We start from the raw sequence: 326,235 nt of genomic DNA, 5'->3' as shown, positions 1-326,235 counted from the left end.
AGTGTACGTACACCCAGCATCGGAGATGGTAGCACGTCGCCGCGCCCGGTGCAAGATGTGCCAACCGGTCACGACTCGGGTGTAAGACGAGGGGCTACTCTCCCTGCAACAGCACGCCCGTCGCACCGGCCCCGCTCAACGTCCCGCCAGGACGCCCTCGTCGAACTGAGCGGATCTCCGCTCGGAACCTGGGACTACGTCATCCTGAGCGGAGCCGGGGCGGCGAGAGCCGCCTCCGGCGAAGTCGAAGGATCTTTCCGCTGCGAGGCAGCTCCGACGCGAGATCCTTCGCTGCGCTCAGGATGACAGCAATCGAGGTCCGCGCGATCACGCCCGACTCGCCAGCTCCCCTATGGACCGCGTCGATACTCAGGCGAAGCGCTCCAGGGCGAAGGGGGAAAGGTCGATATCGACCGCCTCCCCGCGAGCCAGGTCAGCCACGACGGTCCCGGAGTATGCCCCGAGCTGCAGGCCGGACGGCCCGTGCCCGGTCGCAAGGTAGACGTTGGCGAGCCCCGGAGCCGCGCCGAGGATCGGCAGGTGATCGGGGCTGGCCGGACGAAGGCCGATCCGGACCTCGCGCAGCGTGGCCGGGGCCAGCCCCGGTGCGAGGCGCAGCGCCTCGCTGAGCGCCTCGTGGACGCCGCCAGCGGTCATGCGATAGTCGTAGCCCGAACCGTCCTCCCGGGTCGCGCCGGCCACGACGCGGCTGGTCGGGAACGTGAGCATGTAGTGCGAGTGGAAGCCGGTAATGATCGGCCAGCGGCTCGTGTCGGTCTCCGGCAGGTCGAGGTGCAGGATCTGTCCCCGCTGGGGCGCGACCGGGATCCGCAGGCCGATCGCCTCCCCGAGGGTGTTGGACCAGGCCCCACCGGCGATGATCACGGCATCGGCCGCGATCCGCCGGCCGTCGACCTCGACGCCGGTGACCCGCTCGCCGTCCCGCACCGGCCGGGCATCGCCTCGCAGCACCGTCGCGCCACGCTTCTCGGCAGCGCGCAGCAGCGCGTCTCGCATGAGCCGGCCGTCCAGCCTCGCCGACCCCGGCACGTGGAGCGCGCCCGGTAGGTCCGCCAACGCCGGGAAGAGTTCGCGGGCCTCACGCCCGTCGAGGCGCCGCACCTCGCCGATTCCCGGCATCCCCTGGTCTCGCCGCTCCTCCATCAGGCGCTGCACCTCATCGAGCCGCGCCGCTTCCTGCTCATCGCTGGCGACGAAGAGAGAGCCGACCACCTCGTAGCCGGTCTCCGTCTCGCCGTCCTCTGCAAGTTGGGCGAGCAGCTCCGGATAGAAGGCCATCGCGCGAGCAGCGATTGGGTAGAAGGCCGGAAGCGGCCGCAGGCTCGTCCCCGGCGCGATGATCCCCGCCCCGGCCGCCGTCGCCTGCCCCGGATCATTCCGGTCCACCAGCGTCACCTGCACCCCGCTGCGCGCCAGCCGGTACGCAGCGGCCGCGCCCACGATCCCGCCGCCGATTACCACGATGTCGGGCACTGCCTCACCCTCTCGTCGCTAAGTATCCCAGGCACACGTGCGGGCCGGGATGGGGATACACCGATCGCTCGTCACCGGCAGCCGCCACGGTGTCCGCGGACTGGCTGAATACCCAACCCGACTAGCGCGAGCCATTCCCGGCTTGAGGTCCACACCCCGCCGTCCGTCTCCCAGCCCGCACCTCGTTCGCGACTACCCGTCGTCGCGAGGCATTCTACCCCGCCCCAGGGCGTGTGGAGACACGGCCTCCCATGCAACAGCACCACGGGCCAGTGATCCCCCGGGTCAAGGCAAACGGCAGGGCCCTCGTGCCCATCCGTGCCCGATTGACGCCCATGTGTCGACTTCCTACACTGTCAATGGAACCCAATTCAGCACGATCTCGTCCGTACGGGGCCGCGGGATCGCCGCGGGGACCGCATCCCCGGGGTTCATCCCGACAAACTCCGCGATCGGATCCGGTAGTGGCGCAGGACTCCAGCGTCGTAGTTGGTACTCGTGGTGGGTGGTGGAAGGATTCCGCATCGTGGCACGTGCCCGTGCCTAAAGCCGCCGGGCACCAACCGGACGGTGAACACCGCATCACCTGGGAGTGCACTCTGCTGCCCTAGCCCGCTTCGAGGGGCCGCGGACACATCGCGGGGCGCTCCCGAAACGTTCATTGGAGGGCAGTCAGGGCCATGGGCTTCCGCTTTCGCAAGAGCTTCAAGGTCGCGCCCGGCATCCGGGTCAATGTGAGCAAGAGCGGCGTCAGTACCAGCATCGGACCGCGGGGCGCCAAGATCAACCTCAGCAACCGGGGCGTCCGGGCCACGACCAGCATCCCGGGTACTGGAATCTCCTACAGTAAGAACATCAGCTCGGGCGGCCGCACACGGCGGACCCGGCGCACTCAGAAGCCGTCATCCAAGACGTCAGGCGGTGGCGGGCAGCGCCCGACCGGCTGTGCGCCGGGGGCCGGTCGTGGGTGTCTGACCATCCTGGTGGGGCTGCTGGTGTTCGGCGCGGTGATCACCATCGTCGGCTATCTCTTCCCGCTGGTCATCGCCGGAGCCGTGGCCCTGCTGGGGCTGGCGTGGAAGCGACCGGAGACGGTTGACCGTCTCATGCGGCACCGCTGGGTTGCGCGCACGCCGCAGTGGGTGCGTAAGACGCCGCTGCGCTTCGCTATCGTGGCTGCGTTGGTGCTCATCCCACTGTCCGGCGTGGCAGGTGCAGCCGTCTATAGCGACAACGAAACACCGGCCATTACTCCCACGCCGGGCGTCAGCTCCGATGCCCCACCGACGGCGTCGGCTGCCCCCACGGCAACTGCGACACTCGCCCCGACACCAACACCGGAGCCGCCCACACCAACCCCGGTGCCGCCGACGCCTACTCCAGAGCAACCTACTCCTACGCCGGAACCACCGACACCAACTCCGGTGCCGCCGACTCCCACGCCGATCCCCGCCGCTGCACCGGCCGCACCGTCAGGGGAAGTCCAACAAGGCGTCAGACCCGGCGCGTTCTGCTCACCGGAGGGCGCCCGCGGCGTGACCAGCAAGGGGACACCGATGGTGTGCTCGAAAAAGCCGGGCGACATCCGCGCCCGCTGGCGCAGTCCGTAGGGGACGAATCCGATGCGGCCGCGGGGTAGAGCTTGCCCCGGCGACCGCGCCGGTACGGAATTGAGCTGGCGCGCCGCCGGGGCGGGGGTCAGGTCCTGAGTTACTGCCGAACGGCGTCGACGACCGCCTGGATAGTGGCCTCGGGAGTCGCGACGGGGATGACACAGCCGGGAGCGACCATGACGTGCCGACCCGTCAGCGCGGCGATGGCGTCCCGCGCCTGGGCGGCGGCCGCGTCGGGGGTCGTGTCGACGATGCCCTTCTCGTCGATCCCGCCGACGACGCAGTGGCCGCTGGCGCGCTCACCTTCGGCCAGGGAAGGCGAGGTGCGGCGGTCGTGCCAGTTCAGCGCATGCACCGGGTAGGTCTTCAGCTCGTCGAACATGATGTTGGTGCCGTGCAGGTGGAGCAGGGTAAAGCGTGAGCCGGCCGCCGCCTCCAGCACCGGCAGGTCGTAGCGCACGCCGAACTCGCGGTACTCCTCGACCGTCATCAGATCGGTCGTCGCGCACTGGGTCGCGAAGAAGATGCCGCCCGCGCCGCGCTCCAGGGAGGCGGTGAGCACGCCGCGCGTGACCTCGGTGATGACCGCCAGAGCCGCGTGGACCACGTCGGGGCGCTCGCGCAGGTGGGCCAGAACCTTGCCGTCCGAGAGCTTCATGGCGACGGTGAGCGGGCTGAAGATCGTCTGCAGCACCGGCACCTCGCCGCCCAGCCGCTCGTTGACCAGGCGGGCCGCTTCGACCACCTCGCGGTTCATGCCCTGGTCGGGCGCGACCGGTGTGATGCGCCGCCAGTCGTCGAGCTCCACCACCGGGAAGCGGGTCGTCTGCCGGGTGCCACCCGGCGCGCCCTGGTACTCGCTCTCCGCACCCCAATCGATGGTGGCATAGTCGCCCGGCGGCATGAGCTTGATGAAGTCGAAGTCGAAGCGGTTCTGCCAGGCCAGCGTGACATCGGCGAGCGCCTCGGCCGACTGGTCCTGGTTGGGGAAGTGGCGCCAGAGGCTGACCGGCACCCGGTCCACCTCGCGGCCCGCCAGCGCGGCCTCTACTCGCTCCCAGCGCGTCATCGCGGTCACGGTTGGTCCTCCCTCCATACCACGATCCCTCGGCGGCACGCCAGTCAGGGCAAGCACCGCCGCAAGGAGTGGGTTGCTATGCTTGGCGCAGCGATTGCCCGCTGCCGGCTCGGCGCGGTGCGACTGTACCATAGCCGCGCCGAGCTGGCGCTCCGGCGCGGAGAGAGGGACACGGGATGATTCGGGCAATCCTCTTCGACATGGATGGGGTCCTGGTCGATAGCGAGCCGGTCCACGAAGCCGCGGTCGCCGATGCCCTCGCAGCGGTGGGTCTACCGCCCCTGGCCCCCGGGGACTACGAGCGGGCCTTCCTCGGCCGCACCGATTGGCTGGGCTTCCGCGACTACCTGCAAGAGACCGGGCGAGAGGACATCGACCTGGACGAGGTGCTGGAGATCAAGGCAGCGGCCTTCGCCCGGCGATTCCCGCACGAAGTCCGGCCGCTGGCGGATGGCCAGGCGACGCTCCGCGCCATGGCCGAGGCAGGGTACCGGATCGCGATCGTCTCCGGAGCGCTGGCGTCCGAGATCGCGATGGTGGCGGAGCGCTTCGCACTCGGCCACTGGGTCGAGGCCACGGTCAGCGGCGACGAGGTGCCGGAAGGGAAGCCGAACCCGGCGCCCTACCTGCTGGGCGCCAAGCGGCTCAGAGTCGCGCCGGAGGCGTGTCTGGTGATCGAGGACGCGCCGGCCGGAGTCCGTGCGGCCAAGCGCGCCGGGATGCGCTGCCTGGCCGTCGATCGCACCGGGGATCCCGAGGCCCTGCGCTCGGCCGGGGCCGATCAGGTCGTTACGGAGCTCACCCCAGCCGCGGTGACTGCGCTGGCCGAGCACCGCACCTGAAGCGCACCGACATCGGGTACCGGGACGGAGGCGTCGGACCTACGGTGGTGGTTCGGGGGCCACGTGCTGTGGATGCCGGATCGAGTCAGCCCAGGTATGGACCGTGGGAGCCCCTTTAGTGGGCTTACCCCTAGTCAGCCCGGCGGTTTACCCCGGGCACGCGCCGACCGCGTCCCCAACGTCGATCGCTAGTGCCCACACCAGAACGGACTCGCGAACCTGGGTCTGCCGTCAACCCAAGAACTCCCTACCGGGCCGGAACGACGCGCTGGCCCTGGTCCGTGTGGTAGGTCATGGCTCGCCCGTCGACACGGAGGTGGACGCGGTAGCCAGGAGTGAGGACCTGCGCGTAGAGCCGGCCGGGCTCGGGCGCACCGAGCGCGGCGTCCGGCCAGGTGACAGCTTCGTAGCCGAGCAGCGTCACCTGCTCCGGGTCGACCCCGGCCGCACGCGCGGCGACGGCGAGAGCGTGGCGCACCGGCGCGGGCGGCAGCTCGATGGGCTCCTTCCGGTCACCCACCAGATTCCCCCTCTCCCACCTCCTCGATGCGGCGCGCCAGCGCGATGTCCTTCTCAGTCAGGCCCCCTTCGTCGTGGGTGGTCAGCGTCAGCGTTACCCGGTTGTAGCTGATATGGATGTCCGGGTGGTGACGCGCCTCGGTGGCCAGCTCGGCGACCCGATTGACGAAGGCCATCGCCTGGCGGAAGGTGCGGAACTGAAAGACTTTTTCCAGCGCGGCGCCATCGGCCGCCAGCGTCCACCCTGGGAGGTCTCCCAGGGCTCCGCGGGACTCCTCGGCTGACAATCGTGCCATGGTTGCTCCTCTCACTTGCCGCTCCCTGGTCACCATTGGGCTGCTCCACAAGTGGGTGCATACACAGCGGCACAATGGTTGCAGAGACGTCCCCTATGTGCGGGCTGCAGAGCGTCTAGGCAGCTACACCAGCCGAAAGCAGCACGAGGGGGAGATACTCACAATGACTGAACACGTCGGCGACAGGGCGTGCGATCCGCTCGCGGCGGACGCGGCGGACGTGAGCGACCTCGCAGAGGGCGTACCGTCGCTGATCGTTGCGATTACCCGGAGCAGCAGCGAGATCGCCGGTCGGGGGGACGAGGCGATCCCTTTGCTCGTGCGCTACCTGGGGCAGGTGCCGGACGTCTGGGGTGCCGGGTTGTGGCTCGTCGCGCCAGACGGCGCGACCCTGCGGCGCCGTGCGTTCCGCGGGCAGCACGACCTTCCCATCCCGCGCGGCGGAACGCTCGACGTGCAGCACTCGGTCCTCGGCCGGATCATGCGCGGAGGGCGACCGGCGCAGATCCCGGCTCGAGAAGTGGTCGCTGAGATCCTGACCCCGGACGCTGCGCCCCACGCACTCCGCTGGGTTGTCGGCGTGCCCGTAACCCACGTGGAGGAACCGCTCGGCATCCTCGGGCTGCTAACCACCCGCCAGCTCACGAGCGAGGAGATCGCGCTCCTGACCGTCCTCGGGCGGCAGGTCGCATCCGAGATCACGATGGGGCAGATGGAGTCAGGCAGGCCACCCAGCACGACCATGACCACACTCGTCGCGCAGCTCGCCCACGAACTGCGCACGCCGTTGACCGGCCTGCGTGGCAACGTCCAACTGGCGGCGATCGCCGCCCGCAAGGGCGACTACACCAGGGTCCCCGCCCGGTTGGAGGCCGCGATGCGGCTGGTGGACACGATGACCGGGGTCATCCAGAATCTGCAGGACCTCAGCCGGCTGGAGCGGGGCCGACTCGTCCCGCGACTTGTGCTGGCCGACCTCTCCGGCACGGTGCAGGGCGCGATCCGGCGCGTCGAACGCACCGGCCTCTCCGACCGGCACGAGATCTCCCTCGACGTGCCGGAGCCGATCGAAACCAGCCATGACCCGCAGCAGATGGAGCAGGTCATCTACAACGTGCTCATCAATGCCGCGACGTACTCGCCAAGTGGCGGACCGATCACCGTGCGACTCTTCCGCCGCTCGGATACGGCATGCATCTCGATCGCGGACCGCGGGATCGGCATCCCGGTCGAGGAGCTTGGCCGCGTCTTCGAGCCATCCTTCCGCGGCACACTTGGCCGTCAAGTGCAGGCCAGCGGGCTCGGGCTTGGCCTGACCATCAGCCGCGCCATCGTTGAGCGCCACGGCGGCACCATCGACATCGAGAGCCGGAACGGCGGGGGGACGACCGTGACCCTGCGGCTCCCCATCCGCCACAGCGTCGCCCCCGATAGCTAGGCACTCCCCACCGGATTCGCGTGTTGCGCGTGCCCCTCGAACGTGACGATCACGCCGTGGATTGCCCGTCTACAAGCCTTCGCCCGGCCCAAACCGCAGGCAAGCCAACCGTTCGGGCCGTTTCTCCCTGTCAACATGTACTGCGTCTGACGAAAGTCTGTCGCAGGCGTGATGATTGAGTCACAATTAGTTCATTCTCCTTGCATTCTTGCTCGCTGGACAGTAGGATTCGCCCCGGCTCGTCGCTGAGCCTGGGACATGTGACAGGATGCTTGCCGATTCTCATGAATCGGGTGCGGCAATCCTCAGGGAGACGGGGAATCCCTGGCGCCGCACTGCCCGGCATGTTCCCGCGCTATATGGGACACCGCCGTGGAGCGACACACGGCAAGGGAGGGGCACAGTTGAATAGGTGGAGACTGCTCGGCGGAGTCGCCGTCGTCGTCGCCTTGTTATCCGCGATGCTCGCCGCGCCCACCACCACCCTCGGGGCCGACCTGGCCCTCAACCCCGAGTATGCCGAACCCCCAATCCCGTCCATCTGGTCTCGCGCCGATGGACCCGCAGCCCGCACCGGGCACGACCAGTCCTGGCTCTGGGGACCACACATCCGCTCGATCACCCGCGAACCGTACGGCGGCGCGCCGGACGGGTCACGGCAGGTCTTCTACTTCGACAAGGCCAGGCTGGAGATCACCAATCCAAATGGTGATCGCAATTCCCTGTGGTATGTCACCCCTGGCTTGCTGGTCGGGGAGTTGATCACCGGCCGGATCCAGGTGGGTGATGGCAGCTTCGTGCAGACCGATCCGGCCGACATCCCGGTGACGGGCGATATCGAGAACAACCCGCTCTCGCCGACCTACGCGACGCTGGCACAGCTCGCCTCGGTGGGCGATGACGCGGAGCGCGCACGCCGCCCGCCCCAGCTCGGTCAGCCGGTAACGGCGCTGCTGCGCGCCGACGGGACGGTGGAGCAGGACGGCGTGGCCGACAGCGCCGTGCGGAACGCCGGCTACGACCAAGCCCTGGGCCACAACATCCCCGACGTCTTCGTCCGCTGGATCCAGGACCAGCCGTACGCCTGGGAGTACGTAGTCGGCCACCCGCTGACCGAGGCGTACTGGGTGGATACCATGGTCAACGGGGCGCAGCGGCGCGTGCTGGTGCAGGCGTTCGAGCGCCGCATCCTGACCTACGACCCGGCAAACCCGCCCGGCTGGCAGACGGAATCCGGCAACGCCGGTCTGCACTACCGCGTCTGGCGGGGGCTGGAGATGCCCGACGATCCGCAGCTCATCTCGCTCGCGGCCGGCGTGCCCCTGGGCGAGTTGATCGTCGGCACGGCCCTGGACCACGGCATCGACCCGTTCTTCTTCGCGGCCCTGGCGAAGGTCGCCAGTAACTTCCAACCGCTGGGGCAGATGGAGAACGGCGGCACCGGGTTCTTCGGCGTCCGACCCGAGGTCGTTGCCAGTGCCGGTGACAAGAATGCGCTCGACCCTGAGATCAACGCCGATCTGGCGGCCAGCGTCATCGCGCCGCTGGCCGCACGGTTCAGCGACATGCGCCACGTCCTCGCCGTCTACTACACCGGCTCGGATCACCCTGACTGGTCCGACCCGGCGCTCCACGCCTTCGTCAGCAACGTGCTCGATACCCAGGCGTGGATGCTGGCCGAGTTCAACCGCCCGGCCAACCTGCTTCACGAACCACCACCTCCCCCGGAGCCGGCACCAGAGCCGCCCCTGCGGCACATCGGCACCGGCCCGGCCGCCTACTACGCGCCCGGCTACACCGTTGCCTGGTGGGAGTGGACCCTCCAGCGACACGCGAGCTGGGGCAACGCCGTGCCTGGCTGGGCGCCCGACCCGAACGGCTACTACTGCGTCCATCCGGACTTCCGTCCGGGCCAGCGGCTGCGGCTCACGGCCAACGGGGTGACCCTGTGGTGCACCATTGGCGACTCGGTCGCGGCCTGGGACCAGCCCGCCTGGCGTGCGCGCTGGGCGGTGGAGCTGTCCTACAACACGTTCCAGGCGCTGCACATGGGCCGGAACAACCGGGTCGAGGTGTACGCTCCGTAGCCTATCCGCCCGGCAGCGGCGTGGCCCCGTACACGACGCCACCGGGCACTCAACATCGTTCATATGGTGGAGTGGTGGAGCGGTAACATCGCGCGAGGCGGGCCATCTGGCCCGCCTCGTTGCATGAGAGTCCTGGAAACGATGGAACGTCGCGAACGATGCACGCTCGGTTAGTCGCGTGAGCCTTGGTTATCCCGAGCGGAGCCGGCCGCCACAGAGCGGCGCACGGCGAAGTCGAAGGATCCCTCCGCCGCACAGCCGTTCCGGCGCCAGATCCTTCACCCAACCCCCTCACCCGGCGAGACGCGCTCTAGACGTCCCCGTGTTCGGCCATCCAGCGGAGGGCTTCGGCCCGTGCGCCTTCCTTGTCGTCCGGGGCGAGCACGCCGTCAATGACCAGTTCGCGCAGGTGGTCCTTCACCTCGCCGATCCAGCGGCCGGGCGGGCGCCCAAACATCGCCATCAACTCATGGCCGTCGAGCGGGCTCTGGAGTTGGGCAAGCGCGTGCTCCTCCTCCAGCCGGCGAGCGTGCTCGCGCAGGGCAGCGATCCGACGCGCCGCCTCGCGTTGGCGGTGGGCGCGGGCACTGGTAACGTCGGCCGCGGCCAGGTCGAGCAGGTCGTCCCAGAGGTCGCCGGCCTCCAGCATGAGGCGACGCACCGCGCTGTCGGTCCAGGTGCTGTCGTAGCTCGCCGGCCGCAGATGCATTTCGACCAGCCCGGCCACCCGGTCGATCAGGGCACGCTCCTGCTTCAAGCGGCGCAGCGCCTTCCGCGCCAGATCGGCCCCCACCCGCTCGTGCCCGAAGAAGTGCACCTCGCCGCGCGCATCGACCGAGCGGGTCATCGGCTTTGCCGCGTCGTGCAACAGCGCCGCCCAGCGGACGGCCAGCCGTGGCGGCGACTGCTCGACGACACGCAGGGTATGCAGCCAGATGTCCTTGTGGCGCCCGGCGCCGGTGTCCTCCGCCATCGGCACCACCTCGGGGAGGACCCAGCGCAGCAGGTCCGTCTCGTGCAGCAGGGCCAACCCCCGCGCAGCCGCGGGCGCGATGAGGAGGCGGTTCAATTCGGCAGCGATGCGCTCGCGGCTGATCCGCTCCAACTGCGGTCCCATCGCCCGCATCGCCGCCAGGGTGCGCCGGTCGACGCGAAAGTCGAGCTGGGCCGCGAACCGGGCCGCGCGCAGGATGCGCAGCGGGTCCTCAGCGAAGCGAGCCTTCGGGTCGCCCACAGCGCGGATGATCCGGCGCTCCAGATCATCCAGGCCCCCAAAGGGGTCGTGCACCGTGCCGTCGCGGGCATCAACCGCGATGGCGTTGATCGTGAAGTCGCGGCGTGACAGATCGCCGACGAGGTCGGTCCCCAGGCGGACCTTCGGTCGGCGGTCGGGCGTTGGGTAGTGCTCCTCGCGGTAGGTGGTGATCTCGACACTCACGCCGTCGAAGACGAAGCCGACCGTGCCGAACTGCTCCCCGACGGTGTAGACACTATCGGCCCCGGCCGCCGCTCCCGCCGCCTTCGTCAACTCCGGCTCGGCCGAGGTCGCGAAGTCGAGGTCGGTGACCGGCTGACCGAGCAGCAGATCGCGCACGCTGCCGCCGACCAGGTACAACTCAGCCCCATGCTGGGCGAAGGCATCCCCTAGCCTCGCGGTAATCGCCCGCATCTGCGGCGGTAGCCGCTCCAGCAGCGACCCCGTCCGCTCCGCCGCGGTCACACTTCGCTCACGGTCCGGCTCAGTCACATACCCTCCTACCCACGCCCCCCGGCGTCACCAGCACGATTCTACCCATCCACCCCACCGCAGAGCACACCCAACGCCAACCACCCCACCCTTCACACTCCGTCCCGCTCACCATCTGGCCGCGCGATCGTGGGCCCCAGTCGCCTTCCCAAGGCAGCGCACGGCGAGGGGGGCAGTGATCCCAGGTTCCCTCCGTGCCATGACCGAGAATGCGCTCCTTGCCCGCTTCACGTCCTCATCCCATCAGCCACTATTCGTCATGTGTACGTACGCTATCTCTACTCTTACACGCACACTTTACACCCCTCGACCTCAAACCCCTCTTTACAAGCAAGTCTTATTCATCTATACTGAGGACCAGTACGTTTCTCCTACAACAGTACTGTGGAGATGGGCCCCTGGTGAGTCGTGGGGGCCGGTGCTTGTGCCGGGCCGCGGCCGCCGGGTGGGTCCGGCATTGCCGTTGATGGGGGAAGGGCCATGAGGGGTCGGGGAGGGGTGCTCCGTTGCCTGCTGGTCGCGTGGCTGCTGGGCGTGGAGCTGGCGGGGCTGCCGGTGGCGGCGGAGTCGGGGTGGGAGTCGGTCGCGAATCTGCCATCGTCCGGGCGCCGGTATCTGGCTGCTGTGAGCGATAGCGACGGCCGGATCTATGTCATCGGGGGTTATGCCGGTTCCAACCTCGATACGGTCCAGCGTTATGATCCGGAGACAAATTCCTGGAGCACGATCGCCTCGTTGAACGTTGCCCGGCGGAGCCCGGTCGCGGCGCGGGGTGGGGACGGCCAGATCTACGTCATCGGGGGCTACTCCTCAACGGAGCTGGATTCGGTCGAGGTCTACGATCCGACAGAGAACACCTGGACCCTGCTGACGACCACGATGTCCACCGCGCGGGCAAACGCCGCCGTAGCGACCGGGAAGGACGGGCGAATCTACGTCTTCGGAGGGCGGAGTGCTGGGACTCCCGTTGCCACCGCCGAGGTGTTCGATCCGGTCGGTCGAACCTGGGAGTCTATCGAGCCGATGCCGCGAGCCCGCTGGGGTGCGGCAGCAGCGATGGCGCCCGATGGGCGGATCTATGTGATCGGCGGAGCGGATGCCTCCAACAAGCCGATCTCGTTCGTTGACATCTACGATCCAGCAACCGACGAGTGGAAACAGGGACCCGCACTTCCCAGTGGGCGGCGGGAGATGGGCGCGGTCACCGGAGCCGACGGACGGATCTACGTCATCGGCGGTTATGACGGAAATGCGACCAACACTGTCCTGATGCTCGATCCTCGCGGTGGCATCTGGGAGGCCGGTGCGCCTCTCAAACAAGCCCGCTACGCGATGGGGGTGACCATCACCCCGGCGGGGGTCATCTACGCCGTGGGTGGGTACAACACGAGCACGGTCTCTTCCACCGAGCGCTTCGTCACCGTGCCGGTGGGAGACCGCACGCCGCCGGTCACGACGGCTGAGTTGGATGGCCCGGTGGGGACGAATGACTGGTTCACCGGACCGGTGACCGTCACGCTCAGGGCTCGGGACGAACAGTCCGAGGTGCAGGGCATCCACTTCCGGATCGATGGTGACGAATGGCAGGACTACGTTGAGCCCTTCGCCATCGAGGACGACGGTGTTCACGAGCTGGAATTCTTCGCCACCGACACTGCCGGCAACGCCGAGCAGCCCCAGCTCCGTGAGGTGCGGATCGACGGTACGCCGCCCCGGATCGACGGCGCGCCCGATCGGCCGCCGAATGCGAACGGGTGGTATCGAGAGCCTGTCGACATCGTCTTCACGTGCGACGACGATACGTCGGGTCTCGATGAGGACGCCTGCCCGTCGCCGGTCACGCTCTCGGAAGAGGGGCGCGACCAGTCTGCCCGGGGAGAGGTAGTCGACCGGGCTGGGAACCGGGCCGAGGTGACGGTCGACGGGATCAATATCGACCGCACGCCGCCTACGATCGCGGCCGCGCTGCAGGGGCCGGATGGTGCGCCGATCGAGCCGAACGCGGCAGGGTGGTTCTCGCAGCCGGTCACGATGGTGTTCACCTGCGCCGATGCGCTGTCGGGCGTGCATGAGTGCTCCGAGTCGACGGTGCTCACCGACGGCGCCGGGCAACGCGTGGAGGGAATAGCGACCGACCGTGCGGGGAACACGGCCCGCGCGGTGGTGGAGGACATCAACGTCGACACCGTGCCGCCGACCGTCACGTTCGCCTTCCAGGATATGGACGGCCAGCCGGTCGAGCCGAGGGACGGCTGGTACCCCGAGCCGCTGCGCATCGTCTTCACCTGCTCCGATGAGGGCTCCGGGGTCCGCGCCTGCCCGGCGAACCGCACGCTCGGCGCCGGGGTGGGGCAGCGCGTGCACGACGTTGCGGAGGACCATGCCGGGAACCAGACGCCGGTCGAGATCGACGGCATCAACGTGGCCGGGCCGGCGCCGAGCATCACCTACGCGCTGGTCGATGCCGCCGGCCAGCCGCTGCCGGAGAGCCCTTCCGGCTGGTACGACCGGCCCGTCACCGTCAGGTTCATCTGCAGCGGCGGGACGGGGATGATCGTGACCTGCGGACCGGATGTGACGCTCGGCGAGGGGGCGGACCATGTCGTGACCGGTGTGGCCGTCGACGAGGCCGGGAAGCGCACTGAGATTACGGTCAGGCCGGTCCATGTCGACCTCACCCCGCCCTCGATCGATTGCGAGCTGCCGGACCAGGAGTGGTCCAACGACAACCGCACCGTGACCTGCACGGCGCGTGACGATGGGGCGGGGCTGGCCAACCCGGAGGACGCGAGCTTCACCCTCCGGACGGATGTGCCGGCTGGCGAGGAGCGCGTGGCCGCGCCGACCGATACCCGCCAGGTCTGCGACCTCGTCGGCCACTGCAAGCAGGCTGGACCGTACACGTTCGGCGTGGACCGGAAGGCGCCGGAAATTACCGCGACGGCCACCGTGGGAGGTGCGCCCTACACGCCGGGCACGTGGGTGAGCCAACCGGTGACGGTCGCGTTCACCTGTGTCGATGAGGGAGCCGGGCTCGCGACCGGGAGCCCGCCCGCGCCGGCGACGCTCGAGGACGACGGCGGCGGCCAGTCGGTGACCGGCACCTGCGTCGATCGGGTTGGGAATCAGGCGAGCCGGGTCGTGGACGGGATCAACATCGACCGGACGGCGCCGGTGACGACCGCGGCGGTCGCCGGACCGCCGGGCGACGCGGGCTGGTACCGGGGGACAGCCACGGTGACCCTGACCGCGACCGACGCCGGGTCCGGGGTGGCGGGTACTCAGTACCAGATCGACGGCGGCGCGCCGGAGTTCTACCAGCAGCCGTTGGCGATCGACACTGAGGGCACCATCCGGCTCACCGTCTGGAGCAGCGATGTCGCGGGGAACATCGAGACGGCGCAGACCATCGAGGTCCGGATCGACCTGTCCCCGCCGGTTGTCTCCTGCGAGGAGCCGGACGGCTGGCATGAGGGGGCCACCGTCGCCTGCACGGCCGTCGACACGGTCTCCGGGCTGCGCGACCCCGAGGATGCGCAGTTCACCCTGACGCCGATCCCGCAGGGTATGCAGGTGGCAAGCACCGCCGGGGACAGGACACGCACGGTCTGCGATGTGGCAGGGAACTGCACCGTCGCCGGGCCGGTCAGCCTCCCGGTCGACACGGCGGCGCCGGAGATCCAGATCGTCGCTCCGGCGGGGACCTACCTGCTCAACCAGAAGGTCACGGCCGAGTACGCGTGCGCCGACGGAGGTTCGGGCGTCGCAAGCTGCCAAGGCCCGGTGCCGGCCGGCGCGCCGATCGACACGAGCCGGGTGGGCAGCCACACCTTCCGAGTGGACGCGCGCGACGCCGCCGGCAATACCGCCAGCCAGGCCGTGACGTACCAGGTCCGCTACGGGGTCGAGCAGACCGGTCAGCTCGGGCTTGGGCCGTTGGTCTGGGTGCGGTTGCGGCTCGTGGATGCCGATGGGGTGAACCACTCTGCAGCGGCGCATCGCCTGCGCGTCACCGGGCTGACCACGGAGGACGGCGCGGCGCATCCCCGGCCACTGGTACGGCTCGTCTACGTCGGGCGGCAGCGGCAGGGCGGGGAGTATCTGGCAATGGTGTCTACCTGGGGCCTGCCGCCCGGCACCCACACGCTCTGGTTCACGGTCGACGATGATCCGGCACCCTACGCCGTCGCGCTCCGCACGGGTCGGCTGGGGTGGATCTGGCCCTGGGGCCGGTGGTGACCCTGCGCCCCGCTGCCGCTCAGGACGACTGCACTGCCTCGTCGAACATCCGGCGGTAGAGGTCGAGGCAGGCATCGCCCCGACACGGTGCGGGCGTCATGCCGATCACACGATGATGCTGCTCGACGTCGAGGTCGATCTCCGGAAGGCCGAGCCCGCTGTACTGCTTGCCCGACGGCAGGACGAAGGTCGGGCTGCCGGGGACGCGCAGCCGTTCCCAGCCCTCGCGCGCCTCTTCAATCACCTGCGCCTTGCCGACGCCAGCGTCGAAGTCGGCCACGAAGCGGTCCAGGTCGAGCTCGGCCTGCTCGGCCAGGTCGATCAGCACGTGGCGCATCGAGACGCAGGCGCTGTCGCGGAAGAAGGCGACGCGGATGGCCCAGGCCATGTCGTCGGCCTTGTCCAGGCCCTGCCGCTCGGCGCACTTGACGGCCTCGAATGCCGGCCAGAAGGTGACCGGCCACTCACTGGCCGGCCGGTGCCACGGCTGGTAGGGCAGGTCGGGCTCCTCCAGGGCCAGCAGCGGCAGCTCGTTGTCGAGCACCTTCTTGGGTGTCGGCTCCCGGTTGACGTACTCCAGCGCCAGGCTCTTGTGCACGATGGCGATGCGCCCGCGGTACTCGTCGCGCAGCCGGCGCAGCCGGAACGCGGTGACGAAGGCGTAGGGGCAGGAGAGGTCGGCGTAGAGCGCGACCTGGACCGGCTCGGCCACGGTGGGCACACCTCCTCCCGGGAATCCGGCCGGGTCAGTGTTTCTGCCCGGCCGAGCGAGCGCCGCGGAACGCCGCTCCGAGGTGGGCGCGGCTGATGAAGATCACGATGGCCCCGGCCACGAGGTAGGCGATCGACATCTCGACCCGGATGTCGGCGAAGACGAACTGAGTTGCGAACATCCCGAAGAGGAATCCGGCGCCGATCAGCGACAGCCGGAGATCCAGCAGCAGCAGGACGGCGAAGAGGGACTGCGCCGCCGTGAGCAGGATCTCGTGCTGCTGGCGCCCGTCGAGCGGCAGCGCGCCGGGATGCCCCAGGCCGATCGAGTAGATCAGCGGTAGCATGGCGACCAGCAGCGTCCACTGGTTGACCTTCGACGAGACAAGCGCCCCGAGGGCGGCACTGGCCGCGCCGCGCCAGGCGAAGATGCTCACCACCACGAACTCCGGCGCCTCGGAGGCCAGCGGCGCCAACCACTGCACCAGGAGGAACTCGTCCACACCGATCTGGGTACCGGTTTCGATCAGCGCGTGCGCGAACGGCTCGGCCACCAGGAGGATCGCAACAGCCGCGAGCAGCCCCAGCCCTGCGACCATCAACCGGCGTGGCCGGGTCGGGAGTGCTCCGATGGTCGCCGCCGGCCCGACCAGGTGCGGCTCCTCGGCCGGCATCCGCGCCAGCCGCAACACGTAGACGACGAAGATCCCGACCAGGATCGCGCAGTCGAAGAGGGACAGCGTCCCCTTGATCGGGAGCACAAAGGCGTAGATCGTCGCCGCCAGTAGCGCGATCAGCTCCAGTCCGTGCGCCGGCTCGAGCGACACCCGGGTCTTCCGCGTCCGGAGCCAGACGAGCACGATCACCAGCGGCCAGGCGACGCCGACGAGGAGCCGGTTGGCGCCGGTCATGTTGGCGATCGCGTAGTGGGAGTACGCGGGGTCCTTCGCCGCCAGCCAGGCAAAGGTGGCGTCCACGATGTACTCGGGCAGGATCGCGATCAGGGCAAGCAGCGCCAGGGCCAGTCCCTGCGAGATGTCGAGCTGAATCACCTCGGCGGCCCAGGAGAGCAGGAACGCAGCGCCGACGATGGCGATACCGAGTATGAGCGCTGCGACCGGCGGGGAGACGTGGTAGACCCCCAGCTCCAGCGCGATGCCCGGCACCAGCGCGAGTATGGCGAGAATGAGCGGATACCATCTCTGCATGCGAGGCTTTCCCTCCTGGAGTGCTCTCGGCCGCCCGCGCGGCGCGCACGCCGAGACAGCCTACACTCCGCATGCTGCGTGCAACAACGTCTTCCTCGTTACTCCCCGCGTTGAGGCGGGCGAGCTCCTCAGCTCCTCGCTTGGTCCTCGCAGGGCACGTTGCTGTAGCCCGAACGGAACGGCGTAACCGACGCGGTCTCCGGGTCGAAGCGATGGCGCACCACGCAGCCGGTGTCGTTGCCCAGCAGGTGGATCGAGATCGACGCCTCGCTCGACGTGGTCGTCACGCTGTGGATGTCGTCGGTCGGGGGCAGCAGGGTGTAGAACTCACCCGCCCGCACCGTTCGCTCCTCGATCAACTCCAGATTCGCCTGCCCAGCGTCGTAGTCGGTGGCGATGGGAGCATAGACCCGCTCGAGTTGCTCGCCGCGGTAGAGCCCGACCAGCCCCCACGCCAGGTGGTCGTGCACCGGGGTCGTCGACCCGGCCGGGACTACCAGGGAGAAAAGGCTCAGCGACCGATCGGCCGAGCGGTAGAGCAAATACTGGCCGATCCCGCCTCCCATGCCGCTCGCTTCGTAGGGCCGTGCGAACTCGTCCGGCAGCCAGCCGTCGGTCTGCAGCAGGCGGCTGAAAGCCGGGCGTAGCTGCTCGACGAGCCGCGCCGGGTCCGGCTCTGCGGCGCGGGCGGCCTGCACAGCGGCGATGAACTCGCGCACGACGGGAGAGTCAACGTAGTACTCATCGGCGGTAGGCTCTTGTGGTGTCATGGCTCCTCCCAGGCTGGGTTGCGACGGGGTCGCACGGGCACCCCCCGGGCTGACAGGGTACGTCATGGGGCCCCCGCGAGCAACGTCCTGCGCCATCGAAGAGGAGCGCCGGCCACTTGCCGGCGCTCCTTCCTTCGCGGGCTCGTTCGCACGCGCTGACCCCGGGGCAGCACCTAGACCCGGACGGCCGTCCCCGATGCGGTGACCATCAGCATCGCGCCGCCGGAGCCGATCTGGATCGCCTCATAGTCGACGTCCACCGCGATGACGGCGTTCGCGCCGCGGTCCCGCGCCTCCTGGGCCATCTCCTCCAGGGCGATCTCCCGCGCCCGTCGCAACTCCTCTTCATAGGCGCCGGAGCGCCCACCGACGATGTCGCGGATGCTCGCGAACAGGTCGCGGAAGAGATTGGCACCCAGGATCGCCTCGCCATGGACAATGCCGATGTACTCGCGGACCGGCTGCCCCTCGATCGTTGTGGTTGTCGTCAGGATCACCCTTCTCTCCTCCGACTCGTTGCGAATGGTCCGGCTGCGGGATGCGTCTGTACGCACTCCGCAGCCCGATGCTACCACCAGACGGACCTGTCGCGGTGCCGTGTGTTGAGCGCGCCGTCGCATCATTCATGAACTTTGACGAATTACCGTGGTATACCCGCCAACAGTCCGCTCCCCTTGTGTCATCCCGAGCGAAGCGAAGGATCTCACGCGGGAGCGGCCACGCCATTCCGAGATCCTTCGGCTCGGACGGAGCCGCCGCCCGGCACGGGCTCTCCGGCCGGCTCCGCTCAGGTTGACAGCGACCGAGCCACGGCCCCACTGCAACACCATAAGTCGTCAAGCCTCATCAAGACCGAAAGTCTCACCCACGAGCGGATGCACCGGCGCGATGTCCGCGTGGGTGTGCTGGGGACGGTATGCTTCAGTGGACGCGCACCGCGGGCTGGGCGACAATAGGCTGGCGGTCAGCGGACGTGGACACGACGAAAGGGATAGTGTGGCATGAACCAGACTGGCGCGGCGCAGGAGACCTGGAACACTGCCGATCTCGTCCGCAAGGACAAGGCGCACATGCTCCACCCGGTGTCCAACCTGCGCCAGCTTCAAGAGTACGGGCCCCTCGTCATGGCCCGCGGTGAGGGGGTCTATCTCTGGGATACCGACGGCAAGCGCTACATCGACGCCTTCGCCGGGCTGTGGAACGTCAACGTCGGTCACGGCCGCCGCGAGTTAGCAGATGCGATGCGGGAGCAGGGGGAGCGCCTCGCCTTCAGCCCCACCTTCTTCGGCCTCGCTACCCCGCCGACTATTGAGCTGGCGGCCAAACTGGCCAGCCTCTTCCCCGGCGACCTGAACTACTTCAACTTCACCTCCGGCGGGGCTGAGTCCAACGAGACGGCCATCAAGATCGCGCGCTACTACTGGGCGCTGCGCGGCAAGCCGGACAAGGTGAAAGTCCTCTCCCGCATGATGGCGTACCATGGCATCGCCATGGGCGCGCTGTCGGCCACTGGTATTCCGGCTTACTGGCAGGACTTCGGCCCGCGCCCTGCCGGCTTCATCCATCTCACCCCGCCCTACTACTACCGGCACGGTGAGGGCATGACCGAGGACGAGTTCGTTGACTCGCTCGTGCGGGAGCTAGAGGAGACGATCCAGCGAGAGGGTGCCGACACCATCGCCGCGTTCATCGGCGAGCCGATCCAGGGCGCGGGCGGGGTCGTGGTGCCGCCAGATCGCTACTGGCCGGCCATCGCCGAGGTGCTGCGGCGGCACGATATCCTCCTCATCCTCGATGAGGTGATCACCGGCTTCGGCCGCACCGGCACCTTGTTCGGCATGCAGCAGTACGGCATCACGCCCGACATCGTCTCCTTCGCCAAGGGGGTGACCTCCGGCTACGTGCCGCTCGGCGGCGTCGGCGTCAGCAGCAAGATTTTCGACGTGCTGGCCGAGCCGGACCGCGTCTTTATGCACGGCTTCACCTACTCCGGCCACCCGGTGGCCTGCGCCGTCGCTCTCCGCAACATCCAGATCATCGAGGAGGAGAACCTGGCGGCGAACGCCGGGGAAGTCGGTGCCTACATGATCGGCGAGCTGTCGAAGTTGCTGGAGCGCCCGTACGTCGGCAACGTCCGCGGCAAGGGGCTGATGATGCTGGTCGAGCTGGTGGCCGACAAGGAGACGAAGGCCAAGTTCGACCCGGCGCAGAACCTCGGCGGGCGCTTGCAGGCCGCCACGCGCAAGCGCGGCATCATCGTGCGCTGCAACCCCGACTCCATCGCTATCGCGCCGCCGCTGATCCTGACCAAGGAGGAGGCGAGCACTGTCGTTGAGGCGATTGCCGATTCGCTGACCGAGGTGCTCGGCTAACCGCCGAGACGTCACCCACCGGCGTGCGGGGCGACCGGTGGAGATGGAAGCGATACCGGGAATGGCGGGGCCCGGATGCGTCGCGCATCCGGGCCCGTCGCGTCCGAGCAGCAACAGGACGGCGAGGGATGGAACGGGACACAGCGCTCGACACCGGCGCGGCAAGCGAGCGGGCGTCGGAGGAACCGCAGGCCGGGCGAGGTGGACAGCGTGCGCTCTCGACCCGCGCGCTGCTGCTCGTCCACCTCTCGCTCCTGTTCGTGGCCGTCTCCTGGGGTTCGAACTTCGTCTCGATCAAGTACCTGCTGCGCCGCGTCGACGCAACCGAGGTGCTGATGATCCGGCTGACGCTGGCCAGCCTCTGCTACGCCGGGTTTCTGCTCCTCTCCGGCCGCGGCTTCGCCCGCTTCTCCCGCGCCGACTGGCGCAAAGCCGCGCTCATGGCCCTGCTCGGCGTGACGATCAACACCGGCGCGGTGGCCTACGGCGTCCAGATGATTCCCGCGGCGGTCGCGAGCCTGATCGTGACCGGCAACCCGGTCTTCACCGCGCTCATTGCACGCGCCCTGGGCCAGGAGCGGCTCACCCCGCGCAAGCTCGGCGGGATCGCCGTCGCGTTCACCGGCTTCCTGGTCGTGCTCTTCTACGGCGGGCCGGAGGCGCAGTTCAGCGTGCGCAACGCCCTCGGCATCCTCATCACGCTGCTGGGGCCGCTGGCCTGGGCCTTCTACACCGTGCTCAGCAAGCCGCTGCTCGTGCGCTATGAGCCGGTGCAGTTCGCGGGGACCGTCACGATCCTCGGTACTCTCCCGCTCTTGCCGCTGTTCGCCACCCGTCCCGGAGTGGTGCGCGAAGCCCTTCGGTTCGGCCCGGCGGAGTGGCTGGCGGTGCTGACCATGGTCGTCTTCGCCCTGGTGCTGGCCTATGCGCTCTGGTACCGTGGCCTACGGGTGCTCAGCCCGACGCAGATCGCCGTCTATATCTACCTGGTGCCAGTCTTCGGCACGCTCGGGGCCTGGCTTCTGCTGGGAGAGCACATCACCATCTACCTGCTGCTCGGCGGAACCTTGATCCTGCTCGGTGTGATCTTGACCAACACGGCGCGCCGCGGCCCGGTCGAGCACGGCGAGCGCGCCCGGAGGAGGGCACGATGAGTGAGTTGACGCACTTCGACGAGCGCGGTCAGGCGCGCATGGTTGACGTCGGGGACAAGGCGGAGACGCACCGCGTCGCCATCGCCCGGGGCGAGATCCGGATGCAGCCGGACACGCTGCGGATGATCGTCGAGCAGCGCGCCGCCAAGGGTGACGTGTTCGGCGTGGCCCGGATCGCCGGGATCATGGCCGCCAAGAAGACTCACGAGCTGATCCCGCTCTGTCACCCGCTAATGCTGACCGCGATCACCGTCGACTTCACGCCCGACGAGGAGCGCGGGGCGGTTGTGATCGAGGCGCGGGTCGAAACCCGCGGCCAGACTGGGGTCGAGATGGAAGCCCTGACGGCGGTGAGCGTCGCGGCGCTAACGATCTACGACATGGTCAAGGCGGTCGACCGGGGCATGGTCATCGATCAGATCCGCCTGGAGGAGAAGCGCGGCGGCCGCTCCGGTACCTGGCGCCGCGAAGGGTAAGCGGTCTTCTAGGAAGCGCCGGCGCTCCTTCAATCGGACACCGACGACTCCTGCACCGGGCGTCGCGTAGCGGTCCGAGGGCCGTGCTCCGGATGGCGGGCGCGGTAGAGCCAGCCGAGAACGAAGCCGACTGCGCAGAGGAGGGCCATGATCCCGACCGCGATCCGCACGCTCAGCGTCTCAGCGAGGTAGCCGAGTGAGAGGGAGCCGACCGGGGCCGTGCCCATGAAGAGGAAGATGTACAGGCTCATCACCCGCCCACGCAGCTCCCCGGGCGCCAGGATCTGCAGCCGCGAGTTGGCGGTGGCGGTGAAGACGATGCTGCCCGCACCGAGCAAGACCAGGATCCCCACCGTGAGCGGCGCTGACGTCGAGAGCGCCAGCAGCCCGAGCAGCACGGTGAAGCTGCCCGCCCCCATCAGCAGCAGCCGCTCGGTGGGGCTGCTCACATAGGCCACCCCGAGCGCAGCGACCAGTGAGCCGATCCCCATGGCCGTCAGCAGGCCACCGAAGCCCAGCGCGCCGGTGTCGAGGACGTAGCGGGCAATGAGCGGCAGGATGACGGTGAACTGGTAGCCGAAGGTGCCCAGGAAGGCCATCAGAATCAGCACCAACGCCACCGCGGGCGTGCGCACGGAGTAGGCGATCCCCTCGCGTAGCCGCGCCAGCACCGGTCCCCGCACCGGCGGCGGCACATCGTAGAACTCCTCCGGGCGCATCATCAACAGCCCGACGATGACCGCCACGAAGCTCACCGCGTTGGCATAGAAGGGGACAGCGATGCCGAAGGCGGCAATCATCGCACCGCCGATGGACGGGCCGACAATGCGGGCCGTATTGAACAGGCTGGAGTTGAGCGCCACCGCGTTGGGCACGTTCTTCGGCCCGACCATCTCGACCACGAATGCCTGCCGCGTCGGGTTGTCGAAGGCGGTCGCCAGCCCGAGCACGGCGGCCAGGATGTAGATGTGCCAGATCTCCACCACATCCCAGGAGATCAGCAACCCCAGGATGAGCGCCTGGATCCCCATGACGAACTGGGTGACCAGCAGCACCTGCCGCTTTGGTAGCCGGTCGGCGAAGACGCCACCGAAGAGTGAGAAGAGCGTCATCGGCAGGAACTGCAGCGTGGTGACCATCCCGAGGGCGAAGGAGGAGTCGGTAAGGTTCAACACCAGCCATGCCTGAGCCACCCGCTGGACCCAGGTGCCGGTCACCGACAGGAGCTGGCCGAACCAGAAGAGCCGGTAGTTGCGGTTTGAGAATGAGGCAAACGTCCGCGCGAGAGACCGGCTCAGACGGCTGCTCGCCGGGACGCCTCCAGCGCCGCCGGTTGCTTGCTGTCCCACCTGTTCCCGGCTCTGCTCCCGCATCATCTCCGTCGCCTCCCGCTTGTGGCGCCGGCTACCCCATCACCGCGATGGCGAGCACCCCGGCCAGGATCAGGACGGCGCCAGGGATACGCTCCCGGCCGCCGCCCTCACCCAGCACCCACACGCCGAGGACTGCGCCGATGACGATGCTCACCTCACGCAGGGCCACGATGTAGCTGACCGCCGTGAGCCGCATCGCTGTGAGGATGATCAGATAGGTCCCCAGTACCAGTAGGCCAACCACGAGGATCGGAACGCGGTTCTCGTCCCACTCGCGGCGTAGCCCGGCCCGGCGGCGGGTCAGGATGTAGGGCGACAGGCCGAGGGTCATCCCCGCCATGAGCAGGTAGCCGTAGACGACCGGGTGGACCCGGGCTACCCCCGCCTTGTCGACCAGTGAGTAGGCACAGATCGCCAGCCCGGTCAGCAGCGCGAAGAAAGTGCCGAGGTTGACACCGCTCCGTTGACCGGCCGCGATGCCGAGCGGCTGGCGGACCAGCGCCCGGAGCGGTTCCTGGTGCATCACCAGGATACCCGCGACGACGAGCGCGATTCCGACCCCGCCGGCGAGCGAGATGCGCTCGTGCAAGAGCGGCAGGGCCAAGAGCGGCACGAGCGCCACTCCAGTGCCGCGAGCAATCGGATAGGCGAGCGAGAGCGCGCCGTGGCTGTAGGCGGCGGAGAGGCAGAGGTAGTAGGCAACGTGGATCGTCGACGTGGCCGCTACGAAGGGCCAGCCATCGGCAGGGATTGGGTGGGCGCGCAGGAAGCCTGCAAAGGGCAGTGCGTAGATCACGAGCGTTGCCAGGTTCGCCAGGAAGAGAAACGCGAGCGTGTCCTGGCTGCGTTTGACGAGCAGATTCCAACTAGCGTGCAGGCTGGCCGAACTCAGGACCAGTACCGTCGCGAGGATTCCCATACGCCCATCATACCACCGCCCGCGCCGGCCCCGGACCCGTCCGCAAGCTGCTACGATTAGCGGACGGCAGCAGGCGATGCAGAGTGGAGTCGAGGAGACGATGGGCGAGCGCGTTGAAGGGAGCGAGGTCCAACGGCTGCGCGCGGAGGTGGTCCGCGCGCACGATCGGTTCACGGCCCTGGTGGCCGGGATCGACCCAGTCGTTCTGGAGACAAACCCTGCGGTGGGTTCCTGGTCCGTGCGGGACGTGACGGGGCACCTGGCCGACTGGCATCGGGAGATGCTGGACGCCGCTGAGCACATCCTGGGCGGACCGAAGCCGCGACACCATCCGATCAAGCACACGCAGAGCTTCAACACCATGTCCGCCGCCGTACGGGGCACCGAGCCCTGGGAGCAGGTCGCGGCCGACCTCGAGGCCGCGCGCGACCGCGCCCTCGCCTTCCTCGACCGGCTGACGCCCGAGCAACTCGGCGCGATCGGCCCCTTCCCCTGGGGAGAGGTCGGCCGGCTGCACCGCCTGATCGAGGAGATGGTCGAGCACGTCGACGAGCACGCGGCGCAAGTGGGGGAATGGCGTCTGCGCCTCGGGTGAGCAACGGGAGCGCAGGCGTCTCGCCCGTCCCCCGCGAAGAGACTCTCCTCTCCCAACATTGGGAAAGGGGTCGGGGGTGAGAGCCGTTCCCACGGGGAGGACGCCCGCGCTCCTTACGCCAGAGGAGGCCCCGAGTCATGACAACCACCATCGAGTGGGAACGGGACTTCGCGCACGCCGCGGAGCGCGCCGCTCGCGAGCGCAAGCCGCTCCTGATCGACGTCATGAAAGACCCCTGACGCGGCTGCGCCAAACTGGATGCCGTGACGTATCCAGACGCCCGTGTCGTGGCCGCGGTCACCAGCCGCTTCGTGCCGCTCAGGCTCGACCTCTTCCGCGACCCGCGGGAGGTCGTGCGGCCGCTCAACGTGATCTGGACGCCGACGATCCTCTTCGCCGACCGGCGCGGCACGGTCCACTACCGCAGTCTGAACTTCCTGCCCCCCGATCTGTTCCTCACCCTGCTCGACCTGGGCGAGGCCTGGGTGGACCTGCACTGGTCGCGCACCGACCACGCTATCGAGTTGCTGCGCGGCGCCTACGAGCGGGACCCCGACGGCGCGCTCGCACCCGAGGTGCTCTATCGCCTGGGCATCGCCGTCTATCTCAAGACCCGCTCGGACCCGGAGATGTACAAGGTCTGGGACATCCTGCGCGCGCGCTTCCCCGACTCCATCTGGGCCGCGCGCGTGCCGTAGGGGTGCGTCAGGCTCTGCCCGCGTGCTCGGCGGGCAGCAACCTGCCCCTACCGCGGGTTGGGATGGGTCAAGACGGCGTCGACGACGGAGAGGAGGTCGGTGAGGTCGAACGGCTTGGGAATGGCGGCCGCGGCATCGAGCGTCTGGGCGTGCTCCTCCAACCGTCCCCCGGCCGACAGCAGCACCACCGGCACGTCGCGCGCCACGTCGAGCGTCAACTGGCGGCGCCGGAACTCCCAGCCGTCCATCTTCGGCATCCAGAGATCAAGCAGGATCAGATCGGGGCGCCACTCGTTGAGCACATCGAGCGCCTCCAACCCGTTCCGGCACGCACGCGTGACGTAGCCCTCGGCCGCCAGCACCTGCGTGATGATATCGACGATCGCGGGATCGTCGTCAACGACAAGGATCGAAGCGGCCGCTGGCGCCATTCCCTCGTCTCACTAGATCACTCGGATAATGCTGCGTATTGCGCGTTCCCTGACACCCAATCCTGCCGCATAGGCGCAAGCACACGGGCCGCGCGTTTAGGACGCGGCATACCCCTCCGGGTAGCAGCTGGTCGCAAGGGGCATGCCGTGATGCTTCATCAGCATGGATTGGTCGGTACGCAATCCAGACACCGACGGCGTGCCCATGGAATAATCGGCAGGCAGACACTCGGTCGAGGATGCAGGGAGGAAAGGGACCTCATGACCGAACGGTTGACGTCGCCGCCTGCCACGAGAGTCGAACCCGTAACCGAGGTGCTGCACGGGCACACCATCGTAGACCCGTACCGCTGGCTGGAGGACGACGAGTCACCGGAGACGCGCGCCTGGGTCGACGCTCAGAATGCGTACACCCGCCGCGTACTCGACGCCTCCCCCTCCCACGCGCGCATCCGCGCCCGGCTGGAGACGCTGCTCTCGATCGGTGACATCTCGGCGCCGGTAATGCGGGGCGAGCGCGCCTTCTTCCTCCGCCGGGAGGGATATGAGAACCAGCCGAAGCTGTACCTGCGCGAGGGGGACAGCGAGCGGGTGTTGCTCGACCCGAACCAGGAGAGCGCCGAGGGGACGACGGCTCTCGACTGGTGGTACCCCTCGCCCGACGGCACGCTCGTCGCGTTCGGCTACTCCCAGGACGGCGACGAGGAGAGCGTGCTCCAGGTCCTCGACGTCGCGCGGGACACGCTGCTCGCCGAGCGCATCGACCGGACCCGCTTCTGCAGCCTTGCCTGGCTCCCCGACGCATCCGGCTTCTACTACACGCGCTATCCCCAGCCCGGCGAGGTCCCACCGGGTGAGGAGCGCTACCACCGCAAGGTCTTCTTCCACCGGCTCGGAGACGACCCGGCGGCTGATCCGCTCGTCTTCGGCGACGGGCTCCCGGCGGAAGCCCAGCCGCACGTCCGCCTGTCGCGCGACGGTCGCTGGCTGATCGTCACCGTGAGCCACGGCTGGGCGCGGGCCGACCTCTACCTCCACGACCGCACCCGTCCCGAAGCCGGGTTCATCCCCGTCTTCGTGGAGGAGGAAGCGCTGGTCGAGGGGTTCGTCCACCGCGGGCAGCTCTACCTGCTGACGAACCTCGATGCGCCACGCTACCGGCTGCTGGCGGTCGACCCGGAGCGCCCGGAGCGCCAGCACTGGCGGGAGATCATCGCCGAGCCGGAGGAAGCACGCATCGAGCAAGTCGTCCCGGTAGGTGACCGGCTGGTGGTGCAGACGCTGGTGCGGGCGACCTCTCGCCTGACGCTGCATGACCTGGACGGCCGCCCGGTGAGCACCCTCGACCTGCCAGGGTTAGGGACCGTCTCCGGCCTGAATGCCGAGTCGGAGGGCGATCGCGCCTTCTTCCGCTTCGAGTCGTTCACGGTACCACCCACGGTCTTCCAGTGCGACACTGCCAGCGGTCGGATCACCGAGTGGGCCGCGGTCGAGGCGCCGATCGACCCGGCCGCGTATACCACCGAGCAGGTCTGGTACCGCTCGGCCGACGGCACCCTCGTTTCCATGTTCATCGTGGCTCGGGCAGGGACGCCGCGCGACGGCAGCGCCCCGGCGCTCCTCACCGGCTACGGCGGTTTCAACATCAGCCGCACGCCACTCTTCGACCGTCGCATGTTCTTTTGGCTGGAGCAGGGCGGCGTCTACGCGCTGCCCAACCTGCGCGGCGGCGGCGAGTATGGCGAGGAGTGGCACCGCGCCGGGATGCGCGAGCGCAAGCAGAACGTCTTCGACGACTTTATCGCTGCGGCGGAGTACCTGATCGCCGAGGGTTACACCCGCCCCGAGCGCCTGGCGATCCTCGGCGGCAGCAACGGTGGGCTGCTGGTCGGCGCGGCCATGACCCAGCGGCCGGACCTCTTCCGCGCCGTCGTCTGCCAGGTGCCGCTGCTCGACATGCTGCGCTACCACCGGTTCCTGATCGCCCGCCTCTGGATCCCGGAGTACGGCTCGGCCGACGACCCGGAGCAGTTCGCCTACCTGTACGCCTACTCGCCCTATCACCGGGTGGAGGACGGCACGCCCTACCCGGCCGTGCTCCTGACGACAGCCACCTCGGACACGCGGGTCGCTCCGCTGCACGCGCGCAAGATGGCCGCGCGCCTGCAGGCTGCGACCGGCTCCGATCTCCCGGTGCTGCTGCGAGTCGAGACCGCCGCGGGCCACGGCGCAGGCAAGCCGCTCGGCAAGCAGATCGCCGAGCAGACCGACATCTGGACCTTCGTCTGCGACCAGCTCGGGGTAACAGTTGCGTAGTGCCACACCCCCGGGCACCTTGGAGTGCGGCGGCCTGAGCCGCCGCTTTCGTATGGCGCGGCTGATGCCGCGCCCCGGGGTCGGTGTCGCACCGGCGTCGGGACACGGGATAGGTCCCGCGCTGTGGCACGTGCCCGGGGGTGAACCCCCGGGCTCACAACGAAAAGCCGGCTGAGAGCCGCGGTGGCACGTCTCGGCGTTACGTTCCCACCGCCGGTTAGTGCCCGGGGGTAAACCCCCGGGCTGACAAAGCGAAGCCCACTGAAGGGGCTGGGGATGCTGGACTTGGCAGGTGGCCGAACCGGTTACGTCTGGGTGTGGCCATCACAGCCCCTTCAGTGGGCTTACCCATTATTCAGCCCGGCGGCTTTAACGCTTGGTGTGAGTTAGCCGGGGCATGCTGTGCCCTCTTGACACAGGAAGGTGCCCACTTCCATACGGGAGATAGCTCGTATCCGTCTCCCACGAAAGGAGCACCCGATGGATGTGGACACCTTCCTGATTACAGTCTATGTCCTGGTCGACACCTTCTGCCAGACCCACCTGCCCCCGGAGCCCCACCGCCCCGGCCCCGCGCCGGCCCTGAGCCGCAGCGAGGTCTTGACCCTGGCCATCTTCGGGCAGTGGATGAGGTTCTCCAGTGAGCAGGACTTCTACCGCTACGCCGAGCGCCACCTGCGCCCCTACTTCCCGACCCTGCCCCACCGCAGCCAATACAACCGGCTGCTGCGGCGGCATCAGGTCGCCCTGGCCCAGTTCGCCCTCTACCTGGCAGACCAACTTGGCCGGGGGCCAGTGGCGGTGGATGTGCTCGATGTGGCGCCGGCTCCGGTGCGCAACGCCAAGCGCCGCGGGCGGGGCTGGCTGGCCGGCGAGGCCAACATCGGCTTCAGCTTGCGCCTGGGCTGGTTTGCCGGCTTCCGCGTGCTGACCGCCGTCAGCCTGGAGGGGGCGATCACCGGCTGGGGCGTGGCCCCGGCCAGCACCAATGAGCGGTCCCTCGCCGAGACCCTGATTGCCTGTCGGGCCCACCCCGATCCCCGCCTGCCCAGTGTCGGCACGCCGGTGGCGACCTATCTGGCGGATAGTGGCTTTGCCGGCGAGGACTACAAGGCGCACCTGGCGGCCACCTATGGCGTGACGCTGGTGGCCACCCCGCAGCGGGGCAGTCGGCGGCGCTGGCCCAAGGCGGTCCGCCGCTGGGTGGCCCGCCATCGCCAGATCGTGGAGACGGTCGTTGGACGACTGCTGCACACCTTCGGCCTCGAGCGGGAGCGCCCGCACACCCTGGCGGGCTTCCAGGCGCGACTGGCGGCCAAGGTGGCGCTGCACAACCTCTGTTGCTGGCTGAATCGGCAGCAGGGGCGGCCGCTGCTGGCCGTGGCGAACCTGATCACCTGGTAGCCACGGCGCCCTAACTCACACCAAGCGTTTTAGCCCCGGGCACGCGCCACGGCGCGGGGATCCGCACGCCGTCTATCCCCCGTTCCGACCACGGTACGAACCCTACCCTGGCGCGGCCTGATGCCGCGCCATACGAAAGCGGCGGCTCGGGTCGCCGCATTCCACAGCCGGCTTCAGCCGGCTTTCGTTGTCAGACCAGGGTGAACCCCCGGGCACCCGCCGGATGGTAGACACCGTATCATCGGGAGTTGGGCGCGTATGCCCCTACCCCGCCGGGCCGCGGCCGGTGAGCTGGCTGGCGGCAGCTTCGTCGAGCAGCCAGATGACGGTGCCGGAGGCGGTGCGGATGAACTGCGCCGGGGTCTGCTCCGGTGCGTAGGGGGCCTCGAGCGCCCGGTGCACCGCCGGTGCCTTATCCTCTCCGGCCGCGAGCACCATGATGTTGGCCGCCTCGGTGATGACCGGCACGGTCAGGGTGATCCGCATGGTGTCGAGTTGCGGCACGACGTTCTCCACCACCGGGACGCCCCGGACCGTCAGCGCCCGCGTCCCGGGGAAGAGGGACGCCGTGTGCCCATCGGCCCCGATGCCGAGCAGGATCAGCCCGAAGTCGGGCATCTCACCGACTCCCAGTCCGAAGACGCGCGTGAGCGTCGCCGCGTAGTGCGCAGCGGCATCGGAGGGCTCGCGCTCGGCTTCGATCCGGTGGATCTGATCGTGGGGGATCGGTACGTGGTCCAGCAGCGTCTCGCGCGCCATCCGATAGTTGCTCTGCTCGTGGTCCGGTGGCACGCACCGCTCGTCACTCCAGAAGACGTGCACGCGCGACCAGTCGATCGCGTCCGCCTGGGGCGGCTCGGCCAGCAGGCGGTAGAGCGCCCGCGGTGTCGAGCCGCCGGAGAGTGCGACGGTGAATCGCTCGCGCTGGGCGATCTGCTCGCGCGCGATGGCGACGAAGCGGCGCGCCGCGGCCTCGGCCAGCGCCTCCGCGTCGGGCACGACGACGACCGTTTGCTCTCTCATAATTCCTCCCGCTTCCGCAGCGCACTGACGAAGCCCCGCGCTGCGTCGAGCGCGTCCTCGTACAGGGTATCGTGCCCGGGTCGCCGCAGGTCGTGCACCAGCAGCTCCCCGACGTCCGAGGGCGTGCAGCGGGTAGCGTACTCGAGCCGCGGCGCGCCGTCGACCAGCGTGCTGACCCGAATGGTGCCGAGGTCTTCGTCGACCCGGGCGGCGCGGAACTCGCTGCTGCGGCGGCCGTCGTCCGCCGTGAGCGTGGCTGCCAGCAGCAGCCCGTTGAAGCGGCGCGGCACCGGTGCGCGCTCCACCACGACCGTCAGATCCCGCCCGTCGGGGCGGCGCGCGGTGAAGACCATGGCTTCCTTCCCCCAGCGCTCGGCGCCACGCACCTGCCAGCCCAATCGACTCGCGATCCAGGCGGCAAACAACAGCGCCTGCGCGGGGTTGTCAGCCGCGCCACGTGCGTGCCCGTAGCGCAGCGTCATCCGCGACACGGCATCGAGCGCCCATTGGTGATCGGGCGCGTCGAAGAACTGGGCCATCACCTCGCGCCAGGTCATCATGCGGGCCCAGTTCAGGTCGCTGATGGCGCACCCCTGGTCCAGGTGTCGGCATAGGTCATAGAGTCGGGTCAGGTTGACCAGGCAGTGGGTGAAGTCGAGCGAGTCGATCACCAGACGATCGACCGCGCGGGCGACCCGGACCATCCCAGGATCGCGCAGCGGCGGCAACCCCGGCCACCAGAGGAACGTCCTCAGGTCCGGCAACACGAGCGCGGGGATCACGCTGGCAATGACGTGCGAGGCGCGGGGCGGGACCGGGACGATGATCTGCTCGAAGCAGGGCGCGATGTGCGCATCGGGGATGGCGGAGCACTGGGTCGTGACCTGAGCCTCAAGCGCGCGGCTCGGGTCAGCAGCGTCCGAGGCGGTCACGAAGATGACGACGCGCGACGGATGGTGCACCGAGAGCTGGCCCATCATGCGCGCGAGCCGGACGGCCGCCACCCGGTCGGGGGCGACGAGCACCAGATTGAGGACGCTCGTCCGGGTCGGCACGACGTCCATCTGCGTCAGTGCGACCAGGTCCGGCGCTTTCCACAGGTTCGACAGCTCTCGCTCGATCGCCTCGACATCGACGGCGGGTCCAGGGAACCCGATGACGTCCCGGCTGATATCGACCTCGGCCATGTACCCTCCCCCGTGCACCCTGCGCGGCTACTACGCTGATATGGAGCGCTGGACTCTGGCCGGCTCCCGTCTCGCCGCATATCCATGAAGAGCCGGCGAGATGCCGACGATCCTGGTGATCCCGGCCGGTGTCCTAGGGACGGCGCCACTCGCGGCCGTCTCGGGCCAGGAACTCGTCAGCCTCGGGCGGCCCCCACGTCCCCGCCTCGTAGTTGGGGAACAACGGCGGCGGCGCCTCGGCCCAGCCCTCCAGGATCGCCGTGATCGGCCGCCAGGCTGCCTCGGTTTCGTCCCGGCGCGTGAAGAGCGTCGAGTCGCCGAGCATGCAGTCGAGCAGCAGCCGCTCGTACGCGTCGGGCGACTCAACCAGGAACGAGGTGCCGTACAGGAACCCCATGTTGACCGAGCGCAGGCGAATCTGCGGCCCCGGCACCTTGGCGGCGATCTTCAGCGAGATGCCCTCGTCCGGCTGAATTCGGATGGCTAGCACGTTTGGTTCCAGCGATTCGGCAGCCGCGCCGCGGAAGAGTGGGTGGGGCACGCGCTTGAACTGGATTGCGATCTCCGTTACCCGGCGCGGCATCCGCTTGCCGGTGCGCAGGTAGAAGGGAACCCCGGCCCAGCGCCAGTTGTCGATGAAGAGCTTGAGGGCCACGAAGGTCTCAGTCATCGAGTTGGGATCGACGTTCGGCTCCTCGCGGTAGCCTGGTACAGGCTGGCCGCCGACCCAGCCGGCGCTGTACTGCCCGCGCACGGTGATCTCATCCACGCGTGCCGGGTCGACCTGCCGGATGGCGCGCAGCGCCTTGACCTTCTCGTCCCGCACGGCGTCCGCCTCGAAGGCGATCGGCGGCTCCATGGCGATGACGCTGAGGAGCTGCAGCATATGGTTCTGCACCATGTCGCGCAGCGCGCCGGACTGGTCGTAGTAGGCGCCCCGGCCTTCGATCCCGATGCTCTCGGCCACCGTGATCTGCACGTTGTCGATGTAGTTGCGGTTCCAGATCGGCTCGAAGATCCCGTTGGCGAAGCGGAAGGCGAGGATGTTCTGGACCGTCTCCTTGCCCAGGTAGTGGTCGATCCGGAAGACCTGCTCCTCCTCGAAGATGCGGAGCACGCGGTCGTTGAGCACCATCGCGCTCTGGAGATCCCGTCCGAATGGCTTCTCGACGATCAGGCGCGTCCAGCCCCCCGCCTCGCCCGGCTTGTTCAATCCGGCGCGACCGAGGTTGTCAACGATCGTCTCGTACTGGTCGGGGGGCGTCGCCAGGTAGTAGATGCGGTTGCCCTGCGTGCCGCGTTCGCGGTCGAGGCGGCGCAGTTCCTGGCCGAGCCGCTCGTAGTCGCCCGGATCTTCGAAGGTCCCCTGGACGTAGGAGATCCCCTGCTCGAACACCTCCCACATATCGGGGTCGACCGGCCGGCGGCGTGAGAACTGGTTGACACCCTCGCGCATCTGGTCGCGGAACGTGCCGTGCTCCAGATCACGCCGGGCATAGCCGACCACGCTGAAGCCGGGCGGCAGGAGCCCTTCCAACGCCAGGTTATAGAGCGCCGGCATCAACTTGCGGCGGGTCAGGTCACCCGATGCACCGAAGATCACCATGGCGCAGGGAGCGGGGGTCCGCTCCTGCGGCAGACCCTCCCGCAGCGGGTTCGCAACTGTGGCGCTCTGCATCGATGCCTCTTCCCTGCGTAGTTCGTGTTGCGTGTTGCGTCGGCCCTCACCCCCGGCCCCTCTCCCAAGGTTGGGAGAGGGGAGATGCTTCTCGCCTCATCTCCCTATCCCTACGATCGGGAGAGGGGGGCAGGGGATGAGAGCCAAGTACTCACTCGCCGCCACTCGGCTGCACCGCATGGCCTCCGAACTGGCGGCGCAGCGCGGCGACGACCTTGGCCGCGAACGAGTCCGGCTGCCGGGAGCGGAAGCGGGTCATCAGCGACAGTGTCAGCACCGGTGCCGGTACGTCCTGGTCGATCGCCTGGAATACGGTCCACCGCCCCTCACCGGAGTCCTCGACGTAGCCGCGGATCGACTCCAGATGCGGATCCTCCTTGAAGGCCCGCTCGGCCAATTCCAAGAGCCAGGACCGTACCACGCTTCCTCGGTTCCAGAGGGCGGCCAGTCCTGCCAGGTCGTACTCGAAGGGTGACGACTCCAGGATCTCGAACCCCTCGGCGTAGGCCTGGAGCATGCCGTACTCGATCCCGTTGTGGATCATCTTGGCAAAGTGCCCCGCGCCGCTCGGCCCCAGCAGCCGGTACCCATCCGGGGGCGCCAGGCTCTTAAAGGCCGGCTCGACAATGCGGAAGGCCGCCTCCTCGCCCCCGATCATCAGGCAGTAGCCCACTTCGAGACCCCAGATACCGCCGCTGGTACCCACATCGAGGTAGTGGATACCCCGCTCCGAGACCGCGGCCGCGCGCCGCACGGAGTCCTTCCAGTTCGAGTTACCCCCATCGATCAACACATCGCCCGGTGACAGCAGCGGGAGCAGCTTGTTGATCATGTCATCGACCGGGTCGCCCGCCGGGATCATCATCCAGATCACCCGCGGCGGCGCCAGCCGGTCCACCACCGACGCCGGGGTGTACGCCCCGACGGCGCCCTCCTGCTCCATCTCCTTGATCGGCTCCGGGCTCCGGTTGTGGACCACCACCCGGTGGCCGTCACGCATCAGCCGCCGCGCCATGTTCGAGCCCATGCGGCCCAGTCCGATGATCGCGAGATCCATGCACTCACTCCTTCGACGGTACGGTCCTCCGGCGCCAAAGCGGTCAGGGAGGGCATCACGCCCTCCCGTCCTGTGGCTGGCGTCCCCGCCTACATTCCAACCAGGTCCAAGGGCCGGGCGCGCTCCTGATCCTGTCCGCCCGGCGGGAACTGAGGGCCGCGCAAGGCGCCGTGCAACGCCCGCGCGCCCGTTCTCCTGTCATCATCAGGGCGAAACGCAGCACCCTGCCCGTCGTGCCCGTCCCATCAACCCCGATCAGCGCAGCGCGGCCGGCGCCAGCATCTGGAGGACCCGCTTCAGCCCGTGGACCGGATCGCCATGCAGCTCCAGCCGCAGCAGCGGCCGCCCACGCCGCCGGAGCGCCTCGAAGTCGCCCAGCGCCTGCGCCCGGAAGAGCGTCCCGAACGTGTACCCTTCCTCGGGAATCGGCAGATCGTGCTGTGGCGCAGCGACAATCTGGAGGAACGCCCCGTTCGACGGTCCGCCCTTGTAGAGCTGGCCGGTCGAGTGCAGGAAGCGCGGGCCGTAGCCGAGCGTGGTCGCCACTCCCAGCCGGTCGCGCAGCAGGTCGCGGATCTCCCGCAGCGGTACCTCCACCTCCGGCGTCGGGTCGAGGAAGACCATGATCGCCACATAGTCGCCCACGCGCACCTGGTCGACGAAGCGGGTCACCGCCTCGCCCACCGTTGCCGCCGGGGTTCCGACGACCGACACACCATCTTCCGACGCCTCGGGGGGCGGCTCGGGCAGGCCGCCGCGCTTGCGGAACTCCTCCAACAGCCGCTTGGTGTTGTCCTTGCTCTCCTGCACGTTCGGCTCGTCGAAGGGATTGATCCCCAGCACGGCCCCGGCCACGGCGGTCGCGAACTCCCAGCGCAGGAACTCGGCGCCGAGGTCCCACTGGTCCCGCATCCGCAGGCGGATCACCGGCTGGCCAGCCGTCTCCAGCGCCTCCAGCACCGCGTCGGTCTGCGGGTGCGGCTGGGGCACCAGGTCCAGCCCGACGAAGACCCGGTCCGCCCCGTAGTCCCCGGCGCTGGCCAGCGGCTCGTGGGCAACCGGGATGATCCCGGTGCCTTCCTTACCGGTGCTCTCGGCGATCAACTGCTCCAGCCAGTCAGCGAGGCGCTCCAGAGCCGGCTCGAAAACGAAGGTCAGCTTGTCGTGGCCCGCCAGCGCCAGCCCACCGAGCGCCGCACCAAGCCAGAGGCCCGGGTTATCAGCGCCCGGCTGCCGTAGCCGGTCCGCCATTGGCCCGACTCGCTCCAGCAGCTCACGCACATCGAGCCCGATCACCGCGGCCGGCACCAACCCGAAGTAGGAGAGCGCCGAGTAGCGCCCGCCGATCTCGGGCGGGTTGAGGAACGTGTGACGGAAGCCCTGCTCCGCCGCAATCGCAGCCAGCGGCGTCCCGGGGTCGGTGATGGCGATGAAATGGCGCCCTGCCTCCGCCGCGCCGAGTCGATCCACCATCAGTTTGTGGAAGTAGCGGTAAAGCGACAGCGTCTCAACGGTCGTGCCCGACTTCGAGCTGACGATGAAGAGCGTGCGCTCGAGGTCCAGCTCCTGGGTGATCCGTGCGATCGCGTCCGGATCGGTCGTGTCGACCACCACCAGCTCGGGGAAGCCGATCTGGTTTCCGAACGTGTGCTGGAACACCTCCGGCGCGAGGCTGCTGCCGCCCATGCCGAGCAGCAGCGCCCGCTCGAACTGGGCGCCGCGGATGTCCTCCTGTAGCGCGGTAAAGGTCTCGATCTCGCCCAGCATCGCCGCGGGCACATCGAGCCAGCCAAGCCGGTTGGCAATCGCCGCCTGCACCGCCGAGTCATCGCTCCACAGGCTCGGGTCACGCTGCCAGATTCGCTCGACGAAGCGGTCGCGCGTCAGCCGGTCGAGGGCGGAGCGGACCGCATCATCAAAAGGGCCGAGGTTGGCCGACCTCCCCCCGGTCGGGCCGGTCAGCAGCGCCCGCCTCTCGGCGATCCCCTTGAGCAGGTTGTCGTACGACTTGGCGAAGGCCGCCACGCCCTGCTCCTGGAGCAGCGTCGTGACCTCGTCGTAGTCGATGCCCGCCTCGGCCAGTCGCTCCAGCGTCTGCCGGGCCTCCTCCACCCCCTGCTCGACCGTCTCCGCCACCACGCCATGGTCGCGGAACGCCTCCACCGAGACCGGGGCCATCGTCTGGACCGTGTGCGGGCCGATCAGCGGCTCGATGTAGGCCACGTCGCTGTACGCCGGGTTCTTGGTGCTGGTGCTGGCCCAGAGCGGCCGCTGCATCCGCGCGCCCTGCTGCTGGAGCGCCCGGAAGCGTTCGCCCTCGAGGAATGCCTTCCGGAACTCCTGGTAGGCGAGCTTGGCGTTGGCCACCGCCACCTTCCCGAGGAGCGACTGGAGCAGCTCCCGCCGTGCCGGGTCGCTCGTCTCCTCCAGCATCTGCTCCACCCGGCGGTCCACCTCGGTGTCAACCCGGCTGACGAAGAAGCTGGCGACCGAGTTGACGTGGTCCAGCGGCTGCCCGGCCGCGGCCCGGCGCTCCAGCCCGCGCAGGTAGGCCTCGATCACCTGCCGGTAGTTGTCGAGCGAGAAGAGGAGGGTGATGTTGACATTGACCCCGTCGGCGATGAGCTGCTCGATGGCGGGGATCCCCTCCGGTGTGCCCGGCACCTTGATCATCACATTGGGCCGGTCGATAGTTGCGAACAGGCGCTTGGCCTCAGCCACCGAGCGCTCGGTGTCGGTGGCGAGGTATGGCGGCAGCTCCAGCGAGACGAACCCGTCACCGCCCCCGGCTGCATCGTAGACCGGGCGCAGCAGATCGGCCGCCATGCGGATATCCTCGATGGCCAGGGCCTCGAAGATCTCCTCATCGCTCTTGCCCTCCGCCGCCAGGCGCTCGATGTCCTGGTCGTACTCGTGCGTACTGGCGAGCGCCTTCTCGAAGATGGTGGGGTTCGATGTGATGCCGCGCAGGCCGTCCTGCTCGATCAGCCGGGCCAGTTCACCGGTGGTGATGAGGACCCGGCTCAGATTGTCAAGCCAGAAGCTCTGTCCGAAGTCGGCGAGGCGCTGCAGTGGATTGGCCACGTGGGGTCCCTCCCGTCGTGAATGGTTCCCGGTGGTGGGGTCGCCACCGGTCCGGTGTGGACCGGACGGTCGCGGAGGGGGCCAGTACCCGGCCGGGCAGAGACGCTGCCAACGCCCGCCGGAGCAGCCCGCCAGCATCGCGCATCCCGCCGGCCCATGCTCCACCGTACAGTATACGCCTAGCAGAAACACTGCCAGGTGAGGAAAGGCCTCACGGTAGCGTCCCACGGTTCCAGGGAATGGGAGCAGTAAGCAGGGCGCCAATGAGAAGCCCCCTGGAAGCAGGCATTGCCACCGGCGCCTGGGGTGATCGCGCCGGTGGCTGAGTTCCTGCCGATTGGTGCTCTTGCCGCTAGATGACGTCCTGGCCGCCCGCTCCAGACCTCAGTCGATGAGCAGCTCGCGCAGGTAGGGACTGAGGAAGCGGCCGTTGGGGTCGAGTCGCTCGCGGACGGCCTGGAACCGATCCCATTCCGGATACAGGTCTCGGAGATCGCGCGCCGTGAGCCAGTGGATCTTGCCCCAGTGGGGTCTACCCTGGAAGGCGCGGAAGATCGCCTCGACATCGCGGAAGAAGTCCTCGTACGGCAGCGATGCCCCCTGGTGCACAGAGATCGTCACGGTCTCCCGCCCATAGGCCGGGCTGAGCGGAATGTCGTCCGCGGCTACGCTCCGGTACTCGATCGGCCAGGTGACGTCGGAGTAGCGCTCCTGCACGAGGCGCCGAATCTCAATGAAGCAATCCGGGCCAAGTGATGCCGGGACGGCGAACTCGATCTCGTTGAAGCGGTCGGACCGTTCCGATGGGAAGATCCGGTAGCTCCAATCGACGCGCTCCGGGCCGACGTAGCGGTCCACATGCCCCGGTGGCGCGTACGGCCACTCGTGAGGCGGGGTTGGCTCGTCATCGGTGGGGTCCAGGGCCTTCATCGCGCAGGTATCCGTGTTGGGACACCAGAAGAACTCGAAGTGCCGCGTCGCCTGCATCAGCGTGGGTAGCTGTTCCAGGCACTCGTCCACGGAGGCGGCCCAGGTCCGCTCACGGAGACGATAGGCCGGGACCAGGCGAAGCGTGAACTGGGTGATCACGCCGAGCGCGCCCAGCGAGAGGCGTGCGACGTGGAACACGTCCGGCTCTGTGGTCGCGGAACAGTCGAGGATGTCGCCGGAGGCAAGCACGAGGCGCACGCCGGCGACCTGGGTCGCCAGGTTGCCCAGACGCACGCCGGTGCCGTGCGTGCCGGTGCTGATGGCCCCGGCGAGTGACTGACGGTCGATGTCGCCCTGGTTCTCCAGGGCGAGGCCTGCCCGCCACAACGGCTCGCCGAGCTGGTGGAGTTTGGTCCCGGCCCAGACCACGGCCTGCTGGCGATCTGGATCGGTGTCGATCACGCCCTGGAGGTTGTCGAGCGAGAGCACCACGCCGTCGGTCGCACAGAGCGGCACGAAGGAGTGGCCGCTTCCCGCGACCCGGACGACTGCGTCGCTCTCCTCCGCGGCGCGCACGAGGTCGATAACGTGCGCCTCGGATTCGGGCACCTCGACCCGTTGCGGGGTGCACGAGACTCCGCCGGACCAGTTGGACCAGGACACCGTCCGCGACACGATCCATACCCTCCCCCCGACATGCACCCACTCGCGCGTGCTCGAGACGCGCTGGATGATGCCCGGATGCTGATTAACAGGGTTGACAGCTCTCGGGAGGCATACTCCTGTCTAAGGCGTCAATCGGCAATAGAACGCGCGGTGCGTGAGAAGAAAGCAGCTCAGAGCGCCGCGGCCCTTAGCAGTGCGTGAAGGCTCGCCGGCTACCCCGGCCGTGATCCGTCGGTTCACACCGGCACCGGCCGGCCGTTCGGCGACGATTCGCTCGCGGGGCACCCATTTCGTGGGGGCAGGGATTGGCTCATCCCCTGGTGAGAGTCGCCGGGGAGTGGAGGAGGTGGGCATGCTCGGCACGTCACGTCGCTGGCCGTATCTGGTGTTAGTGTTCCTGCTCCTGATCTTCCCGGTGGCCTGTGGATCAGGCAGCTCGGCCCCGCAGGAAAGCGGAGATGCGACAGAGGCGCCGACGGACGCGCCGAGCAATGGCGAACAGTCGGGCAAGCGTCTCGTCATCGCTCGCCACACCGATATCAACTCGCTCGACCCGCACCGAGCGTTCTGCGACACCTGCCAGATCGTCATCACGGCGACCTACCAGCGCCTCGTGGGCCTGGATCTGTCGGATAACCGGACGCTGATCCCCCAGCTTGCGACCGAGTGGTCCTCGAATGAGGACCTCACGCAGTACACGTTCAAGCTGGACGAGCGCGCGACCTTCGCGGACGGCTCTCCAGTGGAGGCGAAGGACGTCAAGTGGTCGCTCGAACGGTTGCATAACCTGAAGGGGTCGCCCTCCTTCTTCATGGATGGCCTGGAGAGCATCGAGACACCGGACGACCGAACCGTCGTGATCAACCTCGCCAAGCCGGATTCCGCCTTCCTGGCCAAGATGGCGTCGCCTTACGCCGCAATCGTCAACAGCGACCTGGCCATGGAGAATGGCGCGACGGCGGACCCCGACGCAGATACCACGGATACCGCCGAAGCCTGGTTCATGTCGAACTCGGCCGGGAGCGGTCCGTACGTCCTGGTCAGCTATCGAGAGCGGGACGAGATCGTGCTGACCGCGAACGAGAACTTCTGGGGCGATCCCCCGGCGATCAAGGACGTGACCATCCGCGAGGTGATGGACGCTGTTGCGCAGCGGCAGTTGCTGGAGGGCGGTGACGTCAGCATCGCGATGCAGATCAGCCCGGACGTCGCCGCGGACATGCAGTCTGGGGGCGATATCATCATCGAGAACGTCCCCTCCTTCAACTTCCTCTACCTGGTGCTGTCGCCAGGCGCGCGGGGCCTGGGCGATGAGTTGAATGAGAAGGTCCGCCAGGCGATCCGCTACGCCATCGACTACGAGGGGTTGATCGATGTGACGCTGGGTGGGGCTGGCCGGAAGCAGGCTACGGCGATCCCCAACGGCTTCCTCGGCACGGAAAACCTCCCGCTGCCGGAGCGGGACCTCGATCGGGCGCGGCAACTGATGGCAGAGGGCGGCTACCCGGACGGGTTCACCATCGATGCTCGCTACCCGAACATGAACGTCTACGGGGTCGACTTCAACATCATGATGCAGAAGATCCAGACCGACCTGAAGGAGATCGGCATCGAGCTGAACCTCCAGCCGATCGAGTTCGCGGTCTGGCTTGAGGAGCGGGTGGATCCGGGCATCCCGGTCTCCGCCGGCTACTACGCGCCCGACCATACCGATCCGTCGCAGTACATCGAGTACTTCGCGATGATCCCGGGCGGCGCGTGGGCTGGTCGCGTCGGCGGCCCCGACGCGGGAGATGTGGTCAACGACACGGTTGTCGAGCTCTACGCGCAGGCGCTCGCGGCGAGCGATGAGGCAACCCGGGCCGAGCTCTACGAACAGATCGGCCGCGAGATGATCGAGGAAGCCTACATCATCGCCCTGATGAACCCTGATCTGGTGCTGGCCTACCGTTCGGACGTCCAGGGGATGCACTACAGCGGGTGCTGCAACCTGGAGATCGCCAAGCTGAGTTGGAAGTAGCCCCGAGCGCCAGGCCACGCGTTGTCCGTGGCCTGGCGCCGCCTTGGCTGGCGGAGAGTGAGGCGGAGTGACGCGGTTTGTCATGCGCCGGCTACTCCTCATGCCGGTGCTCCTACTTGGCATCGTCACCCTGACGTTCGTCGTCTCGCGTACCGTGCCGGCGGACCCGCTTGCCTCGATCGTGGGGGAACGGCAGCTGCACAACGAGCAGGTGGTGGCAGCGGCCAAAGCGCGCTGGGGGCTGGATAAGAGCCTTCCTGAGCAGTACGTGATCTATGTGACGAACCTGCTGCGCGGAGACCTGGGGACTTCCTTCCGTACCAAGTCGCCAGTGGCAGATGATCTCCTGCGCCGGCTCCCGGCCACGCTGGAGCTGACGCTGGCAGCCATGCTGTTCGCGGTGTCGGTGGGCGTCGTGCTCGGGATGGTCGCGGCACTGAAGCGCGATTCCTGGGTCGACCACGTCGCCCGGCTCGTCGCACTGATCGGATCATCGATCCCGGTGTTCTGGGCGGGACTGATCGCCCTCTTCATCTTCTACGGCAAGCTCGGGATCCTCCCCGGCCCCGGTCGCCTGGACCCGCAGCGAAACCCGCCCCCGGAGTTGACCGGGCTCTACACGATCGACGCCCTCGTCGCGCTCGACTTCCCGTTGTTCTGGGATGCGCTGAGACATCTCGTGCTGCCGGGTGTCGTCCTGGGCTGGCTCGTGCTCGGGATCATCTCGCGCCTGGTCCGGGCGAGCCTCATCGAGGTGCTCAGCCAGGACTATGTGCGGACCGCGCGGGCGAAAGGACTGACGGAGACGCGCGTCATCGTGACGCACGCACTGCGTGGCGCGCTGATCCCGGTTCTGACCATCATCGGGCTTTCGTTCGCCTCGCTGATCGCGGGTGCGGTCCTCACCGAGTCGATCTTCGCCTGGCCGGGGATCGGATCGTACGCCGTGGAGGCTGCGCGGACGCTCGACTTCCCGGCGATCATGGGCGTGTCGATCTTCGTCGGCGCGGCGTACATTGTCACGAATCTCGTGACCGACGTGGCCTATGCGCTGGTCGACCCACGTGTTCGCCTCTCGTGATCACGCGACTCGGCTGCTGCGGCCTCACCCGGCGGGTCATGGAACGGAACGCACCAGAGTCCCGCCTACCAGGCGGAACGAAGCACCAGGGTGGGATGAATGACGGTTGACACGACGCTCGCTGAGGAGCATTCACGGCACTGGTTCCCCGCGCTGCGTCTTCGTTCGCGGCGTGTGCCCGTCCCGGTGCTGGTGGGTACAGCGGTACTGGCGTTGTGGGTCGTGGTCGCGCTCACCGTTCAGTGGTGGGCACCGTTCGGGCCGCTCGACCCGACGAGCACCCGGCTGAGCGGCCCCAGCCTCAAGCACCCATTCGGAACCGATGCGCTCGGCCGCGATGTCTTCACCCGGACGCTCTACGGGGCAAAGATATCGCTACGGATTGCCGTGATCGTGATCGCGGCCTCGGCCGGGCTGGGCTGCCTCGTCGGTGCCATCGCCGGGTTCTTCCGGGGATGGGTCGATGAGGTCCTCATGCGCATCTCAGACATCACCCTGGCATTTCCCCCGATCGTGCTGGCAATGGCGATCACGGCGGCACTCGGCCCGGGTATCGGCAATGCCATGATCGCCATGATCATCGTCTGGTGGCCGGTCTACGCACGGCTCCTCCGGGGCCAGATCCTGGTGGTGCGCGAACAGGATCACGTGCTGGCCGCGGTCGCGATGGGCGCGTCCCCCAGGCGGTTGATGGCGCGCCACATCTTGCCACTCTCGATGTCATCAGTCCTGGTCAATGCGACGATGGACTTTGGGCAGGTCGTGCTGCTGGCCGCGTCGTTGAGCTTCATCGGCCTGGGGGCGGTGCCGCCGGAGCCCGAATGGGGCGCGATGATCCGCGAAGGTGCGGCCCGCTTCTACCATTGGTGGGTCGCCGCGGGACCGGGTCTCGCGATTCTGTCGGTCGCGCTGGCATCGAACTTCCTCGGCGACGGCATCCGGGATTTCCTCGACCCCTCCTCGCGTCGTCGCTAGCGCACCTGTTGTTCTGCCGCGCGGCATCTGCGCCTGCGCTGGGTGGGCGCTGCCAGGAGCACCTACTCGTGTGACCGGGACAACACCCGCTGCGGTGCCCAGCGCAACGATCACGCGCTTACGCGGGTTGAAGCACGCCGGTCAAGCGGCGCTGGCGTCGTCGGCGTAGTACCCGCGCTGGTAGAGCCAGCGATGGAAGCGGAGCCAGGCTACGGCCTTGGGAGAGAGGGATGGATCCGGTTCCGGCTCCGACTGCGCACGCCGGGCGGAGACGTGCGCCAGATACGCAGCCCACGCCTCGCGGTAGGCTCTGAGACTTAGCGGATCGCGTAACGCACGGAAGTGGAGCTCTCGCGCGCTGTCGTATAGCCGCTGCCCCTCGGGACAACGGACACCCTGTTCCGGGCTACAGGAACAGGTTAGCGGACTATCCGACATCGTCGTCATTCCTCCATCGCGAGGTGCACCTCGCGCCTCCTCAGTGAGCCGGCCGGCCTCCACATCGTCCCCCATGGCGGTCATTGCACGGCCCGGCCGTCTCGGAAGTTCACCCCAACCTGAACATTATTTCACAACTTCGGTCCCATGCCCAGCCGCGAAGGCGGGCGGTGCGGGGATCTCCGTGCGGTGCTGAAGGCCCGGGGGTAAACCCCAGGGCTCACAAGGAAAGCCGGCTTATGATCTTTCAGAACTTGGTCGGGCTATACTGGGCGGTGCTGGGGGACAGGAGCGAACGGAGCCACCGGATGCGCCGGCATACCCTGGAGTTGCCCCCCGCCGAGCGCGTCGCCCTGGAACGGACACGCGACCGCGATCCCCGGCCCCTCCCTGCGCGAGCGCGCCAGCGCCATGCTTCAGATCGCCGACGGGCAGTCGGCCCGCCAGGTGGCGCGCCACGGGCTGTACACACCGTGCAAGCCGGAGGCGGTCTGCCGCTGGCTGGTCACCGAGCGGGCGCATGGCCTCGCGGGACTGCGGCAACGGCCCGGGGGCACCGGGGTTGTTCCCCCTCCGGACGGACAGGCGCTCATCGAGACGCTGCACCGCCCTCCGGCGGCCTCCGGGCTGCCGCAGCCCCGCTGGCGCCTGGCTGACCTGCGGGCAGTCTGTCCCGCCTTCGCGGGCTACAACGCCTGGTGTGAGTTAGGGCGCCGCGGCTACCAGGTGATCAGGTTGGCCACGGCCAGCAGCGGCCGTCCCCGCTGCCGATTCAGCCAGCAGCAGAGATTGTGCAGCGCCACCCGGGCCGCCAGCCGCGCCTGGAAACCTGCCAGGGTGTGCGGCCGTTCGCGTGCCAGCCCGAAGGTGTGCCGCAGCCGCCCGATGACCGTCTCCACGATCTGGCGATGGCGGGCCACCCAGCGGCGGACCGCCGTGGGCCAGCGCCGCCGACTGCCTCGCTGCGGGGTGGCCACCAGCCGCACGCCATAGGTGGCCACCAGGTGCGCCTCGTCGTCCTCGCCGCCAAAGCCACTGTCGGCCAGCTCGATCCCGACCGGGCTGCCGACACTGGGCAGGCGGGGATCGGGGTGGGCGCGGGCAGCGATCAGGGTCTCGGCCAGGGGGCGCTCGTTGGTGCTGGCCGGGGCCACGCCCCAGCCGGTGATCGCCCCCTCCAGGCTGACGGTGGTCAGCACTGCCAAGCCGGCGAACCAGCCCAGGCGCAAGCTGAAGCCGATGTTGGCCTCACCGGCCAACCAGCCTCGCCCCCGCCGCTTGGTAGTGCGCACCGGGGCCGGGGCCACATCGAGGACGTCACAGGCGACGGGACCCCGTCCGAGCTGCTCGGCCAGATACAGCGCGAACTGGGCCAGAGCGGCCTGATGCCGCCGCAGCAGGCGGTTGTACTGGCTGCGATGGGGGAGCGTCGGGAAGTAGGGGCGCAGGTGGCGCTCGGCAGAGCGAGAGCAGTCCTGCTCACGGGAGAACCTCATCCACTGCCCAAAGATGGCCAGGGTCAGCACCTCACTGCGGCTCAGCGCGGGCGCGGGACCGGGGTGCGTCTCGGGCTCCAGCTCGGTCTGGCAGCAGGTGTTGACCAGGACGGAGACTGGGGTCAGGAAGGTGTCCACCGTCATCGGGAGCTCCGCTCGTGGCAGCGACGGGAGAACACGCTGGTATGGCGGTGGACACCTTTCGCTGTCAAGGGGGCACGACACGCCCTCGGCTAACTCACACCAAGCGTTTCAGCCCCGGGCACGGACCAGTCGGTGAATACCGTGTCACCGGGCTGTGAGCCATGCCCCATCCCCAGCCGGCTATAGCTGGCTTCCCTCGTCAGCCCGGGGGTTCACCCCCGGGTCCATGCCGACCGCATACACCCGACGAATTCGTCAAACTCCATTGGCCCCGGACACGCGCCACACGGTGAACCACGTGGCTTGCCGGCGCTCCCGGGGATGGCGCGCGGTATCGCAGATCCGGATCAGCACTCACACGCGACAAACTCGAGCCAGCCGGGCACCTCCTCGGGTGCCATCATCTGGTGCGTCGCGTCGGCGACCGAGGCGTCGTAGATCGTGCCGTAGCGGTCGGTGACGAAGATTGCGGCCAGCGGGGCGCCATCCTCCACCAGACCGAAGCGCGCATGTACCGCCAGGTCGGCGTCGGCCACGACGGGGAAGGGGAGGTCGAGGTCATGGCGCAGCGCCTCCGCCGCGGCAGGTTCTCCCGCAACGACCGCGATCACCTGGCCGTCTTCCGCCCGCGCGGCGGCGTACTGCCGGGCAAGCCCGCGCAGCAGATCGCGGCACGCGGCGCAGTCCGGCCCGTGGCTGAAGACCAGGGCCAGGTTGCGCCGCATGTAGTAGTCGCGCGTCCGTATTGTCTCGCCGTCCGAGCCGGTGGCGGTGAAGTAGTCGATCTGGTCCCCACGACCGGGGATTGCGTGCCGCTTGGTGTCGGTGGTCGTCATGGGGGCTCCTTTCGTAGTGCGTAGTGCGTAGTAGATGGTGCGTACGGCGTCCTACGTGTCCTGCCTAGCGCCCGTCGCTTCTCCCGGCTAATCGCTCAACACGGAGCACGGAACACGCAACACGCAATACGCATTACTCCTCACGCCCCAGAGTCAGCACCCGGAAGCGGCCCATGCCGCCCGGGTCGATCAAGTGCATGACGGCGGCGCGGGCGGCGAGGTAGTCCTCGGCGGTGATCCCCGGGCGCCGCTGCATCGCGACCAGGATCTCGCCGATGCCGGCGTCGGCCAGGAAGTCGGCCTGGGTGGTCAGGTCGAGCACAGTCAACCCGTGGTCCCGCGCCGCGTCCATAAGGGCGGTGAAGTCCACGTGCGCGGTCAGGTCTTGCTCGCCGACGGCGCGGTACGGGTCGTCGTGGACGGTGTGCCGCGTGTAGGCCTTGAGCGTGCCGTCGCGCCGCTCCGGCCCGTACAGCTCGGCGGCCGGGTAACCATAGTCGATCACCAGCACGTAGCCGCGCTCCAGCGCGGCCGCTACCTCGGCGATCCAGCCCGTTGGGCCGAGCGCGATCTCCGCACGTTGGCCCTCGGCCAACGTGATGCCCTCGCGCGCCAGCCGGTCCGAAATCTCCGGGGTGGAGAGCGGCCCTGGCTCGTCGGCGAACCAGCCGTCGCGCCAGACGACGTAGATCTCCCGCAGTTCCCCGCCGTGCATCTCCACCCGGTGCACCGGGAAGGCGTCGACGAACTCGTTCGCCAGCACGCAGCCGGTGATCTGCTCGCCGGGCACCGGCTGGTGCAGGACGTCGGCGAACCCGGCTGCGTCCAGGCGCTCGGCCAGCTCCGCCTCTCGCACCGGGTTGATCTCGACCGGCTCGTAGCGGAGGGCGGTGAGGAGGTCGTCGCCATCGGTGCGGAGCCCATCGAGGATTGCCAGCGCGAGCGTGCCCGCCCCGGCCCCGTACTCCCGCAGCGTGAACGGCTCGGGCCGATCGAGTTGGCGCCACATCGCGGCGAGGCGGCGGGCGATGGCGTGGCCGAAGATCGCGTGCGCCTCAGGCGCGGTGATGAAGTCGCCCGCCCTCCCGGCGCGCACTGCATCGGTCCGGTAGTAGCCGTACTGGGGATGGTAGAGGGCCAGCTCCATGAACGCGGCGAAGGTGATGCGTCCCTCGTCGGCGATCCGGTCACGGATGATCGCGACCAGCGCCTCGTTGCTCTCGTCCCAGTACCCGCGCCCGCCGGCGCCCTGCTCGCTCATGCTGGGATTCTACCCTGCAACCCGGGTGCCGCCCGCCGTGAGTTGTCGCTACCCGCGGGCGGCCCGTAGAATCGAGGCATGGAGACGCAGGATGCCCGCCCGATTACCGAGCGGCGCCGTCGCCGAATGGTCGACGTCCTGGCGCGCCGCCAGCCGGACCTGACGGTTGTCATCGAGAACGTGCACGATCCCCACAACATCAGCGCCGTCCTCCGCTCCTGCGATGCAGTGGGGCTGCTGACGGTGCATCTCGTGTACACCATCGAGGAGTGGCCGGAGCTGAGCCGCGTGTCGTCGGCGAGCGCGGTGAAGTGGCTCGACATCGTGCGGCACGAGAGCATCGAGGCGTGCTACCAGGCGCTGCGCGCCCAGGGGTTCACCATCTACGCCACGCACCTGTCGGCCGCCAGCCGGGATCTCTACGACCTGGACCTCACGGGGCCGGTCGCGCTGGTGTTCGGCAACGAGCACCGGGGCGTCTCGGACGAGGCCGTGGCGAATGCGGACGGCTCGGTCGTCATCCCGATGATGGGTATGGTCCAGAGCCTGAATATCTCCGTCGCCTGCGCGGTGTCGCTCTACGAGGCACTGCGCCAGCGGCGCGCGGTCGGCGCCTACGACCGGCCGAAGCTCTCTGCCGAGGAGCGTCAGGCTCGGCTCGTGCGCTGGCTCCAGCGCGAGCGCCGGGTGCTGGAGTAGCCTCCCCCCATCCCTGCTCGTATCCACCCCCGGGTTGACGCGGTCGGTCAAGGGAAAGCCCACTGAAGGGGCTGTGGTGCCTCCATGCAGGCGTATTCGGTTCGGCCTGCCACCAGGCGCCGCGTCCCCAGCCCCTTCAGTGGGCTTCGCTTCCTAGCCGGGGATTGACCCTTGGGCACACATCTGGATGATGAACACCGTGTCACCGAGGGGTGAGCCTCAATTCCCCCAGCCGGCTAAAGCCGGCTTTTCCTCGTCAGCCCGGGGGTTCACCCCCGGGCACGTGCCGACCGCGTACACTCCAACAGCCCCGAACTCTAGTCGTCTTCCATGTCCTCGAGGCTATGGGTGGACTCCTCGGGACCGAGGCGGCGCTCGACGACCCGCAGTGCGACCAGCGTCAGCAGGCCGAGAACCGTCCCAAACACCGAAACGACGTAGTATCCCGAGCCGGCCACGGTGCCGATCGCGGCTGCGACCCAGATGCCGGCTGCCGTCGTCAGCCCATACACACGGTCCCGCGACTGCAGAATCATCCCGGCGCCCAGGAACCCGACTCCGGTCACGATGGTGGAGCCGATGCGGGTGACGTCCACCCGTACATTGGCCGCGTCGAACACGCCGAACTGCTCTGTGAGCAGGATCGACACGACCATGAAGAGGGCGGCCCCCTCGGCCACCAACATGTGCGTGCGGAGCCCGGCCGGCTTGCCCGTCATTTCCCGCTCCAGGCCGAGCAACGCACCCAGCACCGTCGCCACGCCGACGCGGAACAGGGCCTCGAATTCGCTCACCCGTCTCCTCCTCTCTCCCCCAGCAACCCGCGCACGCGAGAGCAACGCTCGTGCCATCCTCTGGAACGCGATAGGCAGAGCGTATCACGACCGGTCGGCGGTGTATCGGGGCAAGCAGGGTTATTAAAGGGGGGAGGGCCGGGGAGAGCCGGCCCTCAAGGGTTTGGGTGGACACCGGTGGGACGGCCGGCGTCCATCAGTGGAGCGGTTAGTAGGCAGGTGAGTTGTCTCTCGCGTCCGCTGCTATTGCAGCATCACTACTTCTGAGGATAGAGCCGAACCGCCCAGTTCGCATGACCCGCATGGGTTAAATCCCTAGTACTTTTTGGGGGTTCGCCTCACATTTGACCGGCTCGGGCACCAGCCCGTACGATTCGGCGGGCTGGGTGGACACAACACAAGGAGCGGGCGGCGGCAGGGGGAAGATGGAGCGGCGGGGGCAGGCGATTGGCATCGGGCTGGTCGTCCTCTCAGCGATTGGCTACGCCGGAACGCCCACACTCGCGGCGCTGGCGTACGAGGCCGGGATCAACGTCCCAACGACACTCACGCTGCGTTTCGGGGCGGCGGCGCTCCTCGCCTGGCCGTTCTTGCTGCTGCGGCGCGAGGCGGGCCTTCCCCGGTCGCACCTGGGTGGCCTTGCGCTCGCCGGTGCCCTGTTCGTCGCCAACACCAGCACGTTCTTTCTCGCCATCCGCTACGCGCCGGCCTCCACCGTGGCCGCCATCTTCTATAGTTACCCCGCGATCGTGACGTTGCTGGCGGTCCTCTGGCTCGGTGAGCGGTTGACCCTGGTGCGCGCGATCGCGCTCGCGCTGGCCATGATCGGCTGCCTGCTGACCCTGGGCTTCGACTTTGAGGGCGCTGACGGGCGCGGCATGCTGCTGGCCTTCGCCTCGGCTTGCTTCTATGCAGGGCATATCGTGGTCAGCAGCCGGGTTGTCCGGGGCCTGTCGGTCGTGCGGGCCAGCACCTGGATCATGAGCGGTATGGCGTTGATGTTCGCCGCCTTCGCCCTGCTCAGCGGCTCGCTGGATCTGAGCTTCCAGCCCCGCGGTTGGCTGGTGCTGGCCACGATGGTGGTAGCCAGCACGGTGGTTGCCGTCCTGGCGTTCCTCGCGGGCGTGATGCGGCTGGGCCCGGCGCGGGCGTCGATCATCGCTACGCTGGAGCCGGTGATGGCGGTTGCCCTGGCCGCGGTGGTCCTGCGGGAGGACATCGGCCTGATGCGCGCGCTGGGCGGGCTCGCGATCCTGACCGCGGTGGTGCTGCTGCGCCTCCCGGTCGCTGACGCCCCGGCGCGGCCGGCACTCGACGCGACCGGCGACGGCGGGCACGGATCGTAGGAGGGGACATGGGACAGGGGAACCGGATCACGCTTGAGCAGGTCGAGAAGCGCAAGGCCGGGACACTGCTCGACCTCATCGGGATCACCTACCACGAGGTGGGCGAGGGCCGGGTGCGGACGTCGCTGACGGTGCGACGGGAACTGCTCGCGCCCAACGGGTACCTCCACGCGGCGTCGGTGGTGGCGCTTGCCGATAGTAGCTGCGGGGTCGGCTGCCTGGCTTCCCTCCCCGAGGGGGCGGAGAATTTCACGACGATCGAATTGAAGACCAACTTCATCAGCACCGTCACTGAGGGAGAGATCACCTGCGAGGCGACACTTGTCCACGGTGGGCGGACCACCCAGGTCTGGGACGCGCGTGTCACCGACGCCGCGAGCGGCAAACTCCTGGCGCTCTTCCGTTGCACCCAGCTCATCCTGTATCCAAGGAAAGCGTGATCGGTGGTGAGTGAGGGATTCCCTCACCCCCGACCCCTCTCCCCTTGTGGGAGAGGGGAGGACGAATAGAACACGGATCACGGAACACGCGACACGCACGACGAGTGACGGATGACGCATGACGCATAACGAACACCGCGCCTGGCGCGGGCTGGTCCTGTTCGATATCGACGGCACGCTGCTGCGCGCGGGCGATCGCGCCCACCAGGCGGCCTTCGTCCGGGCCATGCAGGAGGTCTACGGCGTCCAGGCGACGCTCGATGGTGTGCCGCTGGCGGGCATGCTCGACAGCCAGATCGCGCGGCTGGCCCTAGAGCGGCATGGGCTCTCCACGGCCGAGATCGACGCGCGCCTGGCCGAGATGGTCGCGCGCATGGGCGAGCACTACGCAGCGGCGGTGGCTCGCGACAGCCGAGTCGAGTACCTGTTGCCGGGCGTCGTCGCGGTGGCGGAGCGGCTGCGCGACGAGGGCTTTGCGCTGGGTGTGCTGACCGGCAACGCGCGGGCCGTCGCCCGGGCGAAACTCGAGGCCGCCGGGGTCGCCCACCTCTTCCCGATCGGCGCGTACGGCGACTCCGCCCGCGAGCGCGGGCATCTGGTGGAAGCGGGGCAGCGGGAGGCGTGGGAGCACTACCGCGCGTCGTTCGACGGCCCGCGCACCATCCTGGTCGGCGATACGCCGCGCGACATCGAGGCGGCGCGGGCAGCCGGCGCCCGCGTCCTGGCGGTCGCAACCGGCCGCTACGGCGTGGACGATCTGGCCGCGCACGCACCCGACGCGGTGCTGCCCAACCTGAGCGACGTGGAGGCGGCGACCGCGGCGATCCATGCCATGGTCAGGGTAGCGCGGTAAGATGTGGGCGGACCGGCGCCAGGCGACGGCTGCCGGGTCGTGGGAGCGTGTGAGATCGAGGTATGAGTGACTTCGTCGAGACGAACCGGTCCCTGCGGACGCTGCGGAAGGAAGACGTTGAGGTCGGGCTGAACGAGGCGGACCTGGCGGACGACCCCTTCACACAGTTCAACCGCTGGCTGTCCGAGGCGCTTGCGCGCGACGTCCCCGAGCCGAACGCGATGACGCTGGCGACGGCCACCGGCGATGGCGTCCCTTCGGCGCGCGTCGTACTGCTGCGTGGCTTCGATGAGCGCGGTTTCGTCTTCTTCACCAACTACGAGAGCCAAAAGGGCCGGGAGCTGGCCGAAAACCCGCGCGCTGCGCTGGTCTTCCACTGGCCGGCTCTGGGGCGGCAGGTGCGGATCACCGGGGAGGTTTCTCGCGTCAGCCGTGAGGAGTCCGAGGCGTACTTCCACACTCGCCCGCGCGGCAGCCAGCTCAGCGCCTGGGCCTCCGAGCAGAGCGCGGTGATCCCCGACCGGGCGACGCTGGAGGAGCGCCTGCGGGAGATCGAGCAGCGCTTCCCCGAAGAGGTGCCGCTCCCCCCCTTCTGGGGCGGCTACCGGGTCAGCCCCACCGCAATCGAGTTCTGGCAGAGCCGCAGGAGCCGTCTCCACGACCGCCTGCGCTACACCCGCCAACCGGACGGCACCTGGCGCATCGAGCGCCTCTCGCCCTGACGAACGTAACCGGCCGAACCTTTCCAAGCCGGCTTATGAAGTTTGATGAATTACCGTGCTACACCGGAGCCGCCCGGATGCTGTCATCCTGAGCGGTGCCGGGGGCCGCGGCCAGCCGCGCCCGGCGACTCCGTCCGAGCCGAAGGATCTCCCCGGTGCGTGGCCGGTCTGACGCGAGATCCTTCGCTGCGCTCAGGATGACAGGCGCGCGGGAGCGGGTGGCTGGCGGGTACACCACGTTCATTCGTCAAACTCCATCAGCCGGCTTTCCTTGTCAGCCCGGGGCGCCGGGCGCATGTACCGCTCGCAGACCGCCCTGCAGCCCTGCGGCCCACGTGGCACGGGGCTGGCGGTATGGCGGTGCGCAGGGGGATAACCCGATTGGACGACCGCGAGGAGCGCGCGATGACGCAGACCATTCCGATCCGGCTGTGGCAGGGGGAGGTGGACCGGCAGGCGCGCAAGTTCTTCGGCCCCCAGCACCAGGGACTGGACCTCACTGTCGATGAGCCGGGCCATCTCCGTTTCGAGGGGGATGGTGGGTTCGTCGAGTTGACGATCCGGCCTGCGTCGAACAATCAAGTTCGCCTGACGATCGCGAACCAGGGGTTCGAGCAGGAGATCAAGGAGTTCCGCCAGCGGTTGGCGCGCCAGGCGGCGGCCGAAACTTCCACCTCGGACTAGTACATGTTGCATCACTGACGGCGGACCGCCGCGGTGAGGGGCGTGCGGGCAGTTATCCATGCCCGCGATGTCTTCGATGTCGGTGTTTGGGGTGCTGACCTCGGGGTTGACTCCGCCCCGGTACCGTGGCCGGGCGCACCGTTATGCGGGGGGTGCGCTCGACCACGGCCCGGGGAAGGGCGGGGAAGAAGAAACGGCTGGGTTATGGTGCCGGTGGGTGACTCCGTCCCCACGCGCCCGGCGTGGTGGACGGAGCACTTCGGCGTCTGGGTCGGCCCGAGAGGTGCCCCACGGCGGCGTGGGGCACCCGGGGCCGGCTCCCATCAATAGATCTCGAGGTACCGCTCGAGCTCCCAGGTGCTGACGTGGCGCCGGAAGCTGTCCCACTCCTGCTTCTGGGCCTCCAGCAGCTTCTCGACGACGTGCTCGCCGAGCGCCTCGCGCACGACCTCGTCCCGCTCAAGCTCGGCCATCGCCTCGCCCAGGGTGGCGGGCAGTGTGGCGACGTTGCGGCGGCGCAGGTCGTCCTCGGTGAAGTGGTACAGGTTCTCCTCGATCGGCTCCGGCAGCGGCAGCTCGCGCTCGATCCCGTCGAGGCCGGCAGCCAGCATCACCGCGTAGGCGAGGTACGGGTTGGCCGCCGGATCCGGACAACGCAGCTCGATGCGAGTGGCCGCGGTGCGCCCAGCGCGGATGGCCGGCACGCGGATGAGGGCCGAGCGGTTCTGCCGTGCCCAGCTCACGTACACCGGCGCCTCAAAGCCAGGGACGAGCCGTCGATAGGAGTTGACCAGCGGTGCCAGCACCGCCGCCATGCCCCGGGCGTGGGCGAGCTGCCCGGCGATAAAGTGGCGTGCCAGCTTCGACAGCCCGTAGTCGTCGGAGGTATCGACAAAGGCGTTCTCGCCCGACTCCAGGAAGGCCAGGCTCTGGTGCGTGTGCATGCCGGAGCCGTTGACGCCCTCAATCGGCTTGGGCATGAAGGTGGCATGCAGCCCGTGCTGCTGGGCGATCGCCTTCAGCGTGTACTTCATCGTGACCGCATGATCGGCCGTCGTCAGCGCATCGCTGTACTCGAAGTCGATCTCGTGCTGGCCGATGGCGACCTCGTGATGGCCCGCCTCCACCTTAATGCCGAAGGCCTTCAGCGCCTGGATCATGTCCTTGCGCACCTCGGCAGCCAGGTCGGTGGTCAGGTCGAAGTAGCCCCCCTGGTCGTGGGGCAGCGGCCGGACGCTGCCGTTGTCCTTGCGGAACAGGAAGAACTCCAGTTCCGGCCCGGTGTGGTAGCGATAGCCTATCTGGGCGAGGCGCTCCAACTGCCGGAGCAGGACCGCGCGCGGGTCTCCGGGAAAGAGATCGCCGTTCGGGTTGTGCACCCAGCAGATGACGCGAGCGGTAGCGTTGCGCCCCTGCTCCCAGGGAATCACCGCGAAGGTGGCCAGATCCGGCATCAGGAACATATCGCTCTCGGCGATGCGGGCGAACCCGGCAATCGACGAGCCGTCAAACCACTGCCCGTTCTGAATGACGTCCGGAAAAACGTCGATGGGGATCGACACGCTCTTTACGATCCCCATCACGTCGGTGAACTGTAGGTTGACGAACTCGACGCCCGCTTCCTCCGCGCGGCTCAAGACCTCCTCCGCGGTGGGTGTTATGGCGGACCGGATCGTCGGCACCATCTCGAGGACCACGGCTTTACCTCCTTCGCCCTGGCGGGCCGCGCTTTGTGGATCGGTGGGGAGCCGTCCTCCCCATCACAGTCGTTAGCCTACGGCCGAGGGCGGGGCCAAACTACGTTCTTCAACCCCAATCTGGACCCAATTCTTTGTGCGCGATGCACAAAGACGCGTGCTGAGGAGGGATCGCGTAGGGCAGACCTGCCCCTCGGGGTAGGCCCACTTATCCATTCGCACGGGCGGCGACGATACCTTCCGACACCTACCCCGATACGGATGGATAGGCCGGCGCTATGACGTCTGGGGGATTCTTGCGGCTGAGCATCCGCTGTAGACTCGCATCAGCACCGGAACAATTCGGCGCACGATAACTAACGAGGAGCCGCCTGACCTGCGGACGTGATGACCCCTGTGGTGAGCATGGACGCCGTGCCACCGGGCGAGCGAGTGGCGTACCCGGCCTCGGTCAGGCAGGACAGTCAAGCGACGCTTCGTCCCGCTCTGCTCCCGCAAGCCGGTCGGCCCTCACCTCGAACTTACGCTGGAGGGAGGCCATCGGCAGCAGATCCGCTCATACACCTGCGAACGTCATGCATAGCGTCCATCCCGGGAGGGAAGCTCCCGGGCAGACGTCACCTACTACAGGAGTGGAGGAACATGGATACACGGAAGTCTCGACTGACGCGCGTGCTCGCCAGCATGGGTCTGGCCGCAGCGCTGGCCGTCGGCGCGGTGATGCCCACGCTGGCGGCGGATTCGGCGACATTGGATGGGACTGCCAGTCTGAACGCGGGACCGCTGGACCTCGATGCGACTGGCCCGGTGATCTTTAGCGGCACGCTCAACGGGGAGAACCAGACGCTTACCACCGCCCCGGGTGCGTCAACGATCACCATCACGGACGCAACCGGTTCCGGTGCCGGCTGGAGCCTGTCGGCCAGCGCGACCCAGTTCTCCACTGGAGACGGCAATCACCAGTTGCCGGCGGATGCGCTGACTATCAACGAGTCGCCAGTGGCAGGCGTGACCGGCGAAGAGAGCGAGCTGCCGGCCACCACGACGCAGGCAACGCTGACCAGCACGCCCGCGGTGATCCTGTCCGCAGCCGAGGGCACGGGGATGGGCAAGTTCGAGGTCAACCCGACGTTCTCGTTGGATATCCCGTTTGATGCCTACGCCGGGACCTACGAGAGCACGGTGACGTTCACGCTCGCGGTGACGCCGTAGCGATCGGCCGAGCGGCGCGGCCGGACCTCTCCCGGCCGCGCCCACCCGGCGAACTGGTTGTCTGCAGCATCTCATGAAGCGATCGCTCGCCTCGAGGAGGCCATCTACGATGCGGTTCTTGTCCAATGCACTGCGGGTCGTGCCCGCCGTGCTCCTGCTCCTGCTTGCGCTCACAACCGCGGGCGCGGCGCAGGCCGCCGAGGAGGCGAGTTTCAGCGTGCAGCCCGCTTCCACGCAATCGACGAACGCGGCGTACTTCGTCTACGACGCCGAACTGGGTCAGGTGATTCACGACGAGGTCCTGGTCACCAACACCGGCGATGCGCCGGGCACGGCCCGTCTCTATGCGTTGGACGGTATGACCGGTCCGACCGGTGGGATCGTGTTTCCCGACGCCGACGCCCCTCGCTCGCAGGTCGGCGCCTGGGTGCAGCTCGACGAGACGGAGGTGACGCTCGGCCCGGGCGAGTCGCGCACCGTCGGCTTCACCGTGACCGTGCCGCGTGAGCTGCGTGCCGGCCACCACGTCGGCGGCATCGCCGCGCAGGGCACCGCGGTGAACGAGGGCAGCGGGCAATTCCAGGTCAACGTGCAGACCCGCGTCGTGACCGCGGTGCAGGTCAATCTGCCGGGGCCGGCGGTCGAGCACGTGACGATCGACGGAGTGACCCCCTCTGTGCAGGGATCGAAGCAGACGCTCCTGCTCGCCCTGCGCAACGATGGGAACCAGATGGTGAAGCCGCAGGGCACGGTCACCATTGCCGACGGCGAGGGGCGCGAGCTGCACAGCATCCCGCTGCAGGTGCACACGTTCCTCCCCGACACGGCGATCGAGTACCCGCTGATGATCCCCGGTGAGGCGCTCGCGGCCGGGGACTACCGGGTGGTGGTGGACCTGCAGTACGGCGCGCAGGGCGCGGCCCGCTACGAGGGAGCCTTCACCATCCCCGAGGCGCAGGCGGCGCAGGTGGACGGGGCGACGCCGGGTGAGCAGTCGGCGACGGTGACGGCCCCGGCGGAACAGGGGTTGTCGATCTGGATGATCGTCGCCGTCGCCGGCGCGGGGCTATTCGCCGGTCTCCTGTTGGCTGGCGGCGGGCTGCTGATCTGGCGACGCCGCGCGGCGGTGCGCCGATCGGAGGCGCCTGCAGCAGGGCAGGGCAGCGGCATGAGCACGATCCGGCCGTTCGTTCCCGCGTCCCGTGTGAGCACGGCCCGGACGCAACAGCCTAACGGTGACGACTAGGCAGGCGAGACGCAATGGTGACGCTGACCTCGCGACTGATCCGGATCTGCCTCGGTCTGGCTGCCCTGCTCGCACTGGGTGGTGCGCCCTCCGTGCTGGCGGAGGAGACGGTGGCCGGAGAGGCGGTCGTCACTGGAGGGCCACTCACGATGTCCGCCCGGAGTGGTCCGAGCGTGGCAAGCCAGCTCGATGGGACGGACCGCCGCGTGACGTCGTCCTTCACACTCGATGTCAGCGACGCCACCGGGTCCGGCGCCGGTTGGAGCCTGGGGATCAGCGCGACGCCGTTCACCACTGGCGGCCCGACCTCCCGCGCGCTGCCGGCCGACGCGATGACGATCACCGGCGTGGTCACATCCTGCGCAGCGGGGACCTGCACGGATCCGGTGAACACGATTGCCTACCCGTTGACCGTGCCTACAGGCCCGGCAGTGCCGCCGGTGCCATTCTTCACCGACGCGCCCGGCACCGGCATGGGCGCTTTCACCGTGTCGCCGACGGTGGAGATCGCCATCCCGGCGAACGCCTATGCCGGCCACTACACAACGACGATCACCCTGTCGATTGTGAGCGGGCCATAACCGTGCGGGGCGGTGACTCGACCAACGAGGGTTGAGGAGGATGGAGGACTATGGGGGACTCGCAGTCGTCGCGGCGACAGCCGTCCGTGCTGGAGAGCGGGCGGTCCTGGCCGCGGGTCATCCCATGCACCGAGCATGGGACCTCCGCCTGGTGCTATGTCCAGGAGGACGGCAGTCACATCGACAGTGATCAGTGCCGCTGTTCCCTGTTGCCGAGCGCGTACTGCCCGGTGGACGCGCATCGCACATCGGCGCTGGCATTCCAGCCGAATGGCATGGCCGGGCTGCTCGAACGTACGCGAGCGAACGGGCACCGGTAGGTGCGGGGCGTGCTCGTGGACACGCGAGGTCAGTCGTCATCGCCGGGGGTGTGCGACGCGGGGCGGACGGGCAGCTCGACGATGAAGGTGGAGCCGCAGCCCTGGCCCTCACTCTCGGCCCAGATGAGCCCGCCGTGGCGCTCCACGATGGCACGGCTGATGTAGAGCCCGAGGCCGATGCCGCTGATGTTGCGCACGGTGGTGTTACCGGCAGCACGGGCGAACGGCTCGAACAGCCCGGCGATCTCCGGTGGGTCGAGCCCGACTCCCGGGTCGCTGACCTCGATGCGGATCCAGCCCGACTCCGCCCCCGGGCCCACCTGCACGCTGATCGTGCCCCCGGTCGGGGAGTACTTGATCGCGTTCGACAGCAGGTTGGTCAACACCTGATCGATCCTGTGGGGGTCGACGACGGTCGCGGGCAGGTCCGGCGCCGCGATGAGGCGCAGCTCATACCGATCGTCCTCGTCGATCTGCCGCCGGAAGCGATCGACAACCGCCTCGACCAGCGCGATCAGGTCGACCGTCTCGAAGTGGTACTCCAGGCGACCGGTCCGCACGCGGCTCACGTCGAGCAGATCGTCCACGAGGCGCGTGAGCCGATCGATCTGGCTCAGGATCGTCTGAAGATCCCGTTCGGCCCGCTCCGGCGCCAGGGTGCCGCGCCGCTGCAGGGTGCGGAGCATGCCCTGGGTGAAGAGCTTGACGCTGGTCACCGGTGTCTTCAGCTCGTGGGCGGCGATTGAGAGAAACTCTTCGCGCTGCCGCTCGAGCTGCCGGGTCCGGGTCATGTCGTTGGCGACGGCGACGGCGCCGACAATGGTGCCGCGGTCGTCCACGATCGGGGAGTAGGCGAAGCGGAGGTGGATATCCTCGCCGGTGTCCGCCCGCCGCACGATCTGCTCCCAGTCCGCGCTCGTCTCCCCGCGGAGCCCGCGTGCCAGGGGCATCTCCTCAGTCGGGATCGGCCGGCCGTCCGGGTAGCGTGCCTGGCTGAACTCGGCATACTTTGCGAGCGGCTGGAGTGCCTGCTCGGTGGTGATACCGAAGAGCCGGGCACCGGCCTCGTTGACGAGCACCACTCGCCCCGTGCCGTCGCAGACGTAGACCCCCTCCACCATCGATTCGATGATCGTGCTGAGCGCGGTCGCCTGCTGGGCCGCGCTCTTGGCGAGTTCCTCGATCCGCCGCTGGTAGCGCACCCGCTCGGTCGTGTCCGTCACCAGTCCGATCACCGCCTCGACCCGGCCGAGACGGTCGCGCAGCGGGACGTACCAGGAATCGAGGTGGATGGTCCCTCGCTCCAGTCCCTCGTAGACGACATCCCGCACCTCGACCGTCTCACCGGTGGTGAAGACCTTGGCGAGCGCGGCGCCGAAGCCCACCTCGTCGAGATTCGGAATGATCGTTCGGAGGGGCAACCCCACAAGGTCCTTCTCTGAGCGGTAGGGTTCGTCCAGGAAGCCGCGGTAGTGCTTGTTCACCGTCAGCACGCGCAGGTCGGGCGGCGGACCCACCACGATGACCCCGGCGGGCACATACTGCAGCACCTGCTCCAGGAAGACGCGGTGCCGCTCGGTCGATTCGAGCAGGAGGATCTTCTCGACCGCCAGCGCCACATGGCTGGCTACGCGCTCGATGACCGCCAGCACACGGTCCGAGAAGGCGGCCGGCGTGCGGGAACTGAGGTTGATCGTCCCAAGGATCCCGTGCTCCCCACGGAGCGGATAGATCGCGTAGCTACGGATGCCGAGACTCCGGAGGAGGGCATCCTCCTGAAAGGCCGCAGAGAAGGTGTCGTCGACAACGACCGGGACGCCGTTCGTGGCGACTCGCTGGACGGCTTCCGCCACCTCTCCGGTCGAGAAGATGGTCGAAAACGGCGTCGGCCGCAGCGCCAGAACGCGCAGCCGTCCGTCCTCGTCCTCCGGCGACGGGACCGCCAACGAGATGTTGTCGCAGCCGATCAGCGGCTGCAGGAATCCGAACGTGTGCTCGAGAAGCGTGTCGATGTCGCGACCGGAGGCGATGGCGTGGGCGATGGCATCCAACTGCAAGGCGTCGAGGCCGGTGTTGTCTCGCACCGGCTCGCGGCGCAGCACGACGGTCATCCCGACGGTTGCCCCGCCTGTGTCGCGTACCGGTGACGCCGACAGCCGGATATCCGGGCCGAGGCCCGGCAACGGAATGCCGAAGACCGTTTCTCCCCGTGCGACCCGCTGGCAGAGATCGGCGGGGCCGCCGAGCTGGACGACGTTCTCAAGCGTCTCCGGGCCACCGAGGAGGTGCTGTGCTGCCTGGTTCCGGTATTGGATGACGCCGGCCGGGTCGGCGACGAGGACCGCCTCATCGAACTGGTCGAGCGCCGCGCGCAAAAGGAGCAACTGATGCGTCATAGTCACGCTGGCTCGTCTTCCCTAGCTCTCCAGGTGGGTTTGGTCCCCCCGGTAAGTATACTACGGCCCGGGATCCTCCCGGCCGCTCCCCTGTTTAGCAGATCGTGTGCCCGATGAGTCAGGCTGGCAGGGTTCACCATCGCCGCATCCGGAACGAGACCGGCTGATAATACGACAATCACCGGTCCGCCGCTCTCTGTCGTGGGCCGCGCCGCGCCCCGCCCCGTGACCCCTGGGCACACTCTGGCACCATCCATGCATTGCCTCATCATAACTATTCGTGTGACCCGATTCTAATGCAAGGATGCAGACGGGCGGATGCCGGGTCGCCAGCGGACCGGAACCGGGAGGTGCGGGAATGCACGAGTCCTACCCCGAGCGGAAGATGGACGATCTGACCGACAGCGATGAGCTGCGCGCGGCATCGGAGCCGACCGGCTACGGTGCGCCCGAGCCCGGCGGGAGTCCGGGCGGGGAAACCACCGAGAAGGTTCAGGATCAGGCGGGACAAGCCGTCAGCAAGGCTCAGGAGCAGGCCGGTCAGGCGGTCAGCAAGATCCAGCATCAGGCCGCGGAGCGGGCGGCTGGGCAAAAGGACCGGCTGGCGGAGGGGCTGGGGAGCGCGGCGGATGCCCTGACGCAGATGAGCCGTCAGCTGCACGATAGCCACCAGGACACCATCGCCAACGTCGCCGACATGGCCGCGGATCGCGTGCGGCAGATGTCGGACTACCTCCGCCGGCACGAGGTCGGGGACCTGATGGACGACGTGGAGGACTTCGCCCGCCGCCAGCCGGCTCTGGTGCTGGGCGGGGCGTTCGCGCTCGGCGTGCTGACGGCCCGCTTCCTCAAGAGTTCCAGCCCGTCCTCGGGTCGAACCTCCCGACGCGGCATGGGCGGCCGGACCGGCTACGGCGACTCGATGGTCCAGGAGAGCCCGAGCTATCGCCCGTCTTCGGAGCCGGGCTATCGTGCCGGGCAGACGCGGAGTACAGGAGTTGACTGATGGAGCAGAGCAGAGGCGAGCGCTCGCTCGGCGAGCTGTTCTCTGACCTGTCGCGGCAGACCAGCGTGCTGGTGCGCCAGGAAGTGGCGCTGGCCAAGACCGAGATGAGCCAGACGGCGCGCGAGGTCGGCAAGAACGTCGCAATCCTTGCGGTTGGCGGCGCGGTGGTCTACGCCGGGGCATTGGCCATCCTGGCGGCGATCATCATCCTGCTGGCCGAGCTCATGCCCTGGTGGTTGTCGGCACTCATCGTCGGCATCGTGGTGGCGGCAATCGGGTACTTCCTGATCGACCGCGGCCGGGACGCGCTCCAGCGCACCCCGCTCGCGCCGGAGCAGACGGTCGAGTCGCTCAAGGAGGACCGTGATTGGTTGAAGGAGCAGGCATGAGAGACCCGTTTGATCGCCCGGACGACGTCCAGCCCCCGGACGCAGAGCAGACACCCGAGGAGATCCGCGACGACATCGAAGACACACGGGCCGACATGAGCGAGACGATCGATGCCATCCAGGAACGCCTCAGCCCGGATCATCTGATGGGCCAGGCGAAGGAGTCGGTCCGAGAGGCCACGATCGGGAGGGCCGAGCAGATGGCGAGCGACATGGGCGTCACGGCCCGTCAGACCGGCGGCGGCATCATCGAGACGATCAAGCAGAACCCGATCCCCGCGGCGCTGGCGGCAGTCGGCATCGGCATGCTCTGGCGGAACCGGCAGAGCGCTTCCCAGCAGTCATCGGGAACGCGCCACGTCCGCTACGATCAGTACGGGCGCCCGGTTCCCCGCACCTACGAGGACTACGAGCGCGCCGAGTCGCGCGGTGGCGCCGGTCAGGCCGTGAGCCAGGCGCAGGAGCGAGCCGGAGAGATGGCCTCCCAGGTGCAGGAGCGCACCGGGGAGTGGACCGGCGAGGTGCAGCACCAGATGCGCGGCGCGCGGAGCCAGCTCGACCGGCTCATCGAGGAGAACCCGCTGGCCGTCACGGTTGCCGCTCTGGGCCTGGGCGCCGCGGTGGGGCTCGCCATCCCCGGGACCCAGCGAGAGCGGGAGATGATGGGCCCGGCACGCGACACGGTCATGGAGAAGGCGCAGGACGCCGCGCAGCAGACGATGGGCAAGGCTCAGCAGGTCGCAGAATCGGCCCAACAGGCGGCCAAGGAAGCAGCCCAGGAGCAGGGTCTGACGCAGTAGGAGTTCTGCGTCATACGTCATCCGTACTGCGCATTGCGTACTGCGTATCCCTCCCCTCTCCCCTGGTGGGCTCCGTCCGAGAGGAGCCGGGGGTGAGGGGGACGGGTGACGCATGACGCATCAGGCACCACGCTCCACGCTCGCGGCGGTGCCGCCACCGAGCACACGCGGCCCGTCGTAGAGCACGACCGCCTGCCCGGGCGCCAGCGGTGGCCCGGGATCGAGGAACTCGACCCGCTCGCCGTCGCAGGTAACCTCGAAGCGCGGCCCCTGATAGCGGATCCTGGCCTGCGCCCGCTTCGGCGGCTCGCCGTGCCAGATCGGGTCGCGCAGGGTCACGCTGCGTGTCAGCAGACGCGCGCGGGGCGCGACCGCGACCGTGCGTGTAGCCGGGTCGATTGAGGCGACGTAGCGGCGCTCGGGGACCGTCTTGTCCCACTGGAGGCCGCTGCGCTGGCCGATCGTGACGTAGGCGATGCCCGGGTGCCGCCCGACCACCCGGCCGTGCTCGTCCAGCAGCGGTCCGGGCTTCCCCGTCTCCGGTCGAGCGGCCGCGACCAGGTTCCCCACCCCGCCGGCCGTCTTCGCGAAGCAGAGGTCGACCGAGGCGGCCTTGTCCGCCACCGGCAGCCCGGCGGCGCGGGCCCGCTGGCGCACGGTCTCCTTGTCGAGCTCCCCCAGCGGGAACTCCAGCCGCTCCAGATCCTCCGAGGTGAGCCGGTAGAGGGCGTACGACTGGTCACGACGCCCGTCGCGCGACTCCGCCAGGTACCAGCGGTCGCCGACGCGCACCTTGCGCACGTAGTGGCCCGTGGCCACGGCGGGGATGCCCAGGCTGTCCGCCAGGCGCAGCAGGGCGGGGATGCGCACCCGGTGGTTGCAGGCGATGCAGGGGTTGGGTGTCTCGGCGCGGGCATAGGACTCGACCGTCATGCCCGCCACCTCGCGGCTGAACTCCTCCCGCAGGTCGCGGACGTAGAAGGGAATACCGAGCCAGTTGGCGACGAGGCGCGCGTCGAACGCGGCCTGATCGCCACAGCAGACCCCCTCGGCAATCGACTCGGGATCGGAATCGAACAGGCGCAGGTGAATCCCGATCGGCTCCCAGCCGAGGGACTGGAGCGTCAGCGCGGCGACGGCGCTATCGACGCCCCCCGAGAGTGCAACGAGGATGCGAGCCATGGAAAGTGCGGACCTCCAGTACGTAGGCGGCGATGGATCACGGGGCGGCGGGCCGCGACGCCGCCACCTTGAGCGTACCACGTAGGGAGGTCGCACCCCAGGGTATGGCCCTCACCCCTGGCCGCACCCGCGCGCGGGTACCCGCCCAACTTTGGGAGTGGGGAGCCACAGCCTCTACGAGTGCGCCGCGGTCGGGGCGTCTTCCCGGGCTTCCTGTTCTGACGTGCGGTCCCAGTCGTCCGGCCGGCGGGCGACCTGGGTTGTGACCAGCAGGCCGCCGTAGCCGATCTCGGCCATCAGCCGCCGGTCGATCGGTTCCTTTGCCAGGGCGTAGGGGAGCAGCAGGTCCAGCACCGAGGTGCGGCCGTATAGCTCACACGAGGCAAGGCCGAAGAACGGTACGTCTCCCGCGTAGGCGACCCAGAACATCGTGCCGGGATCGACCGGCGCACCGCGCCGCACCAGGCGCGCGCCGGCGCCCCGCAGCGCGGTGATGAAGGGGTCGGTGGGGTCGAGCACGATCGACCCGGCGACCAGGATCACCTCAGCCCCGGCGGCGAGCAGCTCCCGGTAGGCCGCGGTGATTCCCGCAGGCTCATCCGCATCCAGGTGGCGCACCTCGATCAGCCGGGCGCCGAAGCGCTCCAGCGTGGCCGCCATCTGGCGCTCGGCGACGCGCAGGTTCGCTGGGCGGATCCGGGTCCCGGCGAGCATCGCGACCCGCTCGGCGACGAACGGCGCCACGCGGGCAAGCGGCCCGCGCCGGGTGCGCGCCAGTGCCCGCTGGATCGCCCGCTCGGGCGTGTAGAGAGCCGGTGCCTTCACGATGCCGACCGTCTCCCCGGCAGTCACGACGCGGCCGTCGAGCGCGGTCGCCACCAGCGCGGCGCCGGTCCGGTTCACCCGCTCGATCGCGCGGGCATCGACCCGCAGCAGCCCGAAGCCCGCCGCGTGGAGGTTCACCTGTCCCTGGTGTGGCCCCTCCAGGTCGATCCCCGGCCCGACCAGGCCCTTGGCCAGCGCCAGCGATGCGTCGGGCTGGGCCACGTCGTCCGGCGCCGGGACGACGACCTCGAAGGTCACACCGTCGACTCCCGCTGGCAGACGGTCGATCGCCTCTACCAGCGGCGTCCCGCGGCGGATCGTCACCGATGGCCGGACCGACGACAGCGTGAGGTCGCGGCAGAGAACCGCACCGGAGAGGGCCGCCGGGTCATCCCCGACTCGGAATGTTCGTCGCTGCATCGTGGTCTCCTCCCATCCGCGCTGTGGTGGCGAGTCGAGCGCCGCGGCTTGATCCTGCCCAGCCTGCGTCGTCGCTCCTCATGACTTCTATGCCTAAGGATAGTCCACGCCGCACCCTTCCGGTGCGCGTTCCACCAAATCGGGTGCGAGTACGCCGTCAGATGAAACAAGGACTCTTCCGGCGACGTTTGCCTTAGTGGAGTACCTCTCTCGATGCGCTCGCCCTGCGGGGCGGACGCCGCACACCACGGAAGGGATCCCCATGTTCAATCTCCCCACCGAGACACGCCGCGCGTACCGGCGCTTCGCAGGCGTTCTCATCCTCGCGAGCGTCGCCTTCCTCTTGGTCGCCTGCAGCAACAGCAGTGCGGCCGCACCCTCGGCCCCGGCCGACCCGTCGCCTCCAGCCGCCACTGCCTCCGGCGAGGGATCGGCCACGGAGGAGATCGCCGAGCCAAACCCGGGAGCGGGCGATGAGTACCGCGATGACCGCAGCACGGCCGAGGCAGTGATCGAGTCGTACTACAACGCGATCAACCGCCAGGAGTACGTCCGGGCCTACTCCTACTGGGAGCCGGAAGCTGCCGAATCCGAGCTCCCGCCGTTCGAGGAGTTCCAGGAGGGATACGCGCAGACCGTCTCGGTGGACCTGACGATCGGCACCGTGACGTCCGACGCCGGGGCCGGTCAGCTCTACTACGCCGTCCCGGTAGCACTCGGAGCTGAGCAGACCGACGGCACGACGCAGACCTTCGTCGGCTGCTACCAGCTTCACCTCGCCAACCCGGCGGCGCAGGGCGAGCCGCCCTTCCGCCCGATGGGCATCCGGTCAGCCAGCATCGACCAGGTTCCCAACGACGCCGACGTCCCCTCCCTGCTGGAGACCGCCTGCCAGGAGTAGCGGCGGGCGTGCCGGGTGCGCCGCGGCGATCAGGCTCCAGCCCGCTGTTCATCGGGGCCATGTGCGTGGTTCGTGCCCGGGGGTAAACCCCCGGGCGCACAACCAAAGCCGGCTGAGAAGAGCTCCACCACTCAGGCGGCGGCCGGCGCACCAGGGTAAGCTCGTCGGCATACAGCACGCGCACCCGGTCGGGGGCCGCGCGGGCCCGGGCCACCGCCTGGTCGATCGCAGCCAGCTTCGGTTGCTCGTCGGGATCGGGGCTGTGCAGGGAAAAGCGCCCACGGGTGCGGCGCCCCCCAAGTCGGGTCAGCGCCTGACGGATGCCGGACAGACGGTAGGTGCGCAGCCAGGGCACCACCGCCCGCAGGTCGGCCAGCCGCCAGCGAGGGCGGGGCAGGCCACATCCTTCAGGCGCCTGGCGCACGATCTCGCACCGCTCAGCGCCCTGCTGCGGGGGAACAACCCCGGTGCCCGCGGGGGCGGTGCACCAGGCCAGACAGGCCATGCTGCTCAAATGTGGTGAGCCAGCGCTCGACCGTCTCCGGTTTGCGCGGCTTGTGCAGGCCATGGCGGGCCACGGCATGGGGGCTCTGACCGGCGGCAATCGTGCGCAGGGCGGCAGTGGCCTCACGCAGATAGGGGCGGGGATCGCGATCCCGCGTTCGCTCGAGTTCGGCGCGTTCGTCGACGGTCAGGCTGAGGGTGCGGCGTGGCATGGGATGGCTCCAATCGGTCCGCAGGGCCAGTGGGCATCGCCCCAGCCTACCACTGCCCGAATAAGTTGTGAAACTCCGTTAGCGGGCTTCCCTTGTGAGCCCGGGGGTAATGGAGTTTCACAACTTAGTCGGACAACCTCTCCGAGGAACGCTGCCACGTGCGACGGGACACGGCAACCGCTGCGCTGAGCGCTCCGCACGCGCCGATGTGCCCCGGCGAGCATGATCCGCATTAGTTGTGAAACATCATAACCCCCGGGCGCGCGCCACGGTGTGGGAACCGTCGCACCACTCGCCCCGGACACACTCCACAACGCGGGGGGCCTCATACCACGTCAGTATTCAGGGCATGCCAGGCCCGGGGAGGTGCCGCCCGTGCGCCTTCAATCCCGCAGGTGGTTGATCGTCAGGCGGCGGATGCGGTCGCCGTCGACGTCGAAGATCCACTCGATCTGAGCGGGTGCGAACCGCGGTGTTTGCACGACACCGTGTAGGACGACCCGGTGGGTCCCCATTGTCCGTTCGGCAATCTGGGCGGTCGTGGCCGGCGGCGCAGCCTCGATGAAGGCGGCAATGGCGTCCCAGCCGCGATAGACGCGCCCGACCGGGGCGATGATCTCGCCGTCCTGGGCGAAGAGCGCGGCCGCCCCGCTGCCGTCCCGGCCGTTCACGCGCGAGATGTACTCCCGTGCCAGATCGATCGCTGCCATGACCCTGCACTCCCATCCTGCACGGTGCGCTCGCCCCCCGGCACCCCGTCGCCAGCGGCATGCCAGCACCAGAGCGGTAGCCTATGGGCGACTATCGCGATGATGCGAAACGGTTTGACAGCACCGGTCACCGTCCTGTACTTTCCGTGATCATGTTCGTGGTTGGAGCCCGTACGGATCGGGCGTTTTCAGCAGGGATTCCTGCTGGAGAAGGGTGACGTATGTTGTGTTCCAGACGACATCGACCCCTGCGCTTCCTCGTCTTCGGACTCCTGGCCGGGAGTCTCGCACTCGCGGCCTGCGGCGGATCGGCTACTGACTCGGAAACCCCTGCACCGACTGCGTCCGACGCGCCGGCGACCGTAGCGGCGGCGAGTCCGACCGCTGAGCCCACGACCGCGGCCGAGACGCCTACGCCCGAAAGCACCCCCGAGGCAACAGAGAGCCCGACCGAGGCGCCTGCTACCGGCACGGCGGCTGCCGAGGTGCTCGCGCCGACCTTCGCGGCCTGGGAGCAGGTCGAGTCGCTGCGGATGAAGATGACGATGCCAGGCTCCGATGCCTCCGGGGAAACGCTCCAGATGGTGATGGAGATGGTCCGCCCCGATCGGATGCGCGTGAGCATGGAAACGGCCGAGGGCACCTTCGAGATGATCATCATCGGGGATGTGACCTACATGAACCTGGGCGGTACCTGGACGGAACTCCCTGGGCCGCAGGATCTCAGCACGTACGGGGCGCTGTCGCCGGACGAGCCGATCGACGAAGTCAGCGCGCCCGATGTCACCGTGGTCCAGAGCGGCACCGAGACGATCGACGGCGTCACCTGTACCGTCTGGGACCTGACCATTCCGGACGAGGAGGCAGGAACGATGACCGGGCGCATCTGGGTCGGAGCGGACGACAACCTGCCGCGGCGGATGGTCTTTGAGACGCCGGAGGGGCCGATGACGGTGGAGTACTCCGGCTACAACGAAGACATCACGATCGAGCCGCCGATCTAGGGACGGGTCCGGCGTGCTCGCCGTCACCGGCAAGGCCGCACGGTGGGCACCACATCGCGTTGACTAAAGTCGGGACATCGAATGGCAGCGCGCCGACGATCGGCGCGCTGTATCGTCACGGACGGCAGCCCCTGCGCGGTTCATCGGGCGAGCGCACGCCGGGCCACCTGAGACTAGGCGTCGTTCTCCCGGTGACTTTGGAGATCCGGCGGGGTCAAGGGGAGCCGAACGGTGAAGGTCGAGCCGACGCCTTCGGTGCTCTCGAGCGTGATGGTGCCGCCGTGCTGCTCCACGATCTGCCGGGAGATGAAAAGGCCGAGGCCGGTCCCGCCCATCTCCAGCCGCGCCCGCACCGTGCGACTGAAGGGCTGGAACAGTTGAGCCTGCTCGCTGGCGGAAATGCCGATCCCCTCGTCACTCACCGCCAGCTCCGCCTCGTCACCGTGCCGGCGCACGCTGAGCCGCACCTCGCCGCCGTCCGGCGAGTACTTGAGCGCGTTCGAGATGAGGTTAGTCAGCACCTGATCGAGCCGCACCGGATCCCACACGCCGTGGATCGGCTCCGGCGCGTCGAGCACCAGGCGGTGGGCAGGGGTCCGGTCGGGCGACTGCTCGAAGCGGGCCAGCACCGACCGGGCCAGCTCCGTCAGTTCGGTGGGCTGCGGGCGCAGCGCCAGCCGGCCCTGCTGGATGCGGGAGACATCGAGCAGGTCGTTGACGAGCGTTTCGAAGCGATCGGTCTGATCCCGCAGGTGCGTCGCCAGTTTGATCAGGTGCTCCCGGTCCAGCGTTGGCTGCTTCAGGAAGCGAAGGAGCAGTTGGCCGTAGCCCTTCACCGTGGTGAGCGGCGTCTTGAGCTCGTGCGAGGCAGTGGACAGGAACGCCTCGCGCACACGCACCGCGCTCTGGGCCTCCCGGTAGAGCTGCGCGTTCTCGATGGCCAATGCGGCCCGGTCGGCCAGGTCCTGGATCAGGGTCGAGTCGTCTGAGGTGAAGGGTTGGTCCGTCAGGTCGCGCCAGACGACCAGCGTGCCGAGGGTGTTGCCGCGCACGGAGAGGGGCACTGCCAGCAGGCGGCGGAGCGGGAAGCGATCGAGATACGCGAGATATTCCGGGTGGATCGTGTGGCGGAGCGACTCGGGATCCGCCACCTCCAGGATGACGGGCTGGCCGCTCTGCAGCGCATCCCGGTGCAGGTCTTCCAAGGCCGAGCGGTCATTTGAGGTGAACAGGTCGCGCGCCAGCGCTCGCGCCTCGGGGTCCGGGTGGTAGATCGCCCCCGGCCGCAGGCTTGGCTCCGACTCCTTATCACCGGGGATGAGCCGGATCAAGCAACCGTCGCTCACGAGTTCAGCGACCCGCTCGGCTACGGTCTCCAGGACAGCGTTCAGGTCGAGACTCGCCTCCGCGAAGGCGCGGGAGGCCGCGGCCAGCGCGGTCATGCGGGCGGCCTGCCGGCGACTCTTCTCCTCCGCCGCCTGGGTGGCGCGGAAGAGGAGCGCGTTGTCGACGGCGATGGCCGCTCTCTGAGCCAGATCCTCTGCCAGCGCGAGGTCGTCCGGGCCGTAGTGCCGCCGGGAATCCGAGCAGATAAAGGAGATCAGCCCGATGCGGTGCCCGCGCGCGATCAACGGCGCGACGATGATCGAGCGCGGAGCGACGAGTCGGATGATGGAGAGGTGTTCCTCGTTGCTGGCGATCGTGACCCAGTCCGCCTCCTCGAGCGCGGGGCGCAGCACCGCTTTGTCGCTCCCGAGCGCCTCCGCGATCGGATGGGGGTGGACGTGGTGTGGTGGACGGCGCGTGTACGCCTCGTGGAGTTGATCCCGGCGCTCAGGGTCGGTATGCGCGATCGCCACGTGCCGGAGCCCGTCTCGCTTATCGAAGATGCGGACGATGCACCAGTCGGCGAAGTCGGGTACCGCCATCTCGGCGATCGTGCGCATGGTCTGCTGGTAGTCGAGCGACGAGTTGAGGACTGAACTGGCCTGCGCCAGGAAGATCTGGCGTCGGTGCGCGGCCTCCTCAGCCGCCCGCGCATCCTGCTCGGCCTGGTAGAGGCGGGCGCGGTCGAGCGCGTGGGCGCTCTGGCGAGCCAGCGCCAGCAGGAATGCACGGTCTTCCTCATCGAAGGGCTGTGGCGTGGTGAAGGCCAGTGCCATTGCCCCGAGCACGCGGCCGTCGACGGTGAGCGGCAGGACGGCGAGGGCCGCGTCCTCCGCGCAGTGCGGATCGGCGATGCACGCCGGGTAGCGATCCGCGATCGCCTCGCGCGACTCGAGGAAGATCGGCGTGCCCGTTCGGGTGACGTCGGCCAGGGGAGCCAGGACCTCACGCGGGAAGCGGCGCCCGTACTCACCCCACTCCTCGGGGCAGCCGACCGCGGCCAGGACCTCCAGCACATCATCATCGTCGGTCACCTGGACGATGATCCCGCGACGGATGCCGAGTACGGCGAACTCCTGGCTGATAGTGACCGCGGCGATCTCGCGCGGTGTCAGCGCGGCACCGAGCGCCGCGGTTAGCGCCTGGAGCTGGGCGATGCGGGTGGCGGTCTGCTCCGCCGCCCGCCGTGCCTGCTGCTCGGCGGCATAGAGGCGGGCGTGATCGACGGCGAGTCCGATGCGACGGGCCACCTCCCGAGCCAGGGTCAGATCGTCGGGCAGGTAACGCCGACCCGACTCGGCCATGGCCAGCATGATCGCGCCGACGATGCGCCCACGCGCCTGGAGCGGCGCCACGATCATCGAGCAGAAGCCCGCCTCCTGCAGAGCACGAAGGTGCTCCGGGTTCCGGCTGACCGCTTCCAGCAGCGTATCCGTGATCTCCGGGTAGAACTCCGGCTGGCCGGTCTGGATCACGCGGGCAATCCCGTGCGGGGCATCGGGAGCAAACGGGTGGCGCCGCTCGATCTCCAGTGCCCACCGGACCTTTTCCGGATCCTGGTGGGCGATCACCTGCCGCTCGACGTGACCATCGTCATCGACGAGGAGGATGGCGCACCAGTCGGCCAGCTTCGGCACGGTAAGCTCGGCAATGCGCTGCAGGGTCGTGTCGACGTCGAGCGAGGAGGTCAGCACGTCCCGCACTTCGGCCAGGTACCGCTCGCGCTCTTCCGCACGGCGCCGCTCGGTGATATCGACGAAGGAGACGACGCCGGCCACGATCCGCCCATCCCGGTCCCGGATGGGCGCCGCGTCGACGCGGATGCTGCCTCGCGATCCGTCCCCGCGTATGATGTCGAGTTCCTCGCCAGAGACGGTCGTGCCGTCGGTGATGGCGCGTGCGAGCGGCCACTCCTCCGGCCGGTAGGCCGTGCCGTCCGGATGGAGCGCCCGGTAGCCGATCGTCTCCCACTCCTGCATGCTGTCGGCAGGCCGGAGCGGCAGGCGCCAGATGCGCTCCGCCTCCGCATTGGCAAGGATGAGCTGCCCGGATGGGGCGTCGGCGAGGATGACGCCGGCCGGCATCTGCTGCAGCACCGTCTCCAGGCGCGCCCGCTCAGCCTCCAACTGGGCCAGCAGCCGCTCCCCCTCCTGCTCGGCGCGCTTGGTTTCGGTGATCTCGGCGGCAGCAACGCCCACGCCGCTCACCTGGCCGTCCGGACCGGGGACAGGGAAGTAGCTGACGAGCCAGGTACGGGGATCCTTCTCCCCTGCAGAAAGCGTCCCCGTGAGCTCCGTATTGGCCAGCAGCTCCCCCGTCTCCAACACGTGCCGGATCCGGGGTTCGATCTCGGGCGCCAGGTGCGGGAAGAGGTCGCGGACGGTCTTGCCCAAATGTGCCTCCGGAGGGAGGCCGTTCATGGCGGCGATGGCATCGTTCACCCGGACGTAGCGGAGGTCGCGGTCGAGAAGGGCCAGGCCCACCGGCGCGCTGGCGAAGAGGGTGTCGAACAGGGCAAGAGATGCGGCCTGCTGCTCGACGGCCCGCGCCAGTTCCCTGTGCAGCAGGGCATTGTCGACGGCAATGGCGACGCGCTGGGCAAGTTCCTCGGCCAGCGCGATGTCCGACGGGCCGTACTCACGGCCCGGCTCGGTCAGGATAAAGGAGATCACCCCGAGTGTCCGGTCGCGGGCGATAAGCGGGACGACGATGCTGGAGCGGAAGCCCAACCTCAGCACGATGTCCAGGTGCTCGGGGTCCTGGAGAACGGCGCGGTGCATCGCCTCCGTGATAGTGGGGTAGAAGGCGGTGCGCAGGGTGCGGAGGACGTACACCGGGCCATGCGGGGCATCGGGCCGGCCGCCGAAGCGCTCCGTCATGCGTACGGCGAGCGCCTGCTTCTGCGGGTCGGCGTGCGCGATGGCCACGCGTTGGAGAAAACCCTGGTCGTCGAGCAGATAGACGGCGCAGCAGTCACCGAGGGCCGGGACGGCGAGCCGTGCGACGGCGGCGAGGGTTTCCCGGTAATCGAGTGTGCGCGCCAGGGCAATCCCGGCCTCGGCGAGGAAGCGCAGTGGCTCATCACGTGCATCGCGAGCCGGCTGCTCATTCCCCGCGACCGGACGCTCCAGCACAATCCTCTCCCCTCGGTAAATGGGCGCATCCGTAGTCCGGCCAAAAGCCGGACAGGCTCCCCCCTGAGCTCGTTCGCGCCCGCGCGATTGCCGCACATTCTATGCCAGACCGGGTGGGTTACGCACCACCAGTCTCGCATCCTGCGTCATGCGTGATGCGTCACCCGTCCCCCTCACCCCCGACCCCGCTCGGGCGGAGCCCACCAGGGGAGAGGGGAGCCGCACGGAACACGAAACACGGAACACGCAACAGGCCCTACGGGTGACGCATCACCCCTCCGCCGGGAGTTCCTCCCACGGCTGCCAGGTGAAGCGCTCGTGGAAGCGATCGAGCAGTGCCAGGATCGGACGGGCCAGCAGCAGCACCAGCACCACGTTGGCCGCGGCACGGAAGAGGTCGTGGACGAGCGAGGTCACGAGGTAGAAGCGAGCGTAGGTCCGCAGCGTTTCGGCAGCGCTCATCCCCGGCACCCAGTACAACCCGGCCGGCTGCTCCAGCCCGGGCGCGGCAAAGGGCCAGAAGTAGAGGTTCATCACCGCACCGAAGAGGAACCCCCAGACGGCGCCGAACACGGCCAGCACCACCACATCGCGCCGTCCCCCTCGACGCGGCAACCAGCCGGCGCTCATCCCGACCCAGCCCGCAGCCAGCATCTGGAAGGGGAGCCACGGGCCCAGCCCGCCGGTGATGAAGGCCGAGACGAGCAGGGTGAGTGCGCCCATCAGGAAGCCGAAGTCGGCCCCGTAGGCAAACCCCACCAGGATGATGAGCAGAAAGATCGGCGAGGCACCGAGCAGGCTCGGAATCAGGCGCAGTGCGGCGTTCACGGCCACCAGGACGCCGAGGAAGGCTACCATCTTCGACGTCGCTGCGCCGCGCGCGGTGGCACCCGCCTGGACCTCTAGCAGGATGGTTCCCAGGCAGACCACGGACAGCACGGCGAAGAGGAGCGCCACCTCGGTGCCACGGCCGGTCAGTCGCTCCGGGCGACCCAACGCCGGAAGGAAGAAGGGATAGGTGAAGGTGAGGAGGCCCACCAGGCTAGCCGCCCAGATGACGGGTGAGCCACGCCGCCGCACCACTACTTCGGGCATCAGGTCGGCCTGCTCGGTCACCGGACCGGCTCCGCAGCCCCCAGCCGGATCTGCTGCACGGTGCCCGGCGGCCCACCCCGGGCGAACCGCTCCGGGTGGAGAATCCCGGCCAGGATCTCAATCCCGCCGACGATCCGCGGGCCCGGCCGGTTGAAGTAGCCGGAGCCGTCCACCGCGTAGACCTGCCCGTCGTGCACAGCCGGGATGTCGTCGAGGAAGGACGGCAGCACGCCGGCCGTGCGCGACACACGCTCCGCCTCGGCGATCGTCCCTTGCAGGTCGTAGCCGCAGGGCATCAGCACCAGCACCTCCGGCTCGGCGTCGCGGATCTGCTCCCAGGTCACCGCGAACGACGGTTGTCCTGCCCGGCCGAGCACGTCCTGCCCGCCGGCCAGCGCCACCATCTCCGGCACCCAGTGGCCGCCGACCATCGGCGGGTCGAGCCACTCCAGGCACACCACACGGCGCGGCGCCTGACCCGAATCAACCCGTCCGCCGATGTACGCGATCCGGCTCCGCAACGCCGCGACCACCGCTTTGGCCGTCACCGTGCGCCGGGTGAGGCTGCCGACGGTGAGGATCGAGTCCAGCACCTCCTCGACCGTGCGCGGCTCGATCGAGACGACGCGGGGCGGGTTGGGCAGCCGCTGAGCAATGGCCTGCACGTCCTCGTAGGAGACGGCGCAGACAGCGCACAGCTCCTGGGTCAGGATCAGGTCCGGCTCCAGCCGCTCCAGCAGTTCCACATCCAGCTCATAGATCGACTCCCCACGCAGCACCCGCTCGCGGATAAGCCGGTCGATCTCGGCCCCGTCGTCAATGTCAGGCGGCAGAACGTTGCGGGTGATCTGCGGCCGCTTCTGTGCCGCCGGGGGATAGTCGCACTCGTGGGTGACGGCGACGAGCTGGTCGCCCAGGCCGAGCGCGAAGCAGATCTCCGTAGTGCTTGGCAAGAGTGAGACGATCCGCATCCAGCCGTCCTTCCCGATCCACCGCCGAGCCTACCCCCATCATAGCGCAGCGGGGGAAGGGGCTACGGTGCTCGGGCGAGCATGACGCAACGGCGCGACACACCAGGAGCGCGGGCGTCGGACAGAGCTCCCCTCTCCCAAAGTTGGGAGAGGGGGCGGGGAGTGAGGGCCACTCCCGCGGGGACGGGCGAAGATGTCCGGTTCTACTGCCACAGGGGTTCCCGCACACACGCTGCCCATGTATCAATCATCACCCCGCCTCGCGGCGCGGGATGTGCGCGGCGGGCCGAGCAGTCGCGCGGCGCGGCTACGTAGCAGAGGCAGGGATGGGAGCGAGCTGTGAGCCAGGGTGTCAGAGGCGTGGTGTTCGACCTTGATGGGCTGCTCGTCGAGTCCGAGGAGTACTGGGAGCAGGCCCGCCGGGAGTTCGTCTCCCGCTATGGCGGGACATGGGGTGACGACGCACAGCAGGCAGTGATGGGCGCCAATACCCGCCAGTGGTCGCGGTACATCCGCGAGGCATTCGACATCCCGCTCACCGAGGAGGAGATCGCGGCCGCGGTCATCGCTCGGATGCAGGAGCTCTACCACGACCACCTGCCGCTGCTGCCCGGCGCGATCCCGGCGGTGCGGGCTCTGGCCGATCGCTACCCGCTGGCGGTCGCCTCCTCATCGCCGCCCGTGCTCATCCGCTTCGTCCTGGCGGAGATGGGCGTGGCCGAGTGCTTCCAGTCGGTCACCTCGTCGGACGAAGTCGCGCATGGGAAACCCGCGCCCGATGTCTACCACCTCGCGTGCGAGCGCCTGGGCGTCGCGCCCGAACAGGCGGTGGCCTTCGAGGACTCGACCGCCGGGATCGCCGCGGCGCTCGCCGCCGGGCTGCGTGTCATCGCCGTCCCGAACCGGAGCTACCCGCCGGACCCGGACGTGCTGCGCCGGGCCGACCTCACCCTCCCCTCGCTGGAGGAGTTCGACCCGGCCGTGCTGGAGCAGTGGTAGCCGACGGCGGCCGCCCTCAGTGTTCCGACCGGCCATCCTCCGCGACGTCCTGTGGGCGGAAGGCGACGAACAGGACGGTGTCGAGGGCCTGCTGCCGCGCGGCCGGGCCGCGTGTGTCCAAGCCGAGCACCCAGGGGAAGATGCGAGCCTCTACTGGGTGCTCCCGCTCCCAGCGGGTGTAGACTGCCTCCGCCTCGTCGCGAGACAGCACCCGGTGGGCCGGCACGTAGCGGAGCCGCCCGGTCCGCACCTCCGCCGCCTGCCCGGCCTGCACGTTGCGGAACCAGTCGGCACGCCGCCCCCAAGCCGAGACGACGATGCTCTCCCGCGTCGCCGGGTCGAACTGGAGGACTTCCAGCACCGTCCGGTAGGTCCTCCCGCTCGTCCGCCCGCGATGGGTCAGCAGCAGGAAGCGGTGGCCGAGGAGCCAGCCGAGGTCACGCTCGTACAGCAGGGCCGGGAGGCGTAACAGGCGCTTCACGAGACCGCGTGGCCTGGTGCGGACGAGCCGGGATGACATGGCACGCCTCCACGGGGCGGAGAACCGCTGGGCGGTAGGGCACGGCGCAGCTCAGTTGAAGTGCTTCGCCTGCGGCCAGATCTGATCCATCGGCTGACGCAGCCCACGGGCGACCAGGATCGGCACATTGGCCTCCTCCGGCATGCATACCTCGCAGGTCACCGTCGCCGCCTGCGTCACGTCGTCGAAGATCGCGTCCAGTTCAGCGGGCGTGTAGCCGACCGAGATGACGACCTCGCCCGTGCAGTCGCCCGGCCCCCACAGGTAGTAGGTATTGTGCCCGCTGATCGCGCGCGGCAGCCCGTGCGCCGGACCGAAGAAGTCAATGGCCCCGGCCTCGCCGTAGTTCGCGGTGAAGATGCAGGCGCGGGCGCGCTCCTCGACCGGCAGCCCCTGGTAGACTCCCGCGACCGTCTCCACCATCACCTCCCAGCCGAACCGGTCGCCGAGCCACTGGGGCAGGGCCCCGCCCTCATGCACCTGCTCCTGCGCCGTCGCGCCGGTCACGAAGCCGTAATAGCGGACCCAGGTATCCGGTGCGAGGATCGGCAGGGCGATCGGAGCCGTCAGCACCCCGCTCAGGAGCAGCAGGGCCGGGTAGGCGACGCGGATACTGCGCACACCCCCGCGCCGCGTCGCCTGCTCGATGGCCACCGCGCCCCCGGCGAGAAGCATCGGGTAGGCCGGTGCCAGGAAGTACGGCTTGGCGCCGGTGAGGGCAAACAGCACGAGGAGGATGAGGAAGGCCAGCCCGAGCGCGCGCTCGGGGCGGCCCTGCGGAGCGCGCAGGAAGAAGGCGAGTCCGGCAAGCCACAGCGGCAGCGTCACGGGATTCACGGAAAGGACCTGCTCCAGCAGGAAGCCGACCGGCGAGCTCTCGGTCAGCTTGCCGCCGTAGTTGCCCCAGAACTCAATCGTGGGCCAGCCGTTGACCGCGTTCCAAATGATGTAGGGGAGGGCGAAAGCGAATGCCACCAGCCCACCCAGCCAGAGCCAGCGCGTGAAGAGGAGCCGGCGAGCAGGTGTGAGCAGCAGCCCGACGACGACCGCGAAGCCGAAGGCTGCGATGGTGACCTTGGTCGCCAACCCGATACCGGCCACCAGCCCGAACAGGAGCCATAGCCGCGGCCGCTCCTCCTTGATCAACCGCACCAGGACGTAGGCCGCCAGCGCCCACCAGAGCTGATCGAGCGAGTCCATCGAAAAGAGCGAGCCCATGGCGAGCATGACCGTGGCGACCAGCGCGCCCAGCGCCGCCAGCCCCTGCGCGAAGGCCCCGCCGCCCAGCGCCCGCGCGATCAACCCGGTTACCACCACCAGCGCGGTCCCGGCCAGCGCCGGCACGACATGGAGCGCCACCAGCGACTCACCCACCGTCACCCGGACCAGCGCCGCGAGCAGGGCGATGAGCGGCGGGAATTCAACGTACCCGAAGGCAAGGTGCCGCCCCGCAGCGATGTAGTAGAGCTCGTCCCGGAAGTAGCCGTAGTTCCCCGCCACGGCCAGGTGTGCGGCCAGCTTCACCGCGGCCAGCAGGGCCAGGATCGCGTTCGCGCCCAGCAGCACCCGCCGGCCCGTGTCCACCGGCTCGGTTGTGACCACGTCTGCGCCTGGTCGTGCCCCCATGCCAGTTTCCTCTCCTCGACCCGGCGGCGTATTGTCGCAGAATGTACGCCGCCGCGCAGCCGTGGTCAGAGCAGGTGCGTTCCCGCGTTCACCTCTGGCTCGCGGTGCCGGGCCGCAGTAGAGTGAGAGCCGGGATGCCGCGAAGCACGAGTGGGAGGGGGAGACGAATGGCCGATCTACCTGACGCCACCCGGGTCTTGATCGTCGGGGCGCACCCGGACGACCCCGACTTCTTCTGCGGCGGGACGGTCGCGCGCTGGACCGCGGCCGGCGCAACCGTCAGCTACGTCGTCGTCACCTCCGGCGACAAGGGCATGCCCGACCCCAGCCTCGATCCGGTGGCCTTCAGCCGCATGCGCGAGGCCGAGCAAGAGGCGTCCGCTCGCACGCTCGGGGTGACCAACGTTACCTTCCTGCGCCTGACCGACGGCGAGGTGTTCGACACCCTGGAGCTGCGCGCCCTCCTGACCGCCGAGATCCGGCGCTTCCGCCCCGACCTGATCGTGACCCACGACCCGCTGACGCGCCGCTACCGCCAGCACCCGGACCACCGCGCCGTCGGCGCGGCGACGCTCGCCGCCGCCTTCCCCGCCTGCCGGCTGGCGACCTTCTTCCCGGAGCAGGTCGCGGCGGGGCTGTCGCCGCACGTCGTCGGCCGCGCGCTCCTCTTCGGCAGCGACCAGCCCGACACCTTCGTCGACATCGCCCCGGTCTTCGACCGGAAGGTCGCGGCCCTGGAGCAGCACGCCAGCCAGGCGTCCGCCTTCCCCGGCGGCCTCCACACCCGGGTACGCCAGTGGGCCGAAGACGCGGGCCGCCCCGCCGGCCTGGCGCTCGCCGAGGCATTCCTGTCAGTCGATCTGGAGTAGCCGGGGCGCCGTATACTTCCTCTGATACGAAGTATGGCGTCGCGGACGGCTTGCGCCGGCCCGAGGCCCGACGAAGGAGAGCATCGCTACCGTGACCGCGCCGCTGCCGGCCGACGCCCCGCTCGGGGTCTACATCCACATCCCCTTCTGCACCCGCATTTGTCCCTACTGCGACTTCAACACCTACGCCCGGCAGGAACACCTGATCCCGGAATACGTGGAGGCGCTGATCGGGGAGATGGATCTGACCCTGGCGGCGATCGGCCCCCGCCCGGCGCAGTCGATCTTCTTCGGCGGCGGCACGCCGTCGCTCCTCCCGCCGGAGCTCGTCGCGCGGCTGATCGACGCGGTACGGGAGCGCTTCCCCCTGCCCGACGACGCCGAGGTGTCGCTCGAAGCCAATCCCGAGACGATCGACGCCGCGACGCTCGACGGCTTCCTCCAGGCCGGTGTGAACCGAATCAGCCTCGGGGTGCAGACGCAGCAGGCGCGCGGGCTGAAGGTGCTCGGCCGCGCCCACAAGCCCGACGTGCCGGAGCGGGCGCTGGCCGCGGCCCGAGCGGCCGGGGTGGACAACTTCAGCGTGGATTTCATCTTCGGCTGGCCCAACCAGACGATGGCCGAATGGGAGGACGACCTGGACAGCATCCTCCGCTGGCAGCCGGACCACCTGTCGCTGTACTCGCTGATCGTCGAGCCGGGCACGCCCTACGAGCGGGCCGTCCAGCGCGGCATCCTGACCGTGCCCGACGAGGACACGACCGCTGACATGTACGAGCGCGCGCTCGACCGGCTCGCCGCGGCCGGCTGGCACCACTACGAGATCTCCAACTGGGCGCGCACCCCGGAGCACCGCTCACGGCACAACCTGCTCTACTGGCGCAACGGGCACTACCTCGGCCTCGGCGCCGGGGCACACGCCCACCTCGACAACGTCCGCTCCAGCAACATCCGCCTGCCGGCCAAGTACATCGCCGCCGTGCGCGAGGGCCGGTTGCCCATCGACGAGCGCGAGGAGTTGGACGAGACCACGGCCATGGCCGAGACGATGATGCTCGGCCTGCGGCTGCCCGAGGAGGGCGTCTCCGCCGCGGCCTTCGCCGCCCGCCACGGCCGGGAGCTGGAGGAGATCTACGGCCGGGAACTCACCGACCTGACCGATGCCGGCCTCCTTTACTGGGACGGCGCGCACGTCCGCCTCACCCGCCGCGGCCTCCTCCTCGCCAACGAAGTCGCCGCCCGCTTCCTCCCCGAGCCCGCGCGGGCGGGGTAGCGCCAGAACGATCAACGGCAGGTGGCCTGCTCCCCGTCGCAGCGTAGGGAGACGGATGTCCGAAGCCCAAGCTGGACCCTAAAGACGGTATTGTAGAGGTGCGCCGCATCAGCGCAGGGGATCAGTCCACGCTGGACCGCACGCACGAGCAGCGCGCAGGTCCGTACTACCTGACAATCGGGGTATAGCGCCCGAACCAGACCGACGATGCCGCCATCGTCTGTCCATAATTCCCAGCCCCGATTGATTGCGACGGCGGCGCACTCGGCCTCGCCAGGATGGATGCGCTTGTAGCGAAAGCCCGATGCCCGAGCGCGGGCAACATCTCGCGCCTGCCGCGACTGGAGGTAGTAGGCGAGCTTCAGTTCCTCGTCTAACAGATCGACTGGCTGCCACGAGTTAGACTGGATAAAGGCAGTGCGCAGCTGAATCCGCTGGTCATCGATCCCAGCAACACGGTTGGACTGTGCTTCGTAGATCCCCTTCGCAAACTCACTCGTGGGTGGATTGGAGAAGGGTGGACACTCCTCCGGTTCAAGGATAGTCGGTGTGATATTCAGGCCAGCACTGGCGAGATCGGAAAGGAGTTGCGCCTGCCCCGCGTCTACGAACATCGCCAGCACCATGTTGTCCACCACGCATGGCCGCTCGCCGGAAGCAGCGCTTGTCATCCTGCTCACACCGTCACGCCACTGAGGTAGCCGGCGCGGGAAGTTCGTCGAACTCCCGCTCCTCGTCCTTGTCTGCTGGTCGCGGCGCCGCCAGGAGTCGCTGCAGAATTGCTTCCTGTGAGACGCGGAGCAGCGATGCTGCCCCAGCGGGACTTAGTTCGTCGGACTCGACCATCTCCCTCACGCGCTCCAGCACCGACGGTGGGAAGCTCTCCAGCGTGACGGCGTTGGACGCTAAGACCGCGCGCTGGTAGGGGTCACGCTCCAATCCCAGACTCGCTGCCAGCGCGGCCGGGCTGAGTTGCCGGTATTCCTCGTACCGTTCCGAGGTCAGATAGCCTTCGTCCAGCAGCCGGTTCAGCATGGTCGCATAGCTCACGCCGAAGTACCGCTGCAGATGAATGACCAAACGCGGGTCGGTCACCGGACGATCCCCGGGCAGTCCTATGACGCGGAGCAGACCCTCCTCCGGCACGAGGAAGTGCGCGGCAAATCGGTCGGCAAATCGCTCCCGGGGATCCTTGCTGCCCGCGCGGCACAATACCGCTGCTACCTGGCTGTGAAACAACGCATGTGCGAATTCGTGTGCCAGGGTAAACGTCTGCCGGCCCGGTGTCGTGTTGGTATTGACAAGGACACAGAACCCAAGCCGTGGGTGATTGCAGAAAGCCCCGGAGATGCTGCCCGGCACATCGAGCGGGTCGAGAGCGACGCGATACACCAGAATCCCCTGCTGATCGAGGAACGTTTGGAGATCGGGGATCGCGTCAAGCCCGAGACCGTAGTACTTGCGGGCATCGACGGCCAGCGACGGTGCGCGCTGCACGTCGGTAATTGGCCGGGCGCGCTGCCATGCCTTGACAGGAGGCTGTCCCGGTCCAGGCAGCACATCGCCACATTCATCGAGCAAGTCGGCCCAGTCGTCGAGGAAGGCGATCCATTGACGCAGTCTGACCTGGGTCTGCGGCGCAAGGTCGCGCAGGTCGCGGAACAGGAGAGCCGGCTGCGGTCCGGCGGGCTCTTCATGAGCAGGATCCAGCAGATTGGTGACCGTCGTGCCGTAGATCTCCGCCAGTCGGGTCAGATGGCCCAGTCCCGGTGTGCGTCGATCGTTCTCCCAATAGGAGATCAGCGCGTGGGTGACACCCAGCGCGCTGGCTGCTTCCTCCTGGGTGAGACCTGCCCACTCGCGGGCGGCACGCAGTCGTGCGCCCAACCCCGCTGCTCGCTCCATCGTCCCTCTCCGCCGTCTCGGTGCGCCTGTTACAATGATCTCCCACAAGGTCAGCGTAATTGTAACAGAACACTGGTTCTGTGGGGGTATTGCTAGGTCTGGCAATACCCCCAATTCCAACCGTTAGGCGGACGACAAGCACTTACGACGCCCCGTTGAACTGCCAGCGGGTGACGCTCTTGGGGAACGCGGCGAGGGTCCAGCCGTAGGCGACACGCGGGCGCAGGACATAGAACCCCTCGGGGCTGTCGGGCGGCTCCTCGCCGTACTTCGTGCGGAGGGCGTCGCCCAGTCGGGCGAAGGTCGCCTCGTCCATCGCCGTCACCGGCCGGGCTTCACCCTCGAGCGCGACCACCTCATCGCCGCTCTCCAGGTGCACCGCGACGGCCGGGTTCGCCGCCAGGTTGCGCGCCGTGCGCGTCGTCGGCGCCGTGGAGAAGTAGACCGCGCCGTTCACCCAGGCGCCCCAGACCGGGACCGCATGCGGCTGCCCCGTCGGCGCGGCCGTGGTGACCCAGTAGTTGCGGGCCCGCTCCAGCCGTTCCACGGCGAACGTCCAGTCGAGCATCCCGTCCGCCTCGGCCGGGACACCGTACCCTTTCATCCATGGCCGACTGGCCCGCGGCTCGTCCTGCCGTGCGCTGGGTACCCGCTCGCTCATGCGCAATCCTCCCGGTCACTCGACCCGGCATGGGTCCGGCTTGCACAACTCCCCCAGCATAGGGCAGGATACCGGACACCTGCTGTCATATTTCCCCGGTACGATGCTCGATGACGGGCGAGCGGATGTCGTGAGCGAGGAGGGCCAATGCGCGCGGACCGGCTGCTCTCGATCTTGCTGCTGCTCCAAGTCCACTGGCGCATGACCGCGCGCGAGCTGGCAGAGCGCCTGGAGGTCTCGCCCCGCACGATCCAGCGTGACATGGAAGCGCTCAGCATGGCCGGGGTGCCGGTCTACGCCGAACGCGGCGCGCGGGGCGGCTGGGTGCTGCCCGACGACTACCGCACCGACCTCTCCGGCCTGACCGGGTTGGAGATCGAGGCGCTCTTCCTCACCAAGCCAGCCCGCCCGCTGGCCGATCTGGGCTACAGGGAAGCCGCCGAGGGGGCGCTGCTGAAGCTGCTGGCAGCGCTACCCACCATGCGCCGACGCGAGGCGGAGCGGGCGCGCCAGCGGCTGCTGGTCGATACGTCCGGCTGGCGGCAGGGTGAAGATCCCGCGCCCTGCCTGCCCGCCCTCCAGGACGCCGTCTGGCGCGATCGCCGGGCGCGCATCGTCTACCGGCGGAACGACGGCACCACGGTCGAGCGCGTGGTGGACCCGCTCGGCCTCGTCGCCAAGGGGAGCCTCTGGTACCTGGTCGCCGCTGTCGACGGAAATCCACGCACCTACCGCGTGGCCCGCGTGCAGGACGTCGAGGTGACCGATGAGCCATGCCAGCGCCCGGAGGGCTTCGACCTCGCCGCCTATTGGGCCGAGTCCACCGCCCGCTTCGTGCGCGAGCTGCCCCGCTACCCGTTCACGCTCCGGGCGGCGCCTGAAGCGCTGCGCCGGCTCGGCGCGAGCGCGGGCTACGTACGCGCCGAGCGGATCGACCCTCCCGGCGCCGACGGCTGGTCGACCGTGCACCTCGTCGCCGATGTCGAGGAAGTCGCCCTCGGCTACGTGCTCGGCTTCGGCGACACCGTTGAGGTGCTCGACCCTCCTGCCCTACGCCAGCGCGTCCTCACCACCGCCCGCAGCGTCGTGGCGTTCTATGAGGGATGCGGTGGGGAATGACGACGGTGGTATGGAGTCTGGTGACCTCGTTGAGTGTACCCGGTCGGTGTGTGCCCGCCGCCGGGCTGACAAGGAAAGCCGGCTTCAGCCGGCTGGGATGACTGAGTTCACATCTCGGCGCTAGGTGCCGCCGCCCGGCACGTGCCCGGGGATAAATCCCCGGGCTGAATATTGATTAGGGAAGCCCACTGAAGGGGCTGTGATGACTACATCCTGACGTGTGTGGTTCGGCCTCCCATCGAACCCGGCGTCCCCAGCCCGCTTCAGCGGGCTTTTCCTTGTCAGCCCGGGGGTTCACCCCCGGGCACATGCCACGGCGCATGATCCTACTACCGCGTAGCGGATAGCGGTTGTGACCCGGGCACATGCCACGGCGACGAAATCCTCACCCCACCCGCCCATGCACGCACCGGAGCCCCACCGTCCGTGGGACGATGCGCCACGCCTCACCGCGGAACGCGACAGAGGGGGCGGTGGGGAATGGCCGGATCCCCGTCCTCCTCAATCGCGTAGAATCGGCGCTACGCCGTTGGAGCAGCCAGCCGGTTAGGAGGGCGTGATGAGCGGGATGGATGAGCGCGCACGACTGATGGATTATGTCGAGAAGCTGGTGCCGGAGCGGCCGCCGGAGATGCAGGAAATGGAGGCGTACGCCGCTGAGCACCGCTTCCCGATCATCGGCGCACCGGCGGGTTACCTCTGCTACCAGATCGCGCGGATCGCCGGGGCGCGGCGCATCTTCGAGCTGGGATCGGGCTACGGCTACTCCACCGCCTGGTTCGCTCGCGCCGTGCAGGAGAACGGCGGCGGTGAGGTCTACCACGTCGTCTGGGATGAGGAGCTGTCCCAGCGCGCACGGGGGCACCTGGAGCGCCTCGGCTACGGCGACATCGTGCGCTACCGGGTCGGCGAGGCGGTGCAGGCGCTGCGGGAGACCGAAGGGCCGTTCGACCTGATCTTCAACGACATCAACAAGGAGGGCTACCCCGCCTCGCTCGACGTCATCGAGGAGAAACTGCGCCCCGGCGGGGTGCTGATCATCGACAACATGCTCTGGGGCGGCCGGATCTTCGACGAGGCCGACCGATCCCCGGCTACGGAGGGCGTGCGGGAGGCCACCCGGCGGCTGACGACCGACCCCCGATGGATCACCACCCTCATTCCGATCCACGACGGGCTGGTCATCGCCTACCGCCGGTAGCGGCATGTCCGTACCCACGCCTCGCGCGAGCCGCCCGGCGGATTGCGGTCGCGGGAGGCCGGCACGAGCGCGGGTCCATCCGATCGGCCTACAATGGGTCATGGGTACCACTGCCCGAGCGGGCGATGTCGCGATGGAAGGGAGTGCCACGATGCAGGAGGAGCGCCAGCCGCGCGACCCGACGCGCAAGATGCTCCGGGTCTTCGGGGTAAAGGTGACCCAGTACGAAGAGCGCACGGCCGCGCTGCTGGAGCAGATCGCCGCCGCGCCGGACGATCAGCCGGAGGACCTGCTGCGGCTGGCCGCGGAGGTGGTCGACCTCACCGCCGACATGAACCGCCACCTGCGCGAGATGGTCGGGCACGTCCTCAACACCCAGCAGCGTGTCCTCACCGACCTCCGCGCCGCAATCGAGCGCGCCCAGGAGTGACACACCCGGCGGGTGGGAACCAGGCTGGGGAGCGATCAAGGAGCACCTATCGGTGAGCATGATCAGCGTCGATATCGGGCCGGCACACTTCCTCTACCGGGTCGGCGGCGTCTGCCTGCACGACGGCCGGGTCCTGCTGCATCGCGCGGTGGGCGACGACTTCTGGTCGCTGCCGGGCGGGCGCTGCGAGATCCTGGAGACCGCGACCGACGCCCTCACCCGAGAGATGCGCGAGGAGTTGGCCGTCGAGGTCACAGTCGGCCGGCTCCTCTGGGTCGTCGAAGACTTCTTCACCATGGACGGCCGACCCTACCATCAGATCGGTCTCTACTTCGCCGTCGACCTCCCCGACGGTTGCCCCCTGCTCGATACTGAGGCCGTTCACGCCGGGCAGGAGGGCGACGACTACCTCGAGTTCCGCTGGTTCCCCCTGAGTGACCTCGATCAGGTTCGCCTCTACCCCACCTGCGTCCGCACCGCGCTCCAGCAACCACTCGACATGCCGCGCCATCTGGTCGGAAGGCGCGAACCGGCCCCGTCCCCCCTCCGGTAGCGGCAGGGCTCGCCACGAACGGGGCCGCGGCGCCGCACCGGCGATGCGCAGGCGCTGAGGCGCTTGCCGCCAGCCCCTCGTGCCGGGGACTTGGGGCTTGACATGACACCATTCGGTGTCGTATTCTGTGATTGGCCACCAAATGGTGTCATGTTCGGGGACTGGGCAATGGCGTCGGATGTGCGCCAGAAAAGGAGGAAGTTGGCCCCATGCGAGATGTCTACCGTGCGGTGGCCGATCCGACTCGCCGCCGGATACTGCGCATGTTGGCCGAGGTCGATGAGTTGCCCCTCCATGAGATCGTGGCTCAGTTCCCGATGGGCCGCACGGCCGTCGCCAAGCACCTGGCCATCCTCAAGGAAGCGGGACTCGTGATCGACCGCAAGGTTGGAAGGGAGACGCGCTACCGCCTGAACGCCGCGCCGCTGCGCGAGATTCAGGAGTGGCTTTCGTTCTACGAGCAGTTCTGGACGCAGCGGCTCGACCGCCTGAAGGAACTCGTAGAGGAGAACAACGGATGAGTGAAACCGTCGTCCTGGAGACCGAGCTGAAGAGCCCCATCGAGCGGGTCTGGAACGCGCTGACCGATCCCGAGACCCTCTCCAAGTGGATGCTCTTCAAGACCAACGACTTTCAGCCGGTCGTCGGGCACCGCTTCCAGTTCCGCGACGCGCCAGGCTGGGACGGCGTCGTCGACTGCGAAGTGATCGAGGTGGACCCGCCGCGGCGGCTTGCCTACACCTGGTCGACCGAGGGAGTGGGCAATGTCCCACACTCGACGGTGGTCTCCTGGACGCTGACGGAGGACGAAGGCGGCGTCACCCGGCTGCGTTTGGAGCAGAGCGGCTTCCGACCCGAAGCCAAGCAGGAGATCGGCGGAGCCCGGTATAGCTGGCAGATGATGCTGGATCAGTTGCAGAGCATCGTGACCGGGGACTAGCCGGGCGGTATCCGGCACGGCGGCCACCGCCATCACCTGGACGTATCGAGCCGATTCGCGACAGCAGAGAGGAGCCCTGCAATGGCCGACTCACGGACGAACGCCGAGAACACCGCCGCGACCGACGCGGAGGCTCAGACGTTCACCGAGGAGGAACGCGCCGCCATGCGGGAGCGCGCCAAGGAGCAACGCCGCAGCAGGCGCGCCAGCAAGGCGGACGGGGAGCGCGACGTGCTCGAGAAGATCGCCGAGATGGACGAACCGGATCGCTCCATGGCCGAGCGGATCCACGCCATCATCAAGGAGAGCGCGCCGGACCTCACGCCGCGAACCTGGTACGGGATGCCGGCATACGCCAAGAACGGCAGCGTCGTCTGCTTCTTCCAGAGCGCGGGCAAGTTCAAGACGCGGTACGCCACCCTCGGCTTCAACGACTCGGCGAACCTCGATGACGGCACCATGTGGCCGACCGCCTACGCACTGAAGGAGTTGACTCCCGCCGACGAGGAGCGAATCCGCGAGCTGGTGAAGAAGGCGGTGAGTTGAGAGCTGATCTCGCCGACGCTCCCGCGTGATCGGCACGCGCGGCGCGGCATCCCCGCGACCGCGCTGCCGGGCGAGTTCCCAAGACCAAACCTGGCTTCCAGTTCGAGCGACGCAACAACGGCGGAGCCTGTGACGGCTCCGCCTGCTGATTGGAGGAACGATGCCCCCCACCCCGAGGCCGGACACGTCGTCGCCTACGCGGCACATCGCCGATAGCCACGACGTCATCCGGGTACGTGGCGCCCGCGAGAACAACCTCAAGAACATCGACATCGATATCCCGAAGCGGCGCCTCACCGTTTTCACCGGGGTCTCCGGCTCCGGGAAGTCGAGCCTCGTCTTCGGCACGATTGCCGCCGAGTCGCAACGGCTCATCAACGAGACGTACAGCGCCTTCATCCAGGGCTTTATGCCGAACATTCCCCGCCCCGACGTCGACGTCCTTGAAGGACTGACGACCGCGATCATCGTCGATCAGGAGCGGATCGGCGCCAATCCGCGCTCGACCGTCGGCACCGTCACCGACGCCAACGCCCTGCTGCGCATCCTCTTCAGCCGGCTTGGGCAGCCGTACATCGGCCCGTCCACCGCGTTCTCCTTCAACATCGCCGCCGGGCAGGCCAGCGGCGCCATCACCGTCGAGCGCGGTCCCGGCAGCGGGAAGACCGAGGAGCGGACAGTCACCCTCTACGGCGGGATGTGCCCCCGCTGCGAGGGGATGGGCCGCGTGACCGACTTCGACCTCACCGCGCTGTACGACGCTGATAAGTCGCTGAACGAGGGAGCGCTCAAGATCCCCGGCTACAGCATGGACGGCTGGTACGGGCGCATCTTCCGCGGCTGCGGCTTCTTCGACCCGGACAAGCCGATCCGCGAGTTCACCGAGCAGGAACTGAACGACCTCCTCTACAAGCCCCCGACCCGGATCAAAGTCGACGGCATCAACGTCACCTACGAGGGGCTAATCCCGCGGATCCAGAAGTCGTTCCTCTCCAAGGACCGGGAGGCGATGCAGCCGCACATCCGGGCATTCGTGGATCGGGCGATCACCTTCACCACCTGTCCCGATTGCGGCGGCACGCGGCTCAACGAGCGGGCCCGGTCGTCGAAGATCAAGGGCATCAGCATCGCCGACGCCTGCGCGATGCAGGTCAGCGACCTGGCCGAATGGGTCCGCAGCCTCGATGAACCGTCGGTCGCGCCGCTCCTCGCCAAGCTGCAGCACGTGCTGGACTCGTTCGTGGAGATCGGGCTGGGCTACCTCTCGCTCGACCGGTCGTCCGGCACGCTGTCCGGAGGCGAGGCGCAGCGCGTCAAGATGGTCCGCCACCTCGGGTCGCCGCTGACCGATGTCACCTACGTCTTCGACGAGCCCACCACGGGCATGCACCCGCATGACATCCAGCGGATGAACGACCTGCTGCTCCGGCTGCGCGACAAGGGCAACACGGTGCTCGTCGTGGAGCACGAGCCGGAGACGATCGCGATCGCCGACTACGTCGTCGACCTCGGCCCTGGCGCCGGCCACGACGGCGGCCGGATCGTCTTCGAGGGCACGCCGGCCGACCTGGTCGCCGCCCCCACCACGCTGACCGGCCAACACCTCGCTGCCTACGTCAACGGGTGAAAGACGCCGGGTGGTGGGAACGTGTCATCCCAAGTGCGGGCGATTCCATGTTCGGAATACGGGATCGTCCGCATTCCCATCCCTGTCATTCTGAGCGGAGCGAAGGATCTCGCGTAGTGACGGCCACCACGCGAAGAGGTCCTTCGACTCGGATGGAGCCGCTGGGCTGACAAGGCAAAGCCCGCTGAAACCAACTGATGGCGGATGAGAGCCAACGCCTGGCGATAAGGTGTCCACAACCCAGTCGGTGCCCGGGGCTAAAGCCGCCGGGCTGCACATTTAGGTAAGCCCACTGAAGGGGCTGTGATGGCGACATCTAGGCGTATCCGACTCGGCTTCCCACCGGGCACTACGTCCCCAGCCCCTTCAGTGGGCTTCGCCGTGTCAGCCCGGGGGTTTACCCCCGGGCACGGACCGCCCGCGGCTCCCGCCGAATGGCCCGGCGTCACACCTCGCCGTGGGGGAACAACTCGATGACTGGGAGTTTACCGGCCTGCTCGACGGCCATGCGGATCTCCGCATCGTAGTCGAAGGTGCGCGTGAGCCGCAGGAGCGGGCGCATGAAGCGGGGCGGTCCGCAATGGGCCGAGCGCTGCTGCATCATCAGCATCAAATCCCGGCGTCGCTCGGGATCCTCGACCAGCCGGGCGGTGGCCCGCATCCGACGGCGCCCCACCTGGATGATGACCTCCGGGTTGGCACGCAGGTTCTTATACCAGTTCGAGCGGACACCCCAGCCGGAGAAGATGACGTAGCGGTCGCCGAGCGGCATGAAGCTGACACCGGTGGTGCGGGGCAACCCGCTCTTGCGGCCGGTCGTGGTCAGGAGCATCACGCAGCGCCAGCGGAACAACTCGGACAGCGGCCCACGGTACAGCCGCGGTAGCTGCTTCAGGAAGAAGCGAAGGAAGCCGGTCGGCGGCTTCCGCGAGAATGTCGGCTCGTGTGCGGTCATGGCGCTCCTCGGGATGGATTCGTCACGCGTCATGCGTCATGCGTGATACGTCCCCCTCACCCCCGACCCCCCCTCACACCAGGGGAGAGGGGAGCGGCACGGAACACGCAACACGGATGACGCATGACGCACTACTCCTCACCCCACCCGGCCGATCTCCTCGACCGCGGCCGGGTTCTCCAACGCCGAGAGGTCGCCCAGGTTCTCCTGGCCGGTGTACTTGGCGCGGATCACGCGGCGCATGATCTTGGCGTTGCGCGTGCGCGGCAAGTCGCTGACGAAGCGGATGTCGGCCGGGCGCAGCGGGCGACCCAGGCGCTGGGTCACTACGTCGCGGATCTCCTCCCGCAGGTCGTCTCCCGGGGTATAGCCGGGACGGAGGATGGCGAAGATGACGACCGCCTCGCCCTTGACCGGGTCGGGCACGCCGATAGCGGCCGCCTCCTGCACCGCCGGATGCGCCACCGCGGCCGACTCGACTTCCGCCGGTCCGACCCGCTTGCCTGCTACCTTGATCGTATCGTCGGAGCGGCCGAGGATGTACCAGAAGCCGTCGGCGTCCACCTCGGCCCAGTCGCCGTGGACCCAGACGTCGGGCCAGCGTGACCAGTAGGTCGCGAGGTAGCGGTCCGGATCGCGCCAGAAGCCGTTGGTCATCCCGACCCACGGGCCGCGGATGACCAGCTCCCCCACCTCGCCGCGCACCGACCGCCCATCGGCGTCGACCACGTCGGCCGCCATGCCCGGAACCGGACCGGTGAAGGCGCAAGGCTTCTGCGGCTTGATCGTCACGCAGCCGACGATGCCGCCGGAGATCTCGGTCCCGCCGGAATAGTTCAGGATCGGCCGGCGGCTCTGCCCCGGCACGGTGAACAGCCAGCGCCAGGGGCCGGGGTTCCATGGCTCGCCGGTGGAGCCGAAGGCGCGGAGCGTCGGCATCGGGTGCCGCGTGGCCCACTCGTCGCCCCGGCTCATCAGCGCCCGCACCGCGGTCGGCGAGACGCCGAGCACGGTCGCGCCGTGCCGCTCGACGACCTGCCACAGGCGGTCCGGCTCGGGGTAGTCGGGCGTGCCTTCGTAGAGGAGGAGCGTGGCGCCCAGCATTAGCGTCCCCTCGATGGCCCACGGCCCCATCATCCAGCCGAGGTCGGTGATCCAGAACAGCGTGTCGTCGGGTTGGAGATCGAAGCAGAAGGCGAGGTCGTGCGCCGCCTTGATCGGGAACCCGGCGTGGGTGTGCACCGCGCCCTTCGGTCGACCGGTCGTGCCCGAGGTGTAGATGATCATGTACGGGTCGTCGCCCGCTGTCCGCTCGGTGTCGTAGTGGTCCGGCTGGTCTGCGACCGCCTCATGCCACCAGACGTCACGCTCCGGGTTCCAGGGGACATCCGCCCCGACGTGGCGGTAGACCAGCAGGCGCTCGACGGTCGGGGACCGGTCAGCCGCGGCATCGGCCGTGGCCTTCAGCGGGACGACGCTCCCGCGGCGGTAGAACGCATCGGCGGTGATGAGCAGGCGGGCATCGCAGTCGGTCAGGCGTGTCGCGGCCGCCTCGGCACCGTAGCCGGAGAAGATCGGGATGAAGACCGCGCCGATCTTGCTGCAGGCCAGCGTAGCGATCGCCGTCTCGGGCATCATTGGCAGGAAGATCCCGACCCGGTCCCCCTTGCCGATGCCCAGCGCACGCAGGGCGTGCGCCAGCCGGTTCGTCTCGGCCGCGAGTTCGCCGAAGGTGAGGCGCCGGACCGCCCCGCCGTCCCCCTCCCAGACGACGGCGATACGGTCGCGATCCGGTCCGGTCGCACGCTTGTCGACCGCGTCATGCACGTAGTTGTACCGGCCGTTGACGAACCAGCGCGGCCAGGGGAGCCCGCGGCTCAGATCGAGCACCTGATCGTAGGGCGTGTACCACTCCAACTCGAGGTGCCGCACCACCGCATCCCAGTACCAGGCAGGGTCCTCCACAGCCCGCGCCAGCAGTGCCTCGTAGTCGGACAGCCCGTGCTCACGGATGAAGCGCAGTAGGCGGCTGCGCTCCAGGTCGGCGGGCGACGGCTCCCAGACGATAGCGTCCTCGTGTGCCGCGGAGTCGAGGTGGAGATCGCCGGCCATCGGCGGCCCTCCGATCACTTAGGGGAAACGGATCGCTGCAAACTCGCAGCCCGGTATCCCCATTCTCGTGCGGCCTGCCCGGCCGGTCAAGGACGGGGGAATGAGCAGCTTTTCCCCCTCACCCCTACCCCTTTGCCACAATGGGAGAGGGGAGAAAGGGCTACATGCAAACGTTCGTGCCACCTGACGGGGGACGGTACGCCGGTTGCGTGATGAGAGGCCGGGCGGCGTGTGCTGCCGGGTGAGACAGATCGTGGCGGGTGGACGGCCGGATGGCGGCCGAATCTGATCGGGAGGGAACCGGAGCGATGGAGGGATTTGCGGACCTCGGCCTCAGTGAGCCGGTCCTGAAGGCAATTGACGCAGTGGGGTTCGAGGAACCGACCCCGATTCAGCGAGAGGCGATCCCGCTGCTCCTGTCCGGCCGCGATCTGATCGCGCAGGCGCAGACCGGCACCGGGAAGACGGCCGCCTTCGCCCTGCCGATTATCGAGCGGCTCCAGCCCAACGGCCGCCGCCCGCAGGCGCTGGTGCTCGCGCCGACCCGGGAGCTGGCAGTGCAGGTGGCACAGACCTTCCACCAGCTCGGCCGCGTGCGCGACACGCGCGTCCTCGCCGTCTACGGCGGGCAGCCGATCGAGCGCCAGCTCCGCGCCCTGCGCCACCCGGTGGAGGTGGTCGTCGGCACGCCCGGGCGGGTGATGGACCACATCCGCCGCGAGACGCTGGACCTCAGCAACGTGTCAACCGTCGTCATCGACGAGGCCGACGAGATGCTCGATATGGGCTTCATCGAGGATGTCGAGTGGATCCTCGACCATGTCCCGGCCGAGCGGCAGACCGCGCTCTTCTCCGCCACCATCCCGGATCGGGTCGCGGCACTGGCGCGGCGCTACCTGCGTGACCCGGCACGGGTCGCCGTCGAGCCGGAGCGCGTCACCGTTCCCCAGATCGAGCAGACCTACGTCGAGGTCGTGCAGCGGGCGAAGGTCGAGGCCCTCACCCGGATCCTCGACATGGAGACGCCGCCCTCCGCCATCATCTTCTGCCGTACCAAGCGCGGGGTGGATGAACTGACGCAGCAACTCCAGTCGCTCGGCTACGCCGCCGAGGCGCTCCACGGCGACCTGTCGCAGGTCCAGCGGGATCGCGTGATGGCCCGCTTCCGCTCCGGCCAGGCGGAACTCTTGATCGCCACCGACGTGGCCGCCCGCGGGCTCGATGTCGAGGGTATTACCCACGTCATCAACTACGACATCCCCGGCGACCCGGAGAGCTACGTCCACCGTATCGGCCGGACCGGTCGCGCCGGCCGCGCCGGGGCGGCGATCACCCTGGTCACCCCACGGGAGCGGCGGCTGCTGCGGGAGATCGAGCGGGCGACCGGCGTGCGCATGACGCGCCGCGGCGTACCGACGCCGGAGGAGGTCGCTGCCCGCCAGCGTGAGCTGCTGGGCGAGTCGCTGGCGGAGGTCATCGAGGCCAACGACCTCGAGGCTGCCATGATGGTCGTCGACGAACTCGCCGCCTACTACGACCCCTCGGAGATCGCCGCGGCGGCGATCCGGATGCTCATGCGCGATCGTGGCGTGGCCGAGCAGGAGGAGATCCCCACCGGCGGGGGATCGACCGAGGCGGGCATGGCACGGCTCTTCCTCAACCTCGGCCGGAAGGACGGCATCCGGCCGATGGACGTCGTGGGGGCGATCGCCAACGAGGCGCGCATCCCGGGCAAGAGCATCGGTCAGATCGAGATCATGGACCGCTACACCTTCGTGGACGTCCCGGAGCAGGTCGTCGACCGGGTCATCCAGGCGCTCGGCCGCACCCAACTCCGCGGCCGCCCCGTCCGTGTCGAGATCGCCCGCCCGCGCGGGGCGGGGGTGTAGGCGACACTACACGCCCGCGCCGCGGTCGTCGCGAACGTGCGGGTCGAGGACGTCGCGTAGGCCGTCTCCCAGGAGATTGAGCGAGAGCACCGTCAGCATGATCGCGAGACCGGGATAGAGGGCCAGCCCCGGCAGCCGGCGCATATGCTGGCGCGCCTCGTTCAGCATGTTGCCCCAACTCGGCACCTCCGGCGAACTCCCTACGCCGAGGAAACTGAGCGACGCCTCGGCCAGATCCCCCCGCACCGCGTTCCAGAGCCAGACGATGTATTGCTCGTAGATGGGGCGATCCAGTCCGAGTTGCTGACGGACGCGCTCGATCTCCTCGGCCGTTGCATCCTCACCCAGAATTCCCGCCACTGGGTCGCCCGGTGTCAGGTGCATCAGCGCGAATGCGACGATGCTGACAAGCAGGAGCACCGGGATCAACGATACGATTCGCCGAAGGATGTACGCCCCCATCAGGTTTCGCTCATCCCTCCACCGTAGTCACAGTGCGGCAGGAGTTCGACAGACACCGGGCCGCACGCCGTGCCACACGTCCGCTACGTCTCCAGCCACTGGTTCCAGAACGCTGGGAAGGACGAGATCCCGATGTTCTCCCCCTTGAGTTCCTTCCGCTTGATCGAGAGCCCGAAGAAGTCGCCGACCTTGATGACGGGAACCTCCTCGTAGAACAGCGCCTGGAAGTCGTCCCACAACTGCTTGCGCTTGTCGGGATCGGTTTCCTCCATCACCGCCGAGAGCACGCGTGTCTTGTCCTCGCTGACCCACCACCCGGGCCAGTCATCCGGGATGAAGGAGAGGGTGGTCGGCTCCGGAGTGAAGCTGAAGCCGGTGTTGAAGATCTCGTACGCCTCCGGCTGAGTCCGCTGGTTCACCACCGAGCCCCAGTCCATGGAAACCAGTTCCACATTAAGGCCGATGGCCTGGAGCTGTTGCACGCCGGTCACCGCGACGGCAAAGTAGTCTTCTCGGTCTGCGGGGGCCATCCAGCGGATCGTCTCGCCGTTATAGCCGCTCTCCTGGACGAGCTGACGCGGCACGCCGTGTCCAGGCCCTGCTTGGCAGGGGTAGGAGTGGTGTGTCACAATTAAACGCTGCCCGGGCTCGGCGTGCGAGTTGAGATCTTCTCACGCTCATGCGCTATAGGATCTCGGTGACTGGCCATCGCTGCGCCGCGGGCCGGGACGTATCCACCTGTCTACCTTGCATGACCGGCGTGAGGAGTGTGATTCATGGCAGGCCACTCAAAGTGGGCACAGATCAAGCGACAAAAGGCGGCGGCCGACTTCAAGAAGGGCGCGACCTTCAGCAAGATCGCGCGCGAGATCCACGTCGCCGTCCGTGAGGGGGGGCCAAATCCGGACGCCAACCTCCGTCTGCGGATGGCGTTGGAGCGTGCGAAGCGTGAGGGGATGCCCAACGACACGATCGAACGCGCAATCGCCAAGGCGAGCGGGGCCGGTGCCGATGCTGAGAACTACGAGACGGTCATCTATGAGGGCTATGGCCCGGGCGGGGTCGCCGTGCTGGCTGTGGCGCTGACTGACAACCGTAACCGCACCGCGTCGGAGGTACGGCACGCCTTCTCCCGCCACAACGGCACGCTCGGAGAGACCGGCTGCGTCGCCTGGCAGTTCGAAACAGTGGGGCAGATCGTGATCTCGGCTGACGGGGTCGACGCGGACGAGGTCGCGCTCCTGGCGATCGACGCTGGCGCCACCGACGTCGAGACGGAGAACGGCGAGATCATCATCACCACCGACCCGTCGGAACTGGGGGATGTGACCGAGCGGCTGAAGGAGGCCGGGTTGACCATCCAGGCGGCCGAGATTCAGCGCGTGCCGCAGGCGTCGGTCGATGTTGACGGCTCCCAGGCGCAGGCGACGCTGAAGCTCCTCGAGGCGCTTGAGGACCTGGACGACGTGCAGGCGGTCTATACCAACGCCAACTTCCCCGCTGAGGTCACCGGCGCCGCGTAGCGCGGCGCCGGGTTCCGGGCCTGTTGCGGGCCCACCTCGATCTCCGCATCCCCATCCATACCCAGGCGAACTGACCCGCTGACTCGCGCACAGGCAAGGAGCGCACCATGACCAGTCCCACTCTGGGCCGGCTCCGGCTCTACAGTCAGCGCATCACGGGGCCGGCATTCGCCGATCCCGCTGAGGTGGTGCGCTGGCTGGGCGCGATCCAGGCACAGGAGTACCAGCAGGCACTCTGGGCGATCGGCGTGCGCACGCAGGGGGTGACCCTGGCCGATGTCGAGCAGGCCCTGGCAGAGGGACGGATCGTCCGCACCTGGCCGATGCGCGGCACGCTCCACTTCGTGCCGGCGGAGGATGCCCACTGGATGCTCATGCTGACCGCGTCGCGGGCGGTGGCACGGCACCGCGGGCGGCTGGCGCAGCTCGAGTTGGATGACGAGACCCTGGCGTGCGCGGCGGACGTGTTCCGCGCCGCGCTGGCGGGCGGCCGGCGCCTCTCGCGCCCGGCGATGTTGCAGGTGCTGGAAGGCGCCGGGATCCGCACGGAAGGGCAGCGCGGCTACCATATCCTCTGGTACCTGTCGCACACCGGGGTGCTCTGCCCGGGGCCGTTGGACGGCCGGACGCAGACGTTCGTGCTGCTGGACGAGTGGGTGCCGCAATCGCGGGACCTCTCCCGCGAGGAGGCACTGGCCACCCTTGCCGGGCGCTACTTCGCCAGCCACGGCCCGGCCACCGTCCACGACTTCGCCTGGTGGTCCGGCCTCACCGTCGCCGACGCGCGGGCCGGTCTGGCGGCGGTGCAGGCGGACCTCACACCGATCGAGGTTGACGGCACGACATACTGGATGGCGGCCGACACCCCGCGCGAGGTGGCGGATGAACCGGTCGGCATCGTCCTCCTGCCGGGCTTCGACGAGTACCTGCTCGGCTACAAGGACCGGAGCGCTGTGCTGCCGAAGGAGCACGTCGATGGGGTGGTCCCCGGCCAGAACGGGATGTTCCTGCCGATGGTCGTCGTCGATGGGCAGGTCGTCGGCACGTGGCGGCGACAGGTGAAGAAGACCACGGTCGAGGTGACGTTCAACCCCTTCGTGCCCGGGGATGAGGTGGATGCGTGGGCCGGTGAGCCGGCCGAGCGCTACGGGGCGTTCCTCGGGCTGCCGGTCACGGCCGGCGGGTAGGTCGCCGGATAATTTAATGAGAAACAGGCGGGCCGTGGCCCGCCTGTACGTATCTCTCCCGCGCGGTGTCGACGCACGGTTACGGTCCAGCAGGTCTGTTGCACCGCTGCCCGGCGATCAGACCCCCGGGCGCTTGGTCGCCGTCAGATGCCAGCACTCGCTGGGTCCTTCGACAGCCAAACACCGGCGCTTATCCTCTTCGGTCCGCACCGCGTAGCCGAGCGAGCAGCGCATCATCGGCCGGGAGCGGCCCTTGAGCACCAGGCGCGTGCGGCGGAGCATCGAGCAGCCGAAGTGGAGTTCGCAGACTTCCTCCGTAACCGGCACCGGCTCCGAGGCGGGACGCTTCTCCCGTGCTCGGACCATGGCACCTATCGCTCTCTTGCATGCAGAACTGCATACGAGGCCACGCGACGACATAGCCGCGTCGCGCGGCGGTCGGGATGGCCGCCGGCCGAGCCGGCGAAGCAAACGACCGGCAACCTTCCTCTGAATTATACACCCCGCATCATGCAGAGGCGGGTGACGCGGCGGGCATGCCCCTTGCAGTGGCTCGACAGGCGTCCTCGCGTATCCTTGTCGGCGGCGCGGCGGCCTCAGCGCGGTCGCGCCGCATCGGCGCGAAGGGCGCAGTGAGGAGGAGCACATCACTGATGACGCTGACCCAACCCCGGCAGGCGCAGACGGCACGGCGGGCACGAACCGCGACACGTGCCCGGCGACGCGGATGGGCGGTACTGCTCGAGAGCGACCTGCGGGTCCCCCTGGCAGCTTCGGTGGTGCATCTGGTCCTCGTTCTCACCTTCGTGGGGATCGCCTCAACCTGGGCGGACTCCCTGCCCGTCGTCCCGGCGGTCGGCTACTACCTCCAGCCGATGACCGGCCTGGCGCACACGTTCCTCGAGCCACTGCGCAACTGGGACGGCTTCTGGTACACCCTGATCGCCGAGCGCGGCTACGGCGTCCACCCCGCGACGGCCGCCTTCTGGCCGCTCTACCCGCTGCTGCTCCGCTGGGGCTATGTGTTCACGGGCTGGACCGCGCCCGTCATCGGGCTGATCATCTCCAACGTCGCGTTCGTCGGCGCGCTGATCGTGCTCTACCGGCTGATTCGCATCGACTACGGTGACCGCGTCGCGGGACGCGCGATCTGGCTGCTGGCCCTCTTCCCTACGGCGTTCTACTTCTCGGCGGTCTACACCGAGTCGCTCTTCCTCCTGCTGACCGTCAGTTCCGTCTACTGCGGACGCACCGAGCGCTGGGGCCGGGCGGCACTCCTCGGGGCGCTGGCAGCGGTGACGCGCAACACCGGGGTGTTGTTGCTGGTGCCGCTGCTCCTGCTGCTGGTCAAGCAGCACGGCTGGAACCCGCGTCGCTGGTGGCCGATCGGGGCACAACTGGCACTCATCGGCATGGCACCGCTGGTGTTCCTCTGGCACCTGAACCAGGTCTGGGGCGACCCGCTGGTGACGCTCCACGCGCAGTCGGAGTGGGCTCGCTACCAGGCCATGCCCTGGGAGACGATGCGCGTGGCCCTGGAAAAGCTCGACCTCTCCTGGCTCAGCCAGCTCAACGCTCACCCGACCTGGCAGACGCTCACCTCCTCCTATTTCCGCTGGCGCTTCGCGGAGAGCCAGGCGTACGACGTGTTCATCACCCTGCTCTTCCTGCCGCTGTGCGTCTACACGCTGCTCAAGCTTCGCCCGGCCTACAGCCTGTACGCCACGATCGCCTTCCTGTTGCCGATGCTGAGTCCCTCCGAAGTCCACCCGCTGATGTCGATCCCGCGGTTCGTGATCGTGCTCTTCCCCTTCTTCATCGCGCTGGCGCTGCTGCTGCGCAACCGCGTCCTCTACGGTGCAGTGCTTGTGCTCTCGGTCGTCCAGTTCGCCGCCTTGCTGATCCAGTTCAGCACCTGGTTCTGGGTGGCGTAGCGGGGGTGGCGCGGGACCGGGCCGCGTGGTGTGAGGATCGCCGCAGGGTGGTTTGGGCCCGGGGGTAACCCCCCGGGCACGCACCACGACATGTGAACCGTCGCTCCACCCCCGGGCACAGGCCATGGCGCGGCGATCCTCGCACCACCGCGCCTGGGTGCGGACGACGTAGCCCCGTCGTCTTCTTGGCGCCCGGCCCCGGACATACGCCACAGCACGGCGCGGCCGGCGGGCGACGTGGGCGCCGGGGAGCGGCGCCGCTCCCGGCCTCACCCCTCCAGCGGCACCAATGCCACGGGGCTGACGGGGGAGCCGGTGGCGCCGACGAACTTGAGCGGGGTGCAGACGAAGCCGAACTCGTAGTGGCCGGAGGCGGCCAGGGCTTCGAGTTGCAGGTTCTCGATGATGTAGATCCGGTGGCGTACCAGCAGGAGGAGGTGCCCCGGCAGCGCGCAGCCGTACTCGGGGTCCACCAGGCCGATCACATCCCAGGCCATGTTGTCCGCTCCGACGGCACGCACCCCGCGCTCCGCCAACCAGGCCGATCCCTCCCCGGCGACGCCCGGGCCTGCCAGGTAGCGCTCCGGGTCGCTCCAGTGGCGCGCGTTGCCGGTCCGTACCAGCACGATGTCCCCCGCGCGGATCTCGACCCCTTGGGTCGCGCAGCAGCGCTCCAGATCGGCGGCGGTGATGGCGTAGCCCGGCTCCAGCTCCTCCACGCCGAGCGCGCGCGGCACGTCGAGCAGCACCCCGCGGCCGATGATGGGCGGCACCTCCTCAATCCCCAGCCGGGAGAAGCCGTTCGCGTTCTGGACCTCCCGCGCCGGGATCCCCCCGGCGAGCATCAGGTTCTCCGCCTGATGGCAGAACGCGTCGATGTGCGTCCCGCTGTGCTCCATGCAGACGATCACGCCGGAGGCACTGCTGCGCGGGCCGGCCTCCGGAGCGTAGGTGTCCTCATGGCGACGGTAGAGGAAGTAGGAGTAGCCGGGGCGATGCGAGGACATGACCGGCATGTCAGCGGTGCGCGGCTGCTCGAGGTCGAACACCCGCATCGGCCCGCTGGCCCCTGGGAAGACGACAGGGTCCATCAATCCAACTCCTAACGCCACCGCGCAGGTATTCCCGGCGCGGTCAGCCTACTCTCCAGCGGCATCATCCGCGGCGGCCGGGTCGCTCGGGGCCGTGGGCACCCCCGCGACCGGGTCGAACCCGACGAAGCGCACGCCAGCCTCCCCGGCGAAGCGCCGTGCCATGACCTGCAGCGCCTCCGGGTTATTGTCCACCAGCAGGAACCGGCGGCCGAGCTCCCGCGCCGCCACGCCGGTCGTGCCGCTGCCGGCGAAGAAGTCGAGCACCAGGTCGCCTGGATTCGAGGAGGCGGCGATGATCCGGCGCAGGATCGTCAGCGGCTTCTGCGTCGGGTAGCCGGTGCGCTCGCGCGCTTTGGTCGGCACGATCGTCGCCCACCAGGTGTCGGTCGGCAACTTGCCGCGGGCCGCCTTCTCCGGCCCGACCAGCCCCGGCGCCATGTAGGGGATGCGGTCGATCGCGTCGACGTTGAAGACGTAGTCGCGCGGGGAGGCGACGTAGACCAGGATGTTGTCGTGCTTGGCCGGCCAGCGGCGGGTCGAGCGCCCGCCGAAGTCGTAGGCCCAGATGATCTCGTTGAGGAAGCACTCCCGGCCGAAGATGCCGTCGAGCAGGACCTTGACGTAGTGGACCTCGCGAGGATCGAGGTGGACATAGAGGGTGCCGTTGGGTGCCAGCACCCGCCGGGCCTCCACCAATCGCGGCTCGAGGAAGGCCAGGTAGTCGTCGAAGACATCGGCGAAGCGCGTGGTGCCGAGGCGCAGCGTGCGGTAGGTCTGTCCCTGGAAGCCGACGCGGTCGCCATCGGGGTCCCGTGTGGTGCGCAGGCGCGTGAGCGACCGGGTCTTCCCCGTGTTGAAGGGCGGGTCGATGTAGATCAGTGGCACACACCCATCCGGCAGCGTGCGCAGCACCGCCAGGTTGTCGCTGTAGACGATGGTGTCCACGTACTCTGCCGGAAAGCCGTCCATTTTCCGTGCTTGTCTCCCCTTCCCGCCGCTCCGCCTGAACCTGCACCCCGATGCTACAATTGCCGCGACGGAAAGGCCAGGGAGTCTACCCCGTGCCGACGCTCGACCTCTTCGCCATCCTCAGCCTCTTCATGGTGCTGATCGCGATCCGCACGCTCGTGACGACCGTGCGCCATCGCGCGACCCTGTTCGACGCCACCTTCACCCGCGCCGACCGCCAGCACCTCGCCGAGGCCGCCTTCTTCCTCCTCTTGCCGATCGGCGTCCTGTTCCACGAGATCGGCCACGCCGTCGCCGTCCGCGCCTTCGGCGGCGAGATCGTGGGCTTCGGCTACTATTTCTTCTTCGGTTATGTCGAGCATCGCGGCTTCTACACCCCGGCCGACCTCTTCTGGATCGCGCTCTCAGGAAACCTGGTGAGCGTGGCAATGGGGGTTGCGGCGATCGCATTTGTGGTGCTGCGCCCGCTGTCCCCGCCGGTGAACTACCTGCTGTTCATATTCGGCGCGATCGACCTGGTGAATTCGCTCGTCTTCTACCCCGTCCTCGACTTCGCCGGTGGGCTCGTCGGTGACTGGTCGCAGATCTACACGCGAGACACGCCGGTGTTGAGCGGAGTCACAGGGGCGATCCATGTGGGCCTGCTGGCGGTGGCCGTCGTCGCCTGGCGGAGCGACCGCGTCCGGCGGCTCTACGCCGAGCGCACCGGCGTCAGCCCCCATGTGGTCCGGCGGGTGACGCGCACCGAGGCGGCCAGCGACTTGCTTGCTGCGGGGGAACAGGTGGCCGCCACCTGGCGGCACCCGCTGCGGGTGGTAGCCGACGCCCAGGGCGATGCGGTCGGTGTCAATCTCCACTGGGTCAGCGGGGGCTACGGCCGCGTGGTCGGTGCCTATGCCATAACCCAGGGCTGGCGGCGGGTCGAGCTGCACGGCGGACTGCAGGCGATCGACGGCAACGGGGCGTCGCACCAGCAGCCGCTCGGCGTGATCGAGGGGATCCCGCGACCCCCGGAGCTGGCCGAGGCGCTGGCACGCGCGCTTGATGTGGTCGACCGGTGGGAGATTCCCGCCCCACACCGTCGGTAGCGGGTGCCGCGATCCATGTCCGGAGAGAGAATGGAGGGCCGAGCCGATGTCCTGGTGGCCATTCCAACGACGCGAGGAGCCCGCGGCCGCAGAGGGGAGCGGCACGCCGTCCGCGGAGCCGGGACAGCCGTACATCCGGGACGCCGAGCGCCGCAGCCTGCGGCGCCTGCTGCAGCGCAAGAGCAACCTGGAGTACGACCTGGCGCGGGCAGAGCTCGCCTTCCAGCCGGAGAACCCCTGGACCGAGCGCATCGAGCAGCTCGACGCCGCCATCGCCCAGGCCGAGCAGGACCTTGCAGCGCTGCGGCCCACGCCGCGGGAGGTGGCCCGGCGCCAGTTGCCCGCCACGCCGATCGAGGTGGTTGAGGTCCGCACCTCAGGGCCAGCGGCGGTGACGCTCCGGGCCGGGGATGCCACTCTGCACTACCAGGAGGAGGTCGACTGGGCCGAGCGCGGCCACCAGGTGGCGCTGCCGCAGCTCACGCGCGCGTCGGGCGACGTCGAGTCCCTGGTGCCGGCCGACCTGCCGGCGGACGAGCGCGATGCGCTGGTGACCCACCTGCGCCAGGGCTTCTCGATCGTGGCAGAGGAGGCACTGGAGCGGGCCGACGCAGGGGACCCGCCGCCGACCTACACCCTGGCGGATCTCACCCGCCCGTGTCCGGACTGCGGCGGCTGGCAAGACCCCAAGGGGCGCTGCCCCGCCTGCGTCGAACTGGAGCGCCGGCGCCAGGAGGTGCACGCCGGGCTGGAGCGACTGCGGGCCGAGCGGGACGACCAGCGGCAGGACATGGCGCGCTACCGCGACCGCCTACCGATCATCCGCCGCCAACTCGCTGAGACCGAGGCGGACATCGCGAAGCTCCAGGCCAAGGGCGTGGAGCCGGACACGCGCTAGGCAGACACCGTACGCACCGCCGCCTAGCGTCGTCGTGCGCGCTCTTCCGCCCCTTCGACTGGCGCGGTCCCGTCCTGGCTCGACTGGTCCGGCGGCCGGGGCGTCGGCAACTGCCAACCGCGCCGGATCGCCACCACGCGCAGCCCAAAGCAGAGAAGCGCGCCCGCGTTCATCGCCACGGACGCAGGGACCGGCAGGCGGTCGCCGATGACCACCACGGTCGCGCCCGCCAGCGCGGCGACGGCGTAGAGTTCGGAGCGCAGGACGGTGGGGATCTCCGACACCAGCACGTCGCGCAGCATGCCCCCGCCGACACCTGTCAGCACCCCAAGCAGCACCGCGGCGACGGGGTTGATGCCGGCGTTGAGCGCCTTCTGCGCGCCGGTGACGGCAAAGAGCGCAAGCCCGGCCCCGTCGAAGATCAGCACCGTGCCGCGCATCCGGTCGATGACCGGCCACCAGTAGAACGTCAGGAGCCCCGCTCCGAGCGCGACGACGATGTAGCGCCAATCGCTGATCGCGACCGGCGGCACCGCCCCGAGCAGCACGTCACGGGTCATCCCACCCGCAGCGCCCACCGCGAACGAGAGCACGAGCACACCGAAGAGGTCGAGCCGCTTCTGAACGCCCACCATCGCGCCGCTGAGCGCGAAGACGAAGGTACCGAACAGATCGAGCACGACCACCAGCATGCTCTCGATGATCCTCTCGCGGCGAACGCGGTGGCATGGTGGGCTGCAAGCCGGGACTGCGCGGCCACGATCACAGAGCCTCAGCCCTGGTGGCTATCTTATACCCGGCCGCGCGCATCTCCTCTGGATTCGTGGTGCGGAGACGGTACTCGTCCCCTCCCCGCCTGTCTTAGGAACGGGCCAGCGCCGGCCGTTTCGGCGCCCGATCGAGCGGCCGTGATACAATCCCGGGCAGCGGTGTCTGGTCAGGGGACGACCCGGACACCGTTTGGTATGTGCCCTTTCGGTGGCGACGGAGCGAGAGCCCTTGGCAAAGCAACTCGGAATCGACCTGGGCACTGCAAACGTGCTCGTCTTTGTCCGTGGCCGCGGCATCGTCATCAATGAGCCGTCGGTGGTTGCCATCTCCGCAAAAGACGGCAAGGTCAAGGCCGTCGGCGTCGAAGCGCGCAACATGCTCGGGCGTGAGCCGCGAGAGACGATCGAGGTCGTGCGCCCGATGCGCGACGGCGTGATCGCCGACTACGTCGTCACCCAGGAGATGCTGCGCTACTTCATTAACAAGGCAGTGGGCCGCTTCTCGCTCGTCCGGCCGGAGGTGATGATCTGCGTGCCGGCCGGAGTCACGGGTGTGGAGCGGCGTGCAGTGCGCGACGCCGCGCTGAACGCAGGCGCGCGCCGGGCCTACCTGATCAGCGAGCCGCTGGCGGCGGCGATCGGCGCCAAGGTGCCCGTGGCAGACCCGAGCGGGAACATGGTCATCGACATCGGCGGCGGCACCACCGAGGTGGCCGTGATCTCCCTCAATGGCATCGTCGTTGCCCGCTCGATCCGCGTCGGCGGCAACAAGTTCGACGAAGCCATCGCCAACTACATCAAGCGGAAGTACAACCTGCGCATCGGCGAGCGCACCGCCGAGGAGGTCAAGATCGCCATCGGCTCGGCCATGCCGGTGGACGAGGATCTCTTCATGGAGGTGCGCGGGCGCGACGAGGTCGCCGGGCTGCCGCGGACGATCCAGATCCATGCCAACGAGATCGTCGAGGCGATCACCGAGCCGCTGGAGGCGGTCATCGGCGCCGTGCGGGCGGTGCTGGAAGAAACCCCGCCGGAGCTGTCGTCGGACATCATCGACAAGGGGATGATCCTGACCGGCGGCGGTGCGCTCCTGCGTCATCTGAGCGACCTGCTGACCGAGGTCACCGGCGTCCCCTGCTACGTGGCCGACGACCCGCTGAGTTGCGTCGCCATCGGCACCGGCCTGGCCCTGGAGTACTTCGACGTCATCCGAGACAGCCTCGAAGAACTGTAGGGCGTTACACACCCCTCTCCCGCGTCTCCGTCCGCGATCTGCACACGATCCAGCCAGGGTGGAAGGGTGCCATCCCACCACCGCAAGAGATTATGGAAAGGCGCGGTTGGACGAAAAGCGTCCACCGTGGTAGGGTTGCTCCCAGCATAGATAGTGCTGCGGGCAGAGGCCCCGCGCCGACTTCCTCCATCCACCTTGGCTTTGGGCTGGGCGACGATGAAGGTGGTGGATGCGGGGCCTCATGGTATCTCCGGCGGGAGGTGGATTGCCCAGCCACCCCTCCGCCGCCCGTGCGACGCCGGGCCAGGTGCGCGGCGTCGAGGAGGAAGCGTTATGTTCCTTCGTATCGATCGCCTTCAGGTGGAGCTGCCTCAGCCGAAGGAGCCGGATCCCAACGCCGCTGCCGCGGTGCAGGAGTTGCTCGGCGGCCGCTTCGGCGAGATGTCGACCCTGATGAACTACATGTACCAGTCGTTCAACTTCCGGGGTCGTGACAAGCTCAAGCCCTACTATCACCTGATCGCGAACATCGCGACGGAGGAGATCGGCCACATCGAGCTGGTGGCCCACACGATCAACCTGCTGATGACCGGCGCCACCAAGGACGGCGCGCCGGAGACCGCGCCGCTGGCGGCCGCCAAGAACTGGCGCAACACCCACCACGCCATCGCCACCGGCCAGACCGCGCTCGTCGGCAACTCGATGGGCGGGCACTGGACCGGCGACTACGTCTTCTCCAGCGGGAACCTCGTCCTCGACCTGCTGCACAACTTCTTCCTGGAGAACGGCGCGCGCACCCAGAAGATCCGCGTCTATGAGATGACCGACCACCCGGTGGCCCGGCAGATGCTCGGCTACCTGCTGGTGCGCGGCGGCGTCCACGCGCTGGCCTACGCCAAGGCCCTCGAGAGCATCACCGGCGTGGACGTCTCCAAGATGCTGCCGATCCCGAACATTAAGAACTCCGACTTCCCGGAGGCGCGGGCCTTCGAGGAGCAGGGTTCGCACCGCAAGCTGTACCGCTTCAGCCTCGACGACTACAAGGAAGTCGCCAAGATCTGGAGCGGAACCCACCCGGATGATGGCGGTGCCCTCGAGGTGGTTGACGGCCCGCCGCAGGGCGGCACGATGCCGGACCTGCCGGAGGTGCCGGAGGAGTTCGCGCCCGGCATCGGCCCGGAGGAACTGGCCGAGATCGCCAAGCGCCTCATGGCGAACGCCTAGGCGCGTCTCGCCCCACAGCTGACGACCCAGCACCGGCCCGGCGGCATGTGTCCCGCCGGGCCGGTCGCGTTTGCGTTGTCGGGAACTAGTCCGTCCACATGGAGGAACCCGTTTCCCCGCCGTGCGGATGGCGTGCCACGGGTGTGGGCGCGAGGGATGTGCCCGGGGGTAATGCAGATTGATGAATTAGACAGGTGTCCGCTGGTCAGCCCGTGCCCGGGGCTAAAGCCGCCGGGCTGAAGAGGGGAAAGCCCACTGAAGGGGCTACGATGACCACGCGCAGGCGTATCCGCTCCGGCAGCCCGCCAGGGGCGGCGTCCCCAGCCCCTTCAGTGGGCTTCGCCTTGTCAGCCCGGCGGCTTCAGCCCCGGGCACGCGCCGGGCGGTTGGACACAATGCCGCTGCGTGAATCGTGCCTCCCCCCAGCCGGCTTCAGCCGGCTTTCCTTGTCAGCCCGGTGGCTTCAGCCCCGGGCACACGTCACAGTGCGCGGATCCTCATACCACCATACTCGGCACGCATGGGCCGCGCTGGGGATCCGGCCCCGCGACAGACCAGAGCGACAGCTCTGGACGCCGCATCCCAGATCGAGCTGGCACTGATAACCCACTGACCGTGCAGGTTCGACTGACCCGTCACGTTCCATCCAGCGTTTCGCACCACACTCGGGACCAATTGGCCGTTGGAGAGGCGTTGGGCGGCTGTTAGGCTGGCAAGTGCCGGGGATTCCGGCGTCGAGCGTATGGTGGTCGGTCCAGGTTGGAAGAGGGTCAGCGCGTGCCAGGCTGGGAGCAGTTCGTCGATCTAATCGCTGGGGGTCTGCAGGGACTCGCGGCGGTTACGGGCAGCGCCGGGCTAGCGGTCATCCTCTTTACCCTGCTGCTCAAGATCGCGCTCCTGCCGATCACCGTGCGGACGCGGCGCAGCACCGCCGCGCTGCGCGCCATCCAACCCGCGCTGCGGGAACTGCAGGAGAAGTACCCCGACGACCGCCAGCGCCGCTCGGCCGAGACGCTCAAGCTCTACCAGCAGCACGGGATCAACCCGGCAGCCGGCTGCCTTCCCACCGTGATCAAGATCCCCTTCTTCATCGGCCTGATCGCCGCCATCCGCGAACTGTCGCGCTCCGGCGACGGCGCCTGGACCGAGTCGTTCCTCTGGCTGCCCGATCTGGCGACGGCCGACCCGCTGCACATCCTGCCGATCGCTGCCGGCCTGTTCCAACTGCTCACCGGTATGATGGCGCGCCCGGCCGGGCAGCGCGGGGCCGCGCGCGGCAAGGGACAGGCGCGAGCCGGGCTGGCGCTCCTCTCGCCCGCGATCGTCGTCGCAATCGGCTGGCATGCGCCAGCCGGGCCGGTCCTCTACTGGGCCGTGTCGGCGCTCTTCAGCATCGGCGAGCAGTGGCTGATGACCGGCTGGGGCGCGGTGCGCGACTGGCTCCCCTTCCTGCCGGAGATCCCGGAGTACCGCCGTCCGGGCTACGTCGACCCGGCCACGCTGGCTGCCGAGGCCGCAACCCGCCAGCCCCCCTGGATTTTCCGCCAGATCAACCAGCGCGCCGCGCAGCGCATCCAGCAGCTCGAAGCCGAGCGCGTCCGGCAGGACGGGTAGAGGCGCTGCGATAGGCGTCATACGTCACGCGTCATGCGTGATGCGTACTGCGTATTGCGTGTTCCGTGTTCCGTGTTGCGTAGACACTGCCTCTGGGACTCCTGCCAGGGGCACCCCACTCCCCTCGAAACTCCCTCGATTCGTCGGACGATTGACGGATGACGCATGACGGGTGACGCTTCATGTATGACGCATCACGCATCACGCATGACGCACGACGGGAGTTGCGCCATGGACAGCCGGTTCTTGCCTGCGACGGCGTTCATCGACCCCGAGGGACGCAACCGGAACGAGGTCGAGCGGCTGGTCCAGCAGGTGGTCGACCTGATCCTGGCCAAGCTGACCGGCGCCGCGGAGCGGCCGCCCATGCCTGAGACGGTCGACCTGCCGGGGCCGATCACCATCCCGGAGGCGGCGGCGACGGAGGCCACGCTGCTGCAGGCGATCCGGGACATGGTCGACGGCTCGATGAACCCCGCCAATCCCGGCTACATCGGCCACATGGATCCGATGCCGGCCACGATGGCGATCCTGGGGGACCTCGTTGCCGCGGCGGTCAACAACAACATGCTGAGCCTGGAGATGTCGCCCTCCTTCTCCCGGCTGGAAACGCTCCTGCTGCGCGCGATCGCGGGGCTGTTCGGACTGGGAGAGCAAGCCGGTGGTGTGCTGACAAGCGGCGGCAGCCTGGCCAACCTCCAGGCGCTGGCCGTCGCACGGAACGTCGCCTTCGACTCGGTCGAGCCGGGCATCACCGGGCTCGCGCAGCGGCCGGTCATCTTCGCCTCGGAGGCTGCCCACACCTCGCTGCAGAAGGCGGCCATGCTGCTCGGGCTGGGCACGGCGGCCGTCATCCCGGTCCGCGCCACGGCTGACTCGCGCATGGACCCGGAGGATCTCCGGGCGCGGATCGATCAGGCACGGGGCGCGGGCCAGCACCCGTTCTGCGTCGTCGCCACGGCGGGGACGACGACCACCGGCAACATCGACCCGCTGGCAGAGATCGGCGCGATCGCCCGGGAGCACGGCCTGTGGTTCCATGTCGACGCCGCGTACGGGGGCGCACTGGTCTTCAGTGAGCGGCACCGCTGGCGCCTTGCCGGCATCGAGCAGGCCGACTCGATCACCTTCAACCCGCAGAAGTGGCTCTACGTCGCCAAGACCTGCGCGATGGTGCTCTTCCGCGATGCCGGCGTCCTGGAGCGAGCCTTCCGCATCCCGGCCCCCTACATGCGCGCGACGGACGGCTTCATCAACCTCGGCGAGATCGGCGTCCAGGGCACGCGCCACGCCGACGTCGTCAAGCTCTGGCTGACACTCCAACACATCGGACAGCAGGGATACGCGCGGCTGATCGACGACGGGTATCGACTGGCGGAGCGCGTCGTGGAGGGCGTGCGTCAGCGGCCGTTCCTCCGGCTGGCCGGGGAGATCGACACCAACATCGTGTGTTTCCGCGGTGAGCCGGACTGGCTCCCGGCGGAGCGCTGGGACGACTGGAACGCAGCACTCCAGGCGCTTCTGCTGCGCGAGGGGAAGATCTTCCTCTCGCTCCCCGTGTACCGCGGTGGGCGCTGGCTGCGTGCCGTCCTCCTTAACCCCTACACCACCGACGCGGTGATCGACGCCATGTTCAAGCAGATCGACCGCTTCGCCGGCCGCGAGCGCGGCCAGGAGCGATGAGGCAGTGCGCCTCACTGGCGGGTCGCCCGAGGCAACAGGACGGAGCCCTGGGCGTCGGGCGACCCGCCGGCGCAAGCGCGGCAGGCAACCCGGAAGGCAACTTGCCACCACTCACTGCCGCCGTCCCTGTCATCTCACCGTCCTACCCGTGTCATCCTGAGCGGAGCGAAGGATGGCAGTCCACGTGAAGCAGTGGTGCATCCGCCGTAACCTTCTACGCAGGCAGACAGGATCTCGGGGACAGGCATCCCAGCAGCGCGCTTCGTGCCAGCGATGCACAACCGAACGACCACGGTGAAAGGTCTTGCGCATCCCCAGCGCAGCCGCTAGACTAGGATCTATGATGTACGTACAGGTCAAATGTTCTGACAACTTGTGACTTGAAGGCAACACTAGACAGCAAACTGAGGGACTGGTACACTAGATCTAGTATCTAGAGGGCTGGGGTACACTACATATTGTCACTCCGCCCCCCGGAGTGGGCTGATGTCCCGCACAAATCGCAGGATTCGCTAACCAATCGGCGAACATACATCGAGCATGTCATCGGATATCAGAGCTTGGCCGATCGGTAAGGGGTGATATTGCTCTGCGAAAACTGACGAGGGCGGGGGCTTTCATGCTAACCCCGGCATCGAAGGCGTGACGGTCGTTTGAAACGGATGGAATCGAGGGGGACCCATGGCGGATCGCGAGAAGCGCAGACGCGGTCAGGCGCGAACCAAGGGCGGGCAGCCGAAGGGGCTGCGGATCACGCGCGTCTTCACCCAGGCGGGGCAGGATCCCTTCGATACCATTGCCTGGGCGCGGCGCACCTCGCGGATTACCAACCCGGACGGCTCGGTCGTCTTCGAGATGCAGGACGCCGAGATCCCGGCCCCCTGGTCGCAGGTGGCTACCGACATCATGGTGTCCAAGTACTTCCGCAAGGCGGGTGTGCCGCAGGTCGATGAGAACGGCAACCCGCTATTGGATGCGGAAGGCAACCCGGTGCTCGGCCCAGAGCGCAGCGCCCGCCAGGTGATCTCCCGCCTGACCGGCTGCTGGCGGGACTGGGGCGAGCGCTACGGCTACTTCGCCAGCGAGGAGGACGCTCAGGCCTTCGAGGACGAGCTCAAGTACATGCTCGTCCACCAGATGGCCGCGCCCAACTCGCCGCAGTGGTTCAACACCGGCCTGTACTACGCCTACGGCATTACCGGACCGGCGCAGGGGCACTCCTACATCGATCCCGACACCGGCGAGTTGAAGTACTCGCAGGACGCCTACAGCCGTCCCACACCGCACGCCTGCTTCATCCAGTCGGTCGAGGACGACCTGGTCAACCCGGGCGGCATCTTCGACCTGGTCACGCGCGAGGCGCGCGTCTTCAAGTACGGCTCCGGTTCCGGCACGAACTTCTCGAAGATTCGAGCAGAGGGTGAGCCCCTCTCCGGCGGCGGCACGTCGTCGGGCCTGATGAGCTTCCTCAAGATCTTCGACCGCGCCGCCGGAGCGATCAAGAGCGGCGGCACCACCCGGCGCGCCGCCAAGATGGTCGTGGTTGACGTCGATCACCCCGACATCGAGGCGTTCATCAACTGGAAGGCCGAGGAAGAGAAGAAGGTCGCCGCGCTCATCGCGGCCGGTTACTCGGCCGACTTCAACGGCGAAGCGTACGCCACCGTCTCCGGCCAGAACTCGAACAACTCGGTGCGGGTCACCGACGAGTTCATCCGCGCCGTGCTGACCGACGGCGAGTGGCACCTGCGCTGGCGCACCGACGGCCGCATCGCCAAGACCGTGCGGGCGCGCGACCTGTGGCACCAGATCGCCCAGGCCGCCTGGCAGTGCGCCGACCCGGGCGTGCAGTTCGACACCACCATCAACGCCTGGCACACCTGCCCCGCGTCGGGCCGCATCAACGCCTCGAACCCGTGCTCCGAGTACATGTTCCTCGACGACACGGCGTGCAACCTGGCGTCGTTGAACCTGATGAAGTTCTACGACGCCGAGCGGCGCACCTTCGACATCGAGCGCTTCCGGCACGCCGTTCGCCTCTGGACCATCGTGCTCGAGATCAGCGTGCTGATGGCGCAGTTCCCGAGCGAGGCCATCGCCCGGAAGAGCTACGAGTTCCGCACGCTGGGGCTCGGCTACGCCAACCTCGGCTCGATGCTGATGACCATGGGCCTGCCCTACGACTCGGATCGCGCCCGCGGCATCGCAGCGGCAGTGACCGCGATCATGACGGGCGAGGCCTACGCCGCCTCGGCGGAGATGGCCAGCGTGCTCGGCCCCTTCCCTGCCTTCGCCGAGAACCGGGAGCACATGCTGCGGGTGATCCGCAACCACCGGCGCGCGGCCTACAACGCCCACCCGGGCGAGTACGAGGGCCTGTCGGTCGCCCCGGTTGGGCTCGACCCCGCCACCTGCCCGGAGGATCTGGTCCAGGCAGCGCGCGAGGCGTGGGACCGAGCGTTGGCCATGGGCGAGCAGTACGGCTATCGCAACGCCCAGACGACCCTGCTCGCGCCCACGGGCACCATCGGGCTCTTGATGGACTGCGACACCACCGGGGTCGAGCCGGACTTCGCCCTGGTGAAGTTCAAGAAGCTGGCCGGTGGCGGCTACTTCAAGATCGCCAACCAGTCGATCGCCCCGGCGCTGCGCACCCTGGGCTACACCGAGGAGCAGATCGAGGACATCCTGCGCTACGTGCTCGGCACCCTCTCGCTCGACAACGCGCCGCACATCAACCGCGCCTCGCTCATGGAAAAGGGGCTGACCAGCGAGGAAGTGGACCGGCTGGAGCAGGCGCTGCCGAGCGTCTTCGAGTTGACCTACGCCTTCACCCCCTGGACGCTGGGCGAGGAGGCACTGCGCCGCCTCGGCTTCACGCCGGAGCAGTGGCAGCGGCCCGGCTTCAACCTGCTGCGTGAGCTGGGCTTCACCCCGCAGCAGATCGCCGAGGCCAACGACGTCATCTGCGGCATGCAGACGATCGAGGGCGCGCCGCACCTGAAGGACGAGCACCTGCCGGTGTTCGACTGCGCCAACAAGTGCGGCAAGCACGGCCGGCGCTTCATCCATCACATGGGGCACATCCGCATGATGGCCGCCGTCCAGCCGTTCCTGTCCGGCGCGATCTCCAAGACGATCAACATGCCGAACGAGGTCACGGTGGAGGACATCGAGGAGGCGTACATGGCCTCCTGGCGGCTCGGGCTCAAGGCCATGGCCCTCTACCGCGACGGCTCCAAGCTGTCCCAGCCACTCTCCTCCGCCAGCAAGCAGGACCAGGAGGAGAAGGACGAGGCCAAGGCGGAGGCCGCGGCCGAAGCCCCCGCGCCGGTCGCGGCGGCCGAGCCGCAGATCGTCTACGTCGAGCGCCCCAAGCGCCGCCCGCTCCCGGCCAAGCGCCGCGGCTTCACCCAGGAGGGGCGCGTCGCCGGGCACAAGATCTACCTGCGCACCGGCGAGTACGAAGACGGCACGCTCGGCGAGATCTTCATCGACATGCACAAGGAGGGCGCGGCCTTCCGCAGCCTGATGAACTGCTTCGCCATCGCCATATCCAAGGGCCTCCAGTACGGCGTGCCCCTGGAGGAGTTCGTCGACACCTTCACCTTCCAGCGGTTCGAGCCGCAGGGTATGGTGGAGGGGCACCCGTACATCAAGATGGCGACCTCGATCATCGACTACGTCTTCCGCGTGCTCGGCTACGAGTACCTGGGCCGCACCGACTTCGTCCAGGTGCAACCGCCGATCCATGGGGATGTCGGTGAGGAGTTGACCGAGGGCGACGATTCGGAGGACAACACATCGGGGGCGGCCGCCACGGAGGCAACCCATGCCCCGCAGCCGGCCGCGGTCGCCGCTCCGGCCGCGACTGAGGTCAAGGCCACGCCCAACGGCATCAACGGGCACGCCGCCGAGGCTCACGCACTGGAATCGCTCGTCGCCGTGGCCGAGGCGCCGCTGGCCGACGGCGGGCTGTCCGAGCACCTGTCGCAGATGATGGGCGACGCACCCTTCTGCGACATCTGCGGCCACATCACTGTCCGCAATGGCGCCTGCTACAAGTGCCTCAACTGCGGCAACAGCCTCGGGTGCTCGTAGCACCTAACAGGCGCAACACCCCCAGGGCCTGGCTGAATCAGCCAGGCCCTTTTCGTATCGTCGCCGACGACGAGGGCGAGCTGTCCGACGTCATCGTCTCCGACGGCGCGGTCGTCGCGCGGGTGGTTATCTTCATCTACCAGAATCGGATTCACGGTACACTTGACGCGAGGCCACCGGAACAGGCACGACACGGAGCACAACCATGCGACGCGACGAGGTGCTGGCGATCCTCACCGCCCATCAGGACGAGATCCGCGCCTTCGGCGTGCGCTCGCTCTCCCTCTTCGGCTCGGTGGCGCGCGATGAGGCCGGCCCGGAAAGCGACATCGACCTCCTGGTCGAGTTCGATCGGCCCACCGGCCTGTTTGGGCTCATCCGGCTCAAGAATTTCCTCAGCGAGCTCCTGGGTCGGCCGGTCGACCTTGTCACGCCGGATGGACTGAGCGATCACGTTCGCGACGACGCGCTTCGGGAAGCGATCCGCGCCGCGTGACCCCTGGACCAGATGGATCGCCGATATCCTCACCGCGATCGACAAGATCCAGCGGTATACCGCCGACATGGCCTTCGAGACGTTCCGCCACGACCAGCGGACCATCGACGCAGTCCTGTGGAACTTGGCCATCATCGGCGAAGCCGCGCGGAGAATTCCGCCCGAGGTCGCAGCCGCTTACCCTGATGTCGCCTGGGTCGAGATGCGGGGCATGCGGAACGTCATCATCCACCAGTACGGCGAGGTAAGCCTCACCATCGTCTGGGACACGATCCAGTACGACCTTCCTCCTTTAGCTCTTCAGCTCCGCGCCCTGCTTAATTCCCAAGATTGACCACACCACTGGTACGTTGACAGGTGCGCAGGGTGGCCGTACGCTCATGCCGCTGCAGGGTGAATCAACGGCACCACGGGCAGTAGGGAGCGGGTGACCCATGGGGACGTCGGGGGTACTGCTGATCATCGGGCTGGTGGCGGCGGGTATCGGCGCGGTGCTCCTCTTCATCGGTCGGCGCATTCAGGCGAAGACCGACCTGCTGGCCAAGGTGCCGACCGTCGACGCAAGCGAGGTCGCCAGCCTGATCCCAGGCGAGATGATCGAGGTCAAGGGCGTGATCCGCTGCGACACGCCGCTGACCGCTGAACTGGCGCAGCGCGCCTGCGTCTACTACTCATCGCGGGTCGTGCGGGAGTACGAGTACCGCCGGCGAAACGCCAAGGGTGAAACGGTGAGGAGCCGTCGCTCTGAGACCGTTGCGCACAACGAGCAGTTCACCCCCTTCTACGTCGAGGACTCCTCCGGACGCGTGCTGGTCGATCCTGAGGGCGCAGAGGTGGACGCCCAGAAGCTCGTGGATCGCTTCGAGCGGAACCCCGGCGCACTGGGACCCACGATTTCCTTAGGCGGCATCTCGCTGAACCTCGGGGGCGACGACGGGACCATCGGCTACCGTTATCAGGAGCACGTGCTGCCGGTCGACATCCCCGTCTACGTGCTGGGCGTCGTCCAGGAGGGGGGCACGATCGGCCGACCGCCAGCGGCGTTGAAGGGCCGGCGCTTCATCATCAGCTACCGAGCCGAGGAGGCGCTACGGGAGTCGTGGGGCAAGAAGGCGCGCTGGCTGGGGATCAGCGCCGTCGCGCTGTTCGCCCTCGCGGTGATCCTGTTCGTCGTGGCCGTGGGCATGCTCGTCGCGTAGTGGGCCGTGCGCCCGCGGTTCGGCCCTCCCCCAACCGATCTGGAAGGGACACAGCGTGACGCCGCGCGCCCGATGGCGGACGATGATCCTGGGCTGCCTTGCAGTCGTCGTGCTCGGGGTAGCGGCGACCTGCGCGCTGGGCATCCTCGGGCTCACCTGGGCCGGCCAGCGGCTCCCCGAGGAGAGCGCGCCGATCCGCGCGCTGAAGGGCATCCGGGCCTACCGGGTACTGGGATTGGCTGGGTCCACGTGCCTCAACCGCGCCACCACCAGCTACGAACCCGGGCGTGACGCGCCGGACCCCGTCTTCGTCGCCGACCGACCTGAGGACGCGGTCGCGGAGTGGCTCGCCGGGCACGCGTTCGCGGTGGACCGCGTCATCGTCTACCACCGGAGCCCGCATGCCGATGTCTGGCTCCGAGTCCGCGGCCCCGATGGCCAGGACCAGCGACACATGCTTACCCTCCTCGCCGTTCGCAGCCAGCCGGTCACCCTGGCGCTGCCGCGCCGCACGCTACCCATCTGCTACGCCTACGCCGGCGACTGGCGCATCGTCGCCGACCAGCGGGTGCGGGAGACGTAGGGGGTGTGATGCGTGATACGTCATGCGTGATGCGTCACCCGTACTGCGTATTGCGTATTGCGTGTTGCGTGTTCCGTGTTCCGTTCTGCTCCCCTCTCCCCTGGTGGGCTCCGTCCGAGAGGGGTCGGGGGTGAGGGGGACGGATGACGTATGACGCATGACGCAGCACGCCCCCTTCCCCTCTGTACGTTCACCCGCTATGCTGGGAGTACAGCATCGACCACCGCATCGCGCACCGCGCGCATCGCGGCATCCCTCATGCAGCGCACCTGGAGCGATGTGCCACCGATCTCGGATAACGCCGCACGGACGATGGGATCCCAGCACTGATGACACATGTCGATACCCCTTCCGCCCTCGATCGGGCAGTGGCCTGCTACACGGCGATGCAGCGCCACTTCTACGATGCACGCCGCAAGCTGTACCGCGAGCCGGGGGGCGGACCCGGTGGGTTTGCCTTCCTCTGGCCGTTCTCCCAGGCCCTGGCCGCCACCGTCGATCTCGTCGCTCTGCCCCTGGTGCGCGACCGCTACCTGCCTGATCTGGCCGACCGGCTCGACGGGCTGGAGCGCTACTGGAACCCCGACTCGCGCCCGCCCGCCTACGACTCGGGCGTCCGCTCCTGGCGCGCGGGCGGTGGGGATCAGTTCTACGACGACAACGAGTGGGTGGGGCTGGCGCTCGCCCGCGCCTATCAACTCACCTGGGATGCCGCGGCGATCCAGCGCGCCTGGGACGTGTTCGAGTTCGTCATCTCCGGGTGGGACGACGATTCCAGCCACGCATCCCCCGGCGGCGTGCGCTGGACGCGCGCAGAGTGGAACCAGGACCGGAACACCGTCTCCACCGCGCCGGGCGCGCTGCTTGCACTCCGGCTCCACGAGATCCACGGTGAGGAGACGTACCTGGACTGGGCCCGGCGCATGTACGAGTGGGTGCACTCCACCCTCCGCTCCCCGGAGGGGCTCTACTGGGACCACATCGACCCGGCGGGGAAGATCGAGGAGACGTACTGGAGCTACAACCAAGGCACGATGATCGGCGCCGGGGTGTTGCTCCACCGCGCGACCGGGGAGGCGCGCTACCTGGAGGAGGCGCAGGAGACCGCTGCCGCGGCGCTCGAGTACTACGCGCGCGACGACCGGCTGGATGCCCAGCGGCCTGCCTTCAACGCCATCTTCTTTGAGAACCTGCTGCTCCTCGACGCGGTAGCGGCGGACCCGCGCTACCGGCGCACCTTGCGGGACTACGCCGAGCGGACGTGGGCGAACCAGCGCGACAGGGAGACCACCCTGTTCACCTTCGACCCCGGCCGACCGCCGGAACTCCTGCACCAGGCCGCCATGGTGCGCTTGTTCGCCCTGCTGGCGTCGGACTGACGCTGCGCACGTGGAGTGCGGCGGTCGTGGCCGCCGCTTCTTGGCGTTGTCATCGAGAACGGCCCTCACCCCCAACCCCTCTCCCAACGTTGGGAGAGGGGAGTATGGCGCGTGACGCATGAAGTTCCCCCTCTCCCCTTGTGGGAGCGGGGGCCAGGGGGTGAGGGGTAACCCTCGCCTACGACTCGCCACCGGGCGTCGGGGGCGCGGGCGGCTCGGTGTCGTCCACGGGGTTGGCCGGTACGGGAGCGTTGTTGTGCGGGAACGTGGCCGGGTTGGCCTCCTCGATGCTGCGCAGCCGCGACAGCAACTCGACGACGCTCTGCCCGGTCAGCGTCTCGAACAGCTCCGGCACCTGGGCGATCATCTTGGCCAGCTCGCCGGTGATGGAGCTGATCCCGTTGTGGCCGTCGCCAGTCGAGACGATTGTGACCTTGTCGACCCCGGCCAGCGACTGAGCAAAGGCCTGCGCCAGCTCCGGCATGCTGGTGAGGAGCTTGTCGAGCACCGCGGCCTGATTGTACTCCTGGAACGCGGCGGCGCGCAGGTGCATCGCGTCCGCCTCGGCCTGCCCCTTGGCGCGGATGATCTCGGCCTCGGCGAGCCCTTCCAGCCGGATCGCCTCGGCGGCACCGGTCGCTTCGCGAATGCGGCGCTCCCGCTCCGCCTCGGCCAGCAGCTCGATGCGGCGCCGCTCGGCATCAGCCTGCTTGATCAGCGTCGCCTCCAGCTCGCGCTCGCGCCGCTGAACCTCCAGCTCCTGGACCTTGATCATCTCCTGCCGCTGAACCTGTTCGATCCGGACCTGCTCGGCGACGACCTGCTGCTGCGCCTGGTTGGCCGCGATGTCGTACGCCTTCTCGGCAAGCGCCCGCTGGCGCCGGACGTCGGCCTCGTACTCGGCCCGCTTGATCTCCAGGTCGCGCTGGGCTTCGGCCTGACGCGCCTCGGAGGCCGTCTGCGCCACGACTCGCTCCTGATCGGCCTGGGCCTGGGCAATGGCGGCCTCGCGCATGGCCATCGCTCGCTTGATGGCGGTGTCGCGCTCCGCCTCAGCCTGGGCGATGTCCGCCTCGCGCTTGATGCGGGCCACGTCGGGCCGACCCATGTTGGCGATGTAGTCCTGGTCGTCCATCACCTTCTTGATGGTGAAGGAGACGACCTCCAGACCCATCTTGCTCAGGTCGTCGGCAACGGTCTGCCGCACCCGACCGGCGACCATCTCCGGCTCCTTCACGATCTGCTCAACCGTGAGCAGGCCGACGATGCCGCGCAGGTGTCCCTCCATCACCAGCCGGATCAGCGCCTCGCGCTCCTGCTGCGTCTTGGTCAGGAACTGCTCGGCGGCGGTGCGGATGCTCTCGGGGTCGGACTTGACCTTGATCTGCGCCACCGCTTCGACGTTCACCGCCACACCCTGCGAGGTGTAGAGATCCTGGGAGGGCGCGACGTCGAACGACATCAACTCGAGCGACAGCTCTTGGTAGCTCTGGAACAGGGGCCAGACGAGCTTGCCGCCGCCGGTGACGATCCGGGTACCGCCTGCACCGTAGACGATCAGGGCACGGTTCGGGCTGACACGCCGGTACATCGTGCCGATCACCACCATGATGAGCAGGACGGTGATGACGGCCACGACCGCGATGGTAATGGCTACCGTTGCCATGCGATCACTCCTTCGCTATGGTCCCGCTCTGGTCGCGCAGCGCGGGGGCAGAACCGTCCTCTACCTCCTCAGGTCGTCCACTGGTCAGGAGTTCGTCATAGGGCTGCACGGTCGCGATGCCCCGCTCGTAGCTGAGGATGACGACCTCGGTCCCGCGCGGGATCTCGCGGCCGGAGACGCTGCGGGCCGCCTCGCTGCGACGCACGCCGCCGAGCGAGAAGATGATCTCTCCGACTCCTGACTCGGGAATCCGCACGCTCACTCGCGCCATGGTCCCCTCGAGCGCGTAGTCGCGCGGGTCCATCACCCGCTCGCTGGCGATGACCGCGTGGAGAAAGCGGGCGACAATCAGCGCCCCCGCGACCCCGGTGAGGATCGCCGCCGGCAGTGCCAGCAGGAGCGTCCAGCCGGCGAAGCGGAGCAAGAGGAACCCGGCAGCACCGAACCAGGTGAGGAAAGCAAGGAGCGACGAGAGGTTCAGCACCGGGAGGTGGTGGCCATCGGCACCGTGGCCGCCCGCATCGTGCCCTAGTCCGGAGTCGGCCCCACCGTCGGGAAGATGGATCGCGATATCAGCGGCTCCGAGGATCAGCGAGGCAACGGTGAACAGGGCACCGAAGATGAAGCAGATGAGGAAGAAGGTCTCCATGGCTGGGGTGCTCCCGGCCGCGTCACCGGGATTGCGCCTGCCCGGCAACCCACCTGTCCGAGGTGACAGGATCATCACACGTGTTGACTAAACTTACGTCGCCAGCACGAAGCCCGTCAAGTTGCGAAAGTCCTGCCTTGGCGAGCCACCGAAGGACTGCCGGTATCGTGCCGGCTCCCGTCCCCGTGCTCCTGGGCGAAACCGGCAGGATCCAGCTCCACTGTCGTAGCGGCTTTTGGCACGCGGAATGCAGGGAAGGTGCATGACCCGTAGTCACCGGTGTGCGCCGGCGCACCGAACGCAAGGAGGATCGCATGGCACGCTTGATCGTTGCCAACAGGCGCGGCCACCAGATTATCGAATGGGACCCGGCGGTCGACACGGAGGAGTCCCGCTCCGCGATCGAAGAAGCCGAGCGCATCATCCGTGATGCCCGCCAGCGCGGCTGTCGGGTGTCCCGCAAGGTCGGCGACCAGCACGTGCTCGACGACGCGCCGTTCGATCCGACCGTTGAGGAGTATCAGATCATCGCGCCGATTGCAGGCGGGTAGATGTGGCTGTGTCCCGGGCCCCGATCCCGGCATGGACGGGGTCCGGGATGCAGGCCGGACATGGAGCCACGACCACCCAGCGGGTCGCCCCGACGGCAGCCCCGCTTGATGGATGCCGGTGACCGACGACGAGGTGCCACATGAACCTGCTCGACCGCTTCCTCGACTTCCTCCACGGTCGCGAGAGCGTGCGCGATTCGGCCGACGTACCGCTGGAGTTACCCTGGACTCGTCGCTGGCATCATGTGGCCAAGCGCAGCGCCGGGCCGGACTTCCGCCGGGAGGATTACCGCCAGGCGCGCACCAACGCGCGTGAGGTCGCCCGCCTCACCCTGGGCGACGCGCTGTGGGAGCAAGCGCAGCGGCAGGGCTATCTCGACATCCCCTCCAAACGGTTCCCGGGGGTCACCTATCGTATCCGCATCGGGCGCCGGGTCGAAGTTCGCTGCGCCCCCGGCGTGCGTGCTCCCTGGCCCTTCTCCTACCTGTGCATCAACCCCACCTACCCGATCCCGGACGAGGAATTCTTCGCCCACCTCTACCTCTACCTGCGCGACCGCGAGGACGAGGTCATCCGCGTCGCCGCCCCCCAGCCCTGGGACCAGATCCTGGGGCGGACGTTCTGAATCAATCGGGGCTCCGGAGACGGTGCGGGCATGGACCAGGCGCCCTCAACCGCGTGGGCGGAGAGTCTGGCGCTGTGATCGGTGCTCAGGGTAGGTGGTGTAAGGATCCCCGTGCGGTTAGTGCCCAGGATGGATGGTGTAACGATCCCCGTGCGGTTAGTGCCCAGGATGGATGGTGTAACGATCCCCGTTCGGCGGTGCGTGCCCGGGGGTAAACCCCCGGGCTGACAAGGCGAAGCCGGCTGAAGCCGGCTGGGAAGAATCGAGGTCACATCTCGGCATTAGGTTCCGGCCATCCAGTCGCTGCCCGGGGGTAAACCCCCGGGCTGATTAATGGGTAAGCCCACTAAAGGGGCTGTGATGGCTACGCCCGGGCAGAGCCGATCCGGCAGCCCGCGGGGTTCAGAATCTCCAGTCCCTTCAGTGGACTTCTCCGTGTCAGCCCGGGGATTTATCCCCGGGCACATGCCACGGCCGGGGATCCTCGCACCACCTACCCCGGACCTCCGACCACGGTACTCGGACACTCACACCACCCGGCCGCGTACGAGCTGCCACCCTCTGCGCTTCTGTCCCGTTCCCGCTCTCGTATCCCAAGAACACTATCACGATCCATCCCTCGTGATACGGGAATCCTCGTACCCGTAACACTTTGTCGAGCTCGTCCGTTCACGAGGTCGAGCGGATCGTGCGCGATTGCTCTGGAGCAGAGGATTGAACATCCTGCGTGATCACTCGGGCGAGGGTGTGACACCGGGGGAAGCGGCCGAGGAGGAGGCGCTGGTGGAGCAGGCGCGGCGTGACCCGCGCGCCTTCGCCCCGCTCTACGCGCGCTATGCCGATCCGGTCTACCGGTTCTGCTACCGCCGCCTGGGCGAGCCGGAGGCCGCCGAGGATGCCACCAGCCAGGTCTTCCTCAACGCACTGGCTGCGCTGCCGGGCTATCAGAGCGGGTCGTTCCGCGCCTGGCTCTTCACGATCGCCCGCAACGTGGTCACTGACGTCTACCGTGAGCGACGGACCGAGCGCCTGCCGGAGACGGCCCGGGACCCGGTCGACCCCGGCCCGACGCCGGAGGAGGTCATGCTGCACGCGGAGTCGCACCGCGGGGTGCGGGCGCTGCTGGCGGCGCTCTCGCAGGAGCAGCGGGAGGTCGTCGAACTGCGCCTGGCCGGGCTGAACGGGGCGGAGATCGCCCAGGTGCTCGGGCGGAGCCACGGCAGCGTGCGGGCGCTCCAGTACCGCGCCGCGCAGCGGTTGCGGGATGTCCTTGCCCACGGCACGCAGCGCGGAGGCGCACAATGCGACTGAACCGCGATGAGCTCGAACGCGAGACGCTGGACGCACTCGACCGCTACTGGGACGCGGTGGCCGCGCGTGAGCACAGTGACGACGGCGCGCTCGACCCGGCGATCGCAGCGGCCGTGCGCGCAATCCACGACCGCGACGATACTCCTGCACCCACCCCTGCATTCCTGGCGCGACTCGGACGGCAGTTGGAGACAGAGGCCGAGGCGTGCGTGGAGCGATCCAGCGGACCGCTGCCGACCGCGGATGCACCGGGAGGATACGACCTGCCGCCCGAACGACCCGCAGCGGCCGACCGGGCAGAGACGCCCCGGCGTAGCTGGCTGCGCGAGAGCGCGGGGATGGCGGCCGCGGCCGTGGTCCTCGTCGCCGTGGCCGGGCTGCTGGTGGTGGTGCTCCAGGGACGCGGCGAGGGGCAGGGTGCCGAGCCGGGTGGAGCATCGACCCTGGTGGCGACCTCGCGCGACTTTACGATCAGCCTCAGTTCCCAGGGCCGCGACGGCGATCGGTTGCTGCTTGCACTCATGATCGAGCCGACCGACCCCGAGGCGATGCCGGACCTGAAGTCGCTGGGCGAGTTCGTCGGCTGGCGGTCCGGGAGCGACGGCCACCTCGACGGGTTGGCGGACCCGTTGGGGAAGCCGAAGTGGGTCGTCCCTGTGGCAGAGTCCACCCGAGAAGGCGGCAGGTGGGACACGATCGTCACCGGGTACAGCGTCGGGCTGTCCCTCCGGATGCTGCGAGAGCCGGACCAGCCGGTGAGCATCACCATCACCCGTCTCGTGTTCCGCCAACCGGACGGCACGGAGCGGGAGTTCCCCGGCGAATGGCGCTTCACCTTCGTCCCGGCCGACATTGCCGAGGAGGTCCACCTGCCCGGTCTGGAAGCGATCGAACCGGTGCTGGCGACCCTGCGCGAGGCCGGACTGGTATTCGACATTGAGCAGACGTTCGAGATCGGCGGCGACGCACCGATGCGCTCTGGGACGATCACGCTCCACTGGCTAGCTGTGGACCGGGACGCGACCTACCTCGGGTTCACCGCCGACCCGCCGGAGCTTGCCGAGATCACCCTGTTGGACGAGCGCGGGCTCCCGGTCGGCCTCCTATCCGACGGGATGCTGGCTGCATACCTTGACATGGACGCAGACGGTCGCCTGCCGGGAGACGGTCGACTGCCGGGCACACGGTGGGAGTCGTTCGCCGGGCTCGACCCCGCCACTCGCGAGGTCCGCATTGTGATGCAGCCCAACATTGACCCGAATATGGTCGCCCCGGGGACGGCGTCCCGCGTGCCGGTGACGCCCGCGATGACCTCGATCACCGTCGATCTCTCGCCGCTCGCGGACCTGCCGGAACCTCGGCCAGCCCACGGGAGCGCGACGGCCAACGGGGTCACAATCGAGGCCGCGGAGCTACGCCGCGGCGTCGCGGTGAGCACCCTGACCCTGCGCACGACCGTGCTGGACCCGGGTGCCGTGACCCCAATGCTCCCGGACAACGGAGACTCGCTTGCGGACATCCAAAACGCGCCGATTCTCTGGCATCACGGCATCAGCCCGGCCATCTCCGCGACGGTGGACGGCGAGCCGGTCACCGTCATCGGCCAGGGGGAGGTTCGAGGTGCCGGAGTACAGGACAGGCCGATTCGCCTGGTGAACCTCCCCGAGAAAGGGACGCTGCACCTGTCGATCCCATGGTGGTGGGGCAGAATCACAAGCGACGAGGCAGACCCGCTCATGGGTCCGTGGGAACTGACCATCGACCTCACGACCGGGGTCGGGCCGCCTCCCGGCATGCCCAGCCCGACCCCGTCCGACGGGTCCGGCTAACAGGAACGGCCCTCACCCCCAACCCCTCTCTCAACGTTAGGAGAGGGGAGCCACCTGAATGAGCACCGGGCGGGCCGCCCACATGACCTCCCCCTCTCCCCTTGTGGGCTCCGTCCGAGAGGGGTCGGGGGGTGAGGGGGAACGGATCTCTCGCGCCGACCGGAGTCACGCGCCACGGGACAGTTCCGTCAGCAGTTGCGCCTCGGTCGGCGATTGGATGGGGAGGAAGGCGGCTTCGCGGAGGCGGCGGGCGGTGCCGCTGGTGGCGAGGAAGCCGCGGCCGCCGAGGACCTTGGCCTCGGTCGCCACTGCGGCGGCGGCGAGCCGGGCGATGTCAAGCCGGGTCTGCACAACCCCGCGCATGCCGAGCGATTGCCCGCGGTCCGCCAGCGCCCGCGCGATCTCGCGGCCCAGGCGGGCGAGGCGCTCCTCCATCGCGTCAATCTCCGGCAGGAAGATCTGGGTGGCACCGCGCAGGTGGGCGCGGGCCTCGGACAGCGACCGGGCGGCGAGTCCCCAAGAGAAGCAGGACTGCAGCAGGAGCAGCACCGGCCGCACGCGGCGCATGAAGCCGGGGAGGTCGTGGCTGATGACCCACTCCTCCCCGATGGGCGTCTGGTCCAGCGTCACCGAGGAGCTGCCGGTCGCCTTGAGTGCGAGAAGCGGCGGCTCGGGCGCGACCTGGAGGCCGGGGGCGTCGCCGGGGATGGCGACGACGCAGGGCGTGCCGTCCGGCCCGGCGACGACCGTTACCAGCACGAAGTCCGGCGGGAAGAGGTTCGAAGCCCAGGCGATGCGCCCGTCGAGGATCAGTGAGCTTCCCTCCCGCCGAGCCGTCACCGGCAACGGTACCTGCTCCAGGGTGTAGGCAATGGCGGGGGCGAGCGCGGTCGAGCCAAGGATCGCTACCCGGTGCAGGCGCGGCGCTACTGTCTCGGCGAGGAACGAGCCGGCGGGGAGCGGCGTCAGGTACTCGACCACCGCGCGGTGGCTCCAGAGTGAGAAGGCCGAGCTCATGTCGGACCAGGCGACCGTCGCGATGGCGGCGCCCACATCCGGGAGGGACGGGCTCGCATCCTCCCGGAGCAGCCGCTGGTGCAGCCAGACCAGCCCCTCGCGGATGTCCTCGGCCCCGGCGTCGATCGCGGCCGCGCGCGGCTCGAAGAACGCGGCAACGTCCTCCCGCGTGGCCTCCGGCAGTAGCAGCGTCGTCTCCTCCAGCACCATTCCCTCACCATCCAGTCGCAGCCCCGACCTGTAGGAACTGTAGCAGGGTGCGGGTCCGCCTGCCCGCACCCTCCGGGTGGTGGCGCGGTGGTAGGATGACGGCTATCGAGCAGGCGAGAACTCCGGTGCACCGGTGGGAGCAGCATGGCAGAGACGACGCACCCCTCCGGCGACCACACTATCCCATCGACGGCTCATGACGCCGGGTCGCTGAGGGCAGCGCTGCGCCTGCTGCTCGACGACGCCCCGGCCGACCGAGTGGCTGCGAGCGCGGCGCGTGGCGGTGACGACCGGGCGCTGGGACGCCTGCTGCCACGCCTGCGCTGGGAGGCCGCGCGGGGCTGGCTGCGCAGGGGGTCGGCCGGAGCGAAACAGGACCGCCCACTGGCACCACGGCGCGACCTGCCAGCGCGGGCGGCGCTGGCGCTCGCGCTGCACCTGGGGCTCGACCTCCCGGTCGACCGGCTCGCAGGCATCTTCCAGATCCCGGCGGACGAGGTAGGACTCGACCTGCTGCGTGCCCGCCGCGCAGTCGAGCCGACCATCCCGCGGCCGTGTGCGGAGTTCGCCGCTCTCGTCGGCCGGGAGCGGGACGCGGCCTTGCCGCTGATCGAGCGGGCGACGCTTCTGGCCCACGCGGGCGGCTGCGCCGCTTGCCGCGCGGCATTGGAGGGGAGTGAACGGGTCGACGATGCCCTCCTGGCGGCTATCGAGCAGGCCCGCGCTGCATTGCCCGCACTCCCCCCGGCACGCCGGACGCTCGGCCCGGCCGGGATGGTTGCGGCGGGGGTGCTCCTCGTCGTGCTCCTCGGGGCGGCGCTGGTGGCCGGGCGGCTGGGGCTGGCGGGCGGGCCGGAGGGCACACCAGTGCCGCTCGTGACAAGCCCGGCGAGGCCGGCACTCGAGGGCTGGCTACTGCTCCGGACGCTGCGGGGCGTCGAGGCGCTCGACCTGGAAACCAGGCAGCGGGTGCCGGTCAGCGTCGGCGACCCCAACGTCCTCAGCTCCTGGATCGTGTCCCACAGCGGGCGGTACGTCGCCCACTGGACACCGACCACGAACGCGCTGGAGGTGAGCGACATCGGGCGCCGGCAGGTGCGGATCTGGAACTGGCCGCGGTCGCAGCAGCGCTCGTCCCCGGTCGGCTGGCTCGGGGAGACGGCGATCCTTGGGGTGGAGTACTCCAGCGGCGGGCCGGGTGGCGATCAAAATAACCGGCTGATCGTCCTCGACATCACGACCGGTGACCAGCGCGTGGTCTACCAGGGGCCGGTGACGGCGGCCTCCGCCTCGCCGGACGGCACGCTGGTGCTGCTCGTTCTGCCGCACCAGCCCTATTGGCCCGGGCGCACGGTGGAGCTGCGCCCGGTCGGCCCGGACGGGCTCGGCGAGCCGATCGCGCGGATTGACTACCGCTTCACCGGCGCGGCAATCTGGGCACCGGACAGCAGCCGGGTCTATCTCAGCCTGCTGAGCGACGACGCGGTAACCCCGCCAGGTGGGGAGTGGACGCAGCGTGAGCCGCGGTTCGTTCAGCGCATCGACGTGGCGGCGCTACACCGCGACGGCACGGTGCGGTACCTGACGCGCGTCGGCGGCAACAGTCAGGCCGAACCGGTCAACGTGTCGCCCGACGGGCAGCGGGTGCTCTACCGGCTGTTCGATGTTGTTGCCGGCGGTCCACGCACCCCGGTCAGCCTCTGGGTGACGGGGCCGGAGGGAGGCATGGCGCAGCAGGTCGCGGAAGTTGACTTGAGCGGCAGCGCGGCGGTCTGGTCGCCCGACGGCCGGACACTCCTCCTCGCCGGGGAACGCCGCTTCTACCTGCCGGGCGACCCGAGCGCCCCGGACGCCGAGCCGTACCACGTTCCGACCCTCGCAGCCCTGGAGCCGGACGGCACTGAGTGGGTCGTCGCGGCGTCACTGACCGGGTTCGGCGGGCTGCCGGTGCGCTGGCTGCCGCCCGGAGCGATCCCGTCCCAGCCGTCACCCACCCCGACGCCCGATGCGGTCGTGCCGCTGTCGCCGGAGCCGGTGCCGGGACTTCCGTCGACGCTGCGGACCGGCCCGGTGAGCCGCCCCGGCCCGGACAGCTACACCCTGATCCTGCAAGGCGGCGACCGGTCGGTCGTGCGCAGCCGCAGCGGGCAGCCCGAGTGGTGGCTGGACGGCGCCACCGACCTCAATTGGTTCGGCTCAGAACCGGCACTGCTCGGCGTGGCATCCGCGACACCGGGCTCCCCAGACGGGCCAAGCCGGCTGGCACTCTACCCCGCGCCCCCGCTGCTGGCCCAGACGCCGGGCTTCGAGGCGGTCGAATACCAACGCTTCGACCCGGCCGGCATCGGCGACGACCAGACCCGGCGCTACGCGCATCCCCTGGCCGCGCCCGACGGTCGGACCGTCGCCTTCTTCGTGGTCGACGAGGCGGACGGCAACGTCGCGCTGTGGCTGGCCGGGTGGGATCTGCCGCCGCGCGAGGTCGCCCACTGGCCCGGCGCCACGCAGGCCGACGGTCGGGTGCCCCCGGTCGCAACCTGGACCGACGCCGGGACGCTCGTCTACGCCGTGCCCGAGGCGTGGCGAGAGGGGCTGCCGCAGCGGGTGACGCTCTACCGCGTCACCTTGCGCGATGCCGAACCCACGCCGGTCCTCACCCTCCGCGCGCACGGGGCGGACCGCGGCGTCGCCGTGACCGACCTTGCCGCGGCGCCTGACGGCGCGTGGCTCGCCTACCGGGTCCGCCACTTCGGCACCGGGGGCGCCGCGGCCGACTCACTCCACCTTGCGCCCGCCCACGACGTGACCCAGGCCCTGGAGGCGGCGCGCGGCGAGGCCGCAGAGGGGATGGCCTGGTCACCGGACGGCCGCTGGCTTGCGGCGGCGCTCGACGACCGGGTACTGCTCCTCACCGCTGACGGCCGCACGACCGTCCCGCTCACCGGACCTGCCACCGCGGCCTCCTACCCTCTCTGGGTCGTCGACGACGAGGTCTGGTTCACCCTCGACGAAGACCGCGGCCCGCGCATCATGCGTGTCCGGCTGCGATGACGGAGCCACGTACCCTTATCGCTCGTTGTTTTCCTGGAGGATGCGAAGAAACGCGGACGCGGTGACGATCGGGATCCCTTGATTCTCCCCCAAGACGAGCAGGTCGGCATCCTCGGAGACAAGATAGTCGGCATTGCCCGCCACGGCCGCCGCGAGGAACTTGTCGTCATTGGGATCGCGACAGATCGCCGGGGTCTCGGCCGGCTGGACCACGTCCGCCTGCGCCAGGAGGGTGAGGACATCGGCGACGCCGATGTTCGAGAGCGACCGGAACTTGCGGGTCAGCTCAGGCCGCCGCAGCACCGAGAGAATCTCTTCAGCGATGGCCGGCGAGAGGATGAGCACGTAGCGGTCGGCGTGCTCGAAGAGCAACTCGCCCCATCGCCCGTGCGGGTTGATCAGACCGCGCACGAAGACCACAGTGTCGAAGACGACCCTCATCACGGCTCCGTGCGTCGGGAACCGCGCACCGCTTCGTCGATCGAGCGGTTGATCTCAGCCTCGTCCATCGCCTCTGCTTCACGCCGGACGGGCTCAAAGCGCTCGTAGAGCTCCCGGATCCACTGCGACCCGGGACTCCGCCGCACCTGGAGCGGCGTGATGCGGAGCGCGTCGTCCTCCAGCGTGATCTCGAGGATGCTGTCCTCGGTGATCCCCAACTCCCGGCGGAACTCAGCAGGGATCGTGATCTGGCCGTTCCGCAGGGGGCGGATGATCTTGGTGGCACGGTCGGAGCGGCCCATGTTCAGGCTCCATCCACGGGATTTGTAAATATCGTATTCACACGATCGCAAGACTACACAAACCCACGTTGTCGTGCAAGCTGGGTATGGGCGGGGCGAAGGCCCCCTCGGTGGGGCGGCCACTTCGGTTAGAGATCCTTCGCTCCACTCAGCATGACACGGTGATGGCGGCCGGCGATGCAGCAGGACAGGGTGTGCGGGGCCGACAACGAAGGGTGACCGGATGAGTCTGGCCGCCGACGCAGGCTGACAAGGTGAGGGTTGCGGGCGGGACAGGGGGACACGGTGAGACTGATCGGCGACGCCGGATCACAGGCATCTGGCGCGCCCTGGCCCCGCCTTTTTCTTCCTTGCCCGGCTGAGCTACCATTCGGGTGCTTCACAAAGCCGGCGACGCCTGCCGGCCTTGAGCGATCCCTCCCGGGGCAGGGTGGCAGGCGCGCGACGCGTGCCGATGCATTGTCACCAACGGCTGGTCTCACTTGGGAAGGGACGAACCATGCAAACCACCTGGCGTGACCCCGAAACGGAGGAACTGATCCTCCGCGACATCTCACTCGACGAGCCATGGGCGCTCCTCGAGCGCTTCAGTACCCTCGTTCGACTGTCCGGCAGCGACGATGAAGCGGCCGCCGTCGAATACATCACCGAGCGGCTCTCCGCCTGGGGCGTGCCCTACACCGTCCACCATCCGACCTGCCTCATCAGCCTGCCCGGCCCGGCGACCCTGCGCACGCTGGGGGAAAACGGCAGGGAGTTCCGGGTCAAGACCTTCTCCTTCTCGCCATCGACCGACGGGAAGGAAGTCGAGGGCGATCTGGTCTACGTGCCGGGCAGCCAGGCCAGCGACATCGGCGAACTGTTCAGCGCCGCGCGCCGGACGGACGACGTGGACCTGCGCGGCAAGGTTGTCATCACCGAGGGGCTCGGCATCGCCGCCCGTGGGCTCGACCTGGAGCGCTCCGGCGCCATCGCCGCCATCTTCATCAACCCCGGCGAGCGCATCCACGAGGGCATCACCACGACGGCCTGGGGCTCGCCCGACCTGACGTCGGTCGGCCGGGTTCCGCCGGTGCCGGTGCTGGCCATCAACCGGCCGGATGGGCAGGCGCTGCTCCAGGCGCTGCGCGAGCGACCGGTGCGGGTCGCGTTCTCGAATCAGGTTGAGACGAGCTGGCGGCCGATTCCGATCATCGTCGCCGAGATCGCGGGGAGCCAGGCGGCGGACGAGTTCGTCCTCTTCCACGGGCACCTCGATTCCTGGCACGTCGGCATCGGCGACAACGCCACCGGCGACGCCACGCTGCTCGAGATCGCGCGGGTGTTCCAGCGCCATCGCGACCGGCTCAAGCGCACCATCCGCATCGCCTGGTGGTCCGGGCATTCGCACGGGCGCTACGCCGGCTCCACCTGGTACGCCGACACCTTCGCCCAGGATCTCAGCGAGAACTGCGTCGCCCACATCAACTGCGACTCCCCCGGGTGCCGCTGGGCGACGGAGTACCGCGACGTCGCCTGGATGGCCGAGGCCGCGGACCTGTGCCAGACCGCCATCCGGGACGTCACCGGTCAGGAGTCGAGCGGCGCACGCCCACTGCGCGCCGGGGACTGCTCGTTCAACAACCTCGGCATCTCCACCTACTTCATGCTCTCCTCGACCATGCCCGAGGATCTGGTGCGCGAGAAGGGCTACTACGCGGTCGGCGGCTGCGGCGGGAACATCGCGTGGCACACTGAGGACGACACGATGGAGATCGCCGACCGGGACAACCTCCTTCGCGACATGCGCGTGTACGCCACTGTACTGCTGCGCACCCTCAACGCGCCGATCTACCCGCTCGACTATCGGGCGACAGTGCGCGAGATCGAAGAGCACCTGCGGCGCTATCAGGCCGCGGCCGGTGATGCCTTCGACTTCCGACCGTCGCTCGAAGCGGCGCGCAACCTCGGCCAGGCGCTGGAGCGCTTCTACGAGGAGACCGAGGGGCTGATGGACCGCGAGGTCGACGATCCGGTGGTACGGCGAGCCAATGCGGCGCAGCGGATGCTGGCGCGCTTCCTTGTGAGTGTGGGTTACAGCCGGGATGGCCGCTTCCGCCAGGACCCGGCGCGGGGCATCCCACCGCTGCCGGAGCTGGCGCCCGCGCTCGAACTCGGCCAGGTGGAGCCGGGGAGCGACCGTTACCACCTGCTGCGCACCGACTTGACCCGTGGTCAGAACCGCCTCGTCTGGTTCCTGCGCCAGTCCGCCCGGCGTCTGGCCGGGATCGTGGGGTAGGCATGCCACGATGACACGCATGAGCACCGGCTAACACGCCGGTGCTCATGGAGACCGACGACGTAATCGGGTCTCCGACGGTGGCGCACAGGCCCGGGGTTCACCCCGGGCTGACAAGGAAAAGCCCACTGAAGGGGCTATGACGGCCACATGCAGGCGTATTCAAACCAGCAACCTGCCAGGCGCCGTGTGTCCAGCCCCTTCAGTGGGCTTCGCGTCCTATCCCAGGGGTTTCCCCCCGGGCGCAAACCACAACCACCCGTCCCGGACCATACCGACCGCCTGCTCTCGAGTGATTGGTCTAGCTTCCCATGCCCCTCCCGCGTAACGCAGCGATCTCCGTTACGTTCCTGCTCGTAGAAGGGGGACGTGATGAGCGACGATGACCTGCTGCGACGGGCACAACAGGGGGATCTACGGGCGTTAGATCGGCTCTTCCGGCGCGAATGGCGGCCGGTGTATGGGCTGATCTACCACCGCGTGCAGGACCGGGCTGAGGCGCAGGATCTCACTCAGGAGGTCTTTCTGCGCGCCCTGCGCGGACTGGACCGCTACGAGCAGCGTGGCGTGCCCTTCCGCGCGTTCCTCACCACGGTTGCACGCAACCTCCTCCGCGACCGCTGGCGCCGCCAGGGGCCGACGCTGGTGACGATCGACCACGCGGCCCACCTGCCAGCGGTGACGGCAGGCCCGGAGCAGCAGGTTCTGACTCGGCTGACCGCCGACCAGCTTCGGGCTCACCTCGCGACCCTCCCGCCCGACTATCAGACCGTGCTCCGGCTCCGGTTGATCGAGGACCGGCCTGTGGCCGAGGTGGCCACGCTGATGGGACGCAGCCCTGGGGCCGTCCGCACCCTGCAGCACCGCGCGCTGGCGGCGCTCCGCAGCCGCGTCGTAGAGGAGGGAGTTCGACGATGAGAGGTGAGTCAGCTGCCGAGCAACTGGACCGCTACATCGACGCGCTGCAGCGGGGCGAGGAGCCGGAGATCGACGCGGTTGCCGACCCTGATCTGGCCAGCCTCTGCGCACTCGCGCGTGAGGTTCGGCGGCTTGGGCAGGCGCAGTGGCCCGATGCGGAGTTCCCGGAGCGGGCGGTTGCATGGCTGGCGCAGGAGCTGAGGCGGCCGGCGCTACGAGGGAGCGACACGGGCGACGATCACGTCGAGCTGATCCCTTTGAACGGATACCGTGAGCAGCGCGCGGCGCTGCCATCCGACATCGCCGATGCACGGCGGGAGCGTCGCTGGGCCCGGCAATGGCTGGAGATGGTCGCGGCCGTGCTGGTGGTGGCGCTCGTCGCCACGGTAGTCGGCGCGATCCTGCGGCAGCGGTCCGGTATGGAAGAGCAGGGCACAGCGGGCCAGCAGCCCATGATCACCGGCTTCCAGGCCACGGCAACAGCAACGCCGACGCCGGCCCCGACGCCGACCGCCGTGGCGGTGATTGCCACGTCGGAACTGAGTGCGCTGCAGGCAGCCGCCGGGTTCGACCTGGTCGCGCCCTCCTGGCTGCCGGAAGGGCTCGAATTGGATCAAACGCTGCCGCCGATGCGGCTGCCGGCGTTCACGAGCGTGCAGTTCACCTACCGGGATGCCAATGGGGAGCGCGTCCTCACGATCACGCAGGCGTCGCCGTATGAAGAGACGCGCGAAACGATGCCCGCGGAGATCTTCGACCAGGCGGTGGAGGTGGACCTCGGCGACGGCACTATCGCACGGGTGCATGAGGGCGACCAGATGAACCAGGTCTGGTGGCAACGAGGACCGACGACGGTCCGGCTCGAGAGCGGTCCGGTCGAGGAGGGCGGTCGCATCCTGACCACGGATGAGTTGCTGACCATCGCCCGCTCGATGGCGCCGGTGCCCGCGCTGGAGCCGCCGGCCAGCCTGCCACCGGACGCCGCACTCCCCACCAGCGACGCGGCCGTCGCCCGGGCGCGGGAGGTAGTGCTGGACCTCGGCGGATACGAGTCGGAGGCAGCGGCCAACGCTCGGTTGACGGTCCTGGCGGAGCCCGTCGCCCTCGGGATGCCGGCGCCCGACGGGCTCGCGCCGAACGCTCCGATCTGGCACGTCGAAGTCACGAACGCGCTGGTACCCCCGGAGTGCCCCGAGGCCGGAGCGTCCGTCTGTGGGAACGGCACGATCGTGATCGTCCTCGACGCGGAGACCGGCGAACTCCTCGGCTGGCACGGCCCGGATAGTGCCTGGCAGCCACCAATCGACGAGTCGACCGGGTGAGTGAAACAGCGACCGGAGCCGGAGTCGCGGCATATGCCCGGGGGTAAACCCCCGGGCTGAATATCAAAAGCCCACTGAAGGGGCTGGGGACGCTGCATCCAATGGGAGGTCAAACGGGCCCGCATGGATGTAGCCATCGCAGTCCCTTCAGTGGGCTTACCCATCTTATTCAGCCCGGCGGCTCTAGCCCCGGGCACTTACCGGGCGGTTGGACCCGACGCCGCCGCGCGAGTGGTGCCCCGTTCCAGCCCGCTTCATCGGACAAGACACCGTGCGACGTTCGCGCGGCGCTTACCCCCGCCCTGTGACGACTGCCTCCATGACCTCGACAGCGCGCTCGATGTCGGCGCGGGAGACGTCGAGGTGGGTGACGGCGCGCCAGCGGGTGGCGGTGGGGGAGCCCATGCGCACGCCGCGCTCGATCAGCCCGTGGTAGAGCTCCTGCGGCGAGCGGCCGGTGCCAGACACGTCGAAGAAGACGATGTTCGTCTCGACCTCGGCCGGGTTGATGGCAATGCCGGGGATCTCGCTCAGGCCGGCAGCGAGCAGCTTGGCGTTGGCGTGGTCCTCGGCCAGGCGCTCGACGTTGTGCTCCAGCGCGTAGACGCCCGCCGCGGCGATGATCCCGGCCTGGCGCATCGCCCCGCCGAACATGTGCTTGTAGCGCCGCGCCCGATCCATCGTCTCCCGATCTCCGGCCAGCACGGCGCCGATCGGGCAGCCGAGGCCCTTGGAGAGGTCGATCCAGACGGTGTCGACGTACTGGCTCCAGACCTTGGCCGGGATACCGCTAGCTACGACGGCGTTCAGCAGGCGGGCACCGTCCAGGTGAACCTTCATGCCCAGCCGGTGGGCGGTCTCGGCCACAGCCTGGAACGTCTCCAGCGGCCAGACCTTGCCCCCACCGCGGTTGTGCGTGTTCTCCAGGCAGAGGAGCGTCGCCGGCGCCGAGTGGAAGCCGCCCTGGGGCTGCACCGCTTCCTCGACCTGCTCGGGGGTGAAGACGCCGCGCTCACCCTCGATCAAGGCCGTCATGACCCCGGCCAGAAGACCCGGCCCGCCGGCCTCCGAGGTATATGGGTGCGCCCAGCGCTCGAGCACGATCTTGTCGCCCGGGTTGGTGTGGACTTTGATCCCGATGGCGTTGCACATCGTCCCCGACGGGAGAAAGAGGGCCGCTTCCTTCCCGGTCAGCTCCGCTACCATCTCCTGCAGGCGATTGACGGTGGGGTCCTCCCGGAGTTGCTCATCGCCGACGGGCGCCTCGGCCATGGCGCGGCGCATCTCGGGTGACGGCCGGGTCGCGGTATCGCTGATCAGATCAATCATGATCTTCCGTTTTCCTCCCCTGGGATCGGCCTCATCGTCGTTCGGCCCCGATTATGGCGGCTCTCCCTGGTGAGCGCCACACCCTCATACCCGAAGTACAGTAGTTCCCCGACGCGCACGCGGCTATACTAAGCCGACTCCACGCGTCAGCGGGGGATGTCGTCCCAGTTCCACGACATCGCAAGGAGCGGCGAGTGGTGAGGCTGAGTCTCGGACTCGGGCGGGACAACACGCGAATCTTTCTCGGCATGATCTTCAACGAGGGGGGCCTGGGGATCTACCAGACCCTCTGGCCGATCTACATCGCCTCGCTCGGCGCCAGCCCGCCGCAGATCGGCCTCGTCATCGGCCTGCTCGGGCTCTGCCGCCTCGTGTACCTCGTCCCGAGTGGGATGCTCGGCGACCGCATCCCGCCCCGCACCCTGATCGTGAGCGCCCGGCTGGTGGCGGCCTTCGGCACGTTCCTGCTCGGCCTGGCACAGTCGTGGTGGCACCTGATTCCCGGGGTATTCATCATGTCTGCCGGCACGATCGCATTTCCAGCGCTGTCCAGCACGATCGCCGAGCGGGCGGGTAACGGTTGGGCGCGAACGCGCGCCTTCACCCTGATCTACACGGTGGCGCCGTCGGCTGCCTTCCTGGTCACGCCGACGCTGGGTGGATTCATCGCCGAGCACGTCAACCTGCGCGCGCTCCTCTTCATCTCAGCCGGCCTGACCGCCACCGGCGCTGCCATCTTCTCCACCATCGAGCGGGGGTCGGTGTCGACCCAGGAGGGGCCGCCGGTCACGTACCGCTCGGCGCTCGTGGAGCGGCCGATCCGACTGCACCTCCTGCTCATGTTCGCCACCATCTTTGTACTGACGCTGGGCGTCACGCTGGCGCCGAACTTCCTGCAAGACATCCACGCCGTGAGCATCGAGCGCATCGGGTGGCTCGGGTCAATCGCCGCCATCGGTAGCGCCCTGCTGGGGCTGGTGATCAGCCGGGTCGCCCCCTTCCGCCGGCCGCTGGCGGGGATCGCACTCGGGATCACGTCCGTCGCCGGGATGCTCGGACTCCTGCTGACAGGCCGGAGCTTCATCTGGTTTGTTTTCGCCTATCTTTTGCGCGGAGGCTTTATGGTGGCATGGTCCACCTTCTACGCCGCGCTGGGAGAGGTGACCCCTGACCGGCTCCGGGGACGGGCCTATGCGCTGGCCGAGTTGCTGGCCGGCGCCGGCATGGCGGTGGCGCCGTTCGTGGCCGGGTGGCTCTACGGCTGGAGGCCACAGGCGCCGATGGTCGCCGCCCTCCTCACGATCCCGCTTCTGCTTCTGGCGATCGCCACAGTCGCACGCCTCCTGCGCACCGACCAGCCACCGGCGCCGACGCTCGTCGAGGAGCACGTGTGAGCGCGTGACCCTGGCGGTTGGTATCCTTGCCGGTCGGTGACGCGAGCACGACGGCCGCGAGCGCGCCGGTCCGGCCCAGGCGCCCGGCGTGCCCGAAGAGGAATCCATGGTGGCCATCTTCCGACGACGACAGCGCCACGAGGACGGCGATGCTCAGCCTACGACCGCCGACCTGCGGGCACAGCGCGCGGCGGAGTGGGCGCGCCACTTCCCTGGCCCGGCCGGGCTGGAGGATTACCGCCAGGCGTTCCTGCGCTATTCGCCCCTCTTCTGGGACATCGTCGAGTCAACCCAGCGTGATCTCCTGGCGCTGCTGGTTGGCCGCGTTCCGGCCGATCTGGGCGTCCCGGCGATCTTCGCGCTCAGCCTGCTCTACAGCCGTCACGGCAAGCCGGACGACGCCGCACGGGCAACGCTCGCCATCATCGTGAACGACCTCTCCCCTGCCCACGCCCGCACGCTCCTGGTGACCCTAAGTGACGCCTGGCACAACGCCCAGCGCTGCCCATACGACGAGCGGCCGGCAGCGATCCTGGCCGAGGTCCAGCCTGCCCTCCGCCGGCTTCAGACGACCAGCGCCGAGGAAACCGGCGCCATCTCCGCGATCCAGGAGCAGATCGCCTTTGGGTGGGAGGAGTGAGACGTCATGCGTGATACGTCATGCGTCATACGTCGCCCGTACTGCGTGGTGCGTAGTGCCCCCTCTCCCCTGGTAGGCTCCGTCCGAGAGGGGCCGGGGGTGAGGGGGACGCATGACGCATCACGCACGACGGAACACGCATCACGCAACACGTCTCTACCTCACCTCGTCGGCGGCAGCGAGGAGGCGGTCGAGGACGCGCCCTGCGTCTTCGCCGATGCGGGCGAACAGCGCTCGGTGCTGCAGGAGGTCCGGGTCGGCGCCCTCCAGAGCGGCACGCTCGGCGGCTCGGAAACCGATCAGGCTCAGGCCGAGCGGCGCCAGCACCTGCCAGATCAGATCTTTGAGTTGGGCGTAGTTCACAGGGTCGGCATGCGGCACGCTCCATTCCTCGATCGTCCGCTGTACGCCCGGCAGGCGCTCCCGCAGGATTTCGGCGAGAATCTCGGCCCGGTCGCGGTCCTCCATGGGCTTCACCGTCCCTCATGTCGTTCGTTCAACGAGTAGAACTGCCACGCTCGTGTGCCACTGTTGTTCGAGCTGGTTTGGTCCGCGCCGCGGGATACGGCGCACGCCCCATGCCCGGCGGGCACGCGCGTCGAGTGGCCAGTCTAGCGTATACTGCCCACACTACGGACCCGGGGAAGGAGGGTGCAACGATGGACGGGGCGTCGTGGCTCAACCTGATCCTGGTGGCCGGGACCATCCTGTGGGGGATCGAGCTGGTGCTGCTCTGGCGCGGCGCCGTGCAGGCGGGGGACGATCCGATCGCGCGCGTCTCCGGGGCAGCCATCTTCTATGTCTTGGCCCTGCCGGTCGCGGCGTTCGCGCCGGACGTTGTCGAGCGGTTGGCGGACTTCTGGGAGCGGGTCGCCTCCCTCGGCGGCGCAAGTGGGCGTGACAGCGCGACACCACGCCTGGTGATCGGCGGCAAGACCTTCCCGCTCACGAGCGAGCAGGTGCGCATCGGCCGCTTCGGGAACAACGACCTGGTGATCGATCACCCGACCGTGTCGGCCTACCACGCCGAGATCTCGCTACGGCCGGACGGCCGGCATGAGTTGACCGACCGGGAGAGCCGCAACGGCACACGGATCAACGGCACGCCGATCCGGTCGGCCGTGCTGCGCGACGGTGACCTCATCACCATCGGCGCGGTGTCGCTGCATTACCTGATCCGTCCCCCGGCCGAGGGGAGCCTGGGAAGCATCCCGCAGCCGAGCCGCAACCGATTAGGCTGACAGCCTGGCCCGGCAAGAACAACGCGGTACTAGACACGCCTCATCCGGTTCGTGGTGATTGACGAATAGGTCGGGGATACGCGATGAGCGTGTGCCCGGGGGTTTACCCCGGGCACGTGCCGACGCCGACCGCGTACACGGCGCGTGGACCATTCGAACACGGTTGAGTTGGATGTTATAGGGTGCTTTAAGGCACGAACACCATCCGGTTGAGGGCGGACCGGATGGTGTGTGAGTCGTTGGATGAGGGCGCCGGTTGTTCCCGGCGCTGCATCACACGTCTAGTAGCGGCTGTAGCTGCGCTGCTCGCGAATCGTCTGGAAGCAGTCGGAGCAGTACACCGGCTTGTCGTTCCGAGGAACGAAGGGGACCATGGTGTCCTGGCCGCAGTTGCTGCACACCGCCGGGTGCATCGTGCGCTCCGGGCGGGCGCTGTAGCTGGTGTAGCCGCCGTTGCCGCCCTCGCGGGCCGCCTTGGCCGCGCGCCGGCACGACGGGCAGCGCCTGGGCTCGTTGGTGAAGCCCTTCTCAGCGTAGAACTCCTGCTCACCGGCGGTGAACACGAACTCGGTGCCGCAGTCGCGGCAGGTCAGGGTCTTGTCTGCGAAGCTCATCTCGTCGAGATCTCCTTGGTTTCGCTTTGCCGCCCCGTTGGCGGCGCTCCGGTTTTTGGGTGAGGCTCAGGTTTTCTCGGCGAGATAAGTCGGGGACAGGCCCTCGCTGCCACCGCGGACACGCGCTTTGAAACCTTGGCCATCGACTTTGAACATTAGCACACTTCGTCGAAAAACGCTAGCCCCCTTTTCAAACTCCTGCCTGCATTTCGGTGAACCGGTCGGCAATTGGGAGCATCATCCTGCCCGTTCGGTGGTATAGTCGGCGGCGTGTCCATGCCGGACACGATCGGATTTCGGATGCGATCAGGGTCGGCCCCAGCGGCCGCCGGTGGAGACAGCAGTGACAGGGAGGGGAATCGGGCGCAACCCGCGCCAGGCGGGAGGAACGACTGGCAAGGGGAGGCCGACGCTCAGCATGCCGCCGCCGCTGCGCAACCTGCGAGGCTGGACCCGCGACGAGTGGCGCCGCTGGCTTATCCATTTCGCGATCCTGATCACCGGCCTGGCGCTCTTCGCGCTGGGACTGGTGCTGAGTCTCCAAAGCAACCTCGGAGCGAACTCCTGGACCGTCTTCCACGACGGCCTCGCGCGACGTACCCCGCTCACGATCGGGCAGGCCAGCCAGCTCGTGGGCTTTCTCATGATCGCGGCGAGCTGGCTGGTCGGCGTGCGGCCCGGTGTCGGAACCTTCATGAACATGTACCTTGTCGGGCTGTTCATGGACCTCATCCTGGAGGCCGGTTGGGTGCCGCTGGCGCAGGCCTACCCGGCGCGGGTGGCGATGCTGCTGGCCTCGGTCGGGGTGCTCGGGATCGCCACGGGGATCTATATCCGCGCCGGATTCGGCGCCGGGCCGCGAGACAGCTTCAACCTGGCGCTGATCCGGATCACCGGGCTCTCCGTCGGCGTCGTCCGCTGGCTCATCGAGTCAGCCGCCGTCCTGATCGGCATCGTGCTCGGGGGCCACTTCGGCGTGGGGACGATCCTCTCGGCGCTGCTGATGGGTCCGGCCGTCAGCGCGGGTTTCCGGCTGACCGGGTTGTCGTCGAGCGGGACGCCGCGTCGGGCCGTGGATGGACAGGGCACCGCGGCTGCGCCCATAATTGACGAGGTCGAGTCGACCGGCGACTGAGCAGGCCGCGGCGCGAGCGGCGCCCGGCGAGTACGGGGAGTGACGGGTGACGGGCAGCACCAAGGTGGAGACGAGCGAGTCGGCCGGGCTGGAGGAACTGAAGGCGCTGCGGGCACGTATGCTCCCGATGTTCGAGGCGGTGGCGCAGGAGTACGCCTCGCGCGTCGAGCCGGGGTACCCGATCGTCTTCGACAGCGTCGAGGAAGGCGGCTACTTCGGCATCCACCTCGACCCCGGCTACGGACTGTACATCATGACCGACGGCGAGTCCGTCTTTGCCCAGATCAACATCATCGGTTGGCGTACCGATGTCCGATCCAGCGCCAGCAAGGAGAAGTTTGCGGCGCTTCCCTTCGAGGGAGTCCGGCCGGTCAGCAGCCGGATGAGCGACAACCAGCTCCGGAACCTCATCGCGGAGCTGCTCTCCTACTGGAACACCCAGCCCCTCCTGATGAACCAAACCGACAGCTAGCGGGCCGGATAGCCAGGCGATTCACCGGGGGCGGGGTTGCACCCCGCTCCCGATTCGTTGTGACGATCAAACCTCGGCAGGGTGCTGGCACGTCTCCGTGGCGACCTCAGTCGAGCGACGGCGCGGGCCGGTGCGGCCGCGTGCGCGTGAGGTTCCGCAGTTCGCGCAGGATGAAATGCACAAGTACCGGGAGGCGGCGGACGTCACACCGGCTCCAGGGGGCGGTGAGGTGGGGGTGGGAGTTCGACAGTGATCAGGTCGCCGGGGCGAACGTCGCCCCCGGCGATGACGATCCCCATCACGCCCGCCTTGCGGATGAGGTTGCCGTGCTCGTCGCGGTCGAGCACCGCCTTCATCAGGCCGCGCTGGATCCCCTCGAGCTGCTTGCAGGGGTTACGCAGGCCGGTGATCTCCACGACCGCTTCCGCGCCGAGCCGCAGGCGCGTGCCGGTGGGCAGGCCGAGCAGGTCGATCCCCTCGGTGGTGATGTTCTCGCCCATCTGGCCGGGCGCGACGTTGAAGCCGGAACGGCGCAGCTCCTCGTGCAGCTCGGCATGGATCAGGTGGACCTGGCGCAGGTTCGGCTGGTTCGGGTTACGGGCCACCCGGGAGCGGTGCCGCACGGTGATCCCGGCGTGCGCGTCCCCCGCAACGCCGAGCCCCGCCAGCAGCGTGATCACCGGCTGGTTCGGCTTGCTCATGGTGTGGGTTGCACTGCGGCTGACGGCCACAACACGTCCGGTCATAGTCCCCTCTCCGGCTCGCTGCTGTCCGGGGCCGCGGGGTGTTTCACGTGAAACGTCGTCGCACGGTGCCTCCGCCATGTTTCACGTGAAACACCCGCCGCGGCTACTCCTCGACGATCCAGGGATCGACCGCGCGCTCGTAGGAGATGAGCTCCTCCGGCCGGAAGAACAGGTTGATCTCGTGCTCCGCAGACTCCGCGCCGTCCGAGGCGTGGATCAGGTTCCGGCCGATGGTGAGGCCGAAGTCGCCGCGGATGGTGCCGGGCGCCGCATCCACCGGGTTGGTGGCCCCCACGGTCGCCCGCGTCACCTCGATGGCCTTCGGCCCCTCGAGGACGCCGACCACCACCGGGGCCGAGGTGATGTACTCGACCAGGCTCGCAAAGAACGGTCGCTCCCGGTGCACCCCGTAGTGCTGCTCGGCCAGCTCGCGGCTGATCTGCATCATCTTCAGCCCGACGACCTTCAAGCCGCGCCGCTCCAGCCGCGCGATGACCTCCCCGATCAGCCCGCGCTGGACTCCATCCGGCTTCACGATGATGAGCGTTCGCTCCACGCGCGTGTCCCTCCGCTTTACCCGCTCGGCCCTCATCGGCCGCAGACAGACACAAAACACCGCCGGCAACGCCGGCGGTGCTAGCCTACCATAGCTTCCACGCTACTCGATCGCGCTTCCGTCGTCGCGGATCACCTCGGCAAGCCGGGTCAGCACCCCGTCCATCACCTCCGCCAGCCGCTCTGCAGGCGCTGCCGACTCGGTGAGCGCGACCAGCATCAGCTCGTCGCCGACCAGCAGGTGCAGCGCCCCGCCCGGGACGTTGACGCTCCCGTGTCGCTCGCCCTGCTGGAGAACGTGCTGCGCCAGGGCCGACCCGGACGCCGCCACCACCTCCGCGTCGTCGCCGTTCAGCCCGGCAGTGGCCACGATCAACCCGTCGGCCGTCGTCGCGACCACGGCAAGGACGTCGCGGTAGTCAAGCAGCTCGAGGAGGTAGTTCTCCACGCGCTACCCCCTCCGCTCGCCGCGCCGCCCCTGCGCCCGCGACACCGCCAGGCCGTAGTGGCGAGACGCCAGGTGGACGTCGCCCCGCTTGCGGTAGATCGCCCCCAGCAGCCGGTGTGCTGCCGGTACAACCTCCGGTGCCAGCTCGGTGATCCGGGTCAATCCGCGGATGACCGCCTCACTCTGGTCCGGCGCGTGGCGGTAGAGCCACTGGTAGTGCTCCAACGCCGCCTCGGCCTGCCCGGCTGCCACCAGCCCCTCGGCCAGCGCGAGCCGCGCGTCGCTGGCGTCTGGCTGCTCGCGCACCGCATCCTCCAGCGCCGCCAGGTCGACGCCCTCCGGCTCGCCGCCCTCGGGTTCCACCGGTGCCGCATCGGTGTCGGCGGCGGGCTCCAGCGGCTGGTCGCCGCTGATCCGACCGGACGCGATCAACTCCTCCTTGGCATCCCGCGCCCGCTCGACGAGTTCGGGCCCGACGCCCAGGCGTTCGATCGCGCTGCTGAACGCAGCGGCATCGACCACCTCTTCGCGGTCCGGCAGGGTCGGCGCCTCGTCCACGACCGCCTCCGTCGGTGCCGGCTCGACCTCTTCCTCCAGCCCGGCCAGGTCCGTCTCGGCGAGTGACGGCTCGACGTCTCCCTCCAGCGCGGCCAGATCCACCTCGTCCAGCAGCCGCTCCGCGTCGGCTTCGTCGGCCGCATCGGCTGCCAGCGCCGGGACCTCCTCCTCGCCCGGCACCTCAAGCGCACCCAGCGACTCGATGTCGGTCTCGGTGTCGGCTGCCTCCTCGGCCACGGGAGCTTCCTCGGCCGCTGCGAGCTCCTCCGCGACCGGGAGCACGTCGTCCTGGCGCGTGCGCTGGAAGAAGGGGATCTCCTCGTCGTCAAAGGTGAAGGGCTCAATCCCGGCAGCGTCCAGGCTACGGAGTTCGTCGGTGTAGCCCCGCGGCATCTCGCCCGGGATCGCCTCTCGGATCTCCTGGTCGATCGAATCCCAGTCCCCGGCCAGCACATCGCTGGTGTCGGTTTCGCCGGCGTCAAGCTCTGCCGCGGCATCCGGCACTGCGAAGTCCGGCTCCGGCTCGGGCGTCTCCTCGGGTGTCTCGTCGGGCAGCGCCGCAGCCGGCTCGCCGGTCATCTCCGGGTCGAAGGGCGCCAGCCCGGTGTCCTCGAGCGAGCGGAGGATGCCCGTGTAGCCGGAAAGCGGCCCGTCATCCGGCCGCGCGGCCTCGATCTCCTGATCGCTGGAGACGCCGAGCAGCGCCGAGAGATCCGGCTCTTCCTCGGCGGGCTCTGGGGCAGGCTCGGCCGCCGCGGCGGGTGGCTCCGGTTCGGCCGCCTCCGAGACGACGGGTTCCGGTTCAGTCGGTGCGGGCTCCTCCGGCTCCAGTACCCACGGCGGGAGGCCGGCTTCGTTGTCGCCGAAGGCCGCGGCGTCGAACGGCTCGATGCCGCTGTCCTCCAGTGAGCGGAGCAGGCCGGTATACCCCGCGGTGGACAGGTTGTCGGGGCGCGCGGATTCCAGCTCCTGATCGCTGGGCAGCGGAACGTCGAACGGGTCGGCAGCGTCGGGCGCGTCTTCGACGGGGATCGCCGGCTCCGGCGCCACGGATTCCCACATCGCCGCCGGCGGCGTCTCGTCAATCTCCGGCGCGGTGAAATCGGGCGCGGGGCCAATGCGCGGACGCTCCACGTCGACGGCCGGCTCGGCGAGTTCCTCCACCACCGGCGGCTCGGCCGGGAGGAAGAAGTCAACCCGGTCCGGCACGGCCGCGAGCATCTCCGCCGCGCGAGAGCCGTCGGGGTCGGCGGCCCGGACACGCTCGCGCAGCTTCGCGGCTTCCTCGTCGTTCCCCAGGCGGCGCTCGATGTCCGCCAGCAGCACCAGGGCACCAAAGGCCCCGGGCGACTGTTCCAGCACGGCCCGGCAGTTGGCGGCTGCGCGCTCCCACTCGCCCCGGCGCCAGAGCGCCTCGGCCAGTCGCAGCCGAACGTCCACCCGGCCCGGGTACTCGGCCAGCACGGCGGCGCACTCGTTCACCGCGCGGCCCCAGCGGCCGGCCTGATAATGGATCGACCCGAGCGCGGCGCGCGTGAGCTGCAGGCGTCCCTCCGGGCCGTAGGTGTCGCTCGCCAGCCGCACCACCCGCTCGCGCAGGTCGTTGCGGGTCGGCGCGATCTCCCAGGCAGCCTGGAAGAAGGCCAGGGCCTTCTCAGGCTCGCGGCGCGTCTCGGCGATGAGGCCGAGTCCCACATAGGCCCCGACGCACTGCGGGTCGCGCTGCAGTGCCGCGGTGAAGGCTCGCTCGGCGGAGGCCTCGTCCCGCTGCTCGAGGTACGCCTCACCGAGCAGTCGATGTGCGGTTACGCAGTCGGGGTAGGAGTGGAGCACCTGGCGGCACGTCTCAACGGCACGCCGGTAGTCGCCGGCGCCGATCGCGTCTTGTGCCTGTTGGACTGCCTCAGCCAGCAGAAGCGCGGGCATATCGTCCTCGATTCCGTGGGACCGATGGTCGTCCTGCGTTCGCCGTCCTGATCTGACCTGCCGCGCAGCCTGACGCCCACACGGCTCTCTCCGCAGCCGGCATATGCGGCTAGTATAGGGAGCCGCCTCGCCCTGCCTCAACGGTGGACCGGTAGCCTAATTCTCCCAATTGGCAATGCCCGCTCCGCCTGCGTCTGGCACGGATGCTGCATGGGCATCCCCGAGACCTGCCGGTGGTCGCCGTGGAGAGGAGTCGCTATGCGAGGCCCGAACCCCGCTCCCCGACCCGGAGATCAGGCACACCCCAACCCCGGCCAGACCGACCCGGAGGAGCACGACATCGTGCTTGACAGCGACCAGGACGTGCAGCAGCCGGGCTACTACTTCAACGCCATCGACGGCCAGGTCCGCTACTTCCAGCGCGGGGATACCACTCCCTCTGGGGACGGCGTCTGGTACTACCTCACTTCCGAGCCGGATGTCACGATGGATCATCTGCGCGACATCGCCGAGACGTACGGCTTCGACCTCGAACCCAACGACCTGCACCTGCCCTAGCCGCACCGGCCGACGCGCCGCCGCGTGCTATTCTCTCCTCGGATAACGCAGTGCCCGAATGGAGGGAGGGCCCATGGCTGACCCCGGCGACCGGCTGGGAGTCCTGACGACGACGCGGCGCGTGGTGGAGCAGGCACAGGCGGTGTGGATTGACCACGACGCGGTCGCGCAGATCGCAGAGGCCTTCGCCGCGCGGCAGGTGACGCCGCCGACCTGGAACCGCGAGCTCCACTGGAGCGACGGCCGGGAGGCCCTGGCCAACTACATCCTCGTGCTCGATGCGGTCAACTTCTGCTTCTGGGGCGAGCCGCGCTGGCGCATCGAGTACGCCGGCGCCGTCTACGACGGGTACTGGGCCCTGGCAGCGTCGCTGAAACGCGCACTGGAACAAGGTGTGCCGCTCACCGATGCCAGCTACCTGGCCGAGATTACCCGCGACGACGTAGCGACCATCTTCGCCGGCGAAGGGGAGATCCCGCTGCTCGACGAGCGTGCCCGCATCCTCCGCGAGACCGGGAGTGTCCTGGCCGAGCGCTTCGCCGGCCGCTTCTCGGACGCCATCGCCGCGGCCGGTAGGAGCGCCGTCGCGCTGGTCGACATCGTCACCAATGCCTTTCCCTCGTTCCGGGATGTGGCGACCTACCGGGGAGAACAGGTGCGCTTCTACAAGCGCGCCCAGATCCTCGTGAGCGACCTCTATGGCGCGTTCGATGGGTCCGACCTCGGGGCATTCGACGACCTGGGGGAGCTGACGGCCTTCGCCGACTACAAGGTGCCCCAGGTGCTCCACCACCTCGGCATCCTGCGCTACGCGCCGGCGTTGCACGACCGGCTGGCCCGCCGGGAGGAGATCCCCGCCGGCAGCCCGGAGGAGGTTGAGATCCGCGCGGCGACCATCTGGGGCGTCGAGGAGCTGCGGCGCGCGCTGGCCAGCCGCGGGCACGCGCTTGATGCCTACCAGGTGGACTGGCTGCTCTGGGACGAGGGCCAGCGCCTCCCGGCCGGTACTCTTCCCTACCACCGCACCCGCACGATCTTCTATTGATCACGCATCCTCTGAGTAACCCCCTCTCCCAACGTTGGGAGAAGGGCTGAGGGTGAGGGCCACTCTCGTGATTGGAGACGGTGCGAGATGCACCGGCACCTGAGACATGACCGGAGCGGGGTGGTCCTCGCGTGTTAATCTCTTTGTGGATGAAGATAACCGTCGTGGTTAGTAGAGACTGTGGACGGTGGGGAAAAGCGGGAAGATCCGCGTCCAGACGGGGATTTCGCCCGTGGGTGGTGTGTGGACAAGCCGTCCACGACTCCACAGGAGGCTGGGGACAGCCGGTGTGACTTCCTTGTCAATGCCACGACCATCCCCACGCCGCCCACGGCCAGACGGGCGCTTTCCCCATCAACACCGCGGGTGTACACACGGATTTCCACAAATCCACGCGGTTATCCACATCAGGCGTGGATTTCTCCACATCCCGGCCGCAGGATCGTCGCGGTCTTGACCCGGCGGCACCAGCGAGGCCTGGGAAAACGTAGCGAAGGGAGCGACGGATGCTCGAGCCACGGCCGTATACCCCGCAGGAGTTGCTGGCCTGGTGCCGGCTGACCGGATTGACGCTGGTTGGTCTGGCGCTGGCCTACGTGCGAGAACGCGAGGGCGGGATCGACGGGTTCATCGACTATGCCGCTGCCCGGCTGGGCGAAACCTGGGGCGCCATGGGGACACCCGGCGTGGAGGCGAGCACGCTCCTCCTGCAGCTCAGTGCTGAGGCGCTCGGCGGGGACGTGCGATCGCGGGCCATGACAGCCGAGGAGGGGGAGATTCTGATCTCCGATCTCCCTGGCGACGGCCTCCCCGAGGCACTGGAGGACCGGTTCGACATGACGGTCACGGTGGACGACATCCTGGGCGTGGCCGGGGTCAGCCGCGAGGAGATGAACCGGTTGTACGACGTGCTGGGCGGTATCGTGACCGGTGCGGGCTATGCCTACGCCCGGGAGTCCGAAGGCGAGGACCAGCGCCTGACCGTGCGGGCGTAAGTCGGCCGCGGCTCCGCTTATCTATCCCTGCTGGACGATCTCGATCTGGATGCCGGCGTCTACACGGCGCGCCGTGCGCCAGAGGGCGAACGCCGCAATCCCGAGCCCGGTCGCGATCAGCCAGAGCACACCGAGCCCGGTGGTCAGCACGGGGTGCGCAATCTTCAACCGCACCACCGCGAGCAGGGCACGGCCGACCGTCGCGGCCCATCCCGAGGCGCTCGCCACGTCGTCGGCGAGCAGCGGCTCCAGGCTGGTCGGGAGCAGCGTCAGAAGCACCGGCAAGAGCGCCACAAGGAAGTAGACAACGGATACGCCGATCACCAAGAACCCGATGCCGGTGCGTAGCTGATTGTGGGGGTTTTGCGGGTCGTATCGCACGCCGAACGTTCCGATCCACACCTGCAATGCCACCGCGCCGGTGAGGAGGACGACGGCGACGACCACTCCTCCAGCGGCTTGGAGGAGTGACCACCTGAGGACGACCGCGGCGATGAGGTCGGCCGCGATGACGAGGCCGGCCAGCACTCCCCAGTAGACCAGGAACTTACCAAGCGCAATCTGCCAGCCGGAGAGCGGCGCGGTGCGGAGCACCCAGGCCGCCAGACCATCCAGGGCAAACGCCGGCGCGGCGAACGCCGTACCGGCGAAGATCATGAACGTGACGAGGCCACTCTGGACGACGAACCATGTCGCGCTGGGATACTCACGGGCTATCGTCCAGCCACCGCCGGCAATGAACTGAAAAAGACCGATGCCAAAAAGGACAATCATCGGCAAGAGCGACATCCACTGCCGGATGTCGCGCCGCAGCATGGTGATCTCCTTGACGGCGATACCAGCGATCGGGCCGCGCGGTGGGGCGTAGGCCGCTGATCGTGCCCGAGTCTGCCGCTTCCTTCCGGAGCCCTCACTTATCCGCACCCAGCCGAGGCGGAAGCCGCGCTCCACCATCCTCATCGAGAGCAGGAGCAGAACGCCGCTGGTCGCGATGACGCCGAGCGCCGGCAGGATGCCGAACGGATCGGCTCGCCCGAGCCGCTCCAGCGCGATCGCGCCCCAGGTCGTCGGAAGCCAAATAGGGGCGACCGGGAGCACGTCGGGCGCGCGATCCAGCTGATCGGAGAAGCGGAAGAGCTGACCCGCCAGCGCGGCGATCAGGCCGGTCAGCGCCTGAGAGGCGACAATGATCTCGTTGAGTCGCTTGCGCGGCAGGAATCGCACCAGGGTCAGCATCATGAGGTAGCTGATCGCGACCGCCCCGGCTACGACGACAAAGACGACCAGCACCACCGCTGGGTAGTAGAGCAGGTGAGCGCCGGCGCCGATCCCGAGGCCGATCAGCGGTATCAGGATGAGGGGGATGGTCAGGAGGTTGCCGACGATCAGCGTCTGCAGGTACTTCACCAGGAAGATGCTGCGGGTGGGGATCGGCAGCGTGAAGAGCAGCTCGACATCGCGCGCGACGTAGAGCTGCCCGTACACCTGGGGCAGGTCGGCCAGGATAACCACGATGACCACGGCCGGCAGCGCCAGCCCGGCCACCGGCCGGAGCGCGTCGAGAGACGAATTCCGGCCGATCGCGTAGCCGAAGAAGGTCAGCATAGTCGCGAAGCTGAGAGCCGCGAGAGCGATGGCGATGATCACCGGCACGCGCCGCCGCGACAGCCAGGTGTGCACCCACTGACGCCACTGAGCCCAGAGGAGCAGACCGGTCATCGCCCGCCGCTCCGCTCGCCCTCCGCCAGCGCCTCGATCAACTCGGCCGACTCCGCACCACCGGTCAGCTCCAGGAAGATGTCTTCGAGCGATGCGCCGGCATGGCCGCCGCGCTCCCGCAGTTCCTCCAGCGTGCCGAGGGCGATGAGCTTCCCCTGCTGGATGATTCCGACGCGGTCGCACATCTGCTGCGCGATCTCAAGGATGTGTGTGGTGAGGAAGACAGTCGCACCGCTGTCGCAGACCCGACGGAGGAGCGTCTTGAGCGTACGCGCGCTGCGCGGGTCCAGCCCGACCGTCGGCTCGTCGAGGAAGATCACCTCGGGGTCGTGCACCAGTGCGGCGCAGATCGCCAGCTTCTGCCGCATGCCGTGGGAGTACGTCTCGATCCGGTCGTCGATGCTGTCGGTCAGGTCGAACAAGGTCAGGAGATCACGAGAGCGCCGCTCGAAGACATCCGCCGGCACGCGAAAGACCGAACCGATGAAGCGCAGGAACTCGCGTCCGGTCAGCTTCGGGAAGAGGTTCGGCTCGTCCGGCACGTAAGCAAAGCGTGCTTTGGCGGCCAGCGGCTCTCGCCAGACGTCGAAACCCGCTACCTCAGCGGTCCCCTCGTTCGGCTCCAGCAGCCCGGTCAGCATCTTGATCGTCGTGGTCTTTCCCGAGCCGTTGGGACCGAGGAATCCGAAGAGCTCTCCTGGCTGGACCACGAGGTCGAGCCGATCGACGGCGGTGAAGTCCCCGTAGCGCTTGGTGAGACCTACGGCGCGGATCGCGGGAGACACGCCCTCCCGTGGTACCTGCGCGCGTCCGTCCTGCTGCACGATTGCGCTCCTCCCGCCTTACCGGTTCAACATGCGCACGAGGTTCGCCTCCGGGCAACTATACCGCGGGTGGCCCTATCACCTGCGGGTAGGCGCTCCGGCATGTCATGAGCGGCGCAGGCGCCTCGCGCGTTCCCTGACAACACGCCCCTCTCCCAACCTTGGGAGAGGGGTTGGGAGTGAGGGCCGTTCCCGAATTGGGGACTTACCCGGCCCGCTCTTGCGGTTGGCGTGACGGCTCCGCCGCGCCGGCCAGGTACGCCAGCGCCCGGGCGGCGGCGCGTTCGCCGGAGACGATGCAGTCGGGGATGCCGACACCGCGGTACGCGGCGCCGAGGAGCAGGAGGCCGGGATGCTGCTCTAGCCGCCGGTCGATGGCTTCCACCCGCTCCAGATGGCCGAGGACGTACTGCGGCAGGGCGCGGTACCAGCGGTGGATGTACGTCAGCACCGGGGTCGCGTCCAGTCCCAGGATCTCGCGCAGTTCCCGCCGCACCAGATCCAGCAACTGGTCGTCCGGCAGATCGACCGCCTCCTCGCGCCCGGCGCTGCCGACGAAGGCGCGTAGCAGGACAAGGTCCTCCGGCGCGCGGTGCGGGAACTTGCTCGACGCCCAGGTGACGGCCGTCAACTCCCGCCCCTCGATGCGCGGGATGACGAAGCCGCGGCCGACCCCGACCTGTCCCACGTCCTCCCGGCGGTAGGCGAGCGAGATGGTCGCGGTGGAGACATAGGGGATCCCGCGCAGCAGCTCGGCGAGCTCCTCGTCGATCCCGGCGACCAGGTCGGCGGTCGCCCAGGCCGGAGTTGCCAGCAGGACGGCGTCGGCCGCGACGGCCGAGCCGTCGGCCAGGTGGACGATCCAGCCGCCGTTGACCGGCTCCACGGCTACAGCCGCCACGCCGACCCGCCAATCGATCCCATCGAGGGAGGCGACCAGCGCGTCGATCAACTCGCCCAGCCCGTCGCGGAGCGAGAGGAACGCGCCGCGGGGCTGGCCACCAGCGGGCGGAGGCGGCGGGGCCGCACGCCGCTGCGCCAGCATCCCGCGGATCAGGCTGCCGTAGCGCAGTTCGGTCTCGCGCAGGCGCGGGAAGGTCGCGAGCAGGCTCAACTGCTCGGCATCCCCGGCGTAGATGCCGGAGAGAAGCGGTTGGGCCATGTGGTCGAAGACCTCATCACCGAAGCGGCGACGGACGAAGCTGGCGACCGACTCATCCGCGTCGTCGAGCCGCGGCCGGCGGAAGTACTCGGTCGCCAGGCGCAGCTTGCCGCGCGTCGAGAGGAGGCGCGAGCGGAGGAGGGGCCGGACCTTGGTCGGCACCAGCATAGTGATCCCCTCCGGCAGCGGCTCGAGCCGGCCGCGGTGGAGGATGTAGGTGCCACCGCTCTCCCGGGTGGTGCTGACGATGCGATCGCCGAGGCCCAGCACCTCGCAGAGGGCGGCGGCGGCCGGCTTGCTGGCGAGGAAGGAGTCGGGTCCGGCCTCGATCACCAGGCCCTCCATCCGCTCGGTGCGGATCTTGCCGCCCAGGCGGGTATCGGCCTCGACCAGCGTCAGGGCCAGCCCGGTGTCGGCCTGCCGCAGCCGGTAGGCCGCGGCCAGCCCTGCGATGCCGCCGCCGATGATCGCGACGCGACCCGCTGCCATCCGCCCGTCCCCTTCGCTACGCTCGCTACTCCGTCGCCGCGGCCTGCACGGGCTGGCCGAGCCGCTCGCGCACCGCGTCGGCCACCGCCCGGCAGAGCAGGGGGTGGTCGTTCAGCGACTCGGTCCGCTCCAGTCGCATCCCCAGGCTCTTGGCTAGTTCCCGCGCCTCGATGTCGATGTCGTAGAGCACCTCGACATGGTCGCAGACGAAGCCGATCGGCACGACGAGGACGTTCCGGACCCCCTCACCTGCCAGGGCCTCCAGCGTCTCCTCCAGCGCCGGGCCGAGCCAGGGATCGGCCGTTGCCCCGGCGCTCTGATACGCGAAGCGCCAGCGACGCGGCTTCACCTCCGCGACCACGGTCTCCACCGAGATGCGGAGCTCCTCCGGATAGGGGTCGCCCCACTGGAGGATCCGCTCTGGCAGGCTGTGCGCGGTGAAGACCAGGGCGACATCGTCCCGCTCCTCCTCGGGGAAGCGCTCGAGCGCGTCCCGGATGCGTCCGGCGACGGCGGCGATGAAGGCGGGCTGGGTCTTCCAGCTCTCGATCGACAGGACCGGCACGCTGGCGTTGTTCTCCTGCAGCGCCTTGTCCAACTGCTCCAGATAGGCGCCGACGCTCATGCGGGAATAGTGGGGAGCCATCACAATCGCGACCAGCGTGTCGACGCCGTCGGCCAGGATGTCCGGCACCACCTCACGGATGTAGGGGTGCCAGTGGCGCATGCCGACGTAGGTGCGGAACGTCAGGCCGGCCGCCTCGGCCGCCGCGTCGTTCAGCTCCCGCTCGACACCGGCTGCCTGGGCCTGGGTCAACTCCACGATCTGCGAGCGCCCGCCGATAGCGCGGTAGCGCTCGGTCAACTCGGCCAGCAACTCGTCCGAGTAGGGTCGCCCGCCGCGCACGTCCAGGAGGTAGGCGGGGATGTCCTCGAGCGAGTTGGGGCCACCGTAGGCCATCATCAGCACGCCAACGCGCGGCCCGACCGTCACCGCGCTCTGCCCCTGCTCATCCATCCGCTGCGACTCGTCCATTCGAGATGTCTCCGTCGTCTCCAAAGCGATAACGCTCACTCGGCCCTCGCGACTCAGCTCGCCGCGAGGGCTGCATCCTCCGCGTCGTAGTCAAAGCGCGCCGGGTCGTACTCGGCCGGCGGGTTGGCCCGCTCCCAGGCGATCGTGCGGCGCAACGCCTCCTCCTGCGGGATCGGCTCAACGTAGCCGAGTTCCTGGCGGATGCGCGTGGTGTCCATCGCCAGGTCGTGAGTCAGATCGCCGGGGATCGTTGACACGCCGCGCAGCCGCTCGGGCGGGACCGTCACAACCTCCCCGTCCCAGCCGGCGGCCCGTCCGATGGCGCGCACCCAGTCCGCCTCGCTAAGCGGCTCCGGCTCGGCGACGTTGTAGACCCGCCCGGCGGCACGGGGGTCGGTCGCCGCCAGCGCGATCGCCGCGGCGACGTTCTCCACGTAGCCGCGCGCGCCCCGCCAGCGTGCGGCGATCTCGTCCAGGACGATGACGCGCCGGCCGTCGTCCATCCGCTTGAGATACGGGAAGAGACGGTGCTGGGTATCACCCGGGCCGTAGACGATCGGCAGGCGCAGCACCGTGCCGGGGAGGGCCGGGTCGCTCATGACCACGCGCTCCACCAGGATCTTGTCGTAGTCGTCCCGCCAGCGGTGAGGGTCATCCGGCGCGCGCGGCGTGTCGCCGCGGTAGGGATAGATCCGCTGGCGCAGCGGCGACTCCTCCGTCAGCAGCCCTGGCTCGGGCGGCCCCGACTCGATCCCGATGAGGCGGCCGAACGCGGCGTACACATCGGCGCTGCTGATGACGGTCAGGCGCCCGGCGATCCCGGTCAGCCCGGCCACTGTGGCGCGGGCATCGGCCTCGGTGAAGGCGAACATGTCGATCGCGGCGTCGGGGGCCAGGCGTGCAATCTCGTCCCGGCGGGTGGGGAGGTCATACCGATCGCCGTAGAGGTGGTGTACCTGGGGAGGGAGCTGCGCCTGAGTCTGCCCCCGGTGGTACACCGTCACCTCATGGCCGTTTTCGACCAGGTGCCGGACGACGTACGGTCCGATAAAGCGGGTCCCACCGATGACCAGAATGCGCATGCGTTCCCCTTACGTATTGCGTGTTCCGTATTGCGTATTGCGTGGTCCGTGTTTCGTCTTCTCCCCTTTCCCAACTTTGGGAGAGGGGTCGGGGGTGAGGGCCCTCCCACGGAACACGCAACACGCAATACGTCCTATGTCCCCGTCAGTTCGTGCACCAGTTCGACCACATAGCGGACGTTGTCGACCGGCGTCTCGGGCAGGATGCCGTGACCCAGGTTGAATATGTGGCCCGGGCGTCCCCCGGCGCGGGCCAGGATGTCCCGCACATGGCGCTCGATCTCCTCCCGCGGCGCGAAGAGCACCAGCGGATCCAGGTTCCCCTGCACCGCCCGGTCGTGCCCGACGCGTGCCCAGCCGTCGTCGAGCGCGATGCGCCAGTCGATGCCGACCACGTCGGCGCCGGTGGTCGCCATCAATGACAGCAGCCCGGCGGTGCCGGTGCCGAAGACGATCACCGGGACGCCGAGCGGCGCCACGTGGGCGACGATGCGCTGCACATAGGGGAGTACCCGCCGCTCGTAGTCGAGCGGGCTGAGCGCGCCGACCCATGAGTCGAAGAGCTGGACGGCCTGTGCCCCGGCCCTGATCTGCCCGGCTAGGTAGCGGGCCGTCATGTCGGCCAGCTTCTCCATCAGCGCGTCCCACACATCGGGCGCGCGGTACATCATCTCCTTGGTGCGGCGGTAGTGGCGGGAACTGCCCCCTTCGATCAGGTAGCTGGCGACGGTGAAGGGGCCTCCAGCAAAGCCGATCAGCGGCACCCGCCCGTCCAATTCCCGCCGGATCAGTCGGACCGCCTCCAGCACGGCGGGCGTGGCCTCCTCCGGGTCGCGCACGACCAGCCGGGCGACATCGGCAGCCTCGCGCACCGGGTTGTGGATCACCGGTCCCTCCCCGGCGGCGAACTCCAGATCAATCCCCATCGGCACCAGCGGGAGGAGGATGTCGGCAAAGAGGATGGCGGCGTCCACCCCGAGCCGGTCGATCGGCTGGAGCGTCACCTCGGCGGCGAGGTCGGGTTGGGCACAGATTTCAAGTAAGGTGTGGCGGGCACGGATGGCGCGGTACTCGGCCATATAGCGTCCGGCCTGCCGCATGAACCAGACCGGCGTCCGGTCCACCGGCTCGCGCCGGCAGGCACGCAGAAAACGGTCGGCGGCCGTGATCCCGTCGGCCACAGGCTCCTCCTGCTCCATCGCGGCGGAGTTGCGGGCGCAACCCCTCCCGCCCCGGATTCTACCACCTGGTCCCGGACCGCTCGGCGCGGCCAACGCGAGGCTCGGACGTTATACTCATCGGTGCTCGAGCGTTACAGCACGTGCGTGGTTCGGCGGGGCGAGTCCTGCCGATCGCTGCCGCCGCGCGCCGCGCAGGGCACGCATAGTCAAGGGAGGACGACCGATGAGCACGGGCGAGCAGCGCGAGTTTGCCCCGGCCTTCTACGACCTGACGGAGGTGCGGTCCTTCTCGCCGCTACCCGGGTTTGCCATGCAGGCGATCCAGGGCAAAAACCTGATGCTCAACTGGGTGCGGATCGAGCCGAACACGGAGATGCCGGCGCACGAGCACCCGCACGAGCAGGCCGGGGTGATGCTGGAGGGGACGCTGGAGCTCACCATCGGCGAGGAGACGCGGGTGTTGCGACCGGGGATGGCTTACACCATCCCGGGCGGGGTGCGGCACCGGGCGCGCACCTTCGAGGACGGGTGCCTGGTGCTGGACATCTTCAGCCCGCCGCGCGAGGACTACGCCCGGATGGCGGAGGATGCGTGATGCGTCATACGTCATGCGTCACCCGTAGTGCGTAGTACGTGTTCCGTGTTGCGTGTTCCATCCTACTCCCCTCTCGGACGGAGCCCTCCAGGGGAGAGGGGCTGGGGGTGAGGGGGACGCATGACACATGACGTATGACGCATGACGAGAGGCTGTTGACACTCTGGTGATAACGTGATATGCTCATGCCGCGATAAGGGCAGGCTCCAGCGGAGCGGACAAGTCGAGCCGGGACAAACATGGGGGAACTCATTCTGGGCCGGCCGGCGCTCAAGCTGGAATTCGCGGTGTCCGTGCCGCTCGATCTGACATCGGCGCTATCACTGGTTTTTCGGGCGACCGACCCGCGGCGGTTTGACCGCTGGCTCGTCGAAGCGCGAGAGCGACTGGATCCAGAAGCCCGGCACGATCTGGACACCGTGCTGGGGAGTTCAGGCCGGCTGCTGTACTACGTCGAAGAACTGTTGATGTCCTTCGACCCGTTCACGCCGGAGCATCTGGATGCCGACTTCGACGCGTATATCGCGCATCTGCGGAGTCTGCCGCCCTGGGCATACCATTCGATGATGGCACAGTCATTGCTTAGGGTGTATCGCGATCGTGGAGTTACGGTAGCACCTCCGGACACTGCTGACCGCACGGCCTGGAGGGCGTTTCTTGAACCAGGTATCACACGAGCCGACCTTGATGAGGTCGTCGACCTGGTTCTGGCACCTGAACAACTGAAAGCGCGTACAATTTCCTTGATCGAGCGTTTCTGGCATGACTGCTACCATGACGAGTATCATCGCACGCTGCCAGAAATGCGCCGGGCACTCCGGCAGGCCCGCTCGACGACCTATCCGAGTGTGGCGGTCGCCTTCGAAGAGCTGAGCGGCCACCGGCTGCCCGAAGAGGTGCAGCTCGCCCTGCCGCACGTCGAGCGCGTGACCATCTGCCCGTCGTACCATCTGGGGAACTTCGCGCAGTTCATCCTGTATCCGCCGGAGTTGATCCTCTACTTCAACTGCCAGCGGACCAGCGCCGCGACACAGCCGGCGCGGGGATCGAAGCTCTCGGCGGACTTGCTCCCCGGGCTCCGGGCTTTGGCCGACGGCACGCGCCTCCGCATCATTGAGATGCTGCAGGGCGGGGAGTTGTACGCGCAGGAGATCGTTGGTCGGCTTGGAATCAGCCAGTCTGCGGTGTCGCGACACCTGTCCATGCTGGAAGCCGCGGACATCGTCAAGGTACGGCCGACCAACGGCATGAAATACTACGCGATCAACGCTCAGCGTCTTCGGCAGATTGCCGAAGAACTCGAGCAGATCGGATGACGATCACACCGCTTGTCGGGTGATCGACATTAACAAACTAACTCCGACCACGCGATAACGCGTGAGGAGCGAGGGTCAACCGCGTCAAGGCCGGTTGTGAGGCCGCTGGGCAGCGCCCTCGGGCGTATGCCAGGCTTCACACAACCCCCCTTGATTTCCTCTTGACGCGCAGCCCCCTCGGGGGCTCGCTTCCTCTGATTCCCTCGAAACGGCTTGGTCGCCCCGGCCACGACCGAGCCAGGACTCTCCTCTCTCTCACGGTTGACCTGACTGGCGATAAGGGGCGTGCTTGCCGAACAGTGAGCACGCCCCTTGTCAATTTAAGCGGCCGCCACACCCGCTCCTCCCACATGAGCAGGTGCTCTGCTTCGGGTCCGGCCGGCTTCGGATGGGCCGCCGTCCCTTCCCCGCATTCCCCAATACCGGCCGCCGCAAGGCGCGCGAGTCGTTAGTACTTTGCTTTTTCCTTACCTGTTTTTCTACACTTGGCGCCGGGGACGGTGCCGGCGCCGCCAGGGGACAGGCGGCGCACCCTCGGGCGCTCGCCCACGGCGCCCTCCCCCGCCGGGTACACCCCGGCGCGGTCCGGCTGCCGCAGGGGACACGGCAGCCGCGAATGGGGAATGGGATATGGGAGCGGTTTCCTCATGCGCGTTGAACAATCCACGCGCCGGCTGGCAGTGGACCTCCTGCCGGCGGCTTTGGTGCGCCTGTTGTTCCGACCGCGGGCGTTCTTCGTCGATGAGCCTGCACGCGGCAGTCTGCTCGGGCCGCTGGTCACCGGTCTGGCCTGTATCGAGACGGCGACGCTCCTGGGTGAGGTGCTGCGCATGGCGGGGGTGCGGGGTGTGTTGATCCCCTGGCCCTTCCACCAGACGGTGATGGTGAGTGGGGTGGAGCCTTCGCTGGTTAGCCAGACGCCGGAGGGGCTGCTGATGTCCGTGCTGGTGGCCCCGCTGGCCGGGGCACTGCTCCTGGCCCTCGTGGCGGGAGCCGGGCACTACATGGTCCGCACCGTCGCGCCCGCGGGGACGGCCGGGTTCGGGGCGACCTTCCGCGTTGTCTGCTACTCGGCGGTGGCTGCGCTCGGTGCCTGGGTGCCCTACATCGGCGCGCTCTGCCTCGTCCACGCCGCGGCCATCGGTGTGGCCGGGGTGCGTGTGATGCACCGGCTCCCGGCCCGGCGTGCGGCGACCGCGGTTGTCTCCCCGATCGCGCTGCTCGTGACGGTGTTCGGGGTGATGCAGGTCTTGGCGGCGGTGGCGCTGCTCGTCTTCAACTACGGTTAGGGCGGCCAGGGCCGGCTCAGCCGGTCGGCAGCCAGCGCGGGAGCTCTGCCAGCGTGGCAAGCACCTCGCAATCGCCAGGGGCGCCGATGCCGAGCCGGTCGATCAGGAGCGGGCGTAGCCCGGCGGCCCGTGCGCCAACCGCGTCGACCGCGTAGGTGTCGCCCACGTAGAGGCAGTTCCCCGGCGAGACGCGCAGGCGGCTCAGCGCGGCGTGGAAGATGACCGGGTCGGGCTTGCCCCGGCCGCCGACATCCCGCGGCGTCACAACCGCGGCGAAGCGTCCGTCCAGGCCGACCTCGCGGATGCGCTCCGGCGCCTCGACGTTGTTCGAGACGACCCCGACGCGCCAGCCCGCGGCATCGAGGTGGTCGAGCGCGGCGTGGACGTCGGCGTAGACTTCGAACCGCCGCTCACGCTCGCGCGCGGCGAAGGCCTCGATGAGTGCCTCGATGGCATCGTCGCGCCCCGTCAGGCCCAGCTCGCGCTGGAGTCGCTGCCAGAAGCCGTTGGCGATCCGGTCCACCACCGGGTCATCGGCACGAACCCAGGCGTCGTGCACCTCGACAATCGTGCGCCGCTCCCCCAGGCGCTCCAACACGCGGGCGATGGTTTCGTAGCGGTGCGGCACCGCGCCGCAAAGCGTATCGTCCCAGTCGAACAGGACTGCTCGGCCGTCCACACCTGCTCTCGTCACCGCTGATCCCCCTCGCCACGGCACTTGACATCAAGGCACCAATTCTGCGATTAACTTAACGCCCGCGCGCCCACCGGGCAGGAGAACGCACATCGTGCCACGCACCTCCCAGGTGCGTACCCTATTATTCTGCGACCATAACCCAGGAGTGTGCATCCATGACCAAGCCTCTCGCGTTCTCATTAGCATCGTCTAGGAGACGCTCGCGCCGGCTTCTGCGCCGGCACCGTGAGCAGTTACCCCACCCGCAGCGGCGGCCGGACGCGCCGCTCGGGTCTGACCCCGCTTCCGAAGAGCTGGACGGGCTTGCGCGTGTGCCCGCCGACGGCGACGCGACCCTGGACGCCCCTCCGGCGCTGGATCTCACCCCACCGCCATCCGCCGACGTACAGGCGTAACGTCGCCGCCCATACCCCCTCGCCCGACCCTCCGGCTCCGCGCCGGTCGGGCTCGTAGGCGAGGGGCGACCAGCGCATTACTCGGTTCGTGCTGCGCGCCGCGCAGCCTGTCGATCATGCGTACCCGGGGTTCACCCCCGGGCTGACAAAGAAAAACCCGCCAAAGCGGGCTGAGATCGATTTTGACGTGCAGCGGCTCCAGCCGCCGGTTTGGCATGGCGCGGGATGGTGACACCTGCCCGGTGGTGCGCGGGTTCCCGCGCCGTTGTCTCTGTCGTGGACGGGTGGGTCGAGGTTCCCAGCGTCGCGGTTCGTGCCGGGGGTAAACCCCCGGTCTGACACGGCGACGTCCACTGAAGGGACTGCAGAAGCTGAATCCGGTGGGTGGCCGGATCGGGTCCGCCGACATGTAGGTATCACAACCCCTTCAGTGGGCTTACCCCTGTTCAGCCCGGGGATTTATCCCCGGGCCCGAACCACTCGGCGGACACCCCAACACCTGCGCGCGAATCCGATGTCCCCAGCCGGCTTCAGCCGGCTTTTCGTTGTCAGCCCGGGGGTTTACCCCCCGGGCACAGACCACAGCACGCAAACCCGTCGCACGCAATCGGCGTGGCGGAGAGGCCAGGTTCCTCCACACGGACCGAGCCGCGACCAGCCTCGGTCGGGGTCAACGCCGACGCATGACGCATGACGCATCCCATCACACCCCTGACACAAGCGCGACTGCGGCGTATAGTGCCGCAAAGAGTGGCATCAGGCGTTGGATGACGAGGGAGGCCGGAGATGCCGGAGTCGAATGGGAGCGAGCGGCACGCGGCCATGGCCCGTGGGCTGATGGATGCCGTGCGTGCCCGCTACGGTGACCGACTGAGCGCCGAGGAAGAAGAGCGGGTCGCGGACGAGCTGCGCCGCATGGTCGAAGCAGCGGAGGCCCTGCGCCGTGTCCCGCTGACGAACGCCGACGAGCCGGACGTGCTGTTCCGGCCCTACCGTGGGGAGGGATGACGGGTGGCGGCTGACGATACCCTGAGCTTCGCAACGGTGCGCGATCTGGCTCGGATGCTGCGCAGCGGCGAGACGACGCCGACCGCGTTGGTTGAGCACTTCGCCGAACGCCTGGATTCCGTCGGGCGCCGCTACAACGCCGTGGTGACGATCATGCTCGACCGAGCGCGGCGCGAGGCGGCGCAGGCCGAGGCAGAGTTGAAAGCGGGCTACGATCGGGGGCCGCTCCACGGGATCCCCTATGGAGCCAAGGACCTGCTCGCGACCGTCGGCGCGCCGACCACCTGGGGCGCGGCGCCCCTGCGGGATCAGGTGTTCAACACCGATGCCACCGTGATCCGCCGCCTGCGGGACGCGGGGGCGGTCCTGCTGGCCAAGCTCAGCATGGTCGAACTCGCCGGGGGCCTGGGGTACAACCAGCCGAACGCCTCGCTGACCGGGCCGGGGATCACGCCCTGGAACCCGGAGGCGTGGAGCGGCGGCTCATCCAGTGGCTCCGGGTCAGCCGTGGCCGCCGGGGCGATCCCCTTCGCCATCGGCTCCGAGACGTGGGGCTCGATCGTCACCCCCTCAAACTTCTGTGGGATCACCGGCCTCCGCCCGACCTACGGCCGCGTCAGCCGGGCCGGGGCGATGGCCCTCTCCTGGACGTTGGACAAGCTCGGCCCGATGTGCCGCACGGCGGACGACTGCGGGCTCGTCCTGGACGCTATCGCCGGGCCCGACCCGGACGATCCGACCACGCTGCCGGAGCCGTACCGCTACGCGCCGGAGCAGGACCGCACCGAAGGCTTCCGCCTGGGCGTGCTGCGCGACGGGCTCGACGACGCACAGCCGGAGGTGCGCGCCAACTTCGAGCAGTCGCTGGCGGTGCTGAGCGAGTTCGCCACGCTCGAGGAGGTCACGCTGCCCGACTTCCCCTATGCCGAGGTGGCACGGATCATCCTGAACGCCGAGTCGGCGGCCGCCTTTGAGGACCTGATCGAGAGCGGTGCTGTGGCCGGGTTGACCGCGCCCGAGGACCGCTGGGGCGCCTACGCCCGCACCGTCATCCCGGCGGTCGACTACCTGCGGGCGCTCCGTGTCCGGCGGCACATCGGCGTCGCGCTCGACCGGCTGCTGGCGCGCTACGACGGCGTCGTGTGCCTCACCAACGCCGTGGTCGCTGCCCCGCTGGACATGCCGCTCGATGCGTACTTCGGCAAGGTCCGGCGGCTCCCCGTCGGCGCGGCCGGCAATGTCGCCGGGCTGCCGGCGATCAGCCTGCCCAACGGGTTCGGCGAGCGGGGGCTGCCGACGGCAATGCAGATCGTCGGCCGCGTCGGGGGCGAGAACGCCATCCTCGCCGTGGCCCGCGCCTACCAGGCGCGCACCGACTGGCACACCCGCCGGCCGAAAGTGGGGTGAGGCGGACACGCGTCATACGTCCCCCTCACCCCCGGCCCCTCTCCCACCAAGGGGAGAGGGGCGAGCAATGGAATACGCAATACGGAGTACGCAGTACGCGTGACGGATGACGCATGACGTATGAGATCCAGTTCTGCCTCGGTCTGACGCACCATTCATGGGCGCGGGCGGCCGACCCGGTGGCGGCCGTCGATGCGACCCTGCGGGCGATCCGCGTGGCGGATGCGGCCGGGCTCGACTCCGTCTGGTTGAGCGAGGATCCCGACGGTTGGGACGCCGTCGCCGTGCTCGCCGCCGCGGCGCGCGAGACCGAGCGCATCCGCCTCGGCACCGGGGTGACCAACCCCTACCTGCGTCACCCCAACCTGATCGCCATGTCGGTGGCCACGGTGGACTGGCTCTCCGGTGGGCGCGCTTTCCTCGGACTCGGCCGCGGCCAGGCCGAGTGGTACTCCCGCGCACTCGGCGTCCGCACCGGCCGCCCGCCCGAGGTCCTGGCCGAGACGATCGACCTGCTGCGCCAGTGGTGGCGCCCGCCCGGACGGGCCAGCTCCACCGGGCACTTCCACGTGCGCGACTGGGCGCGCGCGATCGGACCGGTGCAGTCCCACGTGCCGATCTACCTCGCCGCGCTCGGGCCGCGTGCCCTGCGGGTGGCGGCCGAGCGGGCCGACGGCCTGCTGGTGGCCGACTTCGCCTCCGTGCCCTACCTGCGGCGGCTGATCCCGACGGTCCGCTCCTGGGTCGCCGAGGCCGGCCGCGATCCGGATTCTTTCCGCTTCTACGTGCGGACTGGCATCGTCGTCACGGACGACCCGGAGCCGGTGCTGGAGCGGCGGAAGAATCAGATGGCACTGGTGAACGCGCTGCCGGGCATGACGCGCCAGATCGAGGTGCCGGGCTTCGACGTCCCGGCCATCATGGCCCGGGTCCGGGAGGTGATGCGCACCAACGAGGTGCTGGAAGCCGGCGGGGCCTTCATCGACATCCGCCAGGTGGCGGACTTCGCCGCGGCGCGCCGCCTGATCCCCACCGAGCTCGTCGCCGCCGTCAGCCTCGTCGGACCGGCGGCGGAGATCCGCGCGCGGCTGCGCGAACTGGCGGAGATCGGCGTCAACGGCGTCTTCATCGCCCCGCCGGGTGAGCGCGATGCCGCCGAGTACGCCGCCCTCATCCGCGACATCACTCCCTAGCGCGTCCGATGCACAACGGGCGTGCAGAACCCGAATGCAATAGCGGATAATCGGGCAGGCGTCGCACCGGTCGGCGCCAGGGGGACCGACCTCGCTTCGCGGCCGTTGCAGCGCCGTCTTCTCCACGTCGTCACCGCTGCGTCAGCCCAGCCGAGCCGTCCCTCCGGACGCCCCCATGGGCACGTGCCGCATGCCGTACCGAGCGGGGCGTTGGCGTGGGGCGGTACGGGATGGCGGGGTCGCGCGGGACAGTGGAGCGGTGACGGAGCATGGATAAGCGACGGCACGGGCCGATAGTTGGCCCCGCGCCCGTGCGGCAACCTCGCGGTACGGCCCTGAGTTGGGGCGCGCGGCATGCGCCCGGGCTCGGTCTCGTTCTCCTCCTGGCGGTCGTCAGCCGCGGTGTGGCCGGCGCCCTGCCGGATGTCATCGCCGAAGTCACCGTCGGACTCCTCCTCGGCCTCGCTCTGGGAAACATCGTGCACCTGCCCGCGGCACTGCAGCCGGGCATCCGGTTCGCCGTCGGCACGCTGCTGCGGGTCGGGATCGTTCTGCTCGGCGCGCGCCTCAGCGTCCAGGACGTGCTGACCACCGGGCTGGATGCGCTGGTCATCGTGGCGGCCGGGATGACCACGGCGCTGCTCTTCACCCTCGGCGCCGGGCGACTGCTGCGGTTGCCGCCGCGGCTATGCCTGCTGATCGGTGTCGGCACGGCAGTCTGCGGCAACACGGCCATCATCGCCACGGCTCCCACGATCGAAGCGAAGGAGCGCGACGTCTCCTTCGCCGTGGCGACGATCACCCTCTTCGGGACGCTCGCGGTGCTCCTCTACCCCGCCATCGGCCACCTTGCCGCCTTCTCCGACCATGCGTTCGGCTACTGGGCGGGCGCCGCGGTCAACGACACGTCGCAGGTGATCGCCACCGGGTTTGCCTACTCAGACGCGGCTGGTGAGGTGGCCACGGTGGTCAAGTTGACGCGGAACACGCTGATGGGCCCGCTGATCGTCGTCATCGGTGCCGTCTACGCGCACGTGGTGCGTGGAGCCGTCTCCGGCCGGAGGAACCGGTCAGGTGCCCGGCGGGCCATGGCGGTGGTGCCGCCCTTCGTGCTCGGCTTCCTCGGCGTGGCGCTCCTCAACAGCCTCGGGCTCATCCCGCCGCAGGCAGAGCAAGCGGCGAGCGAGGGCGCCAAGCTGCTCGTCCTCGCGGCGCTCACCGGCGTCGGGCTGAGCACCAACCTCGGTCAGATGCGCGCCGTCGGGCTGCGCCCCTTCTACCTGGGTCTGGCAGCCTCGACGCTGCTCAGCCTGCTCACTCTGGTGCTGATCGCGGTCCTGGTCGGGCTCTAGCGCATGCGGGCACGTGGCTCCTCGCCGCCGAGCCGGCGGTCGATCAGCGCCAGCGCGACGCCGTAGACGGCGTGGGCGGCGATCATCACCCCTTGCCGCGAGGGTTGATCCTCGTCGGGCCAGGGGTAGAGCTTCAGGCCGGGCATCAGCCCGAGGTAGCTCACGCTCCAGACCAGTCCCCCGTAGAGCAGCCCGGCAGTGATGTCCGACGACGGCAGCAGGCGGCGCCCCAGGCCAAAGAGTGCCCCGGCGCCCGCGCCGTACCCGACGTGAGCCAGCAGCCAGCTCGATAGGAAGGCCGGCTCGGAGAGCTTGTGGCGGACGCCCGCCTCCTCTTCCACCCGCTCCGTGATGTGCTTCGGTGGCGGTTTCCCGAGCAGGCCGGTCGCCCGTCCGGCAGCCATGGCAATCGACATAAACCCGGTCGCCGCCGTTCCGGCCAGCGCGCCGCGCACGATGGGGTTCATCAGAACCTCCCTTTCCCGCGCCGCCTGCGTCCTGCGCGGCAGCGCCCCTGCCTACCGCTAGTGGGCCTCCCGGACTGGATCCATGGTCACTCCGGCCGCGTCCCGCGGCGGCCCTGCGCCGGACGAACGCAAAGCCGATGCCGGGCGGGCGGCGGTTCCCACCTGAATCCAGGCGCTGTGTCGGCCGGAGCTTTGCCCGGCCCAGCACATGACCCCCCTCGCCTAAGGTTGGGAGAGGGGCCGGGGGTGAGGGCCGCCGGAACGCTCCGCTTGCCAGCGCGGGGCGGATCTGGTACGCCTGCGTGCCAGACGCGGCCACGTGCCGCGGGTGCGGCGGCGCGGGGAAGGGGCCGCCGACCAGGGAACGATCAGGAGGAGAGCCATGAGCGGCATGGGCTACGAGGCGGTCGAGGTGGCGATCGTCGGCGGTGGGATCATCGGCTGCGCCATCGCCTATGAACTGGCGCGCAAGGGCCACCGCGTGGCCGTGGTCGAACGCGGGGCGATCGGCGGCGAAGCCAGCGGGGCCTCGGCCGGCATCATCGCACCACCCTCGAACAAGGACACGCCCGCCGTGCGCGTGGAGCTGACGGCGCGCAGCCTCTCGGCCTATCCCTGGCTGGTCGCCGCGCTCCAGGACGAGACGGGATTCGACGTCGGCTACCGCCAGTGGGGTGCGCTCCTGGTCGCCAGCAACGAGAACGACCATGCCCGCCTTCGCGCGCTCCTCTCCTGGCAAGAGGATCTGGGCTTCGACAGCGAGTGGGTGGAGCCCGCCGAGCTTCGGCACCTGGAGCCGGCACTGCCCGAGGGGTTGCTCGGCGGCATGCTCGCCAACGACGCCGGCAGCGTCAATGTCCGGCGCCTGACCCGCGCGCTCGCAGCGGCCGCCGCCCGCCGTGGGGCGCTCGTGCTGGAGCACACCCCTGCCCTGGGCGTCGCCACGAGCGGCGACCTCGCCACCGGCGTGCGCCTGGCGGACGGCACGCTCCCCGCCGCCCAGGTCGTGCTGGCCGCCGGCGCCTGGACCGCGCGCTTCGGCCTGGAGCTGGGCCAGGCGCTTCCCACGGTGCCGGTCAAAGGCCAGATGCTGGCGCTCGGCGGGCTTCTTCACCCGCCGCGCACCATCATCGGCGGGGCGGGCGGCTACCTTGTACCGTGGACCGATGGCACCGTCGGTGTCGCCGCGACCGAGGAGGAGGCCGGGTTCGACACCCGCGTGACCCCGGCCGGGCTGCGGGCGCTTGTGGGGCTGATCGAGGCGCTGGCGCCCGGACTGCTGGACGGCGAGGTGGTCGCCACCTGGGCCGGCCTGCGCCCCGGCACTCCCGACCGCGAGCCGATCGTCGGCCTGGTCCCCGGCTACGACAATCTCTGGGTCGCCAGCGGGCACTTCCGCACCGGCGTGCAACTCGCCATCGGCACCGCCGAGGTCCTGGTTGCTTCCCTCCTGTCCGGTGCTCCCGACCCGCTGCTCGCACCCCTCAGCCCCGCCCGCTTCGCGCAGGCAGTATGAGTGGCGGCGGGGTTATGCCAGGGTGTCTCCGAACACGTTGTCACCGACGGCGTACAACCCAAAAGGTAGCGGTGTGCCAGTATCCCACTGATTGTTTTGCAAGCGGGTGCCCGCCTCCCTCGCTCGAGCGACGACCTGCTGACCGAGAGCGAGCTGGGCCGGTTCCCAGCGGGCGAGCGCCGCGTCGATGTTTCCCCCACAGTCCCGGATTGCCTCAGCGAGCGTCCACCCGTCCTCAGCCGCCTTGGCAGAGCCCGCAGCGACATGCGGGCGGGCGGTAAACGCAGCATCACCGATCAGGCACACCCTGCCGAAGGCCATACGGGGTGTTTCAAGGTCCATAATTACCTGCAGGAACGGGGTTGCGGTCCGCTCAATCAGGGTAGTGAACACGGGCGGGAGATGTTGAGCATCCGCCCGGAGCTTCCGCAGGTGGCGCTCTTGTACGAAACCAGGTGGGACAGATGTGCCGAAGCGTTCCCCGGTCCGCGTTGTCAACAGGTCGTCCAGATCCTCTCCCTCTGGAACATTGCGGTACCACAGCCAGTTCATGAGCCGGTATCCTGGCTCGACGTTCCCCTCGCCATCAGGGATTGGGTAGACCAGGATATGGCTGTCGGACATCACCGAGTACGTGATGGCCTCATGGATGACGGCGAAGACGTCGGGCGGTAGGTCCTGCTCCGCTACCGTCCCGCGCCAAGCTACGTACCCAGCATACTGGGGCTGTACCTCCGAGAGGAGCGTGCGCCGTCCCAGCGAGTTGATCCCATCGGCACAGACGAGGAGGTCACAGTGCTCGCGACGGCCGCTTGCGAAGGAGACGAATACCTGATCGCCCACCTGCTCGAATCCTGTGCACTCCTGCCCGAGATGGTAGCGCGCAAGGTCGAAGTGGCGTAGCAGTGTTCGATAGAGGACGTTATACGCAGTGAACTGGTAGCGGCATGGCTCTTGATGGGCGATCTCCCCGCTGGGATCAAGAAAACGGATCCAGTGGGCAGCCGCGGCGAGCTGTTGGATATCGGGCCGTTCGTGTGTCAGGAGATAGCGGATGGTGGCGGGGTGCAACACGATGCCGGCGCCGCGATCCTCAAGCGGCGCCTGTGCACGCTCGAAGACGACGGTATCGCAACCAGCATCCTGTAGCCAGAGCGCCGCGTTCAGACCGCCGATCGACCCTCCGATCACGACCACGCGCGGCCTCGTCCTCTCCTTCGTCGCCATCAGGCACCTCCTGTCGTCGCCGATGCGCTTGCCGGCATCTCTCTCAGGATCGTAGGCAGTCGGGAGCCTCGAGTCTATGTGGGGTTGCACCAAACAGTGACGAGTTCCTTGTCCACTAACACAGCCCGATGCCCACCATCTGTCTTGGGCGGCGGAAACCGCGTCGTCGCTGTGGTTGTCCACAACGAAACCACCGGAATTCTGTGCTCTCGGACGTGGACTAGCTCAGCGCTCGCTGCTAGCCTGCGGAGAAGCACCCTCGGGAGACGGCGGGTGTGTGCACCAGGAGGGCGAACCCGTCCAGAGAAGGAGGTGAAGGCCGATGGCAGCAACCGGTCTCAACCACGTCAGCGTCATGGCCAGGAATCTTGTGGAGTCGGCCCGCTTTTATGAAGAACTGTTCGGCATGGAACGCATCCCGACTCCGAACTTCGGGTTCCCAGTACAGTGGCTCCGCGTGGGCACGCTCCAACTTCACCTATTCGAGCGCCCCGGGGACGCACCAACCTATCACCACGTGGGGCTGACGGTAGACGACTTCGCGGCGGTCTATCGCAAGGCGAAGGAACTGGGAATCCTCGATCGGACGACGTTTGGGCACCATCTCTATGAGCTACCCGGCAACAACGCCCAAATGTATCTCCGAGACCCTGCTGGGAACCTTATCGAAGTGGACTATCCGGACGTCAGTGATCTGCCGGACGACGTGCGGGCGGACATGCGGCGGCTCGCGGATAAGCATCCGCAGAGCGAGGAGAACCTACGCGCCACGCTCTTCCTCCGCTGACTCGGACCGAGCGGGAAACGGGAGCGCCGGCAGCGTGGCGGCTCACGCCCGTCCACGCTGCCGGCGCTCCTTGTACTGTGGTCCGGTGGGGCCGAGTGCGCGCGGCCTCGGCCCCGGCGAACTAGCTGGCCGTCGATTGTCCCCGAGCCTTACTCTCTTCGATCCACTGCACCAGCTTGCTGGGCGTAATCGGTAGCTCGGTAATGCGTATCCCGAACGGCGCTAGGGCGTTCTCGATGGCCGACGTGATGACGCCCGGCGCCATCATGCGGCCGCCCTCCCCAGCGCCCTTGATTCCATACGGTGTGTAGGGTGACGGCGTCTCTTGGTGATCGATGGCGATCGGCGGCACCTCCATCGCGGTCGGCACGAGGTAGTCCATGAAATTGGCCGTCAGCATCTGGCCGTTCTCGTCGTACACGTACTCCTCGTACAGTGCGGTGCCGAGTCCCTGCGCGGTTCCACCGGTCAGGTGACCGTCCAGTGTCATCGGGTTCACCACTGTCCCAGCGTCGGCAACGGCCGCATACTTGTGGTAGATGAACTGGCCGGTCTCCGGGTCCACCTCGACGACCGCGATGTGGCAGGCGTGCCCCATGAAGGGGTAGAACACACCGAGGTCCTTGCGGTCCGGCGAGGGGAGAGTGGTGTAAGGGTGGTCGTAGGTGAAGCTCGCCTCAAGACCGCTCTCCACATCCTCGGGGAGAGCGAGCTTGAACATGTAGGCGCTCAGGGCGATCTCGCTGAGCGTCAGCGAGCGATCGGGGGCGCCCTTTACCTGGACCTTGCCTTCGCGGAATTCCAGATCCTCCGGGCTCACATCGAGCCGGTGCGCCGCAATCTTCTTGATCTTGTCCTTGAGGCGCTCTGATGCCCCCACTAGTGCCCCTGTCACCATGACTGTGTAGCGGGATCCACCCGGCCCCGTTCCCGGAAGGGCACGTTGAGAGTCGGCATAGGTGATGACGACGTCCCTGGGATCAATATCGAACTGCTCGGCTACCACCTGAGCTGCGACCGTCTCCGGGCTGTTCCCCCAGAAGGCGAGCGAGTGGAGCGTGACGACGAACTTGCCCGTGGGGTCAATCGTGACCGTGGCGCTTTCCGGACTGCTGGTGACCGGGAATTCCGGCTTGTCGAACCAGAACCAGAACTCAGTAGAGCTGAAGACGCTACGCTCCTGCGCTGTCACAATTCCGATGCCCAGGTAGCGCCCTTCCTTCCGCGCCCGTTCCCGCTCGGCAACCCAGTGGTCGTAGTCAGCCAAGGCGAGCGCCTTCTCGAGCACGCCCTCGTAGTTGCCGCTGTCGTAGATGTTCCCCGTCGGACTCCGGTAGGGAAACTCGTCGGGGCGGATGAAGTTCTTGCGCCGGATCTCGACTGGGTCGATCCCGAGTTCCTGGGACGCGAAGTCGACCATCCGTTCCAGCACCCAGTTGTTGACCTCGGAACCGAAGCCTCGGTATGCTCCCTGTTGGTTCTTGTTGGTCAGCACGGCAGTCAGCTCGTACTGGACGCTCGGAATGCGATACGGCCCCGTGACCTGTGCCAGCGCATTGCCATGTGTCCCCGTGCCGAACTGGAGATAGGCGCCATAGTCGTCGACGCAGGAGATCTTGAGGGCTCGCATGGTTCCGTCGCGGTCGACCGCTAGTGCCACATCGTAGTGACGGTCGGAGCCACAGTGGTCGTTGGCGAGAATGTGCTCGATGCGGTCCTCGATGTATTTCACGGGGCGGCCCGCGACCATCGAGAGGAACCCAGCCATCGTCGGCACTTTATGCATGAAGAACTTCGAGCCGAAACTGCCGCCCGCGTTGATCGGTACGACCCTGAGCTTACTAGCCGGGATCTTCAAGGACGTGGCGATCAACCACTGGAAGTAGGTGAAGCTCATCGAGTTGGCGTAGACCGTCAGGAGTCCGGTGCCCTCGTCATAGTCGCCGATGGCGCCGTTCGTCTCCATCGGCATCCCGCTCGAACGAGGCCAGTAGAGCTTGGCGCGCACGATGTGGTCAGCGTCGGCGAAATCCCGTTCGAACTCACCGAAAGTAAAGGTGCGGGCATAAGCAATGTTGCTGCCCAGCGCTTCATGAACCAGCGGCGCGTCCGGCTTCATCGCCTCGAACGGATCCACAACGGGGGGAAGCGGCTCGTACTCGACCTCGATGAGGTCGCAAGCATCCTCGGCGATATACCGGTTCTCAGCGACCACCGCCGCGACACCCTCACCGACGTGGCGCACCTTGTCCACTGCCAGGAGGTGCTGATAGATCGGTCCCACGGCGAACGTCGGAAGCGGCGCCATGCGCTCGGCAACGTCTTTCCCGGTTACGACCACATGGACACCGGGAAGCCGCTCCGCGGCACTCGTATCGATGCGCACGATACGCGCATGGGCGTGAGGACTGCGTAGCACTGCGGCAACCGCCATATTGGGCAGTTGAATGTCGTCGATGTAGCGGCCCTTGCCTCGCAGGAAGCGAGGATCCTCCACTCGCTTCAAGCTCTGGCCGATCCATTTCGGCCGATTGGTCGTCGTCTCAGCCATGGACGGACTCCCTCTCCCTCAATCGACCACCGACCGGGTGTCCGTCGCCGGGTCCGACGTGGTCATCGAAGCCGCAGCTGCGCGGACGGCAGTCACGATGTTCTGATAGCCGGTGCAACGGCAGAGGACACCGCTGATCGCTTCCCGGATCTCCTCGTCGCTACCGGGGGTTGGGTTCTGCCGTAGGTACTCGTAGGCGGTCAGAAGCATCGCGGGAGTGCAGAACCCACACTGCAACGCGTGATGCTCCCAGAAGGCCTCTTGCAGCGGGTGAAGGTCTCCGTTTGAGGACAGGCCCTCCACGGTCAGGATCTCGTGGCCATCGGCCTGGATTGCAAACATCAGGCACGAGCGGACACTTCGGCCGTCGAGCAGGACGGTGCAGTTGCCGCATACCCCGTGTTCACAGCCGAGATGCGTGCCGGGCAGATGAAGATCCTCCCGGAGGAAGTCTGCAAGCGTGCGTCGCGGCTCTACTGAGGCTTGATATTCCCGTCCATTAACGGTTACCGTGATCTGGCGCTTCTCTACCACGGTCATACGCGTCCTCCTGCTCGCTCGATGGCCGTCGTCAGTGCCCGGCGCGACAGGACGCGCGCCAGGTGTCGCCGGTAGTCCGATGTAGCGTGCACGTCAGACGGTGGATCGACCGCCTCTCGCGCAGCGTCAGCGGCCGCCGCGACTGCGTCGGCAGTCGGAACTGCTCCGATCAGTGTCGTGCTCAGATCGACCGTCACTGGCGTCGGTCCGACACCGGTCAACACCAGGCGTGCATCGGTGCAGGTGCCCGCTTCATCCAGCGTGACCAGAGCCGCCGTAGCGACGAGAGCAAAGTCACCGTGTCGCCGGCTCACTTCTTTGAAGGACCAGCCGCTGCGCGGGGCTGGCGCAGGGATCTGCACAGCTTGGAGGAGTTCGTCGGGGTTCAGTGCGGTCGTCATGTAGTCGACGAAGAAGTCCTGGGCCGGAACCTGCCGCTGCCCACGTGTGCTGCTCAAGGTCAACTCGGCATTCAGCGCCAGCATAACGGCTGGCAGCTCGGCGGCGGGGTCGGCGTGCGCCAGGGAGCCTCCGACCGTGCCTCGATTCCGGATTGTCCGGTGCCCGATGTAGCGCGTCGCTTCGGCGAGGAGCGGGAAGTGTTCCGCGACGACGTCGCTCTCAAGGAGCGTCTGTTGCCGGGTCAGTGCGCCGATCGTCAGACGGCCATTGTCCAGGGTAATGTGGTCGAGCTCGCTGACGCGGTTGATATCGATGAGCACCGCGGGGTACGCCAGCCGCATGTTCAGGACGGGCACGAGGCTTTGCCCGCCGGCCAGGATCTTCCCGTCGGCCTGGTGCTCGGCCAAGACCCGATGCGTTTCGTCCACGGTCGTTGGGGCAAAATAGTCGAAGACCGGTGGCTTCATTGGCCCTCCCTCCTATTCGGGTCCGATCCTCTCTAGGCGTGGCACGGGCACTACACCAAGAAGTGCGTGTACGTGGGGGACTACGGCATCGATCAGCCCCGAGAATCGGTCCCAGACGAAGCTGGCTGCAGACTCATGGTAGGAGGCTGCTTACGCAGTGTCTATGTTGTACAGGACAACGTGAGCACCTAGAACTTGTACATCTAGACAGGTCCGGGGGTATCTTGATGCCTGTCAATCAATCGGAGGATGAGGCAGGCGAGGCGAAGATCGAGAAGGACGTCAACCTGGTTCAGCGATACATTGAGTAAGGATTCGACGCGCCGCAGGCGGTAGCGCAGCGTATTCGGGTGAATCCGAAGGTGCTTGGCGGCGTACGGGACTGACTGGCCGTTGGCAAAGTAGGCCTCGAGCGCGGTGAGTAAGATCCCACCATGCCGCTCGTCATAGCGTAGCACGGGGCCCAGCCGCTGCTGGGCGAACGCGATCAACTCTTCCGTATCTTCCACTTGGTAGAGCAGGCGCGCTACGCCGAGGTCATCGTAATAAACAGTCCGATCGTGGCCGCCGAAGCGGCGCGCGATCAGCAGTGCCCGCTCCGCTTCACGGTAGGATGTAGGCACTTGATCGATCTGCGGAACAACCCGGCCGACGCCAACTGAGACACTCAACCCCTGCACCCGGGCGGCAATCAGCTCCCGGACGGCGCCGATCGTTTGCGCGGCCAGCTCTCCTGGTGGCCCATCGACTCCCATCAGGACCATGACGAGGTGGTCGTCACGACCCCCGACTAGCGCGTGCGGTGTGCGACTTGTTGCCACTGTCTGGAGCAGCGCGGCGAAGCGCTGGCGGAGAACATCGATGGCAGCCTCCGGTCGTTCGGATCCGACGATGGCCTCGCCAGGGCGATCGATGTCGAAGACGAGCACTTGATACGGCTCCTGCAGGCGGTAGCCAAGGTACCGGGCTCGATCCTGAACGAGTTTCACGTCGTCGAAGCGGCCGGTCAGGAGCTCGGCTGCAAAGCCACGCTGCATGCGGAGCTCCACTTCGTGCTCCAAGCGCTCCTTCATGATCTCCAGCGCGAGCACAGTCGCGGCGTGACCGACTGCGCGCAGGGCAAGGGGTGGCGCGGGAAGGGATGGCAATGTGATCGTGACATAACCGAGTAAGTCCCGGCCGGCCACGATGGGGGCCACGGCACGTGCCGGCTGCGGATCCCCGTCGGTCCTGGCTGGGAGTTCGAATGGTGCCCGAGCATCGGGCTGGTTCGGCCGCAGTCCCCGCCGGTGCACCATCTCTGCGGTGAGGGGCGGCGGATCATCGATTGGCTCCCCGGATGGGGTCACCGCGGTCAGTACTTGGAAGAACTGGTCATACACAACTACCGGGCAGTCGACCACGTGAGCCAGCGTCCGGGCGATGGCAGGGATGCCGCGTTGTGTCAGAACGACTTGGGTCAGTGCGTCGTGGATCTCGGCAGCCTGCTCTAGCAGGGCACGGTGCTCGTCCAGTTTCCGTGTGAGCTCCGCGAGGCGCTGGATCGTGTGCTCCCGAGCATCGACGAGCCGCGCAATCTCGATTGCGATGCCGGCTTGCATCGCGACGGTGTGCAGCGCGCGGATCTCACTTAGTCGGTACCGGTGCGGCTCACGATGGTACCCGTTGAGCGTGCCGATGACGCGATTCCGAGACCGTAATGGCACTGATAGGAGCGAGCGAATGCCTTCCTTCCGCGCCAACACCCGCCATCGGCGGAACCGCTCGTCGGTTTCAGTGTCTTGTACGACGACAGGTCGTCCCGTACGGAATGCCTCACTGGAAGGCGCCTCGCTCAGACGGGGGTCGGCAATGTGGATTGGGCGTTTCCGGTTGACCGCCTCGACGTAGTTTGCACCGAGTCCTGATGCACCCTCGATTACCAGCAAGTCGTCGTCTGGTCGCTCGAGCAGGATCGCACAGGAGTGGAACCCCAGTCGGGTACAAATCGCGACGGCGAGAGACTGAAGCGTCTCCTCAAGCGAGCGAAACTGTGTGATCGTTTCGAGAAACTCGTAGATCAGCAGCTGTTCAGGCCGTCTGGACACCTCGTCAATGGGCTCCCACTCCGATGCTGTCCAGCCTAAACTGCTCTTCGACACTGCCTTCTCTACCTCACGTGCTGCTTCGTTGTGCCGTATGTAAGCAGTGTAGCAGGTGGCCCAGCCGTGTCAGCCACCGCCGAATTGCCGCGTCGCTCATGCCACACGCTACTGGCGCGGCAGCGTCACCGGCGTCAGGCGCTTGGCCATGAAGATGTCCGGGCGGCCGGGGCCGTTGGCGTCGGCCAGCAGGCCGACAACGACGAAGCCCTGGCGGCGGTAGAAGTCGACCGGATGCCGGCGTCCGGGACGGACCTGGAGGCGCGCGGCGTGCGCCAGGACATCCGGGTAGAGGTCGATATTCGATGCTGTCGTCTCGTCGGTTTCGTCGTCAGTGCCGAGCCAGAGGGTGAGTGCGCCACGCTCGCGCACACGCTCCTCCAGGTCGCGCAAGAGCGCCGTACCGATGCCCTGGTACTGCCGGTCACCCCGCACCACCAGGGGGTGCAGCTCCCAGGCGTGGGAGTAGGCGGGGATGCCGCCGATCCAGCCGAGCACGTTGCCGTCGTCGTCGATGGCGGCCCGGCAGATTCGTTCCGGCGCGAGCATCTCCCGCACCTCTGCTAACGCCTCTTCGAACGTGGGGTAGCCCACGCTGAGCTGATCGGTCAGGATCTCTGCTGCCTGCCGTACCCGCTCGTCGTCCTCGGGCGTCAGGTCGATGATTGTGAGTTCCGTCGTCATCAAGCATCGCTCCCTGGTGCACCGCGCTGTTGTTGTCGCGCGGTTTAATAAGTGGCCGGACCCGCGGCTCTTATTTTCGTTTGGTCACCATTTCTTTAACAAGACGGATCGGAGTGGCGTGGTGGCGGGGATCGAGGTTCGACGGGCGGGGCGGGGTGACATCGCGGACGTGGTGCGCCTGCGGTGGGAGATGTGTGTCGAGCAGGGGGTGGCCGACGCGGACGACCAGGAGGGGTATGACCGCTACGCGGCGGCGCTGCACGACTTCCTGGAGCGCTGGATCGACGATGTGCAGTGCCGCGTCTTCGTCGCGGTCGATGAGGGCAGCGGGAAGCGAGTGGCGATGGCGGCGCTGTGGCTCTGGCCGGTGTTGCCCTGGCCCGGCGGGCTGGCGCAGTGGCAGGGGCACGTCACCAGCGTCTATACCATCCCCGGCTACCGGCGGCGCGGCATCGCCCGGCGGCTGATGGGCGCGGTACGGGACGCCGCGGCGGCACACGGCGCGACGCGGCTGGTGCTGGAGACGACACCGATGAGCGCGCCGCTCTACCAGGATCTGGGCTTCGTGGCGAGCAGAATCGTCGAGCTGCGCCTTGATTCCGCGGAGGATCGGGATTAGGAGCCCCTGACACGACCGCGAGTAGAGAGGGAGGCACGATGCCGGTTCAGTTCACCGCTCGGGAGCTGCGGGCGAAGTACGATGCGGTCGCCCCGGTCTTCGACCGGATGGAGGCGATCATGGAGGTGCTGGGCCTGCGGCGCTGGCGGCGGGGATTGGTCCGCGAGGCGACCGGCCGGGTGCTGGAGGTCGCGGCCGGGACGGGGCGCAACTTCCCGTTTTACCCGGAGGGGATTGATCTCACGGCGGTGGATATCAGTCCGGGGATGCTGGCCGTGGCGCGAGCGCGGGCCCGCAAGATCGGCCGCCCGGTCGACTTGATCATCGCCGACGCCGAGCGTCTCCCGTTTCCCGACCGTTCCTTCGATACCGTCGTCTCCACGATGAGCGTTTGCACCTTCCCCGATCCGGTCACCGCGCTGCGGGAGATGGGTCGTGTCTGCCGTCCGGGTGGGCGCATCCTCTTGCTGGAGCACGGACGGAGCAGCGTGGGGTGGATCGGTCGCTGGCAGGACCGGCGGGCGGACCGTAACGCGCAGTACGTCGGCTGCCATTGGAACCGCGAGCCGTACGAGCTAGCGCGGGAGGCCGGGCTCCAGCCGATCAAGGCACGGCGCCGCCTGCTTGGCATCTTCCACCTGATGCGGCTGCAGCCGGCGGCGTGAGCGCGCCGGCCGGCGTGATCGAACAGCGTGACGACGTCGCCTTGCCGTCATCAGGAGTGGCGGGCGGCACCCAATTCCCGTCGCAGAATCGCCCACCGGGAGAGCATCCCGGTGGGCGATCCGTTGCGCCACACTGGATGTCAGGACACTGGGCCGTGCGGCCTACGGGTTGGTGAGCACGAGGGCGCCCTCGTCGGTGGTGGCGTAGAGGAGCGTACCACCGCGGGCGAAGGCGAGGGTGCGGACCTTCACCTCGTCTACCTCGGGCACGCGCTGCCAGGTCACCCCGTTGTCATCGCTCCGGTAGAGCCCTCGGATCGTACCGGCGAAGATCCGCTCCGGCTGGCGCGGGTCCACCGCCAGCGCGAAGATCCCGAAGCCGCGGCCCTGCTCCTCCTCGGGGATCGGCTGTGTCAGCGCGTTGACCGAGAGCGTTACCTCCTCGAGCCCAGCGCGGCTGAATTCCCAGGTCTCGCCGTTGTCGGTGCTGATGTGGATGCCGTGGGGCTCGCCGACGATGACCTTGTCGACCGAGGCGAGGAGCACCCCGCCACCCCAGAACTCGAGCAGCGCCGGGCCGGTCACGGGGCTGGTCGGGGTCGAGACGTCGAGGGCGACGACGCGGCTGGTGCCCCCTTCGGAGGTGAAGATGCCGTAGAGCTGGGTGGCGATAAGGCCCAGGCTCGTCACGTCGAACCCGGCGACCGGGCTCGACAGCTCCCATGTCTCCCCACCGTCGACGCTGATCGCGAGCTGGCACGACTCTCCGTAGAGGCGGCTGGTGTTGAGCGGATCGATGACGAGCGGTCGGATGTTCTCCGCGGTGGGGATGGTCTCCCAGGTCGCCCCGCCGTCGGTGCTCCGCTCGAAGGGAACCGGGTCGCCGCCGCGCGCGCACGGCGAGTGGTCGCCGCGGTAGATGATATCGGGGTGCGTTGGGTCGGCGAGGATGTGCGCCTCGGTGGCGCCCTCGGACACCTTTGTCCACTCCTCGTCGCCGTCGCGGCGGTAGAGCGCGTTCCCGGCCACGGCGTAGACGATGTCCAGCCCCGGTGCGGGAACGGCGATCTCGACCACCCGCTCCCCGTCGATGGTCAGGGGGCTGACGGTGGTGGCGTCGGGAATGGTCTCCGGCGTGGCCGTGGGGTCGGAGTCGGCCGGGGTCGGCTCCGGCGTTGCCGGTTCGGCCGGTGGCTCAGTGGGGCTGACGGTAACCGTGGGGGTCTCTGCCGTCCCGCGGTCAGGCGGGGTCGTGGCCGTTTCCGAGCCCCCGCCGCAGGCGCTCAGCAGCCAGAGGCCGATGATGAGAAGCGCCGCGAAGTGGTAGCGTCTCTTGGTCATCCGTTCCCTCTCCCTGGGTGCGGCCGCCGGTGTGCGGGGCGGGTGTACCGTGTGGGAATCGCCCCGCGTGCCGGGGCACGCGTGTCGGTTCCCATTGTGCCCGGCTGGGAGGCCGGGCGGGAGGGCTAGGAGCCGGCTTGCGCCGAGGCATCGTCTCCTAAGACGACGACGATGTCATTGCCCACGTACGTCGCTGGGTCTCCCGGGATGATGGCCGCCGGTGAGAGATGCAACACCTCGGCGATGCGCCGGGCAGTCACCCCGTCCCCCACATAATCGACGATCCGTGAGGTCGGAACGTTGCCGGTCTCAGCCGACTGCGCGGCGCTGACGTCAATGAAGCCCGCGGCTTCCAGTTGCGCCGCGGCGTTGGCCGCGAGCCGATTGACCAGGGTGGCGTTCTCCACCAGGATCGTGGCTGCGTACTGGGGCTCCGACTCCGGCGCCGTCTCGGTCTCGGCCGGCTCCTGTGCCGGGCCGGTGCCGTTCGGCATCATCTCGGCCAGGATCGCCGCCACCTGATCCCAGTCGGGGATCAGGTAGTAGGGCTCGCCGGGGTTCCACTGCGCGGTCGTGGCGGGCAGCAGGCTGTAGGAGCGAATGCTGCCCGCGTCGATCTCCGTCCCCAGCTTGGCCAGCGCCAGCGCGTCGCCCGGCGGCAGATCGGTGCGCACGCTGTTCCCCAGTTCCTCCAGCAGCTCAGGGGCCTTGGTGATCAGGTTGAGCGAGACAGCCTGCTGCCGCAGCGCGCGGAGCACCTGCTGCTGGCGGTTGCCGCGGGCGAAGTCGTTGTCGTCGTGCCGCGTGCGGGCATAGCGCAGGGCGGTCTTGCCGTCCATGTGCTGCAGCCCGGTGTGGAAGTAGATGCGCGTGTAGTTGAACTGCTCGCCCGGGTACTCGTCGTCCTTGATCGGCGCCGGCACGTCGATGGTCACCCCACCCAGCGTGTCGACGATGCGCTGGAAGCCCTCGAAGTCGACCTCGGCCACGTAGTGGATCGGGATATTGAAGTTGTACTCGACGGTCGCCCGGACCAGCCCGGCGCCGGTGACCCCGGATTCCTCCCCGGCGGAGTAGGCGGCGTTGATCTTCTCCTCGCCGAGGCCGGGGATCGTGACCAGCAGGTCACGCGGGATCGACATCATCCCGACCTGCTTGGTCGCCGGGTCGATCGTGACCAGGATGATCGTGTCGGAGCGCGCGACTACCCCGTCGTCGCGGTCGTCGACGCCGAGGAGGAGCATGTTGACGCGCTCTTTCTTGTCCCAGTCGGGCAGCTTCACTTCCTCCGTCGCGTCCGGGATGATCACCACCGTGCCGTCGGGGTTGACGCCGATGGCCGGGCGCGGCACCGGAGTGTTGAAGATGCGGTCGTAGGCCTGGTAGGCGCGGAAGACCGACGGCGCGATGAAGATGGCGCCTAGCGCCAGCGCGAAGATGGGGATGGTCATGAGCGCGACGCGGAGCCGGGAGCGCCGCCGGGGCGGCTCCGCCGTGGCGGGCATTGCCCGGCCGATCGACCGGGGCTGGGGTCGTTGTCGCGGTACTTCCCCCCGCGGACCCGGCGCACCGGCCCGGGCTCCGCTCTGCGCGCGCAGCCGCTCTTGCCGGATCTCGGCCGCGTCGCGGCGGCGTGGCTGGCGCGACGGCTGGGCACCGCCTGTCGAGGGGGCGGCAGCCTGCTCTGGCGTCCCCGCCGGTGCCCGGCGCGCCCGCCGCACCTCCGCGGCGCTCAAGCGGCGGCCGCGCATCCCGCGCGTGGCACGCGGCCCGACCCGCGGCTGCTGGCGCGAGATTCGTCTCTCTGCGGAACGGCTTGCGTTATCGTCAGTCACCAGTACCCTACTCACTCGTTGCCAGCCGGGCACGCCCGCGGATTATAGCACGGGCTATTTCCTTGCCTGGACGGGCCTCCCCGGCTAGACCGGCTTGATCACCGCCGGAGGCCGCACCGGCGCGGCAGGGTCCGGCGCGACTGCCGGCTCTGGCGGGATCATCTGCCGCACGATCTCGTGCACGGCCTCCCAGTCCGGGATGAGGAGGTACGGGCCGGGCGGGTTCCACTCGACGTAGGTCGCACGGAGGATGCTGTAGGAGTGGATGTCCTGCGGCTGAATCTCCGTCCCCAGCTTGGCCAGTTTCAACAGATCCAGCGGCGGAATGTCGGTCCGCACCGTGTCGCTCAGCGCCACCAGCAACTCCCGAGCGTTGGCGATGAGATTGCGCGTGACGGCTTGCTCTCGCAGTGCGAGCAGGATCTGCTGCTGGCGGTTGGCACGGGCGAAGTCGTTGTCGTCGTGCCGCGTGCGGGCATAGCGCAGGGCGGTCTTGCCGTCCATGTGCTGCGGCCCGGTGTGGAAGTAGATGCGCGTGTAGTTGAACCCCTCGCCGGGGTGGGCGTCGTCCTTGATCGGCGCCGGCACGTCGATGGTCACCCCACCCAGCGTGTCGATGATCCGCTGGAAGCCCTCGAAGTCCACCTGCGCGAAGTAGTGGATGGTGATGCCGAAGTTGTACTCGACGGTGGCGCGGGCCAGCCCCGGGCCGGTCAGCTCGCTGAGCGAGCCGATCGAGAAGGCGGCGTTGATCTTGTCGAGGCCGACACCCGGGATGGTGACGAGCAGGTCGCGCGGGATCGAGAGCAGCCCCACCGTCCGGGTGACCGGGGCGATGGTGACGATGATGAGCGTGTCGGACAGTGCCGGCTCGCCTGCCTCCAGTCGGGCGCTGTTGGTATCGGCGCCGATCAGCAGCACGTTGATCCGTTCCTGCCGGTCCCAGTCGGGCAGCGGCGGGGGCGTCTCCGTGGGCAGGACAACAACCTCCGGTGTGCCGCGTGGGTTAACTGTCACCACCGGGCGCGGGGAATCCGGCACGAAAACCTCCTCATAGGCGGTGCGCGCCGCGAGCAGCGGCGGGAGCAGCCAGGCGGCGCCCAGCGCGAGCAGCGCAACCGCCGCCGCCGACACGACGTAACGGGGACGCAGCCACCAGGGTTTCCGAGCCGCCCGGACGCGCCGGTTCGCCAGCCGGGCCCGGCGTGGGCCACGCCACAGGCGGCGCACCGGGACCCTCAGGCGAACCGCGCGCTCACGCCTCCCGCCGCGAGCGCGCGTGCGGTGGCCGCGCGGGTGGTGAAGTCGCGACGTGGCGCGGCGACCCTGGGGCATCGTCCCCTCCGCGTGACGCGGGCGCCGTGTGCGAAGGCGACCGAACGCGCCTCCGGTGTACCATTGCGAGCGGCGCCCGACGCGGACGCACCGGTTGACGAGCAGGCGGCCGCTCCGCATACTGTACGTACACCGAAACAAGCCGCCTTCTATCAGACACAACGCATGCGAAAGGCCAAACGTCACAGCGGGTCGTGAGGGGGAGACGATGATTCTATCCGATCGTGATATCGTTCAGGCGCTGGAATCAGGGCGCATCAAGATTACTCCGCAGCCTGACCTGGAGCGCAGCCTGGGCTCCTGCTCGATCGACTTCCGGCTCGGCAACACCTTCATGGTTTTCGAGCACTCACGGTTTTCCTATATCGACCCGCGCCAACCTCAATCAATCGGCGATGCCATGCGGACCATCACCGTGCCCGACGGCGAGGCCTTCATCATGCAGGCGGGGGATTTCGCGCTGGCGTCGACGCTGGAGTCGCTGGAGTTGCCGGACGATCTGCTCGGCCGGCTGGAAGGGCGGAGCAGCATCGCCCGCCTGGGGATCACCGTCCACAGCACCGCGGCGGTGTTCGAGCCCGGCTGGGTCGGCACCGCGACGATGGAGCTATCGAACCTGGGCCGGATGGCGGTCGCCCTCTACCCCGGCATGCGCATCTGCTCGTTCACCTTCGAGCAGCTCACCTCCCCAGCCATGGTGCCGTATCGCAAAAAGCGGGGGAACAAGTACGCCGGCCAGATCGACCCCAAGCCCAGCCGCCTGGCCGAGGAGATCGCGATGGCGCTGGAGGAGGAGAAGTAGGGGGCGTTCTCCCGAGCGCATCGGCTGCATGTGACGGATCACCGCGCCAGCGGATAGGGCCCGGGGGTTCACCCCCGGGCTCACAAACAGAAGCCGGCTTTAGCCGGCTTGGGGGCAGTGATCCGGCCGGGTGACAATAGGATCCTTGCGCCGTGGTCTGGGCCCGGGGCTCAAGCCGCCGGGCTGAATGGGGTAAGCCCACTGAAGGGGCTGTGATGGCTACATCCAGGCGGGTCCGATCCGGCCTCCCACCGGGCGCCGCGTTCCCCAGCCCCTTCAGTGGGCTTTTCCTTGTTAGCCCGGGGTAAACCCCCGGGCACGCGTCACGGCGTTGGGATCCTTACACCACCGGTTCCGGGCGCGGATCTCGGTGCTGGCTCCTCACACCACCGCCCCCGGCACTGACGACCGCGTGGGAATCTTCACACCGCTCATTGCACCGCGGTATGTGCCCGGGGCTCAAGCCGCCGGGCTGAATGGGGTAAGCCCACTGAAGGGGCTGCGATGGCTACATCCAGGCGGGTCCGATCCGGCCTCCCACCGGGCGCCGCGTTCCCCAGCCCCTTCAGTGGGCTTTTCCTTGTGAGCCCGGGGGTAAACCCCCGGGCACGCGTCACGGCGTTGGGATCCTTACACCACCGGTTCCGGGCGCGGACCTCGGTGCTGGCTCCTCACACCACCGCCCCCGGCACTGACGACCGCGCGGGAATCTTCACACCGCTCATTGCCGGGCACGCGCCACGGCGTGGGGATTCTCACACCACCCGCGCCGGGCGCCAGCCAAACCGCGGGGATCCTTCCACCTCCCCGCTACTCCAGCTTCTTGAGGCGCAGGTACCAGCTCTTGTAGTCGTAGTCGTTCTTCCTGGCCTCTTCGGCGGCGATGGCCTGGACCGTGGCAGGGGCCGGCACCACGACCTCGTTGCCCGGCGTCCAGTTGGCCGGGGTGGAGACGCCGTGCGCATCGGTCGTCTGCAGCGCGTCGAGCACGCGGAGGAACTCCGGCATCCAGCGGCCGGTGGTGAGCGGGTAGTAGACCATCGCCCGCAGGGTCCGCTTCGGGTCGATCAGGAAGACCGCTCGCACTGCCGCGGTCGAGGAGACGCCGGGGTGGATCATTCCGTAGAGTTGCGACACCCTCATGTCCAGGTCGGCGATGACCGGGAACGGGACCTTCACGCCCAGGTTCCGCTCGATGTCCTGCATCCAGGCCAGGTGGGACGGGATCGAGCCGACCGACAGCCCCAGGAGCTGGGTGTTGCGCTTCTCGAACTCGGGCGCCAGCTCGGAGAACGCCACGAACTCGGTGGTGCAGACCGGGGTGAAGTCGGCCGGGTGGCTGAAGAAGAGCACCCACTTGCCGGCGTTGGTGAGGTCGGACAGCCGGATCGGCCCGTGCGTGGTGACGGCTTCGAAGTCCGGCGCCGGCTCGTTCAGCCGCGGCAGGCTCGGGGTCGTGGCAGCGGTATCGGGCACAGTCATCGGCGCTCGCTCCTTCCGCGTTGTGGTACGGCACTGAGCAACCGCGGTCATCGCACCCTGTGTGCCCGAAGAACCGCCGCCACGGCGGCTGCGTGGCGCTGCCTCTAGCCTGGACGCGGTCCCGTTTCCTCCCGATGCTGTGCCCCGATGCTCCGCCGCGGCGGGGATACCCCGCCGCGTCAGGCCTGCTTGGCCGGGGTCGGGGTGACGCCGGCCGCCTGGTCCTCGAAGCGGGCCAGAATGAAGAGAAGCGAGGAGAGCCGGTTCAGGTAGGCCAGCACCTGCTCGTTCTCGATCTCCCCCTCGTGCGCCAGCTTCACCACCAGCCGCTCCGCCCGGCGGACCACGGTCCGCGCCACGTCGAGGGCGGCACCCGCGACCGTGTCGCCCGGGAGGATGAAGTGGGGCGGCAGCGGCACCTCGGCGGCGAGCTGGTCCGTCTCCTGCTCGATCCGCGCCACGTGCTCCTCCGTGATGTGGTAGCGCTTCTGCTGCATCTCGGGGGTGAAGGCCAGTTCGGCCATCATGACGTAGAGGTCCCGCTGCACCGCGATGAGGATGTCCTTGGTCCGCTGGCTGGTCGCCAGCGCGCGGGCCAGCCCGAGGCAGGAGGTAGCCTCGTCGAGGGTGCCGTAGGCCTCCGGCCGGGGCGCGTACTTCGGCACGCGGCCGCCCAGGAGGTCGGTGTAGCCCTGGTCGCCTTTGCGTGTGTAGAACATCGCCGTCGCTCCCTCCGCTGTCGTCCAGCCCGATTGTGGCACATCCCCTGCCAGGCGGCGCGCGCCGGGCTAGCGGTCGGCGCCGGTGCCGGCGAGGGCCGCCGCGCCGAGGAGGAGGAGCGCCCCGGCGAAGAGCCAGGCGGCGGGGTCGGACGCGCCCGCCAGCGGCCAGGCCCACCAGTCGCGCTCCACGCCGGGGCGCACGCCGAACATGGCGGTCAGGAGGACGAAGCCGACCGGGAGGATCGGGGCCGCGTGCGGGCCGACGAGGCGGCGGCCGAGGAGGGTCAGCCCCACGTAGCCGAGCGCGTTTCGCCCGGCGGCAGGGGCCGTGTCGCTCACGTCCGCTGCCCAGAGCAGCCCGCAGGCCCCGAGGGCCAGCGCGGCCACCGCCAGGGCGTAGGCCGTGTCGAGCAGCCGCATCGGCCGGCAGGCGACGGCCTCCGCCCGCGGGTCACCCGCCCCGAGCGCGTAGGCCACGACGGTCGCCACCGCGAGGGGGAGGAGGAAGGCGAACGGCAGGGCCAGGGTGCTCCCGACGCGCAGGCTGGGGATCGGGAGCGCCAGGTCGCCGGTCAGCAGCAGGCTGGCCGCCAGCGCCAGGGCGACCGCGACGCAGGTGCGCGCCCGCCGCACGCGGAGCCACAGCGTCATTGGGTGGGCTCCAGTGGTGGCCTGACCCCGCAGGCGCGCATGGCGGCCAGGTTGCCCGCGAGCCAGGCCCGCTGCTCGTCCGGCGGCAGCGCGCGCACCGCCGCGACGGTCGCGAGGATCTCGACTCCGTTCACGTGGGTGCTCGCATAGCGCTCTGGCGGCACCCCGGCGACATCGACGAGCCAGGCGATGACGTAGGCGCGCGCCTCGAAGCCAAAATAGGGAACCTCGCTCTTGAGGGCGCAGGGCGGCACCGGCGGTAGCACGCCACGCGCGAGGGACAATACGATCTCCTCCTCGTTGTCCGACCGGATTATGACTCTGCCGGTGCTCGACGGGAGCGACTCTGACCACTCCTCGCTAAACCTGGCCGGGAGAGGGACCCCAGCCGCCTGCCAGACGGGCGCCACCTTTGCCACCACGCGGGCGGCGGTGGCCAGCCGCGAGCGGTGCTCGGGCCAGACGCAGACCTCCGGTGGGCCTGGGGCGCAGACCAGCACCGACGGATCGCGCGGCACGGTCGGGTTGGAATCCATCCCGCGCACGAGCCAGAGGCCGGCCGCGATGCCCAGCGCGGCGGCGAGCGGCGCCAGGCCGAACTGAACCCGGGCGAACGGCTGCCGCAGCAGCACGAGGGCAGCCACGAGGAAGCCGGCCACGACCGTGAGCGCGCTGGCGACGGCCCGCGGGGCGAGATCCGAGTCGATCGCGCAACAGCCGGCCCAGGCCCCTGTCGGGAAGTCGAGCCAGACCGGGAGAATGGCGGCCGGCAGCGCCATCCAGGTGAACATGAGGAGGAAGGCAGCCGGCACCGCCACCACCGGGCGGAGGCGCAGGCCGATGGCGAAGCCGAGCAGCGCCTGCGCTGTGACGACGCAGGTCTCCACGCCGACGACCCGGAGGTCCGGCCAGGCGAGCACGCCCGCATCCGCGAACCGGATTGCGATCGCGGCGCCGAGCGCCCCGAGCCCGGCGACCAGGACCGGCGCCAGCGACGCCCCTGCTACCACGACCGCCGGGCGTGCGTGGGGCAGCCCCCACCAGCCGGCACGGTGCAGGCGGCCGCCTTCCCAGGCACCGAAGGCTGCCACCGTCGGGCCGATGACCGACACCGTCCAGCCGGCCACGGACGTCAGCGCCAGCGGGTAGGGGTCGTAGGTCGCGGGGTAGATGATGCGGGCGTAGCCCATGGCGACCAGGGCTAGGATCGGCCCGAGCCAGGCGGCCGGGCTGATCCGTAGGATCGTCTGGACGGCCATCAGCGCTCCCCCGTCACGATCTGGGCGTAAGCCGCCTCGGCGGGGCGCGCCCCGCCGCCCGCGGGGGCCAGACCCATGAACTCCGCCACCGTACCCACGAAGCGGATGACGCCGTCGTCGAGCACCACCACCGTGTCGAACAGGTCGGTCAGGTCATCCACCTGGTGGGTGGACACGACGACCGGGCGCTCCGGGGGGAGGGCTGCGAGCAGCTCGCGGAAGCGCGCGCGCTGTGCCGGGTCAAGGCCGGCCGTCGGCTCATCCAGCAGCAGCACCTGCGCATCATGGACGAGAACCTGGGCGAGCCCGACCCGGCGGAGCTGCCCGCCAGAGAGGGTCGAGGTCTTGCGCTCCGCCAGGTCGCTGAGAGCCACCTGGCGGAGCGCCGTGGCAGCGGCCGCCCAGGCCTCGCGCCGGCTCAGCCCCTTCAGCCAGCCGGCGTAGGCCACCTGCTCCTGCACCCGCAGCCCGGGCACGGCGTGAATCTGCTGCGGCATCCAGCCGACCGCCCGCCGGTAGGCGGCGCGATCCCGGCCGCGCGACGGGCAGAGGTCCCCGAAGCGGACTCGACCGCTCGAGGGGCGGAGGGCGTCGGCGCCCAGGGCCAGCAAGGTGGACTTGCCGGCCCCGTTCGGCCCCAGCAGCACCGTCCGCCCCGGCGGCACCTGCCAGGTGAAGTCGGTCAACACCGGGCGCGGAGAGCGGCGGTAGCGGAAGCTCACCTCTTCGAAGGACAGCTCCACGGCGGCGCCCCACTCTCCAGGGTTGTAGATCAGTAACTCACCATGAAGCCGTCAGGATACCTCGTCGAGATTGAGTACAAGTAGCACCCACCATGATCCGCGCAGTTGGATATGTCAGATACTTTGAACCAGTACTCCCCTGGGTCCTTCATCTCTCCCCAGTACAGATAGACCAAGTTGTAGCACGTCCCCTCACGAGTTCCTTTGGATTCATCGAACCATCCAGGAACATGTCTTCGCAGCTCGAGGCCGATACTGTCCGAAGGATCTGGGGCCTGATCGCGGCAGGCGTATATCCCAGCCATGGTACCTGCCGCGTCATTGTGATTGTCCCACCAACGGCGGGTCTCAAAACCGACCCTGACGTTCGAGAGATATGACGTCCAGCTTCCCTCAGCGGATGCTGGGATAGCCAGAACAACGAGCACTGCGAGCACCACGAGCGGTACGACTAGAAGCTGCCTGCGTGCCATCGCGCACTTCCCGCTGCTGAACGCCCTCCGGGGCTCATAAGGACGGAGAGATCATCGGCGATCGTAGCCGCCGCGGCGACCTCTTGACACCAACACCAAACTGCCGGCGTCGTTTCATCCGGTGTACGGAGGGCCTTGTTCTCCTGAGGGCCGTTGGGCCCGATGTCACTGATGATCTTGAATTGCATCATAACTGACAAAGACAGGTACGTCAATTCCTTTTTTTCTATCTCATCAGCACTCAACCGAAAACACGCGTAACTCGTCCTGCCTCCCCATGCAGATGCCGGGCAGGCCCGCCCGCCAGGTGCTACACTCAACACCACGGGATGTGGGCACCGAGGTGCCGTGCTGGCTGGGTGCGGCAAGGCGGGCTGGGGACGACCGCCGGTGCCGGCCCGAGGAGCGTTGTGCTGGAGAGGAATACGACCATGGTGGCGACCGTGCGGGCCGTGACGCCGGGCAGCGAGGCGGCGCGGGCGCTCGAGGCCGAGCTGCGCTGGCGGATCAGCGGTGAGGTGCGCTTCGACCAGTACTCCCGGATGCTCTACAGCACCGACGCCAGCAACTACCAGATCGAGCCGGTCGGTGTGGTGCTGCCGCGCACGGTCGACGACGTGCGCGCCACGATCGAGCTGGCCGCCAAGCACGGCGTGCCGATCCTGCCGCGCGGCGGGGGCAGCAGCCTGGCCGGACAGACAGTCGGCGCAGCGCTCGTAGTCGATACCTCCAAATACCTCAACCAGATTCTGGAGGTTGACCCGAGCGCGCGGGTGGCTCGTGTGCAGCCCGGTATCGTCCTTGCCCAGCTCAACGCCAAGCTGGCCCGCTACGGTCTGATGTTCGGCCCCGACCCGGCCAGCTCCGACCGCGCCACCATCGGCGGCGTCGTCGGGAACAACGCCTCCGGTTCCCACTCGATTCTCTACGGCATGACCAAGGACCACGTCCTGGCCGCGCACGTCTTCCTCTCCGACGCCACCGAGTTGACCTTCCGCGCCCTCACGCCCGATGAGGTGGCCGCCAAGGCGGCGCAGGACACCCGCGAGGGGCGGCTCTACCGCGCCCTGCTCAGCCTGCGCGAGCGCTACGGCGCCGCCATCCAGCGCGACTTCCCGCGCCACTGGCGCCGCGCCACCGGCTACAGCCTGCCCGAGCTGCTGGTCGAGGACGGCTTCAACCCGGCGCGCCTGCTGGCCAGCTCCGAGGGGACGCTGGCCCTCGGCGTCGAGTACACCATCAACCTCGTGCCGCGGCCGACGCGCACCGCGCTGGTGCTCTTGCAGTTCGACGACCTGGTGCGCGCCATGGAGGCCACGCCGACGATCCTGGAGTGCGAGCCGTCGGCGGTGGAGCTGATGGACCGCATGCTCATCTCGCTCACCCGCCAGCAGCCGGGCTACGCGCGGCAGATCTCCTTCATCAAGGGTGACCCGGACGCGATCCTGGCCGTCGAGTTCTACGGCGAGAGCGAGGCGGAGCTGCGCGCCAAGGTCGAGCGCCTGACCCGGCACCTGACCGAGCAGGGCGTGGTGCAGGACCCGCTGCCCGTCTACGACCCGAAGCAGCAGGCCGACGTCTGGTCGGTACGCAAGGCGGGCCTGGGTCTGCTGATGAGCATCAAGGGCGACGCCAAGCCGATCGCCTGCATCGAGGACGTCTCCGTCCCGGTGGAGCACCTGGCCGAGTACGTCCGCGAGATCCTGCGGCTGGTGGCGGAGCACGGCACCCGCGCGGCCTTCTACGCCCACGCCAGCGCCGGCTGCCTCCACGTCCGCCCGCTGGTGAGCCTGAAGACGGCCGCCGGGGTGCGGACGATGCGGGAGCTGACCGAGGCGGCGGCGGACCTGGCGATCAAGTTTGGCGGGGTGATGAGCGGCGAGCACGGCGACGGGCTGGCCCGGGGCGAATTGAACGAGCGGATCTTCGGCCCCGAGCTGTACCAGTGCATGCGTGAGCTGAAGGCCGCCTTCGACCCGGACGGGCTGATGAACCCGGGAAAGATCGTCGACTGCCCGCCGATGACTGAGAACCTGCGCTACGGCCCGGATTACCGCACGCTGGAGCCGAAGACGCACCTGAGCTTCGCCCGCGAGGGGGGCTTCGCAGCCGCGATCGAGATGTGCAACGGGGCCGGGGTCTGCCGCAAGGTAGGCAGCGGCACGATGTGCCCCTCCTACATGGCGACGCGCGACGAGCACGACACGACGCGCGCCCGTGCCAACGCACTGCGCGCCGCGCTGTCCGGCCGGCTGCTGTCCCACAGCCAGCTCACCGCCAAGGAGACGTACGACGTCCTCGACCTCTGCCTCTCCTGTAAGGCGTGCAAGACCGAGTGTCCCTCCAGCGTGGACATGGCGAAGATCAAGACCGAGTTCCTGGCGCAGTACTACGAGGCGCACGGCACGCCGCTGCGCGCCCGTGTCTTCGGCCATATCCACACCATGAACCGGCTCGGCTCGCGCGTGGCACCGCTGGCGAACTTCATGCTGCGCAGCCCACTTGGGGACGTGGGCAAGCGGGCGATCGGCGTCCACCCGAAGCGGGAGATCGCGCCCTTCGCGCGCCAGACCTTCGAGGAGTGGTTCCGCGCTCGCCAGCCGAGCGCGCCGCTCGGCACGCGCGGGGTGGCGGTCTACTACCACGACACCTTCACCAACTATAACTACCCGGAGATCGGCAAGGCGGCGGTGCGCCTGCTGGAGGCGGCCGGGTACACGGTGGAGATCGTGCGGCAGCGCGCCTGCTGCGGCCGGCCGATGCTCTCCAAGGGGCTGGTCGACGGGGCGCGCAAGCTGGCACGCCGGAACGTCGAGGCGCTGGCCGACTACGCGCGCCGCGGGGTGCCGATCGTCGGCACCGAGCCGAGCTGCATCCTGACGCTGCGCGACGAATACGCCGACCTCCTGCCGGACGATCCTGCGGTGGCGCAGATCGCTGCCAACAGCTTCATGATCGACGAGTTCCTGGCACGGCTGGCCGAGAACGGGGAGCTGGACATCACGTGGCGCGAGGATCCGGGGCCGAAGGTGCTCTTCCACGGCCACTGCCACCAGAAGGCGCTCATCGGCGTCGGGCCGTCGATGGCGGTGCTGCGGGCCGCCGGCTGCGAGGCGGAGGAGAGCGGCGCGGGCTGCTGCGGCATGGCCGGGTCGTTCGGCTACGAGGCGGAGCACTACGAGGTGTCGCGCAAGATCGGCGCGGAGCGGCTCTTCCCGAAGGTGGAGGCGCAGAGCGCGGGGACGATGATCGCCGTCGCCGGTGTCTCCTGCCGGGAACAGATCGGCCACTTCACCCACCGCCGCCCGCTGCACATCGCCGAGGTTCTGGCTACCCGCCTCGCCCCCGCCGTCCGCCCCGCGGCGACCCAGGCGGCAGATTGAGCCGGGCGGCGGTCTCTGTCGTGTGCCGGCAGAGGTGGGCCTCATCGAGCGCACGCGGTCGGTACGGGCCCGGGGCTGAAGCCGCCGGGCTGACCACGAATGCCGGCTGATGATGTTTTACAACTAATTCGGATCATGCCTGCCTGGGCACATCGGTGCGTGCGGAGCGCTCAGCGCAGCGTTTGCCGTGTCCCGTCGCACCTGGCAGTGGTCCTCGGAGAGATCGTCCGATTAAGTTGTGAAACATCATAAGCCGGCTGGGGCAGAACAGAACTCACACCCCGGCATTCGGTCCCGCCGCTCGGCGCGTGCCCGGGGCTAAAGCCGCCGGGCTGAAAACGGAAAGCCCACTGAAGGGGCTGTAATGGCGACATCCAGGCGTATCCGCCTCGGCATCCCAGCGGACACAGCGTCCCCAGTCCCTTCAGTGGACTTCGCCTGGTCAGCCCGGCGGCTTTAGCCCCGGGCACCTACCTGGCCGTTGGACACCGTACTAGCAGCATCTGAGCCCTGCGGGATTCCAGCCGGCTTCAGCCGGCTTTCGTGGTCAGCCCGGCGGCTTCAGCCCCGGGCCCGTACTGCCGCTGGGACCCCCTCCCGGCCGACCCCATATGCCGGATCAGTCCGTCGTCTCGCCGAGGGCGATGGCGAGGAGCTCGGCGGCGACGGCAGTGCTGCCGCCGGAGGGGTCGAGGGCGGGGTTGAGTTCCACCCAGTCGAGCGAGCGGATCGGCAGGTCGGAGTCGCGTAGCATGCGCAGCAGGCGCGCTGCCTCGCGGAAAGTCAGGCCGCCGTACACACGGGTGCCGGTCCCCGGCAGCAGCAGCGGGTCGAGCACGTCGAGGTCGAAGCTGACGTGGACGGCGTCGGCGCCGGAGGCGCGGAGGCGGTCGATGGCGTCGGCGATGGTGGCGTCCAGCCCGCGGTCGTCGATGTGTGCCATCGTGGCGTAGTGAATGGTTCCTTCGGCCAGCCAGGCGCGCTCGCCGGGGTCGAGATCGCGCAGGCCGAGCATGACGGTGTCCTCGGGGCGGATCGGCGGCGTCTCCGCGAAGAGGTCGGTCAGCACCGACGGGCCGCGGCCGAGCGCGGCGGCCAGCGGCATGCCGTGGACATGGCCCGAGGGGCTGGTCTCGGGGGTGTTGATGTCGCCGTGGGCGTCGATCCAGAGGACGGCCAGCCGCTCGGCGGTGGCGGCGGCGCCGGCCAGTGTGCCGAGGGAGAGCGCGTGGTCCCCGCCGAGCGCCAGCGCCAGCGCGCCGTCGCGGATGGCGTCCGCCACGGCCGAAGCGAGCGGTGGCATCGACGCGGCGATCTCGTCGAGGTACATGGCCTCGCCCGGGCGCCTGCGGCCGTCAAGCGGTTCGTCACCGGCTTGCGGGGCCGGGATCGTGATGGCTGGGCGTAGGCGGTTGAGCAGGTCTGGGAACCCGCGGCGGATCAGGCGCGCGCGGAGGGCGTCGTCCAGCGCAGCCGCGCCAAGCTCGACCCCCGCGCGTACGGCGCCGAGCGCCAGCGGGAAGCACACTGGCTGGATCGGCCCCGCCTTCAGGCGGTTGGTCGTGGCAACGGCCTCGCGGATCCTGTCGCTCTCCACTACATCGTCTCCGGCGCGGCGATGCCGAGCAGGCCCAGTCCGTTGGCCAGCGTCTGGCGCGCGGCGGCGACCAGCGCGAGTCGGGCCGAGCGCTGCGGCTCCTCCGCCTGCAGCACCGGGCAGGCGCGGTAGAAGTCGTTGAAGCGCTTCGCCAGCTCGTACACGTAGTTGGCGATGACCAGCGGCTTGTACTCCGCGGCGGCTCGCTCGACCTCGCTCGGGAAGATGGCGACCTGCTGGATCAGGTTGATCTCCTCCGTCGTGAGGTCGGTGAAGGTCAGCCCCTCGGTCGGGATCTGGTCGACCTTCTCCAGGATGCGGCAGGCACGGGCGTGGGCGTACTGGATGTAGGGGGCAGCGTGCCCCTCAAAGGAGAGGGCCTCCTCGATGTCGAACACCAGCACGCGGTTGTTGTCCCGCATGAGCATGCCGTACTTCATGCTGCCCAGGCCCACATCGTTGGCGATGCGATCCTTGACCTCGTCCGGCAGGCTCGGGTTCTTCTCGTCGATGATCTCCCGTGCCCGCTGCAGCACCCGCGCGGCGATGTCTTCGTACAGGACCACGTTGCCGGAGCGGCTGCTCATCGCCCCGGTCGGCAGCATGACCGTCTCGTAGCTGAGGTGGTAGCACTTCTCCGCCTGCTCGAAGCCCCAGAGCTCCATGATCTTGAAGATCTGCTGGAAGTAGAGGCTCTGGCGGACGTCCACCACCCAGATCGAGCGGTCGACGTGGTACTGCTCGAACTTCATCTTGGTCAGCGCCAGGTCCTTGGTCGAGTAGAGGGTGGTGCCGTCGGAGCGGAGGATCGGCAGGGTCCGATACGTCTCCTTCTCCAGCCCCAGCTTCTCGTCGATCTTGACCACCGGTAGCCCGTCGCTGATCTCGGCGATGCCTCGCTCCAGCAGCTCCTGGACGATCTGCCGGCCCGGCTCCTCGACCTCGCTCTCGTAGAACCAGACGTCGAAGTGGACGTCGAGCTGGTCGTAGATCCGGTGGAACTCCTCCATGCTCCAGGCCTTGGTCTCTTCCCAGAGCTGGACGAAGGCCGGGTCCTTCTTCTCCCAGAGCTGGAAGGTCTGGCGGACCTCGCGCTGCCACTCGGGCACGTGCGGCCACCAGTCCAGGTGCTCCCCGAGCCGCCGCCACCGCTCCAGGCGCTCCTCGTAGTCGGCGGCGGTGAAGGGCTGCGGCTCACCCTCGGCGGCCGGCTGCGGCGGGTTCTCGCGCACCGCCTCCAGCGACGTGGTGAGCTGCTTGCCGACGATCGGCCAGAACTTCTTGATCGTCTCGTCGTCGTAGAAGGCGTCGGTCTTGATCTCGCGCGCGTTGGCGATCTGCCCGAGCAGGTAGGCGACATCCTCGCCGACCTTATGCTCGCGCCAGAGCTCTTTCATCATGCGGTCGACCGCCTCGCGGAAGGTGGCGTCGTTGCGGGCCAGGTCGTTGAGCAGGTCGACCACGTCCTGGCGGTAGTTCAGCCGCTGATCGGCCTCGGTGTAGATCTCGCCCAGCCAGCGGCCGCGCTGCGCCCGCGGCGGCTCCTCGCCCTGGTGGAACCGCTGGTAGCACCACAGCGTCTTGATGACGTGCAGGCCGATGTCGCCGATGTAGTTCGCCTGCAGCACGTCGAACCCGGCGAACTTCATGATCCGGCTGAGGGCGTTGCCGAGACAGACGTTGCGCAGGTGGCCGACGTGGAACGCCTTATGGGTGTTCGGCTGGGAGTACTCGACCATGACCCGGTCGGTCTTCGGCTCCCCGCGGCCGTAGTCCTCGCCGGTAGTGAGCACGGCGTGGACCACTTCATTGCTGAAGCGGTTGGTGTCGAAGCCGATGTTGATGTAGCCGTTGACCGCCTCGACGCTGGCGAAGCCGTCGGCCGCCCGCAGCCGCTCAGCCACCTGCTCGGCGATCGCCTGCGCGCGCTGGCGGACCAGCTCCTGGGTGCGGCGCTTGGCTTCCTTCTTGGAGAGTCCCTCAAGCTCGGCGGCGGCCTCCGCCGTCACCAATTCGGTGGCGATCTGATAGCTGACCGAGGCGGAGGTGCCCCAGACGCCGGCGAAGGGGATGGCGCGCATGTCGAACTCACGCCGGCCGTAGCCGAGCTCCTCCAGCGCGTCGTTGATCAGCGCGGCGGCCCGCCGCTCCTCAGTCTGAAACGTCGTTACCATCGCGGGCTCCTGTTAGTGTTGCGTATTGCGTGTTCCGTATCGCGTAGTGCGCACTGAGTGTTCCGCCGTGCGTCAGGCGTTCCCCTTGCTCCCGGCCCCTCTTGGGCGGAGCCCACCAGGGGCGAGGGGAGGTGTACGCACTACGCACTACGCAGTACGCAACACGGAACACGCAACTCGCCCTACGCCTTACGCACGACGGATGACGTATCCTCCACCGGCTGCGCGCGCCAGCCACGGCGCTCGGCCCAGTAGCGATTGGCGCGGTGCAGGCTCTCGAACGTCCCGGCGTCGGTCCAGAACCCTTCCAGTTCGACCCAGCGGAGGAGGCCGTCTTCCAGGTAGAAGTTGTTGACGTCGGTGATCTCCAGCTCCCCGCGATCCGACGGCTCCAGGCGCGCGATGTAGTCGAAGACGCGTGCGTCGTAGATGTAGAGGCCGGTGACCGCGTAGTTGCTGGCCGGCTCGCGCGGCTTCTCCTCGATGCGGAGGATGCGCGTCGGGTCGTTCGGGTCGAAGCGGGGGCACCCGAAGCGGTGCGGGTCGGGCACCTTGGCGAGGAACAGGAGCGCGCCCCCCGTGAATGACTCAACGGCCGGGCGGATATCGGCGTCGGTCGTGTTGTCGCCCAGGATGACGCAGATATCGTCGCCATCCGCGAAGTCCTCGCACAGGCTGAGCGCCTCGGCGATGCCGCCCTCGTTCTCCTGGTAGGTGTACTCAAGGTGGCGCACCCCCAGGTGCTTGCCGTCGCGCAGGACGCGCAGGAAGTGCCCCGCGTGTGGACCGCCAGTGACGACCATGATGTGGTCGATCCCCGCGTTTACCAGGGTCGCGATCGGGTAGTAGATCATCGGCTGGTCGTAGATCGGCAGCAGGTGCTTGTTGGTCGCGTGGGTCAACGGATAGAGCCGGCTGCCTAATCCTCCCGCTAGGACGATCCCCTTCATCGCGGCGTGTCCCCCGTCCGTCGCGTGACGGCGCTCTCGCGCCTCGCTCGCTGTCGGATACGGTCGGAGCCGGCGCAGACCCCCCTGCACCGGCTTCCCGGTCCGCTCCTGAGTATAGCACCGGGCCGATGACGGGCCCGAGCGGCCTAGAACGGCGCTGGAACGCCGACCTCGTCGCCGAGGGCGCGCAGCTCGGCCAGCACCTTTGGGTGCACCGGGATGCCGTTGGCGCGGCGGTCGGCCTCGGCCAGGTCCTCCGGGTCGCCGGGGACGTAGACGCGTGGCTGGCCCTCGACCGGCTCGGCCGCGCGCAACTCGGCCAGCATCTGGTCGATCTCGGCCAGGAACTCCTCCTCCGGGCGGAAGGCGTCGATGCGCCAGGCCATGAAGGCGTGGCCGATGTTCGCCGGCCGGGGCGGCACGGTGCGCGACCCGGCGACGTAGCGGCTCCAGGCCGCGCCGGCCAGTTGCCCGCAAAGCACCTCGACTACGAGGGCCAGCGCGTACCCCTTGTGGCTGCCCAGCTCCCGCGTGGCGCCGAGCGGGGTCAGCGCCACGGCCGCGAAGGGGTCGGTGGTGATGTTCCCCTCGGCGTCGAGGGCCCAGCCCCACGGGATCGGCTTCTCCTCTCGCCGGGCGATCTCGATCTTGCCCCAGGCGACGGTGCTGGTCGCCAGGTCGACGACGATCGGCCGCTCACGACCGGCGGGGATGGCCACCGCGATCGGCGCCGTGCTCAGGTACGGCTCGCGGGCGAAGGTGGGGATCACGAGCGGGGTGGCGTTGGTCATCGCCACGCCGCACAGCCCCTCCTCCAGCGCCATCATGGCGTAGTACCCGGCGATGCCGAAGTGGTTGCTGTGGCGTACCGTGGCCATGCAGAGGCCGGTCTCGCGCGCCTTCTCGATGCAGCGGCGCATGGCGCGGTAGGCGGCCGGGTGGCCCATGCCGTTGTCGGCGTCGAAGGCGATGGTGGCCGGGGTCTCGGTGATGACCCGGAAGTTCGGCGTGAGGTTGATCAAACCCTTCCGCAGCCGCTCGGCGTAGTAGCCGAGGCGGGGGACGCCATGCGAGTCGATGCCGCGGATGTCGGACGCGATCAGCACCTCGGCGGTGATGGCCGCCTCGTCACGGCTCAGCCCGAATCCGACCAGCACATCGGCCGTGAACTGCTGCAGCACCGCGGCGTCGACTCGCACGTTCGGCTCGCCCATTCGATCTCCCCCCGTTCTCCGCGGGTTCCCACGACCGGATCTCCGTGCTGCGCATGATACCGCGCCCCGGAGCCGGTCGCTGCAACGGGTCTGTCACGCGGTGCCCCACTTCGGTGGTTCCTTTGCCATGGTGCCTGTTCTAGACTGAGAGACAGTCGTCCCGTCTGGGCACGCGGCGTGCCGCTGCGAGAGGAGTACGCCGCTCGGGCACAGGATAGGAGCATACGCGATGATCGGAACGGTGATCGTCCCACTGGATGGGTCGGAGTTAGCGGAAGAAGCGCTGCCCTTCGCAGCGGCTATCGCCGAGCGCTCCGGTGCCCCGCTCCACTTGATGCGTGTCATCGCGCCCGACGAGCCCGCGTCGGCGGAGGAGGAGGCGCGCACCTACCTGCGCGGCAAGGCCCGTAGCTATGGCGACCGCGTGCAGATCTCGATCCGCATCGGCGACGCGGCCGAGCAGATCGTCGACGGCGCCGAGGAGATGATCGACCCGGTCATCGTCATGACCACGCGCGGCCGCAGCGGGATCGGCCGCTGGATCTACGGCAGCGTGGCCGAGCGGGTGGTGCGTGGGGCCGGCGTTCCGGTGCTCCTGATCCGCTCCGGGATGGCACAGCCCGAGGGCGGCACTTTCCGCCGGATCATGGTGCCCCTTGACGGCTCCGCCTACGCGGAGGCCGCGCTCTCCTACGCCGTGCAGATCGCGCGCGCGTTCGACGCGGAGCTGTCGCTGGTGCGTGTGGCCGAGACGACCCAGATCTACGCGATGCTGACGCCGCCGGCCCAGACCCCGCCCGCCGTCGAATCCCTGAACGAGGTCGTCGCCCAGCTCATCGCCGACGCCAACGCATATCTGGCCAAGGTGGGCGAGCGGCTCCAGGGCGAGGGGCTGCGCGTGCGTACCCAGACGCTGGAGGGGATCGCGGCCGAACAGCTCCTAGCCTATGAGCAGGAGGAGGACATCGATCTGGTCGTGATGGCGACGCACGGCCGCAGCGGCTTCAGCCGGCTTGTCTTCGGCAGCGTGGCCGAGCGGGTGCTGAAGCTGGGCAAGACGCCGGTCATGATGGTGAAGCCCAAGGGGGCGATCGCCGAGTCGGGCGACGCGGGCAACTAACCACCGCTCTCGATCGCACACGTTGTGGCGGCCACGTGCCGGCCGCCACACCCCCTAGACCCGGGCGATGGTGATGATCTCCCGGCTCGTCTCGGTGAACGGCGCGCGGGACCAGTCGCCGTACTGGGCCTCGATCCGGAATCCTGCCTCGGTGAGGAACGCGGCCAGGGTGTCGGCGTCGAGGAAGCGCAGGTCTGCGCGGTCCTCTCGCAGCACGGTGCCGTCCCGCTCGCTGGTAATCTCAACGAGCGTGACCACGTCGCCAACAACCGCCTCCACCCTATAGGAGACGCGGAGCGGCCGGCCCGCCGGATCGACGACATCGATTGGATGGTCCGACGTCCAGGTTTCCCACTCGCGGACCAGCGGGTTCCGGGTCTCGAACGCGAAGCGTCCGCCTTCGACCAGCGCGCGGCGGATCGCCGCCAGCGAGGCGCGCAAGTCGTCATCGTCGACCAGACACTGGAAGGCGTGGCCGGTCATCACGGCGAGGTCGAACTCGTTCGACCATGGCATCGCCGCCGCCTTGCCTTCCCACCACTCGATATCGGTCCGCCTCCGTGCCAACCCGAGCATCGCACGGTCCGGGTCCACCCCGCACAGCCGGCCGGTGTGCCCGGCATCCCGCGCCTGGTGCAGCAGCGTGCCCGTCCCGCAGCCGACATCGAGCACCGCCCGGGCCTCCATGACGAGGCCAAGGTAGAACTCGTCGCTCGGTCCCCACGGGTTGAGCACGTTATAGAGGGCCGCTGTCTCCTCATCCGAATAGCGCACCGCAACCCCTCCTCCAACGGTCGCGCGGGCCCGGCGACGCGCAGACACGGAGCCGGCCGGCGCGGGTATTGATCTACACGGTGTCGTGGGCTGCCGTATACACAGCGTCTCGTCGCGGGTGGCGAACCGACCCTGGCCCGGCGGCTCAATCATCCGGTGGGCCGGAGGCCGGTCGCTCGCGGTCTGCCGGCTGCACCTCGCGCGTCTCCTCCGCCGGGGAGTCCGCGCCGCCGTGTTCGTCCCCCGCCCTTGAGCCGCTCCGACCCATACCGGGCGGCGGAGGCGGCGGTGCGGGCGGCGCCAGGCTCGTGACGGGAGCCCTCTCCTCGGGCGCGGACACCTGTTCAAACGCGGCTCGCCCCTCGCCGCTGGCGAGATAGACCAGCACCGCGATCGCGGCCACGGTCCAGACCGGGAAGCCGAGCAGGGCCGGGATTGCCAGCACCATCGCCCCGATCCGCGACCAGCGCTCCTGCAGGAGCAATCCCCAGCCGACCAACGCCGAGCCGATGGCGAAGGCCAGAAAGAACCCGAAGAGCAGCAGCACGAAGAAGAGCCCGCCGACCGCCTCGCTGGGGCGACTCGCGGTGAAGAGCATGGCGGGCGTGAGGAACACGAGCACGACACAGGTCGCCAGCAAGCACACCGCGGCGGTGGAGAACTCGTACAGCGCGATCAACGTGACGCCGGTCGGTCGCGGCTCCCTGCGGCCCATCGCTCCACTCCTCGTTCTCCCATGGCTGCGCCCAGCGCGCCCGCGCCACACCATAGCACGCTCCGGGGCGTGTGGCCGGAGGATCCAGCGCGGAGGCCGGGTAACGGGGCGCGGGCGGTCTCGGTTCGCCGCGTGGTAGGAGGGTTGAGGGCGGTGGTCGGTGCCCGGGGGGTTACCCCCGGGCACGGGCGGGCGCGGGCCGACCACGGTGCCGGATCCGTTCACCGCGCAGGCGACCACGCTCGGCCCGCGCCCCGGTGCACAGACCGCGGTGCGGGAGCCGGTCGCCGTCGGTGTCTCACTGCGGCAGACGGTTCAGGCGAGTTCCTCGGCCAGTGCGACGATGATGCCCGCAGGGCCCCGCATGTAGCAGAGGCGGTACATGTTGTCGTACTGGACTACCTCGCCGATGAGTTCGGCGCCGATGGCGCGCAGGCGGGCGACGGCGTCGTCGACGCTGTCGACGGTGAACATGACGCTTCGGAGGCCCGGCGCGTTCGGTGGTGCGATCGCCGGTTCGACCTCGATCAGTTCCGGGTTGTGGAACTTCGTCAGCTCAAGCCGCCCCTGCCCGTCCGGAGTGCGCATCATGACGATGTCGATCTGGACACCGTCGATCGCATTGACGCGGTCCACCCACGGGCCCTCGACGTGCATCTCGCCTTCGACCGTCATGCCGAGTGCGGCGAAGAACGCGGTAGCATTTGTCAAGTCGTCAACGACGACGCTGACATGGTCCAATCTGGTAATCATCATGCCGCCAAGTCTACCACGAGCGGAATCCGGGGGTGCGAGCCCGACCGTGCTCGGGGTGGGATGTCGTTCGCTGAGGTGGTGTTTCGCGGGCGCCGTCCGCCTGAGTTCGCTATGGGAGCACCGGGTTCTCGTCCGAATCGGCATCCATCTCCCCTGATATGTGAGCATCTTCTTAGGTCTGCTGGGCGTCGTGTTCATGTAGCGGGACTTTCCTGCGGTACGGTAAGCGGCTATACTCAGGAATGATTGTTGTTTGGTAAAGCCGGGGCGGCCCGCGGGCGCGGTCGTCGTGACCCGGCGGAATGGAGTCGGAGAAGAACGATGATGACCATCATGCGTTTCGCAGCCGCGGCCATGACGACGGCCACGCTCGGGCGCTGGTGGTCGAGTTCTTCGAGCCGGGGCTCCAGTAGTCCCAGTAGTTCTTCCAGTGGGAGTGACGTGACGATGCTGGAGAGAACGCTGCGGCTGGAGGTACCCGGTGAACGACGTGATCCGACTCGCGCTTGATCTCGATGGTGTTCTAACCGAGCATCCCCGGATTCTTGCCCACGCTGCTAACGAGACTTTTGGGCTGACGCTGCCGCTGCACGCCTTCGTGGACTCGGCTGGCTGCAATGTGCCGCTTGAGATTCGGCGCTGGGTCTACGGGCCGGATGGCCCGGCGCGCCGGCTGCGGCCGGCGCCGAAGGGACGCCGCTTCGTCGAGGCCGCCCGGGCGGCGCTCGGCGCGGAGAACGTGCTTATCCTGACCGCTCGCCCTCAGGAGGCGCGGGCTACGACGGAGGAGTGGCTGCGAGAGCACGGCTTCCCGGCCTGCGCCATCAGGTTTGCCGACGACAAGGTCGCGGTCGCCCACGCACTGGGCGTGTCCCACGCGGTCGAGGACAGCGTGCGGCACGCGACGGCGTATGCCGCTGCCGGCATCCGCTGCCTGCTGCTGACGACCGACCCGAAGCCGGAGGGGGAGTCGCCCCTGATCGAGCGGGTGCCCGACCTGGCGGCGGCCTGGGAACGATTGCTCGGGGCACCGGACGAAGAGGAAGAAGTGGAGAGCGGTCCCATTCGCTACAGGATCGTCATCAGTGACGTCATCGACCCTGCCGCCCGCGCCCGGCTGGCGCGCGAGGCGGAGTTGATCGATGTCGATGGACAAGATGTGGCGGCCCTCACCGCCGCGCTGCGCGATGCCGACGCCCTGATCGTGCGCAGCGAGACGCAGGTCACGCGGGAGGTGCTGGCGGCCGGCCCCTCGCTCCGGGTTGTGGCCCGGGCGGGCACTGGAGTGGACAACATCGATGTCCAGGGCGCGACCGAGGCCGGGATCCTCGTGCTGAACGCCCCGGGCGCTAACGCCGTCTCGGCCGGAGAGCACACGATTGCGCTGCTGCTGGCGCTCACTCGCCAGATCCCGGACGCCAACGCCGCGGTCCACGCCGGTCGTTGGGAGCGCAAGCGGTTCAAGCCGTTCGACCTGCAGGGGAAGACGATCGGGATCGTTGGGCTGGGGCGGGTCGGCTCGGTCGTGGCCCAGCGGCTGCGCGCCTTCGAGACGCGCCTGATCGGCTACGATCCCTACATCGCCCGGGAGCGCTTCCAGCAGCTCGGGGTCGAGCCGGTGCCGTACGAGAGGCTGCTGGCCGAGGCGGACGTGGTCACCTTCCACGTCCCGGCCACGTCGGAGACGATCAACATGCTTGACGCCGACGCGATCGCCCGGATGAAGCCGGGGGCGATCGTGCTCAACTGCGCGCGGGGTGAGGTGGTGGACCAGGAGGCCCTGGCGGAGGCGCTCCGCACGGGGCGGGTGGCGGCAGCCGGGGTCGATGTCTTCCCGGATGAGCCGGCCTACACCAGCCCGCTCTTCGGCCTGCCCAACGTGATCCTGACGCCGCACATCGGCGGGTCGAGCCGCGAGGCGCTGGCGGCGGTCGGCGAGATGATCAGCACGACGACGCTGGCCGCGCTGCGGGGTGAGGCGGTGCCGAACGCCGTCAACCTGCCGCCGGCCTCGCTCCAGGGGCCGGAGTTGCAGCGGCTGACTCGTGTGGCCTCCGCCGCCGGACGGCTCCTCTCGGTGCTGCGGTCGGCGCGACCGGAGCGCCTGGAGGTCATCGTGCAGGGGGCGGTGCCGCTCGACGTGACGGAGCGCGTGACGGCGGCTGCGCTGGCTGAGGCGCTGCGACGCTGGACCGACCGGCGTGTCACGCCGGTCAATGCCCGGCTCGTCGCCCGGGACCTCGGCCTGGACGTCCACATCGTCACCGGGAATGCCGACCCCGCGCTCGTGCCCGAGTTCGCTTTCGAGGTCGACGGCGACGACCCTCACCGGGTCACGGTCCGTTGGGACCGCAACGAGGCGGGCATCATGGAGATCGACCGCTTCTCGCTGGAGCGGCCGCTGGCGGGCGACCTGCTCATCACGCGCCACTGGGATCGCCCCGGCGTGGTCGGCCGCGTCGGCACCATCCTCGGCCGCTATAACGTGAACATCGCCGGGATGCAGGTCGGCCGGCATGAGCGGGGCGGGCAGGCGATCATGGTCCTCAACGTGGACGACATCATCCCGGAGGCGGCGCTGGCCGAGATCGTGACGATCCCCGGGATCGAGTCGGCTTACGTTGTCTCGCTCCCCTCGGCCGTGCCTGAGTCGGGGGACGCGAACGGGTGGGGCGCGGCCCGCGCCGCGCGCTAGTCATCCGAAATGGAGACGGCCGCGACGGGTTGCCCAACCCGTCGCGGCCGGTCTGCTTCGCCTCGTCCGGTACAGGGGCTACGGGGCGATGCGGATCACCTGGCCCATCTCGGCCAAGACTCCGAAGTTGGACACGTAGATCGCGCCGTCGGGACCGAGTGCCACGCCGGTCGGGGCGACGAGCCCCTCGCTGGCGATCTCGGTCTGCGTCCCGTCGGGCGCGACCTGGATCAGCGCTCCGGTCGGCAGTTCGCCGGTCGCCTCGCTGGCCAGGAGCCCATCCCGTGCGATTTCGAGCACGAACAGGCTGCCGTCCGGCGCGAACGCCAGGTCGATGATGTTGGTGAAGCCCTCGGCGTAGACCAGCGGTTCCTCACCCGGCACGACGCGCCAGACGCGGGCTGCCCCCGGCACGAAGGGGAATCCGGTCAACTCCCCGACATAGAGGGCGCCGTCCGGGCCGTAGGTGACCGTGTCCGGCACGGCATGCATCGGGATCTGCGTCCCCGGCGGCAACCCCAGCTCCGGCGGGGCATCGACCATCCGCGTGGGGAAGACGGCCACCGTCTGGATCTCCCCCTGGGCCCCGACCGCGAGCAGGCTGTTCCCTCCGGCATCGACGACGAAGAATTGGGGGTATCCGGGCACCAGGGCGTACGGGTTCGAATCGACGATGTCACCGTCGGGGTTGGCGGCCGCCTCGTACGCCGTAATATCCGGCCCCGGGTTCCACTCCTCATCGGGGAGAGTCAGGACCAGCCGGCCGAAGAGCCCACCCTCCGGACCGAGGGCCGTGCGGCCGTCCGGCGGACCGCCCCAGCCAACCACGACGGCGGTGATGCCGTTCGCCAGCGGCACCACATCGGTCGGGCCGGTCGCGAAGCTGCCGTCATCCGCGGCCAGCGAGGGGAGGTCGCTCACGATGCGCTCCTGCTCATCCGGTGTGATGCGGGTGATGGCCCCGGATTCTCCGTAGCATTCGGTGTCGCCTTCCGGATTCTCCCGGCAAGGACCGTCGCCGCCGCTCCCGGCTTCGGCGACGTAGAGCGCACCGTCGAGGCCGAAGGTCACCCCCCGCGGATTGTCGAGCCCCTCCGCGAAGACGGTGACCGTGGGCTGGGCTGATGCGCCGGCGAGGGGTAGCAGCGCACCCATAAAGCCAAGTACCGCGATGATGGACGCCAGCCGGCGCCAGGTCGGGGTAGGACGGTACCCCATGACACTCCTCCGATCCCGGTGTTCCGACGACTCCCTACCCGCACGGTGCGGTTGCACCACGGTCCACGCTAGGGACCGAAGATGAAAAGCTAAACACAATCTATACGTCTGTTACTTACTAACCTGGAAGGATCGCGGCGGGGGGAGAAGCCGTCTTCCCCCTCTTCCCTTGTGGGAGAGGGGGAGGGGGTGAGGGGTACCGAAACCCTCCACTCGGACAAAACGCCCGCCCGCGGCTTCTGCCGCGGGCGGGGGTGGAGGAGGTGATGCCGGGCGCTAGCGCCCGGTAGCGCTTAGTCCGCCGGAACCGGAGCGGTCCGGACGGCAGGTGCGTGCAAGGCTGGCTTGCGGAATCGCAGCAGGCGAAGGCCGTTGAGAACCACGATGATCGTGCTTCCCTCGTGGCCCACGACGCCCAGTGGCAGCGGCACCCGACCCATGAGGGTCGCGATCACCAGGACCACGATCACCGTGAGCGCGAAGGTGAGGTTCTGCCGGATCACCCGGCGGGCCCGGCGGCTCAGCTCGATCGCGTAGGGGAGCTTGGTCAGGTCGTCTGCCATCAGCACGATGTCGGACGTCTCCAGGGCCACGTCGGTGCCCGCGTTCCCCATGGCGATGCCGATGTCGGCCGTGGCCAGGGCCGGGGCGTCGTTCACGCCGTCGCCGACCATGACCACCATCTCCCCATTGCGCTGCATCTCGCGGATGACGGTGAGCTTCTCCTCCGGCAGCAGCCCGGCGCGCCACTCGTCGATACCGACCTGGCGCGCGATGGCCCGCGCCGCGCGCTCGTTGTCCCCGGTCAGGATGATCGTCCGCTTCACGCCGAGGCGATGCAGGTCTTCGATGACCGCCGGGACGACCGGGCGGATGACATCGGCCACCGCGATCACGCCCAGCGCGCGATCGCTGGCGATGAACATCAGGGTCTTGCCCTGTTCGCGCAGCGCATCCCCCTGCCGCCGCAGATCGTCCGGCAGGGTCACGCCCTCGCTCTCCAGGAGCGCCTCGTTGCCGATCCGCAGGGTCTGCCCACGCACCACGGCGCGGACGCCCCGGCCGGGGACCGACTGGAGTCCCGTGATCTCCTGGTCATCCAGCGACGGGATATCCAGTTCCTCGGCGTACTGCACCACGGCCAGGCCGAGCGGGTGCTCCGACAGCCGCTCGACGGCCGCCGCCAGCATCAGCATCTCCCGCTCGTCGACGCCCTCGCAGGTGATGACGTCGGTCACGCGCGGGCGGCCGATCGTCAGGGTGCCGGTCTTGTCGAAGGCGACGGTGTCGACGGCACCGACGTTCTCCAGGTGGACGGCTCCCTTGAAGAGGATGCCCTGGCGGGCGCCGTTGGCCAGCGCCGAGAGGATCGAGGCCGGCGTCGAGATGACCAGGGCACAGGGCGAGGCCACCACCAGCAGCGTCATCGCCCGGTAGAACATGTCGTGGAAGTCGCGCCCCAGGAAGACCACCGGGATGATGACCGCCAGCGCCGAGGCGACGATGACGCCGATGGCGTAGATCCCCTCGAAGGCGTCGGTGAAGCGCTGGGTGCGCGACTTCTGGCTGCGTGCCTCCTCAACGATGCGGATGATCTTGGCCAGGGTGCTCTCCTGCGCCAGGCGCTCGACCCGGACCCGCAGCAGCCCGTGGCCGTTGATCGTCCCGGCGAAGACCTGATCGCCCGGCCCTTTGCCGACCGGGATCGACTCGCCGGTGATGGGCGACTGGTCGACCGCCGACTCGCCGCTGATCACCTTGCCGTCGGCCGGGATGCGCTCGCTCGGCTTGACGATGACCGTGTCGCCGATGACGAGTTCGTCGACCGGGATGCGCTGCTCCTGCCCGTCGCGCACGACCAGCGCGTCCTCCGGGCTCAACTCCATCAGCGCGCGGATCGCGCGGTGGGTGCGGCCGAGGGCGTAGTGCTCCAGCGTGTTGCCCAGCGAGAAGAGGAAGAGCAGGATGCCGCCCTCGACCCAGCCGCCGATGGTCGCGGCGCCGATCGCGGCGGTGACCATCAGCAGGTCGATGTCGACGTGGCGCTGGAGGAGCGAGGAGATCGCCTGGCGCGTGGCGTAAAAGCCACCCGCGATGTAGGTCAGCACGTAGAAGCCGATCTGCACCTCGTGCGAGATCAGGCCGAGCCGGCCGAGCAGCCAGCCGCTGGCGAGGAAGATGAGCGTAGCGACGGTGGCGACCACCAGGTGGTAGCGGTCCCACCAGCTCTCCTCGTCCTCCTCTTTCTGCCGTGTGGGCGCCGGCGGGGCTACCTGACCGCGCACGCGCACCCCGGCATCTTCGATCGTCCGGGTGATCTCCGAGAGGCGTTCCCGGGTGCCGGCGTACTCGACTGCCAGCCGGCGGCTGGCCGGGTTGGCGCTGGTCCAGATGATGTCGTTCCGCCCGTGCAGGCGCCGCTCGATGACGCTGCCGCAGCCGCGGCAGGAGACCCCGTTCATGGCGAACACGCAGCGCTGGTAGCGCTCGCCGATTTGCACGCCGATCCGGTCGGCCAGGCGCTCGACGGTCGCCAGGGAGATGACATCGGGGTCGTAGCGGATGCGCAGGGCACGACGGTCAGCATCGAGTTCGATGGCGTCGATCCCCTTGTGCTGCATCAGGGTATCGAGCAACAAATCGGCGCAGTGCGCGCCGTTGCCGTCGATCTCGACAGGAATCGTTTGTTCTCTCATGTTCACCGCCGTTACGTCCGGACGGGCGACCGGGGCGCCGTGCCCAGTTGAGAATAAGTCCTATTCGCGCCTCAGTGTACCAACCCTTGGCCGGGCTGTCAATGAAAAATCCGTGCCAATACGCCTAAACGCGTGCCAGCTACGTGGCGTGGCGCCCGCCCGTGCCTTGGGCTTGACCGATCAAGAATAACCTGCTATAAGCGATACGCTAGTTAGAATCGAGTGGGCCCAGCGCCCCGGCAGAGGAGAGGTGGGCGATGCACCCTAGCAACGGTCTGATTGAGCGGATCGAGACGCACTGGCGGGAGCTGCTGGCGGCGCTCGAAGGTATCCCGGAGGAACACCTGCTCGCGCCCGGCGCGGTCGGAACGTGGTCGGTCAAGGATCTGCTCGGGCACATCGCGTATTGGGATGGCGAGGCGACCGCGCGGGTGCGGCGGATTCTGGCCGGGGAGCCGGCCCGCCGCCCTGGCGAACCGCACTGGCAGCGGCGCAACGCACGGGAAGCGGCGCTTCGCGCAGACTGGCCGCTCGATCGCGTCTGGAGCGAGCTGCACGACACGCATCTGGCGCTCCTGCTGGCGCTGCAGGAGGCCCGCGAGGCGGGCAAGACCATCCCGCGCAACATCATCGCCGGCTGCACCTACGAGCACTACCAGGCGCACCGCGACGATCTCCACGCCTACCGAGAGCACCTCGGCCGCTGAGCACCCGGCAGAGGAGGAGCAGAACATGCACGCAGATAACGGCCTGATCGAACGGATTGAGACGTACTGGCGGGAGCTGCTAAAGGCGCTCGAGGGCATCCCGGAGGAGCACTGGCTCGTACCCGGTGCGGTCGGGGACTGGTCGGTCAAGGATCTGCTCGTGCACATTGCATACTGGGACGCGGATGCCGACGCGCGGGTGCGGCGGATCATGGCCGGCAAGTCGCCGGAACTCCCTGAGGACTCGTCCTGGGAGGTACATAGCGTGGAGGCGGTCGCGCAGCGCGCGGACTGGTCGCTGGAGCGCGCCTGGAGCAACCTCCACGAGACCCACGCCGCGATGCTGGCGACGCTCCAGGCGGCGCGGGAGGCGGGCACGGTGATCCCGCCGGGCGTGATTGACAACTGCACCTACAACCACTACGCGGAGCACATCGCCGACCTCCACGCTTACCGGGAGCGTCTTGGCCGCTGAGCGCCCGGCGCTGCCGTCCTCACCCGCTCCGCGCTTTCCGCGACAGGCTGATCCCCTGGACTCCCGCGCCCTCGGCGTGTCCTCTCTCCCGGTGCCCGCAAGGATGCCGGTACACCCAGGGAACGGGGACGGGCGACGACGCCCGCCCCCACTCGCGGCATCGGCCGGGATGACAGCGGGAAGAGCGGCGCCGCAGGGGACAGCCGGGTGCCCGCGCACGCCCCGCCGTCGTGCCGAGGCGGTATGCTAGCGATCGAGGGCGGCGACCGCCTCGGGACGACTGGACGCGTATCGATGGGGGGAGGCGCGTGGACGCTCGCGATTCGGAGGCAGCCGCGGCGGACAACCGGCGTGGGTGGCGTTGGTTCGCGCTGCTGGGCCTCGTCTTCCTCGTCGGGGCGACCCTCCGCACGGTCCTCCTGGGCGTGCCGCCGGTCCTCCCGCTCATCCAGCGCGACCTGGGCCTGTCGTACACCGCGACCGGCCTGCTGACCGGGCTGCCGATGCTGATGATGGGCGGGGCCGCCTGGGCGTCGGGGCGCGCCATCGAACGCATCGGTGGGCGGCGCGCGGTCACCATCGGGCTTGTGCTCCTCGCGGCCGGCGCGCTGCTGCGGGCGCCCTTCACCAGCGTCGCGCTCCTTTATCTCTTCACCGCGGTGCTGAGTCTCGGGATCGCCCTGGCCCAGACGGCCGTGCCGGTGCTGGTGCGCTCCTGGTTTCCTCGCCACATCGGCCTGGCCGCCGCGCTCTACACCGACGGCATCATCGCGGGCGAGGTGCTGGCCGTCGCCTCAACCGGCCCGGTGCTGCTCGGCTGGCTTGGGGAGGATGCCTGGCGTGCCTCGTTCGTCGCCTGGGGCCTGACGGTCATCCCGGTGATCCTCCTCTGGCACGTACTGGCCCCGGCCGCAGAGCCGGCGAGCCCACGTCTGCCTCGACGCGTGGATAAGCCGCAACCTGTGGCGCCTCAACCGGACGCGGCGGGCCGGCCGCGGGTGCGCGCCTGGCACCTCGGGCTGGTCTCAAGCGGCGGCGCGGTGATCTACTTCACCATGAACAGTTGGATTCCGCCCTACAACGATGCACTGGGTCACGGCGACGCCACCGCGCTCGCCCTGACGGTCCTGAACGCGGCGCAGCTCCCCGTCAGCATTGCGCTCACGTTCGTCGCCCAGCGGCTCGCCGGGGAGCGCTGGCCGTTCATCACCGTCGGCGTGGTCGGTATCAGCGCGATCATCGGCATGACGACCACACCCCTCTCCTGGCAGCCCATCTGGGTCGGGATCCTCGGCAGCAGCTCCGTCGCCGTGCTGGTGCTCGGCACGGCGCTGCCTCCGCTCCTGGCCGGGCCGGGCGAGGTAGCGCGGCTGACGGGTGCCACGCTCACGATCAACTACGGTGTGGCCTTCGTCGGGCCGCTCTTCGGCGGCTGGCTCTGGGATCAGTTCGACCAGCCGGCGCTGGCCTTCGCGCCGGTCGTGCTGGCCGGCCTCATCCTGATCGTCCTCGGCGCGCGCCTCCCGCGCCGGGCCAAGGTGCCAGAACCGGTGCGGGCACGCCCATGACGGCGCCGAGATCGCCCCTCGCCTTCTTCCTCCTGACGTTCGCCCTCTCGGTTCCGTTCTGGCTGCTCGGCGCGTGGATCCCCACGCCGGAGGGCGCGCTCATCGGGTTGCCGCTCAGCGCGCTCCAGCTCGTCAGTCCCTTCCTGGCCGCGGTGATCCTGGTCTACCGTGAGGGTGGGGGTGCCGGTGTCCGTCGGCTGCTGGCGCGCGCCGTCAGCCCGCGTGGGATCGCCCCGGTCTGGTATCTCCCGATCCTCCTGCTGATGCCGGCGATCTACCTGCTGGCCTACGGCATCCAGCGCCTGCTGGGACGCCCGCTCCCTGGCCTCGAGTTCCCGATCGGGACGATCCTGGTGCTCTTCGTCGTACTCCTCATCGCCGCCCTGGCGGAGGAGATCGGCTGGATGGGCTACGCGACCGATCCGCTGCAGGCTCGCTGGGGCGCTCTGGGAGCGGCGATCATCCTGGGACTGGTCTGGGCGGCGTTTCACCTTGTGGCGGACCTGCAGGGTGGGCATTCGCTCGACTGGATCGCCTGGCACCGGTCCGGAGCGGTCGCGCTGCGCGTGCTGATCGCCTGGGCCTACAGCAACACCGGGCGCAGCGCCCTGGCGGCGGCGTTACTGCACACTTCCGACAACGTTGGCTGGCAGCTCATGGAGATCAACGGCGGCCTCTACGACCCGGTGATCACCACCCCGCTCACGGCCATCGCGGCCGCGACCGTCACGCTCCTCTGGGGCCCGGCCACGCTCGCGCGATTCCGCCGGGCGTAGGCGGTGATGGCCGGTGAATGGGATGCACGTGGCGGGATGTGCCAGTGGCACGGGTGTTAGGCGCGTTCGGAGGGTGGGCACGCGCCACTGCACGGGGATCCTTCCACCTCCCGCCTCGGATCCAGTCGGCAGCCGCCCGAGCCGGGTCAGGTGGGCGGGAGACGGAGCGGCCGGTATGCAGGTCTATTTCGTCAATGTCCATTACTCCCGGGCACGTGACAGGGTGCGAGATCCTGGCACCACCCTCTCCGGGCATGTGCCACCGCGCCGTCAACCTCCCGCCGAGGCCGTGCCGCTCCGGCCCTCGAAGACGGTGACCGCCTCGATGGGGAACGGCGGGGCGAGGATGTTGCCGCGCACGAACTCCTCGACACCCGGGAAGCCGGTGGCGCGGATCTGCTCGGCGGCGCGTTCCGCGTCGTACGGTGTACGACGGAACTCGACGCCCGGCCCCAGAACGACCCAGTAGGCGCCGGGGACACCCTCGTACGGCATGCCGACACTCCCGGCGTTGACCACGCGCGTCCCGTGCTGCCAGCGGTCGAACTGCATGTGCGTGTGGCCGCAGACGACCACGTCGTCGGTGACGCCGGTCAGGATGGCTCGCAGGCGCGTGCCCGGGGTGGCGACGGTGATCACCTCCTCGTCGCCGCGCGGGGAGCCGTGGCAGAAGCGGACAGTGCCCAGCCCGTTGATTGTGATCACCACCTGCTCGTCGAACGACGCCAGGAAGTCGCGTTGCGCCCGGGTGAGGTGCCCGGCGGCCCAGGCGGAAATACGCTCCAGCGGAGACGCCGTCCCCAGGTCGGGGCTCCCGGCTTGCCGATCCCAGGCGGCGACCATCTCCCGGTCGGCGTTGCCGCGGACGAAGCGTGCCCGTGGTCCCAGCGACATCAGCCGGTCGATCGTTGCGCCCGGCATCGGCCCGGCGGCGACGTCGCCGCCGACGACGATGAGGTCGACCCCGTCCTGTTCGATCTCGGTCAGGACCGCCTCCAATGCCGGGAGGTTGCCGTGAATGTCGTAGATCGCTGCGACGCGCATGGCTCGCCTCTCTGATCTTCGCGCGTTCCTGAGTCCGTGGACCTCCACTCTAGCACGTTGCCGGCCCCGATGTGGGGGCGTGCCTTGACATTTCCTGCTGGCGGGCTACGATGCGGGCGCTCAGGTGGGTTTTCGGCTGAGCTGCCGGGCTGATCCTGCCGGGATCGGCGTACTGCTCGGAGAAAAGGGGAAGTATTTCGATGAGAGATCCTCAGGAGTTGCTCGGTTCGACACGGTGGCGGCTGGCAGGGCCGTACCGCGGCGGCCGGGTGGTGGCGGTGGCTGCCGACCCTGTGGACCCGCTGACCTTCTACTTCGGTGCCTGCGCCGGGGGCGTGTGGAAGTCGACGGACGCGGGCGCGACCTGGCGCAACATCTCCGACGGCTTCTTCAAGACCGCCTCGGTCGGCGCGATCGCTGTCAGCGAGGCGGACCCGAACGTGATCTATGTCGGGATGGGCGAGTCGTGCATCCGCGGCAACGTCTCCCACGGCGACGGCGTTTATCGGTCCGACGACGCGGGTGCCACCTGGCGGCACCTGGGCCTGGCCGAGACCCGGCATATTGCGCGGGTGCGGATCCACCCGAAGAACCCGGATCTGGTCTACGTGGCCGCCTTCGGTCACGCCTTCGGCCCCAACGAGGAGCGCGGCGTCTTCCGCTCCAAGGACGGTGGGCAGACCTGGGAGAAGGTGCTCTACCGGGACGAGAACACCGGCGCCTGCGACCTCTCGATGGACCCGAACAACCCGCGCGTGCTCTACGCCGCCATGTGGGAGGCGCGGCGCTCGCCCTGGTCGCTGGTCAGCGGCGGCGAGGGGAGCGGTATCTTCAAGACGACCGACGGGGGTGATACCTGGGTCGAGTTGACCAACAACCCCGGCCTGCCCCAGGGGCTCAAGGGGCGCATCGGCGTGGCCGTCTCGCCCGCCAAGCCCGACCGGGTCTGGGCGCTGATCGAGGCCAAGGACGGCGGCCTGTTCCGCTCCGACGACGGCGGCGCGACCTGGACGCGGCTGAGCGATAACCCGGAGCTGCGCCAGCGGCCCTGGTACTACATGCACGTCTTCGCCGACCCGGTTAACCCGGATGTCGTCTACGTGCTGAACCTGCGCTTCTGGAAGTCGACCGACGGCGGCGCCACCTACATCGGCATCCCGACCCCGCACGGCGACCATCACGATCTCTGGATCGATCCCAAGAACCCGAAGCGCATGATCCACGGCAACGACGGCGGCGCCTGCGTCTCGCTCGACGGCGGGGTGACTTGGTCGAGCATCTACAACCAGCCGACCGCGCAGTTCTACCACGTCACCACGGACACCCAGTTCCCGTATCGCATCTACGGCGCACAGCAGGACAACACCACGCTGTCGATCCCGAGCTACTCCGACCGCGGCGTCATCAGCGCCGACGACACCTACCCGGTCGGCGGCGGGGAGTCGGGTTACATCGCCGTGCGGCCGGACGATCCCAACATCGTCTATGCCGGGAGCTACGCTTCCCGCATGACCCGCTACGACCACCGCAGCCGGCAGGAGGTGGACATCACCGTCTGGCCGGACGACCCGATCGGCTACGGTGCCGAGTCGATGAAGTACCGCGTCCAGTGGACCTTCCCGATCCACCTCTCGCCACACGACCCCAACGTGCTCTACGTCGGCGCCAACCACCTGCTCCGCTCGACCGACGGCGGGCAGAGCTTCGAGGAGATCAGCCCGGACCTGACCCGTGGCGAGCCGGAGACGCTCAAGCCCTCCGGCGGGCCGATCACCAAGGACAACGTCAGCACCGAGTTCTACGGCACGATCTTCGCCTTCGCCGAATCCCCGGTGCAGCAGGGCGTGCTCTGGGCCGGTTCGGACGACGGGCTGATCCACGTCTCGCGCGACAACGGGAAGACGTGGGAGAACGTCACGCCCGACCTGCCGGAGTGGGCGCTGATCTCGATCATCGAGGCCTCCCCGCACGACGCGGCCACGGCCTACGTCGCCGCGACGCGCTACAAGCTGGACGACTTCCGCCCCTACCTGCTCAAGACCAACGACTACGGGAAGACCTGGCAGCCGATCACGAACGGTATCCCCGAGGATGACTTCACTCGCGTGATCCGCGAAGACCCGGTGCGCCGCGGGCTGCTCTACTGCGGCACCGAGACCGGCCTCTACGTCTCCTTCGACGACGGGGCCAACTGGCACCGGGTGACCGGCAACCTGCCGGTGGTGCCGATCCACGACCTGGTCATCCACGACACCGACCTGATCCTGGCGACGCACGGGCGCTCTTTCTGGGTGCTCGACGACCTGTCGGCCCTGCGCGCCTGGCCTGATATCGACCCCGATGCGCCCGGCACCCTCTTCCCGGTCCGGCCGGCCTACCGGCTCATGGAGCCGCGCCGCTGGCCCGAGTCCAAGACGGTCGGCTACAAGTCCTACGTCACCGCCGGCGGGAACCAGGTGCTCGGCGAGATCGTGCCCGACGGCGAGGGCGGCACCCGCGTCGAACTGCGTGGCGCCGGAGAGAACCCGCCGGTCGGCGTGCTGGTGCAGTACCGGGTCGGGGTCGAGAATCCCAAGTCGGTCGCCCTGAGCTTCTACACGGCCGACGGCCAGCTCATCAAGCGCATCGCCAGCGACGATGAGAAAGCCAAGGGGCCGAAGCCGAAGGCCACGCCCGGCGTCCACCGCTTCGTCTGGGACATGCGCTACCCGGACGGCGTCGACCTGGAGGGCGTGCGGCTGGCTGCCTACTGGGGTGGCGGCGTGATCGGGCCCAAGGCGGTGCCGGGCACCTATGAGGTGCGGCTGGAGATCGACGGACAGGAGGTCGGGTCCCAGCAGTTCGAGATCCGCAAGGACCCGCGCATCTCGGCCACGCAGGAAGACCTGCAGGCGCAGTTCGACCTGCTGATGGCGATCCAGGCCAAGCTGAGCAGCGTGCACGAGACGGTGCTGCGCAGCCAGCGGCTGCGCGAGCAGATCGCGGCCTGGCAGGAGCGGCTGCGGGCGTCCGGCCAGGAAGCGCTGGCTGAAGAAGCCGGCAAGGTGGCCGAGAAGCTGGCCGAGGCGGAGAACTACCTGGTGGAGTGGCGCCACAAGGGCGGCGCGGACGCCTTCAACTACCCGCCGAAGGTGAACAGCAAGCTGGCGTCGCTCCAGGGGACCGTCTCCTACGCCGACGCCCGCCCGACGCAGCAGGCGTACGGCGTCTTCGAGTACCTGAGCGGCTGGGCCGACGAGGGCATCGCCCGGCTCAACGAGCTGATCGAGTCCGAGATCGGCGCCCTCAACGCCAAGATCGCCGAATCGGGTATTCCGCCGCTGGGCTAGCCTGGCCCACCGGCCAATCCCGCAGACTCACCGTCCGGGGCGAACATTACGTTCGCCCCGGACCCGCTTCCCCACGTCATCCCGATCGGAGCCGCCCAGCGGCGGGGGGAAGGATCTATTCCTCCCGTGCGCCCTCTCGGACGGAATCCGCCAGCAGCGGGGTCGGGTGTTGTCCGACCAGCCCCACCTCGACCACGGAGGCGCTGCCACCGCGCCGGGGGAAGTGGCGCTGGGGCTAGATGCCCAGCGCCATCGCGATGAAACCGAAGAGAACGATCACACCGGTGGTGGCGCCGATGATGGCGCGCGTCTTGGCCGTGAATGGCAGGTAATAGATCAGGAGGGGAATCGCGATCCAATCGATCCATGGGATCGGGAGGAGGACAATAATAAGCCAGAGCCACCAGTGCTGATACCACTCGCGCTGCCTTGGCGGCGCGGCTGCCGGCGTATCGGAGACGTCGGTGGGCTTGACCTCGATGCGCTCAACCTCGGCGCTCTCAGCCTCGGTCGAATCAGATTGGAGTTCGCGGATCGTGACGACCGGCTCGGCGGCAGCCGCGCTTGCCCGGCTGGGCTGGGCCGAGCGTACGCCGCTCGTAGCCGGCGCCACCGCGGGCGAAGCTGCCGGACGGGCCGGTACCCGCACCGTGGGTGCTCGCCGCGCGGTCGCCACGCCCGCCATTGACAGCACCACATGGCGGCAGGCCTGGGCGTCGTCGAGCGCGCGGTGGGTGGGGGGCATCGGCGCGCCGGTCTCGATCGCCGCCTTTTCCAGCGTGTGCCAACGGTGGTTTCCATAGCGCGCGTTCCACTCGCCGCGGTACGCCGCGTAGTTCAGCATGGCGCACTGCCAGTCGGCGCGGGGCACGCTGATGCCGTAGCGCCGGCAGGTCTGCGAGATCAACCTCCGGTCGTAGGCGGCGTTGTAGATGATGAGCGTGGGGTAATCCTGGATGATGCGCGCCAGCTCCTGGTAGACCTCCGGCCACTCTGGCGCGTTCATGACCATCTTGTTGGTAATCCCGTGGACCCGGGTCGCCTCGGCGGGGATGGGGTTCCGTGGCTGGACGAGGGAGTTGAGCAGGACGCGCCCGGCTTGATCCACGACGGCGATATCGACGATCTCGGCGTCCGGCCCCAGACCGGTGGTCTCCGTGTCGAGGTAGACCACATCGTCTCGCCCGACGATGTCGATGGCCCAGCGCACTGCTGCCTGCCGCGCCGATCCCCTCGCCGACATCGACCCTGTCCTTCCCCTGCCCACTACGCCGCACCGGCACCTCGGTCCACCCCGGCGTGCACTGCCCCCGGCCCAACGGGGGTCCCCGGTCATCATTCGATTGTTCGTTGGAGCGAATGTACGGCTCAGCGAGCTTACCGTCAATCCCTCTCAACTGACAAAGATGCTACCCGGCCTTCTCTGGCGTGGGGGATCACGTCGGAAGCGCTCGGCCATCGTGCCCATCGGGAGATTGACGACATGCTCAGGTATACCGGCCGCTCCGTCTCCCGCCCGCCTGCCCCGGCCCGGGCGGCTGCCGACCGTCGCCGGGGTGGGTGGCGGAAGGGTCCTCGTGCTGCGGTGCGTGCCCGGGACTGAAGCCGCCGGGCTAGAAAGCGAAGCCCACTGAAGGGGCTGGGAACTAATTTTGGAGTGCGGCGGCCCGAGCCGCCGCTTTGGTACCGCGCGGCATCAGCCGCGCGCCGGGGTGGGTGCCGTGCCGCCGTTGGGACACGGGACGGATGCCGCGAGGATCCCCGCGCTGTGGCACGCGCCCCGGGATGGGTGGTGCGAAGGATCCCACGCCGCGGGCACAGGCCGGGCAGTGGGACTCAACGCCGAGGTGTGAATCTCATCAGGTCTGGTCACAGCGGCAGCCGCTTGAAAATCCGCTCGGGCACCGCTTTGATGACCAGCATGACGAACTGCCAATACCAGGGCGTGTAGACCGTCTCTTTGCCCTTCTGCATGGCTTCGTAGATGTCGCGACCGACGCGCTGGGGCGACGCGAAAAGCGGGCTCTTTCGCATGTGGGCCGTCATCGGCGTGTCGACCATGCCGGGCTTGACCGTCACGACCTTGACACCCGCCTTGCTGAGCCGTGCCCGCAGCCCCTGGAGGAAGATGCTGAGGGCGCCCTTGGCGGCGCCGTAGACGTAGTTCGAGCGACGGCCGCGGTCGCCTGCGACCGAGCTGATGACCGCCAGTGTGCCGTGGCGCTGCCGCTCCAGGTCGTTGGCCAGCAGCGTCAGCAGGGCGATGGTGCTGGTGGCGTTGGTGTGCCACTCGCGCAGGGTGGTCTCGACCGAGGACTCGCTCTTCTTCTGGTCCCCCAGCGTCCCGTAGGCGATCAGGACGGCGTCGATCCGCCCGAGAGCCTGCTTGGCGGCGTCGAGCATGGCGGCGTGACCGTCGATGTCCGTCAGGTCGAGCGCGTAGGTGTCGACCTGCGTCGCGCCGCGCACGCGCAGGTCGTCGCGCATGGCCTCCAGCCGCTCCGGCGAGCGGGCGACGAGGAACAGGCGCGCGCCGTCGGCGGCGTAGCAGCGGGCCACCTCGGTCGCGATGGCCGAGGTGGCCCCGATGATCAGCACGGCGGGCGTGGTCGCGTGCATCGCGGTCGTCATCGGCTCTGTCCGTCCTCGCTCGTGACGCGCCTCCAGAAGCTGGAGGAGAATTTCGGATCGACATAACGGGCGAACTCTTCCCAGCGGGGGAAGCTGGCCCGGAAGCTCTCGGCGCTCATGCGCGCGTCCTTGGCCGGGTAGAGCGCACCGCCGCTCTCGCGCACCACCGTGTCGAGGTCGTCGAGCAGGCGCAGCGTCTCCTGGCCCTGGAGCGGGAAGTCGAGCGCCAGCGTGATTCCCGGCCGGGGGAAGGAGAGCATCCCCGGCGAGGGCACGTCGCCGAAGGTCTTGAACACCGTCAGGAACGAGCCCTGGCCGGAGCGGCGGATGCGGTCGAGGATCTCCTTGATCGGCACGTTGTCGCCGTCGAACGGCACGACGCACTGGTACTGCAGGAATCCGCGCCGGCCGTACATGCGGTTCCAGGTGTGGATCGTGTCGAGCGGGTAGAAGAACGGCTCGTACGGGATCACCTTGCGCACGCACCGCGCCCGCTGCCGGTGGTAGTAGACGGTGTTGAAGGCGCGCACGGTCCAGGTATTGAGCAGCATACCCGGCAGGTCCACCGGCACCGCCAGGCGCAGCTTCCGCTCCGGCGGGCGGTTGGGTCGCACCGGCGACGGGTCGTGGTTGCCGCGCATGAAGTGGCCGCGCACGTAGCGGCCCCCGCCGACGAAGCAGTCGATCCAGGAGACGATGTACTCGTAGCGGTCGGCCGACTCGGCCGAGAGCGCCAGGAACTCGTCGAGCGACTCGAAGCGGATCTGCTCCTCGGCGATGTAGGCGTTGGTGATCGGCTTGAGCCGGATCTCGGCCCAGGTGATGAGCCCGGTCAGCCCCAGCCCGCCGATCGTGGCCCGGAAGAGGTCGGCGTTCTCCTCGGGCGAGCAGATCAGCCGCTCGCCGCTGGAGCGGACCAGTTCGAAGCGCAACACATGGCGGCCGAAGGTCCCGGCGACGTGGTGGTTCTTGCCGTGGATGTCGTTGGCGATGGCGCCGCCGACCGAGACGAACTTGGTGCCCGGCGTCACCGGCAGGAACCAGCCGCGCGGGACGAACGCCGCGAGGATCTGGTCGAGCCGGACACCGGCCTCGCAGCGGAGGACGCCGGTCTCCTTGTCGAAGTGGATGAAGCGATTGAGCCCGGTGACGTCGAGGAGGGTGCCGCCCTCGTTGAGGCAACTATCGCCGTAGCTGCGGCCGTAGCCGTAGGGAAGCAGGCTACCTGGGAGCGCCGCGAGGTCGGGGATCTCCTTGCGCCAGGAGATCGGCACCACGGCGCGGTGCTGGACGCGCGGGTAGCGACCCCAGGAGCCATATTCGCGGACCGACGGATCGAGCACGGGCACCTCTCCGGTTCACACGCCGCCAGCCGTGCAGGCACGACGGCCGGTGCATTGCCGCCCAACAGGATACACCACGGCTGTGTCCGGAAGTGCCGACGGACGATGCTCGCCGCGCTGGCGCGAGTACGTCATGCCCGTCGTGTCCCAGTGTGGCGACTAGCATGCCGCTGTGCCTCTGGGCGGGTGTCGTTACGTCTCGATGCTATGAGCCTGGCTACCAGCACGCCGTCCGATGGACGGACTTGAACCGCGGCATCAGGGCCAGGGCTTGCGGAGAGGCCATGTCGGCGGACGGACTAGGGGCGGTCGGGGCGACTGTGGCGATTGGTAGCAATGAGGGCGCGATCGCTACCGTACACGCGAGCACGACTGTTCGTAACGAATTTTCACGGATGATGACATGCCCTAGAAGGTATTCTTGCGGAATGTTCCTGCAGCGAGATCGCCACGTCTTACGTGACGCATGTAGGTGTGCTACAATCGCAAGTGGTCCAAACCCCAATGCGGTAGCAAGGCAGGCCATTAAAGTCATAACCCCAGGACCTGAGCACCGGCCCGAAGGCCGGGGGAAGATACCTGGGGAATAACACTGTCATCTTAGCAGAGTTGATAAATCCTGTCGAGAGTATGTGCACGTGGCCACGGATTACATCGGGAAACTGCGTCTACCCATCTCACCTGAGCGATTGGAATCCTACCGTCCGGCCGCGGGCACCGATCTGGACACGGTCGTCAACTACTTTTGGAACCTCTGTCTTTGCGAGGCGCTCTACCCATCACTAAACGCAGCGGAGATTTCGCTCCGAAACAGCATTCATACGGCGCTGAGCAGCCACTACCAGAACGACTACTGGTTCGATGATGAGAATGTTGTCGAGTCCAGGCAGTATCAGCAGGTACTGAAGGCGAGAGAAACGCTGCGCCACCGCGAAAAGGAGGAGACGGCAGGGCGGATCGTGGCTGAACTAACCTTCGGGTTCTGGGTTGGATTGCTCAATAGGCCGTACGAGGCGAAGATCTGGGCACCCAACGGGTACGATCTCCTGCGAAAGGTCTTCCCCCATGCCCCTCGAAGAGCCCGGAAGCTGAAGTTCCTCCGCGACCGGTTCTATGAGATCAACCTCCTCCGCAATCGAGTCTTCCATTATGAGCCAGTATGGAACCGACCCCAGCTTGATCAGACACACTCCCAGATCTTGGAGGCAATCGGCTGGATCAGTCCGGAGAAGAAGGCCGCAATCGCGTTGTTCGATCGTTTTCCCGAAGTGCACTGGTCGGGCAGAGCGAAGGTTGAAGCGGAGCTCAAGAAGTATCTGGGGCTTCCGTAGAGCCCTCCACCTATCTCGCCCCAGTGCCTCTTGGGTGGCGGGACGGATCCGCGTTACAGCGCGTCATGCGGTGTCGATCTCTGCCGGTGGTGCACTGAGCTCGTAGCGGGTCACCCGGACGCCGTTCACGACCAGCTCCTCGGTCGGGTTGCCGTGGGTGTCGAGCCAGCGCTCCAGCGCCCGCTCGGGGTCGTCAGCGCCGACCCGGTCGGGCGATTCGATGAGCCAGAAGCCGGTGGCCGACCCGGCCCGCTCCTGCAGCAGGCGCACCATTTCCTCTTCATTGAACCAGACGTCGGCGGTGAAGCTGCGCATGGCGATCGCCTGGTACTGGGCGAGGCGCGGCTCGCGCTGGGCGAAGTAGTCGTAGGTGGTGATCAGGTAGCCGGGGGTGACCACGAGCACGTCGCCGGGCTGGGCGTGGTCTGCCACCCAGGCGTAGGCCGAGCGCCAGTCCTCCTTCTGTGCCGTGTGGGCGCGGTTCACGTCGCGTAGCGGCCCCCAGGCGAAGGTGACGAGCAGGAACGCGGCGGCGAGCCCCAGCGGCCAGATCCAGCGCTGGCGGATCAGCCAGGCGACGGTCGCCGCCACGAGCAACAGGTAGGCGGGGAGCGCCACGATCGCGTAGCGGTCGGAGAAGACCGACTGGCGCAGGGACACGAGCCACAGGCCGACTACCGGCACGACGCTGAGCGAGAGGAGGAGGAGCCACCAGCGCGCCGGCTGCCGCCGCAGCGCCAGAACCACGGCGCCCAGGCCGGCGAGCACAGCGTACAGGACCGCCGCCCGTTCCTGGACGACCACATCGTAGCGGTTGACCGCGAACTTGACCGCGAAGATCTGGAGCGCGTCCCACAGGCCGACCTGCGCGTGCCAGGTCGCCACCTGCCCGCCGATGACCCGCAGCGCCCAGAGCGCGATCGGCACGTAGGGCAGCGTCAGCACCGCGACCGCCAGCAGCCAGCCGCGCGCCCGCCCCGGCCAGGCGCGGCGCAGGATGACGGTGTAGAAGGCGTAGAGCGACTGAGCCGCGAAGACGAGGACGGTGGCGACGTGGGTGTAGAAGAGCAGCGTCGTCGAGACGGCGTACGCCACCCACCAGCGGCGCTCGTTGCGCTCCAGCGCCTCCACCAGGGCGTAGGTGGACGCCAGCGCCAGCACCACCACCATGGCGTACATCTTGGCCTCTTGCGAGTACCACACATGGTAGGGGGAGATGGCGAGCAGCCCGGCGCCGATCAACCCCACCGTCGCACCCGCCACCCGGCGGCCGAGGAGATAGATCAGGAGGACCCCCACCACCCCGGCTACTGCCGACGGCGCGCGCACGGCGATCTCGGAGATGCCGGCTAGGCGGACCCAGAGCGCGAGCAGGATGTTGTAGAGCGGCCCGTTCTCCCCGGCCGCGACGAAGGTGCGCAATACCTGGTCGAGCGGCCGCTGGGCGCGCACGACCACGTCGATCTCATCGAACCAGAGGCTCTGGCGGTTCAGCGCCGTCAATCGCAGAGCCGCCCCGGCGACGACGATCGCCGCCAGCACGCCATAGTGCGCCAGCCGGGCATAGATGAGGCGCCCCGCCCGCTCGCTCCCGGCTCTCGCGCTCTCGGTGACCGTCATCGCGACTCCTGCACCCGACCCCCACCCCGCACCGCCTTGCCTTCGGCGGCGCGGCACCATGGATTAAACGCCCTGCGGGGCTGTCCAGTCACACGACCGAGCGCCCCCGCGCACGGAAACCAATGCTATTATCAATAGTGTGTTCTGTACTGATAATCAGGCGCTGGCCTAACCAGCGATTTCAGTACAGTTGTCGTACTCAGAGATATCGCTTCATTGTCCCTCGATGCACTCAATGTGCACGCCGTCCCCGTTCCAGGCACCTAGGACTAAGGGTACCCGGATGCTCTCGCGGGCGTCCGGTGTGTCTGGGAATCCAGCGCCCAAGCCGGTGGGGTGCGTGGTGAGCGGGGGGCGATGAAGGTCGAAGAGATCCAACGACTACACGTCGATCAGCTCGAGCGATCAGGGTGGCTCCGGCGGCGGCCAGTCGCCGCCGGTCCGGCGGTGGTGGACCTCGCCGCGATCACGCTCTTCTGGCTGCTCTTTTTCTGAGCGGCGATAGCTCTGATCACCTCTCGCGATGTTCGAGCACGATGTTGCTGGGAATCCTGTCATCCATCTTAGGTCCTGTTTCATGTCGGAACGAGCCAACCCGATGTGCCCTTTCGTGCAATTTCGGGGTACACTGGCGCTGATCGAGTGAACGGCAGAGGTCGAGGATGTTGAGTATGCACGATGCTCGGGACTCGATTCGACGAACGCTATCTGAACTAAAGACGTTCCTGGCACAGGAATCCGTCCCGAGGCTCAGTGAAGCGGACACCAAGGCCTATTTCATCGAGCCAATCCTGGCAGCCCTTGGGTGGGTGGGCATCGGTGTAGTGAGGCGAGAATACTACGTCAGGAACTCTCAGGAGTTCATCGACTATGTTCTCTTCGACCCAGACTCCCACGGATCACAGGTACGCCCGGTCTTGGCCATTGAGGCGAAGGCGCTTCAGACCGAGTTGACTGAGAAGAATGCGGCTCAGTTGATCCAGTATTGTGCGGTCGAGGGGATCGAGTGGGCGGCACTGACCAACGCACGCGAACTCCAGCTCTTCAATACGTTTTTGCGCCCCGATCTCGCCGCGAAGCGCGTGATGCGTCTGGATCTGCTCGCGTTCAATAGCGATGAAGAATTTGAGGTCCTCTTTGAGCAGCTTTGGCAGCTTTCACGTGAGAGTATCAAGTCACCCAGCATCCGTGACTGGCTTCACCAAGTGCGGCTCGACAAAGCCGTTCGGGATGCTGTCCTCAATCCAAGTTCCCCCGTTGTCAAGCTTCTTGAACAAGAGCTGGCAGCCGTCGATATTCGAACATCTCCCCAGGAACTCGTTCAGTGGTTTCGAACGCATCTCGGCACTCCGGTGACGCGAGTTCCACGCCGACCTCAGGAAGCGGCGGCACACGTCTCTCCCCGTTATGGATCGACGGATTCGGGTTCCGCGACGGACCATACTCGATCTACGCCTTCTCTGTCCTCGGCGTCTGTCGGTGCATTATGGCACATCCCTGCTTCCTCGCCACAGAACAAGGGAAGGTACAAGCACTCTTATGGTGTGCACCTGAGTGACCTCGTCAAAAGCGGGGTCTTGCCAGCGGGTACTCCCGTGATCCTGGTGGGACCGCGTAACAAAGACCTGGCCCATGCTGAGGTGAGTCAGGATGGACACATCATCTGGGGTGGAAAGCGGTATCGCTCGCTGTCAGATCGCGCCTTCTGCGCGGCGTTTAGTCCTCCCCGCGTCTCCTTCAACGGTTGGAAACACTGGTATGCAGTGTTGCCGAGAGGTCGAGTGCAACTCGCGGAGTTGCGCGAGGAGTATCTTCGAGCAGTAGCCGACCAGAAGAATGTAGGCTAGGTCGAAGGATCTCAATTGACCCCGCGCCACCCGATCGTTGTCGGGTGGACGCTCGATCAACCCAGGACCAACCTTGCTGCGACCCACTGACTCTGGGTCATCTAACCGAGGTGCGCTTCCTTGAGTTTAGAGGGGAGCGGCGCCGTCCACTTGCTGTCAGCGCGGGGTCGTCACCGACGTAATCGCAGCCGATTTCTAGGCCTGATCCCCTCGCCCGAGCTTGGAGCCTTCCCAGCCTCGATACAATTGAGTGTATAGACGAGCAACGACCGGGCGTGGCGTGCGGGCTGGCGGAATGCGACCTGCTTGGAAGGGCTCCGTACCGGTCGGCGCTATCGCGGAGGAATGACTATGTGGTTTCATCGCACCCCATCGACTTTGATCGCACCCGAGGAGGCGCTGCCGGGTCGTGACCGCCCGGCGTTCGCGATCCCCAGTCACCACGCCGTGCTGGGCACGCCGATCCAGCCGCCCTTCCCGGAGGGGCTGGAGACGGCGGTGTTTGCCCTCGGCTGCTTCTGGGGCGCCGAGCGGCTCTTCTGGCGGATCGACGGGGTGTACACCACGGCGGTCGGCTACACCGGCGGCTTCACGCCTCACCCGACCTATGAGGAGGTCTGCACCGGGCGCACCGGCCACGCCGAGGCGGTGCTGGTCGTCTTCGACCCGGCGAAGGTGTCGTACGAATCACTGGTGCGCACCTTCTTTGAAGAGCACGACCCGACCCAGGGCATGCGCCAGGGCAACGACATCGGCACGCAGTACCGCTCGGCGATCTTCTACGCCGACGACCGGCAGCGGCGGATCGCCGAGGGGATGCGCGCGGCCTACCAGGTGGCGCTGCGCCAGGCCGGCTACCATGAGGAGATCACGACCGAGATCGCGCCGCTCGGCCCCTTCTACTACGCCGAGGAGTACCACCAGCAGTACCTCCACAAAGTTCCGTGCGGTTGTTAATCACGGCAAAGCGATAGGTGACATCCGGCGTCCCGTCCGGCTGCACCACAATCTCCTTCACCAGCGCCTCCACGACCTGCCGCTTGACCGCGAACGTCAACCCTTCGCGGCGCCGGGCCTTCAGTTCCTCGAGCAGCGCGGCCGCGGTCACCAGCCCGGCCCGGCGCTCCTCCCGACGCTGTTGCGCCCGCTTCAGTGCTTCGATCTCTTCCTCGAGCACGGCCCGCTCGCGGCGCATGGCCGCAAGCTCGCGCTCGAGGTCGGTATCGTCGATGATGCCCTTGCGGTAAGCGGTGAGCAGTCGTTCCCGCTCTTTCTCCTGGCCCGCCAGTTGGCGCCGCCGGCGCTCGATATCGGCCTCGATATTGCCCGCGTCGTCCGCATCGGTGTTCAGTTGCGCGGCAAGCTCTTCGAGGATCGGTCCGGGGTTCTCGAGCCAGGCGTCAATGTCGCGCCAGATCAGTTCCTCGTACTGCCAACTCAGCGCGGGGTTCGTGCAGCGCTCCCCGCCCGTGTTGTGGCGCTGGTGGATGTTATTGCAGGTGTAATAGCGACGCTCTTGCCCGTCCTTCGTGGTGTAGGCGAGGCCGGTATAGTTCGAGCCACAGGCGCCACACTTCACCAGCCCGCTCAGGAGGTACTGCCGCTTGGCGTTGCGCTTGGCTCGCTTCTTGTTGCGTCGAAGCTGCTCCTGTGCGGCTTCCCACGTCTCGGCATCCACGATAGCGGGGACTTCCCGCTCGGTGACGGGGACCGGGAACGGGCTGCGGCCGGACTTGCGGCGGCCATAGACCGCGACGCCCTTATAGACCGTATTGCGCACCATCGTGCTGACGCGGCCCGGCCGCCAGATACCGGCCGTCGGACGAGCGCGGCCGGCAAGCAGGGCCCGCGTCGGGATGCCCCGCCGGTTCAACTCAGCAGCGATCCAGACGGTAGAGCGGCCTTCGGCGACGAGCCAGTGATAGATCATTCGCACGACATCGGCCGGGCTGATATCCAGGCCCGGGATCGGTTCCTCATCCACCACGAGCCGAGCGTCCCGGTCTTGGCCCTCGACGCGGTAGCCGTAAGGCGCTGTGCCGCCGGTGAAGAATCCCGGCCGCCTCACCAGTGTTGCGAGCGTGTCAGCCGACCGCTCAAGCGTGTTCAGTCGCTCAATCGTGCCGATGTCGATTTGAACCGAGCGCGTGAACCGCCCCATGATCGTCGAGGCGTCAATCGGCTGCGTCATGGCGATGATCTGGCCGCCGGCGCGCTCGATATCGAGGATGGCTTGCCGCGTCTCGATATCGCCGACCTCGCGGTCACGGCCCAGCCGGTCGTACTTGTAGACCAATACTACGTCGAACCGGCCGGCCCGAAGATCGATCAGGAGCCGCCGGCCAGCCTCGCGCTCCGCAAACGGGATCGTGCCAGAGCGCGCATTGTCGGCGTAGATCTCCGTCAACGTGTAGCCGTGCTTGGGCGCCCATTCCCGGGCAAATTCGATCTGACCCTCGACTGATTGCCGATCGGTCGAGACTCTGGCGTAGATCGCCGCCCGTCGGGACTGTGCAGCCGTCGTGCGGTTAGATACACTCGCCATTGCAGTCCTCCCGGCTAGACTCCAAGGCCTGCCGCCGCCCCGTAGACCGCGCGCGCTGCGACATAGGGCAGCCACTGCCGACGCAGCAGCGCTCCGGCGATAGCTTCCATACCCCGGGAGACGGCCGGCTCCTTGAGAATCTGGTGAGCTCGGATGCCGGCCGCGAGTATCGCGCGGTCGCGTGCCGCAGTCCGCCGTGAGGGGGTAGACTATGCATGCGGTCACCTCCCTAGCAGGTGATTCGCCAACGCCCCGGCTGTGTCCGCAGCGCGGGGCTTCCTCGTCCCATCGAGAGCATTGTGACACACAATCTCGGTCTTGCATAGAGCACGACCGCGGCGATCAACCGCGGCCGTGCGTCGGTAGGGGTGAATTGGGGAGGAAGGGAGCGTGCTATGCACCGGCGCCGGCGATCACATAGGCGCCGAACGCGCTCCGCACGTGGAGCAAGGCCCGCAGCTCGAAGCGGATATCGACCAGGTTCTGAGCCAGCTTCGAGTACGGGTCTGCCAACACTGCCAAGCTACCCAAATACAACTGCCCGATCATCTGTGGATCGATCAACAGTGGGTCGGTCACGATGGGCGACTCGAAGACGGTGAGGCCCCACAGCGGGCTCGCGCTGCCGGTCGCCCGAGTCGGGAAGATGTAGTCGCCATCGCCATCGCCGCTGGGCTGCTGGGCTAGGTCCAGTGCCACCGCGTCTGCGGGGTTGAGCGCCAGCACCGTGGGATTCGCCCCATTGCTCCGCATGGCCGCGACGCCATGCCGCACCTGCTGGATCAGGTCCGCGCCGGTGTCGCCACTCGGCGGGTTGGCGTTGATGATCGCGTTGTAGCAGTGCTGGTCAATCGCCTGATTCAGCGCCCGCCGCGCTTCGGTCTCGAAGAAGCGCTGCGCCGTCGGCAACGACTCCAGGACCGCAGTCGGGACATCCTTCAGCACAACCGCGAATTGCCTCACCTCGGCCACCACGTGCTCGATACCGACGGAAAGCGTCGCCTTGTCCGTGGTCGCATCGAGGTCGCGCTCGACCGTGCCGGTGACTTCGCGCGCGGTCTGCCGGAAGTCCTGTACGCTCGTGTCCATGCCGATATCAGCCGACGGGAACACCGACCACAGATAGCGGCTGTCAGCTGGCATCGGCACGATATCGCCGGCCGGGCGTGGGCTATACGTCGCAGGGTCCGGGAACGACGGCGGCAACGCCTCGCGCAGCAAGACGGTGACGCCAGGGTTACTCCGCAGATCCCAGCCGCCTTGCTGGAGCGCGCGCCACAGCCCACCCGCTCGACCGCCGGCAATCGGCATGGTGCGCCCGTCGGCTGGCGGCGGCTCGTACGGGTCGCTTCCTCCCGTTCCCGCGCTCTCCGCGCGGTCGCGCGCCTCGCGCCGTTCTTGCTCGTGTTCGATGAACGCTTCGAGCGCTGCCACCGTCTCCCGGTCGGCCTCCAGTAGCGGCCGGCACGCAGTGTCACCGTTGGCGACGCGCTGTTCAAGATCTGCCATCCGCGTCAGCAGTTCCCGGCGCTTGGCGCGCGCTTGGTGAATGTCACGCACCTCCGGGATACTGATGATCTTCATGACACACCCTCCTTGTCTGCCTCAGAGAAAACAAAAAACAGCGCTGCTAAGGTGAAGTTCCTTCCCCCTCGGCGCCGTCCAGCCGCCGAGCGGTCCGGTGTCACCCGCACGCTGCTGCGTGGGTTCGTTCACACCTGTTGCGAACGCTTTTCGATTGTCCAGCCGGCGTCCCCAGCGCCGGTGGAGCCTGTGGAGGATGAGCGGCGCGGCGCCGTCCAGCTCCCGCGCCGCCATGGGTGATATCCACAAGCTCCGACAGGAGCTCCGATTACATTTTACCAGATGCGGGCGAGTTCGCGAAAGCATCGGCCGAACAATCACGAGCAAGCCGCAATGCGCGCCAAAGCAGCTCCTCTGCCTCATCGGACAACGGTTCCGGCGCCGCGCAACGCAATTCCCACGCCTCAATTACCGCCCGGCACGCTTGCACCGCAGTCAACACGAATTCCCCCGTGCGTGGCGGGCGCCCCGTCCCCGTTTCGCGCCCCTTATCCATCGCTATCTGCCTCCTTCCCGCCGCGATCGAGCGTTCGTCGCGGGTCGGTTCCAGCCCAAAGCTGGGTTACGTTCCCCGGCTCTCGCTCTGTCGCCGGCGGCGCAAGTTCCCAGCGCAGCCGAGCGCGAGACACCGGATCGAGGCCGAATCGCTGCTCTTGCAGACGAATCTCAGCCATCAACTTCGGGTCGTGCGTCTGGTAGAAGCTATTCACAAGGATCGCCAGACGGAGCAGCCCGTCCTCATCAGTTGGTGTGTACTGCTCGGCCATCGGTGACCGCCAAACATTGCGCCACCAGGCCCGCGTCTTGGTGTGCCACGCCAGCCCGTCGATCGCGGGCAGCCGCGGCGCCCGCTGCCGAGCGGGTGTGCCCGTCGCGAGCTTCACCGCCATCACCTTCCGATGCCCTCGCACCAGGTGCGCCGGCTTTGGGATACGTCCCGGTCCTGCCATTCCCTGACCTCCTCAGCGAAAGTCCCACGATTGGGCGTACATTTATCGAGGCCCGCGCGCGGTCTATAGGCGGCACCGTTTGAAGATTTGCCCCGCCCCTCCCCCCTCGCCCGCATGCCCGCGCAGCTCCGGCCGGCGTCGCCCACGATGCGCGGTCGCGGCGCGGGCGCAACGCTGTGCGTGGTACTCCCCACCCTGCGGTGTGCGTCGTGCGTCGCGCGCCGGTGCGGTCGTGCCCGCAGGCCTGCGGGTCGTGCCGCCGTGGTGCGCGGCGTCGCCTGGCGGCCGCGTGGCGTCGTGCGTACGGCAGCGCCTGGCTGCGGAGCGGTGCGGAGCGGTGCGGTGTCGCGGCGTCTGCGGTGCTGCATGGCGGCACCCCCTATATATCCCGGATCACGCGGCGGCGCGGCGCTGGGCCCGCCTGGTCTGCCGCGCGGCAGTCGTGGTACGGCGGCGTGCGAGCGCCGCGTCCACATCGGCCACAAGCTGCGCCTGCACCGCAGCCGGGTCGGCTCCGTCCGGCACGAGCCACGCCAGCCAGCGTGCGCAGGCCTCCGAGCCGAGCCACGCGCGCGCCTCGGCATCGCCGGCGCGGGCGTCGTCCACCGCCTGGCGCACGATCGCCGCGACCAACGCCCGCTCCGGCTCCTGGCCGGCCACGGCGTGGATCAGCGCACCCGGCGTGGTCGCGCGCGTCATTAGGCAGCCTCCTTCCCGTCGCCGCCGGCACAGTGCGGGCACCGCTTGTGAAGCCAACTGCCGCTCATAATCTCCTCGCGCGTGACGAGGTAGGTGCGGCCGCAGTCGGCGCACTGGATCAGCCAACCCCGCCCGGGCTCCGTTTCCGGCTTGTCAGAATCGCCTGTACGCGCCGATTCGCCGTTACAGGTGGAATCACCCTCATGACCCGGGATTGGCCGTATTTGGCCTCCAGAAGCCGCAGAAGGGCCTACAGCGGGTTTATGGCCTTGGCCGCTGCACTGTGGACAGATAAGCCACCGGCCGCCCATGATCGCCGCCCGGTCTACCTCGTAAGTCGCAGCGCATCGGCCGCACTCGATAAGCCAGGTCACGCGGCACTCTCCTTTACTAGGCACGCCCCACAGAACCCAGCCGCATTGACGACAGAGATCTCGCGACCGCATCCCCGACAGCGCGGCGCACCCCGTTTGGAATAGGGCTGTATTTCAGCGTCCGAAACGTCCGGTGCGTCCGATTCGGTCATGTCAGTGAAGGACGCCCGCTGTGGTATGTCGGACGTTCGGACGTTTTCGGACGTTTCGGACGTTTGGACGTAAGAGGTGTGGGCGCCCTCCAAAACGTCCGGCGGCACGTATGCGTCGGATGTTCGGACGTTTTCGGACGTTTCGGACGTTTGGACGTAAGGGGTTTGGGCGTCCTCCGAAACGTCCGACGGCACGTATGCGCGGTAGAGCTTCAGGGCGTCGATGCGGCGGATGGTCCGCAGCCGCGTCCGCTGCTTGCCCTCGTCCCGCTTCCGCGCGATCCGCAACCGGTCAAGGATTCTGCCCACCCTCTTGGCGTTGGTGAACTCTTCATCCCCATCGACCAGGCCCTCGTCGCGAGCAAGCGCGTTCATCCGTTCCGCAACGCTGGCCGCCGTGAACTCGACCTCCCGCTGCATCCCGGGATCGGCCTGTAACGAAACGTCCGAAACGTCCGAAAACGTCCGAACGTCCGCAATCTCGGCAACCGCCATCACGGCCAGTCGCGTCGCATCGGGATACTCGAAGTCGGCTTTCTCCCGCTGGTAGGCCGCGGCCACGTCGCGGATGCACTGCACGAGATCAGGCACCCCGGCATCTTCGATGACGCGCGCCGTCGCAAAGAGCGGCCGCCACGGTTCGAATCCCGGTCCCGTGAGCTGGTGGCTCTCCGTGGACTCGTAGGCCTTCTTCGCCGCGGCCAGGTAGTGAAGGCCGAAGATCCACAGGTTATCGACCAGCTCCCGCCGGTCATGCGGCCAGTAGTGCTCCTCTTCCGGATCGTGGTTCGCCCGACTCGGGTCCGCGCTCCGCACCAGCGGCACGACGATGGTCCGGCGAGCGAGCACCGGGTCCGGCAGCCGAATCGCCGAGAACACCTTCGGGCTGTAGGCGCTCACGTTCCGGATCATCCACCCACGCGAGCCGTTCGGCTCTTTCACTGGAACAGCGGCGCCCTTCCGGTTGCCGGCCAAGAGTAGCGCCCGCTTGTCCGGGTCGCTCGTCTTTGGGTCGGACAGGTTCTCAGCATCATCGAAGCAGAGCGTCGCGCCGTATTCGGACAAGTCACGGAGCGCCGCGTACGAGCCGCCAGCCAAGATCACTTGCCCCAAATAGGACAGGCGGGCAACTAGAGTCAGCGTCTTGGTCTTGCCGCTCCCCTTGTCCCCGTTCGGCCAGAGGTAGGGGAAGGCCGCGAACGCATCGGAGAGCCAGGTGCTCAGCACGTAAACCGCCAGAGCCTTCGCCGTGGTGCGCTGGTCCGCAATGCCGAAGGACAGATCAAGGAAGCGGTCGAAGATATCAACCAGTTGCTCGAAGAGCCTGGCCGCGTCCGGCCGAGCGCCCTCCATCGCGCGCTTGAAGCCAGCGGGCGATATCAGGCAATCCGCCGGCGGCTGGTAGCCGAGCCGGATGTCCCACTCAGGTGGGAAGGGTGCGCTATTGTCGAGCGGTCCCCAGGCTTTGACCTTTCCACTCGGCTCTAACGTGAGGATCACCAGCTCGGTGCGGTGCTCTACCCGCGGCGTCTTCAGCTTCACAATCTGGCCGGCGTCGTTGATCGTCTCGCGCAACGTGACTCGCAGCGTGACCCACGTTGCGAGGTAGGCCCGCCCGTCTGGCAAGAGGCCCAGCAACCGGCTGATGCGGTGCGGTGCCTCCACAATCTCGATGGTGGCGTCGAGTTCTCTTCCGCTCATGCCGCCACCACCTTTCCGCCGACAATGCGGGTGACCGGCCGCCGCTTCCGCGAGCGCCGCGCTTGGGCATTCTGTGTGGTCGGGAGCGGCAACCCGAGCATACGGGCCAGGTAGCCGACCGCAGGATAGAAGTCCTCGCAGCCCGGCACGAGGTTGCGGACCAGCGCGATAACATCGCCCGCCATGCCGCACTGACGACACCAGTACCCGGAGTCACGGCCGCGCCAGACGCGGAACCGGTCCCGGCCGCCACACCACGGGCACGGCCCGGCCCACTCTTCGGCCTCACGGCGCTTCGAGTAGCCGCGCGTGCTGTAGACCATGTGACCGGATTCGGTGAGCACCTGGACGATATCGGCGCGCTCGCGAACTTCGGCGGCCAGCGCGAGCCACGCATCGTGCCGGGCGTCGAAGGGGTCGGGCACGTCGGCACCAGCGCGGTGAAGCCGAATCCGGCGCCGAAGTTCGTACCGCAGCGCCTGCTCTAGCTCTCCCAGCATCCACCGGGAGTACTCCGCTTCGGGGCCGTAGATCTCTGCTAGATCGGCGCGCGTGTATCGCAGCGCGTCCAGGCGGGCACGCAGTTCGAGGTCGTGTAGGTCAAACGGGACGTTCGTATCGGGTTGGGTCTTTCGGATTACGGGGCTCTGTGTTACCATCTTTATGACTCCATTCCGTTCGCGTGAGTCGCCGCCGCGCCCGGTCCGCCACCCGGCCGTAGGCGTCTCATGACTCCATTCCCAACACAGCCCGAAGCGCTCGCAGGCAGGCGTACACGTCCGGCTCGCTGTGCCGGCGCATCGGGCGTGTTTGTGCGGTATCCTGTCGTTGCGGTGCAGACACCAGAGTCGCATCGTGGCGCGCCGGTCGGTCTGCCAGGACGGGAACCGGCGCGTCCCACTCTTTACTGCGCATCGCGCCCCCCTTCCTCTGCCGGCCGCTGTTGCGTTGCACTCTCGCCGAGCGCACGGCGCAGCAACCAGCGCGCTTGCTGTAGGGGATCGCGCTCTTCAGCACGCGCGAGGGCTTCGAGCCGGCGGTAATCGTCCCGGCTCAGCACGATGGGCAGTAGCCGTGGCTTTCCGGCCATGTGTGAGCCTCCTTTCCTGAGAGCCAGGATAGGAGGCGTGAGCGGAACGAAAAGGAACTATAATCGGCGCGCGCTATTCCTCGGGAAAGCGACTGAGGATATTGCGCAGATGACGCCCACTAATCCCAAAGCGCGTTCTGGCAATGGTTTCCCAGCTGAGGAATGGTTTGCGGGCCTTGAGGGCGCGGGCCTCGCGCGCGATTTCACGCCATACGCCGCCGCCGTCGTCCTCCATGCGCGGCCGCCCGCGCCGTCGAGGCGGTCGGATGATCCCGAGGCGGCGTAGTAGGTCGATTAATTCGGCCGGCGTGGCATCAAGGATGATCTCAGGGAGGTTGCCGTCCCGGTGCTCGAGCTCATTGAGCACGCGGGTCATTTCCTGGTACTCGTGACTGCTCATGAACCGCGTTATCTCGCGGAAGGTTGGGCGTAGCGAGGCAAGAACATGCTCAAGGTGCTGGCCCATGCCGCGAAGCTGGTCCCCAACTGCGCGGAACTGCCTGGTAACGGCTTCCAGTTGCTCGGTGAGGTCGTCCGGTGGTACGCTACGCATGCATCGCTCCTTCGCAGTCGATGCCACTCGCCCGGCCGCCCCATCGGCGCGGGCGATTCTATTGTACGAACGCGGTCAATCGGCCGCGACCCGATAGCGACGGAGTAGTTCCAATGAGTCACCGTGATAATTCACCGCACAAAGTTCCGAATGGCTACTGCGGGCTGGAGGGGACTGGTGTCGCCTGTCCGGCTCCGGCGATCACCGGTGGCGAGGATGACGGGCTGAAGCCGCTCGCGAGCACCGAGGAGGAGTGGCGGCAGCGTCTCACGCCCGAGGAGTACGCCGTGCTGCGAGAGGCGGGGACCGAGTGGCCCTTCACCGGCGAGTACACCTACACCGACGACGAGGGCATCTACCGCTGCCGTGCCTGCGGCAATCCGCTCTTCGACAGTGAGACGAAGTACGACGCAGGCTGCGGCTGGCCCAGTTTCACCCAGGTAATCTCGCCCACCGCCGTGACGCTGCATGAGGACCTTTCATTCGGTATGCACCGCATCGAGGTTCGGTGTGCCCGCTGTGACTCGCACCTCGGGCATGTCTTCGATGACGGGCCGATCGAGGCCGGCGGCCAGCGCTGGTGCATCAACAGCCTGTCACTCGAGCTGGAGCGGCGCTAGCTCCCGCCCGACGCAAGCAGCGTGAGGCGACCAAGAGGGATCCGTCCTCTCATTCACGAGCACGACACGTTGGGGATGAGAGAAAACGGATCCCTCTCGTTCGTTGACGTGCGCTGGTTCGGAGAGCAGGGATGTGCGAATGCGCCAGACAAAGCGCACGTTGCCTGCTATACTCCGGACCCATGGAAGACAGAATCTCACGCATCAATCCCGAGACACTGCACGCGACGCCCGGCTACCACCACGTCACCGTTGTCGAGGCCGGACGGTTGGCGTTCCTGGCCGGGCAGTGCCCGCTCGACCGCTCCGGCGCGGTGGTGGGTGCCGACGACCTCATGGCGCAGGTCGATCAGGTGGCGGCGAACGCGCTGGCGGCCCTGGCCGCGGTCGATGCCGGACCGGAGGACGTGGTCCGCTCGGTGATCTACGTCGTCAGCGATGACAGCGCGGAGCTGGCTGCGGTCTGGCGGCGCTTCCGGGCCTCGGAGCTGGCTCCGGCCTTCACCAGCGCCAGCACCCTGCTGGGTGTGGCACAACTGGGTTTCCCCGGGCAGCGTGTCGAACTCGATCTGACCGCCGCGCTCCCGGGGTAAGAGCACGGCGTCACCGGAAGGTTTTCCGTCGTGGACGACGAGCGGCAGCCGCGAAACAACGAGACACCGGAACGGCCGGACGAGCCACGTCGCACAGACCGGTGGCAGGGGATGACCACAGGCATCGGTATGGGCATCGCGCTCGGGGTCGGGCTCGGCCTGGCGATGGAGAACCTCGGGCTCGGGATCGCCATGGGGATCGCGATCGGGGCAGGGATCGGTGAGATGTATGAGCGGCAGCGCCGCGACGAGTGACCTCCCTCACCCCTTCCGGCGCATCAGCGCCTCGACGCCGTCGAGGATGCGCTCCAGCCTGAAGACGAATTGAAAGTCCGGATCGTCCGGCTCGTCGAACACCCCGGCGGCGATGACCCGATGCAGCGCCGGGAACGGCCGGGCGTCCGTCAATTCAAACGCCTCCACCGGTTTGGTGCGACCGGCAAGGCGCTCAAGTCGCCAGCATCCCGGGCACGAGCCCGTCCCGGCGGCACAAACAAACCGCGGTGGGGCATGCCCCGCCGCGGTCGTCGTTGACGATCGGGTGACGCCGGATCCCTAGACGCCCATCCGGCGCCCGCCCTCGACCATCTCGTAGGCGGGGCGGGTCTGCGTCGTCAGGGCTGCCAGGATTTCGAACACCCCCACCACCACGTGCGGCACCCAGACGTTCCACGACTCATCGGCGAAGCCGAACAGCCAGGGCGATGCCGCAAGGAAGAGGCCGGAGATCCCGTCCAGCGCAAGGTGCACCGGCATCGGGATGGCCTTGATCACACCCAGTTCGTAGTCGGTGAGCAGGCTGTACAGGATCAACCCGGCGCCGAGGATGATGGGTACCCACATCGCCGCGCGTTGATCGGAGAAGCCGAAGATCCACGGCGCGGCAATCAGCGCGACGCCGATCACGTAGTCCAGGATGCCGTGAATGCGGGTCGGGATAAAGCGCACCGCTCAAACCTTCCCAGTGAGCCATGACTCCACGATGCTCCCGTGATTCCCAGGTCGCCCGTGAACCCCACGGGATCGCTGTGCCTGGCATGCATGGGTCGTGCCATCTCCCCGCTCGCACTCCCACGTGGACCGCACCCCATGGCGGCCATGCGCGAAGCGGATCGAGGGCATAAGCCTTGCCGGAGGCTAACTATCTCTGGCCCCGCACGGGATGGGTGGATGAATCGACAGAGCGAGGTGAAGGGTGCAACCAGGATGTTCTTCCACACCAAGCAACTTCAGTATCCGGTCCGCGTGGACAAGCCCGATCCGGTGTACGCGCGGCAGTTGCAGGAGTTGATCGGCGGCCAGTTCGGTGAGATGGCTGTCATGACCCAGTACCTGTTCCAGGGCTGGAATCTGCGCGGCGCAACGGACGACGAGCGGCTGCGTCGGATCAAGGACATGTTGCTCGACACCGCGACCGAGGAGATCGGCCATGTCGAGATGCTCGCCACCTGTGTGGGGATGCTCCTGGACGGCGCGTCGCCTGAGCAGCAGGAGGAGGCGGCCAAGGGCGACCCGGTCGTCTACGGGGTCCTGAGCGGGATGAACCCGCACCACCTGATCGTCTCCGGCCTCGGGGCCCGGCCGGTCGACAGCGCAGGCAACCCCTTCAACGCGGGTTACACGATCGGCAGCGGCAACGTCGTCGCCGACCTGTACGCCAACGTCAACGCCGAGATGCAGGGGCGGCTCCAGGCAGCTCGCCTGTACGAGATGACCAGCGATACGGGTGTGCGGGACATGCTCTCATTCCTAATCGCACGTGACCGGATGCACCAGAACCAGTGGCTTGCCGCGATCGAGGAGCTGGGCGGGCCGACGGAGGTGATGCCGGTGCCGGTGACGTTCCCCCTCGAGAAGGAGGTCCAGGAGGTCTCCTACGCCTTCATCGACTTCTCGAAGGACCCCGATGGCGCCAGCCGCAGGGGACGATGGGCCCACGGCCGAAGCATCGACGGCAAGGGGCGGTTCACCTACGTCGAGCAGCCGACTGCCCGGGGCGAGGCACCAGCGCTGGCCGCCGCGCCGCCGACCCTCCACAACGCGCTCATGGGCGGCCCCGTTGGCCGAGAAAAGCCGGCTCGTGGCAAGTCCGAGCGGGGCAAGTCGGTCATCGATCGGGTCACCGACGCGATCGCGGGGGACGAAGAGCAGCCCCAGGGCTGAGTCGGCGGCCTGGTGCTGGGCGTCTCGATCGCCAGGGGAATCGTGCATCGGCGCGGTAGATCGGCGGGGCGCGGACCCGGCGTACTCTGGCTCACCCCGGCTCACGGTTCGTCGTGCCGCTCCCGCCTGCCGGTAGTCAGATGGCTCCGGGCACTGCCGAGGAGGCCAATCAAGTGGTCCACGTCCTGGTGGTCGACGACGACTTCAGCATTCGCCAGGTGATCCGCTTCGCCCTGGAGGACGAAGGCTACTCCGTCGATGAGGCGCCGGACGGCGAGGCCGCGCTGGCAGCGATCGACCTGCACCACCCTGACGTCATCCTCCTCGACATGCGAATGCCCGGAATGGACGGTTGGGATTTCGTCGAACGCTACCGCGAGCACCACGGGCACCGGGCGCCGATCATCATCCTCACCGCCTCCCAGGATCCATTCAGGGGTCGGGAGGAAATCCACCCCGAAAACCATCTCGCGAAGCCGTTCGACCTCGACGTCCTGTTGGAGCGGATCGCCGCCCTCGTCGAACGCGCGGCCGGCGAGGAGGGGTAGCGCGGATCAAGCGCGGTGGCAGGTGCGCGGTGGCCAACGGCGATCAACAGACACAATAGGTCTCCAGCCGTGGCGCGTGCCGAGGTTATGGAGTTGGACGAATACGACGGGTCTACGGCGTCGGCATGTGCCCGGGGGTTTACGCTTCTCTCCCGGACAGTTTGGGAGGTGGGTCTGCGGGGCCCCTCCTGTGCGGGGATGACACACGCTGATTCGGTGGTGTCATCCCCGGAGGAACCCATGCAGACCCGCCTTCACCTGTTGCAGGATTGGACCCATCACTTCCAGGCACTGCTGCCCGGCCTGCGCGTGACCCGGGTGCGAGGGCTGGCCCTGCTCAGCCTGGGGCTCATCTGGGCCGGCACGCCCCAGCTCGGCCACATCGCGGCCACGCTCCCGCTCCCGGTCCAGCAGCTCTCCACCGTGCGGCGTCTCCGCCGCTGGCTGGCCACCCGTGCCGTGCCGGTGGTGGCCACCTGGCAGCCCCTGGCCCGCGCCTTCCTGGCCCACCGCGGCCAGCGCGAGCTGCTGCTGGTCGTCGATCCCACGCCCGAGCGCGACGACGCCACGCTGCTGGTGCTCGGCCTGGTCGTGCATCGTCGCGTCCTGCCCCTGGCCTGGCACATCGTCCCCGGGCAGACCGCCTGGGCCCATCCCACCACGGCCTATCTGGCCCGGCTCGGTCAGCGCGTGGCCGCCGTGCTGCCGCCCGGCGTCACCGTGACCCGCGTCGTCGATCGCGGGCTGGCCAGCGCCGCCGTCATCGACTGGTGCCAGCGCCTGGGCTGGCACTGGCTGATGCGCCGGAACGTCGATGCCCGCCAGGGGGTGCACGTGCGGCTCCCGGACGGCACGGTCTGTCCAGCGTGGGCCTGCGTGCCGGGACCCGGACGGCGCTGGGCCGGTCCAGTGGCGGCGTTCCAGACCCAGGGCTGGTATGCCGCCGAGCTCACCAGCATCTGGCCGGTCCGCTCTCGCGAACCCTGGGTGCTCTTGTCCGACCGTCCAGCCGGACCGGCCCGCGTGCGGGAGTATCGGCGTCGGCAGCAGGTCGAGGCCGTCTCCCAGGACGGCACGACTCGCGGCTGGAATCTCGAGGCGAGCACGCGGACCGCGCGCAACCGACTCAACCGCCTGCCGCTGGCGCTGTTCCTGGCCCTGTGGTGGAGCCATCTGCGCGGGCAGCAGGTAGTGCGACGGGGGGAGCGGCGGCGCTTCGACCGCACCGACCGGCGGGATGGCCGCCTGGTGCGCCTGGGCCGACGCTGGATGACCTGGCTGCTAGACCACCAGCGGCTGCCGCCCCTCCCCTTTCGGTACCACCACCAGCAGTGGACCTGTCGCTGGCGCTACTGAAACTGTCCGGGAGAGAAGGGTTTACCCCCGGGCACGCGCCGCGCGCCGGACACCTCTCTGCCTGAGTGTGAGCGCTCTTTCCCTAGCCGGCTTCAGCCGGCTTTCCTTGTCAGCCCGGCGGCTTCAACGCCTGGTGTGAGTTGTGGGACCGCGCCTACCAGGTGATCAGGTTGGCCACGGCCAGCAGCGGCCGTTCCTGCTGCCGATTCAGCCAGCAACAGAGGTTGTGCAGCGCCACCTTGGCCGCCAGTCGCGCCTGGAAGCCCGCCAGGGTGTGCGGGCGCTCCCGCTCGAGGCCGAAGGTGTGCAGCAGGCGCCCGATGACCGTCTCCACGATCTGGCGATGGCGGGCCACCCAGCGGCGGACCGCCGTGGGCCAGCGCCGCCGACTGCCCCGCTGCGGGGTGGCCACCAGCGTCACGCCATAGGTGGCCGCCAGGTGCGCCTCGCCGTCCTCGCCGGCAAAGCCACTATCCGCCAGATAGGTCGCCACCGGCGTGCCGACACTGGGCAGGCGGGGATCGGGGTGGGCCCGACAGGCAATCAGGGTCTCGGCGAGGGACCGCTCATTGGTGCTGGCCGGGGCCACGCCCCAGCCGGTGATCGCCCCCTCCAGGCTGACCGCGGTCAGCACGCGGAAGCCCGCAAACCAGCCCAGGCGCAAGCTGAAGCCGATGTTGGCCTCGCCCGCCAGCCAGCCCCGCCCGCGGCGCTTGGCATTGCGCACCGGAGCCGGCGCCACATCGAGCACATCCACCGCCACTGGCCCCCGGCCAAGTTGGTCTGCCAGGTAGAGGGCGAACTGGGCCAGGGCGACCTGATGCCGCCGCAGCAGCCGGTTGTATTGGCTGCGATGCGGCAGGGTGGGGAAGTAGGGGCGCAGGTGGCGCTCGGCGTAGCGGTAGAAGTCCTGCTCACTGGAGAACTTCATCCACTGCCCGAAGATGGCCAGGGTCAGCACCTCGCTGCGGCTCAGGGCCGGCGCGGGGCCGGGGCGATGGGGCTCCGGGGGCAGGTGGGTCTGGCAGAAGGTGTCGACCAGGACATAGACGGTGATCAGGAAGGTGTCCACATCCATCGGGTGCTCCTTTCGTGGGAGACGGATACGAGCTATCTCCCGTATGGAAGTGGGCACCTTCCTGTGTCAAGCAGGCCCATCTAGCCCCCAGCTAACTCACACCAAGCGTTTCAGCCCCGGGCACAAGCCACGGCGTGGGGATCCATACGCCACCCACCCCGGGCACGAGCCAACCGGCGGACACCCATATCATTCGTCAATGTCCGTAAGCTGCCGGGCTAAGAAACGAAGCCCACTGAAGGGGCTGTGATGCCGAGATGCAGGCGGATCCGGTGTATCACGGCAATTCGTGAATCTTCGCGTAAAGCCGCTCGGGGCCGTGACGTCCCCCACGTCGCGGCCCCGAGCGTGGAGAGCTGCGCGGGCGATGAATGCTACTTGAAGAAGTACGGGTCGAGGACCGTCACGCGGGTGATGCGGTCGATCGGCAGTCCGTTGCGATCCGCAAGGCAGCGGAGCGCTTCGGGGTTCGGGCCGTCGTAGACGCAGTACGTCCGCTTCTTGTCCTCGCTCACGTAGGAGTGGATCCAGGTGACGCCGAGCTCGCCGTTGGTGTCGGCCACCCGCATGCACACCGCGGCGCCCTCATCATTGACCGGAATCGCCAGTCCGTCGGGGAAGGTTCGCTCGACGATGTAGCGTGGCATAGCAGTCGCTCTCCTTTACTTCATGTACTTCATGCCTCTGCCGTCGTCCGGCCGGGATTCTGCCGGATGCCTAGCCCGAGCAGCTCACATTCGGATTCCAGTCCTCGAAGATCCCCGCAGGGTTCTCGGTGAAGATCCAGGCGTGCAGGACGTAGACACCGAGCGCCTCATTGAGGTGGAGGTGATGCCCCATGACCTCGGGGAGCCGACCGTGGCCCTCGGCGTCCCAGGCGTCGGCCGGGACGATCCACTCGACCGCACCCAGCGTCAGCTCGCCGTTCGGGCCATAGTGGTAGACCATCGCCTCCGGCTTGAGCGGGTCCAGGGTCGTGTCGAGCAGGTCGACGTTGATGTAGTGGATGCCCATGCCGCCGACACCGGGGTTGTCGAAGCAGTAGTCGAGTCCCTCGACGAGGTTCCAACCGGCGCTCTGGGCGACTTCGATGTCCTTGAACGGCTCCACCACGGCGCGCAGGGCGTTGAGCATGGCCGTGGTGTCATCTTGTGGCGATCGCAGCAGCATTTCGGCACCCAGCCGGCCGAGCAGGACATCCCACCGCTCCGGCCACACGCCCGGATGCCATTCGAAGCGGGCCCGCTCGAAGTACTGGACGGTCAGCCCGTTCTCGACGAACTCGTCGGTCAAGGGATAACCGAAGATTGGCAGGCCGCCGTAGGTCTCCCAATAGCGGCGAAAGCCGCCGCAGATGTTGTGGCCGGTCTCCTCGAAGTAGAGGCAGTCCGCCTGCGGGCCGGTGCTGCTGCTGACGTGGTGTTGGGCCACAGCTATCCCGCCTGGTACGAGGAGCAGCGCGAGCACCGCGAGTATCGCTGGTACACGTCGAAGACGGTGCCTGAGCATGGTGTTCCTCCAATCCCTCGGTGGCCAAACCGGCCACCACGCAGCTCCGTCGGGCGCGTGTCGTGGTGGCGTGTCGCCTGACGCAGCTAGCGATTCCGCCCCGTCTCGCGTCGCTGCCCGTCATCGCGGTTGAGTGAGGTAGAGCGGATCGCCGACGTTGTTCCGATGAGACCATGGTGACGCATGCACCCAACGCAGTGCATCGGGAGACACCCTGAAATTGGGAGATCGGGTCCCCTATATTGGGCGAAACCTTCGCTCGGGCGGAGCTGCGAGCACATGCGGGAGCGCCGGCATCGTGCCGGCGTTCGCGTGGGAGCGGCCCTCACCCCCGACCCCTCTCCCAACTTTGGGAGAGGGGAGCGATGCACCGGAGCCGGCAGGATGCCGGCACTCCGGGGGCGGGAGACTTACTCAGGCTGCCCGGTCCCCACGCTGGCCCGCGGCTCGCCGCTCCGGCGCTCGGCGACGCGGATGGCCTCGTGACGGGAGGAGACGTTGAGCTTGGTGAGGATCGAGGAGACGTGGTGCTCCACCGTTTTGGGGGAGAGGTAGAGTCGGCCCGCGATCTCGGTGTTGGACAGGCCCTGCGCCATCAGGTCGAGGACTTCGGCCTCGCGGCGCGTGAGTCCGGCAGGATGCTGGCGCGTCGATGGGCGCGGCCCGCGCGGGATGCCGCGCGCGCCGACCGCCCGCAGGCGGCGTGAGACATGGGCGACCATGGGGGCAGCGCCCAGATCGCGGAAGACGTCCAATGCCTGGCGCAGCGCTGCTTCGTCGTCACTCTCAGCCAGTGCGCGGGCCATCTCGTATGGGCAGTTCATCTCGCGCCAGCACTCGGCGGCGGCAGCCCAGTCACCCTCGATCTGCAGGCGATACGGCTCGCCGGCCCACGGCGGCACCGTGACCCGCGCGCCCGCACGCCACTGCCAGTAGGCCAGTTCGCCGGTGAACCAGATATGTCGGTGGTGGAGCGCCAGGTCGTACGCCGCGCACGCCTCGTGGAGGGTCCGGTCGGCGTCCCCGGCGAGCCAGGCGGCTTCGGCGCGGGCTGCGTGCACCGGCGCGAGCCGCTGCAGCGTGGCGGTGACTCTCGCCATTTCGAGCGCCTCGTCGAGTGCGATCCAGGCGTCCGGGTCGCCGCGACGTGCCCGGAGGCGACCGAGTGCCACGAACGCCATGATTCGGGAGATGGCGGAGATGCCGGGACGACGCGTTACATCCAGGGCGGCATCGACCGCTGCGTCCCACTCTCCCTGATACAGACGCACCAGGGCGAGCCAGGCGCACATGTACCATCGCTGGGTATCAAGGTCGCGCTCGGCGGTGAATGCAATACCCTCCTCCAGCCAGCGGATCGCCTCCGCGAACTGGTGCATCTCCCCGAGGCCCGAGCCGAGATTGGTGTACGCTATCGCGGCGTGGTTTTCCTGGCCCGCTTGCAATGCCAGTTGCAGGCTTCGCTCCAGCGGGCCGGTGCCGCTCATGTCGCCGCCCACCAGGAGCGCGGACCCGATCGTGTTGTAGGCGGCGATCACCGTTATCTCGTCCTGGCAGCGCTCTGCCAGCTCGAGCGCCTTCTCTCCCCAGGTGACTGCAGTATCGGTGTCACGATCGAGCATGTGGAAGTGCGCGTACACCTGGTACGCGAACGCCAGTTCAGCGCCCGGCGGGAGCGACTCGAGCACTGAAACGGCCTCGCTGATTGCCTGTTTGGCTTCGGCGTTCCGCCCTGCCATGATCAGCACCCGCGTCAGGTGGCACAGGTTCTCCCCGACTTTGCGGGGATTTCCCGCCGCGCGCCAGATCTCGACGGCTTCCTGTCGGGCGGCGATCGCCCGGTCCATCTGATCGGTGTGGTATGCCTCCAGGGCGAACCCCTCCAGCAACGCCGCTCGTTCGACCGGGTCAAGATCCCCGGCGAAGCGCAAGGCCCGCTCGTACTGCGCTGCCGCCTCACGTCGGGCGCCGAGGCTCGATGCTCGCTGCGCGGCTGCCGGTGCGTATGCCAGGACCGCCTCCCGGTCGCCTGCTTCTTCGGCATGGTGGGCCAGCCGCGCCAGGTCATCCGGACCCGTCCCGACTGCGCGGAGGGCCTGCAGCACCGCCCGATGCAAGGTCACCCGGCGCGTGGGGGACAGCGCATCGAGGATCGTCTGCCGGGCCAGTTCGTGGCGGAATGCATAGCCGTTGTCCCTCGGCAAGAGCATCCCCCCGGCCACGGCGTCCTCGACCGCGCTCATTTCGGCGCTGACGACCTGGCTCAGGAGGTCGGTTTCCGCGTATGCCCCGATGACGGCGGCCGCGTCCAGGATCGCCCGCGCCGCCGACGGGAGGCGAGCGGCCCGTGCCAGGACGGCGTCCCGCACCGTCAGCGGAATCCCCTGCCCGCCGGCCGCCAGGACCTCGGTTACAAAGAAGGGGTTCCCGCCCGTCTGCCGGTGCAGCTCGACGGGGTCGAAGTCCGTGCCCGCGGCCAGCGTGCGCACCGCGCTCTCTGAGAGGGGTGGGAGGTGCATGCGGCGAACGGTAGGCGATGTCGCCAGATCGCCCAGCACGACTCGGAGGGGGTGCCTTGGCCCGATCTCGTCGTCGCGGTAGGTGACCAGCATGAGTGCCCGGGTCGAGGCGACGCGCCGGCCGATGAAGCGGAGCAGGTCGAGCGTCGCCTCGTCCGCCCAATGGGCGTCTTCGATGACCACCAGCGCGGGTTGCGCTCGCCGCGCGAGGAAGGAGTGGAAGGCCGGAAGGGCGCGCTGGTGGTGGTCGTCCTGCTCAAGGACGTGCCGGAGCCCCTCGCCGGCTTGCGCGGCGATGTCGAGGAGTGGCCCGAGCGGTCGCGGCGTCGAGAGCGGGTCGCAGGCACCGTAGAAGGGCGAAGCCTCTTGCTCCACCATCCGGCCGAACGCCGTCACCAGGGCGGTCTTGCCCACCCCGGCTTCCCCGGCGACGAACACCAGGTGCCCATTCCCTGAGGCCGCCACATCGAACCATTGGCGTAGCTCGGACAGGAACGTGTCCCGTTCGAGAAGGAGCAACGCGGCTCCCCCATCCCCCGTTGCTGGGTATGTAGGAACGAACGCGTACGTTTGGGAGGATTCTGCCCGGTTCCATAATTGTGACCGCGTACGGTGTGCGCAATCGGGATGCTATTCTGCGCGGTGTGCTTGTCCCAATGCGGATAGGCAAGACGATCCAGCACGGCTGTGCCCGGCGCCCCGGCGCCGCGCATGGCAACCATGAGCGCCGAGGCCGGGTGGCCGCGCACGTCGGCCACGCTCCTGGTCTTGGCGGACGTTCCCCGACGGCATTGGCCGCTATGCCACGGCGCCGTCCTGGTCGATGGCTTCCTGGAAGGTCTGGCGGGCGTTCTCGTTGCGCAGGACGAAGATGATGCGGCGCACCCGGGCGTTGGGCTGTGACAGATAGCGGCGCGCCGCCGCTACCATGAGCGCCGCCGCCTCGGCCAGGTCGAAGCCGCCGACGCCGGTGCCGAGCGCCGGGAACGCGACCGACTCGAGTCCGAGCCGATCGGCGACCTCCAGCGCGGCCTGCGTTGCCGCCTGGATGCTCTCGGAGGTCGGCGGGATCATCCGGTTGCCCTCATAGCCCATGGCCGCGGCGTGGATCACGGCACGGTAGGGGAGCCGCCCGGCCCCGGTAGCCACCGCTTCCCCGACCCGGATCGGCCCCTGGGCCATCGCCTCGCGCTCGATCTCCTCGCCGCCCGCCGCCTTGATCGCTCCGGCCACTCCGGCCCCCATCCACAGTTGGATGGGTACACAATCACCTGACGCTCCGCTGGACCGACCGCGACGCACTGGCGGCATAACAAGAACCGGGCGGCACTGAGCCGCCCGGTTGCCGTTCCCTGCTGTCTCTCCCTAGAACACGTTGGTGGTCGTTATCTCACCGTTCTCGTGATGAAGAATGAATGCTCTTGGCACCTCACGCACCCATCCCTGCTCAACAGCTTTCCGGTAGAGCGCCCTTCGATTCTCATCCCGCCATGGCGCATAGCTGAGGTAGGCGTCGAAGTCGTCTGTGGGTTCGTTGTTCTCGATCCGGCGGCGATATAAGCGCGCCCACAGGAACGAATCGACCAACCCGAAGTCAGGGGCCACAGATCGAATGTTCGCGATGATCCGTGCCTCACCGTTCGTCAGGGAGGTTATAGCGCCCTGCGTCCAATTGATGACGGCCGCTAAGACCGGGAGCACCAGCGGCACATCCTCAGGGGCCGCTGTGTAGAGGTTCCATGGGCCGGTCAGGTCCACGCCCCTCCATTCCTTGACGATGCGTTCAACTGTGCGCTTGGAAGGCGGGGGGCTCTTGAGTTTTTTCTCGTCGTACTCAAGTAGCAATTGCTCGTAGATCTGTCCAGCTGACCACCGTGGCTCCCTCTGAGCCAGGACCGCGATGCGGTCTTCGATCTCACCCGAAATCCTCCGCCTTTGTCGTCGCTGCGCCCCTTTTTGTGTCGTCATGATACCTCCTAATGTCGCTTAAGTTCGTTGAACGAGCGTTGCGACAGAACTAGGCTTGAGTCTAGCAGATAGCGCGGGGCGCGTCTAGGCCCCTCAGGCGGTGTCAGGAGGTGATGTGACGTGACCGTTGCGGTGAACCCCGGACCTAGTACCGTGCTGCTGCTCACGGTTGACCAAGTCATGAAGATGACCAACCTGTCGAAGTCCACAATCCAGCGCGCGATCGCCCGCGGCGACCTTCGTGTCGTGCGCATCGGCCGGGCGGTCCGTGTTCCCAGCGCGGCGCTGTCCGAGTGGCTTGAGCGGTTGGAGGCGGGGGCGGATGCGTGAGCCGACCCAGACCCCTGAGGACGTGCGCCAGTCGGCGGCGTGGCGGCGGCTCTGGCAGATCCTGCTTGCCCCTGAGCCAGTGGACAAGACGGAGCCTGAGCCAATCCGGAATGACTGCGAAGTGGAGCGGAAAGCGGCATAAGACGCCAACGGCCGGGGCGGGAACCCGGCCGGGGCATCTGTTGGAGTGAGCCGATGGGGAACTCAGCAACTAGTCTGGCAGAGAACACCGACATACGCAAGCTATATCAGGCGGAAGCGCGCCTGCGGTCCGACGACCAGCTCTGGGGCGATATCGACCTGATCGCCTGGTTGCTCCGCGACGGAGACGAGCTCGACGATGAGCAGCGCGAGCTCCTGGTCATCGAGCGAGAGGTCTATCAGTGGGAGCTCTACCGCCGCTGGGACCGGGGGCTCACCTACCCGGCTTGCGACTTCGGGTTCGCCCGGTCCGAAATCGAGCGAATCCGGACCGCACTGCCGATCGAGGCCGTGATCGGGCTCGACGTCGAACTAAAACCGAGGGGAAAGAGCCTCCGTGGGCGATGTCCCTTCCACAGCCCCAGCAAGTCCGGCATGTCCTTGGCCGTCCGTCCGGGCCATGACGGCAAGTGGTACTGCTTTGGCTGCGGCGTCGGCGGTGACGTGCTCACCTGGATCATGGCGTTCAACCATTGCGAATTCACCGAGGCCCTGCGTCGGCTGGCCGTCATGGCGGGTGAGCCGATCCCAATGCGGCGGCGGCCTCAACCGCCTTCGAATGGCCCGGTGCGGGAGGTGGTGCTGCGATGAGTGCGTCCACCGTCCGCACCGCTCACGCTCGTTCTTCATTTTCACTCTCCCTTAAGGGGAGTGAAATGATGAAAACCGAGGCCCAGCCCTCGGAGCGCGTCCTCACGGTTGTGGAGGTGTGGCGGCAGCCCGAGCCTTCCCCGCGACAGTACATCGTCGAAGGCTTGATCCCCGCTGGCAGGATCACCTCGCTCTTCGCCGACGGCGGGACGGGCAAGAGTTACCTGGCGCTCTACGTCGCAGTCTGCGTCGCGCTGGGGCGCCCGGTCTTCAACCGCGCCGTCATCCAGGGGCCGGTCCTCTTCGTGGATGCTGAACTCGACGCCGAAGAATTCGTGAGGCGGGCTTACGAGGTGGCGCGGGGGCTGGGCCTCGAGCGACCACCGGAGGGCCTGTTCTACCACCGGATCGCCGGCTCCCTCGCGGACCCGCTTGTCATGGCCGACGTGGAAGCAGTGGTGGAGAAGGTGACGCCGGTGCTGGTGGTCCTCGACAGTGTCATGGCGGCCGCGTTCGGAGCAGACCTCGAACGAGCACCGGACACGACCGCGACATTCAAGAGCGTTGAGCGGTGGGGCACGGTCCTGGCCCTGGACCACGTTCCCAAACCCGCGCCGGGCGCGAATCTGTCGCAGCTCCGCGCGTACGGTAGTGTCTTCAAGTACAACCTCAGCCGCTCGGTTCTCCAGTTGATCCAGGCCGAAGCGGGCGGCCTGATCCTTCGGCAGACGAAGCACAACTTCGGCCCCAAGAGCGCGCCGCTCAGCATCGCCATGGACTTCGGAGCGGACCGGGTGACGTTCGCGGAGGTGCCGATCAACGACGACCGGTTCGCCGGAATCGACGACCACCTTCCCACCGGTGAGCGCGTCTTCCGGGTTCTTATGCAGTACGAGCGCGGCACGACCCCGGATGCCCTCGCTCAAGAACTCGAACTGAGCGCCGGGACGGTCCGCAACGCGCTCACCGCACTGAAGAAGGCGGGGCGCGTGGAGCAAGTCGAGCGCGGCGTCTGGCGCGTCACTCATTTTCATCACTTCACTGCTCTTAAGGGCGGTGAAGTGATGAACTTCGGGCTCCTCTGCCCCAACGGCCATACAAGTGAGGATGAGGAGGAGGTCGAGTACTGATGCAGACGCCGATTCGGTTCCTTGTGATGGAGGCGGCCGACGCCGGGGTGCGGCTCTCCGTTGAGGACGGCGCGCTGCGCCTGCGTGGGCCGCGGCGGGCGGCATTCCTGGCCGCGGCGCTCCGAAAGCGCGAGGCCGAAGTCATCGCCTACCTGCGGACCGCCTGTTCGCGGTGCTATGGGCCGCTCTACTTCGAGGAGTCCCTGCGTGCTGGTCTCTGCACTACGTGCAGGTTGTACGGGGAAGTGGATGTGGCGTGATGGACGGGATCGCTGCTCAACAACACGACCCCGACCGGCGGAATGACCGGCCGCTGACCGGCCGCGGCTGGGTGGTCGGCTGCCCACGGTGCGGGAAGTCCTACTTCGTCTCAGCCGAGCAGGTCATGGCGTCGCCAGACTGGCTCGTCTGTCCGCACTGTGCCAGCGGTGGGAAGGAGGCCGCGTGATGTCCCGCGCGGTCACACCGGGCGGCATCATCCACGATGTCGCGGCTAGCGCGCCGGAGGCGGCCTTGTTGGCGGCCGTGATCCGGCTGGCCTACGAGGACGCGCTCGGGGGCGATGCTGAGGCGGCCGAATGGCTGGCCGGTCCGGTGTGCCGGGCGTGGTTGCACTTGATCGCCCCGGACGGGGTCGACGTTGACCAGGTGCATGCGCGGCTGCTGGCCCGGCTGCCCACGCGGGCGCCGCCGGGGGCCCACGCAGCGGGGCTACGGATGAGTGTTGGCAACGACTAGCGACCGAAAGGGGTGAGTCATGAACCTCGACACGTTGGTGGAGCAGGCGAAGGAGCTGCGGGCCACGTACCAGACCAAGGCGAACGAGATCCGGCGGGATCGGGACCTGACGCGGGCGGCGCGGCAGCGGAAGCTCAAGGCGCTCTACGAGACCCACGCTGAGCAGATGGCCGCCCTGCGACGCCAGGCCGACGCGGCGATCCAAGCCGCGCGCCAGCGTCTGCGGCGGGCGGCGTTCGGGGCGGATCCCGGCCAGGTGGATAGCTACCGCGGCGCGATCCAGATTGCCGAGCGGGCGGCCGATCAGAACGAGCTGCAACGCACCTTGCGCCGGGCGGAAGACACCGGCGACGAGGTCCTGGCGAAGGCGGCCGCCCTGATCGCCGCCGAACGGGGCTACCGCGCCGTGCTGGACGCCTACCTCACCACCCGGCCGCAGATGGCCCAGGCCGTCGGCGAGCTGGCCGACTTCGAGGAGAGGGTCGGCGATCCGGGCTGGCGGTTCGCCCTCCGGAGCAACTTCGCGGCCGCGCCGCGCCCGGTCGAGCTGGACCAGCCGGCGCCCGTCGTGGAGATGCGACCGGCGTAACCCACGGTGCCGGGCGCCTCCGCCATGGGGCGCCCGGCGTCACCGGGCGGAAGCACAGGAGGAAGCAATGGCTACTAGATCCGACCAATGCACGGCAACCCGCCGGGACGGCGGGCGCTGCACGGCCCGCGCACTGCCCGGGCGGCCGTACTGCTTCGCGCACGACCCCGAGCTGCAAGCGGAGCGGACCGAGGCGCGCCGGCGGGGCGGCCGCAACCGGGCGAAGGTCGTGCGGCTGCGGCGCCTCGTGCCGCCGCGCCTGCTGCCCGTCTTCGACCAGCTCGAACAGGCGCTGAGGGACGTGCTAGGCGGCTCGCTGGAACCGCGCCGGGCGATGGCCGCGGCCAGCGTGGCGCGGGCGCTGGTAGACGTGCTGCAGGCGGGCGAGCTCGAAGAGCGGTTGCGCAAGCTGGAAGAGGCCGCTCAGGGCGAGGACGTGGGGCGCCGTGTCTCGTGATCTGCGTCGTCGGCTTGAGCGGCTGGAGGCGGCGCTGGAGCACCGGCCGGGCGTCTACATCCTGCTGCTCCCGGGCGGCCGCCGGCGCGCGGTGGATGTGGGGGCGCTCCTGGACGTCGGGGAGGCCCTGATGGCCTTGCGTTCCGGCGATGCCGAGTGGGCGGAGCAGGCCCCACTGGACCTGGGCCTCGCGCGGGACCTGGCCGCGTCGGAGGCTGAACCGGGCGAGGGGGCGCTCTTCGGCGCGATTCGGCAGTGGTGTCGCGAGGAGGTGGAGAAGTGAGTGCAGCGCCTGAGCCGGCCGCGACCCGGGACCCGTACTGGTCGCTACAGCGGGTGCGTCGGGCGCTCCTGGACTATCACTACTTCCGGCTTAGGATCCGACCGCCGCGCCCGGACCGTCCCGTCCGACGGGGGCGTCGGCCCGCTTACGACGGTGAGAAAGTCCGCGTCGAGATCAAGGCGGACCTTGACCGCGCGCTGGCCTGGCTCGCCCAGGTCGATAACGACCCGGAAGCGGCCGCGGCGATCTGGGCCGTCTTCTGCGATCCCGCGCTGATGCGGGAGAGCCTCTTCATCCGGATCAACGCCGTGGGCGACGCGGAGGGCGTCGGCTGGCGCGACGTCTACCAGCGCATCGCGCGGGGAATCGAGCAGATGACCCGCTTCCTGGCTGAGGACGAAGGAGGGGCACCATGAGTGACACCGACGTGCAGATCGACCGCGCGATCGACGCCGCCCTGGCGGCCGCTGAGGGCAATGTCGGGCCGTACGACGCGCTGGCACCGGCAGAGCAGGACCTGGCCCTGACGCTGAGCTGCCGGCTGCTGCGGGCGGTCTGCGACGACGTGGCGCGGCGCCTGGCCGAGGGCACGCTCGCACCGGACCCGGCCTGGCCGGCGGTGCTGGCGGGCGCTCGGCAGGTGATCGCCCAGGCGGCCGCCCTCGGGCTGCCAGTCGGTGAACAGCCGAATCCGGCGGCCGATGCGGCCTGACGGGCGCGGGCTGGTTCGGCTGCGTTCCCGGCCATTCGTGCCGACATGCGCAGGAAGGTGGCCAAAGTGCGGCCGAACACGACGACGACGATGGGCGGGGAGGGGGGAGGTCATGCAGATAAGTTTCGTTATCCGCAACAGCGAGGTGCGACATGGAACCGATCGTTCGCGATCTGCGGCCGTTGATCCGGCTCGAGAACGGCACGCTGTTGATGCATCCCGAACTGGTGCGTTGCCTGGTCGCGATCTTGAATCACTACGTGCGCGTCTCGGGCAACCGGCCACAGCTCACCAAGCAGCTTGCCCTCGCGGAGCCGGTCGAGTCTGATGGGGTTGTCATTGATGTAGGTATCCGCGGCCGCCGCCAGCGCCGCAGCCTCGAACATGGCCGCTGTTGCCTCGTAGAGTTCGGTTGCAACCCATGCCACCGGCCCCGCGTCCGCGTCCGGTAGTAGATCCCCGTAGTCTCTCGTAGAAGCACAACAATGATCTGCTGCCGCCTGACAGGCCACGGCCAGTCTCATCGCTTCCTCGGGCGACAACTCGATAGTGATGGTCCGGCCGGCGATATTCTTGAGTTCCATTCCGCTTTCTCTCCTTCACCTGGTCCCTACTGCGGACGTTTCGGACGTTTTCGGACAATAGCCCTACGCGGGGGTCGGTTCGTCCATCCACTCCAGATGGGGGCCTTCGAGGGCCGGCGGGACCGGGACGCCCGCCATCTGACACAGGTCGGCCAACACCCAACCCAGCGTGTACAGCTCGGTCAGGGGCTGGTCGATGCCGTCCTCCTTCAGGGCCTCGACATAGCGCGTCACCAAGGCGGGCAAGTCGACCATGCCCGGCGGGGGGGCGGCCACTTCGCCCGGACGCCGAAACGGGATGATCGTCATGGGGACCTCCCTTCATGTGACCCTACCGACACTGAGGCGGTGCCGCGCCTCTAACACGTTCATAGTAACGCTTTCTGAGAGTCTTGTCAACAACAGGTTTGCATGGACAGGGATACACAAATCTGTTATGCTACGTGAGATGGAAAGGGGGCGACATGAAGACGATCAAGGAGCTACGCGAAGCGCGTGGCTGGACACAACTGGAGCTGGCCTATCGCGTGGGCGTGACGCCGGCCACGATCTACAACTGGGAAGCAGGGCGGAACGAGCCGAAGGCATCGCAGCTTCGAAAGCTTGCTCAGATCTTCGGCGTCAGCATGGATGAAATCGACTTCACCCCCTCGAGCGAGACAAAAAAAGCCGCCGCGTGACCAGGCCACGCGACGGCGGCACTGCCCCAGCGCGGTAGGGCCACGCTGGGAGTATCGAGAGCGTACCAGGAGAACGCATCATGGGCAACGGGCGACGGGCGGCCATCTATGCCCGCGTCAGCAGCGAGCAGCAGGAGCGGGACGGCACGTCCCTGGACACGCAGCTTGCGGCGTGCCGCCAGTACGCGGCGGCGCACGGCTACGAGGTGGTTGCTGAGTACCGCGAAGTCTTCACCGGGGTGAACCTCTGGGATCGCCGGGAGCTGACCGCGCTGCGTGAGGCCATGCGGCGCAAGGAGTTCGACGTTGTCATCGCCTACGCGATCGATCGCCTGAGCCGCGACCCGGTACACCTCGGGGTGATCCTGTCGGAGGCCGACCACCACGGCGCGGCGGTGGAGTTCGTCACCGAGCCGCTGGACAACTCCCCGGAGGGGCAGCTGATCCGCTTCGTACGGGGCTACGCGGCCAAGGTGGAGCATGAGAAGTTCCGTGAGCGCGCGATGCGCGGGCGCCGGGCGCGGGCGGAAACCGGCAAGCTGATCCACGGCCCGCGGCCGCTCTACGGTTACCAGTGGGCCGATGCGGATAAGACGCGGCTCGTGGTCAACCCAGAGACGGCGCCGATTGTGCAGCGCATCTTTCGCGAGGCCGCCGAAGGGCGCCCACTGCGGGCCATCGCGCGGGGGCTAACCGATGACGGTATCCCGACGCCGACAGGCAAGCCGACCTGGTCAATGACGACCGTCTCTAAGATCTTGAAGCATCCCCACTACACGGGCGATGCCCGCGCCTGGACATGGCAGAGCCGGAATGGCTACGTGCGGAACCATGAGGCCGGTCTGCCGCTGCCAGAGGGCACGGTCCCGCCGCTGGTTGACCGTGCGACCTTCGAGCTAGTGCAAGAGCAGTTCGCGCGCAACCAGGCACGGGCGGCTCGCAACAACCGCAACCCTGAGGCCGCGCTGCTGCGTGGTGGCTACGTCCGGTGCGGCTACTGCGGCCGGGCGATGCACGTCCACAAGAACAGCGGGAAGCCGGCGTACCGCTGCAATGGGCGGGAGTACCGGCGCGGGTCGTGCCCCATGCCGGTCATCGCGGCGCATGTGCTCGACGCGGCCGTGTGGGAGCGCGTGGAGGCCATCCTGACGCGGCCGGAGATCGTGGCCGAGGAACTGGCGCGGCTGCAGACCGATGATCCGACGGCGGCCGACCTGGCGGCCGTCGACCGGCTCCTGCAGCAGGTCGACCGGCAGCGGGCCAACCTGACGCAGGCGATCGGCCTCACCGACGATCCCGACGCCGTAGCCGCGCTGATGGCCGAACTGGAGCGCGTGGCGGCACGGCGCCGGCAACTGGAAGCCGAGCGGGAGGGCATCCTGCATCGCCGGGAAGCCTGGGAGGCGGCACGGGCGAACCTCGCAGACCTCATGAGCTGGTGCGAGCGCGTGGCAGAGCGGCTAGGCGAGTTGACGTACGAACAGCGGCGGCTCGCACTCGACGCGCTGGGGATCTCCGTGCAGGTCTACCGCGCGAGCGACCCGGACTATCCGCGCTACGTCATCACGGCGAAGCTGCCGCTGGATGAAGTTGTGTTCCCATCCAGAGTTCATTATTGGCCGCGTTCACGATGGCGTCGGCCTCGACGGCGGTGATGTCGCCGACGATCGCGGTGAGTGGGTGCTCGGTGGTCATGACGTTCTTCCCTCCGCCAGTGCCCCGTCCAGCCAGGCGCGGATGTCGGGCGCGTGCTCCTCGTAGAAGTGGTTCGCCATCCCGTCGATGACCGCGGCCAGCGGCCGGCCGTTCAGCCAGGGAACCCGAGTGGGGTCGAAGAGGTCGTCCTCGGGGATGGCCGCCAGCGCGGCTTCCAGCCGGTCGAACGACTCGCGCGAGTCGTGCAGCACCTCGGCCGCCGCGCGATCGCGGTTGGCCGCGTAGATGACCTCGTTGATCTCGTCGACGTCCTCGTCTAGGTCCAGGTGGGACGGCCAGGGAGGGACCGGGACCGTGCTGTCCCGCGCGGCCTCCATGCGGGCCACGGAGAGCCAGCGCCAGCCGGTCAGGTGGGCGATCACGTCCGCGAAGGTCCACGGACCGAAGGCGTTCGGCTCCTCCAGCCGGTCCTCTCCGGCCGCGATCAGCCGCTCCAGATCGGCCCGCGTGGTCCTGACCGTGTCGAGCAGTTGGGCCTTGGTCTGGCGTGGTTCCATGGCGTGCTCCTTCGCAGTGGCGTCGTCCGGTGATGCGTGCAGTATCCTCGATGATGCCGGTACCTGGCTATCGCAGCCCCGCGTCCGGGATGCACAGCGTCGGCGGGCGCGATGCGATGATCGCTCAGCCCATGCCGCTATGTATGATGGACGAACAAGAGCGACGCAGGATGCAGGGCGCAGGGCGTGGGAGGTGGGTGATGGGCTTCACTGTGCGGGATATCCGCCGGGCGATGGATGTCTACACACGGGACAACGTCTATCTGGGCACCGTGCTGGAGGTGATCCCCGGACCTGCGGCGCCGGACGGCGAGCCCGAACTCTCCCCGGACGTGTTGCAGTCGAGCGCGGTTAGCGGGGAGTTGCTGGGGCCGATGCCGACCCAGCCGCTCGGCAACCGCGGCCCGGCCAACCAGTCGGCGCGTGCCCGCTACGCCATCGGCCAGGCGTCGGCGAAGCCGATCGGCCGCGGTGCGATCCGGGTGGGGAAGTTCGGTGGACTCGTCGGCCGGCGAGAGATCTCGCTCGACGCGGTGCAGACCGTGTCGCTGGAACGGGTCATCCTGCGGCTGCGGAGTGATGAGTTGTGATGCGTGATGCGTCATGCGTCATGCGTCATCCGTCATCCGTCACTCGTATTGCGTACTGCGTATTGCGTAATCCTCCCCTCTCCCCTGGTGGGCTCCGTCCGAGAGGGGCTGGGGGTGAGGGAGACGTTTGACGCATGACGTATGACGCATCACGCATCACCCCTCCTCCGGCAGGTGGCGCGTCAGGAGGGCGACCTGGAGCAGGAGGCGGTCGCGGGGGTTGCCGAGGTCGCGGCGGGTCAGCTCGGCGATGCGCTGTAGGCGGTAGGAGAGGGTGTTGCGATGGATCCCCAGGTGCTCGGCGGCCTCGGCGAGCGCGCCGCCATGTGACAGGTACACCTCCAGCGTCTCGATCAACCCGCTGTGCCGGCGGCGGTCGTAGTCCTCCAGTGGGCCGAGTACGGCGTCGCGGAACGCGGCCACGGCCGGGTTGCCCCAGAGCGGGTAGAGCAGGCTGAACAGCCCCAGGTCGTCCACCGACCCGGCGCGGGCGACCGGGAGCGTGACCGCGCCCGCGCGCTGCAGCCCGAGGGTGAAGCGCGCCTCGCGCAGGCCCTCTGGGGCCTGGAGGATGGTCGGGACCGGACGGCTGAGGGCGACGGCGATGCCATTCCCGCCTTCCCGCCGCAGCGTGGGGCGCAGGGCGCTCGCGGCGCGGGACGGGTCGCTGCCCTGCACGAGGAAGCCGATGCCGCCCGGCACCGGCGCCAGGTTGTCGCCCACGGCCGGGCCGAGCGCCTGGGCTACGAGGTGCCGGGCCGCGGCCGGGCGATCCGGCGCGTCGATCAGGCCGACGATCACCGGCGCGGTGGTGTCGATGCCGAGCATCTGAGCGCGGGCCAGCGCCGCGGCGTCGGAGGCCAGGCGGCCGAGGAGGAGGTCTGCCACCAGTCGCTGGCGCCCTCCGCCGAGCCCGGCGGTGCGCCCCTGACCGAGCAGGATCGAGCAGGTGGCCGCTGTCTGGGCCAGCACCAGTCGATCGCTCTCGTTCAAGGTGCCGGCCGGCCCGACCAGCGAGAGGTAGCCGCTGGGCGCTCCGGCTGCCAGGGGGAGGATCAGCCGCTCGGTGCCGTCCGGGCCGGGGCAGAGGAGGGGGCTGGTCGCCCCGTTGGCGGCGGCCAGCTCCGCGGCGGTGGCGGGCGGGACAATCGTGCCGCCGCCCCAGCCGACGACGTTGCCCTCCCGGTCCTGGAGCACGAGCGGGCGTCCGGCCAGCTCAGCCGCGATGCCGAGCAGCGCCTCCACCCCGCGCGGGTCCATCGCCGCCTGCGAGAGGCGCCGGGAGAGTTCGTTGCCGAGCCGGTAGAGCTCGGCCCGCCGCTCGGTGATCAGGCGGTTGAGCATTCCCTCGGCGTCGTGGGGGAAGGGGGCCGGGAGGGTCAGGATCGGCAGAACGGGGTGCGGCTCCTCGGCGAAGGCCGGCTCGCTCAGCACCGCGGCCACCCGGTTGCGGGCCAGTTCGGCGCTGAGATCTTCCCAGCTCAGCGCCTCGTCCGCCTCGATCTGCGCCAGCACCCGCGGGGAGAGGACCACCAGCTCGTCGCCCCGCAGTGGTGGCAGCAGCGGCGGGGTGGTGCGAACCGAAACGGCCCAGGAGACTGCGCGCTCCAGGGCCTGCTCGCGGTTCATCCCGGTCGGCGGGACGAAGCCGAGTCGCCGGTCCCACCGGCAGAGATCGCGCAGCGTGATGTCCGCTATCGGCTTCATCCCCGGAACCGTCTCGTCCGCGACACGGATGGAACTCCCTGTCATCCGACAAGTATACCGCGTGGACGGCTCTGTCCCAATGGCCTACGCTGCGATTGGCTGGTACGATCAACCCACCAAATGGCTGTTTTCCGGCCCAATTGGCCGTGTTACGGTAGATTGGACGCATCCAATTGGAGGGTGGGATGATCGTCGAATTGGACCGCTCGCGTGAGCTCCCGCTCTACCTCCAGATCAGCCGCCAGATCCGCGACCAGATCCGCTCCGGCGAGCTTCCGCCCGGCACGCGCCTGCCGCCCGAGCGGCGGCTGGCGGCCATGCTGGGGGTGAACCGGACGACGGTGGTCAACGCCTATCGGGAGCTGGCGGCGGAGGGGCTGATCGTCGGCCACGTGGGGCGGGGCACGATCGTCGCCGGGGCAGCCGGCGACGGGGCAGGGACCGGCGAGCCGCGGGGCATCCCCTGGGGGCAGCTCTTCACCGAAGCGACCGACGTGATGAACGACCCGCTGCTGCGGGACACCATGCTCGTCTCAGCCCGCGCCGATGTCATCTCGCTCGCGACCGGCATCCCGTCGCCGGAGTTGTACCCGATCGACGCCATCCGGGCGCTGCTCGACGAGGCGCTCCACACGGCGGGGCAGGAGTTGCTCCAGCACTGCCCGACCGAGGGCTACCCGCCGCTGCGGGCGGCGCTGGCGGATTGGATGGCCGGCAACGGCCCGCCGCCAGAGCCCGACCAGGTGCTGGTCGTGGCCGGGTCGCAGCAGGGGCTCTATCTGCTGGCGCGGGCGCTGCTGGAGCCGGGCGACCTCGTCGCGGTCGAGTCGCCCACCTACCTCGGGGCCATCCAGGTCTTCCGGGCCGCTGGAGCGCGGCTGCTGCCCATCCCGGTGGACGCGGACGGCATGCGGGTCGGGCTGCTGGAGGACCTGATCGCGCGGCGGCGGCCGAAGCTGATCTACACCCTCCCGACCTTCCAGAACCCGACCGGGGCGACGATGAGCCTGGAGCGGCGCCACCGGCTGCTAGCGCTGGCTGCGCGCGAGCAGGTGCCGGTGGTGGAGGACGATCCCTACGGTGCGCTGCGCTACGACGGGCGGCCGATCCCACCGCTCCGCGCGCTCGACTCCCACGGCTCGGTGATCTACCTGAGTACGCTGTCGAAGGTGCTCTTCCCCGGCTTCCGCATCGGCTGGATCGCTGGGCCGCGCCCGCTGATCGAACGGCTGGCGCTGATGAAGCAGATCGTGGACCTCGATACCAACCCGCTGGCGCAGTGGGCGGTGTGGGCGTTCCTCGACCGTGGACTGCTGGCGGAGCACGTCGAGCGGCTGCGGCAGGCCTACCCGCGGCGGCGCGACGCCATGCTGGCTGCCATCGAGCGCCACTGTGCCGGGATGCTGACCTGTGAGCGCCCGGACGGCGGGCTCTACGTCTGGGGCCGGCTAGCCGACGGGCTGCGGGCGCGCGACCTGCTGCCGGAGGCGGCCCGGCGCGGTGTGGCGATCGCGCCGGGGAGCAGCTTCCATCCCGACGGCGAGGGCGAGAACACGCTGCGGCTCAACTTCACCCTGCCCCGGGAAGAGGAGATCGACCTGGCGATCGCGCGGCTGGGGGAGGCGATCGCCGCCCTGCGCGGCAGTCGCAGCACCGGCGCCGAGCGCCGCGACGCCGCCCGCGCGACGCCGATTGTGTGACGTGATGCGTGATGCGTCATACGTCACCGGTACTGCGTATTCCGTATCTCCCCCCTCTCCCACCAGGGGAGAGGGGCTGGGGGTGAGGGGGACGGATGACGCATCACGCATGAGAAAGGAGCACCCGGGATGGTCGACCGAGCAGGCTGGCACGCGAAAGTCGAAGCGGCGCGGGCGTTCGTCGGCGGCGTGATCATGGATGTTGTGACGCCGGAGCAGGCGCGCATCGCCGAGGAGGCGGGCGCCCGGGCCGTCATGGCGCTGGAGCGTGTCCCGGCCGATATCCGGCGCGAGGGCGGGGTGGCCCGCATGAGTGACCCGGACTTGATCCTGGCGATCAAGGAGGCGGTCAGCATTCCGGTGATGGCCAAGGCCCGCATCGGTCACACCGCGGAGGCGCAGATCCTGGAAGCGCTCGGCATCGACTTCATCGACGAGAGCGAGGTGCTGACCCCGGCCGACGATCGCTTCCACATCGACAAGCACGCCTTCACGACCCCCTTTGTCTGCGGTGCGCGCAACCTGGGCGAGGCGCTGCGCCGGATCGGCGAGGGCGCAGCAATGATCCGGAGCAAGGGGGAAGCCGGGACGGGCAACATCGTCGAGGCGGTGCGGCACCTGCGCGACATCACCGACGACATCCGGCGGCTCCAGGCTCTTCCAGTAGAGGAGTTGATGACCGCGGCGCGGGACCTCGGGGCGCCCTACGACCTGGTGCTCCAGGTCCACAAGACGGGGCGGCTGCCGGTGCCTCTCCTCTGCGCCGGGGGCGTAGCAACACCGGCTGACGCCGCGCTGGTAATGCAGCTCGGCGCCGAAGGGGTCTTCGTGGGTTCCGGCATCTTCAAGTCGGAGAACCCGGAGCGGCGTGCCCGGGCGATCGTCGAGGCGACGGCCCACTACCGCGACCCGCAGGTGCTGGTCGAGGTCAGCCGCGGGCTGGGCGAGCCCATGCGCGGCCTGGACCTGCGCGAAATCCCGGAGGAGCAGTTGCTCGCCGGGCGGGGAGTGTGAGATCCATCGGTCCGCACGACGGCGAGTTCCGTGTTGCGTGTTCCGTGTTCCGTTTAGCTTGTTGGCGCACGGTAGCCAGTGTCCCTCCGACACGGAACACGAAACACGGATCACGCATCACGGAACACACAACACGCAGGGGCGTGGCGCCTGCTACGCGGCGTCCAAGAAGTAGTGGAGCACCTCGCGGGACACGAGATCCGGTGCGGTGACCACGGCATCGTGTGGTTGCCCGGGCAGCACCACGATCTGGCTGTGTGGCAGCCATCGGTGCAATGCCTGCGTCGCGGCTGTGTAGATCGGGAGCGTCTCGCCCCCGAGCAAGAAGAGGATCGGCGTGCTCATCGACCTGAAGCGGGCGGGGTCAGCGGCGTAGTCCCTGACGGCCAGGACCTCGCGCGGGATCGTGTGTGCCGCAGCGACCCGCGCCTGCCAGTTGGGCTGAGACTGCAGCATGTGCACTTCGTCGGCCGGCGTCTGGCCGACCTCGTAGAGCATGAGCAGTGCGCGCTCGGCATCGCCCGCGCGGAGGAGGGCGTCGTACCGGTCGAGCGAGTCTTCCGGGTAGGAGATGTCGGTCGTGGTGTACATCGGCGGCTCGTTCAGGATCAGTTTGTGGATCCGCGGTGTCAGGAGGGTGGCTTCCAGGGAGCATAGCGCGCCGTATGAGTGCCTGAGCACACGCACGGTCCCGGGGATCGAGTCGACCAGAGCGGCGACATCCTCAAACTCATGCTCTGCCACGTAGGGCAAGGTGTCACCGCTCTGCCCACGCCCTCGCCGATCCATCGCGTAGACGGAAAAAGGACAGGGCCTGATCGATGTCCGGTGCTGCGACCGTGTGGCAGTCGTCGAGGACCAGAATGAGGCCCTCTGGGATGGCCGCCAGGTCGTTGATCAGCAGCGTGAGGAGTGTGTCCGTGCGCGGCTGAGGCGTTGCGTGCAGGAGGGCCAGCACGCCGGTTCCCACGTCCGGCCGGATCGTCTGCAGCGCGGCGACCACGTAGCTCAGGAAACGGGCGACATCACGGTCGTGTTCATCGAGCGACAGCCACGCGGCCGGGAGGTCCACCTGCCGCAGCCAGGAGCTCACCAGGGTGGTCTTGCCGAATCCGGCCGGGGCCGAGACGAGGGTCAGTGGGCCGGCCAGCCCCTCGTTCAGGCGCGCGATCAGGAGCGGGCGCGGAACCAATCCCGACGCGGGGTCGGAGCGCGTGAGCGGGATCGAAAACTTGGTCTGCAGCAGGGTCTCGTCCATGCGGCCGAGACTCCTTCCAGCGCAGCGCCCGGGCCAGTCAGGCTGCGTCGTTCGGCAGTAATGTCAGTCTCTGGGCTGACGATCGTCTCCTTACGCTCTAGTGCGCGGACACTGCTCGCAATTGCGTAGCCGGGAGGTACTCGTCGCCTCTATCGGCGCGCTCAGGACCGAATACCCCTCTCCCCTTGTGGGCTCCGTCCGAGAGGGGGCTTGGGGGTGAGGGGTGATCCCCAACCGCGTCCTGGGTTAGGACCATGATCCCCCTATCCTGTCCGCCCGTCCTCTGCTATTATTGGTGTACGTACAGAGTGTAGGGACAAGGCGGAGGCGGAGATACATGGCACGGGTCGGACAGCACGGCGAGCGGGTCTACACGGTCGGTGAGGTGGCCGACGTCCTGCAGTTCCACCCGGACGCGATCCGCTACTGGCTCCGGGTGGGGGAGCTGATCGGCGAGCCCGATACGAAGCCGGGTGAGTGGCGTATTCGGCCCGAGGCCCTCGTTGCCTTCCTGCGGCAGAACGGCGAGACGCTGCCGACGGGGCTGCCCGGCGTCGACGCGGAAATGGCGATGTACTAGACGTCATGCGTCATGCGTCCCCCTCATCCCCGGCCCCTCTCGGACGGAGCCCACCAGGTGAGAGGGGAGCAGGATGCAGTACGCACTACGCGACACGAGTGACGCATGACGCATCACGCATGACGCATGGGTTTCCCCGTCACTCCCGCTGGAACCCCAGTCGTTGCTGGTGGATGAGGATGCTCTGGAGAAGGCCGACCGCGGCCAGGAGCGTCCAGAGAGAACTGCCTCCCACGCTGACGAAGGGGAGCGGGATTCCGGTGACCGGCATCAACCCCACGTTCATCCCGATATTCACGAACATCTGGAAGAAGACGATCCCGGTGATGCCGAAGGCCGTCAGCTGACTGAAGCTGTCGCGCGCGTTGATGCCGATCTGCATCATGCGCCAGAGCAGGATGGCGAAGGTCAGTAAGAGGGCCAGCGCTCCGATGAAGCCGAACATCCCCATGGCGTGGGCGAAGATGAAGTCGGTCAGGCGCACGCGCAGCAGGTCGAGCTGGCTCTGCATGCTGCCCTGCAGCCCGTGGCCGATCGCGCCACTGCTGCCGATCGCCACCCGTGCCTGGAGGATGTTGTAGCCGTCCCCGAGGGGATCGCGCTCCGGGTGGTAGGAGATCAGCAGCCGCTCGCGCATATAGTCGTGCATGATGTAGTTCCAGGTGACCCAGGCCCCCGGGATGGCAGCCAGCAGCACCCCGAACAGGTAGAGCAGGCGCGTGCGGCTCACCAACATCATCACCAGCCAGGCGAAGGCAAAGACCCCCGTCGTGCCGAGGTCCGGCTGCAGGTAGACCAGCCCGGCCGGGATGCCGACCAGGATGCCCGAGAGGATGAAGTTGTGCAGCCGGCGCATCTCGTCGCCCCGGTCGGCGACGAACGATGCCAGGCTGATGATGACCGTCAGCTTGGCGATCTCCGAGGGCTGCACGGTAACCGGGCCGAACTGGAACCAGCGGGTCGCGCCGCCGCTGGTCGTGCCGACCACCAGGACCGCGGCCAGGATGACCAGCGTGCCCAGATAGAGCACCCAGGAGAACGTCTTGACGTACCGATAGTCGAGTGCGGCGGCCCCCATCATCATCGCGAGGCCGATCACCGCGTAGATGAACTGCCGGACCGCCGGGTTCCCCAGGGTCAGGGGCTGCGCTCCGTCGGCGCTCCAGATCGTGACCAGGCCGAAGCCGATCAGGACGAGCGTGGTGACGACCAGATAGATGTCGAACGCGCCCCAGTTGGTCGTCCGCCCACGCGCGTGGAGACTGGTGATCAGCGTCCCCATCTCAGAGCAACTCCACGCCGTTGATCTGGATGTGGAACTGGCAGCCGAGCAGTTCGGCGGCCCGCCGGCACATGATCATGCGTGGCAGGAAGATCTCGAAGTAGTCCATCACCTGGCTGATGCTGGTGTCGATCGTCAGCTCCAGCGTGATCGCCTTTTCCTCAGGATCGACCCGCAGGAAGGACGACTCGACCGCCCAGTTGACCCGGTCGTGCGCGTCGAACTGGCTCGGGTCGCTGGCGCGGACGCGGCTCCGGTGCACGTCCGACTTATCCGCCAGGATCAGCGCCGCCGACACCGGGTGGACCGCCTCGCCAAGCCGCTGGGAGTCGTCGCCATGGCTGCCGATGGCGCCCATGACCAGGGCGATGTCGGCGGGCGCGACCTCGTAGCGCAGCAGGATCTCGCGGGCCAGCAGCGCGCCCGTCAGGGCGTGGTCGTAGCGGCTGATCGCGTTGCCCATGTCGTGGAGATAGCCGGCGATCGCCGCCAGTTCTTGCAGGTGCGGGTCGTAGTCGAGCCGCCGCAGCACATTGCGGGCGATCCGCGAGACGAGATTCGCGTGCCGGGTGCCGTGCTCGGTGAAGCCGATGACGCCAAGGTTGGCGTTGGCCGCCTCGATGTACGCCTGCACCTCCGGATCGCGCGCCAGCTCATCGACCTTGACCGGCAGCGTCTTATCGCTGGGCTGAGCCGCGGCCTCCGGCTGCTGCGGGCGTGTATCCTCCATCCCCTCCACGATCTGAGCGACGGGTGCGCGTGGGTTCTTAACCATGAAATGCTCCTCAATCACTGCGACCCGTCCCAATTATAGGCAGGCGGTCGAGGGGAGGCGGGGCGGCGTAGTGCGTACTGCGTATTGCGTGTTCTCCCGCTGTCCCCTTAGCTGCAACTTGGATACGGATGGGTATTCCTGGCGCCGAGCTCTCTGCGGCGTTCGCAACACGGAACACGCAGTACGCACTACGCAACAGCCTCGGTCACGCCGCGAAGCGGTCCAGGCTCAAGGCATCGAGGGGCAGTGAGGTCCGGCCGGTTGCGATCAGCTCGGCCATCAACTCGCCGATGCAGGGTGACAGGGCGAATCCGTGCCCGGAGAAGCCGCAGGCAAGCACCATACCCTCGATCCCGGGCACCGGGCCGAGGATCGGCACCTCGTCGGCAGCGATCGCCTCCAGTCCCGTCCAGGCGCGGACGACCCGCGTCCGGCGCAGCAGGGGGTAGACAGCGCTGGCATCGACGGCGCTGCCGGCCATGCTCGCGACCCGGTTTCGGCCGAAGCGCCCCTCCCAGTCGACGCTGCCGGGCCAGCCGCCGCCGAGGAGGTAGGCGCCGCTGCGGAGCTGCTTCAGGCTCAGCCGCCGCCCGACGCAGGTCACCACCGGCTTGAGCCGCGGCGGCATCGGGTTCGTTACCATCATCTGCAGGGCGTGCGGCTCGATCGGCAGTTCCACGCCGACCATCCGTGCCAGGTCTCGGCTCCAGGCCCCGGCCGCGATCAGGACAAACCGGCAGGGGATGTCACCGCGGGTGGTGTGGACGCCCACCACGCGGGCGCCCTCCAGCCGGAACCCGGTCACGGCGGTCCACTCGTAGAGCGTGGCACCGAGCCGCTGCGCGGCGGCGCAGAACGCCTTGGTGACCAGGATCGGCATCGCGTGGCCGTCGGTGGGGCACCAGGCACCGGCGATGATGTCCGGCCCCAGCCCGGGGGCGAGGTCGTCCAGCTCATCCCGCCCAACGATCCGGATGCCCAGGCCGCGCGCCTGCTCGTCGCGCACGCGCGCTTCCAGGGCTGGCAAATCCTCCTCCCGCCAGACGAGCGTCAGGTGACCGTCCTGGCGGTAGTGGAGGTCGGCGCCCAGTTCCTCCTCCAGGCTCGGCCAGCGGGCGATGGCGCGCATGGCGATGGCCAGTTCTCGCGGGTCGCGCCCCTGCTGGCGCACGCCGCCTGCGCTTGCCCCGGACGCAGCCGAGGCGACCTCGCGGGCCTCGACAATCGCGACCGACAGCCCGGCCTTGCGGAGTTCGTACGCCGAGGCACAGCCGATCACGCCGCCCCCGACGACCACCACCTCCACCGCTGGCAACTGGCTCATCTGGCCCCTCCCATCCCGTGACCGCGCGCCGAACCGTGTCGGCAGCGTACGGCGATTCCCGGCGGCCCGCAAGCGGGCAGCGCCCCGTCTCGACCTGCCGGCGTGTTGGGGGGTATCCTGTCAGGCGGCTCGCGAGAGCGCGGCAGGTAGCGTCGACGGTTCTAGCATAGACGGAGCAGGGATGGAGCAGGCACAGGAGCAGGTGGAGCGCAAGGTCGCGATGGTCTTCGTGGCGCACCCGGACGACGCCGAGTTCGGCACGGCCGGAACGGTCGCCCGCTGGGTACGCGAGGGCTGGGATGTCTACTACGTCATCATCACCGATGGCGGCGCCGGAGGGCCGGACGACGCGACCGATGTCAGCCCGGAGGCACGGCGCCGCATCTCGGAGACGCGCAAGGCGGAGCAGCGGGCGGCCGGCGAGATCCTGGGCCTCGCCGATGTCATCTTCCTCGATTACCCCGACGGCCAGTTGGAGCCGACCCTGGAGCTGCGCCGGGACATCGTCCGGCTCATCCGCAAGTACCGGCCGGAGCGCGTTATCAGCCCCTCGCCCGACCGGGTCTGGGAGCCGGTGTACAACGTCCGCCGGCACCATCCGGACCATCTGGCCGCCGGCCAGGCGGTCATGGCCGCCGTCTACCCCGCACCGCAGAACCCCTGGGACTTCCCGGAGTTGCTGGCCGAGGGGTTGCAGCCGCACAAGGTCTCCGAGATCTACGTCATCGGCGCGCCGGTGCTCAACTACGCCGTCGACATCACCGAGACGATCGACCTGAAGATCGCGGCGCTCCGGGCGCACCAGAGCCAGTTGGGCGACCACTTTGACCAGATCGAGCGCATGGTTCGCACCTGGGCGGCCGACCGCGGTGCGCGGCACGGCATGGCCTACGCCGAGGAGTTCCACCGCATCATCAACTGGTGACGCGGCACCACACGGGGGTGGCTCGCCACCCCCGTCTCGCATTCACCCCCTCGCCTGACCACGACCCTGCCCGGTGCCGGGTGGTGCGACGGTTCCCGCGCCGTAGTACGTGCCTGGGGCTCAAGCCGCCGCACTCCAAAGTCCCAGACACCACCTACTCCGCACCACCCGCGACGTATGACGCATGACGTGTGACGCATGATGATTTTCCGTGGCAAACCGCGTGCGGCAGGGGCGACGCGGGGGTGCAGCAGGCGGATGCCGTTCTGTTCTTCCGGGAGGACGAGCCCGCACCCGGGTGATCCGCCACCCCCGGCGCATCAGTCGCGTTGGCGCGGTGGGGCGCGTTTCCTATAATGACGTCAGGCGGCAGCGGGGTGCCGCGGAGGAGCCGGCGTGCCGGGCGATATCGACCGACTACTCAAGTACATCGTGCATAACTACACGGCGCGCGAGGAGATCAAAGAGGTCGAGCGGGAGGCCTCGGCGGTCGACGATATCGTCGCGGGTCGGCGGCGTGCGCTACGCGAAGAGGAGCATCGTGCGGAGATGCTGGCGGCGCCCTTCCGGGAGGGGTTGCGGCGCGCTGACGCCGCGCGACGTGCCGGCGGCGATGCCATCTCCCTCGACGACCGCGACCCGCAGGACAACCTGATCGCCGATGCGCTGGTCCACTTCCTCGTCGGTCCGGGCATGGCGACTTCGTCCACTCGCGAGACGGAGCCGATGCATTACATCTACACCATTGCCATCGATTGGGATCAGGTGGCCGCCGTCGCCCGCCGGGCGAATGTGGACCTGGACGCCGTCATCAACCGGGCGGGGGCGTGAGCATGGCGTCGGCACCGACGATGGAGAGCCAGCGCGATCCGAAGCCGGACGACCGCCCGGAGCGCGCGGCGCAGCGGCTGGGCATCGAGTTCCGCGATCTCGACCTGCTTCGGCTGGCGTTAACTCATCGCTCCTACCTCAACGAACTCGGCATCTCCCAGATCGAAGCGGTGCGCGACTCTAACGAGCGCCTGGAGTTCCTGGGCGACTCGGTTCTCGGCATGATCACTGCGGAGTTCCTCTACCGGCGCTTCCCACGGCTCCCGGAGGGGATGCTCACAGCCTACCGCACCGCCTTGGTCCGCACCGAGACGCTGGCGCGCTGGGCACGACGTTTCGGGTTGGACGAGTTGCTCTATCTCGGCCGCGGGGAGATAACCGCCGATGGGGAGATCCGCGACCGGATCCTGGCCGGGGCATTCGAAGCGGTGATTGCCGCGATTTATCTGGACCGGGGTATCCGCGCTACCCGGCGCTTCTTGCGCCAGCTCCTGATCGAGGACGCGGAGCAGATCATCACCGAGGGGCAGGAGACCAACTACAAGGGACGGCTCCAGGAGCTCGTGCAGGAGCACATGCGGGTAACCCCGATGTATCGCACGGTGGCGGTGTCTGGCCCCGCGCACGACCGGGTCTTCACCGTCGAGGTGGTCGTCGGTGGTGAGTGCCTTGGCGTGGGGACCGGGAGCAGCAAGCGCGCTGCCCAGCAAGAGGCGGCACAGAGCGCGCTGGCGCGGCTGGCCGCGGAAGGGATAACCGAGGACCATGACCGGCCGCTATGATCAGTTGACCATCTTCGGCGGCAACTCCAACCCGGAACTCACCCGGGAGATCTGCAACTACATCGATATCCCGCCCGGCCGGATCGAGGTGTTCCGGTTCAGCAACGAGAACATCTTCGTCCGCATCTGCGAGAGCGTGCGTGAGAACGACGTCTTCGTCGTCCAGTCCTTCAGCAGCCCGGTCAACGACAGCATCATGGAGCTGCTGATCATCATCGACACGCTCAAGCGGGCCTCGGCCGGGCGTATCACCGCGGTTATCCCCTACTTCGGCTACGGCCGCACCGACAAGAAGGACCAGCCGCGTGTGCCGATCACGGCGCGCCTCATCGCCGACCTGATCACCGTCGCCGGGGCCGACCGCGTCCTGACCGTCGACCTGCACGCCGGGCAGATCCAGGGCTTCTTCAACATCCCCGTCGACGAGATGACCGCTATGCCGATCATCGCCCGCTATTTCCAGGAGAAGCGCCTGGAGCGGCCGGTCGTCGTCTCGCCGGACCTGGGGAACACCAAGCGGGCGCGCAACTTCGCCGAGGAACTGGACGCGAGTCTGGCCATTATCGAGAAGCGCCGGGTCGGGAACGTCGACAAGACCGAGGTGCTGAACCTGATCGGCTCGGTCGAAGGGTGCCAGGCGGTGCTGGTCGACGACGAGATCGACACGGCCGGCTCGATCACCCAGGCCGCTCAGGTCTGCATCGAGAACGGTGCGGTCGAGGTCTACGCCGCCTGCACCCATCCGGTCCTGAGTGGCCCGGCCATCGAGCGGCTGGCGCTCAGCCCGATCCGGGAGGTGGTGGTGAGCAACACCATCCCGATCCCCCCGGAGAAGCGGCTCGACAAGATCACGGTGCTCTCGGTCGCCCCGCTGCTGGGTGAGACGATCCAGCGCATTCACACCGGCGCCAGCGTCAGCCCGGTCTACCGCGGCGTTGGCAGCAGGCCGATCCGCTAGCGCATCAGTCGAACGACGGCTTTGGAGTGCGGCGGCCCGAGCCGCCGCTTTGGTATGGCGCGGCATGATGCCGCACCAGGGACGGTGTCGTACCGTCGTCGGGACGTCGGGTGGTAACGCGATGCGTGCCGCGCGGTGGGATGGGCCCCCGGCGATCGGCGGCGTGCGGATCCCCGGGCGGTGGCATGGGCCCGGTGTTAACGTCAGCCGGGCTGACAAGGAAAAGCCCGCTGTAGTCGGCTGCGGTGAGGCAGCACTCACATCCCCGTATTTGGATCCCGCCGCCCGGCATGTGCCCGGGGCTAAAGCCGCCGGGCTAGGAAGTGAAGCCCACTGAAGGGGCTGGGGACGCAGCGCCCGGCGGGGTGCCGGATCGGCTCCGCCGGGGTGTGGCCATCGCAGCCCCTTCGGTGGGCTTACCCGAATTCAGCCCGGCGGCTTTAACGCTTGGTGTGAGTTAGCCGGGGCATGCTGTGCCCTCTTGACACAGGAAGGTGCCCACTTCCATACGGGAGATAGCTCGTATCCGTCTCCCACGAAAGGAGCACCCGATGGATGTGGACACCTTCCTGATTACAGTCTATGTCCTGGTCGACACCTTCTGCCAGACCCACCTGCCCCCGGAGCCCCACCGCCCCGGCCCCGCGCCGGCCCTGAGCCGCAGCGAGGTCTTGACCCTGGCCATCTTCGGGCAGTGGATGAGGTTCTCCAGTGAGCAGGACTTCTACCGCTACGCCGAGCGCCACCTGCGCCCCTACTTCCCGACCCTGCCCCACCGCAGCCAATACAACCGGCTGCTGCGGCGGCATCAGGTCGCCCTGGCCCAGTTCGCCCTCTACCTGGCAGACCAACTTGGCCGGGGGCCAGTGGCGGTGGATGTGCTCGATGTGGCGCCGGCTCCGGTGCGCAACGCCAAGCGCCGCGGGCGGGGCTGGCTGGCCGGCGAGGCCAACATCGGCTTCAGCTTGCGCCTGGGCTGGTTTGCCGGCTTCCGCGTGCTGACCGCCGTCAGCCTGGAGGGGGCGATCACCGGCTGGGGCGTGGCCCCGGCCAGCACCAATGAGCGGTCCCTCGCCGAGACCCTGATTGCCTGTCGGGCCCACCCCGATCCCCGCCTGCCCAGTGTCGGCACGCCGGTGGCGACCTATCTGGCCGACAGTGGCTTTGCCGGCGAGGACTACAAGGCGCACCTGGCGGCCACCTATGGCGTGACGCTGGTGGCCACCCCGCAGCGGGGCAGTCGGCGGCGCTGGCCCAAGGCGGTCCGCCGCTGGGTGGCCCGCCATCGCCAGATCGTGGAGACGGTCGTTGGACGACTGCTGCACACCTTCGGCCTCGAGCGGGAGCGCCCGCACACCCTGGCGGGCTTCCAGGCGCGACTGGCGGCCAAGGTGGCGCTGCACAACCTCTGTTGCTGGCTGAATCGGCAGCAGGGGCGGCCGCTGCTGGCCGTGGCGAACCTGATCACCTGGTAGCCACGGCGCCCTAACTCACACCAAGCGTTTTAGCCCCGGGCACGTGCCGAGCGCGGACATCCATTTTCTTCGTCAGACTCCATTACCCTCGGGTACCCCGGGCACGCGCCGCGCGGTGAGGCACAATGCCGGACCGTGAGCCATGCCCCGTCCCAGCCGGCTTCAGCCGGCTTTCATTGTGAGCCCGGCGGCTTCAGCCCCGGGCACATGCCACGGCGCGGGGATCCTTGCACCACCCGCCCCGGACACGTGCCGACCACGAACACCCGTCCACGTCGACCAATCCCAAGAACGTACGCACCGTTTCCCCGCCTTAACCTTGACGGTGAGTCATCGCCAGTGGCAGAGTTCCGGGCACCGCTGGTGCGCCGATCCGGTCGATCCTCCTGGGGACGGAGCCGGCCGCCGCACCGCTCACCTGGCGCGCAGCGCATGTCACACCGCTTGAGCAGGGAAGGTCCAGTCTGTGCCCAGATACCGGTCTCCCTACTCCCGCCCGGCACCCCGTCGCGGGAGCGTCGTGCCGAAGCTGGTGATGAGTGTCCTGGGGCTGGTCGTCATCGTGCTCGGCCTGTTCCTGCTGGCCGACCGTCTGGGTGGGCGCCTGCTGGGCAATACCTCGCTTCCTGACGCTTCGCCCGTCGCCTCGCCCAGCCCCGGGAGCGTCGAGGCGCTGCGGACCCCGCGTGACGTCGCCGCGGCCTTCACCCGCCTTTGGAACGCGGGTGACTACGCCGGGATGTACGAGTTGCTCTCTGCACCCGCCAAGCACACCATCAGCCGGGAGGACTTCATCGCCCGCTACGAGGGAATCGCTCAGGAGATCGGCCAGACGGCGATCGAGGCGACGCTCCTGGACGCCGACCGCGATGCCCTCGAACAGCCTATGCACGTCAAGCGGGAATCGGCCAAGGTCGGGACGCTGGAAGAAGACAACGTCATCCCCATCGTCGAGGAGGAGGATGGCTTCCGGGTCGACTGGACTCCGTCGGTCATCTTTGCCGAGCTCGGCGACGGATTCGTGCGCTGGCAGCCCGACATCCCGCAGCGCGGCCGCATCCTCGACCGCAAGGGTCGGCCGCTGGCGCACCTCGGTCAGATCAACAAGGTCGGCGTGGTCCCGGGGCAGATTCAGGACGAGGCCGCGCTGCTCCAGGCACTGAGCCAGGCGCTCGGCATGCCTGAGGACGAGATCAAGAGCCGGTACGAGCACGGTCAGCCCGATTGGTTCATGCCGATCAAGAGCTATCCCGACCCGATGGACCCGGGCCTGCTGGAGCAGTTGGCCGGCATCCCGGGCGTCGTGGTGCAGAAGTGGCCCGAGCGCGTCTACCCCGCCGGAGAGGCGGCCGCGCACGTCGTCGGCTACCTGACGGAGATCACCGCCGATGAGTTGCCGGAGTTGAGCGCCCGGGGCTACTCGGCTGGGGACGTCATCGGTCGCGCCGGGATCGAAGCCTGGGGCGAGCAGTACCTGGCCGGCAAACGCGGCGGGCGGCTCGTCATCGTCGGGCCGGACGGCGGCGAGCGGCGGGTGATCGCCGAGGTGCAGAGCGAGCCTGCCGCCGACATCGTCACGACGATCGACCTCGACGTACAGCTCGCCGCCGAGCGCGCGCTGGGAGACAACACCGGGAGCGTCGTCGTCATCGACCCGAACACCGGCGCCATCCTGGCGATGGTCAGCAATCCGAGCTTCGATCCCAACAAGTTCATCCTGGGTCTCTCGGACGAAGACTGGGCGCGGTTCAACGACGAGGAGGCGCGACCGCTGCAGAACCGGGCGACCACGTTTGCCTACCCGTCTGGCTCGACCTTCAAGGTGGTCACCGCCGCGGCGGGTATGATCCACCTCGGCATGAACATGCAGAGCACGCTCGACTGTCCGGCGGCGTTCTCTCTTCCGGGCTCGTCCAATGTCTGGCGCGACTGGACCGGGGTCGATCAGGGTCCGATGACGCTCCACCGCGCGCTGGTGCGCTCGTGCAACACCTTCTTCTACCAGGTCGGGGTCCAGCTCGATGAAAAGGATCCCAACCTCCTGGCTGAGACCGCGCGGGCATTCGGCTTCGGCAACCCGACCGGGCTGGAAGAGTTGCCGGAGGTCGCCGGGATCGTGCCCGACCCGGCCTGGAAGCTGGCAGCGGTCCGGGACGGCTGGGCGCGTGGCGACGCGGTGAACTTCGCCATTGGCCAGGGTTACTTCCTGGCCACCCCGCTCCAGGTGGCCAACGCCTACGCCGCGCTGGCTAATGGCGGCACGCTCTGGCAGCCCTACCTGGTGCAGGAGGTCGTGGCGCTCGACGGCACGAAGGTCTATACCCACGAGCCGAAAGAGATCGGCAAGCTGCCCATCTCCCAGGAGCAGATCGCCGGGATCCGCGCCGCGCTCGTGGACGTGGTCACCACGCCCGCCGGTACGGCCTACAGCGCCTTCCAGGGCGAGACGCACCCGGTGGCGGCAAAGACCGGTACCGCCGAGCACGGCCAGGAGGGGCGTGCCACGCACGCCTGGTTCGCAGCCTTCAGCCCGGTCGACGGCGCCCGGCTGGCCGCCGTCACCATGATCGAGTATGGCGGCGAAGGCGCGATCGTCTCCGCCCCCGTGACCCGCGAGGTGATCAACGCGTTCTACGAGGCGAACCCGTAGCGTGTTGCGTACTCCGTCCGTCTCCCCTCTCCCGTTGTGGGAGAGGGGTCGGGGGTGAGGGGTAGCCCACGCAATACGCAACACGTAACACGCAACACACCGCGGAGGGACCACCATGACGACCACTGACGCACCCGGTTCCCAGGAGTACATCTGCGTCACCTGCGGTACGCAGTACCCGGCGAGTGCCCAGCCGCCGGCCGCCTGCCCCATCTGCGAGGACGACCGGCAGTACATCGGCCCCCAGGGCCAGCAGTGGACGACGCTGGCCGCCATGCGCGGGCACTACCACAACCGCTTCGACCCGATCGAGCCCGGCGTCACCGGGATCATCACCGAGCCGAAGTTCGCCATCGGCCAGCAGGCCTTCCTGATCGAAACCCCCGGCGGCAACGTCCTCTGGGAGACGCTGACCTACGTCGACGAGACGACGGTGGCCGAAATCCAGCGCCGCGGCGGGGTTGAGGCCATCGCCATCTCCCATGCGCACTACTATGCGACGATGGTCGAGTGGTCCCGGATGCTCGGCGGCGTGCCGATCTACCTGCACGAGACTAACCGCCGCTGGGTGATGCGACCGGACCCGGCGGTGCGCTTCTTCTCCGAGGACACGGTGGAGCTGGTGCCCGGCGTGACCGTCATCCGCTGCGGGGGGCACTTCCCCGGGGCGAGCGTGCTCCACTGGGCGGACGGCGCCGAGGGGCAGGGACTGCTCTTCAGCGGCGACACGATCCAGGTGGTACCGGACAACCGGTGGGTAACCTTCATGTACAGCTACCCGAACCAGATCCCGCTCGACCCGGAGACGGTGCGGCGGATCGTGGCTGCGGTTGAGCCGTACCCCTTCGTGCGGCTCTACGGCGCCTTCGGACGCCACGTGCTGGCCGACGCCAAGGCGGCGGTACGCCGCTCGGCCGAGCGCTATATCGAGCACATCCAGTCCCCCGCCGCGAACGAGACGGTCTAGGTCTTCCCCGTGAGATTGGGAAGCTGACATCGCCACGTGCCGGGAGCGTGGTGCGATCCCCACCGGGTGGCTCGCCCCAGCGACACCGACCGAGACCGTGCGGTCCCGGTCTCACGACCCCAGCGGGCTCAGGGCGATCTGTGCGTAGATCTCCACGGCGTGGCGCAGTTCGGGGAGCGGGATGAACTCGTGCGCCGAATGGGCATGGGCGATACTCCCGGGGCCGAGCACGATGCTCGGGATCCCCCGCGCGGCGAACTTGCTCGCGTCGGTGCCGTAGGGCACGCCGGTCGGCTCCCCGGGGTAGCCTGCCTGTCGGCAAGCCGCGAGCGCCGCGCGCACGATGGGCGCGTCCGGCGAGGTGTCGAGGCATCCGTCGACGATCCAGGGCTCCTCGCGCTCGACGGTGATCCACGGCTCTGCGCGCCGGAGGTCGGCCAGCACCGCGTCGACCTCGGCCAGGGCGCTCGCTCCGGTTTCCCCTGGGATCAGTCGCCGGTCCACCTCGATCACGCACTCGGCCGGAACCACGTTGACGCCCGTACCGCCCGCGATGGTTCCGACGCTGAGCGTCGGTCGGCCGAGCAGCGGGTGGCTGCGCATTGCCAGGCGGGGTTGCAGTTCTCTGCGCAGGGCACGGACCACCTCCGCCATCTGGTCGATCGCGTTCAGCCCCTCGTCCGGGCGCGCACTATGCGCGGCGCGGCCGACCGTGCGGATGCGCCAGCGGACGCACCCCTTGTGAGCGATGACGACGCGCAGCTCGGTCGGCTCGGCCACGACGGCGGCTGCAATCGGGAGTCCCTCGTCCAGGAACCCGCGGACGCCCTGGAAGGTGGCCTCCTCGTCCATGACGGCGGCCAGCACGAGGTCCTGCGGCAGCTCGTCCCGCCGGGGCGCGAGCTTCGCGAGCGCGGCCAGCATCGCTGCCAGGCCGCCCTTGACGTCGCAGGCGCCGCGGCCGTAGAGGCGGTCGCCCTCGATGCGGGGGCGCAGCGCCGCCTCACCCATGTCCAGGATCCCGACCGTGTCCAGGTGCGCCTCGAAGACCAGCGCCGGGCCGGGGCGGCCGGAGCGCAGCGTCGCGACGACGTTCGGACGGCCCGGCAGGATCTCCCGGGTGCGCACCTCAGCACCGGCTGCGCGGCAGAAGTCGGCCACGAAGCCGGCGATCGCGGCCTCACCGCTGGCCGGCCCGGGGTAGGCCGGGTTGACGCTCTCAATCGCGACGAGCTGCGCCAACAGCTCGACGACATCCACCGCACTCATGCGTCGGTGCCTCCTGTAACCCCAGCCAGCGCTGGCACCAGGGCCGTCTTGTTGGCCAGTCGCACGGCTGTCCTGCAATCCCCTTCGTCCCGTTGCTCTGGTGTCGTGGCCGGCCCTCATCTTCTCGGCACCGATGCTCTTTGGTCAAGCGAGCCGCTCGTGCCACGTGGGGGTGGCGTAGGCCACCACGCCCCGGCAGAGCGTGGCCTGGAGGGTGAGGGCGGCGTCGAAGATCAGGAGGTCGGCGTCGTAGCCGGGCTGGAGCCGTCCTTTGCGCCGCTCGACGCCGATCGCTCGCGCCGGATTCCAGCTCAGCATACCGACAGCTTCAGGGAGTGACACGTCGCCCCAGGTGACGAGGTTCTTCAGCGCAGCCGCTGTCGTCAGCGCGCTGCCGGCCAGTATCCCGTCGGCGAGCCGCACCGCGCCGTCGACGACCCGCGCCGGCAGGCCTCCGAAGTCGAGGACTGCGTCCGGCTTCCCGGTCACCGCCTGGGCATCGGTCACCACGATGACGCGCTCCGGTCCAAGCAATCGGATCAGCAGGCGCGCCGCGGCCGGGTGGACGTGCACGCCGTCGGCGATCAGCTCCCCGCGCACCATCTCCGCCTCGACGACGGCCGCCAGCGGCCCGGGATCGCGGTGGTGCAGCGGGCGCATGGCGTTGAAACAATGGGTCGCCTGGCTGACCCCGAGCCGGATCGCCGCCTGTGCCTGCTCGTAGGTCGCGTCGGTGTGCCCCATGCTGGCCGTGACGCCCGCTGCGACCAGCGTCTGGATCAGCGTGTCGGCTCCCGGCAGCTCCGGTGCGAGCGTCACCAGCCGCAGCCGGCCTTCTGCGGCCTCGAGCAGTGCGGCGACCTCGCCGTGATCCGGTTGCCGAAGCCAGGCGGGGTCGTGTGCCCCCCGCCGCGCCGGGTTGAGGTATGGGCCTTCGAGGTGGATGCCCAGTATCTCAGCACCCTGCCCCGGTGCCGCCATAGCCTGGGTAGCCGTCCGGAGCTGAGCCAGCGGCAGGCCGCCGGGGACGCCGACCACCCCGATCAGGAAGGCGGTGGTGCCGGTCGAAGGGGCCCACCGTGCGTACCCGTGGATCGCCACCGGGTCGGTTGTGTGCAACGGGAACCCGCCGCCACCGTGCGTGTGCAGGTCGATGAAACCCGGCGTGATGATCATGCCGTGCGCGTCGACTCGCCGGCCGTGGGGCGCCGTGTCCGGCCCGACGTCAACAATGCGACCGTCCTCGACCACGAGGCGCGCGGCCGGCTGCTCCCCCGCGACATCGACCAGCCGTGCCCCCTCGATTGTCAGCGCCATGAGCGATTCCCTCCCACGACTTGTCGCCCGCACCCGGTTCTTCTCGCTGATGCACCGCTTGCCCGTCATCGATCTCGAGGAGATCGCGGCGTCTTGCTGGGCAATCTCAATAGCCGCGGTCCGCTGCGCGGCGCGGGGCGAACCGCCGCTCGGTGATCTGACTGGATCCGGCCGGTAGGGCACTGCCCCCTTGCCGCCCGGCGGCTCGCGCGGTATCACGGACCCTACAGCGGACACCGGAGGCGCCGCCCGCGGGTGGCGCTCGCGCCACGAGGAGGCCGGCATGGACGACTATACGGCGCACGAAGTCGCGGGCGTGATCGCTCCGCCGCCCCTGATCTACGCCGCGGGGCTGATACTCGGCCTCCTCCTCGGCCGGATGCGGCCTGCCGCGCTGCTGCCCCCTAGGGCACGTGGCCCGCGCCGGGCGGCGGGCACCGCGCTCATCGCGGCCGGGAGCGGCCTCGGTGGCTGGGCCGTGTGGACCATGGCCCGGGCCGGGACCGGTCCTAACCCGCGCCACCCCGCGACCGCGCTGGTGGTCGATGGGCCCTTCCGGTACAGCCGTAACCCGATCTACCTCTCGTTGACTGCGGTCTACCTCGGCATTACCCTGCTGCGGAACACCCTCTGGCCGCTGCTGCTGCTCCCCGCCGTGCTGGCGGTGATCCGGCGCGGGGTGATCGAGCGGGAAGAGCGCTACCTGCTCTCCCGCTTCGGCGAGTCCTACCGTGCCTACCAGGCCCGCGTCCGCCGTTGGGTCTAGGGGCGCGCCGGTGCGGCCGGGGCGGCCAATCGGTTCGGGGACACAAGCGCGATGAAGGCGGGAGGCGAACGATGACGAGCGCGCCGATGCGGGTGGGGATGATCGGCCTGGGAGCGATCGGGCAGGGGGTGCTGACGCAATTGGCGGCGATGCCGGATGCGGCCGTAGACATCGTCGGCGTGCTCGTCCGCGACCCGTCGCGCCCGCGACTGGCGGGCACGCCGCCGGTGGTCGGGACGGTCGAGGCCCTGCTTGCCCTGGAGCCGGAGGTGGTGGTCGAGGTCGCCGGGCACGAGGCGCTTGCGCAGCTCGGCCCGGCTGTGCTGCGGAGTGGCCGGGATCTGATCGCCGTCAGCGTCGGGGCATTGGCGCGGCCCGAGGTGTACGACTCGTTGGTAGCAGCCGCCTGCGAGGGCGGCGCGCAGATCACCGTCGCGTCGGGCGCCATCGGCGGGCTGGATGCGATCAGCGCGGCGGCGGTTGGGGGCATCACTCGGGTCACCCACACGACCCGCAAGCCCGCCACGACGCTCCTCGGTGCCGAGGGCGCGGCACTCACGGAACCGCGCGAACTGTTCCGCGGCACCGCCCGCGAGGGGGTGTTGGAATTCCCCGAGAGCGTCAACGTCGCGGCGGCCGTCAGCCTCGCCGGCGTCGGGCTGGATCGCACCGAGTTGGTCGTCGTGGCCGACCCGGCGATCACGCGCAACCGGCACGAGGTAGTGGTTGAGGGGGACTTCGGCAGCCTGCGGTTCGAGATCGAGAACGTTCCCACGACGGCGAACCCGAAGACCGGGCGGATCGTCGCCATGAGCATCGTGCGCACCCTCCTGCGGCGGTGCGCGCCGCTCGCCATCGGGTGATGTGGGAGCGAGCGCGAGTGCCTCGCGAACGTCTGCGCTTTCCGCGCCGGCTCCGTGCGACGGGGCTCGGCACGTGGTGTGAGGGTCCGTGGGCCAGTGGTCCGTGCCCGGGGGTTTACCTCTGGGCACGAACCGAACGGTGTGCACCCAACACCAGAATGTGAACCCTCGTCCCCCAGCCCGCTTTAGCGGGCTTTTCCTTGTCAGCCCAGCGGCTTCAGCCCCGGGCGCTCGCGGCTCCTCGTGTCGTCGAAGGGCTGCGGTGCGTGCGGATGGGCAGTGCGACGCCCGCGATCCTGCGGCCCCCTCCCTCACCGCCAGAGGACGCGCATCTGGGTGGTGACGTCGAAGGGGTCGGCGCCGCGCTGGGTGGCGATGATGGCGCTCGCCTCCGGGTCCTTCCAATAGATCGGCTCACCCGCGCTCACGTAGCGGTTCCAGGCGCGGGCGAAGCGATCGGCGCGCTGCCGGTTGGCTGCCAGGTAAGAGGGGACGGCGTGGTAGACGACTGCGCGGCCGCGGCGGCCGGTCCGCCGGAGGCGTAGCGCCAGGAGCGCGGTGTCGAGCACCGAGCCGGGCGGGTCGGCGATGTAGCGCGGAATGATGTAGCGCGGAGAGGCCAGCGGGGCCAGCACTTCGTCCAGCGCCTCGGTGAAGCGGCGGCTGTCCTCTTCGGAGGCACCGGCCAGATAGCAGCGGTAGTAGCCGTCGGCCTGGGCCACGACGCGCACGGACTCTGCTCCCAGCTCCGGGGCGATGCCGCCGGTGTCCCGCAGCCCCTCGGCGACGGCTGCGGCGATGTCCTCCAGCGCGTCGGACGGCCCGAGCTGTCGGACAACCTCGTGCAGGTCCCGGACGAGCCAGGCTCCCCCGCCCGCCGTGGCGACGACGCCCGCGGCAAGCCCCGCCAGGTCCGGCCCGGCTGCAGCCACGATGATGCCGGCTGCTGCGCTGCCCGCCAGAACCTGGCCGAAGCGGCGGCGGAAGCGCCCGACCGCCCCGGCACCGAGCCGCGCCCCAGGGGTGAGCAGGCGGCTGCGGGAGAGGCCCGGTGCCCGGCCGAAGCGCACCCGCACCGTGTGTGTCTCCCGCCCCTCGTACGGCTCCCCGATGTTCCACCGGGCGTAGGCGGCCGCGCGCTCCTCGGCGCGGCGGAGCATCGCCGTGTTGATGGCGGCGAAGTGCGTGGGGTCGGGTGGACCGTAGGGGGAGAGTTCTGGATGGACGTGGGAGACGCCCGACTCGATCTCCCCCTCGACTGTCGCGGCGAAGTAGTGGTGGTGCTTGCGGACGAAGCGGTCGTAGTCGGCCGTGCCCTTGGGGTGCCCGGGCGCGACGCAGACCACGTCCCAGTTGTCCGCCACCTTGTCCGGCAGGTCCGGATCGAGCCGGAGCGAGCGGCCGCGCATCTGGTGGACCGCGGTCGGCGTTGCGGCGGCGGTGAGGTCCACCAATACGTTGACCCGCCGGGCATCCCAGCCCTCCCCAAGGAGGGAGCGCGTCCCCACCAGGCAGCGGCTGCGCCCCTCTTCGAAGTAGCGGGTCAGGAGGGGGACGTAGCGGCGCGGTTGCCACCAGGTGCTCGCCGGGCGAATGACGACGACGTCCTCCCAGCGCGTGTCGGACTCGTCGTCGCTTGGCAGGAAGAGCTGTTCGGTCGCCATCTGGTCACGTAGCTCGGGGACCTGCTCCGCGATCCACCGGGTCAGGTCGACCGCGGTAGCCCGGGAGCAGGCCACGGTGCGGCCGGTGAGAAGAACCGGGTGCAGGGCCGCCGTGGTCGGGTCGGAGGCGAGAATGTGGAGCAGCAGCGCGGCGCTGCCGGCCTGCGGGTCGAGCACGCCGCGCAACCGGGCCAGCAGGTCGCTGCCCGCCCGCTCGTAGTCGCAGAGCACGAGCGCCCGGAGCTGATCCCCCAGAGCCGCTGACTCGACGTCCAGGATCGAGATGGCCGCGGCCGCCTTGCTGGCGGAGAGGGTGAGGACGCGGTCGACCGGGCTGACGTGGGCGCGGACGCCACGGCGGGTGAGGACGTAGCCGAGCGACGGGAGGGCACGGCGGACCTCCTCCCAGGCGGCGACGTCCCGCGGGTCGGCACTCGGCCGCAGGCAGCGCAGGCAGTAGTCCTCGATCAACGCGACCCAGTCGTCGGCGGTGAGCGGTTGCCGGTCGCGCTCGCTGAAGCGTGCCCCGTCGGGTGGCGGTGCGTCCCAGGAATGGAGGAGCCGCAGCGCGGCCTGCGCGAGCCGGGGCTCGTCCCGCTCGAACCGCTCCCAACTCACCTGGGCGCCGTCGCGCCCGCGGCGCTCCTCGACCCGCGTCCGGAGCCAGATGGGGAACGGGACGCTGCCGAAGTCGGGTTCCATCAGCCGGAGGAGCAACTCCTGGAAGCGGGCGTGCTGGGCGGCGATGTAGTCTGCCTCGTGCGGCAGTGGCGTGGTCAGGTAGACCAGCTCCTGGTAGGGCGCGAGATCCCCTTCCCGTACCAGGGCCGGGATCGGCACCTCGATGTTGGCGCGAGCGAAGATGTCGCGGTAGAGGGCCGCTTCGCGCGCGTCCATGTCAGACGGCGGCGTGGCGGTCAGGCCGACCACGAAGACGTCGCCCAGCTCTTCGACCAGGGCGCGGACGAGGTACCCCCACATCTCCAGCAGGTGGTGGCATTCGTCCAGGACGAGAGTCCAGGGGCCGCTGGCCGCCATGCGCTCGATGATCGCCCGGCCGTTGGGGTGCAGCAGCGCGAGGAGGTCGCTGCGATCCCCGCCCCGGGCGACGAGCGTCCGCGCCCGGCGACGGAAGCGCGCCAGGTCGGCTCGGTAGTGGGGGCTGCCCGACGCTTCCAAGGCCTGGATCTCAGCCCGGGCCTGCTCCGCCGAATATCCCTTCTCGGCCTGGAGCGTGGCGACCCAGAGGTCACGGGCTTCCTCATCCAGCGTGTCGTCGTCGCCGTTGAGCACACAGATCGCCTGGTAGGTGAGCACGGTGATCGGCGCGGTCAGGTCGGGGTCGGCCCCGGCGGGAACGGTGTGCGGCGTGAAGTCCTGCCACTGGCGCAGCCACTGGGCCTGGACTGCGGTATTGGGGCAGAGCACCAGCGTTTGACGGCCGAGCCGACGGGCCACCTCCAGGCCAACCGCCGTCTTCCCGCCGCCAGGCGGCAGCACGGCGTAGAAGCGCGCACGCCCCTCGCGGCGCGCCTGCTCGAACGCGTCGACGGCCGCTTGCTGGTAGCGCCGCAGTGGGTACCGGAACGAGGTCGCCGCCAGTCGCGCGGCGAGGTCGCCCTCGGTCATCATTCCCCTTCCCGGCTGCGCGAGCCGCGGCCCGCCCAGCTTCCCCCGCACGTGTGTTGCCGTGCCGGATTGTGCCGGCCATGCGCTGATCCATCATACCCAGGAGTTGTGCGGAATCGAGGATATCGTCGAGCGCGGCCCTCACCCCCGGCCCCTCTCCCAACGTTGGGAGAGGGGAGAAGTACGGATCACGGAACACGCAATACGTAATACGGATGACCTGAGAACGAGGGCGCAACCGCGTCTGGGGTTACTCCGGGTCGCCGCGGAGGAGGCTGGTGACGACGGCGATCGCTGAGATGGCGATGGCGACGATGAAGGCGTCGCGGATCGCCAGTATCAGGGCGTCCCGCTGGAGCGCCGCGGGTGGCACCTGGCCGGTCAACTCGGCCAGATGCACCGGCAGCCGGCTGGCGACGACCGCACCGGCAACGGCGATGCCGAGCACCTGGCCGAAGATCCGCATCTGGGCCACGGTGGCTGAGGCAGTCCCGAGGCGCGGGCGCGGCACCGCGCCGAGGATCGCGCTGCTGTTCGGGCTGAAGAACAACCCCTGCCCGACCCCGAGCACGACCAGCCGCCAGATGAGGTCCGACGCGCTGGACCCGACGTGGAGCTGGGTCAGGGTGTAGAGGCCGAGCGTCATCACCGCCGCGCCCAGCGTCGCCGGGAGGCGTGGCCCGATGCGGTCGGAGAGCGCGCCGCTGATCGGTGCCACCACCAGCGTGGTCAGGGGAACCGGGGTCAACAGCAGCCCGGCGGCGAATGGCGAGAGTCCCTGGCCCTGCTGGAGGAAGAAGGGCATTAGGAAGGTGGCGGTGAAGAGCCCGCTGAAGACGATGAGCAGGCTGAGATTGCCGGCCCAGAAGGAGCGGATGCGGAAGAGGCGGACATCGAGCATTGGCTGCCGGTGGTGCAGTTCGACGACGATGAACGCGGTGCCGAGGACGGCGGCGGCGAGGAGCAGGCCGATGACCTGCGCGCTACCCCAGCCCCAGCGCTGCCCCTCGATGAGCGCCAGCAGCAGCGCCAGCAGAGCGCCGAACGAGAGGGCCGCGCCGGGGATGTCGAACATCTGCCGGGCCCGGCGCCCTTCCGGCTCCAGCACCCGCCAGGCCCAGAGGATGGCGAAGATCCCGACCGGCAGGTTGATATAGAAGATCCAGCGCCAGGACGCGAACTCGGTCAGCACCCCGCCCAGGGTCGGGCCGATGGTGAGCCCGAGCGAGACGCTGATGGCGTTCAAGCCGAGTGCCCGGCCGCGCTCCTGGGAGCCGAAGGTGCGGGTCGTGATCGCCGGGCCCATGGCCTGCAGCATCGTGCCGCCGACCGCCTGCAGTACGCGGAAACCGATCAGCATCCAGATGCTCTGGGATGCGCCGCACAAGACGCTGGCGAGGGTGAAGAGCGCGAAGCCTCCGAGGTAGACCCGCTTGTAGCCGACCATGTCGCCAAGGCGCCCGACGGAGAGAAGCAGCGTGCCGAGCGTGAGGAGGTAAGCGACAACGACCCACTCGACCGTTGAGAGGCTGACGCCGAAGTGTTGCTGGATGGTCGGCAGCGAGATATTGACGATGCTGCTGTCGAGCGTGGCCATAAAGGTGCCGACCGACACGGTCGAGAGCACAAGCCACTTGTGCCGGCCGGGAACGATGCCGGGCGGGCCGTCGCTGGGCGGCGCGCTCGGGGCGGTCGACTCGGCTGGTGTCTCGGTCCGCGTCTCTGCCTGCTCCGCGCGCAGGTGGTCGTCACCCACTGGTGTGCACTGCTCCCTCGCCCCCGACGCCGCGCCTGACCCACGACAGACCGGTGAGACGCGGCAGGATGCGAGCCATGGCTCGGGGATGCCGGTATCCCCGGCTTGCCTGCGAGCGGTTGACGTGCGGAATCCGGCATCTCTTGGGCGGAGAGGGGGATGCTTGACACCCCAAGTATGGTCCGCTATCCTGATCGCGCGTAAAGTCTTGGAATTTTGAGTGCTTTCCGGACCCGAGCATCGTTAGGACTGTCCGTTCGTACACAAGGGTCCGTGCGAAGCTGGCACCGGCCGCGGTCTTGGGACGGACACGATGCTCGTTTCGCTGATCGTTCGTCGGCTCGTCTTTCTTGTTTTCGTCCTCATCATCCTGTCCGCCGTCACCTTCACGCTCTCCCACATCGTCCCCAGCGATCCGGCACGGATCATCGCCGGGCCGCGCGCGAGCGCCGAGGCCGTGCAGAAGGTGCGTGAGGAGTACGGCCTGGATCAGCCGCTGCACCGGCAGTACATCCGGTACATGTCGGGGCTCGTCCATTTTGACTTCGGCAAGTCGCTGAGCTCCCGTCGACCGGTGAAGCAGGACCTCAAGGAGTACCTGCCGGCGACGGTTGAGTTGACCCTCTACGCCATCCTCTTCGCGGTGGTGGTCGGGGTACCGCTCGGGATCGTTTCTGCGATCTACCGCAACAGCGTGATCGACGCCGTCGGCCGGGTCATCTCGGTGCTTGGGCTGTCGATACCATCCTTTTGGCTGGCGCTGGTGCTCCAGTTCCTCCTCTTTGCCCGGTTGGGGTTGTTACCGGATGGGCAACGCCTGCCGATTGGGGTCCAGCCACCGCCGACGATCACATCCCTCTACACCATCGATTCCCTGCTCACCGGAAATATCTCCGTGTTCCTGACCGCCGCGAAGCATCTCCTGCTGCCCGCCTTCGTGCTCGGTTTCAGCTCGATGGCAGTCATCACCCGGATGACGCGGGCCGGGATGCTCGAAGTGATGGGCCAGGACTACATCCGCACGGCGCGGGCGAAGGGCCTTCGGCAGAAGGTCGTCATCCTCCGTCACGCGCTCAGGAACGCGCTGCTGCCGGCTATCACCGTCATCGGGTTGCAGATTGGTCTGCTCCTGAGTGGCGCGGTGCTGGTGGAGATCATCTTCTCCTGGCCGGGCATCGGCCGCTACGCCTTCCAGGCGATCCAGACGTTCGACTACAACGCGGTGATCACGGTCACGCTGATCATCGGGGCAGCCTACGTGACGGTGAACACGCTGGTTGACCTCGTTTACTTCCTGCTCGATCCAAGGATCTCGGTGACATGACGGTACCGGAGTCGGCCACCTCCAGCGTCGGGGCAGACAGCCTGGCCGCGCGTCATGCCAAACCGGCGCAGCGCAGCGGACTGCGTTACTTCTTCCGCCAGTTCGCGGGTAGCAACCCGCTCAACATCGTCGCGCTGGTCATCATCGTCCTCTTCCTGTTCCTGTGCGTGTTCGGCGATGTGCTGGCGCCTTTTGACCCGGTCAAGCCCGATGTCGTGAACAAGTTCCAGCCACCGTCGTCGACGCACTGGTTCGGCACGGACGAGCTGGGCCGGGATATCCTGAGCCGCGTCATGAGCGGAGCGAAGATCTCCCTCGGGATCGCCACGCTGATCGTCGGGATCGCCGTGGTGGTCGGCGTGTTCGTCGGGGCGATCGCCGGTTACTTCGGCGGGTATGTCGACGAGCTGCTGATGCGGCTGACCGACATCTTCCTCGCCTTCCCCGCGCTGATCCTGGCCATGGGCATCGCTGCCTCGCTCGGGCGGGATCTGCAGAACACCGTGATCGCGCTCACCGTCGTCTACTGGCCCTGGTACGCGCGCCTGGTGCGGGGACAGGTGATCGCCCTGCGGCAACGGGACTTTGTCGAGGCGGCCCGTGCGGTGGGGGCGAGCCACCGCCGGGTGCTGGTGCGCCACATCCTGCCGAACACCGTCGCGCCGGTCATCATCCAGATGACCATCGATGTCGGGTACGCGGTGATGGCGACCGCGGGCCTGTCGTTCATCGGTCTGGGGGCCCAGCCGCCGATGCCCGAATGGGGCACCATGATCGCGGGGGCCCGAACCTACTTCCGTGAGGCGTGGTGGTACATCACTTTCCCGGGGCTGGCGTTGACGCTGACCGTGATCGGCTTCAACCTGCTGGGCGACGGCCTCCGGGACTACTTCGATCCGCGCACGCGGAGCAGTTGATCGCGGGAGTGTGCGTGGCCGCGAGCGCGCACCGGCGTGACCGCGCGCCAGAAGGCGACCGCACCTCACGCCGCTCCACCCGAACCGGGGCGGCACCTCTGTCGTGACTGGGTGTATGGAGGAGGACACACACGATGGCGGACCACGAGAACGCGATCTATCGCACCCTCCTGGACGGTGCGCGCGCCGGCCGGCTGACACGCCGCGAGGTGCTCAAGCGCGGGTTGTTCTTCGGGCTGTCGACGCCGGCGATTCTCAACCTGCTCGCCGCCTGCGGCGGTAGCGACGGCGGTGACCAGAATGCCGCCCCGACGTCGTCGTCGGGCGGGTCCGATTCCACACCGAGCGGCGGCTCCGGGGATTCCGGCGGCGGGCGCAACGAGTCGAGCAACCGGGAGTTCGTCTTTGCGGTGAACGGCGGTGTGCCGGACCTCGACCCGCAGTCGGCCTACGACAACGTCGCCAGCTCGCTGTTCCTGGCCACCTACGAGATGCTCATTCGCTTCAAGGGCGAGAGCACGTTCGAGTTTGAGCCGATGCTGGCGAAGTCGTGGGAGCACAACGACGACTACACCGAGTTCACCTTCGAGTTCGACGAGGGGATCAAGTTCCACGACGGCACGACCTGCGACGCCGAGGCGGTCAAGGCCTCGTTTACGCGCTTCCTGCTCATGGGCCGCGGTCCGGTGGGGGTCATCAGCCGCTTCATCGACGATCCCGAGCGGCAGATGCAGGTGGTGAACCCCACCACGCTGAAGTTCATCATGAACAAGCCCGAGCCGCTCTTCCTGCCGGCGATGGCGTCCGAGTACGGGCCCCTGGTCGTCTCTCCGGCGGCGATGGAGGAGCACAAAACCGATAGCGACCCCTTCGCCCATGAGTGGTTCAGCCAGAACATGGTCGGGACGGGGCCGTACAAGGTCACCGAGGCCTCGCCGCAGGACCGCTTCGTCCTCGATCGCTTCGAGGACTACCATGGCACGCCCCCGTTCTTCGATCGCATCATTGCCCGGGTGATCCCCGAAGACGCCACCCGGCGCCAGTTGCTGGAGGCGGGCGAGGTACACGGCACCGCCATCCTGCCGCCCGAAGACCTGGATGCCTTGAAGGAGAACCCCGATATCCAGGTGGTCGAGTACGAGTCCACCCAGACCAACTGGGTCCGCATGAACTACGTCACCATCCCGGACCCCCGGGCACGCCAGGGACTGGCCTATGCCTGGCCGTACAACGAGGTGATCGAGCAGGTCCTGCGGGGCTACGCGAAGGTGCAGGGGCCGGTGGCCGACTCGGTGATCGGCTATGACCCGAGCATCCCGGTCTACAGCACCGACTTGCAGAAGGCAAAGGAACTGCTGACCGCCGCCGGCATCGAGGAGGGGACCACCTTCACCTACATGTATGCCACCGGCGATGCGACCAGCGCGGCGATGGCCCAGCTCTTCCAGGCCAACCTGGCCGAAATCGGGATCAACCTGGAACTGATGCAGGTCGATCGCGCGGCGTACCTCGAGATGGAGTACGGAGATGCGCCGGCCGAGGAGCGGCCCCACTTCGTCGCCAACATCTGGTGGCCGGACTACAACGACCCGTGGAGCCAGCTCTATCCGAACTTCCATTCCGACTCGATCGGCAGCAAGGGCTCGAACTCCAGCTACTACGCCAACAAGGAAGTCGATGCCTTGCTGGACCAGATGCGGGACGCGAGCACGGAGGATGAGATCCGCGAGGCGACGCGGAAGGTTCTGCAGATCATGATGTGGGACGACCCCGCGGCCATCTTCTACGCGCAGATCCGCAAGGCGACCGTGCTGCGGGCCGACATCCGCGGGTTCATCCCCAACGGTATCTACATCAACTCGTACAACTTCAACAACATGTGGCGTGAGGCTACGTAGGCGCAAGTTGTGCGTGCGCTCAGCGGCCGGCTTCCAAAATGGGGGCCGGCCGCTTGCGTGATCGCGGGCACGGAATACGCGCGGGGTCCGGGGCATTGTGACGAGTACCCGCCCACCAGGCCGGTGCGGCCGGGCCGTAGAGTGGCATGGCTGATGAGGAGGTCCTGATGACGAGTGATTCCGAGACCCGGCAGGCGCCGCAGCGCGTGCTGGTGGTCATGGCTCACCCCGATGATCCCGACTTCATCTGCGCCGGGACGATCGCCCGCTGGGTCGCGGAGGGGAGTGAGATTGTCTACGTGCTCGGCACCAGCGGCGACAAGGGGAGCGATGACCCGGAGATGACGCCGGAGCGTCTCGTGCAGATCCGGGAACAGGAGCAGCGCGAGGCGGCCCGCGCACTCGGCGTGAAGGAGGTCGAGTTCCTGGGCTTCCGTGATGCCGAGCTGTTGCCCGACCTGAACCTGCGGCGCGCCATTACCCGCATGATCCGCAAATACCGGCCGGACGCCGTGATCTGCCAGGACCCGAGTGCGCGCTGGCAGGGACAGTGGTACATCCAGCACCCGGACCATATCGCGATGGGCGAGGCGACGCTGGCGGCGGTCTACCCCGCGGCACGTGACCGGCTGACCTTCGCGGAGCTGCTGGAGGAGGGCCTGGAGCCGCACAAGGTGCGTGAGGTCTACCTGGCCGGTGTGGCGGAGCCGGACTTCTGGGTCGACATCACCGACTGGTTCGACGCCAAGGTGGCGGCGCTGTCGGCACACAAGAGCCAGATGGGCGACTGGGACTTCGCCACGATTCTGCGCCAGTGGGCGCAGGACACCGCAGCCCAGGCCCGCTTCCATCGCTTCCCCGGCTCTGAGCGCATGGTGCTGGCCGAGGCGTTCAAGTACTTCACGCTGGACTGATCGCCGGAGATGACGGTCGCGCCCCGGACTCCCGCGGGAGTCCGGGGCGCGACGCTTACTGGAGCGATCGGATGTAGGCGATCAGGTCGTCGATGTCCCGGTCGCTGAGGTTGCGGAAGGATGGCATCGCCTTCGGATATCCCCGGACGATCTGGGCGGAGGGATCGACGATCGACTCGTGCAGGTACGCCTCGTCGGCGATGACCGTCGAGCCGTCCTCCAGCGGCACCTCGCTGCCGTACAGCCCCTTGAACGTCGGCCCGATCTTGTCCGACCCGTCGTTCGAGTGGCATCCGGCGCAGCGTCGGCTGTAGATCGCCGCGCCGCGTTCTACCGGGTCCGTGCTCGTCATCGCGCTGTCGTCACTCCCGGCGATGGGGATGCTCCCACCGGTGCGGAAGTAGATGTCGGTCGCGACGATCATGCCGCAGGTGCCCAGGATGAACACGAGCAGCACCAGGAGTACGCCACCAAGCAGTCGTGTCATGTCGTGTCCTTTCCCCTGTGGATCGGTACATCGGCCGATGCCGGGATCGCGCTCGCGCTATCAGTCATGGAGGTCTCCGGTCGCGCTGCCGACCGGTTCCCGGTCGATCCCTATGGAGGCGCGCTCTCCCTCGACGTGGATGGCCGGCACGAGGCGCTGGAGCCGACGCGGTAGCCACCAGTTCCGGTCGCCCAGCAACTCCATCGTGGCCGGGACCAGCACCAGCCGGACGAGCGTGGCGTCGACCAGGATCGCCGCCGCCAGGCCGAGGCCGAGCAGCTTCAGCGACCGGTCGGGGGTCATGGCGAAGGCGACGAAGACGACGACCATGATCGCGGCTGCGGCGCTGATGACCCGGGCGGTCCCGGCCAGACCGTCGGCCACGGCCGTGGCGTTGTCGCGGGTGCGGTCGTACTCCTCGCGCATGCGGGACAGGAGGAAGACCTCGTAGTCCATTGAGAGGCCGAAGACGATCGGGAAGATCATCATCGGTGCCCAGGCTTCGATCGGGCCGGGCTTGCCGATCCCGATCAACTCACCACCCCAGCCCCACTGGAAGACCGCGATGAGCACGCCGAAGGCCGCGCCGATGGAGAGCACGTTCATGACGACGGCCTTGACCGGTACCAGCACGCTGCGGAAGACGGCGATCAGCAGCAGGAACGACAGCCCCAAGACGATCGCGAAGAAGACCGGCATCCGGCTGGCGATGTAGTCGGTGAAGTCGGTCCCGGCGGCCGTCAGGCCGGAGACGAGGATCGGGCCGGGCGCGCCGGATTCCGGGACCACCTCATCGCGCAGGCGGTGGACGAGGTCGGTGGTCGCCTCATCCTGCGGCGCGCTCGTGGGGATGACCGGGATGATCGCGACCTGGCCATCCGGGCTCGGGATGGCCGGGCTGACGGCCGCGACCCCGTCCGTCGCCAGCAGCCGGTCCGTCACCTGCTCGAGCGCGGGCAGGTCGGCCTGGCGGTTGGGGAGGTCGGCGACCAGGAGCAGCGGGCCATTGAACCCGGGCCCGAATCCCTCGGCCAGGAGGTCGTATGCGCGGCGGGAGGTGTCGTCGGTCGGCCGGTTGCCGGCGTCGCCGAAGCCGAGCCGCATGTCGAGCACCGGCACGGCCAGGATCAACAGGATCGCCGTGCCCGCGACCAGCGCGGGCCACGGGCGGCGCTGGATGACCCGGCTCCAGCGGTGCCAGAGTGACTGCCGCCCCATCGTGTCTGCTGCGTGCCGGTGCGGCAGGCCCAGCCGGTCGATCCGTCCGCGGATGAACCCGAGCATCGCCGGCAGGAGCGTCAGCGATGCGAGCATCGTCATCAGGACGCTCGCTGCGATGGCGATGGCGACGCCGTTCACCGACCCGAGGTCCATGACGAGCAGGCCGAGTACGGCGATCACGACCGTCATGCCCGCGAAGAGCACGGCGCGGCCGGCGGTGTCGATCGCCACAACGGTTGCGGACTCCGGATCGTGGCCCGCGCGGAGCGTTTCCCGGTAGCGGGTGACGATGAACAGCGCGTAGTCCACCCCGACCCCGATGCCCATCATCATCGCGGCGCCCAGCGTGAAGTCGGGCATCGTGATGAACCGGGCGCCGAGCATGACCAGCATGGCCCCGGTGCCGATGCCGAAGAGCGCGGTCGCGATCGGGAGTCCCATCGCCAGGACCGACCCAAAGGCGACCAGCAGGATGACGACGGCGCTGACGAGGCCGATGGCTTCGGCGAAGACCGGCGCTCCCTCGGCGAACATCCCGCCGCCATACTCGATGCGGAGCCCCGGGACGGTGACCTGGTCGCCCAGCGCTCTGATCCGGTCGGCCGCCTCGCTGTACTCCTCCTGTGGCCGGGCGGAGAAGCTCACGGTGGCATAGGCTATCCGCCCGCCCTGCGCGATCTGCTGCTGACCGCCCTCCGCGTACGGAGAGGTCACGGTCGCACCGAGCCCCGCCGCCTCGATCGCGGCGAAGAACTGCTCCATCGGCTCACGCACCGACGGGTCGGTCACGCCCTGATCGGCCTCGAACACGATCTGGGCTTCCTCGCCGGTCCGTGTCTCGAAGCCGTGCTCACGCAGCAGGTCGAGCGCCCGCTGGCTCTCGGTGCCGGGCAGCGAGAAGTCGGTGCGGAACTCGCCGCCGAGCGGGCCCTGCAGTCCAAAGAGCGCGACCAGCAGGACCACCCAGCCCACGAGGACGAGCCAGCGGCGCTGGTAACAGGTCCGTGCGAGTCGTTGAAACATCCGAGTCGCTCCTCCCTACGCTCCAGTGCTGGATCGACGCGCCTGCCGGGGCATCCCCGGCGGCTCTTTCGAGCGTAGGGAGTCGATGTCCCAACCCTGCCGCGAAGGTGTCGCGGCTCGGTCGTGAATGTGTCACGAAACGGTCGCAGGCTCGGTGAACGGCCCTCACCCCCGGCCCCTCTCCCAACGTTGGGAGAGGGGAGGTACGCGTTGGAGTAGAAAGGCGCGGACCGCGCCGCTCGTGTCATGCGGTGGTGGCAGGTTCTCGTCGTCTCAGGATGTCGCCGGGGGCGTCGGTGCGGGGGTGCGGGCGAGTGGGAGGCGGACGGTGAAGCGGCTCCCCTGGCCGAGGGTACTCTCGACGGCGACGCTGCCGCCCATCGCTTCGGTCAGTTCCTTCACGAGCGCCAGGCCGAGTCCCGAGCCGCCGCGAGCGTCGTCCCGCGCGCTGGCGCCGCGATAGAACCGCTCCCAGATGCGGGGCAGGTCCTCCGGGACGATGCCCTCGCCCGAGTCGCTGACCTGCACCACGATCGCGTCACCGTCCCGCTCGGCACCGAGCAGAACGAGGCCGCCGGGCGGTGTGTGGCGGACTGCGTTCGTCAGCAGGTTGCGAACGATCTGCTCTAAACGCGCGGCGTCGGCATGTGCCGGTGGCAGGTCAGGCGCTACCTCGACCAGAACCTCGACCCGACTGCGCTCCCAGGCCAGCCCGGCCGCTGCGGCGGCACAGCGCCGCAGCACGGTGCCGACATCCACCCCCTCCAACCGGAGCGGGAGCTGGCCGGCCTCGACCCGCGACAGGGTGAAGAGGTCGTCGATCAGCCGCTGGAGCTGCTCCGTCTCGCGGGCCATGATGGCGAGGTCGGCGCGCAGGGTCGGGGGCGGCTCCTCGTTCCAGTGCGCCAGTGCCGACTCGAGGTAGCCGCGTAGCGTGGCCACCGGGGTCCGCAGCTCGTGGGAGACAGCGGCGACCAGTTCGCGCTGGCTCTGGAGGAGGTGGGCCACAGTGTCCCGCTCCGCTGCAAGCTCCCGCATCGCGCGCTCCAGCTCGGCGGCCATGGCATTGAAGTCGGCCTGCAGCCGCGCAACCTCGTCCTCACCAGAAACCGGCACCCGCGTCGCGAGATCCCCCGCGCGGAGCGCGCCGGCCGCGCTCGCCAGTTCCTCTACCCGACGTGTGGTGCGCTTCAGGACAGGCCGGGAGAGCACGGTCACCAGGAGGATCAGGATGAGGCTGATGAGCACGAAGAGCGCGACCAGGAGGCTTACCGTCGCCAGGATGCTGATGATGACCCAGGCGACAGCCGCCGCGGGACCGGGGAGTTCCTCCGGGAACGAGAGCTCGCTTTCGATCTGTGGGAGCGCGCCCGCCATCACAAACACGGTGACGACGACCGCGATCACGAGGCTGGCGACGAGCTGGGCGTGGGTCAGCGACCAGAGCAGCCGGGAGCGACGAAGCCGATCCCAGGCAGGCCAGCCGATCAGGAGCCCGCGCCAGAAGCCGTAACTCGCGCCGCAGGTGAAGGGATCGATGCCCGCGAAGACTGGAGAGCCCGGGAACAACGCCGATCCGGTGATGATGACGGCCCAGGAGAGCGCGGCGTTGCCGACTACGACGGCAGCCGCTCTGGCGACCTCTCCCTTGACTTGCTGACGGCGGTCGCCGTCCACGCGCCGCAGGCGCAGCGCACCGAGTGGCGCCGCGAGCGTCCCGACCGCGAACCCACCCAGCCCTAGCAGGATAGCCCGCGACTGCGCCTCCTCCGTATCGCCCGCGGCGACCAGCAGCAGCGACGTCAGCACGATGACGAGCAGGCCGGTCTCGGCCAGCACGCGCGGGAGCCCGGCGCTCATCAGCCAGGAGCGCCGGTTCAGCGGGCTCATGGGCCCTCCCGCACGTCGGTCGCGCGCAGCCGGTAGCCGACGCCCCAGACGGTCTCGATCGCTTCACCGAGCGGCCCCAGCTTCTTCCGGAGCCGCAGCACGGCGTTGTCAACCGAGCGCTCGCCGACGAACTGATCGCCCCAGATGGTGTCGAGCAGGTAGCTCCGCCCGAAGGCGCGGCCCGGATGACGCATCAGCAGGTGCAACAGGCGGAACTCGGTCGGCGTCAGATCCAGCTCCTGGCCGTCCAGGGTGGCGATGTGCCGCACGGGGTCGAGCGCCAGCGGGCCGTAGCGCACCGCCTCCGTGCTCGCCTTCCGGTCGGCCTCCAGCATCTGCCGCACGAGGTCGGTGCGTCGCAGCAGGGCCCGGACGCGCGCGAGCAACTCGCGCATGCTGAACGGCTTGGTCAGGTAGTCGTCGGCCCCCAGCTCCAGCCCGACGACCCGATCGACCTCCTCACTCCGCGCCGTCAGCATCAGGACCGGCGTCGGGGACTCCTGTCGCAGCCGGCGCAGCACCTCAAGCCCGTCGACCTGGGGGAGCATCCAGTCGAGCACGACCAGGTCGGGTTGCTCGCGGGCAAGCAGGTCGAGCGCCGTCCGCCCGTCGTAGGCCAGCACGACACGGTATCCGGCCGCGGTGAGTTCGCGCTCGATCACCTGGGCGAGGTCGCGGGCGTCTTCCACCAGCAGGATCGTCGTCATGTCGCGCTTCCCCGGAGGCCGGTTGACGATCGTCGTCTGACCACGCCCTGAGTGTACCAACGTATGCGCCGGGCCTCGGCGTAGAGGTCTCACGCATGATCGGTCAGGGTAGGCGCTCCCGCATGACGCTTTCATGTCATGCTGAGCGGCCCCGGTCATCCTGAGCGAAGCGAAGGATCTCCCGTGAGTGCTGCCACTCCAGCACGAGATCCTTCGCACCGCTCAGGATGACAAAAAGCAATCACCCGCACTCGGGAACATGCGGCATACGTGCGGGAGATACAGGACGACTGACGCCCTACATGAAGAGCTTCCAGGAGTCGGGTGTCGTCCCCGGCAGGCGGGAGTGGTAGTCGTCGACGAGGCGGTGGGGGTGGATCTCGCCGCGCAGGACGCGGCGGGCGAGGTAGCGGACCAGGTCGGCGATGTCGTCGCGCGCCTCGATCTCGGCGAGGGTGAAGAACCGCGCGTCGTCGTTCTCGCGGCCCTCGGGGCGCGGCTCGCCCGCGACGTACTCCAGCAGCCAGAGGACGTAGGTGTCGTTATTGGGGCCGTCGTAGCGGCTGCGCAGCCCGATGATGCCGACCGGCCGCGCCTCGACGCCCGCCTCCTCCAGCACCTCGCGGGCGATCGCGACGTCGAGCGTCTCGCCGGGGTCGATCAACCCACCGGGGAGCATGTAGCGCCCGCGGTTCGGGCCGTAGTTCATCCGCACCAGCAGCACCGCGTTGTCCCGGACAACGAGGCCGCCCACGCTGGTAACGTTGCGCGGCTCGCGGTCGCTCATGGCGTATCCTTCTCCGGCTGCAGTTCGATCTCCAGGCTGATATCGAGCGCCGGGGCCGAGTGGGTCAGCGCGCCGGAGGAGATCAGGTCCACGCCCGTCTCCGCCACCTGCCGCACCGTCTCCAGCGTGATCCCGCCCGAGGCCTCCAGGATCGCCCGCCCGGCGGTCCGTCGCACAGCCTCGGCCATCATCGGGATCGGCATGTTGTCGAGCAGGATGACGTCGGCCCCGGCGGCGAGCGCCTGGTCCAACTCTTCGAGCGAGGTGACCTCGACCTCGATCCGCAGCGTGTGCGGGGCGAACGCACGGGCCGCCGCGACAGCGCGGGCGATCCGATCGCTCCCGCCGATGGCGGCGAGGTGGTTGTCCTTGATCAGCACGCCATCGCTGAGGCCGACCCGGTGGTTGTGCCCGCCACCGTGGCGCACAGCGGCCTTCTCCAGCAGGCGCATGCCGGGGGTGGTCTTGCGGGTGTCGATGATGCGGGCGCCGGTTCCCTCGACGGCCTCGACGTAGCGCGCGGTCAGCGTCGCCACGCCGGAGAGCCGCTGCAGGAAGTTGAGCGCGACCCGCTCGGCCGACAGAATGCCGCGCGCCGGGCCGGAGACCCGCGCCAGGTGCTGCCCCGGCGCGATCCGATCGCCGTCGGCAGCCAGGGGCTCGAACGTGATGGCCGGGTCAACTTCATGGAACACGAGGGCAGCGACCTCCAGCCCGGAGAGCACGCCGGGACTCTTGGCCAGCAGGTACCCGCTCGCCTGCAGTCCCTCCGGCACCGTCGCCAGCGTCGTCACATCCCCGGTGCCGAGGTCCTCCGCCAATGCCAGTTGGACGATGCGCCGCACGTAGTCGCCCTGCATGGTCCCTCCCGCCGCTTCCGTACTCCCGCGGCATCCTACTCGCGCGCTCGCCCCGCGGCAACCAGGAGAGTCGGCAAGATGGTTGTGCCCTGCCGTGCCGTTGGCACCGGGTCTGCGGCTGGGCTGGCGAGCCGCTGTGGGCGGAGACAATGAGACGTGTGCCGGCCCAGCAGATCGGAGCAGCTATGGAGTCGCTGGACCAGCCGATGGCGGCGGACCTCGCCGGTCCCGCGCCACCCGGATACAACTACCCCCAGTTCACCGGCAGTGTCTTCCTCGATGACCTGCGCCGCACTGTCCGTGGTGGGCCGCAGCCGGGGGAACGTGCGCCGGACTTCGAGCTCCCCACGACCGAGGGTCAGCGGGTGCGCCTGAGCGCGCTGCGCGGTCAACCGGTGCTGCTCATTTTCGGTAGCGTCACCGATCCGATGGCGCGCGGCGGCCTGCCGTCGCTCAAGCAGCTCTACGCGGACGGCGGCGGTGGGATCGCACGCTGGTTTCACGTCTACGTCCGGGAGGCGCACCCAGGGGCGAGCTTCCCGGCTCCCAAGACGGAGTCGGAGAAGATGGAGCACGCCCGGGCGTTCAAGGCGCTCGAGGAGATCCCCTGGCCGGTGTTGGTGGACGACCTGGACGGCACCGTGCACCGGGCCTACGGGGGACTACCGAACGCCGCTTATCTGATCGACGCCGACGGCCTGATCGCCTTCAAGGACCAGTGGGCGTCGGCCGCGACGCTGCGCGTCGCGCTCGATGCGCTGCTGGAGCACGAGGGTCGCGCCGCGCCGGTGGCGGGCGGGATGGAGCGGACGATGCATCTGCTCGGCCCGATGGCGTATGGCTGGTCGGCGATCCAGCGGGCGGGCGAACCGGCGACCCGCGATCTCTGGCGCGCGATACCGCCGCTTGCACTTCTGCTCTGGCTCGGGCGGTTCCTCCGCCCGGCGCTGGCGCCGCTGGTGGACCGGGGGCGACCACTCCCGACCGCGGCGAAGATGGCGGCCGCGCTGGCCGTGGCTGGTGGGGGGTGGCTGCTGCTGCGCGGGCGGGTGTCCTCCGAGGAGAAGAAAGAGGCGGACCAGGCGAAGGCTGCCATGCAGCAGAGATGACACCGATTGCGTAGTGCGTGTTGCGTGTTCCGTGTTTCGTCTCTTCCCCTCTCTCAAAGTTGGGAGAGGGGTCGGGGGTGAGGGTCCTCCCACGGATCACGCAACACGCACTACGGAACACGCACTACGCATTACTCATCGGCGTGAGATGAGCTGGGTGATCCAGGCGCGCTCGGCGCCGATGGTGGTCTCCTGGCCGTGACCGGGGTAGACGGTGACGTTGTCCGGCAACTGGAGCAGGCGCTGCATGGTAGCTACCGTCTGCTGGACGCTGGAGCCCGGTAGGTCGACTCGGCCGAAGCCGCCGCTGAAGAGCGTGTCGCCGCCGAAGAGGACGGCAGCGTCTGGTTCGTAGAGTGAGATCTGCCCTGGCGCGTGGCCCGGCGTGTGAAGCACGCGGAAGGTGTAGCGCCCCACCGGCACGGTGTCGCCGTCGTTCAGGAGCTGGTCCGGCGTGATCGCCGGGACCTGGACCGGGATCGGCATGGCCGGACGGGTGGGTTTTTCCAACAACGGGACCGACTCCGGGTGCGCGGCGAGCGGCGCGCCGGTGGCGGCCTTCAACTCCAGGGCATCGAGCACGTGGTCCCAGTGGTGGTGGGTGAGCACGATCAGTCCGATCGTCAGCCCGGCGGCGCGGGCCGCGTCGACCAGATCGGCGGTGACGTCGCCCGGTGCGTCGATGGCGATGGCCTGCCCGGACTCCTCGTCCCCCACCAGGAATGCGTTCGTCTCGATCGGCCCGGCCGGGAATGCCTTGATGAACATCGGGGTGAGCCTCCGTTGTGGGTAGTGCGTATTGCGTACTGCCTATTGCGTGGTGCGTGCTCCGTGTTCCGTGCTCCGTGATGCTTGCGTGGGAGCGTTGGGGAGGAGTATAGCGCGGTTGCGGGGGACGGCCCTCACAAATCCCGACGCCGGAACACCAGCATGGCGGCGAGGAGAAGGACGAGGCAGTAGGCGATGGAGTACTGCACCGCGGTCGCGCTGGGGGGCACGGTCGTGCCGAGCGGGTTGGGGCCGGTGAAGCTGATCGCGATCTGCGGCTGGACCACGTAGCTGGCGAGCCGCCACATGCTGTCGCTTGGCAGCAGGATGCTGGTGGCGACGCCGATATTGATCAGCGTCTGGTTGCTGAGCACCGTGCCGATCTGCTCGACCAGCCCGCCGGTCATTGCCATGCCGTAGAGCATGAAGACGATGACGCCGTTGGCGATGGTCGAGAAGAGGGTGCTGCCGAGCATGGTCAGTGAGAGCAGGATCATCGCGACGAGGACGATCAGGAGCATCCCCTGGACGATATTCGGCGGGGTGTAGCTGCCGATCAGGCGGGCGGTCACCACGACCGAGCCGACCATGACCGCGATGTAGATCACCAGCATGCCGGCGTAGCCGAGGTACTTGCCCAGCACCAACTCCCAGCGGGCGAGCGGCTTGGGGATGATCGCGTGCAGTGTGCCGCTGTCGATCTCGCTGGCGATGGCGCCCACCGCGGCGAAGATGGTCATGATGCCGGCGAGGAAGTTGACGGTGTAGAGGCCGAGCATGACCATCGAGCTGGCGAAGATCTCGTAGGTCATCATCGGTCCGCCGGCGTCATCGGGGCGTCGCGCCTGCATCTCGTTCCACTCACGCACGAGCATATGGAAGCCGAAGGCGTAGAGGGCGACGAAGACCAGGCTGAGCGCCAGCACGCCCCAGATCAGCTTGCGCTGGAGCGCCTCGCGGAAGGTCAGGCGAGCGATGACGAGCGCCTTCACCGTACCTCGCCTCCCTCTTTCTCGACGACATCGAGGAAGACCTGTTCCAGTGTGCGCCGCTCGGGCGTGACGCCGTAGACCCGCACCCCGCGCCCGACCAGGAGGTCCACCGCGCGGGCGATCGTCTCCTCGTCCGGCACGCGGGCGACGACGGTGGGCCGCTCGCGTCCGTCGACGTGCTCGATGTGCACGAGTCGGCCGAGGTCGTCCAGCAGCTCCGGGTCGACCGCGCTGAGGCGCAGCTCGACCGTCAGGTCGCGGCGCAGCAAGTCGGCCATCGGGCCGATCGCGGCGACCCGGCCGTGGTTGATGATCGCCACACGGTCCGACACCGACTCGACCTCACTCAGCAGGTGGGAGTTGAGGAACACGGTCATCCCGGCCGCGCGCAGGCGGAGGATGATGTCGCGCACGTCGCGGCGGCCGATGGGGTCGAGGGCCGAGGTCGGCTCGTCCAGGAAGACCAGGCGCGGCTCGTTGAGCAGTGCCTGCGCAAGCCCGATCCGCTGCTGCATGCCCTTGGAATAGGTGCGGACCCGCTGCCGTGCTGCGTGGCTCAGGCCGACCAGTTCCAGCACCTCGGGGATGCGCCGCTGACGCTGCGCGCGCGACATCCCGTAGAGCTGGCCGTGGATATCCAGCAGTTCCTCGCCGGTCAGCCAGTCGTGGAAGCGGAACATCTCGGGGAGGAAGCCGATCTTGGCGCGGGCCGCGCGGTCGCCCAGCGGGCGGCCGAGCAGGCGGGCGGTCCCCGACGTCGGGCGGACGAGACCCATCAGCATCTTGACCGACGTGGTCTTGCCGGCGCCGTTAGGGCCGAGGAAGCCGAAGACCTCCCCCTCTTCGACGCGCAGGGTCAGGTCCTCGACCGCGACCCGCTCCCCGTAGACCTTGCGCAGCCCGAAGGTCTCCACAGCAGGGGCCGTAGCGGCCGGACGCTCGGTTTCGGCGTGAGTGGCAGTCTCTGTCATGGGCGTGAGTATGCCATATAGGGAACGGCCATCAGGGCCAAACACTTCGTCTCACGTTGAGAGTGGGCGGGTCTCAGGAGCGCGGCCCTCACCCCCGACCTCTGTCCCAACCTTGGGAGAGGGGAGGAACGCGGGTGGGACGGGCGAACCGCCTCGCGCTTCTTGTCTTAACGAAGTCGGGGCGGCGTATGTCACGCCGCCCCGGTGGTGTGGTTGCTGTGGGTGGGGTGGGTTAGGACCCCAGCGACCCGGCGACGCGCATCACGTCGCTGCCGCTGAGCCCCTCGCCAGCCACGCCGTAGAGGATGCCGTCCTTCTGCCACAGGACCGCCGCGCCCTCCTCGGCCTCGATCAGCAGGGCCGGTGCGCCGTCGACCTTCTCCTGGCTGGTCTTCGCCCCGGCCGGGACCGGGATGATGAGCGTGTGCTGCCAGTCCTGGACGGCGCGGATCTGCGCCACCAGCTCCGGCGGGAGGCCCGGGATGCTCAGCACCGCCTCGCGCAGCGCCTCCACGTCGACCGAGGACGGGATGTTCAGCACCGGGCTGGCCGTCTGGCCGACGATCAGGTGCTGGCCGTTGGCCTCGTAGGCGAGAACCGCCGACGGGCTAAGCTCGAGCGAGATAGTCACCTCCGGGGTCTGCGCCGGATCGGGCAGGCCGCCGGGCTTCAGGCTGATCGTGTTCAGGATCTGCTGTGCCGTGGCCACGTCGAGCGTGTACTCCGCGTGCCCGGCGTCGCCGATGTAGATCTGCGGCTGGCTACCTGCGAACGCCTGCGGCAGTTCGCTCGGCACGAGCATCGTGCCGCCAAGGTGCGCGCGAGCCTCGTCGATCGAGCCGGCGGGGCGCACGCTGTCGGCGTTCAGCGTGGTGCTGAAGTTGTCCATGCCCTTCAGGCCGGCCGCGATCTGCTGCTTCTCTTCCGGCGTCAACTGCTTCGCCTGCGCTTCCAGCTCAGGGGCGACCTGCTGCATCAGGTCCATCGGGATCGTGATCGCGGCGAACTGCCGGACCCGGAAGCTGTTCAAGATATCCTGCGCCAGGGTGCCGACCGGCGCGATGGCGATCACCGCCACCATCAGGGCGACGATGGCCACGCTCGCGAGGGCGGCACGCCGTGGCGCACCGAAGAGTCGATGCATGAAGGGGACTCCTTCCGTCGAAGCACGCGGTCGGCGGTTGCGCGCGACCGCCAGCCGCTGGTAGGCGAGAGCCGGGTTCGGGATGGACTCGACCGAGCCGAGCCGGGCGAGCAGCGCTCCGGCCGCCTCGGCGTCGGCCTGGAGCCGTGCCAGGCGCTCCCGGCAGGCCGGGCAGCTCGCCAGGTGAGATGCATGGGCGCCCGCGTGGCGCTCCACCTCCGGCGCGTCGAGGAGCGCGCGCAGATCGCCGTCGCTGAGGCATTGATCTCTCGTGTTCACCGACCTACTCCTCACCGGCGCCCGGGTTTCGTGCCAGATAGCGTGCGCGCAGGGCGCGCTCGGCACGCGCCAGCACCGTGCCGACTGAACTGGTGCGGATGCCCACCGCCGCTGCAATCTCGGCGTAGGACACCCCCGAGTGGCGGAGGATGAGCACCGTGCGGTCGCGCTCCGGCAGTTCTGCAAGCGCCTGCCGCACCCGAGCCGCCGCGTCGCTCCGCTCGGCCTCCGCCGCCGGGTTGGGCGCTCCCGTTACCAGTGGCCGCTCCAACCGCGCCCAGCGAAGCACCCGGTCCCGCAGCCGCCGTCGTGAGCGCACCGCGTTGAAGCCGAGGTTGCTGGCCACGCGGTAGAGCCACCCGGCCAGGTTGACATCGGTGCCGAGTGGCACCGGCCGCTGGTAGAGCCGGAGGAAGACCTCCTGCGTCAGGTCCTCGGCCTCGTCGGGCACGCCGGTGATACGCAGCAGCACGCCGTACACGGTCGGATAGTAGCGACGGAAGACCTCGGCGAAGGCCTCCTCATCGCCGTCGTGGAGTGCCTGAACCAGCGCCCCGTCCGAAGCCGCTGAGGCGTGCGATACAGTCACGTCTGCGTTCCTCACGGCGCCGGAGCCGCGCTACCCGGGCGGCGCGTCCCCGCTCTATTCAATAAACACCGCCGTGGTCGGATTTGTGACAGCCATCAGCAAGAGCCTGGCCCGCGCTCTTGAGAAAGACGGGCCCCCTCTCCCCTTGTGGGAGAGGGGGATGGGGTGAGGAGGATCAGTTCCGATCCGACTGGCTGCCGAGGGTCACGTCGACGTCGCGACTCTGACCGGACCCGCGGCCGCTCTGGACGGTGAGGGTGACCGTGTCACCCGGCTCGTAGGAGTAGAGCACGTTGAGGAACGGATGCTCGTCGTCGAGGGTGGTGCCGTCGATCGCGGTGATCACGTCTCCGGGCCGCAGGCCGGCCTCATCCGCCGGGCTGCCGGACGCGACCTCCATCACCAGCACCGGCTGCTCCGAATCGCCGATCGAGCGCCCGGCGCGGGTGACTGGCCGGAAGCTGATCCCGAGGTACGGCCGCTCGACCCGCCCCTCGGCGATGATCTGCTCGGCGAAGCGCTTGACGGTGTTGCTCTCGATGGCGAAGCCCAGCCCCTCGGCTCCGGGCTGGCCGAAGCCGCCGCGCACGACCGCGGTGTTCATCCCGATTACCTCACCCGACATGTTGATCAGCGGCCCGCCGGAGTTGCCGGGGTTGATCGGCGCGTCGTGCTGGATCAGGTTCTCGAGGCGGTAGCCCTGGCCGGTGTCGAGGCTGCGGCCGGTGGCGCTGACGATGCCGTCGGTCACCGTGTTGCGGAACTCGCCGAGAGCGCTGCCGATGGCGATGACCGAGTCGCCCGGCTTCACCTTGTCGGAGTCGCCGAAGGTGATGGTTGCCGGGACCTGCGCGTCGACCTTGATGACCGCGACATCCTGATAGGGGTCGCTCCCGATGAGCGTTGCGGACGCCCGCTCACCGTCGCTGAAGATCACCTCCAGCGAGTCGGCCCCGTCCACCACGTGGTGGTTCGTCACGATGTGGCCCTCCGTGTCGATGATCATCCCGGTCCCGGTCCCGGTGGACCGCGACGGGCCGAAGTCGCTGCGCTGTTCGCTGACGATGGTGACCACCGCCGGGTTCACCGCGGCGACGATGTCGCCGGTCGTCTGGGTCGACGCGTTCGACGACGTGGAGCCGGTGTCCGGGCTGCTCGGGGGGCTGCTCGCGGTGGCCTCGGCGACCGTGGCTTCGCTGTTGGATTGCGAGCCGTAGTGGTAGCCTGCGAGCCCGCCGAGCAGGCCGCCGCCGATCAAGCCGATCAGGAGCGCAATGGCCATCAGGGCTATCGCGGGGAGGATGGATATCTGCCGTTGCATGGTGCTCGTACCTCCGTCATGACCCGGTGCATGCAGGTGGCCGTAGCTCGGCCGGACGGCCACCTGTTCGGAAGGATGGCGTGGGTAGCTGAGCGTTTTCTGAAGCGATGCTGAATCGTGGCTGAAGCTGTTGGCACGATGCTGGCAAGGTGGTTCCGCGTCGAGTTGGTATGCTTGGATCGTGGAGATCGTTGATCCCCTCAGCCGGGGCGGAGGGCAAGAATGGATCGTCCCTACGCGCATCACGACGCGCATCATGCCGAACCTCCCGAGCGTGACGGGCAGCGGTGGGTTGCTGGCGATGAACTGCTGCACCCGTCGACGGAGGCGCAGCCGCGTCGACGCCAGGGCCGGAGCCTCGGCTTTGTCGTGCTGGCGGTCGTGGCCATACTCGCCGTCTTCGCAACCGGCGTCGGTGCCGGCCTCATCCTCGACCGGGCGCTCGCGACCCCGCCGGCCACGAATGAGACGAGCGGGGCGCCCCGCGTGCTCGACGAGGTGTGGGCGCTGGTCCACGACCACTATGTGGAGCCGAGCAAAATCGACGACCGACAGATGACGAATGGCGCAATCGACGGAATGCTCGAAACGCTCGGCGACGAAGGCCACACGCGCTATCTGCCCCCAGACCAGGTATCGGCTCACGATGAAACGCTCTCCGGCAGCTACGTCGGGGTTGGGATCCAGATTGAGCTGCGCGACGAACGGGTCGTGGTGGTCGCGCCGCTGGACGGCTCGCCGGCCAAGGAGGCCGGGGTGCAGGCGGGCGACGTGCTGGTGCGGGTCGATGGGCAGAGCATCGCCGGCCTATCGATCGAGGAGGTGGTGGCGCGGGTGCGCGGCGAAGAAGGAACGACGGTCGATCTCGCCTTCGAGCGTCCCGGGCAGCAGGCGCTGGTGGAGGTCCGTCTGCGCCGGACCAAGCTGGAGCTGAAGGCAGTCGACTGGGTGCTTCTGCCGAACGGCGTGGCCGACATCCGGATCAGCCAGTTCGTCCGCGGCACCAGCGACCAACTCACGCAGGCGATCGATGCCGCCGAGGCGGCCGGAGCGACCGCCATCGTGCTCGACCTGCGTAACAACCCCGGTGGGCTGGTCGACGAAGCCATCCGCGTCGCATCGGCGTTCTTGCCGCCCGAGACGACGGTCTTCAAGAGCCAGATGCGCGACGGCACGGAGACGGCCCACCTGACGGTGGCCACGGTGCCGCGGACCGACCTGCCGGTGGTGGTGCTGGTGAACGAGGGTACCGCCTCAGCCGCCGAGATCGTCTCCGGCGCGCTGCAGCAGAACCACCGGGCCCAGGTGGTGGGCACGTCGACCTTCGGTACCGGCACCGTGCTGAACCAGTACAGCCTGAGCGACGGCTCGGCGCTCCTGCTCGGCACCGAACTCTGGCTGACCCCCAACGGCGACCAGATCCGCGACGCGGGGATCACGCCGGACTACCAGGTGGAGCAGTCGGAAGACGCCCCCATCTTCGTGCCGATCACCGGTGCACCGGTCAGCGACACGTTCGAGCAAGACGAGCAGCTCGCCGCCGGGTTGGCGGTGCTCCGCGGCGAGCCGCCGACCAGCGCCTTTATTCCGCGCGGCGGCTGCCTGCGCTGCGACTGAGGGCGAGGGGCGGTTCGCAAGGAGCACGGGTGTCCGCGCCCGGCGGCGTGAACGCGGCCCTCACCCCGACCTCTCTCCCAATTTTTGGAGAGGGAAGTCACACACCCACGCCGGCACGATGCCGGAGCTCCTGGTGAGGCTAGACCGGCACGCCCTCGAAGATGCCCATCGCCGAGCCGCTGCCGAGCGGGATGATGCGGGTCAGGGCAAAGCCGGCCGCGGCGAACAGGCTCCGGTACTCCTCGTCGGTCCGGTTGCAGCCCCCGAGCTGCACCATCATTTCCAGATCGAAGCTCAGTGGTGAGTCGTCCGTGATCCGCTCCTCGATCACGAGGAGGCGGTCTGACTCCCGTGTCATCACGCGACGGCAGTTCTTTAGGATCGTCAGCGCCCGTTGACCCCGACGCGCCAGTCGGCACGCATCAATTGGAGCAGCAGCTCAACCGTCGGTGTGGGATCCCAGGCCTTGCAGTTGAAGGAGTACAGCAGCAGGTGCGAGACGCGTCGCGGGTGTTGGACGGCGTAGTGGACCGCGACCGGACCGCCGTCGGAGATGCCGAGGAGCGCGAAGCGCCGCAGGCGGAGATGATCGACCAGCGCGGCGAGGATGCGCACGTCCACGTCGTACGAGAAGTCGGTGCGGTTGCGGTCGGAGAGCCCACAGCCATAGCGGTCGTAGCGGATGAGCGTGAAGTGCGCGGCGAGCGCTTCATTGAACGACCGGAACCAGGGAGACTCCCACTTCAGCGTGAGGTGGCTGAGAAAGGGAGGGACGTAGATGAGCGGCAGTCCCTGGCCGAGTGTCGCATAGGCGATGCGGACGCTGTCGGGGGTCGTGAAGAACTGGGTGTAGTGGCCCACGACGACGATCCTCCACTCCCTGGCCCGCGTTTGAGGTGGACATGCTGTACAGGGATTCTACCGTGAAGGGCGACTGGCGGCGAATCCGCCCGGAGGGATGCATGCGACAACATGTGTGCCGTGGATGTTGCTCATTCCCTCGTGCCCCTCTTCTCATCGCCACTGACTTGATGTACACTTGCGCCGACACCCTGTGGAAGTGGACTGGTGTGCGCGCGTCATTTTTGTTGCAGTGGTGATTGCGCTACCAGCACTAACGTCGTTGTGGGATGCGATGGCGCGGGCAGAAAAGGTTGCGCCCCGCTGAGGCGATGATGATCGGAGGGGAGGTTGTTTGGCGAGTCCGGAGCGCCTTGCCGGATGACCCCGGCGCTCTGGGATCGGACGAATCTGTGATGGCCACAGTGGCCGAGGCCCTTCGATAACTCCGGCGAGTGCCGGATTCATCGGACACGAGGAGGAGGTCTTGGATGAGCAGCGACAGGCAGTTCGCTGATCTTCTCAAAGAAGCCACTGAGGGGCGACTTACTCGTCGAGAGGTGCTCAAGCGTGCGGCGGCCCTGGGGCTGACCGCGCCGGCCATCGCCGCGCTGCTGGCTGCCTGCGGCGGCGATGGCGGGTCCGAGGAGACCCCGTCTGCCGGTGAGGCGACCCAGCCTGCTGGTGGCGCCGCGAGCCCAACGACCGGTGGGGGCGAGGCGACCCCGGCCGGGGAGGAAGGCGGCGAGGCTGGCGGCCACGGTGAGCTGCGGCTCCTCTGGTGGCAGGCGCCGACAATCCTCAACGCACACCTGTCGCAGGGTACGAAGGACTTTGACGCCTCGCGCGTCCACCTCGAGCCCCTCGCCGAATTCGACAGCGAGTCCAACCTGGTGCCGGTGCTTGCGGCCGAGATCCCCACGCTGGGCAACGGTGTGGCCGAGGACGGCTCCAGCGTGACCTGGAAGCTCCGGCAGGGTGTGAAGTGGCACGACGGTGAGGAGTTCACCGCCGAGGACGTCGCGTTCACCTTTGAGTACCTCACCCACCCCGAGACCAACGCCACGACCTACGGGAAGTACACCAACGTCGAGTCCGTCGAGGTGATCGACGACTACACGGTCAAGGTTAACTTCAAGACCCCGGACCCGGCGTGGTTCAACCCGTTCGTCGGCCCCGAGGGGATGATCCTCCCCGAGCACATCCTGCGCGACTACGTCGGCGCGCGGGCGCGCGATGCCGAGTTCAACCTGATGCCGATCGGCACCGGGCCGTTCAAGGTGGTCGAATTCCGGCCGGGTGACGTCGTTGTCTACGAGCGCAACCCGGACTACTGGGACCCGGGCAAGCCGCACTTCGACAGGATCACCCTGAAGGGTGGCGGTGACGCAACGAGCGCCGCGCGGGCGGTGCTGCAGACGGGCGAGGCTGACTACGCCTGGAACATTCAGGTCGCACCCAGCGTGCTCGAGCCGATGGAGGCGGCCGGCTTGGGCGAAGTGGTGGCCTGGCCCGGTGGTGGGACCGAGAAGCTGCTGATCAACCACTCGGACCCGAACACCGAGGTCAACGGCGAGCGCTCCTACTGGGAGATCCCGCATCCGCACTTCCAGGATCTCCGGGTGCGGCAGGCGCTGGCGCTGGCCATCCAGCGTGACGTTATCGCCGATACCCTCTACGGCGCAGGCGGTTCGGCCACGGCGTTGACCATGAACGAAGTCCCGCCGCTCATGCCGGACGACGTGACCTGGGAGTTCAACCTGGAGAAGGCCAACCAGCTCCTCGACGAGGCCGGCGCCGAGCGGGGGCCGGACGGCATCCGCGTGCTCAACGGCGTGCCGATGCGCTGGGTCTACCAGACGTCGGTCAACCCGGTGCGCCAGCAGAACCAGGAGATCGTCAAGCAGGCGTGCGCGGAGCTGGGGATCGACATCCAGCTCAAGTCGATCAGCGCCGACGTGTACTTCTCCGGCGACCCGGGCAACCCGGACACGACCGGGCACTTCTACGCCGACCTGGAGATGTACAACAACAGCGCCGAGTCTCCGTTCCCGGTGCTGTGGTATCGGCGCTACTACTCGCGGAACCCGGAGACCGACATCTGCCAGAAGTCGAACCAGTGGGCCGCCGACAACGACATGCGGTACCAGAATCCCGAGTTCAACGATCTGTGGGATCAGGTGAAGCAGGAGATGGATCCGGATCGGGCCCGGGAGATCTTCCTGGAGATGCAGCGCCTGGTCGCCACCGACGTGGCCGAGATCGGGATCGTGGCGCGCAACAACGTCGCGGTCCGCAGCAAGGAGATCGTCGGGCAGAACCTGACCCAGTGGGCGTCCGACCTCTGGGACGTCAAGAACTGGCGCCGGGCGTCGTCCTAGGCGGCAACGTCGGCTCATCGCTCGCCGGGGTGGGGCTTGTCCCTACCCCGGCTTTTTTTGTGTCCCGTCTTAGGGCCTGCCGATCCCGCGGGTAGAATGGGCGGCGAGGAGATGTGCCGTGGGCGACATGCTGACCTGCCGCTGCCGGGACGCCCCGCCGCCGGGCCTGCTGGCGGGCATTGCGCTGTTCAACGCGGGTAGGTTCTATGACTGTCACGAGGAGCTGGAGGACATCTGGCGGGCCGAGCCCCACCCGGTGCGGTCGCTCTACCAGGGCATCCTGCAGATCGGCGTGGCCTTCCATCACCTGAGCCGCGGTAACTGGCGCGGGGCGCACAATCTGCTCACGGCCGGGATCGAAAAGGTCAGCCGCTTCCGCCCAACGTGCATGGGCGTCGACACCGCCGCCCTCGTGGACCAGTCCCAGCGCTGCCTCGACCTCCTGCGCGATCTGGGACCGGAGCAGGTGGACGCGTTCGACTGGACCCTTGTGCCGCAGGTCGTCGTGCGGCAGTGAGGTACCGGTTGATACGGTGTCCACCGCTCGGCGCATGCCCGGGGGTTTACCCCCGGGCACTGGCCACGTGGCGGGGATCCTCACACCACCCGCCTTTCCTCCTCATCCACAGCCCCTCTCGGGCGGAGCCCATGAGGGGAGAGGGGCCAGGAATGAGGAGACGGATGACCCGTGTGCGGTGAGCGCTACCGCTTGGGCTTCCCCGCGAGCTCGCAAATTAGCTTCGACTCACCCCCCAAGAATTCCCAAACCAGGGTCTTGACAAACCGACACACGTACGTACAATAGGGTCATACACGGGTGTACGTACAAGACCGGGGCCGGAGGGGCAGGATGCGAAGGTCACCACAGCAACGGACGCGGTGGTACCGAGCGCGGATCAGCCGCTGTCACGGCTTCGATCTCCGGCAGGCACGCGGATCTCGGCTCAACCGCTACACCCGCCCGCTGGCAGTGACAACGTCGCCGGGCGTGCGTTCCGACTACGCCGTCGCGTGTCCACTCCATCGGGACTGGCTCCTCGCGCACTCCCGGCGGCTCGTGCGGTTGAGACCGCCGCGATGGAGCAGTTGAACACCTCGACCATTTCTTCCCTCCCTCCCTGTACCCGGGGCCGTCACTGACGGCCCCTCATCTTTTCCCGGCCCCGGCGCGGCCGCCGGCCGCTGCGCGATAATGGAGCAGGCAGCCGCACACGATCCGCGGCTGTCACGTTCTCGCCGGGTGACTGCCAGCCGAGAGGAGGGCGTCGTGGCCGGTTCAACCGCTGCGATCGTACAGCGACTGCGCGCACTCGGCTTCCAGACCTACTACGAAACCACCGCCATCTACCTGCTCACCCACCCGGATTTGCCGGGCCTGGAGGTGCGGATCGGCACTACCATCGTCACCTTCGAGCGGGATGGTCGTGAGGTCTACCGCGCGCCGATCGCGCGCTTCGACCTGGAGACAGCCCTGGCACGCGCCGGGTGGCGCGGGGAGACAACCGGCGGGCCCGAGGGGGCGTAGAATAGACAGAACGTCCCGGGCGGCGCTTCACAGAGGAGTCCATCATGGCCAATCCCGCTCCCAGCCGATCCGGCTTCGCCGCTGGGGCGGTCGCTGCGCTCCTGGCGGCGGTCGTCATGCTCGCGCTCGGCGCACTGGCGGGCGTGCCTGTCCCCTTGCAACTCATCGCCGACCGGCTGACGATCCTGATCCCCCTAGACCTGTTCGGCACCCTGCTGGGGAGCCTGGAGTCCCAGGCCAAGCCGCTGGCCCTGGCGGGAGTGATCATCGCGCAGGTGCTCCTGGGCGGGGCCGTGGCGGTGCTGGTGGCGCGGCTGGCGCGGCGCGGCGTGTCCCCGGGAGTGCTCTTCCTCGGCCTGACCGCGGCGACCTGGGCGGTGCTCGCCTTCGTGGTGGCGCCGCTGGGAGCGATCGGCCTGGTCGGGCGCGACGGCTCGGCCGGGCTGTGGCGCACCGCGCTCGGCTTCCTGGTCATCGCGCTGGTCTTCGCCGGGGCGCTGGTGCTCGGCCTGGAGGGGGCCGGTGGCAGTGGCCGCGAGATCGACCCTGCGCGGCGGCGCATCCTGCGCCTGGCCGGGTTCGGGGTGCCGGCCGGTCTGGCCGTGCTCTTCCTCGGCCGCTTCGGCTTACAGATGGCCGAACGTGGCGAGGCGGCGCCGGGCGCGGCCTCAGGGCAGCTCCCCACGCCGCTGACGCCGACCGAGGACTTCTACATCGTCTCCAAGAATTTCTTCGACCCCAGTGTGTCGGTGCCGGACTGGCGGCTGACGATTGACGGGCAGGTCGAGCGGCCGCGCGCCTATACCTATGAAGAGCTGCGCGCCCGCCCGACGATGCAGCGGATTACCACGCTCGAGTGCATCAGCAACCCGGTCGGCGGCAACTACATCAGCACTGGGGAGTGGACCGGGCTCCCCTTGCGCGATCTGCTGACCGAGGCCGGGCTCCGGCCGGGAGTGCTCGACATCGTGCTCCACGCCGCCGACGACTACGCCGACTCGATCCCGCTCGTCGCCGCGCTGCACCCGGACACGCTGCTGGCCTACGACCTCAACGGTGCCCCGTTGCCGGAGTCCCATGGCTACCCGTTGCGCCTGATCGTGCCGGGCATCTTCGGCATGAAGAACGTGAAGTGGATCACCCGCATCGAGGCGGTCGACTACGACTTCCAGGGCTACTGGCAAGAGCGGGGCTGGAGCGACATTGCGACGGTGCAGACGATGTCGCGGATCGACGTCCCGGCGTCCAACCGCACGCTGGTCGCCGGGCAGCCGACGCTCATCGCCGGGATTGCATTCGCCGGGGATCGCGGCATCTCCCGAGTCGAGGTCTCGACCGACGACGGCGAGACCTGGGTTCCCGCGACGCTCGACGAGCCACTCTCGCCGCTGACCTGGGTCCTCTGGCGGTATGAGTGGACACCGATCCATCCCGGCCGTTACCGCCAGATGGCGCGGGCCTACGACGGCCAGGGACAGGTCCAGGATGCCGAAGAGCGCCCACCCCTCCCCGACGGCGCCACCGGTTACCACACGGTGAGCGTGCGGGTCGGTGAGGCGTGAGGCGCCATGCGTCACCCGTCATGCGTCATACGTCACCCGTAGTGCGTAGTGCGCATTCCGTTATTCCCCCCTCTCCCACCAGGGGAGAGGGGTCCGGGGTGAGGGGGACGTATGACGCATGACGCATGACGCCTCACGCATCACTCCCACCGGAACGTGCGGCTGGCGACGACGATGGCGAGGATGCTCCAGGCGGCAAGGATCAGGAAGTTCACCCAGGGCAGGGTGGGCTGTGCGCTGAGGGTCTCCCGCAGGGCGTCGGCGAAGGCGCTGGAGGGAAGCAGCCGCGCCGGAATCGACAGCAGCCCCGGCATCTCCTCCACCGGCCAGACGATCCCGCCCAGCAGGAGGAACCCGATGTAGAGGGCGTTCGCCAGAGCCAGCGTCGTCTCGGCGCGCAGCGCGCCGGCCATCAGCAGCCCCAGCCCGGCGAAGACCACCGTGCCGAGGAGGAGGGCCAGCAGCGCCCCGAAGAACGCGCCGCTGGGACGCCAGCCGTAACCGACGACCGCGATTCCCACCAGGATGGCGATCTGGATCACCTGGATCGCCACAGTCGAGAGGATCTTGGCGCCGATCAGGGTCGGGCGCGAGAGCGGGGTGCTGCCGAGCCGCTTGAGCACGCCGTAGTTCCGCTCGTAGGCAGTGCGGATGCTCAGGCTGACCAGCCCTGCGGACATGACCGCCAGCGCCAGCATGCCGGGCAGCAGGAAGTCGATCGGATCCTCGTAGCCGTCCGGCTTCAGGCCGATCGAGGCGAAGAAGATGAGGAGGATCACCGGGACGATCATGGTGATCAGCACGCCCTCGGCCCGCCGCAGCGAGAGGAGGAGTTCCATTCGGGTCTGCGCCAGCAGCGCGCTCATCGTCTGCTCCGGATCACTCGCGTAGCTCGTGGCCGGTGAGCCGGAGGAAGACGTCTTCCAGCGACTCGTGGCCGACACGCAGGTCGTTCAGCAGGATCCCGGCGTCGCGCGCCCAGGCGGTCACCTCGGCCAGGAGGTCGGCCGGGCGCGTCGTGGCGATGACATAGAAGCCGGGGCGCGGCTCGCGCGCGCTGTTCGCAGCCGGGAGCGCCGCCAGCGTCGCCAGGTCGAGTCCCGGCGGAGCGGTGAACTGCACCTCCTCGGCATTGGCCTGGGTGAGCACCTTCGGCTCCTCCAGCGCGATCAGCCGGCCGTGGTCGATGATCGCGACGCGGTCCGCGAGGCGCTCGGCCTCCTCCATGAAGTGCGTCGTCAGCAGGACGGTGAGGCCGCGCTCGCGCAGTTCCCGGATGATGCCCCAGGTGAGGTGGCGCGCCTGGGGGTCCATCGCGGTCGTCGGCTCGTCGAGGAAAAGAAGTTCCGGCTTGCCGATCAGCGCCGCGGCCAGGGCCAGTCGCCGCTGCTGCCCGCCGGAGAGTTGCCGGTAACGGACGTGGGCCGACTCACGCAGCCCGACCAGATCGATCAGTGCCTCCGGGTCCTCCGGGTCGCGGTAGAAGTGGCGGAAGAGGTGCAGCAACTCGGATGCGGTGACGGTGGGGTAGATGCCGCCCTGCTGAAGCATCACGCCGATCCGCTGCTTGAGCTGGGCGGCGTCGCGCTGCGGGTCGAGGCCGAGGACGTGCACCGTCCCGGAGTCGGGAGCGCGGTAACCCTCCAGGATCTCCACGGTGGTGGTCTTGCCGGCACCGTTGGGGCCGAGCAGCGCGAAGATCTCGCCGCGGCGGACGGAGAAGCTCAGGTCGTCGACGGCGCGCTTCCCGCCGTAGCTCTTCACGAGATGCTGGACCACGATTGCGTGGTCGGCTGTGCTGGTCATCCGCTCTCCACCGCTCACCTCGCGTCGTGGTGACTCCGGTGTCCCACGCGCCACGCGCCGCCCCTAAGCATACGACGTGGCACGAACCAGGATGTAGCCAGGGGCGAGCTAGGGTCCGCCGTCGGTCCGGTTGCGGCGGAAGAGGATGACCTCCTCGGCGTCGTGTGCCGCGGGCGAGGTTTCCCGCAAGGCCTGCCGCCGGAGCCGCTCGAAGATCACGGCCAGGAGGAGCACGACCACGGTGAGCGACAGCGTCGCGATCTCGACCGGCACCCATCCCGCCTGATAGGCCAGGGCGCCGGCGTTCGCCGCCGTGTGCAGGAGCACGGCCCCCACATAGCCACGCAGCGGACGGCCCTGCGTGAGGCCGGTGACCAGCACGGCGGTCATGACCCCGTGGCCGAAGCAGACGATGAAGCGCTCGTTAAGAAAGCCGGTGAAAAGGTACCACGGCATCCCGGCATAGTCGGGACTCTGGGCGATCCCGTAGGCGATGAAGGCGGCCTCACCGATGCCGAAGCCGACGCCGAGGGCAAAGCCGGTCCAAAGCGCGCCGTCGCGGCTCCCGAGCCACGCCCGCGCTCGCGGCAGCAGCAGCGGTGTGATCTTGATGGCCTCTTCGGTGAGCGGAGAGAGGAGCAGGAGGAAGAGCAGGAACCAGAGCGGTGCCGTGCCCAGTTGGTCGGTGCTCACTCCGGCCCAGGCCGCGACGCCCTCGCCGATCGGCTGCTTGATCAGCCGGTTGACGATGGCCGATAGCGGGAGGGCGGGCAGCGCCAACCACAGGTAACGCCTCCAGTGTGGGGTGACGATGCGCAGCAGCCCGGTGTAGGCGGCGGCGGAGATGCTCACCGTGATGACCGCCATGATGTAGATGCCGGGCACGGGTTACGCTCCGATCCGCGCCCGGACGGCCGCGACGAACGCCTCCTCATCCGCCGGGGTGACGCCGTAGGTGCCGCGGCGTGTGTCGATCTACAGGATGCGGTCGGCGGCGGCGGTTGCGCACATCTTGACACGGCCCTCATCGGCGTAGGGGACCGTGAACAGAGCCAGGCCAGGGAACCGCATACTCGACCAGAGCGAGATCTTGAGGTTCTTGCGGCGCATCTCCTGGATCTCATCGAGTGGGATCCGGTAGCGGAGGATCGGACCGTACCGCAGGGTCAGCGCCTCGTCGTCCAACTCGTACCGCATCGTCGGAATCCAGGCAGCGAGCACCAGCAACGGGATCGCGAAGAGCAGGCCGATGCCCACATTGACCAGCAGTATCGGGAGCGGGATCTCCCCGGCGACGGGGAGCAGCGGCGCTACCATCAGGACGACAATGCCGACCGCAACGGCGACGAGCCATGCCCCGGGACGGTCGCGGCCGGAAGGTGACAACCGCGGTATCGCGCGACGTCGTATCCACGGGCATCGGTCCCCCCTCTCGGTCGGCGGGAATACGGCGCTGGTGGCTTCCGCGTGGCGGATGCAGCCGCGTCAGGTTGCCCCGCGGGCGAGGGCGCTGGTCACCGGCTTGCCCGCGATACGGCGTGTCGGCGCGGAGCGCCCGATACGGCGCGTGGCTACGTCTGGGTGAAGCTCAGTTGGTAGAGCATCAGGTAGACGAGCCAGCCGGTCACGACGACGTAGAGCCACAGCGGCAGTGTGACCCGGGCGATGCGCCGGTGTTTGGGATACTGGCGGGTGAGCGCCCGGTAGAGCGTGATGAGCACCATCGGTGCGATCACCGTCGCCAGGATCGTGTGGCTGATCAGGATGATGAAGTAGACGACGCGTACCCAGCCTTCACCGGTGAAGATCTTGGTCTCGATCAGGAAGAAGCGCGCGACGTAGACAACCAGGAAAAGCCCGGCGAAGACCGTCGCGGTCAGCATCGCCCGCCGGTGTCTGTCGATGTTCCCCCGGCGAATGAAGTAGTAGCCGAACAACAGGGAGATACCGCTGATGACGATCAGCGTCGTGTTCAGCAGGGGCAGCCAGGTCTCCATTGGCCCGGTCCTTCCTCTCTCCTCGGCGCGGTTGATCCGTCCCTCCCCGTCCCGGTCAAAGTCTACGCGATCCTTCGCGCATCTGCTGCACCCTGCCGTGCCCTCAGCGCCCTCGCCGGTAGCGTCGCTGACGGCGGTTTCCCTCCCCTGTGCCGCGGCTCAGCCGCACCTGGGCGCTGGCCTCGTCCAGCAGCGGCTGGAGCACAGCGATCATCCGCGCCAGTCGCTCGCCGACCTCCCGTGCCAGATCCTCCGTGAGCGGCTGGTAGGGGAGGAGCGTGAAGAGGTGACCCCAGGAGGGCGTCCAGCGCTCGAGCTCGACGTCCGGCCCAAGCTCGTGCTTGATCTCGACGATGTGGCGGTCGAAGAAGCCGATCAGGGCCTCAGTGCTCTCCGGGCCGTCTTCGAAGTGCAGCCCGATCTCGATGTGGTTGTCGCGGGCGTTGGTCCAGACCTCGTAGTGCAGGCGCGGCTGGCCGTAGTGGAGCTTGACGAGGTTCATCGTGGCATAGGTCTGGAAGGAGGCCAGGTCTCCGGGCAGCGCCGCGCGGGTGTGGGCCACGACGTCGTGGAAGAACTCGCGCCGCGTCAGCCGCGTCGTACTCGCCATGGTCCTGACAGCTCCCTCCTCGCCTGCTGCCCTCGAGCCAATCTTAGCGAAACGACGCCGGGGCGGGATTGATGGGATTCGACGAACTACCGGGGTACACCGGAACCGGCCGCGGTCTGTCATCCTGAGCGAAGCGAAGGATCTCGCGTTGGACCGACCACGCACCCGAGAGATCCTTCGGCTCGGACGGAGTCGCCGGGGGCGGCTCTCGCCGCCCCGGCTCCGTTCAGGATGACAGCAATGGCGAAGCGGGCTGCCGGCGGGTGCGATCTCACAAACCGTCCCCTCGCGTGTCGTACTCTGTAGGGAGCAGCCGATCCCGTCGGAAGGGGCGAACGGAGTGACCGACAGCGCGGGGAGCACGCGGGGCACGGTCTTCGAGGATCTGGTGACGCGCCATCAGGCGGAGATCTACGCCTACATCTACCGGATGGTTCGGCATGACGGTGAGGCGCAGGATCTGTGTCAGGAGACCTTCCTGCGCGCGTTCCGAGCATTCAGCGGTCTCCAGGGCACGCCGAACTACCGCGCCTGGCTCTACCGGATCGCGACCAACACGACGCTGAACGCCCTGCGCCGGCGGCGTACCGGCGAACGAGCCGCGGCAACGTTGACCCGAGCGCAGCCGGTCGCGGTCGACGGCGACCCGGCGGGGGATCTGGACCGGCGCGATCTCCTCGACCGGATCGAGGCGGCGATCGCGGCGCTGCCGGTGAAGCAGCGGCTTGCTCTGACCCAGCGGCGCTTCCAGGGCCTCGGCTACGCTGAGATCGCCGAATCCCTCGGGATGAGCGAGGACGCTGCCAGGGCGAACGTCTACCAGGCGGTGCGGAAGCTGCGCGCACAGTTCGCGGCGGAACTCGAAGAGGTGGGGCTATGCAGGAACTGAGCTGCAAGGACGTCGTCGATCGCATCCCGGCCCTGGTCGCCGGGGACCTCGGAGCGGAGGCCGTCGCGGCGATCGACCGGCACACTGCCACCTGCGCGGCGTGCGCGCGGGAGGTGGCGCAAGGCCGCGCGCTGGCCGGCCTGCTCGACCAGATGGCCGAGCGGAGCGCCGTCGCGCCGCCGGGCGGAAGCCTGCTCGACACCCTGCCGATCGTGGCCTATGACCGGATCGACTCCCCGGTCGGCCCGCTCCTCGTGGCCGTGTCTCCGCGCGGGCTGTGCCGCGTGGACTATGGCGGGACCGAGGCGGAGATCGTGGCGTGGGCCGAGTCGCAGAGGCTGGTGTCCCGGCACGATCCGGATGCGGTGCGCCCCTACGCCACCCAGCTCCAGGAGTATTTCGCCGGAGCGCGGCAGCACTTCGACCTGCAGGTCGATCTGGCCGCCGTGTCGCCCTTCACCCGCCGCGTGCTGGAGGCCACGGCGCAGGTCCCCTTCGGCCGGTTGGTGACCTACCGGGACATCGCGCGCATCATCGGCCAGCCGGGGGCCACCCGTGCCGTCGGCAATGCGCTCGGCAGCAACCCGGTGCCGATCGTCGTGCCGTGCCACCGCGTGGTGCGCAGCGACGGGACGATCGGCGGCTACACCGGCGGACTGGCCATCAAGTGGCACCTGCTCGCGATCGAGGGGGTCACCCTCCCGACGGTCTAGCACGAGGGCGGGTAGTGTGAGGATCCCCGACCGGTGGCGTGTGCCCCGAGGCGGGTGGCGCGAAGGGGCCCACGCGGCGGCACGTGCCCGGGGGGTTACCCCCGGGCTGACAACGAAAGCCGGCTGAAGCCGGCTATTTTGAGTGCGGCGGCCTGAGCCGCCGCATTGGTATCGAGCGGCACCAGCCGCGCGCCGGGGTTGGTTCCACGCCGGCGTCGGCACACGGCATGGGTGGCGCGAGAATCCCCACGTCGTGGCGCGTGCCCGGGGGTAAACCCCCGGGCTGACAAGGCGAAGCCCACTGAAGGGGCTAAGGACGCTATTCCCAGCGGAATGCCGGATCGGATCCGCCTGTGCGTGGCGATCGAAGCCCCTTCAGTGGGCTTTCCATAATTATCAGCCCGGCGGCTTTAGCCCCGGGCCCTAACCGAATGGCGCGAACCCAACGCCGAGATGTGAGCCTGCTGCCCCCAGCCCGCTTCAGCGGGCTTTCCTTGTGAGCCCGGGGGTTTACCCCCGGGCACGTGCCTGGTACCGGGATCCTCACACACCTGCCCCGGGGCACGCGCCACGCATTGGAACCCTCACACCGCCTGTTCCCGGGCACATGCCACCGCGGTGGCCCCATGCTACTCATCAAATCCATCCCCCGGCCCATGCCGACCGCTTGCACCCCAATCATCCGCCGAGCCCTGGGGGTTGACAGGCGATCTATCAGGTGTTAGAAATACCTGACAGGTGATGGGTGGAATGGACAGATGACGGACAGGGAGAAGACGCCGCCAACCCTCACCGGAGACGAACTCCTGCGGGTGCTGGCGGCCCTGGGCAATCCACACCGGCTGCGTATCGTGGCGACCCTCGTGCGGGGGCGGCAGTACGTCAGCCAGCTCGCGCGCGAGGTCGGCATGAGTCGCCCGCTGCTCTACATGCACCTGCAGCGACTCGAAGCGGCAGGGCTGGTAACCGGGAGCCTCGAACTGTCCGAAGACGGGAAGGCCATGAAGTACTACGAGGTTGCGCCGTTCGTCGTGCATCTGACGCCCGAGGTGATCGCTGAGGCGGTGCGCACGCTCACGGACGGCGAGAGTGAGGAGCCCGGCGTGGCTCGGGGCACGAGAGGTACGGGTTGATGATGGATCCAAATCAGGCTGCCTGGTCCGGCACAATCTTCGTGATGGTGATGTCTGCGCTCGGTGTGGCGCTCCTAATTGTGCTCATCTGGCAGATCTTCGCTACTCAGCGGGCACGCGCGGTATTGACCCGTGAGGACGAGTATCGCAAGCTAGCGGAACGCGCCACTGTGGCCCAGGAGCAGGCGGCACAGGGTTTCAGCCGCGTCGCGACTGAGTTGGAGGATCTCCGCGCGCGGGTCGCGGGGATGGAGCGTGTGCTCAAGGAGGTGGAGTAACGCGTGTGCGGGCGGCCGCATCGTGCGATCGAGAAGGGAGCGACCACGTGGTTGCAGAGCGACGAAGCGACACATCGGGGACCGCCACGATGCCGTCGCCCAGCGAGACGCAGGAGCGGCACGCCCGTGCAGACTCCGCGCGGGGGCACCGTTCGAGGGTTGCCTTCCGTATCCTGGCCTGGCTCTTCGTGGGGTGCGTCCTGGTTCAGGTGCTGATCGCCGGGCTGGCGATCTTCGACACCCCGCTCCGCTGGAGCTGGCACGAGAACTTCGTGCACTTCTTCGAATACCTGCCGCTCATCCTCTTGGTGCTGGCGTTCACCGGCCGGATGCCGCACCGGGTACGTTGGCTGTCGTTCGGTGCCTTTGCCCTGATCGGCTTGCAGTACGCCTTCATCGGGATGGCACGCGATTGGAACATGCCGGTGATCGCGGCGCTCCATCCCGTGAACGCGCTGCTGATCTTCTGGGTGGCACTGTTCCTCGCGCGGTCGGCCCGACCGGCATGACCGTGGGCACACCCGCGCGCTGACCTCCAGGTAAAGTCGCTATAATGACGGTGTCGCCAGCCGATCGACACCGGAGCCGCGATGCGCAACTTGCTCGGCCGCCTCCTCGACCGACCGCCGCGAAGCCTGACCACGATCGCCCAGTTCTGGGACGTGGAGCTGCTCGGGCGGGAGGCGCACGAGGACATCGGGCGGCTCTACCGGGTGCTGACCGATCCCTGGTCCTTTGCGCTTGCCTGGGAGTCCCTGCCGCCGCTGGAGCGCGCAATCGTCGCCTCGCTGGCTAGCGACGACGCGGCCGCCAGCGTTGAGGAGATCGCATCGCGGGTGGACGCGCCGCCGGACGAGGTGCTGCCGGCGCTGCGCCGGCTCTACCGCGCAGGTCTGCTCTACCAGGAGCAGCCCCGCGAGGAGCCGGGCCTGACGCCGACCCCGGAGCGCTTCTTCCTGCCGCGCGAGCTGGCGCACCTGACGCAACGGCTGCAAGCGGAGCGCAAGCGCGGCCTGCCGCGGGAGCAGGATGCCGCCGCGCTGCTGGAGTGGTTCGACGACGCGGAGCTGGCGGCCATCGCGCAGCAGCTCGGCTATCGGGTCATCCCCGCCGTGGCGATGCGGCCGGAGCTGGTGGCCTACGTCGCACCTCGCATCGGCAACGCCGACGTGATCCGAGACTCGGTCCGGGCGCTGGACCCGACCGCCGCACGGCTCTGGTCATGGATCACCGAGCGCGACGGCATCGCCGATCCGATCGCTGCGCGGCAGGAGCTTGGCCTCTCGATGCAGGCGCTCCGGCACGCCCTCCACGCACTGGAGCGGCGCGGGCTGGTGTGGCGCGGCTACGACGCCGACGGCGCGCTCCGCGCCGTGGTGCCCGACATCGTGCGCCGGCCGACGCGCGCCCCGGCCGCACCGCCGCCCCCGCTGGTGGCGGTCGACCCGGCACTGGTCGAGGTGCCGGAGTGGGTACCCGTCGCCGCCGCGGCATGGGATCTCCTCACGCTGCTGCGCGATGTCGTCGCTGGTCGCGCGCGCTGGCGACGGGGCGAGCGCGGTGGCACGGGGCTGCGGCACCTGGCCCCGCGGCTCTGGCTGCGCGCGGGTGATCTGCCGCCGACCGGCTACGTCTCGTTTCTCGTGCGACTCGCCGAGGCGGAGGGCCTGCTGGCCCCGGCCGGGGGCGGGGTCGTGGCCGACCGGCTGCGCGCCTGGACCCGGCTCGACTTCCCGGCCCAGATGCGGCGTCTCGTCGCCCACTGGCGACAGGCCGCCGAGTGGCCCGAGGGCGACGAGCGGGACGCGCTCCAGGTGTGGGGCGGCGACTGGCCCGGTTTTCGCCAGCACCTGCTCCAGGCGCTCGGCGCGCTCGACCCGGAGACCTGGTACACGCTGGACTCTGTCACCACGCGCTTCGCTGCCGAGTTCCCCAATGCTCTCGGGGCGCATTTCACCGCCGCTGCCAGCTATGAGGCGGGGGAGGAGTCGCCCGAGGCGCGACGCCGCGCCGTCGTGCGGCTGGCGGCGGCGGTCACGCTCACCACCGCCGGAGCCTGGCTGGGGTTGATCGAGGTCGCACGGGCACAGCGGCGCGGCACGGTGCTGCGCGTGCGCCCGGATCTCGGCTGGCTGGTGGACGAGTCGCTCGACCCGCCCGAGGAGCCGGCGCTTGGCGGGCAGACGCTGGTGGTGCAGCCGAACTTCGAGGTGCTGCTGCTGCGTCCGGCGCCGCGGCACGTCTGGGCCCTGTCGGCTTTCACCGCGCTGGAACGGCTCGACCGGGTCACGATCTACCGGCTCACCCGCGAGAGCGTGGAGGACGGCCTGGCGAGTGGCCTGACGCTGGAGCGTATGGTCCGCTACCTGGAGCAGGAGAGCGGCGAGCCGCTGCCCCAGGCAGTGGCCTACGCGATGGCGGAGTGGGTGCGCGAGTACCGGCGGGTCCGGGTGCGGCGGGCGCTGCTGCTCCAACCGGATGACCAGGGGAGCCTGGATGAGATCGAGGCAGCGCTGCGGGCGGGCGGGTTGCGGGTGGAGCGCCTGACCGGGGAGCGGCTGCTCGTGCCGCTCCCGGCCGGCGACGAGGCGGCGACCGAGCGGGTCGAGGAGATCCTTCGCGAGCTGGGCCGCACCCCCCAGTGGCCCGGTGGCCGCGACGGGTAACGACCTCGGCTCACGGCCCCATTTGCCGGGGTACGGGTGATGCGGCGCCGCGCGAACGCGGCGCGGAGCATCTGTCATGGAAGGTCAGGGAGTCATGGCGGTAGGTTCGGCGTATCTCCGCGGAGCGCGGATCGTGGTCATCGGGGCGGGCGCAGTCGGGTCCGTGGCCGCGTATCGGTTGGCGCAAGCGGGAGCGGCGGTCACGGTGGTCGAACCGCGCTTCCCGGGTGCCGGGACGACAGGCAACTCCTTCGCCTGGTTGAATTCGTTCAACAAGACCCCGCGGCACTATCATCGGCTCAACGCGCGCTCCATCCGCGACCACGCGGATCTCGCACGGGAGCTGGATGGGGACTGGGTGCACATCGACGGCGGCTTGCACTGGTGCTATGCCGACGACGCAGAGCAGGTGCAGCGGCTGAGGACCGTGACCCGGCGTCTCCACGAATGGGGCTACCGCATCGAGACCGTCACGCCGGAGCAGGTGATGCGGGAGCTGGAGCCCGACCTCGTCATCGACCCGGATCGCGTCGAGGAGGTGTTCTACACGCCGGGCGAGGGCTGGCTCAACGGCGTCGGGCTGTGCCATGGTGCCCTCAGTGCGGCCGTGCGCCGCTACGGCGCGCGCCTCGTGCAGGATACGGTGGTCGACCTGAGCGGGCCGGCTGGTGCGATCGACACGGTCGTGCTGGCGGGAGGAGAGCGTCTGGGCGCGGACGCCGTGATCAACGCCGCCGGTCCTGATGCCGGACGCATCGCCGCCATGGCTGGTGTCGATCTCCCCGTCTCGCGCCAGCCGGGGTTGCTGGTCACGACCGAACCGGCGCCCGTCTCGCTCAAGCGGGTGATCCACGCGCCGGAGGGGAACCTGCGCGCGGATGGTGGCTGGCGGATGTTGATCCAGCGTACGAACTTCGACCAGCTCGTCGAGTCGGAGCAGCCGCTGGATGTCTCACATCCGGTCTGCCAGGAGTCCGTCGATCACCTGGCGACGATCGTGCCGGGGCTGCGGGGCATCCGCGCCGAGAGTGCGCGCATGGGCGTGCGCCCCATGCCGAAGGATGGGCACCCGATCGTCGGCTTCGACCCTGCGGTCAACGGGCTGTACCACCTCGTGATGCATAGTGGTGTCACGCTGTCTGCGACGATGGGGAACCTCGTCGTCGAGGACTTCCTCCAGACCGATCCGCCCGAGCTGGCACCGTACCGCCCCGCACGGTTCACGAGCGGCGCGCCGCTGTCGTACGCCGGTTCTGAGGAGTAGTGCCACGTCGGGGTTCGTGCTGCGGTGGCTGATGACCGAAGCCGATCCACCCCACCATACCTGTCATCCTGAGCGGAGCCGGGGACGGCGGGTAGCCGTCCCCGGCGGCTCCGTTCGAGTCGAAGGATCTCTGGGGGATGGCCGCTCCCGCGCGAGATCCTTCGCTTCGCTCAGGATGACGGCGAACGGGCGACAGAGACGGCTCTGCCGCCCCCGGCTCCGCTCAGGGTGATATGAGCTCGGCAGCGGGGTACGAGCGGGTGTACCAGTTTTCCTGTTCAATCCCCATCAGCCGCCGCTCTGCTCGTGGGCGGCGCGCTCGGCGCGGATGAAGAGGAGGGCGCGCAGGGCGGCTTCCTCGGGGCTGAAGGAGACGACGTTCGCCAGTGAGACGCCGTCCTCGTCGAAGGCCATGCAGGCGTAGTCGTCCGGGTAGCAGGAGATGACGACGCTGTCGGCGTCCTCACGCAGGAGGGCGATCAGGCGTGCCAAGCTCGGCACCAGCACCTCGCCCTCTTCCAGTGCCCGCGGCGGGTCGCCCGCCAGCTCCAGTTCGCCGTCGGCGCGGAGGATCCACTCGCCCGGCTCGGGCGTGAGGGTCGACAGGAGCCGGCGGCCCGGGCCCTTGCACACGCGGATATAGGGCACCGGGACGCCCTTAATCCGTGCCTGTCGCCGGGCGCGGCCGGGGGTGATGCCGGCCTCGTCGAACGCGATCGGCCTCGACTCCATCGTGCTCCTACTTTCCGACTATCGCTGCTGCGCCGGGGCACCGCGGTGCATGGCCGGCGGTCGTCGGCTGTATTCTGCCCGCTCGGGGCAGGCCGCGGCTACGCTGACCCCTTGACAACGGGGCGACGCTGGGTATCCTTCCCGTGGTTGTGAAAGCGATCACGCGTCCGAAGCGGATGATCGCCTTGACACAATCGGCGCGACCCTTCATCCTACCCACGGCAACCGCGTTCCTCCATGTGGTGGCAGCGAGGAGCGGTTGCGTCCTGTGTGTCTGCCACCAACAACACACCAAGGGCCGAGTGGTCAGCCCCAGGGAGGTCCTGGATGCACGCTGAAGTGACGACAGCTGATCAGTGGGTGCAGATCAACTCGGGGCTCATCTGGTTCTGGGCCTTCGCCGCTTGCATTGTCGTCTTCGCTGCCAACCTGCTCCTCGCCCACGCGATGATCCCCTCGCTGGTTTCGACCCGCCAACTGCCGCAGCGAGTAATGCGCGTCCGCCCCGTCTTGTATGTCATTTCCCTGATCTTCCTCGTCGGGGCTATCTTCTCGCTGGCGAACATCGTGGGTAGCTTGTCGGTCCTGTTTGATCTGTACGAGAAGGTGTGGATCTAGGATATCCCGAACCGGTCGCGTGGCCGGCATGAGGTGCGCGGATCCGGAGCGCGGAGCGGAGCGGAGCAAGAGGGATGCGACGATATCTGCGGCCTGTGGTGTTCGGGCTGGTCGTGCTGGTGCTACTGGCCATCCCGGTGGTAGCAATCCTGGCCCGGAGCTACTTCCTGAGTCCGACGGCCCAGCCGGCGAAAGCTCAGCCGATCGCCTTTACCCACCCGTTCCACGTGAACACCCTCGGCCTCGACTGCACGTTCTGCCACCGCACCGCCACCACGCAGGCTTCAGCCGGGGTCCCGGCGCTGGAGCAGTGTATGTTCTGCCACCGGGTCGTCCCGACCACCAACAAGCCCAACCTGGAGCGCCTCGTCCAAGCCTTTGAATCCAACACGCCAATCCAGTGGAACCGGGTGCATCAGATGCCCGACCACGTCAAGTTCGTCCACTCCATGCACATCAACGCGGGATTTGACTGCGCGACCTGCCACGGTCCGGTGGAGGACATGGCGACTGTCAGCCAGTTCCGTGATTTGCGGATGGGGGACTGCATCGACTGCCACCGGCAGAACAACGCCCGGACTGACTGCGCGGTGTGTCACTACTGATGCGGAAGGGTGCGATGCGAAGGCGAGATTTCCTTAAGTTAGTCGCGACCTCGACGACCGGCGCGGTCCTGTTCACCGGGTGCGGCATCGGCGATGGGGACCCGGAGCGCGAGTTCAAGATCGAGAGTCCGGTTCTCAACCCGGTGGACCTCGTCTTCGGGCGCGACAACTGGTACGCCACGGCTGCGGGCGAGTGCGGGCTGATCGTCAGGGTCTTCGAGGGCCGCGCCAAGAAGGTGGAAGGAAATCCCGACTTCCCGACCAACCTCGGCGCGTCCGATGCCCGCGCGCAGGCTCTGGTGCAGGAGGTGTACCACCCGGACCGCATCGCCCAGCCGCTGCGGCTCAGCGGGGCGCGTGGCTCCGGTGAGTACCAGAACGCGAGCTGGGAGGACGTGCTCACCGAGCTGGGCAACGACGTCAACGGCGCTCGCGGAGCGACGCTGGTGATCACTCCGCCGCTGTCCGGCCCGATGGGGCAGGTCGTCAACGAGTTCGTCCAGGCGGTGGATGCCGAGCACGTCACGTACGAGCCGGAGGATCGCATCGTCTTGCGCGAGGCGGTGCGGCGCGTCTTCGGCACCGACACCCTGCCGACGCTCGATCTGGCGAACACCAACTTCCTGGTCAGCTTCAGCGCGGACTTCCTGCACACGTGGATCTCTCCCGTGCAGTTCTCCCGCCAGTACGGCGAGTTCCGCCAGGGTCGTGAGGATGTCCGCGGGACCTACTGGCATGTGAGTTCGCGCATGGATGGCTCGGCGGCCAATGCGGACCGCTGGCTGCCGATCACCCCGGGTACGGAAGGGCTCGTCGCGCTGGCGATGGCTCAGGTCATGGTCTCGGAGGGGCTGGTGGACCGGGCCGTGGCCGAGCAGGTGTACAGCGGGATCTCACTCGACCAGTACGCACCGGATGCGGTGGCCGAGACCGCGGGGATCAGCGCCGAGCAGATCACCGAGCTGGCCCGGCGCTTCGCTGAGGGCCAGCCGAGCGTCGCCATCGCCGGGAGCCTGGCAGCGGCCCACACCAACGGGTTGTTCAACCTCACCGCCGTGTTCGCGCTCAACTATCTGGTGGGGAGCGTCGGACAGGAAGGCGGAATCATCCTCAACCCGCCGCCGCCGTTCGAGTCGGATGTGCCGGGGCCGTCGTCCGGCCTGCCGTACAGCGACTGGAGCGGCGTGGTCAACGACCTCAACAGCGGCCGCTACCAGCTCGTGATCGTCTACGGCGTGGATCCGGTCTACGGGCTGCCCGAGGCGCTCGGGCTCCGGGAAGCGCTGGCCAACGCCGGCAAGGTCGTGGCGCTCTCCAGCTTCCTAGACGACACCACGCTGCAGGCCGACCTGATCTTGCCGGTGCATACCACGCTGGAGTCGTGGGGCCTGATCGCGCCCGACCCGGGGCCGGGGTTCCAGGCGGTCGCGCTGCAGCAGCCGGTGGTCAACCCGTTCGTGGACAGCCGGGCGGCGGGGGACATCCTGATCGAGGCTGCCACGGCGGCCGGAGCCTCGCTGCCGTGGCCGACCTACGAGGATGCGGTCCGCGCCGCAGTCGATTCGCTGCGGCAGCTCAACCGGGGGAACATCGACGCGCCGGATGCCAAGCAGTACTTCGTGATGGCGCAGGCGCAGGGCGGCTGGTGGGACACCAGCGAGACGGCCGAATCGGCGCCGGACGCGCCGGAGACGCCGACCCCTGCCGCGCAACCCGAGTACGCCGGGGATCCGGGCCAGTTCCCGCTCTACCTGCTGCCGTTCCCGTCCAACTCGCTCGGGTACGGCGAGACGGCGAACCTGCCCTGGCTGCAGGCGCTGCCCGACCCAATGACGTCGGCCGTCTGGTCGTCGTGGGTCGAGTTGAACCCGACGACAGCGGACCGGCTCGGGGTGGACACGGGCGACGTGGTGCGACTGGTCACGCCGCGCGGGAGTGCGGAGGTGCCGGTGTACGTCAACCCGGCGGCGCATCCGGACGTGGCGGCGGTGCCCATGGGCCAGGGGCACACCGATTTCGGACGCTACGCGAAGGGGCGGGGGATCAACCCGCTGGATCTGGTGGAGCCGGCGACCGAGTCGGAGACCGGGGCGCTGGCGTGGGCCGGGACCCGCGTCCGCGTCGAGACCACGGGGCGCAAGGTGCGGCTTCCGCGGTTCGAGGGCCAGGTGCCCGCGTTCCAGCTGGAGGGTGCGCCGATCATCGAAGTCATTCCGTCGGAGCACTAGGCCGCACGCGCGACAGGAAGCCCGAGAGGAGTTTCGATGTCACCACGGTGGGGGATGGTAATCGACCTGGATCGATGCACGGGCTGCCAGGCGTGCGTCGTGGCCTGCCAGGCGGAGAACAACATCCCGATCAATACCGAGGCGGTCTACCTGCAGCACCGCGCGATCGAGTGGATCCGGGTCGAGCGCTATTGGGATGGGGAGTATCCGAACATCAAGGCGCGCTATATCCCGGTGCCCTGTATGCACTGCTCGGAGGCACCGTGCGAGCCGGTCTGCCCGGTGTACGCCACCTACCATACGCCTGAAGGCATCAACATGCAGGTGTACAACCGGTGCATCGGCACCCGATACTGCGCGGTCAACTGCCACTGGCACGTGCGCTTCTTCAACTTCTGGGAGCCGAAGTGGCCCGAGTCGCTGCAGAACCAGCTCAACCCGAACGTCTCGGTCCGCAGCCGTGGCGTGATGGAGAAGTGCACCTTCTGCATCCAGCGCATCAATAATGCGGAGCAAAACGCACGGCTGGATGGAGGCCGGCCGCTGCGCGACGGTGAGGTCAACACCGCTTGCGCCCAGGCGTGCCCGACCCGTGCCATCGTCTTCGGCGACCTGGACGATCCGGAAAGCCAGGTGGCGCAGATCGCGAACACGACCACCCGCGGCTACAAGGTTCTGGCCGAGTTGGGGACCAACCCGTCGGTCCTCTACCTGAAGAAGATCGACCCCGAAGCGCCGGCGCACGGTGGCGCGGAATCCGCGTAGTCAGAGAGGGACTGGACGGAAAGCCATGGCGTCACACGAAATCACGGCGCACAACGGGCATCATCGTTCGCTCCCCCGCGTGTGGGAGCTACCTCCCCAGCAGATCGTCAGCGACGGGCTGCAGCGGATCCGCGCTGCCGGGTCGACCTACCGGCTGTTGCTCATCATCACGGCCATCCTCGGGGTGGTCGGCGTGGTGGCGCTCATCGCCGGCCCGGTTCTCTCCGGCTGGGGTGAGCGGCAGCCCTGGACCTACGTCGCCGTCACCTTCGGCTTCTTGATGTCGACCGTCGGTGCGGCCCCCTGTGTCTCGGTCGCGACCCGGTTGGTGCGCGGCCACTGGCGCCGGCCGGTGAACCGGCTGGCGGAGCTGTGGGCCGCGGCGATGATCGTGCCGCTGATCCTCTTCTTCCTCCTGGTCGCGCTGCTGCCCAACACCGAGGGGCGGCCGTCCCTCTGGTTCGGCTGGTGGGGCGCGCCCTGGCTGTGGGATAGCCTCATGATGATCGCCCTGGTCATCTGCGGCTATGCCTTCCTCTACACGGCGGCGCGGCCCGACATGGCGATCGTGCGCGACCAAGTGGACGGCAACCTCAACGGGCGCTTCGCGCGGCTGGCGCGCGGCTTCCGCGGCAGCACCCAGGAGTGGCGCACGGTCGACCGCGCTGTGGCCTACTTCGGCGCGCTCTACGTCCTCCTGTATGTCGGGACGATGACCCTGATCTCCGCCGACTTCATTCTGGCGCTGATCCCGGGCAACAACAGCGCGATCTTCCCGGCGACCTACACGGTGCAGGCGTTCGAGTCGGGCGTCGCCCTGACGCTGGTGACCGCCGGCGTGATGCGGGTCTGGGGCGGAGCGCGCGACTACCTGCACAAGGAGCAGTTCTTCGCGCTCGGTAAGCTGCAACTGGCGCTCGGCTTGCTCTGGTTCTACTTCCACTGGACCGAGTTCATCATCTGGTGGTACGGCCGGACGCCACGCGAGACGGCGCTGCTCAGACTGCTCTACTTCGACACCTACTTCGTGCCGTTCGCCGTCGCCTTTGCCCTGATGTTCCTGGCGCCGCTGACGGTCCTCCTCTGGAACCGGATCCGGGCCGGGGTCGTGGGCCCGATCG

Annotated in this window: 294 protein-coding genes and 1 pseudogene (1 of these 295 cut by a window edge); 151 read left to right on the top strand and 144 right to left on the bottom strand. The window is 68.5% G+C overall.

The genetic code is table 11. The features are described 5' to 3' along the window. Positions 1-369 precede the first annotated feature (369 nt). Positions 370-1,494, bottom strand: a complete 1,125-nt coding sequence (locus STHE_RS12330) for an NAD(P)/FAD-dependent oxidoreductase (protein WP_012872918.1) — start codon at positions 1,492-1,494, stop codon at positions 370-372. 680 nt (positions 1,495-2,174) lie between these two features. On the opposite strand from STHE_RS12330, the gene STHE_RS19240 reads away from it, so the two are divergent. Continuing rightward, on the top strand, positions 2,175-3,104 hold the full coding sequence (locus tag STHE_RS19240) for a DUF4236 domain-containing protein (RefSeq protein WP_012872917.1): 930 nt from the start codon (positions 2,175-2,177) through the stop codon (positions 3,102-3,104). A 100-nt stretch (positions 3,105-3,204) separates the two neighbouring features. Here STHE_RS19240 and STHE_RS12325 read toward each other — a convergent pair whose 3' ends face one another. Then, complete coding sequence (locus tag STHE_RS12325; protein ID WP_041400231.1) at positions 3,205-4,176, bottom strand: uroporphyrinogen decarboxylase family protein; 972 nt, start codon at positions 4,174-4,176, stop codon at positions 3,205-3,207. Between the two features lie 185 nt (positions 4,177-4,361). Between STHE_RS12325 and STHE_RS12320 the strand changes: the two genes are divergently transcribed. Then, positions 4,362-5,027, top strand: a complete 666-nt coding sequence (locus STHE_RS12320) for an HAD family hydrolase (protein ID WP_012872915.1) — start codon at positions 4,362-4,364, stop codon at positions 5,025-5,027. Positions 5,028-5,274: 247 nt separating this feature from the next. Here the strand turns inward: STHE_RS12320 and STHE_RS12315 are convergent, their stop codons facing one another. Together STHE_RS12315 and STHE_RS12310 are read right to left on the bottom strand one after the other, a co-directional pair. Next, positions 5,275-5,547: a hypothetical protein gene (locus STHE_RS12315; RefSeq protein WP_012872914.1), complete on the bottom strand. Its 273-nt coding sequence runs from the start codon at positions 5,545-5,547 to the stop codon at positions 5,275-5,277. After that, a complete protein-coding gene (locus STHE_RS12310) occupies positions 5,540-5,842 on the bottom strand; it encodes a 4a-hydroxytetrahydrobiopterin dehydratase (protein ID WP_012872913.1) in 303 nt (100 codons plus the stop codon). The genes STHE_RS12315 and STHE_RS12310 overlap by 8 nt, the downstream gene beginning before the upstream one ends. A 163-nt stretch (positions 5,843-6,005) precedes the next feature. On the opposite strand from STHE_RS12310, the gene STHE_RS18120 reads away from it, so the two are divergent. Both STHE_RS18120 and STHE_RS18115 read left to right on the top strand, forming a co-directional pair. Then, a complete protein-coding gene (locus STHE_RS18120; protein WP_012872912.1) occupies positions 6,006-7,280 on the top strand; it encodes a GAF domain-containing sensor histidine kinase in 1,275 nt (424 codons plus the stop codon). 404 nt (positions 7,281-7,684) lie between these two features. Then, entirely contained in the window at positions 7,685-9,367 is a 1,683-nt protein-coding gene (locus STHE_RS18115; RefSeq protein ID WP_012872911.1) for a transglycosylase SLT domain-containing protein, read from the top strand. Positions 9,368-9,677: 310 nt separating this feature from the next. Here STHE_RS18115 and STHE_RS12295 read toward each other — a convergent pair whose 3' ends face one another. Next, positions 9,678-11,114, bottom strand: coding sequence for a CCA tRNA nucleotidyltransferase (locus tag STHE_RS12295; protein ID WP_012872910.1), 1,437 nt, complete (start codon positions 11,112-11,114; stop codon positions 9,678-9,680). A gap of 480 nt (positions 11,115-11,594) precedes the next feature. Between STHE_RS12295 and STHE_RS12290 the strand changes: the two genes are divergently transcribed. Continuing rightward, the gene (locus tag STHE_RS12290) at positions 11,595-15,353 is read left to right on the top strand and encodes a Kelch repeat-containing protein (protein WP_012872909.1); all 3,759 of its coding nucleotides are present in this window, start codon (positions 11,595-11,597) and stop codon (positions 15,351-15,353) included. 19 nt (positions 15,354-15,372) lie between these two features. Here the strand turns inward: STHE_RS12290 and STHE_RS12285 are convergent, their stop codons facing one another. The 4 genes from STHE_RS12285 to STHE_RS12270 form a co-directional block, all read right to left on the bottom strand. Then, positions 15,373-16,065 carry a DsbA family oxidoreductase gene (locus STHE_RS12285; RefSeq protein ID WP_012872908.1) on the bottom strand — a complete coding sequence of 231 codons (693 nt, stop codon included), beginning with the start codon at positions 16,063-16,065 and terminating at the stop codon, positions 15,373-15,375. Between the two features lie 34 nt (positions 16,066-16,099). Beyond that, entirely contained in the window at positions 16,100-17,272 is a 1,173-nt protein-coding gene (locus tag STHE_RS12280; protein WP_012872907.1) for a sodium/hydrogen exchanger, read from the bottom strand. Between the two features lie 128 nt (positions 17,273-17,400). Continuing rightward, on the bottom strand, positions 17,401-18,042 hold the full coding sequence (locus STHE_RS12275; protein WP_012872906.1) for a cysteine dioxygenase family protein: 642 nt from the start codon (positions 18,040-18,042) through the stop codon (positions 17,401-17,403). 173 nt (positions 18,043-18,215) lie between these two features. After that, positions 18,216-18,539, bottom strand: a complete 324-nt coding sequence (locus STHE_RS12270) for a heavy metal-binding domain-containing protein (RefSeq protein WP_012872905.1) — start codon at positions 18,537-18,539, stop codon at positions 18,216-18,218. 504 nt (positions 18,540-19,043) lie between these two features. Here STHE_RS12270 and STHE_RS12265 point away from each other — a divergent pair. The 3 genes from STHE_RS12265 to moaC all read left to right on the top strand — a co-directional run bounded on the left by STHE_RS12265 (position 19,044) and on the right by moaC (position 22,044). Further along, the gene (locus tag STHE_RS12265) at positions 19,044-20,414 is read left to right on the top strand and encodes an aminotransferase family protein (RefSeq protein WP_012872904.1); all 1,371 of its coding nucleotides are present in this window, start codon (positions 19,044-19,046) and stop codon (positions 20,412-20,414) included. A 128-nt stretch (positions 20,415-20,542) separates the two neighbouring features. Further along, complete coding sequence (locus tag STHE_RS12260) at positions 20,543-21,568, top strand: DMT family transporter (protein ID WP_012872903.1); 1,026 nt, start codon at positions 20,543-20,545, stop codon at positions 21,566-21,568. Next, a complete protein-coding gene (gene moaC / locus STHE_RS12255) occupies positions 21,565-22,044 on the top strand; it encodes a cyclic pyranopterin monophosphate synthase MoaC (protein WP_012872902.1) in 480 nt (159 codons plus the stop codon). The genes STHE_RS12260 and moaC overlap by 4 nt, the downstream gene beginning before the upstream one ends. Positions 22,045-22,073: 29 nt before the next feature. Here the strand turns inward: moaC and STHE_RS12250 are convergent, their stop codons facing one another. Both STHE_RS12250 and STHE_RS18110 read right to left on the bottom strand, forming a co-directional pair. Then, positions 22,074-23,420: an MFS transporter gene (locus tag STHE_RS12250; RefSeq protein WP_012872901.1), complete on the bottom strand. Its 1,347-nt coding sequence runs from the start codon at positions 23,418-23,420 to the stop codon at positions 22,074-22,076. Between the two features lie 28 nt (positions 23,421-23,448). Further along, the gene (locus STHE_RS18110; protein ID WP_012872900.1) at positions 23,449-24,336 is read right to left on the bottom strand and encodes an SMR family transporter; all 888 of its coding nucleotides are present in this window, start codon (positions 24,334-24,336) and stop codon (positions 23,449-23,451) included. A gap of 76 nt (positions 24,337-24,412) precedes the next feature. On the opposite strand from STHE_RS18110, the gene STHE_RS12240 reads away from it, so the two are divergent. Together STHE_RS12240 and STHE_RS12235 are read left to right on the top strand one after the other, a co-directional pair. Further along, complete coding sequence (locus STHE_RS12240; RefSeq protein ID WP_083776121.1) at positions 24,413-24,931, top strand: DinB family protein; 519 nt, start codon at positions 24,413-24,415, stop codon at positions 24,929-24,931. A 263-nt stretch (positions 24,932-25,194) separates the two neighbouring features. Continuing rightward, complete coding sequence (locus STHE_RS12235) at positions 25,195-25,629, top strand: thioredoxin domain-containing protein (protein WP_012872897.1); 435 nt, start codon at positions 25,195-25,197, stop codon at positions 25,627-25,629. A gap of 47 nt (positions 25,630-25,676) precedes the next feature. On the opposite strand, the gene STHE_RS12230 is transcribed toward STHE_RS12235, so the two are convergent. Further along, positions 25,677-26,060 (bottom strand): response regulator, encoded by a 384-nt coding sequence (locus STHE_RS12230; RefSeq protein ID WP_012872896.1) that lies wholly within the window; start codon positions 26,058-26,060, stop codon positions 25,677-25,679. Between the two features lie 261 nt (positions 26,061-26,321). Here STHE_RS12230 and STHE_RS12225 point away from each other — a divergent pair, with 261 nt between their 5' ends. Continuing rightward, positions 26,322-28,376, top strand: coding sequence for a prolyl oligopeptidase family serine peptidase (locus STHE_RS12225; protein ID WP_012872895.1), 2,055 nt, complete (start codon positions 26,322-26,324; stop codon positions 28,374-28,376). Between the two features lie 480 nt (positions 28,377-28,856). Further along, positions 28,857-29,780 (top strand): IS982 family transposase, encoded by a 924-nt coding sequence (locus STHE_RS12220; RefSeq protein WP_012870543.1) that lies wholly within the window; start codon positions 28,857-28,859, stop codon positions 29,778-29,780. A gap of 264 nt (positions 29,781-30,044) precedes the next feature. On the opposite strand, the gene pgl is transcribed toward STHE_RS12220, so the two are convergent. The 6 genes from pgl to STHE_RS12190 form a co-directional block, all read right to left on the bottom strand. Continuing rightward, complete coding sequence (pgl, locus tag STHE_RS12215; protein WP_012872894.1) at positions 30,045-30,803, bottom strand: 6-phosphogluconolactonase; 759 nt, start codon at positions 30,801-30,803, stop codon at positions 30,045-30,047. After that, complete coding sequence (locus STHE_RS12210) at positions 30,800-31,990, bottom strand: glucose-6-phosphate dehydrogenase assembly protein OpcA (protein ID WP_012872893.1); 1,191 nt, start codon at positions 31,988-31,990, stop codon at positions 30,800-30,802. Before STHE_RS12210 ends, pgl begins: the two co-directional genes overlap by 4 nt. Before the next feature lie 133 nt (positions 31,991-32,123). Next, positions 32,124-33,668, bottom strand: a complete 1,545-nt coding sequence (gene zwf / locus STHE_RS12205; protein ID WP_012872892.1) for a glucose-6-phosphate dehydrogenase — start codon at positions 33,666-33,668, stop codon at positions 32,124-32,126. 151 nt (positions 33,669-33,819) lie between these two features. Then, positions 33,820-34,725, bottom strand: a complete 906-nt coding sequence (gnd, locus tag STHE_RS12200; RefSeq protein ID WP_012872891.1) for a phosphogluconate dehydrogenase (NAD(+)-dependent, decarboxylating) — start codon at positions 34,723-34,725, stop codon at positions 33,820-33,822. A gap of 255 nt (positions 34,726-34,980) precedes the next feature. Next, positions 34,981-37,809 carry a bifunctional transaldolase/phosoglucose isomerase gene (locus STHE_RS12195; RefSeq protein ID WP_012872890.1) on the bottom strand — a complete coding sequence of 943 codons (2,829 nt, stop codon included), beginning with the start codon at positions 37,807-37,809 and terminating at the stop codon, positions 34,981-34,983. A 384-nt stretch (positions 37,810-38,193) separates the two neighbouring features. After that, the gene (locus STHE_RS12190) at positions 38,194-39,414 is read right to left on the bottom strand and encodes a D-arabinono-1,4-lactone oxidase (RefSeq protein ID WP_012872889.1); all 1,221 of its coding nucleotides are present in this window, start codon (positions 39,412-39,414) and stop codon (positions 38,194-38,196) included. Positions 39,415-39,757: 343 nt separating this feature from the next. On the opposite strand from STHE_RS12190, the gene STHE_RS12185 reads away from it, so the two are divergent. From STHE_RS12185 to STHE_RS12175, 3 genes are all read left to right on the top strand, one after another. Then, a complete protein-coding gene (locus STHE_RS12185) occupies positions 39,758-41,425 on the top strand; it encodes an ABC transporter substrate-binding protein (RefSeq protein WP_012872888.1) in 1,668 nt (555 codons plus the stop codon). 67 nt (positions 41,426-41,492) lie between these two features. Next, positions 41,493-42,506, top strand: a complete 1,014-nt coding sequence (locus STHE_RS12180; protein ID WP_041399101.1) for an ABC transporter permease — start codon at positions 41,493-41,495, stop codon at positions 42,504-42,506. A gap of 99 nt (positions 42,507-42,605) precedes the next feature. Next, the gene (locus STHE_RS12175; protein ID WP_012872886.1) at positions 42,606-43,481 is read left to right on the top strand and encodes an ABC transporter permease; all 876 of its coding nucleotides are present in this window, start codon (positions 42,606-42,608) and stop codon (positions 43,479-43,481) included. Between the two features lie 141 nt (positions 43,482-43,622). On the opposite strand, the gene STHE_RS19065 is transcribed toward STHE_RS12175, so the two are convergent. The 4 genes from STHE_RS19065 to STHE_RS12160 all read right to left on the bottom strand — a co-directional run bounded on the left by STHE_RS19065 (position 43,623) and on the right by STHE_RS12160 (position 47,656). After that, positions 43,623-43,919 carry a hypothetical protein gene (locus tag STHE_RS19065; RefSeq protein ID WP_012872885.1) on the bottom strand — a complete coding sequence of 99 codons (297 nt, stop codon included), beginning with the start codon at positions 43,917-43,919 and terminating at the stop codon, positions 43,623-43,625. Positions 43,920-44,638: 719 nt separating this feature from the next. Next, a complete protein-coding gene (locus tag STHE_RS12170) occupies positions 44,639-45,559 on the bottom strand; it encodes a transposase (RefSeq protein ID WP_012872884.1) in 921 nt (306 codons plus the stop codon). Positions 45,560-45,906: 347 nt separating this feature from the next. Further along, positions 45,907-46,395, bottom strand: coding sequence for a peroxiredoxin family protein (locus tag STHE_RS12165; protein WP_012872883.1), 489 nt, complete (start codon positions 46,393-46,395; stop codon positions 45,907-45,909). Between the two features lie 133 nt (positions 46,396-46,528). Then, positions 46,529-47,656 carry a class I SAM-dependent methyltransferase gene (locus STHE_RS12160; RefSeq protein WP_012872882.1) on the bottom strand — a complete coding sequence of 376 codons (1,128 nt, stop codon included), beginning with the start codon at positions 47,654-47,656 and terminating at the stop codon, positions 46,529-46,531. A gap of 78 nt (positions 47,657-47,734) precedes the next feature. Here STHE_RS12160 and STHE_RS12155 point away from each other — a divergent pair, with 78 nt between their 5' ends. Then, positions 47,735-48,355: a TrmH family RNA methyltransferase gene (locus STHE_RS12155; protein WP_041399098.1), complete on the top strand. Its 621-nt coding sequence runs from the start codon at positions 47,735-47,737 to the stop codon at positions 48,353-48,355. Positions 48,356-48,672: 317 nt separating this feature from the next. Here STHE_RS12155 and STHE_RS12150 read toward each other — a convergent pair whose 3' ends face one another. After that, positions 48,673-49,149, bottom strand: coding sequence for an MgtC/SapB family protein (locus STHE_RS12150; RefSeq protein WP_012872880.1), 477 nt, complete (start codon positions 49,147-49,149; stop codon positions 48,673-48,675). Positions 49,150-49,574: 425 nt separating this feature from the next. Between STHE_RS12150 and STHE_RS12145 the strand changes: the two genes are divergently transcribed. From STHE_RS12145 to pdxH, 4 genes are all read left to right on the top strand, one after another. Then, positions 49,575-50,495 (top strand): DMT family transporter, encoded by a 921-nt coding sequence (locus tag STHE_RS12145; RefSeq protein WP_012872879.1) that lies wholly within the window; start codon positions 49,575-49,577, stop codon positions 50,493-50,495. A gap of 8 nt (positions 50,496-50,503) precedes the next feature. After that, positions 50,504-50,935 (top strand): PaaI family thioesterase, encoded by a 432-nt coding sequence (locus tag STHE_RS12140; RefSeq protein WP_012872878.1) that lies wholly within the window; start codon positions 50,504-50,506, stop codon positions 50,933-50,935. A 118-nt stretch (positions 50,936-51,053) separates the two neighbouring features. After that, complete coding sequence (locus STHE_RS12135; protein WP_012872877.1) at positions 51,054-51,788, top strand: HAD family hydrolase; 735 nt, start codon at positions 51,054-51,056, stop codon at positions 51,786-51,788. A gap of 62 nt (positions 51,789-51,850) precedes the next feature. Further along, positions 51,851-52,510 carry a pyridoxamine 5'-phosphate oxidase gene (pdxH, locus tag STHE_RS12130; protein ID WP_012872876.1) on the top strand — a complete coding sequence of 220 codons (660 nt, stop codon included), beginning with the start codon at positions 51,851-51,853 and terminating at the stop codon, positions 52,508-52,510. Positions 52,511-52,568: 58 nt separating this feature from the next. Here pdxH and STHE_RS12125 read toward each other — a convergent pair whose 3' ends face one another. Further along, positions 52,569-52,754 (bottom strand): hypothetical protein, encoded by a 186-nt coding sequence (locus STHE_RS12125; protein WP_012872875.1) that lies wholly within the window; start codon positions 52,752-52,754, stop codon positions 52,569-52,571. A gap of 161 nt (positions 52,755-52,915) precedes the next feature. On the opposite strand from STHE_RS12125, the gene STHE_RS12120 reads away from it, so the two are divergent. Then, positions 52,916-53,194, top strand: a complete 279-nt coding sequence (locus STHE_RS12120; protein ID WP_012872874.1) for a hypothetical protein — start codon at positions 52,916-52,918, stop codon at positions 53,192-53,194. A 323-nt stretch (positions 53,195-53,517) separates the two neighbouring features. Here the strand turns inward: STHE_RS12120 and STHE_RS12115 are convergent, their stop codons facing one another. After that, positions 53,518-54,879 (bottom strand): glutamine synthetase family protein, encoded by a 1,362-nt coding sequence (locus STHE_RS12115; protein ID WP_041400207.1) that lies wholly within the window; start codon positions 54,877-54,879, stop codon positions 53,518-53,520. A gap of 654 nt (positions 54,880-55,533) precedes the next feature. Between STHE_RS12115 and STHE_RS12110 the strand changes: the two genes are divergently transcribed. The 3 genes from STHE_RS12110 (at position 55,534) to STHE_RS12100 (ending at position 57,930) form a co-directional block, all read left to right on the top strand. After that, positions 55,534-56,103, top strand: a complete 570-nt coding sequence (locus STHE_RS12110; RefSeq protein ID WP_012872872.1) for a WxL domain-containing protein — start codon at positions 55,534-55,536, stop codon at positions 56,101-56,103. A 109-nt stretch (positions 56,104-56,212) separates the two neighbouring features. After that, on the top strand, positions 56,213-57,349 hold the full coding sequence (locus STHE_RS12105; RefSeq protein ID WP_012872871.1) for a WxL protein peptidoglycan domain-containing protein: 1,137 nt from the start codon (positions 56,213-56,215) through the stop codon (positions 57,347-57,349). A gap of 14 nt (positions 57,350-57,363) precedes the next feature. After that, the gene (locus STHE_RS12100; RefSeq protein WP_012872870.1) at positions 57,364-57,930 is read left to right on the top strand and encodes a WxL domain-containing protein; all 567 of its coding nucleotides are present in this window, start codon (positions 57,364-57,366) and stop codon (positions 57,928-57,930) included. 349 nt (positions 57,931-58,279) lie between these two features. Here STHE_RS12100 and STHE_RS18105 read toward each other — a convergent pair whose 3' ends face one another. Continuing rightward, a complete protein-coding gene (locus tag STHE_RS18105) occupies positions 58,280-60,646 on the bottom strand; it encodes an ATP-binding protein (RefSeq protein WP_012872868.1) in 2,367 nt (788 codons plus the stop codon). Positions 60,647-61,004: 358 nt separating this feature from the next. Between STHE_RS18105 and STHE_RS18100 the strand changes: the two genes are divergently transcribed. The 3 genes from STHE_RS18100 to STHE_RS12075 are packed head-to-tail and all read left to right on the top strand — an operon-like array spanning position 61,005 to position 62,841. Continuing rightward, positions 61,005-61,652 (top strand): hypothetical protein, encoded by a 648-nt coding sequence (locus STHE_RS18100; RefSeq protein WP_012872867.1) that lies wholly within the window; start codon positions 61,005-61,007, stop codon positions 61,650-61,652. Then, on the top strand, positions 61,652-62,041 hold the full coding sequence (locus tag STHE_RS12080; protein ID WP_012872866.1) for a phage holin family protein: 390 nt from the start codon (positions 61,652-61,654) through the stop codon (positions 62,039-62,041). The genes STHE_RS18100 and STHE_RS12080 overlap by 1 nt, the downstream gene beginning before the upstream one ends. Beyond that, positions 62,038-62,841, top strand: coding sequence for a DUF3618 domain-containing protein (locus tag STHE_RS12075; protein ID WP_012872865.1), 804 nt, complete (start codon positions 62,038-62,040; stop codon positions 62,839-62,841). Before STHE_RS12080 ends, STHE_RS12075 begins: the two co-directional genes overlap by 4 nt. A gap of 120 nt (positions 62,842-62,961) precedes the next feature. Here the strand turns inward: STHE_RS12075 and mnmA are convergent, their stop codons facing one another. Together mnmA and STHE_RS12065 are read right to left on the bottom strand one after the other, a co-directional pair. Continuing rightward, positions 62,962-64,023, bottom strand: a complete 1,062-nt coding sequence (mnmA, locus tag STHE_RS12070) for a tRNA 2-thiouridine(34) synthase MnmA (protein WP_012872864.1) — start codon at positions 64,021-64,023, stop codon at positions 62,962-62,964. Positions 64,024-64,197: 174 nt separating this feature from the next. Continuing rightward, positions 64,198-65,268, bottom strand: a complete 1,071-nt coding sequence (locus tag STHE_RS12065) for a molybdopterin-binding domain-containing protein (RefSeq protein WP_012872863.1) — start codon at positions 65,266-65,268, stop codon at positions 64,198-64,200. Between the two features lie 262 nt (positions 65,269-65,530). Between STHE_RS12065 and STHE_RS18095 the strand changes: the two genes are divergently transcribed. Beyond that, complete coding sequence (locus STHE_RS18095) at positions 65,531-66,169, top strand: hypothetical protein (protein WP_012872862.1); 639 nt, start codon at positions 65,531-65,533, stop codon at positions 66,167-66,169. 437 nt (positions 66,170-66,606) lie between these two features. Here STHE_RS18095 and STHE_RS12055 read toward each other — a convergent pair whose 3' ends face one another. Next, complete coding sequence (locus tag STHE_RS12055) at positions 66,607-66,885, bottom strand: helix-turn-helix domain-containing protein (RefSeq protein ID WP_041399093.1); 279 nt, start codon at positions 66,883-66,885, stop codon at positions 66,607-66,609. A gap of 383 nt (positions 66,886-67,268) precedes the next feature. Next, positions 67,269-67,595: a nuclear transport factor 2 family protein gene (locus STHE_RS12050; RefSeq protein WP_012872861.1), complete on the bottom strand. Its 327-nt coding sequence runs from the start codon at positions 67,593-67,595 to the stop codon at positions 67,269-67,271. A 221-nt stretch (positions 67,596-67,816) separates the two neighbouring features. Between STHE_RS12050 and STHE_RS12045 the strand changes: the two genes are divergently transcribed. Next, positions 67,817-68,599, top strand: a complete 783-nt coding sequence (locus tag STHE_RS12045) for a LolA family protein (protein WP_012872860.1) — start codon at positions 67,817-67,819, stop codon at positions 68,597-68,599. A 173-nt stretch (positions 68,600-68,772) separates the two neighbouring features. Here STHE_RS12045 and STHE_RS12040 read toward each other — a convergent pair whose 3' ends face one another. From STHE_RS12040 to STHE_RS12030, 3 genes are all read right to left on the bottom strand, one after another. Continuing rightward, positions 68,773-73,119, bottom strand: a complete 4,347-nt coding sequence (locus tag STHE_RS12040; protein ID WP_012872859.1) for a GAF domain-containing protein — start codon at positions 73,117-73,119, stop codon at positions 68,773-68,775. A 270-nt stretch (positions 73,120-73,389) separates the two neighbouring features. Then, on the bottom strand, positions 73,390-74,235 hold the full coding sequence (locus STHE_RS12035; RefSeq protein ID WP_012872858.1) for an ECF transporter S component: 846 nt from the start codon (positions 74,233-74,235) through the stop codon (positions 73,390-73,392). Continuing rightward, positions 74,232-75,185, bottom strand: coding sequence for a cobalamin-binding protein (locus STHE_RS12030; protein ID WP_012872857.1), 954 nt, complete (start codon positions 75,183-75,185; stop codon positions 74,232-74,234). The genes STHE_RS12035 and STHE_RS12030 overlap by 4 nt, the downstream gene beginning before the upstream one ends. Before the next feature lie 339 nt (positions 75,186-75,524). On the opposite strand from STHE_RS12030, the gene STHE_RS12025 reads away from it, so the two are divergent. Further along, positions 75,525-76,184 (top strand): HAD family hydrolase, encoded by a 660-nt coding sequence (locus tag STHE_RS12025; protein ID WP_012872856.1) that lies wholly within the window; start codon positions 75,525-75,527, stop codon positions 76,182-76,184. Between the two features lie 16 nt (positions 76,185-76,200). Here the strand turns inward: STHE_RS12025 and STHE_RS12020 are convergent, their stop codons facing one another. Further along, on the bottom strand, positions 76,201-76,704 hold the full coding sequence (locus tag STHE_RS12020; RefSeq protein ID WP_012872855.1) for a nitroreductase family deazaflavin-dependent oxidoreductase: 504 nt from the start codon (positions 76,702-76,704) through the stop codon (positions 76,201-76,203). Positions 76,705-76,755: 51 nt separating this feature from the next. Continuing rightward, positions 76,756-78,330, bottom strand: coding sequence for an ArnT family glycosyltransferase (locus tag STHE_RS12015; protein ID WP_012872854.1), 1,575 nt, complete (start codon positions 78,328-78,330; stop codon positions 76,756-76,758). Positions 78,331-78,497: 167 nt separating this feature from the next. On the opposite strand from STHE_RS12015, the gene STHE_RS12010 reads away from it, so the two are divergent. Next, positions 78,498-79,199 carry a PIG-L deacetylase family protein gene (locus STHE_RS12010; RefSeq protein ID WP_012872853.1) on the top strand — a complete coding sequence of 234 codons (702 nt, stop codon included), beginning with the start codon at positions 78,498-78,500 and terminating at the stop codon, positions 79,197-79,199. A gap of 91 nt (positions 79,200-79,290) precedes the next feature. After that, positions 79,291-80,472, top strand: a complete 1,182-nt coding sequence (hemW, locus tag STHE_RS12005) for a radical SAM family heme chaperone HemW (RefSeq protein WP_012872852.1) — start codon at positions 79,291-79,293, stop codon at positions 80,470-80,472. An 11-nt stretch (positions 80,473-80,483) separates the two neighbouring features. Here the strand turns inward: hemW and STHE_RS12000 are convergent, their stop codons facing one another. The 3 genes from STHE_RS12000 to STHE_RS11990 all read right to left on the bottom strand — a co-directional run bounded on the left by STHE_RS12000 (position 80,484) and on the right by STHE_RS11990 (position 83,038). Then, on the bottom strand, positions 80,484-81,098 hold the full coding sequence (locus STHE_RS12000) for a hypothetical protein (RefSeq protein ID WP_012872851.1): 615 nt from the start codon (positions 81,096-81,098) through the stop codon (positions 80,484-80,486). Positions 81,099-81,156: 58 nt separating this feature from the next. Next, positions 81,157-82,377: an XRE family transcriptional regulator gene (locus STHE_RS18090; RefSeq protein ID WP_012872850.1), complete on the bottom strand. Its 1,221-nt coding sequence runs from the start codon at positions 82,375-82,377 to the stop codon at positions 81,157-81,159. 142 nt (positions 82,378-82,519) lie between these two features. Then, on the bottom strand, positions 82,520-83,038 hold the full coding sequence (locus tag STHE_RS11990; RefSeq protein WP_012872849.1) for a pyridoxamine 5'-phosphate oxidase family protein: 519 nt from the start codon (positions 83,036-83,038) through the stop codon (positions 82,520-82,522). Between the two features lie 147 nt (positions 83,039-83,185). Here STHE_RS11990 and STHE_RS11985 point away from each other — a divergent pair, with 147 nt between their 5' ends. From STHE_RS11985 to STHE_RS11950, 8 genes and pseudogenes are all read left to right on the top strand, one after another. Then, entirely contained in the window at positions 83,186-84,157 is a 972-nt protein-coding gene (locus STHE_RS11985) for a helix-turn-helix transcriptional regulator (RefSeq protein WP_012872848.1), read from the top strand. A gap of 559 nt (positions 84,158-84,716) precedes the next feature. Continuing rightward, positions 84,717-85,358 (top strand): O-methyltransferase, encoded by a 642-nt coding sequence (locus STHE_RS11980; protein ID WP_012872847.1) that lies wholly within the window; start codon positions 84,717-84,719, stop codon positions 85,356-85,358. A gap of 151 nt (positions 85,359-85,509) precedes the next feature. Then, positions 85,510-85,788: a hypothetical protein gene (locus tag STHE_RS11975; RefSeq protein ID WP_012872846.1), complete on the top strand. Its 279-nt coding sequence runs from the start codon at positions 85,510-85,512 to the stop codon at positions 85,786-85,788. A 58-nt stretch (positions 85,789-85,846) separates the two neighbouring features. Next, on the top strand, positions 85,847-86,341 hold the full coding sequence (locus tag STHE_RS11970) for an NUDIX hydrolase (protein WP_041400189.1): 495 nt from the start codon (positions 85,847-85,849) through the stop codon (positions 86,339-86,341). Positions 86,342-86,550: 209 nt separating this feature from the next. After that, a complete protein-coding gene (locus STHE_RS11965) occupies positions 86,551-86,862 on the top strand; it encodes an ArsR/SmtB family transcription factor (RefSeq protein ID WP_012872844.1) in 312 nt (103 codons plus the stop codon). Then, positions 86,859-87,281, top strand: a complete 423-nt coding sequence (locus STHE_RS11960) for an SRPBCC family protein (RefSeq protein WP_012872843.1) — start codon at positions 86,859-86,861, stop codon at positions 87,279-87,281. Before STHE_RS11965 ends, STHE_RS11960 begins: the two co-directional genes overlap by 4 nt. A gap of 81 nt (positions 87,282-87,362) precedes the next feature. Continuing rightward, entirely contained in the window at positions 87,363-87,827 is a 465-nt protein-coding gene (locus STHE_RS11955; RefSeq protein WP_012872842.1) for an iron chaperone, read from the top strand. A 160-nt stretch (positions 87,828-87,987) separates the two neighbouring features. Beyond that, positions 87,988-89,433, top strand: a pseudogene (locus STHE_RS11950) (excinuclease ABC subunit UvrA); the annotation flags it as partial. Between the two features lie 466 nt (positions 89,434-89,899). Here STHE_RS11950 and STHE_RS11945 read toward each other — a convergent pair. Further along, the gene (locus STHE_RS11945) at positions 89,900-90,409 is read right to left on the bottom strand and encodes a nitroreductase family deazaflavin-dependent oxidoreductase (RefSeq protein WP_012872840.1); all 510 of its coding nucleotides are present in this window, start codon (positions 90,407-90,409) and stop codon (positions 89,900-89,902) included. A gap of 138 nt (positions 90,410-90,547) precedes the next feature. After that, the gene (locus STHE_RS11940; protein WP_012872839.1) at positions 90,548-92,521 is read right to left on the bottom strand and encodes an AMP-binding protein; all 1,974 of its coding nucleotides are present in this window, start codon (positions 92,519-92,521) and stop codon (positions 90,548-90,550) included. A gap of 308 nt (positions 92,522-92,829) precedes the next feature. On the opposite strand from STHE_RS11940, the gene STHE_RS11935 reads away from it, so the two are divergent. Further along, complete coding sequence (locus STHE_RS11935; protein ID WP_012872838.1) at positions 92,830-94,410, top strand: DEAD/DEAH box helicase; 1,581 nt, start codon at positions 92,830-92,832, stop codon at positions 94,408-94,410. Between the two features lie 6 nt (positions 94,411-94,416). On the opposite strand, the gene STHE_RS18085 is transcribed toward STHE_RS11935, so the two are convergent. Then, positions 94,417-94,872, bottom strand: a complete 456-nt coding sequence (locus STHE_RS18085; protein WP_052295312.1) for an ABC transporter permease — start codon at positions 94,870-94,872, stop codon at positions 94,417-94,419. A gap of 83 nt (positions 94,873-94,955) precedes the next feature. After that, positions 94,956-95,456, bottom strand: coding sequence for a periplasmic substrate-binding domain-containing protein (locus STHE_RS11925; RefSeq protein ID WP_041399085.1), 501 nt, complete (start codon positions 95,454-95,456; stop codon positions 94,956-94,958). A 192-nt stretch (positions 95,457-95,648) separates the two neighbouring features. Between STHE_RS11925 and STHE_RS11920 the strand changes: the two genes are divergently transcribed. Beyond that, positions 95,649-96,395, top strand: a complete 747-nt coding sequence (locus tag STHE_RS11920) for a YebC/PmpR family DNA-binding transcriptional regulator (RefSeq protein WP_012872837.1) — start codon at positions 95,649-95,651, stop codon at positions 96,393-96,395. Between the two features lie 107 nt (positions 96,396-96,502). Continuing rightward, positions 96,503-97,582 carry a winged helix DNA-binding domain-containing protein gene (locus tag STHE_RS11915; protein ID WP_012872836.1) on the top strand — a complete coding sequence of 360 codons (1,080 nt, stop codon included), beginning with the start codon at positions 96,503-96,505 and terminating at the stop codon, positions 97,580-97,582. Between the two features lie 117 nt (positions 97,583-97,699). Here the strand turns inward: STHE_RS11915 and STHE_RS11910 are convergent, their stop codons facing one another. Beyond that, positions 97,700-97,948 carry a hypothetical protein gene (locus STHE_RS11910; RefSeq protein ID WP_012872835.1) on the bottom strand — a complete coding sequence of 83 codons (249 nt, stop codon included), beginning with the start codon at positions 97,946-97,948 and terminating at the stop codon, positions 97,700-97,702. A 287-nt stretch (positions 97,949-98,235) separates the two neighbouring features. Here STHE_RS11910 and STHE_RS11905 point away from each other — a divergent pair, with 287 nt between their 5' ends. Beyond that, a complete protein-coding gene (locus tag STHE_RS11905) occupies positions 98,236-99,516 on the top strand; it encodes a mannosyltransferase family protein (RefSeq protein WP_012872834.1) in 1,281 nt (426 codons plus the stop codon). A 269-nt stretch (positions 99,517-99,785) separates the two neighbouring features. Here the strand turns inward: STHE_RS11905 and STHE_RS11900 are convergent, their stop codons facing one another. Next, entirely contained in the window at positions 99,786-100,607 is an 822-nt protein-coding gene (locus tag STHE_RS11900) for a cyclase family protein (RefSeq protein ID WP_012872833.1), read from the bottom strand. Between the two features lie 48 nt (positions 100,608-100,655). Continuing rightward, a complete protein-coding gene (locus STHE_RS11895; protein WP_012872832.1) occupies positions 100,656-101,579 on the bottom strand; it encodes a DNA-methyltransferase in 924 nt (307 codons plus the stop codon). A 92-nt stretch (positions 101,580-101,671) separates the two neighbouring features. On the opposite strand from STHE_RS11895, the gene STHE_RS11890 reads away from it, so the two are divergent. Together STHE_RS11890 and STHE_RS11885 are read left to right on the top strand one after the other, a co-directional pair. After that, the gene (locus STHE_RS11890) at positions 101,672-102,667 is read left to right on the top strand and encodes a zinc metalloprotease (protein ID WP_012872831.1); all 996 of its coding nucleotides are present in this window, start codon (positions 101,672-101,674) and stop codon (positions 102,665-102,667) included. A gap of 46 nt (positions 102,668-102,713) precedes the next feature. Beyond that, positions 102,714-103,565 (top strand): hypothetical protein, encoded by an 852-nt coding sequence (locus STHE_RS11885; protein ID WP_012872830.1) that lies wholly within the window; start codon positions 102,714-102,716, stop codon positions 103,563-103,565. A 23-nt stretch (positions 103,566-103,588) separates the two neighbouring features. On the opposite strand, the gene STHE_RS11880 is transcribed toward STHE_RS11885, so the two are convergent. Continuing rightward, a complete protein-coding gene (locus STHE_RS11880; protein ID WP_012872829.1) occupies positions 103,589-104,257 on the bottom strand; it encodes a trimeric intracellular cation channel family protein in 669 nt (222 codons plus the stop codon). 307 nt (positions 104,258-104,564) lie between these two features. Between STHE_RS11880 and mreB the strand changes: the two genes are divergently transcribed. The 10 genes from mreB to STHE_RS11830 all read left to right on the top strand — a co-directional run bounded on the left by mreB (position 104,565) and on the right by STHE_RS11830 (position 117,848). Further along, positions 104,565-105,569 carry a rod shape-determining protein gene (gene mreB, locus STHE_RS11875; RefSeq protein WP_012872828.1) on the top strand — a complete coding sequence of 335 codons (1,005 nt, stop codon included), beginning with the start codon at positions 104,565-104,567 and terminating at the stop codon, positions 105,567-105,569. Positions 105,570-105,902: 333 nt separating this feature from the next. Then, positions 105,903-106,793, top strand: a complete 891-nt coding sequence (locus tag STHE_RS11870) for a manganese catalase family protein (RefSeq protein WP_012872827.1) — start codon at positions 105,903-105,905, stop codon at positions 106,791-106,793. A gap of 777 nt (positions 106,794-107,570) precedes the next feature. Then, positions 107,571-108,407 carry a YidC/Oxa1 family membrane protein insertase gene (locus STHE_RS11865; RefSeq protein WP_012872826.1) on the top strand — a complete coding sequence of 279 codons (837 nt, stop codon included), beginning with the start codon at positions 107,571-107,573 and terminating at the stop codon, positions 108,405-108,407. A gap of 231 nt (positions 108,408-108,638) precedes the next feature. After that, positions 108,639-110,090, top strand: coding sequence for a pyridoxal phosphate-dependent decarboxylase family protein (locus STHE_RS11860; RefSeq protein WP_012872825.1), 1,452 nt, complete (start codon positions 108,639-108,641; stop codon positions 110,088-110,090). Positions 110,091-110,771: 681 nt separating this feature from the next. Next, positions 110,772-114,191 (top strand): vitamin B12-dependent ribonucleotide reductase, encoded by a 3,420-nt coding sequence (locus STHE_RS11855; RefSeq protein WP_012872824.1) that lies wholly within the window; start codon positions 110,772-110,774, stop codon positions 114,189-114,191. A 205-nt stretch (positions 114,192-114,396) separates the two neighbouring features. Beyond that, a complete protein-coding gene (locus tag STHE_RS11850; RefSeq protein WP_012872823.1) occupies positions 114,397-114,687 on the top strand; it encodes a nucleotidyltransferase family protein in 291 nt (96 codons plus the stop codon). Then, positions 114,641-115,021: a HepT-like ribonuclease domain-containing protein gene (locus STHE_RS11845; protein WP_342626142.1), complete on the top strand. Its 381-nt coding sequence runs from the start codon at positions 114,641-114,643 to the stop codon at positions 115,019-115,021. Before STHE_RS11850 ends, STHE_RS11845 begins: the two co-directional genes overlap by 47 nt. Positions 115,022-115,121: 100 nt before the next feature. Further along, positions 115,122-115,886: an E3 ubiquitin ligase family protein gene (locus STHE_RS11840; RefSeq protein ID WP_012872822.1), complete on the top strand. Its 765-nt coding sequence runs from the start codon at positions 115,122-115,124 to the stop codon at positions 115,884-115,886. Between the two features lie 55 nt (positions 115,887-115,941). Next, positions 115,942-116,469, top strand: coding sequence for a hypothetical protein (locus STHE_RS11835; RefSeq protein WP_012872821.1), 528 nt, complete (start codon positions 115,942-115,944; stop codon positions 116,467-116,469). Positions 116,470-116,798: 329 nt separating this feature from the next. Next, a complete protein-coding gene (locus tag STHE_RS11830; RefSeq protein WP_012872820.1) occupies positions 116,799-117,848 on the top strand; it encodes a glycoside hydrolase family 76 protein in 1,050 nt (349 codons plus the stop codon). 178 nt (positions 117,849-118,026) lie between these two features. Here STHE_RS11830 and STHE_RS11825 read toward each other — a convergent pair whose 3' ends face one another. Continuing rightward, on the bottom strand, positions 118,027-119,514 hold the full coding sequence (locus STHE_RS11825; RefSeq protein WP_012872819.1) for a flotillin family protein: 1,488 nt from the start codon (positions 119,512-119,514) through the stop codon (positions 118,027-118,029). Positions 119,515-119,518: 4 nt separating this feature from the next. Beyond that, positions 119,519-120,163, bottom strand: a complete 645-nt coding sequence (locus STHE_RS11820; RefSeq protein ID WP_012872818.1) for an NfeD family membrane protein — start codon at positions 120,161-120,163, stop codon at positions 119,519-119,521. Between the two features lie 314 nt (positions 120,164-120,477). Between STHE_RS11820 and STHE_RS11815 the strand changes: the two genes are divergently transcribed. From STHE_RS11815 to STHE_RS11800, 4 genes are all read left to right on the top strand, one after another. After that, positions 120,478-120,714: a hypothetical protein gene (locus STHE_RS11815; RefSeq protein WP_012872817.1), complete on the top strand. Its 237-nt coding sequence runs from the start codon at positions 120,478-120,480 to the stop codon at positions 120,712-120,714. A 140-nt stretch (positions 120,715-120,854) separates the two neighbouring features. Further along, complete coding sequence (locus STHE_RS11810) at positions 120,855-121,340, top strand: hypothetical protein (RefSeq protein ID WP_012872816.1); 486 nt, start codon at positions 120,855-120,857, stop codon at positions 121,338-121,340. Between the two features lie 714 nt (positions 121,341-122,054). Beyond that, positions 122,055-122,651 carry an RNA polymerase sigma factor gene (locus STHE_RS11805; RefSeq protein ID WP_012872815.1) on the top strand — a complete coding sequence of 199 codons (597 nt, stop codon included), beginning with the start codon at positions 122,055-122,057 and terminating at the stop codon, positions 122,649-122,651. Further along, positions 122,642-124,480, top strand: a complete 1,839-nt coding sequence (locus tag STHE_RS11800; RefSeq protein ID WP_012872814.1) for a hypothetical protein — start codon at positions 122,642-122,644, stop codon at positions 124,478-124,480. Before STHE_RS11805 ends, STHE_RS11800 begins: the two co-directional genes overlap by 10 nt. 165 nt (positions 124,481-124,645) lie before the next feature. Here the strand turns inward: STHE_RS11800 and STHE_RS11795 are convergent, their stop codons facing one another. Continuing rightward, on the bottom strand, positions 124,646-125,707 hold the full coding sequence (locus tag STHE_RS11795; RefSeq protein ID WP_012872813.1) for an acyl-CoA dehydrogenase family protein: 1,062 nt from the start codon (positions 125,705-125,707) through the stop codon (positions 124,646-124,648). Between the two features lie 144 nt (positions 125,708-125,851). Here STHE_RS11795 and STHE_RS11790 point away from each other — a divergent pair, with 144 nt between their 5' ends. Continuing rightward, positions 125,852-128,758 carry a hypothetical protein gene (locus tag STHE_RS11790; protein WP_012872812.1) on the top strand — a complete coding sequence of 969 codons (2,907 nt, stop codon included), beginning with the start codon at positions 125,852-125,854 and terminating at the stop codon, positions 128,756-128,758. 15 nt (positions 128,759-128,773) lie between these two features. On the opposite strand, the gene STHE_RS11785 is transcribed toward STHE_RS11790, so the two are convergent. Continuing rightward, the gene (locus STHE_RS11785) at positions 128,774-129,199 is read right to left on the bottom strand and encodes a putative toxin-antitoxin system toxin component, PIN family (RefSeq protein ID WP_012872811.1); all 426 of its coding nucleotides are present in this window, start codon (positions 129,197-129,199) and stop codon (positions 128,774-128,776) included. Continuing rightward, on the bottom strand, positions 129,199-129,501 hold the full coding sequence (locus STHE_RS11780; protein WP_012872810.1) for an AbrB/MazE/SpoVT family DNA-binding domain-containing protein: 303 nt from the start codon (positions 129,499-129,501) through the stop codon (positions 129,199-129,201). The genes STHE_RS11785 and STHE_RS11780 overlap by 1 nt, the downstream gene beginning before the upstream one ends. A gap of 499 nt (positions 129,502-130,000) precedes the next feature. On the opposite strand from STHE_RS11780, the gene STHE_RS11775 reads away from it, so the two are divergent. The 3 genes from STHE_RS11775 (at position 130,001) to STHE_RS11765 (ending at position 134,019) form a co-directional block, all read left to right on the top strand. Next, on the top strand, positions 130,001-131,779 hold the full coding sequence (locus tag STHE_RS11775) for a M28 family peptidase (protein ID WP_012872809.1): 1,779 nt from the start codon (positions 130,001-130,003) through the stop codon (positions 131,777-131,779). 372 nt (positions 131,780-132,151) lie between these two features. Continuing rightward, a complete protein-coding gene (locus STHE_RS11770; RefSeq protein WP_012872808.1) occupies positions 132,152-132,697 on the top strand; it encodes an RNA polymerase sigma factor in 546 nt (181 codons plus the stop codon). Then, the gene (locus STHE_RS11765; protein ID WP_012872807.1) at positions 132,694-134,019 is read left to right on the top strand and encodes a hypothetical protein; all 1,326 of its coding nucleotides are present in this window, start codon (positions 132,694-132,696) and stop codon (positions 134,017-134,019) included. Before STHE_RS11770 ends, STHE_RS11765 begins: the two co-directional genes overlap by 4 nt. Positions 134,020-134,310: 291 nt before the next feature. Here the strand turns inward: STHE_RS11765 and STHE_RS11760 are convergent, their stop codons facing one another. Beyond that, positions 134,311-135,348 carry a threonine aldolase family protein gene (locus tag STHE_RS11760; RefSeq protein WP_012872806.1) on the bottom strand — a complete coding sequence of 346 codons (1,038 nt, stop codon included), beginning with the start codon at positions 135,346-135,348 and terminating at the stop codon, positions 134,311-134,313. A 194-nt stretch (positions 135,349-135,542) separates the two neighbouring features. Here STHE_RS11760 and STHE_RS11755 point away from each other — a divergent pair, with 194 nt between their 5' ends. Both STHE_RS11755 and STHE_RS11750 read left to right on the top strand, forming a co-directional pair. Then, positions 135,543-136,742, top strand: coding sequence for an MFS transporter (locus STHE_RS11755; protein WP_012872805.1), 1,200 nt, complete (start codon positions 135,543-135,545; stop codon positions 136,740-136,742). A 106-nt stretch (positions 136,743-136,848) separates the two neighbouring features. Further along, on the top strand, positions 136,849-137,382 hold the full coding sequence (locus tag STHE_RS11750) for a hypothetical protein (protein ID WP_012872804.1): 534 nt from the start codon (positions 136,849-136,851) through the stop codon (positions 137,380-137,382). Between the two features lie 156 nt (positions 137,383-137,538). On the opposite strand, the gene STHE_RS19060 is transcribed toward STHE_RS11750, so the two are convergent. Continuing rightward, complete coding sequence (locus tag STHE_RS19060; RefSeq protein ID WP_012872803.1) at positions 137,539-137,850, bottom strand: hypothetical protein; 312 nt, start codon at positions 137,848-137,850, stop codon at positions 137,539-137,541. A 191-nt stretch (positions 137,851-138,041) separates the two neighbouring features. On the opposite strand from STHE_RS19060, the gene STHE_RS11740 reads away from it, so the two are divergent. Beyond that, positions 138,042-138,623 carry an FHA domain-containing protein gene (locus tag STHE_RS11740; protein ID WP_012872802.1) on the top strand — a complete coding sequence of 194 codons (582 nt, stop codon included), beginning with the start codon at positions 138,042-138,044 and terminating at the stop codon, positions 138,621-138,623. 281 nt (positions 138,624-138,904) lie between these two features. On the opposite strand, the gene STHE_RS11735 is transcribed toward STHE_RS11740, so the two are convergent. Beyond that, the gene (locus STHE_RS11735; protein WP_012872801.1) at positions 138,905-139,237 is read right to left on the bottom strand and encodes a zinc-ribbon domain containing protein; all 333 of its coding nucleotides are present in this window, start codon (positions 139,235-139,237) and stop codon (positions 138,905-138,907) included. A gap of 343 nt (positions 139,238-139,580) precedes the next feature. Here STHE_RS11735 and STHE_RS11730 point away from each other — a divergent pair, with 343 nt between their 5' ends. Together STHE_RS11730 and STHE_RS11725 are read left to right on the top strand one after the other, a co-directional pair. After that, a complete protein-coding gene (locus STHE_RS11730; RefSeq protein WP_174265936.1) occupies positions 139,581-140,372 on the top strand; it encodes a YczE/YyaS/YitT family protein in 792 nt (263 codons plus the stop codon). A 46-nt stretch (positions 140,373-140,418) separates the two neighbouring features. Then, positions 140,419-140,844 carry a hypothetical protein gene (locus STHE_RS11725; RefSeq protein WP_012872799.1) on the top strand — a complete coding sequence of 142 codons (426 nt, stop codon included), beginning with the start codon at positions 140,419-140,421 and terminating at the stop codon, positions 140,842-140,844. 203 nt (positions 140,845-141,047) lie between these two features. On the opposite strand, the gene STHE_RS11720 is transcribed toward STHE_RS11725, so the two are convergent. The 4 genes from STHE_RS11720 to STHE_RS11705 form a co-directional block, all read right to left on the bottom strand. Further along, positions 141,048-141,590, bottom strand: a complete 543-nt coding sequence (locus STHE_RS11720; RefSeq protein WP_012872798.1) for an MOSC domain-containing protein — start codon at positions 141,588-141,590, stop codon at positions 141,048-141,050. A 103-nt stretch (positions 141,591-141,693) separates the two neighbouring features. Then, entirely contained in the window at positions 141,694-142,146 is a 453-nt protein-coding gene (gene ndk, locus STHE_RS11715; protein ID WP_012872797.1) for a nucleoside-diphosphate kinase, read from the bottom strand. 102 nt (positions 142,147-142,248) lie between these two features. Further along, positions 142,249-142,593, bottom strand: coding sequence for a hypothetical protein (locus tag STHE_RS11710; protein WP_012872796.1), 345 nt, complete (start codon positions 142,591-142,593; stop codon positions 142,249-142,251). A 3-nt stretch (positions 142,594-142,596) separates the two neighbouring features. Next, positions 142,597-145,077, bottom strand: a complete 2,481-nt coding sequence (locus STHE_RS11705; protein WP_012872795.1) for a tetratricopeptide repeat protein — start codon at positions 145,075-145,077, stop codon at positions 142,597-142,599. Between the two features lie 258 nt (positions 145,078-145,335). Between STHE_RS11705 and STHE_RS11700 the strand changes: the two genes are divergently transcribed. The 3 genes from STHE_RS11700 (at position 145,336) to STHE_RS11690 (ending at position 147,675) form a co-directional block, all read left to right on the top strand. Next, on the top strand, positions 145,336-145,635 hold the full coding sequence (locus tag STHE_RS11700; protein ID WP_012872794.1) for a hypothetical protein: 300 nt from the start codon (positions 145,336-145,338) through the stop codon (positions 145,633-145,635). Positions 145,636-145,708: 73 nt separating this feature from the next. Further along, complete coding sequence (locus STHE_RS11695; RefSeq protein WP_012872793.1) at positions 145,709-146,680, top strand: queuosine 5'-phosphate N-glycosylase/hydrolase; 972 nt, start codon at positions 145,709-145,711, stop codon at positions 146,678-146,680. Between the two features lie 506 nt (positions 146,681-147,186). Next, positions 147,187-147,675: a hypothetical protein gene (locus tag STHE_RS11690; RefSeq protein ID WP_012872792.1), complete on the top strand. Its 489-nt coding sequence runs from the start codon at positions 147,187-147,189 to the stop codon at positions 147,673-147,675. 21 nt (positions 147,676-147,696) lie between these two features. On the opposite strand, the gene STHE_RS11685 is transcribed toward STHE_RS11690, so the two are convergent. The 6 genes from STHE_RS11685 to hemE form a co-directional block, all read right to left on the bottom strand. Next, complete coding sequence (locus STHE_RS11685; RefSeq protein WP_012872791.1) at positions 147,697-149,394, bottom strand: putative ABC transporter permease subunit; 1,698 nt, start codon at positions 149,392-149,394, stop codon at positions 147,697-147,699. Then, entirely contained in the window at positions 149,391-150,218 is an 828-nt protein-coding gene (locus tag STHE_RS11680; RefSeq protein ID WP_012872790.1) for an ABC transporter ATP-binding protein, read from the bottom strand. The genes STHE_RS11685 and STHE_RS11680 overlap by 4 nt, the downstream gene beginning before the upstream one ends. 205 nt (positions 150,219-150,423) lie before the next feature. Next, positions 150,424-151,869: a protoporphyrinogen oxidase gene (gene hemG / locus STHE_RS11675; RefSeq protein WP_012872789.1), complete on the bottom strand. Its 1,446-nt coding sequence runs from the start codon at positions 151,867-151,869 to the stop codon at positions 150,424-150,426. Between the two features lie 25 nt (positions 151,870-151,894). Then, a complete protein-coding gene (gene hemH / locus STHE_RS11670; protein ID WP_012872788.1) occupies positions 151,895-152,905 on the bottom strand; it encodes a ferrochelatase in 1,011 nt (336 codons plus the stop codon). A gap of 53 nt (positions 152,906-152,958) precedes the next feature. Continuing rightward, the gene (locus STHE_RS11665; protein WP_012872787.1) at positions 152,959-153,987 is read right to left on the bottom strand and encodes an NAD-dependent epimerase/dehydratase family protein; all 1,029 of its coding nucleotides are present in this window, start codon (positions 153,985-153,987) and stop codon (positions 152,959-152,961) included. Positions 153,988-154,121: 134 nt separating this feature from the next. Continuing rightward, positions 154,122-155,186, bottom strand: coding sequence for a uroporphyrinogen decarboxylase (hemE, locus tag STHE_RS11660; protein WP_052295310.1), 1,065 nt, complete (start codon positions 155,184-155,186; stop codon positions 154,122-154,124). 205 nt (positions 155,187-155,391) lie between these two features. Here hemE and STHE_RS11655 point away from each other — a divergent pair, with 205 nt between their 5' ends. From STHE_RS11655 to STHE_RS11645, 3 genes are all read left to right on the top strand, one after another. Beyond that, complete coding sequence (locus tag STHE_RS11655; protein WP_012872785.1) at positions 155,392-155,763, top strand: cupin domain-containing protein; 372 nt, start codon at positions 155,392-155,394, stop codon at positions 155,761-155,763. A 239-nt stretch (positions 155,764-156,002) separates the two neighbouring features. Then, the gene (locus STHE_RS11650) at positions 156,003-157,079 is read left to right on the top strand and encodes an ArsR/SmtB family transcription factor (protein WP_012872784.1); all 1,077 of its coding nucleotides are present in this window, start codon (positions 156,003-156,005) and stop codon (positions 157,077-157,079) included. A gap of 647 nt (positions 157,080-157,726) precedes the next feature. Continuing rightward, the gene (locus STHE_RS11645; RefSeq protein WP_012872783.1) at positions 157,727-158,368 is read left to right on the top strand and encodes a YIP1 family protein; all 642 of its coding nucleotides are present in this window, start codon (positions 157,727-157,729) and stop codon (positions 158,366-158,368) included. 16 nt (positions 158,369-158,384) lie between these two features. On the opposite strand, the gene STHE_RS18080 is transcribed toward STHE_RS11645, so the two are convergent. Continuing rightward, complete coding sequence (locus STHE_RS18080) at positions 158,385-159,062, bottom strand: HAD family hydrolase (protein WP_012872782.1); 678 nt, start codon at positions 159,060-159,062, stop codon at positions 158,385-158,387. A 1,184-nt stretch (positions 159,063-160,246) separates the two neighbouring features. Between STHE_RS18080 and STHE_RS11630 the strand changes: the two genes are divergently transcribed. The 4 genes from STHE_RS11630 (at position 160,247) to STHE_RS11615 (ending at position 164,420) form a co-directional block, all read left to right on the top strand. Then, on the top strand, positions 160,247-160,468 hold the full coding sequence (locus tag STHE_RS11630; RefSeq protein WP_012872780.1) for a hypothetical protein: 222 nt from the start codon (positions 160,247-160,249) through the stop codon (positions 160,466-160,468). Between the two features lie 3 nt (positions 160,469-160,471). Beyond that, positions 160,472-161,875 carry an amidase gene (locus tag STHE_RS11625; protein ID WP_012872779.1) on the top strand — a complete coding sequence of 468 codons (1,404 nt, stop codon included), beginning with the start codon at positions 160,472-160,474 and terminating at the stop codon, positions 161,873-161,875. Positions 161,876-161,988: 113 nt separating this feature from the next. Beyond that, complete coding sequence (locus tag STHE_RS11620; RefSeq protein WP_012872778.1) at positions 161,989-163,068, top strand: LLM class flavin-dependent oxidoreductase; 1,080 nt, start codon at positions 161,989-161,991, stop codon at positions 163,066-163,068. A gap of 269 nt (positions 163,069-163,337) precedes the next feature. After that, positions 163,338-164,420, top strand: a complete 1,083-nt coding sequence (locus STHE_RS11615; RefSeq protein WP_012872777.1) for a YeiH family protein — start codon at positions 163,338-163,340, stop codon at positions 164,418-164,420. On the opposite strand, the gene STHE_RS11610 is transcribed toward STHE_RS11615, so the two are convergent. Further along, entirely contained in the window at positions 164,417-164,887 is a 471-nt protein-coding gene (locus STHE_RS11610) for a DUF6789 family protein (RefSeq protein ID WP_012872776.1), read from the bottom strand. The two genes, STHE_RS11615 and STHE_RS11610, sit on opposite strands and share 4 nt — an antisense overlap. Before the next feature lie 382 nt (positions 164,888-165,269). Here STHE_RS11610 and thiO point away from each other — a divergent pair, with 382 nt between their 5' ends. After that, positions 165,270-166,403: a glycine oxidase ThiO gene (gene thiO / locus STHE_RS11605; protein ID WP_012872775.1), complete on the top strand. Its 1,134-nt coding sequence runs from the start codon at positions 165,270-165,272 to the stop codon at positions 166,401-166,403. A gap of 12 nt (positions 166,404-166,415) precedes the next feature. On the opposite strand, the gene STHE_RS11600 is transcribed toward thiO, so the two are convergent. Continuing rightward, complete coding sequence (locus tag STHE_RS11600) at positions 166,416-167,720, bottom strand: FAD binding domain-containing protein (protein ID WP_052295308.1); 1,305 nt, start codon at positions 167,718-167,720, stop codon at positions 166,416-166,418. Between the two features lie 232 nt (positions 167,721-167,952). Between STHE_RS11600 and STHE_RS11595 the strand changes: the two genes are divergently transcribed. Further along, entirely contained in the window at positions 167,953-168,417 is a 465-nt protein-coding gene (locus STHE_RS11595) for a VOC family protein (protein WP_012872773.1), read from the top strand. A gap of 121 nt (positions 168,418-168,538) precedes the next feature. On the opposite strand, the gene STHE_RS11590 is transcribed toward STHE_RS11595, so the two are convergent. The 5 genes from STHE_RS11590 to STHE_RS11570 form a co-directional block, all read right to left on the bottom strand. After that, positions 168,539-170,968 (bottom strand): xanthine dehydrogenase family protein molybdopterin-binding subunit, encoded by a 2,430-nt coding sequence (locus tag STHE_RS11590; RefSeq protein ID WP_012872772.1) that lies wholly within the window; start codon positions 170,966-170,968, stop codon positions 168,539-168,541. Between the two features lie 18 nt (positions 170,969-170,986). Continuing rightward, positions 170,987-171,508: a (2Fe-2S)-binding protein gene (locus STHE_RS11585; RefSeq protein WP_012872771.1), complete on the bottom strand. Its 522-nt coding sequence runs from the start codon at positions 171,506-171,508 to the stop codon at positions 170,987-170,989. Further along, positions 171,505-172,377: an FAD binding domain-containing protein gene (locus STHE_RS11580; RefSeq protein ID WP_012872770.1), complete on the bottom strand. Its 873-nt coding sequence runs from the start codon at positions 172,375-172,377 to the stop codon at positions 171,505-171,507. The genes STHE_RS11585 and STHE_RS11580 overlap by 4 nt, the downstream gene beginning before the upstream one ends. 203 nt (positions 172,378-172,580) lie before the next feature. Next, positions 172,581-174,518, bottom strand: a complete 1,938-nt coding sequence (locus STHE_RS11575) for a helix-turn-helix domain-containing protein (protein WP_012872769.1) — start codon at positions 174,516-174,518, stop codon at positions 172,581-172,583. Positions 174,519-174,626: 108 nt separating this feature from the next. Then, complete coding sequence (locus tag STHE_RS11570) at positions 174,627-175,202, bottom strand: GNAT family N-acetyltransferase (protein WP_012872768.1); 576 nt, start codon at positions 175,200-175,202, stop codon at positions 174,627-174,629. 121 nt (positions 175,203-175,323) lie between these two features. On the opposite strand from STHE_RS11570, the gene STHE_RS18075 reads away from it, so the two are divergent. Together STHE_RS18075 and STHE_RS11560 are read left to right on the top strand one after the other, a co-directional pair. Continuing rightward, on the top strand, positions 175,324-175,821 hold the full coding sequence (locus STHE_RS18075) for a GNAT family N-acetyltransferase (RefSeq protein ID WP_012872767.1): 498 nt from the start codon (positions 175,324-175,326) through the stop codon (positions 175,819-175,821). 38 nt (positions 175,822-175,859) lie between these two features. Further along, positions 175,860-176,486: a class I SAM-dependent methyltransferase gene (locus STHE_RS11560; RefSeq protein WP_012872766.1), complete on the top strand. Its 627-nt coding sequence runs from the start codon at positions 175,860-175,862 to the stop codon at positions 176,484-176,486. A gap of 162 nt (positions 176,487-176,648) precedes the next feature. On the opposite strand, the gene STHE_RS11555 is transcribed toward STHE_RS11560, so the two are convergent. The 3 genes from STHE_RS11555 to STHE_RS11545 form a co-directional block, all read right to left on the bottom strand. After that, positions 176,649-177,827 (bottom strand): WD40/YVTN/BNR-like repeat-containing protein, encoded by a 1,179-nt coding sequence (locus STHE_RS11555; RefSeq protein WP_012872765.1) that lies wholly within the window; start codon positions 177,825-177,827, stop codon positions 176,649-176,651. A 125-nt stretch (positions 177,828-177,952) separates the two neighbouring features. Continuing rightward, the gene (locus STHE_RS11550; protein ID WP_052295306.1) at positions 177,953-179,332 is read right to left on the bottom strand and encodes an LCP family protein; all 1,380 of its coding nucleotides are present in this window, start codon (positions 179,330-179,332) and stop codon (positions 177,953-177,955) included. Positions 179,333-179,746: 414 nt separating this feature from the next. Next, positions 179,747-180,997, bottom strand: a complete 1,251-nt coding sequence (locus tag STHE_RS11545; protein ID WP_012872763.1) for an LCP family protein — start codon at positions 180,995-180,997, stop codon at positions 179,747-179,749. A gap of 208 nt (positions 180,998-181,205) precedes the next feature. Here STHE_RS11545 and dcd point away from each other — a divergent pair, with 208 nt between their 5' ends. Beyond that, the gene (dcd, locus tag STHE_RS11540) at positions 181,206-181,799 is read left to right on the top strand and encodes a dCTP deaminase (RefSeq protein ID WP_012872762.1); all 594 of its coding nucleotides are present in this window, start codon (positions 181,206-181,208) and stop codon (positions 181,797-181,799) included. An 810-nt stretch (positions 181,800-182,609) separates the two neighbouring features. Here dcd and STHE_RS11535 read toward each other — a convergent pair. The 5 genes from STHE_RS11535 to STHE_RS11515 form a co-directional block, all read right to left on the bottom strand. Further along, a complete protein-coding gene (locus STHE_RS11535; protein ID WP_012872761.1) occupies positions 182,610-183,281 on the bottom strand; it encodes a peroxiredoxin in 672 nt (223 codons plus the stop codon). Positions 183,282-183,460: 179 nt separating this feature from the next. Then, entirely contained in the window at positions 183,461-184,000 is a 540-nt protein-coding gene (locus STHE_RS11530) for a cob(I)yrinic acid a,c-diamide adenosyltransferase (RefSeq protein ID WP_012872760.1), read from the bottom strand. 69 nt (positions 184,001-184,069) lie between these two features. Beyond that, entirely contained in the window at positions 184,070-184,654 is a 585-nt protein-coding gene (locus STHE_RS18070) for a hypothetical protein (RefSeq protein WP_012872759.1), read from the bottom strand. Next, the gene (locus STHE_RS11520; RefSeq protein ID WP_012872758.1) at positions 184,651-185,913 is read right to left on the bottom strand and encodes a DUF7224 domain-containing protein; all 1,263 of its coding nucleotides are present in this window, start codon (positions 185,911-185,913) and stop codon (positions 184,651-184,653) included. Before STHE_RS11520 ends, STHE_RS18070 begins: the two co-directional genes overlap by 4 nt. Beyond that, entirely contained in the window at positions 185,913-186,656 is a 744-nt protein-coding gene (locus STHE_RS11515; protein ID WP_012872757.1) for an ATP-binding cassette domain-containing protein, read from the bottom strand. The genes STHE_RS11520 and STHE_RS11515 overlap by 1 nt, the downstream gene beginning before the upstream one ends. A gap of 904 nt (positions 186,657-187,560) precedes the next feature. On the opposite strand from STHE_RS11515, the gene STHE_RS11510 reads away from it, so the two are divergent. Next, positions 187,561-190,512 (top strand): FAD-binding and (Fe-S)-binding domain-containing protein, encoded by a 2,952-nt coding sequence (locus STHE_RS11510; protein WP_012872756.1) that lies wholly within the window; start codon positions 187,561-187,563, stop codon positions 190,510-190,512. Between the two features lie 619 nt (positions 190,513-191,131). Here STHE_RS11510 and STHE_RS11505 read toward each other — a convergent pair. The 4 genes from STHE_RS11505 to STHE_RS11490 all read right to left on the bottom strand — a co-directional run bounded on the left by STHE_RS11505 (position 191,132) and on the right by STHE_RS11490 (position 196,447). Continuing rightward, positions 191,132-192,109: an arginase gene (locus STHE_RS11505; protein WP_012872755.1), complete on the bottom strand. Its 978-nt coding sequence runs from the start codon at positions 192,107-192,109 to the stop codon at positions 191,132-191,134. Beyond that, positions 192,109-194,283 (bottom strand): arginine--tRNA ligase, encoded by a 2,175-nt coding sequence (argS, locus tag STHE_RS11500; protein ID WP_012872754.1) that lies wholly within the window; start codon positions 194,281-194,283, stop codon positions 192,109-192,111. The genes STHE_RS11505 and argS overlap by 1 nt, the downstream gene beginning before the upstream one ends. A 182-nt stretch (positions 194,284-194,465) precedes the next feature. After that, complete coding sequence (locus tag STHE_RS11495) at positions 194,466-195,233, bottom strand: sugar phosphate nucleotidyltransferase (RefSeq protein WP_012872753.1); 768 nt, start codon at positions 195,231-195,233, stop codon at positions 194,466-194,468. Positions 195,234-195,379: 146 nt separating this feature from the next. After that, complete coding sequence (locus tag STHE_RS11490; RefSeq protein WP_012872752.1) at positions 195,380-196,447, bottom strand: Ldh family oxidoreductase; 1,068 nt, start codon at positions 196,445-196,447, stop codon at positions 195,380-195,382. A 229-nt stretch (positions 196,448-196,676) separates the two neighbouring features. Between STHE_RS11490 and STHE_RS11485 the strand changes: the two genes are divergently transcribed. Next, the gene (locus STHE_RS11485; protein WP_012872751.1) at positions 196,677-197,567 is read left to right on the top strand and encodes a universal stress protein; all 891 of its coding nucleotides are present in this window, start codon (positions 196,677-196,679) and stop codon (positions 197,565-197,567) included. 54 nt (positions 197,568-197,621) lie between these two features. On the opposite strand, the gene STHE_RS11480 is transcribed toward STHE_RS11485, so the two are convergent. The 3 genes from STHE_RS11480 to STHE_RS11470 form a co-directional block, all read right to left on the bottom strand. Further along, entirely contained in the window at positions 197,622-198,341 is a 720-nt protein-coding gene (locus tag STHE_RS11480) for a class I SAM-dependent methyltransferase (RefSeq protein WP_012872750.1), read from the bottom strand. A 145-nt stretch (positions 198,342-198,486) separates the two neighbouring features. After that, positions 198,487-199,056: a hypothetical protein gene (locus tag STHE_RS11475; RefSeq protein ID WP_012872749.1), complete on the bottom strand. Its 570-nt coding sequence runs from the start codon at positions 199,054-199,056 to the stop codon at positions 198,487-198,489. Between the two features lie 315 nt (positions 199,057-199,371). Further along, entirely contained in the window at positions 199,372-199,812 is a 441-nt protein-coding gene (locus STHE_RS11470) for a VOC family protein (RefSeq protein ID WP_148219969.1), read from the bottom strand. A gap of 481 nt (positions 199,813-200,293) precedes the next feature. Here STHE_RS11470 and serA point away from each other — a divergent pair, with 481 nt between their 5' ends. Continuing rightward, a complete protein-coding gene (gene serA / locus STHE_RS11465) occupies positions 200,294-202,507 on the top strand; it encodes a phosphoglycerate dehydrogenase (protein WP_012872746.1) in 2,214 nt (737 codons plus the stop codon). Positions 202,508-202,585: 78 nt separating this feature from the next. On the opposite strand, the gene STHE_RS11460 is transcribed toward serA, so the two are convergent. Together STHE_RS11460 and STHE_RS11455 are read right to left on the bottom strand one after the other, a co-directional pair. Then, complete coding sequence (locus tag STHE_RS11460) at positions 202,586-203,725, bottom strand: ScyD/ScyE family protein (RefSeq protein ID WP_012872745.1); 1,140 nt, start codon at positions 203,723-203,725, stop codon at positions 202,586-202,588. 293 nt (positions 203,726-204,018) lie between these two features. Then, a complete protein-coding gene (locus tag STHE_RS11455; protein WP_012872744.1) occupies positions 204,019-206,421 on the bottom strand; it encodes a heavy metal translocating P-type ATPase in 2,403 nt (800 codons plus the stop codon). A gap of 257 nt (positions 206,422-206,678) precedes the next feature. Between STHE_RS11455 and STHE_RS11450 the strand changes: the two genes are divergently transcribed. The 4 genes from STHE_RS11450 (at position 206,679) to STHE_RS11435 (ending at position 209,947) form a co-directional block, all read left to right on the top strand. Next, a complete protein-coding gene (locus STHE_RS11450) occupies positions 206,679-207,128 on the top strand; it encodes a DinB family protein (protein ID WP_012872743.1) in 450 nt (149 codons plus the stop codon). A gap of 25 nt (positions 207,129-207,153) precedes the next feature. Continuing rightward, positions 207,154-207,603 carry a DinB family protein gene (locus tag STHE_RS11445; protein WP_012872742.1) on the top strand — a complete coding sequence of 150 codons (450 nt, stop codon included), beginning with the start codon at positions 207,154-207,156 and terminating at the stop codon, positions 207,601-207,603. A gap of 308 nt (positions 207,604-207,911) precedes the next feature. Further along, entirely contained in the window at positions 207,912-209,171 is a 1,260-nt protein-coding gene (locus STHE_RS11440; RefSeq protein ID WP_012872741.1) for an MFS transporter, read from the top strand. Beyond that, entirely contained in the window at positions 209,168-209,947 is a 780-nt protein-coding gene (locus tag STHE_RS11435) for a CPBP family intramembrane glutamic endopeptidase (protein ID WP_012872740.1), read from the top strand. The genes STHE_RS11440 and STHE_RS11435 overlap by 4 nt, the downstream gene beginning before the upstream one ends. Before the next feature lie 270 nt (positions 209,948-210,217). Here STHE_RS11435 and STHE_RS11430 read toward each other — a convergent pair whose 3' ends face one another. Continuing rightward, positions 210,218-210,991, bottom strand: a complete 774-nt coding sequence (locus STHE_RS11430) for a metallophosphoesterase family protein (RefSeq protein WP_012872739.1) — start codon at positions 210,989-210,991, stop codon at positions 210,218-210,220. 200 nt (positions 210,992-211,191) lie between these two features. Here STHE_RS11430 and STHE_RS11425 point away from each other — a divergent pair, with 200 nt between their 5' ends. After that, positions 211,192-214,320, top strand: a complete 3,129-nt coding sequence (locus STHE_RS11425; RefSeq protein ID WP_012872738.1) for a WD40/YVTN/BNR-like repeat-containing protein — start codon at positions 211,192-211,194, stop codon at positions 214,318-214,320. Positions 214,321-214,555: 235 nt separating this feature from the next. Here STHE_RS11425 and STHE_RS18555 read toward each other — a convergent pair whose 3' ends face one another. From STHE_RS18555 to STHE_RS11410, 3 genes are all read right to left on the bottom strand, one after another. Continuing rightward, positions 214,556-215,563: a 3'-5' exonuclease gene (locus tag STHE_RS18555; protein WP_012872737.1), complete on the bottom strand. Its 1,008-nt coding sequence runs from the start codon at positions 215,561-215,563 to the stop codon at positions 214,556-214,558. A 626-nt stretch (positions 215,564-216,189) separates the two neighbouring features. Then, positions 216,190-216,951, bottom strand: a complete 762-nt coding sequence (locus tag STHE_RS11415; RefSeq protein ID WP_012872736.1) for an SDR family oxidoreductase — start codon at positions 216,949-216,951, stop codon at positions 216,190-216,192. Further along, positions 216,948-218,294, bottom strand: coding sequence for an FAD-binding oxidoreductase (locus STHE_RS11410; protein ID WP_012872735.1), 1,347 nt, complete (start codon positions 218,292-218,294; stop codon positions 216,948-216,950). Before STHE_RS11410 ends, STHE_RS11415 begins: the two co-directional genes overlap by 4 nt. 638 nt (positions 218,295-218,932) lie before the next feature. On the opposite strand from STHE_RS11410, the gene STHE_RS11405 reads away from it, so the two are divergent. Next, on the top strand, positions 218,933-219,625 hold the full coding sequence (locus STHE_RS11405) for an Abi family protein (protein WP_148219968.1): 693 nt from the start codon (positions 218,933-218,935) through the stop codon (positions 219,623-219,625). Between the two features lie 63 nt (positions 219,626-219,688). Here the strand turns inward: STHE_RS11405 and STHE_RS11400 are convergent, their stop codons facing one another. Further along, on the bottom strand, positions 219,689-221,245 hold the full coding sequence (locus STHE_RS11400) for a glycosyltransferase family 39 protein (protein ID WP_012872733.1): 1,557 nt from the start codon (positions 221,243-221,245) through the stop codon (positions 219,689-219,691). A 357-nt stretch (positions 221,246-221,602) separates the two neighbouring features. Here STHE_RS11400 and STHE_RS19055 point away from each other — a divergent pair, with 357 nt between their 5' ends. The 3 genes from STHE_RS19055 to msrA all read left to right on the top strand — a co-directional run bounded on the left by STHE_RS19055 (position 221,603) and on the right by msrA (position 224,049). Beyond that, a complete protein-coding gene (locus tag STHE_RS19055; protein ID WP_012872732.1) occupies positions 221,603-221,740 on the top strand; it encodes a hypothetical protein in 138 nt (45 codons plus the stop codon). Between the two features lie 176 nt (positions 221,741-221,916). Further along, a complete protein-coding gene (locus tag STHE_RS18550) occupies positions 221,917-223,092 on the top strand; it encodes a restriction system modified-DNA reader domain-containing protein (protein ID WP_169308194.1) in 1,176 nt (391 codons plus the stop codon). A 351-nt stretch (positions 223,093-223,443) separates the two neighbouring features. Beyond that, complete coding sequence (gene msrA, locus STHE_RS11390; RefSeq protein ID WP_012872730.1) at positions 223,444-224,049, top strand: peptide-methionine (S)-S-oxide reductase MsrA; 606 nt, start codon at positions 223,444-223,446, stop codon at positions 224,047-224,049. On the opposite strand, the gene STHE_RS11385 is transcribed toward msrA, so the two are convergent. From STHE_RS11385 to STHE_RS11350, 8 genes are all read right to left on the bottom strand, one after another. Next, positions 223,961-225,637: a recombinase family protein gene (locus tag STHE_RS11385; RefSeq protein WP_012872729.1), complete on the bottom strand. Its 1,677-nt coding sequence runs from the start codon at positions 225,635-225,637 to the stop codon at positions 223,961-223,963. The two genes, msrA and STHE_RS11385, sit on opposite strands and share 89 nt — an antisense overlap. Positions 225,638-226,030: 393 nt before the next feature. Further along, on the bottom strand, positions 226,031-227,221 hold the full coding sequence (locus STHE_RS11380) for a DUF4200 domain-containing protein (RefSeq protein WP_012872728.1): 1,191 nt from the start codon (positions 227,219-227,221) through the stop codon (positions 226,031-226,033). 488 nt (positions 227,222-227,709) lie between these two features. Continuing rightward, a complete protein-coding gene (locus tag STHE_RS11375; RefSeq protein ID WP_012872726.1) occupies positions 227,710-228,171 on the bottom strand; it encodes a phage terminase small subunit in 462 nt (153 codons plus the stop codon). A 393-nt stretch (positions 228,172-228,564) separates the two neighbouring features. Further along, on the bottom strand, positions 228,565-228,870 hold the full coding sequence (locus STHE_RS11370) for a hypothetical protein (RefSeq protein ID WP_012872725.1): 306 nt from the start codon (positions 228,868-228,870) through the stop codon (positions 228,565-228,567). 370 nt (positions 228,871-229,240) lie between these two features. After that, entirely contained in the window at positions 229,241-230,971 is a 1,731-nt protein-coding gene (locus STHE_RS11365) for a hypothetical protein (protein WP_174265935.1), read from the bottom strand. A gap of 122 nt (positions 230,972-231,093) precedes the next feature. Continuing rightward, on the bottom strand, positions 231,094-231,756 hold the full coding sequence (locus STHE_RS19235) for a primase-helicase zinc-binding domain-containing protein (protein WP_012872723.1): 663 nt from the start codon (positions 231,754-231,756) through the stop codon (positions 231,094-231,096). Positions 231,757-232,001: 245 nt separating this feature from the next. Further along, positions 232,002-232,187, bottom strand: a complete 186-nt coding sequence (locus STHE_RS11355; RefSeq protein ID WP_012872722.1) for a hypothetical protein — start codon at positions 232,185-232,187, stop codon at positions 232,002-232,004. Positions 232,188-232,260: 73 nt separating this feature from the next. After that, a complete protein-coding gene (locus tag STHE_RS11350; protein ID WP_012872721.1) occupies positions 232,261-232,740 on the bottom strand; it encodes a hypothetical protein in 480 nt (159 codons plus the stop codon). Positions 232,741-232,853: 113 nt separating this feature from the next. Here STHE_RS11350 and msrB point away from each other — a divergent pair, with 113 nt between their 5' ends. The 3 genes from msrB to STHE_RS11335 all read left to right on the top strand — a co-directional run bounded on the left by msrB (position 232,854) and on the right by STHE_RS11335 (position 234,208). After that, the gene (gene msrB, locus STHE_RS11345; RefSeq protein ID WP_012872720.1) at positions 232,854-233,360 is read left to right on the top strand and encodes a peptide-methionine (R)-S-oxide reductase MsrB; all 507 of its coding nucleotides are present in this window, start codon (positions 232,854-232,856) and stop codon (positions 233,358-233,360) included. Positions 233,361-233,542: 182 nt separating this feature from the next. Continuing rightward, positions 233,543-233,953, top strand: a complete 411-nt coding sequence (locus STHE_RS11340) for a RidA family protein (protein WP_012872719.1) — start codon at positions 233,543-233,545, stop codon at positions 233,951-233,953. 30 nt (positions 233,954-233,983) lie between these two features. After that, on the top strand, positions 233,984-234,208 hold the full coding sequence (locus STHE_RS11335; RefSeq protein ID WP_012872718.1) for a glycine zipper domain-containing protein: 225 nt from the start codon (positions 233,984-233,986) through the stop codon (positions 234,206-234,208). Positions 234,209-234,214: 6 nt separating this feature from the next. Here the strand turns inward: STHE_RS11335 and STHE_RS19050 are convergent, their stop codons facing one another. Beyond that, positions 234,215-234,361 (bottom strand): hypothetical protein, encoded by a 147-nt coding sequence (locus tag STHE_RS19050; RefSeq protein WP_169308193.1) that lies wholly within the window; start codon positions 234,359-234,361, stop codon positions 234,215-234,217. Positions 234,362-234,508: 147 nt separating this feature from the next. Continuing rightward, the gene (locus STHE_RS11330) at positions 234,509-234,901 is read right to left on the bottom strand and encodes an SPW repeat protein (RefSeq protein WP_012872717.1); all 393 of its coding nucleotides are present in this window, start codon (positions 234,899-234,901) and stop codon (positions 234,509-234,511) included. Positions 234,902-235,159: 258 nt separating this feature from the next. On the opposite strand from STHE_RS11330, the gene STHE_RS11325 reads away from it, so the two are divergent. The 3 genes from STHE_RS11325 (at position 235,160) to STHE_RS11315 (ending at position 238,020) form a co-directional block, all read left to right on the top strand. Further along, on the top strand, positions 235,160-236,116 hold the full coding sequence (locus tag STHE_RS11325; RefSeq protein WP_012872716.1) for a manganese catalase: 957 nt from the start codon (positions 235,160-235,162) through the stop codon (positions 236,114-236,116). A 173-nt stretch (positions 236,117-236,289) separates the two neighbouring features. Then, positions 236,290-236,664, top strand: a complete 375-nt coding sequence (locus STHE_RS11320; RefSeq protein WP_012872715.1) for a response regulator transcription factor — start codon at positions 236,290-236,292, stop codon at positions 236,662-236,664. A gap of 240 nt (positions 236,665-236,904) precedes the next feature. Further along, positions 236,905-238,020, top strand: a complete 1,116-nt coding sequence (locus tag STHE_RS11315) for a hypothetical protein (protein ID WP_012872714.1) — start codon at positions 236,905-236,907, stop codon at positions 238,018-238,020. A gap of 154 nt (positions 238,021-238,174) precedes the next feature. Here the strand turns inward: STHE_RS11315 and STHE_RS18065 are convergent, their stop codons facing one another. The 6 genes from STHE_RS18065 to STHE_RS11285 form a co-directional block, all read right to left on the bottom strand. Further along, the gene (locus STHE_RS18065; RefSeq protein WP_012872713.1) at positions 238,175-239,098 is read right to left on the bottom strand and encodes an IS982 family transposase; all 924 of its coding nucleotides are present in this window, start codon (positions 239,096-239,098) and stop codon (positions 238,175-238,177) included. A gap of 374 nt (positions 239,099-239,472) precedes the next feature. After that, the gene (locus STHE_RS11305; RefSeq protein ID WP_012872712.1) at positions 239,473-239,745 is read right to left on the bottom strand and encodes a DUF4242 domain-containing protein; all 273 of its coding nucleotides are present in this window, start codon (positions 239,743-239,745) and stop codon (positions 239,473-239,475) included. A gap of 70 nt (positions 239,746-239,815) precedes the next feature. Further along, positions 239,816-240,529, bottom strand: a complete 714-nt coding sequence (locus tag STHE_RS19455; protein WP_041399062.1) for a hypothetical protein — start codon at positions 240,527-240,529, stop codon at positions 239,816-239,818. Positions 240,530-241,017: 488 nt separating this feature from the next. After that, positions 241,018-243,645: an ATP-binding protein gene (locus tag STHE_RS11295; RefSeq protein WP_012872710.1), complete on the bottom strand. Its 2,628-nt coding sequence runs from the start codon at positions 243,643-243,645 to the stop codon at positions 241,018-241,020. A gap of 279 nt (positions 243,646-243,924) precedes the next feature. Further along, complete coding sequence (locus STHE_RS11290) at positions 243,925-244,437, bottom strand: macro domain-containing protein (RefSeq protein WP_148219967.1); 513 nt, start codon at positions 244,435-244,437, stop codon at positions 243,925-243,927. A gap of 54 nt (positions 244,438-244,491) precedes the next feature. Next, positions 244,492-245,094 carry a helix-turn-helix domain-containing protein gene (locus tag STHE_RS11285; RefSeq protein WP_012872708.1) on the bottom strand — a complete coding sequence of 201 codons (603 nt, stop codon included), beginning with the start codon at positions 245,092-245,094 and terminating at the stop codon, positions 244,492-244,494. Between the two features lie 120 nt (positions 245,095-245,214). Between STHE_RS11285 and STHE_RS11280 the strand changes: the two genes are divergently transcribed. The 12 genes from STHE_RS11280 to STHE_RS11230 all read left to right on the top strand — a co-directional run bounded on the left by STHE_RS11280 (position 245,215) and on the right by STHE_RS11230 (position 250,125). Next, on the top strand, positions 245,215-245,424 hold the full coding sequence (locus STHE_RS11280; protein ID WP_012872707.1) for a helix-turn-helix domain-containing protein: 210 nt from the start codon (positions 245,215-245,217) through the stop codon (positions 245,422-245,424). Beyond that, complete coding sequence (locus STHE_RS19045; RefSeq protein ID WP_012872706.1) at positions 245,417-245,566, top strand: hypothetical protein; 150 nt, start codon at positions 245,417-245,419, stop codon at positions 245,564-245,566. The genes STHE_RS11280 and STHE_RS19045 overlap by 8 nt, the downstream gene beginning before the upstream one ends. 53 nt (positions 245,567-245,619) lie before the next feature. Continuing rightward, positions 245,620-246,216 (top strand): CHC2 zinc finger domain-containing protein, encoded by a 597-nt coding sequence (locus tag STHE_RS11275; RefSeq protein WP_012872705.1) that lies wholly within the window; start codon positions 245,620-245,622, stop codon positions 246,214-246,216. 68 nt (positions 246,217-246,284) lie between these two features. After that, positions 246,285-247,346, top strand: coding sequence for an AAA family ATPase (locus STHE_RS11270; protein WP_041399059.1), 1,062 nt, complete (start codon positions 246,285-246,287; stop codon positions 247,344-247,346). Beyond that, positions 247,346-247,606: a TubC N-terminal docking domain-related protein gene (locus STHE_RS11265; RefSeq protein ID WP_012872703.1), complete on the top strand. Its 261-nt coding sequence runs from the start codon at positions 247,346-247,348 to the stop codon at positions 247,604-247,606. The genes STHE_RS11270 and STHE_RS11265 overlap by 1 nt, the downstream gene beginning before the upstream one ends. Next, the gene (locus tag STHE_RS11260; RefSeq protein ID WP_012872702.1) at positions 247,606-247,794 is read left to right on the top strand and encodes a hypothetical protein; all 189 of its coding nucleotides are present in this window, start codon (positions 247,606-247,608) and stop codon (positions 247,792-247,794) included. The genes STHE_RS11265 and STHE_RS11260 overlap by 1 nt, the downstream gene beginning before the upstream one ends. Then, a complete protein-coding gene (locus STHE_RS11255; RefSeq protein ID WP_012872701.1) occupies positions 247,794-248,084 on the top strand; it encodes a hypothetical protein in 291 nt (96 codons plus the stop codon). The genes STHE_RS11260 and STHE_RS11255 overlap by 1 nt, the downstream gene beginning before the upstream one ends. 19 nt (positions 248,085-248,103) lie before the next feature. Further along, complete coding sequence (locus tag STHE_RS11250) at positions 248,104-248,673, top strand: hypothetical protein (protein WP_012872700.1); 570 nt, start codon at positions 248,104-248,106, stop codon at positions 248,671-248,673. A gap of 67 nt (positions 248,674-248,740) precedes the next feature. After that, positions 248,741-249,130 carry a hypothetical protein gene (locus STHE_RS11245; protein WP_012871962.1) on the top strand — a complete coding sequence of 130 codons (390 nt, stop codon included), beginning with the start codon at positions 248,741-248,743 and terminating at the stop codon, positions 249,128-249,130. Then, entirely contained in the window at positions 249,120-249,413 is a 294-nt protein-coding gene (locus tag STHE_RS11240) for a hypothetical protein (protein WP_012871963.1), read from the top strand. Before STHE_RS11245 ends, STHE_RS11240 begins: the two co-directional genes overlap by 11 nt. After that, positions 249,410-249,829, top strand: a complete 420-nt coding sequence (locus tag STHE_RS11235; protein ID WP_012871964.1) for a hypothetical protein — start codon at positions 249,410-249,412, stop codon at positions 249,827-249,829. Before STHE_RS11240 ends, STHE_RS11235 begins: the two co-directional genes overlap by 4 nt. Beyond that, positions 249,826-250,125, top strand: coding sequence for a hypothetical protein (locus tag STHE_RS11230; protein ID WP_012871965.1), 300 nt, complete (start codon positions 249,826-249,828; stop codon positions 250,123-250,125). Before STHE_RS11235 ends, STHE_RS11230 begins: the two co-directional genes overlap by 4 nt. 128 nt (positions 250,126-250,253) lie before the next feature. Here the strand turns inward: STHE_RS11230 and STHE_RS11225 are convergent, their stop codons facing one another. Together STHE_RS11225 and STHE_RS11220 are read right to left on the bottom strand one after the other, a co-directional pair. Next, positions 250,254-250,709, bottom strand: a complete 456-nt coding sequence (locus STHE_RS11225) for a hypothetical protein (RefSeq protein WP_012872699.1) — start codon at positions 250,707-250,709, stop codon at positions 250,254-250,256. Positions 250,710-250,772: 63 nt separating this feature from the next. After that, positions 250,773-251,018, bottom strand: coding sequence for a hypothetical protein (locus STHE_RS11220; RefSeq protein WP_012872698.1), 246 nt, complete (start codon positions 251,016-251,018; stop codon positions 250,773-250,775). A gap of 155 nt (positions 251,019-251,173) precedes the next feature. Between STHE_RS11220 and STHE_RS11215 the strand changes: the two genes are divergently transcribed. Both STHE_RS11215 and STHE_RS11210 read left to right on the top strand, forming a co-directional pair. After that, positions 251,174-251,389, top strand: coding sequence for a helix-turn-helix transcriptional regulator (locus STHE_RS11215; protein WP_012872697.1), 216 nt, complete (start codon positions 251,174-251,176; stop codon positions 251,387-251,389). A gap of 80 nt (positions 251,390-251,469) precedes the next feature. Further along, positions 251,470-253,044, top strand: a complete 1,575-nt coding sequence (locus STHE_RS11210; protein ID WP_012872696.1) for a recombinase family protein — start codon at positions 251,470-251,472, stop codon at positions 253,042-253,044. Positions 253,045-253,080: 36 nt separating this feature from the next. On the opposite strand, the gene STHE_RS11205 is transcribed toward STHE_RS11210, so the two are convergent. Continuing rightward, a complete protein-coding gene (locus STHE_RS11205; protein WP_012872695.1) occupies positions 253,081-253,602 on the bottom strand; it encodes a ClbS/DfsB family four-helix bundle protein in 522 nt (173 codons plus the stop codon). A 200-nt stretch (positions 253,603-253,802) separates the two neighbouring features. Here STHE_RS11205 and STHE_RS11200 point away from each other — a divergent pair, with 200 nt between their 5' ends. Then, a complete protein-coding gene (locus tag STHE_RS11200; protein ID WP_012872694.1) occupies positions 253,803-254,192 on the top strand; it encodes a hypothetical protein in 390 nt (129 codons plus the stop codon). 156 nt (positions 254,193-254,348) lie between these two features. Here the strand turns inward: STHE_RS11200 and STHE_RS11195 are convergent, their stop codons facing one another. Further along, on the bottom strand, positions 254,349-255,899 hold the full coding sequence (locus STHE_RS11195; RefSeq protein WP_012872693.1) for a PucR family transcriptional regulator: 1,551 nt from the start codon (positions 255,897-255,899) through the stop codon (positions 254,349-254,351). Positions 255,900-256,084: 185 nt separating this feature from the next. On the opposite strand from STHE_RS11195, the gene pdxR reads away from it, so the two are divergent. Further along, on the top strand, positions 256,085-257,599 hold the full coding sequence (gene pdxR / locus STHE_RS11190; RefSeq protein ID WP_012872692.1) for a MocR-like pyridoxine biosynthesis transcription factor PdxR: 1,515 nt from the start codon (positions 256,085-256,087) through the stop codon (positions 257,597-257,599). Between the two features lie 129 nt (positions 257,600-257,728). After that, positions 257,729-258,613 (top strand): pyridoxal 5'-phosphate synthase lyase subunit PdxS, encoded by an 885-nt coding sequence (pdxS, locus tag STHE_RS11185; protein WP_012872691.1) that lies wholly within the window; start codon positions 257,729-257,731, stop codon positions 258,611-258,613. Between the two features lie 153 nt (positions 258,614-258,766). On the opposite strand, the gene STHE_RS11180 is transcribed toward pdxS, so the two are convergent. Both STHE_RS11180 and STHE_RS11175 read right to left on the bottom strand, forming a co-directional pair. Then, positions 258,767-259,402, bottom strand: coding sequence for an alpha/beta fold hydrolase (locus STHE_RS11180; RefSeq protein WP_052295304.1), 636 nt, complete (start codon positions 259,400-259,402; stop codon positions 258,767-258,769). Then, entirely contained in the window at positions 259,371-259,871 is a 501-nt protein-coding gene (locus STHE_RS11175; protein WP_041399056.1) for a hypothetical protein, read from the bottom strand. The genes STHE_RS11180 and STHE_RS11175 overlap by 32 nt, the downstream gene beginning before the upstream one ends. Positions 259,872-260,208: 337 nt before the next feature. On the opposite strand from STHE_RS11175, the gene STHE_RS11170 reads away from it, so the two are divergent. Next, positions 260,209-260,451, top strand: a complete 243-nt coding sequence (locus tag STHE_RS11170; RefSeq protein ID WP_012872690.1) for a helix-turn-helix domain-containing protein — start codon at positions 260,209-260,211, stop codon at positions 260,449-260,451. Between the two features lie 139 nt (positions 260,452-260,590). Here STHE_RS11170 and STHE_RS11165 read toward each other — a convergent pair whose 3' ends face one another. The 3 genes from STHE_RS11165 to STHE_RS11155 all read right to left on the bottom strand — a co-directional run bounded on the left by STHE_RS11165 (position 260,591) and on the right by STHE_RS11155 (position 263,832). After that, positions 260,591-261,733 (bottom strand): FtsW/RodA/SpoVE family cell cycle protein, encoded by a 1,143-nt coding sequence (locus tag STHE_RS11165; RefSeq protein ID WP_012872689.1) that lies wholly within the window; start codon positions 261,731-261,733, stop codon positions 260,591-260,593. A gap of 1 nt (position 261,734) precedes the next feature. Beyond that, positions 261,735-262,508: an HD domain-containing protein gene (locus STHE_RS11160; protein ID WP_012872688.1), complete on the bottom strand. Its 774-nt coding sequence runs from the start codon at positions 262,506-262,508 to the stop codon at positions 261,735-261,737. Between the two features lie 205 nt (positions 262,509-262,713). After that, positions 262,714-263,832: an NAD(P)/FAD-dependent oxidoreductase gene (locus STHE_RS11155; RefSeq protein ID WP_012872687.1), complete on the bottom strand. Its 1,119-nt coding sequence runs from the start codon at positions 263,830-263,832 to the stop codon at positions 262,714-262,716. 181 nt (positions 263,833-264,013) lie between these two features. Here STHE_RS11155 and STHE_RS11150 point away from each other — a divergent pair, with 181 nt between their 5' ends. The 7 genes from STHE_RS11150 (at position 264,014) to STHE_RS11120 (ending at position 272,420) form a co-directional block, all read left to right on the top strand. Beyond that, positions 264,014-264,757, top strand: coding sequence for a PIG-L deacetylase family protein (locus tag STHE_RS11150; RefSeq protein WP_012872686.1), 744 nt, complete (start codon positions 264,014-264,016; stop codon positions 264,755-264,757). Between the two features lie 396 nt (positions 264,758-265,153). Beyond that, complete coding sequence (locus STHE_RS11145; RefSeq protein ID WP_012872685.1) at positions 265,154-265,588, top strand: hypothetical protein; 435 nt, start codon at positions 265,154-265,156, stop codon at positions 265,586-265,588. A gap of 2 nt (positions 265,589-265,590) precedes the next feature. Next, a complete protein-coding gene (gene rnc / locus STHE_RS11140; protein ID WP_012872684.1) occupies positions 265,591-266,370 on the top strand; it encodes a ribonuclease III in 780 nt (259 codons plus the stop codon). Then, positions 266,354-267,328 (top strand): ribose-phosphate diphosphokinase, encoded by a 975-nt coding sequence (locus STHE_RS11135; protein WP_012872683.1) that lies wholly within the window; start codon positions 266,354-266,356, stop codon positions 267,326-267,328. Before rnc ends, STHE_RS11135 begins: the two co-directional genes overlap by 17 nt. A 551-nt stretch (positions 267,329-267,879) precedes the next feature. After that, positions 267,880-268,803, top strand: a complete 924-nt coding sequence (locus tag STHE_RS11130) for an IS982 family transposase (protein ID WP_012870543.1) — start codon at positions 267,880-267,882, stop codon at positions 268,801-268,803. 520 nt (positions 268,804-269,323) lie between these two features. Further along, positions 269,324-271,453, top strand: a complete 2,130-nt coding sequence (gene mrdA, locus STHE_RS11125; RefSeq protein ID WP_012872682.1) for a penicillin-binding protein 2 — start codon at positions 269,324-269,326, stop codon at positions 271,451-271,453. A gap of 115 nt (positions 271,454-271,568) precedes the next feature. Beyond that, positions 271,569-272,420, top strand: a complete 852-nt coding sequence (locus STHE_RS11120) for an MBL fold metallo-hydrolase (protein ID WP_012872681.1) — start codon at positions 271,569-271,571, stop codon at positions 272,418-272,420. Positions 272,421-272,531: 111 nt separating this feature from the next. Here the strand turns inward: STHE_RS11120 and STHE_RS11115 are convergent, their stop codons facing one another. Continuing rightward, on the bottom strand, positions 272,532-273,689 hold the full coding sequence (locus STHE_RS11115; RefSeq protein ID WP_012872680.1) for a M20 family metallopeptidase: 1,158 nt from the start codon (positions 273,687-273,689) through the stop codon (positions 272,532-272,534). Positions 273,690-273,833: 144 nt separating this feature from the next. After that, the gene (gene nagA / locus STHE_RS11110) at positions 273,834-275,006 is read right to left on the bottom strand and encodes an N-acetylglucosamine-6-phosphate deacetylase (protein ID WP_012872679.1); all 1,173 of its coding nucleotides are present in this window, start codon (positions 275,004-275,006) and stop codon (positions 273,834-273,836) included. Between the two features lie 283 nt (positions 275,007-275,289). On the opposite strand from nagA, the gene STHE_RS11105 reads away from it, so the two are divergent. Together STHE_RS11105 and STHE_RS11100 are read left to right on the top strand one after the other, a co-directional pair. Then, positions 275,290-275,772: a methyltransferase family protein gene (locus tag STHE_RS11105; protein WP_012872678.1), complete on the top strand. Its 483-nt coding sequence runs from the start codon at positions 275,290-275,292 to the stop codon at positions 275,770-275,772. A gap of 71 nt (positions 275,773-275,843) precedes the next feature. Then, positions 275,844-276,635: an aspartate dehydrogenase gene (locus STHE_RS11100; protein ID WP_012872677.1), complete on the top strand. Its 792-nt coding sequence runs from the start codon at positions 275,844-275,846 to the stop codon at positions 276,633-276,635. Between the two features lie 311 nt (positions 276,636-276,946). On the opposite strand, the gene STHE_RS11095 is transcribed toward STHE_RS11100, so the two are convergent. Together STHE_RS11095 and STHE_RS11090 are read right to left on the bottom strand one after the other, a co-directional pair. Continuing rightward, a complete protein-coding gene (locus STHE_RS11095; protein WP_012872676.1) occupies positions 276,947-279,931 on the bottom strand; it encodes a DEAD/DEAH box helicase family protein in 2,985 nt (994 codons plus the stop codon). Positions 279,932-280,178: 247 nt separating this feature from the next. Continuing rightward, on the bottom strand, positions 280,179-281,684 hold the full coding sequence (locus tag STHE_RS11090) for an MFS transporter (protein ID WP_012872675.1): 1,506 nt from the start codon (positions 281,682-281,684) through the stop codon (positions 280,179-280,181). Between the two features lie 313 nt (positions 281,685-281,997). Between STHE_RS11090 and STHE_RS11085 the strand changes: the two genes are divergently transcribed. From STHE_RS11085 to STHE_RS11070, 4 genes are all read left to right on the top strand, one after another. Beyond that, positions 281,998-283,008 (top strand): ABC transporter permease, encoded by a 1,011-nt coding sequence (locus STHE_RS11085; RefSeq protein ID WP_012872674.1) that lies wholly within the window; start codon positions 281,998-282,000, stop codon positions 283,006-283,008. Further along, entirely contained in the window at positions 283,005-283,925 is a 921-nt protein-coding gene (gene nikC / locus STHE_RS11080; RefSeq protein WP_012872673.1) for a nickel transporter permease, read from the top strand. The genes STHE_RS11085 and nikC overlap by 4 nt, the downstream gene beginning before the upstream one ends. Before the next feature lie 134 nt (positions 283,926-284,059). Beyond that, positions 284,060-285,823 carry an ABC transporter substrate-binding protein gene (locus STHE_RS11075; RefSeq protein ID WP_012872672.1) on the top strand — a complete coding sequence of 588 codons (1,764 nt, stop codon included), beginning with the start codon at positions 284,060-284,062 and terminating at the stop codon, positions 285,821-285,823. A gap of 167 nt (positions 285,824-285,990) precedes the next feature. After that, the gene (locus tag STHE_RS11070; RefSeq protein WP_012872671.1) at positions 285,991-286,737 is read left to right on the top strand and encodes a PIG-L deacetylase family protein; all 747 of its coding nucleotides are present in this window, start codon (positions 285,991-285,993) and stop codon (positions 286,735-286,737) included. Positions 286,738-286,792: 55 nt separating this feature from the next. On the opposite strand, the gene STHE_RS11065 is transcribed toward STHE_RS11070, so the two are convergent. The 6 genes from STHE_RS11065 to nadC form a co-directional block, all read right to left on the bottom strand. Beyond that, positions 286,793-287,224: a c-type cytochrome gene (locus STHE_RS11065; protein ID WP_012872670.1), complete on the bottom strand. Its 432-nt coding sequence runs from the start codon at positions 287,222-287,224 to the stop codon at positions 286,793-286,795. A 60-nt stretch (positions 287,225-287,284) separates the two neighbouring features. Further along, on the bottom strand, positions 287,285-289,468 hold the full coding sequence (locus STHE_RS11060; protein WP_012872669.1) for an MMPL family transporter: 2,184 nt from the start codon (positions 289,466-289,468) through the stop codon (positions 287,285-287,287). Between the two features lie 273 nt (positions 289,469-289,741). Next, complete coding sequence (locus tag STHE_RS18060; RefSeq protein ID WP_012872668.1) at positions 289,742-291,358, bottom strand: sensor histidine kinase; 1,617 nt, start codon at positions 291,356-291,358, stop codon at positions 289,742-289,744. Beyond that, on the bottom strand, positions 291,355-292,065 hold the full coding sequence (locus STHE_RS11050) for a response regulator (protein ID WP_012872667.1): 711 nt from the start codon (positions 292,063-292,065) through the stop codon (positions 291,355-291,357). Before STHE_RS11050 ends, STHE_RS18060 begins: the two co-directional genes overlap by 4 nt. 298 nt (positions 292,066-292,363) lie before the next feature. Next, entirely contained in the window at positions 292,364-292,852 is a 489-nt protein-coding gene (locus STHE_RS11045) for an NUDIX hydrolase (RefSeq protein WP_012872666.1), read from the bottom strand. Next, a complete protein-coding gene (gene nadC / locus STHE_RS11040; RefSeq protein WP_012872665.1) occupies positions 292,849-293,712 on the bottom strand; it encodes a carboxylating nicotinate-nucleotide diphosphorylase in 864 nt (287 codons plus the stop codon). Before nadC ends, STHE_RS11045 begins: the two co-directional genes overlap by 4 nt. A 185-nt stretch (positions 293,713-293,897) precedes the next feature. Between nadC and STHE_RS11035 the strand changes: the two genes are divergently transcribed. Further along, a complete protein-coding gene (locus tag STHE_RS11035; protein WP_012872664.1) occupies positions 293,898-294,821 on the top strand; it encodes a peroxiredoxin family protein in 924 nt (307 codons plus the stop codon). A gap of 135 nt (positions 294,822-294,956) precedes the next feature. Here the strand turns inward: STHE_RS11035 and STHE_RS11030 are convergent, their stop codons facing one another. The 6 genes from STHE_RS11030 to STHE_RS11005 form a co-directional block, all read right to left on the bottom strand. Then, positions 294,957-295,589: an MBL fold metallo-hydrolase gene (locus STHE_RS11030; protein ID WP_012872663.1), complete on the bottom strand. Its 633-nt coding sequence runs from the start codon at positions 295,587-295,589 to the stop codon at positions 294,957-294,959. Positions 295,590-295,723: 134 nt separating this feature from the next. Beyond that, positions 295,724-296,581, bottom strand: a complete 858-nt coding sequence (locus tag STHE_RS11025; RefSeq protein ID WP_012872662.1) for an ABC transporter permease — start codon at positions 296,579-296,581, stop codon at positions 295,724-295,726. Continuing rightward, positions 296,578-297,552, bottom strand: a complete 975-nt coding sequence (locus tag STHE_RS11020) for an ABC transporter ATP-binding protein (RefSeq protein WP_012872661.1) — start codon at positions 297,550-297,552, stop codon at positions 296,578-296,580. The genes STHE_RS11025 and STHE_RS11020 overlap by 4 nt, the downstream gene beginning before the upstream one ends. A gap of 232 nt (positions 297,553-297,784) precedes the next feature. Beyond that, positions 297,785-298,975 (bottom strand): anti-sigma factor, encoded by a 1,191-nt coding sequence (locus STHE_RS11015; RefSeq protein WP_012872660.1) that lies wholly within the window; start codon positions 298,973-298,975, stop codon positions 297,785-297,787. A 4-nt stretch (positions 298,976-298,979) separates the two neighbouring features. After that, positions 298,980-299,564, bottom strand: coding sequence for an RNA polymerase sigma factor (locus STHE_RS11010; protein ID WP_012872659.1), 585 nt, complete (start codon positions 299,562-299,564; stop codon positions 298,980-298,982). A 175-nt stretch (positions 299,565-299,739) separates the two neighbouring features. Then, positions 299,740-300,885, bottom strand: coding sequence for a S1C family serine protease (locus STHE_RS11005; protein ID WP_012872658.1), 1,146 nt, complete (start codon positions 300,883-300,885; stop codon positions 299,740-299,742). A 222-nt stretch (positions 300,886-301,107) separates the two neighbouring features. On the opposite strand from STHE_RS11005, the gene STHE_RS11000 reads away from it, so the two are divergent. Next, entirely contained in the window at positions 301,108-302,502 is a 1,395-nt protein-coding gene (locus STHE_RS11000) for a S41 family peptidase (RefSeq protein WP_012872657.1), read from the top strand. Positions 302,503-302,641: 139 nt separating this feature from the next. Here STHE_RS11000 and STHE_RS10995 read toward each other — a convergent pair whose 3' ends face one another. Together STHE_RS10995 and STHE_RS10990 are read right to left on the bottom strand one after the other, a co-directional pair. Next, positions 302,642-302,860 (bottom strand): hypothetical protein, encoded by a 219-nt coding sequence (locus tag STHE_RS10995; RefSeq protein WP_041399049.1) that lies wholly within the window; start codon positions 302,858-302,860, stop codon positions 302,642-302,644. 26 nt (positions 302,861-302,886) lie between these two features. Beyond that, positions 302,887-303,363, bottom strand: coding sequence for an alpha/beta fold hydrolase (locus STHE_RS10990; RefSeq protein ID WP_052295303.1), 477 nt, complete (start codon positions 303,361-303,363; stop codon positions 302,887-302,889). A 470-nt stretch (positions 303,364-303,833) separates the two neighbouring features. Between STHE_RS10990 and STHE_RS10985 the strand changes: the two genes are divergently transcribed. The 4 genes from STHE_RS10985 (at position 303,834) to STHE_RS10970 (ending at position 308,810) form a co-directional block, all read left to right on the top strand. After that, positions 303,834-305,723 (top strand): peptide ABC transporter substrate-binding protein, encoded by a 1,890-nt coding sequence (locus tag STHE_RS10985; protein ID WP_012872656.1) that lies wholly within the window; start codon positions 303,834-303,836, stop codon positions 305,721-305,723. 127 nt (positions 305,724-305,850) lie between these two features. Next, positions 305,851-306,240, top strand: coding sequence for a DUF309 domain-containing protein (locus STHE_RS10980; RefSeq protein ID WP_052295364.1), 390 nt, complete (start codon positions 305,851-305,853; stop codon positions 306,238-306,240). 750 nt (positions 306,241-306,990) lie between these two features. Continuing rightward, positions 306,991-307,248 (top strand): hypothetical protein, encoded by a 258-nt coding sequence (locus tag STHE_RS10975; RefSeq protein ID WP_012872654.1) that lies wholly within the window; start codon positions 306,991-306,993, stop codon positions 307,246-307,248. Between the two features lie 44 nt (positions 307,249-307,292). After that, complete coding sequence (locus tag STHE_RS10970; protein WP_012872653.1) at positions 307,293-308,810, top strand: sulfite oxidase; 1,518 nt, start codon at positions 307,293-307,295, stop codon at positions 308,808-308,810. Positions 308,811-308,950: 140 nt separating this feature from the next. On the opposite strand, the gene STHE_RS10965 is transcribed toward STHE_RS10970, so the two are convergent. The 6 genes from STHE_RS10965 to STHE_RS10940 all read right to left on the bottom strand — a co-directional run bounded on the left by STHE_RS10965 (position 308,951) and on the right by STHE_RS10940 (position 313,223). Continuing rightward, positions 308,951-309,676 (bottom strand): ABC transporter permease, encoded by a 726-nt coding sequence (locus tag STHE_RS10965; RefSeq protein ID WP_012872652.1) that lies wholly within the window; start codon positions 309,674-309,676, stop codon positions 308,951-308,953. A 13-nt stretch (positions 309,677-309,689) separates the two neighbouring features. Further along, positions 309,690-310,616, bottom strand: coding sequence for an ABC transporter ATP-binding protein (locus STHE_RS10960; RefSeq protein WP_012872651.1), 927 nt, complete (start codon positions 310,614-310,616; stop codon positions 309,690-309,692). 108 nt (positions 310,617-310,724) lie between these two features. Further along, positions 310,725-311,501, bottom strand: coding sequence for a hypothetical protein (locus tag STHE_RS10955; RefSeq protein ID WP_012872650.1), 777 nt, complete (start codon positions 311,499-311,501; stop codon positions 310,725-310,727). 90 nt (positions 311,502-311,591) lie between these two features. Further along, positions 311,592-311,933, bottom strand: a complete 342-nt coding sequence (locus tag STHE_RS10950) for a PH domain-containing protein (RefSeq protein ID WP_012872649.1) — start codon at positions 311,931-311,933, stop codon at positions 311,592-311,594. A 254-nt stretch (positions 311,934-312,187) separates the two neighbouring features. Beyond that, positions 312,188-312,613 (bottom strand): DUF420 domain-containing protein, encoded by a 426-nt coding sequence (locus tag STHE_RS10945; RefSeq protein ID WP_012872648.1) that lies wholly within the window; start codon positions 312,611-312,613, stop codon positions 312,188-312,190. A 103-nt stretch (positions 312,614-312,716) separates the two neighbouring features. Beyond that, on the bottom strand, positions 312,717-313,223 hold the full coding sequence (locus tag STHE_RS10940; RefSeq protein WP_012872647.1) for a hypothetical protein: 507 nt from the start codon (positions 313,221-313,223) through the stop codon (positions 312,717-312,719). A 340-nt stretch (positions 313,224-313,563) separates the two neighbouring features. On the opposite strand from STHE_RS10940, the gene STHE_RS18055 reads away from it, so the two are divergent. The 7 genes from STHE_RS18055 to STHE_RS10905 all read left to right on the top strand — a co-directional run bounded on the left by STHE_RS18055 (position 313,564) and on the right by STHE_RS10905 (position 320,166). After that, the gene (locus STHE_RS18055; RefSeq protein WP_012872646.1) at positions 313,564-314,112 is read left to right on the top strand and encodes an RNA polymerase sigma factor; all 549 of its coding nucleotides are present in this window, start codon (positions 313,564-313,566) and stop codon (positions 314,110-314,112) included. After that, positions 314,100-314,825, top strand: a complete 726-nt coding sequence (locus tag STHE_RS10930) for a methylated-DNA--[protein]-cysteine S-methyltransferase (RefSeq protein ID WP_012872645.1) — start codon at positions 314,100-314,102, stop codon at positions 314,823-314,825. The genes STHE_RS18055 and STHE_RS10930 overlap by 13 nt, the downstream gene beginning before the upstream one ends. Before the next feature lie 758 nt (positions 314,826-315,583). Then, positions 315,584-315,958: an ArsR/SmtB family transcription factor gene (locus STHE_RS10925; protein ID WP_012872644.1), complete on the top strand. Its 375-nt coding sequence runs from the start codon at positions 315,584-315,586 to the stop codon at positions 315,956-315,958. Further along, entirely contained in the window at positions 315,958-316,236 is a 279-nt protein-coding gene (locus STHE_RS10920) for a hypothetical protein (RefSeq protein ID WP_012872643.1), read from the top strand. Before STHE_RS10925 ends, STHE_RS10920 begins: the two co-directional genes overlap by 1 nt. A 47-nt stretch (positions 316,237-316,283) precedes the next feature. Continuing rightward, complete coding sequence (locus STHE_RS10915; protein WP_148219966.1) at positions 316,284-316,745, top strand: DUF6220 domain-containing protein; 462 nt, start codon at positions 316,284-316,286, stop codon at positions 316,743-316,745. 81 nt (positions 316,746-316,826) lie between these two features. Next, the gene (locus STHE_RS10910) at positions 316,827-318,902 is read left to right on the top strand and encodes a helicase-associated domain-containing protein (protein ID WP_012872641.1); all 2,076 of its coding nucleotides are present in this window, start codon (positions 316,827-316,829) and stop codon (positions 318,900-318,902) included. Positions 318,903-318,978: 76 nt separating this feature from the next. Then, on the top strand, positions 318,979-320,166 hold the full coding sequence (locus STHE_RS10905) for an NAD(P)/FAD-dependent oxidoreductase (RefSeq protein ID WP_012872640.1): 1,188 nt from the start codon (positions 318,979-318,981) through the stop codon (positions 320,164-320,166). A 288-nt stretch (positions 320,167-320,454) separates the two neighbouring features. Here STHE_RS10905 and STHE_RS10900 read toward each other — a convergent pair whose 3' ends face one another. Continuing rightward, complete coding sequence (locus STHE_RS10900; protein ID WP_012872639.1) at positions 320,455-320,898, bottom strand: hypothetical protein; 444 nt, start codon at positions 320,896-320,898, stop codon at positions 320,455-320,457. 327 nt (positions 320,899-321,225) lie between these two features. Here STHE_RS10900 and STHE_RS10895 point away from each other — a divergent pair, with 327 nt between their 5' ends. The 5 genes from STHE_RS10895 to STHE_RS10875 form a co-directional block, all read left to right on the top strand. After that, positions 321,226-321,516, top strand: a complete 291-nt coding sequence (locus STHE_RS10895; RefSeq protein ID WP_012872638.1) for a hypothetical protein — start codon at positions 321,226-321,228, stop codon at positions 321,514-321,516. 74 nt (positions 321,517-321,590) lie between these two features. After that, the gene (locus tag STHE_RS10890; protein ID WP_012872637.1) at positions 321,591-322,121 is read left to right on the top strand and encodes a cytochrome c3 family protein; all 531 of its coding nucleotides are present in this window, start codon (positions 321,591-321,593) and stop codon (positions 322,119-322,121) included. 14 nt (positions 322,122-322,135) lie between these two features. Then, a complete protein-coding gene (locus STHE_RS10885; RefSeq protein WP_148219965.1) occupies positions 322,136-324,349 on the top strand; it encodes a molybdopterin-containing oxidoreductase family protein in 2,214 nt (737 codons plus the stop codon). A gap of 36 nt (positions 324,350-324,385) precedes the next feature. Then, positions 324,386-325,114, top strand: coding sequence for a 4Fe-4S dicluster domain-containing protein (locus STHE_RS10880; RefSeq protein ID WP_012872635.1), 729 nt, complete (start codon positions 324,386-324,388; stop codon positions 325,112-325,114). 25 nt (positions 325,115-325,139) lie between these two features. After that, a protein-coding gene (locus STHE_RS10875; RefSeq protein ID WP_012872634.1) for a hypothetical protein crosses the window boundary here: on the top strand, positions 325,140-326,235 show its 5' portion. The gene runs 299 nt beyond the window's last position; 1,096 of the gene's 1,395 nt are visible here — the first part of the coding sequence; the start codon lies at positions 325,140-325,142; its stop codon lies beyond the right edge, outside the window.

The sequence above is a fragment of the Sphaerobacter thermophilus DSM 20745 genome, from assembly GCF_000024985.1.
GTDB lineage: Bacteria > Chloroflexota > Chloroflexia > Thermomicrobiales > Thermomicrobiaceae > Sphaerobacter > Sphaerobacter thermophilus.
This window is presented reverse-complemented; position numbering and strand designations above follow the sequence as displayed.

Bases quoted from the DNA above. Each gene is read 5' to 3' on its own strand.
- STHE_RS19240 (WP_012872917.1), top strand. From the start codon at position 2,175: ATGGGCTTCCGCTTTCGCAAGAGCTTCAAGGTCGCGCCCGGCATCCGG.
- STHE_RS12325 (WP_041400231.1), bottom strand. From the start codon at position 4,176: ATGACGCGCTGGGAGCGAGTAGAGGCCGCGCTGGCGGGCCGCGAGGTG.
- STHE_RS12320 (WP_012872915.1), top strand. From the start codon at position 4,362: ATGATTCGGGCAATCCTCTTCGACATGGATGGGGTCCTGGTCGATAGC.
- STHE_RS12310 (WP_012872913.1), bottom strand. From the start codon at position 5,842: ATGGCACGATTGTCAGCCGAGGAGTCCCGCGGAGCCCTGGGAGACCTC.
- STHE_RS18120 (WP_012872912.1), top strand. From the start codon at position 6,006: ATGACTGAACACGTCGGCGACAGGGCGTGCGATCCGCTCGCGGCGGAC.
- STHE_RS12290 (WP_012872909.1), top strand. From the start codon at position 11,595: ATGAGGGGTCGGGGAGGGGTGCTCCGTTGCCTGCTGGTCGCGTGGCTG.
- STHE_RS12280 (WP_012872907.1), bottom strand. From the start codon at position 17,272: ATGCAGAGATGGTATCCGCTCATTCTCGCCATACTCGCGCTGGTGCCG.
- STHE_RS12275 (WP_012872906.1), bottom strand. From the start codon at position 18,042: ATGACACCACAAGAGCCTACCGCCGATGAGTACTACGTTGACTCTCCC.
- STHE_RS12265 (WP_012872904.1), top strand. From the start codon at position 19,044: ATGAACCAGACTGGCGCGGCGCAGGAGACCTGGAACACTGCCGATCTC.
- STHE_RS12260 (WP_012872903.1), top strand. From the start codon at position 20,543: ATGGAACGGGACACAGCGCTCGACACCGGCGCGGCAAGCGAGCGGGCG.
- moaC (WP_012872902.1), top strand. From the start codon at position 21,565: ATGAGTGAGTTGACGCACTTCGACGAGCGCGGTCAGGCGCGCATGGTT.
- STHE_RS12250 (WP_012872901.1), bottom strand. From the start codon at position 23,420: ATGATGCGGGAGCAGAGCCGGGAACAGGTGGGACAGCAAGCAACCGGC.
- STHE_RS18110 (WP_012872900.1), bottom strand. From the start codon at position 24,336: ATGGGAATCCTCGCGACGGTACTGGTCCTGAGTTCGGCCAGCCTGCAC.
- STHE_RS12240 (WP_083776121.1), top strand. From the start codon at position 24,413: ATGCAGAGTGGAGTCGAGGAGACGATGGGCGAGCGCGTTGAAGGGAGC.
- STHE_RS12230 (WP_012872896.1), bottom strand. From the start codon at position 26,060: ATGGCGCCAGCGGCCGCTTCGATCCTTGTCGTTGACGACGATCCCGCG.
- STHE_RS12225 (WP_012872895.1), top strand. From the start codon at position 26,322: ATGACCGAACGGTTGACGTCGCCGCCTGCCACGAGAGTCGAACCCGTA.
- STHE_RS12220 (WP_012870543.1), top strand. From the start codon at position 28,857: ATGGATGTGGACACCTTCCTGATTACAGTCTATGTCCTGGTCGACACC.
- pgl (WP_012872894.1), bottom strand. From the start codon at position 30,803: ATGAGAGAGCAAACGGTCGTCGTCGTGCCCGACGCGGAGGCGCTGGCC.
- STHE_RS12210 (WP_012872893.1), bottom strand. From the start codon at position 31,990: ATGGCCGAGGTCGATATCAGCCGGGACGTCATCGGGTTCCCTGGACCC.
- zwf (WP_012872892.1), bottom strand. From the start codon at position 33,668: ATGCAGAGCGCCACAGTTGCGAACCCGCTGCGGGAGGGTCTGCCGCAG.
- gnd (WP_012872891.1), bottom strand. From the start codon at position 34,725: ATGGATCTCGCGATCATCGGACTGGGCCGCATGGGCTCGAACATGGCG.
- STHE_RS12185 (WP_012872888.1), top strand. From the start codon at position 39,758: ATGCTCGGCACGTCACGTCGCTGGCCGTATCTGGTGTTAGTGTTCCTG.
- STHE_RS12175 (WP_012872886.1), top strand. From the start codon at position 42,606: ATGACGGTTGACACGACGCTCGCTGAGGAGCATTCACGGCACTGGTTC.
- STHE_RS19065 (WP_012872885.1), bottom strand. From the start codon at position 43,919: ATGTCGGATAGTCCGCTAACCTGTTCCTGTAGCCCGGAACAGGGTGTC.
- STHE_RS12170 (WP_012872884.1), bottom strand. From the start codon at position 45,559: ATGACGGTGGACACCTTCCTGACCCCAGTCTCCGTCCTGGTCAACACC.
- STHE_RS12165 (WP_012872883.1), bottom strand. From the start codon at position 46,395: ATGACGACCACCGACACCAAGCGGCACGCAATCCCCGGTCGTGGGGAC.
- STHE_RS12160 (WP_012872882.1), bottom strand. From the start codon at position 47,656: ATGAGCGAGCAGGGCGCCGGCGGGCGCGGGTACTGGGACGAGAGCAAC.
- STHE_RS12155 (WP_041399098.1), top strand. From the start codon at position 47,735: ATGGAGACGCAGGATGCCCGCCCGATTACCGAGCGGCGCCGTCGCCGA.
- STHE_RS12145 (WP_012872879.1), top strand. From the start codon at position 49,575: ATGGAGCGGCGGGGGCAGGCGATTGGCATCGGGCTGGTCGTCCTCTCA.
- STHE_RS12140 (WP_012872878.1), top strand. From the start codon at position 50,504: ATGGGACAGGGGAACCGGATCACGCTTGAGCAGGTCGAGAAGCGCAAG.
- STHE_RS12135 (WP_012872877.1), top strand. From the start codon at position 51,054: ATGACGCATAACGAACACCGCGCCTGGCGCGGGCTGGTCCTGTTCGAT.
- pdxH (WP_012872876.1), top strand. From the start codon at position 51,851: ATGAGTGACTTCGTCGAGACGAACCGGTCCCTGCGGACGCTGCGGAAG.
- STHE_RS12125 (WP_012872875.1), bottom strand. From the start codon at position 52,754: ATGAACGTGGTGTACCCGCCAGCCACCCGCTCCCGCGCGCCTGTCATC.
- STHE_RS12120 (WP_012872874.1), top strand. From the start codon at position 52,916: ATGACGCAGACCATTCCGATCCGGCTGTGGCAGGGGGAGGTGGACCGG.
- STHE_RS12115 (WP_041400207.1), bottom strand. From the start codon at position 54,879: ATGGTGCCGACGATCCGGTCCGCCATAACACCCACCGCGGAGGAGGTC.
- STHE_RS12110 (WP_012872872.1), top strand. From the start codon at position 55,534: ATGGATACACGGAAGTCTCGACTGACGCGCGTGCTCGCCAGCATGGGT.
- STHE_RS12105 (WP_012872871.1), top strand. From the start codon at position 56,213: ATGCGGTTCTTGTCCAATGCACTGCGGGTCGTGCCCGCCGTGCTCCTG.
- STHE_RS12100 (WP_012872870.1), top strand. From the start codon at position 57,364: ATGGTGACGCTGACCTCGCGACTGATCCGGATCTGCCTCGGTCTGGCT.
- STHE_RS18105 (WP_012872868.1), bottom strand. From the start codon at position 60,646: ATGACGCATCAGTTGCTCCTTTTGCGCGCGGCGCTCGACCAGTTCGAT.
- STHE_RS18100 (WP_012872867.1), top strand. From the start codon at position 61,005: ATGCACGAGTCCTACCCCGAGCGGAAGATGGACGATCTGACCGACAGC.
- STHE_RS12080 (WP_012872866.1), top strand. From the start codon at position 61,652: ATGGAGCAGAGCAGAGGCGAGCGCTCGCTCGGCGAGCTGTTCTCTGAC.
- STHE_RS12075 (WP_012872865.1), top strand. From the start codon at position 62,038: ATGAGAGACCCGTTTGATCGCCCGGACGACGTCCAGCCCCCGGACGCA.
- mnmA (WP_012872864.1), bottom strand. From the start codon at position 64,023: ATGGCTCGCATCCTCGTTGCACTCTCGGGGGGCGTCGATAGCGCCGTC.
- STHE_RS12065 (WP_012872863.1), bottom strand. From the start codon at position 65,268: ATGCAGCGACGAACATTCCGAGTCGGGGATGACCCGGCGGCCCTCTCC.
- STHE_RS18095 (WP_012872862.1), top strand. From the start codon at position 65,531: ATGTTCAATCTCCCCACCGAGACACGCCGCGCGTACCGGCGCTTCGCA.
- STHE_RS12055 (WP_041399093.1), bottom strand. From the start codon at position 66,885: ATGCCACGCCGCACCCTCAGCCTGACCGTCGACGAACGCGCCGAACTC.
- STHE_RS12050 (WP_012872861.1), bottom strand. From the start codon at position 67,595: ATGGCAGCGATCGATCTGGCACGGGAGTACATCTCGCGCGTGAACGGC.
- STHE_RS12045 (WP_012872860.1), top strand. From the start codon at position 67,817: ATGTTGTGTTCCAGACGACATCGACCCCTGCGCTTCCTCGTCTTCGGA.
- STHE_RS12030 (WP_012872857.1), bottom strand. From the start codon at position 75,185: ATGCGGATCGTCTCACTCTTGCCAAGCACTACGGAGATCTGCTTCGCG.
- STHE_RS12020 (WP_012872855.1), bottom strand. From the start codon at position 76,704: ATGTCATCCCGGCTCGTCCGCACCAGGCCACGCGGTCTCGTGAAGCGC.
- STHE_RS12015 (WP_012872854.1), bottom strand. From the start codon at position 78,330: ATGGGGGCACGACCAGGCGCAGACGTGGTCACAACCGAGCCGGTGGAC.
- STHE_RS12010 (WP_012872853.1), top strand. From the start codon at position 78,498: ATGGCCGATCTACCTGACGCCACCCGGGTCTTGATCGTCGGGGCGCAC.
- STHE_RS12000 (WP_012872851.1), bottom strand. From the start codon at position 81,098: ATGGTGCTGGCGATGTTCGTAGACGCGGGGCAGGCGCAACTCCTTTCC.
- STHE_RS18090 (WP_012872850.1), bottom strand. From the start codon at position 82,377: ATGGAGCGAGCAGCGGGGTTGGGCGCACGACTGCGTGCCGCCCGCGAG.
- STHE_RS11990 (WP_012872849.1), bottom strand. From the start codon at position 83,038: ATGAGCGAGCGGGTACCCAGCGCACGGCAGGACGAGCCGCGGGCCAGT.
- STHE_RS11985 (WP_012872848.1), top strand. From the start codon at position 83,186: ATGCGCGCGGACCGGCTGCTCTCGATCTTGCTGCTGCTCCAAGTCCAC.
- STHE_RS11980 (WP_012872847.1), top strand. From the start codon at position 84,717: ATGAGCGGGATGGATGAGCGCGCACGACTGATGGATTATGTCGAGAAG.
- STHE_RS11975 (WP_012872846.1), top strand. From the start codon at position 85,510: ATGCAGGAGGAGCGCCAGCCGCGCGACCCGACGCGCAAGATGCTCCGG.
- STHE_RS11970 (WP_041400189.1), top strand. From the start codon at position 85,847: ATGATCAGCGTCGATATCGGGCCGGCACACTTCCTCTACCGGGTCGGC.
- STHE_RS11965 (WP_012872844.1), top strand. From the start codon at position 86,551: ATGCGAGATGTCTACCGTGCGGTGGCCGATCCGACTCGCCGCCGGATA.
- STHE_RS11960 (WP_012872843.1), top strand. From the start codon at position 86,859: ATGAGTGAAACCGTCGTCCTGGAGACCGAGCTGAAGAGCCCCATCGAG.
- STHE_RS11955 (WP_012872842.1), top strand. From the start codon at position 87,363: ATGGCCGACTCACGGACGAACGCCGAGAACACCGCCGCGACCGACGCG.
- STHE_RS11945 (WP_012872840.1), bottom strand. From the start codon at position 90,409: ATGACCGCACACGAGCCGACATTCTCGCGGAAGCCGCCGACCGGCTTC.
- STHE_RS11940 (WP_012872839.1), bottom strand. From the start codon at position 92,521: ATGGCCGGCGATCTCCACCTCGACTCCGCGGCACACGAGGACGCTATC.
- STHE_RS11935 (WP_012872838.1), top strand. From the start codon at position 92,830: ATGGAGGGATTTGCGGACCTCGGCCTCAGTGAGCCGGTCCTGAAGGCA.
- STHE_RS18085 (WP_052295312.1), bottom strand. From the start codon at position 94,872: ATGGGGGCGTACATCCTTCGGCGAATCGTATCGTTGATCCCGGTGCTC.
- STHE_RS11920 (WP_012872837.1), top strand. From the start codon at position 95,649: ATGGCAGGCCACTCAAAGTGGGCACAGATCAAGCGACAAAAGGCGGCG.
- STHE_RS11915 (WP_012872836.1), top strand. From the start codon at position 96,503: ATGACCAGTCCCACTCTGGGCCGGCTCCGGCTCTACAGTCAGCGCATC.
- STHE_RS11910 (WP_012872835.1), bottom strand. From the start codon at position 97,948: ATGGTCCGAGCACGGGAGAAGCGTCCCGCCTCGGAGCCGGTGCCGGTT.
- STHE_RS11905 (WP_012872834.1), top strand. From the start codon at position 98,236: ATGACGCTGACCCAACCCCGGCAGGCGCAGACGGCACGGCGGGCACGA.
- STHE_RS11900 (WP_012872833.1), bottom strand. From the start codon at position 100,607: ATGGACCCTGTCGTCTTCCCAGGGGCCAGCGGGCCGATGCGGGTGTTC.
- STHE_RS11895 (WP_012872832.1), bottom strand. From the start codon at position 101,579: ATGGACGGCTTTCCGGCAGAGTACGTGGACACCATCGTCTACAGCGAC.
- STHE_RS11885 (WP_012872830.1), top strand. From the start codon at position 102,714: ATGTCCTGGTGGCCATTCCAACGACGCGAGGAGCCCGCGGCCGCAGAG.
- STHE_RS11880 (WP_012872829.1), bottom strand. From the start codon at position 104,257: ATGCTGGTGGTCGTGCTCGATCTGTTCGGTACCTTCGTCTTCGCGCTC.
- STHE_RS11870 (WP_012872827.1), top strand. From the start codon at position 105,903: ATGTTCCTTCGTATCGATCGCCTTCAGGTGGAGCTGCCTCAGCCGAAG.
- STHE_RS11860 (WP_012872825.1), top strand. From the start codon at position 108,639: ATGGACAGCCGGTTCTTGCCTGCGACGGCGTTCATCGACCCCGAGGGA.
- STHE_RS11855 (WP_012872824.1), top strand. From the start codon at position 110,772: ATGGCGGATCGCGAGAAGCGCAGACGCGGTCAGGCGCGAACCAAGGGC.
- STHE_RS11850 (WP_012872823.1), top strand. From the start codon at position 114,397: ATGCGACGCGACGAGGTGCTGGCGATCCTCACCGCCCATCAGGACGAG.
- STHE_RS11840 (WP_012872822.1), top strand. From the start codon at position 115,122: ATGGGGACGTCGGGGGTACTGCTGATCATCGGGCTGGTGGCGGCGGGT.
- STHE_RS11830 (WP_012872820.1), top strand. From the start codon at position 116,799: ATGACACATGTCGATACCCCTTCCGCCCTCGATCGGGCAGTGGCCTGC.
- STHE_RS11825 (WP_012872819.1), bottom strand. From the start codon at position 119,514: ATGGCAACGGTAGCCATTACCATCGCGGTCGTGGCCGTCATCACCGTC.
- STHE_RS11820 (WP_012872818.1), bottom strand. From the start codon at position 120,163: ATGGAGACCTTCTTCCTCATCTGCTTCATCTTCGGTGCCCTGTTCACC.
- STHE_RS11815 (WP_012872817.1), top strand. From the start codon at position 120,478: ATGGCACGCTTGATCGTTGCCAACAGGCGCGGCCACCAGATTATCGAA.
- STHE_RS11810 (WP_012872816.1), top strand. From the start codon at position 120,855: ATGAACCTGCTCGACCGCTTCCTCGACTTCCTCCACGGTCGCGAGAGC.
- STHE_RS11800 (WP_012872814.1), top strand. From the start codon at position 122,642: ATGCGACTGAACCGCGATGAGCTCGAACGCGAGACGCTGGACGCACTC.
- STHE_RS11795 (WP_012872813.1), bottom strand. From the start codon at position 125,707: ATGGTGCTGGAGGAGACGACGCTGCTACTGCCGGAGGCCACGCGGGAG.
- STHE_RS11790 (WP_012872812.1), top strand. From the start codon at position 125,852: ATGGCAGAGACGACGCACCCCTCCGGCGACCACACTATCCCATCGACG.
- STHE_RS11785 (WP_012872811.1), bottom strand. From the start codon at position 129,199: ATGAGGGTCGTCTTCGACACTGTGGTCTTCGTGCGCGGTCTGATCAAC.
- STHE_RS11780 (WP_012872810.1), bottom strand. From the start codon at position 129,501: ATGGGCCGCTCCGACCGTGCCACCAAGATCATCCGCCCCCTGCGGAAC.
- STHE_RS11775 (WP_012872809.1), top strand. From the start codon at position 130,001: ATGCAAACCACCTGGCGTGACCCCGAAACGGAGGAACTGATCCTCCGC.
- STHE_RS11770 (WP_012872808.1), top strand. From the start codon at position 132,152: ATGAGCGACGATGACCTGCTGCGACGGGCACAACAGGGGGATCTACGG.
- STHE_RS11765 (WP_012872807.1), top strand. From the start codon at position 132,694: ATGAGAGGTGAGTCAGCTGCCGAGCAACTGGACCGCTACATCGACGCG.
- STHE_RS11760 (WP_012872806.1), bottom strand. From the start codon at position 135,348: ATGATTGATCTGATCAGCGATACCGCGACCCGGCCGTCACCCGAGATG.
- STHE_RS11750 (WP_012872804.1), top strand. From the start codon at position 136,849: ATGGTGGCCATCTTCCGACGACGACAGCGCCACGAGGACGGCGATGCT.
- STHE_RS19060 (WP_012872803.1), bottom strand. From the start codon at position 137,850: ATGGAGGACCGCGACCGGGCCGAGATTCTCGCCGAAATCCTGCGGGAG.
- STHE_RS11740 (WP_012872802.1), top strand. From the start codon at position 138,042: ATGGACGGGGCGTCGTGGCTCAACCTGATCCTGGTGGCCGGGACCATC.
- STHE_RS11735 (WP_012872801.1), bottom strand. From the start codon at position 139,237: ATGAGCTTCGCAGACAAGACCCTGACCTGCCGCGACTGCGGCACCGAG.
- STHE_RS11720 (WP_012872798.1), bottom strand. From the start codon at position 141,590: ATGACCGGACGTGTTGTGGCCGTCAGCCGCAGTGCAACCCACACCATG.
- STHE_RS11705 (WP_012872795.1), bottom strand. From the start codon at position 145,077: ATGCCCGCGCTTCTGCTGGCTGAGGCAGTCCAACAGGCACAAGACGCG.
- STHE_RS11700 (WP_012872794.1), top strand. From the start codon at position 145,336: ATGCGAGGCCCGAACCCCGCTCCCCGACCCGGAGATCAGGCACACCCC.
- STHE_RS11695 (WP_012872793.1), top strand. From the start codon at position 145,709: ATGGCTGACCCCGGCGACCGGCTGGGAGTCCTGACGACGACGCGGCGC.
- STHE_RS11690 (WP_012872792.1), top strand. From the start codon at position 147,187: ATGCTCGAGCCACGGCCGTATACCCCGCAGGAGTTGCTGGCCTGGTGC.
- STHE_RS11685 (WP_012872791.1), bottom strand. From the start codon at position 149,394: ATGACCGGTCTGCTCCTCTGGGCTCAGTGGCGTCAGTGGGTGCACACC.
- hemG (WP_012872789.1), bottom strand. From the start codon at position 151,869: ATGGCAGCGGGTCGCGTCGCGATCATCGGCGGCGGCATCGCAGGGCTG.
- hemH (WP_012872788.1), bottom strand. From the start codon at position 152,905: ATGGACGAGTCGCAGCGGATGGATGAGCAGGGGCAGAGCGCGGTGACG.
- STHE_RS11665 (WP_012872787.1), bottom strand. From the start codon at position 153,987: ATGCGCATTCTGGTCATCGGTGGGACCCGCTTTATCGGACCGTACGTC.
- hemE (WP_052295310.1), bottom strand. From the start codon at position 155,186: ATGGAGCAGGAGGAGCCTGTGGCCGACGGGATCACGGCCGCCGACCGT.
- STHE_RS11655 (WP_012872785.1), top strand. From the start codon at position 155,392: ATGAGCACGGGCGAGCAGCGCGAGTTTGCCCCGGCCTTCTACGACCTG.
- STHE_RS11650 (WP_012872784.1), top strand. From the start codon at position 156,003: ATGGGGGAACTCATTCTGGGCCGGCCGGCGCTCAAGCTGGAATTCGCG.
- STHE_RS11645 (WP_012872783.1), top strand. From the start codon at position 157,727: ATGCGCGTTGAACAATCCACGCGCCGGCTGGCAGTGGACCTCCTGCCG.
- STHE_RS11630 (WP_012872780.1), top strand. From the start codon at position 160,247: ATGCCGGAGTCGAATGGGAGCGAGCGGCACGCGGCCATGGCCCGTGGG.
- STHE_RS11620 (WP_012872778.1), top strand. From the start codon at position 161,989: ATGACGTATGAGATCCAGTTCTGCCTCGGTCTGACGCACCATTCATGG.
- STHE_RS11615 (WP_012872777.1), top strand. From the start codon at position 163,338: ATGGATAAGCGACGGCACGGGCCGATAGTTGGCCCCGCGCCCGTGCGG.
- STHE_RS11610 (WP_012872776.1), bottom strand. From the start codon at position 164,887: ATGAACCCCATCGTGCGCGGCGCGCTGGCCGGAACGGCGGCGACCGGG.
- thiO (WP_012872775.1), top strand. From the start codon at position 165,270: ATGAGCGGCATGGGCTACGAGGCGGTCGAGGTGGCGATCGTCGGCGGT.
- STHE_RS11595 (WP_012872773.1), top strand. From the start codon at position 167,953: ATGGCAGCAACCGGTCTCAACCACGTCAGCGTCATGGCCAGGAATCTT.
- STHE_RS11590 (WP_012872772.1), bottom strand. From the start codon at position 170,968: ATGGCTGAGACGACGACCAATCGGCCGAAATGGATCGGCCAGAGCTTG.
- STHE_RS11585 (WP_012872771.1), bottom strand. From the start codon at position 171,508: ATGACCGTGGTAGAGAAGCGCCAGATCACGGTAACCGTTAATGGACGG.
- STHE_RS11580 (WP_012872770.1), bottom strand. From the start codon at position 172,377: ATGAAGCCACCGGTCTTCGACTATTTTGCCCCAACGACCGTGGACGAA.
- STHE_RS11570 (WP_012872768.1), bottom strand. From the start codon at position 175,202: ATGACGACGGAACTCACAATCATCGACCTGACGCCCGAGGACGACGAG.
- STHE_RS11560 (WP_012872766.1), top strand. From the start codon at position 175,860: ATGCCGGTTCAGTTCACCGCTCGGGAGCTGCGGGCGAAGTACGATGCG.
- STHE_RS11555 (WP_012872765.1), bottom strand. From the start codon at position 177,827: ATGACCAAGAGACGCTACCACTTCGCGGCGCTTCTCATCATCGGCCTC.
- STHE_RS11550 (WP_052295306.1), bottom strand. From the start codon at position 179,332: ATGCCCGCCACGGCGGAGCCGCCCCGGCGGCGCTCCCGGCTCCGCGTC.
- STHE_RS11545 (WP_012872763.1), bottom strand. From the start codon at position 180,997: ATGCCCCAGGGTCGCCGCGCCACGTCGCGACTTCACCACCCGCGCGGC.
- dcd (WP_012872762.1), top strand. From the start codon at position 181,206: ATGATTCTATCCGATCGTGATATCGTTCAGGCGCTGGAATCAGGGCGC.
- STHE_RS11535 (WP_012872761.1), bottom strand. From the start codon at position 183,281: ATGACTGTGCCCGATACCGCTGCCACGACCCCGAGCCTGCCGCGGCTG.
- STHE_RS11530 (WP_012872760.1), bottom strand. From the start codon at position 184,000: ATGTTCTACACACGCAAAGGCGACCAGGGCTACACCGACCTCCTGGGC.
- STHE_RS18070 (WP_012872759.1), bottom strand. From the start codon at position 184,654: ATGACGCTGTGGCTCCGCGTGCGGCGGGCGCGCACCTGCGTCGCGGTC.
- STHE_RS11520 (WP_012872758.1), bottom strand. From the start codon at position 185,913: ATGGCCGTCCAGACGATCCTACGGATCAGCCCGGCCGCCTGGCTCGGG.
- STHE_RS11510 (WP_012872756.1), top strand. From the start codon at position 187,561: ATGGTGGCGACCGTGCGGGCCGTGACGCCGGGCAGCGAGGCGGCGCGG.
- argS (WP_012872754.1), bottom strand. From the start codon at position 194,283: ATGGTAACGACGTTTCAGACTGAGGAGCGGCGGGCCGCCGCGCTGATC.
- STHE_RS11495 (WP_012872753.1), bottom strand. From the start codon at position 195,233: ATGAAGGGGATCGTCCTAGCGGGAGGATTAGGCAGCCGGCTCTATCCG.
- STHE_RS11490 (WP_012872752.1), bottom strand. From the start codon at position 196,447: ATGGGCGAGCCGAACGTGCGAGTCGACGCCGCGGTGCTGCAGCAGTTC.
- STHE_RS11485 (WP_012872751.1), top strand. From the start codon at position 196,677: ATGATCGGAACGGTGATCGTCCCACTGGATGGGTCGGAGTTAGCGGAA.
- STHE_RS11475 (WP_012872749.1), bottom strand. From the start codon at position 199,056: ATGGGCCGCAGGGAGCCGCGACCGACCGGCGTCACGTTGATCGCGCTG.
- STHE_RS11470 (WP_148219969.1), bottom strand. From the start codon at position 199,812: ATGATGATTACCAGATTGGACCATGTCAGCGTCGTCGTTGACGACTTG.
- STHE_RS11460 (WP_012872745.1), bottom strand. From the start codon at position 203,725: ATGGGGTACCGTCCTACCCCGACCTGGCGCCGGCTGGCGTCCATCATC.
- STHE_RS11455 (WP_012872744.1), bottom strand. From the start codon at position 206,421: ATGAGAGAACAAACGATTCCTGTCGAGATCGACGGCAACGGCGCGCAC.
- STHE_RS11450 (WP_012872743.1), top strand. From the start codon at position 206,679: ATGCACCCTAGCAACGGTCTGATTGAGCGGATCGAGACGCACTGGCGG.
- STHE_RS11445 (WP_012872742.1), top strand. From the start codon at position 207,154: ATGCACGCAGATAACGGCCTGATCGAACGGATTGAGACGTACTGGCGG.
- STHE_RS11435 (WP_012872740.1), top strand. From the start codon at position 209,168: ATGACGGCGCCGAGATCGCCCCTCGCCTTCTTCCTCCTGACGTTCGCC.
- STHE_RS11430 (WP_012872739.1), bottom strand. From the start codon at position 210,991: ATGCGCGTCGCAGCGATCTACGACATTCACGGCAACCTCCCGGCATTG.
- STHE_RS11425 (WP_012872738.1), top strand. From the start codon at position 211,192: ATGAGAGATCCTCAGGAGTTGCTCGGTTCGACACGGTGGCGGCTGGCA.
- STHE_RS18555 (WP_012872737.1), bottom strand. From the start codon at position 215,563: ATGTCGGCGAGGGGATCGGCGCGGCAGGCAGCAGTGCGCTGGGCCATC.
- STHE_RS11415 (WP_012872736.1), bottom strand. From the start codon at position 216,951: ATGACGACCGCGATGCACGCGACCACGCCCGCCGTGCTGATCATCGGG.
- STHE_RS11400 (WP_012872733.1), bottom strand. From the start codon at position 221,245: ATGACGGTCACCGAGAGCGCGAGAGCCGGGAGCGAGCGGGCGGGGCGC.
- STHE_RS19055 (WP_012872732.1), top strand. From the start codon at position 221,603: ATGAAGGTCGAAGAGATCCAACGACTACACGTCGATCAGCTCGAGCGA.
- STHE_RS18550 (WP_169308194.1), top strand. From the start codon at position 221,917: ATGCACGATGCTCGGGACTCGATTCGACGAACGCTATCTGAACTAAAG.
- msrA (WP_012872730.1), top strand. From the start codon at position 223,444: ATGTGGTTTCATCGCACCCCATCGACTTTGATCGCACCCGAGGAGGCG.
- STHE_RS11385 (WP_012872729.1), bottom strand. From the start codon at position 225,637: ATGGCGAGTGTATCTAACCGCACGACGGCTGCACAGTCCCGACGGGCG.
- STHE_RS11380 (WP_012872728.1), bottom strand. From the start codon at position 227,221: ATGAAGATCATCAGTATCCCGGAGGTGCGTGACATTCACCAAGCGCGC.
- STHE_RS11375 (WP_012872726.1), bottom strand. From the start codon at position 228,171: ATGGCAGGACCGGGACGTATCCCAAAGCCGGCGCACCTGGTGCGAGGG.
- STHE_RS11370 (WP_012872725.1), bottom strand. From the start codon at position 228,870: ATGACGCGCGCGACCACGCCGGGTGCGCTGATCCACGCCGTGGCCGGC.
- STHE_RS19235 (WP_012872723.1), bottom strand. From the start codon at position 231,756: ATGGTAACACAGAGCCCCGTAATCCGAAAGACCCAACCCGATACGAAC.
- STHE_RS11355 (WP_012872722.1), bottom strand. From the start codon at position 232,187: ATGGCCGGAAAGCCACGGCTACTGCCCATCGTGCTGAGCCGGGACGAT.
- STHE_RS11350 (WP_012872721.1), bottom strand. From the start codon at position 232,740: ATGCGTAGCGTACCACCGGACGACCTCACCGAGCAACTGGAAGCCGTT.
- msrB (WP_012872720.1), top strand. From the start codon at position 232,854: ATGAGTCACCGTGATAATTCACCGCACAAAGTTCCGAATGGCTACTGC.
- STHE_RS11340 (WP_012872719.1), top strand. From the start codon at position 233,543: ATGGAAGACAGAATCTCACGCATCAATCCCGAGACACTGCACGCGACG.
- STHE_RS11325 (WP_012872716.1), top strand. From the start codon at position 235,160: ATGTTCTTCCACACCAAGCAACTTCAGTATCCGGTCCGCGTGGACAAG.
- STHE_RS11315 (WP_012872714.1), top strand. From the start codon at position 236,905: ATGCAGACCCGCCTTCACCTGTTGCAGGATTGGACCCATCACTTCCAG.
- STHE_RS18065 (WP_012872713.1), bottom strand. From the start codon at position 239,098: ATGGATGTGGACACCTTCCTGATCACCGTCTATGTCCTGGTCGACACC.
- STHE_RS11305 (WP_012872712.1), bottom strand. From the start codon at position 239,745: ATGCCACGCTACATCGTCGAGCGAACCTTCCCCGACGGACTGGCGATT.
- STHE_RS11290 (WP_148219967.1), bottom strand. From the start codon at position 244,437: ATGCCGCCAGTGCGTCGCGGTCGGTCCAGCGGAGCGTCAGGTGATTGT.
- STHE_RS11285 (WP_012872708.1), bottom strand. From the start codon at position 245,094: ATGACGACACAAAAAGGGGCGCAGCGACGACAAAGGCGGAGGATTTCG.
- STHE_RS19045 (WP_012872706.1), top strand. From the start codon at position 245,417: ATGCGTGAGCCGACCCAGACCCCTGAGGACGTGCGCCAGTCGGCGGCG.
- STHE_RS11275 (WP_012872705.1), top strand. From the start codon at position 245,620: ATGGGGAACTCAGCAACTAGTCTGGCAGAGAACACCGACATACGCAAG.
- STHE_RS11270 (WP_041399059.1), top strand. From the start codon at position 246,285: ATGAAAACCGAGGCCCAGCCCTCGGAGCGCGTCCTCACGGTTGTGGAG.
- STHE_RS11265 (WP_012872703.1), top strand. From the start codon at position 247,346: ATGCAGACGCCGATTCGGTTCCTTGTGATGGAGGCGGCCGACGCCGGG.
- STHE_RS11260 (WP_012872702.1), top strand. From the start codon at position 247,606: ATGGACGGGATCGCTGCTCAACAACACGACCCCGACCGGCGGAATGAC.
- STHE_RS11255 (WP_012872701.1), top strand. From the start codon at position 247,794: ATGTCCCGCGCGGTCACACCGGGCGGCATCATCCACGATGTCGCGGCT.
- STHE_RS11250 (WP_012872700.1), top strand. From the start codon at position 248,104: ATGAACCTCGACACGTTGGTGGAGCAGGCGAAGGAGCTGCGGGCCACG.
- STHE_RS11245 (WP_012871962.1), top strand. From the start codon at position 248,741: ATGGCTACTAGATCCGACCAATGCACGGCAACCCGCCGGGACGGCGGG.
- STHE_RS11230 (WP_012871965.1), top strand. From the start codon at position 249,826: ATGAGTGACACCGACGTGCAGATCGACCGCGCGATCGACGCCGCCCTG.
- STHE_RS11225 (WP_012872699.1), bottom strand. From the start codon at position 250,709: ATGGAACTCAAGAATATCGCCGGCCGGACCATCACTATCGAGTTGTCG.
- STHE_RS11220 (WP_012872698.1), bottom strand. From the start codon at position 251,018: ATGACGATCATCCCGTTTCGGCGTCCGGGCGAAGTGGCCGCCCCCCCG.
- STHE_RS11215 (WP_012872697.1), top strand. From the start codon at position 251,174: ATGAAGACGATCAAGGAGCTACGCGAAGCGCGTGGCTGGACACAACTG.
- STHE_RS11210 (WP_012872696.1), top strand. From the start codon at position 251,470: ATGGGCAACGGGCGACGGGCGGCCATCTATGCCCGCGTCAGCAGCGAG.
- STHE_RS11205 (WP_012872695.1), bottom strand. From the start codon at position 253,602: ATGGAACCACGCCAGACCAAGGCCCAACTGCTCGACACGGTCAGGACC.
- STHE_RS11200 (WP_012872694.1), top strand. From the start codon at position 253,803: ATGGGCTTCACTGTGCGGGATATCCGCCGGGCGATGGATGTCTACACA.
- STHE_RS11195 (WP_012872693.1), bottom strand. From the start codon at position 255,899: ATGAAGCCGATAGCGGACATCACGCTGCGCGATCTCTGCCGGTGGGAC.
- pdxR (WP_012872692.1), top strand. From the start codon at position 256,085: ATGATCGTCGAATTGGACCGCTCGCGTGAGCTCCCGCTCTACCTCCAG.
- pdxS (WP_012872691.1), top strand. From the start codon at position 257,729: ATGGTCGACCGAGCAGGCTGGCACGCGAAAGTCGAAGCGGCGCGGGCG.
- STHE_RS11180 (WP_052295304.1), bottom strand. From the start codon at position 259,402: ATGGATCGGCGAGGGCGTGGGCAGAGCGGTGACACCTTGCCCTACGTG.
- STHE_RS11175 (WP_041399056.1), bottom strand. From the start codon at position 259,871: ATGGACGAGACCCTGCTGCAGACCAAGTTTTCGATCCCGCTCACGCGC.
- STHE_RS11170 (WP_012872690.1), top strand. From the start codon at position 260,209: ATGGCACGGGTCGGACAGCACGGCGAGCGGGTCTACACGGTCGGTGAG.
- STHE_RS11165 (WP_012872689.1), bottom strand. From the start codon at position 261,733: ATGGGGACGCTGATCACCAGTCTCCACGCGCGTGGGCGGACGACCAAC.
- STHE_RS11160 (WP_012872688.1), bottom strand. From the start codon at position 262,508: ATGGTTAAGAACCCACGCGCACCCGTCGCTCAGATCGTGGAGGGGATG.
- STHE_RS11155 (WP_012872687.1), bottom strand. From the start codon at position 263,832: ATGAGCCAGTTGCCAGCGGTGGAGGTGGTGGTCGTCGGGGGCGGCGTG.
- STHE_RS11150 (WP_012872686.1), top strand. From the start codon at position 264,014: ATGGAGCAGGCACAGGAGCAGGTGGAGCGCAAGGTCGCGATGGTCTTC.
- rnc (WP_012872684.1), top strand. From the start codon at position 265,591: ATGGCGTCGGCACCGACGATGGAGAGCCAGCGCGATCCGAAGCCGGAC.
- STHE_RS11135 (WP_012872683.1), top strand. From the start codon at position 266,354: ATGACCGGCCGCTATGATCAGTTGACCATCTTCGGCGGCAACTCCAAC.
- STHE_RS11130 (WP_012870543.1), top strand. From the start codon at position 267,880: ATGGATGTGGACACCTTCCTGATTACAGTCTATGTCCTGGTCGACACC.
- STHE_RS11120 (WP_012872681.1), top strand. From the start codon at position 271,569: ATGACGACCACTGACGCACCCGGTTCCCAGGAGTACATCTGCGTCACC.
- STHE_RS11115 (WP_012872680.1), bottom strand. From the start codon at position 273,689: ATGAGTGCGGTGGATGTCGTCGAGCTGTTGGCGCAGCTCGTCGCGATT.
- nagA (WP_012872679.1), bottom strand. From the start codon at position 275,006: ATGGCGCTGACAATCGAGGGGGCACGGCTGGTCGATGTCGCGGGGGAG.
- STHE_RS11105 (WP_012872678.1), top strand. From the start codon at position 275,290: ATGGACGACTATACGGCGCACGAAGTCGCGGGCGTGATCGCTCCGCCG.
- STHE_RS11100 (WP_012872677.1), top strand. From the start codon at position 275,844: ATGACGAGCGCGCCGATGCGGGTGGGGATGATCGGCCTGGGAGCGATC.
- STHE_RS11095 (WP_012872676.1), bottom strand. From the start codon at position 279,931: ATGATGACCGAGGGCGACCTCGCCGCGCGACTGGCGGCGACCTCGTTC.
- STHE_RS11085 (WP_012872674.1), top strand. From the start codon at position 281,998: ATGCTCGTTTCGCTGATCGTTCGTCGGCTCGTCTTTCTTGTTTTCGTC.
- nikC (WP_012872673.1), top strand. From the start codon at position 283,005: ATGACGGTACCGGAGTCGGCCACCTCCAGCGTCGGGGCAGACAGCCTG.
- STHE_RS11075 (WP_012872672.1), top strand. From the start codon at position 284,060: ATGGCGGACCACGAGAACGCGATCTATCGCACCCTCCTGGACGGTGCG.
- STHE_RS11070 (WP_012872671.1), top strand. From the start codon at position 285,991: ATGACGAGTGATTCCGAGACCCGGCAGGCGCCGCAGCGCGTGCTGGTG.
- STHE_RS11065 (WP_012872670.1), bottom strand. From the start codon at position 287,224: ATGACACGACTGCTTGGTGGCGTACTCCTGGTGCTGCTCGTGTTCATC.
- STHE_RS11060 (WP_012872669.1), bottom strand. From the start codon at position 289,468: ATGTTTCAACGACTCGCACGGACCTGTTACCAGCGCCGCTGGCTCGTC.
- STHE_RS18060 (WP_012872668.1), bottom strand. From the start codon at position 291,358: ATGAGCCCGCTGAACCGGCGCTCCTGGCTGATGAGCGCCGGGCTCCCG.
- STHE_RS11050 (WP_012872667.1), bottom strand. From the start codon at position 292,065: ATGACGACGATCCTGCTGGTGGAAGACGCCCGCGACCTCGCCCAGGTG.
- STHE_RS11045 (WP_012872666.1), bottom strand. From the start codon at position 292,852: ATGAGCGACCGCGAGCCGCGCAACGTTACCAGCGTGGGCGGCCTCGTT.
- nadC (WP_012872665.1), bottom strand. From the start codon at position 293,712: ATGCAGGGCGACTACGTGCGGCGCATCGTCCAACTGGCATTGGCGGAG.
- STHE_RS11035 (WP_012872664.1), top strand. From the start codon at position 293,898: ATGGAGTCGCTGGACCAGCCGATGGCGGCGGACCTCGCCGGTCCCGCG.
- STHE_RS11030 (WP_012872663.1), bottom strand. From the start codon at position 295,589: ATGTTCATCAAGGCATTCCCGGCCGGGCCGATCGAGACGAACGCATTC.
- STHE_RS11020 (WP_012872661.1), bottom strand. From the start codon at position 297,552: ATGACAGAGACTGCCACTCACGCCGAAACCGAGCGTCCGGCCGCTACG.
- STHE_RS11005 (WP_012872658.1), bottom strand. From the start codon at position 300,885: ATGCAACGGCAGATATCCATCCTCCCCGCGATAGCCCTGATGGCCATT.
- STHE_RS11000 (WP_012872657.1), top strand. From the start codon at position 301,108: ATGGATCGTCCCTACGCGCATCACGACGCGCATCATGCCGAACCTCCC.
- STHE_RS10995 (WP_041399049.1), bottom strand. From the start codon at position 302,860: ATGACACGGGAGTCAGACCGCCTCCTCGTGATCGAGGAGCGGATCACG.
- STHE_RS10985 (WP_012872656.1), top strand. From the start codon at position 303,834: ATGAGCAGCGACAGGCAGTTCGCTGATCTTCTCAAAGAAGCCACTGAG.
- STHE_RS10980 (WP_052295364.1), top strand. From the start codon at position 305,851: ATGCTGACCTGCCGCTGCCGGGACGCCCCGCCGCCGGGCCTGCTGGCG.
- STHE_RS10970 (WP_012872653.1), top strand. From the start codon at position 307,293: ATGGCCAATCCCGCTCCCAGCCGATCCGGCTTCGCCGCTGGGGCGGTC.
- STHE_RS10965 (WP_012872652.1), bottom strand. From the start codon at position 309,676: ATGAGCGCGCTGCTGGCGCAGACCCGAATGGAACTCCTCCTCTCGCTG.
- STHE_RS10960 (WP_012872651.1), bottom strand. From the start codon at position 310,616: ATGACCAGCACAGCCGACCACGCAATCGTGGTCCAGCATCTCGTGAAG.
- STHE_RS10950 (WP_012872649.1), bottom strand. From the start codon at position 311,933: ATGGTAGCGCCGCTGCTCCCCGTCGCCGGGGAGATCCCGCTCCCGATA.
- STHE_RS10945 (WP_012872648.1), bottom strand. From the start codon at position 312,613: ATGGAGACCTGGCTGCCCCTGCTGAACACGACGCTGATCGTCATCAGC.
- STHE_RS10940 (WP_012872647.1), bottom strand. From the start codon at position 313,223: ATGGCGAGTACGACGCGGCTGACGCGGCGCGAGTTCTTCCACGACGTC.
- STHE_RS10930 (WP_012872645.1), top strand. From the start codon at position 314,100: ATGCAGGAACTGAGCTGCAAGGACGTCGTCGATCGCATCCCGGCCCTG.
- STHE_RS10925 (WP_012872644.1), top strand. From the start codon at position 315,584: ATGACGGACAGGGAGAAGACGCCGCCAACCCTCACCGGAGACGAACTC.
- STHE_RS10920 (WP_012872643.1), top strand. From the start codon at position 315,958: ATGATGGATCCAAATCAGGCTGCCTGGTCCGGCACAATCTTCGTGATG.
- STHE_RS10910 (WP_012872641.1), top strand. From the start codon at position 316,827: ATGCGCAACTTGCTCGGCCGCCTCCTCGACCGACCGCCGCGAAGCCTG.
- STHE_RS10905 (WP_012872640.1), top strand. From the start codon at position 318,979: ATGGAAGGTCAGGGAGTCATGGCGGTAGGTTCGGCGTATCTCCGCGGA.
- STHE_RS10900 (WP_012872639.1), bottom strand. From the start codon at position 320,898: ATGGAGTCGAGGCCGATCGCGTTCGACGAGGCCGGCATCACCCCCGGC.
- STHE_RS10895 (WP_012872638.1), top strand. From the start codon at position 321,226: ATGCACGCTGAAGTGACGACAGCTGATCAGTGGGTGCAGATCAACTCG.
- STHE_RS10890 (WP_012872637.1), top strand. From the start codon at position 321,591: ATGCGACGATATCTGCGGCCTGTGGTGTTCGGGCTGGTCGTGCTGGTG.
- STHE_RS10885 (WP_148219965.1), top strand. From the start codon at position 322,136: ATGCGAAGGCGAGATTTCCTTAAGTTAGTCGCGACCTCGACGACCGGC.
- STHE_RS10880 (WP_012872635.1), top strand. From the start codon at position 324,386: ATGTCACCACGGTGGGGGATGGTAATCGACCTGGATCGATGCACGGGC.